General features: G+C 43.2%; 472 protein-coding genes, 10 tRNA genes, 1 other RNA gene, 10 pseudogenes, 3 riboswitches and 7 other annotated features (2 of these 503 cut by a window edge). Of the genes and pseudogenes, 82 read left to right on the forward strand and 411 right to left on the reverse strand.

What is annotated here, in order from left to right; genetic code table 11:
• A protein-coding gene (locus tag LCY76_RS13435) for an efflux RND transporter permease subunit (RefSeq protein ID WP_248253054.1) crosses the window boundary here: on the forward strand, nucleotides 1-90 show its 3' end. 3,066 nt of this gene lie to the left of the window's left edge; only the last 90 of its 3,156 coding nucleotides appear in the window; the start codon falls outside the window, past its left edge; the stop codon is at nucleotides 88-90.
• A 55-nt stretch (nucleotides 91-145) separates the two neighbouring features.
• Here LCY76_RS13435 and LCY76_RS13440 read toward each other — a convergent pair whose 3' ends face one another.
• The gene (locus LCY76_RS13440; protein WP_248253055.1) at nucleotides 146-721 is read right to left on the reverse strand and encodes a DedA family protein; all 576 of its coding nucleotides are present in this window, start codon (nucleotides 719-721) and stop codon (nucleotides 146-148) included.
• 139 nt (nucleotides 722-860) lie between these two features.
• Between LCY76_RS13440 and LCY76_RS13445 the strand changes: the two genes are divergently transcribed.
• Nucleotides 861-1,145: an HPr family phosphocarrier protein gene (locus LCY76_RS13445; RefSeq protein ID WP_053357971.1), complete on the forward strand. Its 285-nt coding sequence runs from the start codon at nucleotides 861-863 to the stop codon at nucleotides 1,143-1,145.
• A 53-nt stretch (nucleotides 1,146-1,198) separates the two neighbouring features.
• On the opposite strand, the gene LCY76_RS13450 is transcribed toward LCY76_RS13445, so the two are convergent.
• On the reverse strand, nucleotides 1,199-1,849 hold the full coding sequence (locus tag LCY76_RS13450) for a TVP38/TMEM64 family protein (RefSeq protein ID WP_248253056.1): 651 nt from the start codon (nucleotides 1,847-1,849) through the stop codon (nucleotides 1,199-1,201).
• Between the two features lie 148 nt (nucleotides 1,850-1,997).
• Between LCY76_RS13450 and LCY76_RS13455 the strand changes: the two genes are divergently transcribed.
• Nucleotides 1,998-2,243, forward strand: a complete 246-nt coding sequence (locus LCY76_RS13455) for an HPr family phosphocarrier protein (RefSeq protein WP_248253057.1) — start codon at nucleotides 1,998-2,000, stop codon at nucleotides 2,241-2,243.
• A 39-nt stretch (nucleotides 2,244-2,282) separates the two neighbouring features.
• On the opposite strand, the gene LCY76_RS13460 is transcribed toward LCY76_RS13455, so the two are convergent.
• Nucleotides 2,283-2,615 carry a YolD-like family protein gene (locus tag LCY76_RS13460; RefSeq protein WP_248253058.1) on the reverse strand — a complete coding sequence of 111 codons (333 nt, stop codon included), beginning with the start codon at nucleotides 2,613-2,615 and terminating at the stop codon, nucleotides 2,283-2,285.
• Nucleotides 2,616-2,636: 21 nt separating this feature from the next.
• The gene (locus LCY76_RS13465) at nucleotides 2,637-3,896 is read right to left on the reverse strand and encodes a Y-family DNA polymerase (protein WP_053357967.1); all 1,260 of its coding nucleotides are present in this window, start codon (nucleotides 3,894-3,896) and stop codon (nucleotides 2,637-2,639) included.
• Between the two features lie 177 nt (nucleotides 3,897-4,073).
• Here LCY76_RS13465 and LCY76_RS13470 point away from each other — a divergent pair, with 177 nt between their 5' ends.
• Nucleotides 4,074-4,271, forward strand: a complete 198-nt coding sequence (locus tag LCY76_RS13470; protein ID WP_248253059.1) for a YqzH family protein — start codon at nucleotides 4,074-4,076, stop codon at nucleotides 4,269-4,271.
• A 42-nt stretch (nucleotides 4,272-4,313) separates the two neighbouring features.
• Here LCY76_RS13470 and LCY76_RS13475 read toward each other — a convergent pair whose 3' ends face one another.
• The 4 genes from LCY76_RS13475 to LCY76_RS13490 all read right to left on the reverse strand — a co-directional run bounded on the left by LCY76_RS13475 (nucleotide 4,314) and on the right by LCY76_RS13490 (nucleotide 8,219).
• Nucleotides 4,314-5,060, reverse strand: coding sequence for an HAD-IIB family hydrolase (locus LCY76_RS13475; RefSeq protein WP_248253060.1), 747 nt, complete (start codon nucleotides 5,058-5,060; stop codon nucleotides 4,314-4,316).
• Nucleotides 5,023-6,267 carry a glycosyltransferase gene (locus LCY76_RS13480; RefSeq protein WP_248253061.1) on the reverse strand — a complete coding sequence of 415 codons (1,245 nt, stop codon included), beginning with the start codon at nucleotides 6,265-6,267 and terminating at the stop codon, nucleotides 5,023-5,025. Before LCY76_RS13480 ends, LCY76_RS13475 begins: the two co-directional genes overlap by 38 nt.
• Before the next feature lie 194 nt (nucleotides 6,268-6,461).
• Nucleotides 6,462-7,250, reverse strand: coding sequence for an SDR family NAD(P)-dependent oxidoreductase (locus tag LCY76_RS13485; RefSeq protein WP_248253062.1), 789 nt, complete (start codon nucleotides 7,248-7,250; stop codon nucleotides 6,462-6,464).
• Between the two features lie 3 nt (nucleotides 7,251-7,253).
• Entirely contained in the window at nucleotides 7,254-8,219 is a 966-nt protein-coding gene (locus tag LCY76_RS13490; RefSeq protein ID WP_248253063.1) for an MBL fold metallo-hydrolase, read from the reverse strand.
• Nucleotides 8,220-8,632: 413 nt separating this feature from the next.
• Between LCY76_RS13490 and proC the strand changes: the two genes are divergently transcribed.
• The 3 genes from proC to LCY76_RS13505 all read left to right on the forward strand — a co-directional run bounded on the left by proC (nucleotide 8,633) and on the right by LCY76_RS13505 (nucleotide 10,579).
• A complete protein-coding gene (proC, locus tag LCY76_RS13495; protein WP_248254676.1) occupies nucleotides 8,633-9,481 on the forward strand; it encodes a pyrroline-5-carboxylate reductase in 849 nt (282 codons plus the stop codon).
• A 59-nt stretch (nucleotides 9,482-9,540) separates the two neighbouring features.
• Nucleotides 9,541-9,696, forward strand: a complete 156-nt coding sequence (locus LCY76_RS13500) for a hypothetical protein (RefSeq protein ID WP_248253064.1) — start codon at nucleotides 9,541-9,543, stop codon at nucleotides 9,694-9,696.
• A 103-nt stretch (nucleotides 9,697-9,799) separates the two neighbouring features.
• Nucleotides 9,800-10,579 carry a glycerophosphodiester phosphodiesterase gene (locus LCY76_RS13505; protein WP_248253065.1) on the forward strand — a complete coding sequence of 260 codons (780 nt, stop codon included), beginning with the start codon at nucleotides 9,800-9,802 and terminating at the stop codon, nucleotides 10,577-10,579.
• A gap of 13 nt (nucleotides 10,580-10,592) precedes the next feature.
• Here the strand turns inward: LCY76_RS13505 and rnz are convergent, their stop codons facing one another.
• From rnz to LCY76_RS13545, 8 genes are all read right to left on the reverse strand, one after another.
• Complete coding sequence (gene rnz / locus LCY76_RS13510) at nucleotides 10,593-11,528, reverse strand: ribonuclease Z (protein WP_248253066.1); 936 nt, start codon at nucleotides 11,526-11,528, stop codon at nucleotides 10,593-10,595.
• Between the two features lies 1 nt (nucleotide 11,529).
• On the reverse strand, nucleotides 11,530-12,180 hold the full coding sequence (locus LCY76_RS13515; protein ID WP_248253067.1) for a phosphatase PAP2 family protein: 651 nt from the start codon (nucleotides 12,178-12,180) through the stop codon (nucleotides 11,530-11,532).
• A gap of 51 nt (nucleotides 12,181-12,231) precedes the next feature.
• Nucleotides 12,232-13,425, reverse strand: a complete 1,194-nt coding sequence (locus LCY76_RS13520) for a DNA polymerase IV (protein WP_248253068.1) — start codon at nucleotides 13,423-13,425, stop codon at nucleotides 12,232-12,234.
• A 116-nt stretch (nucleotides 13,426-13,541) separates the two neighbouring features.
• A complete protein-coding gene (locus LCY76_RS13525) occupies nucleotides 13,542-14,048 on the reverse strand; it encodes a MarR family transcriptional regulator (RefSeq protein WP_248253069.1) in 507 nt (168 codons plus the stop codon).
• A 150-nt stretch (nucleotides 14,049-14,198) separates the two neighbouring features.
• On the reverse strand, nucleotides 14,199-15,320 hold the full coding sequence (locus tag LCY76_RS13530; protein ID WP_248253070.1) for a tripeptidase T: 1,122 nt from the start codon (nucleotides 15,318-15,320) through the stop codon (nucleotides 14,199-14,201).
• A gap of 14 nt (nucleotides 15,321-15,334) precedes the next feature.
• On the reverse strand, nucleotides 15,335-16,885 hold the full coding sequence (locus LCY76_RS13535) for an acyl-CoA carboxylase subunit beta (RefSeq protein ID WP_248253071.1): 1,551 nt from the start codon (nucleotides 16,883-16,885) through the stop codon (nucleotides 15,335-15,337).
• Nucleotides 16,885-17,733, reverse strand: coding sequence for a methylmalonyl-CoA epimerase (gene mce / locus LCY76_RS13540; protein WP_248253072.1), 849 nt, complete (start codon nucleotides 17,731-17,733; stop codon nucleotides 16,885-16,887). The genes LCY76_RS13535 and mce overlap by 1 nt, the downstream gene beginning before the upstream one ends.
• A gap of 22 nt (nucleotides 17,734-17,755) precedes the next feature.
• Nucleotides 17,756-19,399 carry an acyl-CoA mutase large subunit family protein gene (locus tag LCY76_RS13545; protein ID WP_248253073.1) on the reverse strand — a complete coding sequence of 548 codons (1,644 nt, stop codon included), beginning with the start codon at nucleotides 19,397-19,399 and terminating at the stop codon, nucleotides 17,756-17,758.
• 166 nt (nucleotides 19,400-19,565) lie between these two features.
• Here LCY76_RS13545 and prli42 point away from each other — a divergent pair, with 166 nt between their 5' ends.
• Nucleotides 19,566-19,658, forward strand: a complete 93-nt coding sequence (gene prli42, locus LCY76_RS13550) for a stressosome-associated protein Prli42 (RefSeq protein WP_156316366.1) — start codon at nucleotides 19,566-19,568, stop codon at nucleotides 19,656-19,658.
• A 43-nt stretch (nucleotides 19,659-19,701) separates the two neighbouring features.
• Here prli42 and LCY76_RS13555 read toward each other — a convergent pair whose 3' ends face one another.
• The 12 genes from LCY76_RS13555 to LCY76_RS13615 all read right to left on the reverse strand — a co-directional run bounded on the left by LCY76_RS13555 (nucleotide 19,702) and on the right by LCY76_RS13615 (nucleotide 33,884).
• Entirely contained in the window at nucleotides 19,702-20,661 is a 960-nt protein-coding gene (locus tag LCY76_RS13555) for an aromatic acid exporter family protein (RefSeq protein ID WP_248253074.1), read from the reverse strand.
• A 114-nt stretch (nucleotides 20,662-20,775) separates the two neighbouring features.
• The gene (locus LCY76_RS13560) at nucleotides 20,776-21,498 is read right to left on the reverse strand and encodes an amino acid ABC transporter ATP-binding protein (RefSeq protein WP_248253075.1); all 723 of its coding nucleotides are present in this window, start codon (nucleotides 21,496-21,498) and stop codon (nucleotides 20,776-20,778) included.
• Nucleotides 21,491-22,960: an ABC transporter substrate-binding protein/permease gene (locus LCY76_RS23875; RefSeq protein WP_272885612.1), complete on the reverse strand. Its 1,470-nt coding sequence runs from the start codon at nucleotides 22,958-22,960 to the stop codon at nucleotides 21,491-21,493. The genes LCY76_RS13560 and LCY76_RS23875 overlap by 8 nt, the downstream gene beginning before the upstream one ends.
• A 181-nt stretch (nucleotides 22,961-23,141) precedes the next feature.
• Nucleotides 23,142-23,573 carry a BrxA/BrxB family bacilliredoxin gene (locus LCY76_RS13575; RefSeq protein WP_248253076.1) on the reverse strand — a complete coding sequence of 144 codons (432 nt, stop codon included), beginning with the start codon at nucleotides 23,571-23,573 and terminating at the stop codon, nucleotides 23,142-23,144.
• Nucleotides 23,574-23,726: 153 nt separating this feature from the next.
• Nucleotides 23,727-25,052 carry a dihydrolipoamide acetyltransferase family protein gene (locus LCY76_RS13580; protein WP_248253077.1) on the reverse strand — a complete coding sequence of 442 codons (1,326 nt, stop codon included), beginning with the start codon at nucleotides 25,050-25,052 and terminating at the stop codon, nucleotides 23,727-23,729.
• Nucleotides 25,053-25,080: 28 nt separating this feature from the next.
• Nucleotides 25,081-26,064 carry an alpha-ketoacid dehydrogenase subunit beta gene (locus tag LCY76_RS13585; protein WP_248253078.1) on the reverse strand — a complete coding sequence of 328 codons (984 nt, stop codon included), beginning with the start codon at nucleotides 26,062-26,064 and terminating at the stop codon, nucleotides 25,081-25,083.
• Between the two features lie 12 nt (nucleotides 26,065-26,076).
• Nucleotides 26,077-27,069: a thiamine pyrophosphate-dependent dehydrogenase E1 component subunit alpha gene (locus LCY76_RS13590; RefSeq protein WP_248253079.1), complete on the reverse strand. Its 993-nt coding sequence runs from the start codon at nucleotides 27,067-27,069 to the stop codon at nucleotides 26,077-26,079.
• A gap of 18 nt (nucleotides 27,070-27,087) precedes the next feature.
• Entirely contained in the window at nucleotides 27,088-28,509 is a 1,422-nt protein-coding gene (gene lpdA, locus LCY76_RS13595) for a dihydrolipoyl dehydrogenase (protein ID WP_248253080.1), read from the reverse strand.
• A 20-nt stretch (nucleotides 28,510-28,529) separates the two neighbouring features.
• Nucleotides 28,530-29,636 (reverse strand): butyrate kinase, encoded by a 1,107-nt coding sequence (gene buk / locus LCY76_RS13600; protein ID WP_419714948.1) that lies wholly within the window; start codon nucleotides 29,634-29,636, stop codon nucleotides 28,530-28,532.
• A gap of 29 nt (nucleotides 29,637-29,665) precedes the next feature.
• Nucleotides 29,666-30,766 carry a Leu/Phe/Val dehydrogenase gene (gene bcd / locus LCY76_RS13605; protein ID WP_248253082.1) on the reverse strand — a complete coding sequence of 367 codons (1,101 nt, stop codon included), beginning with the start codon at nucleotides 30,764-30,766 and terminating at the stop codon, nucleotides 29,666-29,668.
• A gap of 1 nt (nucleotide 30,767) precedes the next feature.
• Nucleotides 30,768-31,688, reverse strand: a complete 921-nt coding sequence (yqiS, locus tag LCY76_RS13610) for a phosphate butyryltransferase (protein ID WP_248253083.1) — start codon at nucleotides 31,686-31,688, stop codon at nucleotides 30,768-30,770.
• A 135-nt stretch (nucleotides 31,689-31,823) separates the two neighbouring features.
• Complete coding sequence (locus LCY76_RS13615; RefSeq protein WP_248253084.1) at nucleotides 31,824-33,884, reverse strand: sigma-54 interaction domain-containing protein; 2,061 nt, start codon at nucleotides 33,882-33,884, stop codon at nucleotides 31,824-31,826.
• A 135-nt stretch (nucleotides 33,885-34,019) separates the two neighbouring features.
• Between LCY76_RS13615 and LCY76_RS13620 the strand changes: the two genes are divergently transcribed.
• The gene (locus LCY76_RS13620; RefSeq protein ID WP_248253085.1) at nucleotides 34,020-34,253 is read left to right on the forward strand and encodes a DUF2627 domain-containing protein; all 234 of its coding nucleotides are present in this window, start codon (nucleotides 34,020-34,022) and stop codon (nucleotides 34,251-34,253) included.
• 159 nt (nucleotides 34,254-34,412) lie between these two features.
• Here the strand turns inward: LCY76_RS13620 and spo0A are convergent, their stop codons facing one another.
• The 26 genes from spo0A to LCY76_RS13750 all read right to left on the reverse strand — a co-directional run bounded on the left by spo0A (nucleotide 34,413) and on the right by LCY76_RS13750 (nucleotide 56,911).
• On the reverse strand, nucleotides 34,413-35,216 hold the full coding sequence (spo0A, locus tag LCY76_RS13625; RefSeq protein WP_248253086.1) for a sporulation transcription factor Spo0A: 804 nt from the start codon (nucleotides 35,214-35,216) through the stop codon (nucleotides 34,413-34,415).
• 278 nt (nucleotides 35,217-35,494) lie between these two features.
• Nucleotides 35,495-36,796 carry a SpoIVB peptidase gene (gene spoIVB / locus LCY76_RS13630; protein WP_248253087.1) on the reverse strand — a complete coding sequence of 434 codons (1,302 nt, stop codon included), beginning with the start codon at nucleotides 36,794-36,796 and terminating at the stop codon, nucleotides 35,495-35,497.
• Nucleotides 36,797-36,948: 152 nt separating this feature from the next.
• Nucleotides 36,949-38,661 carry a DNA repair protein RecN gene (recN, locus tag LCY76_RS13635; protein ID WP_248253088.1) on the reverse strand — a complete coding sequence of 571 codons (1,713 nt, stop codon included), beginning with the start codon at nucleotides 38,659-38,661 and terminating at the stop codon, nucleotides 36,949-36,951.
• 50 nt (nucleotides 38,662-38,711) lie between these two features.
• Complete coding sequence (gene ahrC / locus LCY76_RS13640; protein ID WP_053357937.1) at nucleotides 38,712-39,161, reverse strand: transcriptional regulator AhrC/ArgR; 450 nt, start codon at nucleotides 39,159-39,161, stop codon at nucleotides 38,712-38,714.
• Between the two features lie 166 nt (nucleotides 39,162-39,327).
• The gene (locus LCY76_RS13645) at nucleotides 39,328-40,155 is read right to left on the reverse strand and encodes a TlyA family RNA methyltransferase (protein ID WP_248253089.1); all 828 of its coding nucleotides are present in this window, start codon (nucleotides 40,153-40,155) and stop codon (nucleotides 39,328-39,330) included.
• Nucleotides 40,152-42,053, reverse strand: coding sequence for a 1-deoxy-D-xylulose-5-phosphate synthase (dxs, locus tag LCY76_RS13650; protein ID WP_248253090.1), 1,902 nt, complete (start codon nucleotides 42,051-42,053; stop codon nucleotides 40,152-40,154). Before dxs ends, LCY76_RS13645 begins: the two co-directional genes overlap by 4 nt.
• Nucleotides 42,054-42,074: 21 nt before the next feature.
• On the reverse strand, nucleotides 42,075-42,674 hold the full coding sequence (locus LCY76_RS13655) for a hypothetical protein (RefSeq protein ID WP_248253091.1): 600 nt from the start codon (nucleotides 42,672-42,674) through the stop codon (nucleotides 42,075-42,077).
• A gap of 725 nt (nucleotides 42,675-43,399) precedes the next feature.
• The gene (locus tag LCY76_RS13660) at nucleotides 43,400-44,278 is read right to left on the reverse strand and encodes a polyprenyl synthetase family protein (protein ID WP_248253092.1); all 879 of its coding nucleotides are present in this window, start codon (nucleotides 44,276-44,278) and stop codon (nucleotides 43,400-43,402) included.
• Nucleotide 44,279: 1 nt separating this feature from the next.
• Nucleotides 44,280-44,516: an exodeoxyribonuclease VII small subunit gene (locus LCY76_RS13665; protein ID WP_248253093.1), complete on the reverse strand. Its 237-nt coding sequence runs from the start codon at nucleotides 44,514-44,516 to the stop codon at nucleotides 44,280-44,282.
• A complete protein-coding gene (gene xseA, locus LCY76_RS13670; protein ID WP_248253094.1) occupies nucleotides 44,509-45,858 on the reverse strand; it encodes an exodeoxyribonuclease VII large subunit in 1,350 nt (449 codons plus the stop codon). The genes LCY76_RS13665 and xseA overlap by 8 nt, the downstream gene beginning before the upstream one ends.
• Nucleotides 45,859-45,906: 48 nt before the next feature.
• Nucleotides 45,907-46,302, reverse strand: coding sequence for a transcription antitermination factor NusB (nusB, locus tag LCY76_RS13675; protein WP_091004711.1), 396 nt, complete (start codon nucleotides 46,300-46,302; stop codon nucleotides 45,907-45,909).
• A 107-nt stretch (nucleotides 46,303-46,409) separates the two neighbouring features.
• Nucleotides 46,410-46,814 carry an Asp23/Gls24 family envelope stress response protein gene (locus LCY76_RS13680; RefSeq protein ID WP_248253095.1) on the reverse strand — a complete coding sequence of 135 codons (405 nt, stop codon included), beginning with the start codon at nucleotides 46,812-46,814 and terminating at the stop codon, nucleotides 46,410-46,412.
• 17 nt (nucleotides 46,815-46,831) lie between these two features.
• A complete protein-coding gene (gene accC, locus LCY76_RS13685; protein WP_248253096.1) occupies nucleotides 46,832-48,193 on the reverse strand; it encodes an acetyl-CoA carboxylase biotin carboxylase subunit in 1,362 nt (453 codons plus the stop codon).
• A gap of 14 nt (nucleotides 48,194-48,207) precedes the next feature.
• Entirely contained in the window at nucleotides 48,208-48,699 is a 492-nt protein-coding gene (gene accB / locus LCY76_RS13690) for an acetyl-CoA carboxylase biotin carboxyl carrier protein (protein ID WP_248253097.1), read from the reverse strand.
• A gap of 270 nt (nucleotides 48,700-48,969) precedes the next feature.
• Nucleotides 48,970-49,518 (reverse strand): SpoIIIAH-like family protein, encoded by a 549-nt coding sequence (locus LCY76_RS13695; protein WP_248253098.1) that lies wholly within the window; start codon nucleotides 49,516-49,518, stop codon nucleotides 48,970-48,972.
• 3 nt (nucleotides 49,519-49,521) lie between these two features.
• Nucleotides 49,522-50,175: a stage III sporulation protein AG gene (spoIIIAG, locus tag LCY76_RS13700; RefSeq protein ID WP_053357926.1), complete on the reverse strand. Its 654-nt coding sequence runs from the start codon at nucleotides 50,173-50,175 to the stop codon at nucleotides 49,522-49,524.
• Nucleotides 50,165-50,803 carry a stage III sporulation protein AF gene (spoIIIAF, locus tag LCY76_RS13705; protein ID WP_248253099.1) on the reverse strand — a complete coding sequence of 213 codons (639 nt, stop codon included), beginning with the start codon at nucleotides 50,801-50,803 and terminating at the stop codon, nucleotides 50,165-50,167. The genes spoIIIAG and spoIIIAF overlap by 11 nt, the downstream gene beginning before the upstream one ends.
• 12 nt (nucleotides 50,804-50,815) lie before the next feature.
• A complete protein-coding gene (gene spoIIIAE, locus LCY76_RS13710; RefSeq protein WP_248253100.1) occupies nucleotides 50,816-52,018 on the reverse strand; it encodes a stage III sporulation protein AE in 1,203 nt (400 codons plus the stop codon).
• 6 nt (nucleotides 52,019-52,024) lie between these two features.
• Nucleotides 52,025-52,414, reverse strand: a complete 390-nt coding sequence (gene spoIIIAD, locus LCY76_RS13715) for a stage III sporulation protein AD (RefSeq protein WP_082683440.1) — start codon at nucleotides 52,412-52,414, stop codon at nucleotides 52,025-52,027.
• 18 nt (nucleotides 52,415-52,432) lie between these two features.
• Entirely contained in the window at nucleotides 52,433-52,636 is a 204-nt protein-coding gene (gene spoIIIAC, locus LCY76_RS13720) for a stage III sporulation protein AC (RefSeq protein ID WP_248253101.1), read from the reverse strand.
• Nucleotides 52,637-52,653: 17 nt separating this feature from the next.
• Entirely contained in the window at nucleotides 52,654-53,166 is a 513-nt protein-coding gene (spoIIIAB, locus tag LCY76_RS13725; RefSeq protein ID WP_248253102.1) for a stage III sporulation protein SpoIIIAB, read from the reverse strand.
• On the reverse strand, nucleotides 53,163-54,107 hold the full coding sequence (gene spoIIIAA / locus LCY76_RS13730; protein WP_248253103.1) for a stage III sporulation protein AA: 945 nt from the start codon (nucleotides 54,105-54,107) through the stop codon (nucleotides 53,163-53,165). Before spoIIIAA ends, spoIIIAB begins: the two co-directional genes overlap by 4 nt.
• 123 nt (nucleotides 54,108-54,230) lie before the next feature.
• Entirely contained in the window at nucleotides 54,231-54,788 is a 558-nt protein-coding gene (gene efp, locus LCY76_RS13735) for an elongation factor P (protein WP_053357919.1), read from the reverse strand.
• A gap of 20 nt (nucleotides 54,789-54,808) precedes the next feature.
• Nucleotides 54,809-55,882 carry a M24 family metallopeptidase gene (locus tag LCY76_RS13740; RefSeq protein WP_248253104.1) on the reverse strand — a complete coding sequence of 358 codons (1,074 nt, stop codon included), beginning with the start codon at nucleotides 55,880-55,882 and terminating at the stop codon, nucleotides 54,809-54,811.
• Nucleotides 55,883-55,908: 26 nt separating this feature from the next.
• Entirely contained in the window at nucleotides 55,909-56,343 is a 435-nt protein-coding gene (gene aroQ, locus LCY76_RS13745; protein ID WP_248253105.1) for a type II 3-dehydroquinate dehydratase, read from the reverse strand.
• A 67-nt stretch (nucleotides 56,344-56,410) separates the two neighbouring features.
• Nucleotides 56,411-56,911 (reverse strand): YqhR family membrane protein, encoded by a 501-nt coding sequence (locus LCY76_RS13750; RefSeq protein WP_248253106.1) that lies wholly within the window; start codon nucleotides 56,909-56,911, stop codon nucleotides 56,411-56,413.
• Nucleotides 56,912-57,101: 190 nt separating this feature from the next.
• Between LCY76_RS13750 and LCY76_RS13755 the strand changes: the two genes are divergently transcribed.
• Both LCY76_RS13755 and LCY76_RS13760 read left to right on the forward strand, forming a co-directional pair.
• Nucleotides 57,102-58,052 carry a DUF1385 domain-containing protein gene (locus LCY76_RS13755; protein ID WP_248253107.1) on the forward strand — a complete coding sequence of 317 codons (951 nt, stop codon included), beginning with the start codon at nucleotides 57,102-57,104 and terminating at the stop codon, nucleotides 58,050-58,052.
• Between the two features lie 12 nt (nucleotides 58,053-58,064).
• Nucleotides 58,065-58,424 (forward strand): SA1362 family protein, encoded by a 360-nt coding sequence (locus tag LCY76_RS13760; RefSeq protein WP_248253108.1) that lies wholly within the window; start codon nucleotides 58,065-58,067, stop codon nucleotides 58,422-58,424.
• On the opposite strand, the gene LCY76_RS13765 is transcribed toward LCY76_RS13760, so the two are convergent.
• The 4 genes from LCY76_RS13765 to LCY76_RS13780 all read right to left on the reverse strand — a co-directional run bounded on the left by LCY76_RS13765 (nucleotide 58,421) and on the right by LCY76_RS13780 (nucleotide 63,815).
• On the reverse strand, nucleotides 58,421-59,347 hold the full coding sequence (locus tag LCY76_RS13765; protein ID WP_336606258.1) for a patatin-like phospholipase family protein: 927 nt from the start codon (nucleotides 59,345-59,347) through the stop codon (nucleotides 58,421-58,423). The two genes, LCY76_RS13760 and LCY76_RS13765, sit on opposite strands and share 4 nt — an antisense overlap.
• A 76-nt stretch (nucleotides 59,348-59,423) precedes the next feature.
• Nucleotides 59,424-59,852 (reverse strand): transcriptional regulator MntR, encoded by a 429-nt coding sequence (gene mntR / locus LCY76_RS13770; protein WP_091004697.1) that lies wholly within the window; start codon nucleotides 59,850-59,852, stop codon nucleotides 59,424-59,426.
• Between the two features lie 231 nt (nucleotides 59,853-60,083).
• Nucleotides 60,084-62,642: a vitamin B12-dependent ribonucleotide reductase gene (locus LCY76_RS13775; RefSeq protein ID WP_248253109.1), complete on the reverse strand. Its 2,559-nt coding sequence runs from the start codon at nucleotides 62,640-62,642 to the stop codon at nucleotides 60,084-60,086.
• Between the two features lie 336 nt (nucleotides 62,643-62,978).
• Nucleotides 62,979-63,815: a lipoate--protein ligase family protein gene (locus LCY76_RS13780; RefSeq protein ID WP_248253110.1), complete on the reverse strand. Its 837-nt coding sequence runs from the start codon at nucleotides 63,813-63,815 to the stop codon at nucleotides 62,979-62,981.
• A gap of 153 nt (nucleotides 63,816-63,968) precedes the next feature.
• On the opposite strand from LCY76_RS13780, the gene LCY76_RS13785 reads away from it, so the two are divergent.
• Nucleotides 63,969-64,346: a rhodanese-like domain-containing protein gene (locus LCY76_RS13785; protein WP_248253111.1), complete on the forward strand. Its 378-nt coding sequence runs from the start codon at nucleotides 63,969-63,971 to the stop codon at nucleotides 64,344-64,346.
• 44 nt (nucleotides 64,347-64,390) lie between these two features.
• Here the strand turns inward: LCY76_RS13785 and gcvPB are convergent, their stop codons facing one another.
• Genes gcvPB through gcvT form a run of 3 tightly spaced genes read right to left on the reverse strand, consistent with a single transcriptional unit; the run spans nucleotide 64,391 to nucleotide 68,311 of the window.
• Entirely contained in the window at nucleotides 64,391-65,848 is a 1,458-nt protein-coding gene (gene gcvPB, locus LCY76_RS13790) for an aminomethyl-transferring glycine dehydrogenase subunit GcvPB (RefSeq protein WP_248253112.1), read from the reverse strand.
• On the reverse strand, nucleotides 65,848-67,188 hold the full coding sequence (gene gcvPA / locus LCY76_RS13795) for an aminomethyl-transferring glycine dehydrogenase subunit GcvPA (protein WP_248253113.1): 1,341 nt from the start codon (nucleotides 67,186-67,188) through the stop codon (nucleotides 65,848-65,850). Before gcvPA ends, gcvPB begins: the two co-directional genes overlap by 1 nt.
• A gap of 25 nt (nucleotides 67,189-67,213) precedes the next feature.
• Complete coding sequence (gcvT, locus tag LCY76_RS13800) at nucleotides 67,214-68,311, reverse strand: glycine cleavage system aminomethyltransferase GcvT (RefSeq protein WP_248253114.1); 1,098 nt, start codon at nucleotides 68,309-68,311, stop codon at nucleotides 67,214-67,216.
• 215 nt (nucleotides 68,312-68,526) lie between these two features.
• Nucleotides 68,527-68,612, reverse strand: a riboswitch (glycine riboswitch).
• Nucleotides 68,613-68,779: 167 nt separating this feature from the next.
• Here gcvT and LCY76_RS13805 point away from each other — a divergent pair.
• Nucleotides 68,780-70,477 (forward strand): DEAD/DEAH box helicase, encoded by a 1,698-nt coding sequence (locus LCY76_RS13805; protein WP_248253115.1) that lies wholly within the window; start codon nucleotides 68,780-68,782, stop codon nucleotides 70,475-70,477.
• Nucleotides 70,446-71,243, forward strand: a complete 798-nt coding sequence (locus LCY76_RS13810) for a YqhG family protein (RefSeq protein WP_248253116.1) — start codon at nucleotides 70,446-70,448, stop codon at nucleotides 71,241-71,243. The genes LCY76_RS13805 and LCY76_RS13810 overlap by 32 nt, the downstream gene beginning before the upstream one ends.
• A 33-nt stretch (nucleotides 71,244-71,276) precedes the next feature.
• Here the strand turns inward: LCY76_RS13810 and moaA are convergent, their stop codons facing one another.
• The 10 genes from moaA to comGA form a co-directional block, all read right to left on the reverse strand.
• Nucleotides 71,277-72,293: a GTP 3',8-cyclase MoaA gene (gene moaA / locus LCY76_RS13815; protein WP_272885614.1), complete on the reverse strand. Its 1,017-nt coding sequence runs from the start codon at nucleotides 72,291-72,293 to the stop codon at nucleotides 71,277-71,279.
• An 85-nt stretch (nucleotides 72,294-72,378) separates the two neighbouring features.
• Entirely contained in the window at nucleotides 72,379-72,555 is a 177-nt protein-coding gene (locus LCY76_RS13820; RefSeq protein ID WP_082683439.1) for a YqzE family protein, read from the reverse strand.
• Nucleotides 72,556-72,572: 17 nt separating this feature from the next.
• Nucleotides 72,573-73,100: a shikimate kinase gene (locus LCY76_RS13825; RefSeq protein ID WP_248253117.1), complete on the reverse strand. Its 528-nt coding sequence runs from the start codon at nucleotides 73,098-73,100 to the stop codon at nucleotides 72,573-72,575.
• Complete coding sequence (gene comGG / locus LCY76_RS13830; RefSeq protein WP_248253118.1) at nucleotides 73,097-73,471, reverse strand: competence type IV pilus minor pilin ComGG; 375 nt, start codon at nucleotides 73,469-73,471, stop codon at nucleotides 73,097-73,099. Before comGG ends, LCY76_RS13825 begins: the two co-directional genes overlap by 4 nt.
• Nucleotides 73,468-73,908, reverse strand: a complete 441-nt coding sequence (comGF, locus tag LCY76_RS13835; RefSeq protein WP_248253119.1) for a competence type IV pilus minor pilin ComGF — start codon at nucleotides 73,906-73,908, stop codon at nucleotides 73,468-73,470. Before comGF ends, comGG begins: the two co-directional genes overlap by 4 nt.
• Nucleotides 73,905-74,222: a hypothetical protein gene (locus tag LCY76_RS13840; RefSeq protein ID WP_248253120.1), complete on the reverse strand. Its 318-nt coding sequence runs from the start codon at nucleotides 74,220-74,222 to the stop codon at nucleotides 73,905-73,907. Before LCY76_RS13840 ends, comGF begins: the two co-directional genes overlap by 4 nt.
• Nucleotides 74,206-74,652 (reverse strand): competence type IV pilus minor pilin ComGD, encoded by a 447-nt coding sequence (gene comGD, locus LCY76_RS13845; protein ID WP_248253121.1) that lies wholly within the window; start codon nucleotides 74,650-74,652, stop codon nucleotides 74,206-74,208. The genes LCY76_RS13840 and comGD overlap by 17 nt, the downstream gene beginning before the upstream one ends.
• The gene (comGC, locus tag LCY76_RS13850) at nucleotides 74,636-74,941 is read right to left on the reverse strand and encodes a competence type IV pilus major pilin ComGC (RefSeq protein WP_248253122.1); all 306 of its coding nucleotides are present in this window, start codon (nucleotides 74,939-74,941) and stop codon (nucleotides 74,636-74,638) included. Before comGC ends, comGD begins: the two co-directional genes overlap by 17 nt.
• Nucleotides 74,942-74,956: 15 nt before the next feature.
• Nucleotides 74,957-75,994, reverse strand: a complete 1,038-nt coding sequence (comGB, locus tag LCY76_RS13855; protein WP_248253123.1) for a competence type IV pilus assembly protein ComGB — start codon at nucleotides 75,992-75,994, stop codon at nucleotides 74,957-74,959.
• On the reverse strand, nucleotides 75,991-77,055 hold the full coding sequence (gene comGA, locus LCY76_RS13860; protein ID WP_248253124.1) for a competence type IV pilus ATPase ComGA: 1,065 nt from the start codon (nucleotides 77,053-77,055) through the stop codon (nucleotides 75,991-75,993). Before comGA ends, comGB begins: the two co-directional genes overlap by 4 nt.
• A gap of 123 nt (nucleotides 77,056-77,178) precedes the next feature.
• Here comGA and LCY76_RS13865 point away from each other — a divergent pair.
• Nucleotides 77,179-77,253: transfer RNA gene (locus tag LCY76_RS13865), tRNA-Gln, on the forward strand.
• Nucleotides 77,254-77,388: 135 nt separating this feature from the next.
• Entirely contained in the window at nucleotides 77,389-77,634 is a 246-nt protein-coding gene (locus tag LCY76_RS13870; RefSeq protein ID WP_062235012.1) for a DUF2626 domain-containing protein, read from the forward strand.
• Nucleotides 77,635-77,666: 32 nt separating this feature from the next.
• Here LCY76_RS13870 and LCY76_RS13875 read toward each other — a convergent pair whose 3' ends face one another.
• The gene (locus LCY76_RS13875) at nucleotides 77,667-78,680 is read right to left on the reverse strand and encodes a class I SAM-dependent methyltransferase (RefSeq protein WP_248253125.1); all 1,014 of its coding nucleotides are present in this window, start codon (nucleotides 78,678-78,680) and stop codon (nucleotides 77,667-77,669) included.
• A gap of 67 nt (nucleotides 78,681-78,747) precedes the next feature.
• The gene (locus LCY76_RS13880; protein ID WP_248253126.1) at nucleotides 78,748-79,377 is read right to left on the reverse strand and encodes an MBL fold metallo-hydrolase; all 630 of its coding nucleotides are present in this window, start codon (nucleotides 79,375-79,377) and stop codon (nucleotides 78,748-78,750) included.
• Nucleotides 79,378-79,449: 72 nt separating this feature from the next.
• Here LCY76_RS13880 and LCY76_RS13885 point away from each other — a divergent pair, with 72 nt between their 5' ends.
• Nucleotides 79,450-79,932 (forward strand): hypothetical protein, encoded by a 483-nt coding sequence (locus LCY76_RS13885; protein ID WP_248253127.1) that lies wholly within the window; start codon nucleotides 79,450-79,452, stop codon nucleotides 79,930-79,932.
• A gap of 127 nt (nucleotides 79,933-80,059) precedes the next feature.
• Nucleotides 80,060-80,242, forward strand: coding sequence for a DUF2759 domain-containing protein (locus tag LCY76_RS13890; protein WP_053357891.1), 183 nt, complete (start codon nucleotides 80,060-80,062; stop codon nucleotides 80,240-80,242).
• A 48-nt stretch (nucleotides 80,243-80,290) separates the two neighbouring features.
• On the opposite strand, the gene LCY76_RS13895 is transcribed toward LCY76_RS13890, so the two are convergent.
• The 5 genes from LCY76_RS13895 to LCY76_RS13915 form a co-directional block, all read right to left on the reverse strand.
• On the reverse strand, nucleotides 80,291-80,599 hold the full coding sequence (locus LCY76_RS13895; RefSeq protein WP_053357890.1) for an MTH1187 family thiamine-binding protein: 309 nt from the start codon (nucleotides 80,597-80,599) through the stop codon (nucleotides 80,291-80,293).
• Between the two features lie 154 nt (nucleotides 80,600-80,753).
• The gene (locus tag LCY76_RS13900) at nucleotides 80,754-81,944 is read right to left on the reverse strand and encodes a M14 family metallopeptidase (protein ID WP_248253128.1); all 1,191 of its coding nucleotides are present in this window, start codon (nucleotides 81,942-81,944) and stop codon (nucleotides 80,754-80,756) included.
• Nucleotides 81,945-82,057: 113 nt separating this feature from the next.
• On the reverse strand, nucleotides 82,058-83,035 hold the full coding sequence (locus LCY76_RS13905) for an ROK family glucokinase (protein WP_248253129.1): 978 nt from the start codon (nucleotides 83,033-83,035) through the stop codon (nucleotides 82,058-82,060).
• 27 nt (nucleotides 83,036-83,062) lie between these two features.
• A complete protein-coding gene (locus tag LCY76_RS13910) occupies nucleotides 83,063-83,254 on the reverse strand; it encodes a YqgQ family protein (protein WP_248253130.1) in 192 nt (63 codons plus the stop codon).
• Nucleotides 83,255-83,347: 93 nt separating this feature from the next.
• Nucleotides 83,348-84,394: a M42 family metallopeptidase gene (locus LCY76_RS13915; RefSeq protein WP_248254680.1), complete on the reverse strand. Its 1,047-nt coding sequence runs from the start codon at nucleotides 84,392-84,394 to the stop codon at nucleotides 83,348-83,350.
• Nucleotides 84,395-84,527: 133 nt separating this feature from the next.
• Here LCY76_RS13915 and LCY76_RS13920 point away from each other — a divergent pair, with 133 nt between their 5' ends.
• Complete coding sequence (locus LCY76_RS13920) at nucleotides 84,528-85,394, forward strand: hypothetical protein (protein ID WP_248253131.1); 867 nt, start codon at nucleotides 84,528-84,530, stop codon at nucleotides 85,392-85,394.
• Here LCY76_RS13920 and LCY76_RS13925 read toward each other — a convergent pair.
• The 10 genes from LCY76_RS13925 to LCY76_RS13970 all read right to left on the reverse strand — a co-directional run bounded on the left by LCY76_RS13925 (nucleotide 85,375) and on the right by LCY76_RS13970 (nucleotide 96,702).
• On the reverse strand, nucleotides 85,375-86,118 hold the full coding sequence (locus tag LCY76_RS13925) for an HAD family hydrolase (RefSeq protein WP_272885617.1): 744 nt from the start codon (nucleotides 86,116-86,118) through the stop codon (nucleotides 85,375-85,377). The genes LCY76_RS13920 and LCY76_RS13925 overlap by 20 nt on opposite strands.
• Nucleotides 86,119-86,146: 28 nt before the next feature.
• On the reverse strand, nucleotides 86,147-86,323 hold the full coding sequence (locus tag LCY76_RS13930) for a hypothetical protein (protein ID WP_156316364.1): 177 nt from the start codon (nucleotides 86,321-86,323) through the stop codon (nucleotides 86,147-86,149).
• Between the two features lie 44 nt (nucleotides 86,324-86,367).
• Nucleotides 86,368-86,985 carry a molybdenum cofactor guanylyltransferase gene (locus LCY76_RS13935; protein WP_248253133.1) on the reverse strand — a complete coding sequence of 206 codons (618 nt, stop codon included), beginning with the start codon at nucleotides 86,983-86,985 and terminating at the stop codon, nucleotides 86,368-86,370.
• A complete protein-coding gene (locus tag LCY76_RS13940; protein ID WP_248253134.1) occupies nucleotides 86,976-87,767 on the reverse strand; it encodes a DUF92 domain-containing protein in 792 nt (263 codons plus the stop codon). The genes LCY76_RS13935 and LCY76_RS13940 overlap by 10 nt, the downstream gene beginning before the upstream one ends.
• Nucleotides 87,767-88,336: a 5-formyltetrahydrofolate cyclo-ligase gene (locus tag LCY76_RS13945; protein ID WP_248253135.1), complete on the reverse strand. Its 570-nt coding sequence runs from the start codon at nucleotides 88,334-88,336 to the stop codon at nucleotides 87,767-87,769. The genes LCY76_RS13940 and LCY76_RS13945 overlap by 1 nt, the downstream gene beginning before the upstream one ends.
• Before the next feature lie 243 nt (nucleotides 88,337-88,579).
• Complete coding sequence (gene rpmG, locus LCY76_RS13950) at nucleotides 88,580-88,729, reverse strand: 50S ribosomal protein L33 (RefSeq protein WP_007202187.1); 150 nt, start codon at nucleotides 88,727-88,729, stop codon at nucleotides 88,580-88,582.
• Nucleotides 88,730-88,848: 119 nt separating this feature from the next.
• Nucleotides 88,849-90,816, reverse strand: coding sequence for a glycoside hydrolase family 15 protein (locus tag LCY76_RS13955; protein WP_248253136.1), 1,968 nt, complete (start codon nucleotides 90,814-90,816; stop codon nucleotides 88,849-88,851).
• A 6-nt stretch (nucleotides 90,817-90,822) separates the two neighbouring features.
• Nucleotides 90,823-93,234 carry a sugar phosphate nucleotidyltransferase gene (locus LCY76_RS13960; RefSeq protein ID WP_248253137.1) on the reverse strand — a complete coding sequence of 804 codons (2,412 nt, stop codon included), beginning with the start codon at nucleotides 93,232-93,234 and terminating at the stop codon, nucleotides 90,823-90,825.
• Nucleotides 93,234-96,023 (reverse strand): 1,4-alpha-glucan branching protein domain-containing protein, encoded by a 2,790-nt coding sequence (locus LCY76_RS13965; RefSeq protein ID WP_248253138.1) that lies wholly within the window; start codon nucleotides 96,021-96,023, stop codon nucleotides 93,234-93,236. The genes LCY76_RS13960 and LCY76_RS13965 overlap by 1 nt, the downstream gene beginning before the upstream one ends.
• A 13-nt stretch (nucleotides 96,024-96,036) precedes the next feature.
• A complete protein-coding gene (locus LCY76_RS13970) occupies nucleotides 96,037-96,702 on the reverse strand; it encodes a DUF4912 domain-containing protein (protein ID WP_248253139.1) in 666 nt (221 codons plus the stop codon).
• Nucleotides 96,703-97,099: 397 nt separating this feature from the next.
• Between LCY76_RS13970 and LCY76_RS13975 the strand changes: the two genes are divergently transcribed.
• A complete protein-coding gene (locus tag LCY76_RS13975; RefSeq protein WP_091004644.1) occupies nucleotides 97,100-97,294 on the forward strand; it encodes a hypothetical protein in 195 nt (64 codons plus the stop codon).
• Between the two features lie 21 nt (nucleotides 97,295-97,315).
• Nucleotides 97,316-97,774 (forward strand): hypothetical protein, encoded by a 459-nt coding sequence (locus LCY76_RS13980; protein ID WP_248253140.1) that lies wholly within the window; start codon nucleotides 97,316-97,318, stop codon nucleotides 97,772-97,774.
• Between the two features lie 64 nt (nucleotides 97,775-97,838).
• Here the strand turns inward: LCY76_RS13980 and phoU are convergent, their stop codons facing one another.
• The 18 genes from phoU to LCY76_RS14070 all read right to left on the reverse strand — a co-directional run bounded on the left by phoU (nucleotide 97,839) and on the right by LCY76_RS14070 (nucleotide 110,773).
• On the reverse strand, nucleotides 97,839-98,498 hold the full coding sequence (gene phoU / locus LCY76_RS13985) for a phosphate signaling complex protein PhoU (protein ID WP_053357874.1): 660 nt from the start codon (nucleotides 98,496-98,498) through the stop codon (nucleotides 97,839-97,841).
• A 21-nt stretch (nucleotides 98,499-98,519) separates the two neighbouring features.
• Nucleotides 98,520-99,299: a phosphate ABC transporter ATP-binding protein PstB gene (gene pstB, locus LCY76_RS13990; protein ID WP_248253141.1), complete on the reverse strand. Its 780-nt coding sequence runs from the start codon at nucleotides 99,297-99,299 to the stop codon at nucleotides 98,520-98,522.
• An 11-nt stretch (nucleotides 99,300-99,310) separates the two neighbouring features.
• Complete coding sequence (gene pstB / locus LCY76_RS13995) at nucleotides 99,311-100,132, reverse strand: phosphate ABC transporter ATP-binding protein PstB (protein ID WP_248253142.1); 822 nt, start codon at nucleotides 100,130-100,132, stop codon at nucleotides 99,311-99,313.
• Nucleotides 100,133-100,155: 23 nt separating this feature from the next.
• Nucleotides 100,156-101,043 carry a phosphate ABC transporter permease PstA gene (gene pstA, locus LCY76_RS14000; protein WP_062234955.1) on the reverse strand — a complete coding sequence of 296 codons (888 nt, stop codon included), beginning with the start codon at nucleotides 101,041-101,043 and terminating at the stop codon, nucleotides 100,156-100,158.
• Nucleotides 101,043-101,954, reverse strand: a complete 912-nt coding sequence (pstC, locus tag LCY76_RS14005; protein ID WP_248254681.1) for a phosphate ABC transporter permease subunit PstC — start codon at nucleotides 101,952-101,954, stop codon at nucleotides 101,043-101,045. The genes pstA and pstC overlap by 1 nt, the downstream gene beginning before the upstream one ends.
• 106 nt (nucleotides 101,955-102,060) lie before the next feature.
• Nucleotides 102,061-102,966: a phosphate ABC transporter substrate-binding protein gene (locus tag LCY76_RS14010; protein ID WP_053357869.1), complete on the reverse strand. Its 906-nt coding sequence runs from the start codon at nucleotides 102,964-102,966 to the stop codon at nucleotides 102,061-102,063.
• Nucleotides 102,967-103,241: 275 nt separating this feature from the next.
• Nucleotides 103,242-105,254, reverse strand: coding sequence for a peptidoglycan D,D-transpeptidase FtsI family protein (locus LCY76_RS14015; RefSeq protein WP_248253143.1), 2,013 nt, complete (start codon nucleotides 105,252-105,254; stop codon nucleotides 103,242-103,244).
• 113 nt (nucleotides 105,255-105,367) lie between these two features.
• Nucleotides 105,368-106,645: an MFS transporter gene (locus LCY76_RS14020; RefSeq protein WP_248253144.1), complete on the reverse strand. Its 1,278-nt coding sequence runs from the start codon at nucleotides 106,643-106,645 to the stop codon at nucleotides 105,368-105,370.
• 156 nt (nucleotides 106,646-106,801) lie between these two features.
• The gene (locus LCY76_RS14025; protein WP_053357866.1) at nucleotides 106,802-107,413 is read right to left on the reverse strand and encodes a superoxide dismutase; all 612 of its coding nucleotides are present in this window, start codon (nucleotides 107,411-107,413) and stop codon (nucleotides 106,802-106,804) included.
• A gap of 288 nt (nucleotides 107,414-107,701) precedes the next feature.
• A tRNA-Phe gene (locus LCY76_RS14030) sits at nucleotides 107,702-107,777 on the reverse strand.
• A gap of 14 nt (nucleotides 107,778-107,791) precedes the next feature.
• A tRNA-Met gene (locus tag LCY76_RS14035) sits at nucleotides 107,792-107,868 on the reverse strand.
• A 174-nt stretch (nucleotides 107,869-108,042) separates the two neighbouring features.
• Nucleotides 108,043-108,135: transfer RNA gene (locus LCY76_RS14040), tRNA-Ser, on the reverse strand.
• A 13-nt stretch (nucleotides 108,136-108,148) separates the two neighbouring features.
• Nucleotides 108,149-108,225 (reverse strand) — tRNA-Ile (locus LCY76_RS14045).
• A 34-nt stretch (nucleotides 108,226-108,259) separates the two neighbouring features.
• A tRNA-His gene (locus LCY76_RS14050) sits at nucleotides 108,260-108,335 on the reverse strand.
• Between the two features lie 17 nt (nucleotides 108,336-108,352).
• Nucleotides 108,353-108,429 (reverse strand) — tRNA-Met (locus tag LCY76_RS14055).
• A gap of 6 nt (nucleotides 108,430-108,435) precedes the next feature.
• Nucleotides 108,436-108,510, reverse strand: a tRNA-Asn gene (locus tag LCY76_RS14060).
• A gap of 144 nt (nucleotides 108,511-108,654) precedes the next feature.
• On the reverse strand, nucleotides 108,655-109,137 hold the full coding sequence (locus LCY76_RS14065; protein WP_248253145.1) for a DUF456 domain-containing protein: 483 nt from the start codon (nucleotides 109,135-109,137) through the stop codon (nucleotides 108,655-108,657).
• A 31-nt stretch (nucleotides 109,138-109,168) separates the two neighbouring features.
• A complete protein-coding gene (locus LCY76_RS14070; protein ID WP_272885740.1) occupies nucleotides 109,169-110,773 on the reverse strand; it encodes a Na/Pi cotransporter family protein in 1,605 nt (534 codons plus the stop codon).
• Nucleotides 110,774-110,955: 182 nt separating this feature from the next.
• Here LCY76_RS14070 and LCY76_RS14075 point away from each other — a divergent pair, with 182 nt between their 5' ends.
• A complete protein-coding gene (locus LCY76_RS14075) occupies nucleotides 110,956-111,723 on the forward strand; it encodes a DUF1189 domain-containing protein (protein WP_248253146.1) in 768 nt (255 codons plus the stop codon).
• A gap of 41 nt (nucleotides 111,724-111,764) precedes the next feature.
• On the opposite strand, the gene LCY76_RS14080 is transcribed toward LCY76_RS14075, so the two are convergent.
• The gene (locus LCY76_RS14080) at nucleotides 111,765-112,640 is read right to left on the reverse strand and encodes a DUF1002 domain-containing protein (RefSeq protein ID WP_053357863.1); all 876 of its coding nucleotides are present in this window, start codon (nucleotides 112,638-112,640) and stop codon (nucleotides 111,765-111,767) included.
• 194 nt (nucleotides 112,641-112,834) lie between these two features.
• Between LCY76_RS14080 and LCY76_RS14085 the strand changes: the two genes are divergently transcribed.
• Complete coding sequence (locus LCY76_RS14085; protein ID WP_248253147.1) at nucleotides 112,835-113,164, forward strand: hypothetical protein; 330 nt, start codon at nucleotides 112,835-112,837, stop codon at nucleotides 113,162-113,164.
• A 97-nt stretch (nucleotides 113,165-113,261) separates the two neighbouring features.
• Complete coding sequence (gene ispG, locus LCY76_RS14090) at nucleotides 113,262-114,365, forward strand: flavodoxin-dependent (E)-4-hydroxy-3-methylbut-2-enyl-diphosphate synthase (protein WP_248253148.1); 1,104 nt, start codon at nucleotides 113,262-113,264, stop codon at nucleotides 114,363-114,365.
• A gap of 46 nt (nucleotides 114,366-114,411) precedes the next feature.
• On the opposite strand, the gene LCY76_RS14095 is transcribed toward ispG, so the two are convergent.
• From LCY76_RS14095 to LCY76_RS14120, 6 genes are all read right to left on the reverse strand, one after another.
• Complete coding sequence (locus LCY76_RS14095) at nucleotides 114,412-114,804, reverse strand: hypothetical protein (protein ID WP_053357860.1); 393 nt, start codon at nucleotides 114,802-114,804, stop codon at nucleotides 114,412-114,414.
• A gap of 125 nt (nucleotides 114,805-114,929) precedes the next feature.
• A complete protein-coding gene (locus tag LCY76_RS14100) occupies nucleotides 114,930-115,142 on the reverse strand; it encodes a DUF1540 domain-containing protein (RefSeq protein WP_248253149.1) in 213 nt (70 codons plus the stop codon).
• 65 nt (nucleotides 115,143-115,207) lie between these two features.
• Nucleotides 115,208-115,621: a Fur family transcriptional regulator gene (locus LCY76_RS14105; protein WP_248253150.1), complete on the reverse strand. Its 414-nt coding sequence runs from the start codon at nucleotides 115,619-115,621 to the stop codon at nucleotides 115,208-115,210.
• A gap of 12 nt (nucleotides 115,622-115,633) precedes the next feature.
• Nucleotides 115,634-116,488: a metal ABC transporter permease gene (locus LCY76_RS14110; protein ID WP_248253151.1), complete on the reverse strand. Its 855-nt coding sequence runs from the start codon at nucleotides 116,486-116,488 to the stop codon at nucleotides 115,634-115,636.
• Between the two features lie 15 nt (nucleotides 116,489-116,503).
• Complete coding sequence (locus tag LCY76_RS14115) at nucleotides 116,504-117,271, reverse strand: metal ABC transporter ATP-binding protein (RefSeq protein ID WP_248253152.1); 768 nt, start codon at nucleotides 117,269-117,271, stop codon at nucleotides 116,504-116,506.
• 84 nt (nucleotides 117,272-117,355) lie between these two features.
• Complete coding sequence (locus tag LCY76_RS14120; RefSeq protein WP_248253153.1) at nucleotides 117,356-118,006, reverse strand: HAD family hydrolase; 651 nt, start codon at nucleotides 118,004-118,006, stop codon at nucleotides 117,356-117,358.
• A gap of 158 nt (nucleotides 118,007-118,164) precedes the next feature.
• Here LCY76_RS14120 and LCY76_RS14125 point away from each other — a divergent pair, with 158 nt between their 5' ends.
• Both LCY76_RS14125 and LCY76_RS14130 read left to right on the forward strand, forming a co-directional pair.
• Complete coding sequence (locus LCY76_RS14125) at nucleotides 118,165-119,448, forward strand: NCS2 family permease (RefSeq protein WP_248253154.1); 1,284 nt, start codon at nucleotides 118,165-118,167, stop codon at nucleotides 119,446-119,448.
• A gap of 85 nt (nucleotides 119,449-119,533) precedes the next feature.
• Nucleotides 119,534-119,794, forward strand: a complete 261-nt coding sequence (locus tag LCY76_RS14130; RefSeq protein WP_053357853.1) for a DUF2624 family protein — start codon at nucleotides 119,534-119,536, stop codon at nucleotides 119,792-119,794.
• A 27-nt stretch (nucleotides 119,795-119,821) separates the two neighbouring features.
• Here LCY76_RS14130 and LCY76_RS14135 read toward each other — a convergent pair whose 3' ends face one another.
• Together LCY76_RS14135 and LCY76_RS14140 are read right to left on the reverse strand one after the other, a co-directional pair.
• On the reverse strand, nucleotides 119,822-120,715 hold the full coding sequence (locus LCY76_RS14135; protein WP_248253155.1) for a deoxyribonuclease IV: 894 nt from the start codon (nucleotides 120,713-120,715) through the stop codon (nucleotides 119,822-119,824).
• 28 nt (nucleotides 120,716-120,743) lie between these two features.
• Nucleotides 120,744-122,030 carry a DEAD/DEAH box helicase gene (locus tag LCY76_RS14140; RefSeq protein ID WP_248253156.1) on the reverse strand — a complete coding sequence of 429 codons (1,287 nt, stop codon included), beginning with the start codon at nucleotides 122,028-122,030 and terminating at the stop codon, nucleotides 120,744-120,746.
• 178 nt (nucleotides 122,031-122,208) lie between these two features.
• Here LCY76_RS14140 and vrrA point away from each other — a divergent pair, with 178 nt between their 5' ends.
• The 3 genes from vrrA (at nucleotide 122,209) to LCY76_RS14155 (ending at nucleotide 123,846) form a co-directional block, all read left to right on the forward strand.
• On the forward strand, nucleotides 122,209-122,598 hold the full coding sequence (vrrA, locus tag LCY76_RS14145) for a VrrA/YqfQ family protein (protein WP_248253157.1): 390 nt from the start codon (nucleotides 122,209-122,211) through the stop codon (nucleotides 122,596-122,598).
• A 20-nt stretch (nucleotides 122,599-122,618) separates the two neighbouring features.
• The gene (locus LCY76_RS14150) at nucleotides 122,619-122,789 is read left to right on the forward strand and encodes a hypothetical protein (protein ID WP_248253158.1); all 171 of its coding nucleotides are present in this window, start codon (nucleotides 122,619-122,621) and stop codon (nucleotides 122,787-122,789) included.
• A 112-nt stretch (nucleotides 122,790-122,901) separates the two neighbouring features.
• The gene (locus LCY76_RS14155) at nucleotides 122,902-123,846 is read left to right on the forward strand and encodes a 4-hydroxy-3-methylbut-2-enyl diphosphate reductase (protein WP_248253159.1); all 945 of its coding nucleotides are present in this window, start codon (nucleotides 122,902-122,904) and stop codon (nucleotides 123,844-123,846) included.
• 45 nt (nucleotides 123,847-123,891) lie between these two features.
• Here LCY76_RS14155 and LCY76_RS14160 read toward each other — a convergent pair whose 3' ends face one another.
• The 37 genes from LCY76_RS14160 to gpr all read right to left on the reverse strand — a co-directional run bounded on the left by LCY76_RS14160 (nucleotide 123,892) and on the right by gpr (nucleotide 160,356).
• The gene (locus tag LCY76_RS14160) at nucleotides 123,892-125,013 is read right to left on the reverse strand and encodes a Nif3-like dinuclear metal center hexameric protein (RefSeq protein WP_248253160.1); all 1,122 of its coding nucleotides are present in this window, start codon (nucleotides 125,011-125,013) and stop codon (nucleotides 123,892-123,894) included.
• Nucleotides 125,010-125,717, reverse strand: coding sequence for a tRNA (adenine(22)-N(1))-methyltransferase (locus LCY76_RS14165; RefSeq protein WP_248253161.1), 708 nt, complete (start codon nucleotides 125,715-125,717; stop codon nucleotides 125,010-125,012). The genes LCY76_RS14160 and LCY76_RS14165 overlap by 4 nt, the downstream gene beginning before the upstream one ends.
• 115 nt (nucleotides 125,718-125,832) lie before the next feature.
• Entirely contained in the window at nucleotides 125,833-126,177 is a 345-nt protein-coding gene (cccA, locus tag LCY76_RS14170; RefSeq protein ID WP_248253162.1) for a cytochrome c550, read from the reverse strand.
• Between the two features lie 230 nt (nucleotides 126,178-126,407).
• Nucleotides 126,408-128,033 carry an AMP-binding protein gene (locus LCY76_RS14175; protein WP_248253163.1) on the reverse strand — a complete coding sequence of 542 codons (1,626 nt, stop codon included), beginning with the start codon at nucleotides 128,031-128,033 and terminating at the stop codon, nucleotides 126,408-126,410.
• Nucleotides 128,034-128,054: 21 nt separating this feature from the next.
• Nucleotides 128,055-129,194, reverse strand: a complete 1,140-nt coding sequence (locus tag LCY76_RS14180; protein ID WP_248253164.1) for an acyl-CoA dehydrogenase — start codon at nucleotides 129,192-129,194, stop codon at nucleotides 128,055-128,057.
• A 295-nt stretch (nucleotides 129,195-129,489) separates the two neighbouring features.
• The gene (gene rpoD, locus LCY76_RS14185; RefSeq protein ID WP_053357843.1) at nucleotides 129,490-130,614 is read right to left on the reverse strand and encodes an RNA polymerase sigma factor RpoD; all 1,125 of its coding nucleotides are present in this window, start codon (nucleotides 130,612-130,614) and stop codon (nucleotides 129,490-129,492) included.
• Between the two features lie 36 nt (nucleotides 130,615-130,650).
• Nucleotides 130,651-132,462 (reverse strand): DNA primase, encoded by a 1,812-nt coding sequence (gene dnaG, locus LCY76_RS14190; protein ID WP_248253165.1) that lies wholly within the window; start codon nucleotides 132,460-132,462, stop codon nucleotides 130,651-130,653.
• A 66-nt stretch (nucleotides 132,463-132,528) separates the two neighbouring features.
• Entirely contained in the window at nucleotides 132,529-132,999 is a 471-nt protein-coding gene (locus LCY76_RS14195; protein WP_248253166.1) for a YaiI/YqxD family protein, read from the reverse strand.
• A gap of 271 nt (nucleotides 133,000-133,270) precedes the next feature.
• Nucleotides 133,271-134,095: a pyruvate, water dikinase regulatory protein gene (locus LCY76_RS14200; protein ID WP_248253167.1), complete on the reverse strand. Its 825-nt coding sequence runs from the start codon at nucleotides 134,093-134,095 to the stop codon at nucleotides 133,271-133,273.
• A 22-nt stretch (nucleotides 134,096-134,117) separates the two neighbouring features.
• Nucleotides 134,118-134,768 (reverse strand): transcriptional regulator CcpN, encoded by a 651-nt coding sequence (gene ccpN / locus LCY76_RS14205; protein ID WP_336606259.1) that lies wholly within the window; start codon nucleotides 134,766-134,768, stop codon nucleotides 134,118-134,120.
• A gap of 92 nt (nucleotides 134,769-134,860) precedes the next feature.
• Complete coding sequence (recO, locus tag LCY76_RS14210) at nucleotides 134,861-135,604, reverse strand: DNA repair protein RecO (RefSeq protein WP_248253168.1); 744 nt, start codon at nucleotides 135,602-135,604, stop codon at nucleotides 134,861-134,863.
• 36 nt (nucleotides 135,605-135,640) lie between these two features.
• The gene (locus LCY76_RS14215) at nucleotides 135,641-135,784 is read right to left on the reverse strand and encodes a YqzL family protein (protein ID WP_248253169.1); all 144 of its coding nucleotides are present in this window, start codon (nucleotides 135,782-135,784) and stop codon (nucleotides 135,641-135,643) included.
• A gap of 94 nt (nucleotides 135,785-135,878) precedes the next feature.
• Nucleotides 135,879-136,787 carry a GTPase Era gene (gene era / locus LCY76_RS14220; RefSeq protein ID WP_248253170.1) on the reverse strand — a complete coding sequence of 303 codons (909 nt, stop codon included), beginning with the start codon at nucleotides 136,785-136,787 and terminating at the stop codon, nucleotides 135,879-135,881.
• The gene (locus LCY76_RS14225) at nucleotides 136,780-137,178 is read right to left on the reverse strand and encodes a cytidine deaminase (RefSeq protein WP_248253171.1); all 399 of its coding nucleotides are present in this window, start codon (nucleotides 137,176-137,178) and stop codon (nucleotides 136,780-136,782) included. The genes era and LCY76_RS14225 overlap by 8 nt, the downstream gene beginning before the upstream one ends.
• A 52-nt stretch (nucleotides 137,179-137,230) precedes the next feature.
• A complete protein-coding gene (locus tag LCY76_RS14230) occupies nucleotides 137,231-137,638 on the reverse strand; it encodes a diacylglycerol kinase family protein (RefSeq protein ID WP_419714949.1) in 408 nt (135 codons plus the stop codon).
• A complete protein-coding gene (ybeY, locus tag LCY76_RS14235) occupies nucleotides 137,604-138,074 on the reverse strand; it encodes an rRNA maturation RNase YbeY (RefSeq protein ID WP_248253172.1) in 471 nt (156 codons plus the stop codon). The genes LCY76_RS14230 and ybeY overlap by 35 nt, the downstream gene beginning before the upstream one ends.
• Nucleotides 138,074-140,212, reverse strand: a complete 2,139-nt coding sequence (locus LCY76_RS14240; RefSeq protein WP_248253173.1) for an HD family phosphohydrolase — start codon at nucleotides 140,210-140,212, stop codon at nucleotides 138,074-138,076. The genes ybeY and LCY76_RS14240 overlap by 1 nt, the downstream gene beginning before the upstream one ends.
• 351 nt (nucleotides 140,213-140,563) lie before the next feature.
• Nucleotides 140,564-141,526, reverse strand: coding sequence for a PhoH family protein (locus LCY76_RS14245; RefSeq protein ID WP_248253174.1), 963 nt, complete (start codon nucleotides 141,524-141,526; stop codon nucleotides 140,564-140,566).
• 5 nt (nucleotides 141,527-141,531) lie between these two features.
• A complete protein-coding gene (gene yqfD, locus LCY76_RS14250; RefSeq protein ID WP_248253175.1) occupies nucleotides 141,532-142,725 on the reverse strand; it encodes a sporulation protein YqfD in 1,194 nt (397 codons plus the stop codon).
• A 21-nt stretch (nucleotides 142,726-142,746) separates the two neighbouring features.
• Nucleotides 142,747-143,031 carry a sporulation protein YqfC gene (gene yqfC / locus LCY76_RS14255; protein ID WP_053357834.1) on the reverse strand — a complete coding sequence of 95 codons (285 nt, stop codon included), beginning with the start codon at nucleotides 143,029-143,031 and terminating at the stop codon, nucleotides 142,747-142,749.
• Nucleotides 143,032-143,132: 101 nt separating this feature from the next.
• Nucleotides 143,133-143,534, reverse strand: coding sequence for a hypothetical protein (locus tag LCY76_RS14260; RefSeq protein WP_248253176.1), 402 nt, complete (start codon nucleotides 143,532-143,534; stop codon nucleotides 143,133-143,135).
• A gap of 3 nt (nucleotides 143,535-143,537) precedes the next feature.
• A complete protein-coding gene (floA, locus tag LCY76_RS14265) occupies nucleotides 143,538-144,545 on the reverse strand; it encodes a flotillin-like protein FloA (RefSeq protein WP_053357832.1) in 1,008 nt (335 codons plus the stop codon).
• Nucleotides 144,546-145,880 carry an NfeD family protein gene (locus LCY76_RS14270; protein WP_248253177.1) on the reverse strand — a complete coding sequence of 445 codons (1,335 nt, stop codon included), beginning with the start codon at nucleotides 145,878-145,880 and terminating at the stop codon, nucleotides 144,546-144,548. It abuts the gene before it with no gap.
• Between the two features lie 181 nt (nucleotides 145,881-146,061).
• Nucleotides 146,062-146,505, reverse strand: coding sequence for a GatB/YqeY domain-containing protein (locus LCY76_RS14275; protein ID WP_248253178.1), 444 nt, complete (start codon nucleotides 146,503-146,505; stop codon nucleotides 146,062-146,064).
• 14 nt (nucleotides 146,506-146,519) lie between these two features.
• The gene (rpsU, locus tag LCY76_RS14280) at nucleotides 146,520-146,693 is read right to left on the reverse strand and encodes a 30S ribosomal protein S21 (protein WP_007202240.1); all 174 of its coding nucleotides are present in this window, start codon (nucleotides 146,691-146,693) and stop codon (nucleotides 146,520-146,522) included.
• Nucleotides 146,694-146,808: 115 nt separating this feature from the next.
• The gene (deoC, locus tag LCY76_RS14285; RefSeq protein WP_248254685.1) at nucleotides 146,809-147,474 is read right to left on the reverse strand and encodes a deoxyribose-phosphate aldolase; all 666 of its coding nucleotides are present in this window, start codon (nucleotides 147,472-147,474) and stop codon (nucleotides 146,809-146,811) included.
• Between the two features lie 133 nt (nucleotides 147,475-147,607).
• Complete coding sequence (mtaB, locus tag LCY76_RS14290; RefSeq protein ID WP_248253179.1) at nucleotides 147,608-148,960, reverse strand: tRNA (N(6)-L-threonylcarbamoyladenosine(37)-C(2))-methylthiotransferase MtaB; 1,353 nt, start codon at nucleotides 148,958-148,960, stop codon at nucleotides 147,608-147,610.
• Between the two features lie 5 nt (nucleotides 148,961-148,965).
• Nucleotides 148,966-149,718: a 16S rRNA (uracil(1498)-N(3))-methyltransferase gene (locus tag LCY76_RS14295; protein WP_248253180.1), complete on the reverse strand. Its 753-nt coding sequence runs from the start codon at nucleotides 149,716-149,718 to the stop codon at nucleotides 148,966-148,968.
• Nucleotides 149,719-149,721: 3 nt separating this feature from the next.
• Entirely contained in the window at nucleotides 149,722-150,681 is a 960-nt protein-coding gene (gene prmA / locus LCY76_RS14300) for a 50S ribosomal protein L11 methyltransferase (protein ID WP_248253181.1), read from the reverse strand.
• 27 nt (nucleotides 150,682-150,708) lie between these two features.
• Nucleotides 150,709-151,833, reverse strand: a complete 1,125-nt coding sequence (gene dnaJ / locus LCY76_RS14305; protein ID WP_053357826.1) for a molecular chaperone DnaJ — start codon at nucleotides 151,831-151,833, stop codon at nucleotides 150,709-150,711.
• Nucleotides 151,834-152,004: 171 nt separating this feature from the next.
• On the reverse strand, nucleotides 152,005-153,834 hold the full coding sequence (gene dnaK, locus LCY76_RS14310) for a molecular chaperone DnaK (RefSeq protein WP_248253182.1): 1,830 nt from the start codon (nucleotides 153,832-153,834) through the stop codon (nucleotides 152,005-152,007).
• A 44-nt stretch (nucleotides 153,835-153,878) separates the two neighbouring features.
• Nucleotides 153,879-154,460, reverse strand: coding sequence for a nucleotide exchange factor GrpE (gene grpE, locus LCY76_RS14315; protein WP_248253183.1), 582 nt, complete (start codon nucleotides 154,458-154,460; stop codon nucleotides 153,879-153,881).
• 40 nt (nucleotides 154,461-154,500) lie between these two features.
• A complete protein-coding gene (hrcA, locus tag LCY76_RS14320; RefSeq protein ID WP_248253184.1) occupies nucleotides 154,501-155,523 on the reverse strand; it encodes a heat-inducible transcriptional repressor HrcA in 1,023 nt (340 codons plus the stop codon).
• Between the two features lie 89 nt (nucleotides 155,524-155,612).
• On the reverse strand, nucleotides 155,613-156,752 hold the full coding sequence (gene hemW, locus LCY76_RS14325) for a radical SAM family heme chaperone HemW (protein ID WP_248253185.1): 1,140 nt from the start codon (nucleotides 156,750-156,752) through the stop codon (nucleotides 155,613-155,615).
• An 87-nt stretch (nucleotides 156,753-156,839) separates the two neighbouring features.
• Nucleotides 156,840-158,663 carry a translation elongation factor 4 gene (lepA, locus tag LCY76_RS14330; RefSeq protein WP_248253186.1) on the reverse strand — a complete coding sequence of 608 codons (1,824 nt, stop codon included), beginning with the start codon at nucleotides 158,661-158,663 and terminating at the stop codon, nucleotides 156,840-156,842.
• A 163-nt stretch (nucleotides 158,664-158,826) separates the two neighbouring features.
• Nucleotides 158,827-159,177 (reverse strand): DUF3679 domain-containing protein, encoded by a 351-nt coding sequence (locus LCY76_RS14335; protein ID WP_248253187.1) that lies wholly within the window; start codon nucleotides 159,175-159,177, stop codon nucleotides 158,827-158,829.
• 63 nt (nucleotides 159,178-159,240) lie between these two features.
• Nucleotides 159,241-160,356 carry a GPR endopeptidase gene (gene gpr, locus LCY76_RS14340; RefSeq protein ID WP_248253188.1) on the reverse strand — a complete coding sequence of 372 codons (1,116 nt, stop codon included), beginning with the start codon at nucleotides 160,354-160,356 and terminating at the stop codon, nucleotides 159,241-159,243.
• A 153-nt stretch (nucleotides 160,357-160,509) separates the two neighbouring features.
• On the opposite strand from gpr, the gene rpsT reads away from it, so the two are divergent.
• Nucleotides 160,510-160,776 carry a 30S ribosomal protein S20 gene (rpsT, locus tag LCY76_RS14345; RefSeq protein WP_053357818.1) on the forward strand — a complete coding sequence of 89 codons (267 nt, stop codon included), beginning with the start codon at nucleotides 160,510-160,512 and terminating at the stop codon, nucleotides 160,774-160,776.
• 363 nt (nucleotides 160,777-161,139) lie between these two features.
• On the opposite strand, the gene holA is transcribed toward rpsT, so the two are convergent.
• On the reverse strand, nucleotides 161,140-162,159 hold the full coding sequence (gene holA / locus LCY76_RS14350; protein ID WP_248253189.1) for a DNA polymerase III subunit delta: 1,020 nt from the start codon (nucleotides 162,157-162,159) through the stop codon (nucleotides 161,140-161,142).
• Between the two features lie 332 nt (nucleotides 162,160-162,491).
• On the opposite strand from holA, the gene LCY76_RS14355 reads away from it, so the two are divergent.
• Nucleotides 162,492-162,626: a YqzM family protein gene (locus LCY76_RS14355; RefSeq protein ID WP_082316196.1), complete on the forward strand. Its 135-nt coding sequence runs from the start codon at nucleotides 162,492-162,494 to the stop codon at nucleotides 162,624-162,626.
• A 32-nt stretch (nucleotides 162,627-162,658) separates the two neighbouring features.
• Here LCY76_RS14355 and LCY76_RS14360 read toward each other — a convergent pair whose 3' ends face one another.
• From LCY76_RS14360 to LCY76_RS14370, 3 genes are all read right to left on the reverse strand, one after another.
• Nucleotides 162,659-164,962, reverse strand: coding sequence for a DNA internalization-related competence protein ComEC/Rec2 (locus LCY76_RS14360; RefSeq protein WP_248253190.1), 2,304 nt, complete (start codon nucleotides 164,960-164,962; stop codon nucleotides 162,659-162,661).
• Nucleotides 164,963-164,965: 3 nt separating this feature from the next.
• The gene (locus LCY76_RS14365) at nucleotides 164,966-165,547 is read right to left on the reverse strand and encodes a ComE operon protein 2 (protein WP_248253191.1); all 582 of its coding nucleotides are present in this window, start codon (nucleotides 165,545-165,547) and stop codon (nucleotides 164,966-164,968) included.
• Between the two features lie 65 nt (nucleotides 165,548-165,612).
• Nucleotides 165,613-166,245 (reverse strand): helix-hairpin-helix domain-containing protein, encoded by a 633-nt coding sequence (locus LCY76_RS14370; protein ID WP_248253192.1) that lies wholly within the window; start codon nucleotides 166,243-166,245, stop codon nucleotides 165,613-165,615.
• A gap of 98 nt (nucleotides 166,246-166,343) precedes the next feature.
• Here LCY76_RS14370 and comER point away from each other — a divergent pair, with 98 nt between their 5' ends.
• Nucleotides 166,344-167,180, forward strand: coding sequence for a late competence protein ComER (gene comER, locus LCY76_RS14375; RefSeq protein ID WP_053357813.1), 837 nt, complete (start codon nucleotides 166,344-166,346; stop codon nucleotides 167,178-167,180).
• A 69-nt stretch (nucleotides 167,181-167,249) separates the two neighbouring features.
• Here the strand turns inward: comER and LCY76_RS14380 are convergent, their stop codons facing one another.
• From LCY76_RS14380 to LCY76_RS14415, 8 genes are read right to left on the reverse strand one after another with little or no spacing between them, the layout of a single operon-like run.
• Nucleotides 167,250-167,990: a class I SAM-dependent DNA methyltransferase gene (locus LCY76_RS14380; protein WP_248253193.1), complete on the reverse strand. Its 741-nt coding sequence runs from the start codon at nucleotides 167,988-167,990 to the stop codon at nucleotides 167,250-167,252.
• A 13-nt stretch (nucleotides 167,991-168,003) separates the two neighbouring features.
• Entirely contained in the window at nucleotides 168,004-168,357 is a 354-nt protein-coding gene (gene rsfS / locus LCY76_RS14385; RefSeq protein ID WP_062234829.1) for a ribosome silencing factor, read from the reverse strand.
• A gap of 16 nt (nucleotides 168,358-168,373) precedes the next feature.
• Entirely contained in the window at nucleotides 168,374-168,946 is a 573-nt protein-coding gene (gene yqeK / locus LCY76_RS14390; protein WP_248253194.1) for a bis(5'-nucleosyl)-tetraphosphatase (symmetrical) YqeK, read from the reverse strand.
• Nucleotides 168,924-169,514: a nicotinate-nucleotide adenylyltransferase gene (locus LCY76_RS14395; protein WP_248253195.1), complete on the reverse strand. Its 591-nt coding sequence runs from the start codon at nucleotides 169,512-169,514 to the stop codon at nucleotides 168,924-168,926. Before LCY76_RS14395 ends, yqeK begins: the two co-directional genes overlap by 23 nt.
• Nucleotides 169,515-169,526: 12 nt before the next feature.
• A complete protein-coding gene (gene yhbY / locus LCY76_RS14400) occupies nucleotides 169,527-169,817 on the reverse strand; it encodes a ribosome assembly RNA-binding protein YhbY (protein ID WP_248253196.1) in 291 nt (96 codons plus the stop codon).
• Nucleotides 169,804-170,646 (reverse strand): shikimate dehydrogenase, encoded by an 843-nt coding sequence (gene aroE, locus LCY76_RS14405; RefSeq protein WP_248253197.1) that lies wholly within the window; start codon nucleotides 170,644-170,646, stop codon nucleotides 169,804-169,806. Before aroE ends, yhbY begins: the two co-directional genes overlap by 14 nt.
• Nucleotides 170,647-170,661: 15 nt before the next feature.
• Nucleotides 170,662-171,762: a ribosome biogenesis GTPase YqeH gene (gene yqeH / locus LCY76_RS14410; protein WP_248253198.1), complete on the reverse strand. Its 1,101-nt coding sequence runs from the start codon at nucleotides 171,760-171,762 to the stop codon at nucleotides 170,662-170,664.
• 2 nt (nucleotides 171,763-171,764) lie between these two features.
• A complete protein-coding gene (locus tag LCY76_RS14415; protein ID WP_248253199.1) occupies nucleotides 171,765-172,280 on the reverse strand; it encodes a YqeG family HAD IIIA-type phosphatase in 516 nt (171 codons plus the stop codon).
• Nucleotides 172,281-172,704: 424 nt separating this feature from the next.
• Between LCY76_RS14415 and sda the strand changes: the two genes are divergently transcribed.
• Nucleotides 172,705-172,860, forward strand: coding sequence for a sporulation histidine kinase inhibitor Sda (sda, locus tag LCY76_RS14420; RefSeq protein ID WP_053357805.1), 156 nt, complete (start codon nucleotides 172,705-172,707; stop codon nucleotides 172,858-172,860).
• A 295-nt stretch (nucleotides 172,861-173,155) separates the two neighbouring features.
• The gene (gene pssA / locus LCY76_RS14425) at nucleotides 173,156-173,695 is read left to right on the forward strand and encodes a CDP-diacylglycerol--serine O-phosphatidyltransferase (RefSeq protein ID WP_248254686.1); all 540 of its coding nucleotides are present in this window, start codon (nucleotides 173,156-173,158) and stop codon (nucleotides 173,693-173,695) included.
• A 44-nt stretch (nucleotides 173,696-173,739) separates the two neighbouring features.
• Here pssA and LCY76_RS14430 read toward each other — a convergent pair whose 3' ends face one another.
• Nucleotides 173,740-175,518, reverse strand: a complete 1,779-nt coding sequence (locus LCY76_RS14430) for a M3 family oligoendopeptidase (protein WP_248253200.1) — start codon at nucleotides 175,516-175,518, stop codon at nucleotides 173,740-173,742.
• 588 nt (nucleotides 175,519-176,106) lie between these two features.
• Here LCY76_RS14430 and LCY76_RS14435 point away from each other — a divergent pair.
• Together LCY76_RS14435 and LCY76_RS14440 are read left to right on the forward strand one after the other, a co-directional pair.
• Nucleotides 176,107-176,352 (forward strand): hypothetical protein, encoded by a 246-nt coding sequence (locus tag LCY76_RS14435; RefSeq protein ID WP_248253201.1) that lies wholly within the window; start codon nucleotides 176,107-176,109, stop codon nucleotides 176,350-176,352.
• A 168-nt stretch (nucleotides 176,353-176,520) separates the two neighbouring features.
• Nucleotides 176,521-177,771, forward strand: a complete 1,251-nt coding sequence (locus LCY76_RS14440) for an Nramp family divalent metal transporter (protein WP_248253202.1) — start codon at nucleotides 176,521-176,523, stop codon at nucleotides 177,769-177,771.
• 236 nt (nucleotides 177,772-178,007) lie between these two features.
• Here the strand turns inward: LCY76_RS14440 and sigK are convergent, their stop codons facing one another.
• From sigK to LCY76_RS24175, 6 genes and pseudogenes are all read right to left on the reverse strand, one after another.
• On the reverse strand, nucleotides 178,008-178,733 hold the full coding sequence (gene sigK, locus LCY76_RS14445; protein ID WP_053357801.1) for an RNA polymerase sporulation sigma factor SigK: 726 nt from the start codon (nucleotides 178,731-178,733) through the stop codon (nucleotides 178,008-178,010).
• Nucleotides 178,734-178,882: 149 nt separating this feature from the next.
• Nucleotides 178,883-178,996 carry a recombinase family protein gene (locus LCY76_RS14450; protein WP_248253203.1) on the reverse strand — a complete coding sequence of 38 codons (114 nt, stop codon included), beginning with the start codon at nucleotides 178,994-178,996 and terminating at the stop codon, nucleotides 178,883-178,885.
• Nucleotides 178,997-179,425: 429 nt separating this feature from the next.
• Nucleotides 179,426-179,782: a VOC family protein gene (locus tag LCY76_RS14455; protein WP_248253204.1), complete on the reverse strand. Its 357-nt coding sequence runs from the start codon at nucleotides 179,780-179,782 to the stop codon at nucleotides 179,426-179,428.
• Nucleotides 179,783-180,166: 384 nt separating this feature from the next.
• Complete coding sequence (locus LCY76_RS14460; protein ID WP_248253205.1) at nucleotides 180,167-180,349, reverse strand: PspC domain-containing protein; 183 nt, start codon at nucleotides 180,347-180,349, stop codon at nucleotides 180,167-180,169.
• A 253-nt stretch (nucleotides 180,350-180,602) separates the two neighbouring features.
• A complete protein-coding gene (locus LCY76_RS24170) occupies nucleotides 180,603-180,992 on the reverse strand; it encodes a methyl-accepting chemotaxis protein (protein WP_419714996.1) in 390 nt (129 codons plus the stop codon).
• A gap of 39 nt (nucleotides 180,993-181,031) precedes the next feature.
• A pseudogene (locus LCY76_RS24175) lies at nucleotides 181,032-181,424 on the reverse strand (PAS domain-containing protein); the annotation flags it as partial.
• Between the two features lie 330 nt (nucleotides 181,425-181,754).
• Between LCY76_RS24175 and LCY76_RS14475 the strand changes: the two are divergent.
• Nucleotides 181,755-182,693, forward strand: coding sequence for an RNA polymerase sigma factor (locus tag LCY76_RS14475; protein ID WP_248253206.1), 939 nt, complete (start codon nucleotides 181,755-181,757; stop codon nucleotides 182,691-182,693).
• A 703-nt stretch (nucleotides 182,694-183,396) separates the two neighbouring features.
• Here LCY76_RS14475 and LCY76_RS14480 read toward each other — a convergent pair.
• The 6 genes and pseudogenes from LCY76_RS14480 to LCY76_RS14505 all read right to left on the reverse strand — a co-directional run bounded on the left by LCY76_RS14480 (nucleotide 183,397) and on the right by LCY76_RS14505 (nucleotide 187,876).
• A complete protein-coding gene (locus tag LCY76_RS14480) occupies nucleotides 183,397-184,728 on the reverse strand; it encodes an MFS transporter (RefSeq protein WP_248253207.1) in 1,332 nt (443 codons plus the stop codon).
• 72 nt (nucleotides 184,729-184,800) lie between these two features.
• Nucleotides 184,801-185,088, reverse strand: coding sequence for an ArsR/SmtB family transcription factor (locus tag LCY76_RS14485; RefSeq protein WP_272885621.1), 288 nt, complete (start codon nucleotides 185,086-185,088; stop codon nucleotides 184,801-184,803).
• Nucleotides 185,089-185,305: 217 nt separating this feature from the next.
• A pseudogene (locus LCY76_RS14490) lies at nucleotides 185,306-186,066 on the reverse strand (lipid II flippase family protein).
• A 106-nt stretch (nucleotides 186,067-186,172) separates the two neighbouring features.
• Nucleotides 186,173-186,568, reverse strand: a complete 396-nt coding sequence (locus tag LCY76_RS14495) for an NUDIX hydrolase (protein ID WP_248253208.1) — start codon at nucleotides 186,566-186,568, stop codon at nucleotides 186,173-186,175.
• A 90-nt stretch (nucleotides 186,569-186,658) separates the two neighbouring features.
• The gene (locus LCY76_RS14500) at nucleotides 186,659-187,000 is read right to left on the reverse strand and encodes an SH3 domain-containing protein (RefSeq protein ID WP_419714950.1); all 342 of its coding nucleotides are present in this window, start codon (nucleotides 186,998-187,000) and stop codon (nucleotides 186,659-186,661) included.
• 321 nt (nucleotides 187,001-187,321) lie between these two features.
• Complete coding sequence (locus LCY76_RS14505) at nucleotides 187,322-187,876, reverse strand: GNAT family N-acetyltransferase (protein ID WP_248253209.1); 555 nt, start codon at nucleotides 187,874-187,876, stop codon at nucleotides 187,322-187,324.
• A 597-nt stretch (nucleotides 187,877-188,473) separates the two neighbouring features.
• Here LCY76_RS14505 and LCY76_RS24180 point away from each other — a divergent pair.
• Nucleotides 188,474-188,584 carry a hypothetical protein gene (locus LCY76_RS24180; RefSeq protein ID WP_248254689.1) on the forward strand — a complete coding sequence of 37 codons (111 nt, stop codon included), beginning with the start codon at nucleotides 188,474-188,476 and terminating at the stop codon, nucleotides 188,582-188,584.
• A gap of 179 nt (nucleotides 188,585-188,763) precedes the next feature.
• Here the strand turns inward: LCY76_RS24180 and LCY76_RS14515 are convergent, their stop codons facing one another.
• The 11 genes and pseudogenes from LCY76_RS14515 to LCY76_RS14565 form a co-directional block, all read right to left on the reverse strand.
• Nucleotides 188,764-189,111, reverse strand: a complete 348-nt coding sequence (locus LCY76_RS14515; protein ID WP_248253210.1) for a VOC family protein — start codon at nucleotides 189,109-189,111, stop codon at nucleotides 188,764-188,766.
• Between the two features lie 112 nt (nucleotides 189,112-189,223).
• Nucleotides 189,224-189,932: pseudogene (locus tag LCY76_RS14520) on the reverse strand (IS1595 family transposase); the annotation flags it as partial.
• Between the two features lie 284 nt (nucleotides 189,933-190,216).
• Nucleotides 190,217-190,729 (reverse strand): PIG-L family deacetylase, encoded by a 513-nt coding sequence (locus LCY76_RS14525; RefSeq protein ID WP_062234407.1) that lies wholly within the window; start codon nucleotides 190,727-190,729, stop codon nucleotides 190,217-190,219.
• A gap of 12 nt (nucleotides 190,730-190,741) precedes the next feature.
• Entirely contained in the window at nucleotides 190,742-191,842 is a 1,101-nt protein-coding gene (locus LCY76_RS14530; RefSeq protein ID WP_248253211.1) for a GNAT family N-acetyltransferase, read from the reverse strand.
• 675 nt (nucleotides 191,843-192,517) lie between these two features.
• Entirely contained in the window at nucleotides 192,518-193,012 is a 495-nt protein-coding gene (locus LCY76_RS14535; protein WP_248253212.1) for a PTS sugar transporter subunit IIA, read from the reverse strand.
• A gap of 146 nt (nucleotides 193,013-193,158) precedes the next feature.
• Nucleotides 193,159-193,380 (reverse strand): YolD-like family protein, encoded by a 222-nt coding sequence (locus LCY76_RS14540; protein ID WP_336606281.1) that lies wholly within the window; start codon nucleotides 193,378-193,380, stop codon nucleotides 193,159-193,161.
• A gap of 261 nt (nucleotides 193,381-193,641) precedes the next feature.
• Nucleotides 193,642-194,121, reverse strand: a complete 480-nt coding sequence (locus tag LCY76_RS14545; protein ID WP_248253214.1) for a hypothetical protein — start codon at nucleotides 194,119-194,121, stop codon at nucleotides 193,642-193,644.
• A gap of 35 nt (nucleotides 194,122-194,156) precedes the next feature.
• Nucleotides 194,157-194,408 (reverse strand): annotated as a pseudogene (locus tag LCY76_RS14550) (sigma factor); the annotation flags it as partial.
• Nucleotides 194,409-194,565: 157 nt separating this feature from the next.
• Entirely contained in the window at nucleotides 194,566-195,009 is a 444-nt protein-coding gene (locus LCY76_RS14555; RefSeq protein WP_248253215.1) for a hypothetical protein, read from the reverse strand.
• 28 nt (nucleotides 195,010-195,037) lie between these two features.
• On the reverse strand, nucleotides 195,038-195,325 hold the full coding sequence (locus LCY76_RS14560; RefSeq protein ID WP_248253216.1) for a hypothetical protein: 288 nt from the start codon (nucleotides 195,323-195,325) through the stop codon (nucleotides 195,038-195,040).
• 452 nt (nucleotides 195,326-195,777) lie between these two features.
• On the reverse strand, nucleotides 195,778-197,178 hold the full coding sequence (locus LCY76_RS14565; protein ID WP_248253217.1) for a PepSY-associated TM helix domain-containing protein: 1,401 nt from the start codon (nucleotides 197,176-197,178) through the stop codon (nucleotides 195,778-195,780).
• Nucleotides 197,179-197,446: 268 nt separating this feature from the next.
• Here LCY76_RS14565 and LCY76_RS14570 point away from each other — a divergent pair, with 268 nt between their 5' ends.
• Together LCY76_RS14570 and LCY76_RS14575 are read left to right on the forward strand one after the other, a co-directional pair.
• Nucleotides 197,447-198,058, forward strand: coding sequence for an SCO family protein (locus LCY76_RS14570; RefSeq protein ID WP_248253218.1), 612 nt, complete (start codon nucleotides 197,447-197,449; stop codon nucleotides 198,056-198,058).
• A gap of 7 nt (nucleotides 198,059-198,065) precedes the next feature.
• Nucleotides 198,066-198,479 (forward strand): FixH family protein, encoded by a 414-nt coding sequence (locus LCY76_RS14575; protein ID WP_248253219.1) that lies wholly within the window; start codon nucleotides 198,066-198,068, stop codon nucleotides 198,477-198,479.
• Between the two features lie 204 nt (nucleotides 198,480-198,683).
• On the opposite strand, the gene LCY76_RS14580 is transcribed toward LCY76_RS14575, so the two are convergent.
• Together LCY76_RS14580 and LCY76_RS14585 are read right to left on the reverse strand one after the other, a co-directional pair.
• Nucleotides 198,684-199,325 carry a response regulator gene (locus LCY76_RS14580; RefSeq protein WP_248253220.1) on the reverse strand — a complete coding sequence of 214 codons (642 nt, stop codon included), beginning with the start codon at nucleotides 199,323-199,325 and terminating at the stop codon, nucleotides 198,684-198,686.
• Between the two features lie 3 nt (nucleotides 199,326-199,328).
• Nucleotides 199,329-200,174, reverse strand: coding sequence for a sensor histidine kinase (locus LCY76_RS14585; RefSeq protein WP_248253221.1), 846 nt, complete (start codon nucleotides 200,172-200,174; stop codon nucleotides 199,329-199,331).
• Nucleotides 200,175-200,601: 427 nt separating this feature from the next.
• Between LCY76_RS14585 and LCY76_RS14590 the strand changes: the two genes are divergently transcribed.
• Together LCY76_RS14590 and LCY76_RS14595 are read left to right on the forward strand one after the other, a co-directional pair.
• Nucleotides 200,602-202,155 (forward strand): vanadium-dependent haloperoxidase, encoded by a 1,554-nt coding sequence (locus LCY76_RS14590; protein WP_248253222.1) that lies wholly within the window; start codon nucleotides 200,602-200,604, stop codon nucleotides 202,153-202,155.
• Between the two features lie 630 nt (nucleotides 202,156-202,785).
• The gene (locus LCY76_RS14595; RefSeq protein ID WP_419714997.1) at nucleotides 202,786-203,691 is read left to right on the forward strand and encodes a superoxide dismutase; all 906 of its coding nucleotides are present in this window, start codon (nucleotides 202,786-202,788) and stop codon (nucleotides 203,689-203,691) included.
• Between the two features lie 393 nt (nucleotides 203,692-204,084).
• Here the strand turns inward: LCY76_RS14595 and LCY76_RS14600 are convergent, their stop codons facing one another.
• A complete protein-coding gene (locus LCY76_RS14600; protein WP_248253224.1) occupies nucleotides 204,085-205,980 on the reverse strand; it encodes a PhoX family protein in 1,896 nt (631 codons plus the stop codon).
• Nucleotides 205,981-206,234: 254 nt separating this feature from the next.
• Between LCY76_RS14600 and LCY76_RS14605 the strand changes: the two genes are divergently transcribed.
• A complete protein-coding gene (locus tag LCY76_RS14605; RefSeq protein ID WP_248253225.1) occupies nucleotides 206,235-206,378 on the forward strand; it encodes a hypothetical protein in 144 nt (47 codons plus the stop codon).
• A 53-nt stretch (nucleotides 206,379-206,431) separates the two neighbouring features.
• On the opposite strand, the gene LCY76_RS14610 is transcribed toward LCY76_RS14605, so the two are convergent.
• The 8 genes and pseudogenes from LCY76_RS14610 to LCY76_RS14645 form a co-directional block, all read right to left on the reverse strand.
• Nucleotides 206,432-206,755 carry a polysaccharide deacetylase family protein gene (locus LCY76_RS14610; protein ID WP_248253226.1) on the reverse strand — a complete coding sequence of 108 codons (324 nt, stop codon included), beginning with the start codon at nucleotides 206,753-206,755 and terminating at the stop codon, nucleotides 206,432-206,434.
• A gap of 232 nt (nucleotides 206,756-206,987) precedes the next feature.
• Nucleotides 206,988-208,109, reverse strand: coding sequence for a GerAB/ArcD/ProY family transporter (locus LCY76_RS14615; RefSeq protein ID WP_248253227.1), 1,122 nt, complete (start codon nucleotides 208,107-208,109; stop codon nucleotides 206,988-206,990).
• A gap of 58 nt (nucleotides 208,110-208,167) precedes the next feature.
• Nucleotides 208,168-209,262, reverse strand: a complete 1,095-nt coding sequence (locus tag LCY76_RS14620) for a GerAB/ArcD/ProY family transporter (RefSeq protein ID WP_248253228.1) — start codon at nucleotides 209,260-209,262, stop codon at nucleotides 208,168-208,170.
• Nucleotides 209,247-209,435, reverse strand: coding sequence for a hypothetical protein (locus LCY76_RS14625; protein WP_248253229.1), 189 nt, complete (start codon nucleotides 209,433-209,435; stop codon nucleotides 209,247-209,249). Before LCY76_RS14625 ends, LCY76_RS14620 begins: the two co-directional genes overlap by 16 nt.
• A gap of 38 nt (nucleotides 209,436-209,473) precedes the next feature.
• Nucleotides 209,474-209,707, reverse strand: a complete 234-nt coding sequence (locus LCY76_RS14630) for a hypothetical protein (RefSeq protein WP_248253230.1) — start codon at nucleotides 209,705-209,707, stop codon at nucleotides 209,474-209,476.
• Nucleotides 209,704-210,906 carry a Ger(x)C family spore germination protein gene (locus tag LCY76_RS14635; protein WP_248253231.1) on the reverse strand — a complete coding sequence of 401 codons (1,203 nt, stop codon included), beginning with the start codon at nucleotides 210,904-210,906 and terminating at the stop codon, nucleotides 209,704-209,706. Before LCY76_RS14635 ends, LCY76_RS14630 begins: the two co-directional genes overlap by 4 nt.
• Nucleotides 210,907-210,939: 33 nt before the next feature.
• The gene (locus LCY76_RS14640; RefSeq protein WP_248253232.1) at nucleotides 210,940-212,493 is read right to left on the reverse strand and encodes a spore germination protein; all 1,554 of its coding nucleotides are present in this window, start codon (nucleotides 212,491-212,493) and stop codon (nucleotides 210,940-210,942) included.
• A 345-nt stretch (nucleotides 212,494-212,838) separates the two neighbouring features.
• Nucleotides 212,839-212,997 (reverse strand): annotated as a pseudogene (locus LCY76_RS14645) (8-amino-7-oxononanoate synthase); the annotation flags it as partial.
• Between the two features lie 150 nt (nucleotides 212,998-213,147).
• On the opposite strand from LCY76_RS14645, the gene LCY76_RS14650 reads away from it, so the two are divergent.
• Nucleotides 213,148-213,654, forward strand: a complete 507-nt coding sequence (locus tag LCY76_RS14650) for a DUF3189 family protein (protein WP_248253233.1) — start codon at nucleotides 213,148-213,150, stop codon at nucleotides 213,652-213,654.
• 441 nt (nucleotides 213,655-214,095) lie between these two features.
• Here the strand turns inward: LCY76_RS14650 and LCY76_RS14655 are convergent, their stop codons facing one another.
• From LCY76_RS14655 to LCY76_RS14670, 4 genes are all read right to left on the reverse strand, one after another.
• Complete coding sequence (locus tag LCY76_RS14655) at nucleotides 214,096-214,476, reverse strand: SRPBCC family protein (protein WP_248253234.1); 381 nt, start codon at nucleotides 214,474-214,476, stop codon at nucleotides 214,096-214,098.
• A gap of 14 nt (nucleotides 214,477-214,490) precedes the next feature.
• A complete protein-coding gene (locus tag LCY76_RS14660; protein WP_248253235.1) occupies nucleotides 214,491-214,940 on the reverse strand; it encodes an SRPBCC family protein in 450 nt (149 codons plus the stop codon).
• On the reverse strand, nucleotides 214,933-215,247 hold the full coding sequence (locus LCY76_RS14665; protein ID WP_053357767.1) for an ArsR/SmtB family transcription factor: 315 nt from the start codon (nucleotides 215,245-215,247) through the stop codon (nucleotides 214,933-214,935). Before LCY76_RS14665 ends, LCY76_RS14660 begins: the two co-directional genes overlap by 8 nt.
• A 111-nt stretch (nucleotides 215,248-215,358) precedes the next feature.
• Nucleotides 215,359-215,490, reverse strand: a complete 132-nt coding sequence (locus LCY76_RS14670; protein ID WP_082316190.1) for a DUF4023 domain-containing protein — start codon at nucleotides 215,488-215,490, stop codon at nucleotides 215,359-215,361.
• Between the two features lie 298 nt (nucleotides 215,491-215,788).
• Between LCY76_RS14670 and LCY76_RS14675 the strand changes: the two genes are divergently transcribed.
• Complete coding sequence (locus tag LCY76_RS14675) at nucleotides 215,789-216,562, forward strand: alpha/beta fold hydrolase (protein ID WP_248253236.1); 774 nt, start codon at nucleotides 215,789-215,791, stop codon at nucleotides 216,560-216,562.
• 100 nt (nucleotides 216,563-216,662) lie between these two features.
• Here LCY76_RS14675 and LCY76_RS14680 read toward each other — a convergent pair whose 3' ends face one another.
• Nucleotides 216,663-217,166, reverse strand: a complete 504-nt coding sequence (locus LCY76_RS14680) for a YhcN/YlaJ family sporulation lipoprotein (protein WP_248253237.1) — start codon at nucleotides 217,164-217,166, stop codon at nucleotides 216,663-216,665.
• Nucleotides 217,167-217,340: 174 nt separating this feature from the next.
• Between LCY76_RS14680 and LCY76_RS14685 the strand changes: the two genes are divergently transcribed.
• Complete coding sequence (locus tag LCY76_RS14685) at nucleotides 217,341-217,523, forward strand: hypothetical protein (RefSeq protein WP_248253238.1); 183 nt, start codon at nucleotides 217,341-217,343, stop codon at nucleotides 217,521-217,523.
• A gap of 36 nt (nucleotides 217,524-217,559) precedes the next feature.
• Complete coding sequence (locus tag LCY76_RS14690) at nucleotides 217,560-217,706, forward strand: hypothetical protein (RefSeq protein ID WP_248253239.1); 147 nt, start codon at nucleotides 217,560-217,562, stop codon at nucleotides 217,704-217,706.
• Nucleotides 217,707-217,940: 234 nt separating this feature from the next.
• On the opposite strand, the gene metC is transcribed toward LCY76_RS14690, so the two are convergent.
• Both metC and LCY76_RS14700 read right to left on the reverse strand, forming a co-directional pair.
• Entirely contained in the window at nucleotides 217,941-219,119 is a 1,179-nt protein-coding gene (metC, locus tag LCY76_RS14695; protein WP_248253240.1) for a cystathionine beta-lyase, read from the reverse strand.
• Nucleotides 219,112-220,230, reverse strand: a complete 1,119-nt coding sequence (locus LCY76_RS14700; RefSeq protein WP_248253241.1) for a methionine biosynthesis PLP-dependent protein — start codon at nucleotides 220,228-220,230, stop codon at nucleotides 219,112-219,114. The genes metC and LCY76_RS14700 overlap by 8 nt, the downstream gene beginning before the upstream one ends.
• 74 nt (nucleotides 220,231-220,304) lie before the next feature.
• A riboswitch (SAM riboswitch) is annotated at nucleotides 220,305-220,420 on the reverse strand.
• A gap of 469 nt (nucleotides 220,421-220,889) precedes the next feature.
• On the opposite strand from LCY76_RS14700, the gene LCY76_RS14705 reads away from it, so the two are divergent.
• Entirely contained in the window at nucleotides 220,890-221,192 is a 303-nt protein-coding gene (locus LCY76_RS14705; protein WP_248253242.1) for a hypothetical protein, read from the forward strand.
• 446 nt (nucleotides 221,193-221,638) lie between these two features.
• Here LCY76_RS14705 and LCY76_RS14710 read toward each other — a convergent pair whose 3' ends face one another.
• Nucleotides 221,639-222,076, reverse strand: a complete 438-nt coding sequence (locus tag LCY76_RS14710; RefSeq protein WP_248253243.1) for a carboxymuconolactone decarboxylase family protein — start codon at nucleotides 222,074-222,076, stop codon at nucleotides 221,639-221,641.
• Nucleotides 222,077-222,303: 227 nt separating this feature from the next.
• Nucleotides 222,304-222,507 (reverse strand): CsbD family protein, encoded by a 204-nt coding sequence (locus LCY76_RS14715; RefSeq protein ID WP_062234282.1) that lies wholly within the window; start codon nucleotides 222,505-222,507, stop codon nucleotides 222,304-222,306.
• Nucleotides 222,508-222,663: 156 nt separating this feature from the next.
• Here LCY76_RS14715 and LCY76_RS14720 point away from each other — a divergent pair, with 156 nt between their 5' ends.
• A complete protein-coding gene (locus LCY76_RS14720; RefSeq protein WP_248253244.1) occupies nucleotides 222,664-223,230 on the forward strand; it encodes a LemA family protein in 567 nt (188 codons plus the stop codon).
• Nucleotides 223,230-223,952 carry a TPM domain-containing protein gene (locus LCY76_RS14725; protein ID WP_419714951.1) on the forward strand — a complete coding sequence of 241 codons (723 nt, stop codon included), beginning with the start codon at nucleotides 223,230-223,232 and terminating at the stop codon, nucleotides 223,950-223,952. Before LCY76_RS14720 ends, LCY76_RS14725 begins: the two co-directional genes overlap by 1 nt.
• Nucleotide 223,953: 1 nt before the next feature.
• On the opposite strand, the gene LCY76_RS14730 is transcribed toward LCY76_RS14725, so the two are convergent.
• The 3 genes from LCY76_RS14730 to LCY76_RS14740 form a co-directional block, all read right to left on the reverse strand.
• The gene (locus tag LCY76_RS14730) at nucleotides 223,954-224,124 is read right to left on the reverse strand and encodes a hypothetical protein (RefSeq protein ID WP_248253245.1); all 171 of its coding nucleotides are present in this window, start codon (nucleotides 224,122-224,124) and stop codon (nucleotides 223,954-223,956) included.
• Nucleotides 224,125-224,230: 106 nt separating this feature from the next.
• On the reverse strand, nucleotides 224,231-224,380 hold the full coding sequence (locus LCY76_RS14735) for a YrzI family small protein (RefSeq protein WP_248253246.1): 150 nt from the start codon (nucleotides 224,378-224,380) through the stop codon (nucleotides 224,231-224,233).
• A 130-nt stretch (nucleotides 224,381-224,510) separates the two neighbouring features.
• On the reverse strand, nucleotides 224,511-224,660 hold the full coding sequence (locus LCY76_RS14740; RefSeq protein ID WP_248253247.1) for a hypothetical protein: 150 nt from the start codon (nucleotides 224,658-224,660) through the stop codon (nucleotides 224,511-224,513).
• Between the two features lie 593 nt (nucleotides 224,661-225,253).
• On the opposite strand from LCY76_RS14740, the gene menA reads away from it, so the two are divergent.
• A complete protein-coding gene (menA, locus tag LCY76_RS14745) occupies nucleotides 225,254-226,144 on the forward strand; it encodes a 1,4-dihydroxy-2-naphthoate octaprenyltransferase (protein WP_091004299.1) in 891 nt (296 codons plus the stop codon).
• Nucleotides 226,145-226,228: 84 nt separating this feature from the next.
• Here the strand turns inward: menA and LCY76_RS14750 are convergent, their stop codons facing one another.
• The 26 genes from LCY76_RS14750 to LCY76_RS14875 form a co-directional block, all read right to left on the reverse strand.
• The gene (locus LCY76_RS14750; protein WP_248253248.1) at nucleotides 226,229-226,465 is read right to left on the reverse strand and encodes a YrhC family protein; all 237 of its coding nucleotides are present in this window, start codon (nucleotides 226,463-226,465) and stop codon (nucleotides 226,229-226,231) included.
• A 126-nt stretch (nucleotides 226,466-226,591) separates the two neighbouring features.
• Nucleotides 226,592-227,725, reverse strand: coding sequence for a bifunctional cystathionine gamma-lyase/homocysteine desulfhydrase (locus LCY76_RS14755; RefSeq protein WP_248253249.1), 1,134 nt, complete (start codon nucleotides 227,723-227,725; stop codon nucleotides 226,592-226,594).
• Between the two features lies 1 nt (nucleotide 227,726).
• Nucleotides 227,727-228,650, reverse strand: a complete 924-nt coding sequence (locus tag LCY76_RS14760; protein WP_248253250.1) for a PLP-dependent cysteine synthase family protein — start codon at nucleotides 228,648-228,650, stop codon at nucleotides 227,727-227,729.
• Between the two features lie 14 nt (nucleotides 228,651-228,664).
• Entirely contained in the window at nucleotides 228,665-229,132 is a 468-nt protein-coding gene (locus LCY76_RS14765) for an S-ribosylhomocysteine lyase (protein WP_248253251.1), read from the reverse strand.
• Complete coding sequence (mtnN, locus tag LCY76_RS14770) at nucleotides 229,125-229,829, reverse strand: 5'-methylthioadenosine/S-adenosylhomocysteine nucleosidase (RefSeq protein ID WP_248253252.1); 705 nt, start codon at nucleotides 229,827-229,829, stop codon at nucleotides 229,125-229,127. Before mtnN ends, LCY76_RS14765 begins: the two co-directional genes overlap by 8 nt.
• 23 nt (nucleotides 229,830-229,852) lie before the next feature.
• On the reverse strand, nucleotides 229,853-230,500 hold the full coding sequence (locus LCY76_RS14775) for a class I SAM-dependent DNA methyltransferase (protein ID WP_248253253.1): 648 nt from the start codon (nucleotides 230,498-230,500) through the stop codon (nucleotides 229,853-229,855).
• A 178-nt stretch (nucleotides 230,501-230,678) separates the two neighbouring features.
• On the reverse strand, nucleotides 230,679-231,314 hold the full coding sequence (locus LCY76_RS14780; RefSeq protein ID WP_248253254.1) for a YrrS family protein: 636 nt from the start codon (nucleotides 231,312-231,314) through the stop codon (nucleotides 230,679-230,681).
• Nucleotides 231,315-231,404: 90 nt separating this feature from the next.
• Nucleotides 231,405-233,138: a peptidoglycan D,D-transpeptidase FtsI family protein gene (locus tag LCY76_RS14785; protein WP_248253255.1), complete on the reverse strand. Its 1,734-nt coding sequence runs from the start codon at nucleotides 233,136-233,138 to the stop codon at nucleotides 231,405-231,407.
• 97 nt (nucleotides 233,139-233,235) lie between these two features.
• On the reverse strand, nucleotides 233,236-233,712 hold the full coding sequence (gene greA, locus LCY76_RS14790; protein WP_053357747.1) for a transcription elongation factor GreA: 477 nt from the start codon (nucleotides 233,710-233,712) through the stop codon (nucleotides 233,236-233,238).
• Nucleotides 233,713-233,878: 166 nt separating this feature from the next.
• The gene (udk, locus tag LCY76_RS14795; RefSeq protein ID WP_091004282.1) at nucleotides 233,879-234,520 is read right to left on the reverse strand and encodes a uridine kinase; all 642 of its coding nucleotides are present in this window, start codon (nucleotides 234,518-234,520) and stop codon (nucleotides 233,879-233,881) included.
• 22 nt (nucleotides 234,521-234,542) lie between these two features.
• Entirely contained in the window at nucleotides 234,543-235,199 is a 657-nt protein-coding gene (locus LCY76_RS14800; protein WP_248253256.1) for an O-methyltransferase, read from the reverse strand.
• A 63-nt stretch (nucleotides 235,200-235,262) separates the two neighbouring features.
• Nucleotides 235,263-236,390, reverse strand: a complete 1,128-nt coding sequence (gene mltG / locus LCY76_RS14805; RefSeq protein ID WP_248253257.1) for an endolytic transglycosylase MltG — start codon at nucleotides 236,388-236,390, stop codon at nucleotides 235,263-235,265.
• Between the two features lie 250 nt (nucleotides 236,391-236,640).
• Nucleotides 236,641-236,940, reverse strand: coding sequence for a DUF1292 domain-containing protein (locus tag LCY76_RS14810; RefSeq protein WP_053357743.1), 300 nt, complete (start codon nucleotides 236,938-236,940; stop codon nucleotides 236,641-236,643).
• A 10-nt stretch (nucleotides 236,941-236,950) separates the two neighbouring features.
• On the reverse strand, nucleotides 236,951-237,379 hold the full coding sequence (gene ruvX / locus LCY76_RS14815) for a Holliday junction resolvase RuvX (RefSeq protein WP_091004271.1): 429 nt from the start codon (nucleotides 237,377-237,379) through the stop codon (nucleotides 236,951-236,953).
• The gene (locus LCY76_RS14820) at nucleotides 237,379-237,651 is read right to left on the reverse strand and encodes an IreB family regulatory phosphoprotein (RefSeq protein WP_053357741.1); all 273 of its coding nucleotides are present in this window, start codon (nucleotides 237,649-237,651) and stop codon (nucleotides 237,379-237,381) included. The genes ruvX and LCY76_RS14820 overlap by 1 nt, the downstream gene beginning before the upstream one ends.
• Before the next feature lie 83 nt (nucleotides 237,652-237,734).
• Nucleotides 237,735-240,371 (reverse strand): alanine--tRNA ligase, encoded by a 2,637-nt coding sequence (alaS, locus tag LCY76_RS14825; RefSeq protein ID WP_248253258.1) that lies wholly within the window; start codon nucleotides 240,369-240,371, stop codon nucleotides 237,735-237,737.
• 65 nt (nucleotides 240,372-240,436) lie between these two features.
• Nucleotides 240,437-240,656, reverse strand: a binding site (T-box leader).
• 26 nt (nucleotides 240,657-240,682) lie between these two features.
• Nucleotides 240,683-241,747 carry an AI-2E family transporter gene (locus LCY76_RS14830; RefSeq protein WP_248253259.1) on the reverse strand — a complete coding sequence of 355 codons (1,065 nt, stop codon included), beginning with the start codon at nucleotides 241,745-241,747 and terminating at the stop codon, nucleotides 240,683-240,685.
• Nucleotides 241,748-241,852: 105 nt separating this feature from the next.
• The gene (locus LCY76_RS14835; RefSeq protein ID WP_248253260.1) at nucleotides 241,853-242,017 is read right to left on the reverse strand and encodes a hypothetical protein; all 165 of its coding nucleotides are present in this window, start codon (nucleotides 242,015-242,017) and stop codon (nucleotides 241,853-241,855) included.
• Between the two features lie 35 nt (nucleotides 242,018-242,052).
• Entirely contained in the window at nucleotides 242,053-242,250 is a 198-nt protein-coding gene (locus LCY76_RS14840) for a hypothetical protein (protein WP_053357738.1), read from the reverse strand.
• A gap of 24 nt (nucleotides 242,251-242,274) precedes the next feature.
• Entirely contained in the window at nucleotides 242,275-242,784 is a 510-nt protein-coding gene (locus LCY76_RS14845; protein WP_336606261.1) for a PRC-barrel domain-containing protein, read from the reverse strand.
• A gap of 10 nt (nucleotides 242,785-242,794) precedes the next feature.
• Nucleotides 242,795-245,095, reverse strand: a complete 2,301-nt coding sequence (gene recD2, locus LCY76_RS14850; protein WP_248253262.1) for an SF1B family DNA helicase RecD2 — start codon at nucleotides 245,093-245,095, stop codon at nucleotides 242,795-242,797.
• Between the two features lie 57 nt (nucleotides 245,096-245,152).
• Nucleotides 245,153-245,800 (reverse strand): tetratricopeptide repeat protein, encoded by a 648-nt coding sequence (locus LCY76_RS14855; protein WP_272885623.1) that lies wholly within the window; start codon nucleotides 245,798-245,800, stop codon nucleotides 245,153-245,155.
• 90 nt (nucleotides 245,801-245,890) lie between these two features.
• Complete coding sequence (gene mnmA, locus LCY76_RS14860; protein ID WP_053357734.1) at nucleotides 245,891-247,015, reverse strand: tRNA 2-thiouridine(34) synthase MnmA; 1,125 nt, start codon at nucleotides 247,013-247,015, stop codon at nucleotides 245,891-245,893.
• A 95-nt stretch (nucleotides 247,016-247,110) separates the two neighbouring features.
• Nucleotides 247,111-248,250, reverse strand: a complete 1,140-nt coding sequence (locus tag LCY76_RS14865) for a cysteine desulfurase family protein (RefSeq protein WP_248253264.1) — start codon at nucleotides 248,248-248,250, stop codon at nucleotides 247,111-247,113.
• A 26-nt stretch (nucleotides 248,251-248,276) separates the two neighbouring features.
• A complete protein-coding gene (gene cymR, locus LCY76_RS14870; protein WP_053357733.1) occupies nucleotides 248,277-248,696 on the reverse strand; it encodes a cysteine metabolism transcriptional regulator CymR in 420 nt (139 codons plus the stop codon).
• Entirely contained in the window at nucleotides 248,629-249,336 is a 708-nt protein-coding gene (locus LCY76_RS14875) for a YczE/YyaS/YitT family protein (RefSeq protein ID WP_248253265.1), read from the reverse strand. Before LCY76_RS14875 ends, cymR begins: the two co-directional genes overlap by 68 nt.
• Nucleotides 249,337-249,528: 192 nt before the next feature.
• Between LCY76_RS14875 and LCY76_RS14880 the strand changes: the two genes are divergently transcribed.
• Nucleotides 249,529-250,863, forward strand: a complete 1,335-nt coding sequence (locus LCY76_RS14880) for an AAA family ATPase (RefSeq protein WP_248253266.1) — start codon at nucleotides 249,529-249,531, stop codon at nucleotides 250,861-250,863.
• A gap of 119 nt (nucleotides 250,864-250,982) precedes the next feature.
• A complete protein-coding gene (locus tag LCY76_RS14885; protein ID WP_248253267.1) occupies nucleotides 250,983-251,738 on the forward strand; it encodes an RsfA family transcriptional regulator in 756 nt (251 codons plus the stop codon).
• A gap of 36 nt (nucleotides 251,739-251,774) precedes the next feature.
• Here LCY76_RS14885 and LCY76_RS14890 read toward each other — a convergent pair whose 3' ends face one another.
• The 11 genes and pseudogenes from LCY76_RS14890 to LCY76_RS14940 form a co-directional block, all read right to left on the reverse strand.
• Nucleotides 251,775-252,542, reverse strand: a complete 768-nt coding sequence (locus tag LCY76_RS14890; RefSeq protein WP_248253268.1) for a tRNA threonylcarbamoyladenosine dehydratase — start codon at nucleotides 252,540-252,542, stop codon at nucleotides 251,775-251,777.
• 282 nt (nucleotides 252,543-252,824) lie between these two features.
• A non-coding RNA gene (gene ssrS, locus LCY76_RS14895) (6S RNA) lies at nucleotides 252,825-253,002 on the reverse strand.
• Between the two features lie 89 nt (nucleotides 253,003-253,091).
• Entirely contained in the window at nucleotides 253,092-254,879 is a 1,788-nt protein-coding gene (aspS, locus tag LCY76_RS14900; RefSeq protein WP_248253269.1) for an aspartate--tRNA ligase, read from the reverse strand.
• 14 nt (nucleotides 254,880-254,893) lie between these two features.
• Nucleotides 254,894-256,161 (reverse strand): annotated as a pseudogene (gene hisS / locus LCY76_RS14905) (histidine--tRNA ligase).
• 83 nt (nucleotides 256,162-256,244) lie between these two features.
• Nucleotides 256,245-256,481, reverse strand: a binding site (T-box leader).
• Between the two features lie 68 nt (nucleotides 256,482-256,549).
• Nucleotides 256,550-256,729: an RNA polymerase subunit sigma-70 gene (locus LCY76_RS14910; RefSeq protein WP_309144587.1), complete on the reverse strand. Its 180-nt coding sequence runs from the start codon at nucleotides 256,727-256,729 to the stop codon at nucleotides 256,550-256,552.
• Nucleotides 256,730-256,783: 54 nt separating this feature from the next.
• Nucleotides 256,784-257,227: a D-aminoacyl-tRNA deacylase gene (gene dtd / locus LCY76_RS14915; protein WP_248253270.1), complete on the reverse strand. Its 444-nt coding sequence runs from the start codon at nucleotides 257,225-257,227 to the stop codon at nucleotides 256,784-256,786.
• A 23-nt stretch (nucleotides 257,228-257,250) separates the two neighbouring features.
• On the reverse strand, nucleotides 257,251-259,431 hold the full coding sequence (locus LCY76_RS14920; RefSeq protein ID WP_248253271.1) for a RelA/SpoT family protein: 2,181 nt from the start codon (nucleotides 259,429-259,431) through the stop codon (nucleotides 257,251-257,253).
• A gap of 159 nt (nucleotides 259,432-259,590) precedes the next feature.
• Entirely contained in the window at nucleotides 259,591-260,103 is a 513-nt protein-coding gene (locus LCY76_RS14925) for an adenine phosphoribosyltransferase (protein ID WP_248253272.1), read from the reverse strand.
• 30 nt (nucleotides 260,104-260,133) lie between these two features.
• Nucleotides 260,134-262,464 carry a single-stranded-DNA-specific exonuclease RecJ gene (gene recJ, locus LCY76_RS14930; protein ID WP_248253273.1) on the reverse strand — a complete coding sequence of 777 codons (2,331 nt, stop codon included), beginning with the start codon at nucleotides 262,462-262,464 and terminating at the stop codon, nucleotides 260,134-260,136.
• A gap of 61 nt (nucleotides 262,465-262,525) precedes the next feature.
• Nucleotides 262,526-264,740, reverse strand: a pseudogene (gene secDF, locus LCY76_RS14935) (protein translocase subunit SecDF).
• Nucleotides 264,741-264,944: 204 nt separating this feature from the next.
• Nucleotides 264,945-265,208 carry a post-transcriptional regulator gene (locus tag LCY76_RS14940; protein WP_248253274.1) on the reverse strand — a complete coding sequence of 88 codons (264 nt, stop codon included), beginning with the start codon at nucleotides 265,206-265,208 and terminating at the stop codon, nucleotides 264,945-264,947.
• A gap of 119 nt (nucleotides 265,209-265,327) precedes the next feature.
• On the opposite strand from LCY76_RS14940, the gene spoVB reads away from it, so the two are divergent.
• Nucleotides 265,328-266,881 (forward strand): stage V sporulation protein B, encoded by a 1,554-nt coding sequence (gene spoVB, locus LCY76_RS14945; RefSeq protein ID WP_248253275.1) that lies wholly within the window; start codon nucleotides 265,328-265,330, stop codon nucleotides 266,879-266,881.
• Between the two features lie 29 nt (nucleotides 266,882-266,910).
• Here the strand turns inward: spoVB and LCY76_RS14950 are convergent, their stop codons facing one another.
• Nucleotides 266,911-267,582: a DUF421 domain-containing protein gene (locus LCY76_RS14950; protein ID WP_053357721.1), complete on the reverse strand. Its 672-nt coding sequence runs from the start codon at nucleotides 267,580-267,582 to the stop codon at nucleotides 266,911-266,913.
• A 206-nt stretch (nucleotides 267,583-267,788) separates the two neighbouring features.
• Between LCY76_RS14950 and LCY76_RS14955 the strand changes: the two genes are divergently transcribed.
• A complete protein-coding gene (locus LCY76_RS14955; protein ID WP_053358516.1) occupies nucleotides 267,789-268,151 on the forward strand; it encodes a TIGR04086 family membrane protein in 363 nt (120 codons plus the stop codon).
• Nucleotides 268,152-268,385: 234 nt separating this feature from the next.
• On the opposite strand, the gene yajC is transcribed toward LCY76_RS14955, so the two are convergent.
• The 12 genes and pseudogenes from yajC to nadB form a co-directional block, all read right to left on the reverse strand.
• Complete coding sequence (gene yajC / locus LCY76_RS14960; RefSeq protein WP_053357720.1) at nucleotides 268,386-268,649, reverse strand: preprotein translocase subunit YajC; 264 nt, start codon at nucleotides 268,647-268,649, stop codon at nucleotides 268,386-268,388.
• 32 nt (nucleotides 268,650-268,681) lie between these two features.
• Nucleotides 268,682-269,823: pseudogene (gene tgt / locus LCY76_RS14965) on the reverse strand (tRNA guanosine(34) transglycosylase Tgt).
• Nucleotides 269,801-270,862: a tRNA preQ1(34) S-adenosylmethionine ribosyltransferase-isomerase QueA gene (gene queA, locus LCY76_RS14970; protein WP_248253276.1), complete on the reverse strand. Its 1,062-nt coding sequence runs from the start codon at nucleotides 270,860-270,862 to the stop codon at nucleotides 269,801-269,803. Before queA ends, tgt begins: the two are co-directional and overlap by 23 nt.
• A gap of 22 nt (nucleotides 270,863-270,884) precedes the next feature.
• Nucleotides 270,885-271,082 (reverse strand): DUF2905 domain-containing protein, encoded by a 198-nt coding sequence (locus tag LCY76_RS14975; RefSeq protein WP_248253277.1) that lies wholly within the window; start codon nucleotides 271,080-271,082, stop codon nucleotides 270,885-270,887.
• Nucleotides 271,082-272,080, reverse strand: coding sequence for a Holliday junction branch migration DNA helicase RuvB (ruvB, locus tag LCY76_RS14980; protein WP_248253278.1), 999 nt, complete (start codon nucleotides 272,078-272,080; stop codon nucleotides 271,082-271,084). Before ruvB ends, LCY76_RS14975 begins: the two co-directional genes overlap by 1 nt.
• Nucleotides 272,081-272,093: 13 nt before the next feature.
• Nucleotides 272,094-272,687, reverse strand: coding sequence for a Holliday junction branch migration protein RuvA (ruvA, locus tag LCY76_RS14985; RefSeq protein ID WP_248253279.1), 594 nt, complete (start codon nucleotides 272,685-272,687; stop codon nucleotides 272,094-272,096).
• 198 nt (nucleotides 272,688-272,885) lie between these two features.
• A complete protein-coding gene (locus LCY76_RS14990; RefSeq protein ID WP_248253280.1) occupies nucleotides 272,886-273,473 on the reverse strand; it encodes a YhcN/YlaJ family sporulation lipoprotein in 588 nt (195 codons plus the stop codon).
• Between the two features lie 87 nt (nucleotides 273,474-273,560).
• Nucleotides 273,561-274,550, reverse strand: coding sequence for a phosphotransferase (locus tag LCY76_RS14995; RefSeq protein WP_272885624.1), 990 nt, complete (start codon nucleotides 274,548-274,550; stop codon nucleotides 273,561-273,563).
• Nucleotides 274,540-276,120 (reverse strand): LysM peptidoglycan-binding domain-containing protein, encoded by a 1,581-nt coding sequence (locus tag LCY76_RS15000; RefSeq protein ID WP_248253282.1) that lies wholly within the window; start codon nucleotides 276,118-276,120, stop codon nucleotides 274,540-274,542. The genes LCY76_RS14995 and LCY76_RS15000 overlap by 11 nt, the downstream gene beginning before the upstream one ends.
• A gap of 140 nt (nucleotides 276,121-276,260) precedes the next feature.
• On the reverse strand, nucleotides 276,261-277,364 hold the full coding sequence (gene nadA, locus LCY76_RS15005) for a quinolinate synthase NadA (protein WP_248253283.1): 1,104 nt from the start codon (nucleotides 277,362-277,364) through the stop codon (nucleotides 276,261-276,263).
• Nucleotides 277,321-278,205, reverse strand: coding sequence for a carboxylating nicotinate-nucleotide diphosphorylase (gene nadC, locus LCY76_RS15010; protein ID WP_248253284.1), 885 nt, complete (start codon nucleotides 278,203-278,205; stop codon nucleotides 277,321-277,323). The genes nadA and nadC overlap by 44 nt, the downstream gene beginning before the upstream one ends.
• Nucleotides 278,159-279,730, reverse strand: a complete 1,572-nt coding sequence (gene nadB / locus LCY76_RS15015) for an L-aspartate oxidase (RefSeq protein ID WP_248253285.1) — start codon at nucleotides 279,728-279,730, stop codon at nucleotides 278,159-278,161. The genes nadC and nadB overlap by 47 nt, the downstream gene beginning before the upstream one ends.
• A 99-nt stretch (nucleotides 279,731-279,829) precedes the next feature.
• Here nadB and LCY76_RS15020 point away from each other — a divergent pair, with 99 nt between their 5' ends.
• Nucleotides 279,830-280,972 (forward strand): IscS subfamily cysteine desulfurase, encoded by a 1,143-nt coding sequence (locus LCY76_RS15020; protein WP_248253286.1) that lies wholly within the window; start codon nucleotides 279,830-279,832, stop codon nucleotides 280,970-280,972.
• 9 nt (nucleotides 280,973-280,981) lie between these two features.
• Nucleotides 280,982-281,515, forward strand: a complete 534-nt coding sequence (locus LCY76_RS15025) for a transcription repressor NadR (protein WP_248253287.1) — start codon at nucleotides 280,982-280,984, stop codon at nucleotides 281,513-281,515.
• 44 nt (nucleotides 281,516-281,559) lie between these two features.
• Here LCY76_RS15025 and LCY76_RS15030 read toward each other — a convergent pair whose 3' ends face one another.
• The 28 genes from LCY76_RS15030 to LCY76_RS15165 all read right to left on the reverse strand — a co-directional run bounded on the left by LCY76_RS15030 (nucleotide 281,560) and on the right by LCY76_RS15165 (nucleotide 306,368).
• Nucleotides 281,560-282,003 carry an ACT domain-containing protein gene (locus LCY76_RS15030; protein ID WP_053357706.1) on the reverse strand — a complete coding sequence of 148 codons (444 nt, stop codon included), beginning with the start codon at nucleotides 282,001-282,003 and terminating at the stop codon, nucleotides 281,560-281,562.
• A gap of 99 nt (nucleotides 282,004-282,102) precedes the next feature.
• Complete coding sequence (gene obgE, locus LCY76_RS15035; RefSeq protein ID WP_248253288.1) at nucleotides 282,103-283,386, reverse strand: GTPase ObgE; 1,284 nt, start codon at nucleotides 283,384-283,386, stop codon at nucleotides 282,103-282,105.
• Between the two features lie 27 nt (nucleotides 283,387-283,413).
• Complete coding sequence (locus tag LCY76_RS15040; protein ID WP_248253289.1) at nucleotides 283,414-283,956, reverse strand: Spo0B C-terminal domain-containing protein; 543 nt, start codon at nucleotides 283,954-283,956, stop codon at nucleotides 283,414-283,416.
• A gap of 129 nt (nucleotides 283,957-284,085) precedes the next feature.
• Entirely contained in the window at nucleotides 284,086-284,376 is a 291-nt protein-coding gene (gene rpmA, locus LCY76_RS15045; RefSeq protein WP_053357703.1) for a 50S ribosomal protein L27, read from the reverse strand.
• 41 nt (nucleotides 284,377-284,417) lie between these two features.
• Nucleotides 284,418-284,756: a ribosomal-processing cysteine protease Prp gene (locus LCY76_RS15050; protein ID WP_248253290.1), complete on the reverse strand. Its 339-nt coding sequence runs from the start codon at nucleotides 284,754-284,756 to the stop codon at nucleotides 284,418-284,420.
• A 5-nt stretch (nucleotides 284,757-284,761) separates the two neighbouring features.
• Nucleotides 284,762-285,070: a 50S ribosomal protein L21 gene (gene rplU / locus LCY76_RS15055; protein WP_053357701.1), complete on the reverse strand. Its 309-nt coding sequence runs from the start codon at nucleotides 285,068-285,070 to the stop codon at nucleotides 284,762-284,764.
• Between the two features lie 13 nt (nucleotides 285,071-285,083).
• Nucleotides 285,084-285,157, reverse strand: a sequence feature (ribosomal protein L21 leader region).
• Nucleotides 285,158-285,209: 52 nt separating this feature from the next.
• Nucleotides 285,210-286,697: an Rne/Rng family ribonuclease gene (locus LCY76_RS15060; protein ID WP_248253291.1), complete on the reverse strand. Its 1,488-nt coding sequence runs from the start codon at nucleotides 286,695-286,697 to the stop codon at nucleotides 285,210-285,212.
• A 36-nt stretch (nucleotides 286,698-286,733) separates the two neighbouring features.
• Nucleotides 286,734-287,594, reverse strand: a complete 861-nt coding sequence (locus LCY76_RS15065) for a M50 family metallopeptidase (RefSeq protein ID WP_248253292.1) — start codon at nucleotides 287,592-287,594, stop codon at nucleotides 286,734-286,736.
• The gene (locus LCY76_RS15070; RefSeq protein WP_248253293.1) at nucleotides 287,587-288,333 is read right to left on the reverse strand and encodes a M23 family metallopeptidase; all 747 of its coding nucleotides are present in this window, start codon (nucleotides 288,331-288,333) and stop codon (nucleotides 287,587-287,589) included. Before LCY76_RS15070 ends, LCY76_RS15065 begins: the two co-directional genes overlap by 8 nt.
• A 161-nt stretch (nucleotides 288,334-288,494) precedes the next feature.
• Nucleotides 288,495-289,289, reverse strand: coding sequence for a septum site-determining protein MinD (gene minD, locus LCY76_RS15075; protein WP_053357697.1), 795 nt, complete (start codon nucleotides 289,287-289,289; stop codon nucleotides 288,495-288,497).
• Nucleotides 289,290-289,308: 19 nt separating this feature from the next.
• On the reverse strand, nucleotides 289,309-289,983 hold the full coding sequence (gene minC / locus LCY76_RS15080) for a septum site-determining protein MinC (RefSeq protein ID WP_248253294.1): 675 nt from the start codon (nucleotides 289,981-289,983) through the stop codon (nucleotides 289,309-289,311).
• 65 nt (nucleotides 289,984-290,048) lie between these two features.
• Nucleotides 290,049-290,567 (reverse strand): rod shape-determining protein MreD, encoded by a 519-nt coding sequence (gene mreD / locus LCY76_RS15085; protein ID WP_091004189.1) that lies wholly within the window; start codon nucleotides 290,565-290,567, stop codon nucleotides 290,049-290,051.
• Nucleotides 290,567-291,442, reverse strand: coding sequence for a rod shape-determining protein MreC (gene mreC, locus LCY76_RS15090; protein WP_248253295.1), 876 nt, complete (start codon nucleotides 291,440-291,442; stop codon nucleotides 290,567-290,569). The genes mreD and mreC overlap by 1 nt, the downstream gene beginning before the upstream one ends.
• Nucleotides 291,443-291,457: 15 nt before the next feature.
• Entirely contained in the window at nucleotides 291,458-292,498 is a 1,041-nt protein-coding gene (locus LCY76_RS15095) for a rod shape-determining protein (protein WP_248253296.1), read from the reverse strand.
• A gap of 71 nt (nucleotides 292,499-292,569) precedes the next feature.
• Nucleotides 292,570-293,241, reverse strand: coding sequence for a RadC family protein (radC, locus tag LCY76_RS15100; RefSeq protein WP_248254691.1), 672 nt, complete (start codon nucleotides 293,239-293,241; stop codon nucleotides 292,570-292,572).
• A gap of 32 nt (nucleotides 293,242-293,273) precedes the next feature.
• Nucleotides 293,274-293,861 (reverse strand): Maf family protein, encoded by a 588-nt coding sequence (locus LCY76_RS15105; protein WP_248253297.1) that lies wholly within the window; start codon nucleotides 293,859-293,861, stop codon nucleotides 293,274-293,276.
• Nucleotides 293,862-294,110: 249 nt separating this feature from the next.
• The gene (locus LCY76_RS15110) at nucleotides 294,111-295,130 is read right to left on the reverse strand and encodes a hypothetical protein (protein WP_248253298.1); all 1,020 of its coding nucleotides are present in this window, start codon (nucleotides 295,128-295,130) and stop codon (nucleotides 294,111-294,113) included.
• 129 nt (nucleotides 295,131-295,259) lie between these two features.
• The gene (locus LCY76_RS15115; protein ID WP_248253299.1) at nucleotides 295,260-296,108 is read right to left on the reverse strand and encodes a hypothetical protein; all 849 of its coding nucleotides are present in this window, start codon (nucleotides 296,106-296,108) and stop codon (nucleotides 295,260-295,262) included.
• Complete coding sequence (locus tag LCY76_RS15120) at nucleotides 296,105-296,698, reverse strand: PilN domain-containing protein (RefSeq protein ID WP_248253300.1); 594 nt, start codon at nucleotides 296,696-296,698, stop codon at nucleotides 296,105-296,107. Before LCY76_RS15120 ends, LCY76_RS15115 begins: the two co-directional genes overlap by 4 nt.
• Nucleotides 296,688-297,686: a type IV pilus biogenesis protein PilM gene (gene pilM / locus LCY76_RS15125; RefSeq protein WP_248253301.1), complete on the reverse strand. Its 999-nt coding sequence runs from the start codon at nucleotides 297,684-297,686 to the stop codon at nucleotides 296,688-296,690. The genes LCY76_RS15120 and pilM overlap by 11 nt, the downstream gene beginning before the upstream one ends.
• Nucleotides 297,687-297,714: 28 nt before the next feature.
• On the reverse strand, nucleotides 297,715-298,467 hold the full coding sequence (locus LCY76_RS15130; protein ID WP_248253302.1) for a prepilin peptidase: 753 nt from the start codon (nucleotides 298,465-298,467) through the stop codon (nucleotides 297,715-297,717).
• 64 nt (nucleotides 298,468-298,531) lie between these two features.
• Nucleotides 298,532-299,020 carry a type II secretion system protein gene (locus LCY76_RS15135; protein WP_248253303.1) on the reverse strand — a complete coding sequence of 163 codons (489 nt, stop codon included), beginning with the start codon at nucleotides 299,018-299,020 and terminating at the stop codon, nucleotides 298,532-298,534.
• A 63-nt stretch (nucleotides 299,021-299,083) separates the two neighbouring features.
• Nucleotides 299,084-300,295: a type II secretion system F family protein gene (locus tag LCY76_RS15140; RefSeq protein ID WP_248253304.1), complete on the reverse strand. Its 1,212-nt coding sequence runs from the start codon at nucleotides 300,293-300,295 to the stop codon at nucleotides 299,084-299,086.
• Between the two features lies 1 nt (nucleotide 300,296).
• The gene (locus tag LCY76_RS15145) at nucleotides 300,297-301,337 is read right to left on the reverse strand and encodes a type IV pilus twitching motility protein PilT (RefSeq protein ID WP_248253305.1); all 1,041 of its coding nucleotides are present in this window, start codon (nucleotides 301,335-301,337) and stop codon (nucleotides 300,297-300,299) included.
• Between the two features lie 9 nt (nucleotides 301,338-301,346).
• Nucleotides 301,347-303,011: a GspE/PulE family protein gene (locus tag LCY76_RS15150; protein ID WP_248253306.1), complete on the reverse strand. Its 1,665-nt coding sequence runs from the start codon at nucleotides 303,009-303,011 to the stop codon at nucleotides 301,347-301,349.
• 5 nt (nucleotides 303,012-303,016) lie between these two features.
• A complete protein-coding gene (locus LCY76_RS15155; RefSeq protein WP_248253307.1) occupies nucleotides 303,017-304,426 on the reverse strand; it encodes a VanW family protein in 1,410 nt (469 codons plus the stop codon).
• Between the two features lie 16 nt (nucleotides 304,427-304,442).
• Nucleotides 304,443-305,174 carry a PRC-barrel domain-containing protein gene (locus LCY76_RS15160; RefSeq protein WP_248253308.1) on the reverse strand — a complete coding sequence of 244 codons (732 nt, stop codon included), beginning with the start codon at nucleotides 305,172-305,174 and terminating at the stop codon, nucleotides 304,443-304,445.
• A gap of 51 nt (nucleotides 305,175-305,225) precedes the next feature.
• The gene (locus LCY76_RS15165; protein WP_248253309.1) at nucleotides 305,226-306,368 is read right to left on the reverse strand and encodes a Bax inhibitor 1 family protein; all 1,143 of its coding nucleotides are present in this window, start codon (nucleotides 306,366-306,368) and stop codon (nucleotides 305,226-305,228) included.
• A gap of 134 nt (nucleotides 306,369-306,502) precedes the next feature.
• Here LCY76_RS15165 and LCY76_RS15170 point away from each other — a divergent pair, with 134 nt between their 5' ends.
• The 3 genes from LCY76_RS15170 (at nucleotide 306,503) to LCY76_RS15180 (ending at nucleotide 309,257) form a co-directional block, all read left to right on the forward strand.
• A complete protein-coding gene (locus LCY76_RS15170) occupies nucleotides 306,503-306,988 on the forward strand; it encodes a type IV pilus modification PilV family protein (protein WP_248253310.1) in 486 nt (161 codons plus the stop codon).
• Entirely contained in the window at nucleotides 306,985-307,464 is a 480-nt protein-coding gene (locus LCY76_RS15175; RefSeq protein WP_248253311.1) for a prepilin-type N-terminal cleavage/methylation domain-containing protein, read from the forward strand. Before LCY76_RS15170 ends, LCY76_RS15175 begins: the two co-directional genes overlap by 4 nt.
• A gap of 77 nt (nucleotides 307,465-307,541) precedes the next feature.
• Nucleotides 307,542-309,257 carry a hypothetical protein gene (locus LCY76_RS15180; protein ID WP_248253312.1) on the forward strand — a complete coding sequence of 572 codons (1,716 nt, stop codon included), beginning with the start codon at nucleotides 307,542-307,544 and terminating at the stop codon, nucleotides 309,255-309,257.
• Between the two features lie 33 nt (nucleotides 309,258-309,290).
• Here the strand turns inward: LCY76_RS15180 and LCY76_RS15185 are convergent, their stop codons facing one another.
• Nucleotides 309,291-310,973 carry a sensor domain-containing diguanylate cyclase gene (locus tag LCY76_RS15185; protein ID WP_248253313.1) on the reverse strand — a complete coding sequence of 561 codons (1,683 nt, stop codon included), beginning with the start codon at nucleotides 310,971-310,973 and terminating at the stop codon, nucleotides 309,291-309,293.
• A gap of 126 nt (nucleotides 310,974-311,099) precedes the next feature.
• Complete coding sequence (locus tag LCY76_RS15190; protein WP_248253314.1) at nucleotides 311,100-312,404, reverse strand: bifunctional folylpolyglutamate synthase/dihydrofolate synthase; 1,305 nt, start codon at nucleotides 312,402-312,404, stop codon at nucleotides 311,100-311,102.
• An 84-nt stretch (nucleotides 312,405-312,488) separates the two neighbouring features.
• Between LCY76_RS15190 and LCY76_RS15195 the strand changes: the two genes are divergently transcribed.
• Both LCY76_RS15195 and LCY76_RS15200 read left to right on the forward strand, forming a co-directional pair.
• The gene (locus tag LCY76_RS15195; RefSeq protein ID WP_248253315.1) at nucleotides 312,489-313,400 is read left to right on the forward strand and encodes an ATP-grasp domain-containing protein; all 912 of its coding nucleotides are present in this window, start codon (nucleotides 312,489-312,491) and stop codon (nucleotides 313,398-313,400) included.
• The gene (locus LCY76_RS15200) at nucleotides 313,393-314,268 is read left to right on the forward strand and encodes an ATP-grasp domain-containing protein (protein WP_248253316.1); all 876 of its coding nucleotides are present in this window, start codon (nucleotides 313,393-313,395) and stop codon (nucleotides 314,266-314,268) included. The genes LCY76_RS15195 and LCY76_RS15200 overlap by 8 nt, the downstream gene beginning before the upstream one ends.
• Nucleotides 314,269-314,285: 17 nt before the next feature.
• Here the strand turns inward: LCY76_RS15200 and LCY76_RS15205 are convergent, their stop codons facing one another.
• Nucleotides 314,286-316,934 (reverse strand): valine--tRNA ligase, encoded by a 2,649-nt coding sequence (locus LCY76_RS15205; protein WP_248253317.1) that lies wholly within the window; start codon nucleotides 316,932-316,934, stop codon nucleotides 314,286-314,288.
• Nucleotides 316,935-316,979: 45 nt separating this feature from the next.
• Nucleotides 316,980-317,228 (reverse strand) — a binding site (T-box leader).
• A 179-nt stretch (nucleotides 317,229-317,407) separates the two neighbouring features.
• On the opposite strand from LCY76_RS15205, the gene LCY76_RS15210 reads away from it, so the two are divergent.
• On the forward strand, nucleotides 317,408-317,620 hold the full coding sequence (locus LCY76_RS15210) for a hypothetical protein (protein ID WP_248253318.1): 213 nt from the start codon (nucleotides 317,408-317,410) through the stop codon (nucleotides 317,618-317,620).
• 38 nt (nucleotides 317,621-317,658) lie between these two features.
• Here LCY76_RS15210 and ysxE read toward each other — a convergent pair whose 3' ends face one another.
• The 9 genes from ysxE to hemA all read right to left on the reverse strand — a co-directional run bounded on the left by ysxE (nucleotide 317,659) and on the right by hemA (nucleotide 327,265).
• Complete coding sequence (gene ysxE / locus LCY76_RS15215; protein WP_248253319.1) at nucleotides 317,659-318,702, reverse strand: spore coat protein YsxE; 1,044 nt, start codon at nucleotides 318,700-318,702, stop codon at nucleotides 317,659-317,661.
• A complete protein-coding gene (locus LCY76_RS15220) occupies nucleotides 318,699-319,619 on the reverse strand; it encodes a hypothetical protein (RefSeq protein WP_248253320.1) in 921 nt (306 codons plus the stop codon). The genes ysxE and LCY76_RS15220 overlap by 4 nt, the downstream gene beginning before the upstream one ends.
• Nucleotides 319,620-319,634: 15 nt before the next feature.
• Nucleotides 319,635-320,948 carry a stage VI sporulation protein D gene (gene spoVID / locus LCY76_RS15225; RefSeq protein WP_248253321.1) on the reverse strand — a complete coding sequence of 438 codons (1,314 nt, stop codon included), beginning with the start codon at nucleotides 320,946-320,948 and terminating at the stop codon, nucleotides 319,635-319,637.
• Between the two features lie 118 nt (nucleotides 320,949-321,066).
• Complete coding sequence (gene hemL, locus LCY76_RS15230; protein ID WP_248253322.1) at nucleotides 321,067-322,350, reverse strand: glutamate-1-semialdehyde 2,1-aminomutase; 1,284 nt, start codon at nucleotides 322,348-322,350, stop codon at nucleotides 321,067-321,069.
• A 17-nt stretch (nucleotides 322,351-322,367) separates the two neighbouring features.
• On the reverse strand, nucleotides 322,368-323,336 hold the full coding sequence (hemB, locus tag LCY76_RS15235) for a porphobilinogen synthase (protein ID WP_248253323.1): 969 nt from the start codon (nucleotides 323,334-323,336) through the stop codon (nucleotides 322,368-322,370).
• Between the two features lies 1 nt (nucleotide 323,337).
• Nucleotides 323,338-324,096, reverse strand: coding sequence for a uroporphyrinogen-III synthase (locus LCY76_RS15240; RefSeq protein WP_248253324.1), 759 nt, complete (start codon nucleotides 324,094-324,096; stop codon nucleotides 323,338-323,340).
• Nucleotides 324,093-325,025: a hydroxymethylbilane synthase gene (hemC, locus tag LCY76_RS15245; protein WP_248253325.1), complete on the reverse strand. Its 933-nt coding sequence runs from the start codon at nucleotides 325,023-325,025 to the stop codon at nucleotides 324,093-324,095. Before hemC ends, LCY76_RS15240 begins: the two co-directional genes overlap by 4 nt.
• Before the next feature lie 33 nt (nucleotides 325,026-325,058).
• Nucleotides 325,059-325,886, reverse strand: coding sequence for a cytochrome c biogenesis protein (locus LCY76_RS15250; protein WP_248253326.1), 828 nt, complete (start codon nucleotides 325,884-325,886; stop codon nucleotides 325,059-325,061).
• Nucleotides 325,887-325,924: 38 nt separating this feature from the next.
• A complete protein-coding gene (hemA, locus tag LCY76_RS15255; RefSeq protein ID WP_248253327.1) occupies nucleotides 325,925-327,265 on the reverse strand; it encodes a glutamyl-tRNA reductase in 1,341 nt (446 codons plus the stop codon).
• A gap of 519 nt (nucleotides 327,266-327,784) precedes the next feature.
• Here hemA and LCY76_RS15260 point away from each other — a divergent pair.
• Complete coding sequence (locus LCY76_RS15260; RefSeq protein WP_053357662.1) at nucleotides 327,785-328,261, forward strand: LiaF transmembrane domain-containing protein; 477 nt, start codon at nucleotides 327,785-327,787, stop codon at nucleotides 328,259-328,261.
• Between the two features lie 20 nt (nucleotides 328,262-328,281).
• Here LCY76_RS15260 and yihA read toward each other — a convergent pair whose 3' ends face one another.
• The 32 genes and pseudogenes from yihA to LCY76_RS15420 all read right to left on the reverse strand — a co-directional run bounded on the left by yihA (nucleotide 328,282) and on the right by LCY76_RS15420 (nucleotide 362,805).
• Nucleotides 328,282-328,872: a ribosome biogenesis GTP-binding protein YihA/YsxC gene (gene yihA, locus LCY76_RS15265; protein WP_248253328.1), complete on the reverse strand. Its 591-nt coding sequence runs from the start codon at nucleotides 328,870-328,872 to the stop codon at nucleotides 328,282-328,284.
• Nucleotides 328,869-331,193: an endopeptidase La gene (gene lon / locus LCY76_RS15270; protein ID WP_248253329.1), complete on the reverse strand. Its 2,325-nt coding sequence runs from the start codon at nucleotides 331,191-331,193 to the stop codon at nucleotides 328,869-328,871. Before lon ends, yihA begins: the two co-directional genes overlap by 4 nt.
• A gap of 241 nt (nucleotides 331,194-331,434) precedes the next feature.
• The gene (lonB, locus tag LCY76_RS15275; RefSeq protein WP_248253330.1) at nucleotides 331,435-333,108 is read right to left on the reverse strand and encodes an ATP-dependent protease LonB; all 1,674 of its coding nucleotides are present in this window, start codon (nucleotides 333,106-333,108) and stop codon (nucleotides 331,435-331,437) included.
• A gap of 239 nt (nucleotides 333,109-333,347) precedes the next feature.
• Nucleotides 333,348-334,622: an ATP-dependent protease ATP-binding subunit ClpX gene (clpX, locus tag LCY76_RS15280; RefSeq protein WP_053357658.1), complete on the reverse strand. Its 1,275-nt coding sequence runs from the start codon at nucleotides 334,620-334,622 to the stop codon at nucleotides 333,348-333,350.
• A gap of 380 nt (nucleotides 334,623-335,002) precedes the next feature.
• On the reverse strand, nucleotides 335,003-336,298 hold the full coding sequence (gene tig, locus LCY76_RS15285; RefSeq protein WP_248253331.1) for a trigger factor: 1,296 nt from the start codon (nucleotides 336,296-336,298) through the stop codon (nucleotides 335,003-335,005).
• Nucleotides 336,299-336,412: 114 nt separating this feature from the next.
• Nucleotides 336,413-337,465 carry a tetratricopeptide repeat protein gene (locus tag LCY76_RS15290; RefSeq protein WP_248253332.1) on the reverse strand — a complete coding sequence of 351 codons (1,053 nt, stop codon included), beginning with the start codon at nucleotides 337,463-337,465 and terminating at the stop codon, nucleotides 336,413-336,415.
• A 270-nt stretch (nucleotides 337,466-337,735) separates the two neighbouring features.
• On the reverse strand, nucleotides 337,736-338,326 hold the full coding sequence (gene leuD, locus LCY76_RS15295) for a 3-isopropylmalate dehydratase small subunit (protein WP_248253333.1): 591 nt from the start codon (nucleotides 338,324-338,326) through the stop codon (nucleotides 337,736-337,738).
• Nucleotides 338,313-339,746, reverse strand: a complete 1,434-nt coding sequence (gene leuC, locus LCY76_RS15300) for a 3-isopropylmalate dehydratase large subunit (protein WP_248253334.1) — start codon at nucleotides 339,744-339,746, stop codon at nucleotides 338,313-338,315. The genes leuD and leuC overlap by 14 nt, the downstream gene beginning before the upstream one ends.
• 15 nt (nucleotides 339,747-339,761) lie before the next feature.
• Nucleotides 339,762-340,859 carry a 3-isopropylmalate dehydrogenase gene (leuB, locus tag LCY76_RS15305; protein WP_248253335.1) on the reverse strand — a complete coding sequence of 366 codons (1,098 nt, stop codon included), beginning with the start codon at nucleotides 340,857-340,859 and terminating at the stop codon, nucleotides 339,762-339,764.
• A 21-nt stretch (nucleotides 340,860-340,880) separates the two neighbouring features.
• Nucleotides 340,881-342,422, reverse strand: a complete 1,542-nt coding sequence (locus LCY76_RS15310) for a 2-isopropylmalate synthase (protein ID WP_248253336.1) — start codon at nucleotides 342,420-342,422, stop codon at nucleotides 340,881-340,883.
• Entirely contained in the window at nucleotides 342,409-343,440 is a 1,032-nt protein-coding gene (gene ilvC, locus LCY76_RS15315) for a ketol-acid reductoisomerase (RefSeq protein ID WP_248253337.1), read from the reverse strand. The genes LCY76_RS15310 and ilvC overlap by 14 nt, the downstream gene beginning before the upstream one ends.
• A 33-nt stretch (nucleotides 343,441-343,473) precedes the next feature.
• Nucleotides 343,474-343,992, reverse strand: coding sequence for an acetolactate synthase small subunit (ilvN, locus tag LCY76_RS15320; RefSeq protein ID WP_053357650.1), 519 nt, complete (start codon nucleotides 343,990-343,992; stop codon nucleotides 343,474-343,476).
• Nucleotides 343,989-345,707: an acetolactate synthase large subunit gene (gene ilvB, locus LCY76_RS15325; RefSeq protein WP_248253338.1), complete on the reverse strand. Its 1,719-nt coding sequence runs from the start codon at nucleotides 345,705-345,707 to the stop codon at nucleotides 343,989-343,991. Before ilvB ends, ilvN begins: the two co-directional genes overlap by 4 nt.
• Before the next feature lie 14 nt (nucleotides 345,708-345,721).
• A complete protein-coding gene (locus tag LCY76_RS15330; RefSeq protein ID WP_175501799.1) occupies nucleotides 345,722-345,874 on the reverse strand; it encodes a hypothetical protein in 153 nt (50 codons plus the stop codon).
• Nucleotides 345,875-346,057: 183 nt separating this feature from the next.
• Nucleotides 346,058-347,725 (reverse strand): dihydroxy-acid dehydratase, encoded by a 1,668-nt coding sequence (gene ilvD, locus LCY76_RS15335; protein ID WP_248253339.1) that lies wholly within the window; start codon nucleotides 347,723-347,725, stop codon nucleotides 346,058-346,060.
• Nucleotides 347,726-347,750: 25 nt separating this feature from the next.
• Nucleotides 347,751-348,656 carry a branched-chain-amino-acid transaminase gene (ilvE, locus tag LCY76_RS15340; protein ID WP_062234014.1) on the reverse strand — a complete coding sequence of 302 codons (906 nt, stop codon included), beginning with the start codon at nucleotides 348,654-348,656 and terminating at the stop codon, nucleotides 347,751-347,753.
• 330 nt (nucleotides 348,657-348,986) lie between these two features.
• A tRNA-Arg gene (locus tag LCY76_RS15345) sits at nucleotides 348,987-349,063 on the reverse strand.
• 178 nt (nucleotides 349,064-349,241) lie between these two features.
• Nucleotides 349,242-349,315 (reverse strand) — tRNA-Gly (locus LCY76_RS15350).
• Between the two features lie 98 nt (nucleotides 349,316-349,413).
• Complete coding sequence (locus LCY76_RS15355; RefSeq protein ID WP_248253340.1) at nucleotides 349,414-349,929, reverse strand: metallophosphoesterase family protein; 516 nt, start codon at nucleotides 349,927-349,929, stop codon at nucleotides 349,414-349,416.
• 14 nt (nucleotides 349,930-349,943) lie between these two features.
• Nucleotides 349,944-350,537, reverse strand: a complete 594-nt coding sequence (locus tag LCY76_RS15360) for an XTP/dITP diphosphatase (protein ID WP_248253341.1) — start codon at nucleotides 350,535-350,537, stop codon at nucleotides 349,944-349,946.
• A 14-nt stretch (nucleotides 350,538-350,551) separates the two neighbouring features.
• Nucleotides 350,552-351,289, reverse strand: a complete 738-nt coding sequence (gene rph / locus LCY76_RS15365; RefSeq protein ID WP_248253342.1) for a ribonuclease PH — start codon at nucleotides 351,287-351,289, stop codon at nucleotides 350,552-350,554.
• Between the two features lie 120 nt (nucleotides 351,290-351,409).
• Nucleotides 351,410-352,445, reverse strand: a pseudogene (locus tag LCY76_RS15370) (GerMN domain-containing protein).
• Between the two features lie 340 nt (nucleotides 352,446-352,785).
• Nucleotides 352,786-353,592: a glutamate racemase gene (racE, locus tag LCY76_RS15375; RefSeq protein ID WP_248253343.1), complete on the reverse strand. Its 807-nt coding sequence runs from the start codon at nucleotides 353,590-353,592 to the stop codon at nucleotides 352,786-352,788.
• A gap of 186 nt (nucleotides 353,593-353,778) precedes the next feature.
• Entirely contained in the window at nucleotides 353,779-355,491 is a 1,713-nt protein-coding gene (ptsP, locus tag LCY76_RS15380; protein ID WP_248253344.1) for a phosphoenolpyruvate--protein phosphotransferase, read from the reverse strand.
• The gene (locus tag LCY76_RS15385) at nucleotides 355,491-355,757 is read right to left on the reverse strand and encodes a phosphocarrier protein HPr (RefSeq protein WP_062234000.1); all 267 of its coding nucleotides are present in this window, start codon (nucleotides 355,755-355,757) and stop codon (nucleotides 355,491-355,493) included. Before LCY76_RS15385 ends, ptsP begins: the two co-directional genes overlap by 1 nt.
• A gap of 23 nt (nucleotides 355,758-355,780) precedes the next feature.
• Nucleotides 355,781-357,817 carry a glucose-specific PTS transporter subunit IIBC gene (gene ptsG / locus LCY76_RS15390; RefSeq protein ID WP_248253345.1) on the reverse strand — a complete coding sequence of 679 codons (2,037 nt, stop codon included), beginning with the start codon at nucleotides 357,815-357,817 and terminating at the stop codon, nucleotides 355,781-355,783.
• A 195-nt stretch (nucleotides 357,818-358,012) separates the two neighbouring features.
• Nucleotides 358,013-358,846 (reverse strand): glucose PTS transporter transcription antiterminator GlcT, encoded by an 834-nt coding sequence (gene glcT, locus LCY76_RS15395; protein WP_248253346.1) that lies wholly within the window; start codon nucleotides 358,844-358,846, stop codon nucleotides 358,013-358,015.
• Nucleotides 358,847-359,042: 196 nt separating this feature from the next.
• A complete protein-coding gene (locus LCY76_RS15400; protein WP_007202417.1) occupies nucleotides 359,043-359,267 on the reverse strand; it encodes a helix-turn-helix domain-containing protein in 225 nt (74 codons plus the stop codon).
• A 261-nt stretch (nucleotides 359,268-359,528) separates the two neighbouring features.
• Complete coding sequence (gene sdhB / locus LCY76_RS15405) at nucleotides 359,529-360,287, reverse strand: succinate dehydrogenase iron-sulfur subunit (RefSeq protein WP_248253347.1); 759 nt, start codon at nucleotides 360,285-360,287, stop codon at nucleotides 359,529-359,531.
• A gap of 2 nt (nucleotides 360,288-360,289) precedes the next feature.
• Nucleotides 360,290-362,053, reverse strand: a complete 1,764-nt coding sequence (gene sdhA, locus LCY76_RS15410) for a succinate dehydrogenase flavoprotein subunit (protein ID WP_248253348.1) — start codon at nucleotides 362,051-362,053, stop codon at nucleotides 360,290-360,292.
• Between the two features lie 16 nt (nucleotides 362,054-362,069).
• Nucleotides 362,070-362,678 carry a succinate dehydrogenase cytochrome b558 subunit gene (locus tag LCY76_RS15415; RefSeq protein ID WP_248253349.1) on the reverse strand — a complete coding sequence of 203 codons (609 nt, stop codon included), beginning with the start codon at nucleotides 362,676-362,678 and terminating at the stop codon, nucleotides 362,070-362,072.
• Nucleotides 362,662-362,805: a hypothetical protein gene (locus LCY76_RS15420; protein ID WP_248253350.1), complete on the reverse strand. Its 144-nt coding sequence runs from the start codon at nucleotides 362,803-362,805 to the stop codon at nucleotides 362,662-362,664. Before LCY76_RS15420 ends, LCY76_RS15415 begins: the two co-directional genes overlap by 17 nt.
• 188 nt (nucleotides 362,806-362,993) lie before the next feature.
• Here LCY76_RS15420 and LCY76_RS15425 point away from each other — a divergent pair, with 188 nt between their 5' ends.
• Both LCY76_RS15425 and bioB read left to right on the forward strand, forming a co-directional pair.
• Complete coding sequence (locus LCY76_RS15425) at nucleotides 362,994-363,479, forward strand: YslB family protein (RefSeq protein WP_248253351.1); 486 nt, start codon at nucleotides 362,994-362,996, stop codon at nucleotides 363,477-363,479.
• Nucleotides 363,480-363,608: 129 nt separating this feature from the next.
• Entirely contained in the window at nucleotides 363,609-364,598 is a 990-nt protein-coding gene (gene bioB, locus LCY76_RS15430; RefSeq protein ID WP_248253352.1) for a biotin synthase BioB, read from the forward strand.
• Between the two features lie 52 nt (nucleotides 364,599-364,650).
• Here the strand turns inward: bioB and LCY76_RS15435 are convergent, their stop codons facing one another.
• The 9 genes and pseudogenes from LCY76_RS15435 to LCY76_RS15475 form a co-directional block, all read right to left on the reverse strand.
• The gene (locus LCY76_RS15435; RefSeq protein WP_248253353.1) at nucleotides 364,651-365,886 is read right to left on the reverse strand and encodes an aspartate kinase; all 1,236 of its coding nucleotides are present in this window, start codon (nucleotides 365,884-365,886) and stop codon (nucleotides 364,651-364,653) included.
• A gap of 194 nt (nucleotides 365,887-366,080) precedes the next feature.
• A riboswitch (Lysine riboswitch) is annotated at nucleotides 366,081-366,269 on the reverse strand.
• A gap of 73 nt (nucleotides 366,270-366,342) precedes the next feature.
• Nucleotides 366,343-368,121 carry an excinuclease ABC subunit UvrC gene (gene uvrC, locus LCY76_RS15440; RefSeq protein WP_336606262.1) on the reverse strand — a complete coding sequence of 593 codons (1,779 nt, stop codon included), beginning with the start codon at nucleotides 368,119-368,121 and terminating at the stop codon, nucleotides 366,343-366,345.
• 235 nt (nucleotides 368,122-368,356) lie between these two features.
• Nucleotides 368,357-368,668, reverse strand: coding sequence for a thioredoxin (gene trxA, locus LCY76_RS15445; RefSeq protein ID WP_053357633.1), 312 nt, complete (start codon nucleotides 368,666-368,668; stop codon nucleotides 368,357-368,359).
• Nucleotides 368,669-368,787: 119 nt separating this feature from the next.
• Nucleotides 368,788-369,411 carry a histidine phosphatase family protein gene (locus LCY76_RS15450; protein ID WP_248253354.1) on the reverse strand — a complete coding sequence of 208 codons (624 nt, stop codon included), beginning with the start codon at nucleotides 369,409-369,411 and terminating at the stop codon, nucleotides 368,788-368,790.
• Between the two features lie 56 nt (nucleotides 369,412-369,467).
• Nucleotides 369,468-370,445: an electron transfer flavoprotein subunit alpha/FixB family protein gene (locus LCY76_RS15455; protein WP_248253355.1), complete on the reverse strand. Its 978-nt coding sequence runs from the start codon at nucleotides 370,443-370,445 to the stop codon at nucleotides 369,468-369,470.
• A gap of 13 nt (nucleotides 370,446-370,458) precedes the next feature.
• A complete protein-coding gene (locus LCY76_RS15460) occupies nucleotides 370,459-371,229 on the reverse strand; it encodes an electron transfer flavoprotein subunit beta/FixA family protein (protein WP_248253356.1) in 771 nt (256 codons plus the stop codon).
• Nucleotides 371,230-371,250: 21 nt separating this feature from the next.
• A pseudogene (locus tag LCY76_RS15465) lies at nucleotides 371,251-372,020 on the reverse strand (enoyl-CoA hydratase).
• A 23-nt stretch (nucleotides 372,021-372,043) separates the two neighbouring features.
• Nucleotides 372,044-372,652 carry a fatty acid metabolism transcriptional regulator FadR gene (gene fadR, locus LCY76_RS15470; protein WP_248253357.1) on the reverse strand — a complete coding sequence of 203 codons (609 nt, stop codon included), beginning with the start codon at nucleotides 372,650-372,652 and terminating at the stop codon, nucleotides 372,044-372,046.
• Between the two features lie 145 nt (nucleotides 372,653-372,797).
• Entirely contained in the window at nucleotides 372,798-374,489 is a 1,692-nt protein-coding gene (locus tag LCY76_RS15475; RefSeq protein ID WP_336606263.1) for an AMP-binding protein, read from the reverse strand.
• Nucleotides 374,490-374,678: 189 nt separating this feature from the next.
• On the opposite strand from LCY76_RS15475, the gene LCY76_RS15480 reads away from it, so the two are divergent.
• On the forward strand, nucleotides 374,679-374,846 hold the full coding sequence (locus LCY76_RS15480) for a DUF6254 family protein (protein WP_248253358.1): 168 nt from the start codon (nucleotides 374,679-374,681) through the stop codon (nucleotides 374,844-374,846).
• Between the two features lie 341 nt (nucleotides 374,847-375,187).
• Here LCY76_RS15480 and LCY76_RS15485 read toward each other — a convergent pair whose 3' ends face one another.
• The 5 genes from LCY76_RS15485 to zapA form a co-directional block, all read right to left on the reverse strand.
• Entirely contained in the window at nucleotides 375,188-375,592 is a 405-nt protein-coding gene (locus LCY76_RS15485; RefSeq protein ID WP_248253359.1) for a DUF350 domain-containing protein, read from the reverse strand.
• Between the two features lie 13 nt (nucleotides 375,593-375,605).
• Nucleotides 375,606-377,969 (reverse strand): endonuclease MutS2, encoded by a 2,364-nt coding sequence (locus tag LCY76_RS15490; protein ID WP_248253360.1) that lies wholly within the window; start codon nucleotides 377,967-377,969, stop codon nucleotides 375,606-375,608.
• A gap of 27 nt (nucleotides 377,970-377,996) precedes the next feature.
• Complete coding sequence (gene polX, locus LCY76_RS15495; RefSeq protein WP_272885626.1) at nucleotides 377,997-379,718, reverse strand: DNA polymerase/3'-5' exonuclease PolX; 1,722 nt, start codon at nucleotides 379,716-379,718, stop codon at nucleotides 377,997-377,999.
• 82 nt (nucleotides 379,719-379,800) lie between these two features.
• Nucleotides 379,801-380,340, reverse strand: coding sequence for a CvpA family protein (locus tag LCY76_RS15500; RefSeq protein WP_248253361.1), 540 nt, complete (start codon nucleotides 380,338-380,340; stop codon nucleotides 379,801-379,803).
• A complete protein-coding gene (gene zapA, locus LCY76_RS15505) occupies nucleotides 380,341-380,622 on the reverse strand; it encodes a cell division protein ZapA (protein ID WP_062233959.1) in 282 nt (93 codons plus the stop codon).
• Between the two features lie 141 nt (nucleotides 380,623-380,763).
• On the opposite strand from zapA, the gene rnhC reads away from it, so the two are divergent.
• Nucleotides 380,764-381,708, forward strand: a complete 945-nt coding sequence (gene rnhC / locus LCY76_RS15510) for a ribonuclease HIII (RefSeq protein WP_248254695.1) — start codon at nucleotides 380,764-380,766, stop codon at nucleotides 381,706-381,708.
• Between the two features lie 62 nt (nucleotides 381,709-381,770).
• Here rnhC and pheT read toward each other — a convergent pair whose 3' ends face one another.
• The 3 genes from pheT to LCY76_RS15525 form a co-directional block, all read right to left on the reverse strand.
• Nucleotides 381,771-384,203: a phenylalanine--tRNA ligase subunit beta gene (gene pheT / locus LCY76_RS15515; RefSeq protein WP_248253362.1), complete on the reverse strand. Its 2,433-nt coding sequence runs from the start codon at nucleotides 384,201-384,203 to the stop codon at nucleotides 381,771-381,773.
• Between the two features lie 13 nt (nucleotides 384,204-384,216).
• Entirely contained in the window at nucleotides 384,217-385,251 is a 1,035-nt protein-coding gene (gene pheS, locus LCY76_RS15520; RefSeq protein WP_248253363.1) for a phenylalanine--tRNA ligase subunit alpha, read from the reverse strand.
• A 41-nt stretch (nucleotides 385,252-385,292) separates the two neighbouring features.
• Nucleotides 385,293-385,525, reverse strand: a binding site (T-box leader).
• 82 nt (nucleotides 385,526-385,607) lie between these two features.
• Nucleotides 385,608-386,372: a TrmH family RNA methyltransferase gene (locus tag LCY76_RS15525; RefSeq protein WP_248253364.1), complete on the reverse strand. Its 765-nt coding sequence runs from the start codon at nucleotides 386,370-386,372 to the stop codon at nucleotides 385,608-385,610.
• 135 nt (nucleotides 386,373-386,507) lie between these two features.
• Here LCY76_RS15525 and sspI point away from each other — a divergent pair, with 135 nt between their 5' ends.
• On the forward strand, nucleotides 386,508-386,714 hold the full coding sequence (sspI, locus tag LCY76_RS15530; RefSeq protein WP_248253365.1) for a small acid-soluble spore protein SspI: 207 nt from the start codon (nucleotides 386,508-386,510) through the stop codon (nucleotides 386,712-386,714).
• A gap of 36 nt (nucleotides 386,715-386,750) precedes the next feature.
• Here the strand turns inward: sspI and LCY76_RS15535 are convergent, their stop codons facing one another.
• Together LCY76_RS15535 and LCY76_RS15540 are read right to left on the reverse strand one after the other, a co-directional pair.
• On the reverse strand, nucleotides 386,751-387,236 hold the full coding sequence (locus LCY76_RS15535; RefSeq protein WP_248253366.1) for a dUTP diphosphatase: 486 nt from the start codon (nucleotides 387,234-387,236) through the stop codon (nucleotides 386,751-386,753).
• Nucleotides 387,237-387,334: 98 nt separating this feature from the next.
• Nucleotides 387,335-387,928 (reverse strand): TVP38/TMEM64 family protein, encoded by a 594-nt coding sequence (locus LCY76_RS15540; RefSeq protein WP_248253367.1) that lies wholly within the window; start codon nucleotides 387,926-387,928, stop codon nucleotides 387,335-387,337.
• A gap of 160 nt (nucleotides 387,929-388,088) precedes the next feature.
• Between LCY76_RS15540 and LCY76_RS15545 the strand changes: the two genes are divergently transcribed.
• Nucleotides 388,089-389,435 carry a cytochrome ubiquinol oxidase subunit I gene (locus LCY76_RS15545; protein WP_248253368.1) on the forward strand — a complete coding sequence of 449 codons (1,347 nt, stop codon included), beginning with the start codon at nucleotides 388,089-388,091 and terminating at the stop codon, nucleotides 389,433-389,435.
• A 21-nt stretch (nucleotides 389,436-389,456) separates the two neighbouring features.
• On the forward strand, nucleotides 389,457-390,482 hold the full coding sequence (locus tag LCY76_RS15550) for a cytochrome d ubiquinol oxidase subunit II (RefSeq protein ID WP_248253369.1): 1,026 nt from the start codon (nucleotides 389,457-389,459) through the stop codon (nucleotides 390,480-390,482).
• Nucleotides 390,483-390,491: 9 nt separating this feature from the next.
• On the opposite strand, the gene LCY76_RS15555 is transcribed toward LCY76_RS15550, so the two are convergent.
• From LCY76_RS15555 to LCY76_RS15690, 28 genes are all read right to left on the reverse strand, one after another.
• Nucleotides 390,492-390,746, reverse strand: coding sequence for a DUF1294 domain-containing protein (locus LCY76_RS15555; RefSeq protein WP_062233929.1), 255 nt, complete (start codon nucleotides 390,744-390,746; stop codon nucleotides 390,492-390,494).
• Between the two features lie 68 nt (nucleotides 390,747-390,814).
• Entirely contained in the window at nucleotides 390,815-391,174 is a 360-nt protein-coding gene (gene rplT / locus LCY76_RS15560; protein ID WP_248253370.1) for a 50S ribosomal protein L20, read from the reverse strand.
• A 36-nt stretch (nucleotides 391,175-391,210) separates the two neighbouring features.
• The gene (rpmI, locus tag LCY76_RS15565) at nucleotides 391,211-391,414 is read right to left on the reverse strand and encodes a 50S ribosomal protein L35 (protein WP_053357613.1); all 204 of its coding nucleotides are present in this window, start codon (nucleotides 391,412-391,414) and stop codon (nucleotides 391,211-391,213) included.
• A gap of 25 nt (nucleotides 391,415-391,439) precedes the next feature.
• Complete coding sequence (infC, locus tag LCY76_RS15570) at nucleotides 391,440-391,943, reverse strand: translation initiation factor IF-3 (protein WP_053357612.1); 504 nt, start codon at nucleotides 391,941-391,943, stop codon at nucleotides 391,440-391,442.
• 65 nt (nucleotides 391,944-392,008) lie between these two features.
• Nucleotides 392,009-392,133: a sequence feature (ribosomal protein L20 leader region), on the reverse strand.
• Between the two features lie 350 nt (nucleotides 392,134-392,483).
• On the reverse strand, nucleotides 392,484-394,415 hold the full coding sequence (gene thrS / locus LCY76_RS15575; protein WP_248253371.1) for a threonine--tRNA ligase: 1,932 nt from the start codon (nucleotides 394,413-394,415) through the stop codon (nucleotides 392,484-392,486).
• A 48-nt stretch (nucleotides 394,416-394,463) separates the two neighbouring features.
• Nucleotides 394,464-394,689 (reverse strand) — a binding site (T-box leader).
• Nucleotides 394,690-394,747: 58 nt separating this feature from the next.
• A complete protein-coding gene (gene ytxC / locus LCY76_RS15580) occupies nucleotides 394,748-395,605 on the reverse strand; it encodes a sporulation protein YtxC (protein ID WP_248253372.1) in 858 nt (285 codons plus the stop codon).
• A 108-nt stretch (nucleotides 395,606-395,713) separates the two neighbouring features.
• Complete coding sequence (locus tag LCY76_RS15585) at nucleotides 395,714-396,373, reverse strand: amino acid ABC transporter permease (protein WP_053357609.1); 660 nt, start codon at nucleotides 396,371-396,373, stop codon at nucleotides 395,714-395,716.
• A gap of 26 nt (nucleotides 396,374-396,399) precedes the next feature.
• Nucleotides 396,400-397,185: a basic amino acid ABC transporter substrate-binding protein gene (locus LCY76_RS15590; RefSeq protein WP_419714952.1), complete on the reverse strand. Its 786-nt coding sequence runs from the start codon at nucleotides 397,183-397,185 to the stop codon at nucleotides 396,400-396,402.
• A gap of 129 nt (nucleotides 397,186-397,314) precedes the next feature.
• The gene (gene mqnC / locus LCY76_RS15595; RefSeq protein WP_248253373.1) at nucleotides 397,315-398,421 is read right to left on the reverse strand and encodes a cyclic dehypoxanthinyl futalosine synthase; all 1,107 of its coding nucleotides are present in this window, start codon (nucleotides 398,419-398,421) and stop codon (nucleotides 397,315-397,317) included.
• 169 nt (nucleotides 398,422-398,590) lie between these two features.
• The gene (locus LCY76_RS15600) at nucleotides 398,591-399,379 is read right to left on the reverse strand and encodes a glucose-1-dehydrogenase (RefSeq protein WP_248253374.1); all 789 of its coding nucleotides are present in this window, start codon (nucleotides 399,377-399,379) and stop codon (nucleotides 398,591-398,593) included.
• 15 nt (nucleotides 399,380-399,394) lie between these two features.
• Nucleotides 399,395-400,249 (reverse strand): GRP family sugar transporter, encoded by an 855-nt coding sequence (locus LCY76_RS15605; RefSeq protein WP_248254697.1) that lies wholly within the window; start codon nucleotides 400,247-400,249, stop codon nucleotides 399,395-399,397.
• Between the two features lie 121 nt (nucleotides 400,250-400,370).
• On the reverse strand, nucleotides 400,371-401,309 hold the full coding sequence (gene dnaI / locus LCY76_RS15610) for a primosomal protein DnaI (protein ID WP_248253375.1): 939 nt from the start codon (nucleotides 401,307-401,309) through the stop codon (nucleotides 400,371-400,373).
• A 14-nt stretch (nucleotides 401,310-401,323) separates the two neighbouring features.
• The gene (locus tag LCY76_RS15615) at nucleotides 401,324-402,700 is read right to left on the reverse strand and encodes a replication initiation and membrane attachment family protein (protein WP_248253376.1); all 1,377 of its coding nucleotides are present in this window, start codon (nucleotides 402,698-402,700) and stop codon (nucleotides 401,324-401,326) included.
• Between the two features lie 97 nt (nucleotides 402,701-402,797).
• Nucleotides 402,798-403,259, reverse strand: a complete 462-nt coding sequence (gene nrdR / locus LCY76_RS15620) for a transcriptional regulator NrdR (protein WP_248253377.1) — start codon at nucleotides 403,257-403,259, stop codon at nucleotides 402,798-402,800.
• A 75-nt stretch (nucleotides 403,260-403,334) separates the two neighbouring features.
• Entirely contained in the window at nucleotides 403,335-403,730 is a 396-nt protein-coding gene (locus tag LCY76_RS15625) for a cytosolic protein (RefSeq protein WP_248253378.1), read from the reverse strand.
• Between the two features lie 94 nt (nucleotides 403,731-403,824).
• The gene (gene speD / locus LCY76_RS15630; protein WP_248253379.1) at nucleotides 403,825-404,208 is read right to left on the reverse strand and encodes an adenosylmethionine decarboxylase; all 384 of its coding nucleotides are present in this window, start codon (nucleotides 404,206-404,208) and stop codon (nucleotides 403,825-403,827) included.
• Nucleotides 404,209-404,517: 309 nt separating this feature from the next.
• Nucleotides 404,518-405,555 (reverse strand): glyceraldehyde-3-phosphate dehydrogenase, encoded by a 1,038-nt coding sequence (locus LCY76_RS15635; protein WP_248253380.1) that lies wholly within the window; start codon nucleotides 405,553-405,555, stop codon nucleotides 404,518-404,520.
• A 130-nt stretch (nucleotides 405,556-405,685) separates the two neighbouring features.
• A complete protein-coding gene (gene coaE / locus LCY76_RS15640) occupies nucleotides 405,686-406,279 on the reverse strand; it encodes a dephospho-CoA kinase (protein ID WP_248253381.1) in 594 nt (197 codons plus the stop codon).
• An 18-nt stretch (nucleotides 406,280-406,297) separates the two neighbouring features.
• Nucleotides 406,298-406,930, reverse strand: a complete 633-nt coding sequence (gene ytaF, locus LCY76_RS15645; RefSeq protein ID WP_053358507.1) for a sporulation membrane protein YtaF — start codon at nucleotides 406,928-406,930, stop codon at nucleotides 406,298-406,300.
• Nucleotides 406,931-406,989: 59 nt separating this feature from the next.
• Entirely contained in the window at nucleotides 406,990-407,811 is an 822-nt protein-coding gene (mutM, locus tag LCY76_RS15650; RefSeq protein ID WP_248253382.1) for a DNA-formamidopyrimidine glycosylase, read from the reverse strand.
• 60 nt (nucleotides 407,812-407,871) lie between these two features.
• Nucleotides 407,872-410,511, reverse strand: a complete 2,640-nt coding sequence (gene polA, locus LCY76_RS15655) for a DNA polymerase I (protein ID WP_248253383.1) — start codon at nucleotides 410,509-410,511, stop codon at nucleotides 407,872-407,874.
• Nucleotides 410,512-410,708: 197 nt separating this feature from the next.
• Entirely contained in the window at nucleotides 410,709-412,463 is a 1,755-nt protein-coding gene (gene pnpS / locus LCY76_RS15660) for a two-component system histidine kinase PnpS (RefSeq protein WP_248253384.1), read from the reverse strand.
• Nucleotides 412,463-413,173, reverse strand: coding sequence for a response regulator transcription factor (locus LCY76_RS15665; RefSeq protein ID WP_248253385.1), 711 nt, complete (start codon nucleotides 413,171-413,173; stop codon nucleotides 412,463-412,465). Before LCY76_RS15665 ends, pnpS begins: the two co-directional genes overlap by 1 nt.
• A gap of 246 nt (nucleotides 413,174-413,419) precedes the next feature.
• A complete protein-coding gene (locus LCY76_RS15670) occupies nucleotides 413,420-413,896 on the reverse strand; it encodes a MaoC family dehydratase (protein WP_248253386.1) in 477 nt (158 codons plus the stop codon).
• 93 nt (nucleotides 413,897-413,989) lie between these two features.
• Nucleotides 413,990-414,931 (reverse strand): malate dehydrogenase, encoded by a 942-nt coding sequence (mdh, locus tag LCY76_RS15675; protein ID WP_248253387.1) that lies wholly within the window; start codon nucleotides 414,929-414,931, stop codon nucleotides 413,990-413,992.
• A gap of 134 nt (nucleotides 414,932-415,065) precedes the next feature.
• The gene (gene icd, locus LCY76_RS15680) at nucleotides 415,066-416,334 is read right to left on the reverse strand and encodes an NADP-dependent isocitrate dehydrogenase (protein ID WP_248253388.1); all 1,269 of its coding nucleotides are present in this window, start codon (nucleotides 416,332-416,334) and stop codon (nucleotides 415,066-415,068) included.
• Nucleotides 416,335-416,432: 98 nt separating this feature from the next.
• Nucleotides 416,433-417,548 (reverse strand): citrate synthase, encoded by a 1,116-nt coding sequence (gene citZ, locus LCY76_RS15685; protein ID WP_248253389.1) that lies wholly within the window; start codon nucleotides 417,546-417,548, stop codon nucleotides 416,433-416,435.
• A gap of 189 nt (nucleotides 417,549-417,737) precedes the next feature.
• Nucleotides 417,738-418,196: a DUF441 domain-containing protein gene (locus LCY76_RS15690; RefSeq protein WP_248253390.1), complete on the reverse strand. Its 459-nt coding sequence runs from the start codon at nucleotides 418,194-418,196 to the stop codon at nucleotides 417,738-417,740.
• 53 nt (nucleotides 418,197-418,249) lie between these two features.
• On the opposite strand from LCY76_RS15690, the gene ytvI reads away from it, so the two are divergent.
• On the forward strand, nucleotides 418,250-419,362 hold the full coding sequence (ytvI, locus tag LCY76_RS15695) for a sporulation integral membrane protein YtvI (protein WP_248253391.1): 1,113 nt from the start codon (nucleotides 418,250-418,252) through the stop codon (nucleotides 419,360-419,362).
• A 211-nt stretch (nucleotides 419,363-419,573) separates the two neighbouring features.
• Here the strand turns inward: ytvI and LCY76_RS15700 are convergent, their stop codons facing one another.
• The 8 genes from LCY76_RS15700 to LCY76_RS15735 form a co-directional block, all read right to left on the reverse strand.
• Nucleotides 419,574-419,969, reverse strand: a complete 396-nt coding sequence (locus LCY76_RS15700; protein ID WP_053357586.1) for an FxsA family protein — start codon at nucleotides 419,967-419,969, stop codon at nucleotides 419,574-419,576.
• A 106-nt stretch (nucleotides 419,970-420,075) separates the two neighbouring features.
• Entirely contained in the window at nucleotides 420,076-421,827 is a 1,752-nt protein-coding gene (pyk, locus tag LCY76_RS15705) for a pyruvate kinase (RefSeq protein WP_248253392.1), read from the reverse strand.
• 49 nt (nucleotides 421,828-421,876) lie between these two features.
• Nucleotides 421,877-422,836 (reverse strand): 6-phosphofructokinase, encoded by a 960-nt coding sequence (pfkA, locus tag LCY76_RS15710; RefSeq protein WP_248253393.1) that lies wholly within the window; start codon nucleotides 422,834-422,836, stop codon nucleotides 421,877-421,879.
• 116 nt (nucleotides 422,837-422,952) lie between these two features.
• Entirely contained in the window at nucleotides 422,953-423,930 is a 978-nt protein-coding gene (locus LCY76_RS15715; RefSeq protein ID WP_248253394.1) for an acetyl-CoA carboxylase carboxyltransferase subunit alpha, read from the reverse strand.
• Nucleotides 423,931-423,932: 2 nt separating this feature from the next.
• Nucleotides 423,933-424,787 (reverse strand): acetyl-CoA carboxylase, carboxyltransferase subunit beta, encoded by an 855-nt coding sequence (accD, locus tag LCY76_RS15720; RefSeq protein ID WP_248253395.1) that lies wholly within the window; start codon nucleotides 424,785-424,787, stop codon nucleotides 423,933-423,935.
• Between the two features lie 30 nt (nucleotides 424,788-424,817).
• Nucleotides 424,818-425,447, reverse strand: coding sequence for a FadR/GntR family transcriptional regulator (locus LCY76_RS15725; protein ID WP_248253396.1), 630 nt, complete (start codon nucleotides 425,445-425,447; stop codon nucleotides 424,818-424,820).
• Nucleotides 425,448-425,472: 25 nt separating this feature from the next.
• Nucleotides 425,473-426,711 (reverse strand): NADP-dependent malic enzyme, encoded by a 1,239-nt coding sequence (gene ystJ / locus LCY76_RS15730; RefSeq protein WP_248253397.1) that lies wholly within the window; start codon nucleotides 426,709-426,711, stop codon nucleotides 425,473-425,475.
• A 169-nt stretch (nucleotides 426,712-426,880) separates the two neighbouring features.
• The gene (locus LCY76_RS15735; protein ID WP_248253398.1) at nucleotides 426,881-430,273 is read right to left on the reverse strand and encodes a DNA polymerase III subunit alpha; all 3,393 of its coding nucleotides are present in this window, start codon (nucleotides 430,271-430,273) and stop codon (nucleotides 426,881-426,883) included.
• A 118-nt stretch (nucleotides 430,274-430,391) separates the two neighbouring features.
• Here LCY76_RS15735 and LCY76_RS15740 point away from each other — a divergent pair, with 118 nt between their 5' ends.
• From LCY76_RS15740 to LCY76_RS15750, 3 genes are all read left to right on the forward strand, one after another.
• Nucleotides 430,392-430,721, forward strand: a complete 330-nt coding sequence (locus LCY76_RS15740) for a YtrH family sporulation protein (RefSeq protein ID WP_053357578.1) — start codon at nucleotides 430,392-430,394, stop codon at nucleotides 430,719-430,721.
• Nucleotide 430,722: 1 nt separating this feature from the next.
• Nucleotides 430,723-431,226: a sporulation membrane protein YtrI gene (gene ytrI, locus LCY76_RS15745; RefSeq protein ID WP_248253399.1), complete on the forward strand. Its 504-nt coding sequence runs from the start codon at nucleotides 430,723-430,725 to the stop codon at nucleotides 431,224-431,226.
• A gap of 123 nt (nucleotides 431,227-431,349) precedes the next feature.
• The gene (locus LCY76_RS15750; RefSeq protein WP_053357576.1) at nucleotides 431,350-431,532 is read left to right on the forward strand and encodes a YtzJ family protein; all 183 of its coding nucleotides are present in this window, start codon (nucleotides 431,350-431,352) and stop codon (nucleotides 431,530-431,532) included.
• Nucleotides 431,533-431,572: 40 nt separating this feature from the next.
• Here the strand turns inward: LCY76_RS15750 and LCY76_RS15755 are convergent, their stop codons facing one another.
• Nucleotides 431,573-432,523 (reverse strand): DHH family phosphoesterase, encoded by a 951-nt coding sequence (locus LCY76_RS15755; protein WP_248253400.1) that lies wholly within the window; start codon nucleotides 432,521-432,523, stop codon nucleotides 431,573-431,575.
• 96 nt (nucleotides 432,524-432,619) lie between these two features.
• Between LCY76_RS15755 and LCY76_RS15760 the strand changes: the two genes are divergently transcribed.
• Nucleotides 432,620-432,928: a YtpI family protein gene (locus tag LCY76_RS15760; RefSeq protein ID WP_053357574.1), complete on the forward strand. Its 309-nt coding sequence runs from the start codon at nucleotides 432,620-432,622 to the stop codon at nucleotides 432,926-432,928.
• A 356-nt stretch (nucleotides 432,929-433,284) separates the two neighbouring features.
• Here the strand turns inward: LCY76_RS15760 and LCY76_RS15765 are convergent, their stop codons facing one another.
• From LCY76_RS15765 to LCY76_RS15775, 3 genes are all read right to left on the reverse strand, one after another.
• Nucleotides 433,285-434,601, reverse strand: coding sequence for a DRTGG domain-containing protein (locus LCY76_RS15765; protein ID WP_248253401.1), 1,317 nt, complete (start codon nucleotides 434,599-434,601; stop codon nucleotides 433,285-433,287).
• Nucleotides 434,602-434,686: 85 nt separating this feature from the next.
• Nucleotides 434,687-434,941 carry a hypothetical protein gene (locus LCY76_RS15770; RefSeq protein WP_248253402.1) on the reverse strand — a complete coding sequence of 85 codons (255 nt, stop codon included), beginning with the start codon at nucleotides 434,939-434,941 and terminating at the stop codon, nucleotides 434,687-434,689.
• Nucleotides 434,942-435,002: 61 nt separating this feature from the next.
• Nucleotides 435,003-435,680, reverse strand: coding sequence for a metal-dependent hydrolase (locus tag LCY76_RS15775; RefSeq protein ID WP_248253403.1), 678 nt, complete (start codon nucleotides 435,678-435,680; stop codon nucleotides 435,003-435,005).
• A 205-nt stretch (nucleotides 435,681-435,885) separates the two neighbouring features.
• Here LCY76_RS15775 and LCY76_RS15780 point away from each other — a divergent pair, with 205 nt between their 5' ends.
• Nucleotides 435,886-436,986, forward strand: coding sequence for a M24 family metallopeptidase (locus LCY76_RS15780; protein WP_248254698.1), 1,101 nt, complete (start codon nucleotides 435,886-435,888; stop codon nucleotides 436,984-436,986).
• A gap of 42 nt (nucleotides 436,987-437,028) precedes the next feature.
• Here LCY76_RS15780 and ald read toward each other — a convergent pair whose 3' ends face one another.
• The 5 genes from ald to LCY76_RS15805 form a co-directional block, all read right to left on the reverse strand.
• The gene (gene ald, locus LCY76_RS15785) at nucleotides 437,029-438,147 is read right to left on the reverse strand and encodes an alanine dehydrogenase (protein ID WP_248253404.1); all 1,119 of its coding nucleotides are present in this window, start codon (nucleotides 438,145-438,147) and stop codon (nucleotides 437,029-437,031) included.
• A gap of 101 nt (nucleotides 438,148-438,248) precedes the next feature.
• Complete coding sequence (locus tag LCY76_RS15790) at nucleotides 438,249-439,010, reverse strand: SDR family oxidoreductase (protein WP_248253405.1); 762 nt, start codon at nucleotides 439,008-439,010, stop codon at nucleotides 438,249-438,251.
• A 193-nt stretch (nucleotides 439,011-439,203) separates the two neighbouring features.
• Nucleotides 439,204-439,362, reverse strand: coding sequence for a hypothetical protein (locus LCY76_RS15795; RefSeq protein WP_156316352.1), 159 nt, complete (start codon nucleotides 439,360-439,362; stop codon nucleotides 439,204-439,206).
• 74 nt (nucleotides 439,363-439,436) lie between these two features.
• Complete coding sequence (argH, locus tag LCY76_RS15800; RefSeq protein WP_248253406.1) at nucleotides 439,437-440,810, reverse strand: argininosuccinate lyase; 1,374 nt, start codon at nucleotides 440,808-440,810, stop codon at nucleotides 439,437-439,439.
• Nucleotides 440,807-442,012: an argininosuccinate synthase gene (locus LCY76_RS15805; protein ID WP_248253407.1), complete on the reverse strand. Its 1,206-nt coding sequence runs from the start codon at nucleotides 442,010-442,012 to the stop codon at nucleotides 440,807-440,809. The genes argH and LCY76_RS15805 overlap by 4 nt, the downstream gene beginning before the upstream one ends.
• Nucleotides 442,013-442,294: 282 nt before the next feature.
• On the opposite strand from LCY76_RS15805, the gene LCY76_RS15810 reads away from it, so the two are divergent.
• Nucleotides 442,295-442,552 carry a hypothetical protein gene (locus LCY76_RS15810; protein WP_272885750.1) on the forward strand — a complete coding sequence of 86 codons (258 nt, stop codon included), beginning with the start codon at nucleotides 442,295-442,297 and terminating at the stop codon, nucleotides 442,550-442,552.
• A 117-nt stretch (nucleotides 442,553-442,669) separates the two neighbouring features.
• Here the strand turns inward: LCY76_RS15810 and LCY76_RS15815 are convergent, their stop codons facing one another.
• From LCY76_RS15815 to LCY76_RS15840, 6 genes are all read right to left on the reverse strand, one after another.
• Nucleotides 442,670-443,506, reverse strand: coding sequence for an EcsC family protein (locus tag LCY76_RS15815; protein ID WP_248253409.1), 837 nt, complete (start codon nucleotides 443,504-443,506; stop codon nucleotides 442,670-442,672).
• 202 nt (nucleotides 443,507-443,708) lie between these two features.
• On the reverse strand, nucleotides 443,709-444,896 hold the full coding sequence (locus LCY76_RS15820) for an acetate kinase (protein ID WP_248253410.1): 1,188 nt from the start codon (nucleotides 444,894-444,896) through the stop codon (nucleotides 443,709-443,711).
• 197 nt (nucleotides 444,897-445,093) lie between these two features.
• Nucleotides 445,094-446,086 (reverse strand): class I SAM-dependent methyltransferase, encoded by a 993-nt coding sequence (locus tag LCY76_RS15825; protein WP_248253411.1) that lies wholly within the window; start codon nucleotides 446,084-446,086, stop codon nucleotides 445,094-445,096.
• A gap of 126 nt (nucleotides 446,087-446,212) precedes the next feature.
• Nucleotides 446,213-446,710 (reverse strand): thiol peroxidase, encoded by a 498-nt coding sequence (gene tpx / locus LCY76_RS15830; RefSeq protein WP_248253412.1) that lies wholly within the window; start codon nucleotides 446,708-446,710, stop codon nucleotides 446,213-446,215.
• A gap of 266 nt (nucleotides 446,711-446,976) precedes the next feature.
• On the reverse strand, nucleotides 446,977-447,480 hold the full coding sequence (gene ytfJ, locus LCY76_RS15835; RefSeq protein ID WP_248253413.1) for a GerW family sporulation protein: 504 nt from the start codon (nucleotides 447,478-447,480) through the stop codon (nucleotides 446,977-446,979).
• Nucleotides 447,473-448,150, reverse strand: a complete 678-nt coding sequence (locus LCY76_RS15840) for a DUF2953 domain-containing protein (protein WP_248254699.1) — start codon at nucleotides 448,148-448,150, stop codon at nucleotides 447,473-447,475. The genes ytfJ and LCY76_RS15840 overlap by 8 nt, the downstream gene beginning before the upstream one ends.
• A gap of 134 nt (nucleotides 448,151-448,284) precedes the next feature.
• Here LCY76_RS15840 and LCY76_RS15845 point away from each other — a divergent pair, with 134 nt between their 5' ends.
• Complete coding sequence (locus LCY76_RS15845; protein ID WP_248253414.1) at nucleotides 448,285-449,088, forward strand: NAD kinase; 804 nt, start codon at nucleotides 448,285-448,287, stop codon at nucleotides 449,086-449,088.
• A 68-nt stretch (nucleotides 449,089-449,156) separates the two neighbouring features.
• On the opposite strand, the gene LCY76_RS15850 is transcribed toward LCY76_RS15845, so the two are convergent.
• The 6 genes from LCY76_RS15850 to ezrA all read right to left on the reverse strand — a co-directional run bounded on the left by LCY76_RS15850 (nucleotide 449,157) and on the right by ezrA (nucleotide 457,208).
• On the reverse strand, nucleotides 449,157-450,755 hold the full coding sequence (locus LCY76_RS15850; RefSeq protein WP_248253415.1) for an amidohydrolase: 1,599 nt from the start codon (nucleotides 450,753-450,755) through the stop codon (nucleotides 449,157-449,159).
• Between the two features lie 105 nt (nucleotides 450,756-450,860).
• A complete protein-coding gene (mbcS, locus tag LCY76_RS15855) occupies nucleotides 450,861-452,447 on the reverse strand; it encodes an acyl-CoA synthetase MbcS (protein ID WP_248253416.1) in 1,587 nt (528 codons plus the stop codon).
• A gap of 148 nt (nucleotides 452,448-452,595) precedes the next feature.
• On the reverse strand, nucleotides 452,596-452,799 hold the full coding sequence (locus tag LCY76_RS15860; protein WP_053357555.1) for an alpha/beta-type small acid-soluble spore protein: 204 nt from the start codon (nucleotides 452,797-452,799) through the stop codon (nucleotides 452,596-452,598).
• Nucleotides 452,800-452,905: 106 nt separating this feature from the next.
• Complete coding sequence (thiI, locus tag LCY76_RS15865) at nucleotides 452,906-454,111, reverse strand: tRNA uracil 4-sulfurtransferase ThiI (protein WP_248253417.1); 1,206 nt, start codon at nucleotides 454,109-454,111, stop codon at nucleotides 452,906-452,908.
• A 5-nt stretch (nucleotides 454,112-454,116) separates the two neighbouring features.
• The gene (locus tag LCY76_RS15870; RefSeq protein ID WP_248253418.1) at nucleotides 454,117-455,256 is read right to left on the reverse strand and encodes a cysteine desulfurase family protein; all 1,140 of its coding nucleotides are present in this window, start codon (nucleotides 455,254-455,256) and stop codon (nucleotides 454,117-454,119) included.
• Nucleotides 455,257-455,516: 260 nt separating this feature from the next.
• Nucleotides 455,517-457,208: a septation ring formation regulator EzrA gene (ezrA, locus tag LCY76_RS15875; protein WP_248253419.1), complete on the reverse strand. Its 1,692-nt coding sequence runs from the start codon at nucleotides 457,206-457,208 to the stop codon at nucleotides 455,517-455,519.
• 273 nt (nucleotides 457,209-457,481) lie between these two features.
• Between ezrA and hisJ the strand changes: the two genes are divergently transcribed.
• Complete coding sequence (gene hisJ / locus LCY76_RS15880; protein WP_248253420.1) at nucleotides 457,482-458,318, forward strand: histidinol-phosphatase HisJ; 837 nt, start codon at nucleotides 457,482-457,484, stop codon at nucleotides 458,316-458,318.
• On the opposite strand, the gene refZ is transcribed toward hisJ, so the two are convergent.
• Nucleotides 458,286-458,969, reverse strand: a complete 684-nt coding sequence (gene refZ, locus LCY76_RS15885) for a forespore capture DNA-binding protein RefZ (protein WP_248253421.1) — start codon at nucleotides 458,967-458,969, stop codon at nucleotides 458,286-458,288. The two genes, hisJ and refZ, sit on opposite strands and share 33 nt — an antisense overlap.
• A gap of 154 nt (nucleotides 458,970-459,123) precedes the next feature.
• On the opposite strand from refZ, the gene LCY76_RS15890 reads away from it, so the two are divergent.
• Entirely contained in the window at nucleotides 459,124-459,609 is a 486-nt protein-coding gene (locus tag LCY76_RS15890) for a GAF domain-containing protein (protein ID WP_248253422.1), read from the forward strand.
• Nucleotides 459,610-459,731: 122 nt separating this feature from the next.
• On the opposite strand, the gene megL is transcribed toward LCY76_RS15890, so the two are convergent.
• Complete coding sequence (megL, locus tag LCY76_RS15895; protein WP_248254700.1) at nucleotides 459,732-460,943, reverse strand: methionine gamma-lyase; 1,212 nt, start codon at nucleotides 460,941-460,943, stop codon at nucleotides 459,732-459,734.
• Nucleotides 460,944-461,290: 347 nt separating this feature from the next.
• Here megL and rpsD point away from each other — a divergent pair, with 347 nt between their 5' ends.
• Nucleotides 461,291-461,373: the 5' end (the start) of a 30S ribosomal protein S4 gene (gene rpsD, locus LCY76_RS15900; RefSeq protein ID WP_053357547.1), read on the forward strand. The gene runs 520 nt beyond the window's last position; the window shows 83 of its 603 coding nt (coding positions 1-83); the start codon lies at nucleotides 461,291-461,293; the stop codon falls past the right edge of the window.

The raw sequence follows: 461,373 nt of genomic DNA on the forward strand, positions 1-461,373 counted from the left end.
TCCACCCTCCTGACCTTGATCATTGTTCCTGTTCTCTATGAACTCTTTTTCCGAAAACAGGCAAAGAGAGAGCAAAGAGAAAACCAATAAAAGTTATCTAAAAAGCGGAAACCTGAGCGGTTTCCGCTTTTTATGTGTCTGCTGTTTAGCTTGCCCTCCTTTTCTTATAAACGAATTTATACAGTAAAAAACCAACCAGTAGGACTCCTGCCCCTGCAAGAATATAGGACTGTGAAGCCTGCAGCACATGATTAACGGTCTTGACTTCCCCCAGCCTGCCTAAAAACAGCATGGCAACTGCTAAAGGAAAGATGCCGATAAAGGTCAGCCCGCCGAATTTCCACCGATTGACCTTGCTCATCCCTGCTGCGTAGGAAACATAATTTCCGATTCCCAAAGGCCGGGAAAGAGCAATGCTCCACTCTCCGTATTTTTTAAACACTTTCTTCGTTTTCTCTACTTTCTTCTCGTTGAACTTCTCTTTCATCTTGCTTTCAAGCTTATAACCTATCATATAAGGTACATAGCTGAATATGGTGTATACGGCACTTACTGCCAATGCCAGAAGCAAGCTCTCGATCAGGTTTGGCTTCAGCAGAAATCCGTAGATCAGAATGACCAGCGCACCGGGAAAAGGAATCGAGGAAGCCTCCAGGGCGGTCCCGATAAATAGCCCGACCGCTCCCAACTCTTTTAAAAAATGAAAGATCATTTCAAACATCCGTGCATCCTCCTCCTTCTTTCTCCCCCTCACTATTCCCTTTCCTGATGTTTTCAATCTCACCTGGTTTGAAACGATTTATTACAGGGTAGATACGCTGTAGATAACTATTACAATCCATTTCAGGAGGATCCTATATATGAAAAAGATTTGTTCAAAAACCGTCTCCATTACCAGTGACGCTTCTAAATTCACCATTCAAAAGGTTACGGATTTCGTAAAAATATCCAGATCGTTTCAGTCCAACGTCTTTTTATGTAAAAACGGAGTCACCCTGCACGCGAAAAAATTAACATGCCTTGTTACGTTTTTCATGATGCTCCGAAAAGGTGAATCTTTTCTGCTGATCACCGAGGGGGCCGATGCTGATTCGGCCATCCAGCAGCTTCTTCATCAGCTTCTCCCTTCCAAAGCGACTACATAAACATATAAAAGAAGCGCTAATGCCATTCAGCGCTTCTTTTTCCATGAGAGAGGCTAGAGGCCCAGTTTTTTTTGCCATCTCTTCCTTGTTACAACCGGAAGAATAATCAAAGTAATGATGATGATGGATGAAATTAAAATTTCCTTCATCCCTGTATTCGCCACTGAAGCTCCTATGTAGGTGTATGCCAATGTGCCCGGTATGATTCCGATGGCCGTGGCTGCCGCGTAATCTTTAAACTTGACGTTTGCCGCGGCCGTCAAGTAACTCACAAGATCATAATTCAATATCGGCAGGAGGCGGAGGATCAGTACATAAATAAATCCACGCTGCTTGATGCCCTCCTGGATCTTCTGATAATTTCCCTTCCATTCCTTTTTTACGCTTTTTTTGCCGATCCATTTCACTGCTAAAAACGTCATGAGTCCGCCTGACAAGGATCCCAGGTATGTATACAGACACCCCCAATATAACCCGAAGGCCAAGCCGCTTGTCACTGCAAACACGGATGATGGAAACAGCACAAACGGCCGGAAGGCATATAAAGCGATATAAACGATTGGAGCCCAAACTCCCCACGACAGAATCCAGCCTCTAAACCGCTCCGGCGTTAAATTTAAATACCGATGGTTGATATATAAAAGGCAGCCTGCCAAACTGAATATAATTAAATAGTTCATTATTCTTTTTTTATTGCGAATCACTCTTTACTGCTCCTCTCCACCATCTTACTTTCTATATTTTCCTTTATTTTCCGATAGAAGTCACTTTAATTTAAAATAAATTTTATGACATTTCTCTATTCACCCTTCATAAGCTGTATAAAAAGGATATGCAGGGAGAGAGATTAACTTGAGAATTATTGCGAAAAAACCAATCTATGCCGGAAACGCAAGCCAATTCGTCCAGTTCACGGGAAGTTATGAAGAAGCCGTGTATGTTAAAAAAGGAGATAAGACAGCCGACGGAAAAAGCCTGCTCGGTCTTATCGCATTATCCATACAGCCAGGGCAAGAAATCGAAATTTCAAGCGAAGCGAATCTTGACTCCCTGCAGAAAAAATTATTGGCCTCTGAACTGTTTGCTGAGGCCGAATAAGCCAGCCTTGTTTTATAAGGCTGGCTTTTTTATGTGTCTTTAAACATCCATCTCTATCCCTATGATGGCATCGAGAGGAACATCCTGTCTCTTTCCTTCAGCATTCATTATCCTGAGCAGACGGTGATGTGGGTCATAGTAATGGATGAGGCCCTGTATTGCTTTTTCACCAAGGGGTTTACGGCAAAGGACGGCTACTTTCCTTGCCTCTTCCATCGCCAAAAAGATCTGCTGGTTCATTTCCTCCAACTGCTGTTCATCAAGCTCAGTGTTCTCAAGCCACGCCTCTTCCCGCTCCCAGTCCCTTAACTGCTTTACGTGCTCAGGCAGCATCATTGCCGTCCATTTGATGCTTCCGCGGTCTTTGATCATTAGAGTCCCTCCATTCTGGTTTTACGCTTTATGGCCGCCTAAAAGGGTGCTGCGGTGCAGAGCCGTTCCTCCGCTCGTATAGGAAACGGCCCGGAGAAGAGCATTGGAGCCGTATTTCCTGCGGATATCGTCCATCACGTATCCAAGCTTTCGCTTTTTAGGATGCTCAAGTGTAAAGATGCTGAGCTGCGTTTCGTTATCTTCACATACATTGGATAGAGCAATGGTGATTTTACGGACCGTCTTTCCTTCATAAAAGGTATGAAAGAGCTCCAGGCACACCTGGTAGATCTCCATCGTAATGTTAGTCGGTTCAGCTACGGTCTTTGAACGGTAAAAACCCCCGCCCCATTCTTCTTTGCTGTAGCCGATTCCCAGACTGACTGTTCTCCCTGCCTTTTTCGCTGTTCTGGCCCGCCTTGCCACTTCTTCGCACATTTCTAAAATAACATGCTGAACCTCTTTCGGATCGGTATAATCACGAAGGAGGATCTGGCTTTTTCCATAGCTGATCTGGCCTTGCATGATGGGAGCCCCCACCTCCGAGAGGTCCACTCCCCACGCATGATAATAAAGCTGATTTCCCATCACGCCGAATTTTTTTTCCAAGAGCTCCAGCGGATAATGGGCAAGGTCGCCTACGGTTGTAATGCCCATCAGATTAAGCGTCCGTTCCACACGGGAACCGATGCCCCACATCTTGCTCAAGGGAGAAAGTTTCCATAGCTTCTCCGGAATGTCCTCATACGTCCATTCTTCCACGCCTTTCTTCTTCGCATCCAAATCCAGACAGAGCTTAGACATCAGCATGTTCGGCCCGATTCCGATGGCGCAAGGCAGACCGAACTCTTCTTTTATGGCAATCCGGATGGCCTGGGCCAGCTGCACCGGGCCTCCCCACAGGCGTTCTGTCCCGTCTGCCTGAATAAAACTTTCATCCACACTGTAAGTATGAATGGCCTCTTTTGGAACAAACCGATTGAGCAGGCGCGTGATCTCCATGGAACGCTGTAGAAAAAAAGCCATTTGGGCATCCACGATGTGAATACGGCTGTCTTTCGGAATCTCAAACAGCCGGCTTCCGGTTCTTATTCCAAAATCTCTTTTCAGACAAGGAGAAGCAGCCAGGACCACACTTCCCTGCCTCTCTGTATTCCCTACTACAGCAAGGTAACAGGTCAGCGGGTCCAGCCCTAAGCGCACAGCCGCACAGCTGGCATAAAAACTTTTCATGTCCATGCACAGAATTGAACGATTTTGAATCATAGAATAATCGATCAACTTCCTTCACCCCTCCAAAAGCAAACGTTCGTTCTCATTTATTATGTATACCCATTTTAACCGAATATATGTTCTCTTCTCAATGGAAATTTTTTCAGGGAGCTTTCCGGCTTAAAAAATCCATTGACCGGCAAGCATACGTAGGCTACATTGTTGGGAGAGGAAAGGAAGTGCAGAATGGAGAATCAGCTGCTGCGCAAATGGCTGGAAAAGGCTTTGCTGGATTATTTTTACGAGAAAGAGGCCATCCCTTATACTGAAAAGGATTATGCTCTCCTGCAGGAACGAGTAAAAAAAGAACTTCAAACTGAAGAAGCAGAAGATCCTTATTTGACGGTTCAAGATGTCGTATACAGCTTTATTACAAAAGAATAAACACCCCCCCTATAAGCGAGGTTTATAGGGGGGGTGCTTGCTTTATATGCTATTTTTAACTGGAGTTTTTTCAAAGAAATGCTCCCACGCTTCATGAATTCCGCCTGCACAATGCTTTTGCGCACGGAAAATCATAGGGTGGTCTGGCAGCTGTTTTAATTCCTTTTGGCAGTTTCCGACAACGACAGCCGGATATCCAAGTGTAATCATATCACGGTCATTGCCGGAATCGCCGGCAACTAATACATTTGCTTTCTCCCAGCCTTTTTCCCGAAGCAGAAAGGATAGCGCCTCTCCCTTCCCTGCATTTGGCGGAAGAATGTCTACATCTCTTCCGGAACTGAAAATCAGCTTGTACGGCACCGAACTGCCGCTCAGCTTCCGTTTCACTTCCTCAACCGCCTCATCGCTTTCTGCAAAATAGGAAAGCCGATGCACGGATGGAATCGATTGAGGCGTTAAGCCGCTGCAGGATTGGACGATGCGAGAAATTTCAGCGGGATTCCACTTTTCTTCCAATGTTTTTTTCCAGCGCTCATGAAGCTCTGGATCATTCAAGTCATACATTTCCGTACCAACATCCGAAATGAGAATGGAAGGCATCGGAAGCTCTTCCTCTTTGATCAGCTCCATGGTAGAAGCATAGTGTCTTCCTGTAACATAAACGAGCTGCACATTGTAGGGACGTTCTTTATAATAATCAAACAGCAAAGAAGTCAGTTCCTTCTCTCCCACCAAGGTTCCGTCAAGATCAGTAGCTAAAAGATGTGTAACGTTTTCTCGTTTCACCTGACAGAACCTCCTCGTACACCTGCTCTACCCTCGCTGCCACATTCGGCCAGCGGTAATCGCGTTCGGCAAGAGAGGATGCCTGTTTGCCGAGCCTTTGTGCAATGATGTCATTGTTTAAAATAATTTCCAGGGTGAGCGCCAAATCCTGAGCGTCTTTTGGGTTGACGAGCAGCCCTGTTTCTCCTTCAACCACCACATTTTGAAGCCCGCCGACACGTGAGGCAATCACTGGACATCCGCATGCCTGTGCCTCTGCAGCCACCATTCCGAACGATTCATAATAGGAAGGCACGACAGCAACGTTGGCAGCGTTAAAGTATTCCGCCAGCTGCTCCTGGCTTTTCGGCCCTACAAACTGAACATAACGCTCAATTCCTTTCACCCAGGAACGCTGTTTTTCCTGAATGGGAAGCTGATCATCACCGATCTCTTCTTTCTGTCCTCCAGCAAGAATCAGTCTAGTGTTTGACGGGACGTCACCCCATTGAATCAAGTATCTGAATGCTTTGAGGAGGGTTTCAACACCCTTGGTTTCTTCCAGCCGGCCGGCATAAAACACGAGAGGGCCGTGAACATCCAATTTTTGTTTTATCGCGGGTTTTTGGTTTAAAGGATAAAAAGTTGGAGATACACCGATTGGAATGACATCAACAGGTGCAGGCTGTTTAGTAAAGTCATGGATCAGGCTTTTCTCGCTGTTGGTCGTGGCGATCACGCGGTTAGCGGAACGGAGAATGGTTCGTTCATACTGGAACCTGCGCTCATCCCTTTCTCCTGTGGCCCGTTCTTTAGCTGCTCCAAGGGAATGTGAAGTATGGACAAACGGTATATTGTACTTTCTGCGAAGCTGGCGGCCTAATATCCCTGACAGCCAGTAATGAGTATGAATTATATCATATTGATCAACAGGAACAAGTTCCTCGATTTCTTTAAAAAAGCCGGGCAGTATTTGAAACATTTCATTTTTGGATACAAAGCCTTTGATACCGGCTTGGATGCGGATAACTCTAGAGCGTTTTCCAAATGCCTCCGTCTGAGGAGCATCTTTATCACACCAGTGGGTTATGACATCAACATCCCATCCCCTATTTTCCATGGCAAGCGCCAAATGGTACACATAATTATTCTGTCCTCCAGCTTGCTTTCCGCCCAGTTTTGCCAGCGGGTCTCCATGGTCTGATATAAATAAAACTTTTTTATTCATAACTGCTACCCCTCTTTCTATTGTTGCGGTCTATAACGTGTAAGTTACTTATACCCGTTCTCTCCTCAGACAAACCAAAATAGCTTCTTTAGTCCTATTAAATTAAGACTTTATTCCTTTTTGTGAAGGTTTAGGAAAAGAAAAAAGATGCGCTAATATACGCATCTTTCTTGTTTACATAATATAATTATTGTCTATTTTTGTTTGAATGCATTTCCGCCAAGCTTTTCTACAAGCTTGGGAAAAAGCTGATAAAGCGTACTGCCTGCATTCATCCAAAGAGGCAGATTGATCTCACGGACAGGACGGCCGATCGCCGAAATGATTTTTTTAGAAACATACTCCGGGGACAGCATCCACTTCTTGATGTTTTTCTCATAGGAACCCGATTTGTCTGCGATGGAAAAAAAGTTCGTTTCAATCGGCCCCGGGTTGATGGCTGTTACCCATATTCCACTGTTTGCGAGCTCCATCCGCAATCCGTTTGAAAAGCCAAGAACAGCGTGTTTAGAAGCGGCATATCCGCTCGACTTCGGTGTGGATATCTTTCCTGCCTGTGACGCAATATTGATTATATGGCCAGAACGCCGTTCCAGCATTTGCGGCAGCACTGCCTGTGTACAAGCCATCAGGCCGACCACGTTGGTCTGAAGCATTCTGGAAAGATCGTTTAGGTCCGCATCAATAAAGTAGTCGAATATTCCAAATCCAGCGTTGTTGATCAGAACATCGACAGAAACCGTACGAGTGATCTCTGCGAAAACCGCTTTCACCTCTTCTGCGTTGCTAACGTCCAGCGAATAGATCAGCGCTTCCACATCAAAATGTTCTTTTAGATCTTTTTTTACGTTCACTAGTTTGTCCAGGCTTCTGGCGATCAGCACCGGCTTAGCACCAAGGCTTGCCGCATCAAACGCGATCCGGGCTCCAAGCCCTCCGGAAGCCCCTGTGATAACCACCGTTTTTCCTTTTAAATCCTTCATATCTTACGCTCCTTCTGCCCGCTTGTAATAAATAATACCCTGTATGTCCTCCGCTTGAATCCTTCCCTCCTCTTCAAGCAGATCAAGATGCCCCACGGTTTCCGAGAGAGTAAGCCCAGGTTCCTTTTGATAGATCCTCGGGAATAAAAGCTTGCTTAATTCATAAGCCGTCTTATGCCCGGCGAGCATCTCCCATAGGACATCCGCCCGGTTGTTCTGCTGTGCAAGCCTTTCTTCGATCAACTCAGAACTGTTGGAGATTGGAAGGCCATGCCCCGGCAGGATGACGGTTATGGGGAGTTCGGCTGCCGTCTTAAGTGAATCCCGGTATTGCAGCAGCGGTTTAGGCCGGTCTCTTTTCGTGAGAGGGGGAGGCTCGATGAGTGCGTTGGACGAAATACGCTGCAGCAAAAAGTCCCCTCCAATCATAATACCGCTCTCTTGATGAAACAGAGAAAGATGATCTGGAGAATGGCCCGGTGTTTTCATGATTGTCCACCCTGGCAGCCCTGGCACTTCTTCTCCTTCATATAACGCCGGGGAAGCATGGACCACAGCAGAAAGCTCAAGATACTTCTTTAATTTCCTATGTTCAAACCGGACGGCTTCTTCCGGCATTCCCATTTTTTTGTAAAACCCCTCATAAAATTGATTTCTATGTACAAAAAATTCTTGCTGCTGGCTGAGATAGGGTATTTCTTCTAAACTTGCGAGCACAGCAGGCACCGGGCTCGTAAAGTATGAATAAAGACCGACATGGTCCGGGTGATAATGGGTAAAGATCACCTGTTCAATATCGTTTTCTTCCAGCCCGTTCTCCGCCAGTTTCTCTCGAAAGATGCTCCATGCCTCAGGCGTTTTTGGTCCGCAGTCAACAAGGGTAAGCTTTTCTCCCCGTATGAGATAGACATTGACATCCCCTACCGGAAACGGTGTCGGAAGCGCGATGGTTATTATATACTGGTTCAACATTTTCACCTGACCTCTTCTCATGCATATATATATATCAATCAGTATAGCAAAAGATCAGCACTATAAAAAAGTAAATATTCAAAATTATCTTTTTTATAAACTTGACATACTGTACTGACTCATTGCATAATGTGTTGTAATAACTGAACGCTGAACACGGCGCTGAAAGGGACCAGTAATTCATTAAACGGCTGAAAGAGAATGGAATCCACCGGCTGAAAGATTCCAGCAGTGCGAAATGAATGAACCTATCCCCCGAGCCATCAGGGATTGAACCTGATCGTATGCCTTCGATACAGGCGATAAGCTGGGCTTTTACCAAGCCAATTAAGGTGGTACCGCGGACCGCACTCCTCCGTCCTTTTCCAAGGATCGAGGAGTGCGTTTTTACGTTAACCTAAGTTGGAGGGATTGCCGTGTATAAAAAAATCGCGTTTATCGGAGCAGGTGCCATGGCAGAAGCAATGATTTCAGGATTGATCGCCAACAAGCTGGCCTCACCTGAACAGATCATTGCCGCAAACAGAATGAACACAAAAAGACTTCTTGAACTGCAAAGGAAGTATGAGATAAAAATTTCCGCCTCAGCCGCAGATGCAGTGAGTGAGGCAGAAATCCTCATCCTTGCTATGAAGCCGAAAGATGCTGAAGACGCCCTGCACTCGATCAGGGACGCTATCCATAAACAGCACCTTATCATTTCAGTACTTGCCGGGATATCAACAGATCACATCTCCACTCTGCTTCATACGGATGCCCCTGTCATACGGGCGATGCCGAACACATCTGCTGCGATCGGTTATTCTGCAACCGGCCTCGCCGCTGGAAAGTATGCCGAAGAGCAACATGTAAAACAGGCCGAAGAGCTTTTTAATTGCATCGGAACGACCACCTGCTTGAAAGAAGAAAGCCTGCATGCAGTAACCGGGTTGGCAGGAAGCGGTCCCGCTTATGTTTATTATTTAGTAGAAGCGATGCAGCAGGCAGCCTCCTCGCTCAATCTCAGTGAAACTGAGGCAAGGGATTTGATCGCGCAGACCCTGTTGGGTGCTGCCCATATGCTGAAAATGAGCGACGAACATCCCTTGCTGCTTCGGCAAAAGGTAACCAGTCCGGGTGGAACCACCGAAGCCGGAATTCAAATGCTGGACCATTTTAAAGTAAAAGAAGCGATTGAATCATGCGTCAAGCGTGCCGCACAGCGCTCAGAAGAGCTCGGGAGAATGTACACCCCGCCCTCTTCCGAAGGAATAGTTTGACAATTCTGTTATTTCATTTTATAATAAAACGACTATAGAGCAGCAACGGGAGGTATAAGATGCTTGATCAAGAAGAATTCAAGCGGTACAATCTGTTGTTTAAAGAGTTTGAGCAGTTTCTTACACGGCCACTGACAAAAAAGGAAAAAGATTTTATAAAATGGATCGTAAAAAATGATATGAGCATCGAACGCACATCGGCGCGAGCCACCTAAACAAGCCCCTGAAAGGAAATGGGCTTGTTTTTTTCTTGGATTTAGAACGTTTGACCTGCTTATTTAAAGGTAAAATATAAAGAGGAAAGGAGTTTTTCCCGCTATGACAAAAATCTTTGGACACCGGGGCGCAAGCAAGGTATGCCCCGAAAACACAATGGCCTCCTACACTCGGGCTTATGAAATGGGCGCAGACGGACTTGAAATTGATGTCCATTTAACAAGCGATGGTGTTCCTGTCATCATTCACGATGATACGGTCAAACGGACAACCAACGGAAAAGGATATGTAAAAAATTTCACGCTCGCTGAAATTAAACAGCTGGACGCGGGAAGCTGGTTTTCTCCAACCTTTCAAAATGAACGGATCCTCACACTAGAAGAGTTTCTGCAATGGATCTGTACCAAGCCGCTGCTTCTCAATATAGAATTGAAGAATAACAAAGTGATGTATGAAGATTTAGAGAAAAAAGTATACGATCTCGTAAATGCTTATGGAATGAAAGAAAAAACGATCTATTCATCTTTTAACCATTACAGCCTTGTGCAATTAAGGAGCATGGACTCTTACATTGACATTGCTCCCCTCTACTCTTCGGCCATCTACGAGCCATGGAACTATGCAAGAAGCATGGGTTCGCTGAGTGTGCATCCTCAATTTAAGAGCCTTCATCCCGTGATCCTGCAAAGCCTTCATGAGCATGGGATACGGGTCAGGCCTTATACGGTCAATCAAGAAAAATGGATGCATTATTTAATGAATTGGCGGGTGGATGCCATCATCACTGATGTACCCGATGTGGCGTTGGCTGTTAGAAATGGAGAAATTACTGAACAAAAAAGCTTAATCCTTGAAATGTATAATAAGTTAAAAAAAAAATGAGCGGGCTGCCCGCTCATTTTTTGCTGAGTTTTTCAATTGGAAAGACGCTGAAGTCATCGGCAATCTGCGTATTCGGAAAGACTTCCCGTGCTTCTTTTAAAAGAAGAGTCTTCTCCTCTTTATGATATCTAGAACTGATATGGTTCAAGATCAAGGCAGCTGCATTTGCCCGTCTGGCGGTAACAGCAGCCGATCTGGCTGAAGAATGGCCGAATTCCGCTGCCTTTTCAGCCAGTTCGTGAAGAACAGTAGCCTCATGAATAAGTACCTCAGCATCTCTTCCCAGCTCCACCGCATTCTCGCAGTATTTCGTATCGCCAAGGATAGCGACAATCCGGCCAGGAACAGGAGGGGAAACAAATTCACTGCTCTTGAGCACCGTTCCGTCCTCCAGAGTAATATCCCTTCCTTCTTTCAATTGCTGATATAAAGGACCGGGCGGCAGGCCCATCTTTTTTAGCAAGCCGGCTTCCAGCTTTCCAGGCTGTGCCTGCTCTTCTACGCGAAAACCGAAACAAGGGATCACGTGCTCAAGTTTCTTGGCATATACCCGACGGCCTTCCTCTTCACAGATCAGCCCTTCATCTATTTCTATCACTTGAATCGGATAGGTAAGATGCGTCTGGCTTATGTTCAAAGAAGTGTCGATGAAGGCCTTTATTCCCTTTGGTCCGTATATGGACACCGGACTCTCTTCACCATTTTGGAAGGAGCGGCTTCCCAGCAGGCCCGGCAGACCGAATAGATGGTCTCCGTGCAGATGAGTAATAAAAATTTTATTGATCTTACGCGGTTTTAGAGAAGTGTGCAGGATTTGATGCTGTGTAGCTTCTCCGCAGTCAAAGAGCCAGATTTCTCCTCCCGTCTGCAGGAATTTAAGGGCAACCGAAGAAACATTCCTTTCCTTTGAAGGCATTCCGGCTCCCGTTCCCAGAAAATGAAGTTCCATATCAGCTATTCCTTTCATGCTTTAAAATAGAAATCATGAGGCGATAAGTGACAATGAAAAAAAGGAGCAAGCTTCCTCCCGCAAGAAATCCTGCCAGCACATCACTCGGATAATGCACACCAAGATAGACTCTGCTTAATCCGACAAGCACGATATAAACACATCCCCCAGCGGTTATAAGACGCCGCACCCAACTATGCTTAGCCTGTCTCACAAGAAGGTAGAATAACAGTCCAAAAAAACCGATGGAGATCATGGCGTGTCCGCTCGGAAAACTATATCCTCCGATATCAACTAGACGATGGAGGGATGGCCGCTTTCTTTCATAGATTCCTTTAAGAAAAGCGTTTCCGTAACGGATGACAAACAAACAGCTCCCCAGGATTACCGGTTCAAGCCAGCTTCTCCTCCCTAAAATAAAAAAAGCAGAGAACACGGCAAGCACTATAAATTCATTGGTCCTTGCTGCACTGTTTGTGATCACTATAAAAGCTCGGGTCAGCTCGTGGGGCTGATATGCCGTTACTGCATCAATCACCGTCTGATCCAGTCTCTTTACGCCAGCCTCCCGATAGACGGCTGCAAGGAGAAAAAAGAAAATAAAAAGCAACAAAAATCCAAGAAAGTATGGCAGATGGATACTTTTCTTCAATTATAATCACCCGGCCTTTGGCTCGATAAAAAAGCTGTCTACAACCTATAGCTATGATGGATCATCTGTTAGTTTGCCTCGAATAATGGAATGATCACCAAACTTTTTTTGAATATCGCTGATTAATCGATTTACATCATCCCGTTTTTTTTCCTGTTCAAAAGTAAACAAGTCCATCTGTTTATAGGCTTTTTCTTTAGGGATAACATCCGCGGCCGTAATGCCGAGCAGCCGTACAGGTTCACCGTTCCAGTGTTTTGTAAACAAGGACCAGGCATGTTCCAGGATTTCACTCTTATCATGAAAGGGATTCTCCAGTGTCTTGCTTCTCGTAACCGTCTTCCTGTCTCCATACCGGATCACGATCTGAAGATTTTGACCGACGACTTTCTTCCCTTTCATCCGGCGTTCAACAGAATCAGCCAGAACTGAAAAGACGCGTTTAAGCTCCGTTTCATCACTCACATCTTCAGCCAGAGTGGTCGAGTTGCCAACGGATTGAAATTCTGAGGCGCGCTCCGGGTCTACTGGGCGGTCATCGATCCCGTTCGCACGCTCCCACATCCTCACTCCGTTTTTTCCGAAGCGGTGTTTTAAACTGTACGCGTCTTCCTTTGCCAGGTCACCGATCGTATGAATATTATATTTTTTTAGTTTTTCTTCTGTGGCCTTTCCGATCCCATGCATTTCACCTACGGTCATCGGCCAGAGGATCTGCCGGATCTCCCGCTTTCGCAAGACGGTAATCCCCATAGGTTTCTTCATATCTGAAGCCATCTTCGCAAGAAATTTATTCGGTGCAATCCCTATACTGGAAGGAAGACCCAGTTCATGATACAGCCTGTTTTGAATTTCCTCGGCAGCTTCGATAGGGCTCATGGATATCCTCGTAATATCAAGATATCCTTCATCAATTGAGACAGGCTCAACAAGCTCAGTATATTCCCGAAGCAGCTGAAACATCTTCTGAGACATCGTCCTGTATTTTTGAAAATCCGGCCGTAAGACGATAAGAGATGGACAAAGTTTTTTTGCCTGCCACAGAGGCATCGTAGTTTTTACTCCAAACTTACGTGCTTCATAGCTGCAGGTTACGATGATGCCGCGGCGCTCTTCGGGATTGCCGGCGATCGCAAGAGGCTTTCCCTTTAAAGTGGGATCCATCATACTTTCTACAGAAGCATAAAAGCTGTTCATGTCGACATGCAGGATAAATCTTCGTTTTATATTGGCAGACCTATCCATGTTGTTCCATCTCCTTCAATCCTTTTCCTTTCCCATTATATGAAATGAGAGAACATAAGAAAAGCGAAAGCCGTTCACTATCACAGGGTTCACACCATAAAAAAGACAAGGTTTATTCACCTTGTCTCCACTATATCCCGCAGCTGCCTGCCTGTGTTTTCAATCCATTCCACGTATTCTGTTCCGTGGAAATGCTCATTCATATCCCTATGTAAGTTTACAAGCTGCACCAGAAATTCCTGGTTCCCATGATCCTTGCTCCAGGCCTGCAGATAACTGTACACTGAGTATCTGCCTTTAGAGGACATCTGCTGTTTTTTTGCACCTTCTTCCGTAAGCGTTACGTACGAAATTCGCCGATCATGATCTTTTTTCAATAATTGTATTAAGCCTTTATCTTTCAGGCGTTTTATAACCTGCATGACTGTCGAAACATCCCATAATCCGAGGTGTGCTATGCGGGAAATCGTCGCCTCTCGTTCAAAGGATACAATCCATAGAATGTGCTGTTCAGCTTGAGTCAATCCCAATGACTTCGCTGATTTTTGCCATTCATCTTCAAGAACCTTGTACACTCCCCGCAAATAATTCATCATCATATGCATGTTCGCAAGTTCACTCATCCAATCCCTCCGGCTTCCCATCCTATTTAGACATTTTTTTCCATGATTAAACTACAACCAAATATACTAATTCGAGCTATTTATGTCAACCTCGACTTGAAGGTTCGTAACAAAAAAGGAGCCAGACCTTTCATGGCCGGCTCCTTAGCTCTACTCTCCTGCTACTTCCTGAATGACTGCAACCACGATCTCGGCTGTTTTCACCAGTTCCTCGATCGGCATTTTTTCATTTTTAGTGTGGATTTCCTCGTACCCTACAGCAAGGTTAACAGTTGGAATTCCATGGCCGGCAATCACATTCGCATCACTTCCGCCGCCGCTTTGCAGCAAGCGGTGAGAACGTCCGATCCTTTCAGCAGCTTTCTTAGCCACTTCAACGACATGGTCTCCATCACTAAACTTAAATCCAGGGTACATGACTTTCACATTCACTTCAGCACGTCCACCGAACTTAGAAGCCGTTGCTTCAAATGCCTCTTTCATCTTAGCAACCTGAGCTTCCATTTTCTCTGTTACGAGAGAACGGGCTTCTGCCAAAATGGCCACATGATCACAAACGATATTGGTCTGTGTGCCTCCTTCAAACCTTCCGATGTTAGCCGTGGTTTCTTCATCAATTCTTCCGAGCGGCATTTTAGAAATGGCTTTTGCAGCGATTGTAATGGCTGATACACCCTTTTCAGGAGCAACACCGGCATGCGCTGTCTTTCCATAGATATCAACCATCAGCTTTGCTTGTGTCGGCGCTGCAACAATAATGTCACCGACTTTGCCGTCACTGTCGAGCGCGAAACCGAATTTTGCGGTTAATCGGGAAGGATCAAGTTCTTTCGCTCCTACAAGCCCTGACTCTTCCCCAACTGTGATGATGAACTGGATGTCTCCGTGTTTAATATTTTGTTCCTTTAAAAGTTTAACGGCTTCGAGCATCGCTGCGAGGCCTGCCTTGTCGTCCGCCCCAAGGATGGTCGTTCCATCGGTTACAACATACCCATCTTTAATCGAAGGTTTTACCCCATTGCCAGGTACGACCGTATCCATATGAGAGGTGAAATAAATCGGATCCACCCCGCCCTTGTTGCCTTTCAGCGTACAAATCAGGTTGCCGGCGCCGTGTTCAGTTTTAGATTCAGCATCATCTTCAAATACTTCGACACCAAGATCAGTGAATTTTTTAGTAAGGACTTTGGAGATTTCCTTTTCAAATTTTGTTTCAGAATCGATCTGTACCAATTCCAAAAACTCTTCTAGCAATCGTTGCTCATTAACCATTGTGTCTTCCTCCATTATAACGGGATATTGCCGTGTTTCTTCCAGGGCCTTTCCTCGTGCTTCGTCCGCAGCATTTCCAGTGCTTGAATACATTTGATTCTCGTATCCCGTGGATCGATGACATCATCGACCATGCCTCGGGAGGCGGCAATGTATGGATTGGCAAATTTCGTACGGTACTCATCAATCTTAGCCTGCCTTGTCGCTTCAGGATCATCGCTTTGTTCGATCTCTCTGGCAAAGATGATGTTCGCTGCTCCCTGCGGTCCCATCACTGCGATTTCCGCGTTCGGCCAGGCAAAAACAAGATCAGCGCCGATCGACTTGCTGTTTAAGGCGACATAGGCACCGCCGTATGCTTTACGGGTGATAATCGTTATTTTCGGGACAGTAGCCTCAGAATAGGCGTACAGGATTTTAGCTCCGTGTCTTATAATGCCGCCGTGTTCCTGTTTAATTCCTGGAAAAAATCCGGTGACGTCCTCAAAGGTGATAATCGGAATGTTAAAAGCGTCACAAAAACGAATAAAGCGCGATGCCTTATCCGAAGAATCAATATCAAGGCCGCCAGCCATAACTTTTGGCTGATTACATACTAATCCTACCACTTCACCCTTAATCCTGGCAAAACCAATGACTATGTTTCTGGCAAAATACGCTTGAACTTCTAAAAAAGTATCCTGATCGACCACTTGCTCGATGACCTTACGAACGTCATACGGTTTGGTCGCATCCACAGGTACCACCTCGGCAATATCCGGGCGGTCATCGTTCTCATGCTCCAGTTTCTCCGATCTGGCCGGTTTTTCTTTATTGTTCTGAGGAAGGAACGATACGAGCGCCCGCACTTGCTCCAGAACTTGTGCCTCGGTTTCCCCCATAAAATGGGCGTTACCGCTTTTCGTGCTATGGACCTTTGCCCCGCCAAGATCCTCAGATGAAATTTTTTCGCCCGTTACTGTTTCGATGACTTTCGGGCCAGTGATAAACATTTGGCTTGTCTGCTCCACCATGAATACGAAATCCGTAATAGCCGGTGAATAGACAGCTCCACCTGCACAAGGCCCCAGAATAACTGAAATCTGCGGAATGACACCAGAGTAGATGGAGTTTCTGTAAAAGATCTGCCCGTAGCCGTCCAGAGAAACAACACCTTCCTGAATTCTCGCTCCTCCTGAATCGTTCAGTCCGATAAACGGTGTTCCATTCTTAGCCGCAAGATCCATCACACTGGCGATCTTGTGAGCATGCATCTCTCCTAACGCTCCTCCAAAAACCGTAAAATCCTGAGCAAATAAATAAACCGGCCGGCCGTGAATCTTTCCATAGCCTGTAACGACTCCCTCTCCAGGAGCCTTCATATTCTGCAGACCAAAATCGGTGCAGCGGTGCTCAATAAAAGGATTCAACTCCACAAACGTTCCCTCATCGAGCAAAAGATCGATTCGCTCCCTTGCGGTCAGTTTTCCGCGCTCATGCTGTTTATCAATCTTCTCGTCTCCGCCGCCAAGCTCAATCTCACGTTTCCTGTCATATAATTCGTCCATTTTATCGTACATATCCATCAGGACACTCCTCCTTCCGTTTCAGGTTTTTCGCACAGTTCAAACAGCACCTTATGGGTAGAAGATGGATGGATGAATGCGATGGATGCCCCGCCGGCACCTTTCACCGGCTGTTCCTGGATCATCTTTACGCCAGCTTTTTTCAATTCTTCAATTCTTGATGCAATATTTTCAACACCAAGAGCCACATGGTGGACACCCTGTCCGCGTTTGATAATAAATTGCCGGATCGGACTCTGTTCATCCATTGGCTCTAGAAGCTCCAGCCGTGTCTGGCCGATCTTCAAAAAAGCTACCTTTACCTTTTGAGATTCCACTTCCTCCACTGCTTCAAGCTTAAGTCCGAGTGTGTTCACATAAAAAGGGAGGACCTCATCAAGGGATTCAACGGCAATGCCGATATGATCGATTTTTTTTGGCGGTTCCATGCCTGCTGGTGCTGGATAACCATCCCGCTCGAGCACTGCTGCTTCAATAAATTTGGCTGTCTCAACTGTCGGTGTGCCGGGTGTAAATATTTTTCTTACTCCGGCTGATTCAAGGAAGGGAATGTCCTCCCAGGGGATAACACCGCCTCCTATCACGATAATATCATCTGCTCCCCGCTGTTTTAAAAGCGACATCACCTCGGGAAACAGTTCATTATGCGCTCCAGACAGACAAGATAAACCGATGGCATCCACATCTTCCTGCACAGCAGCAGCTACAATTTGTTCTGGCGTCTGGCGAAGGCCGGTATAAATGACCTCCATCCCATAATCACGAAGAGCCTGAGAGATCACAAGAGCTCCGCGGTCATGCCCGTCAAGCCCTGGCTTTGCTACCAGCACACGTATTTTTTTATTCATTGTTCTTCCCACTCCTGTCTGTCTATATTCCTGTAAATTCTCCAAACTCTTCCCGAAGGATGCCGCAGATCTCTCCGATCGTGCAATAATCACGCACACAGTCCAAAATGAGCGGCATAAGATTTTCTGCTCCTTGAGCACCTTGGCGCAGCGCACCCAACCGAGCGCTCACTCGGTCGTGATCCCTCGCAGACTTCAGACGGTTCAGCTTTTCTTTTTGCTTCTCCCCCAGTGTTGGATCGACTCTTAATAGTTCAGGCTGGACTTCATTTTCAACCGTGAATGAATTCATGCCTACGATGACTTCATTCCCTTTTTCGATCGCCTTTTGTATTTCATAAGACGTATGATGAATTTCACGCTGCATGTAGCCTTGTTCAACGGCAGCCACTGCTCCGCCCAGTGATTCTATTTTTTCAAGATAAAGTTTGACTTCTTCCTCCATGACATCCGTCAGGTGCTCCACATAATAAGATCCGGCCAGAGGATCCACCGTATCCGCCACTCCGCTCTCATGGGCGATGATCTGCTGAGTTCTTAACGCGATTCTCGCAGAATCCTCGGTAGGAAGGGCGAGTGCTTCATCCCTCGAATTCGTATGCAGGCTTTGAGTGCCTCCCATTACGGCTGACAGCGCCTGAAGGGTTACACGGACAATATTGTTATCTGGCTGCTGGGCCGTCAGCGTAGAACCGCCTGTTTGGGTGTGAAAACGAAGCTGCCAGCTCTTCGGGTTCTTTGCCTGATAATGTTCTTTCATAAGTTTGGCCCAAATTCTTCTGGCTGCCCTGAACTTGGCGACTTCCTCAAAGAACTGATTATGGGCGTTAAAGAAAAACGCCAGCCTCGGTGCAAAATCATCGATGTTCAATCCGGCCTCCAACGCTGCATCGACATACGCTTTTCCATTGGCGATCGTAAATGCCAGCTCTTGAACAGCATTCGCCCCGGCTTCGCGGATATGGTAGCCTGATATACTTATGGTGTTCCATTTCGGCACCTGTTCCTTGCAATATGCAAATATATCCGTGATGAGGCGCATAGAGGGCTTAGGAGGGAAAATATACGTTCCCCTCGCAATGTACTCTTTTAAAATATCATTCTGAATCGTACCGGATATTTTTTCCGAAGAAACACCCTGCTTTTCTGCCACAGCAATGTACATTGCCAGCAAGACGGATGCAGGTGCATTGATCGTCATCGAAGTACTGACCTGATCCAGCGGGATATCCCGTAAAAGCGCTTCCATATCTTCCAATGAATCGATGGCAACCCCTACCTTCCCTACTTCTCCCTTGGACATCGCATGATCAGAGTCATAGCCGATCTGGGTAGGAAGATCAAAGGCGACGGAAAGGCCCGTTTGCCCTTGTTTTAACAGGTAGCGGAACCGCTTGTTGGTCTCTTCAGCAGAACCGAATCCGGCATATTGCCTCATCGTCCAGTAACGGGCCCTGTACATCGTTGGCTGTATACCCCTAGTATAGGGATATTCGCCAGGCAATCCAAGTTTCTCTATATCGTAATCTTCTGTTTCTGCTCCATAAAGCCTGTCGATCTCAAATTTTGAACTCGTTTCAAATTTTTGCTTTCGTTCTGGAAACCGCTGCATGCTTTTCTCTGTTGCCAGCTTCCAATTCTTTACTCTCTCCTGATGCTTGCTCATATGGCTGCCTCCTATAACCTATCATTCGACATTTTCTTTCTTACATTACTTTCTTTTTGAAAACGCTTTTTCCTGCCAAAATTGCTAAAATTATAGACAGATGGAAGGAAATCTTGTTACACTGTTCAATTCCTTGTACAATAATAATTGGATAAGGAGGGTAATGATGTCTCGAAAATTAATAAAAACCATAGTCTTTATCATGCTTGGCTCCTTGCTGCTGACAACCCTGCTGACGGGGATAAGTGCATTGTTCTAATAAAAACCAAAAAAATAAGCCTTTGCGGCTTATTTTTTTTGCACTAAATATCACTTTTCTTAAAGCTTTTCTTAATCTGCAAGTAGCGCTCAATCTCATTTAAAAGATGAAGCAGCTTCGATCTTGTCTCAAATTCTTCCCGGTCTTTCGGCAAATCCATCTCTCGGAACTTGCTTCTCAATTTTTCAATACTATCAAGATAGATGACTGCCGTATTGCCCGGATGTACGGCTTCACTCAATTCATTGAAAAAATTCCCAAGGATGTACCCCTGCATATATCTCTGATCAATAGAAGAAAGGATCGGCATCATCCTCTCGATCAGTTCAAGCTGCTTTTCCCTCATCCTGAAATAAAGGTAATATTCATTTTCATAGCGTACCGTATGATTCTCCACATCGCGGAAAGCAAGATCCTTCCCCTCATCGATCAGCTGAGCCGCTTTAGTGATCTCATGCCCGTCCCAGAGATGGTTATGGTCATACAGATAGTCCCGAAACTCAAGAAAGATGGATTTGAATTGTTCCTCGAGGTCCGACTGGATCTTCTTTACGGTATGTTCCATGCTTGGCATATACAAGTTGACAAAAAGGGCTATGCCGATTCCGATACAAATCAGGGCAACTTCATTCCCTACCGCTTTCCAGCTGAGGTATTCCAGTGTATACAGATGAAGAATGATAACCGAACTTGTAATGATGCCTTCCTTAAGGTTTAAGGCAACAAGGACAGGGATAAACAGCAGGATCAGCAGCCCGATGCTCCATGGATGATAACCTAGAACATTGAAAAAAACGGCGGCAAACAATATACCGATGATACATGCCGCAAACCGTTCCCAGGAACTGATCAAGGACCGTTTCTGCGTCACTTTAACACAAAGAATTGTTAATATTCCTGCGGAGCTGTAGAATTCCAGACCCAACCACTGAGCGATGCCGATAGCAAGAGCCGTCCCGATTGCTGTCTTTACCGTCCTGTAGCCGATTTTGATTGCTGGCATATTAGCCTTCCTTTCCTGCTGTACTCGCAACGATTATCTCATGTTTAGCATGCGGCAGAAAGAATTTTGACATGCACATAGAAAGAAGCAAAAAAAGAGACCTGAAAAGGCCTCTTATAATACTTTTTCAAGAAAGGATTTCGCTCTTTCTGTTTTTGGCTGTTCAAAAAATTCAGCCGGCTCAGCATCTTCCACAAGCACACCGTCATCCAAAAATATAACACGGTCCGCCACTTCCTTGGCGAAGCCCATCTCATGAGTAACGATGGCCATGGTCATCCCGCTTTGAGCAAGGGATTTCATGACGTCCAGTACTTCCTTTACCATCTCAGGATCAAGAGCAGAAGTAGGTTCATCAAAGAGCATTACTTCCGGATTCATCGCGAGAGCTCTTGCAATCGCTACACGCTGCTTCTGGCCACCGGAAAGCCTGCCTGGATATTCGGCTTCTTTATCAGCAAGACCGACTCTCTTAAGAAGCTCTCGGGCAGCTGCTTCTGCCTCACGTTTAGAAACTTTATTAACGGTAACCGGTGCATACGTTAAGTTGTCCATTACAGTCATATGCGGAAAGAGGTAAAAATGCTGAAACACCATCCCGATCTTCTTTCGGACTTGCTGGATTTTAGATGCTTGAGCAGTTACCTCCTGATCCTTGAATAAGATTTTTCCATCCGTCGGTTCTTCAAGCATGTTTATACATCGGAGGAAGGTCGATTTCCCTGAACCGGAAGGGCCGATGATCGCAACGACCTCGCCTTGTCCGATCTCAGTGGAAATGCCTTTTAATACTTCGTTTTTTCCAAATGTTTTATGAAGGTTTTCGATTTTAATCACCGCGGCTCATTCTCCTTTCAAGCATGCGTCCCAGAACAGTTAATGCCATTACCATCAGATAATAGATGATTCCTGCAGTTATCAGCGGCTCAAAATAACGGTACGTATCTGCCCCGACAATCTGTGCGCGCCTCATGATATCTGTCGTACCAATCACCGCAATGATGGCTGATTCCTTCGTTAATGTAATAAATTCGTTCATCAGTGCCGGCAGAATGTTCTTCAAGGCCTGAGGAAGGATGATCTGTCTCATCATTGAACCATAGGAGACCCCAAGCGCCATAGAAGCTTCACGCTGCCCTTTATCAACTCCATTGATTCCGGCCCTGATGATTTCGGAAACGTAAGCCGCTGAGTTCAATCCAAAGGTCAATACACCTGCAAGAAATGGTTCGATTTTATATCCTGTCAGCTGAGGTGTCGCATTATAGATAATCAGCAGCTGAAGAATAAGCGGTGTTCCACGGAAGATGGATGTATAAGCGTCTGCTCCCCATCGAAGCACTTTCACTTTGCTTATTTTGCACAGAGAAAGAATCGTACCAAGCACAAAGCCTAAAAGAATGGACACAACCACAAATTTCAGGGTCGTTACTATCCCTTTTAAAATATACGGTACAGAAGGCATGATAGTTGAAAAGTCAACAATCGACTTCTTCTCTGCTTTTTTCTTAGATTTCGGTTCAAACCATTTTTTGGCGATTTTATCCAGCTCGCCATTCTTTTTCATCAGCGCAATCTGCTGATTAAAATCATCCGTCAGCTTACTTCCTTTTTGAAGAGCAACCGCAGAACCGGCAGATGCGGAATCAGGTATTTCAAAAGCACTTAAATCTGAGTTTTTATTTAGATATTCAATAGCGACTCCGTCTTCAATAACGGCTCCATCAAATCTTTTAGACATAATTTCCTGTACAAGGTCAGGAACTTTATTTCTTTTTTCAATATGAACCTTGTCCACTTTATCAGCAATTTTTTTCGCTTCATTTTCCTGGATGGAACCTAGCTGGACACCAATTGTTTTTCCTTTTAAATCCTGAATCGTTTTAATTTTAGGATTATCTGTAACGACCAGCTGCTTAGCTTGATAGTAGGTGTTTGAGAAATCCACCTTCTTCTTCCGCTCTGAATTCGGCGTCATGCCAGCCATGACGAAATCGACCCGCTTTGAATCAAGTGCAGGAACCAGACCGTTAAAATCCATATCTTTTATGACGAGATTATAGCCAAGCTTGTCCGCGATGTGATTAGCCACATCCACATCAAAACCAATGATTTTGTTGCCTTTGGTCGTATCGATATACTCATAAGGCGCATAATCGGCAGATGTTCCCATCACCAGTGTTTTTTTATGTTTTTCTTTTGCTAAAGCCTGGTGCTCGCCCATTGGCAATACAGCCCCCACTGCACTGAAAATGATCAATAGCGCAAGTGAAAGCAATACATAGGTTCTTTTTAGCATTATATCCCCCAACTTTCTTAAAAAGTGTCTCTATAAAATTTATGCATTCATATTTATTCAATATAATGTATTTTAACACAAAAAGTGAGTGATATTAGTTTTTAGATAATTCCGAATGTATTTCTATTCATGATAGTGCATAATAAAACCCATCCTCTAAGAGAGAATGGGTCTTAAATGTTTATTTGCAATAGGTATTAAACGCATTGATTAATTTATTGACAACTTCCATCGGTTCTTCGCCTTCAATTTCGTGTCTTTGCACCATCGTTTGAATTTCTCCATCTTTTAGAAGCGCAAAGGATGGGGAAGAAGGAGGATAACCGGTAAAATAAGAACGCGCTTTCTCTGTCGCTTCCTTATCCTGTCCGGCAAAAACGGTAACAAGATGATCCGGGCGGATACCCTGCTTAACTGAATAAGAAGCAGCCGGCCTGGCAATACCGCCTGCGCATCCGCATACAGAATTGATCATAACCAACGTTGTTCCATTTTTAGCTAGTGCTTCATCTACCTCTTCAGGCGTCGTTAATTGCGTATATCCAGCCTCTACGATTTCTTTTCGTGCTGATTCAACGGCATCATTCATGAAAAAGTTAAAATTTAAATTCATTGCTGACCTCCCCTTTCTGCCTTTATTTTACCCGTTTTCTTTATGAATACAAAGAAAAGACGCTTACCGAAGCGTCTTTTCTTTAGGGGGTTATGGGGTATGGAGGTGTTGATACTTCTTACTTACCCTTTTCATTCCCACATAAACCTCTTTTTAATAAATAGATGTTGTTTCACTCGAAATATTTTCCAAGCGTTCTTTAACACGGGCAAGGAACCGTCCGCAGACAAGTCCGTCAAGTACGCGGTGGTCAAGTGACAAACAAAGGTTAACCATATCACGGACTGCGATCATACCGTTATTCATAACAACCGGACGTTTTACGATGGATTCTACCGAAAGAATCGCTGCCTGCGGGTAATTAATAATCGGTGTAGACATGACAGATCCAAAGGAGCCGGTATTATTGACAGTGAACGTGCCGCCTTTCATATCATCAGCGCCCAAACGGTTCGTACGGACTTTATCTGCCAGTTCCTTCACTTCACGCGCGATGCCTTTGATGCTCTTCTCATCTGCCTGTTTGATAACAGGAACGTAAAGTGCAGTATCGGTCGCTACAGCGATGGAAATGTTAATGTCTTTCTTCTGTATAATCTTATCGCCCGCCCACATGGAATTCAATTGAGGGAATTCTTTCAGTGATTCGACGACAGCTTTGATAAAGAAAGGCAGGAACGTTAAGTTGTAGCCTTCTTTTGATTTAAAATCGTTTTTCACGCCATTGCGGTAAGACACGAGGTTAGTAACATCTACTTCGACCATCGTCCACGCATGAGGAGCTTCGTGTTTGCTCCTCACCATGTTGGCAGCAATCGCTTTTCTTACACCTGTAACTGGAATCTCAATATCGCCAGGCTGGCTTTCAACCGATGCTGCTGGTTTTGGTGCTTCAGTTTGAGGAGCCGCCTGTGGTTCTGGGGCCTTGACGTTTGCTGCCTCCTGAATCGGAGCTTGAGCCGGTGCTGTACCTTGTGCCGGAATATTACCGGATTCAATCAATTTCATTAAATCTTTGCGGGTAATCCGGCCATTCATTCCGGTACCTTCCACTTGGTTCAGATCAATGTTATGTTCATCCGCTATTCGAAGAACAGCTGGAGAAAAACGGTTTTTCTCAGATTTGTCCCGCTTAGGAAGCCCAGTTTCTGAAGAAGCAGTCGCCGTTCCTTCTTCTTTTTTATCAGAAGAAGGAGCTGCCGGGGCTGCTTGCTCATTACTTTTTTCCGCTGTCCCGCTTTCCGTATCGATATAACAGATCAACTCGCCCACAGCGAGTGTGTCGCCTTCCTGAGCAGACAATTCTTTAATAACTCCAGTAAATGAAGAAGGAATTTCTGCATTTACCTTATCTGTCATTACTTCAGCAAGCGGATCGTATTTCTTTATATGATCGCCAGGCTGTACCAGCCATTTGCTGATTGTTCCTTCTGTAACGCTCTCCCCGAGCTGGGGCATTAAGATTTTTTCCGTAGCCATTTATTCACCCTCCTGCTAGAGTGCTGTTTTAGAATTCAGCAAGTTCTCTCATTGCTTTTTCTACCTTATCCGGATTCACCATAAAATACTTCTCCATCGTTGGAGCGTAAGGCATTGCAGGCACATCAGGCCCTGCAAGACGTTTAATCGGTGCGTCCAGTTCAAAGAGGCAATGTTCACCGATAATAGCGGAAACTTCGCTCATAATGCTTCCTTCTTTATTATCTTCAGTCAATAGCAATACTTTGCCTGTTTTTGAAGCAGCTTCAATAATCGCTTCTTTGTCAAGAGGATATACGGTCCTTAAATCAAGGACATGAGCGGAAATTCCGTCTTTCTCAAGCTTTTCTGCTGCTTGAAGCGCAAAATGTACACATAAGCCATATGTAATGACCGTAATATCATCACCTTCACGTTTCACGTCGGCTTTGCCGATCGGCAGTGTATATTCTTCTTCTGGAACTTCACCTTTGATCAAACGGTAAGCGCGTTTATGTTCAAAGAAAAGAACAGGATCTTCATCACGAATCGCAGCTTTCAGAAGGCCTTTTACATCATAAGGAGTCGATGGCATCACGATCTTAAGTCCAGGAACATTAGCGAACAATGCTTCGACTGACTGAGAATGGTACAGAGCACCATGAACCCCGCCGCCATACGGAGCGCGGATAGTGATCGGACATGTCCAGTCATTGTTCGAACGGTAACGGATCTTCGCAGCCTCTGAAACAATCTGGTTTACAGCAGGCATGATGAAATCAGCAAACTGCATTTCAGCAATAGGCCGCATGCCATACATCGCTGCACCAATTCCTACCCCTGCAATCGCGGACTCCGCCAATGGAGCATCAATTACTCGATCTTCACCAAACTCTTCTATTAATCCAGCAGTGGCACGGAACACTCCTCCGCGTACTCCAACATCTTCTCCAACCACAAAAACTTTTTTATCCCGTTGCATTTCTTCTCGTATCGCCTGTGTTACTGCATCTATATAGGAAATAATCGGCATGGTTTCTCCCCCTTACTCTGCATAAACAAAGCGCATTGCAGATTCTGGGTCTGCATACGGCGCTGCTTCTGCATAATCAGTTGCTTCATCAATGATCGCTGCAATTTCTTCATGGCATTGCTTCTCAAACTCGTCAGTTAGAACGCCTGCATCTTTTAGATATTGAGCAAACGTAAAGATCGAATCCTTTGCCTTTGCTTCTTCAACTTCTTCCCTTGTACGATAGGCACGGTCATCATCATCACTGGAGTGAGGAGTCAGCCTGTATGACACGGCTTCGATCAATGTTGGACCCTCTCCGCGGCGTCCGCGGTCTGCAGCTTCTTTCACTGCTTCATATACAGCCAATGGATCGTTTCCGTCTACGGTAACACCAGGAATGCCATAGCCTAAAGCACGGTCTGAAACATTTTTGCACGCCAGTTGTTTTTGGATCGGTACAGAAATGGCGTATTTATTATTTTCACACATGAAGATAACAGGAAGTTTGTGAACACTGGCAAAGTTGATGCCTTCATGAAAATCTCCCTGATTGGAAGAACCCTCTCCAAATGTGGTAAATGTAACAAGATCTTTTCCTTCAAGTTTTCCGCCAAGTGCCATACCGACAGCGTGTGGAACTTGAGTCGTAACGGGGGAAGAACCTGTTACGATTCGATATTTTTTTCCGCCAAAGTGACCCGGCATCTGCCTTCCACCGCTGTTAGGATCTTCAGCTTTTGCAAAACCTGAAAGCATCAAGTCTTTTGCAGTCATCCCAAACCAAAGGACGACTCCCATGTCTCTGTAATACGGCAATGCGAAATCTTTTTCACGGTCCAGCGCCATCGCGGCTCCGACCTGTGCTGCTTCCTGCCCCTGGCAAGAGATAACGAACGGGATTTTACCAGCCCGGTTCAACAGCCACATACGCTCATCGATTTTTCTGGCCATCAGCATCGTTCTATACATTTCAAGGACTTTTTCGTCCGTTAAACCAAGTCTTTCATGGCGGTTTTCGCCCATGATAGATCCCTCCTATTTTTAGAAATGAATCGCTTTTCCATCGACGGCAAGCGCAGCTTCCCCGAACACTTCAGAAAGTGTAGGATGAGGATGAACAGTCTGGGCGATCTCCCATGGTGTAGCATCCAGAACTCTCGCCAGACCTGCTTCAGAAATCATATCGGTAACGTGCGGTCCAATCATATGGACCCCCAAAAGATCGTCCGTTGCTTCATCCACTACAAGTTTAACAAATCCGTCTGATTCTCCATAAACAAGAGCCTTACCGATTGCTTTGAACGGAAACTTTCCGACCTTTACAGTATACCCTTTCTCTTTCGCTTCCTTTTCCGTATATCCTACACTCGCCATTTCCGGGCTGGAGTAAATACACTTAGAGATCATGGAATAATCAATTGGGTGCGGGTTCTGGTTGGAAAGATGCTCTACTGCTGCAATACCTTCATGTGAAGCCACATGAGCAAGCTGCAGCCCGCCAATAACATCTCCGATGGCATAGATATGGCTTTCTGCCGTTTGGTAATATTCGTTTGTTTCGATAAACCCTTTTTCTACTTTGATCGCTGTGTTCTCCAGGCCAATTCCTTCCACATTTGCCTGGCGTCCAACGGAAACAAGGATTTTTTCTGCCGAAAACGATGCCGTTCCGCCTTTATGCTCAGCATCAATCTGAACGGATTCTTCTTTTTTCAGCGTTTCTGAAAGAACTTTCGCACCTGTAACAAGTTTGATTCCTTTTTTCTTCAAGATGCGTGCAGCTTCCTTGGAAATCTCTTCATCTTCTGTCGGAAGGATTCTGTCCGCATATTCTACAACCGTAACTTCGACCCCGAAATCATTGAGCATGGAAGCCCATTCGATGCCGATTACTCCGCCTCCGATGATCAGGATGGATGCTGGAAGAGTCTCCATTTTCAGAGCATCATCTGAAGACATGACCAATTTGCCGTCAATCTCTAACCCAGGCAGTGTACGAGGCCTGGATCCAGTCGCTACTATAACATTCTGCGGAATGAGGATTTCATTCTCGTCTCCATTGTTAAATTCAACCGAAATTGTTCCAGGCATCGGAGAAAAAATGGATGGCCCAAGGATACGGCCTGTCCCTTCGAAGACTTGAATGTCCCCTTTTTTCATGAGGTGCTTTACACCGTTATGAAGCTGATCAACAATTTTTTGTTTGCGTTCCTGTACTTTATTAAAATCAAGGGACACACCTTCAATGGAAACACCGTATTCAGCTGCTTTTTTAGAAGTAGAATAAACTTCTGCACTTCGCAGCAAGGCTTTGCTTGGAATACACCCTTTATGAAGGCAAGTTCCGCCAAGCAATCCTTTTTCCACTATCGCTACTTTTTTGCCTATTTGAGCTGCACGGATGGCTGCAACATAGCCGCCTGTACCGCCGCCGAGGATTACTAAATCAAAATCAGTTGCCATACTGTTTCTCCTTTATCACTTTAATTCGTTCGGACAGAAACATCTGATGCAGGATAATCTTTGGCTTCTTCCTCGCCTTTTAATACGCGAAGCCCTCCTTCGGCCAAAGCCTGAAGCTCATTTTCACCGGGCTGAACGATAACATCAGCAATCCATTCTACACGTTCTGTAATCTTTTTCACAAATTCCTTGCCGTAAGCTAGTCCTCCGGTAATGATGATCGCGTCAACTTGTCCTTCTAATACGGTACTGGAAGCGCCTATCTCCTTTGCCACCTGGTAGGCCATCGCATCGTAGATCAGCGCCGCTTCTTCATTGCCATTCGCGATCATCGCTTCGACCCTTACTGCATCATTCGTGCCAAGGTATCCGACAAGGCCGCCTTGTCCGACCAGTTTCTTCATGATCTCATCGGGATAGTATTCGCCTGAAAAGCATAATTCCACTAAATCTCCGACAGGAACGGTTCCGGCTCGTTCAGGTGAGAATGGACCTTCGCCGTGAAGACCGTTGTTTACATCAATAACTTTGCCGTAAAGATGAGCACCAACGGTAATTCCTCCGCCCATGTGCGTAACAATGAGCCTGAGGCTAGAGTATGGCTTACCAAGTAGAGAGGATACTCTTCTTGCAACAGCTTTTTGGTTCAATGCATGAAAAATACTCTTTCGCTTAATCTCTGGGATTCCCGAGACTCTCGCAAGCGGCTGCATCTCATCGACGACAACGGGATCAACAATAAATGATGGAATGTTTAGTCCGGATGCGATTTCGTATGAGATGATCCCGCCGAGATTAGAAGCATGCTCTCCCGCATAGCCCTTTCTAAGATCCGCAAGCATCAGATCATTCACATGATACGTTCCGCCCTCGATGGGACGCAGCAAACCGCCGCGCCCTACTACCGCACTTAATTTAGAAATGTTGATTCCTTCATGATCAAGGGTTTCGAGAATTGTATTTTTTCGAAATTCATATTGATCGATAATATTTTCAAATGTATTGATACAGTCGCTGTCATGCCGTATAGTTTTTTCAAAAACAGCACGTTCATTGTCGAAAATCCCGATTTTGGTAGAGGTTGATCCTGGATTGATGACGAGTAAGCGATGTTCTTTTGTAGGCACCATATAAACCTCCAATGTTCAAACCGAGATTAGCGGGTTCTGCTGGACAGGATATGACGTTCGTTTAAAAGGAACTGGCTTCTGGAATTGCGCATTCTTTCAATTCGTTCTTCAGCGAGCCTGTCAGCTGCCAAATAAGTCGGGATACCATCGCGTTTTGAAATCTCGATAACTTTCGCAATGTTGTCATAGATGGTCTCAACTTTTTTCATAGCACGGTCGCGGTTGTAGCCGTTCAATTCATCTGCTACATTGATAACACCGCCCGCATTGATGACATAATCAGGAGCATAAATGATTCCCATTTCGTGGATCGCATCTCCATGACGTGTTTCACGAAGCTGGTTGTTTGCCGCACCCGCGATGACTTTTGCCTTAATCTGGCCGATCGTTTGGTCGTTGATGATCGCTCCTAATGCACATGGTGCAAAAATGTCACATTCAACTCCATAGATTTCGTCAGGGTCGACTGCTTTCGCACCAAATTCTTCAACGACACGGTCAACCGCTTCTTTGTTGATATCTGTAACGATAAGCTGTGCGCCTTCTTCGTTTAAATGGCGGCAAAGATTGTAGGCAACATGCCCCACACCTTGAACTGCAATTACTTTCCCTTCAAGTGAATCCGTGCCAAACGCTTCGTTGGCTGCCGCTTTCATTCCGCGGTAAACACCGTAAGCTGTAACTGGTGATGGATTGCCTGAAGAACCGAAAGCAGGAGAGACACCTGTTACGAATGGTGTTTCCTGGTAGATGATATCCATGTCTTCAACCGTTGTACCTACATCCTCAGCTGTAATGTATCGGCCGTTAAGACCTTGAATATAACGTCCGAACGCACGGAACATTTCCTCATTCTTGTCTTTTTTCGGATCGCCGATAATAACCGTTTTTCCGCCGCCAAGGTTCAGACCTGCAGCCGCATTTTTGTAAGTCATACCGCGTGCGAGTCTAAGTGCATCTTCAAACGCATCTGCTTCAGTGTTGTATGTCCACATTCTTGTCCCGCCTAATGCTGGCCCAAGTGTTGTATCGTGAATAACAACAATGGCTTTTAATCCTGATTGTTTATCTTGGCAAACCACCATTTGCTCATAATCATATGTTTCCATGTATTTGAATAGTTCCATTTTATTTTTCCTCCTGGTTGTTGTTATTTTTTTCAAGTGATTTTACTGCAAGAGCAATAGAGTACAGCTTGCTTTCAGCCGTATCCGCTCTGGAAGTCAGAACGATTGGTGCACGGGCACCTGCGATAACTGCTCCCACCTTGGCATTTGCAAAATAGATAAGTGATTTATACAAAGCGTTGCCTGTCTCGATCGCAGGAACAACCAGTACATCGGCATGCCCTGCAACCTCGCCGGATATGCCTTTGTGTTCAGCCGCTTTTACTGAAATGGCATTATCCAATGCAAGGGGACCATCGACGATACACCCGCTGATTTGTCCTCTCTTGTTCATCACCGTCAGAGCACTCGCATCCAGCGTTGCCTGCATGGCCGTGTTCACGGATTCAACAGCCGCCAAGACCGCAACCTTAGGCATTTCAACTCCGATACCTCTTGCAACCTGCACGGCGTTCTCGATGATCTGTGCTTTTTGCTGAAGATTTGGAGCAATATTCATTCCTGAATCGGTTACAAACAGCAGCCGATCATAGCCTGGAACTTCAAAGGCAGCGACATGTGACAGAATTTTACCCGTCCGCAGCCCGTTTTCTTTGTGAAGGACTGCTTTAAGCAGGTCAGCTGTAGGAATCAGTCCTTTCATCACGATATCTGCTTGACCGCTGCTAACCACTTTCACAGCTTCAAGTGCAGCGTTTTCAGGTTTTGCTTCCATAATCTGAAGCTCTTCATTTTGCTCAAGCTTACTTCGCTGTAGCAAAAATTGGATTTTTTCTTTATTTCCAACAAGGATAAATGATGCAATCCCTTTTTCATAGGCCTGCTTCACTGACAGAATGACTTCTTCATCTTCAGCAGCGGCAACTGCCACTACTTTTTTTGATTCCGTTGAAATGGAGTTCAGCAGATGTTCTAGTTTCAATGTTCAGCCTCCTTTTGCCACCCTTCTAATTACCTTGCAAGAACCGTGCCAACGGTTTTCCTCCTTTAAAATTGGCTGAATTGTTATTTTTACTATGAATATAATTGCACACTGTGAATAAAAATGCATGCATTTTCATTCATCCTGGCTTATTCCATACTTTTCAAGTTTGTAGTAGAGGCTTCGCAATGAAATGCCGAGTGCTTTTGCGCACTTGGTTTTATTGCCCTGGACACTAGTTAACGTATCCTGCAGGATGTCTCTTTCAACTTTTTCCATCTGCAGCGCTAAGGGTTTTATCTCTTCAGCCAGTATGGGGCGAGACATTTGTTCCTCAGTTTTATCCAGCGATGGCAGATCAATATGGCTGGAGCTGATGGATTGTTCATGATGACCCATATGAATCATCGCTCTTCCGAGAACATTCTCCAACTCCCTGACATTGCCCGGCCATTCATACTGTTTTAGTATTTCTTCAGCCTGATTTGTTATTTCCTCAATATTTTTTCCATAATCCTGATTGAGCTTATGGATAAGATGGCTTGCCAATAGCCGGATATCCTGTTTTCTGGCACGTAAAGGTGGAATATAAATCGGCATCCGGTTCAGGCGGTAATAGAGATCTTCCCGAAAAGCACCTTCACCAATTTTCCTTTCCAAGTTAATGTTCGTGGCCGCGATGACCCTTACATTTATTGGAATGGACTTTGTTCCACCGACTCTCCTTATTTCCTTTTCCTGAAGCACTCGAAGCAGTTTGGCCTGCATGGCTGGAGCCAGTTCACCGATTTCGTCCAAAAATATACTTCCTCCGTTGGACTCTTCAAACAGCCCTCTTTTCCCTCCGCGCAATGCGCCAGAAAAAGCTCCTTCATCATAACCGAACAGCTCACTTTCAAGAAGGGATTCTGATATGGCAGCGCAGTTGACCCTGATAAATTTATTGTACTTTCTGCTGCTCCCATTATGGATGGCGTGGGCGAAAAGTTCCTTCCCTGTTCCAGATTCTCCTCTCAGCAGTACGGTTGCGGGTGTTGAAGCGGCCAGACGGGCCTGATCGACGGCAAATTTCATTTCCTCAGACTCACCTTTTATATCTTCAAAGGAATATTTAGCTTCAAGCGTACGGATAATTTGCCGGGCACGGCTCAGCTCCTCAGTAAGGGATTTAATTTCCGATACATCATGGATCACGCCGACACTTCCCTTTAGCACACCGTCTACAATAATAGGAGCCACGTTTACGATAACATCGCGCCGCTGCGGCCCAACCTTTAGCCGGGCACCTCTGACAGGCTTTCTCGTTTTAAGGACCTGCATATGTATACTCTCACCTTCAGAGATATCAATCGTAGCAGGCTTTCCGATCACTTTTTCTGATGTGAGTCCGGTAAGCTTCGTATAGGCAGGGTTAATCATCAACCCTTTTCCTTCTTCATCAACAACCGAGATTGCTTCTTCAGAAGACTGAATAATCGCATGAAGCATGGACTGGATGCTTTTCAGATTGGTGACTTCCTCTGCAAGATCAATCATTTCGGTGATATCCTTAAATACTGCAAATGCACCCATCTTGTTGCCAAAATCATCAATAATCGGGATTCGGGTTGTAATAATTTTTGTGCCATTGTCCAGTATCTGTTCCTGGTTGATTTCTTCCTTGCCATCGGACATTACTCTCTGCAGCTGGCTGTTGGGGATCACTTCATGCACAGGATGGCCAAGTACATCTTCTTTCTTGCTTCCCGTCATTTTTTCTGCACTCTTATTAAATAAAGTGACAGATAAATTTTCATTGATGGCAATCATTCCATCATGTGTCGAATCAAGTATGGTATTAATCTTATGGAGTTTGCTTTTATAAGAAGGGATATAATGTTCACTCGCAGACAGCGTCTGGCAGAACTCCCAGGCAATTGAGGATGGTATAACACTGACCCGGTCCCCAAAATGAAGCATTGCCATTTGCCTTGGCAGTTGATTGGTAAAATCGATCAAAAAATCAACAGAACGGTCAGCAGCTCCATCCAAGCTTTCTTCGATCGGGATATTAAATTGCTCTGCCAGCCGATTTAATCCTTCAGAAGCAGAGGATTTTAAAATTATGGCACTGATTTGAATCAGGCGGGACGAAGCCAAAAGGAGTACCAAAGATTCAAGATGCTCCCCTGTCCCGTAAATAACTGCTTTTTGCATACCCAGCTCCTTAGTTTTGCAATTATTTTCACACCCTAATCATACGTTTTTATGAAAAGGTTTGCAAGATTGGAATTTTCATCGACACCCAACTACAACTGCAGTAAAATGAAGGAGGAAAAGGAGAGGATAACCATGCAACGTTTAATTGCTCTGCTCATTATGGTGATCCCGGGAATTGCAGGTGTAGTCGGAATAAAATTAATGAGAGATGTTTTGTTTGGCATTCATTACGGATTCGGTGCTCTATGGCTTCAGTTTGCCGCCGGTTTAATCCTGTTTGTCTGCGGTCTGTCATTTGTAGCCGGCTTTGTATTTTACCGTGACCGAAAAAGAAATAAAGTTCAGACCCGTTTCCAAAAAAAATAGTCCGCAGAAGAACCATTCTTCCATGGACTATTTTTTATTGCACAAAAAAACAGAAGACTCATGCGGAGCCTTCTGCGGAATAAGGAGGTATACATTCAAAGGCTAGGAAGGAATTGAATACAAGTTCGTTCTCCCTATTCCCAAAGCCAGGGCGTTAATTTAAACGGTCATACTGGACTTATGTTCGATTCTCAGCTTGTCTGCGACCATGGCGATAAACTCAGAATTGGTCGGTTTTGCTTTTGACATGGACACCGTATAACCGAACAGGGATGAAATACTGTCGATGTTGCCTCGGCTCCACGCTACCTCAATAGCATGGCGGATCGCACGTTCGACTCGGCTGCTCGTTGTATTGAACTTTTTAGCGATATCAGGATAGAGGACCTTTGTAATGGATCCTAGCAATTCAATATCGTTGTATACCATTGATATGTCTTCACGCAGATACATGTATCCTTTAATATGGGCAGGAACCCCAATTTCGTGGATGATGCTCGTGATGCTCGCGTCAAGATTCCGCGGCTGTTTCATTGTATTTAATGCTGCTGACCGAGCGGATGATGGACGCTGTACAAAAGACTTTTCCGTTCCGCTGATCTGGCGAATCTGACTAGCGAGATTTTCCATATCAAACGGTTTCAATATGAAGTAAGAAGCACCAAGTTCCACTGCTTTTTTTGTTACGTCCTCTTGGCCAAATGCCGTCAGCATAATGACGTTTGGCTGCGGAAGATGATCGTTTGAACGAATTCTTTCAAGTACTGCAAGCCCGTCAAGATGAGGCATGATAATGTCCAGTACAAGGACATCAGGATTTTTATCTTCAAGGACGTTCAGGCACTCCTGACCATTGAAAGCGACACCAATCACTTCCATATCATCCTGATTTGCCAAATATTCTTTTAACAAACTAATTAATTCACGGTTATCGTCAGCTAAACAAACTTTTATTTTTTGCACGGATATTCCTCCCTATCCAACATTTTCTTCGTTTCTCTTATAATATTTCCACAAAAAACCTGTTTTCCCTTTATTTTTTCTCAAATTTTTAATTTTGGTTAATATATCACATTTTCTCTTCAATTATCTTAGATTTTCGACACTATATCAGTTTTCTTAACCACGCTTGTCGAATTTTCTTTATCTACTATGTATTGTATAAAATATTCATACAAATGTCTATGAAAAGGAGAAGGTTTTTCCTTTTGATGGAAAAGAAAAAAGCAGGGAGGCTGCTTTTAACTCGCCTTCTGCTTTTGTTTTCCATATATATTAATTCCTGCTTCATCCAGCATCCATTCAATATGAACACCATACCCTGAAGTCGGATCATTTACAAACACATGAGTAACCGCACCAATGAGCTTTCCGTTCTGGATGATCGGGCTCCCACTCATCCCCTGAACGATTCCGCCTGTTGTTTTCAAGAGCTTCGGATCGGTAATTTTTATGACCATTCCTTTTGTTGCAGGGAACTTTTGAGGAACTGAACTGACAACTTCCACTTGGAATGCCTGCACTTTCGTTCCGTTAACGACCGTCAGGATCTTGGCGGGTCCTTCTTTTACTTCATCAGAGAAAGCAACCGGCAGGGGTTTATCCCACCGTCCGTTTGATAAACCGTCATTCAGCTTTCCAAATATACCGAATGGACTGTTTCTCGAAATACTTCCAATGCTTTCATTTTCGTCGGAAAAACGCGCTAATTTCTCGCCAGGATGACCATTGCTTCCTTTTTCGATAGAAGTAACGGTTGATTTTAAAATTTCTCCTTTGTTCACGACTATCGGCTGCTTCGTATCCATATCTGAGATCACATGGCCAAGTGCTCCATACTTATGTGACTGAGGATGAAAGAACGTCAGTGTTCCGACTCCTGCGGCAGAATCTCTGATATATAACCCGATACGATAAGACAAGTCGTGCTTATCCTGGAGCGGCTGTAATGTTCGATGGTACGTTTTTTTGTTTCTGATCACTGTTACATCCAGCATGCCGCCTGATTTACCTGCTTTTCTTACAAATGGGGCAACATCTCCCATTTTTGCAATGCTTTCACCGTTGATTTTAGTAATAATATCACCAACTTGTATATCTGCGATTTCACCAGGTGATCTTTGTCCTTTTTTAGTATCTACAAGATGATGGCCTACGACCAAAACACCTAAGGTATTCAATTTAACCCCGATTGATTGCCCCCCTGGCACCACTTTCAATTCCGGCAATACACTTATCCCCATTTTTTTCACCGGAAAGCCGCCTGCTTCGAGCGTGACCACAGAATCACCATCCTCATGAGCATTGACTGAAAATGAGTGTCCGCCACTCGATTTGCCTATTGAAAAGATTACATTTGTTCCATTTGCTGAAGCAACCTCAGTTCCCGCAGGAAGGTTGGAAACGATACGATCCTGACCTTTAAACACCTTTAGGGCTGAAGGCAGGCCTACATAATCCTGGACCGGCTCAAGGAAACCAATTCCCACCAGGCAACCAAGGAGAATCACACCTAAAATCCGCCTTAATTTATCTTTAACCATCTTTCACTCTCCTCGCTCCTTACCCACACCTCCAACATGGCTGTACTACTAATTTTGCCTTAGAACTGTAAGATTATAACCGCTTAAAAAGAAAAAGCTATCCTTAAATGGATAGCTTTACATACGTATAATGCCCAAAATGACTTTGACGCTTATGATGTTTTTTTAATTTCTTCGGCAAGGTCAAGCAGTTCCCTTGCATGTTGTTTTGTCAGCTCTGTGATCTCAACTCCGGAGATCATTCTTCCGATCTCATTGACTTTTTGTGTTGTTTCCAGTGAGACGACATGTGTCGTCGTCCTTTTCTTCGACGTTTCTTTGGAGATATGCAAATGAGTATCCGCCATGGCTGCCACCTGCGGAAGATGAGTTATACAAAGCACCTGAGAACCTTCTGAGACCCGGAAGATTTTTTCAGCAATCGCTTGTGCGACACGCCCGCTTACCCCTGTATCCACCTCATCAAATATAATTGCAGTAATTCCCTGATGATGTGAGAAGATGGATTTCAGCGCCAGAATAACACGGGAAAGTTCTCCTCCAGAAGCCACTTTTGCCAGCGGCTTCAATGGTTCTCCAGGATTAGTGGAGATGAAGAACTCCACTTGATCAGAGCCATATTTACCGAAATCCTGTTCACGCATTTGCTCGGTTTCATGCTGCAATGAAGTAATCTTTATGTCGAAGACAGTCTTCTCCATATACAGTTCTTTTAATTCTTGAAGAATTTCAGAAGTCAGGCGCTCGGCAAGGTTCTTTCTTTTTTTACTAAGCTTTTGAGCATTTTTCTGAAGGAGTTTTTCCTGTTTTTGAAGCTGCTGTCTTATTGCTTCGATATTGCCGTCCTTATTCTGCAGAATATCTAATTCTTTTTCAATCTTAGATGCATATTCCAATATCTCATTTACAGTGTTGCCATATTTTCGTTTCAACTTGCTGATTTCATTCAATCTCGTCTCTATAAAGTCCAGTCTTGCCGAATCAAATTCCATGGTTTCAAAATAGTTACGAATGGAAAAAGCCGCTTCTTCCAGTGCATAAAAATGATTTGCCACATTCTCCTGCAGCTGGTTCAGCTCATCATCGAGATGGGAAATATTCTGAAGATGGTTCAATGCGACAGAAACGTGTTCAATCCCTTTTTGTTCACCATACAGCGACTGATAAGAATCCTGAAGGCTGTTAAAAAGCTTCTCATAGTTCCCGAGCTTCAGTTTCTCTTCCTGCAGTTCTTCGTCTTCATTGGGCAATAGTTCGGCGCTGTTGATTTCTTCAAGCTGATATTGGATCAGATCAACCCTTTGGTTCATCTGCTGTTCGTTTTCTGTCAGATTTCTTAACTGCTTTCTCAAATCCTTATATTCATAATATACGGATTGATATTGGCTGATGAGAAGTTCCATATCATCATCGCCAAAGCTGTCGAGCAGCGATAGATGCATCTCAGGCTGCATTAAGTATTGTGTCTCATGCTGCCCATGGATATCAACCAGAGATTGCCCGAATTCTTTTAAAAGAGACAGCGTCACAAGCTTCCCGTTAATCCTGCATACACTTTTGCCGGACTCCATAATGTCCCTTTTTAAAACGACCATTCCATCCTGTATATCGATCCCCAATTCTTCAGCTTTTGAAAAAACGGGATGAGGAGCATCCACTAAAAATAACCCTTCAATCTCCGCTTTTGGTGTTCCATAGCGTACGAACTCTGAGGAACCTCTCCCTCCGATCAATAGACCGATGGCATCAATAATTATTGATTTTCCGGCACCAGTTTCCCCGGTTAGCACGGTGAGCCCTTTATTGAAGGAGATGGTTAATGCATCAATAATCGCAAAATTGCGGATGCTTAATTCTGCCAGCAATTACATCACACCTTACTTTTTAAGCTTTTGAGGTTAGAAACCCATTGATTTTACAGCATGTCCAGAAACCGCTGCGACACGTCGGGAGAAACATCTTTCGAACGGCATATTACCAGAATCGTATCATCACCGCAGATGGTTCCCATAATCTCTTCCCAGTCCAGATTATCGATCAGGGCACCAATCGCGTTGGCATTACCGGGCAGCGTTTTCATAACAATTAAGTGATCAGCCTGGTCGATGCTTACAAAGCTGTCGATCAGTGTCCGTCTTAGCTTTTGCAGCGGGTTGAAACGCTGATCTGCAGGCAGGCTGTATTTGTATCTTCCGTCTGACATCGGCACTTTTACAAGATGCAGTTCTTTAATATCACGGGAAACCGTAGCCTGTGTCACATTAAAATGAGCATTGCGAAGCTGCTCGACCAGGTCATCTTGTGTCTCAATTTCTTTATGTGTAATGATTTCTCTTATTTTAATATGACGTTGGCCTTTGTTCACGTCTTTCACCTCATTTAATATCAATTGAAGCCCAAATTCTTAAGTCATCTGCTCTTATCTTATAATATTGTCCGGTACTTGTACATTCTTTCTCTATTCTTACAATAACCACTATGAACAAAAAAATAACCCGTATCACTGATTTGTAATACGGGCCATTGTTTATTTATTCTTCTGCATCTGTTTTTTTGAATTGAAGGTGAGCCTCCGAAACGACTTTCGCAATATCATCCTCTTGAAAGGTATCTGCTGTTTCTTCTTCAGACTTTAAGTGAACAAGAAATTCGATGTTTCCTTCCCCGCCAGTTATAGGAGAAAAAGAAAGATGCTTAACACTGTAGCCTTCGTTGCGGGAAAATCGGATGATTTCTCCGATAACCCGTTCGTGGATAGCAGGATCTCGTACGATTCCTTTTTTGCCAACATCCGCTCTCCCGGCTTCAAACTGAGGCTTGATCAAAGCCATGACCTCTCCGCCCGGTTTTAAGATGGTCTTAAGAACTGGCAGAATCAGTTTTAACGAAATGAACGAAACATCAATCGTAGCAAATTCCGGCAGACCGAAGGCAAGATCCCCCGGTTTGACGTACCGGAAATTTGTTTTTTCCATTACAGCTACACGTTCATCCTGTCTGATTTTCCAGGCAAGCTGATTGTATCCGACATCAAGGGCATAAACAAACTCCGCCCCATTTTGGAGAGCACAATCGGTAAACCCACCGGTGGATGCCCCGATATCCAGAACTATTTTCCCTTCAAGGTTCAAGCTGAATGCCTTGATCGCTTTCTCCAGTTTTAAACCACCCCTGCTCACGTATGGCAGTGCATTGCCCTTTACGGCCAGAGGGGCTTCAATATCGATCTTTAAACCCGGTTTGTCTAATCGCTCGCTTCCCGAATAGACAAGCCCGGCCATTATTGAACGTTTTGCTTTTTCCCTCGTCTCACTCAAACCCCGTTCAACAAGCAAAACGTCGATTCGTTCTTTCTTCATGTATATAGACCCTTTTTCTTTTTTTCTAGAACGAGCTTTTTCGTTCGTTCTACAACCGCTTCTGTCGTCATCCCGATCTCTTCAAGCAGCTTTGTTACACTCCCATGCTCAATGAAGCAATCCGGTATTCCCATCCTGTCTACCATAGTTGAGTAGAACTGATGCTCGTTGGCATACTCAAGAACTGCACTGCCGAAACCGCCTTGCAGAACTGCTTCCTCGATTGTGAGGATCGGCAAACCTTCACGAAGGATTTCCATCATCATCTCATGATCAAACGGCTTAATGAAGCGGGCGTTGATCACCCTTGCGGAAACACCTTGTTTTGCAAGGATTTCCCAAGCTTCCAATGCCATCGGAACCGTTGTTCCAAATGTAAGAATGACGGCTTCATTGCCTTCTTTCAGCACTTCCCAGCTTCCGATCGGAATCTGTTCATATTCTTCGTCCAGTTCAACACCAAGTCCGTTACCTCTCGGGAAGCGGATCGCGATAGGTCCGTCGTCGTATTGGACAGCAGTGTGAACAAGGTGTTGCAGTTCGTTTTCATCTTTCCCCATAGCGATCACCAGGTTTGGAATATGGCGCATGAACGCTATATCAAATACACCCTGATGGGTCTCTCCGTCCGCACCTACAAGTCCGGACCTGTCCACAGTAAGAATGACATTAAGGTTCTGCCTTGCAACATCGTGCAGAAGCTGATCATAGGCCCGCTGAAGGAAGGTCGAGTAAATGGAAAGTACCGGCTTCATATTCTGTGTAGCCAGTCCTGCAGCCATCGTCATCGCATGCTGTTCTGCAATCCCTACATCAAAAAGACGTTCCGGGAACTTGCTGCCATATCCTTCAAGCTGTGAACCGACCGTCATCGCTGGTGTAATCACAGCAATCCGATCGTCTTTTTCTGAAAGATTAGCGAGCGTATCACTAACCAGCCTGCTGTAAGATGGCGCCGCCTGTTTCGCTTTAATCTTCTCTCCGGATTCAATTTTATAAGGTCCAACTCCGTGCCAATGATCCGTAAGGTCCTGTTCAGCCGGTTTATAGCCTTTGCCCTTTTTCGTCAATACGTGGACAATGACAGGTCCTTCTGTCTTTTTCGCATAACGAAGGTTTTCTTCCAGATCAGAAAGGTCATGTCCGTCCACAGGGCCTAGGTAGGTATATCCCAGTTCTTCGAAGAACATTCCTGACACAAGCATGTATTTCAGGCTGTCTTTCACCCTTTCAGCAGTTGCTGCGAGCTTTCCGCCAAAAGCAGGGATTTTGCGGATCAGAGATTCCAGTTCATCCTTTGCTTTATTGTATTTCTTAGCTGTCCTCATGCGGCCGAGCACACTGTGCAGAGCACCGACATTCGGGGCAATGGACATCTCATTGTCATTTAAAACGACGATCAGATCTTTCTTCTCATGCCCGATATGGTTCAGTGCCTCAAGAGCCATACCGCCTGTCAAAGCGCCATCTCCAATAACGGCTACTACTTTTTCATCCGTCCCTTTCAGATCACGGGCGATGGCCATCCCCATAGCAGCTGATAATGAAGTAGAACTGTGTCCTGTTTCCCAGACATCATGTTCGCTTTCAACACGTTTCGGAAATCCGCATAGACCTTTATATTGGCGCAATGTATCAAACTGCGACGTTCTGCCTGTCAGCATTTTGTGGATATAAGCCTGGTGGCCGACATCCCAAATCAGCTTGTCCTTCGGGCTGTCAAAAACCTTGTGAAGGGCAAGTGTCAGTTCTATTACCCCAAGATTGGCACCGAGATGCCCGCCTGTAACAGAGAGCTTGCTGATTAAAAATTGTCGGATCTCCTGCGCAAGCTTCATAAGCTGTTCTTGATCGTAGGACTTCAAGAACTGAGGGTTTTGAATATCTTCCAGTTTCATGGAAAATCCTCACTTTCCAATTTAATTCCTTCTCTTTCCTCTATTAGAAGAAGTATCAAATAGTTTAATCTTTAATTTTTCCTCAAAAAAATTTATTAAACGGCCCACTTGAAAAATAATGGCTGTGGCATGATGGATCGCATACGATTTTCCGAACGCTTTTCCGCCAACCGTTAGAGCCGCAATAACCCCGGTAAATAAGATGGAAACGGTATGTTCAAACACCGTTCCTTCTCCACGCCCAAGGTTCATAGTCAATTCAACAATTACCGCGGCCGAAGCCGTCCCGCTGATAATGCCTGATATATCTCCAATCACATCATTGCAGAAATTGGCTACCCTGTCAGCATTCCTTGTAATTAGTATGGCATGTCTGGCACCCGGCACCTTTTCAGATGCCATGGCATGAAAGGGAACTTCATTAGCTGCTGTTGATGCCACTCCAATAATATCAAAAAATACCCCAATAAGAACAATAATTAACACAATCACCATACCCATGCCCCATGATACACCACTCAGCAGCAGGGTGGAAGCTACTGAAAAAATTGCCGCTAACACGAGCGTGATAACGGCAATGCCTGTACTCCATTTTAGCGATTTATGAAAAGAATGTTTCATAAAATCTCCCTAAATATAATGAACGCCTTACGCCAAGATCAAACGTAAGGTTCCATTTAAATTATGTAAGAGGAGTGGTCATTCAAAAAGTAAACGCTGCGGCTTAGGTCCAGTAGGTTTTCCCAAGAGGAAACGGAAATGTCGCCATCTCCGCGGTTTCCCTTTACTTCCTCCTTAACGATGTCGCCAAACGTTAGACTGGATTGCCACTTAGTCCGCACTATAATCCTTTTTGAATGTCGGCTGGAACAGTCTAGGAGTTTTCCTCAACAGCCCTTCCCCATTTCCCTAGCCTCTTTTGCAGAGATGATTTCATATAGCATGAACAGATTTCAGGCGGCCAACCATCCATCGTCCCTATGACCATAATCCCCTCAAGCTCCACTCAAGGCAGGCTACGCTGCATGTTTCCGCTGTTCGCAGAACATAAACAGGTTCAAACCCCATTTCACAGCAAGGTATTAGAACGCAAGCCGTAAAGATGGGGGTCTCCGCGGAAGCAGGGTCAACGCCCACATGCCATTGTGGATCGCCCTGCGACCTTAACTCCCAGCGTTAACCCAAGGCTGGGCGCCTCAAGCCAACACCAGGAACTTCATCGATGTGCCCTTTGGCGGATTTTTAGGCCCGCCTTCAAGAATGGGAGACTGACTAGAATACTGCACCACTCCAAAGTATTTTCTATCATACCATAAATCTCGAGTACCAACAATACGGCTGAAACACTAGTGGTTTCTATTTACAATATAATCCGTGATCCCTTCAAGTATAACCAGATCCACTTTTGTTTTCCGAAGATTATCTTTAGCCAGCTTGATATGATGAGCTAGCTGTATTTTGGCTCCCTCAAGAGTCAGAAGTTTTGGATAGGTGCTTTTATAGTTATGTTCATCGCTTCCCGCTTGTTTGCCCATGAGCTGGGAATCGCCGGTCACATCAAGAATATCATCCTGTATCTGGAAAGCGATTCCCAGATGCCGGCTGAACGCTCCGAGGCGCTCGAATTCTTCAGCATCCGCATCTGCCAGTACAGCGCCAAAAAGAACAGATGCTTCAAGCAATCGCCCAGTTTTCCTTTCATGGATCGATTGCAGTTCCTCAAGCGTAAGTTCCTGATTTTCTGATTCCATATCCACTGCTTGTCCGGCGACCATTCCCTCTGCCCCGGATGCTTCTGACAGAATGGTAAGAAGGGCCACTTTCTGTACCGGGGTATACGTGCTGCTGCCAGCAATCATCTGAAAACTGAACGTTAACAGTGCATCCCCTGCCAGTATGGCTGTCGCTTCTCCGAAAGTTTTATGGTTGGTCGGCTTGCCCCTCCTGTAATCATCATCATCCATACAAGGAAGATCATCATGGATCAATGAATATGTATGCACCATCTCCAGTGCACAGGCGGCTTCAAGACCAGCTTCCGAATTCTTTCCGAACGCATCAAGAACAGCCAATGTCAAGATGGGTCTCAGCCGTTTTCCTCCTGCTTGAAGCGAATAGAGCATGGAATCTTTTAATGGACCAGGAATGGATTTTTCAGCTAAAAAGGAAGGGAGATGATCATTGATGAGCTGCCTTTTGCCTTGCAGGTAATGTTGGATATCCATATTATTGATCTTCTTCCTGAATGATAAACGGTGCAGCATCTCCATTATCTTTCATGATGGTATCCATTTTCTTTTCAATGTTCTGCAGTTTAGAATGGCATACTTTCGAAAGAGCCATTCCCTGCTGAAACAGTTCTATGCTCTCTTCTAGAGGAACATCCCCTTCTTCCAAACGCTCAACGATTTGTTCAAGCTTTTCCATTGCTTCTTCAAAGGTAATATTATTTTTTTCAGCCATTGTTCTTCTCCTCCAATCCCCAAACCTGGCAATCCAGTTTTCCATCCTGCAGGCGAACCTTAATGGTATCTCCAGGCTGCACCTGGCTCACTTTTTTTACGAGCTGCTCGTCTTCCGTATATACAAGACTGTAGCCCCTTTCCATAACAGCCAGCGGACTCAATGCATTCAAGCGTGAAAGTTTGCTTTGAAAGCCTGACTGACCGCCCTTTACTTGCTGTTCCATGTATCGAATTAATGATTTCCTAAGCTTCAGCTGCTTCTCTTTCAATTTAAGGATCTGATCCCCAGGTGAGAAATAGGACAGCTGTTTTTGATTCTGGCTGATCCTGTTTTTCTGGCGCTCGATATTCCGCTGCATCTCTCTCGTCATCGCTTCAAGCACCCTGTCGAGCTCAACCTCTTTTTGCTTGATCAGCTGATCAGGATAGCGAAAGGCATATGACTTTTGCAGCCTTGACAGCTGCTGGCGATTTTGTGAGATCTGGTCACCCATCGCACGGGTCAACCTCAATTTGCGCTGAGCGAGCCTGTCTTCGAGCTCAGCGATATGAGGAACAGCCAATTCAGCAGCTGCAGTCGGGGTAGGCGCTCTTAAGTCAGCTACAAAATCGGCGATGGTAAAATCAGTCTCATGTCCGACAGCAGAAATAACAGGTATCGAGGATTGATAGATCGCCCTTGCTACCAGTTCTTCATTAAAAGCCCAAAGTTCTTCAATGGATCCGCCGCCCCGTCCAACAATCAAGACATTGGCAGAGCCTCTGTTCGCCTTTTCAATTGCATTTGCAATAGAAGCAGCCGCTCCAGCCCCCTGAACAAGTACAGGATAAACGGTTACTTTTGAAATGGGAAAGCGGCGTTTAATCGTTGTCAAAATATCCCTTACCGCTGCTCCGGTCGGTGAAGTGATGACCCCGATTTCATCCGGAAACGAAGGAATTTTCTTTTTCCGGGAAGATTCGAACAGACCCTCCGTTTCGAGCTTTTTTTTCAGCTCTTCATAAGCCAGAAACAAATTTCCTACTCCGTCTTTTTTCATAGTCCGGGCATACAGCTGGTATTGGCCCTGCGGTTCATATACCGAGATTTCGCCCTGAATCAGTACCTTCATCCCATCTTCGGGCTGAAAAGAAAGAAAGCGGTTATTGCCGGCAAACATCACGGCATTGACTCTGCTTTGTTCGTCTTTTAGTGTGAAATACAAATGACCGCGGCTATGTCGTTTGACATTGGATAGTTCTCCGCGGACCCAGACGTTATTGAGGTTGTCATCTTCTTCGAATACCCGCTTAATGTAACGGGTAACTGAACTTATCGTTACATAACGGTCATTTTGCATGAAACGTCTCCTTTTGATTTTGAGCTTACCGCATCTCCTGCAGGTACCCTATTTTGAAAAATGCTGGACAATCTTTACGAGAACACCGTTGACAAAACGGCCTGACTCTTCTCCTCCGAAGATCTTTGCAAGTTCGATCGCTTCATTCATGGATACATTAACGGGAATATCCCCATGAAACTGCATTTCGTAAACTGCGAGGCGCAGTACTGCCTTTTCAACGTTCGCTAAACGGGAGAAGCTCCAGTTCTCCAAATGATTGGCGATGATTTCATCTATCTCCTGTTTGTTTTCAACCGTACCAAACACGAGGGAATGAAGAAATTCGTCCTCTTTTTCTCCTTCTTCCAAAACATGTGCGATTGCAGCTTCCGGTTCAATATCACTGACCTCGATTTGGAATAAAGACTGAAATGCCTTTTCTCTTGCAAGTCTACGTTTCATTTTTTACTTCCTTTCTCGTTCGTACCTTAATATAAGTGAAATCATATCATATGTCCTTAAGAGTTAACAATCGCAAAAAAATAAAGGGGATATGAGAATCCCCTTTATCAGTATGCTTCAGGCGCTTCCAGCGGCTTTTCTTTTGTCTCAAACTGGACACCGACAACAAAAATGTTAATCTCACTTGCCTCAAGGGCTGTCATATTCTTGAGTCCTTGCCGGATATGGTCCTGGATACTCTGTGCCACTTCAGGTATAGAAACACCATAATTCATGATTACATATACACTGATGGCAATTCCTTCTTCTCCCAGCTCAACTTTTACGCCTTTGCTATGAGACTTTTTCCCGAAGCGCTCAGCTACACCTGTCGCAAAGTTGCCTCGCATTGAAGCAACACCTTCAACATCAGAAGCAGCGATGCTGGCAATCACTTCAATCACTTCGGGAGATATTTCCACTCGTCCAAGGTCAGATTGATGTTCTTCCATCTCAAATGTAAGCTCACTCATTGATTACACCTCCGTGCCTAATTTACAGACTTTGACGTCAAGTCGTGAATTTCTAAAAACTTAGTATTAAAGTCGCCGTTCACAAAAGTGGCATGATTTAAAAGGCGCAGATGGAACGGAATAGTGGTATGCACGCCTTCAATAACAAACTCATTCAATGCCCTTTTCATTCGGTCGATTGCTTCTTGTCTCGTATTGCCATATGTGATCACCTTCGCAATCATGGAATCATAATACGGAGGAATCGTGTAGCCCGGATATGCGGCTGAATCCACTCGGACTCCCAACCCGCCCGGAGGCAGGTACATTTCAATCTTGCCTGCAGACGGCATAAAATTCTTTTCAGGATTCTCTGCGTTAATCCGGCACTCGATAGACCAGCCCTGGAATTCAATGTCTTCCTGCGAAACACTTAAATGTTCACCAGAAGCGACACGAATCTGCTGTTTGATCAAATCAATGCCAGTTACCATCTCTGTTACCGGATGTTCAACCTGGATTCGGGTGTTCATTTCCATGAAGTAAAAATCACCGTTGTTATGATCGAAGATAAACTCAACCGTTCCGGCCCCTGAATAGTTTACCGCTTCTGCGGCCCTCACAGCGGCACTTCCCATCTCCTCACGCTTTTCCGGTGAGATGGCCGGTGATGGTGTTTCTTCTAATAGCTTCTGCAGCCGTCTCTGAATACTGCAGTCCCTTTCGCCAAGGTGGATAACATTTCCGTAATTATCAGCAAGAACCTGAATTTCAACATGACGGAAATCTTCAATGAACTTTTCAATGTAAACTCCCGGGTTTCCAAATGCTGTTGCGGCTTCCTGCTGGGTAATGGAGATGCCTTTAATCAGTTCCGCCTCCGTCTTTGCGATACGGATACCCTTTCCTCCGCCCCCGGCAGTGGCTTTAATAATAACAGGATAACCAATTTCTTCCGCAAGTTCAATTGCTTCTTCTTTACCCGAAATAATTCCGTTTGAACCAGGTACGATCGGCACACCCGCTTCTTTCATCGTTGCACGGGCAACGTCTTTGATGCCCATTTTATTAATGGCTTCAGCGCTCGGCCCGACAAACGTAACATTGCATTCAGCACAAATCTCAGCAAAATCAGCATTCTCCGCTAAAAATCCGTAGCCTGGATGAATGGCATCACTGCCTGTCAGCATCGCCGTACTCATGATGTTGGTGAAGTTTAAATAGCTGTCTTTAGAAGACTTAGGCCCAATGCAATACGCTTCATCCGCTAAACGCACATGCAGCGCATCCTTGTCCGCTTCTGAGTACACAGCGACCGTTTCTATGTTTAATTCTTTACATGCTCTGATGATCCGGACCGCAATTTCTCCCCGGTTGGCAACTAACAGCTTTTTAATCATAGTAGAAGACACCTCTATTCCGCTTTCACTAAAAAGAGGGGCTGTCCATACTCAACGAGCTGCCCGTTTTCAACAAGGATTTCTACGATTTCCCCGTTTACTTCTGCTTCAATTTCATTAAACAGCTTCATCGCCTCAATAATACATACGATGGAGTCTTTGCTGACTTTATCTCCTGATTTTACATAAGCAGGGTTTTCTGGTGATGGAGATGCGTAAAACGTACCAACCATTGGAGATTCAATCTTATGTAAGTTGGCATCTTCCTTTTTCTCAGTAACAGGAGCTTCTGCCGGAACTGAAGCTTCAGGAGCTGCAGAAGCTGCAGGAGCAAGCGGCGCTGCCTGAATGGCAGCCGGTGCATCAGCTGGTTCATATCCTTGCTGTACACTCGTTTCATTTTTCTTTAGGACGATTTTTTCACCGTCATTTTCATATTGGAATTCGTCAATACTGGATTTGTCAATTAGTTTAATCAATTCTCGGATTTCTTGTATTTTAAACACGCAAATTCCACTCCTTTTTCGATCTATACACGGTGTTGTCTACCGTAGTTTAGCACCTTCTATTGTTACCTGGTACTAGCAAAGCATATCATAATTTAGGTCTAAAGAATAGATTAAATCGCTTTACATGTACATACTACATGAAATCTTTCTGCATTGTAAGCGGTTGCTCTATTTTTTCTTTCAATAACATCTTGACCAACGTTACCAATTGCCATACTACCTGGAATAAATGGAAAAAAATAAAAAAACCGGGGCATGATCCCCGGCTTACTTTGCAGGTTTTTGAAACTCAACAGCCACTTGCTTGTTCCCCAGCTGTTCTTCAGCCTTTTTCATAATCTTAACCGCTTCTTTAGAAGAATGTTTTCCTTTTACAATGATTCTGACTTCATCATCCATCGTATTTACGAGAGCATCATCGTAGCCCATTGTTTTAATCAAGGTTTCCAATGTAGATTCTTTCATGGTCAGGGACTGCAGTTCTGAAATTTTAGCAAGCGCTTCCGTTTGAACCTCGGCTGTAGCATTTGGTGAAGCGATAGCCGCTGTATACTTGCTGCTAAGTTCGTCGCGTGATTCGTCTCTCTTCATGCGGAGAGCGGTAAATAAATCATCTCCTGCAGCGCTTGTAACGGCTGCTTCAGATCCTTTCTTGTTCTTTGCTGCCTGCTCCTGCTTAGATGACACTGTATTTTTTCCCTTTTCTAAATAAGCAAGGTCATCTCCCGATCCTGGAGCGGTGATATAGTATACGGACAGGACGATGATCAAGCTAAGCATTGTTAATAGCCAAACAGTTTGTTTCTTTAATAGCATTTTTTATTCCCCCTCAAATTTTTTCGGTATCACTGATACTCTGTCGCTTCCAATATCAAATACTTTTGTAACCGCATCTATGATCATTTCCTTTATGCGCAGGTTTTCCGCACCCTCTGCAGCCACGATTACACCACGGACTTTAGGCTTCTCCGTCGTTATGATGATGGGCCGTTCTTCATCACCGCTTTTAATCGTCACCACTTCTTCATCGGTTTTGATGTCATTGATCGTTCGCTCTCCGCCGTTCTTATCCGTTTCTTTGGTCGTCTGATTTTGCCTTCTCTCGTTCTTTTCAATCTCCTTGATCTCCGTAGTATCAAGAGTAACCATCACCCTGACCTTCTTAACACCGGAGATCTGTTCTAAAATGTCTTTCAACTGTGTTTCATAGTTATCTTCGTAAGCTCTGAACTTCTTTGAAGTAGAGGTCCCGGAGGATTTAAATACGGTTTTTGCTTCTTCCGGCGCCTTTATAGCAGCCGTCGGCAAGCTACCGTTCTCCGAAGATGGCGGGGTAAAAATTTTACTTGCGATCATAATGGCAAAACCAAGCAGCAGAAGAAGCCAGATATAAGGAGGCGGCCCTTTTTTGCCGTTGCCGCCGGGAAGCAGGTCCAATATTTTTTGAAGCGATCCCTTACTCTTACCCGCCATTTTCCTCTCCTCCTTCCGTAGAGATCAGTACGTTCTCTTTTTTCATCTGCCATTTCTTTGCTAGGAACGTTTGAACAGGATTAGCTTTAATTTGCGTTTCTTTTTCTTTCTGGACAGGTTGATCTGCGTTTATTTCCACATTCTTGACAGCCGGTACCATTATGTCTTTACTATCTCCGCCCTGCCCGATGATGACATGGACTGAATCTATGTCATTTGCTTTCAGCTTACCTTGAGCAGGTCCATTTTTAGGGATCAATTGCAGACTTAGTATCGTTACACCATAGTTTGCCTTCAACTCCTCTTTTACTAGGTTTTCCATGTGGACACGCGTTTGTTCTAAAATATATGCAGACTGGGAGTCTTGTATTTCTCTTTTATTCTTTTCTATCGAATTTTTTATATCATTCTCATTGAACTTGTGCTCAACACCGATCGCCTCGAATACTTTGTCCACATTGGATCCAGCAATTTTTAGTATCGGGTTGAGGATCGCCAGGATCAGAAGCAGTCCGACCACCATTTTGATATATTTTTGAAAACTGCTATTGGGTATGAGCAAATCTACGATGACAGCAAGGAGAATGATCAGAACGATATTTGAAATCCAGTCTGTCAAAAAATTCATCTTGGCCTCCTGCTAACGGATCATTAATGATAGATTTCCTGCTGCTACAATAACCGTTACCGCAAGAAAGAACATGATGGAGACAGTTGCCAGGGCTGCAAAAATATACAGCACGCTTTTTCCGATAATACCCAGGCATTCGATGATCGGTCCGCCTCCCAGCGGCTGAAGGACTGCAGCTGCAAAACTGTAGATAAACCCTAGAGCAAGTACTTTAATGGCTGGAAAAACAGCCAGGAGAAACAAGATGGCAACGCCTGCAATACCCACTGTATTTTTCAATAGTACTGAGGCACTCATGACTGTATCCGTCGCATCCGTGAACATCCGGCCCACGACCGGGATGAAGTTGCCGGTGATAAATTTGGCGGTTTTTACCGTAATTCCGTCAGCTACCGCTGTCGTCGCTCCCTGTACACTGATCACACTTAGAAAAACCGTAAAAAAAACAGCCAGCGCCCCCATTCCAATAGATCTCAGCAGCATTGCCAGCTGGGTGACCTTATGATGCTCAGACAGTGTGCTCACAATGCTTAGCAAGGCCGACAGGAATAATAGGGGGAGAACAAAATTGTTGATCAAAAGACCGCTCGAATTGACCAGAAACACGATGACCGGGTGAAAAAATGCAACCGATGTCACACTTCCGACTGTGGCCATCAGAGCGAGCAGGAGAGGAACGAGAGCCATCATAAAGTTCATCATCGTGCTGATCGCTTCCTGGGCATATTGCATGGCGATGTGAAAGCTGTTTAACGCAAGGATGATCAATACCATATAGATGATAGAGTATGCGACCTTGCTGATGGCATGGTGCTCAAAAGCATTTTGGATCGTCTGCAGCAGCATGCTGAAAACAGTCAGTAAAATGAGCGTGCCAAGCAGCTTCCCTTGAATAAGAACTTCATAGAATAAATATTTTAAAATGCCTAATGCCCATGCCTTTATACTAAAATCTTTTTCTCCTTTTATGAATTCCATCAGAGACCCTTTTTGCGTTTCCGGCAAAAAGCCTCCATAGTCTGTCATAATGGTTGTCCAATATTCTTTAATATCCTCTACTCCAAGCTTGGACAGCTGATCATCCATGATGTTTTTGGTGATGGAAGAGGCTCTGGCCGGCTGCACTCCATTGTTCCATGTATAGAGTCCATATAACAAAAGAAATAAAAAGATTAATTTCTTGGATAATAAATCCCGCTGTACCGTCTTCATCACCTCCTACTTCGGAATCAAGTTAATGACTGTCTCAATAATGATAGACAAGATCGGGATCGCCATGACAAGAATGAGAATTTTGCCCGCAAGTTCGATCTTGGCAGCAATTGCACCCTGCCCGGCGTCCCTCGTAATCTGTGAACCGAACTCGGCAATATACGCAATACCGATGATCTTCATGATTGTTTCAACGTACATAAGATTGATATGTGCTTCTTCAGCCAGGTGCTCCAGCATCCTTAACACTAGAGCAATCTGATCGATTAAGAATAGAAAGATCGTAATTCCTACAACGAGGGTAAGCAAAAAGGCAAAGGACGTTTTTTGTTCTTTCAGAATGAGGGCAAGAAACGTACCTATTAAACCTAATCCTACAATTTGAAGAATCTCAATGTTGGAAACCCCCTTCAGTTATTGAAAAAGAAAGACGCCTTTCACTTTTTGAAACAGGTCGCTTAAAAGTGAAATAACGATAAATAACGCTACGATGAACCCAAGCAGTGTCACCCAATTTGCATAATCTTCTTTTCCAACCATCTTCAGAACACTGTGCAGCATCGCCACAATGATTCCAAGACCAGCAATTTGAAAGACGACGTTCACGTCAAAACCCATCTGATTTCCTCCCATGCCTAGAACAATAAGATGATGAGAAGCAGCCCCGCAAGAATACCGAGACTCTTGTACATTCTTTCATATTTCAACTGTGCTTCGTTCGCTTCAGAAAGTTCTCTCTCCAGATGTGCGAGTGTTAACTTGATTTGTCTTTGCTGGTTTTCCCGGTCGTGTCTCCCAAGGGTTGAGCCGAACTGCCTGAGGATCTCAATCTCCTCTTTTTTAAAGGCAGAGGCATCGCACAGACCGGCTAAACCACTCTCCCAAGCCTCCAGTACAGAAGAAGCCGATTCCTCCAGCCGATTCGATACATCGAGAAAAAATTCGGCAACCGGCCCTTTCAGCTGGGTACTGAGATGGAGGAAGGCTTCATCAAGCGGAATGAGGCCGTACATGATTTCTGCCTCCAGCGATTGGAGGCCTACTTTCAGCTGTCTAAGCTGTTTCGGCCTTTCTCTTACTTTTTTAGCCATCCCAAAACCGATCCACGTAGTCGACAGTAGAATAAGTACCGCTCCAAACCAGTTCATGCCCTGCTCTTCATTTCTGCAGAGATACGCTTCCTGTTCTCATCATAGATCCCTCGGACGGTGCCAGGCTTGCCTGTCCTTGTCAGTTCAATGTACCTGTCAAAAAGCTTCATATCAGCAAGAGGGGAAATGGCAGGACGCCGGAGCGCTTCTTCAAGGGAGTGTCCGTGAACGGTCATCATCATTCCTACCCCAGCGTTCATCGCTTCCAGAATGGCATCCACATCTTCTTTTCTTCCGATCTCATCAACAATCAGCACTTCCGGGCTCATCGACCGGATCATCATCATCATGCCTTCCGCTTTGGGACAGGCATCGAGCACGTCCACTCTTTGTCCCAATACAAACTGCGGAACCCCCTTCACACTCCCTGCAATCTCTGAGCGTTCATCAACAATGCCTACTTTGCTGGATGGTATATTCTTTTCCGGCCATCCTGCACTTACCGCTCTTGCAAGATCCCGCAGCAGCGTTGTTTTTCCTGTCTGAGGCGCTCCCACGATCAATGTGTTCAGCCACCGGCGGTTATGGTAGAGATCCGAGAGGAAAGGATCAGCGCTTCCGATTTTTTGTCTGGCGATACGGATGTTATAAGAACCGATATCTCTAATCGCTTTTACTTCACCTTTTTCCGTGATCACTTTACCCGCGAGACCCACCCGGTGTCCGCCTTTGATGGTGATATAGCCTCTCTTCAGTTCTTCTTCCAGAGCATAAAGGGAATACCGGCTTAGCTTATTGATCAGCTGAACGCCATCTTCCGGACGAACGATATAATATCCGCTGCCGGTAGAAGGGTATTCAGGTTTGCCATTAATGATCAGCTCGAGCGGTTTTTGCAATCGAAAACGGATTTCCTCAAGTTGATCTAACTGCTCCTTCGGGTAATTTATAATCAATTTACAGACAGCTTCCGGCAACACGGCCATTACATTTTCCAAGCGCACCACCCCAAAAAGAAATAGGTATTATACCTTATGCTTGTCAGCACGCTTTATGACCTGAGGAAATACAAAAAAGCTCCATCCCTCCGATGAGGAATGAAGCTTTTTGCATGTATAAATTTACGCTCTGGAAACGTAGTCACCTGAACGTGTATCAATGATTAATTTGTCGCCTTGGTTAATAAAGAAAGGAACTTGAACAATCAAGCCAGTCTCAAGGGTAGCTGGTTTTGATCCGCCTGAAGCTGTATCACCTTTAATTCCAGGTTCTGTTTCTGTAACTTCCAATTCTACCGTGTTCGGCAGCTCAACCCCGATGGTTTCGCCTTGATAGGTCATGATCTGAACGACCATGTTCTCAAGCAGGAATTTTAATTCATGCTCAAGCTGAGCGGATGTAAGTTCGGTTTGCTCATACGATTCATTATCCATGAACGTATGTGTATCACCTGAAGCATATAAATATTGCATTTTTCTATTCTCGATGTGAGCTTTAGCTACTTTTTCACCGCCGCGGAACGTTTTTTCCTGAATGCCCCCTGTACGGAGATTGCGGAGCTTAGAACGAACGAAGGCAGCTCCTTTTCCTGGTTTTACGTGCTGGAACTCCATTACCTGCCAAATTCCGCCGTCTACCTCAATGGTCAATCCTGTTCTAAAATCGTTAACTGAAATCATCGTTTTTCCTCCTGATTATACTAACCTAAAATAAGCAGCTCTTTTGTAGAACGAGTAAGTGATTCATTCCCCTGTTCCGTAATAAGGGCATCATCTTCTATCCTTACTCCGCCTAAACCGGAAACATAGATTCCCGGTTCTACTGTGACGATCATACCCGCCTCAAGAACGATGTCTGAATGGACAGCAAGACTAGGTCCTTCATGAACCTCGAGGCCAATGCCATGACCCGTCGAATGTCCGAAATATTCACCGTATCCCTGTTCGGTAATATAGTCCCTCGTTAAGGCATCTGCCTGCCTTCCCGTCATTCCGGGTTTTATTCCCTGCATTCCCCTTGCCTGTGCTTCATAAACCGTCTCATAAATCTTCCGAAGCTCCGAAGATATTTCGCCAACAGCAACCGTCCGTGTAATATCCGAGCAATAGCCTTTATAATATGCTCCAAAATCAAGGGTGACGAGTTCCCCCTCGCTTATTTTCTTCTGAGAAGCTACTCCATGCGGAAGTGCAGAGCGATAGCCTGATGCCACAATAATATCGAAAGAAGAAGACGATGCCCCATTCTTCCTCATGAAAAATTCAAGCTCATTCGAGACCTCAAGCTCCGTTAGGCCAGGCCTTATGTAAGAAGTGATATGAGAGAATGCTGCATCCGCAATTTGTGCGGCTTCCTTTAATATCTTAATCTCTGAATTATCCTTAATCAAGCGTAATTTTTCAATCAGGCCGGAAATCGGCACAAGCTCCGTGTCCTGGCTGCAGATGTACTTCTCATACGTGCGGTATTGAGCAAAGGTGAGATGATCCTGCTCGAACCCGGCTTTCTTTATTCCCATTTCAGCCGCGGCTTGAACAGCTTTTTCCTGAATAGCAGCAGTGTGCTTAATAACCTCAAAGTCTCTCGCTTGTTCTGTTGCCTGATCCATATACCTGAAATCGGTAATGAGTCTCGCTTCTTTTTTAGAGATGACAAGCACACCAGAACTTCCTGTAAATCCGCTGAGGTATCTTCGATTTTTCCCGGATGTTACGATGAGCCCGTCAATATCATGTTTTTGAAATTCCGCTCTCAATTTCTCTAATCTTGACATGCCTTTTCCTCCCCTAATGCCCTATTTTAGCTGAACGAATCAAGCAGTGCTAAAACCGCAAGCTCATATCCCTTGAACCCGAGACCTGCGATCTGTCCGGCCACAACAGGTGCGATGACCGAATGGTGGCGAAATTCCTCTCTTGCATGAATGTTTGAAATATGTACTTCGATAACCGGGATGTTCACACTAGCAATGGCATCCCGAATTGCATAACTATAATGTGTAAAGGCCCCTGCATTTAAGACGATCCCGCCAAATTTACTCTCTGCTTCTTGAATCCAGTCCAGTAAGATCCCTTCATGATTGGATTGCCTGCACTCTACCTTCATGTTATTTATCTCTCCGAAATGAGTAAGCCGCTGTTCAAGAGAAGCCAGTGTGTCATCACCGTATATGGAGGGCTCCCTTGTACCGAGCCGGTTCAGATTCGGGCCGTTAATGACCAGTATTCGTTCCATGATTGGCCCCCTTAATAAAATAGAATGTTCCATGAACATTCTATCATACAGGTATTTTTTTGAATAGTTAGGTACTTTCCCCGCTTTTTGAAGGTTGCCGTTCCTGATATTCGAAAGATATGGAGTACCCTACGAAAATGCCATACAGAATATACAGGCACAGTGTAGTGGCAATCGTATTTCTTCCTATCTTACCCATCGTTTCCAAGCCTGGAAATATGGGGTGCAGCAAGTAAAAAACGATGACCCAGAGAACAATACCGAAAAAGAGGCCGCCAGCCATACTTTTTACTTTTGCTAGAAGATATCGGTAACAAATAGCAACGAGAATGGAAAGAAGAGAAATGGCAATGACACCGATGAGCTGGCCAAGCCATAGCGACTTCCATTTTCCAAGCGCCCATGGTGCAAGGATGAGCGCCGGTCCAATCTTGGACAAATTAAGGTAGTAGGCAACATAACCGACAAGCCCCCAGAAAAGACCCCCAAAGAATCCAACACTGACCACCCTGGCCATAAAGGACATCGGTTCTTCTCGCTTATTCTTGTCCTGTTTAAAATCATCCATTGGAAAAAACACCTCCATCTTACAGTATGCCCCGTTTTCTTTCATTGCTTTCAATAAGTTGAGTTCTATTAATATTCCGTGTTAAAAATGTATAAAATGGGAAAAATAAAGATAACGCACGATTGCCTAGAGGTTTATAGCGTTTTCCTGTAGAATTAAGCTAATAAACATAAAGGGTAGAGGTGTAGAAATGACAGAAAACAAAAAACCGGCATACGGCGGCCAGGCAGTCGTCGAAGGGGTGATGTTTGCCGGCAAGCACACATATGTTACCGCCATCCGCAGGAATGATGACAGTATTGAGTATTTCGAAGTGATTAAGCGCTACAGCCCATGGCTCAACAAGATTAAAAAGGTTCCTTTTCTGCGGGGAATCGCGGCTATTCTGGAGGCCAGTTCAAACGGAACCAAACATTTGAACTATTCTACTGAAAGATATAACGTCCCGCCAGGTGAAGAATTAAAAAAGGAAGAGCCCTCCTCATCCAAAGCGATGTTTGTTTTCAGTCTAGCCATCATTGGCATCGTTTCTTTTCTGTTTGCAAAATTTGTTTTTACCCTAGTTCCTGTTTTTCTCGCAGAAGCATTCAGGCCTTGGGTGCAAAGCCATATCGGCCAAAACCTGCTGGAGGGATTCTTTAAATTTCTTTTTCTTCTATCGTACATTTACTTTGTGTCTTTAACGCCAACAATAAAAAGAGTCTTTCAATACCACGGAGCGGAACACAAAGTAATTAATGCCTACGAGAACGGTTTTGAACTTACCGTTGATAATGTAAAGAAGCAAACCAGGCTTCATTACCGCTGCGGAAGCAGTTTCATCCTGTTTACGGTAGTGGTCGGAGTCTTTATCTATCTGTTCGTTCCGTCTGATCCTTTATGGCAGCGGGTCGTTTACAGGCTAGTGCTGATTCCGGTAGTCCTCGGTGTTTCTTTTGAAGTTTTGCAGATTACGAACAAACTAAGGAATGTCCCTGTTCTCAAATATCTCGGATTTCCTGGCTTATGGCTACAGCTTCTGACCACGAAAGAACCTGACCGTGAACAGACCGAAGTGGCCATCCTGTCATTTACCGAAATGCTCCGCCGGGATGCCGAACATGAAAAAAGAAAACTCGAAAACAGTACAAAAATCGTTTAATTCTTCAAGGAGGTGAACCTGTTGCATCGAAAATCATTTCATCCAGTCATTTGGGTTATTATCGTGTTGGCAGTAATTGGACTTGGGTCACAATTAATCTTTTCACCTCAAAAGTTAATCACGAATTTGCTCATGATCGGCTTGGTTGTTGCTCTTGTTTATTTTATCTTTCAGCGGTTTCGTCCCGGTGAAAACGGAAAATACAAAAAAGCGGTAAAGCAGTCCAAACGAAAGTATAATCAACCTGCCCCACCGATTAAGAAGAGTTCAGCTTCAAACAAACCCGCTCCGTTCAAAAAACGTAAAAAAGATCACAACCTAACAGTGATTGAAGGAAAAAAGAATAAGAAAAAAAATCGAGCTTCTTTTTAGGCTCGATTTTTATATGGAGTCCATATTTTTTTTCCTGACACCCACCGGTTTAAAAACTCTGTTCCTTGCAGATACCCAAAATCCATTAAAGCATTTTTCGTTTCCTCTGCCAGTTCGAAATCAACCACTGAAATTTCCTTTACGGGGATAAAAATAATATCACTCGCATCATACTTGGAAATATGGCGGTTATCATGGGCTTCCATCATCGTCTGAAACAGTGCCTTAAACAAGTTAAAGGCATTGTTCACTTTATGTGCAGGAATGTTTCCGTACGATGAACTTAACTGAAACCCAAGGACCGGCCGTTCAGACGTCCGGTCTTTTCGCTGAAAGAGCCAAATCGGAAAGTTGCTTAAAACACCCCCATCTACAATAAAGCTTTTTTGGCCCAGACGGTTATAAAGGGTGATCGGATAAAAAAAATAAGGAATGCTGCAGCTCATCCGTATCGCTCTGGCTACCGGAAATTTTTCTTTCAGCAAACCGTATTCCTGCAGGTCATCAGGCAGTACGACCAGCCTACCACGGGTAATATCTGAAGCTATAATTTTCAGCGATCCGTCCGGAATATCCGCAAAAGTCTCAATGCCTTTTGCCTTTAAAAGCTCCTTAACCCATCTTTCAAGGGCATCCCCTTTATAAAGACCTAATTTCCAATACACTTTCAGCCAATTCATAAACGGTATGGGCACCCATGATTTCTTTTCATCAAGAAACTGTTTCAAATCGACATTGTGAATCAGATCTTTCAGTTCAGCAGAAGTATATCCTGCTGCTACGAGGGAAGCCACGAGCGCCCCGGCACTCGTTCCAGCTACACGTTTGAATTGAAGGCCCCTTTCTTCTGCTGCCTGAATGGCTCCTATCAATGATATCCCCTTAATGCCACCGCCTGAGAATACTCCATCCACCATCATCATGAATTCCCCCCTTTATTATCCTAATCACGAGGGGAAGTACAATATTCAACAAAAATAAAAACAATCACAACGGCAGTTATGATTGTTCCTGATTTTTTTGCTGTATCTCTTTTAATGCTTCAACTCTCTGCGGATCTTCTTCAAAATATTGCAGAAGATCCCCGATCCTGTCGATAGCATTCCAGCTTAAATGATGCTCGATTCCTTCTACGTCGTCAAAGATTTTTTCCTGGTCAACACCGATAACTTTTAAAAAGCCTTCCAGTAATTCATGCCGGTAAACGAGGCGTTTGCCTAGTTTTTTTCCGTTTGGCGTTAATACGAATCCGCGATACTTTTCATAGACGAGGTACTTTCCTTTATCCAGCTTTTGTATCATTTTTGTAACTGAGGAGGGATGTACTTCCAGACTTTCAGCAAGATCAGAAACCCTGGCATATCCTTTTTCTTCAATTAACGCATAGATTCGTTCAATATAATCTTCCATGCTGGGTGTTGGGGGCATGCTGTTCCCTCCGATTCATTCTTTCTCTGCTCTGTCTAAAATTTTACTATACAAAAGAAAGGGTGACAAGGCAGTTTGATTTTATAAGTAACAGAGTGCACTCTGTGCTTTGCGCTTTCGTGATGATTTTACTGCTTTCGGGCGGCAGTGGGATTTTGCCTTTCCAGTACTTCCGTCCGTAAAAAAAGAGGCCGACCCGCAGGTCATGCCTCTTTTATAAAAGAACTGTGCTTACAATCCACATTTTAGCTGAGTGTTGCAGTTCGTGCACGTGTTGCAGCCGCCGATTTCTTTTACTTTTCCTTTGCGGCAGACCGGGCATGTGTTGCCAACCTCGTTTCCGACTGTTACGTCTGTTGAGCGAAGATCGGTAATCGTATCCACAAGTACTACTTTACTTTTTTCTTCTTCCCCAAGGTTCATTTCTGTTTGTTCAAAAGACTCCTCAGCTTTCAGCGTTAAGACCTGGGCATCACGGCTTCCGTCCACATACACGGTCCCGCCTTTTGCTCCGCCTTTGTATAAACGCTCATATACTTTTTTCACCTGATCGACAGAATAGCCCTTCGGCGCGTTCACCGTTTTACTGATGGAGCTGTCTACCCAGTTTTGGATCACACATTGCGTATCCGCATGCGCTTCAGGAGACAATTCCATAGCTGAAACAAAGAATTCAGGCAGGTTGTTTTCGTCCGCTTCCGGATTCCGATCCAAATATTCTTTGACGATATCAGCTTTCACTTCAATAAATTTACCCAGTCTTCCGCTTCTGAAGTACGAGAAGGAGAAGTAAGGTTCAAGCCCTGTAGAGACTCCAACCATGGTCCCGGTGCTTCCCGTAGGAGCCACAGTTAATAAATGAGAGTTTCTGATCCCATATTTCAAGATGCCTTGATGGATATCTTCCGGCAGTTTTTTCATATAGCCGGTTTTAATAAAGTTCTCACGAAGCTGTTTCGTTTCTGCTTCTGTCTTGCCAACCAGGAACGGGAAGCTTCCTTTTTCTTTGGCAAGCTCGATGGATGTACGGTATGCGGTAGTAGCGATGGTTTCAAAGATTTTATCCACCATCTCGTTTCCTTCTTCTGAACCGTACATTGTTTCGCAATAGATGAGAAGATCATGAAGACCCATGACACCAAGGCCGACACGGCGCTCACCGAGTGCTTGGATGCGGTTTGGTTCAAGGAAGTAAGGTGTCGCGTCAATTACATTGTCTTGCATTCTAACGCCAACTTCTACTGTGCGCTCCAATTTCTCAAAATCTATCGTTTTGTTCTCTTTGTCTGCCATGGTGCCAAGGTTAACAGCAGCAAGGTTGCAGACAGAATATGGTGCAAGAGGCTGTTCTCCACATGGATTTGTCGCTACAACCTTCTGCCCATAGGCAACAGCATTGGTCATGTCGTTAGCATTATCGATGAAGAAGATCCCTGGTTCAGCTGAGTAGGTTGCACAAATGTTAATGAGGTTCCAAAGCTCTCTTGCTTTGATCCTTTTATAAACTCGGATGCTGTAGCCCTTTTCTTCCCAGACTCTTACATCACCAGCTTCATGCCATTCTTCGTTGTAAGCTCTCATTTCTTCCGGTGTGTAATTTTCAACGTTCGGGAAGCGAAGAGCGTACTCTTCATCATTTTCTACAGCTTCCATAAATTCTTTCGTGATCGTTACTGAGATATTCGCCCCTGTCAGGAATTCGGAATTGTGAACACTGTATGTTCCCCCATCACGCAGCATACGCTCTGCCTCACGGTGAACATCTGCATCAAATCCGCCTGTTCCCGGAATCTCTTTGTAACGTAGAATTCCTTCATACATCGCTTTTTCCGTCGGTGTCAGCGGAGTAAATTTAAGCTTGTCCTGAGCGACCTGCTTAATCTTTTCATCCTCTGTGTTTTCGATCAGGTAACGAAGGATTCTTGGGTTTTGCATTTTTGAAATAATAAAATCGATAATGTCAGGGTGCCAATCCGCAAGCATGATCATCTGAGCGCCGCGGCGACTCCCACCCTGCTCAACCAGATGGGTAAGCTTCGCAATATCATCCAGCCAGGATACCGATCCGGATGATTTTCCGTTTACTCCGCGCGCCAGAGCGTTTCTCGGCCTTAAGGTCGAACCGTTTGTTCCTACCCCTCCGCCGCGGCTCATGATCTCCATTACTTGTTTACGATGATCTGAGATTCCTTCTCTTGAATCCTTCACGTACGGCATTACGTAGCAGTTGAAATACGTAACGTCTGTTTCTGCACCGGCACCATATAGAACACGTCCTGCCGGAATAAAGTTCATCTCGGAAAGTTCTTTGTAAAACTTCTCGAAAGATTCCTGACGTTTTTCTTCAGTGGTTTCCACACTTGCAAGCCCTGTCGCATTTCTCTTTGCGATCTGCTCATAAAACACTTCAAGCGGCTTGTCCATCACGTCCAAAGAACGGTTGATGATTCCTGATTCCGCTTCCTCCGGCTTATCAAGGGCAGACTTGAACTCATCTTCTACCCTGACACGTGCGGTTTTCGTTTCCCAATCGATACTGACGATATATCCAAGACCTCTCGCAGGGAATTTCGGGTCTTCTTTGACCGTTAATACAACGAAATCTCCTTCCTTTAATGTTTTCCTCTCTGTATCTTTAAAACTGTACCTGTCCAGCATTACGAGACGGGAAACACCTTTATGCGCTGTTTTCATGTCATCTGTTACGGGGTGTACTTGGGGAAATTGTTCAATATCCTTATTCAGCATTTCAATGTTAATTCCTGAAGGGTCATGTACCGCTACTCCCATCATTCTCCTCCTTATGAAAAAATCCAATCTTTTTTCTATATGTTGTATGTAGTTAAGTTACCACTATACTATATATAGGTAAACCTGTTGTCAAAATATTTATCTTGTCAAACTAGAAAAACCAAGCTTTATTAAGAAAAACATAGAATTTGATGTTTTTTCCGCTTCAAATCCCCTCAATTCTACACATTTAAAGATTGAAAAAAATACCAACGAAAGGAACCTTGTAACATCGGGCTTTATTGAACATCCTTGTGGACGGTCCAAAAATTTTTTCTGGCTTGACAAGTGCAAAAAATAAAAACCGAGACAGCCATCGTTGTCCCGATTTCCACCTTATCTTCTAAACGTCCATTCTTTGCTTCTATATCTTGATTCAGCGATCTGTTCTACTTCTTTCTCCTGCTCTTCATTCAAAGTGTACGGCTGCAGATCGAGCTGCAATCCTTCTTCAAACCCGGCATGGAAAGCTTTCTTCGCTTCTTCTTGTGTGACCGGTGTTTCCCTGAGCTGGTTCATGGCTACCGCCTTATTCTTAAAAGCCTTCTGCATCCGCTCACGGACACGTTCACTGGAGTACACAAAAAGATCAAACAGCTTGTCTTCATCCAGATCCAGGAGGATGGAACCATGCTGCAGAATAACCCCTTTTTGGCGGGTTTGAGCACTGCCGGCTACTTTTCTCCCCTCTACCACGAGTTCGTACCAGGAAGGAGCATCAAAACAGACAGCCGAGCGAGGGTTTTTCAATCCCGCCTTCTCTTCCTCTGTACGCGGGATGGCAAAATAGGCGTCCAAACCAAGGTTGCGGAAACCTTGCAGAATGCCCTCGGATATAACCCGGTAGGCTTCCGTCACTGTTTTTGGCATGTTAGGATGCTCTTCGGTAACAATCACACTATATGTAAGCTCCTGATCATGGAGAACTCCGCGGCCTCCCGTCGGACGGCGCACAAAGCCAAGGCCGTATTTTTCAACCGCCTCAAGGTTAATCTCCTTTTCGGCCTTCTGAAAGTAGCCGATGGACAGCGTTGCTGGATTCCAGCCATAGAACCGTATGACCGGTGGAATTTTGCCTTCGCTGTGCCACGTCAGTAATGCTTCATCCAATGCCATGTTATAGGCAGGATCACAGTTTCCTGAATCAATGAATAACCACTTTTCTCTCTCCATATAACTATCTCCTTTTTAGTACCCTACTAGTTTATCAAAACTATGACTCCTGTCAAAACATCAAGTACTGCCAATTTTTTTATATTATTCTTTTGATTCTGGCGGGCTGTGAAGATATAATTGTAGGAGATAGAAAAAAGGAGTGCAAATGAAATGGAATGGATTATCGTTCTTGCTATTTTGGCAGCGGTTCTCGTCTACCTCGTAGTGACCGCGCTGTATCAAAAGAAATATTTAACAACGCTAAGCGAAGAGGAATTCAGAGCTGGATACCGTAAAGCACAGCTGATTGATGTCCGGGAACCGGAGGAATTTAAAAAAGGGCATATACTTGGTGCGAGGAACATTCCTCTGACACAAATGAAACAGCGTAAAATTGAAATTCGCCAGGACAAGCCGGTCTATCTATACTGCGAGAGCGGTATGCGCAGTGCCAGAGCCGCACAATTCCTGCGTAAAAATAAATATACTGACCTTTCTCATTTGAGAGGCGGATTTAAAAAATGGACTGGCAAAGTTAAATCATCATGAAAAAAGGTTCGGGAGTAATCTCCCGAACCTTTTTTATTAGTATTCTACTTTACATAACGTAACACTGGTTTACGGGCAGCCATCGCCTCATCCAGTCTTTTGACAACTGTTGAGTGCGGCGCCTCCTGAACGACTTCTGGAGACTTTTCGGCTTCCTGAGCAATTTGGATCATCGCATCGATGAATTCATCCAGCGTCTCTTTTGACTCGGTTTCTGTCGGTTCGATCATAATCGCCTCTTCTACGCTAAGAGGGAAATAGATGGTCGGCGGATGATAACCGAAATCAAGCAGGCGCTTTGCCATGTCCAGTGTACGTACTCCGAGCTTCTTCTGTCTTCTGCCGGACAGTACAAACTCGTGTTTGCAATGCTGTGTGAACGGAAGATCAAAATGCGGCTCAAGCCTTCTCATCAAATAGTTGGCGTTTAGCACCGCATACTCTGATACATTCTTAAGTCCCTTTGGGCCCATCGTACGGATATAGGTGTAGGCGCGGACATTTATGCCGAAGTTTCCGTAGTATGGTTTTACTCGGCCGATGGATTGTGGACGATCGTATTCAAACGTGAATCCTTCTTCTTTTTTCACTAGAACAGGTTTTGGCAGGAACGGGATCAAGTCTTTCTTCACTCCAACCGGACCTGATCCAGGTCCACCGCCGCCGTGAGGGCCTGTGAACGTTTTATGAAGGTTTAAATGCACGACATCAAAACCCATGTCTCCCGGGCGTGTGTAGCCCATGATGGCATTCATATTGGCACCATCGTAGTAAAGTTTTCCTCCGGCTTCATGGACGATAGCCGCCATTTCAAGGATGTGCTCCTCAAAAAGACCGAGTGTATTCGGATTCGTCAGCATAAGAGCGGCTGTATCTTCCCCTACAACACGGCGAAGGTCGTCAAGGTCAACAAGTCCGCGCTCATCGGATTTAACGGTAATAGAATCAAAGCCCGCAACGGTTGCTGATGCAGGATTCGTTCCGTGAGCCGAGTCAGGAACGATGACTTTTGTACGGTGGCTGTCTCCATTTGCTTCATGGTAGGCACGGATCATCATTAATCCTGTCCACTCTCCATGGGCTCCGGCTGCCGGCTGAAGGGTTACTTCGTCCATCCCCGTAATTTCAGCAAGAGAGGTCTGAAGGTTATAAAGCATCTCCATCGCACCCTGTACAGTTTCTTCGTCCTGAAGAGGGTGGATCTGTGCAAAACCAGGGTATCGCGCCACATCTTCATTAATTTTTGGATTATACTTCATCGTGCAGGAACCAAGCGGATAGAATCCGGAGTCTACACCGTGGTTTCGTTTAGAAAGAGCCGTATAATGGCGAATAATCTGAAGCTCGGAAACTTCAGGAAGCTCAGCTGGCTCTTCACGGACATAATCAGAAGGAATAAGACTATCCAGGCTTACTTCCGGAACATCAAGATCGGGAAGACTGTAACCGACTCTGCCCTCTTTGGACAATTCAAAAATAAGTGCTGTATCATGATTGTTCATTATAGCCCCTCCAATACCGTTGCCAGTTTTTCAATCTCAAGCTTAGTGCGCAGTTCAGTGACTGCAATGAGCATGTGATTTTCAAGGTCAGGATAATCCCGGCCCAGATCATATCCGCCGATCATTCCGTTTTCGAGCAATTCTTTATTGATGTCTTTTACAGGTTTGTTCAGTTTTACGACAAATTCGTTAAAGAAAGGTGCATCAAATGGAACGGACAGACCTTTTTCTTCAAGAACATTCTTTGCGTAATGCGCTTTCTGGATATTCTGTCCTGCAATATCTCTGATGCCCTGCTTTCCAAGAGCGGTCATGGCAACAGAAGCAGCCAGGGCATTCAAAGCCTGGTTCGAACAGATGTTAGAGGTCGCTTTGTCGCGGCGGATATGCTGCTCACGCGCCTGCAGCGTCAATACAAAACCTCTTTTGCCGTTTTCATCGACCGTCTGTCCGACGAGACGGCCCGGAACCTTTCTCATCAGCTTTTGTGTTACGGCAAAATAGCCGCAATGAGGTCCGCCAAATCCTTGAGGAATTCCGAAAACCTGTGCATCTCCCACGACAATATCTGCTCCAAACTTGCCAGGAGGAGTAAGTACTCCCAATGACAGCGGATTACTCGAAACAACGAACATGGCTTTTTCGCTGTGAACAATTTCCTCAATCTCTTTCAATGATTCCACTTGGCCAAAGAAGTTAGGATATTGTACGAGTACACAAGCGGTCTCTCCGTCCACCGCTTCTTTGAGCTGATCCAGATCCGTCAGTCCATCCTTTGTTCCCACCTCAACAACTTCGAGAAACTGTCCGTTGGCGTAGGTTTGAAGAACAGCACGGGATTCCGGGTGAACACTTTTGGATACGATAATCTTTTTGCGTTTCGTTTGTCCTGCAGATAACAATGCCGCTTCTGCAAGGGCTGTTCCCCCATCGTACATGGATGAATTCGCTACATCCATGCCTGTAAGCTCACAGATCATCGTCTGGAATTCGAAGATTGCCTGAAGTTCTCCCTGAGAGATTTCGGGCTGGTACGGTGTATACGCTGTATAGAATTCAGATCTGAGGGTTACATGGTTTACGATCGATGGTGTGTAATGGTCATAGACACCCGCACCTAAAAAGCTTGCATAGTCCTTCGTATTTTTGTTTTTTTGCGCAAGTCCTGACATGTATTTTACAAGCTCTGGCTCAGGAAGGGCCTTTTCAATCTGAAGTTCTCCTTTAAAGCGGACCTTTTCTGGAATATCTTTGAACAATTCTTCTGTCGATGCTATACCGACAGCTTCCATCATTTCCTTTTTATCCTGCTCTGTCATCGGCAAATAACGAAACGTCATGTGAATATCCTCCCCAGTGGCTAATTTAGCTGCGTTTATAGAACGGCGACTTAACGATAACCGCCTTTAATCGTTTTTGTCTTACTTGTACTTCCACTTCTGTTCCTAATTCAGTAAACTCGCTTTTTATCAGAGCCAGACCCAGGTTCTTTTTCAGAGTCGGTGATTGAGTGCCTGTGGTGACTTCTCCGATGCGTTCTCCATCCTTGAAAACTTCATAATGAGACCGTGGAATACCCTTGTCGATCATCTCAATACCCACCAGTTTACGGGGTGCGCCTGCTTCTTTCTGCTGTTTGAGGACTTCCTTGCCGATAAAATCTGCTTCTTTATCCGTTTTTACTGCGAAACCGATTCCCGCTTCGATCGGAGTGATGTCCTTTGTCAGCTCCTGGCCGTAAAGCGCAAGTTTCGCTTCAAATCGCAGCGTATCCCTTGCACCTAAACCGCATGGAATAATTCCCTCTTCTGCACCTGCTTTGAGGATAAGATCCCAAAGCTTGACTGCAGCCTCAGGACGGCAGTAGATTTCAAATCCGTCTTCCCCTGTATAGCCCGTGCGTGATACAAGCGCTCTGTTGCCTTGCAGGTCTACATCATTTTTAAATTTAAAAAAGCCAATGGAGGGCAGCTCTGTATCAGTCAGCTTCTGAAGAATCTTCTCTGCAGCGGGCCCCTGCAAAGCGAGCTGAGCTGTAGAATCAGAGATATTGGCAAGCTCAACGCCTTCTGTTGCATGTGACTCAAGCCAGTTAAAATCCTTTTCGATGTTGGATGCATTCACAACGAGAAGATAATGCTGATCACTGTGCTTATAAACAAGCAGGTCGTCAACCGTGCCCCCGTTTTCATAGCACATTATGGTATATTGTGCGCCTCCGGTTTTTAGCTTTGAGATGTCGTTGGTGAGCATGTATTGCAGAAATTCACTTGCTCCTTCACCTTTCACTTCAAATTCACCCATGTGAGATACATCAAAGAGCCCGGCTTTTGTACGGACTGCCTCATGCTCTTCCCCTATACGGGAAAACTGGACAGGAAGCTCCCATCCGCCAAAGTCGATGACTTTGCCGCCATGGCCCTTGTAAACTTCAAAAAGTGGTGTACGCTTTAAGTCCCCCATTACTCTTCCTCCTTTTAATCCATCATTGGTAATATTCAAAAAATTCCAAGTAAAAATCACACAAGTTGATCCGCTGAACAGGATATACACGAAAAAAGGACAGAGAAATACCTTTGCCAGGTATCCCTCTGTCCTTTAACCAGTAAGTTTCTCAGGGGCATACCCCTTCGTTTCTTCGTTGGTGGCCGCGTGACCGCGGACGCTCTCCAGAGACGCGTCAAACAAGAGTCTTTTTGCCTGAGAGTTTCGCTCCTGCTTGCTCCTTCGGCGCTACCGAAATAGTCTCTCCTCTTGCTTTCATTCGCAAGTATGTAATTATATTCCATCGTCCATACTAAATATATGTTTTTACCTTGGAAGCACATTATTATCCTATCATTATTTCAGTTTAAAAAGCAACGCCATTTTGGGAATCTGTATACCATTACCTATAGGTGCGCTATCCGTACAGAGAAAGGAAAGCTGTAGATGAATCTCAACATTAACTTTAACCGGGACTGGCATGAAGACTTTGTGAAAAGAATGGAAGATGACGGACCCTGGACAAAATGGGAGTTATATAATCTTGCGCTTGAAGCGGAGAAGAACCTGTCGATTCCTGATTTTCTCGGCCTTCAGGCACCGGATCATCTTCCGCAGCTGACATTTCTCCCCCATCAGCTTGAGGTCGCAAAAACGGTCATTGAAAAAATGAACGGAAAAGCCATTCTTGCTGATGAAGTTGGTCTGGGAAAGACCATTGAAGCTGGCTTGATTATTAAAGAATATATGATCCGGGGACTTGCTAAAAAGGTGCTCATTCTCGTACCGGCATCCCTTGTTCTTCAATGGACAGGAGAACTGAATCAAAAATTCTTCATCCCGGCAATAGCGCAAAAAAAATCTTATGTATGGGAGCAGTGTGATGTTGTCGTCTCATCGATTGATACGGCAAAAAGGCAGCCCCACCGGGACATTGTACTTAATCAGGATTACGACATCATTGTCATTGATGAAGCACATAAACTTAAAAACAAAAATACGAAAAACTATGAATTCGTACAGCATCTGAAGAAAAAATTCTGTCTGCTGCTTACCGCCACACCTGTACAGAACCGGGTGGAAGAGATTTTTAACTTAGTTACTTTATTGAAACCCGGACATCTTGGCAATCAGGAGAATTTTGATAAAGACTTCCGCAATGATAAACATTCACTGAAAAATGAAGAGAAGCTAAAACAGCTCGTCAATAAAGTTATGGTCAGGAACCGCAGAGAAGAGACCGGCTTAAAATGGCCAAAACGGCTGGTCAAAACGATTCCTATCACACTCTCTGAGAGTGAGAGAGACTTGTACAATAGCATCTCGGATCTTAAAGAGCAGCCAAACTTTAATAGAAGCAAGTTCTCGATTCTGACATTGCAGCGAGAGGTATGCAGTTCAAGAGAAGCCTGTTTTCTCACTTTAAAGAACATGCTTCAGAAAGATGCCGGAAACATCGCTACTGAACAGACCATCCTCCCATTGATGAAAAAGATTGAGAACGTTTCACAGAATTCAAAAGCACTGCAGACACTGGAACTGATTCAGTCTATTAAAGATAAAGTTATAATTTTTACGGAATATAGAGCGACACAGCTATATTTGCAATGGTTTCTTCAGCAGCATGGCATCTCCTCCGTCCCTTTTCGGGGAGGCTTTAAGCGAAGCAAAAAAGACTACATGACCCACTTGTTTAAAAACCATGCACAGGTTCTTATTGCCACTGAAGCAGGTGGCGAAGGAATCAACCTCCAATTTTGCCAGCACATCATTAACTATGATCTTCCCTGGAATCCTATGCGCATTGAACAGCGGATCGGGCGTATACACCGCATTGGGCAAAAAGGAGACGTTCATATTTATAATTTCGCGACACAGGACACCATTGAAGAACGAATCTTAAACCTTTTGTATAATAAGATCAATTTGTTTGAAAGTGTAATAGGTGAGCTTGATGAGATCCTTGCAAAATTCGAACTGAAAAACATCGAAACTTATATCTCGGATATCATGCTGAACTCGGAAAGCGAAGGGGAAATAAAAGTAAAAATGGACAATCTTGCCGCTCTTATTAATCTAGACGGAGGCATTAAAAAGAAAGGATGGGAAGAGCATGCAGCAGCACGAGATTCATCATTTTCTTGAACGTTATTTTGAATCGAACGACTGTATCGTAGAGGAAAAAAATCATAGTTACATGAAGATCCAGCTCACCGTTGAGCTGGATAAACTGCTGATGAACCGGCCCTTCTACTGGCACTATCTGGAGAAAACAGGCGGAACACCGAACCCGATGGCTCTTACTCTCGTCACAGGCCAGCAGCATCCCCCCGACGTAAATGGGGAGTTTATTCACTTCGGTTCACCGAGGCTGCATCAGATTTTTGCCTCCACCAAAAAACTCGGTTCGTTCATCCGCATGTACGAAGCGATCCGCCAGGACTCCGGGCAGAACATCCCCTTAAATCCATGGCTCTGTGTGAATTTAAAAACCTCCTATCAATGTGACCGTAAAAAAGATATGATCTCTTCTTACGGCATTCATTTGATTAACGGGAAAATAGAAAGCAACTTTCATGAACAGCTTCGTTCACTTCCTCTTACCCGGAAAATCCCGGATTTCTGCTATACACTGTCTCCCTTCATCCGTCCGGTGAGCGGATTAAAACGAATCGAAGCAATCGTTGAACAGCAAATCCATGAAGATGATCACAGCTGGGCGGAGGATGCAGAAAACAGGTGGCGGGAGGATGAAGAACTATTGGATCGGTTTTATGAGGATGAAACCGAAAAGCCCGAATATTATCAGGTAGAAAAAGAGGCACTCCGTACCCAATACGAACCGAAAATTACAGTGGACATTATAAATGGCGGGCTCTTTTATTTGTCTGATACCTTTCTTTCATCATGAACACCAGAATAGTGCAAAAAAAAGGGGCTATCTTTAGCCCCCGATATATGACATTTCAATTTTTTCCTTCTTGCCTGCTCCATCTCTTCTCTCATCGGAATAGCGGTCGCCCCGGTTCTTCCAAAGATTTGTGATCATGTTATCCAGGTCATCTTTTGTTGCGCCTTCACGCAGTGGTGTCTTAAAATCCATTCCCTTCGAAGCAAAGAGACAAGTGAACACCTTTCCATCTGCAGAAAGCCTTGCCCGTGTACAGGATGAACAGAAAGAATCACTGATGGAAGAGATGATGCCAATCTCATTTTCCCCATCAGCATATTGATAGCGGGAAGCTACCTCCCCGTAATAATTTTCAGCAGCCGGGAGAAGAGGAAGTTCTGTTTGAATGGCTTTAAGAATTTCTTCCTTTGTAACCACTTCCTTCATGTTCCAGCCGTTCGTTGTGCCGACATCCATAAATTCAATGAATCGCAGGATGTAGGGGGTTTTTTTAAAATAGGCTGCCATCGGCAAAATTTCCTGATCGTTTACCCCTTTGCGGACCATCATGTTGACTTTGACTTTAAGTCCGGCTTCGTGTGCTGCCTTCATCCCTTCTAAAACAGGATCGATACCCAGCCCTCTTCCGTTGATTCTGCCAAAGAGTTCGGAATCCAGAGAATCAAGGCTTACAGTAACCCGTTCCATTCCTGCCTTCTTTAAATCATGAGCGACACGGGGCAGAAGCACGCCATTGGTCGTCAGAGCAAGGTCCTTCAGACCGTGCAGCTGATTCAACCGGCCGATCAGTTCGGGGAGGTTCTTCCTCATAAGAGGCTCACCGCCCGTTATTCTCAGCTTCGTCACACCCAAGGAGATGAAGCGCTCGGCAATCGTTACGATCTCATCGAAGCTCAGCAGCTCCGTTTTTTCTAAGAATGGATAGTCCCCGTCAAAGATTTCTTTCGGCATACAATAGGTGCAGCGAAAATTGCATTGATCAGTGACTGAGATCCGCAAATCTTTAAGCGGTCTTTTCAGCCGATCGTAAATCCCATTTTCTATAGCCATCTATACCACACTTCTTCGTTTAAATGATAATTCAACATTATCATACTTCCAGTAGATTGAAAAATGATAAGAACAAAAGGGAACATCATTTCCGGCGCTTCTTAAACATCAATCCCAGAGAAAAAGGGACCATGCCAAAAAGCGAAACGAGCACAGGCTGTTTTCGTTCCGCTTTTTGCTGTTTTAACATTTGTTTTTCCTCTGGAGACCTGCTCATTCTCTTAACGATCGCTTCAATGACAAACTTAAAATAGGTATTCATAAGATGACATCACCTTTTTATTGTTTGTCACCAGTTTGCCCGAAATCGGAACGCGCTAACCTTGCTGCAATTTCTTCGACCGTTTCTTCTGGCTCATATCCCCCGGTCTCGAGCACCCAATGGCAATCCCGGTAAAGAGGAAGCCTCCTGTCGTACAGCTTCTCCATCTCTATCTTTTTTTCATGATTGAACAATGGCCGGCTTCGGTCTTCTTTCAGTCTCTCAAAAATAGTATCGAGCGGGCAGCTTAGAAAAATAACAAACCCGTTTTCCAGCATGTATTTCCGGTTTTCTGCTGAAACGGCCATTCCTCCGCCCGTCGTAATGATCGCATCCTGCTGAGGAAGTTCAGGAAGGATAGAAGCTTCATAGCCTCTGAACACTTCTTCTCCATGCAATGCAAAGATTTCTGCCACTTTTTGATCGTATTTTTCTTCAATGTAGTGATCGGTATCAACGACCGGCCAGTCTAATCTCTTGCCGAGCAGCGAACCGATCGTGGTTTTGCCGGATCCCATGAATCCTGTTAAAAAAATCGGTTTCAACTTGCACCCTCCACCCACTTCGTAATGCTTTTAGTCTCGCTATTATAATATATAACCACGCTTTTTGTCTGATGGTTTCGCAAACTTGCCGATATTTTTATTTCCATTGCAGGAGGCTGCCCTGTGGACACCACGCAATCCACCACTCCTTGGTCGAACGCGATCCGGCCGGCTGGATCCTTATTTTTCTTTATGCTGTTAATCGCATCCCGGCTGGACTTCTCGATCATTGCATCCAGCTGCAGCCTTTCCCTCTGTGCGTCAATGAACTGTTTCTCACCGATAAAAATGAGAAGCTGATGTGCTGCCAGCATCGAGAGGATAAGACAAAAAACGAGAACAGTGGGGAAAATATATCCGCGGCTATTCATGAAGGATTCACCAGAACATTTTCTGCCTGTCTGGCAAACACGCGTTTATAGACATGGGAGGCTGTGTCAGTGATGGATACCGTAACCAGCTGGCCAGTTACCGAAGGGCGAAACCGCTTTACAGAAAACAGCCAGATTTCATATCCTTGTCCATTGATCTGCTTTCGTATCCGGTTTTGATAGAAGGAATAGGTTACGGACTGTCCAGAAGAAGTGGTTAAGGTCAGTTTCTCTTCGCTTACTTCCGCATTAACCGCTTCCCTTATGGCCTGACCGATCGCTGAATAAAACGATTCCAATTCTTCCATTGAGACACCGCTTTGCACAGGAGGCGAAAGTACTTTTATGAGCAGCGGTGCAAAGCCCGCCAGCACGATAAAGATGGACAGCGCCACCATTGCTTCAACGAGCGTAAACCCTTTTTGGCTAACCTTCATTGTTTAACAACATCACATTCACGATAGGCTCTTCCATTCTTCCCCGTAAATTCAATGCAGATCCTCCCTTCTTTCCTCTTCCATTGAAAGTCTGCCGTACGTCCACGGATTATGGACGTCCCCCCTTCATCACCATTTCCGGATTCAATCATTTTGTTGGATAAAAGCTCTAAAGCCTCTCTGTCTTGCTTAAGAGTGAAGCGTTCTGTATAAAGGGTATGCAAGACCGGGCTAACTCCGCTAATTACGATCGACAAGACACTTAAGGCGAGAAGTGCTTCAAGCAAATAGTAACCATTAGAATCTTTCAGCATAGAACCTGCCTTTTCCCAACAGAAATACCACCTTATATCTGCCAGCATCTGTTTTGATAATCATCGTTCCTGAAGTACTGATGTTTCCTATTTTATTGTACGTAATCTTCAAGGACATCGTTGCAGATTCAAATTGAATCTGCTTTGGGAATTTAACATTCTTATACACTTCGTTCATGCCGGTGGTAATGATATACCGGTTCTCACCCGGGAAAATATGCAAATGAACTAGCTTTTGCTCGTTTATCGCTGTTCGCTGTGTAAAATACAAGTCACGCTTGAATTGCTCGAGAAAAAAATGCACTTCCCTTCCTTTGTAGTATTTCTGCAGTGAGGCGCAGGCAACACTCAACAGGATACTCCCAATCGAAAGAACGATGATCAGCTCCAGCAAGGTATAGCCGTTGATCCGTTCAATCTGCCGCTTCAACGACCGTTCCGCCTTTTAATTCCAGCACGTTTCCGTTCGGACATTTGACCGTATCCACATAGCCTTCCGCCACCAACGTATCTAAATCCGTCAGTTTTTCTTCTTTATCCGCTTCATATGCGCCTACTTGGCCCTGAACCAGATCCAGTGTTGCCTTGCATCCGAGATTTTTAGCGACGCCAAGGTTTTTTGCCATGCTCGGCAGCGCTATTAAAAGCAATACAGAAATGATGAGGAGAACTATCATCATTTCGATCAGCGTGAAACCTTTTTCGTTCATATCTTTCATCCTAACTCTCCTTAATTATTGAATGGAATCCATCATTTTAAACATAGGCAAAAGCATCGAAACAAACATGACAAGAATCATGACCCCTATGAATAGAAACAGTACCGGCTGAACTACAACGATGTACTTTGCCATTTTTTCTTCTGCATAAGCGAGCAGTATTTCACTGTAAGCAATCAATTCTTTACCGAGCATTCCGCAGGATTGTCCATGAACAATAATCATGGACAGCTCAGGAACAAAGTAGCGCTTTTGAGCAACGATATCTTCAAATCTCAGCCCGTTCACGAGCTCTTGTTTCATCAAGGCAGCCTCTGTTCGAAAAAATCGCATGTATTGATTTTGTTCGAGGATCTTTAACGCCTCATTGATCGCCAATCCTCCTTTTAGCAGGCTGCCCAGCTGAATAGAAAATTGATGGGTGATAAGGACAGGAAGTGTCCTTTTTACAATGGGGATTCTTAAGAGCAGCGAGATGCGTTTGGAAGGAGAAATTTTTTTCATGACAGCGATATACGCTGCAGCAGCCGTGACAGTAAACGCAGCAAACAGAAAAAAGAGGAAAGGAACTTTCTTAATTATGGAAATCATTACGATTGTAAAATAAGGGAAATTGATGTCTAAAGAGGAGTACAAAGATAAAAAGTGGGGGATCAGCAAGCGAAACATGATGAAGCATATCGACAAAACGACAGCAAATAAGAATATCGGGTACCTTGCCGCTTTAATGAATCGTTCTTTGATTTCTTCCCTCTTCTGCAGCATTTTGGCACCTTCCATAACACTGAAGCGCAAATCACCATGTTTTTCGGACAACTCAAGAAAGCCGAGCACATCGCTTGAAAATCTCTCTCGTGCCAATGCTTCATGAAGGGAATATCCTCTTTTCAGGCAATCGTACACCCGGTAAAGACCGTCTTGCATCCAGCGGTTCTGATGCAGCTTAAGTATTGCTATCGCTTTTGGGAGTGTGTAGCCCTGTTCCAGCAGCCTGCCAAGGCGCATCAAAAAATCTCCCTGCTGTTTGTTCGACCAGCTCCTTCCCTTTTTCACTGCCTGTCCACCCCCCATCTCTCAAGGCTATGCGCAGGCAGAAATCCTAAAGCAATCCCTTGTTTTATAAAATGATTCAATGTTCTAGCACCATCCGGCCGATCCGTGTTGCCCCGGATCCACTCTATACCTTTTTCCAGCCCGGATCCTGACAGCAGTTCAAATAAACCCATTCTTTTATTTTTTCTTCTCATAAAACAATTAGTGTCGCACACTTCACCGCAATAGGGGCAGCGCAGCGAAATCAACCGCTGAGCAACAATGCCGAGCAGTGTTTGTTCAAGTTCCTGAACGGTCAAACCAAATTCGATCAACCGGAATAAGCAGCCTAATGCGTCTTCTGCATGGACTGTTGAAAGCACTAAATGCCCCGTCATTCCGGCCCGGATCACGAGCTTGGCTGTAGCTTCATCCCTGATCTCACCGATCATGATAACATCGGGATCATGGCGAAGGAGTGATTTAAAGCCTTCCCCATACGTAATTCCTGCTTTTTCATTCACTTCCATCTGCAAAAACAGATCGACTTTCTTTTCCACGGGATCTTCGAGTGTTAAGATGTGGCGGGTATACAAGGATTGGATATGCTGAAGAAGAGAATACATGATGGTCGTTTTTCCTGAACCGGTCGGTCCTGAGAAGAGAATAAGGCCGCTGGCACGCCGCAATAGGAGGGAAAGTCCTTCGAGTGAGTGCGGAAACAGGGCTAAGGATTGAAATTCTGTAGGATGAGTCTGGGGAAGCAAGCGGATGACGAGGCTTTCATGAAAGGCAGTAGGCAGTGTGGAAAGCCTGAGATGAAGGAGATGGTCTTTGATGGTAACATCCATCGAACCGTCCTGAGGCCTTCGGCGTTCACCGATGTCCATACCAGCCTTAAATTTGAAATGGGAAACAAGTCTTTCAAAAAATCCATAGGCTAATTCTTCTACCTGATGAAGCTGGCCATCGATCCTGAACTGGATCAGGCCTTTTTCCCTCATGGGGACAAAATGAATATCTGACGCATTGGTTCTTTCTGCGAGTTGAAGCAGTTCATCACTTTTCTTTTCAATTGGCAACGCGTTATCACCTTCTTTCTTAACTTAAAGGTAACTTTACGACATAATCTGCTAAATCCCTTCAAAAAGTTCACACTTTCTTGCATAAAATTTTCGACACTACCCATACTAAAATTATTCCGATGGGCTATAGCCAAGTGGTAAGGCAACGGACTTTGACTCCGTCACTCGTTGGTTCGAATCCAGCTAGCCCAGCCATCTTTTACGAAGAACACCTGCCATGTGTTCTTTTTTTGTTTTTCCAAATCCAGTTAGAATGGCATTTACAATCCAGTAAAAATTCATATATAATACAGAGGGAATGAGTTCTTCGGTGAAAAGGGAGGGATACATATGGCAAGAATGTACAAGGTCTTGGGCTTTTGGACTGGGATTATCGCAGTAATGGCCTATCTTGGGGACTTAACCAACATGTCACTGTTGTTTTTGGGCCAAACTATTTTATTTGTTTCACTAAGCTACTTAAATTTATCTGAGCGTATGTATATTTACATTTTTGGAGCTTATCTAACAGTCTTTTTTGTAGGTTTTACATACTGGACAACGTTCATGATGACTCCCGGAGCGGGCGGCCATTAATCATTAAAAAGAAAAAAGAAAACGGTTGCCGTTTAACGGCAGCCGTCTTTTTTTTGGATTAGAACTTGAAAATAAGAGCTGATGGAGTTCTCCATGATCAGGGAACGGATCGCTCTGTTCTTCTTATGCACAGGTGAGAACGGATCTTGGCTGCCAGTATCGCGCAGATGATCTAGAATCCCGTTCTCCAGAAGAAAATCTGTCTGCTTTTGAAAACCATCCGCCCGGAATCCTGCTATTTCACCGATCGTTTTTACACTGTCCCAATGAACATGAGACGTTAGGTCCATCTCCCCGGGGAATTTCAGCGGATCGTTGATTTGCTGATGACGAAAATAACCGCGCAGACTTCCGTTTAAAAGATGGGGCATGTCCCACTCTTCCCTCGTATATCCGTAATCGACGAGCACTACTGCTCCGTTTTCAACCCAACCATAAAGATCGTTAAGCCAGTGTGTCATAGCCAGCGGAACCTCTATGGTCTGCCCGATGGAAAGCCCTCCGAGGTGTTCTGCGATCCAAGCGCCGAGTTCTGCATTAACCAATGGTTGTTCCTGCTCTACCAGGTTTCCTGTCACATCCATTGATACCATGATTTCAGTCATACCTGTTTTTTCCTGTTTAACAACATGAACAGGCATCGCATCAAGAAGTTCATTGGCAAATAGAATCCCTTGAAAAAATGGGTATTCAGCCTTCATGTCTTCAAGAGAAAAATAATGGATGAAACGATCCTCAGAAAGCTTGTCCTTTATTTTTCCTGCATGATAAGGACTTGACTCAACCACGATATATTCCATGTTCGGATAACCTTTGGCCTCCCATTCCTGGAGGACGCTTTTGGCAAACCTGCCGTCCCCTGCTCCGATCTCACAAAGAACAAAAGGAAGCTGCTGTTCCTGGAACATTCGATAAAACGCGTTTGCCCAAACGGCTCCAAAAGCATCGGCAGCTGCACTGCTCGTATAAAAATCCCCGTTCTTTCCAATCTTCACCCGCTCGTTTTGATAATAGCCCAATTGAGGAGCATACAGGGCCAGCCTCATATATTCCTCATAGGATATGACCTGGTTTGGCGAGTTTTTTATCTTCTCCCTGATCAAAGAGAGCATTTTAAAAACCGCTTAAGAAAGGATTGGAATCCATTTCGGCGCCAATCGCTGTCTCCGGTCCGTGGCCCGAAAGAACCATCGTTTCTTCAGGAAGGTTCAACAGCTTTTCATGAATGCTCTTCAAGAGCAGCTCCTGATTCCCGCCATATAAATCTGTCCTTCCGATACTTCCTGCGAAAAGAGCGTCTCCAGAGAAGACCGTTTCCATGCTTGAAACATAATAAGATACACTGCCAGGAGAATGTCCTGGAGTTTCCAGCACCTGCAGGGAAATGCTGCCGATCTGCAGCTCTCCTTCCTCCGTGATCAGATGGTCTGCTTTTTTTGCTGTTATATCCTGCATGAAATGAGCGGAACCGTTCTTGTTCGGGTCTTCCAGCCAGTCCTTTTCCTTTTTATGGACATATACAGGAATCTGCCATTTTTCCCTTACATCGTCTACGGCACCTATATGATCAAAATGGGCATGTGTCAGCAATACAGCAAGCGGCTTTACCCCCCGTTTTTCAACCAAGGAGATAATCTTTTTGCTCTCGCCGCCCGGGTCAAAAATGATCCCCTCCTTTTTTTCATTCCATAAAACATATGTATTCTCCTGAACTGGTCCGACAGTCAGCCGTTCCCATTTCATATGTATCCCTCCATTGCATTCTATTTCCCCCTATTTTACACTAAAATTAAAAAAGATGCGGAGGAGATGGCTTTGTCGCTTTGTTATGGAATTGAGATAAAACAGGTTTCTAAAAAACACCCTGCTGCTGCAGCGCAAATTGTCAGAAAGACAGCCGAACTGGCCAATGTGTTCGACCGGAGCGGAGAGATCATTATTGTAAAAACGATGGAAGAAGCTCTTGCACTAAAAGCCTATTATGGAACGCAGAACTATTTCGAAGAGTTGCATCCCCTGTACTCTCCAGAATTCTTCCAGCCTACAGACCGTTTTTGGGACTATGGATTCCGATCAGCTTCTCAACACTTTTACCTCTTTGAAGACACTGTTCTATCCTTCACGATAAACGGAGGTACCAGCCAGGAGATCAGCATGGCCCTGTTTCAGCTCGACGAACATTTAATTGGGACAGAACAACGGGACCACAGCTCAAAGTACTTCGTTGACAAAGAAGAAAAAGAACTGATCGAAAAGTATGCAAGTGCTTACAATATTGCCATTACCGTCCAATCTTAATAAAATGGAGACTGTACAAAAGTTAACAAAACAAGTAAAATAGTACAAGGCAGTACCCGGATTTTTTGCTATACATAGGGAATTCAGTATTTAAGTAGATTACTCCAGAGTAAGGGGGGCATAGGATATGGCTTTAGCCATTATTTTCGCAATTGTTACAATTTTTGCTGCTCTAGGTTTACTGCGGTCATTAAAAATTAAGAATATGTTAGGTTCTGGTTTTGCGTTTCTTACATTTGCCGTATTTGGCTGGTTTACCATCATGACCTTTATCGATTTGTTCACAGGCGGAGGCTCTACAGGCCACTAAACCGAACAGCAAAAAACCATCCGCGAAGTATCGCGGATGGTTTTTTATTTACCCTTGCATTTTGTTCCGTACGCTTTCCAGTTTGGATTTCATCGTAGATTTCTTGTCTCTTCGGTCATCAATGCGGATATTTGTAGCCACCCGCTGTATGCCTTCCTGAAAGGGCGCTTCATGCATTTCTTTGATGACGTTTAATAAAACATCCAGCTCCCCTTCTACAATGGTGTTCATCGGAGTCAGTTCGTAGTTAATCTGATCATTATATTTTTCAAGAACACGCTGTATTCCTGCAACATATGTACTGACACTCGGGGATTCTGTCCCGATCGGGATAACCGTAATGTCTATAATAGCCATAATAACCTCCTGAGTTAATAGAATCGAGAATACTAACAGTGTACCATGATTTAACTCATAAGAAAAAAACAGCACCTAGTGAAGTGCCCCCAATTGTTAGTTTGGACTCACAATTGGGGGCACTTCTTTTATGGCTGCTGGTTTCTCCGCTTCTTTACATGTACAGGCTGGCCAGAAATATTCCAAGCGTATCTTTATAAATTTCCTGGAATTGCGAAAGAGGAAGCGGATTTACACCGATCCCCAGTTCGATAGTAAAACCCGGTTTGCGAAACTCCTGTATGAACCAGTCTTTGTATCCCGCGTAACTGTCTACGTAGCGGACTGCTTTATAGCCGCTTACACGTTCGAATTCTTCGGCGATCTTTTCGGCTTCATCCGGTTCTTCCTTCTCAAAGCCCCAATAAAATTCTTTCCCTTGGGTGTGAAGAGCGATAACACGGTCAAAATTTTCGTCGACCGTCAGATTGGCTATCGCCTTCGCTTCGGGCTCGGAAAGCGGATAATCTCCCGGATAATCTCTTGGAGCCGGTTCTGCCGGCTTTCTAGCTTTTTCGATCTCCCACCGTGCCGGAAGCTGGTTGTTTAAATCCACTCCCCTGATGTTGGCCTTCCAGTCTTTAAAATTGGGATGCTGCTTGTTTAAGGTTTTGACCAGGCTGCGGTACGGCTCTATATCGGGCGGACCCTGCAGGACGAGATCGACTCCATCAGGATCGACCATTGGAACGGCTGACAGCGTCGCTGATTCGTACAAAGGCAGCATATTGATTCCCCGGATGGGTGTATTATTTGTCAGCGCCAACAAGTAATCGTTTAAAAAAACCATCAAGATGCCAGTCGTTATCCATTCATTTGCATGAAAAGAGGCATTCACGTGCACCTTCTTTGGCCCTCTTCCGCATTTCAGCTGAACAAGGTCTTTTTTTAATACCGATTGTCCAAAACAGTCAGAGCGAATGAAGGGATAAAGAGAGCATAAACGCTGAAGATCGTATTTCAGAACAGTATAATCATACGGCACACCGACTGAAACGACACGGTGTACCGCTCGTTCCGGAACATTCACGACCATTCCCTCTTCAAGAAGCTGTGCATTATTTTCCTGATTCAATATAAACAAGCCATCTAAAGAGACATTGTATCTCCTAGAGAGGGAATGGAATGTGTCTCCTTTTTTTACCGTATGCTCATGATGAAAATAGCCGGGAATGAGCAGCGAAGATCCGGGCAGCAAATATTCGGGATCAGTTTGCAAGTTGGAATCCAGCAGCAGCTGTAAGGGGAGTCCGAATAATTGGCTGTAATAAGAAAACGTGTCTCCTTTTCTTACCGTTATTTTCATAAGCTCCTCCTCATCATGTAACCTCTACCTTTCAGTGTATTCAAACAGAAGTTAAGTCATGAATGAAAAGAAAAAACCATGCTGGGCATGGTTCTTAGAACGCTATGGATCGTTTATAAAATAGTTTCCTCATGCAATTTTTTCGCCATCCAGGCTCCTCCATATACACCTGCATCGTTTCCTAGTGAAGCAATAGCAAATTCCGCTCCTTCTTTTACACGCGGAAGAGCAAACTTATCAAAGTTTTGTTTGACAGGCTGAAGGATTTTATTTCCAGCTTTAGACACTCCGCCGCCAAAAACAATTTTCCCTGGATTGATCGCATTCCCAAGGTTCGCGATCATAAAACCGAGGTGATATCCCACGAGCTCCAAGACATACAGCGCCAGCTCATCCTTCTTATCAGCAGCGTCAAAAACATCCTTAGAAGTGATTCCATCCTCTTTTTCCTGTTCTTTATGAAGAATGGAATCCGGATATTTTTCCAAACCTTCACGAGCAAGGCGGCAGATGCCTGTAGCAGATGCTATGGTTTCAATACACCCGGTTTTTCCGCAGTTGCATGGTGCACCACCTTCAGGAATGGCTGTAATGTGCCCGATTTCTCCTGCCATTCCGTTGGTTCCGTGAAGAATTTTCCCATTGGCGACGATTCCGCCTCCGACACCGGTGCCAAGTGTTACACAAAGGAGGTCTTTGGCTCCATCGCCGGCCCCCCTCCACATTTCTCCGACAGCTGCAAGATTGGCATCATTATCTACGACTACAGGCAGTCCGGTCTCCATTTCCAGACGTTCTTTCAGCGGGAAGTTTACCCAGCCGATGTTGACCGCATGGTAGATAAATCCGCGGGACAGATCAATAAATCCAGGAGCTCCCATTCCGATTCCATTGAGCCTGGATTTCTTTTCACCAAGCTCCTCCAGAACAGAGTCGATGCTTTTCGCAATATCTGTTGTGATATTTTTTCCTTTTTCAGAGATGTCCGTTGGGATCTCCCACTTCTTGATCAGATCACCATAGTCGCTGATAAATGCCATTTTAATTGTTGTCCCGCCAAGATCAACGCCTACATACCATTTCTCATTCATAGCTGTCACCCTTTTATATCAATTTTATTAGCTGAATTTTTGATAGTTAGCTTTAATAATCAGCAGTGCCATCTTAAATTCCTGCTGATCGATCAAACCTGAATCGTACAGGGTTCTTACTTCATCCTGCATCAGCTCAAGATCAGCCATCCGGTGTCCGGTATAAATAAAGATTCCAAATCTCTTTAAGAGCTGCTGCACATCATATAGATTTTTCATTTCATCACCCTGATTATTATAGCAGAGACTAAAGAAAAAAACCGCTGAAAAGACAGCGGTTTCTCTCTGTTTCTTATGAAAAAATCTTTAAACTCATAAGACCAGTTCAGACTGCATGTAATGAAGCAGCAAAGTCGCCGTATGCCGCAAGGACTGTACGTGTGTGCGTTCATAGGCATGTGAAGCATCGATCCCAGCTCCTACCAATCCGTGCTTAATGTCATAGCCGGCTTTAATGGCCGCCGATGCATCAGAGCCGTAAAAAGGATAGATATCCACACGGTAGTCGACACTATGCTTTTCAGCCAGTTTGACCAAATGTTTGCGCAGTCCGTAATGATAAGGGCCGCTGGAATCTTTTGCACAGATCGACACCGTGTACTCATCGGTCGCCTGCCCGTCACCGATCGCGCCCATGTCGACTGCGATATATTCAACCGTCTCTTCTGAAATATTGGAATTTCCGCCGTACCCGATCTCTTCATTGTTTGAGATCAGGAAATTCACTGTATAAGGCAGCTCAATCCTTTGATCTTTAATCACTTTAATAAGATGCATCAATATACCGACGCTTGCTTTATCATCGAGATGCCTCGACTTAATAAATCCGCTCTCTGTTATTTCCACCCTTGGTTCAAAGGATACGAAATCCCCTACCGAGATACCGAGTTTTTCTGTCTCCTCTTTTGTTTTCACCGGCTGGTCGATCCGAACTTCAATATTCACTTCGTCCCTTTTTGCGTCACCCGCATCTTTATAAACATGGACAGACGTCTGATGCATTAGGATGGTCCCTGTATAAATTTTTCCGTCAGTTGTATGTATCTTGCAATATTCTCCTTCGACTGCGTTCCAGCGGAATCCTCCAATCATGGTGAGCTTCAGGCGCCCGCTGCCTTTTATCTCTTTCACCATGGCACCCAGCGTATCCACATGCGCCGTCAGCAAACGATGCTTCGTATCGTTCTTTCCTTTAAGTGTCGCGATCAGCCCGCCTTTATGGTTAATGTAATACGGAACGTTTTCCTTAGTCAGAAAATCGCTCACATAGGAAATCGCGTGATCTGTATAGCCGGATGGGCTTGGAATACTGACTAAGTCCTTAATATTCTGAAGTATTTCTTGTTCATTGATCATGATGTGCCTCTCTCCTATAATCGTCTAGTTCTTCCCTATAAAATTTCTTTCCTTCTCCTTAAATTCCTTCTTCTTTCTTGTGATGACCATGCATAAACATGGAACAACAGTCTGTCCAGCGGGGTGGTTAATTCCTATGAAAATGAGAAATTGGCTTGGTGTCGTTCTGCCTGTTTTTTTCGCAATACTCTTTTTTATGTATCATTTTGGAAAGGAACCTGTCAAAGAAAGTATCATCTTTTTTCCCATCGACAGCCAAGTGACCTTCACAAAAGCATATACGAATGTCTCTTTGGGCGGCTCAACTGCTGAAAACTATACGCTCAACTGGGATGTATCATCTGAAACGAACAAGTCAGCTTATCTTCGGCAAGATATTTCCATGCTGTATGCAAACGGTGTATTAACAAGCACGATGAACAAATGGGAACAGGACACCAGGACACTTAATCAGTCTAAAAAAGTGCCTGGAAGGAACGATCAATTGTCTCAGAGTGTCAGCTATCACTATGCAGAAATTCATAAAAATGAAGACACCTATCGCAGCGCCCAGGCGATGAGCAAAAAAAATCTTTATGTCTATCACAAAGGCAGCTCCTTTTCTTCTTTCCAAAATCCAAAGAACAGCAGTGAGCGATCTGTAAAAACCAAATTGGATGTTAAGACCTATTCATTTCTTCAGCAGACCTGGAGCGGGGCCAAACAGTTCTACAATGTGAACGGCGCGAATTATAATGCTGTGGCACTAAACGATCTTCCCCAGTACCAAAACAGTCCGCTCCCTGGTTTCACACAAGACCAGACGAATAAAATTATCGGCAACCTGTGGGAAGGGCTATATAAAAATTATTTTCTCGGTGTCAAGAAAAGCAATGGATCCAAAGTGAGCCCCATCGGCAGCAGTATGCCGCTTATCCTGTTCAGCAAGGATAAGACTCATTTGATGGTTCTGTTTAAGCTCAAGGATGGAGAGTATATCCAGCTCATTCAATATACGAGATAAGAAGCTGATTCAGTTCAGAGACCGAAGCAGCTCTTCTGTATTCCAAATGACTGCCTTGTGTTTTCGGCTCACTCCTTCTTGTAGTGAGCCAGACCGCTTTCCATCCGGACACGGTGGCAGGAAAAATATCCTGGTCCCAAGAATCACCGACATATAGAGGATTGCTGCAATCCGTTTGCTCTTGAATCTTTAGAAATATGACGGGATTGGGTTTTTGTACATTCATCTCGTCAGATATAAAGACATGTTGAGGCTTTATCCAGTTTGTAAGGTTTAAGGCCTCTATTTTATTTCTCTGAACCGTTTTCTCTCCATTGGTAATGATGCCCATCAACATTTTACGATCACATAGTTCCTGTAATAGTTGTGAGACCCCTGCAAACAGCTGACAATACGATGGGATGTATGTTCTGAGACGTTCTTCAAAAACAGCAGCAGCCCTATGGGATCCTGCTTTCAGTCCGCATGCCTGCAAAGAAGTTAAAAATCTTTTGTTCTGATACGCGGTACGTGAAAGATCGCCGCACTCATAGCCAGCCCAAAAATAGTCACAGTATGTTTTGAATATTCTAAACCAATCCAGTTCAAGATTCATTTTGGTGCACCCTAATATCATCCGTTCCCCATACATCTCTGTAAAGCTTTGCATAGCGGCAAGCCCAAAAGTACGGTCATAATCAAAAAGTGTATTATCAAGGTCAAAAAAGATTCCGTTTGCTTTCATACCAAAAAGAAGAGGCGCGAACAGCGCCTCAGAACATTTCCTTCATAAATTTATCCCGCAAACCCGGAAACGACATCATTCGGCCAACCGCGAATCTCCGGAGCAAAGGCACTCCCAGTATGACATTGAGCAGCCGATATCTGTACTGATAACCTATCAGGATCAAGGCAACAACAAGGGCAAGCTTGAATATAAATCTAGTCACAGAGCATTCCTCCTTGCTCTTACTTTTTGCCATGATTGTGCAAATTATTCCCTGAGCCCTTTTTCAATATAAAGGGAGTAATCTTCCTGTGTATTAATATTTATAAAATCATGTGGATTCCAGTCACCGCAGAGTTCATCGATGTACTTCGTATTCACAGATTGCAGCAAACCATACATGCTCCTCTTCCCTTCAGTAAGAAGCTTGTATATGACCGGTTTGCAGCTCTTATGGTAAAGTGCGGCAAGCGGCTGCTGGCGTTCTTTCACGACAGGCACAACAGCCTGAATTCCCGGAGTACACAACGCAGCGGTTAAAAGGATCTCATATATTTCAGTTCTCATGAGAGGCATATCACACGTGATGACCGCGTACCAGTCAGCTCCTTCTCTGATGTTCATCGCCGTAAGAATTCCCGCCAGGGGCCCTTGTCCTTGCAGGTATGGAAGGTCCTGGATCACCATTGCAGATGAAGCGGACAGTTTATGTGCGATGGATGGATGTGCAACGAGATAAACAGAGGATACAGCAGGTTTCAAACAAGAGACAGCCCGTTCATAAAAATATTCACCATCATAATGAGCAAATGCTTTATGAATGGGGAAACGGGACGATTCTCCCCCGGCAAGCACTACACCCGTACAATTCATTTTCATAACCATAGGATCAGCACCCCTGTTGCTAGTCCTGCTGCTGCACTGGAAACAAAATTTACGGTATTGTTCGTGACGGCAGGCCAGCCTTTTAGTTTGCTGCATTTTACTCCGCAGTGATCCGCCTCTTCCACTTCAATTCCGCATACCTTACATCGGTAGGAAAGCTGAATGGTCCCGCCGATCAGAGTATCGAGAACATTGCCAAAAAATCCGGCAATGCCCACAGCCAAGAAGACGATAAAGGCCCGGCCGCCATGAAAAAACAGTATTGCCCCTGCCACACTGATCACAAAAGAACCCAGTGCGGCTGCCGTGAGCCCAAGGGGAGACACCGCGCCCGATATTCCTTTTTCTACCCGTTGTCTTCGGAGGATATGATATGGTTTTGCTCTAGAGAGGACTCCCACTTCAGATGCCCAAGTATCAGCTGCGGCTTCTGCCAAACTGCCGAGCAAGAGAAGCAGCCAAAAAGGATGCGGAAACATTAAATAGCCTGCTCCTGCAAAAAACGCGCCGCCTCCATTCGCAAAGACCTGTCCCGCATCTCTCCCTTTTGATTCTTTTACGAGTGTTCTTATCTGCTGCTTTTTCACTTTTTCCCATTTACTTAAAAGTGAGGAGCTGATAAAGAAAAGAAGGAGTATGCTCAGCCCGCTGAAACCAAAAGCCCCATAAACAACCATACCCATTCCCCAGCTGGCAATCGCTCCGCTCAGTGTGAGCATTTTAAGTTTAAAGGCTGCAAAAACAAAGCAGCCCAGGATGATGCCAAAGACGAACCATCCCATCAGAATTCCGCCTTATGAACACCTAGATCTGATACAATCCATTGGACAGGAATATCGAACGGTTCAACAGGTATCGAATGTGAGAGCTGAAAGTCGAAAGCCAAAGAAACCGTATTTCCTTCATAGGATGCCAGGTACCTGTCATAAAATCCGCCGCCAAAACCGATGCGGTAACCTTCTGGACTAAAGATCAAGCCAGGTACGATCATCAACTCGATATTATAAGCAGAAGAAAGCTGAGTTTTGGAACGAATCGGTTCATAAAGGTCCATGTATACATTTTCAAGGTCCTCAAAAGAGGTGATCTTATAAAAATCCATCGCCCTCTCCCCATCAGTGCTGCACTTTGGAACACTCACTTCTTTTCCTTCGACCCATGCTTTTTTTATAATCTCCCGGGTATCTACTTCAAATCCCCTCGAAATCGTAATCCCGATATGCTTCGCGTTCGACCATAACGGCATGTTGAATAACTGCCTGGCAATATCTTTACTCTTCGTTTTATGTAACGTTGAGTCCAGGGACAGCAGTTTGTTTTTCATTTCTTTTCTTAAGTTCTTCTTCTCCATACCGCATCTCCTCTTAAAAATCATTCTCATTCTTATTTTACCAGTTACCTGTCTAACGGCAACTGTATACTTACTGTTATTCCCTGCATCAAAACTTCCTCCATACAGCAAGGACTGCCGTTATCATTACGTTTTTTTATTTTCATTTTAATTCCCTGAAGAAGTGATGAAGAGAAAAAAAACGGAAATAAAAAAGCCACCTAATCCCTTGTCTACCAAGGGTTTAGGTGGCTTTTCCTTACATTACTTCGTTTCACGGTGCAATGTATATTTTTTTAGTCTTGGGCTGTACTTTTTAAGCTCTAAGCGCTCTGGGTTATTACGTTTGTTTTTCTTCGTAATATAGTTGCGATCACCAGTTTCAGTGCAAGCAAGAGTGATGTTTACACGCATGTATTTTCCCTCCAAACCTTAACCATTACAATAATGGCGTACTGCTTTGATTGATTTGTTTCCAAATTAATTCATACTTTAATATAATACCAGACACATTTAATTTCAGCAAGTGCATTTTATTCAAGACGTTCATAAGCTTGAATATAATCGACAACGACATCCACGAAGGTCGCGTGGGACCATGTTAATGGGGCGACGGACAGCGGTTCACCAGAGAATGGATGCAGCTGCTCAGGCAGAACTCCGCTTGAAAATGCGTGGGAGACCACCCAGTGCAAGTATTCCCTGCATTGCTTGAGGCCGTTCCGGTCAACGGCTGCAGCAATTTTCCATTTCGCAAGCCACAGTGTACAGATTAGCCAAGGATTGCCTGGCACCTTCTCCACTTCATGGGTCTGCTGAAAATAATAATCGTTAAAATACCGTGCGACTCCGCCAATCGGTGTTTTGATATACAGCTCCCGCTCAATCGCCTCCATCGTAGACTGCACTCTTCCATCATTGACGGAAAAAACACCGAATGCAAACAAGCCGTACATGCTGCTTTCTATCGTATAATCTTTTGTTATTTCCCGATTTTCCTCGTTCAAGTAAATTCCCCGGAGGAACCGGCCGGCTTCTTGATCGTAAAGATGGTTCTCCATTCCTTTTTTTACGCGCTCTGCTCCCGCTTTGTACCTTGCAGCCCTGTCATCTTCCCCAAATAAAAGAGCAAAAGAGTGAGCTGCCATCAAACCTCCGTAAACAGCCGAGCACGTAAACGAAAAGATTCCCCTTCTTTCTTCCCACAGGTCATAAGACGGATTGGGCAGATCAAGCTCTTCATCCATGAACTGAAGAAGAAAACGGGCACCCGGCCTTACAAGCGATCGGTAAAGAGATTGGGCAAATTCGATATCCCCGGTCTCTTTGTAGTGCTCCCAAAACGCCCATAATACGAGTGCCGTTTCATCCTCTTGTATCGGCAGCTGTTCTTTCCCGTCTTTTCCGACAGTCGGATGCCAGCTTGAACCGATCGATCCGTCCGGATTGTATTTATGGTGCAGAAATCCTTCTTTCGTCAGCACCTCTGCACACCTTCTATAGAAATTTTTCACCATCCCCTGATAGCCGGCTTTGGCGATTGCCGCTGCCACAAGTGCGCCGTCCCTCGGCCACATGTAGCTGTAATGATCCCGGTTATATTGCTGGATATCAGAATCATTGGCAGCCATGATATAGCCATTTTCATTTGTCTGAGTCCGGACAATGAGCAGGCTCCGTTTATACAGAGCTAAAATCTCTTCCTCCAGATCTGTATCTGGAAGCGGTGATTTATTCGCCCATCTCCTCCAGTAGATCATGATCTTATCAATAGTCAATGATGGTCCGATTTCTTTGATGTATTCGTTCAGTGCAAGGATCTCTTCCCTGTTCCTTCCAATGGTCATCCAATAAAAGGCTTCAACGGTTTCTTCCCCTCGAACTTCATGTTCCACAGAAAAGGTGCTGTCTACAGATCCCTGGGCGATCGGATTAATGTGCAGCGATCCATCCTCGGCATCCTTCCATGTTCCTTCAGCGCTTTGGAACCGTTTGATTCCTGTCGTATACTGTGATATGCCGTTATCTCCAAAAAGAGCATTAAACAAAAAATAGCGATTCTTTTTGTAATGGATAATAGACCTTGAATCCGGGGCGTAAAAAGCAGTATCTCCAACCTCTGTCTCATAAATATTTAAATCCTGATGAAAAAAGAGCCGGATTTTCTTTTCCTTCTTCGAGGTGTTCGTCACTTTTATTCGGCGCAAAAACATATTTTCACGCTGATGAACACCGTCTTCAAATACAAGGCGAATGCCCATCTGTTTGTTTTCAGCCGTACAGCAGGTTACAAGAGAATCTTTATGATAGTCCGTATGGACGCTCCAGAGTTCCGAAGACAGCCAGGAGAAATGGCCATCTGACCATATCCCCACTTTGTTTGCGTGTCCCTGAACGTGATTTTGCTGTCCGACATAAGGATAATAAATGTCTCTAATCTGAAGGTGCTGATCAATGTTTACGAGAATTTTTCCGTTTCCGGCTACAAGCTGCCTCGGCATGATCCATTAAACCTTCTGATACAGCCGGATTTTATCGATGAACTCGGCTGCAGCTTCTTTCGCCTGATCCATGTTCGATCCCTGCGAATACACAGTGAAGACCGGCTGTTCTACGTCCGGAAGAATCAGTGTCCAGCCGCCTTCAGGATGAAAGACTTTGATGCCGTCGACGAGTTCCACATTATTATCACGGATATCCTCCATAAGCTTTCTCATGACTTTTCCTTTTTTATCCCATGGACAAGGAACATACTCTCTCAGCATATTCACATTTGGGAGCAACCCTACTAGTTCTGACAGTGTGATCTTCTGGGTAGCCATCATCTCCAGGATGTGAATGAGGGCAAACTGGGCGTCATACTGAAAATTCATCACCCCGCTGCCGACTTCCATAATGGATCGGGGATTGGCTTTCGTGCGGATGAGCCTTCCGTTCAAACGGCCGGCCAGGCTGTCAAGGTCAGAAGAACCATAGACCGGGATGGCCATTTCGTTTTGTTTTCCTTCGTAAAACGTCACGAGAACATATAGAGAAAGCATCGTTTCCTCATCGAGCAGTTTTCCAGACTCCGTGATCAGGCTGAGCGTTTCTCCGGCCTCGCCGACAAGAATCCCAAGATTGGCATTCGTCACTCTGACAAAGGAAGCCATTTCCTCAGGTCCCGTCTCAGATGGAACGGTCAAGAACTCACAATCCAATTTATGAAAAAGGATAGGAATAAAGCTGAGATACGGCTGGTGATTATAGTTTACAACGATTCGAAACTTTGAATTTCTGATTCTTTTTTTATTGACGGTCTGTAAAAGGGCTTCAATATACTCTTCGTTTTTATAATTGTTGTAGGTACCTTTGCCGATCATGTCAAAAGCGGCACGTCGGTAATCTTCTTGCCAATAAGCATTCTCGATCTTCCGTTCCTGATCAGGATGGATCGGCAGGCCTTTGTGGTCATAGAACTCGATAAACACTTGCTTTTCTCCGCCTCTGTTTGAAAAACGGATGTAGACACCGCCCTGAAGATTATCCATCTCAATCGCAAAACGGACGACAGGAGCTACCGTAGGGCTCGTATCAAGTGTATTTACCCCTGATGACAACAATCCCTGGATAAAGGCCTGTTTAATCATTCCGGAGAAAGAATGAGAATCACTGGCGATCGCGATGTTGGATCCGTGAGGCAGCACAGCTCCATACGCAGAAGCAAGCCTTGCGATATAATCAGGTGTGATCTCTACATTGGCGATCCCTGAGACCCCGCGGCTGCCGAACAATGACTTGGTCGCTTTTCTTCCCCAGATCAATGAAGTATGCACAAGTGCTTCATCGTAGATCTCTTTTTCCGGCCAGATTTTCACTTCCGGCTTTAAAGTGGAGCGTTTTCCGATCTTGCAATGATTGCCGACAACAGCATGCTCATAGATCGCTGCTCCCTGCTCGACCATCGTTCCATTTGCAATGGTTGCACCCCTCAGCTCGCTTTCAGATCCCACATAAACATCATGCCAAAGAATGCTTTTCTTTAATGACGCTTTAGAAGAAATGACATTATTCCGTCCAATGACAGAATAACTTTTTATATCCGCTCCTGCCCTGACGACTGTTCCATCCGCAATATGTACCGGCCGTTCCAGTTTTGCGCCGTCTTCAATGACAACATTGTTCCCGACCCAGATTCCCTGGTCGATCTCATGCCCTGAGAACGGCAGGTTGACAAGGCCATCCAGCATGTCTCGGTGTGATTGCCGGTACTGATGGAGGCTTCCGATATCCGACCAGTAGCCTTCTGCCGGGTAGCCATACAATGGCCGCTCTTCTTTCATCAGGAGAGGGAACAAGTCTTTGCTGAAATCCGTCTGAAAATCCTTCTCCATATATTGAAAAATTTCCGGTTCGAGGACATAAATGCCGGTGTTGACTGTATCGCTGAATACTTCATTCCAGCTTGGTTTTTCAAGGAAACGGATGATCTCTCCGTTCTGATTGGTCATGATGACGCCGTATTCAAGCGGAGATTCGACCTGTTTCATAAAGATCGTAACGAGAGAGTCCTTTTCCTGATGGTATTGGATTCCCTTTAGTAGATCAAAATCCGTCAAGGCATCACCGCTGATCACGATGAAGCGCTCATCCAAGAAATCTTCTGCGTTTTTAATGCTCCCTGCTGTCCCTAGCGGCGTCGTTTCCTCAAAATAATGAAGGTTAACGCCAAAGTCACTGCCATCTCCAAAATAATTTTTGATGGCCTCTGGCATATAATGAAGCGTTACTGCGATATCCGTGATGCCATATTTTTTCAGCAGCTCAATGCTGTACTCCATTACGGGTTTATGCAGCAGCGGCACCATTGGTTTAGGCAGATTGCAAGTCAGTGGACGAAGACGGGTTCCTTTTCCCCCAGCCATTATTACACCTTTCATTATACACAGCCCCTTATACCGGATTTTTCTAAACATTGTTCATACAGTACGCTTGTTTGTTGAGCAATTTCTTTCCAGTTAAATACGGTTTCCGCTTCTCTCTTGCCGTTGATGGCGAGAGTGCGCCTTAAAGGCTCATCTTGAGCAAGCGTCAGGACTGCCCATGCCAGACTTTCCGGATTGCCGGGATAGATTTTCAGCCCGGTCTCTTCATGGCGGATAATGTCTCTCAGTCCGCCCGTATCTGAAACAACGGTGGCTTTTCCTGCCACCATCCCTTCCAGGGCAACAATGCCGAATGGTTCATACAGGCTCGGAAATAACGCAATATCGCATTCCGACAGGATCCGGTTTCTGTCATCATCTGATACAAAACCGGTAAAAGTAACGTAGCCTTCAAGTCCCTCCCTATGAATTCGATCGCGATATTCATCCAGCATCGGACCTTTGCCGGAAATCATAAACTTGATGTTGCCCATCCTCTGTTTGACCAGATGTGCGGCTTCGATGATGGTCTGGAATCCTTTTTCTTTTACTACACGCCCTACTGAGAAAACAAGAATTTCATGGTGCTCTTTAAAACGGAAACCATCCAAAACCTCTTCTGTCTGAATCAGTTCAGGATCAACCCCGTTTGGAAGGATATGAATCTTTTCTTCAGGTAACCTGAACACCGAGGCAACTTCTTTTTTCATATATGGGCTGCACACAATGACTTGGCTCGCTTCATAGCAAAGTTCCCACTCTTTTTGATTGATCTCATATTGAAGGGCGTTATGAATACCATTGTTGCGGCCATGTTCGGTCGCATGGATCGTCGCGATCAGCGGGATATTCAGTTCCTGCTTTAATCCTTTAGCGGCCACACTGACAAGCCAGTCATGGGCATGAATGCAATCAAAATCATTTTTTTTGGAAAGCTCTCTCCCTTGATCGGCGATCGCAAGGTTCAGGCTGCCCGTCCAGTGGAAGAACTCCTCGGTCTGAGGCTGATTAGACCTTACTCGATAAACGTATATTCCCTGGTTGATCTCATAGTCAGGATAACCGTCTATATGGCATGTGACGACATGCACCTCGTGGCCTTGTTTAACTAGCGTTTTGGCTAGATCAAATACATGACGGGCGAGCCCGCCGACTACCATTGGCGGAAACTCCCAGGATAGCATAAGGATTTTTCGTTTTTCTTGTTCAGGCTTCTGGTTGTAATGCTGCTGTATATAGAGGTCATGCGGAGTTTCAAAATAACTTGTATCAATACTTTTTAAAAATGGAAAATCCTTTTCAAAAGCTTCGATTGATGCAGTAGTATTTGGAGTTTGCTGTAACAGTTCCTTGATGGTATGGAATCGTTCAATATGGGTTTTAAAACGCTCATTGGCATACTGTGCTGATGTTTCATTATCAATGATAAAGGCCCAGTCTGAGCTGGCAGCCAGCATCCATTCCCTAATCAACTGTTGAACGTAGCGTTTTGTAACAGGTGTGAGCGGCGAGTGCTGAGCAACGGCTGATATGATCTCTCTTTCACATTTATGCAGATGCCGGTACATCCACGCATTCTTCTCATTTAACCAGACTTCTCCGTATTCATTGCGTCCCCAAGTTGAAAAAGAAGCGTGTACAGTTTCAAGGTCACGGTAATGGCGGGTGATGAATTCAGATGGAGTAATCCATTCTACTCTTCCGGCACTTGCCTGCTGAAACGCAGAGATCCAATCTGTACCCTCGAACCACCAGTGCCCGAACAATTCAGCATCAAAAGGTGCCGTAATAAGATGAGGAGGGAAGCATTCGTCTTCCTTTTCTCTGAGCCGGGTTTCTATTGTCTCTGTAAAGTGCTCTGCGTGCTGTCTTATTTTTCCTTCTGCCCATTCACGGACATAGATCTGTTTATCTTCGACGGGACCTGTGATCCGGTGATATTTCAGGCCGGTATCGATCCTGATTCCTTCTGGATGGATATGAGGAAGGATATAATCAAGCTCCCTGTTATAGGCGATATCCCGGTAAAATTCACGGTAGTCTACATCACCCGGATAACCGTTCACCGAACTCCATACTTTTCCTGATATTTCGCGGTTTCTTGGAAATAGTGCCACTCCATGCGGCGAGTAGACGGGGGAACCGATGCCTCGTGCAGATTTGGGGCTGCTGTTCAGGAGCGTTTGTTCATCGACAAATGTGTACAGGATACCTTTCTGATGGAGCAGCTGATCGATGCCGGGAGTGTACGCACACTCCGGGAGCCAGAATCCTTTAGGTCTTTCTCCGAAATGATGTTTAAATGTTGCGATACCCATATCGATTTGAGCATGTAAGGCTTCGTGGGTCTGAACGTAAGGTAAGAACGTATGTGTAGCCGCTGTTGTGAAGCATTCGACTGCTCCCGCCGAATGGTAGTGTTTAAAACCATTGAGCAGATTCTGGTTCCATTTAAAAAATGTGTCCCGAATGTTCTTATAACGCTCACTGTAAAATTGGATGGCTTTCGCTTCGTCTTGATCGAGAGTGCGAAGTTTTTCTTTTTTAATGAGATTTTCCGTACTATCCAGATACTCCAAATATCTTCTTTGCAGTACAGGGTCTGACAGCATTTCCATCACCGGCGGCGAAAAGGAAATACTCCAGGTGAAGCCTTCAGGCTGACGCTCAAGCACCCAAAGCAGCGGGATGTAGGTCTCTGTCATTGCTTCGAACACCCATCGTTCTTCGAGCCGGTTAGCCTCTCTGTGCTTTACGTAGGGAAGATGGGCATGCAATATAAATGTGAAATAGCCACTTTTCATTGATTTAGAGCTCCTATCTGATTTTTTGATAGTATGAATAACTGCTGAAATTTTCCATCCACTCTGGTACATCAGCGTTACCATTCTTCCAGTTCATAATGCTCCCGTTACGGTATTCATTTGACTGGTCCCTCGGTGTCTCTACAGGATTAGATCTAAGCACTGTGAAGAAGCTTCCATCAAACGTCCTTGTTCCTACATCAATGACATAGGTACGATCAGGTTCCAAGTGCTGGATAAACCAGTTGTTGGTCATCTCAGGGATCTCGATTTCAAAGTTTCGGTGTGCGTTATGACCCTGGAAGATGATATCTGTAACATCATAGATTTTCATTCGTTTAGGCAGTTCACTCCAGGGAGTTCTGAAGTGGTGTTCAACCATCTTTTGCTTCATGGACGAAATACTCCAGTATACATAAATACTATTTGGGGACTGAACCATGGCAAACAAAGTATCTTCGTCAAATTCGTATGGCATCACCCACTGGATGCTATGCTCCTGTTTTGGAGGATCTGCCAGAATCAGTTCCTCTGCATTCTCCTCTTCCCTCACTTTTCCGGCTTCTTGCCGATACTTGTTCCACCGGTATTGCACTTTGCCGAGTGAGAGGTTCATCTTTTCGGCGATCTGCTGAAGGGTAAGACCCTTTTCCTTCATTTTGACGATCTCATTAATCATATTTTTCACCCCGGTCGTTTAGTTAGACATTGGTCTATTACATCTTGCAGAATAGTATTTATATGCCTCCCTATTAATTTGAAGTAATCGTATCATCACAAAAATTTTTTCACAATAAACGGAAATTGTAGAAAAATGTAGGTTGCTTAGCATGTCTGATAGAATAAGCTTTGTAAATTTTTTGAAACCGTTTGCTTTACAAACTATTTACAGAATAGTATTTAAAATCGTCATTTTTCTACAAATCTTTGAGCAGATGCAGCAGTTTGCTAAATAAGGTGGTCAAAGGGGATGTCGAAACACCGCAAAAACTTCGACAATTTGGCGAAAAATCTACTCTTCACATGAATACTATGGTATAAAAATAAGTGGTATGTTTTTATAAGAGGAGGATACAATGGAAATTATCATTTTTTCCCTATTGGCATTAGGAATCATTTTACTCGTCATCTCGTTCCGCAAGGACAAAAGCAATAACCTGGAAGTACAGTTTGAAAACTTTTCGATTCAATTAATGAAAGAAATGTATCAAGTAAAGAAAAAGCTTAAAGTGCTTGAAGATGAAATGATGATCAACGAGAAAGCTAAATAAATTAATTACGAGGGATTCATGATGACAAATAATACATTAAGAGGTTTCTCAGCCGGGATGATCCTGGCTACAGGATTAATTGCAGGAGTTTACTTTACACAGGCTCCTCCGGAAAAAGAAGCCGAATTAAATGACAATACAGTCAATACATATCTACACTCCAAAAATATGACAGCTATTACAACCGAAGAACTTCAAACCCTCAAAGCAAGCCGGACAGCTGCTGCACCAAAAGCGAGTGAGCCTGCTACTGAAGGGAAACCTGCAGAAAAAGTAGTCTACAACACTACTTTGCATGTTTCAAGAGGTATGAGCACAGGAGAGGTTTGTGACTTCCTTGAAAAAGAGAAGATCATCAAGGACGGCAGATCGTTCCTTAAATATCTCCGCAGCCATAAGCTTGAAGGGGAAGTCAGGTTTGGAAGTTATAAGGTGAACAGCAAGATGAATTTCAAAAAGCTTGCTGACACCCTCACCTAATACACTCATTAACAAAATAAAAAAAAGGGGGGCCAGCTTAACTGCTGACTCCCTTTCTGTTGTGCTATTCATTTAAGCCGTAGCGTTTTCCCTTTACGAGATAAAAAATGTTTTCAGCGATATTCGTCGCATGGTCTGCCGTTCTTTCAATATAGCGGCATACGAAAGACAGCTGGGTGATCTGAGCGAGAGATTCTGGATGCTGGGTCATCAGCTCTAACAGCTCCTGAATAATCTTTCCATACAGTTCATCGACGGAATCGTCGGTATCAGCAAGGTTTTTCGCCAGTACTATATCTTCGTCAACATATGCTCTGATGGAATCTGAGAGCATGCCGATCGCGATATCAGCCATCCTCGGAAGATCTACGAGTGGTTTGATCAGTGGTTTTTCACCGATTCGAATCGTTGATTTTGCGATATTGACAGCAAAATCAGCCATGCGCTCCACATCGGAAGAGATTTTAATCGCGGCAATGATTCTGCGCAGATCTGAAGCCACTGGTGCCTGCTTGGCGATAAGAAGGATTGCTGCGTCATTGATCTCATCTTCGAGCTGGTTGATCCGCTGGTCATTTTCAATCACCTCAAGAGCTTTATCCACATTTTGTTCCTTTAACGCTTCCATGGATTCTTTTAAGGCGTACTCTGTTAATTCACCGATTTCAACGAGCATTTCTTTAAGTTCATTCAATTGGATCTGAAAGTTTTCACGTACCACCATTTCTCGTCACTCCTCTTCTTATTATCCAAAACGTCCGGTTACATAGTCCTCTGTCCGCTTATCTGAAGGAGCGGAAAAGATTTTGCTCGTCAGATCGTATTCAATCAGTTCACCCATCAAGAAGAATGCCGTACGGTCAGAAACCCTTGCCGCCTGCTGCATGTTATGGGTAACCATAACAATGGAATAGTTTTTCTTCAGCTCAAGAGCGAGTTCCTCGATTTTTATAGTTGAGATCGGATCGAGTGCAGATGTTGGTTCATCCATCAAAATGACATCCGGCTTGGTGGCAATGGCTCTGGCAATACATAACCGTTGCTGCTGGCCTCCTGACAAGCCTAAAGCAGATGTATTAAGCCGATCCTTCACTTCATCCCACAAAAACACATCTCTTAATGAACGTTCTACAATCTCATCCAGTTTCCCTTTTTTCTTTGCCCCATGAATTTTGGGTCCGTAGGCTACATTTTCATAGATCGACTTTGGAAATGGATTGGCTTTCTGGAACACCATACCGACTTTTTTTCTCAAATCGACAAGGTCCACCTTTCCATTGATTAAGTTATGATGGCCGTAATTAATTTCACCGGACATCCTGACTCCCGGAATATTCTGGATCATTAGGTTCAACGTTTTGATAAACGTCGATTTCCCGCATCCCGATGGTCCGATGATTGCTGTAATCTCATTATTGTAAATCGTAAAATCGATATCTTTCAGTGCCAGATTTTTTCCGTACCACAAATTTAAATTCTTGATATCAAAAACCGTTTTCTCTGTTGCCAATACTGCTTGTCCCATCATTATCCCCCTTATCCGAAGCGGCCTGTAATATAGTCTTCTGTATCCTTTTTTGATGGATTCGTGAAGATCTTATCTGTCTTATCAAATTCAACCAGCACTCCATTTAAGAAGAAAGCGGTCTTATCTGAAATACGTGAAGCCTGATGCATGTTATGCGTCACAATTACAATGGTATAATCCTTTTTCAGCTCTATGATCAGGTCTTCAATCTTAGCATTAGAAATAGGATCCAATGCAGACGCAGGCTCATCAAGGAGAAGGATGTTCGGTTTCATGGCCAGGGTTCTGGCAATACAAAGGCGCTGCTGCTGCCCGCCAGACAATGATAAAGCCGACTCATGAAGCCTGTCTTTAACTTCATCCCACAAAGCGGCCTTCCGAAGGCTTTCTTCCACAATTTCATCAAGCTTCTTTCTCGAACGGATTCCGTTGAACTTCAAAGCATGGGTAATATTATTGTAGATAGACTTAGGAAATGGATTGGGCTTTTGAAACACCATGCCGATTTCTTTCCGAAGAGCAACAACATTGATGTCATCGTCGATCAGATTAACATCGTCATAGATAATTCCACCTGTGCTTCGTGCCCCGGGAATCAGGTCATTCATTCGGTTAATGGAACGAAGGAAGGTTGATTTTCCGCAGCCTGACGGACCGATCAACGCTGTCACACCGTTCTTCTCGATTGAAAAATTGACCTCTTTTACCGCATGGTTGTCACCGTAATAAATATTCAAGTTTTCGATATTTAAAGCAACCGGATTATTCTCTTTATTCGGTTGTTCAGTCAATGGTTTTGTCTCTTTTTTTCGTTCCATCACAGTTTTCATGCTACCCCACCTATATTCTAAAGTTATTTAGAAGCTGTTATCTTTCTGTGAACCACACTGCCGATCCAGCGGGCCAGCAAGTTAAAGATCAATACAGAGATAATCAGAACTGCTGATGATCCGTCTGCCACTTCGCGCACATCAGGAATTAACCCTTGTGTGTTAACCGCCCAAATATGCACCGCAAGTGTTTCTGCCGGACGGAACACGTTAAGAGGAGAAGTCGAATCAAACGGATTCCAGTTTGCAAAATCAAGCGTTGGCGTTGTAAGTCCTGCCGTAAAGAGCAATGCTGCAGCTTCACCGAACACACGTCCTGATGCAAGAATCGCTCCAGTCAGAATGCTTGGAAATGCGGCCGGCAGCAGGACCGTTTTGATCGTGTGCCAGTGTGTGATTCCGAGAGCAAGACTAGCTTCTTTTTGGTCTCTTTGAACCGTACGGAGGGCATCTTCACAAACCCTTACCATAACAGGAAGATTAAACACTGTAAGTGCCAGTGCGCCGCCGAGGATTGAATATCCCCAGCCTGTAAGATTAACGAACATTAATAATCCAAACATACCGATGACAATCGATGGCAATGAAGCCAATACTTCAATACATGTTCTGATCGCATTTGTCAGCTTCCCTGGACGTGCATATTCTGCCATGTAAATTCCGCCTCCAAGTCCAAGCGGAATCGTGAACACCATGGTTAGGAAGAGAATATAGAAAGAGTTAAAAAGCTGGTTCCCAATACCTCCGCCTGCTCTGAAAGAGCTTGATGGAGAGGTTAAAAATTCAAGGTTAAGCTTTGAAAAACCATGAAAAATAATATATCCGAGCAGTCCAACTAGAACAGTAACGATCGTTGCTGCGATCAAGTAAAAAATAAAAGTAGCAATGCGGTCTGTAACTTTGCTGTTCATTAGAACTGCCTCCTTGAAGAAAGATAGCGAATTAAGATGATAAAGATAAAGGACATCGCTAAAAGAATAAGCGCAAGCGACCAAAGAACATTATTTTCCACGCTGCCAAAGGTGGTATGCCCCATGTTCAACGTAATGATGGTCGTTAATGTAGCTGATGGATCAGTGATCGCAGATGGAAGTGTACGAACGTTTCCGATGACCATCTGAACAGCAAGTGCTTCACCGAACGCACGAGCCATCCCAAGAACAACAGCGGTTAAAAGTGTGGGCATAGCCGCAGGAATCAGTACTCTCCAAATGGTTTGCCAACGTGTCGCACCGATCGCGTAAGAAGATTCCCTTAGCCCCTTTGGCAACGAGCTCATCGCATCTGTAGCGATACTTGTTACTGTAGGGAGAATCATAATGGAAAGGACAATCATACCTGCGAGCAAACTGAAACCTTGTCCGCCCACTGTATCGCGGAGGAACGGAACAAGAACGGAAAGGCCGATGAATCCATAAACAACAGATGGAATACCAACAAGCAATTCAATAACCGGCTGGAGAATCTTTTTTCCCCAGGAAGGAGCAATTTCCGTCATAAAGATTGCACCGCCAATACCAAGAGGTGCTGCAATTAAAGCAGATAGGATGGTAACAGCAAAAGAACCAATTATGAATGGTAGGGCACCATAGGCTGGACTCTCTGCGTTGGTTGGATTCCAGTTCGTGCTGGTTAAAAATTCATAAATACTTACCCCGTTATTAAAAAAGGCTTGTAATCCTTTAGTACCTAGGAAAATCGTTATAGCAATCGTGGCACTTATAATGATCAGCGCACTGATTAACACTATGGACTTACCCCGCATTTCCATTTGAAGTGCAGACTTGTTTGATTTTTTCAGCAGCCTTTGACTGGCTGTCATTGTCTTAATATCCATTTTCGTACCTCCCCAAAACGCCCTAACAGGGTAAATATCCAATTCAATATGGATACTTACCCTGATTAAGCATTCTTAACTTTCTTTATGGTTACTTTTTCGTAACTTTCCCTTCGGCATCACGTTTAACTTCCATTTTGCTTGCAGGGATGTATCCTTGATCAGGAACAAGTTTATTTTGAATGTCATCGCTCATTAAATAATCAAGGAACTGTTTTTCCAAGCCTTTTGGCTCTCCTTTAGTATATGAGTGCTCATAAGCCCAGATTGGGAATTTACCTGTTTGTACATTTTCATCAGTTGGTTTAACTCCGTCAATGCTAAGTGGTGTCACACCGCTGTTATCTGTGAAGTAAGAGAAAGCAAGGTATCCGACTGCACCAGGAGTTTCTTTGATTAGCTTTTGAACTGTGTTAGAAGAATCTTCTGTAGCTGCACCTTCAACAGGTGTGTTGCCGTCAAGACCGTATTTTACGAATGTAGCACGAGTTCCAGAAGAATCAGGACGGTTGATTAAAGCGATCTTTTGGTCTTTTCCGCCAAGCTCTTTCCAGTTTTTAACTTTCCCTGTGAATACTTTGATTAGGTCTTTTTTAGAAATATCTTTAATGCCTACTTCAGGGTTAACTGCTGCAGACATTCCGACTACTGCAACTTGGTGATCTTTAAGCTTGTCAGCTGGGATTCCTTCTTTTTCTTCAGCGAAAACATCAGAGTTACCGATCTTTACAGCGCCTTCAGATACTTGGCTCAAGCCAGTTCCGCTTCCGCCTGCTTGTACTTGAATATCAGCGTCAGGGTTATCTTGTTTAAATTGTTCTGCTGCTGCTGCAACGAGCGGCTGCATTGCACTTGATCCGGAGATAACGATAGAGCCTGATGCTTTTTTGCCACCATCTGTTGACGCACCTTCATTGTTTTTGTTTCCACATGCTGTAGCGAACACGAGGAGCATAGCGAGTACTGCTAAAAGGTAAGCTGATTTCATTTTCTTCATGTTTTAGGTCCCCCTAGAATGGTTTTAAAAGATTTTTTGATTTGATAGAGATTTAGCTTCTTCTATGTGTTCCTTGTCTCTATCGCACACCCCCAACAAGTTCTGTTAATCACTTTACATTTCTAGAATAAGCGACGATTATTAACGCTGTTTGAACGGAATGTAAAGAGATTGTAAATAAAGCGAGACTACAGTACTATGTTTTTCTAACTAGAATAATTTATGCACAATAAAAAAACACGCCCAAAGGACGTGTTTTTTATCATCATATCTAGTTAATTTTTCTTATTTCCGTCTTTCTTTAACTTAAAGTACTCATCAAGTGCCGCCGCACCGATCTCATTGTTGAGTGAGCCTTCGCGAACATTCGGCACAACAACGGCAAAAGCCACTTCAGGATGGTCATAAGGAGCATAACCAATCAATGTTTTATTGTTTAAGCGGGATTTCTTGTCCACCTCAGCCGTCCCGGTTTTGCCAGCGGGATTATAACTCTTATGTTTAAAATAAGCTGCGGCAGTCCCCTTGCTTCCGACCATAACCTGGCGAAATCCCTGGTGGACAACATCAAGATATTCCTGCTTCATTTCAATTTTGTTCATAACATTCGGTTCAAACTTATAGACGAGTTTACCCATTTTGCCAGGCTGAACAGATGGCTCGCGTACTTCCTTCAGCAGATGTGGCTGCATGCGGTATCCATTGTTGGCAATGGTTGAGACATACTGAGCCATCTGCAGAGGCGTATACGTATCAAATTGTCCGATTGCAAAAAACATCGCCTGTGCCAATTGGTCACTGACCCCTGTATTATAACCTGTCGCTTCGGACGGCAGATCGATTCCAGTCGGCACACCAAGACCAAACTGGCTGTAAGAATCTCTTAAGGTTTTAAAAGCCTGGTCGACATGGCGGTCAATGTAACGCTTATGGGAATAGTCATAGCCGGCAAGCTTCATGGCGATATTCCACATATAAACGTTCGAGGAAGCTTCCAGCGCTTTAACAGGGCCAATACTGCCCAAGCTTTCATGCGATTTCATCTTTCTGCCATCGCCAAACGTTAGGGGCGCATCGTAAAAATGAGTGTTCGGCGTGATCGCGCCTTGCTGCAGTCCAGTAAGCACCGTTGCTCCTTTTACGGCAGAACCCATGGCAAATGAATTATAAACCGTTCCAAATGGAGCATTCTTATATTTGCCTGTTTTCTTATCATATTCCTTACCTGCCATAGAAAGGACTTCTCCGTTTTCCGGATTGAGCATGACGACATAAGCAGATGTCAAATCGCGGTTCGCGTAAGCGGAGCCTCCAGACTTGGCTTGTTTTAGTTCTTTTTCAATAACTTGTTCCACTTTTTGCTGAAGCTGCATGTTCAAGGTCAATATGAGATCTTTGCCCCTGGATCCATCAACCTCAACCGGATCACCAACCGGATTGCCCGATTTATCGGTCACAAACTTCATTTTCGATTTTTGTCCTCTAAGCAGTGATTCATACTGTTGTTCAAGGAAACTGGTCCCCACTAGATCATTGCGCTCATTTCCCCGTGAAACATAATAATCCATCTTACTCTGCGGGATCTGTTTTACTTGCCCGAACAGTGCCTTGAACGTGTCACCATAAGGATAATCCCTTTTCGCATCAGGCTTGATATCTACACCCGGCAATTCAGCCAAATGCTCACTTATGGCTGCAATCTCTTTTTGAGTTGCACCAATCTTAATTCGCTGAGGTGTCAGGGCATATCCCCTGTCCATCTCTCGTTTGATGGCCAATACCTTAATTTGATGAGGAGTAAAGCTTTTCAGATCCTTCTTAGTGATCCGATCAAGCATAAGATTGTAATAAGCATCATCGCTCAGGCCTTTTTTCTCTTTCAGGCTGATCCTGCTTTCTACTTCTTTTTTATTTAAAAAGATAAAATAATCTTTCTTATCCCGTTCTGTTACGCTTTTTGTATCTTTCTGAATATAGCCCGCCAATTTTTTTGCGATCGCCTGGCGGTCCTCTGCACTCGTCTTCTGAGTGCGGGTATACGTAATGGAATAAAGCGGCTTGTTGTCAACCACCACTCGATCCTGTGTGTCGAACATTTTCCCTCTCGGAGCATCCAGCCTTGCAGTCACATTTTCCTTTTTATCAGCGGACCTGTGATATTCTTCACCCTGTACGATCTGAACATAGCCCAATCTGAAGATCAAAACTGAAAAAAGGAAAAAAACAGCCAGAAACAACGCATTCAGACGCACCGGTACATGATTCTTTTTCTTTTTTTCTTTAGTCATTCATTCCACCCTTACCTATGTATGGAAATAGTTCGATACTAATTTTCCATTTTCGACAAATTGATTTACTAAAATAATTTTAACAGTAAATCAATGTTTCCGAAAGAAAAATGTCATACCCTAGTTCCATCTTCCTTGTCTGAATTGTTCTGTGAATAGTTCGACATGATTTCAGATTTTTGAAGGGTAGCAAACCGAATTGATCTTACACAAAAATAAATGATAAAGTGACCTGCTCCCAGTACAGGCAGTAGCACCGGAATACTGTAGTCTCCATTAAAGTAAGTGATCGTAACAAGCAAAATAACAATAGAAAGAATCCGTCCTGCATTTAAATACAATTCCCTCACCACAATATATTCCACCCTCATCGGCCCCGCGTTATCCGAGCGGCCAATCACATCATATGTCAGGGATACATACGGAACGAGCAGCAGCGGATAGGCGATGGAAATGACCACACCATAAAAGAGAAGCAGCGGAAACGTGACTTGAAGCAGAAATAGGAACGGAGAAAGGAATAGGATCAATCCTCCGACAAAGATGGATTTCTTCCTTCTATCTCTTGTCATCATCCTGGAGACGATAAAATAACCAACAAAAGAAACGGCGGATTGAACAAGACCAAATGTCCCTAGCGCAAATTCACTGTCTGAAATAATGTATACCCATATAACGATCAAAAAAATGAATGTCCCTTCCCTGAATCCCTGAAAAAAATGGGCATTTAGGATGCGGCCCCAATTTAAGTTGGTTTCTCTCGACTTAAGGATCCGCCAGACAAAAAACTTCCCTTCGGCCTTCTGTCTGCTTAAGAAAAAACTGATGATAACCGCACTGAAAAATAAAACCAATGAAACGCTGAAGATGATGCGGTAGCCAGTAAACTTATCCAGCTGCGAGATTAAGAATCCGGAGCTAATCGGGCCGACCATACCCGATAAGGAAGTTAGCACCCCAAGGTAGCCGTTAAAGTTATCCCTTGTATCAGGTTCTGTCACTTCAAAGGTCAGCACGTTAAAAGCGAGCCAATAAAAGCCAAGCCCAGCACCGAGCAGTCCGCCAAGAATGAGCAGATACTCACTTGCCTCCTTCCCGAGGAAAAGCACATACAAATAAAAAAGCGATAATATGATGACGCCAATCCGCAGTACAATAACCCTGTCAATTTTTTTTGTCAGCTTACCTGCAATAAAAAAGGCTACAGGCTGAGTACACACAATCGATAAATTATACAGAGCGATATCCTTCAGCTCACCGGATTGCTTCCATAAATAAATGTTAACAAACGTATTAGACAGAGCCGTACTCAATGCAAAAAGCCCGCCAACCACAAGCAATAGCAGCAATTCTTTCGTTCTGTCCGTGTCTCCAAACAAATTGAACTTCATTTTGTTCTCGCCCCTTTGCAATTCACATGTAGTTTTCACATCCTGAAAGGGGCTATTCGCCAAACGAAGAATTGGTTTTTATTGTATATCATTAGAAAAAGAGTATAAAAAAACCGGCCAGGGTCTTTTTCAAAGAACCTGGCCGGCTTTTCTGCATTATTTTGCTTCGTTATAACGTTTTTCAACTTCATCCCAGTTTACTACATTCCAGAATGCATTAATGTAATCTGGACGTTTGTTTTGATAGTTCAAGTAATATGCATGCTCCCAAACATCAAGACCTAAGATTGGAGTTTTGCCTTCCATCACAGGGTTATCTTGATTCGCTGTGCTTGTTACTTCAAGCTCACCGTTATTAACAACTAGCCAAGCCCAACCAGATCCGAAACGGCCTTTTGCAGCATTTGCAAACTCTTCCTTGAATGAATCAAGGCTTCCAAATTTACTGTTGATGCGTTCAGCTACTTCACCAGTAGGTTCGTTGGATCCGCCTGGTTTTAGGATTTCCCAGAATAAGCTGTGGTTCGCATGTCCGCCGCCATTGTTGCGTACGGCTGTGCGAATGTTTTCAGGCAATGCATCAAGATTGGAAAGAAGGTCCTCTAGGCCTTTGTTTTCAAACTCAGCTTGACCTTCAAGTGCTGCGTTCAAGTTATCAACATACGTTTTGTGATGACGGTCGTGGTGAATATTCATTGTAGTCTCATCAATGTGTGGTTCCAGTGCATTTGCAGCATAAGGTAAAGCAGGCAGTTCAAACTTTGCCATGATCAATCTCCTCCTTGGTATGTAAACATTTTTTATATTTCATTTTGGAGAAAAAACCCCAAAATTGAAAACATAGTTAAGCAACAATAATGTTTAATAAGTATCCCAACTCATACATTATCAGATTTACCCGGAACTTTCAACGATTAACTCTCTTTAATCAAAGCTTATTATGTACATAGCTGGACTTCTTTTATCCCTCGTTATGGGAGATATTAAAACACAAGTTTTCTCATTACAAACAAAAAACCTTCACCACGATGGGCAAAGGTTGACTATGTATGAAAATGGTGGCTCGAGACGGAATCGAACCGCCGACACGAGGATTTTCAGTCCTCTGCTCTACCGACTGAGCTATCGAGCCACTTTAGGTATTATTGGTTGCGGGGACAGGATTTGAACCTGCGACCTTTGGGTTATGAGCCCAACGAGCTACCAGACTGCTCCACCCCGCGATGATATTAAGTTACGGACGATATTATTCCTCCGCAGTTATTACTGTCTCTCAGAGGCTTTACCTCTTCCTCTACTCGAGTAATCATTGGAATGTATCCCTCGAGGTTACTCGCAGCAAAATCATGCTGTAACGCTCGTTGTTCCACCCTGCGATGACATAAATTAAGAAATTATGGAGGAGGTAGAGGGATTCGAACCCCCGCGGGTTGTTACACCCCTGTCGGTTTTCAAGACCGATCCCTTCAGCCGGACTTGGGTATACCTCCATGTGCTGAAAAATGGTGGACCCTGTAGGACTCGAACCTACGACCAATCGGTTATGAGCCGACCGCTCTGACCAACTGAGCTAAGGGTCCATTTTATGTATTAAGATAATTATGTAAATAAAAATGGGGCGACCGATGGGAATTGAACCCACGAATGCCGGAATCACAATCCGGTGCGTTAACCACTTCGCCACGATCGCCATCGCCTAAAAAAATATGGTAGCGGCGGAGGGAGTCGAACCCACGACCTCACGGGTATGAACCGTACGCTCTAGCCAGCTGAGCTACACCGCCATATTTTGGCTCCACAGGTAGGACTCGAACCTACGACCGATCGGTTAACAGCCGATAGCTCTACCACTGAGCTACTGTGGAACAATGTTGTCCTCTAAGGGACAAGAATTACTATATCATTTTTAAGCTATGTAAGTCAAACCTTTTTTTCATGACCATTTTGAAAGCCCTCGGTGAGACAGACATAAATATAGCACGTCTCCAACATTTTAGCAAGCACTATTTTTATAATACAACAAAAAGAAAATAGCCAATCATGATCACTTGAATGATGATCTTAGCAACCGTTCCTCCCAAAAAACCAAGAACTGAGCCAAACCCTACCTTAACCGCTTCACCTATTGATTTTCGCCCGATAATCATTTCTGCAATAAACGCACCCAGAAACGGTCCGGCGATGATGCCGGCAACAGGAATCACAAATGGGCCAAGGAGCAGGCCGATCGTGCTGCCCCATATGGCCGCTTTGGAACCGCCCCGTTTTTTTACTCCATACAAATTGCTGAAATAATCCACTACAAAAAGAGTTGCCAGCAAAAACACTTCTACACCGATGAAAAAGGGCGTAAATGGCTGAAAGGAATAAAAAATTCCATAGAGCACAAACCCAAGAGCCAGAAAAAGCGCTCCAGGCAGTATGGGAAAGATCAGGGCAGCGAATGCCAGAACGAACGACAGGCCGATTAATATCCAATATACATAATCCATCAGTAAGCCTCCTGTAGTGTTTTAAGTAGGTTTATCGATCAAGCACTGCTTCTGCAATATTGACAGAATGGTCTCCGATCCGTTCCAGATTGCTGATAAAGTCAACATACACCACACTTTCTTGACCGGTGCTTAAATTGTTGTTGATGTCCTGAATGTGTTTCTTTCTCAGTGTTTTCTCCATTTCATCAATATCGTCCTCAATGTTCAGAACTTCCTCAGCCATCGGTTTATCGTTCGTCTCAAGAGAAATAATCGCTTTTGTCAGGCAGGATTGGGTCAGGATCATCATGTTTTCAAAGTCGCGTGACGTTACTTCCGAAAGTTTAATATTATTTCGTGCCATAAAGCAGACCAGATCAATCATATTTTTCATATGATCCCCGATTCTTTCGATGTCCTTGCACAGATTGAGAAGCATCGTATGCTCTTTAGATTCATTCTTGGACAAAGAATGAATAGAAAGTTTAACGAGAAACTTGGTGATTTGCCTGTCAAACCGGTTAATCTCTTCTTCATATTGCATGGCTGTATCGGCATGCTTATTTTTCCGGGTTTGGAAGAAAAGCAACGCCTGGCTGAGACCCTCCCTTGAATAGTCAGCCATTTTCAGCAGCTCCTGCCTAGCTTGATGCAGGGCAAATTCCGGAGAACTGTTGATGACTTTCTCGTCCAATTTTACCGTCTTGCTGTCAACAGACCATTGATCATCTTTAATCAATTTTGAGACTGTAAAGACCAGCAATGAAATAAATGGAAACAGGATAATAACATTGCCGATGTTGAAAATTCCGTGCGCAAAGGCGATTTGCATGGCAGGCTCCAGATGGAGACCGCTTGAAATCCATTGGATCAACCCTTTGTAAGGGATAAAGATAATCACAAAAATAATCGTCCCTATGAGATTGAACAGCACATGAACCAGTGCTGCTCTCTTGGCATTCTGAGAGGCCCCGAACGATGCGATCACAGCTGTGATGGTGGTTCCGATATTATCACCAAAAAGAACAGCAAGGGCACCGTTTAAATGAATCAGGTCCATTGAAAACATCTGCTGCAGTATGCCCACGGTCGCGCTTGAGGATTGAAGGATCATCGTTGCCAAAGTTCCAATGGCGATGCCCAAAAAAGGCTGATCGTTTAAATGTGCCGTGATGTTTTGAAAATCAAGGGAGGACTGCAAAGGTTCCATCCCTGCTCCCATTAGCTGAAGGCCATAAAATAGCCCGCCCAGGCCGAATAAAATTCTTCCGATGAAAACATATTTGTAACTCCGGATAAAAAAAACGAAGAATGCCCCTGCCGCAAGCAGGGGAAGACCAAATCCCGCTGCATCAAATCCAATGATAAAGGCAGTGAAAGTAGTACCGATATTGGCCCCCATAATGATCCCAACTGCCTGTCTAAGCGTCAGCATTCTTGCATTTACGAGCCCTACCGTCAATACCGTTGTGGCAGAACTGGATTGAATGAGCATGGTTACGAATAAGCCAGCCAGAATTCCTGTAAATGAATTGGTCGTCAGACTGTCCAAAAGGTTCCTCAGCCGATCACCGGCAGAGTTTTGCAGACCCTCACCTAAATATTTAATTCCAAATAGAAAAAGGCCGAGCCCGCCTAAAAATTGAAACAGCATATCCTGAACACCCAATAGAATTACAACCCCTTTTATCTAATCATTCTTATGCCATTATCTAGTTTTATGAAGGTCATGTAAAGGCGCTTCGCAAAACCTTTACAAAGGAATGTTCTCCTCATTGTCTGTTTCCTCATAATTCGCTAAAATTAATATAGACCATTCAGGAAATGAGGAGTTCAATGAGATTTTTCAACCATTTTTTCAAAAGCCTGTATTCCCCTCCAATGATTGCCCGTCTCCGTTTTCAGGGAATCGGCAAAGCCATAGGCTATGTATTTTTTTTGATCCTGCTGACATCAATCCCGGTGGGTATCGCCTTTTCTTTAGCCTTTAAATCGGGCATAGAAGAGTTCAAGCAATCGATGACTTCTGAGATTCCTGACTTTTCGCTGCAAAACGGAAAGCTAACAGCCGATCTGAAAAAGCCTGTTGTTCATACAGACAGCAGTGAAACCTTCATTTTTGATACAACAGGATCAATAAAAGAAGATGATCTATCAGATTATACAAATGTGATCGCTCTTTTGCATAACGAAGCCATCGTCATATCTGGCGGGGAAACTCAGAAGGTTCCTTACAACACCCTCGGCGATGTGAAGTTGACCAAGAAAGATATCAGCTCCTGGACAAACACTTTATTCGATCTGCTGCCTGTTCTGATACCTTTGTTATTTTTATTTATCTATGTCTTTACAGTCGCGTTAAAGTTTATCGGGGTTACGGTTTTGGCCGTCATCGGATTGGTGCTGCAAAATATCAGCCATCGAAAGCTTTCTTACAGGCAGCTGTGGATCATGTCTGCCTATGCAGTTACACTTCCTACTGTTTTCTTTGCCATCATGAAACTTTTACATACAGACGTCCCCTTCTCTTTTCTCATCTATTGGGCAGTGGCTTCTGTTTTTCTTCATCTTTCCATTAAGGAAACTCCACAGCCAAAAGGATAAAAAAAGAAGGAGCCCTGACCAGGCTCCTTCTTTGCTTTTTCTTATTTTTGGAACAGGCCTTTTATGCCATCAATAATGGAAATAATAAAGTCGATGAACTTTTGGAGAAAAGATTGAGTTTCGTCTTTATTTAAAAATCCATCGAGGTTATCACGGACATTCTGCAGCTGATTTTGAACATTATCCCAATTGATGTTAAGATCCTTCATTTTGTTAAATAGTGAAACGAGTCCGTTCAACTCTTCATCCGTCAGCTGAATTCCGAGACGCTCAGCTACCCGTTTGATGAGATCACGAAGTTCATCTTCATTATTAACCGGATGTTTAGCCAGCTCTTGTTTGATTTCTGTAATAAGCTGTGTGGCTTCCTTCGTTCCGATTCGATCACCAAGCTGTGCCGTTCTTACAACCTCTTCATTGGCAACTTGCTTCTTTTCCTCAGGGATATTTACGTTAGCTTTCTGTTCATAGGCCTTAAGGATTCCTGTAAGAGCAGCTGTTCCAGACACTTCGAACGGGGCAGTAACATAGATGTCTGCATCCTTTACCCCTGCCGTTACAAGAGCATTAACAATCATGCTGTCCGTTACCCAGTTGATGTTTTTCGAATCCACATGCAGCCCTTTACCCTTCTCAGCAAGTGTGATTTTTGAAGATGAAATTGCACGTGTTCCTAATTGCGCTTTGGAAATATACTTACCGAGATATTGATGCTCTTCTTCGTTCGTTACATTTACGGAATCAACGTTAGAGTCAACACCCATCTCTTCTAAGATTTTTGCCTTTTGGTCCGGTGTCAGATCTTCCCCAAGTGTTACGATTACATCTCCAGGCGCTGCATCAGCAAATGCTTTTAAAGGTACCATGAATGTAAGTACGACCATTATGGGCACTAACCATTTTGCATTCCATTTCATGTTTATACTCCACCTCATTGTTTGTATTTCCCTTTTTGACCCTGTATCTTTCTCTTTTTCTTGCAGATATATTTCCATTTTACACCACATAACTTTCAAGGAGCAATTTAATCCTTGAAAAATAGGTGTCTAAAGGAATAAACCGAGAGGCCGCAGCATATATATTCTCCATATATCAAAAGGGGGACAAGCCTTTGAAAAAATTTCTGCTCTTCTGCCTGTCACTAGTTATTGTTTATACCATTGCGTATGATCTCAAAATTGGAACTCTACAGTCCTATAGCTCAAAACCAGCCCCCGTTTCTGCGGTCAGTATAAAAAATAGCACACCTTATAAAAAAGTGAAAGTTTCTTCTGGAGATACCGTTCTTTCGATCATTGAAAAAGTGAACCCCGCTTCCCTTTCCAAGCCGATTCCTGAGATTATTAAGGACTTTCAGAGATATAATCACTATATTCGGCCTGAAAGCATTCAAGTTGGAAAGATGTATAATTTTCCGGTCTATAAAGAACTAAAACATTAGATTTCTTGCCAAACTAAAGGAACCCTTGATAAAATGTACTACTGTACAGATGTTGCTTTATATCTGTCATACTAGAAATTAAAGGAGCGGTTCACCAATGAGTGAAATTACGCATCGTTCAAAAACGAGACCTGTCAAAGTAGGCCCTTTAACGATCGGCGGCAACGACCAGGTAATCGTTCAAAGCATGACGACTACAAAAACACATGATGTTGAAGCTACTGTTGCAGAAATCAAACGCCTTGAAGAGGCAGGATGCCAAATTGTCCGCGTCGCCTGTCCTGACATGCGCGCAGCAGAGGCTATTGCCGATATAAAAAAACAAATATCCATCCCGCTTGTCGTTGATATTCATTTTGATTATAAGCTCGCTCTTAAAGCGATTGAAGGCGGCGCCGACAAGATCAGAATCAACCCGGGCAACATCGGGCGCAAAGAAAAAGTGGAAGCTGTTGTTAAAGCAGCAAAAGCTAAAGGTATTCCGATCCGTATCGGTGTTAACGCGGGTTCACTCGAGAAGAAATATCTTGAAAAATACGGATACCCGACAGCAGAAGGAATGGTTGAGAGTGCACTTGATCATATTAAGATTCTCGAAGATCTTGATTTTCATGACATTATCGTGTCCATGAAGGCTTCTGATGTTAACTTGGCGATCGAAGCGTATGAAAAAGCAGCTAAGGCTTTTGATTACCCTCTTCATCTCGGCATCACCGAATCCGGCACTCTTTTTGCCGGAACCGTAAAAAGTGCAGCAGGATTGGGTGTTATCCTCAGCAAAGGAATCGGAAACACACTCCGTATATCTTTAAGTGCAGACCCTGTGGAGGAAGTGAAGGTGGCAAGAGAGCTGCTGAAATCGTTCGGATTGCTATCTGATGCAGCCACACTTATTTCTTGTCCTACATGCGGAAGAATTGAAATTGACCTGATTTCAATTGCCAATGAAGTAGAGGAATATATCTCTAAAGTCCGTGCGCCAATTAAGGTTGCTGTACTCGGCTGCGCCGTTAACGGACCAGGAGAAGCGCGCGAAGCTGATATTGGCATCGCAGGCGCGAGAGGCGAAGGTTTGCTTTTCCGCCACGGAGAAATTGTACGCAAGATTCCAGAAGATCAGCTGCTTGATGAGCTGAAGAAAGAAATTGATAAATTGGCTGAAGAGCATCATGCCAAACAACAAGCTGAATTAGTAAAATAACAAAAAGCCTGCCGGATGAACCGGCAGGCTTTTTTTGCTCCTGTATTTAAAAGAAGGGGGCAAATAATAAACTGATGACAATGGAAGCAATCCCAATTCCGATCGCCCAGTAACCTGAAGTGGTTGCTCCCCGCCTAGCTGCAATAAAACCGCCGATAATACCGGCAGCCCCGAAAAGGACAGGAAGAATGAACAATGACAGAACAGACAGGATAACGGAAAACATTCCGATTACCCTTCCTGCCTGGCCGCGGTCATCTCTTTCTTCATGTCTTTCTCTTTCTACATGCTCACGTTCGTCTCGGGGACGATCATACTCAGGAAGAGCTGCTCCGCTCGTGATCGGGACAACATCAGCAGCCATTTCCTCTCTGTAATCCGAATCCCGGTTAACAGGTTCTCTTCTGTATTCCGATTCAAATTCTTTATCTTCTGCCATACCAAATCCCTCACTTTCTTTGGTGGAGCGTTTTTAGTATGGCTTTAAACAAGGTAAATATAGTTGTTAATTTAATGAAAAGCTGGGCGGCAAATAAAAAAGGAGCGTTAAACGCTCCTTTCTTATCATTGTTTTCGCTTGAAGGTATGGCAGCAGGTTTCAGCCGGTTTATCGGCGATGTCTTTGTGATTGGCATCTCCGCTCAAATCACCGCTTGCTTCCATATCGTATCTATTGTTGGCATGCTTATCGATTTCAACAAGGATGGCATCGGCTACACAATTGTTGCCTTCTCCCCAATATGTGCAGTTGGCTACATTACATTTTACTGTTGGCAAAATGACTCTCCTCCTTTTATGGCTAGGTTGCCACATTTAGAGGAATGTCATACCTCAATCCTCAATCAGTTTACACATCCCTGGCAGACACCATAAATTTCGAATTTATGTCCGGTAACGGTAAAGTCCGACAAATCTGTGGTTACATTTTCCATCGGGCAGGCATTGATTTCCTTTGTTTTTCCGCACTTCAAACAGATCAAATGATGATGATGTTCCTGTGTAGGACAAGTGAACCGGAATTTTTTCTCCCCTTCCAGTTCAGTCTCTTCTAATATATCCAGGTCTGAGAAGGTAGAAAGATTGCGGTAAATGGTATCAAAACTCAATCCAGGATAATTCTCTTTCAGTGAATCTTGAACATCTCTGGCACTTAGATACCTTTTTTCATCGGAAAACAATTGAAGGATGTCTTTCCGTTTATCGGTATATTTATAGCCCTTCTTTTTCAATAAATCAATGGCGGTTATAACGTCCATACTGCACCTCCACTATTGGTTAATCGCTATTTTTCTTCTGGAACGCAGCTTTTTCCACAAGAGCGACAGCAATAAAATGATGACAGAGATCATTACGATAGTGCCGCCAGGGGCAAAGTCCAGATAATAAGACAGAATGAGGCCAAGAATGACCGCTGTTTCGCCAAAGATGACAGACAAAACAAATGTCTGCTTAAACCCGTTCGCAAGCCGGATACTGGCTGCAACCGGCAATGTCATCAAAGAAGAAACAAGCAAAATCCCTACAATTTTCATGGAAGAAGCAATGACAAGAGCCACCATGACAATGAATAGAAACTGTATCCACTTTCCTCTAATTCCAGAAACGGCAGCCTGCTCCTCATCAAAGGAGAGCACAAATAATTCTTTATATAAAAAAAGTACAAAGGCAAACACAAGCAAAAGAATAAAAAAGATTGTCCATACATCGGATTCTTTTACAGCCAGCACGCTTCCGAATAAATAATTGAATAAGTCCGTGTTAAAACCATTCGCAAGTGAGATAAAAATAACACTCAGTCCGATTCCGGCTGACATGATAATTGGTATGGCAAGTTCTTCATAATGCTTATATACTTTGCGGAGCTGTTCGATCCCCACTGCGCCCCCGACCGAGAATACCATCCCCATATATAGAGGATTCAGCCCGCTGAAGAATCCGACGTTACGGCCCAGCATCAGGTTTGCTGCAATTCCTGCCAGTGTAATATGAGACAGTGCATCTGCAATTAAAGATTGCCTTCTAACAACAATAAACACACCAAGTACAGGGGCCAATAGACCAATCATAATCCCTGTAAGAAATGCATTCTGCAAAAAATCATATTGAAAAAACGGGAATGACATCCACTCTTCCTCCGGTTAATGTTGATGTTCTATTACATGGACATGGTGCCCATACATTTGTGAAAAGCCTTCTTTAGAGGTTTTCTCAAACTCAGCTGTATTGCCATGAAAGTGCAGCTGTTTATTCAAACAGGCCACATGGGTGACATAGTCAGACATGACACCTACATCATGTGTAACAAGGAGCAGTGTCAGGCCTTTCTCGCGGTTCAGGTTCTTCAGCATCTGATAAAAGCTGGAAACCGATGCAGAATCGACACCGACAGTCGGTTCATCCAGGATAAGCAGATTCGGGTCGCTGACAAGCGCCCTCGCGATGAACACCCTTTGCTGCTGGCCGCCCGAAAGTTCACCAATATTTCGATTCAAGTAAGGTGTCATGCCTACGGCTTCAATCGCCTCAATGATTTTCTGCTTATGTTTCTTGGTCAAAAACCGAAACAGGCCCACTTTGCCGAACAGCCCCATCGATACCACCTCATAGACAGTCGCTGGAAAAGCTGTATTAAAACTATTGGCTTTTTGGGACACGTACCCTATCTCATCCCAGTTTTTAAATTGGCTCAAGTGCTCTCCGAACAAAAAAACTTTGCCGGATTGCGGTTTTAACAGCCCTAAAATACATTTGATCAAGGTGGATTTTCCAGAGCCGTTCGGACCGACAAGTCCCATAAACGATCCTTCAGGAATCTCAAATGCAATATGTTCAAGAACGTTTCGGTCTCCATAATGGAAGGAAAGATCCTCTATCTTAACGGCTGGTTTATCAGCTTGCTGTGACATACGCGCCTCCATCTAATAGTAACGGTTACGATTTAAATTCCAATAAAGTATACAAGAAACCTATCATTTTGTAAAATAGCGAGCTCATCCCATCAGCTTTCTCAGCAAGTACTCCTTCAACCTCCCGTGATCTTTGAGAATTTCATCTGCCCTGAACAGCTTTTCTTCAGGAAGTGTGGTCAGTAGCGCAAGAACATAGGCACCGGAATCATCGGCGGCCTGAATACCAAGCGGTGCGTTTTCAACGACAATCCATTCTTCAGCTGAATATGAAAACTGCTTAAACACTTTTTCATAAGGCTCTGGTGAAGGCTTACCTTTTTCAACATCATCGCCTGTAATTACAGCATCAAATGAGACCCGCATCTTTTCAAGTACTTCCTGTACAAACTCTTTTCTGCTCCCTGTAGCAAGAGCGATCGGTATCCCTGCTTCCTTTAAAGCCCGGATGGCATCCACGGTTTCGTCATAGAAGGCATAGGTAGAATATTGTATAAAATGCGACCTTTTATTATGATAGATTTCTTCTTGTTCAGTATCAGATAATTTGAGCAGATGGCGATTATTGACATGAAGAATGGTCTGCATGCCTGGCATTCCTTCCAGCTCGTAAAAGTAATCTTCACTAATGATGTGGCCCTGCTCACCAAAGGCATAGTTCCACGCCTTTACATGGTCTTTCATCGTATTAACCAATACACCGTCCATATCAAAACATACTGCTTTAAATGTCATTTCCATCATCCTTTGCTCTGTGTATTGCAACTTCCCCTCCACTTTGAAACCTTTATAAAGAAGGAGTAGTCAAGAAGGCGGCATTGCGTTATAATTTTTAATTGGCAGCTCTTGGCTGCTGGGTGGGAGAGGGATAAGTAAATAAAGAAGGGAAACACTTGAACGTATCAAAGTTTTTTCAGTTAGAGAAACACAGCAGTTCCATAAAACAGGAAGTACTTGCTGGTGTTACATCATTTTTCACCATTGCTTATATTATTATCGTCAATCCTTTAATACTGGCTGATGCAGGAATGCCTTATTACGGCGTACTTCTTGCCACCATCCTGACTTCTGTAGCCGGATGCTTTTTTATGGGATTCTACGCGAACGCTCCAATCATTTTGACGCCAGGTATGGGCGTAAACGCCTTTTTTACCTATACCATCATACAAGGAATGGGGCTTTCATGGAAAGAAGCGCTTGCTGCTGTTATCATCTCAGGTATTTTATTTTTGGCTGTTGCCTCAACCCGGCTTAAGGATGTATTGTCAGAAAGTATTCCAGCTTCTTTGAAGCATAGTATAACGGTTGGCATTGGATTATTTCTAGCTTTTATCGGCCTGCAAAAAGGCGGAATTATTGAAGCCAGTCCTACTACTTTTGTGAAGCTTGGACACTTAGGTCATCCGACCACTTTGCTCACCATAATAGGGCTGGTCGTAACCTTGTTTCTTTTTTCAAGAAAAGTGAAAGGCAGCTTCTTGATTGGAATTGCGCTTACTTGCCTGATCGGTTACCTTACCGGCTGGGCGCATGGCACGGAAGATACTCATAATAAGCTTGAATTGGCGCCCTTTATGGAGCTCTTTTTCGGAGCAGATTTCAAAGGAATCTTCAGCCTCCCATTCTGGATTGCTACGTTTTCACTTACGATGATTGTTACATTTGAAAACATGGGGCTCCTTCACGGCCTTCTGCCAGATCGTGAAAAATTCCCAAAAGCCTTTCAGGCAAATGCCGTCGCATCTCTCATTTCAGGTATACTTGGTACAAGCCCTACCATTTCTACAGTAGAGAGTGCTGCTGGGATTTCCGAAGGAGGCAGAACGGGTTTAACAAGTGTCGTAACAGGGATCTTGTTCCTTGCCTCGATTGCTGTCACTCCATTCCTCAGCATGATACCGGACGGAGCGATCGCGCCTGTACTGATCATTATTGGCGGTCTTATGGTCCAAAATATACAGCATATCCCGCTTTCTGATTTTACAGAAGGATTTCCTGCGTTTTTGATCATCGCGCTCATCCCTTTAACATACAGCATTGTTGACGGGCTGGCCTTCGGTTTCATTGCTTATCCCGTTTTGAAAATGGCAGTGGGACAGCGCAAGCAGATCCCTGTACCACTGTATGTAATCGCCTTATTATTTCTGATAAATTTCATGTTTCATTCTGTGATATAAATTACTAAAAAGCCGCTCTAAGCGGCTTTTTTTGTTCACTTTTTTTCCGCTCCTTCATAGGATAGGGTGAATAGGAGGGGATAAAATGAATCCTTTTATGGTCCACATGGTCAACTCGAAATTAAATCAGCTTACTGCCCAGGAGCTCGTTCAATTGGCAGGACAGTATCAGTTTCCGGTTTCCATGCAGGAAGCCAATAAAGTGATCGGGATTTTAAGAAGATACAACATTAACATAACAAATGCTGCCCAGCGTGCAGAAATCATTGAAGCGATTGCCGCAGAAGTGAGCCGCGAGAAAGCAAATTACATCCAATACTTAATCAACAATTATTTAAACAGATAAAAAAGAGGCGTTTTTTCGCCTCTTTTTTTATACAGTTAGGAGCTGTTCCTGCAAAGTCGGAACAAACTCTTTATTCTTCAGCATTTCGATCTCCAGTTGATATGGAGGTTTTTTATTGTTCTTATCTGTTCCAACATAAGGTGTCTCTAATATTTTAGGAACATCGCCAAGCTGCGGATGGTGGACGATATAGTTTAATGCATCAAAACCGATCTTTCCGAATCCGATGTTCTCGTGGCGGTCCTTTCGGGCGCCGCGCTCATTCTTGCTGTCATTGATATGAAGAACCTTCAGACGATCAAGGCCGATCAATTTGTCAAAAGTGTTCAGCACTCCATCAAAATCATTGATGATATCATATCCAGAGTCATGGGTATGACAAGTATCAAAGCAGATGGAAAGCTTATCGTTAAGGTGAACCCCATCAATGATAGAGGCCAATTCTTCAAACGTACAGCCGCATTCCGAACCCTTTCCTGCCATAGTCTCCAGCGCAATCTGAACATTTTGTTCAGGTGTCAGCACCTCATTCAAACCTTCGATAATTTTCTTGATCCCCTCTTCTGTTCCTGCACCAACATGGGCTCCGGGATGAAGAACAATTTGCTTTCCGCCAATGGCAGCTGTACGTTCGATCTCTGAAGTAAGAAAGTCAACGCCCAGCTGGAAAGTTTCCGGTTTGACTGAGTTTCCGATGTTAATGATGTATGGTGCGTGCACGACCAATTCTGTCATGCCATTTTCTTGCATATGCTTGATACCCGCTTCAATGTTCAGATCTTCAATCTTTTTTCTGCGGGTATTCTGAGGCGCACCAGTATAAACCATGAAAGTATTGGCTCCATAGGAAGCTGCTTCTTCACTTGCCCCCAGAAGCATTTTCTTTCCGCTCATTGATACGTGTGATCCTAGTTTCAGCATACCTGATCTCCTTCTCTAACCTTGATGATTATCTTTTATTGCGATTTTGCCTTTTTTCCATTTTGCGTTTTTCTTCTGCCATCTTCTTTTTATAGCCTGGCTTCACTTTTTTAGGTTTCTGTACACTTGCACCTGTGCTTCCTTTTTGGACAGAGGCCTTTCTTATTCGAAGGGGCACCTCTTTCCATTCCCCGTTCTTCAGCTCTTCTTGAACAAACAGAATTTTTCGATTCTGCAGTTTTTGAATAGCGAGCTGATCAGAAGGTTCAATGATGGTTGCCGCGATGCCTGACATTCCAGCACGGCCTGTTCGGCCTGTACGATGGATATAATAATCCAAATCGGCTGGGAGCTCGAAGTTAATGATATGACTTACCCCTTTAATATCAATGCCCCTCGCTGCCAAGTCAGTCGCTACAACATATTGAAACTCCGCTTTCTGGACTCGTTTCATGATATTCTTCCGTTCACGCGGAGGAACATCGCCGTGCAGCCGCTCGGCATTCATGCCTTCTGCGAGCATGGCATCCGCTACTGCATCTGCTGTTTTCTTCGTGTTGACGAAGATTAAACAAAGGTAAGGATTATACGCTTTTGCAACTTCGATCAAAGTCTTTATCTTGTCCTTATGCTTTAGCGGAATTAAAACATGTTTGATTTCTTTCGCTGTCGTCTGTTCAGGGCTCACATGAACATGGCGCGGATTATTCATATATTTTTTAAGCAGCGGCTGCAGCTTTTCCGGGATTGTCGCGGAAAACACAAGCATTTGAATTTTTGTTGCCATACGTGCTGCCACCTGGTCGACGTCTTCAATGAATCCCATATCGAGCATTTGATCAGCTTCATCAACAACGAGCGTCGTTGCCGAAAAGATATTGATTCCTTCATTGTTCACCAAGTCTTTAATGCGCCCTGGTGTACCGATGATCAAATGCGGGGCATTCTTCAGACGGTCAGCCATTCTTTTTCGGTCGGTTCCACCAACGACCGTTTTCGCCCGGATGAAATCATCTTCAGGAAAGTATTCCGACAGCTTTTCATACTCGTCAAAGATCTGCTGTGCGAGTTCACGGGTAGGCGCCGTGATGATCGCTTGAATTTCATTTTTTTCGGTATTGATCTTATTCAGTACCGGCAAAAGGAAAGCTAAAGTTTTACCTGAACCGGTCTGTGACTGTCCGATAATGTCATAACCGTTCAGAATTCCCGGAACAACTCGCTCCTGAATATCTGTCGGTTTTTTGAATCCTTGCTCGATCATTGCGTTTAATAAAAACGGTTTTATATTTAAACGGTCAAACGCTGTTTTCATTTTTTATCACCTGACTTTTTTCCATTTGTATTGTCTACTTTTAGTATTATAGATGAAGTCTTGAAAATTAGCTATGAAGAAAAGGAATTCTGCCGTTTTGCCAAGACATCCGCACACCTTTGAGCCAGACTTTCATATCTTTAAGTGAAGGGTATTTTTCTGAAGGGAGGGTCAAACAATGCATCCATATCCCCCTATAGGTCCTCAGCGCGGACGATCGGCGGGTATACCGCCTGGACAGCGATTCGCTCCTCCAGCGGGCATGCGGTCTCTAGCCGGTCTAGGCGGTGCGGCCAGATCGCCGATGAACGTTCTGACCATGGTGGAAAACGTTCAAAAAATGCTGCAGGTTGCTGAAACAATGGGTCCCATGGTAAAACAGTACGGGCCAATGGTAAAAAATCTACCGGACATGATGAAGTCCTTAAAAGAATTTAGAGATAACACAAACAAAACGATAAAAGAAAAAAAGAAGCCAGAGACGAAAAAGCAAAAGCAAAAAAAGAAGCAGCTCCTCAAAGCAAACCTAAAAAGAAAGAGAAACCCAAAACTGAAGCTAAGCCTGTAAAAGTTGCAGTAGACAGCGAGATGCTGGAAGAAAGCAGCTTTCCTTATGATATACCGGCAGGCACTCCAGAAGACGCTAAAATTATTATCGGTCCTGCAGCCAGAAAAGTAAAAAATGTTGGAAAGCCGCCGAAATCATCGAGTAAAAGACCGGTCACACGCCTGCAGCCTCCACCAAAGCTGTTCATTTAGCTCAAAGTCCGCTTCATTGTTTTCTTATACGCTCTCCTTTATAATGGGAAGAGGTGTTCAGACCATTTCATCTGAACAGCCGATCTTTTTAGTTTATAAGGGAGAGATGAAAATGAAGGTTGTTAGAATATCTCCTCGAGGTTATTGCTATGGCGTAGTTGATGCCATGGTATTAGCAAGACAGGCGGCTAAAGATCCATCATTGCCTCGGCCTATCTATATTTTGGGCATGATTGTTCATAATAAACATGTTACCGATGCTTTTGAAGAAGAGGGAATTATTACGCTGGACGGGAAGAGCCGTTTGGACATCATCCGCAACATTGAGTCGGGCACTGTTATTTACACAGCTCATGGAGTATCTCCAGAAGTGAGACGCATCGCTCATGAAAAAGGGCTGATTGAAATTGATGCAACGTGTCCAGATGTTACCAAAACACATGACTTGATCCGGGAAAAGGAAAAAGAGGGATATGTAGTCATTTATATTGGCAAAAAGGGCCACCCTGAGCCGGAAGGTGCGATTGGCATTGCTCCCCATGCGGTTCATTTGATTGAAAACACGCAGGACATTGCCAACCTGACGATTGGGAACGCCAAGATTCTTATTACGAACCAGACGACGATGAGCCAGTGGGATGTAGCTGAGATCATTAAACAGCTGCTAATAAAATACCCAAACGCCGAGGTTCATAAAGAAATCTGTTTGGCTACACAGGTTCGACAGGAGGCTGTTGCAGAGCAGGCAAAAGAATGTGATCTTGTTCTTGTTGTAGGCGACCCGAAAAGCAACAATTCGAACCGTCTGGCACAAGTTTCACAGGAAATTGCAGGAACACCGGCTTACCGTATTGCCGATGTCACTGAAATTGAACTGGATTGGCTTAAAGATGTGAACATCGTCGGCATCACATCCGGTGCCTCCACTCCTACCCCCATCACGAAGGAAGTTCTCTCTTTCTTAGAGCAATATGACGATAAAGATCCTTCGACTTGGGAAAAAGAAAGAAAAGTAAGCTTAAGCAAGATCTTGCCAAAAGTAAAAACGAAGCAATAATAAAAAGGCTGACATAACCAAGTGGTTTGTCAGCCTTTTATTTTTTTAATAGAAAAGAAATGGATCGGTATGAACTGCTGAAGAAATGACTTCGGAAGTGTAGCCCTTTTTTTTCAATTCTCCTGATAAAAAAGTAGAGAGTCCTGTTTTCATGATCTTCTCCACATTATGTCCGGGATCGATTATGGACAAGCCTGCTGCCTGGGCATCATGGGCATTATGATAATACATATCCCCTGTTACGAGCACATCTGCCCCCTTCATGATGGCAGCAGATATGAACTTGTTTCCATCACCGCCTACCACAGCAACCTTTCTGACTGGCCTCGAGTGCCCTTTCACCGCACGCAAGGCGGGTACATCCAATGTTTGTTTGACGTGCAGGATAAAATCTTCAAACGGCATTTCTTCCGCAAGACGGCCAATCTTTCCAATCCCGAGGGTTTCTCCTTCGTTTTTCAGTTCATACAGATCATAAGCCACCTCTTCATAGGGATGAGCTTTCTTCATGGAGGATATGACTTGTTTCACCAGGTCTTCAGAAATCACCGTTTCTATTTTGATTTCATTTACCCTTTCAATCTTTCCTTTCGTGCCGATAAAAGGATTTGTCCCCTCAAGAGGCTTGAACGTACCTTCACCCGACGTATTAAACGTACAATGGCTATATTGACCGATATGGCCTGCTCCTGCCGCGGCCATGGCTTCTCTGACAGTATCCGCCTGTTCTTCCGGCACATATACCGCAAGTTTGACCAGGGATATCTCTTTGGTGCCTTTAAGAGCTTCTGTCTGTTCGAGCTGCAAGGCCTCAGCCAGCCAGTCGTTCACTCCGCCCTTCGCGACATCCAGATTCGTGTGTGCTGCGTATACTGCTATGTCATTTTTAATGAGCTTTTCAATCATTCTTCCCTGCGGCAGGGAGAGATCAATTTTTTTCAGCGGGCGGTAGATCATCGGGTGATGGGCAATGATCAATTCCGCTCCTTTTTCAATCGCTTCATCCACTACTTCTTCCAATACATCCAGGGCAATCATGACTTTTTTTACAGGCTTGTTCAAATTTCCGACCTGCAATCCGATCGGGTCTCCTTCTTCCGCAAGATGTTTTGGTGCCAAGGCATGCAGTTCACCAATGACCGTCTGCCCGTTTGCGTATTTATTCACGATTCCAGCTCCTTCTTTACGGATTCTATTCTTTTCATCAATTGCCGTTTTCGCTCCATCGAGTCAGGAGATTGGCTTGATTCCATTTGCTGAAGGATTTTGGTCCACTGTTCAAGCTCGCCGCTCCATTTTTCAATGAATGCCTCATTCTTTTGCTTCATCAAAAAAGGGCCCAGCAATAGTTCAAGCATTTCATTATCAGTATATGGCTGGTTCCCTTCTTTGCGATCTGCCACCAGTACTTCATAAATCTTGCCGTCTTCTTGTAAAATTTCCTCCTGAGTTAAGGTCCATCCTTCATTTTTAAGCCAAATTCTGACCGAGCCTGCACCTACATTCGGCTGCAATATTAGCCTTTTAACACCTTCCAGCTTGGATTTCCCTTTTTCTAAAATACTGGCAATCAGTTGACCGCCCATTCCGCAAATGGTGATTACATCCGTTTCGTTGGGAGAGATCACTTCAAGACCGTCTCCTTTGCGGACTGATATTTTTGACTGGAGGTTCGCTGATTGTACTTCTTTTAATGCTGATTGATAGGGACCCTCATTTACCTCACCTGCAATCGCATATACAACTTGGTGTTCAAGTACTAAATAGCATGGAAGGTAGGCATGATCCGAACCAATATCAGCTATCACTGCCTCCCGGTGCACATAATTTGCTACTGTTTTAAGTCTTAAGGAAAGGTTATCTCGTTTCATTTTTATCCACCTGTTTTTATTATCGTACTACTTATTATTATCATGTCACAGGAAAAAAGTAAAAAAGCCGACTCAATCATAACGCCATAAGGCTGTTGATTGAAGTCAGCTTCTTTTATTTTTTCTCTGAAAGCCATTTTGCAATGATTTGTTGCTCTTCGCCTTTTACGACACCAGCGGGCATTCCGCCAGGTTTACCATTTTTAAGAATATCAGTGATTTGCTCTTTTGAATATTTGGCTCCGACTTTTTGAAGGTTAGGACCAACCGCGCCTTCCAGGTTTTGGCCATGGCAGGAAGAACAGTTTTGTTTAAATATTGCTGCAGGATCAAGTGCAGCCTGTTCTTTTTCCTTTTTCGCTTGTTCCTGATTATGTATTCCCCAAAATGACATGCCGATAACGAGAATAATGCCAATTACTCCTGTAAAGATAAAAGGAATAAGCGGATTACGTTTCATCATTTTTCCTCCTTCATCTGTTATACATTTGATGTACATTTTACCTGCTTATGTAAGTGCTAACAATCCATATCCTATTTTACTTGAAAAAAGAGTCGAAGGAAAGAGAAAGTTAAACTTTTACTAGTTTTGTAAAAAGCCTTCAACCTTGGAATTATACAGAGTGTATGGATTTCATATTAAAGGATCACCTGATGCAGCAAAGAAAAACCGCCCGCAGTTGCGGACGATCAGGTCACTATACCTTGTTCTGTTTCAATGTGCTTTTTAGCCTCTTCACGCAATTTATACTTTTGAATTTTACCAGATGCCGTCATTGGATATTCGTCTACAAAAATCATGTATTCAGGAATTTTGAACTTGGATATCTTTCCTTGGCAATAGGCAGCCAGTTCTTCTTTCCCAATCCTATGCCCCTCTTTTAGCTGGATGCAGGCAGCCACTTTTTCTCCAAATGTTTCATCCGGAACTCCGATCACCTGAACATCGAGAATTGAAGGATGCGAATATAAAAATTCTTCGACTTCTCGCGGGTAAATGTTTTCACCGCCGCGGATGATCATATCCTTCAAACGGCCTGTGATGGCCACGTAGCCCTCATCGTCCATCACAGCAAGATCACCGGTATGGAGCCAGCCCTCCTGATCAATCGCATCTCTGGTCGCATCAGGCATCTTATAATATCCTTTCATCACGTGGTAGCCTCTTGTACAGAGTTCCCCCTGTTCGCCAAAAGGTACCGTCTTGCCTGTTGCAGGATCGATAACTTTGATGTCAACACCCGGGTGCTTTTTCCCGACCGTCTCCACCCTCTTTTCAATAGGATCATCAGGTGTCGTTTGAGTAAAGACCGGCGAGGTTTCTGTCTGTCCATACGCAATTGTGATTTCTGACATTCCCATTTTACTGATGACATTCTTCATGACTTCAATTGGACAAGTAGATCCTGCCATCACTCCTGTCCGAAGCGAACTTAAATCGTATTGCTGGAAATTTTCATAATTCAGCTCTGCAATGAACATTGTAGGTACGCCGTGAAGCACCGTGCATTTTTCCTTTTCGACGGTCTCCAGGACTTCCTTTGCACTGAATTGAACGATGGGTACCATAGCTGCTCCAGCGGAAACTGCTGTTAAAGTTCCGATCACACACCCAAAGCAGTGAAAGAACGGTACTGGAATACATAGACGGTCCTGTTCAGTTAATCTCATGGCTGCCGCCAAACGATGAGCGTTTCCAAGAATATTACTATGCGTCAGCATGACCCCTTTTGGAAAACCAGTCGTGCCTGAGGTGTACTGCATGTTAATGACATCTGACGGCTCCAGGCAATTTTCTCTCTCTAGGAGCTCCTCATCGGAAATGCTTTCTCCTGAACGAAGCATCTCTTCCCAGTTTGACATCCCTTCTGGCTGGCCATTGCCTATATAAATGAATTGATCCAGCAAAGGGAATTGTTCGTTTTTGGATTGAACAGCCTGAGCCATTTGCACATAGGACGTGTTTTTGAAGCCCTCTATGAGAAATAGGGCTTTTGAATCTGACTGTTTTAGGAGGTATTCCAGTTCAGTCTGCTGGTAGCTGGTATTTACCGTTACTAATACCGCCCCCGCTCTTGCTGAGCCGAATTGCAGCAGTATCCATTCCGGCACATTGGTTGCCCAGACTGCAATATGATCTCCCTTTTTAATACCGAGTGACATTAATCCTTTAGCTACTTTCGCAGTTAAATCGTAAAATTCTTTATAGGAATACCGGATTCCTATATTGCTGTATACAACAGCTTCACGAGAGCCGAATTTCTTCACTTGCTCTTCAAGATATTTTCCAATAGTTACGGATTGCAGCTCTGTCATAATTCACCCCATTCTTTAGTATTAACAGCCGATTTCTCTGGATATGACCATTCTTTGAATCTCAGACGTTCCTTCGCCGATTTCAGTCAGCTTAGCATCACGGAAATAGCGTTCTACATGATAGTCTCTCATGTACCCGTAACCACCGTGAATCTGAACAGCTTCCGAACAGATCTGCATGCAAGCCTCTGAAGCGTAAAGCTTCGCCATTGCTGCTTCTTTGGAAAACCTTTTCCCTTGGTCTTTTAACCAGGCGGCTTTGTATACCATGTTCCTCGCCAGTTCAATCTTCATTGCCATGTCAGCAAGTTTGAATTGAATCGCCTGAAATTTAGAAAGAGCGGTCCCAAACTGCTTTCTTTCTTTTGAATAAGCAAGAGCCTTGTCATAGGCAGCCTGTGCAATGCCTACTGCCATCGCACCAATACCAATACGTCCTCCGTCAAGCGTGATCAGAAATTGCTTAAAACCATCTCCCCGCTGTCCGAGCAGATTCTCCTCTGGAACTTTTACCTGGTCAAGGATTAATTCAGTAGTGTTTGAAGAATGAAGCCCCAGTTTCTCATAGTTATCGATCACTTTAAAACCTTCTGCGTCAGTAGGAACAATAATGGCACTGATCTCTTTTTTGCCGTCATTTTTCCCTGTTATTGCTGTCAGTGCGAGATGCTTGGCATAGCTTGCATTTGTAATGTAGCACTTGCTTCCGCAGATCACCCACTGATTGCCTTGTTTCGCAGCGGTTGTTTGTGTTCCCCCTGCATCTGAGCCAGCGTTCGGTTCAGTCAGACCAAAAGCACCCATCGATTCTCCTGTACAGATTGGCACAAGATATTTTTGCTTCTGCTCTTCTGTTCCGAATAAGTAGAGGGGAGCTCCGCCAAGAGAAACATGTGCCGAATACGTGATACCGGCAGAACCGCATGCTCGGCTTAGTTCTTCTACTGCGATCGCAAAAGAAATGGTATCTGCCCCTCCGCCGCCATATTCTTCAGGGAAAGGCAAGCCCATGATTCCCAGCTTCCCTAGCTTCTGGAAAATTTCAACAGGAAACTTTTTTTCTTTGTCCCTCTGTTCTGCACTAGGCGCAACTTCTTCATCAGCAAATTCCCTCATCATTTTTTGTATCATTGCTTGCTCATCTGTCAATGCGTAATTCATGGATGACCCCACCTTTTGTATAATTTCACCATTGTGTGTAATCGCTTTCAAGTTTATTATAGATATAAAGGCAGAATTTTTACAACATTAACATTATTATTTTTACGTTTATTTTCCTTCTTTTGGAAGTCGTTTTTTATCAGGGTGATTTGCATTCAGCAAAATTTATCAGTAAAATGAATAATAATAACTGGTAAAAATGTTATTATGTTCTATTTTACTCGTTCGTTCAATAAATCATTGAGCAAAATAAAAAAAGCCTGCCGGCAAGGGCAGACTTTATCACTGATCTATTTTATTCCAAGAAATCCTTCAATCTCTTGCTTCTGCTTGGATGGCGGAGTTTACGAAGTGCTTTAGCTTCGATTTGGCGGATCCGTTCACGGGTTACTCCGAAAACTTTCCCAACTTCTTCCAGAGTACGTGTACGGCCGTCATCAAGACCGAATCTTAAACGCAAAACATTCTCTTCTCTGTCGGTGAGGGTATCGAGTACATCTTCGAGCTGCTCTTTTAACAGTTCATAAGCTGCAGCTTCAGAAGGAGCTAGTGCGTCCTGATCTTCAATGAAGTCACCAAGGTGAGAATCGTCTTCTTCACCAATCGGTGTTTCAAGAGAAACAGGTTCCTGGGCGATCTTCAGGATTTCGCGTACTTTGTCCGGAGTGAGATCCATTTCCGCACCAATTTCTTCAGGCGTCGGTTCGCGGCCCAAGTCTTGCAGCAGCTGCCTCTGGACGCGGATCAATTTATTTATTGTCTCTACCATATGAACAGGAATACGGATGGTTCTTGCCTGGTCAGCGATAGCTCGTGTTATAGCCTGTCTGATCCACCATGTGGCATACGTACTGAACTTATAGCCTTTGCGGTAATCAAACTTCTCAACCGCTTTAATAAGTCCCATGTTGCCTTCCTGAATAAGATCAAGGAAGAGCATCCCGCGGCCTACGTAACGCTTGGCAATACTTACAACTAGCCTAAGGTTCGCTTCAGCAAGGCGGCGTTTTGCTTCTTCGTCACCTTCTTCGATTCGTTTAGCAAGGGAAATTTCTTCTTCTGCAGAAAGAAGATCCACGCGGCCGATCTCTTTTAAGTACATTCGTACAGGGTCATTAATTTTCACCCCTGGAGGAACGCTGAGATCGTTGAGGTCAAACTCTTCTTCTTCCTTGCCCGCCTCAAACTTAGGCTCTTCTTCATCAGAATCAGATTCATCGGTTACTTCTACACCCTGTTCTTCAAGGAAGTTGTAGAACTCATCCATTTGCTCTGAATCCTGATCAAAAGGCGCAAGTTTGTTGGTAATGACCGTATAGGTCAGCGCACCATTCTTTTTCCCTGCTTCAATTAATTGCTCTTTTACTTGATCGATGGTTAATTCGCCCTCCGTCTCGCGACGGTTTGGTTTCTCAGCCATTCGATCCCCTCCTTCCACACTTCAACAAAAAAATAATCAGCCTTTTAATTCTTTTTTCATTTGAAGTATCTCCATTGCTATTTGGGCCGCCCTGGCAAAATCCTGCCCGCGTTCCGCTTCCTTTTTGTGCTTTTCTTTACCCTGTATCACCAGCCATTTAGGATAGTTGGTGATCTGTCTTATATAATCACTCATTTCCTTATCGGAAAGATGTTCATTGACAGTCAGCATCGCCAGCTCGGAAGCAATCTTTTTTAACCTGTCATCTTCAATGCGCTGCAGGAACAAACCAACATTGGGCAAATTTCCTTCTTCATAGAAGGCATATAAATAAGCTGCAACCGCATTGTGTTCTTCAATGTTAAATGATGCTCCCAGTAATTCCTGAACCCTGATGGCAACGTCTGTGTTTTTCAGCATATGCGCAAGTAGAATCCGTTCAGCATTATGATAGGCAGGCAAAAGCGGTTTGTTATAGTAAGTATTATTCCTAGGATTATTATTCCTGTTTGTGTCAACATTATCCTTTTTTCGCTTTTGCTGCTTAGCTGTATAAAACTGCTGCTGCTTTAGAGCTTCCAGAGAGAGGTTGAATTCATCAGCTAGCTGCCTTAAATAATGGTCTTTTTCAACCGCATTAGGCAATTGGCTGATTTCCTTTATTATCTCTTCGATATAGAGCATTCGTTCTCCTTCATCGTTGAGATTTTTACCTCTTCTGTAATATTGAATTTTAAAAGCCATTACGGTTAAACTTGCCCCTATTACATCCCTGTTAAACTTCTCGGCTCCATATTTTTGGATATAGTCATCGGGATCAAGACCGTCTGGCATTTTCGCAATTTTCACATTGCATCCTGCTTTTAATAAAATCGATGAAGCTCTAAAGGAAGCTTCAACACCTGCATGATCGGAATCATAACAGATAACGACAGAAGGCACATTTCGTTTCAGCAGCTTTGCCTGATCTTCTGTCAAAGAGGTTCCAAGTGTGGCCACCCCATTTTCAACGCCTGCTCTCCAGGCAGCAATCGTATCAACATACCCTTCAAATAGAACAGCCTGCTGTTTTTTCCTCATTTCAGGACGGGATAAATGCAAGGCATACAAGTTCTTGCCTTTATTAAACAGCAAGGTCTCAGGGCTGTTCAAATATTTGGGTTCCCCGCTGTCCAAAATTCTGCCCCCAAAGCCGATGACTTTACCGTTTTTATCCCAGATTGGAAACATGATCCGGTTTCTGAACCGGTCAAAGAATTTACCGTCAAAGTCCCGTTTGCCAAGCAAACCGGCTTTTTCAGAGAGCTCCAGCGAGAAATTTCTTCTGCTGAGGAAGTTGGTGGCCGAATCCCAGGAATCAGGTGCAAACCCGATTTGAAACCGTGAGATGACTTCATCCGAAAACCCTCTGCCCTTTAAATAGTCGAGAGCTTTCAAACCTTGCTCGGTATTGAGCAGATAGTGATGAAATAGTTTCGCCAAAAGTTCATGAGCCTCGGCCATGACTGCCCGGTTATCTGAGGATTTGCTGTTTCCAGACTGCCGTTCCAGTTGAGGTAAATCTATTCCCGTTCGCTGTGCAATATGCTTCACTGCCTCAAGAAATGAAAATCCTTCGATATTCATTAGAAAAGAGAAAGCATTACCGCCTGCTCCGCAGCCGAAACAGTGGTAGATCTGCTTATCAGGCGAAACAGAAAAGGAAGGGGATTTCTCTCCGTGAAATGGGCATAAGCCAAAATAATTGCGCCCTTGTTTCTTCAAGGTTACATAGTCACTGACAAGTTCTACAATATCTTGAGATGTTCGAACTTTTTCTATAAGTTCGTCCGGAATTCGTTCTGCCATGTTTAAACACCGCTTTATTTACTTTCCTCTGTAAAAATCACACAGGTTATAGTTATTCGTTAAGAGTTATTGAAATCCTTCAATATTCGACAACATTTTTTTAAATTGTCCGGAGAAACGTTCAAGATCAGAATCCTGAAACTTCGCTGGTCCTTTTGTACGGTTGCCGGCTCTTCTTTCTTTCCCGGAAATGTACCTTTCAAAAAGCATTTTTTCCATATCTTCCTCCCGGTATAAAAAACCGCGGGGATGGAACGTAATCACACCTTTTGGGACCAGGATACTGGCCAGGCCAAAATCCTGAGTAACCGCAATATCTCCTTTCATTGAATGATTCATTAGATACAAGTCTACTTCTTCACGGTTGGCATCGACCAGAATCCACTCTACACCAGGTGAAGGGGCTGTATAATGGGCATATGAAATGACAAAAAATGCCGATAAATTAAATTCCCGACAATGTTCGATAATAGAATTCCTAATCGGAACCGGGCAAGCATCTCCATCTACCCATACTTTTGCTTTAGAATTAGACATAATTTAAATTTCTACATCCTCCATAAGAATCCTTCTACAAAATAAACATGTCGAAGAAAACCTTTTTATGTGTTACGTCTTGTTGAAGAATGCTGTTTCATAGAATCAGTCTGTCCTGTGCTCTGGAAAGAACATTCTTATCCTATTCTAGGTTCCAATGCTAACTTTTAATCACAATTTTATATTATAGCTAAAAATTTATAATAATGCCAGAAAAATAACTTCCGCAGAAAAAAGCGTACAAAATCAAACGATTTCGTACGCAATATGGTTATCGATAGTTTTTGCCCGTATAAATGTTATAAATGAGATTTGCTGATTCCTCTACGGCTTTGTTTGAAACATCAATGACCCGACAGCCGATCCGGTCTATTGTTTTAGTGAAATAGTCAAGCTCCTGCCTGATGCGGTTGATATTGGCATAATTAGCCTCAGAATTTAACCCAAGAGCCATCAGTCTTTCTCTGCGGATATCGTTTAGTTTTTCAGGAGTGATGCTTAAACCGAAACACTTTTTAGCAGAGACTTTGAACAATTCATCCGGCGGCTCGACTTCAGGAACAAGCGGAACATTGGCCACTTTCAGTCGTTTGTGAGCCAGATACTGCGATAAAGGTGTTTTAGACGTCCTTGACACTCCTACCAAAACGATATCGGCTTTTAAAATCCCCCTTGGATCTCTTCCATCATCATACTTAACAGCAAACTCAATGGCTTCAACTTTTCGGAAATAATCATCATCCAGCTGATGGACAATTCCTGGCTCATATCTCGGTACCTGCTGAAGAAGCTGCTGCATCTGGTTCATCATCGGACCGATAATATCTACTGCAACCACTCCCGAAACCAGTGCCTGCTGCAGGAGAAACTCCTTCATTTCTGGTATGACAAGTGTAAACGCGATTAGAGCCTGATGTTCTTTAGCTAATGCCACTACTTCTTTAATGGTTTCCTTATCTTCTACATATGGAACCCGCTTAAGCTCAATGGCAGTTGAATTAAATTGGCTGGCCGCGGCTTTTACAACAAGCTCCGCAGTTTCGCCAACAGAATCGGATACAACATAAATCATTGGGCGATTTATTTGGTCAGTCATCATTACCTCCTGATTGCGAAGATCAAATAATCATTTCATCCCTGGCCAATTCAACAAAGGCCTTGGTAATATTCGTTTTCGTAATTCTTCCCACTACTTCATACCCTTCGTCATTGGGAGCTTTTTTTACGACCGGCAGCCCGTCAATCTGCTTTTGGATGAGAATATGGGCAACATCCAGTAAATGGTCTTCTTTAAAACAATATGTGATATTCGGCATCCTGGTCATAATAATGTTGATGGGGATGGCGTTTAATTCCTGTTTTCCCATACTGGCTCTCAATAAGTCTTTTCTTGAAACCACTCCAACAAGATGAGAGTTTTTATTCACGATAAACAAAGTTCCCACATCTTCAAGAAACATGGTACAGATCGCTTCATATACGGTTGAAGATTCAGGAACCACAACGGGGATCGATGAAAATTCATGGACTTGTATCTTCTTGATTTTTTCAGTCAATAGCTGGGAGCCTGTTTTGCCTGTATAAAAATAGCCCACACGGGGTCTGGCATCCAAATAACCAGCCATCGTTAAAATGGCTAGGTCAGGCCTAAGCGTAGCTCTTGTCAAATGCAAACGGTCTGCAATATGTTCCCCTGTAATAGGTCCATGGTCTTTTACGATCTGCAATATTGTTTGTTGCCTTTTATTCAGTTCGATTGTTCGCACCACCTTAGCAAACTTGAAATGTGTTATACTCTTTATTAAACATTATATACTAATTAAGGGAGCAAACGAAGCTAAAAGGTATAAAAGCAACATTATTATTCAAATTTATTCAATTGATCCAAAAACTTTTTAGATTTGAAGAACATCCCTGAATACTCATCAATGTAGGTAGATAAAATAAACTGGATTGCGTCCTTTGTCTGTTTTTTTAACGATACATTTCCAAGCCGGTTTAAATCAAAATGATAAAACAGGTGAAGGAGCCTTGCGGTTGCTTGAGTCAGCGGGATCCTGTTCGGGTCCAGGTGATGGCACCTGTCACAGAGAAAACCACCTTCCCGGACGGAAAAGGCAAATTCCCCTTCAGTTTTGCCGCAGTTGGCGCAGTGATTTACTTGGGGGCCGATGCCCGCTTGCTGCAGCATTTTCATCTCAAAAATAAACGTGATAACTTCTGGATCTGCACCTTCATTTATAAGGTTGAAAGATTGCCAAACATGTTCAAATAAATAGGGCTGAGTTTTTTTCTCTTCTGTCACCTTATCAAGAAATTCAACCATATAAGCACAATAAGCTGTTTTAAACAAATCTTCCTTGATGCCTCTGAACGAGTCGATGATCTCACCTTGACTAAGAGAACCCAGCCCCCTGCTTTGCTGAAAAACGAAATGACCGTATGTAAAGAGCTGTGCAACAGAAGAGAGGCGACTTTTTGGTTTCTTCGCCCCTCTTGCCATAACTCCTATTTTTCCGTTTTCTCTCGTAAAAAGAGTAAGAATTACGTTTGTTTCACCGTAGTCCACTTTTCTGATAACAATTCCTTCAACCTTTTGCAGCATGATTACACCACCACCAGGTCATTTAATGAAGGCACCTTATTGGATGGGAGAGTCAATATGTGCTTGCTGATCTTCTTGCTGAGCCACACTTGTTGACATGTCGACCTCAAGTTCTTTAAACAACAAATAGGTATCGATACTGCCCGTTTCGCAAAATACCTTCCAGGTAAATTCTTTCATGGGAATGCTCCACCTTTCAAGTTGTTTTTATAAAACTCTCTTGCCCTTAGGTTTGCCTAATATATCTTTTTAATGTGAAGGAAAATATGGAAGATCAATATTCGTCTTCGTTGAATCCGAATTCCTTTAGATTACTCAGCTTGTTTCTCCAATCATTCTGTACTTTCACGAAAAGCTCCAGAAAAACTTTAGATCCAAGCAAGTTTTCAATATCTGTACGGGCTCGTTTTCCGACCTCTTTCAGCATCGAACCTTGTTTTCCTATGATGATCCCTTTTTGAGATTTTCGTTCAACGATGATGGTGGCGTTTATAAATACCACGTCACGGTCCTCACGTCGCTGCATCTGTTCAATGACAACAGCAATGGAGTGAGGAATCTCCTCTCTCGTCAGGTGCAGTACTTTTTCACGAATCAGCTCACCGGCAATAAATCGTTCAGGATGATCTGTAATCTGGTCTTCTGGATAATATTGCGGACCTTCCTCCAGATATTCTGTAATCTGGTTCATGAGCGTATTCACGTTGTTGCCCTGTAGAGCAGAGATCGGTATCACTTCCTGTACATCAACCTTGCCTCTGTAAAAGTCGATCAGCGGAAGCAGCTGGTCAGGGTGGATCGTATCAATTTTATTGATCACAAGGAAGATCGGCTGTTTGATGTCCTGAAGTTTATCAATGATAAACTGATCTCCTCTGCCATACCCTTCTTCTGCATTGATGACAAAAAGAATCAAATCTACTTCCCTTAATGTCTGCTGAGCGATTTTTGTCATAAAATCACCTAAACGGTGCTTAGGTTTATGAATACCCGGAGTGTCTATAAAAATAACTTGTGCTTGATCCGTTGTATACACTCCCTGGATCTTATTCCTTGTTGTCTGCGGCTTGTCACTCATAATGGCGATCTTCTGGCCGATGATATGATTTAACAACGTTGATTTCCCAACGTTCGGCCGTCCGATTATAGAAACAAAGCCTGATTTGTAACCTGTGTTATTCATTCAAATCCCCCGGTGAAAACGCCCCTGGAAGCAATTCTTCCACAGTCGTTTCCATGATGTTTCCTTTTAAATTTGTTAAATAAACTTTCATGCCTGGCGGGCATAGTTCTGAAATGACTTGTCTGCAAGCTCCGCAGGGCGGAACGGGCCGATCTGTATCTGCTACTACGGCTATGGCAGCAAACTCTTTATCACCTTCAGAAACGGCTTTGAACAATGCTGTCCGTTCTGCGCAGTTTGTTACACTATAAGCAGCATTTTCAATGTTGGAGCCTCGATAGACCTTGCCGTCTTTTGTTAAGAGTGCAGCACCCACTTTAAATTTCGAATAAGGCACATAAGCATAATCTCTCGCTGAAACCGCTTCCTCAATCAGTTTTTCTTTTTCCATCTCTTGTTCCACCTTTCAACACCAGCCTTTACTCAATTCAAGCGGCTGATATCTAAGAGAAATAGTGTAAGGCAGGTTTTAAAAATAGCAGTAATCCGATTATAACAGCAATCACCGAAAAAACCAAAACTGCACCCGCCGCCATATCTTTGGCCTGCTTTGCTAACGGGTGGTAATCATTCGTGACCAAATCGACGAGGCGTTCAAGTGCCGTATTTACGATTTCAAGACAGATCACATTCCCAATGACAATCAGCAGAATGGAGAACCTCACAGCTGAAAATTCAAGGACATAGGCCACCAGTAAAACGATACAACTCACAGCGAGATGAATTTTAATATTCTGCTCACCTTTAACTGCAGCTTTAATTCCTTCCCAGGCATATCCAAAACTTCTAACAAATCTGCGGGCTGATGGCCTCATCTTATCTGGTGAGACCGTATTCGTTAAGAATTTCATCTTGCCTGCTGAACATTTTCTTTTCTTCATGTTCGTTCAGGTGATCATAGCCCAAGAGGTGAAGAAAACCATGAACGGTCAAAAAGCCAAGTTCTCTCAAGAATGAGTGTCCGTATTCTTCTGCCTGATTTTTAGCAATCTCTGCTGATATAATAATGTCACCAAGAATTCTCGGTAAATCATCTCCAATGATTTCTAGTTCTCCCTCACCCATTTCTTCCATCGCAAAAGAGATCACATCTGTTGGCGTATCTTTGTTCCGATATTGTTTGTTGATCTCATGGATCCGCTCGTTTGTTACAAAGGTAACAGAAAGCTCAGTCTCATTGGGAATGTCTTCCATGACTGCTGCCTGATTTAAAAGGTTCGTTAACTCCTCGATCTGAGCTGGGGAGATTTGTTCGGTTTCGTCTGTAAAATCAATGTGTAAGCTCATTATAAGTCCACCTTCTTTTTAATTTGCTGCTCAGGATATTCAATTCTCGAATGAAAAATCCCGTTCAATGTTTCACTGAGTGTCTTTGCTACCGTATTTAATTCTTTAAATGTAAGATCACATTCATCAAACTGCCCGTCTTCAAGGCGTTCAGTAATAATCTTGCGGATAATGGCTTCAATTTTAACCGGTGTCGGTTTGGAGAGGGAACGGACAGCTGCTTCCACACCGTCTGCAATTCCTACTACCGCGGCTTCTCTGGATTGAGCTTTCGGACCAGGATACCTGAAATCGGTTTCCTGGATCTCGGCATCACTCAGTTCAACTGCCTTGTGGTAGAAATATTGAAGCAGGGATGTCCCATGATGCTGTTCAGCTATATCAATAATTTCTCCAGGCAGCTTATATTCTTTCAACATTTCTGCTCCGTCATACGGATGGGCAATAATGATGGTCTTACTAAGCTGCGGTGTCAGTTTCTCATGCGGATTCTCCATATTCATCTGGTTCTCAATAAAGAAATGAGGCCTTTTTGTTTTGCCGAGATCATGATAATAAGATCCTACTCTGGCAAGAAGGCCGTTAGCTCCTATGGATTCACAGCCGGCTTCTGAAAGGTTGGCCACCATGACAGAATGATGATAAGTGCCAGGAGCTTCAATCAATAGTTTCCTTAAAAGCGGGTGATTAGGGTTCGAAAGCTCGATCAGCCGTGTCGTAGATAAGATGCCGAACCAGGATTCAAAAACCGGCATCAGCCCCAAGGCTAGTACAGATGCGAGGCATCCGGATAAAAAGCCAAATCCGATTTCCACCCCAATCTGTACAGGAGAGTACTTTCCATTTTGAAGCAACAGAATGATCAATATTGATAAAATATTGGTAAATGAAACGAGAACACCAGCCTTTAATATTCTTGATTTTAAATGCCGTTTTCCCAGATAAATGATTCCTGCCACACAGCCGAGCAATACGTAGATGCCAAGTGGAAAATTAAATGTTCCGGTAGATCCTTCATTAAAAATAAGTGTCGCGCAAACTGCAAATAGAACACTGGAAAGAATCGCTGTAAATTCGTTGAGCAGCATTTTAATCATCATAGCTCCTGCAGCGATCGGAACCACAAAAAAGATTCCTGTGATCTCCAGTTTATCAATGAAGCTTGTCAGTTTCATTACGATCAAGGAAAACGTGATCAGGATGACATACAGCAGCATCTGCTTTTTTTGCAGAGGCGCCGTTGCTTTTAAAGATTCTTTAATAAAATAATACAGGCCTATGACTAAAATAAGAACAAAAAGTAAAAGACCTAAATACGGATATATCGCAACTTCCTTATCAAGAAGCCCTACCAGCTTAAGCTGCCTGAATTTTTCAGGGGTAACCACGTCTCCCTCTCTGACGATGATTTCTCCTTCTTTAATCTCGACCGGTTCCGCTTCATCGATCGCTTTTTGTTTCGCCAATTTCGTTTTATCAACGTCCAGCAGAAAATTAGAGATGATATTGCTTCGGGTCAGTTCAACAACAGCATTTTTTAAAGAACTCGAAAAATTTGAATTCTGCTGTATTTTATCTTCTGCCTTGTCACGGAAAAATTCGATCTGATCGACCCTGATCTTATTTTTAAGCGTGTCGTTGATTACTGAGCTTGCAAGGTCTCTGCCGTTTCTGAGTTCAGAAGGAGAGGCATTAAACAGGGCAGTATACGCTTCTGGAGAGATCTGGTCGTTTCCAACCATCCCCTTGATCTGATCTATTTTCTGGTCAAGTGTCAGCGGGTCCTTATCTTTTTTATTCTTGCTCTCCGCTTCGTTGATTTTTTCGATAGCCTTAAAGATCTCATTGGACTTTTCCGCCTGTTTCAGCGGACTGTCTTCATCATAGGAATAAATATTCTCTACTTTGTCCGCTGCATCGTTTTGCTTTTTCAGCGTTTCTTCTTTCATCTCAATCGTGATCGGTGATTGAATATCACGCGGGGAAATGGAGTACGGCCCAACATCCACCGTATCAGGGGTTACATTGCTGAGCAAGCTGGCGTAGATAATAAGAGCCAGCAGTCCAAACATAAAAAAATTCCATTTATTATGCAGCCCCTTTTTTATTCGCAAACGTTTTTTGATCTGATTCGTCAACTCGTACCATCCCCCGCCTGTCTCTCCTTTTGTTATCTTCATATTAACAAAAACTGGACATAGAGGATAGCAGAGAAAAAGAATAAAAAATTCAGCATGCATAGAAGTGGTGTCCAGCTCCAGCGCCCAAGGCTGAAATCGTTTTTCCTGTTTTCAGCATGGGTCCTCGTTAGATGAAAAGTAAGATCTTCTTTTCATCCTTAGTCGTCTTCACTCTTACTTCTCAACACAAAAAGCATGTTGTTGTGTAAGAGTTCCAGCGCTTGTCGGACCTTAGCAGGGGGCTGCAGCTTTTCTTCACAAAAAAAAGAAAAAGCTTGAGGGTTTTCTTCAAAAACCCTCAAGCTTTTTCTACTTCTCTGTCTTTTCGTATGCTGAAATAATTCGTTGAACAAGCGGGTGCCTTACTACATCCAGCTGCTTTAAGAATATAAATTGTATGCCTGGCACACCATTGAGCGTCCGTTCAGCGATTTTAAGGCCTGATTCTTTTCCTTTCGGAAGATCGATTTGTGTCAGATCCCCCGTGATGACCATCCTAGAGCCGAAACCAAGACGTGTTAAAAACATTTTCATTTGTTCTGGCGATGTATTCTGTGCTTCATCTAAAATGACAAAGCATTCATCCAGCGTCCGTCCCCTCATATAGGCAAGCGGAGCTATTTCGATCGTGCCTCTTTCCAGCAGCCGTTCCGTATGCTCCATCCCAAGAAGGTCATGAAGTGCATCATACAAGGGGCGAAGATATGGATCGACTTTTTCTTTTAAGTCACCCGGCAGGAATCCTAAGCTTTCGCCCGCTTCAACCGCCGGCCTTGTAAGAACTATCTTTTTTATTTTTCCTTCTTTTAGAGCAGCAACAGCCATAACAACGGCTAAGTAAGTTTTACCCGTACCTGCTGGACCGATTCCAAAAACGAGGTCTCCCTTTTTCATCGCAGATACGTAATGGCGCTGACCGAGTGTCTTTACCCTGATTGGTTTACCTTTGACGTTGGTTGTAATCTCCTGCTGATACAATTCGGTGATCTCTTCAAGCATCCCCCGTTCAGAAAGCTGAACAGCATAAACAATGTCTCTTTCTGAAATATGAATCCCTTTACGGATAAGGTTTAGAAGTACGATTAAAACATCCTCCACTTTCTGAACCGTGTCGGATGTTCCACTGACAGAAATATCTTCACCTCTAGTGACAATCGTGACTTCAAGCTTATCTTCAATTATCTTCAGAAAAGCATCGTTAGGTCCGAAAAGCGCTTGGGCTTCCCCTTGATTTTCTAGTTGTAATCGCTGTAATTTAATGGGTTCTGACAAACTACTCAGTCTCCTTGTTGGATAAGTATAGGTTGTTCAGATGCAATATTTTCTATTACCTGGTAGTGCATCGATAAATTAACTTTACCATTAGATACTGACTGGCGCAAAATTTTTTCTTCTTTTATCCGGGCATCATGAGCAAGCAGTTTTCTCACTTCTTTTTTTGCCATGGCCCTGCCTGCTTGCACAGCTTCTTCCTTCGTATAGACCCTTTTTACACCATCTGTTTCCCTGATCTCTTTTTTAATAAAAGAAACTGGGAGCGTCCATTTCCAAAACTTCAGCGGTGTTTCATTTTCACTGACTTCTTTGCTTTTATATTCCCCGTCTTTCCATCCCCAAATCGGAATCCTGAGACCAAAAAGGCGGAGTTTATGCTGTGTCACAGTATTGCCTGTATACGTCTGAAATTTCGTTGCAAGCGGGATGGTCACATTGGTCGTATACCACGTTTCACCAAGGACTACTCCTTTTGCAGGGACAAGCTTGGTTTTTCCTTCTTTACCGATATATCCAGAGACAAGAAGAGCCCCTTTATAAACAAATTGATGCGGAGACACAACGGGTTGTCCCTTTTCAACGAACATGTCATAGATCACAGCATCTTTTTTTGCCACTAAATGTCTTGGTGATAGAGCTTCTTTCCGCTTTGGGATCTCTTTTTCCACCACTTGAAAGTTATAGGTTGTCCCATTAAGGCTGACTCCGATCCACGTCACATTATCCATGGCGTTCGTCAGCTGTTGCTGAAGCTGCCTTACATTCGGCAGGAGAAAGATAAATTTCCCTTTCTTAATGCCCAGTTCTTTTGCTGCTTTTAGCAACTGGTATTCTGTTTTAGGATTTGCTCCTGTCACATTAATATTCCAAACCATGTTAGATAATAGGAATAGAATGACTAAAAAGCCTGCAAGACCTAAGATAAGGCCGTTTCTCCTCCACATTCTGGCTGCCCAGAACGGCAAACCGTTCTTTTCTATAAAACGAATTTTGCACCCTGTCTGTTTTAAGAGGGGCCGAAAACCCTTAATATTCTTAGTATAAAGACAAGCTGTTACGGCGTTCTCATTCGTCCGCCTAAGGTTCCATATCGAGATATTTTGAGCGAGACATTCGTTAATAAAGTCTTCGATGTTTTCTCCCCGTATTTCAACTTTCACATAACTGTTTATAGGTTCCAGCCAGTCCTTTTTCATAACAGCCTCCTGTCCACAGGTTTACGTGGCTTTGTCATAATAAACTCCATCTATGCTGCCCTCAAGCAGAATTTCTTCCGGCAATATCGTCTTAATTACAAAATCCTGGCCCTTGATCACGAGGTTGCCCTGCTTCAAACGGAGTTTTAATTCCTCTTTTGAAAAAGCTATGACTCCCCGGTGATTTTCTATATAAATATGTAACTGGCCAATCATTGTAATACGGGGCAAATCCATCATGGCATCCGCAGGGAGATCCAATTTTTCCACAAGCCACTTTGTTACCTGCTGTCTCCACTTTGCCATCCGCAACACCCCTCTCATCTCATTTTTATGAAGACGTGGGATAAACTATCACACCTAAATGAAAAAAGGCCGCCAAATCTGGCAGTCCTTTTCGTCTAATCTTATTTTTTTCTTCCGTGCGGTGGATTGAAGGCCCTTGGTTTACCCAATATCTCTGACCAGATGATACCTTGCACAATGTTCTCTTTTTTTACTTTAACCGTAATGATCTCATTGCTTCTGTCTTTATAACGGTTACTCTTAAGTGGTTCTATTGTAAAGGTTTCCTGAGCTCTTCTTCTGACCTGCTGGTAGGTCGCTTCAGACAACGGAGGCGATTTTCCCTTTGATTCTTTCTTCTCAGGCTGAGAAAACGTGCTGGCACTTCTTTTCGTCTTGGCCATGCGTTTTGGAGGGGCTGAAAACTTCTGCTCCAGTCTTTTTTTGATTAACCCTAACAGCCCGACAACCACAAAGATTAAAAAAGGGATAAGGTCACCAATGGCATCCAGGATATGGTCCATCGGTTATTTCCCTTTTTTTCCTGGAAGTTCATCGTCACCATTCGGATCTGCAGATTTTCCGATGGACTCCCGCATCGAAGTATCAGCCATCACATTTGTTAAGTTGGCATAATCAAGTACTCCAAGCTTTCCGGAACGAAGCGCTTCAGCCATAGCTAACGGAACTTCAGCTTCAGCTTCCACTACTTTCGCTCGCATCTCCTGTACTTTCGCGATCATTTCCTGTTCGTTTGCAACCGCCATCGCTCTTCTCTCTTCAGCTTTTGCCTGTGCGATATTCTTGTCGGCGAGAGCCTGATCTGTCTGCAGTGCAGCACCTATATTTTTGCCGATGTCAATATCCGCAATATCGATGGATAAGATTTCAAATGCAGTGCCTGAGTCCAAACCTTTTGAAAGAACAGTCTGTGAGATCGTATCAGGGTTCTCCAGCACTTTCTTATGATTTTCACTTGAACCAATGGTGGATACAATCCCTTCACCGACCCTTGCGATTACCGTTTCCTCACCCGCACCCCCTACGAGCCGCTCGATGTTGGCTCTTACGGTAATTCTAGCCTTCGCTTTCACTTCAATCCCATTGAGCGCTACACCGGCAATGAACGGAGTTTCGATGACCTTCGGATTAACACTCATCTGAACCGCTTCCAGTACATCCCTCCCAGCCAGATCAATAGCTGCCGACCGTTCAAAGCTCAGTTCGATATCCGCCCTGTGCGCAGCAATTAAGGCGTTTACAACACGGTCCACATTCCCCCCTGCCAGGTAGTGGCTTTCCAGCTGATTCGTCGTTAAGTTAAGCCCTGCTTTCTGAGCCTTGATCAGCGGATTGATAACCCTGGAAGGGATAACCCTTCTTAATCTCATTCCAATCAATGTAAAGATGCCAACCCGCACACCTGCAGCCAGTGCAGAAATCCAAAGAGCAACTGGAACAAAGGTAAACAAAACGGCCAGTACGATAACTATGACTCCTATTAGAACCAGTGTAGCAATAGGTCCAGTAAACATTTACATTCCTCCTTCATGATGATCTTTCACTTCTCTTACTACAATTCTTGAACCTTGAACTTTTACAATCTTAATCCGCTTTCCTTTTTGAATGAAAGACCCTTCAGTCACAACATCCAAGTATTCTCCATCCAGTTCTGCTGTTCCGGACGGCCTCAGCGGGGTAATAGATTCTGCAATCCTTCCGGATAAATCATGCCTCTGCCTGCTTGAAACATAGCCTTTCTCGGTACTCGTGCTGTCGAACAAGACAAGTTTTCGGAGCGGGCCTCTGTAACCGAAGAACTTAAGGAACAAGAATGCTCCAATAATTGTCACGACGATTGCGATGGCGATTGAGGTCACAATGGTGGTTAATGACCCTGCAGCCATGACTAGGCTGGCAATCACTGCAGTCAGCCCTAATATCCCGACAATACCGCCCGGAACAAAAACTTCAAGCAACAGAAAAATGATTCCTAAAATAAATAAGGCAATCGATTCCCATCCCGCTAGCCCTGCAAGAAGGTGTCCGAAAAAGTATAGAAACATTGAAGAAAGCCCAATGATTCCAGCTACGCCAAAACCAGCTGTGAACAGTTCGATCACCATTCCCAGGAAGCCAATCGAGAGCAAGATCGGAACAACGACCGGACTGGTAACAAAACTGGCAAGCCTTTCCGCTAAACTTAAATCTTCTTGTGTGACAGAAGCATCATCCAGTTTTAAATAAAAGAGCAATTCAGAACGGTCTTTTACAATCTTTTCGGCATAGCCGACTTTAACCGCCTGATTAGCGGTCAATGTTAATAATTCTCCTTTTTTTAGGCCGAGCTCTTTTAACTCCATATCATCATCAGCCATCGCACGAGCGTACTTTGGATTTCGGTTATTTAACTCTGCAGCTGCTTCCATTTCTGCGATCCATGCTGATTCTGCTTTTTTTCCAGCTGTATTCCCGCGCGAGTCTATAACAGCTGCTGAACCTATCGTTGTGGAGGGTTTCATCACAATTTCATCTGCATTCAATGCAATATACGCTCCTGCAGAAAAGGCATCCTTCACTATGTATGCTGTAGTAGGTATCTTCGTATCTCTTATCACTTCAGCGATGTTATTTGCTGAATCCACCCTTCCTCCAGGCGTATTGATTTCAAAGATGATGTGGTCTGCCCCTGCACTTTCTGCGTCTTTAATACTGCGTTTTAAAAACGCTTCCAGTCCTCTCTCAATTTCCTGCTGAACAGGGATAACGAACACCGTTTTACCGCTTCCCTCACTGCTTGCAGGTTGAATTGAAGCCATCAGAGGGATCATGATTAACGCAAGAAAAAATACGAATCGGACTTTTTTCACTTTACGCCCCCCTTTGTTCCCTCTTTTATGAATACGCTTGACGAGTGAAAAAGTTTCAAATATTGGAAAGAACATATTTATTTTACAGGCTGTACTTTTGGAAGACCAGCACTTCTCCAGCTTTTAACGCATGCAAAAAGACGCCCTCAAGGCTAAAAACCTTTCAGACGTCTGTTCGAGTTTAAGATAAATTTTGTTGGACGAGGCGATTGACAAGAGCACCATCGGCTTTGCCTTTAACTTTTGGCATTACCGCTCCCATCACTTTCCCCATATCTGCTTTAGATACAGCTCCAACTTGTTCAATTGCTGCCAAGACGATGTCTTTAACTTCTTCTTCACTTAACTGTTCCGGCATGTAATCCGTAATGATGACAATTTCGTCTTTCAACGCATCCGCCAAGTCATTACGGCCGGCTTTTTCAAATTCTTGGAGGGAGTCTTTTCTTTGTTTCATTTCACGTGCAAGAACAGTGAGCTCTTCTTCTTCATTCAGGTCGTGCCCGAGCTTGATTGACTCGTTTTGAAGAGATGCCTTCAACATACGAATCACAGAAAGCTTTTGCTTGTTTTTGTCCTTCATCGCTTGTTTCATATCCTGGTTTAATCGATTAAGAAGACTCATAACTTACACCTCTCTTAGAACTTGCGCTTTCTTGCTGCCTCAGCCTTCTTCTTACGTTTCACGCTTGGCTTTTCATAATGCTTGCGCTTTTTAACTTCTGCCAAAGTTCCATCTTTGGAAACGGATCTTTTAAAACGACGAAGAGCATCATCAATGGATTCGTTCTTGCGAACACGAGTTTCTGCCATTTTCTTTCCCTCCCTCCAGACCATTCCGGCATGAAAACCATGTCAGGAATGCGTCACATATCTTTTGCCATTATAATATACCAATCAGTAATGGTCAATAAGAAACCGCTTAGTTTTAATAATCAGAATTGGAATCTTCGCCTTTTACAATGGCAATCCCAGCACTTGCACCAATTCTTGATGCACCTGCTTCAACCATGGCCAGTGTGGTCTCTCTGTCGCGTACACCGCCTGAAGCTTTTACACCGATATTAGGACCGACGGTTTTGCGCATTAATTGAATATCTTCAGCTGTAGCCCCTGCAGAAGAAAAACCAGTCGAAGTCTTCACAAAATTAATTCCTGCTTTAACAGCAATTTCACACGCTTTAACTTTTTCTTCATCCGTAAGGAGCGATGTTTCGATAATTGCCTTAGTTAAGGCCTTTCCTTTCGCTGCTTCAACCACAGCCCGTACATCCCGCTCTACAAGATCATAATCCTGCCCTTTTAAAGCTCCAATATTGATGACCATGTCCACTTCGGTCGCACCATTTTCAATGGCATTCCGCGTTTCAAACGCCTTTACTTCCGGCGTGCTCGCACCAAGTGGAAAGCCGATCACTGTACAGACAGCTACATCTGATCCTTTAAGCTGTTCAAAGGCTGTGAACACCCAGGTTGGATTAACACAGACAGAGAAGAAATTATATTCTTTTGCTTCTGAACAAAGTTTCAGAATATCTTCCTTTGTTGTTTCAGGTTTTAATGCTGTGTGGTCAATTAATTTTGCAAGATCCATAGCAGACATTTTCTATCATCCCTTCAGCCATTAGTACATTCTTATATATTTTACCAAAACTTCTCTACAAATTCGAGATAGTTAGGATTAAACAAAAGAAAGCCCGGTTTCCCGGACTAAATAATTGTGGATTTTATAGGTTAACGATCTGTTTTGATGACTGGTCCTCTATCACTTTAACAAACTGTCCATCACTATATGGATAGCCTGCTCTTTCGATTTTTACCAGCACCTGTTTTCCGATCATTTCTTCATTCGCAGGGAATCTAACCTTCAAATAGTTAGGTGTATACCCTACATATAGGCCTGTACCGGCTTCTTCCTTGTACGCTTCTTCAGGGATTACTTCTACCACTTCCCCTTCGTAGCCGGATGCATACTCTTTTGCCAGCTGGTCAGAAAGCTCAATCAGCCGATGGACGCGTTCGTTCTTAATATCTTCAGGAATCTGATCATCCATTCTTGCCGCCGGAGTGCCTGTCCGTTTTGAATATGGAAAGACATGAAGTTCTGAAAATTTATGATCACGGATGAAATTGTACGTTTCCATAAATTCTTTTTCTGTTTCGCCTGGAAACCCAACAATAACATCTGATGTGATAGCCAGGCCTGGCAAAGCTTTTTTAAGCTTCGTGATCCGTTCTGCAAACAGTTCCATCGTATATTTTCTTCGCATTCTTTGCAGCACAGTATTAGAGCCTGACTGCAGTGGAATATGAAGGTGAGGGACGATCTTATCGGACCGATCCATTACTTCAATAACCTCATCAGTAATCTGGCTAGCTTCAATGGATGATATTCGAAGACGCTTCAATCCATCCACTTTTTCATCCAATTCAGAAAGAAGCATGGCAAAATTATAGTCCTTTAGATCTTCTCCATAGCCGGCAGTATGAATGCCTGTCAGGACGATTTCTTTATATCCTGCATCAACAAGCTGCTGCGCCTGATGGACGACTTCCTTTGAATCCCGGGAACGCAGAAGGCCACGAGCCCATGGAATAATGCAGAACGTACAGAAATTGTTGCACCCTTCCTGGATCTTGAGTGACGCACGGGTACGGTCAGTAAAGGACGGAACATCAAGCTCCTCATAGACGCGTGCTTTCATTATGTTGCTGACCCCGTTTATCGGAAGACGTTCTTCTTTATATTGAGCAATATACTGAAGCATTTTAGATCGATCCTGTGTTCCTACAACAATATCCACTCCAGGAATCGCCATAATTTCTGCAGGCGAAGTCTGGGCATAGCACCCTGTAACACAGATCACGGCGTCGGGATTTTTTCGGATCGCACGGCGGATGACCTGCCTGCTTTTTTTATCGCCTGTATTCGTAACAGTACATGTATTGATTACATAAACGTCAGCTGCCTGCTCGAACTCCTTGCGTTCGTAGCCATCACCTTGAAACAGCTGCCAGATCGCTTCTGTTTCATAATGGTTTACTTTACAGCCTAATGTATGAAAAGCCACTGATGGCATTTCAATCACCTCATTAATTCAAAATGGTAAGAAATTGCGGAAAGTATATAAGAGCTTGCCGTTTCCGTACGGAGTATCCTTGGTCCCAGCCCGCATGGGATAAAGCCGGCTTCTTTTAATTCATCAACTTCCTGCTCGCTCAAACCGCCCTCTGGACCGATGGCACACAGGATAGAAGCACCTGGAGCCATTTGGTTAAAAAGCTCAGAAAGACGCTTGGTCTCCCCTTTTTTAGCCTCTTCTTCATAGGCAACGATCTTATAGTCAAATTCCGCGGCTTGTTTTAATAAAGACTTAAAAGAAACAGGAGATAAAACATCTGGTATACGGCTTCGATGCGATTGCTCTGCAGCTTCTTTTGCAATCTTCTCCAGCCGCTGTGTTTTTTTCTGCCCTTTCTTTTCATCCCATTTAACAATACACCTCGAAGAAGAAAAAGGCAAAAAGGCCTTAGCACCCAGTTCTGTGCCTTTTTGGACGATGGTTTCAAGTTTGTCCCCTTTTGGAATTCCCTGGGCAATGGTAACCCGGATTGGACTCTCTTTACTCTCCTGAATGGACTCTATAATGCTGGTCTTTACGGTATCACGATCGATTTCCGTTATTTCGCAAAGCGCTACTCTGCCTTGATTATCAGAACAGATGACTTGGTCGCCGATTTCCATTCTCATCACCTTAGCAATATGGTTAGCGTCGTCTCCGATAATGGTCACGGAGGAATCATTCATCTCTGCAGATGAGACAAAGTATCTCTGCATAGGTTAAACCTCTTTCGCAAATGGCCCATCATTTCGTGCAATGATGGCTACCCAGTCTTCCATCTCTAAAATTTCAACAATTGAAAAACCGCAGCGTTTCAATTCTTCCTTCACATCATTCTTTTTCCCTTGAATGATGCCTGATGTAATAAATAAACCGCCTTTTTTAAGTACCCTTGCGGCATCTGGGACAAATCGCAAAATAATTTCCGCGAGCAGATTTCCTGCAATTAAATCAACAGGACCTTCAATTCCGTTCAACAGATTATTTTGTTTTACAGTAACAGAATCGGCTACTTTATTTAATTTTACATTAAGCCTGGCACTCGCAACTGCTACATCATCCAGATCATATGCCTGGACATGCTTTGCTCCCAAGTGGGCCGCAGCGATACTTAAAACCCCGGATCCTGTTCCAACATCAATGACTTCATCGTCTTTTTGCAGGTATTTCTCGATCGCCTGCAGACACATGACAGTCGTTGGATGGGTTCCGGTACCAAATGCCATCCCCGGATCTAGTTCGATGATGACTTCATCAGAGCTAACAGGCTTATAGTCTTCCCATGTCGGCGTAATGGTTATTTTTTCAGAGATCTTAACGGGCTTGTAATATTTCTTCCAAGCCGTTGCCCATTCCTCTTCATTTACTTCACTGATCGTAACCTTATTATGTCCAAGGTCAATATCATAGGTCATGAGATTATTGATAGCTACTTTAATCTCATCAACCGTTTCTCCGAGAAAGCTGGTCACAGGCAGATAGGCCTTAACAATAACTCCCTCATCAGGATAATCATTAGGATCGAGTTGATAGATTTCCCCATAAACGGATGCTCTCTCTTTAACTAAATCTTCCGGGTCCTCAATTACGACTCCGCTTGCACCTGCTTCGTGTAGAATGTTTGAGATTGGTTCAATCGCTTCCTGGGTAGTGTGAATGCTAATTTCTGACCATTTCAATTCTATCAACTCCATTCCTATGATCCTTTACTCGCCTTTAAAGGCTCTTTTCACTTTATCAAAAAATGATTCTTCATGTTCATCAGGCACATCGCCCCCGATTTCAGCAAAATCACGGAGCAGCTGTTTCTGTTTCTCAGATAATTTCGTAGGAGTCAAAACTTTTACCTGGATATGCTGGTCACCCTGGCCTCTTCCCCTTACGTTTTGAACTCCTTTGCCTCTTAGGCGGAAATGAGTTCCGGTCTGCGTTCCTGCTGGAATCTTAAGCTTGATCCGGCCATGCAGGGTAGGGACTTCAATTTCGTCACCTAATGCGGCCTGAGCATAGGTAATCGGCATTTCACAGAAAATGTCGTCTCCGTCCCTCTCAAAGAACTCGTGAGGAAGCACTCTGAAGACAACATAGAGGTCGCCGGCTGGACCGCCGTTCACTCCTGGTTCCCCATGCCCTGAAAGACGGATCTGCTGTCCATTGTCCACTCCCGCAGGAATCTTAACCTTGACTTTCTTTGTAGTCGTTACCTTCCCTTTTCCGTGGCAAGTTCCGCATTTTTCCTTTATAAGCTTGCCTGTACCGCTGCAATATTGGCACACACGTTTATTGACAATCCTGCCAAACGGTGTGTTTTGTTCAACATTCAGCTGGCCCGTTCCTTTACAATGGGTACAATTTTCCGGATGGGTACCCGGTTTAGCACCTGAACCGTGGCATGTTCCGCACGTTTCTTCTTTAGGAATTTCAATTTCTGTTTCTTTTCCGAAAACAGCTTCTTCAAATTTCAAGTTCATATTATACTGCAGATCGGATCCCTGGCGAGGAGCGTTTGGATTTCTTCTTCCACCGCCACCGCCGCCAAAGAACATATCAAATATGTCTCCAAAACCGCCGAAGTCGGCTCCAGCGCCTCCAAAGCCGCCGAAACCCTGGTTTGGATCGGTATGCCCGAATTGGTCATACTGCGCTTTTTTCTGTGGATCCTTTAATGTATCGTACGCTTCACGGACTTCTTTAAACTTTTCAGCTGCATCCGCTTCCTTGTTAACATCCGGATGGTATTGCTTCGTCATTTTCCGGTAAGCTTTTTTTATTTCATCGCTGGATGCGTTTTTATCCAGTCCGAGCACTTCATAGTAATCTCGTTTACTCATAAAAATCCCACTCCCGAATCTTCACATAAAAATTATCTTACCATTGTTCCATTTCTTTTTTCAAGAAAGATCTTTAAATATGTGAAGGGTTATTTATTCGACAAAACGGAAAAAAAGTCAAAGCCAAGATGCTCGCCTGACTTTGACTTTTTCCTCACTGAAAATCAGTTGTTATTTCTTTTCGTCGTCGTTCATTTCTTCGTATTCAGCATCGACTATATTGTCATCGGCTTTTTTCTCGCCTTGTTCTTGGCCTTGAGCTTGCTGGGCTTGTGCAGCCTGCTCATAAAGCTTGACAGAAAGCTGCTGAACGATCTCGTTCAAAGCGTCTTTCGCTGTTTTAATTGCTTCGATATCTTGGCCTTCAAGCGCTTTTTTAAGCTCTTCTTTCGCGTCATTTGCTTTTGTTACTTCAGCTTCTTCCACTTTTCCTTCAAGATCCTTCAATGTCTTGTCAGTAGCAAAGATCAGCTGATCAGCTTCGTTGCGAAGATCAATTTCTTCACGTTTCTTTTTATCTGCTTCAGCGTTTTCTTCCGCATCTTTTACCATTTTTTCGATCTCATCATCTGATAGGCCCGAAGAAGATTTAATCGTAATGGATTGTTCTTTGTTCGTTCCAAGGTCTTTGGCACGAACATTTACGATTCCGTTTGAATCGATATCAAAGGATACTTCGATTTGCGGAACTCCGCGCGGAGCTGGAGGAATATCTGTAAGCTGGAAGCGGCCCAATGTTTTATTGTGGGCAGCCATTTCACGCTCACCTTGCAGTACGTGAATGTCTACAGACGGCTGATTGTCTGCTGCTGTTGAGAACACTTGAGACTTCGTTGTAGGGATAGCCGTATTTCGGTCAATAAGCTTCGTAAATACGCCGCCAAGTGTTTCAATTCCTAGAGAAAGTGGAGTTACGTCAACAAGAACAACATCTTTAACGTCTCCTGTGATAACACCGCCTTGAATCGCTGCACCAAGTGCAACTACTTCATCAGGGTTAACCCCTTTAAACGGATCTTTACCAGTAAACTTCTTGATCGCTTCTTGTACAGCAGGAATACGTGTAGAACCACCCACTAAGATGACTTTGTCGATATCGTTTGGAGAGAATCCTGCATCATTTAGCGCCTGACGAGTTGGCCCCATCGTGCGTTCAACAAGGTCAGATGAAAGCTCCTCAAATTTCGCACGGCTCATGGAAACCTCTAAGTGTTTAGGTCCTGTAGCATCTGCTGTGATGAACGGAAGAGAAATTTGAGTTTGTGTAACCCCTGATAATTCCTTTTTCGCTTTTTCAGCAGAATCTTTTAAACGTTGAAGCGCCATTTTGTCTTGAGATAGATCAATGCCGTTCTCTTTTTTGAACTGATCAACAAGATAGTCGATAATGACTTGGTCAAAGTCGTCTCCGCCCAGTTCATTGTCACCAGATGTAGCAATTACATCGAAGTTTCCGTCGCCGATTTCAAGGATGGATACGTCAAATGTACCGCCGCCAAGGTCAAATACTAGAATTTTTTGGTCGCTGTCTTCTTCTAAACCATAAGCTAGTGCAGCTGCTGTAGGTTCGTTAATGATACGTTCAACTTGTAGGCCTGCAATCTGACCGGCATCTTTTGTTGCCTGGCGTTGTGCATCGTTGAAGTATGCTGGAACCGTGATAACGGCGCGCTCTACTTTTTCTCCAAGGTAGCTTTCAGCATCATTTTTCAATTTTTGAAGGATGATTGCAGAGATTTCTTGAGGAGTATACTCTTTTCCTTCTGCATCCACTTTATGGTTAGTTCCCATATGGCGTTTGATGGAGATGATTGTATTTGGGTTCGTGACAGCCTGACGCTTTGCAACTTCCCCTACTGAACGTTCGCCATCTTTAAAGGCGACAACTGAAGGAGTCGTACGGTTTCCTTCAGGATTAGGGATAACTGTTGCTTCTCCGCCTTCCATAACGGCAACACAAGAGTTTGTTGTACCTAAGTCAATTCCAATAATTTTGCTCATGTTACATACCCTCCACTTTTATATGTAATATTAAGAACTTAATATTACTGATTTACTTTAACCATTGCTGGACGAATGACACGATCCTTAAGTCTGTAGCCCTTTTGCAGGGTTTCAACAACGACATTGGATTCGTATTTTTCATCCTGGACTTGCATAACCGCCTGATGCAGGTTTGGATCAAACGCTGAGCCTTCGGAGTCGATCACTTCCAAGCCTTCACTCTTCATGGCCTCAAGCAGCTGGCGGTATACCATCTCCACCCCTTGAAGGACAGAAGCAGCTTGAGCGTCCTCAACCTTCACATCCAATGCTCTTTCGAAATTATCAAGAGCAGGCAGCAGCTGTGTCAAAAGGCTCTGTGATTTATATTTTAACTGAGCGGCGTTGTCTTCACGTGTACGCCGCTTAAAGTTTTCAAAGTCAGCCTGTACGCGGAGCAATCGGTTTTCAGTGTCAGCAAGATTGGTTTCAAGCTCTGAAATTCGTTGCTGCTCTTCAGTTGTCTCAGCCGTTTCCCCTTCATTGTCTGAAGGCTCAGAGCCGGCTGTTTGATCTGCTTCCACATACGTTTCAGCGTTTTCCGTCTGTTCAAATTCAGCAGTTTCCTTTTGTTTGTCTTCCATGTTGTCACCTCCCTAAAATAATCGGAGTTTATTGTTATTGTTAGAACCTCGCGTTAAATAAGTTCGTAAACTCTTTGCTGATCGTGTCAAGCAGACCGATTACGCGTTTATATTCCATTCGGGTAGGCCCGATCAAGGAAATCGTACCGATATGCTTGCCGTGAAACGAATAGGAAGCTTTGATCAGGCTGCAGTTTCTGACAGCTTCTACCTGATTTTCCTGTCCGATCGTTACGGTTATGCCATCATTATTCGCTGAAAGCAGCTGTTCAATGACCGCCTTTTCCTCCAGTGCGTCCAAAAGAATACGGACTTTTTCTATATCCCTGAATTCAGGCTGATACAGCATTTTGGTTTTACCGCCAAAAAATATCTTATCTTTGTTGCTCCATTTAAAGATATCATCAATAAACAGGGAAGCCTGCTGATGATTCATCAGATGCTTTCTGAAAACAACATTAAGTTCATCCTGGATTTTTTTGTGAAGTTCAGCGAGAGGCACCCCTGCCAGCTTCTCATTTAAGATATTGACCAGCTTCTCAATCTCTTCGGGCGCAATTCCTTCGGGCAGGATCACATGCCTGTTTTCAACATGTCCCGTACTTGTCACAAAGATAGCAACGGCCTGCTGGGATCCTAAAGGAATCAACTGAATGTGTTTTAATGTCGTTTCAATCGCTTCCGGTCCAAGAATGATTGATGTGTAGTTGGTAAGTTCAGAAAGAATTTTAGCAGATTGTTCAAAAATACGTTCGGTTTCTTCCAATTTCTCGTTGAATAGCGCCTGTATATTAAAAATATCCGCTGTCGAAAGAACCGTGGGGCTCAATAGGTGATCGACGTAAAAGCGATACCCTTTCTCGGACGGAATCCTGCCTGATGAAGTGTGAGTCTTTTCAAGGAATCCCAAATCCTCCAAGTCCGCCAGCTCATTCCGGATGGTCGCCGGGCTGAAATGGACATCTTCTCTTTTGGAAATGGTCCTTGATCCTACAGGTTCAACATGCTGGATGTAATCATCAATCAGCACTTGAAGTATAAAAAGCTGTCTTTCAGATAACATCCTTTCACCTCCGAGGCTGTTAGCACTCCGAAAGAGCGAGTGCTAAATCTAATATTAAATTACCAAAAGCAACTGAAGATTGTCAACGATTAAACCACACCGATAAATTCCTGAAACACTTCATTCCCTAAAAACGTTCCATCCTTCGTCAGTGATACCCTGTCTCCGGACTTTTTAAGCCACCCCTTTGCCAGCAGCTGTTCGATCTGCGGGCCAAATACATCATACATGGACTTTCCGTACCTTTGTTTAAATCGGGTATCAGATACACCATCCATTTTTCTCAATCCCATAAAAAGTTCTTCCTCCATTTTAGCTGATGGAGCCAGCGTTTCAGAATGAACATAAGGAAAGCCTGTCTCATCGATCAACGACATATATTTCTTCAAAGGCCCTGCATTGGCCACGCGTTTGCCATTTACATAGCTATGTGCACCGGCTCCTATGCCATAGTATTCGTTATTATCCCAGTATTGCAGATTATGCTTGCTTTCATAACCAGGTCTCGCAAAGTTTGAAATTTCATACTGGATATAGCCGTGCTTCTCCATCTGTTCCATAAGAACTTCATACATTTGTGCTTCTTCCTCCTGCTCAGGCAGCAGCAAGTCCCCTTTTACCGCACGATTGTAAAACACCGTCTTTTTTTCAAGCTGAAGGGAGTAGGCCGAGAAATGGGGGACGTTTAGAGAAAATGCAATTTCGAGCGTTTCTTTTAGCATATCAACGGTTTGATGGGGCAGTCCGAACATAATATCCAGAGAAATATTCTCGATGCCAACAGCTTTTGCTTCTAAGACTGTTCGAATAACGTCCTTTTTCACATGGGTCCGTCCAAGTTCTTTTAAAAGCTGTTCCTGAAAGGCCTGCACACCAATGCTCAGCCTGTTCACTCCAAAGGCCTTCATGATCTCCAATTTCTTTCGATCAGTTTGTTCCGGATTAGCTTCTACGGTGAATTCATCGAGTTTGTCAGAAGAAAAGTGTCGGTTCACCATTTTAAGAAACATTTCAAATTGTTCATAATCGAGTGCAGTGGGCGTGCCTCCGCCAACAAAGATGGTTTTTATCCTGGAATATGGGGTTTGTCTAACCGTGTTGATCATTTCTTTTTCCATATAGGTTAAATATTCGTTAACGGGCTGCCCTTTTAAGAACACCTTGTTAAAATCGCAATAATGGCAAATGTTCACACAGAACGGGATATGAAAATAAGCCGCTTCTGGCATGTGATCCCTGCTTTCGTGTCTAAAATTTGTGAAAGACCGCAAAAATATGCGGTCTCGTCCTGTTGCTTATTTTATTTCGTTGTGGAATTAATCGTTGTCCATTCGCAGTACCGCCATGAAGGCTTCCTGCGGCACCTCGACTCGTCCAATGGTTTTCATGCGCTTCTTACCTTCTTTTTGCTTTTCAAGCAATTTTCTTTTACGGGAAATATCTCCGCCGTAACACTTGGCAAGAACGTTTTTACGAAGTGCTTTAATATTGGACCTTGCAATGATCTTTTGTCCGATTGAGGCTTGAATAGGTACCTCAAACTGCTGGCGAGGAATCAGTTCTTTAAGCTTTTCAACGACTACTTTTCCGCGTTCATAAGCAAAATCTTTATGAACGATGACAGAAAGAGCATCGATTTTTTCTCCATTTAACAATATATCCATCTTAACCAGTTTGGAAGGCTTGTAACCGATCAACTCATAATCAAGTGACGCATAGCCTTTCGTGCTCGATTTCAGCTGGTCAAAGAAATCATAGACAATTTCCGAGAGAGGGATTTCGTAAAGCACGTTTACCCGGTTATTTTCCAGGTAATCCATCGTCTGGAAAATCCCGCGTTTTTTCTGGCAGATTTCCATGATGGTCCCTACATAATCATTCGGTGTCATAATCGTCGCTTTTACATAAGGTTCTTCTACTTTTTGCAGGAGCTGTGCTTCCGGCATGTTGGCCGGGTTATCAACGATCATCTCTTCACCGTCAGTTAACAAAACATTGTAAATTACACTTGGTGCTGTTGCAATGAGGTCAATGTTAAATTCACGCTCGATCCTCTCCTGAATAATCTCCATGTGAAGCAGCCCCAAGAATCCGCAGCGATAGCCGAACCCGAGTGCTTGAGAGGTTTCAGGTTCATATTGAAGAGCAGAATCATTTAAAACAAGCCGTTCCAATGCCTCGCGCAAATCATTATATTTTGCGTTATCAACTGGATATAATCCGCAATATACCATCGGGTTCATTTTTCGGTATCCAGGCAGCGGTTCGCTGGCTGGTTTGACAGCACTCGTAATGGTATCCCCGACTTGAGTATCGCCTACATTTTTAATGGCAGCAGTCAAATAGCCTACGTCTCCGACTGTTAAGAAATCCTTGTTGACAGCTTTTGGCGTGAACACACCGAGTTCCACTACCTCAAATTCTTTCTGTGTCGCCATCATTTTGATTTTATCGCCGATTTTAACCGTGCCTTCGGTTACACGGATATACGTTACTACTCCACGGTATGGATCATAAAGCGAGTCGAAAATAAGAGCTTGAAGCGGGCCGTCCGGATCCCCAGATGGAGCCGGCACCTTTTCGACAATCTGTTCCAGTATTTCTTCAATCCCGATCCCCGCTTTCGCCGAAGCTAAAACAGCCTCGGAAGCATCGAGCCCGATGATGTCTTCAACCTCCTGCCTCACTCTTTCCGGTTCAGCACTCGGAAGGTCGATCTTATTAATGACTGGGAGGATTTCCAGATCATTCTCTAATGCAAGATAAACATTAGCAAGGGTTTGGGCTTCGATTCCCTGGGCAGCGTCAACAATCAGAAGCGCCCCTTCACAGGCTGCAAGGCTTCTCGATACTTCATACGTGAAGTCAACATGTCCTGGAGTATCAATCAGGTGAAATGTATACACTTCTCCATCTTTAGCTTTGTAGTTTAACTGAACAGCATTCAGCTTTATGGTTATCCCCCGTTCACGTTCAAGGTCCATGGAGTCCAGAAGCTGTTCTTTCATTTCTCTTTGAGTCAAGGCGCTAGTTTTCTCAAGGATCCGGTCAGCCAGCGTTGATTTTCCATGGTCGATATGAGCAATGATGGAAAAATTGCGAATCCTTGATTGCCTGTCCAGTTTTTGTTCTCGATTCATTCATTTCACTCCTACATTTTGCGCAAAGTACACTATTTTAGATTATAGCAATACAAAGACCGTTGTTCAATGCTGAACCAAATGAAAAGTGGAGACGCCTTGAAATGTTCCACTGGATAACAAACATGAAAAAACAGTTATTTTTCTTAAATGAAAATAACTGTCAGCTTAATGATCCAAATATCTGTGAAAGTATTGCGGAGATAAGACCGATGACCGCTTGAAAAAGAGATGAAATGAGAACAGACACTTTCTCACCCAGCGAAGAAAAGAAGTTAAAGGCTTTAGACTCTTCTAATTGTTTCTGTTTCGCCGTTAAATCTTTAGCATCTATTGGAGCTCCCAGTACTTCAGCATCAGTATGACCTTTGCTTTCCTTTATCACCAAAGCTTTACCTGTGTCCGTATTGCCTTTTAAATGATTCATCCCTACTGAGGCCCTCTGCATTCCAAGCAGGACACCGAAAAACAAAACAGCCGTGATCAGAAAACACTTCAGCATAAATTTACCCACAGGACCCACCCCGTTTACCATTGGTTTCTTTACATCCTATGAAACAGCTTGTCCTTTTATGTGTCAGTGCGTATAGGAAGAACTGTTGGATTGGTCAACCTGCCTGTGAAGCGCTGTGTTCAATCCTACGGCAAGAACATTTGCCATGTCCTCTATAAATGTATCCACCTCTTTTGGCGTTACCATGAGATTATGCCCGATTGGCGAGAGGACCTCCCGAATCAGCATTCTTTTTTCATCTTCATCAAGGGTTCCTACCATTCCCAGGAAGGATTGCCGTTCCGCTTCTGGTGGAAGATCGTCGTCTTTCAGAATTTTCTTTTCCCCAAACGTCATCCATGTTGGTGCGAGAGACTTGGACGGCTTATCCTTTTCTTTGATCTCTCTGCCAAAATGCTTGAGGATATAATCAATGGCATCGCTCGTGATCGTAACTGCATCGACAACGGTAGGAATCCCGATCGCGATAACCGGGATACCCAGTGTGTCTTTGCTCAGCTCTTTTCTTTTGTTGCCGACACCAGACCCTGGATGAATTCCACTGTCAGAGATTTGGATAGTCGTGTTTACCCGCTCGAGCGATCTCGAAGCCAGAGCATCGATCGCGATCACAAAATCAGGATTAACTTTTCGAATGACGCCTTCAATAATATCGCTCGTTTCAATCCCTGTTATCCCCATAACTCCAGGCGAGATGGCACAGACCGGCCGGAACCCTTCTTCCACATTTTCAGGCGACAGAGCAAATAAATGTTTTGTGATCAATAAATTTTCCACTACGTTGGGCCCTAGAGAATCAGGTGTAACATTCCAGTTTCCAAGACCGACAACCAGGCACGTGTCATCATCCTGAATTCCAAGTTCATTAATAAAGTTTTTAAAGTCACGGGCAAAGACCTCCTGTACCCGTTCCTGAAGCTCCGAATCCTTTTCCCGAATTCCCTGCATCTCAAATGTTAAATATGTACCCGGTTTTTTCCCCGTAGCCTGTGCCCCATTTTCATCTATCTCTACCCTCGTATATTTAATTCCATCATGATCCCGTTCTTTAATAATGATGCCTTTAACAGAGCTCTCCTTTTCCTTCATCTTTTCTTCATTGACCAGCATTTCATGTGCTTCGATCGCTAAGTCTGTCCGAATGGAATAGTTGTTCCGATCCAAATCTTTGTTGTTCATTTTGGCACCGTCCTGTGATAGAGATATATTGTCTCTATTTTTGCCCTTAAAAAGCCATTTCATTCTTGTATTGCAATTGAAGAATTAAACTGATAAAATACTCTGTGTCCTATTTTTTTGCAATCCAGTTGCAATGTTAGGGAGGTGAATGGATTGGCTAATATTAAATCTGCTATTAAACGTGTAAAAACGAACGATAAGAACCGTGCTCATAATGCTTCTTTAAAGTCTGCTATGCGTACAGCTGTGAAAAACTTTGAAACTAAGGTCGCTAACAAAGATGCTGAAGGTGCTAAAGAAGCTTTCACAGTTGCTACTAAAAAAGTTGATAAAGCGGCAACTAAAGGACTTATCCATAAAAATGCAGCTTCCCGTCAGAAGTCTCGTCTTGCTAAAGCGTTAAACGGAATCAACGCATAATCACGGGAAATGACACGAAACGGCCTTACAGGTCGTTTTTTTTTCATGTCTTTTTTTTGAAAAGCGACTGTTAACAGATGCTTTTCAAAAAAAATGACATTCCATAATAATAAAAGATTCACCATGTTGACCGTGATGTTCCGGTTTAAAACGAAATCGTCGAATCCTGTCGTAAGTTGTCGCGTATAAACGACTTGAAAATAAAAGCGTAGATTTTAAACATAAATCAGATTTTTTGAACATAAATCGGTATTTTTGAACATAAAAACTATAAATTTGAATAATTTCCAAATTGGTGGTTTTATGATTTAACACAGCATGAACAAAAAACGTCCAGCCGATATCCAATCGGCTGGACGTTTTTTAATTTGCCATCTTCAGCATAATCAGTTCCAAAATAAGCTGTTTATCCATTTTTCCTGTTTTCATTTCATAATCCGCCTCAGCTATGCGATCCAGCATGCTGAGAAGCTCTTCTTCCTCAAAAAGCCTCGCCTGTCTGGAAGCCAGTTTTACTGCATAGGGATGCAGCTTTAAAGCTCCTGCAATCTGTTTTTCTCCATATCCTTTTGAAAAAAGTTCTTTCACCCCGTATATAATACGAAATTGTCTTGCCATCAGGGAGAGAATTTTAATCGGTTCTTCATTCTGCTTGGCTAGGTCATAAAAAGTTCTTAGTGCAGCGTCAATTTTTTTATGAACAATATCATCAATGAGAGAAAAAATATTATCTTCCAGTGTTCTCGGTACGAGTTCATCAATGACGGGTATCGTGATATTTCCGCCATCCCCAACGTATAATGCCAGTTTGTCCATTTCCTGAATGAGCGCCATCAATTCATTTCCTACCTTGGCCGTCAAATATTGAGCTGCATCTGTATCGATGTGCACTTGCCGCTGAATCGCCCGGTCCTTAATCCATTCTACTGCCGAATCACCGCTCAAAGGGGTAGCCGCGATCAGTTCTCCTGACTTTTTCAGCGTTTTAACTATTTTCTTTCGTTCATCTAATTTCTCAGCTGGGACCACGAAAACGAGAAGCGTAAAATCAGCTGGATTCTGAATATATCTTTCAACGGTTGCAAGATCATGCTCAACTTTGCTCTTGTCCTTTACCCCTGTTAGAAAATAAGCATTTTTCACGACGACAACACGCCTGTCCCCCATAAACGGGAGCGTTTCCGCATCTTCCATAACCGCTTGTATAGGAGTTTCCATATAGTCATATACAGAGAAGTTAAAATCCTTATCTTCTTCATTCAACGAATGCTTTACAATGGCGGATATGGCTTGCTCAATAATATAAGATTCAGTTCCGTACAGAACATAATACGGAGAAAATTCCTTCTGCTTCAACTTTTTTTGTAATGGGACGATCGACAAAACCACTCACCTCAAACTTTCTCTGTTCTTATCGTATGCCGTATAGCTGTTTTTTTCAATAGGAATCAAACCAAAAAAGAAGAAGCAGCTTATGCTGCTTCTTCATTTATATTAAACGCTGATCACCAAGACCCCGGGACTCCCAGTGAACAGCGAGTAAACCGCTCTATTCCTTGTAATGTTATGATATCCTATGCCAATCTGCAGTATTGGTGACAACAGTTAGCAAAAAAGGAAAAGAATATGCATTTTATAGACAACGCTTCCAATCAAATATGGATTTTTTTATCTGAATGACTTATACTTATTATCGATACGGGAGGGTTGCGGAAATGAATCATTTCGAAAAAGACGTCCAAAGCAAACGCAATGATTTAATCGATTCAGGCATGGGCTTCGTTTGGTCCTTTGGTTTTTTCACGTTAATCTTTGCAATTGGAGTTATTATCAAACTTATCGCTACATAATCAATAAAAAGAAGCCTGAAAAAGGCTTCTTTTTATTTGGATCCGGTTACACTGTGATGTATCCTTAGCTCATGACCCCGCATTTGGATCTCAATATCCCCAAGCTGATCGGTACGCAAAATGACCGCAGCATTTTTTTTGAAACGTGACACAACATCCGGATGAGGATGTCCGTACCGATTGTTTTTCCCGGCTGATATGACGGCATAAATGGGATTGACAGCGTTGATAAAAGCCTGTGAGGACGACGTTTTACTCCCATGATGGCCAGCCTTTAAAAAATCTGCCTTTAAAGGGACATCTTCACTTATAATACGCTTTTCCCCTTCTTCTTCTAAATCCCCAGTGAATAGGAAGGAAAAACGCTTCATTTTTGCTAACAGGACGAGGGATTGGGCATTGCTCTCGGTCTCATCACCATAAGGAGAAAGTACATAAAAAAGATGATCCCCAACCGACCACCTTTGCCCGCGCTGAGTAACACGAATAGGAATATCCAGGCTGGCCGCATGATTCAGCACACTGGTTTCCAACACTCCGTCAATTGTGCCTTTTGGATACAACAGTTCACCTATCATGACTCCAGACAGAACCGTTTCCGCCCCGCCGATGTGATCCATGTCTCCATGCGTCAATATCAATTTATCGATCTTCCGGATCCCCCGTGCTTTTAACGCGGGCATAACGACCTCTTTCGTGATATTATAATCCACCTTTCTTTTTCTCCATTCTTCCTTTTCAAAATTTAATGTTCCTCCCGTATCTATTAAATAAACCCCTTGCCTGAATGGAAGTTCAATCAAGATACTGTCTCCCTGCCCAACATTTAAATAGGTAATTGAGCTGCTTGGATCAAGGGAATGAACATTCCAATGAAAAACACCGGCCAAAACAAGAAAGGAAGCAGGATGAAGCAGACGCTTATGACATCCATACCTTTCCCATTGGACGAATAAATAAAAGATGCCAAAATAATAGATCGGGATAAGATAGGCAGGAGGCTGTCCAAACACAAAATTAAGATTGTTCTGCTGCGCGTAAAGAAGGATTGAATTTGTGAATTTTATGAGGATGACAGGAAGATAAAGGATTATTTTCGCTGCATTGAGCGATAGGAACAAAATCGGAAGTGACAGACACGCAAGGGGCAGAACCACAAAAGACAGTAAGGGAATAAACAGAAGGTTCAGAGGCACTGACCATAATGACGTTTCATAAAAATGGTAGATAATGATGGGGAAAGAAACAATTTGGCATATGAAGGTAGTTACCAAGGCTTGAGCTAAATAGGAGGTATATCGGCTGAAGATCAGACGCGATGATATCAGTAAGGCAAACACATTCATAAAAGATAGCTGAAAACCGAGCTGAAAAACGTAATAAGGGTTCATCAGAAGCATAAGAAGGCACACACCGCTCACAGGTGACAACGGATGAATCCTCCATTTATATCGCCGGAACATCAGCAGCGCCATACCCATAATACCTGCACGGACGATGGAAGCTTCACTGCCGGTCATCACAACATAAAGAGGCAGGACCGCAGCGATACCCAGAGCTGCTCTTTCCCTGGTGATGCCCATTCGAAGACTGCCCGCAAAGAGCATGCCCATGATGATCGCCACATTAAACCCTGATACCGCAAGCAAATGTGACAAACCCATTCGCTGGTAGGCCTCATCAATATCGCCCGGTATTTTTTCACGATAGCCAAATATCAGAGCATTGATTATCCCGGAGACATCCTCTTCAACCACTTTTTCTATCAGACGGATGCCCTTTTCACGAAAAGCAGCTGCATGCCCCAATAGATCAGGCGGTTTATCCCGGCAAGCAGAGACTGCAAGATGGGCTGCCTTTATGCTCCAGTGGATTCTCTGTCGTTTTAAGTACGAGGCGTAATCCATTCCTGCGAAATTCCCCCGCCCCTCAGGGACGATCAGTTCACCATCAAACGTACAGACCATCCCCTGATGAAGATGCTGTTTAAGCTGTTTCTGCATCCCATGAGATGGTATGAGATGCTGAACAACAAATTTCTCATGTTTTGTTTGAAGTCTGAAGGATAGTAAATCTCCGTCAATCTCCGGAATGGTCATGACGGTTCCGGTAAAGGTTCGTTCATCTCCAGAAAACCTCGTCACATTTTGCTTATCGGTAAACTGGTAATAGGCGTAAAAGAATACAAATACCGCTAAGCAAAAGCTGATGGCCAACGTATTCGCACCTTTTTTGCCATAAAAAAGAGCGATGCCGGCGATCGCCCAGATGTAATGGCAAGATGATAAAAACACGCCTGCTGCCGCACTTATCGCGTATAAGTATCCGGCTCTCATGTTTTATTTCAAGTGCAAAGAACGGGGATACAGATTATGCGCCTTACTTTTCAAAGCCTCGACTTTTTCTTGATCTCCCGCTCCACCTTCCTCTACAGCTCGCAACAGTTCAAAGGTTAATTCCATCTGTTCTATGTAATGAGGGTTGATATTATGGTCATTAAAAGGGACTTGCTTTACAACCAGTCCTGCTTCTTTAAATTGTTCAATAGCGTACGGGTGATTCTTATAATCTTTGGCATAGTAAAGTGTCTTTATTCCGCTCTGAATAATCGTACGGCAGCAATGCAGACAAGGAAAATGGGTGACATACATTTCTGCCCCCTCCACTGGTACACCAAATTTTGCACATTGCAAAATGGCATTCATCTCGGCATGGATCGTCCGCACACAATGGCCGTCTATCACATAACAACCTTCATCTATGCAATGAACGCCCCCGGATATGGAACCATTGTATCCACCCGCAATGATCCTTTTATCCCTTACGATTGTTGCTCCCACCGCAAGTCTTGTACATGTGCTTCTGTAGGCAAGCAGATGGCTCTGTGCCATAAAATATTCATCCCAGGAAATACGGTCCATCTTTTCTCCTCCAATCTTATTTATTTTTAGTGTAGGCATTTACGCTGCTCTGAGTCAATGATAACTTAGTCAACCTCAATCTGCTCCTTCATGTTTTCCAGAGACTTTTCTCCAATTCCTGGTACATTCAGCAAATCTTCAATTGTTTTAAACGGTCCGTTCTCTTCACGATAGGCCATGATCGCTTTGGCTTTAGAAGGACCTATGCCATTCAGCGTTTCCAGCTCCTGCTCTGCTGCAGAATTAATATTAACCTTTGTTGTGCCACCACCATCCTGTCCTCCTGCTCCTGGCCCAGCCGGCAAACGTTCCTCGCCTTTGGCTGGGATGTAAAGAAGCATTTCATCCTTCACCCGTGCTGAAAGGTTAACTCCTTTTTCCTCCGCTTTTTTCGAAAACCCTCCTGCTCGATTAACTGCATCAATCACCCGGTCCCCTTGCTTCATCTCGTACACTCCCGGTTTCCTGACTGCACCTTTTATATCGATCTCAATTCTCTGAGAATCTGCATCCTTTGCAATAGGGGTTGTTTTACTCGCTGCCCCTTTATTCTCCATCAATTCGACCGGAATGCCTTGTTCATGCTCTACTTCATCGGGCATTCTTCCTGCAAAATAGAAAATTGCGGCTGCCAAGCATGCCGCAGCGGGAAGAATGTACCTGAGTTTGCGAACGGCTCCATCATATTTTCTGATCATCATTCGTCTCCTTTCAATACGATAATTTCAATTTCATATTTTGGGCAAATCAAGCATATACATCAAGGTAGGAAAGATAAGAGAGAGGAGGAGTTAAAGTGAAACTAGGTTTTATTGGAACCGGGAACATGGGGAGCATTTTAGTGTCATCTTTCATAGAATCATCGGCTGTACAGCCTTCACGTATAATGGTCACAAACCGGACGCTTTCTAAAGCCGAACGTCTGCAGTCTGCCCACCCCAAACTCCGAGTGGGAGCAACAGCTGAAGAGGTGATCCGTTTTGCCGATATCCTTTTCATCTGTGTAAAGCCGCATCAATTCTATGATGTTCTTTCTGAAAATAAAAAGTTTATATCCAAACATAAACTCGTGGTCTCGATCACAAGCCCCATTTCCTGTGAACAAATTGAAAACCTGCTTGATTGCAGTGTAGCCCGCGCCATTCCAAGCATCACAAACCGGGCCCTTTCAGGAACCTCATTGATCACATTTGGTTCGAAATGCCACACGGAATACAAAGAGAAACTCTTATCATTGATGTCGTTTATCTCTAAACCAGTGATCATCGATGAAAATGTGACACGCATCTCATCCGATATCGCAAGCTGCGGCCCGGCATTCATTGGGTATCTCGTGCAATGTTTTGTTGACAGTTCCATTAAAAAAACTGATTTGACAAAAAACCAGGCGACATTGCTTGCCAGTGAAATGATTATTGGAATGGGAAAATTGCTGGAGAACGAAGTGTTTTCATTGCCTTCACTCATTGAGAAAGTTTGCGTGAAGGGCGGAATCACTGGTGAAGGAATAAGAATATTGAACGAGGGAGCAGGTGATGTTTTCGATAAAGTCATAGACCGTACGCATGCAAAATACCACGATGAGTGTGAAAAAATCAGTGAACAATTTGAGGTAAAAGAGGAATTAAAGTAATCATTCGGCAGCATTTGAAATATTCCTTCAAGAATAAAATAAAAAATAAGCCAATCCATGGCTTATTTTTTATTTTTTACAGATGAAGAATATCCGTTCGGCTTCAGGCTGAATATCATCCTGAGAGAAATCTCCTGTTACTGCCAGAACTCGAAATCCGGTGCTTTGCAGCATCTTTTTATAAACCTCAATTGACAAGGTTCTTTGAATATGTACTTCATCAAATCGTATATAACGGTTTTCTTCCTCTTGAACAAAGAAACTAAGCTCATGTTCCACACTGTCTGGTTCTTCCCCTTCATAGCACTGCCAAATATACGAAAGCTGCTCTTCGTTGGATCCAAATGTGCTGCCCATAAATATGTTATGAATTTTATAAAGACTGTGTACATCGAATAAAAAGAGGCCGTCTTCTTTTAAATGCTGATAAACGGATTGAAACGCAGCCAAGACCTTTTCTTCAGAAAGAATATAATTAAGTGAATCACAAAAAATGACAGCAGCATCAAATTCCTGAAGCGCTTCCAGTTCCGTCATATCCTGCTGAATGTATTGTACGGGCACCTTCTGCTGCAAGGATTTTTCATTTGCCATCACCAGCATGTCCTCAGAAAGGTCAACGCCCGTTACGTCATAACCCTGTTTTGATAAGCGGATGGACACAGACCCTGTACCGCAGCCAAGATCAAGGACACTGCTGACGTTTCCCCCATATGACTGAACGGCCTGTTTAAAAAAAGCAACCCATTGATCATACGGTGCATCTTCCATTAGCTGATCATAGTAATACGCAAATTGTTGATAGCTCATCGCTGCTCCACAATTAGGAAAGGATCTTATTCAGATCAACGGTAGGGGCATCTCCCCATAGCTTCTCCAGGTTATAATAAGATCTCTCATCACGATGGAATACATGGACAACCATATCTCCCATATCAACAAGGACCCATCTCGCCTGGTCATAGCCTTCCATGCGCTTGATGATGATCTCTTTTTCAGCTGCTACATCTTTAATTTCCTTGGCGATGGCCTGCACCTGCTTTTCGGAGTTCCCATGACAGATTAAGAAATAATCAGCTACAAGGGAAATGCCTTTCATATCGAGCATCATAATATCTTCCGCCCGTTTGTCATCCACCGCTTTCACGACTAACTCAATTAGCTCCTGTTCTTTCAAAATTATATTCCTCCATTCACTTTTTGTTATTCACTTCAGCCAATAAGCTGTTATACGTATAAATTGTTTCCGGGTATATCAGTTGATTTTGCTTCATTAAGAATCCTACAGTATTTTTTAATGCCTGAATACAAGCAAGGTTTAGATTTCCCTTAGCCAATTGACGGACTTCATCAACGCCCGGAAAAATCCTGCCCGGTTCGATATAATCCGCAAGAAAAATAATTTTCTCAAGCGTACCCATCGCTGCTCTGCCCGTCGTGTGATTGGCGATAGCCTCGAGTACCTCAAGGTCTTCGATTCCTGCTTCTTCTTTCACCAGATAAGCACCGACCGGGGCATGCAAAAGTTCTGTCCCATAATGAAGGAGGCTCTCTGGCATGCCCTGCTGCATGACAATCTCCCGCATCTCATCCTTTGAACGGAATTTGGCATAATCATGAAATATGGCTGCAAGTTCGGCTTTTTCCTTGCTTGCTCCATATCGGTCTGCAAGCTCGATAGCCGTTTCCATTACACCAAGTGTATGAATGTACCGATGTTCCGTTAATTGAGCCTTAACGATTTCAAGGGCTTCTTCTCGATCCATAAAGTCCCTTCACCTCTATAATTTTTCTTACATCATCCGGAATTAAATATTTTGTGTTCTCTCCAGCTGCTATTCTCTTTCTGATCAGGGTCGAAGAAACATCAAAAACCGGTACTTCCAGCAAATGGACTCCATAAGGATTATGGTTTTCATCAAGGGGATGGCCGCTGCGGTTAATACCGATAAAGGTTACAAGCCGGCTAAGCTCCTCGATCCCATGCCAAGTGGATAACGAATCAGCCATGTCACCGCCAATAATGAAAAAATAATGATGGTTCGGTTCCCTCTTTTTAAGTTCCCTGATGGTATCTATAGTATATGAAGGGCCTTCCCTTTCAAACTCTATAAGAGAGAGGGAAAATTTAGAATTTCCCTGGATGGCAGCTTTTACTAAGTCGATCCGGTCCTCTGCTGAAACACCTGATACCAATTCCTTATGAGGCGGATGGCTTGCCGGAAGCCATTCAACCCTATCAAGTGAAAATGCGGCTAATGCCTCCTGGGCAATGAGAAGATGCCCGTTATGCGGAGGGTGGAAAGAGCCGCCGAAAATACCGATTCTCGCCATGTAATCAATCCTTTACGGAAGTACAATCTCTTTATTTTCTTTAGATTCTTTATAGAGAATAATGACATTTCCAATCACTTGCACGAGGTTGGCCTTTGCGCCTTTAACCAATGTCTGAGCGACGTCTTCCTTGCTTTGCTCGCAATTTTGCAGGATGCTGACCTTGATTAACTCACGCGCCTCAAGTGCATCTTCAATTTGCTTGACCATATTGCTGTTGACTCCGCCTTTTCCAACTTGAAAAATAGGCTGAATCGGATTTGCTTTTGAACGTAAAAAACGTTTTTGTTTACCTGTTAACATAATTTCCTCCCAATTTCTCGATCACGATCGTTTCCATCAGTTCGATGTCTGGCTGCATACCTGTCCACTTCTCAAAAGAAAGAGCACCTTGAAGAACCAGCATGGACACTCCGTTGTCAATAACTGCTCCCCGCTTCTCACCTTCCTGCAAAAAAGCAGTTTTATACGGGTTGTATATGATATCAGAGAGTACTGTACCCGGTGCAAGATGATGGAGATCGATAGGAGTGCTCCCATCATTCTTCATTCCGATAGACGTCGTGTTAATTACGATTTGAAAATCTGAAAGAACGGCAGCTGCTTCTTGTAAGCTCATTACCTTGTCATGCTCTCTCAAACACTCTATTTGAATATCTCTTGCTTTTTCCATCGTCCGGTTAGCAATGACGATGGATTTAGGAGCCGTTTGCGCCAGAGCATAACCAATCGCTCTGGATGCCCCGCCTGCTCCAATAATAAGAACATTCGCTTGCTCAATAGGAAAATGGACATGCCGTATTAATCCTTTTACAAAACCAGCCCCGTCCGTATTGTATCCAATCAGCTTTCCGTTCTCATTCAACACCGTATTTACGGCTCCGATCTTTTTAGCCTCGTCCGAAATTTTGTCCAGATAGGGCATAATGGTTTGTTTATGCGGAATCGTCACATTCCAGCCTGCAAAACCCTTTGTTCTCATATTGTAAATTGCCTCTTCCAAACGATCAGGATGAACTTCATATTTGTCATAATAAAAAGGAAGCCCTGATTTTTGAAAAGCTGCGTTATGCATCTCCGGTGACATGGAATGGCTGACAGGATATCCAATTAGACCGACTAATTTTTTCATTTTGATCACTCCCGGCTATATGAGTGAAGGCCTCAATGTTACCGCAACGCCTTCAGGTGCATATGCTGCGATTTGAGCGCCCGGTTCTTTAACCGACACCCATCCAAGTCCAGAAAAGACAACATCAGTATCTTTATCTTTGATCTTAAATTCATGCCTTCTGAGAGGCGGCAGATTCTCAGCATCCGAAGGCGGCGACAAAAGATCACCCAGATGGTTCTTGTATAGTTCATCCGCCTTTTCAAGCTTGGTTCTATGAATGGTTAACTCATTGGAAACGTGGCAGACAAACGACCTTCGTCCCCCACTGATGTAATCAAACCTGGCCAGTCCGCCTAAAAATAAAGTCTGGCCTTCATTTACCTGATAAACCATCGGCTTTATTTCTTTTTTGGGCATGATGATTTTCAATTCATTCTTCCCGACAAAGTGAGCCATCTGATGATGGTTGATGATTCCCGGCGTATCATACAGTGCTGTTTCAGCATCAAGCGGTATATCGATCAAATTCAGTGTTGTACCAGGAAAGTGAGAGGTTGTGATAATATCATCCTGTTCTGTTCCAAGCTGTTTGATCAGGCCATTAATGAAAGTGGACTTTCCTACATTGGTACAGCCGACAACGTAGACATCCTTGCCATCTCTCAGTTCATCAATCCGTTCAGCTACGTCCAGCAGGCCGGTGCCTTTCGCTGCAGAAACCAGGTGTACTTCTTCTGCCTTTACACCAAGTTCCTTTGCCATAGTTGACATCCATTGAGTCATCCTGTTTTTATTGACCGATTTTGGAAGCAAATCCACCTTGTTTCCTACAAGTATAAGCTTATTGCGTCCAATGTAGCGGTGTATACCAGGAAGCCACGAGCCGTTGAAATCAAAGATATCTACAATTTTGACGACAAGGGCATCTGTTTCTCCAATTCCTGACAAAATTTTCCGGTAATCGTCATCGGTAAGGCTGACATCTTGAATCTCGTTATAATGCTTAAGACGGAAACAACGCTGGCAGATCACAGCATCCCTTTTTAAACTGGACGGCGGTGCATAGCCTAGCTCGTCCTTATTTTCCGTCTGAATGGGTGCTCCGCATCCAATACATTTAATTTGTTCCTTCAATCTTATTCCTCCCAGTTAAGCATGCCTTTCCTTTTCATCCATGATAAAATCATTCTTTCAATTTTCCTGTTTACTCTTGTCCATAGACCATCGGTGCTTGCCACAGGTACAACCATGATCGTATGGAGACCCAGCCGATTCCCGCCAAGGACATCCGTCAGCAGCTGATCACCGATAACTACAATTTCTTCACGTTGAAGTTTCATATCACGAATAGCCCGCTTGAATGCACGGGACATTGGTTTTCTGGCACTATAAATAAACGGAATTTTAACTGGATCGGAGAAGCTGCTCACACGCTGCTGCGTGTTATTTGAAACAATTGTAATTAAAATTCCCTTTTCTTTAAAAGAGCTAAACCATTTTAAAAGTTCAGGAGTAGCTTCCGGCCGATCCCATTCAACCAGGGTATTATCCAGGTCCGTAATGATCCCTTTTACATTTCGTTTCACTAGCATTTCAGGGGTTATATCAAAAATGCTCTGGACATGTTCATCCGGCAAAAATTTTTTTAACATGCTGGACACCTCTATACTATTCATTCAGATTACACTTTTACATTGTACCAGTTATTCGACGGGTAACAACTTTTTTATTGTTTTAAGATACATTTGCCTGGAAAGTATGCATTCTTTTAAAGAAAAGTTTTCGACAAAATGTTCGCATTCCGACAATGTGGATAACTTTATTAACATTATTCCTCTATGCAATGAGCAGAATTTTCTGTCTTATCTACATGCTACCCACAAGTTATCCACCAAACATTGTGGATAATCGAACGATTGTTCTGTTCCATGTTTCATGTTAAGCTGATTTTAGAAAACTACCCGAACATATAGTTTATGCGGATCTATGAGAAATCATGACACATACAGCAATTAAAATGCATCAATATGCATTAAAAACAGGAGGTGAACATGCCACCCGATTGGCATCTCACTTATGGAAAACTTATCGGACGAACTGTTGATCGAATCTTATTTTAAAGCAAAAGAACTTCAATTAAGTACAGACTTTATTTCATTGATTCAAAAAGAGATCGAACGCAGATCACTTCAGACCCGTCTCAGCACTCACTTTTGGAAAGCCCATCACTAAAAATGGGCTTTTTTTTATGCCTTAAGTAATTCATTTAGTTCTCAATTTAATAGTAGGCATGTTTTCTGGAAATGATACAGTGTTCTATTCCAAAGTTCTCACCCTTTTTATTTCTATTAAATAGGAAGAAACAGAAACAGGGACTTATTGCCAATTATCCCCTTTCCAATTTTATAAAATTAACATATAATGATAAGAATCAAATATATTTCATTAATAGTGAATAATATTAATACACAAGTACTCTTTCCATTCAGATGAAGAAAGGTACAGGGAGTGATGTGATGTTATGTCCATGATTGCAAGAGAGCGGGTTGACTCTACAGTTAAGAAAATGAAAGGCCAAACGGCCAACGTTCTTACGCTGATCAACCTTTCACTAGGTGCTCTCGCTTTGATGTTTATTTTTAAAGATGATTTAAAAGTTGGCTTTATTCTAATTTTTTTAGCAGGCCTTTTTGACAGATTTGATGGTATGGTTGCACGGAAATTAAACATAGAATCAGAATTTGGTAAGCAGCTGGATTCACTGTGTGACTTAATTTCCTTCGGGATTGCACCTGCATTCCTGCTGTATCAGGGCTCTCTTTTCAATTTTGGGGTTCCCGGCATTATTTTTACCATTCTATTTATCGTGTGTGGAGCGATGCGTCTGGCACGATTCAATATTACCGAATTCAACGGTTCCTTCGTCGGTGTTCCAATCACTGTGGCAGGGTGTATCATCGCCATGTGCTATCTTCTTATCCCTTTTGTTCCAGGATATGTTTTTATGTTTTTCATCATCGCTTTTGCTTTTCTAATGATCAGTTCGATCTCCATCCAGAAAAGGTAATTAAAAACCATGGCCGACTTGGGCCATGGTTTTGTTGTGGCTTATTATTTTGTCAGTTCAAGAAATTCCTTCACATCTTCCATTGCAACCTCTATGCCCTTTTTCCAGAACGCCGGTTTGGTTACATCTTCATTCAAGTGTTTCATCGCCAATTCCTCGACCGTCATGCTTGCCGTATCTCTGAGAAGAGCGATGTACTTCTCTTCGAAACTGCTGCCTTCTATTTTGGCAATCGCATAAATGCAGGCACTGAACAAATACCCAAACGTATATGGGAAATTGTAAAATGGAACGTCGGTAATATAGAAATGAAGCTTAGAAGCCCAGAAATATGGATGATAGCTTTCAAGAGAGCCGCAGAAGGCTTCTTTTTGTGCTTCAGCCATCAATTCATTCAAACGCTCAACAGGTACAAGCCCTTTTTTGCGCTCTTCATAAAATCTAGTCTCAAACAAGAACCGGGCATGAATGTTCATAAAAAAGGCTACAGAGCGCTGTGCTTTATCTTCAAGCAGGGCAATCTTTTCTTCTTTTGTTTTCGCATTCTTTACTGCAGCATCTGATACGACCATTTCAGCGAAAGTAGACGCGGTTTCCGCGACATTCATCGCATAGTCAGTAGCCAGATAAGGCATATCTTCCATTACATATGAGTGGAAGGCATGGCCAAGTTCATGTGCTAGAGTGGAGACATTGCTTGGTGTGCCCGAAAACGTCATGAAAATTCGTGTTTCGTTCTTTACCGGGAAACCAGTACAGAATCCACCAGGCCTTTTACCTGTACGGTCTTCCGCTTCAATCCATTGCTTTTCGAACGCTTGTTTTGAGAACTCTGCCATCTTAGGGCTGAAGGACTGAAACTGCTCGACAATAAAGTTGGCCGCTTCATCATAGCTCATTTTGCTGTCGGCACTTGATAATGGTGCATCAACATCGTGCCAGCTTAATTTATCCAAGCCAAGGAGAGAAGCTTTTCTGTCCAGGTAGGACACGAAAAGACCTTTATTCTCTTCGATTGCCTGCCACATGGCGTTCAGCGTATCAGCAGACATGCGGTTGATATCAAGCGGTTCTTTCAGCACTTCGTCCCACTTGCGATGCTTATATAGGCTGTTTCGGAACCCTGCAATATGATTTAAAGCTTCTGCACAATAATCACCCTGCTGATCCCATGCTTCCGTATATTTAGCGAATACCGTTTCTCTTTCCTGCCTGTCCGCACTTGTCATCCGGTTTTCTGCCTGGCCGACAGAAAGCGTTTCTTTCTTGCCGCTCAGTTCTACCTCGATGCCGATTTTCCCTACGACTGTGTCATAGAGGGTAGACCAGCTATGATACCCATCCACGGCCAGGTCATTCATCAAAGCTTCTTGTTCATAAGACAATTTTTGAGACGCAAGATTACGTCTCTCATTTAACGAAAATGCAATGCTGGACAAATATTCGCTTTGAAGGGCTTCGTTCCACTCTTCATCCGGAATTTCAGCCATCTTATTATCAAGAAGCACCAGAATGGTAGTGTAGGCCGCATTCATAGACTCGAGCTTTCCGCGAAGATTTAAAGCCTGTTTGTCATTAACATCTTGAGCAGCAAGACACCCAACATAGGAGATACATTCATTCAATAAGGCAGCTGTTTCTTGAACATCCTTCACGATCACCTGAAATGATTCCTCTGAAAACTGAAAGTCTTCTACCTTTTTGTTTAGAGCCGCAAGCTGTGCTTCAATGCTGGAGATAGCAGATAAAAGCTCTTCCGATCGGCTACCTCCGCTGAATATAGAATCCAAATCCCAGCTCTCGCGCAATCCCTGTAATAGCATGATAATCCCCCTTGTAAATAAAGTATTCGATCTTCTTCCATTATAATGAAATTCTCAATAAAAATCGACTATTTAGTTTATTTAAAATAAAAAAACTCTTCTCCCTTACAGGAAAAGAGCCAAAAACCTATTCTGCGATGCAAAGATACATGAAATAGACTAATGTCAGGATCATAACTGCAAATAACAAAACTTCCTGCATATTCCGCAGCCTCCTTATGTATATTTCTTACTTCATCTATTCCCTTTAATAATAGGTTCAATCCTAATTCCTGTTTTCCTTTTTAATTAAATTGTAAATTTCTTACTATTTTGTTTTTTTCAAGAGAGCTTGCTTAATTCATCTTTTTAAGGGGAGCACATTGAAAAATAGAAAATGATCCAAAAGTAATTGAGATCAGCCGAACTTTGACCAAACAAGATTGGGCTTGTTCTTCTACCCTGATGTCTGTCGTCTTCTTCTTTCTCATGCTGGTCTCTGCAATAGTCTGGGTCGTACCCACGATTATTTTTCTCTTCATTATGTAAATGGTGAATACCAATCGATTCGAGCAAGCTCCTGCCTGGATTTCCAATGCAGGAATAATGTTGTACCTAATTACACAATTTATCGTTATACAGAAGTTTTTTACTCACACCTTTTATTCTTTTGCTCCGAAGTACTTGATCTTCTCCGGCAGCAGCTATCTCATTCCCTTACTTCTGGCCGTTCTGGTAGGATGTTTTCTGAAATGGTCGAAGGATAAGGATTGGGGTATTCTTGAAACCGTTTCTTACTATGCTGTCGTGAACATTGTTCTGAGTATTTTTCTTATCGTGCCTTATGTACTTTAACACGAGGAAAGGAAGCATAAATTCCGATGCTTCCTTTTTTGTTTCTTATTTGTTGCATTTTCCTGATTACTCGCATATATTATAGTCAAATCTCAAAAAGTTGAACAAAGGAAACTTTTTAACCTGAAGGACACCCTGTGACCTATTTCGCAAGGAAGGTGAGCAACAATGAATAGTAAAGCACTGGCTACTGCTATCCCTAAGAAGGGTAAATTTCGCAGAGCGTTTCCTTTTCTCGGACCAGCGTTTCTTGTGAGTGTCGGCTATATCGACCCTGGTAACTGGGCAACGAACATTGAAGGCGGCGCCACGTTTGGCTATACGCTGTTATGGGTTCTCCTTCTTAGTAATTTAATGGCGATTCTTTTACAGATTACAGCTGCCAAACTCGGAGTAGCTACAGGGAAATCATTGGCAGAAAACTGCCGCCAGCATTTTTCAAAGCCGGTTGCTGTTTTTTTATGGATAACAGCAGAACTTGCTGCCATGGCTACCGATCTTGCAGAGTTTCTCGGTGCTGCACTCGGGATCTATATACTTCTTGGAATCCCTTTATTTCCAGCCGCATTAATCGGAGCTGCTGTTACATTTGGGATCTTGCTTCTTCATAAGTATGGATATCGTTTCATCGAACAGATCATACTGGCTTTCGTGTTAGTCGTAGCCTCTGTTTATATCATGGAATTATTTTATGCCAAACCAGATTTTGCCCAAGTAGGCTATCATATGGTTGTGCCTCAACTTAGTTCAGCCAGCATCTTAGTGGCCATCGGTATGCTCGGAGCGACCGTGATGCCGCATAATATCTTTCTTCACTCTTCGGTTGTGAAAAATCGTTTGAAGAAGGACCAGCCAAAACATAATCATCGCGTATATAAGTTTGCGATCGTAGATTCCCTTCTTGCTTTGAACATTGCCTGGTTCATTAATTCGGCCATGATCATTGTCGCAGCTGCTGTCTTTTTCAAAAATGGAGTGAGCGTCAAATCGATTGAGGATGCCTATTCAACGCTTACTCCTCTGCTTGGCGGGTTTGCCAGCCTTGCTTTTGCGATCGCGCTGCTCTCAGCCGGCCTATCGTCCTCAGTAACAGGAACAATGGCAGGACAGTATATATTGGAAGGATTCTTGAATGTTAAACTGCCAATCTGGGTTAGAAGGGTTGTAACGATGATTCCCGCTCTTATCATCATTGGGATGGGAATTGATACGTGGAAAGCGCTCGTAGTCAGCCAGGTTGTGCTCAGCATGCAGCTGCCGTTTACGATCATTCCGCTTATCATGTTTACACGCAATAAAAAGATTATGGGCAAATATGCGAACCGACCATTGACGAACGTTTTATTATGTATTGTAGCCACGCTCATTATCTTTTTGAATGCCCTCCTGATTTACCAGACATTCGGCGGGAATTTCTAATAAACAAGAAACAAGCCAGCATAGACTGGCTTGTTTTATTTCGTTTCATTTCCTGTTTTTTGAACGCATACTTTTTTAGCATATTGTTGATTTTCTATCATAATGAGCCTCGGATATTGAAGAGATCCTCAAGCCTTTTTCTCCAGTAATAGGGGTGATAGCTGGCAATGATAAGAGTTTTAGCAAAAATAAAAGTACTGGGTCCATTCTCTGGCCAGTACTTTTATTGTATTTAATTAATAGGAGGGCTTTTCTTTCTGCCCCTGCTGCCGGCTTCGATAAAATTCATGAAACAGTTTCATTAAGGCTCGCTTTTCAATCCTTGAGACATAGCTTCTCGAGATTCCCAGCATCTTCGCGATCTCCCGCTGGGTTTTTTCCTTTTGAAGATCAAGTCCGAACCGGCCGACAATGACTTCCTTCTCCCGATCATCCAAAACATGAATGTAATCATAGATTTTCTTTTTTTGCATTTTGAGCTGAATGGCATCAACGACATCCTCAGTTTCTGCTTTCAGGACATCAATGAGTGTAATTTCGTTCCCTTCCTTATCGGTACCGATCGGATCATGAAGAGAAACATCTTTCTTGGTCTTCTTTAACGCACGCAAATGCATAAGAATCTCATTTTCAATACATCGCGCAGCGTACGTCGCAAGCTTCGTTCCCTTCCCTCTCGAATAGCTTTCTATTGCCTTGATCAGCCCAATGGTTCCGATTGAAATCAGATCTTCGGTATCTTCACCTGTATTTTCAAATTTCTTTACTATATGTGCAACCAAACGCAAGTTGTGTTCGATCAGCTTGCTTCTGGCCTCCTGATCTCCCTCGGCCATCAGCTTTAAGTATTCTTTCTCCTCATTTTCGGAGAGGGGTTGCGGAAACGCATTGTTTTTTACATACGAAACAAACAGCATTACCTCTTTGAAAAAGTACGCTAACACGGCTAGCAACCCGGACATACAGACACCTCCCGGCTTTTTTCGTTACTCTTATCTGTATGCCGGGTTGGGCTTGTTAGGTGTCTGTACTATTGTATAAACATTGTCTCGATATACAAAATTACTATAGTGGTCTGTGCAAAGCTACACTTGATTTATCAAAGTGCATTTTAAAAAGTGTGGATCTGAAAACTATTCTTCCGGCATTCCTTGATCTGATCTTCCAAGATGAAGCCTTTTTTCACCAGCTCCTCTGTACTCACCCTTGCATAGATCGCGATCATTGAGCTTCACCCTTCTGTACTTAACTACCGTTTTCAAAATGTTTTAAAATAGATGGGTAGCCCTGAATTAAATTAATTGCACCGTGTCATAAAATAGTTTTCTATCAAAGTTGCAAAACCCATAAATCAACTTTTTCCCTTTTTCATTTTTATAACGTATTAAGATTTTTAAAAACTCAATCGGCACGAGAGGATAGCAATTCATTTCGAAAATGATACCTATTTTTATTCGCATCTTTAAAAGGTTATAAATGATCTACTTTACATTTATCTCAAAGTTAACAACCAAATGACTCTCAATAAGCTATCTGGCCCAATACAAAAAGACGCCACCTTAATAAAGAAGGCGCCCAATTGCAGAAGATTAAAAATGCTCTTTAGTTATTGTGCTAACGCTTAGCGGAGAGAAAGAAATGGATGTACGGTGACTCAGCCCTCTAGATCGTAGGCAGTGGGATGTCGTGGCTGGTAAATTGAGAGATCAGCGCCGCTGGGAAGCTTGATGGAGATAAGCCGGCCCCAACGCTGCTCGCTGATTGGCTCCGAGATCGTGATGCCCTTAGCGGTTAGTTCTGTGATCGTCTTCTCGATATCGTCGCACATCAAGTAAAACTCGTGTTTATCAAGCCCGTCTGTAGGATGCACGGCGATTTCGGCAGGAGGCAGTTTGAAGACTAGCCAACCATCGCCGGCGTCAACCCCAGCTAACCCGAGTACATCGCGTATGAATACCCGGTCTGCCTCAGCGTTGGTACTGTAGAGAATAATGTGTGCTGCATTGATCATGATTCTTCTTCACTCTCCTGTTCATCGACTGTTTCGTTTATCGCTTTGCTCTTCTTGAGCAAGTCTAATACTTTATTTTTGGTCTAACACTTTATTTTCTTTCAACATTATTGTTACCGAGACTGATCCATTTCGAATATAAATATTCGTTTCTGCTTGGGATTTTCCCTCCATTAAATGGCCCTTATATGCAGAAAGAGCACTCTCCTTACTAAAGGAAAGTGCCCGATTGCCGAAAAAGCCGTCTGAAGAGACGGCTTTTTAATTTATTTAGAATATAAACTCCATCTCTTTACTAAGCAATCCTGCCCTTTAGCTGATGAAGAAAAGAGCATCCCAGTATTGGCAACCATATCTTCAACTAACGCACCCGATCGTTGAAAATCATAATGAAGGAGGACTGTCATGAAGTGTATTGGCAAGAATGATATATATCAGCAAGTTTGCAGGTAAAAGGATAAATATAAGTCTTACCAGAAAAGAGGTTACACCTAAATATTCAGCTATCCCCCCGCAAACACCAGATATCGATTTATCTGTGAATGATTTTCTTAATTTCTTATTCAAATTAAATCCTCCTAATGCTATATAGCAGAGATTGATTGCTATTTTCTACAATCGCACCCGATTGTGGAAAAAATTAATACTGTAATCTGGCATAAATTAAAATGAAAAGCAATACTTTTACGGGGTTATTTACTAATATAAGCGAAATCGAATCATTGAGATTTTAAGTGTTTTAAACATAATTGTATATAAAAAAAGAAGCTTACTTTCATGGATAAGCCCCCTTTAATCTCATGATACTTATCAGGATGTGTTATTGCATCTTCTCAAATTCTGCTATCGTCTGTTCAAATGTCTGTTTTGTATCCTCGACCAATTTTTGGAGGTCTTTCGTTATTTGATTTACGTTTGAAAGCTCCTTTGTAATGTTTTCAATATTAGAATTAACTTCCTTAATAGCTTCGTCTGCATTGCCTGATAATTTACGAACTTCTTGGGCTACAACATTAAAACCTCTCCCATGCTCCCCGGCTCGTGCTGCCTCTATGGCGGCATTCAATGCTAATAAATTCGTCTGAGCAGAAATATTTTTTATCAACTTGGATGTTTCATCAATTAAATGTATTTGCTTTTCCAATGAATGGACAGCTTTCATTTTCTTAGAGGAATTCCCCATTACTACATTCACTAATTCATTGGGCATTTTTTTTAATTTATCAATTATTTCTAATGTTATATTTTCACGTTTCGTAATATCTGTTGCTATTTTTAAGACGGCATGTACTTTTCCGTCCTCGTTTAAGATTGGAATATATGTAGCCTCTAGCCATATTAATTTGCCTTGCTTGTTCACTCTTTCTATCTTTTCTTGAAACTTTTTGCCCTTGCGGAGATTATTCCATAATTCTATATATTCAGTGCTAATTCTTAATTCTTGAGTGCAAAATTCCTGATGATCCATACCAATTAGTTCACTCGCATTGTAACCAATGGCTTGTGAAAAATTATCATTTACCCAGATCACTTTTCTATCCAGGTTGAATTCAATCATGGCTAAGTTTTTTTCGAGCGAAGATAAGATGGATATGGGATCTAAAACCTGTGTGCTTCTATTAATATCTGATTGAATAATCATATAAACTCCCTTTTCCTTTAATATACTAAACTCCAACGTTAGTCTAACTCTTACTTTATCGGTCACATTCCGAAAATATCAAATTGGATTTCTTTTTACCAAGTTAACTTAAGAGTGCCAAACAGATTATAGACATCACAATGAAGAGTTGAGTAATTCTTTTGCAACTCGTAAGGACCTTATTCAACAATCATGGCCCGATTGTGGAATAAGAAGTGATTTCCATACCATTAATTATTAATAATTTTAGCTATTTAATTTTTTTAGAAAGCCGTATAATTTTCCTATATCTAAACGTCTTATTAATGTAAAGACTTTAGGAGGGGAAATATGAAGCAATCTCTTAAAATTGAAAATGATATTGTGAATGAAACTCGAAGGTTAAAAAATGAATTTGAAGAAATCGTTTCATTTTATTCATCAGACCTGTGGAATTATTGTAAATATGTTACTGGGTCCGCTTGGGATGGTGAAGATCTTTATCAAGATACCATGATCAAATCGTTCGGTTTGTTACCGCACCGCTGGAGTGAGATTACGGATAAAAAATACTACTTATTCCGAATGGCAACCAATACATGGCTCGATCAATGCAGAAAGCGAAAACGGGAAGTGGGAACATTAGAAGAGAGCATTGAGCCAATCCAAGATTTTTCAGATACGCTTGTTTTAGAAGAAATTTTAATATCCTTGGAGTCTAATTTGACCCCTAAACAAACAGCAGCTTTTCTCTTGCTCGATATTTTTCAATTTTCCGCGGAAGAAGTAGCCGGAATAGTTCATAGTACACCAGGCGGAGTATATGCTTCTGTACAGCGAGCCAGAAGAAACCTTGCTTCTTTAGATATGTCAACCTCTAAAAGAAAAGTAGGTACGAAATTGGCCAACGCTACTATTCAAGCTTATTTAGCTGCCTTTAATTCTGGGGATTTACAAGGGATGTTACAGTTATTCAGTGATCAAGCACAAAATGAAGCGTTCTCTGGTTTCCAAGAATTCTCGAAAGAAGAAATGCTAAAAGGATCTCTCAGATTTGGTTTGCCTGGTCATGCAGCCCAAGAAACTATTCTATGGGGTAAACCGGTTATTCTTGTTTTAGCTAATGGTGAAAATGGACCTGAAATTCATGACATCCAAATGCAAGAAGTTGAAAATGATAAAATAGTAAGTCATAAAAGTTATTTCTTTAGAAAAGAATTTATTTTAGCAGCAGCTGAAGAGCTAGAAATAAAGGCACAGTTAGTAAAACCACCAGTAGACTGGAGCTAAGTTTTTAGGGATAACATTTGTTATCCCTTTTTTATTTATTGCTGTTATTTACATTTTCAGAAAAGCATACTTCTCCTTCTAGAAAAAATGCACCTGATTGTGGAATAAAAACTACTACCGATTTGGTTCAAATGATTTAATCAAATGGTCTCCCAATTTAAATCTTTTACCGTAACATATATTAATTAGTTGTTTGTAAATTCTCATGTATGGGTATTGGTAAAAATTGAAAGAAGGAGGTTTTTCTTTGAGGCATGGAATCTATTTAGTAATAGCATATTTCATAATTTGTTTATTTTTTATTACATCCTTTCCATTTAAAGACTGGCTATTTTTTACTTCTCTCATTCTTATTTTAGTCTTCGTGGTCGGTTATTTATCGTTTCATATAAGAACATGGCGGATCTCGTTTCCAATTACGGCTGTACTGGTCACTATATTCCTGTAACAGTTCCACTTCTATTAAGATCCCTACATCACTTGTGTTTAACATGGGCGTTATATACTTTTTCATCGGCGTCGGAAAGCGACTTCCTAAAAATGATAATTAGAAACAAAAGGAGCAGCCTCTACTTTAATAAGAAAGTGTACTTCTCCTTTTTTAAGAAACGCACCCGTTTGTGGAAGACGGGAAAACCACTTCCAGAATATAACCTTATTGTAGAGATACCGATTGTATTTTGTACAACACATTCCCTTGTAGTTATAATTTCGCATGCTTTGATGATAGTTGGTTAGATCCTATTAATGATAAAATAATCGACAAGATTAAAATAACAACAAAAAAGGTGAAAGCATAACTGAAATGAGAGAACGATTCTAAAATGCGGCTTGATATGGCCGGTCCAAATGACATGCCCAAAAAGTTGATAAGATTATATATTCCTAAACCCATCGCAATTTTGTCCTTTTCTATCGTTTGTGGAATTTCAATATTGATTGCCACAGTCATCATTGTAAAAGCAATATAAATGGAGAAAACGCCAAGAGTTGCGAATATTGATTGTCTTACACCGACAGTCGCCAATATCAGGAATCCGATAAGTTCTATGATCGCGGAATATCCAATAAGTTGTTTACTGCTTAAGACATGCAGGCTCTTTTTTGCGATGAAACTTATCAAAAAGGCAAAGATTGAGATCACACCCAAAATAAAACCTGAGCCAATAGCTGAATGATGAAAACGCTGCTCGGATAATAATGGGAATAAAAACACAATGCCCACCATTGCTGCGTTATTAACAAAGCTTATCACAAGCAATCTGTTAAAAGCGAAATGTCCAAATACAGATAGATCGACAAATAGAGCCAAATCTTTGCGGTTACCATGAGCCATTAAACCAACTACTGACAGAGCAGTTATGATAAGGAGATAGCCATTCATTTTAACACCCAGAATAAACGACACAACGAAAATCAATAAATAAAATAACCCGATGAAGTCAAAAGGACGGGTAACTTTTTTCCCGTTGGCATACCCGGAAGGCATAACCACAAATAACCCGATGAGCGTCAGAACGACCAACAACATCAATAAAAACAAAGAATGCCAGCCCCATAAGAAAGTAAACGTGCCGCCAATCAAAAATCCTATTCCTGAACCTAATGATAAACATCCACTAATTAACGTTAATGCCAGGTTTCTTTTAGAAGCTGTCATATATTGATTGGCGATAATCATGGACAAGGCAATGAAAGCACTGCCTCCAGCAGATTGAATAATCCTTGCAATGATCACAAAGATATACTGATTGGTTATGGAACCAATAATGGAACCACACACGAACATACACACACCGAAGATTAATAAGGTCTTAAGTTGGAAGTATGACGCCAATTTACTGTAAGTAATAGAACCGAAGGCAATGACCAATGTATATAAAATCACGACCCAACTAATCATAGAAGTTGTTACCCCTAGTTCTCCTTTCATATCGACAAGTGCCACATTAAACAAAATTGAATTCATCACACCCGATAAAACGATGAAACACAAGGTTAAGATAAGACCATTTTCTTTACTTTTCATCTTCATATTTTTTTCTCCTCCTCATATTATTCTAAAGTCATAAAACTTTATGACTTTAGAATAAAAAAAGTGGCTACATCAGAGCGTAGCCAAAAACCCCGGTAAATAATAATCAAATATCTCTTTGTTTAGCGTGATATACTTTGTCACACCTTCACGTTCAATTAGCACTAATTGTGCGTCCGATAAAATTTTCAAATGATAAGAACCATTTGACTTACTGATTCCTAAACTCCTTCCAATATCCGAACACATAGGGCGATTGTTCTCGTGAAATAGTAAACGAATCATCTGTATTCTTTTCTCATCCGCTAATGCATTAAATACCTTAATGCGTTGTTGATCATCCAATTGTTTTAATACCATAAAACTATTATATAAATTAGCTCAAATTTGTCAAACCATCTTGCTGGAATTCAAATCTACTTGTGTATTGCTGCTTTCACTATTGTCTATCAAAGATTACCGTTACATTGTAACAACATGGGTTTACTCCTTTATCTGGCCCGTTTGTTCAAAAAAAGAGAGCTATTATCAGCCCTCTCGATCTTCAACTAACGCACCCGATTGTTGAATATACTTTTTATATCCATTTAGCAAACCCAGCAACATAATATGCAGCAGGTATAAAGATAAGTTGTGCTACTAATGTACCTATAAATTTTGAACATATCATTGTTAACGAGTAACTTTTTAGAAAAACATACTTACTTTCTTTCTTAACCACTCTGTCAGCTAGAACTGATGCTTTTGGATCAATAAACAATGTTAAAAGGATGGTTGCAATACCGTTAATAATGCCAGATGACATTAAAGCTGCTTGTGCATAATCTTTTGGTACCAACATCGAAGCATAAATAGAGGAAAGTACTCCTATTGTAAAAACCGCAGAGATTACCACATTTACAAAAAATAAACGTTTTGGAATGGTACTCAAAGTAATTCCGTCTAGATATGAAATCTTTGGAATTCTAATACACTTTATAAGTTTTTTAAACCTAGATAAATTTAAATGCTTAACTAGCAGTTTGATTATTGAGCCTCTTTCATTTTGAAAGCTGAACAATAGCTCTTGAGAAGATGGTGATGAATGTAGGAAATAACATTATTCCAATGATAACGCCTAAAGATGTTACCCCAATAAGTACACGATATTGTCCTTCAATAAGGGATAATTTATTTGAATCTGGTGCCTCCGCAATGAGCTTTGCAGTTAAAGGTTGCTGGATCATCGTAGAAAATCTCGATACAATAACCATAGTACTGAACAATGAATGTTTCAATAACTGTTATTATTAAAAGAAAAATAGATATTATAATTACTTTACCAGTGAGTAGGTCCATTTTTTAATCTTCCTTCACATAGAATAATACCAATTATTTCAAATCATTCTCTTTAACACAAGCCATAATAACAAAAAGAGCTTACCTTATTACAGATAAGCACCCTTTAGTTGAATAACGCTTGAATTTTTATAGCGACTTCTTTTGGTTTAACATCAATAGATGATAACTGGTTTATTTCAATCCACAATGGTAGATAAGTTCCTCGCTTTCTATTAAAATCTGTGTACTCTTCACCATTCCCTGTACCAAAATTTCCAGTTATTATTTCAGCAAGAAAAAAGTATTGAGTGCCGTTAAATTCAACTTCTGCGATACACTCATTTATATTAACCGTTACTCCTAATTCCTCTTGAGCTTCTCTTTTGGCTGCTTCTTGAGGTGTCTCTCCATCTTCTATTCCACCACCAGGAAATACATAATAAACTGAATCCCCTCTAACCCTCTTAATCAGACCTACTTTTTGATTTTCAACTAAAACTACTGAACCTCTATTTCTCATATTTACCCCCATAGCTGAAATACATTGTTCAACAATCCTGCCCTTAAATCAATAAAAAAGCCACTTCTCCTTCTTGAAGAAATACGCCCTTTAGTTGAAGATCGTTATATTACGTTTGTTTTTTATTTCCCTCATATTCAATTCAAGAAGAATGTCTTTCGGTACACAGCCTTCTAAACCTTCTTTTTTTATCAAGTCATACCCCGTACAGCTATCATCAACAACTGAGACAATGTCTCCTTTACTTACGCTTATTTGTGCACAAGAAACATCGGTCTTAGCAGTAAAATGCCCCGTTTCATTTTGTTGAATATATTCATTTTTAACGTATAGTAGTTCATTGGTTTCTAGCTGTTTACATAAAGTGAAGTTATCATTTTTTTCAACTAGCGCAAGATCATATAAAGGATAAGTAATAGAACCAATCATCATAGGTTCAGCACTAAAATCTTCCAACACTTCACAATTTAGAAAATGATCAATATATGCATTCGAATATGTATCTTCAGCAAATGATCTATGAATGATAAATGCATTTAATTGTCCAGTTGTTTTGATGGCGTTTCCCCATTATTTTAATCCATTTTTTTACTAGTTGATAGTCTTACAACTATTTCCTCACATAACTATTTGAAAATTTTAAAAAAGCGCTGATCCTTATTTCAGGAAAGCGCCCTTTAATTGTATAAGAATGGACTATATTTTATTGAAATTATGGTCAACAAACCTCTTCATTTTATCTGTATAAGAACGCTAAGTTTCCAGGTTAGTAATTTTGCCGAAAAGTAATGCATCATAATACTTATCCTCTATAAAATAGTGGTCTTTTAAACGTCCTTCTAACTCATACCTGTTCTTTTCAAGTATCCGTGCAGAACCAATATTGGCATCCACTACCATAGCATGGAGTCTATGAAGATTTAGTGATTTAAAAGCAAAATCACTCATCAATGCAACAATCTCTGTGCCATACCCCTTACCCCAATGATGTTTATGCAACACATAACCAATTTCAGCTTTGTTTGCTCCTTGGTCAAAATTGAAAATCATGGCTGTCCCTATAATTGCTTGAGTTGATTTTTCAACAATGGAGGAATATAAATGAGTACCTGCCGACTCACGTTTTAACATTATTTCAATGTACTGACGAGTTTCCTCCAAAGTATTCATTAAATTCCAGCCAATAAATCGTGAAACTTCTTGATCTGACGCATAATGATGTATCTCTTGAACATCCTCAATCCTAAGTGCTTTGAAGTAGATTTTTTCACCCTCCAATGAATGAAATAAAACAGCCTGCTTCTCCATTTTAACCTCCTCTAATTTCGATTTGTTAAATGAACCTCAGATGGCAGCGAAAATGTCCCTAATTAAGGTTAATATCATCGCACTCATCTTAGTACATCCTTTCAAATAATTTTCCATATATATGTTATAACTGTTTCCTCGGCAAACTGGCCTTAAAATGAAAAAAGCTCTAATCCTTGTTCCAGGAAAGCACCCTATTGCTAAATAAAGATTAGTTATTAATGAGGATGCTTACAGAATTAAAACTATATCCACCGCTCCCTTTATGCATAATAGAAAAGAATGGTTCGTATCGGTGTCCCTCAATATCTTCAAACGATAGGATAAATTTATAGTCACCTTCGGCCATATTAGTAATGGCGTCCGATGTGTGAAATAGATCGACTTCATTTTAGAAAAAATAACGATCTACATAGATAATGATTAAACTCACAACCTTTTATCAGAAAGGATGATTAACATTATATTTTCTTATGAAAAAATCACTTTATCCGGAGATAACTCTGCTGAAGTATTTTTACACAGGACTATTGATAGACGTTTTTTGCAGCCATTCCTGATCTTCACTGGTCAGCAGAATTTAAAGAATTCGATAAAATACATACACAAATGCAACACCTGCAAAACTCTTTAAATTTTCATTTGTTTTCAGGTGATACGGATAAATTGATTGAAGCTATTATTGAGTTGGTTAAGCGGTACGAATAATAGTTAGTGAACATTATGGGTCAAATACGAAGAATCGTTATTTCTTTTTTAAATTTTGGCTCTGTAAAATTAAATGTCGATTTTCATATAGTAATTAGGGGAACCTGCATTTGTCGAGGTTCTCCTTTTTTGTTCAACTAACGCCCCCGTTAGCTCAATAGCAAATGAATTACAACTCGTTATTTCTCCCAAAGCTCGACCAGTCGACCTTCAGGATCTTCAATCCAAATAAACTTTCCAAATTCACTAATCTCTTTTTTCTTTGCAAGAGGTACACCAATATGTTCAAGATGCTTAATAGTCTCGTTTAGATTATGTACTTGGAAATTTAACATCACTTGTTGTTCTGTTGGAAAATAACTGTCATTCTCGGTAAAGAAAGAAAAGATAGTCTCATTTCCTAATTGGGGTTTTATCACAGTCCCATTCCAATTTTCCACTTCAATCTTCAACACTTCACTGTACCATTTTTTTACAACTTCAAGATTCTTAGTTCTCCAAAATATTCCTCCGAAACCTTTTATCATCGTATCTAACTCCTGTCTGTCATCAAATTTTTAGCTGTGCGATTACATTAGATATTCGAGATTTAAATTTAAGTTCCTTTTTCAACTATACTGCCCGATAGTTAAATAAGCACTATAGAGCGCATTTTGATAAACGTAAACTATCGTAAGTATCTGTCATTTCAAAAACAAAAGATGATAATAGGAATTCCTTAATATTATGTTTTGTGCTTTCATTGCTACGGCTATCCACAAACAAGAACCAAGCAAGGTAATTGTCGAGATACTTTGTTGCTACACCTTTAAATCGGTTTATCCATTGTTCTGTTTATCATCGTTCGATTTAATTCTGTAATACTCGATGCCTTTTTCTTTCGCGTATGTTTTATAGGCTCTCCAAGCATCTGTCACAAGCACATTTTCAGGTGTTAACTTTGAACCAATCATTTCTTCAACTTTGGTTTTAACAATACGCCCCATACAAACAACTTTGGAAACAGTTGCCTTTGTGCGATCTCTGGCAACAAGAACGCAAACTTGCTCGTGGTAATTTCTCTGTGTTTGGAGCTGCCACCACGTTTACGAGGTTTTCTCCCAGTAATGCCACGCTGCCCTTTTTGAGAGTATAAGAAATAGGTCTCATCTACCTCAACAATACCCTCAAATTGTTCAAAATCGATTTGTTTAAGAGCGTTCAAGAGGTTGTGTCTCCAATAAAAAAGCGTAACCCAAGTAACCCCTACGATTTCTTCCGATTTTCGTAGAGAATAGCCTTTGAACATCCAATCAACAAATGTAATCCATTCGTTTACTTTACAAGTGCAGAACAAAACGGTATTTGTTTTCTATGTTTATTGATTTGTAAGGATTTTTAAAATTTAACAGCTGAAATTACAGTTAAAATAACAACAAAAAACACCGAATAATGAGAACTATTCGCTGTACACTTTTGCTAATACGAAAGATCATACACATCTCTTTTGTAATTATAGATATCGTATTTAAGGTTTAATTTTCCACCGCTAATTTTTACAATTTTTTCAAAAGCCATTTTATGTGGTTTTTATCTTCTGGATAATTAAAGTAAATGACCTTTTTTGTATTCTGCTATTCTCCATTATTAAAGTTATTTTACCTGAATAGACCTGGCTTTAATTACATAAGGAAGGAGCTGTTCTACAGCATGTTTTTGACTCTCATACACTTCAAGTATTTCAAGTTTTTGCTTTAATATATCCACTTGTAATACTTCTTCTAGCGATAAATCAAACATAAATAAGTTTTCTTTTACTATAGAGTTCATAATTTCAGAAAGAGCTTTATGTTCAGGGTGGCCGTATTCACCTTGTAAATTGTGCGTAACAATTTTGCGATAGGGGCGCTCGTGGATTATCCGTTGTAACTCCTGTTCTAATTTCGGCCGGTTAACGTGTTCTGTCCATGCATCCTTAAAACTCCAGATTTCATATTCGGCTTCTACCTTTTTCATAGCTGCTTTAAATTCTTGTGAACGAGTATCATTATTTCCTTCTGAGATACAAATCACTTTCCAACCTTTTTCCTGTATCAATTCATCCCCGCCAAAAATAATTTCATCATCTGGGTGGGCTACAACCATTAGTTTATTAATTTCCGCCATAATTACCTCCTCTTAAAAGTGATCGCTTCTCCAAAAAATATAAGGACGATGTATAAAGGTGTCTCTTAATATCGATTTGTCTTTTGTCGTCATTTCTTTTGTGTCTTTTCCCTGTAAAAAAAACGTTAAAAAGTCCGAATGTGACAATCTGGTCCATACTTCATTCTTATAAAAACCATCTATATAATGATCTTCTGTTTTAATATATTCTAATCCGTTATCCTTCTTTATTAGGTCGTTTACTTGGTTGGTGAATGAAGATTTGGATATAATTTTCCACATGGATTCATGATGTTCAAAAGGATATAACGTTTGATGGCTAAGATGAGTAAACAATTCATGATGCGGAGGGAGAAATAAGATCACTTTATTTTCTTCCTGTGAAAGTGCGGCCTGGTACAAGCGAAACACGGTATTGGAGCAGCTCTGATGACATAATTCAATAATATCAATGGTCGCATCTGCTTTTTGAAAACGGATATACCCTGTCACTTGGTTGTGGTGTTTCGCTACTAAAAAATGATCATGTTCTTTCATACTGTTTAGCTGCTGGGTCCAATATTCCTTTGTCCGTTCCATCGGCCCGTTCAGCTGCTGGGAATAGTTTTGATAGATTTCCATTATCTCTGGCAAATCACTATGCTGTACGGGTGTAATTTTCATTCCATCTTCAAGAGCCTGCCCTTCACATTTATCATAAAGGTAGTGATAATTTTCAGGGATTGAGTGCCAGCCCGCTTTTTCATAAAAGGAGGGAATACCGGTATATAAAAGCGATAAATCAAACGCCTCCTCTTCCATCCAAGAGAGGGCTTTATCCAATAAGCGGTGGCCTAATTTCTGTCCACGGTTAGCCGGCATAGTAGCAACATTCCCAATACCAGCTACATTAAATGTTAGAGGAGGAACATTGATACAAAAAGGAAAAACTTGAAGTACCGAACTAATCTTTCCATTGACTATGGCAACCCATGTTGTCTTTAGGCGGTAAGCAGGATTATTCTTAATTCGTTCTTCAAAAAAAGCTCTATCTTTATTGAATACCTTTTCCAACAGGACAAATACATCTTCTAATTCACATTTGGTTTTTATACTACGGAATTCTACAGTCATACTCACCCTCCTTACTGATTTATTCCCAAATTCCAAAAACGAAAACACACCGGAAGATAACATTCTATTGATAACAGAACAGAAAAAGGAGGAAAAAAATATTCCTCCGAAAATGTGTATGGAGTATAGAAAGACTGGGTCCTCCTATTAATGGGGCAAACGTACAAGAGTTCTAGATAATCTCTTTTGCATTATGCGGGCATCGATAGGCTTTGGATCATACCAAGATAAAACCAGTGTCCGTTACCGGCACTGGTTTTTTAAATATCTTATCAGTTGATCGATTTTGCTCTTAATCGAAGGATATTTTGCTATTCTTGTAAAACCTTTTCAACAATCTGGCCCTAAAATGGAAATATGCGCTAATCCTTATTTCATGTAAGCGCCCGTTTCATGAAGATCTTTAGTTAAACTGCGTTCATGGTTATACCATTCCAGGTGGCGAACCAATTACCTTTGGTCAGTCGCCACCGTCTGGGGAGTTCCCCCAGTCCTCCTAAATGATCAGTATTCCAATAAACAACCCGGCCCTTTAAACGACCAGGAATAATAGATAAACTAGATAGCCCTGTTAATTTTGATGGTTCTGTCCATCTTAAGAGAGCTGAGCGAATAAGCCTATTTAGCAAAAGCGAACTTGCTGGGTTTAATGATCTTCACTATATAAAGGCTAGATTATTTAATTCTTTCTAATTCAGTCTTTATTTCAATAAAGCTAGAGGTTTTGCAAAGCTCCGAAACCAACTTTTTATTCTGGACTACCTTCCATAGCCGGTTAAAAAGGATGCTGAATTCTTCCTTATCTTTTTCATTTAAAGCCAGGAGAAACACTAATTGAACGTTGTTCATTCCCCATTTTATCGGTTTCTTTAGGATTCCAATCGCAATGCATGAATCGAGTGCATTTTGTTTTACCGGATGAGGAATAGCTACCAAATTGCCAATCGAAGTGGGTGATATATTCTCTCTTTCAAGAACAGAATCCAAGTAAGATTCCTCTACATATCCTCTCATATTTAGCGCGTAAGCCATTGATCTAATAATTGCTGCCGGTTCTTCTTCTTCAATCTCCGGGAAGAACAATTCCTCACTAAATAAATTCCGGAGTTTTTCAAACGATTTCTCTTGGTCATCATTTAAATACCTTCGTGAAATATAGTTATTCACCATGTCCACGTCTTTTTCAGTCAATAATGCGTTAATATGCAGAATTGGAATCGTTCGTTCTTCTCTTACCGGAACTGTACTTAAGATTAAATCGACATCTTGATATTCAATATCCTTTAAGGAATAGGAAGGATAGGTTCCAACAATATTTAATCCTGGAAACTCACTTTCAATGCTTGCGGCCAGCAGCTTGGCTGATAATGAACCTTCCCAATCAACAAATGAAAATCCCCGTCTCTAAAATACGTAAAGCATAAATCCAAATTTTCAGCCATCGTCTCGCCGATGGTCTCCTCCATCAACTCCAGCTGCTGCTCATCCAGTTCAGGCTTTGTTTTCTTTTTGTTGTCCCGATCAAACTCGAAAGAGATTAGTGATGACGCTCACACCAACAGCACAATTTTTTAGTAATAAGTAGCTTGTCCATACCAACGTCTCTCTATTTGCATTTAATAGAGTAGGAGGTGATTTTAATGGGAGAAAAAAAGAAATCTCGAAAAAAGATTTATTGTGAACCGGAATATATTGTTAAAGACGTATATACCGAAAAAGAAGTAATATTCGTTCACCCTATCATCCGTATTAAAAAAGAGCATATCAAATATGTCCCTCGCCATGTCTATAAAGAAGAATCAATACATGAGATCATAGACCCTGGCTTTCCAAAATGTGATTGCAAAAAGAAAAAGAAGAAAGAATTTGATGAGTCTAGTTCCAGTTCCAGCTCCAGCAAAAAGCACGTTGAGTCGAGCTCCAGCTCCAGCTCCATCAAAAAACACGTTGAGTCGAGCTCCAGCTCCAGCCCCATCAAAAAACACGTTGAGTTGAGCTCCAGCTTCAGCAAAAAACACGTTGAATCGAGCTCCAGCTCCAGCTCCAGCAAAAACAAAAAGAAAAAGAAGAAATATCAAGATGACATCAAAGACCCTGGCTTTCCAAAATGTAATTGCAAAATTTGCAAAAAGAAAAAGAAGAAAAATCGCTGGTAATTTAATATTTCTAGAGAACGCCTTTAGGCGTTCTTTTATGTATAGGGAGCTGATCATCACGTTTGATATGCAGTTAGACACCCACCACATGTAACCTTTTTCCGTTGCTATGACCTCAGTCAAATTTAAAAGAAACCGCCTCTAAAGGCAGCCATTCACAGTAATGGTAATGACATTAGAATCTCATTTTCGATACAGCGTGCAGCATACGTCGCAAGCTTCGTGCCCTTCCCTCTCGAATAGCTCTCGATCGCCTTGATCAGTCCAATGGTTCCGATTGAAATCAGATCTTCAGTATCTTTACCTGTATTTTCAAATTTCTTTACGATATGTGCATCCAAACGCAAGTTGTGTTCGATCAGTTTGCTTCTGGCTTCCTGGTCTCCCTCGGCCATCGCTTTTAAGTATTTGCATCGTTACTTTTACTTTTTCATTGCGAAATTTGTTTAGCGTATATTTTCCGCGTTTTGATACCGAATCCCTTACACAAATAAACCATTCCAAAGATGGAATGGTCCAATTTTGACAATCAGTTACCAGCGGTCTTTTCCATATCCTAACGAGTGATTAAAGTTGAATCCCTAATTCTTTTACAGCCTTCTGTAGGCTGTCACGATTAATTTTTACATTGGTTAGGATTTGAGTTTTATCCTTGCTGTTAATCGCTGCTTCTAATGCATCAAACTTCCCGTGCATATCCTCTCCCATTTTTTTGTTTTTGGCTTCAATCGGAGGAAGGACGGTCGAATGATATTCTTCATGCATCGACTCAAATTGGTCAGCAGCACTTTTAAAATCCTTTTTATTGACATCTTTTTCGATGCTATCCAATCCATTAAGTTCTTCTTTGATGGCCTTGCCGGTTTGGCTGTTATTTGGCTTGCTAGTATTGGTTTTTTTATGCTCATGTTGCGAGTGATCTTTGCCAGATTGCTTGGAAGTGCCGCATCCTGCAAGGCTAAGGATCACTGCGAATGTAAGCGGAATAAGTAGAAACTCTTTAGTTTTCATGTGTTATTCATTCTCCTTTTTATACGCTTCATTTTCTTTTGGCCATTCGGCTTCCTTTAAACCATAACCAAATGCCCGTCAAACTAAATACAATCATACAAACAGCACCAAGGTCAGTTAGCCATACAATGGAAGTATGGTCTAAAACACCTGAGTGAATTCCGAATATCCATTTCTGCAGTTTCAATTCGTTAGTAGATCCATATCCAATCCATGAACGGTGGTTCAATAATAAGCCTGTTATAGCCATTAAAAGGACAAGCAAAGATCCGATGATGCCAAATAACCTATGAATGGTCTTCATTAATCGATACATAAAAAACTCCTAAATTCATACCAATTTTCCCTTGAGATTATGAATGCCGGATTTAGATACTATTTCTCTCACTCTGACGCACTATATTTGGTTTTAAGTATAGGCTAATGAGAGTATAGGGGTTACAGAGAAGAGGTGTCATCACCCCTAAGAGTGAATTTTCCACTTGTTATGATAAAAAGCACTAGTGCCTTATTAAAACGATACAAAAACTTCACAAGATGAACTTTTTATAACCCCTTCCAGTCATTTTTGTTCAATCCTTTCGAATATTATACTTCTACCTATTCAATCAAAAGGTGTAAGGACGATAGGATTAATTTTTCCATTGTGAAATATATGTACTCCTAGACATCGCAAAAAATAAACATATCATTTTAAGGTTAAAGCAATCTCCGGTTGCCACAAAACTGATTTCTATTGTAAAAATTGAGGATGTCTGGTTTTTCTGGTTATGCACTTAAGTATTTTTTCATGAATGGGACTTTCTTAATAACAAACCAATCTAAGAACAGTACGATGAGTAATGATACTCCGACTAACGGGAAAAACAAGCCAAATGCAACAATGATGAGGGCAACACCTTTCATTAAATTAAAACTATTAGATACTGAAGGCGCCCCTAATTTCCCTTGTGGCTTCCTCTTCCACCACATTAGTAGCCCAGAAACAGAGACACCAATTAAGCCTAGACAGACCGCTGCTCCAAGAATCTGGTTCGGTAATCCAAAATAGTGTCCCTCGTGTAAAGCAATACCAACTTCGATGATCTTTGCCATCCATCCATAATCCTTATATCGAAGATCCGCAAGAACTTTCCCACTGTATTGATCGATGTGTAGAGTCGCTTGATCTTTAGGTAATGGAGGGAAAACTGAGACGGTATAGACTCCTTTTTTTCCATGCGGCAGATTGATGCTGTAGCCAGAGTGCACTTTTTGTTTATTAGCCAAACCTATAACTTGATCTACTGTTAACTGTTGAATACCTCTACCGGTTCTTGATTTGGGCAATGACATATTTTCAGCTGACCACGGTACTTTTATTGAGACATTCTTAGTAGGAGCAGTAGATTCAGGTACACTGTCCCATAGGCCTGTTGGATAACCTGATTGTGTGGATGTTGCTAATTTGTTTACATTATTACCCCATACCCCTGCCCAGGGCAGACCTGTCATAATGAGTAATGCAGCAAACAATGAGAGCCAGAAAGCGGGTACAGCATGCAAATCACGCCAGAAGATACGCTTCCCTTTTGTAAATCTAGGAATTAATGTTCCAAACCGTTGTGCATTTCCTTCCCGCGGCCACCATAGATATACCCCAGTTACCAATAAGATCATGATCCAGCATGCAGACAGTTCTACAATTCGATCCCCAATTGTCCCAACCATAATCTCCCCATGCAGCTTTTTCATAACCTCCATGAGCTTTCCTTCGTTACCCAGTGTACCAACGATTTTATTTGTGTATGGATTTACAAAAACTGTCATTTCATGATCTTGATTTATAATTCCTACTTCAGAGGAGCGCTTTCGTTCATCTGATGGGCGGAAACTTAATATCGTTGCTCTAGGATAAATTTCCTTCACTTGTTTTATTTGCTGATCGGCTGAGACCTCTTGCTTTCCTTGATGAACATAATATAAATCCTTATAGAGGATAGGTTCAATTTGAGGTTTAAATAAATAGACCCCGCCTGTTACAGCCAGCATGATCAAAATTGGAGCAAATAATATACCTGCATAAAAGTGCCAACGCCATATAGCCTGGTACAAACTTTTCCCTCTTTGTGATTGCTTGTTCGCCGTATCCTCGGGAACTTCTTTTCTTACTACGTTCGTAGAATACATTTTTCCAACTACCTCTCCGTTAAGCTATGCTGAGTATAGTGTAAAATTATTTTCCTCGTCATCACTCTAAAGGGGGATAATTAGCAAAATGTGAGCCGATTGTTTGACTAATTAGTGAACGCTTCCAATCTTATTGACTATTAAATTTTAAATCACCGTTTTCACTCGTAAGAGGGATATTCTCATGTGCAAAGATATGACATGATAAAAAAAGCTATGTTTTTTTCAGGATGAAGATAATGAAAACGTTTGAAAGAAGGTATCTTTAGTGAAAAAATTCAATTTCTTAGTCTTATTTATTTCTTTATTGTTTTTATTGTCGGCTTGTGTCAGCACCCCCAGGGAACATCCAAATAAAAATGCTTCAAATGATTCCCTTAACTGGAAAGTACAATCGTTTTCTTATACGGATCAGAATGAGAAAACATTTTCAATTGACAAATTAAAGGGTAAGGTCTGGCTGGCTAATTTTATTTTCACAAATTGTGAAACTGTTTGTCCTCCCATGACAGCCCACATGGCAAAACTGCAAAAAATGTTAGCAAATCAAAAAGTTGATACACAAATCGTATCCTTTAGTGTCGATCCAAAAAGGGATACGCCGGAAAATTTATTCGCTTTTGGAAAAAAATTCGGTGCAGACTTTTCACACTGGCACTTCTTGACCGGCTACGAACAGAAGGAAATTGAGACGGTCGCCAAAAATTCTTTCAAGACTGCTGTTTCCGCTGATCCTACCTCCGACCAATTTGTTCATGGAACCTCGTTTTACCTGGTGAACCAAGAAGAAAAGGTCGTAAAAAGATATGATGGTGTTCAAAATGTGCCCTTTGATCAAATTGTTAAAGATGCCAAAAAAGTCTTAAATCAACCGAGGTGAAATTGACATGCAACTCAAATCTAAACTTGTACTTTTTCTAAGTTCAATCCTTGTATTAACGGCCTGCGGAAATCCTAAACATCATACCCACCAGCAATCTACAAATGAAAGTGAAAATTCACTAGTGCCTGTTCAGGTTAAAATTAATATTGATCCCTATCAGCCAAAGACAAATAAACCTTTCATAATTCAGGCCAAGGTTACACAAAACGGTCATGCTTTAAATGATGCAGATGATGTTCAATTTGAAATTTGGAAAGACGGGAATCGAAAACATAAAAAGGTTAAGGTGGAGAAAGCAAAAAAGGGAGTCTATTCTATTCAAAGTACATACAGTAAGGCTGGCAATTATCATGTGATTTCTCATGTTACAGCCAGAGATATGCACACTATGCCGCAAAAACAGTTTACGATTAAATAAAAAAATCAGACACTTGTCTGATTTTTTTACTATTATTTATGTTCATGAATGATTTTCATGTTTTGTATGAAGTGAACATGCACTTAACAGCTTGTAGGTAGTAAATCCACTGATCCATATTTTTCTTCATTAGTTAAGCGACTTTTCCAGACTTTTTTCCGGGGATTTTCAGCATTCAATATGACTTTATTAATCATTTTTATGTTATTCAATCCACCCTTTGCTGTAAGCATAACTTGTCAATTGAACACGGTTATCCAGATGAAGCTTGTTTAGAATGTTCTTTAGATGGCTTTTCACCGTATGCTCTGAAATAAAGATAGTTTCAGCGATGTCACGGTTTGATTTACCCTGCGCAACCAGTTGTAAAACTTCTTTTTCACGCTCGGATAAGGGAGTTTGTTCTATTTGTTTTTTGCTCTGTGTGAATTCTTCCAGAATTCGAAATGCCATATTTTGTGACATGGGTGCTTCATCTACAGCAAAAGCACGCAAATAACTGTACCATTCATTTGAATTTAAGTTCTTTAATAAATAACCTTGAGCACCACGTTTGACCGCTTCAAATAAATCGGTAATATCATCTGAAACTGTCATAATCACGATTTTTATCGTTGGGTATTTAAATTTTATGATTTTAGTAGCTTCCAGACCATCCAATACTGGCATCCGAATGTCCATCAAGATTAAGTCCGGTTGCAGCTCAGCAGTTAATTCAATCGCTTCTGAGCCATTTGTTGCTTCACCGATAATTTTAAACTCTTCATAATCCTCTAACAGTTCCTGAATTCCTTCCCTTGCATGTTGATGATCATCCACCAACAATAGACGAATTGGTTCTTTCATATCCTAAATCTCCTTTAAAAAAATAATCCGCATTTCTCCGTCTTGAATATTAATTCTTAGGTGGCTTCCCATCGCCTTCGCTCTGTCTTTTAATATTTGCAGCCCATAACCCTTATGGCTGTTAACTAAGGATTGTTGGTCTGTTTTATTCTTAATGATGCATGTCCACCCCGTTTTTGTTTCATGGGCATCAATCCAAACTTGTTTGGTCCTTGCATGCTTAACAACGTTTATCAGTGCTTCTTTTATGCAAGCATATAACTCAACCTTATCTTTCGTTGAAAACAAAGATTCTCCAATCTTCCAAGTCATTTGAACTTTTAATTGATGTTCTTTTTCCATACTTTGGATATGATTTAATAACGTATCTGTCCAATTAAAGTTTGATTCTACAGGTGGCACACGTAAATTGTTAATGGCTTGTCTAGTATCCTCATGGATATGTTGAAGTGTTTTTTTCATTTTGATGAAATGAGGATTGTTATCCAGATTAGCTTGTTTGCCTAGTTTATTTATTTTGATGGATAAGAGAAATAGGGATTGTGCCATACCATCATGAAGTTCTCTTGAAATCTTAGCCCGCTCTTGCAATGCACTTTTTTGAGATCGTTCTTCGTTTAATTCTGCTTGTATTTTTTCCAGCATATTAAAAAGTTTCAATAAGAAAATTATGGTGACCCCAAAAACAATTAAAGGAGATAAAAAATTGCCAGTTTCCATTGATATATAGGGCATTAGCAAGGTATGTCTTAAATACTCCCATATTCCTATGGATAAAGTAGGCAGCATTAAAATTAGCCATTTAATTTGTTTATAAGTCATCTTTTCACCACTCAGCATATATTTCATATTCCTTTCCTATCTTGACATATTTCTAAAAAAAATCTATCACTATTTTGAGGGAGATATATTAAAGTTCAATCATTGCTAATTTATTATTTTTCATTTTTCTTCTGTAGTAAGCACAAAAAGCTCCTTAAGCGGCACTTGATCTGCTTAAACAAACCTCTCTTTCAAGTCAGGGGTACATCATGTCCTCTTCTTCGACAAATATATCAAGATAATGTTCATTTTCAAAATCTATTTTTGCAGTGATTACATATTGATTTTTACTAAATTGGGTAATTCATATTGGTGAACAACCTATACTTTTAAAATAAAAATGAATAGTATGAACGGATTGAAGCAGGAAATCAGGATGGTCAAATCTTCAGATAGGTACATCGAGAAAGCAGGATTTCTATCTAGTAACATGATAAATAAAAAAGGTGATAAAATGGCAAAAAGAAACCAGTCCAATAATAAAAAAAAGTGTTTAATCGGACCTTTAAATGGACAAAAGCGCAGTGAGAAAGCATTTCGTGTTCGTCATAAGGCAGCATGTTCACAAATGGAGCTTCCCCTTACTGAACATCCATGTAATGGTGACGAACAATTGTATCCTACTAAAATTGGCAGCTTTTCTAAGGGGCTGCCGCATAATTCCCTTGGCGAGGTTGACCTTCAGGCCTATAACCAATTTATTAAGGCTCTAAAAACCGGGAACAAAGACGATTTTGAATCCATTCCTCTCGGCGGTAACGCCAAGCTTTCAAATCCTCAAGCCGCATATGTATTTGATCTTGCGGGAACGGATTGCCACAACTTGGATATTGCTGTTCCTCCTTCCTTCAAAAGTGCTTGGGCGGCTGGTGAGATGGCTGAACTATATTGGCAGGCGCTGACCCGGGATGTGTCTTTTCATGAGTACCGCACCCATCCACTGACCATGGAGGCAGCTTCAGAGTTATCGTCATTTTCTGATTTTCGCGGGCCAAAAGCCGGCGGCAAAGTCACAACGGGTACGCTATTTCGCGGGATTACACCTGGTGACCTAATTGGCCCTTATATTTCGCAATTTCTTTGGAAAAACGTCCCCTATGGCGGGACAACAATCGTTCAGCATTATCGTACAACTTTGGCGGGGTCTGATCATATGACATCCTATGATCAATGGCTGGAGATCCAGAACGGCTCAACTCCTGCTGCACCGTTATTCGACCCCACACCCCGCTATATCCGTAATGGAAGGGATCTGAGTGAATATGTTCATCAGGACTTTTCCTTCCAGGGTCCGCTTTCCGCTTGTTTAGTTCTGCTCAGTTTCGGCAGGGAAGCATTAGATATATACAATCCCTACCTTAAATCAGAAACCCAGGATGGTTTTATTACCTTCGGCGCCCCGCATATTCTGGATTTAGTTACGAAAGTGGCGCGGGCAGCACTTGAGGCCGCCTGGTTCCAAAAGTATCTTGTCAACCGCAGACTCCGTCCCGAGGAGTTCGGAGGACGCGTCCACAACCATTTGATGGGTGCCGCAAGCTACCCGATAAACTCAGAACTCCTCCATTCCCAGGTCATTTCAAAAGTGTTCAGCCAGTTCCACAGCTACTTGCTTCCTATGTCGTATCCGGAAGGCTGCCCAATCCATCCGGCTTATCCAGCTGGCCACGCAGCCATCGCTGGGGCCGGTGCCACTGTTCTCAAAGCATTCTTTAAAGAATCGTTCAAGATTCCAAATCCAGTCACCGCCAGTTCGGATGGCCACTCATTGCTTCCTTATTCAGGAAAACCTTTGACCATAGGCGGGGAATTGAATAAACTAGCCGCCAATATCTCCCTAGGCCGCAACACAGCCGGCGTCCATTGGCGTTCAGATGGGATCGAGGGGATGAAGCTTGGGGAAGCTGTCGCAATCAGCATTCTTAGTGACTACAGCGCGACCTACCATGAGAAATTCATTGGTTTCTCATTCACTAAGTTTGACGGGACTCGGATCACAATCAAGTAGGTTAGAAACAAACGTTACGAAAACAGCCTAATTTTACATTCGATTTCTACAAAAGAGCGAATCTTTTTTGGACATACTACCACAAGGGAACTCCATTCCCTTCCATCAGATGATGTCTGGGTCTCTCCTTGTAAAACCAAAATAGGCATTGATGGTGGAGTAGTTTTTGGTGGTACTACATGGGATCCGCATTGATGAAGAAAATGATAAAATTAATATCATTTCAGTTAGAAATGCTCTATAAATATATTCATTAAACTTATGAAGTCATCGTAATAGCAATCATTCTCTTTAGAGTACCAAAAAGTCAAATAACCAGGAAATTCCCCACTAAAAGATATTACTATTTCCCTGACAAATCTATCAAAAAATCATGAATAAAATTAGGTAAAGATATTAAAAGTCCACGTTTTTATCGTGGACTTTTAATTTTGAATGAATTCGTACTAACCACAGGTTTTTTCTTTGGGAGGGAATCCATCTTTATTTAAACTACCGAAATTATAAGAGAGACAAAAAAGAAAGGCTGTGCTGGCTCAGTGACTCCGTATTAATGTTTCTCTGTGAATTTTTACGGTAATTACTCATATCTTGTTAGTGACAGTTACCTAGGAGGCGAAACAATTGCATATAAATGAAAAAACGTATCAAGAATCATTATTGAAATGGTGTGAAGATATCAAAATAACTTGGGAATCAGTTCGAGAACAGTTAATAAATATCGACAATCCTAGTCTTCAACAATGGGAAGACACCTTCTTATTATTAAAAAATGAAATAGAAATGGAAAACGGCATACATGATCATCATGAATTAAGTAAGAAAGCAACCTCCTTATATGATAACCTTAATGGCTTCTTAAACCGGGCTGAACTGTTATCCAGTCATAACGAAGATGAAAGAATTCAAGTCGTCCCAATCGGGGGACATCGATTACCTTCTCTTCCTTATCCATATAATGGTTTAGAGCCTGTCATTTCAGAAGAAATCATGAGATTACATCATGATAAACATCATCAAAGCTATGTAGATGGACTTAATAGAGCAGAATTAGAAATGCTAAAAGCACGTGAAAATGGAGACTTTCATTTGATTAAGCATTGGGAAAGAGAAGCAGCGTTTCACGGTTCCGGTCACTATTTACACACAATTTTCTGGCGTATTATGAGCCCGCATGGCGGGGGTATACCATCAGATCATCTAAGCAGAGCGATATATAACACATTTGGAAGCTTTGAAAAATTTAAAAACCAATTCTCCGAAGCAGCAAAAAATGTTGAAGCTGTTGGTTGGGCGATTCTCGTTTGGGCACCCCGATCCCATCGTTTAGAGATTTTAACAGCTGAAAAGCATCAGAATCTGACTCAATGGGATGTTATTCCGCTGCTTGTTCTAGATGTTTGGGAACATGCCTACTACCTGCAATATAAAAATGAACGAGCTAAATATATTGATAATTGGTGGAAAATCGTGAATTGGAGAGAAGTGGAGCAACGATACAATCAAGCAAAAACAATTGTGTGGCACCCATTTTAAAATTAGAAAACGTTATTACTTTTTTGGCAATCAATCTTCTGAAGTGATTTAAACTTTTTTCAAAAAGCTCTTTTCTAAAAGATTGTTGCTTTTGGGTCATTTTTTAAACAGCCTTCATTGACAAGTTGATTGGAGTGTAAGGTGCGAGACTCCTGCGGGAGAAGCGGGACAGGTGAGCCCCGCGGAAAAGCGAGCATCCTGAAACGGAAATCAACCACTCCTAAGAGCAACAAAGGTTACGAAAACAGCCTTTCAAAAAGAGCAAAAATTTACAACGGTTTGTATAAAAGTGTGTGTTTTCTCTTAACGCACAAAAGCCCTTAGAGCATGGTTAGCAGCTATGCGAACCTAAACTCAAGGGCCTTTGGCGGTCGTTATTCAGTACAAATTCAGTTATTTTGATAGTGGGTTTGGTGAAGGCAATCCAGACAGATAGCCAACTCCACCAGTCTCCATGATGCCAATGGTTCTTTTCATTTCTTCTTCTAATTTGGCTTTGTCGACTGCAGTAATTTGTTTTCCATCAAGGTCTTCACCTGGATGTTGAAAGTTACTTAAGATATAACGGGAATCCTCAACATCGGCATCCGCTCTTAAGCCTGTTGCTTCTGCTCCAGCCGGAACGGAAAGAATTCTTGATAGTTTTTTGGTTTTAACATTATACGCCCATACAAAGTTATTCGTGTGATGCGAGCTGTCTTCACCGATGAATAACGTATTTAAATCGTCTGAGAAGCTGATATTGTCAGGACCAGCTACTTTATTTGGATCTGCTGTATTACCATAGGCATCAGGTTTCGGCAAGTCCTGTCCTACGACTAGTCCTTTCATGGCTGATGGAACATAATCGCTATCGATGTCATTTTGCGAACCGCTTAAATCCAACTGATAGGTGACACCTGATTTACGTTCAGGAAGTTGAATATCGTCTCGGATACTGCCTTCCTCTTTTTTCATGCTTCCCTCTACATAAGACATTGCCACATATGCTTTTTTATCTTTTTTATTGACGGCGATGCCTTCCATTTTATTAAATTCGGAGGTTGCGCCCAGCAATGCCCCATATCTGCGAGACTCTAGGAAAGCAGCGGCTTTTTCCATTCCAGGTTTGACTTTAAGGTACTCGACATTTTTGCTTGCTGCTGTTTTGACCGCCTTATAACCATCAGTCGGTTCGGAAGCAGTATCAAAAATATCACTGAACTTAGTACCCTTATCAATGATCGATTTCACTTCTTTATCGGATGCATGACCAAGCTTTATCCATTTTAAATCGCCTGCTCCGCCATTTTCAGAGCTTGTTTGATCAAATTTGGCTGCATAGAGTGTCCCGGCAGAAAAATCTTTTTCTTCATCTGCTACATACATAAACATCATCGTGTTTCCGCCATCATCACCAAATAAGGCCGTTTTGTTGTCAGGTAAAACCTGCATGACTTCATGAGAAAATCTTCCTGTGCTGTAGTGTTTTACAGCCGATGCATTGCCGGAAGAGTCAACGGAAATTTCTGGAATCCATCCATAAAAGTATGGGTTTGCTTTAGATTTATCCCCAAAGTAATAATTAGCAAAGTTTGAAACATCTTTATGTGCTTGTGAGGTTGGATTCGTTTCAAAAGCGCGTGCGTCTGGTTCATATTCTTCTGAACCAAGATGAGTGCCCCACGGTGACGTAGAACCATTACAAGGAATCCATAGACCATTTACATTAGAAAAATCGATTTTTTTGGCATTATTAACAGTTAGCTCGCCATTGTCCTGATTTCGATCAACCTGAGTAAGGGTCATGGATGCCGGTAATCCAGAAATTTTGTTTCCGGCATTGTCCTGTGAATCGTACTCATAATGAGAAACAATAAAAGATTTTCCACCGGCATGAAGGAGGCTATTGGAGTCAGGAGCATCAGATACAAAATTGGATGGTTGATCTGGAACACTTCTGTCTACAATTGGATTGCCTTTCGCATCAATAGGAGTACCCGCAGCAATCATTTCGCCTTTATTTTCTACAATTTTGTCTTTTGATAAAAAGAGCGAATGATAGTTTAGTGGTTTTTCTTTGACACTGCCATCTTTGTAAGTAATTTTCATGGTTGCTTCTGTGTAATTCTTCACCATATTTTCAATCGTGCTTGGAGCTTTCATTGAATTAAACTCAACACTTTGAACCGGTTTAAGGTTGTCAAGTGGTGACGTTTGATCATTGCTGGCAGCCGAGGCGATTGCGGGAAATGCACTGGATGCCATAATAGCCAAAGACAGGCCTAAAGTTACTGGTTTTTTCCTCATATTTAATACCCCCTTGTGGATTTAACTATTTCATTAAAACATTTGATTGTTAATATGAAATAAAAGAAACCGCTTCATTGTGAAGAAATTACTAATATCAGGCAACATTCCGATAACATCTCGTAATTTGGAAAGTTGAACCTTATATCAATGGATACATAATCTTCAAAACAGAAGGAGGAAAAAATGTCCGCTTAAAAGCAATTAATGATCTTAGACTTATTGATAATGATATTAAAAGATAGTTTTTGATCATGATGAAACACCGGTCAAAGACCGACTTTGCCATTGCTTTATCTCTCCACCAGTCTAAGCGTGCGGAAGTAGTAAAGGACTATATCGTTACGATAAAGAAGGAATCAATTTCGGGCAGCCAAAGGAAAATGCGGATCATGTAAAATTACTCTTTTGCAATCAACAAAAAAGTGCTAGATAACAACTAATTTGTTATCTAGCATGCAAAAATGTAATGAGAAAAAAGGAAGGAACCAATCTCCTTCCTAATAAACGCAGTTCCCGGAATGTAAGTGAACCAGCACAACCCTGAATTCGGCCTTAAAGGCCTAAGTTCAGGGGATATTTCTTTGCTCTCTCCAACCACAAATAAAGTAGCTTTAACCCCTTTTTCTCTTAAGATTTTTAAATCTTGCGGAGTATAACGGTTAACCGGTTCGTCATCAAAAGTAAGGGTAATTTGCTTCTTACTTGTATTACCCATAAAATAATCTTCCTCTAAGATCTGTGTTTCCTTTTTTGTCCTTTCTATTTTGCTCATAATGAATACCTTCTTGTTTTTTGACAAGGAATGACACTACTAAAAAGACCCTGTCTCGGGTTAGTAACCTACATCTCCCTCTTTAACAAACCTAGTTTCCATATGAGCCAATACTGAAGTGAACACTTGTCCATTTATCTTATGACGGATAAAAACACGTTTTTGTATGAGCTGGTCCAAACTGTCATTGCCTCCGCTTTGTCTTATTACTGGTGTTGTATGTAATTTTTCTTTAATGTGCGGATTGGTTCGGAATTTGCTCCTTGATGCGTTTTTTCTTCCTAACCATCACAATAAGCAGTAACAATGCAGGGATCAAAGTCATCAGCAAGGTCCCATAAAAAGGATAAATGATTACGAGGAATTGGTTAAGTATGTTAAAGTTAGGGGCTACCCAATGACAGCCAAGCACAGTCAATAGAAAGCCAAATGGAAATACGATTGGTCTGTAGTCCGAAAGTTTTAACCATTGGGCCGCTCCTAGTACGAGTGCATAATAGAATAATGATATTTTGATAAATATCCCAGTAATCCATATTGCAATTGTGAATGATTCAAGGTGCTCGAAGAAAGTTGCAATAGTAATGAATCGAATAGCGGTAAACAACGGATAGGCATAACCACTTGCCGTTCCTCCAAATAGGAAAACAGATAACATATTGGTAATCGTTAAGTTAACCATAATTGTAACCACCAAGATCGTACTCCATTTCATTCCTTTATCACGATCGGATAAAAAGGGAAAAAGCATAGAGATGAGGAAAGTTTGCCCAAACCATACCTGTGGTGCAGCTGCCCCCATGATCGATGGCACCATACCATGCTCCATAATCGGTAACATATTCTTTGGGTCAAAATCCTTCAAGAGGAGTAAGGCTACAATCAGCGGCAGAAGGAGAAAAACCGGAACGAACAAGCCAGCAGCTCTTCCAAGCACTTCTATACCGCCGCGCACAGCAAATGCACAGACCAAAACCATTCCTCCAATAATTACAAATGGCGGTGTTGTTTGCAAAAAGGAAACACTTACAAACGTTGAATATTCTCTTAATATAATGCTGCCAGAATGGAGAAGAAAGAACAAATAGACAAATCCCAGTATCTTTCCCAAAAACCTGCCGATAATATGTTCGCTGTATTGAATGATGGATTCCTTGGGATAGAGCTTATGTAACTGATACAGGATAAACACTGTAAAAAAGCCATTAATAGACCCTAAAATAGGAGAGATCCACATATCACGCTCCGCATACTTACCGGTAATGCCTGGAATGGTGAGAAGAGCAGTTGCTGTTATTGTTGGGTACATAATAAGTGCCATTTGAAATGCCGAAATTTTACCTTTTTCAATCATTGTTTTACCTCATTACATTTTTCATTTAGTATTTCCACAAAATCTCATTAGAAGACACTTACTGGGCTCTATACCTTTTACGAATTTTCGCTATAACCAATAAAATAAACGGGATTACCATCTGGAGGGGAATATGTAAATATAGGGGGACCTTCTTCAGTCCAATTTCTACATGTTCCATATATGAATTGGCAATGATAAGTGACAATGGAACTACAATGGCACCAAACAGAACAACCAGCGAACGGCGGCTTTCCATTTTAAACAACTCAGCAGCTCCGATTGCTGCACCATATAAATACGACCCTACTTTAAAAAAACCGCCTATGATCATCGTTATAATCACAACTGCATCAATTCGTTCGATGAAATTTCCTACAGATGCTAACTTTACCACCGTAAGCAACGGATATATTCTTTCGCTTAACCATCTAGGTCCTATGACAGAAATAACGTTGATCATATTAACAGTCAAAAGAATTCCTGCAACAAGAACAACCATCATTCCTAATTTTTTCACTTTCCTGGAATCATGTAACATCGGCCAAAACATCATAAACAGCACCATTTCTCCGAACGGAAACGTGACAACAAGGGGAAATGCAGCCTTCCATACCGTTCCAACTCCTGTTTCAAGTATAGGTGTGATTCGTGCGATATCAAAAATCTGGGAACTGTATACAATAATCCAACTTACTATCGCAACGAGAAGCAGAAAAGGCAAAAATATCTCCCCTGTACGACCGAACACTTCGATGCCACCGCTTAAGCAATAAACAATAACTGCCATAAAACAACCGATCACAACAAGCATCGGGGTTTTGGGCAAAAAAGTCCCACCTACAAGTTCACCAAAATCTCTCGCCACTCGTGAGGCTAGATAAATAAAATAAAGAATATAGATCACATTCAATGGGTAGCCAATAAATCTGCCCACAATTTTTGGAATCATTTGGGTAAGTGTATATCCTGGGTAGTGTTCAAATAATTTTGTATACACCCACATTAAAACTAGACCACAGAACATCCCGACTAGAATCACTAACCAGGCATCTTGTTTTGCTTCTGACCCTACACCATAAATAACAGTGCTACCTATTTCAAAACCCATCATGATATAAAAAAGTTGGATAAATCCTATCTTTTCCTGCATTGAATGATCGTCTCTTTCAGATAAATCTTAATCACTGTAAAAAATCCATAGAGAGTGACCAAAAACTTTACCAGCTTGTTAAGGCCTGAAACGTTGGGTACAGCCTTTGTGATGAAGGTTGTTGCTTTCATGAACATCATCTGAAAAGCAGTCATTCTCCCGTTTTCGATCATATTTTTTTCTCCTTCTAGTTAGCTCTTTTTCCATTATCCTACTTTTTCTCAAGCATCCTGCCTAATGGTTTGAAAAGCTTGTCGATCATTTGCGTAGGACCTGGTAAGTCCGGGAAGAAAAGAAGAAGGATGGCGAGCAGCCACCCCATTGCTGTTATGGTTACAAAAGCCGTTTTCTCCTTTTTCTGGTGTTGATCCATTTTTGGCCACTCATATAGAGTAAGAAGAACCACCAATATTGTTAACCCTATTACTGCCGCCATCCATTTCATTTCCTTTTTGTCTCTTCTTCCCTGAAGCCCGCCGGTGTGGTAGACAAACCAGGCCGGCTTATACGCATGGTAATATCTGTATTCACGTCCACTTGAGGAAGGACCTTATCCCAATGATCTTTTTCTTTTTCCCATTCTTTAGGGTATTTGCGGTGAAACGCTTCTGCAAAACCGAACACGTCGACTTTCATTCCTTTCTGAACTTGGTCTAAGGACAGATTAATGCGGTGTTTGAGGTCTTTTTTTGCTTCATTTTCAATCCGTTTTACAAAATTGAGACTCATCGGGTCAAGATTGGTTCCATTTTCTACAATTGTATTTTCTGAAGTGATTTTGGCCGTGATTCCCCACTTTCCGTCCTTGATTTTAGGGATCAGCCTCGTCTTTTGCCGAATAGGATCCAATGATAGGGTTTCTCTTCTCTTCGGATATACTGTAATCGACAACACTTTGATTTCATTTCTTAACCACAACAACCCTCTTGTTACCTTTGCATCAATTTTACCGACCATTTTATCTTTCCTAAAAATAGCAGTACCGGCGATATAAGCCGATGTTTCTGCTTTTTCTTCCCCATGAATACGGGGTAAAATCTTAATCAAGGGCAGGATTGCCCCACCTCCATCACCTGTTAACATCTCTTCAAATTCGTTAACGGTAACCGCTGCACCAGTACGCATCTGAGATAACCTTCTGAGAGCTTCTCCCTCGTAACGATCTAGTGGCGGCATTAATTCCATAATATCGGCTGCCTTCCCATCACTGACAAACAAATGAGCATTTTCCCGAGGCTCTGGATGACGAAGTAAAAAATCAATCTCCTGGTCAAGTCCTCCTTTTTTAGCAAGCTTCCTGCCAATTATGAATACTTTACAGTGTCCCCAGAAGATTTGACGTGAAATTTTTGTCTGAAGCTTTGACGTGGCATCTGCCATATTTTCTCCAACCGCCGATCTCACCGAAATGATGGATCCCCCGCCCCCTGTTCCCTGCTGACCACTGATTACGTTACGAGGTTGCAAAGTTTGGATGGTAAGCTCAATATTATTGCCTTTGCTTTTATCGATGGCAGCTCCCAATACCAGTGCCATATCATTGACTTCTTTTCTGTCCCAGCAGCCAGTAAGCAGGAAACTAGATGAAAGAAGGAGAAGAATGGTGAACGATATTATGAATTTTCGAGATAGAAAGAGATTCATCCTTTTTCATATCCTTCCCTTGAAGCCCTTACTCTATTGTTGTTCTTTACTTGGATTCGGTTTTTCCCCGGGAGTCTGTCGGTAGCTATTGAATTTGCCAGTTAAATGCGGCCGGTTGTTCATCATCCACCATGGAGCACGAAAGAGCGTATCTTTCAATTCACGGCCATGCAACGGGGCGATTGGCGATAAGTATGGAAGCCCAAATGAACGCAATGTACATAAGTGGACGACAATCGTAATAACCCCAAGCATAATTCCAAGCAAACCAAGCGTAGCGGCAAGAAAAATCAACGGAAACCGCAGCAGCCGGAGCGCCATCCCTTGTGTATAGTGCGGCATCATAAAAGATGAAATTCCTGTAATAGCCACAACAATAACCATTGGGGCAGAAACAAGACCTGCTGAGACAGCCGCTTCACCTATTACCAGAGCACCAACAATACTGACAGCAGCCCCAATTTGTTTAGGAAGCCGGACCCCCGCCTCACGCAACGCTTCAAAAGTAATCTCCAACAGTAATGCTTCCACAAACACTGGGAAGGGAACGGATTCTCTTGCAGCTGCTATACTGATCAGCAAGGATGTCGGCACCATTTCCTGGTGGTAGGTAGTAACCCCTACATAGAGCGCAGGTAGAACAAGAGACATCCCCATAAACAAGAAACGCAATAAGCGGATGCTTGAACTAACGAGAGAACGTTGGTAATAGTCCTCTGGCGATTGGAGTAAAGAAAAAAAGCTAATGGGTGCAATTAACACAAAAGGAGTACCGTCCACCAAAATCACTACCCGACCCTCCATAAGATTAGCTGCGGCTGTATCAGGGCGTTCTGTATTTATGAGTTGAGGAAAAGGAGAACGAGGATTGTCTTCGATCAATTCCTCGATATATCCACTTTCCAATACACTGTCTATATCGATGCGATGCAATCGGTTTTCTATTTCATTAATGAGAGTTTGATCCGCCAGTCCTTCTATGTATGCAATCACAATATTCGTACTGGTATAGCGCCCAATTTTCATCGATTTCATTTTGAGGTCAGGACTTTTGATCTTTCGTCGGAGCAGGGAGGTATTGACTCCCAATGTTTCCACAAACCCTTCCCTTGGTCCCCGTACGAGGCTCTCTGCAGTCGGTTCTTCAATCGATCTCTTTTCCCACTTGGCCAGCCCCAAGGCAAGCCCTGACTCTTCTTGTTCTAATAAAAGCACAGGGTTTCCGATTGAAATATTCTCTATACAATCAGCAAACGTCATAACTTCTTTCAGTTTTGATATGTGCATTCTTTCCCCTAGCGCCGCCTGCGGACTTCGAACTTTTCCTGATGCTTCTTCCATTAGCGGGGCGATTACATTATCATCAAGTTCCTCAATATTGGATAAGCCCTCTATATAAACAATAACGGCCTTTGTTTTTCCACCTATCAAAAACGTTCGAAAGACCACATCAAAGCAATCCTGATACATGGAGCGAAGAACCTCTAGATTTTCATTCAAGTCTAAAGAAAGAACTTGTTGCTTCGTTACCTGCTGTTGTTGCGTATTAAGTTTGTCTTTCTTTTTAAACCTTTTTCGTCGAAACAACTTCAAGAGCTCCTTCCTCTTATTGCAAAAGCAAATTGGAATATCTTCTTAAAACCTATCTTATCCAATGGAAAACTTCTCCAACCTTCTAACAATCATGTTGTTTTTATTTTAATATGTCCATGAGGAGAGCTGAATATCTGCTTTTTCAACCCGTTGTTCATCGTGGCGTCGCCAAAAGTCATTTGTGTGTTTTAAGTCAGTTTGAGACGAAACTAATATTAGTCATGAAAACATCCCACTTTTTTATGATGTAAGTCCATCACTGATTTGTTGTTGAGCCATTGTATAAAAAACAGACCGCCTCAATTAAAGCCACAGGGTTTGCGGACTTTTGAGGCAGCCTTAACAACTTAATGAAATCATGTTTAACTCTTTTCCAATTATGTTAAATGAATCTAACAAGTAATTTATTTCTATAAAACTATGCTCAGAGGTGACAGTCAACCGTATACGACTTTCTCCTATTGCTACAGTTGGCGGGCGAATAGCTGGTGCGTATATAGCAAATAGCCCCTGACTAAATTGAAACATTAATAAATCCGCTTGTTCTACCTTTCTAAACATACTGCCACTGTAATTACTAAGTATGATTTCTTTATGTATAGCTAAAAATAAAGATATATCAAGTCGTTACTAATGATGGAGGAAATCATGATTTATATTTATAATGACTATGGTGGAACGCATACTACTGCTTTAGCTGCTGCCTATCATTTAAAAGAATTACAAAGTAACAAACCTCTTACAACCGAAGATATCTTAAGCGTCAGATATTTTAATAAACTTAATACATCAGACATGGGTAAAATTATTTTTCATGGTTTTGATGAAGACGGAGATTCCGTTTATACAATTGGTCGAGGAAATTCGAAAGTTTTAGTTCCAAGCCTCAAAAATTTAAGCTTACTGTTAAAAGAAAAATTTGATAGTAATGAAAGGATTATTTTTTCGAATACATCGCCAACCGTACCATTTGCCATGACTATTGGAGGCTTATTATCTAGAAGGCTAAAAATCGATTCATTGGGTGTTCCCTTATTAGTAAAAGGTGCCAAGCAGACTCAGGGTGAAATTATAAGATTAGTTCATCATACGAAAGAAAAGGCTCATTCCACTCAAGAAAAGGTACTGGTGTTAGAAAACACCCATATTCAGTAATAGTTTTTTATTTAATAAAGTGTAATTTCTTTTAGGTTAATCCAAATAAAGCTTTTTTTGAATAGTATATTTAAAATAAAATATGTCCAATTTTCAAATCCACCTTAAAAAGAGGGTGGTCTTGTTTTTATGTACCTAGAATACTGCATAATTACTTCCAACTTCAGTTTCTACCTTTTTTTACTAATCTGCCTTTTTTAACTCAATAAGAAAAGCTGCCTAAAATGGCAGCTGGAACTTTAAGCAATGCACCTGCTTGTTGGATAAAAAACAAGTGAATTTCTAGGTTTCTTCTTTTTCAAATCATTTCTGGTTTCCATAATATTAGGTACGGTAAAGCCTTTCGAAATCATCTTTGTGCTACTAAGATAGCAAAACATCTATTCTTGAAAAAAAAGAGAGAGATATGGAGTTCTCCCTCTTTTTCTACTTCTTATTCACTTACATATTTTTTAATGGTTTCCAGTAATTCTCTTCCCATCCTTGCTTCAAGTGCTCCCCTTGTCCTTCAGGAAAACCGATATGACTAAAGTATAATAAAGTATTTTCTCCTTCTGAAAACAATTCGAAATTCACTATTGAATAAACTCCTGAATCCCAGTTTCCTGCACGCCATGCTTGTACAATTCGTTTATTAGGAATGAGCTCAATCATTCTTCCGGCAATCATTCCACCGAAACAGGAAAAAGATCCTCCTTCTTCAGAATAAATTTCTGCAGGTGCACCAGTTAAATCGCTGAACTTCTTGGAATCCGTTAGTGCTTGATATAGTCTTTCTGGAGTGGTGTTAAATTTGATTTTTTCTTGAATAGTTGTAGACATAATTATTCCTCCCTTTATTCACCTTGTACTGACCAGGGATCTGCTCCGAGATCATTTCCTTCTCCTAAATGTTTGATACGGTCAATATAATGAGTCCATCCCTTTTGATTAGTGGGTACTTTTTCAACAGGGATGTCATAATGATTTAATATTAAAAGAGTACCCTGATATTGTGGCTTCAACAAAAATTCAACCGTCGTTGATCCGGGGGGCATTACCTCAGAATCTTCCCATCCCCAAGTAAGTACTACCTTTTCATTTGGAATGAGCTCTTTGTACTCACCAATAGCGACGTTTTCACCGTTTATGTCAATCCGGTACTTCCCTCCGATTTTTGGCTCCAGCAATACATGTCTTCCCATCCACCGGTTCATTTTGTCGGGATCTGTAAAAAAAGTGAATAACGTACTGGGACTACAATCAATCCAAATTTCTTTCCTAAGATTTTCGGTAGGCTTACTCATGTTTTCTCCTTTCTTCCTCTTCAGCTGCTTCCTTCAAGGCGAACAGGCTATTGTCCCAGAACTGATCTACGAATTCTTTTAAATCTGCGAAACCTTCCCTTCTAATTCGATAATAGCGTTTAGTTCCTGATTTGCGGACAACCACCATGCCTGAGTCATGCAGCACTTTCAAATGCTGAGATATTGCAGGCGCTGATAACTCAAAGTGTGCAGCAATGTCACTAGAAGCCAACTCTCGACCTCTCAATACATCTAATATGGCACGACGTGTAGGTACGGATAATGAATGAATCGCTTTTTCAATCATAGATATAATTTAGCATCCACTTAATTAAGTGTCAACTTAAATATCATATTTAAAAAAGAAAGACCGTCTAGAGATGGTCTTTCTTTTCTATAAAATAAATGTACCCAAAGGCTACTTGTTCGTGCCGTGTTGCTTATTTGGCAGCTTGGTCCCTGGATTACCTTTGCCTTGATGCTTTTTATTTTTTTCTGCTTTTTCCTGGTTTTCGTGCAATTTTTCTACAAAATCACTTGTGTTTTCCACTGATACACAGCCCCTCTCTTATTTTTCCTTTGTTACTTTATCCATTTGGAAGTAAAATTACTCATACTTCTTTCAATACATTTTCGACACTGAAAAAATTCCAACAAATATCAAGGTTTTTTTAACTTTCAAAACTGTTAATTTAATCACCACGTACCTGTGCAAATATAAGTTCATCTGTCTAATATGAAGGGTTAGTCCTGATCATTTCAAATTCGGCAATTTTAGATTTTGATGAATAATTCAACAAGCTTAGCAGACTTTATGAATAGAATTTCAAGCTGAGGTGAATTATATCTTGCCATTACTGGATGTTGGAGACGTTAAACTGTACTATACTGTTCAAGGAGAAGGGATTCCCATTGTTTTTATTCATCCTCCCGTACTTACTTCCTTAAATTTTACATATCAGGCAGAGGGGTTATCCACAAAGTATAAGATTATTACTTTTGATATTAGAGGTCATGGAAGAAGCCAGTATTCAAAACGGCCGCTGACCTATCCACTCATTGCTGATGATATTATCAGCCTGTTGGATCATCTTGAAATTAAAAAAGCATTTATTTGCGGTTACTCGACGGGTGGCTCTATCGTTTTGGAGTATTTGCTAACTAATTCGAGCCGGGCGCTTGGGGGAATAATTATTGGGGGGATTTCTGAAGTAAAGGACAAACAGCTTAAGGATAAGATTTCTGCAGGAGTCAAGCTCGCGGAAATAGGTGCTGTCCCCGTTTTGGCTTTGTCCACTTCTTGGACCAATTCGATTACAAAAGAGATGTTTATACAGATGTTTCAAGTTGGCCGGAGAGGATCTTCTCACAATATCAAGGAGTATTACAATTCTAGTTTGCACTATAATTGCACCAAGCAACTGATAAACATTAATCTGCCCATTCTGTTGGTCTATGGTAAAAAAGATAAACCCTTTCACATTTATGCTAAGCTCCTTCATGAAAATTTGCCTTTTAATGAGCTAAAGTTCATTCCCAAAGTCAAACACCAGATCCCCACAAAAGCAGCGGATGAACTAAATCGGCTTATTGTACAGTTTGTTGAGAAGTATACAGAATGAATAAAGCTATTCAAATAATGCCTTATTGCCAGCCATAAAAAAATGAGGAAAGAGTGATCTGCACTTTTTCCTCATTTTTTAGTTCGAGCTTTTAGAAAACTTATCTTTGTGTTGGGAATAATCTGCGCACCATCTCGCTGAATTGTTCAAAGAACCCTTTGACAGGTTTTCCGGCCTGAACATCATTCACGTACTTTTGAACACGGTCCACAAAGTCAGGGTTGGTGGACACAAATACGTCCTTAATATCAGGATCTGTGCTTTTTACTCTGTCTGCTATTTTTTTCTCGGTTTCCTTTGTCAGCTTGCCGTTTGCTCCATCCTCCAAAACAGCTGCCACATAGGCATTATTACCGGTAACGATGACGTTCGCCCTACGTACTTCCGGAAGCTGGACAACTTGATCAGCTGCCTCATCTGCAACATCCAGTCGGTTGTCTTGGTTATTATTATCACCTATATTTTCATCAGTACTGATATTCCTCATATTTCTGTTCTGATTATCCATTCCCTGCTTATTATCTCGGTTATTCATACAGGCTGTTAAAACAGCTACCATGAAAACGATCACCAAAAATTGAATAAGATTTCGTTTTTTATTCATATGTTCTCTCCTTTCTTTTATCGTTATCTTTTGGAATTTCCCCCGGATTATGCATGAAAAGAGATTTTTTCGATGTATTATTCATTGGTAATAATCAACTTAATTTATTCAGTCAGTTTTAGACAAAATAAAATGGTTCAGAAATGGACTAAAATCTAAAATGGGGTGATGTAGATGAAAACCAATATGAATACGATTTTACCAATTATCGCTTCGGTAGGAGTTGGTATTGCTGCGTATCAAATGATGAGTGGTAATGGCGGGAAAATGAAAAACATGATGCCGCTTGCTTCAAATATGATGGGATTGGGAACCGATATGCAGGGACAGAATCAACAACAGTCCAGTAATCAGTAGTGCTTTATTAAGCGGAAATTTAGGAGGGGATAAACGATGAAGTCTACACATGATACTCATGGTCGGATAAGAATTCTTGCCTCTGATCAGAAGCAAGAGGAACCAGAGAAAATAACCAGTAATGATACTTCAACTACTGGTTTAGTGAAAGCTGGGACGATTTCCAGTCTGAACGAAGATTAGTCGGCTATTAATACAAACGGACGAAAAATCAGGTCTAAGACATTTTTTGCCTGTCTGTTTACAAAATCTATATAGGACAGCAAATCAGTTTTTCCGCAAACACTGATTTGCTGTCCCTCTTTATAAACAAAACGATGAGGCATATTTCAAAAAAAGAGCCACTTTTTATGGCTCGTGAGAAACATGGGCTCTTATGCCCCATTGCTCTGTAGACAATCAAAATCCGAAAACCTTCTATTTTGCGAGTGCCTGGATCGTGCTTTGCGCTAATGCAAACTCAAAATCAGCGATCAGGTCTTCAGGATCTTCAAGCCCTGCTGAAAAACGGAAAAGCGTATTCGTGATTCCTCTCTTCCTTCGTTCATGCTCTGGCATTGCCGCATGTGACATTTTTGCCGGGTAAGAGAGAATGGACTCCACCGCTCCAAGGCTGACCGCCAATACCGGAATCTGAAGGTGCGAAGTGAATGGCCTGACCAGCTGTTCGCTCTCCAGCTCGAATGAAAAAACAGCTCCGGGACCTTCTGCTTGCTGGCGCTGCAATTGATAGCCGGAATGCTCTTTCAGCCCCGGGTAATGTACCTTTTTAACAAGAGGATGATGATTTAAGTAATCAGCGAGTTTACCAGCTGCCTCTGAGGAATGGCGAAGCCGGACGTACAGGGTTTTCAATCCGCGCATGAGAAGCCAGGCATCCTGTACCCCCAGCACTGCGCCAAAGGAATTCTGGAGAAAGTAGAGGCGGTCCGCCAGTTCTTCATCCTTTACGGCCGCGAGTCCGGCAACCAAATCACTGTGGCCGGCAAGAAATTTCGTGGCACTGTGAAGCACAACGTCTGCTCCTAACGATAAAGGCTGCTGAAGTGCTGGCGTTAAGAACGTGTTATCCACAAACGTCAGAGCGCCTTGTTCTTTTGCAAGCTCGCTGACGGCTTGAATATCCGTAACCTTCAAAAGCGGATTGGATGGTGTTTCGATATAAAAAGCTTTTGTATTGGTGCGAATGGCTTTCTCAACTGCATCCAGATCAGTCATGTCTACAAAAGTATGGGTAATCCCCAGCCTTGTGAGCACTTCCGTAACCATTCGGAAAGTGCCGCCGTAAACATCTTCTGAAATAACCACATGATCCCCCTGTGAAAGGAGCAGAAAAGCAGTCGAGATCGCGGCCATTCCTGAAGAGAACGCGAATCCCCGGCAGCCTCCCTCCAGGTTAGAGATCTGTTCCTCCAACGCTTCTCTAGTCGGATTGGCTGACCGGCTGTAGTCATATTTTCCGAAATGGTCGAGATCCTCCTGATGAAACGTTGATGAAAGATGCATTGGTACACTTACCGCACCGGTTATTGGATCCGTCTTATGCTTATGATGCAGCAATTTGGTTTGAAAGTTATAACAGGAATAGTCACTCATGGGGGATTGCCTCCTTCTGAACGATTTGGAGTGCTTGCGATAAGTCATCTATCAGGTCCTTTTCATCCTCAATTCCAACAGACAGCCTCACGAGACGATTGCACACACCTCGCTTGATGCGAATGTCATCCGGAATATCGGCATGTGTCTGAGTAGCCGGATAGGTGACGAAGCTTTCGACGCCTCCCAGGCTTTCCGCAAATGTGATCAGTGAAACAGCCTTCAGAAAGCCAGGCACCCACTCTTCTTTACGAAGGCGAAAGGAGATCATTCCTCCTCTTCCCGGATAAAGCACATCAGCAATGGCTTCATGTTCTTGGAGAAATCCAACAACCGCCTTTGCGTTTTCTTCATGCTTTTTCATCCTTAATGCCAAGGTTTTCATGCCTCTCATCAACAGCCAGGCATCAAACGGACTTAGCACAGCTCCCGAGGCATTATGATAATAGGACAGCTCTTCACAAAGTTTTTTTCCTTTGGCAGCGACAAGCCCTGCGAGTACATCGTTGTGACCGCCCAAATACTTGGTTGCACTGTGAATGACGATATCTGCTCCAAGCTCGATCGGCTTTTGCAGCAAAGGTGTATAGAACGTATTGTCAACAATGACCAAGAGATCATGTTCCCTTCCGATAGCCGTAATGGCTTGTATATCACAGGTTTCCATTAAGGGATTTGTCGGAGTTTCAAGAAATATCGCTTTTGTCTTAGCTGTGATCGCCTGCTCGATTTCAAGTGTATTGGCCGTATCTACGTATTTACAGGACAGACCCCATTTTTTGTAGCCTTCTTCCAATAACCGATAGGTCCCGCCGTATAAATCGCTCGATACGATCCATTCATCCCCCGCTTGAAAAAGGGAAAGGATCGTGGCGATCGCGGACATTCCTGAACTGCACGCAAAGCCCTGGTCTGCTCCTTCGAGATCCGCTATTGCCTGTTCCAGCAGCTGACGTGTCGGATTGCCGGTGCGTATATAATCATATCCGCTTGATTCTCCTATTCCGGTATGGCGATAAGCCGTGGAAAAATAGACGGGCGGATTTACTGATCCTGTACGGTCTTCACTTCGGTTGCCGATCTGGGCAAGCTTTGTTTCCGTTTTATACATGGAGATCCTCCTAATAAATAAAATAAAAAAAGCCTTCTAAGAAGAAGACTTTTGAAAAATATCAATTGTCGTTCCTCTTATCTTTCAAGTTCATTAACGAACTTGATGGACTTAGCACCTTTTCAGCCATCTGCGGCTGAAGGTTGCTGAGGTGTCATCGGGCCATTCCCTCTACCTCTCTTGATAAGAAAACAAATCACGTATCAAATTGTACTTTATACTCTACAATAATATTCTGAATGTTTCAATAGGTATTTCAAAAAACATGCTTTTTTAAAATTTCAATTAACCTTTGTTACATTACCAGCTGTATTGGTAAGGTACTCGAAAGTTAAGATTCGGGACGTACTTTAGTAAAAGGGCTAACTCTTCTGATAAACGATGAGTTAGCTTTTTTCTTTTTTTGTTTTCTCAATCAGCCCCTACCTTTATTACATTTTCACCTGATGATTTTAGTCCTGTATTTAAAGAGGTTTTCAGAGAACATTGGTTCCATTTACCATATTCGCAGGCAAATAGTCGGTTTAACGCGCAAAATTAAGCAATTAATAGCTTTTAACCTAAATCTCCTGAGTAAAATTGAAACGTTTTTATCAGTTTAAAAAAATATCAGGCATGGTAATATTTATTAAAAACTACTAATTAAGGGAGTCTGACAGTTGATAGTTGAAACAGATAAATACTATATGCCTGGTAAAAATCGTGTCATTTTGCTGCCTGCCGTTTGGAGAGAGGAATTTAACATAACAGAAAATGACCTCCTGACTGTATGTAAAAAAGACGACTTAATCATCATTCAGGCCAATACCATAAACGAAGTAAAGGGAGCCAAATATATAAAGATTAATAAAAAAGGAGTGATAACCATTCCGAAATCTATAGATGAACAGCTGGATATTCGATTACATCAACTGTTCATTAATTCAAAATACTGTTCCTTTTTTATTGCACCTGTAAAATAGAATAGCCTTTTTTCTTCGTTTTGAATGAAAGCGAAGAAAATGAAACATGCTATCACCAAATTCATAAATTTGGTGATAGCATGTTGGCCTCTTATCTTCTTTATATGGTTCTGCCTTGGTTGGCAGGTGTATTTCTTTTAAATAAGTACTGTAAACTCGTGTTATTGGTCGCCCCCTTCACACTAGTAAAAAGAATGATTTACTTCTGATCTTTCTTTTCTCAATCGGAACAACTGGATTAGAGTATCTATCCCTGCTTAATCACCAGCTTGTATACCATAATGGGTGGACAGTTTACTGGACATTTTGTTCCTATTTTATTACTTATTTCTTGGTTTATGCCTATTACAGGATCGTCAATAAACCTGTCACGCTCCAATAAAAATGGAGATACGTAAGCTACCTTCCGTATCTCCATTTGCATTTTAATAGCTAATGAATCTGATCTATTCCGGCATTAACCTTGTTGAAACTCCAATGCGGTTCCATGCATTGATGGTTACGATTTGCATGATGATTTCCGCTATTTGTTTTTCCTCAAAATGTTCCGCTACTTCCCTATATACTTCATCTGGAACATGGGAGTCAGCTACGAGTGTGATCGATTCTGTCAGCGCAAGCACTGCTCGTTCTTCAGGAGAAAAGAACGGAGTCTCCCGCCAGCCATTCAAAGCATAGATACGCTGTTCGGTCTCCCCCATTTTACGTGCATCTTTCGTATGCATATCAATACAATAGGCACAGCCGTTGACTTGGGAGGCACGTATTTTGATTAATTCTTTAAGCTTTTTATCCAAACTCGTTGAAATGACGTATTTTTCAAGGTTCAACATTGCCTCATAACCTCCTGGATTGACCTTTCCCATTAAAAATCTTGTTTCCATGCTCAATTCCTCCTTAATTTGCAATCACTAATAAGACAATTAACTCCCTCGTTTTGTGACAAAAATTAAAGAGTAATTAAAATTTATTCATACATCAAGCAGGGAGTAGTTGAAATGGCGGTGCAAAACAATATTGCCGGTTTCGTGACTTGGTTCCGTCAACATTGGGATATTTAATCAAAAAACAAGGCCACTCCCTTTCGGAGCTGGCCTTGTTTCACTTTTACTTAATCTCTTTTATTATCAAATAAGCTGTTTACTGTATCTGTTGCTTTTTCTTTGGCATCGCCATAACCTTCACGGATGTTTCCTTTTGCTTTGTCTTTGTTGCCTTCTGCTTCTGTTCTTTCATCTCCAGTGAGCTTGCCTAGCTCTCTTTTTGCTTCACCTTTGGCCTGATCCATTTTCCCTTTTGTTTGATCTTCATTCATTTTCAATTCCTCCTTCACTTTTATCCGTCTACATAGGGTGTTTACCCTCTATTAAGCCATTTTAATCTTGTTAAGCCTCAGCCATATTTTCCGTTTTTAAATCATAAGATAGGGGAAAACTAAAAATTAATGTAAATTTGCTGAAGGAGTGTACATATGAAAAAAAGCTGGATATGGCCTGTAGTTATTGTAGGCGTTATCATCATTTGGTTTGTGGCAAGCTACAACGGTTTTGTCAACAAGGAAGAGGATGTTGATCAGTCCTACTCGCAGATTGAGACACAGCTGCAAAGACGTGTAGATTTGGTGCCTAACCTTGTAAATACCGTCAAAGGCTATGCTTCACATGAAAAGAAGGTCATAAAGGATATTTCCGATGCGCGTGCCCGCCTGGCCGGTGCCCAATCAACGCAGGAAAAGGCACAAGCCAATGACCAATTAACCGGCGCTTTGAGCAGGCTTCTTGTCATTCAGGAGCGGTACCCGAACCTTAAAGCTGATAAACAGTTTACTCAACTTATGGATGAACTTGCAGGCACCGAAAACCGGATCGCCGTTGCCAGAAGGGATTACAACCAGGAAGTGGCTTCCTATAATAAAAAAGTAAAACGATTTCCTGGAGCGTTAATTGCTGGGATAGGAGGATTTGATAAAAAAGAATACTTTAAGGCCAATGTCAACGCAAAAGAGCCGCCTAAAGTAGACTTTGGAGGAAACGGATAATGCTTTCCAAAAAATTCTCCCTCCTTTTGATGGTGTTTCTCTTTTTCACCATACTAACAGCCAGAGAACCGGGATCAGCAGCAAAGATACCTGCTCCAACGGGAGATATTTATGTTCAGGACCACGCGAACATCTTAAATGAGCAGCAAGAAGCAGAGCTGCTGTCATTGGGAAGACAGCTGGAAGATCAAACGACAGCACAGCTTGCTGTCCTGACCGTTAAGTCTATTGGAAGTGAACCCATTGAGAACTATGCGAATAAAGCCTATAGAACGTACGGGCTTGGCACGAAAAAAGCGGACAATGGCGTACTGCTCGTCGTTGCCATGTCACAGAAGAAAATCAGGATTGAAGTCGGATATGGTCTTGAGGGTGCTATTCCAGACGGCAAAGCTGGAAGGATTCTGGACGAAAATGCGATTCCCTATATGAAACAAGGGAAGCCAGATTCGGCTGTCACACAAACGTATCAGGCTCTTGCTAAAGAGATCAAACAAGAATACAAGGGACAGGATACCCCCCCTCCTAAAGAGAAGAAAAAAGATCCTTTCTCGTGGTTTTACATTCTTATCATCGTAGTGGTTATCTTTTTGGATGTGAAATTTTTTAATGGGTTTCTGACTTACATGATCCTCTCCATGATATCCAGAGGCGGTGGAGGTGGAAGGCGCGGTGGTGGAGGTGGGTCTTCCGGCGGTGGCGGGGCAGGAAGAGGCTGGTAAGTTATTCTTCTTCCAGCCACTTTTTCACGTGATCCTTTGGTTCCCAGCAGTTGAATTTATAGGAAGGCTGGGTTTCATATCCAAGCCTTGTACACTCATATTTCATCCCCTTCTCCGTTCTTGAAACCTTAAAATTGATGCAGGTGGCACAGCAATGAATATCTTTTTTCATGAACGTTCAACCCTTTTAACCCTTCTTTATGATTTATATCTTCATCATACAGCAAAAGCCCTGCCTCGCACTATAATTTGCGCAAGGCAGGGCTTTTTTCTATCTATTATCGAATGTAATTCGCGTCGATTGCTTTTGCATGAGCAGCATCGAACAAGTCATTGACATATTGCTGGTGCACATATTCTTTGTACGTCATTTCATTCTTGTTTAATGAAATGGTAATCGTAGCAAAGAAAAGGTTTAGTGTAAACATACAGGTTCCTCCTTTCCTTCCTGGTTATCCTTTCAGGTCGTATCTTTCTCCGTTATGATCCAATTGAGAAACGCCAGGTGTCTTTTTACCATCATATTTATCCCTCCATTAATTTTTATCGTGAAATTTACTAAAAGGTTAGGACCGTATTCACGACTTTATCGCGGCTGGCTTCGAACCTCTCATTCACCACTAGCTGATGTACAGCTTCTTGGTGTGTTCTGATTTTTCGTTTGAAAGAAACAGTAATTGTGCCAAAAAATAATTGTAGTGTAAACATAGTAAATCCTCCTTTAATTTTAAAATCAACAGGTCATATCCTTCTCCAAAGAGAACCAAGTCAACAAAGCAATACTAATCATCATTTTTCTCTCCTCCCACAAGTTGATATTTATAAAAAAGGCCGCAGTACAAGATCCCCTGCGGCCAACCCAAAAATGGGCACAAAAAAGCCACAGGCATCGTTCAGCCTGCGGCGCTTTTTTATCCAAATGAATTGTTAAAAAAGACTACTGTCCAACGGCCGAACATCGATTTGATTTATTCAGTTGTTTCAGAGTTGAAATTGTTTTACATTGCATCATGGTGTTCGACCTCCTTCAATAAATTCTGATTTTTCTTACATGGTAATTATAACCACATCATGGTAACTTGTAAACCTCTTTTTACCAAACAATTTATTTATATGCATCCCCCTTAGGAAAGATACCCGTTGTTTTGCGGAATTTCATAAAAAGAAAAACATTCCATACTTACCATCACAAATTTCATTTTTTGTATAAAACACAAGCATTATGTGTACCTTTTCACAAACATTTGTTTTATAATGGATATGCTTTATAATTTGTAATTCGTAAGATAGGGGGAACGATTATGATAAGCCCTAAGACAGTATTGGCTTCTACCCGGCCATTTTCATTGACGGCTTCTATCATACCAGTGCTTTTCGGTACCATTCTCGCCATGAAATGGACGGAGATCAACTGGGGAATCTTTTTATTAACACTCGCAGGCGCTATATTCATGCAGTGCGGGACGAACTTGGTGAACGACTACTTTGATTATAAGAAAGGTGCTGACCAGCCTGGCTCGCTCAGCCCGTCCGGAGTGATTGACCGTAAGGAAATGACACCTGTGCAAGTCCATATTACAGGACTCATCTTCTTTGCTTTAGGAAGTATTATCGGATTAATTTTGGCCAGTCTGACTGGCAGCTTTATTTTATATATCGGAATTCCTTCTCTGCTGATCGGGTACTTTTATACGGCTACCCGCTATGCGCTAGCCTACAATGGCTTTGGGGAATTTGCTTCTGGAACGACACTTGGAGTTTTGGCTGTTATTGGCTCCTACTACGTCCAGACGCTAACGGTTCACTGGGAAACGGTGCTTATTTCACTTCCAAATGCATTCTTGATCATGGCCATATTGCACGCCAATAACCTGAGGGACATCGATACGGATAAATTGATCAATAAGATTACGATTGCAGGATTAATCGGCAAAAAAGGAGCTCGAATCGAGTATTATATATTAATGCTTGGTACGTATATTATCCTGTTGCTGCTCGTAATTGCTTCATTGCTTCCTGCATGGAGCCTGATCGCCATCGTTTCTCTGCCGATTGCATTAAAAGCAGTAGGAATAGCAGCCCGCACCTGGGAGCCTAAAGAACTGAACAAAGCACTCGGACTTACAGCAATGCTTCATTTAGGCTTTGGCCTTCTGCTATGCATCGGTACATTCATTGGTATTTCAATATAAGATTTATAAGCTATAGTGCCTTGTTCTGGCGCTAAATCCAGATAAAAAAATCCGGCAGCCCATCATGGCTCCGGATTTTTTTATTTATTGTATCTCTTGTAAACGTTTCTTTAATCTCTTCGCTTGATAATACATAAGAGCAGTAAAACCAAGCCCTGCCATGGAAGTTGCTCCGCAGACAATCGCATCTGCTGTATCTTTCCCTGCAAAAGGAATCACAGTTCCTAAATAAAGAAACGAGCTTAATGATAAAAGGATAATCCCGTAGTGCTGATAATCCTGAATTTTAACTTTAATATCTTGAATAACTTTTGAATCCATTACTTAATCAGCCTCCTAACCTCTTATTTTACAATAACATATATCAGGCGGCTGCTGGCTACGTAATATTTGACAAATATATGAAAAAACTCCCGGTTCTATCTGCCGGGAGTTTTTTCTCTTATTTTATTGAAGCGCCTGCTTCAAATCTTCAATTAAGTCATCTGCATCTTCAATTCCGACTGAGATGCGGATTAATCCATCAGTGATGCCGAGTTCTGCTCTGCGGTCAGAAGGAATGGACGCATGCGTCATCTGAGCAGGAACAGAAATCAGGCTTTCTACTGCGCCAAGGCTTTCTGCTAAGGTAAAGTAATGTACCTTTTTCAAGACTTGGGCAGCTTTCTCGCCACTACCTACATCGAATGATACCATCCCGCCAAAACCACCTGCCTGCGCTTTTGCGATGCTATGCTGCGGATGGCTTTCAAGTCCAGGGTAATAAATTTTTTCAACGCTTGGATGATTGGACAGAAACTCTACAATTTTCTTCGTATTGGCCTCGTGGGCTTCCATACGAAGACCGAGCGTCTTAATACCTCTGATAAGGAGCCAAGAGTCCTGCGGCCCTAAGATCCCGCCTGTAGAATTCTGAACAAAGTGAAGATCCTCAGCCAGCTTATCATCGTTTACAACGACGATACCTGCCACGACATCACTATGTCCGCCAATATATTTAGTAGCCGAATGAAGAACAATATCAGCTCCTAATGTAATTGGTGTTTGCCAATACGGAGTGCTGAACGTATTGTCTACGATAAATAACAGGTTGTTTTCTTTCGCCACTTGGGAAGCTGCTTTTAAATCGGTTACTTTTAACAATGGGTTTGTCGGTGTTTCGACATATAGTGCTTTTGTATTCGGTTTGATCGCTTCTTTTACTGCATTTAGATCGGTTGTATCAACAAAAGTGGCTTCAATACCAATTCGGTTGAGGACTTTAGATACAACGCGGTATGTCCCGCCATATACATCATCCGTCAGGATCACATGGTCACCTGAACTGAACAGCATCATAACAGCTGTAATGGCTGCCATACCAGAACCGAAAGCGAAACCTCTTTTTCCTTCTTCAAGGTCTTTAACAAGCTCTTCTAGTGCAAAACGGGTCGGATTTCCTGTTCGGGAATATTCATATCCTTTATGAACACCCACTTCTTCTTGTTTGTAGGTGCTTACTTGGTAAATCGGAAACGATACGGCACCTGTAGCGGGATCACCCGGAATTCCGCCGTGTATCAATTTTGTTTTCCGTTTCATGTTAAATGCCTCCTTCGTATATCTTTTTGCTTAAATATCGGTCACTTCCATCGGGGAAGATTGTGACGATTGACGAACCTGCAGGAGCTGTTTCTGCTTCCAGCAATGCAGCATGAAGAGCAGCACCTGAAGAACTGGCAGCAAGAATGCCTTCTTTTTGTGCCAATTCTTTCACCCTGTTAAATGCGTCAACATCGCTAACTGTATGGATCGCTTGAAAATAAGAAGAATCCATGTAGCCTGGCAGGAATTCCATACCGATTCCTTCTGTTTTATGAGGTCCTGACTGGCCGCCGTTCAAAATCGACCCTTCTGGCTCTACAATAACCGTTTTAATTTCCGGTTTCTTTTCTTTTAGGAACTGTGCGGTACCCATGAATGTACCGCCTGTGCCGGCTCCTGCAACAAAGATGTCAACCTCGCCGTTTAAGTCCTGCCAAATTTCTGGTCCAAGCGTTTTATAGTACGTAGCAGGATTGGCCGGATTGGAAAACTGAGCTGGAGTAAAGGAGTTAGGAATCTCAGTAAGAAGCTGTTCAGTCTTCTTTATCGCTCCCTTTATCCCTTCCTCTGTTGGCGTATTAATAATGGTTGCGCCTAGAGCTCTCATGATGTCCTGCTTTTCCATACTGAACTTTTCAGGGATAACAAACGTAACGTTAATACCTCTGTTAATAGCTGCCAATGCCAGACCAATTCCTGTATTGCCGGCTGTCGGTTCAATGATGGTACCGCCCTCCACCAGTTTTCCTGTACGGAACGCCTCATCCAGTAATTCTTTCCCCAGCCGGTCTTTCACGCTTCCTCCAGGATTGAAATATTCAAGTTTGGCAAACAGCCGCACCCCTTTTGGCAACGGAAACTGAGTCAGTTGGACCATCGGTGTATTACCGATTAACTCATGTATGTTTTTATAAACCGTCATCACACAAACTCCTCTTATTCAGCAAACACCTTGTTCCACTCATCTTTTTTCGCTAACATTTTTTCTGCAATCTCTTTTGCGCCTTCCAAGCTGTGATTGGCCGCCCATCCGCATTGAACTTCGTTGCAGGCAGGCACTTCCTCCGCTTTTAGCACATCATGCAATGTTTTTTCTAGGACCTCAAGGATTTCATCATAGTTGTCATGGTTAATGACTGAAAGATAGAATCCGGTTTGGCAGCCCATTGGGCTGATATCCACCACTGAATCATGATGGTTACGGATATTTTCTGCCATTAAATGTTCGATTGAATGAAGCCCCGCCATATCCATATGATCTTTGTTCGGCTGGCTAAAGCGAATATCATATTTATGGATAACATCTCCATTTTTACCTTGGGTTGTACCAGCAAGACGTACATAAGGTGCTGCAACTTTAGTATGATCAAGGTTGAAGCTTTCTACATTCATTTTTTTAACCATTTTGTTTCAACTCCTCTATCATTAATAAAATCAATTCTGCCGAGTGCTTGGAGGCAGTATCTAAAAATTGGTCATAAGATACGCGGGCATCTTTACCGGCTATATCTGAAAGAGATCGGATAATGACAAAAGGCACCTTGAACTGATAGGCAACCTGAGCAATTGCCGCGGCTTCCATTTCTGCTGCATACAAGCCCGCAAGCTTTGTCCGGATAAATTCCACTCGTTCATGATCGCTCATGAACGAGTCACCTGAAGCGATCAGACCTTTAGCTACTTGTATTCCGCTTACCTTCTCCGCACTTTTTAAAGCGATGGAAACAAGGTCGGCATCCGGTACATAGTAGGCCGGCATCTGTGGAACCTGCCCATATTCATAGCCAAAGATGGTTGCATCCACATCATGATGGCGAACTTCCGTTGAGATGACGACATCTCCAACATTCAGGTCTTTGTGAAACCCTCCGGCTGATCCTGTATTGATAAGGCAGTCTGGTTGAAACATCTCAATCATCAACGTTGTTCCAATAGCGGCATTTACTTTACCAATACCCGATTTCAGGAGAATGATATCAAGTCCATCAATCTTCCCAGTATAAAATTCACAGCCGGCGAGAATTTTGTCCTGCCTTTGTGATAGTTTATCCCGAAGAATGATGACCTCTTCTTCCATAGCACCGATTATTCCAATTTTCATAGCGACAACTCCAATATATCCTGTTAAATTTTTTTCGTTTTAACAGCTTCCATCAGCCAGACGTAGGTATTTAATTTTTCAAAAGAAACTTCAAAACCATATTTTTGAAAAATTTCTTTCAGCACTTCAAGCGTCGTATAATATTCCGTCTGAAGATCCTGCAGCAGGTTTAAATAACCTTGATCTTTTACGATGCGGTACCTTTCCTGCCGGTCCGCCTCATTAATGAAAGCTGTATCCGCAAATACAATTTTACCATTTTCCTTTAAAATCTGGCTATATAATTGGATAGCAGAGTCTTTTTCTTTATCTGTAAGGTGATGGAAAGCATAGGTGCTTACGATAGCATCAATCTCTCCAGGAAGTTCTGGAAATGCCAAAAAGTCTCCATCAAAAAGCTGCAGATCTGCAAAACGGGCTTTTGTCTTTTCCCGCATGCCTTTAGAAGGTTCAATACCATAAACCGTTCTCCCGGCATCCAGCAGTTTTTCGGTCAGGTTTCCAGTACCCACTCCAAATTCTGCGACAGTTCCTGTCGTCCTTGAGGCAACCGCTTCAAGAATTTCTCCATATCGATCAAATACTTCCTTATATTCTTCATCTTGGCCTGAGACTGATTGATCGTATGATTCTGCCCACTCATCAAATAACGAAATAAATTCTCTGCCCATTTTACCCACTCCGTCTATTTAAAATATATAATTCCTATCACTATACTATGAATTAAAACTTTACAGGTTCCAAGATATCACAGAAATCAGGAATAATCAATCAAACGGCACTCACATTTTGGGGCCTAAATTAACGAAAAAGACGTCTGAACAAATGTTCAGACGTCTTATGCTTTTATTAATTTTTTGTAACGCTTGTAGGTTTCCAGCCTTTGCCGTCTTCCCATTGAAGCTGAACTTCATAGCGGCTTCCATCTTCCTTTGAAAGGACACGTCCTACCGATTTGTCCGGTGCCCCTCCATTACCCAGCCACAATAATGTCATTTGATCTTCGGGTATTCCTGTTGCATAGGATAAAGCCTTTGTTTGTTCGTTCCAGTCCGGAGTTCCTTTATCGTACGATTTGGTGTGTGTGCCTGATTGTGAAGTTCCCACAGGATCCCATGGACCATCTGGGCCTCCCCCTTCAGGTTTATCGGTCTCTTTTTTAGCTGCATCATCTTTATTTTTATCTTCGCTGTCATCTTTCTGCGAAGAAGAATTCTGATCCGTACCAGAGGAATCTTTATTCTTATTTTCATCTACGACGATCGAGTCGTCTTTCTTTTTTGTATCGGTTTTAGAGGAAGAGGAATGGTTTTTCTTATCCTGATTACCGTGAGCAGGAGAAGAAGACGTCGGGCTGCTGCCTCCGTTCATGAATATGTTAGCTCCGACAATTATAATCAAAAGGATAACTACTCCGATTGCAATGTTTAATGTTCGATTTTGTTTTCGCTTTTCAAAGCGAGAACGGTATTGTTTTCTGCTCATACAAACCTCCTAAAAAAGTTTTGCTATATCAATTTTACCACGATAAACGAATTCGACAAGTTTGAGATTTTGAGTATGTAGCAGAACTTATTATTTTTCTTTATCGTTATTGTAAATCTTTTTCACAATATCGGCATAAGCCGAAATAACAGTTGTACGTGCACCTGTATAATCTAAATCAATAACAACGAGCGCATATTTTGGATGGTCGGCAGGAAAATAACCGGCAAACCATTTATTTGAAGTATTAGCTTTCCCTTTCTCTGCCGTTCCGGACTTGCCCGCCACTGCATATGGCAGACCCTGTAACGCCCTCCCTGTTCCTTTTGGATCGGTTACAACGCCGCGTAGAAGCATCTGAAGCTTTTGCGCAGTATAAGGCTGTATTTCTGCTTTTTTCTTATGGTCTTGAAAAGTAAGCAAGGTATTCCCGTTTTTATACAGGATTTTTGTCGCACCTTTCACTTCCTCCACTTTTCCTCCACGAGCGATGCCAGCTATCATGTTTGCAATGGATAAAGGTGTAACCTGGACATCTTTTTGGCCGATCGCCGTTTGAGAGATGGCTAATGGCTGATTTTTGTCGTAGCGGTCAGCCCAGATCGTTGCATGCTCTTCTTCCGGAAACTGTTTGAAGTCTTGATAATGATAAACTTGCCCGTTCCAGCCTGATCTGCCGGTCAAGCCAAGCTTCTTTGCATAGTCATCCAGCATGCTATGATCTTTTTTCATCATATCATTAGCCAGCAGGCCGAATGTCCGATTGCAGCTTTGTGAGAAACTGCTGTTAAAGTCCAAATTTCCTAGTGGATGCTTGGCCTTCTTCCCATCAATCCCGAGGTCACAGTCAAACGTCCTCTCTTTTTGAAGATCTTTATGCTCAATGGCAGCGGCCGCCGTCACGATTTTAAAAACAGAACCCGGAGCATGCCGAGTCAGCATCTGGTTTTTGCTTAAGCCTGTTTTGTATGGCCGGCTTACCATACCTAGCAGTTCATTGCTCGAAACGTCCAGCAGTACAGCTCCGCCATTTTTTATACCGCTTACGTCAACAGCACGCTCAAGAATGGCCTGCAGCTTGCTGTCTACCGTGGTTTTCACACTAACCGGATAAAAGGGATTGGATGGAGCAAGGTATTTAACGTTCAGACCGAAAAGGGGAGACCCTGACCGGTCAACGTGATAGATCAGCTTCGTCTCTCCTTCAGAGATCAAAAACGGATCAAACGCCTGCTGAAATCCCGTTTTTCCAATTTTTGTATTAACACTGATCATCCCTTTATCAAGTTTATCTTTATAATTTTTCTTGATCACTTCCGGGGCTTGTCCCGTTACGCCGAGCAAGGAACTGGCAAACTCCGAGTGCTTATTTCTTGCAATATAATGAGCATAAACTCCTGGAAGCTTTAATTTATTGATTCTTTCCATTGTCTCGGTCGTTATATCATCTTTCTCATCAGCGATAACGAAGGGTTCTTCGTGCCCTTCAATCGCTCTCCGAATTACAGAAGGACTTTTTCCCAGCACATCCGCCACTTTATCGATAACCTTCGCTTCACCCTGCAAAAAAGGGAATAAAATAACAGCTGGCTTTAATTCCGCGGAGATCATCTCGCCATTTCGGTCAAGCAGAAGCCCTCTTCCTTCATTGATTGTAAAGGAATGTGTCCGTTGTCTTACACTCTCGTCAATGAGATTGACCTTATGTTTTGAAAAGGATTCTGTAGATACTAGCTGTATCTGAATCAGGCGCCCGGCAAGGAGAAACAAACCCAAAAGAAATAGCGAGCCGGAAATCACTATGCGTTTATGAATGATTTTCATAAAGACCACCTCATTTTCATTGTGGTCTCTCCCGGCTTTAAATAAACTTGCTGCCTGCCTAAAACAAAAAACAGCGTCCTCTAAGACGCTGTTTTCTTTATTTTACTTCTAAAATTCGTACACTTATTTCTCCGCCTGGAGTTTGTACTGAAACCTGCTCTCCGACTTTCTTGCCTAAAAGGCTTTTTGCCATCGGAGAATCATTTGAGATTTTTCCTTCAAACGGATCGGCCTCCGCGCTTCCGACAATCATGTAAGTTTCTTCGTCACCATCTGGAAGCTCAAGAAACTTTACAGATTTTCCGATGGATACGCTGTCTCCTGCCGCTTTATTTTCTTCAATGATCACGGCATCGCGTACCATTTTCTCCAATTGAACGATTCTGGCTTCAACAAAAGCCTGTTCGTCTTTTGCAGCATCATACTCCGAGTTTTCGGAAAGATCACCGAAGCTGCGAGCGATTTTTATACGTTCTACTACTTCTTTTCTTTTTTCAGTCTTTAAATGTTCTAATTCGTTCTCTAATTTTTGCTTGCCTTCAAGCGTCATATAATGTTTTTTCTCTTCTGACATTCTCAATTCACTCCTTCAATTAATCAGTACCCTTGATAACTATATATGTCGTCAAACAGATCTGATATGTATATCGGTTTTCTTACACCTTACTAAAAAATAAAGCGCTTGCCAAATTTAATGGTGGCAATAAACCGAACCATGCGGAAAAAATGAGGACTCAGCCTCATTTTTTTAGGATTGCTTTTTCTTCAAGGATAGTTTGAATTTTGGTGACCATCAAATCGATCGCTACCCGGTTTTGTCCGCCTTCCGGGATAATGATATCCGCATACCGTTTTGTAGGTTCAATGAACTGGTTATGCATCGGACGGACTACTGATGTATACTGATCGATCACTGATTCGAGCGTGCGTCCTCTGTCACGGGTGTCCCTGACCATACGCCGGATAATCCGGACATCGGCATCCGTGTCGACAAATAGTTTGATATCCATTAGGTCCCTTAGACGCTCATCTTCCAAAATTAAAATACCTTCAAGAATGATTACATCTTTCGGTTCAACTGGGATAATTTTATCACTTCTTGTATGTGCTGTATAGTCATAAACCGGCTTTTCTATGGATTTATATTCCAAAAGTTCGTTTATTTGACGAATAAGCAATTCATTGTCAAAAGCCAGAGGATGATCATAATTTGTTTTGAGACGCTCGTCCATCGTTTTGTCGGATTGATCTCTGTAATATGAATCCTGCTCTATAATCAGAATCGACTGATCGGCAAACTGGCGGTAGATTTCCTTGGCAACTGTAGTTTTTCCAGAGCCTGAACCCCCTGCTACCCCTATGACAATCGGTTTTTGTACCATGATCTTTCTCCTTCCAATCTCTCTAACGCTGCTCTTTATCCTTTTTCATGCTGATGGCTAAGCCGTCGCCGACAGGCAGAATGGCAGTTGTATACTCTTCGTGGTTCATGAGAAACTCATTGTAAGAACGAATCTTTCTGACTAAGGATGCCAGCCGTCGCGTTTCAACCTCGCTGTCATCGGCAACATAGCCTTTAAATAGAATATTATCTGAGATCATGATGCCCTTCGGCCGAAGCTGTCTTCCATAGTTCTCAAAAAAACGCTGGTATTGCCCTTTTGCGGCATCTATAAATACAACATCGAAGGGTGCATGTTTTTCTGCCTCTGCTGCTAATTCATTGGCGTCACCCTGCAATACAGTTATTCTGTCCGTAAATCCTAATTCCTTAATATTGGCCACAGCCAGCTCGTATCGTTCTGGATCTTTCTCAATGGTAACGATCGAAGCATCTGGTACAGCTTCTGCCATACGAATCGCAGAATACCCTATGGCTGTTCCTACCTCCAGGATTTTTTTCGGCTGGATAATTCGGAGGTGCTGAAGCAAGGCTTCAATGCCGACGAGCTCCATGATCGGAACACTATGCTCTTTTGCATACTCCTCAATTTCCATTATTCTCGGATCCCGATCAGGAATTAATTCTTCGATATAGTCCTGTACTTCTTTTGTGATCAAGGCGATGCCTCCTTACTTAACCCGGAACATTATATCATAAAAGCATAATGTTATGTTTTCTTTTTAGCTTTTCCTTGCGTGCGCCTGCCATTCATCCCGGTATTTTTGAACGACTTTTGTATGTTCCTTGTATGTTTTTGTATAAATCACTTGACCGTTTGGGCGGGCATAGAAAAAGTAATATCCCGACGGTTCTGGCTTCAGTGCAGCCTTAATCGATTCTTCACCTGGAGATGCCACCGGGCCAATGGGCAGCCCTGGATATTTATACGTATTATAAGGTGAGTCAAACTTTAGTTCTTTGTAGAGAACTTGTACTTTAAAGTTCTTACGTGCATATTTAACGGTTGGATCGGAATCAAGCGTCATTTTCTTTTTTAACCGGTTGTAAAAAACGCCTGATATTTTAGGACGATCTTCTGGCCTTTGAGCTTCCTCTTCAATCATTGATGCTAAAGTCAGAACTTCATAAGGCTTTTTCTTGCTTTTTTTAATTTCAGCCTGGTAGTTATCTATGACCCTTTGCGTTTTTTCCACCATTTTCTTTATAACCGCTTTTACATCAGGTTTTTTCTCATCAAACTCATATTTCGCAGGGAACAAATACCCTTCAAGCGGATAATAGACCTTTTTGTCATAAACTTTATTATCAATAATAGGAAACTGCGCCTGCAGCTCTTTCACAAATGTTCTGTCGTTCATAATCTTCATTACTTGTTCTTTGCTTTGGCCGGTGTTTTTCGCCAATACTTCGGCTACTTGCGGAATGATAAACCCTTCAGGTATGGTGAAGGAGGTTTCAGGATGGCGAAATACTTTACCGTTCTTTAAAGCGGCGATCAGCTGATCGACATTCATTGAAGGTTTAAGGTCATAGACGCCAGCCTGCAAATTTCCAGACTCTTTAGATTTGGCATACACCTGAAAGACCATGCTGCTGGTGATCAGCCCTTTGTCTTCTAAAATTTTTCCGATAGTGGAAACTGAAGAACCAATCGGTATATCTACCGTAATCTTTTTATTGTTATGTGGGTTTACAGGTCCAAGCGCATCTTTTATGTATGTATATCCATATACAGCAGCTGCGGCAATGATCACAAAGATCAGAAATAGAACGACTGCTGTATTTCTTTTTCGGTTTTTCCGGCCGGAATCAAGAGGGCCTCCGGAAACCGTATTTAATATTAACACCCTTTTCTCTCCCTTCATCTGCTTAATTATACTGATAAGTAAAAATCATGTCTAGCTTCCATAATTAAGAAAAGCGCAAGCGTCTCTGTTAAAGTCCGATATAGAATAAGTTCATCATTAATCGATGCCGGACTTATGCCCTGCGGATACTAGCGCTGCAGCCAGACACAACTCCCAGATAAAGGAATTTGAAGTATGCTCCAATGTCATAAAAAAAAGCAGCTAAAGTTAGACTTTAGCTGCCAATCGATTATTCTTCTTCATCTTGAAAAGCGTTTAGTGTTTCTTCGATCATTTGCCACTCTTCATCTGTTTCAAGAGGGAAAAGCTCGATATCGTCTTCCCCTTCACCCTTGTCTACAAAACGGAAAGGAAAAACTTCCTGCTCTTCGCTCTCCTCATCTTCTTGATCGTCACCAGCTGGTACGAGCAGAATGTAAGAATGGCCTGTCGGAGTGGTGCTTCCGTCAATCGTCATTAGTACTTCAAACAGGTTCTCTTCTCCATCTTCTCCTGGAATGATAATGTGCTCTTTTTCTTCATTTGCCATTTGAATCACCTCAATTTTTTAATTGGCGGCTGTCTAAATAACCTTGCAGAATCAAAACCGCTGCCATCTTATCAATCACTTGTTTCCTTTTTTTGCGGCTGACATCTGCTGAAATCAGCATTTTTTCGGCAGCCATCGTCGTTAACCGCTCGTCCCATAACACGACGGGAAGTTCAAACCGCTTTTCAGCCTCTCGGGCAAATTCCTGGCATGCTTCACCGCTCGGACCAATGGATCCGTTCATGTTTTTGGGTAAGCCTACTACAATTTCTTCAACTTCGTACTGTTTGACCCACTCGCCAATACGTTCAAAGACTTCGTCGGGCTGATGCGGTTTTCTCCTGACCGTTTCAATTCCCTGAGCAGTCCAGCCCATGGCATCGCTGACGGCCACTCCAACCGTGTGGGAACCCACATCAAGTCCTAGAATTCTGGTCATTAGAGAGAATCCTTTTCCTTCGTATCAAGATAGGATTTAACCAGTTCTTCAATAAGTTCATCCCGTTCAATTTTACGAATCATCGTTCTGGCATCCTTATGGCGCGGAATATAGGCTGGGTCTCCTGATAACAGATACCCGACAATTTGATTTATCGGGTTATAGCCTTTTTCCTGCAGTGCTTCATAAACGGAGAATAGCACTTTTTGCACATTTGGATCCATTGAATCGTCATGAAAATTAAACTTCATTGTTTTATCCATAGAACTCACGGCCAACACCTCTTTCTCTAACTTCTCCCTTTTGACTGAATGTATTTTCCCTTTATACAGTCATTGTACCCTTAATGCTGTGATTAGCAAACAGATTTAACTGCATCAACCACCGATTCCAATGCAGATTCCAATTTTTCGGGATCTTTTCCTCCAGCTTGGGCCATGTCAGGACGGCCTCCGCCGCCTCCGCCGCAGCGTGAAGCTACCTCTTTTACAAGATTGCCGGCATGGTAGCCTTTTGAAATCAAATCTTTTGTAACACCGGCTACAATGTTTACTTTATCATTATTTACTGCTCCGAGTACTACAATTCCGCTCGAAAGTTTATTTTTTAAATCATCAACGATGGAACGCAGGCCATTCATATCTGCCGCATTTACTTTTTTAACGATCAGAGAAACACCATTGACCTCTACTTTTTCGTTGATTAAGCTTCCTGCTTCCATGTTGCCTAATTTAGAAGACAAAGCTTCCTTCTCACGCTGAAGTTCGCGAATTTGGCTTTGAAGTGTTTCGATGCGGTGCGGCACTTCTTTTGTACTGGTTTTCAGTATAGCAGCAGCGTCACGAAGAACCTGAACCTGTTCCTTCATCGCCTGGTATGCTTCCTGTCCTGTTACAGCTTCAATCCTTCTTGTTCCAGCACCGATTCCTGTCTCAGAAAGGATCTTAAACAACCCGATCTCAGATGTATTATGAACGTGGCATCCACCGCAAAGCTCAAGGCTGTAATCCCCAATCTGAACGACACGGACTACTTTTCCGTACTTTTCACCGAATAAAGCCATTGCACCCATAGCTTTTGCTTCATCGATTGGTTTCAGCATTTTATCCACTGCGATCGTCTTCCAGATTTTCTGATTGACGATTTCCTCGATGCGCTCCAGTTCCTCAGGAGAAATACTTCCGAAGTGAGAGAAGTCAAATCTAAGTCTTCCTGGCGCGACTTGAGAACCAGCCTGATTAACATGGGTTCCCAGAACATCTTTCAGCGCCTGATGCAGAAGGTGGGTAGCCGTATGATTTTTTACAATAGCAGCACGCTTCTCAGCATTTACTTGTGCCACGACTTCAATCCCTGTGCGCAAGCTTCCTTTCACTACCATTACAGTATGAAGGTTCTGACCGTTCGGCGCCTTCTGTACATCCTTCACGTACAATTCTACACCTTCTCCAATAATAGTTCCCTGATCGGCTACCTGACCGCCGCTTTCAGCGTAGAATGGAGTGAGATCCAAGATGACCTGCCCCTCTTCTCCTTCGCCTAGCAGGTCTACCCGCTCACCGTTTTGAAGAGTCTCCAGCACTTTTGAAGTACTTCTTTCTTCATCATAACCGACAAATTCACTGTTGGTTTTGATATCGCTGAGTACGCCTCCCTGCACTTGCATGGAATCTACATCCTGGCGCGCTGAACGAGCACGTTCACGCTGTGCTTCCATCTCTTTTTCAAAACCGGCACGGTCGACTTCCATATTGTGTTCAGCAGCGTACTCTTCAGTCAGTTCAAAAGGAAAACCGAATGTATCATAGAGTTTAAACGCATCCTTTCCTGCAATCGTGCTGCTGCCTGATGCTTTTTCTTTTTGGATGACATCCTCAAGAATCGCCAATCCTTCATTGATGGTTTCATGGAAACGTTCCTCTTCGTTCTTGATGACGCGCTGAATAAAAGGAACTTTCTCTTTCACTTCAGGATAAAAGTCAACCATTATGTCAGCAACAGTCGGTACAAGTTCAAACATGAACGGACGATCTAAGCCTATTTGTTTAGCGAAACGTGTCGCTCTTCTGATCAGGCGGCGAAGAATATATCCGCGTCCTTCATTTGAAGGCAGTGCATTGTCTGAAACCGCAAAAGCGACCGTTCGAATATGGTCAGCAATTACCTTAAACGCCGTATCCGTTTCCTTGCTTACTCCATACTTGCTGCCTGAAAGCTGTTCAGTCATCCGAATCACAGGGATGAAGAGATCTGTGTCATAGTTGGTCGGAACGTTCTGGATGACGGAAACCATGCGCTCAAGGCCCATTCCTGTATCAATATTCTTCTTCGGAAGTGGAGTATACGTTCCATCAGGATTATGGTTGAACTCAGAAAAAACAAGGTTCCATACTTCAAGATAACGGTCATTTTCTCCACCCGGGTAAAGTTCCGGATCTTCTGGGTCTTTACCGTACGTTTCTCCTCGGTCATAGAAGATCTCTGTGTTTGGCCCACTCGGCCCTTCACCGATATCCCAGAAATTTCCTTCCAGACGGATGATTCGTTCTGCAGGCACCCCTACTGTCTTGTTCCAGATATCGAATGCTTCATCATCTTCCGGATGAATGGTTACAGAAAGCATTTCAGGATCAAATCCAATCCATTTTGGATCCGTTAGAAACTCCCAAGCCCAAATGATGGCTTCTTCTTTAAAATAGTCCCCGATAGAAAAGTTCCCAAGCATCTCAAAGAATGTGTGGTGTCTTGCTGTGATACCTACATTTTCAATATCATTGGTACGGATTGATTTCTGCGCATTCACGATTCTTGGATTTTCAGGGATGACCCTGCCGTCAAAGTATTTTTTCAGCGTTGCTACTCCACTATTAATCCATAGCAAAGACGGATCTTCGTGGGGGACGAGTGATGCACTTGGCTCGACACTGTGGCCCTTCTCCTGGAAAAAATCCAGAAACATTTGTCTTACTTGAGCAGATGTTAAAGTTTTCATCTTCCCAATCTCCTTTCTGGTATAAAAACGACGGGCAAATAAAAAAACTCCCGTTCCTGATCTGCATCAGGGACGAGAGTTGTTATTCACGCGGTACCACCCTGGTTATGAACCCGCTTTCAATGGGGATCATCACCTTAAATAAACGTTAACGGGGTTTAACCGGCAGGTATTAATTGCACTCGGGAGTAGCTTTCCGTTCCTCTTACTTTTAGAAACCTTCCAGCCTTGGGTTTCCTCTCTATAAAAGGGTAGAAACGTACTTATCTCCATCATCGTTTTGCTTTATCTTGCAGTAAGTATAATTCCTTCTATGGCATTTTGTCAATCTTTGCCGTAAGTCTGTGATCACGGATGTGAACAACGATCACTTTAAGTATAGAAAACACAGGAACAGCTAGAATCAAGCCCAAAATCCCCCCAATTTCTCCGCCTGCAAGGAGAGCGAGGATAATCAGAGCTGGATGGATATGAAGGCTTTTGCCAACGATTAGAGGCCCTAAAATATTTCCTTCTATAAACTGAAGCACAAGCATAATCCCTGCAACAATCAGCACCATTTTTACAGAGATTGTGAATGCGATGAATATAACCGGCACAGCACCAAGAATAGGTCCAAAATAAGGGATAACATCGGTTATGGCTATAATAATCCCAAGAATAATCGGATAAGGCATACCTGCCAGCCAGAGAGCGAGCACAGCAGCTGCACCGAGAAGACTGCCGACAAACAGCTGCCCGCGTATATAGCCGCCAAGAGACCGGTCAATATCTTTCAATAAGTGAATGCCTTCTTTCCGCCATTTTCTCGGGGTTATATACCAGCATGCTCGTTTAATTACATCAATATCCTTTAAAAAATAAAAAACAAGGAACGGGATGATAATCAATACAAAAAAATAATCGACAATTTTTTTTATGGATCCGATCACATTAGCCGCACTTTTTTCCAAGTAATGTTCAGCCGATTGGATATAATCTTCAATGCGGAGATGAATGGAACGAGGCAGCCGGGAGGTATGGTGATCCACTTCCAGCAGCCAGTTACGGTACGTTTTTGATATGGCAGGTATATTTGAGACGAGTTCCCGTATCTGAAGCACCATGTATGGGATGCCTTTGTATACTCCGTAGCCGATACCGCCAAAAAACAAAACGTAGATAAACAGAATCGCCAGTGTCCGCGGAACGCCCCAATGATGCAGCTTTTCTACGAGTGGATGAAGCAAGTAGGTGATGAACACCGCAATAAAAAAAGGGATAAACACCGCTTTGACCGTTGTCAGCACAGGTGTCCAGAAAGGGGCAAGCTTAAGCAGCAGCCAGCCGCACAGAAACAAAAGTACCAACAGAGACAGGCGGATGATCCACTTCATATACTTTTCTCGATGTATGGTAAACACCTCCATCTATATTGTTGCCACAACCTCTCATTTCATGAAAAAAAGTCCATGCTTTTTTTAGCATGGACTTTCATTTCTTTAATAAATGGCTTTTGCCAGTCTCTTACGTATTTTTCTTACTCTTTTAGAAGATAACAGGTCGTCCATCCTCATAAAATTCATCCCGTTTTTTCCGGATGATTTCATTCCTTTAAAAGCTGCCCAGATGCCTAGGGCAAGTAAAGGTTTTAAATAGCTGTTCATGTTGTCACCCACCCATTCATTAAGATCACTTAACGTTATTGTGCATCGGCATTAAAGGATAAATCTTGATCTTCAAAAAGATCATCAAGCGAGGTCAGACTGCCGTCTTCTTCCACCTGGTGAAGGGACAGCATGCCGTTTACAATGGACAGTTCGATAAAACAATTCCAGCAATAATACTGATTGACACCGATCTTGCCGATATCCTTGCAGCTGCAGTTCGGGCATTTCAAATTGAGGGCCCTCCTTTATAGCACTTATCGTACAAAAAGCGACTGCTTCCCAATGGTTAACGGCTCGTGGGAATAGATGAGAGATCTTCCATCCGTCCAATCGGAAAACAAACCTTTTGTCACTTCAATTGCTACAATCCTGCCCCAATCATCAGAAAAATATACATCCTCTACTACGGCATCCGTTTCTCCGTCTTTTGAAAGCAGAGCCTGCTTTAAAATACAGCGAGGATGTTTTACCATCGTAAAAGTCCCCTTAGCTTGGAAGGGTATCTTGTACGGCCCGCAGCTGCACAGCAATACAGAATCCTGGCCAGCCATTGAAACAGAAGCGTAGGGCACATACTTCTTTCGAAAGGAAAAGGAAAGCTTTTTTTCACAAATTATGAAACCAAGCACGTTTCCTTTAGAATCTGCCACCACATCTTCTACTCGCCCGATGATTTTTTGGCTATCGGCATGCATTGCTCTTCGTCCTTTTAAAAAAGAAAATGTTCGCAAAGTAACCCCCACCCTTCCGAACATTCTTATCATTCCACGACTTCTAAGGGTTCATGCTTGAAACGTTTTCCATGTTAAACTGAGTCAGCCGCTCCTTCAGTCTCGAATACCTGGCAGATTCATCATTACGCTGAACAGCAAGTTCAAAGGCGGATTCTTCTCCGCACAGAATTAAAAATTCTCGGCTTCTTGTAATCCCGGTATAGATCAAGTTTCTTCGCAGCATACGGAAATAACTTTTCACCACTGGCATGATCACGATCGGAAATTCACTTCCCTGAGACTTATGGATCGAACAGCAGTAAGCATGTGTTATATGATGAAAATCTGATCGTGTATACACGACTTCCACGTCATCAAACGCAACAACGAGCTGATCTTCCTTATCCGTCGTTTCTTTTGCATAAATAATGGATACGATCTCTCCCATATCGCCATTGTACACGTTGTCTTCCGGCTGATTAACGAGCTGCAGAACCTTATCCCCGACCCTGAAAGCCACCTGCTGAATATTCAACTCGCGTTTTTGCGGTCCTGAAGGATTAAAGAGTTCCTGCAGCGTCTGATTCAGAATATCGATACCTGCATTGCCCTTGTACATGGGAGCCAGGACTTGAATATCCCTGGGCGTATACCCTTTTTGCCTCGCGTTTTGGCACACCTGTTTCACTACTTCCAGAACTTGCTGCGGCTGGCAGGAAAAGAAGCTTCGGTCCGCTTTTCTTTTTCTCAGATCATTCGGAAGTACGCCGTTCTTCATGTTATGAGCCAATTCAATGATGGAAGAGCCTTCTGCCTGCCTGTAAATATCTTTAAGTTCAACCGTGGGAATCACGTTCGATGCAATCAGGTCCCGCAGCACTTGGCCAGGACCAACAGAAGGCAGCTGATCTTCGTCCCCGACAATAATGATTTGAATATTGCCTGGGACTGCTTTAAACAGGGCATGTGCAAGCCAAATGTCAACCATTGACATCTCATCTACTATGAGGAGTTTTCCTTCCAGCGGGTTCTCATCACTATGTTCAAAGCCCGCTCCACCTTTCCACCCTAACAGACGATGGATCGTAAATGCTGGAATACCCGTGGATTCTGACATCCGTTTTGCGGCCCTGCCGGTTGGAGCAACAAGCAGCACAGGGAACGGTTCATCCTTCTTATAGGATGAAGGGTCCAATGAAACACCGTGCAGTTCTGCATATACCTCGACAATTCCTTTAATAACAGTAGTCTTACCCGTACCTGGGCCGCCTGTAAGCACCATGATCGGTGAATAAACAGCCGTCTCGATCGCCTGCTTTTGTGATGGCGCATACTCGATTCCCAGTCTTTCTTCCAGTTCACCCAGTGCTTTTAGGAATTCGGAATGAGGAAAAGCTTCCTTATACTCCTCCTGGCTGGCAATGCCTGTTACCGATTCTGCAAGTCCTTTTTCAGAAAAATACAGGGAGGGCAGATAGAGCCTGTCATCCTCCATGACGATTTTTTGATCCTCTCTTAGAGCCTCAATCTCACGGAAAATATCTGAATCGTTGATCGGAGCTTCTCCATTGGTGAGCAGTTTTTTCACTTCTTCCATCACAAGTTCAGAAGGAAGATAAACGTGGCCGGCGTCCGTTCCCCTCTCCTGAAGGATATATAGACAGCCTGCTCTGATCCGTTCCGGATGGTTGTAAGACAGCCCAATCCCTTTACCAAGCTCGTCGGCACGCTGAAAACCAATTCCTTCAATGTCATAGATGAGCTGGTATGGATTATTTTGAATGATATGAAGAGCTTCTTCCTTATACGTTTGATAAATTTTCATGGAGAGCTGAGGACCGATACCAAATGGATTCAGCGTCACCATGACCTGCTCAAGCCCTTGGTGCTCAATAAGAACGTCATACAAATTCTTTGCTTTTTCTTCATTCAGTTGCGGGATGCTATTCAACACATCCGGATTTTCCAATATCGCAGAAATGGCGTTTTCCCCCAGAAGATTGACGATCGCTTCGGCTGTTTTCTTGCCGATTCCATGGAAGAGGTCACCAGAAAGATATTGAACCATTCCTTCTTTGGTCTGCGGCATATCTTTGCGGAATTGTGTCACATGATATTGTTTTCCGTATTTCGGATGTTCTTTGAAATGGCCAAAGAAAATATAGCGTTCATCCTGATACAGCGGCGGAAGAGTACCTGTGATTATTGCCTCTTTCTCATCGTACGATTCATTCGTCTCATGCACGCGGATGCGTGCGACAGTGTACAAGTTTTCCTGATTAAAGAAAATGGTGGTAAGGAGCGTGCCTTTTAAATATTTTGCTTGTTCATCGAATAAATCGAAAGAAGACTGTTTATCCATCTTTGGTCTCCTGACTTTAAAATAATTCAGACTGCATAGCTTTTTTCTCCACAGCCATTATTGCATTTTATTTTCCACGTTCTTTTTTCCGTTTGCAGCGAGATAATGATCGGGCTGTATACTGAGCGCCTTGCTGAACGCATGATTGGCAGCGTCCAGTTCATTGAAGTAAACACAGGCCACACCAAGGTTATAAAATGCATCTGCATGACCCGGATCTTTTTCAGTTACCGTTAAAAAAACGTTTTTTGCCTGTTTTACCTGCTCAAGCTGAGCGAGACAGAGCCCATATTGAAAAAGAGACTCTATGTCGTTTTCGTTCATTTCTGATGCACGCAGAAAATGCGGCAGAGCCCTGATTTGTTCCTCTTTTTGGACAAAGCACATACCGAGCATAAAATGAACATCGCCCTCATTCACCCCTTTTTCCATCGCCTTGAGAAAGAATTCTCTTGCTTCTTCAAACCTTTCAAGCTGATAGAATGCGATGCCCGTACTATAAAGAGCAGCTCCTGCTTCCGAATCAAGCTCAAGAGCTTTTTCGAAAAAAACGAGGGCTTTCTCGTGCTCGTGGACAGCCGATAACAAATTCCCATAGTTGATATAAGGTACCGGGTTGCCCGGTTCTTTTTCAATCTGCTCTTCAAGTGCTTTTGCCGTTTCCTCTAATTTACCCTTTTTAAAATAATCCTGTTCCACTGCCATCCTCCTGAAATCTGTTCTGATTAAAGTATAACAAAGAATGGAGCACCTTAATAAAAAAACCAGTCCTTCATATACAAAGGACTGGTCAGCTTATAAATAAGAAATAGGTTCTCCGTTTTTGATAACCTCATCAATGGTAGCACCGCCAAGGCAGACATCTCCGTCATAGAAGACAACGGCCTGGCCCGGCGTAATCGCACGCTGTGGTTCATCAAATACCACCTCAAGGGTCCCATTATCCAGTTGAGTAACGGTAACACCTTTATCAGGCTGACGGTATCTGAATTTTGCTGTACAATGAAACGTTTTTTCTTTTGGCTGCGGACTTACCCAGCTTGGTTTAACTGCAACCAGACTTTCACTGTAGAGCGCTTCATGATCAAAGCCCTGTTCCACGAAAAGAACGTTCTCCTTCAAGTCTTTGCCAACAACAAACCACGGATCTCCGCTGCCTCCGATGCCAAGGCCATGGCGCTGTCCGATGGTATAATACATCAACCCGTCATGCTTGCCTTTTACATCTCCATTGAGCGTACGCATCTCACCTGGTTTTGCTGGAAGATAATTGCTGAGGAACTCTTTAAAATCACGTTCTCCAATAAAACAGATGCCTGTGGAATCCTTTTTCTTCGCTGTGGCCAGCCCGGCTTCAGCTGCAATTTTGCGAATCTCCGGCTTGTTCAATTCGCCGATCGGGAACATCGTTTTCTCAATCTGCTCCTGTGACAGCTGGTTCAGGAAGTAGGTCTGATCTTTGTTCTCATCAACACCGCGAAGCATTTTTGCTTCTCCTTCTTCTTCCACAACACGGGCATAGTGGCCTGTTGCAACGAAATCAGCTCCAAGGTTCATGGCATGATCAAGAAATGCCTTAAACTTAATTTCTTTATTGCAGATAACATCCGGGTTCGGAGTTCTTCCCGCTTTATATTCTTCAAGGAAATAGGTAAAGACCTTGTCCCAATATTCTTTTTCAAAATTAACGGCGTAATAAGGAATTCCAATCTGATTCGCAACCGCAATCACATCATTGTAATCCTCTGTTGCCGTACAGACTCCGAATTCATCTGTATCGTCCCAGTTTTTCATAAAGATCCCGATGACGTCATAGCCTTGCTGTTTAAGCAAGAGTGCAGCAACAGAAGAATCCACACCGCCCGACATCCCAATGACGACGCGTGTTTCTGCAGGTGATTTTGATTGTCGTGCCGACATTCTCTTTCACCCCCCTTTCATTTTCAATGGCTCGTAAAATCTATTGAGAGCATGTCTTATGCTTTTTTGGAAAAATGCATATTTTAGAGTTTACCTTATTTTTGCAGACGTTTCACTATTTTTGCTGTCTCACGTGCTGTTTTCTCGATTTGTTCCTCTGTATTATGCAATCCGAAACTGAATCGGATCGCATTTTTTGTTCGATCTGTCTTTCCGAACATTGCCGTGAGTACATGGGAAGGCTCAATCGATCCTGCCGTGCAGGCTGATCCGCTAGAAGCCGCAATTCCTGCGAGATCCAGGTTTACGAGCAGCACTTCTGTTTTCACATCCGGAAAGCTGACATTTAAGATATGAGGCAGCCCATGTTCAGCAGAACCATTTACCATGTGTTCAATGCCTTCTTCCTTAAATATGGACAACATGGTCTTTTTAAAACCTTCATATGCTTCTGCTTTTTGAGGACCTTCATCAGCCATTATGGAAATGGCCTTCGCGAAACCCGCAATTCCAGCAACATTTTCTGTTCCTGCCCGGCGTTTCCGCTCTTGTTCTCCGCCAAAAAAGGATGGTGCAATGGAGACTCCATCCCCAATATAAAGATATCCCGTTCCCTTTGGTCCGTTAATCTTGTGGCCGGATACACTCAGCAGATCGACCTGCAATTCTTGAACGTTTAGTGAGAGAACTCCGTATGCCTGCACGGCATCTGTATGGAAATAGGCGTGGTGATCTTTTAATATCTCCCCGATTGCCTGTATATCCTGGATTGTTCCTACCTCATTGTTTCCATACATGACCGTTACAAGAATCGTATCTTCTCTCAACGCTTTTTTTAGAGCTTGAATTGAAATTCTCCCTGTTTCATCCACTGGCAGGTATGTTACCTCAAACCCTTGACGTTCAAGCTCCTCGCAAGCATGAAGTACGGCATGATGCTCGATCTGCGTGGTGATGATGTGCTTGCCATGTTCGCTATTGCCATAAGCTGTGCCAAAAATTGCGGCATTATCCGCTTCCGTTCCCCCGCTCGTAAACATGATCTGGTTGGGATGGGCGCCGATGCTTTTTGCTGCTGTCATTCTCGCTTCATCGAGCAGCTGGCGTGTTTTTCTGCCAAATTGATGAATGCTGGAAGGATTTCCGAAGTGTTCTGTAAAATAAGGCAGCATTTCCTGCACAACGTCCGGATGAATCGGGGACGTTGCCGCATGGTCTACATAGATGCGATCCATAGGATCACCCGCTTTCTTTTCATTCATTAAATGTAAAACATGTAGGAGTCCTGTTCTCCTTCACCTTGATAGTTCGCAAGATCATCCAATGTTGTGTTATCGAGTACATCTTTTACTGCATCACGGATCTTTATCCAAAGATCACGCTTTGCCGGCTCTTCGTCTTCCATAACCTCTACAGGGCTGATCGGCCCCTCGAGAACTCGAATGATGTCGCCGGCAGTGATGGTTTTCGCGTCTTGGGCAAGAACATAGCCTCCATAGGCACCCCTGATGCTTTTTACAAGCCCGGCATTCCTTAGCGGAGAGATCAGCTGCTCCAGGTAGTGCTCAGACAAACTGTGTTCTTTCGCGATCAATTTTAAAGCGACAGGCCCTTCACCGAATTTTTTTGCCAAGGCCATCATGATGGTCAAGCCATATCGTCCTTTTGTTGAGATCTTCATCATACACGCTCCGTTCTATCCAATAGTTAACGATTTTTTTACAAAAAGGCAAGGTATATTCCACAATGCTGCCAATGGATACACAAAACAGGATGGTACCGAGGGAAACGGGTCCCTTTAGCAGCCACCCTCCTGCCAGAACAAAAAGTTCCATGACCAGTCTGATGTGGGTAACCTTTTTGCCGGTTTTCTCTGTCAATGCCAGCATTAAGCTGTCCCGCGGACCGGCGCCGTAGTCACTTGCAATGTATAGCCCGATTCCAAAACCGTTAATGACTAGCCCGGCTGCTAACATGATAATTGCCGCCGAAGTTGAATCAGGTGTTTTAAAAAACGGCAGCATCAAGTAACCATCTATAAATATCCCTACAAAAAGCATGTTCAGAAGGGCTCCCGCCTGCGGCCGTTTTTTAGTAAGCCATGAGGTCGCACCAATGATCAGAAATCCAATAATAATTGACCATGTACCGATTGATAAACCAAACTGATAATACAAACCGATATGTAAAACATCCCACGGGGCACTGCCTAAATTGGCTTTAATCATGAGAGAGATTCCAAATGACATGATCAGCAGACCCATAAAAAACACAAGCCATTTGACAAAGAAGGACCTTGCGAAGCGGTTTACTATTTTCATTAGTATTTCCTTCCCTGTGCCTGTTTTTGCATATAAACCCAAACTATTATAGCATGAAACAGCTTATTCTTGCATTCAAATGAGCGGTATAGTACCTTTTGATTACTGAAGAATGAGATGCACGAATGTCTAGCTTCAGCGCTTGCAAGACCTTATCAGGGTGCTTGCGCTTTTCTTATTAGGAGGATTCATATGGATTTGTTCAGTGATCACCAATCTCATGAAAAAAAAGCGATGGGACCGCTCGCAAGCCGAATGAGGCCCCGGTCAATTAAAGAATTTATCGGTCAATCCCATATTGTTGGTGAAGGAAAGCTTTTAAGGAGAGCTATCGAAGCGGATCAGCTCACACCGATGATTTTTTTTGGGCCGCCCGGAACAGGAAAAACCACGCTTGCGAAAATCATCGCCAATTCCACATCTGCCTACTTTGAGCAATTAAACGCCGTCACTTCCGGAGTTGCTGACATCAAAAGAGTGACGAGTGAAGCGAAAGAACGGCTGTTGATGGATGAAAAGAAAACGGTTCTTTTTATAGATGAAATACACCGCTTCAATAAAAGCCAGCAGGACGCCCTCCTGCCTTTCGTTGAAGATGGAACGGTAATTTTAATCGGTGCAACTACGGAAAGTCCAATGTTTGAAATCAACCCTGCCTTGCTTTCTCGATCACGCTTGTTCCGTTTTGAACATCTAACAGATGAACACACACGCTCTGTAATCCTTCATACTCTTGAAGATAAAGAGAGAGGCTACGGAAAATACAATATTACAATGGATGATGAAGCACTCAGCCACCTCGTGTCTGTCGCCAACGGAGATGCCAGGACTGCATTGAACGCATTGGAGCTCGCTGTTCTGACGACAAAACCAGACGCTTCCGGCCAGATTCGCATAAACCTGGAAATTGCAGAAGAAAGCATTCAGCAGCGGGTGCTGCAGTACGACAAAAAAGGGGACAACCATTATGATACGATCTCTGCTTTTATAAAAAGCATTAGAGGCTCTGATCCAGATGCCGCCCTATATTGGCTGGCTAAGATGATTTATGCCGGTGAAGATCCAAGGTTCATCGCCCGGAGGATTTATGTCCATGCAGCTGAGGACATCGGCCTCGCTGATCCGAACGCCCTTCTCGTTGCGCAAGCTGCAGCTTACGCGGTGGATTTCGTCGGAATGCCTGAAGCTCGGATTCCTCTGGCCGAAGCGGTCGTTTATCTCGCTACCGCTCCAAAGAGCAATGCAGTTATCATGGGCATCGATAATGCACTTCAGGCTGTGAAGAAAGAAAAGAGCGGACAGGTTCCCATCCATTTACGTGATGCTCATTATAAGGGGGCTAGCCAGCTGGAGCATGGCAAAGATTATAAATATCCTCATAACTTCCAGGATGGGTATGTCGTTCAGCAATACTTGCCTGACCACTTGAAGAACAAAACCTTTTACGAGCCGACCGGCAGAGGTTTTGAAAAAAGCATACAGAAAAGGCTTGATTACTTTAACGAAAGAAAACGAAGTGAAACGTAATCTAGCACTCTGCTAATAATAAAAAACTATCAATTTTTGCTGAGCACGTATAGAATCCTCTCCTTTTGCTCAAAATGAGAACATAAACTCGTACATTATGAATCAAGGAGAGGATATATATGATAAAAGTAAGACAGGATGCCTGGTCTGAAGAAGATGATCTGCTTCTTGCGGAAACTGTATTGCGTCATGTGCGTGAAGGCAGTACCCAGCTCCATGCCTTTGAGGAAGTCGGCGATAAACTGGAGCGCACGAGCGCAGCTGTAGGTTTCCGGTGGAATGCGATCGTAAGGAAGAAATACGAACAAGCATTGAAGATTGCCAAAAAACAGCGAAAAGAACGGCAGCGGGCGATTGCTAAAGGCCAGCAGCAAAGCAAACCAGTAAAAGCTCCGGTAAAACAGGCGGTACCAGATGATGAAGTATACCATCCTGAAGAATTTTTCAGAACACCGTTCACCTCTACTGCCCCTCAGCAGGAGCTGGCTGAACCTGCCTATACAGCAGCAGTGCCTGTTCCAGGCATTCAGCCTTCCCAGGCATCCTACCAGACACATCAGACAGAGAATATAAGCCTTAATGACGTGATTGATTACTTATCGGAAATCAATAGAAACGGTCTCGCAAATGGGCGAATTGAAGGCGAGAATGCCTCACTAAAACGGCAAAATGAAGAACTTTTCCATCAAAACCAGAAGCTTACTGAGCAGCTGAACAAGGTGGAAAAAGACTTTGCGGCCATGAAAGAAGATTACCAGGCACTGCTGCAGATCATGGACCGTGCAAGAAGAATGGTGCTGCTGCAGGATGATGCTGCAGATAACCAAAGTTTCAGAATGGACAAAAATGGAAACCTCGAAAAACTTGCAAAATAAAGAGCCGCTGATTTCAGCGGCTCTTTTTTTCATGAATTAATTCATTCTATTAATGGTAATGTTATGAATTTCCAGCAGTTTGTTTACCACGTGGCCTGCCATAAACAGTCCCGAAACGGATGGAACAAAGGAATTAGAGGACGGCGGCATTTTAGCTTTTCTGATTCCTGGAGCATTTTCAGGAACAATTTTCTCCCTGATGTCTTCTCTGATCTGAACGGGTGTTTCATCGGAGAAAACCACTGTTACTCCTTTATGGATGCCTTCCTTCCGAAGACGCTGCCTCATTACCCTGGCAATCGGATCATACGACGTTTTTGAAATATCCGCAATGCGAAGTCTTGTCGGATCCAGCTTGTTCGCCACTCCCATGCTGGAAATGATAGGAATCTTTCTTGACAGGCACTCCTTTGCAAGATGCACTTTATACGTGATCGTATCCGATGCATCAACAACAAAATCCAGGCCGTACGCAAAGAACTGTTCATACGTCTCTTCTGTATAAAACATTTGTAATGCTATCACTTCGCATTCGGGATTAATATCCGCAATGCGCTGTTTCATAAGTTCTACTTTGGACTGGCCGACCGTGGACAATAAAGCATGGATCTGCCGGTTGACATTCGTGATATCCACAACGTCCTTATCCACAAGGATGAGTTTGCCGATTCCAGCACGAGCAAGCGCTTCAGCTGAAAAAGAACCGACTCCTCCAATACCAAGAATTCCGACAGTGCTTCCTTTTAAAACGGCTAATCCATCTTCACCAATGGCGAGCTCATTTCTTGAAAACTGATGTAACATGAACCTTCTCCTTTCAAGTCTAGAAAAGCGCAAGCGACTTGCTAAGGTCCGACAAGTGCTGGAACTCTTACAAAGCGACACTGAAAACTGAAATTCGTTTTCAGCCCCGGGCGCTGAAGCTAGACATACTTCTTAGTACCTTCTTAGCTTACTTCCTAAAAAGAATATACTATTTCCCTGTCATGTACAACCTTTACTCAAATCCTGCAGCAAAAAACAACAAAAACCCGGACAAACCGTCCGGGTTTCCTCTATATTCTTGTATTAGATTAAGTGTTGGATGAGAGTCCCAACTGTGCCGTCAGTTCCTAAGTTTTGAACCTGCTCTCGCAGGTGGGTGCCCTGTTCCGCAATTTATGCGTCCTCTTCGTGGAGGCATGCACGTCTTGCAGAAACACTGACTCCCGAATAAAAAGTGTTGGCTCAAAACATTCGGTATTAACGAACACATCAGGACTCTTATTGGTATAAATCATACCACATCGTTTTATTGAAAACAAGCGAATCAGAGCGTATTATTTAAATTTTCTAACAGTTCAAACTTCTTACCTATGCCTTTTGTCCGTTCTCTTTTTCCACTTTTACGGCGAGGTGAAGTTCATTGAGCTGTTTTTCACTAACATGTGATGGAGCATTCGTTAACAGACAGCTGGCGCTGGCTGTTTTCGGGAATGCGATCGTATCTCTCAAGTTGTTTCTGCCGGCAAGAATCATCACAAGTCTGTCTAGGCCTAAAGCAATACCGCCATGCGGTGGTGTACCATATTCAAAGGCATCCATTAAGAAACCGAACTCTTCCTTTGCTGCCTCTTCAGTAAATCCGAGCGTCTTGAACATTTTTTCCTGAAGTTCACGCTGATAGATACGCTGAGATCCTCCGCCAAGTTCATACCCATTTAATACAAGGTCGTACGCTTTTGCACGAACAGCTCCGGGATTGCTCTCAAGGTGATCAAGATCTTCTTCTTTCGGCATCGTGAACGGATGGTGAAGAGCAACATAACGGTTTGCATCATCATCATATTCAACAAGCGGGAAATCAACGACCCAAAGGAAGTTCAGCACACTTTCGTCGATAAGATCAAGGTCTTTACCCAGCTTTAGGCGAAGTGCTCCAAGAGCATCGGCAACCACCTTTTTGCTGTCAGCGACGAACAGGAATAAATCTCCCTCTTCACCTTCTAAAGCAGCAAGAAGGCCTTGTTTTTCTTCATCAGTAAAGAATTTCGCGATCGGTCCTTTTAATTCATTCTCTTCAAACTTGAGCCATGCCAATCCTTTTGCGCCATACCGTTTCACAAATTCAGTAAGCAAATCAATGTCTTTTCGGGAGTAATTGCCCGCTTGCCCTTTTACGTTGATGGCTTTGACTTCTCCACCATCCAAAACGGTAGAAGCAAATACCTTAAATCCTGATTCTTTTACAATTTCAGAAGCGTTAATCAGTTCCATTCCAAAACGTGTATCCGGTTTGTCAGATCCGTAGCGCTCCATTGCTTCTGCATAAGTAAGGCGAGGCAGAGGTGTCTGTACGGAGAATCCGCGGACTTCACTTGCCATTTGAACCATTAGGTCTTCCATCATGCTCATCAAGCCTTCTTGACCAAGGAATGAAGTCTCGATATCGATCTGTGTAAACTCAGGCTGGCGGTCCGCCCGTAAGTCTTCATCACGGAAGCAGCGGACGACTTGGAAATAGCGTTCAAATCCAGATACCATCAAGAGCTGCTTAAAGAGCTGAGGAGACTGCGGCAGTGCATAGAATTGTCCTGGGTGCACCCGGCTTGGCACCAAATAGTCTCTGGCTCCTTCTGGAGTACTTTTTGTCAGCATTGGTGTTTCAATTTCCATAAACTCCTGCTGATCAAGAAAATCACGAATCATTTTTGTCACACGGTAACGCAGTTTCATCGTCTCCTGCATGATCGGTCTTCTCAAATCCAGATAACGATATTTTAAACGGACATCTTCGTTAATTTCATTGTCATCCGAAATGGAAAAAGGAGGTGTTTTTGAACTGTTGATGATCTCAAGTTCTTTACCTTGAATCTCAATTCGGCCGGTCGGTACATTTTCATTAATAGTACCTTCCTCACGTGCAATTACAGTTCCTTTAACAGAGAGAACAAATTCACTTCTCACTTTTTCAGCAATATCTAATGCTTCACTGGATACTTCGGGGTTAAAAACAACCTGAACCTGTCCTGAACGGTCGCGAAGGTCGATGAAAATCAATCCTCCAAGATCTCTTCGTTTCTGTACCCAGCCGGTAAGCTTTACTTCTTCTCCGACATGCTTCTCAGTTAATGTTCCGCAATGATGCGTTCTTTCCGACATGATGTTATTCCTCCTCAAATTTGCTTCAGTATATATTCTGTGACTTGGCCGAGTGTGACTTCCGTTTGTTCACCAGACTCCATATCCTTAACAGAGATGACGCCATTCGCAAGTTCATCATCGCCAAGGACCGCAACAAATTTGGCATTTGTCCTGTCTGCAGCTTTAAACTGGGCTTTCATCTTTTATCCAGATAATCTTTATCTGCTTTTAATCCGGCTTTACGGAATTGATAGAGAAGAGACGGTGCTTTCTCTTTCGCCTGATCGCCCATGGTAATGAGGTAACAGTCAAGAGAATCTTCGATTGGCAGCTTAACACCCTCTGCATCTAATGCGAGCAATAATCGTTCAAGGCTCATTGCAAATCCAATCCCTGGTGTGGCTGGGCCGCCGACTTCTTCTGCTAGGCCGTTGTATCTGCCGCCTCCGCTTAACGTTGTGATAGCTCCAAAACCTTCCGCATCGCTCATGATTTCAAAAGCGGTATGGTTGTAGTAATCCAATCCCCGTACAAGTTTAGGATCGATCACATATTCGATTCCCATTGCCGTCAATGTCGACTTGACGGTTTCGAAATATTCCCGTGATTCTTCGTTCAAATAATCATGAATCGATGGAGCTGTTTTCATCAGTTCATGATCCCGGTCCTTTTTACAATCCAAGATTCTGAGCGGATTGGTTTGAAGACGGTTCTGGCAGTCATGGCAGAACTCTCCGATCCGCGTTTCAAAGTGCGACACAAGTGCCTCTCTATGCGCTTTTCGGCTTTCTTTGTCTCCTAAAGTATTTAAGACGAGACGAAGACTTTTTAATCCAAGTTCCTTGTAGACATCCATCGCCAGTGCCATGACTTCTGCATCGATGGATGGGTCATCACTGCCCATGGCTTCAATGCCAAACTGTACAAACTGACGGTATCTTCCAGCCTGTGGCCTTTCATAACGGAACATTGGACCGATGTAATATAATTTAGAAGGCTGCTGAGCCAGGCCGAATAATTTGTTCTCGACGTAAGCCCTGACTGTGCTTGCCGTTCCTTCCGGACGCAGTGTCAGGCTTCTATCGCCGCGGTCCGTGAACGTGTACATTTCCTTTTGAACGATGTCAGTTGTATCTCCGACACTTCTTAAAAACAGTTCTGTATGTTCAAAAATCGGTGTTCTGATTTCCTTGTAATTGTATCTGCTGCAGATTTCTCGTGCTTTCTCTTCAACAAACTGCCATTTTTCAACTGTACCCGGTAAAATATCCTGGGTTCCTCTCGGGATTTGATAACCCATCTTTCATCCTCCTTGCATCCTGGTTAACCAATAATCTTCCGTGAAAAATAAAAAACTCCCGTCCCTATTATTATCTGAATAATAATAGGGACGGGAGTTATATACCCGCGGTGCCACCCTGGTTGAAGCTCATGCTTCCGCTCATAAATGCACGTAACGCCTGCATGCGTCCAACTCTACTGGGCATTGTCCATTTTCCGTTCGAATTGAAACCTCGGGAGTGTCTTTCACTAAATCATCATGCAGAAATGCTTGCAGCCTCTGGCATTTCCTCTCTTGGCATGTGGGGTTTACCTACTTTTCTCCGTCATTGGTGATTTCATTGAATTGTTATTTATCTTACTCATCAAAAAGAGCTATGTCAATCCCTTTTGCAAAAAAGTTGCAGTCAGCGTTTCATTTTTTTGCGAAGGCTGATCACACTGCGTAGAGGGACGCCAAATTCCTCAGCGAGTTCCATCGTGCTCGAAGACGCCTCTTTTTGTATAAAGTCATGAAAGTCAATCCCCATCAGCTGGTTGATATGCGAATTGACATGTTCACCCTTTTCTCCGTGCCGCATCATCATCTTCCTTTCACCTTTTGCTATAGTTTTTCCAAAAGGTGAAGGTTTTAACAGGACTTATTCCCTGCTGTCGAGAATGAGCGTTACTGGACCGCTATTGGTGAATGAAACATCCATCATCGCTCCAAAGATTCCGGTTTTGACCTCAATGCCCTTTTCACGGAGCATATTATTGAATTTATCATACAAATCAGAAGCATGATCAGGTTTGGCAGCACCCATGAAATTTGGGCGGCGGCCTTTTCTGCAGTCACCATATAGCGTAAACTGTGAAACCGATAATATGGAACCTCCCGCGTCTATGAGTGAAAGGTTCATTTTTTGCTGATCATCTTCAAAAATGCGGAGATTTACTGCTTTTTCAGCAAGAAAAGCCGCATCTTTTTCTGTATCTTCATGCGTCACTCCGACAAGGAGCATCAAGCCGTGGCCAATCTGGCCGACCACTTTTCCCTCTACCGTAACGGCAGCATCTGTGACGCGCTGCAGTACTATTCGCATGTTGCACTCCTTTAATTGTATCTTTATTGCATCACTCGGCGGACGGCATAAATGTCCGGTATCTGTTTAATCCGTTCCACCACTTTTTGCAGGTGGTTTACATTGTGAATGGAAATGGACATACTGATCGTCGCCATCTTGTTGCGGTCTGAACGGCCTGATACGGCTGTAATGTTCGTCTTGGTTTCACCTACAGCATGAAGAACCTCATTGAGCAGACCTCTTCGATCAAAGCCGCTGATTTCAATATCCACATTGTAGCTCTTCGGTTTTTCGATGCTGCCTTCCCATTCTACCGGCAGTAGCCTAACCTGTGCATCATCTGTGTTGACGTTAACGCAGTCTTTGCGGTGAACCGAAACTCCGCGCCCTTTTGTAATATAACCGACGATGTCATCCCCAGGTACAGGATTGCAGCATTTGGAAAGACGGATCAGAAGGTTGTCTATCCCTTTCACAACGATTCCAGAATCAGTTTTTTTGGTTGATGGCAAGCTCTTCGATTCTGAAATGGCATCAAGGATTTCTTTGTTATCCTGTTCCTGATCTTTTTTACGGCGGAGTTTGTCCGTCAGGCGTGTCGCGATCTGTGCACCTGTAATTCCGTTATAACCGACAGCAGCATACATATCTTCTTCGTTCGCAAAATTATATTTTCTAATAACCGTCTGAAGATTTTCCTGTGTGAAGACATCCTTCAGTTCGAAGCCCCGTCCGGTAACTTCTTTTTCGATCATTTCTTTCCCCTTGGCGACGTTCTCTTCACGGCGTTCCCGCTTGAAAAACTGACGGATTTTATTTTTGGCATGAGAGCTTTGCGTGATCTTCAGCCAGTCCTGGCTCGGCCCGTAGGAATGCTTGCTCGTCATGATCTCAATAATGTCACCGGTCTTCAGCGTATAATCAAGGGTTACCATCTTGCCATTCACTTTGGCGCCGATGCAGCGGTTGCCGATCTCTGTATGGATGCGATAAGCAAAATCCAGAGGAACCGAACCGGCAGGAAGCTCGATCACATCACCTTTTGGCGTGAACACAAACACCATGTCTGAAAACAAATCCACTTTCAGAGATTCCATGAATTCTTCGGCATCTGCCACATCGTTCTGCCATTCAAGGATTTCCCTGAACCACGTTAACTTATTTTCAAACGTGTTGACCGGAGCCTTCTTGGAACCCTCCTTATACGCCCAGTGAGCCGCGATCCCGTACTCGGCTACTCTGTGCATCTCGCTTGTACGGATCTGTACTTCGAGAGGATCTCCTTTAGGGCCGATCACGGTCGTATGAAGAGACTGATACATATTGGCTTTCGGCATAGCGATGTAATCTTTGAACCGTCCCGGCATCGGCTTCCATGCAGTATGAATGATGCCTAACGCCGCATAGCAGTCTTTAATGTTATGAACGATAACCCTCACTGCAAGCAAATCATAGATTTCATTAAACTGTTTGTTCTGCTTCACCATTTTTCGGTAGATGCTGTAAATATGCTTCGGACGTCCGGAGATATCCGCCTTGATCTGAACCTCGGAAAGCCGGCTGCTGATCTCTCCCATTACTTCCTGGACGTATTGCTCACGCTCTGCACGCTTCTGCTTCATTAAATTCACAATTCGATAGTATTGCTGTGGATTAAGATACCTTAAAGAAACATCCTCTAGTTCCCATTTAATGGTGGAAATTCCAAGTCTGTGTGCCAATGGAGCGAATATTTCAAGTGTTTCATTCGCTTTCTGAATCTGTTTTTCTTTCGGCATATGCTTAAGTGTCCGCATATTATGAAGACGGTCTGCGAGTTTAATCAAAATACAGCGGATATCCTGGGCCATTGCTACGAACATTTTACGGTGATTTTCGGCTTGCTGCTCTTCTTTTGACTTAAATTTGATCTTCTTCAGCTTCGTGACGCCATCAACAAGCATGGCCACTTCTTCATTGAACCGGTCGCTGATATCTTTCAGCGTAATCGGCGTGTCTTCCACTACATCATGAAGAAACCCGGCTGCAACAGTTACCGGATCCATTTGAAGATCGACCAAAATACCAGCTACTTCAACCGGATGCTGAATGTATGGTTCACCCGATTTTCGAAACTGGCCTTCATGCGCTTCTTTAGCGTATTCATACGCTTTTCGTAAAAGCTGTATATCGTCATGGGAAAGATAGCTTTCCGCGTTTTGTAACACTTCTTCTATGGTCATTGAAAATCACCTAACGTCAAAAATTGTATATTGCTTCTATTATCATGAAAAAAAGTGAAGCTGTAAAGTAAAAAACGAAAAATGTCGAATTTCCTTTATTTACAATTCCATATGAAAAAGAAAGAGTACTCTGTTTTCAGAGAGCACCCTTTCAATCTTTTAATATTGCGTTAACGTAAAAATATCATATCCAGATAACTTTTTGCGTCCGTCCAAATACGTAAGTTCAATCATGAAAGCTATCCCTGCGACAACTCCGCCGAGTTCTTCTACCAGCTGAATGGTCGCACCGATTGTTCCACCTGTCGCCAGCAGGTCATCTGTAATCAGTACTCTTTGTCCAGGTTTAATAGAATCCTTGTGCATTGTCAGCACGTCTTTGCCGTATTCAAGGCCGTAGCCTACTTTTACCACTTCACGAGGAAGTTTTCCATCTTTTCGAACCGGCACAAAACCAAGCCCCAATTTATAAGCAACCGGGCAGCCAACAATAAAGCCCCTCGCTTCAGGACCTACGATTACATCTATGTTTCGATCCTTTGCATATTCTGCAATATCATCTACAGCTTTAGCGTATGCTTCGCCATCTTGCATAAGTGTGGTAATATCTTTAAACCGAATACCCTTAAGCGGAAAATCTTCCACTACAGAGATATATTTTTTGTAATCCATCTTCTTTTTTCCTCCTGTATCAACGCCTGATTATTTCCCTTTATACTGATCAAAGCAGTTCTTCAAATCCTGATAGGAAGAATAGACAAGTTGATTTTCAATCTCCGCTTGTTCCAATTTACTCCTATATGTATATGAATGCTTCAGGTCTTTTTTGTCAGGCCGATCATTAATCGAAATAACACCATCTTCTATTGTAACAAAATCCAGCTCAAAAAACACTTTTGACATAAATGGCAATGCTTCACGCGACCAGCCCTTAAGTCTAGCCAGCTCCTCTCCGTGCTTGCTGGCATCAAAGGTTTTACGTTTGGTTAAGAACGCATAAAACCATCTGAACTGCTCTCTTGTCGGAACCGTGGAAAAGAACTGATCATTTTCCTGATGGAAGATGACATATGTTCTTTCGGGTTCTGGGTTGCTTTCCAGCAGATAAAAGAATTCTTCCCTTGTTTTTGGAACATCGAGAAAAACAACATACTTTTCTTCAAAATTCAGGCTTTCTTTTTCCTGCGGATAAAGCCGGATCTGCTCTTTCAAGCCCGAAAACGCAGGATGTTCCTTCGTATCTGCCTCAAAGGCGATGAGAAGAACCTTGTCCTTAGGGAGACCGGACAGTTTTTTCTGAGCGTCCCTTATCCCTCTCAGATCAAATAATTGCCATTCCTTTACGGCCAGATCACTAAGCATAAGCTGCGGTTTCCGGAACCCGTTCCATTCATTGATTGATAGCTCTCCTACCGCTGAGAGCGGGGAATGATAGCTTAGCTCGTCCATCAGCGGGCCTTTATGAAAACCAATCGCATCCAGCTTGGATTTGCCATCTGAGAATTGTATTTTCAAATGGTTGGACTGGCTGCCGATCTTCTTGATCTCGCTGATTCTAACATCAGGAATCAGTACGCGCGGAGTAGGGTTACTGACACCAAAAGGAGCCAATTTGTTCATTTGTTCAATGGTTTCAATGGATACTTCATCAAGTGAGCATTCCAGATCAATAGAAGTCACGGGTTTAAAATCTTCTTCTGTTAATTGTTCGCCAGCCTGGCGATTCAGCCGGCTTCTCAGTTCACCCAGATCACTTTCGGCTAAAGTCATGCCTGCCGCCATAGGATGCCCTCCAAAGTGAGGAAGTATATCACGGCTCAGCGATAAGTTCTCAAACATATCAAAGCCTTCAATGCTCCTTGCCGATCCTTTGGCAAGGCCCTTCTCTTCATCGATGCTTAAAACGATTGTCGGGCGGTAAAATTGTTCGACTAGCCGGGAAGCTACGATACCGATGACTCCTGCGTTCCATCCTTCCTTTGCGACAACAAGAACATTGTTTTTATCAGGCGGATACTTTTGTTCCACCAATTCAATGGCTTCCTTTGTGATCTCAGATACAATGGTTTGACGTGTTTTGTTCAATTGATCAATTTCAGCTGCAAGCATGGCAGCTTCTTCCTTGTCATCAGTCGTAAAAAGCTCAACCGCAGGAACTGCAGAATCCAGTCTTCCAACCGCATTAACACGGGGGCCAATGGCAAACCCTACATGCTCTGCATTCAGCACCGTATCTTTTAAACCAGCAACCTCGAGAAGTGCTTTTAATCCTGTCTTAGTGGTTCTCTCAAGTGCCTTTATTCCTTCTTTTGCAATGATGCGGTTTTCATCCACAAGAGGAACCAAATCAGCAATCGTGCCAATGCAGGCAATATCCAATAAGTGAAGCGGAGCTTTGCCAAGCAGAGCATGCGCAACTTTGAACGCGACACCAACTCCCGCCAGCCCTTTAAAAGGATATGGACATCCAGGTTTTTTGGGATTGATAATACTATAAGCATCAGGCAGAACAGGCGGTGGCTCATGATGGTCAGTGATAATAAAATCCAGTCCCATCTCTTTAGCCGCACGTGCTTCATTCACAGCTGAAATCCCCGTATCGACTGTAATAACAAGACTGAAACCTTGTTCCTTCGCCCATCTTAACGCGGGTTCATTTGGTCCATAGCCTTCTGTAAAACGATTTGGTATGTAAAAATCAAAATTGGCGTCTAACGCCTTTAATGTATATACCATAACAGATGTACTGCTTACTCCATCTGCATCATAATCACCAAAGATAAGAATCTTTTCTTGGCCGGCAACAGCCTGTTGGATCCGATCAACAGCTTCTCTCATCCCATCCATTAAGAAGGGATCATAAAAAGCCTCCGTACCACTGGATAAAAACTGTTCAGCACTAGTTTTTGTTTCCATTCCCCTTGCAACTAATAGGTTGGCTACTAACTTTGGGATTTTTAAAGAAGAGGCTAGTTCCTGTACTTTATCTTCATCTAAAGTTTGGACATTCCACCTCGTTCGTGCTTTCAACATAAAAAAATCACCTCATAACCTATTTATTATACAAAATGGGTTACGAGGTGACAATGAATTCCTATGCCTGATTATTGGCAGAACTGAATTTAAGTTTTTTCAACTGTCTGGATTTAAGTACAAACCAGAGTTGAGAAGCTATACAAATAGATGCATACGTTCCAAAAACCAGACCGATCAATAGGGCGATCGAGAAGTTCATGATGGACGCGTTTCCGAAGATCAGCAATGCAACTACCGTGAGAACTACCGCAAATACCGTATTAATGGAACGGGTAAGTGTCTGCATAATACTGTCGTTGATCACCTTGTAGAGGGTCTCAACATTTTTCACCTTCGTAAACTTCATGTTTTCACGGATTCGGTCAAAGGTGATGATCGTATCATGTACCGAGTAACCTACGATGGTTAATACAGCTGCTATAAACGTAAGATCCACTTCAAGCCGCAGAATGCTGAACACGGCTACAATCAAAAAGGCGTTGTGCAGTAATCCAACAATCGCAGCCAATGACATTAGCCATTCAAAACGCAGGCTGATGTAGATGATGATTCCGATGGATGCAATCAGTACAGAAATGATCGCATTCCTGGCCATTTCCCGGCCAACCGTTGGTGATACCGTATTGATGTTGGGCTCATCTCCGTATTTCTGTTTAATGGCCGTATTCACTTTTGCCACTTCTTCACGCGAGAGCATACCAACAAAGGATACAGTCGCTCTGTCACTATTTTTACCGGAGATCAGCGGCTGGCCATCCGGTTTAAGACCTAAGTCTTCAAAATCTTTCTTGAGCTCAGCAGCTTTTAAATGGTTTCCGCTGATTTCAACCCTTGTTCCGCTTTCAAAATCGATACTTAATTTCAAACCTATGGTTAAAAGGCAAATGAGCCCTACGATGGTTAAAAGAGAGGAGAAAATAAAAAATTTCTTCCGCTGTTTTACAACATCAAAATGAAAATTCGGGTTTCTAAAGCTCATGTATATCACTCTCTTTCACTCCGAAGTAACCCGGTTTTTTGTTCAAGAACTTGCTGTTTACCCAGAGGCCCAGCAAAATTCGGGATACGTACACATTGGTAAAGAAGCTGGTTACAACACTCACAATTAGTACGAGAGCGAATCCCTTAACTGAACTTGTACCATATGCAAATAGAACTGCCGCTGTGATGATGGAGGTTAAATTCGCATCGAAGATCGGAGCAAACGAGCGCTTTGATCCCGACTTATAAGCGGAAGCGATGGATTTTCCGGAACGAATTTCTTCTTTAATTCTTTCAGCGGTTATAATATTTGCATCTACAGCCATACCTACTCCAAGGATAAAGGCAGCGATTCCTGGAAGAGTCAGTACCGCATCCATCCAATCAAAAATGAGAAGGTTTAAATAAATATAAAAACTGAGTGTTACAATCGCGATAAGGCCTGGGAACCGGTAGTAAAACGCCATAAAAAGGAAGACGAGAGCAATACCGATAATTCCGGCAGTGACCGTTTCATCCAAAGCCTGTTTCCCGAATTTAGCACCAACAGAATTCGAATAGTTTTCATCCAATTTCACAGGAAGTGCCCCGGCATTCAGGATAGAAGACAGGTTATTCGCTTCTTCCTGGGAAAATTGTCCAGTAATAACTACAGTTTTCTGATCCAATTCCTTAGTGACAGATGGCGCAGAGATAAATTTAGGTTTTTTCTTTGTCGCCTCTTCTTTATATGAATCGCCTTTTTTATAATCAAGCCAGATGACGAGCTGATTTTGTCCAGGCCCCATGTTCATGACTTTTCTCGTTACTTTAGCAAACTTATTCGGATCTTTCAGAGTCAGCTGAACGATCGGCTGGTTCGGATTGTTCTGGTCAAAGGTTACTTTTGACCCGCCGCCTTTAAGGTCCGATCCATCAAGCAATACCTTGTCATTGACATCTCGGAAGGTCAATTGCGCCTGTGTAGAAAGGAGTTTTCTTGCTTTGTTCTGATCCTTGATTCCTGCAAGCTGAACCCGGATCCGATTTTTCCCTTCGATTGTGATGTTCGGTTCCGAAACACCAAGTACGTTTACCCGTCGATCGAGTGCTTCTACCGCACTTTTTAGAACATCGTTTGTAATCTTTTGGCCTTCTTTGGCTGGTTTTACATCGTAAAGTACTTCAAATCCCCCTTGTAAATCCAGACCGAGCTTAATATTATTTACAATCCCCTTTGTTGTCATGCCGATCAGACCAACAATTACGGCAAGGATTATAAAAAATGTAAGGATCTTGCTCTTCTTCACCATTCCTTCTTTCCTCCTTCATGCTGCCGACACACTTTTAAGCACGATAATGAATATGTATAGAAAAGTGCAATCTTCCCCATTATAGCGACAGTTGTTTTTTTCTGTCAATTTCATTCCGAAAACTTTGTAAAACTTTACATAATTCTATCTTTTGCGTTTCTTTGATAAACAGCAAAAAAGGGTACCCCGCCTGGGATGGCCCTTTTATTCCACATCCCTTTTAAACGCTTCGAGCGTCAGCCAGTTCATAAAATCGGTCAATGATAAACCAAGTATCAGACCAACAAGAACATGCAATTTTGCTTCCTCTTTCTTCTTTTGAGCCTGACGCATCACACAATTCCATACTTCTTCATTCGAAACACTCTCGTACCCAAGAAAATGAAACTCCTCGGCTTTGCTTTGCAGAGCTGGTTCAACCTCTGTTTTCATGTCTTCAAAACTCATCACATCCAATGATTCGTTCACCTCTCCTGCGTTTTGCGGATAAAAAACAACTTGTCATGCTTTGTCCATTTTCTCCATATAAATGGGTTACACGGAAAACCGATGTCAAACTCATTTCTGATAAGAAAGTAGGGCCCGATATGTCAAAACAAACCCTTATCCAGGGAACACTGCTGCTCATTCTCGCCGGATTGATCACACGGATCCTTGGGTTTATCAATCGCATCGTTGTCGCCCGGGTGATGGGACAGGAAGGCGTCGGCCTTTATATGATGGCTGTGCCGACGATGCTATTAGCCATCACCCTGACACGAATGGGGCTTCCCATCGCCATCTCTAAACTAGTGGCGGAGGCCGATGCGAAAGGCGACCGCCAAAAGATCAAAAAGATACTGATCGTCTCCCTGGCTATAACTGGTGTTCTCAGCATCATTTTTACAACTGCCATGATCGCGGCTGCTCCTATATTGTCTCATTATTTCTTTACAGACAAAAGAACCTTTTACCCTTTAATCGCAATTGCACCGGTAGTTCCCGTCATCGCTGCATCTTCTGTCCTGAGAGGATACTTTCAAGGACTTCAGAACATGCGTCCTTCCGCCTATTCCCAGGTCATTGAGCAGATTGTGCGGATTACTCTTGTAGCACTTCTTACCGGACTCTTTCTTCCTTATGGTGTCGAATATGCAGCAGCCGGAGCGATGATCTCAGTTATCATCGGAGAGCTCGCTTCCCTTTTATATATGTTCTCCATGTTTAAGTTGAAAAAAAACATGAAGGTCCGAAAAGGATTTTTCGGACAGCTAAAAGGCGGTCGCTCCACATTAAACGAACTGCTCGGAATCGCTCTTCCGACCACCGGAAGCCAGCTGATTGGTTCTGTTTCTTACTTTTTTGAACCGATTGTGGTTGTTCGTAGTCTGGCGATTGCCGGGGTGAGCACCATTGCCGCAACAAGGCAGTACGGGGAGCTGGCAGGCTATGTCATTCCCTTGCTTTACTTGCCTACATTTATTACCTATTCGTTATCTGTTTCACTCGTCCCTGCCATCAGTGAAGCAAACGCCAATAAAAAGTATTCCTTGATTGAACACCGGCTGAATCAGTCTTTGCGGCTTTCTATGCTGTCTGGAGGCATTGCAGCGGTAATTACCTACGTGTATGCCGTTCCAATCATGGACCTTATGTATGACTCTCCTGCTTCTGCTTCTTATTTAAGGGTCATGACACCGCTGTTTTTCTTTTTATATTTTCAGGGGCCCCTTCAGGCAGTGTTACAGGCCATGAATCTTGCCAGAGCGGCTATGATGAACAGCCTGATCGGATCAGCCGTCAAGCTTGCTGCTGTCTTTGCTCTTGCTACAAGGCCTGAATTCGGCATCATGGGTGTGGCTATGGCCATCGTTTTAGGCATCGTCGTAGTCACTCTTCTTCATTTTGCAAGTGTTGCCAAAGCGATCAGCTATACAATCAAAGCCAAGGATTTCATCTGCGGCTTCTTTTCCATCATGATCACCGGATTTGTTTCACAGCTCATCTATACGTATATCTTCCCTCAGTTCTCAAGGGTGGCAGGAATATGCCTCTGCCTCATCTTAACAAGCATCGTTTATCTTCTTGCTCTGTTGTTTTTCCGCTTGGTGAAGAGAGAAGACCTTGCTCACCTTCCGTTAATTAAAAGATGGATTGCATAAAACAAAGCCTCTCGAACCCTGGAGAGGCTTTAATCATCTTTTTTGTCGACATACAGCGAGTCATTATTATTTATCGTACAGATAGAGATATTTTTTGTATCCCTGATTCCCATCTTGCGCAGTTCCTGGCGTAGCCATAAAGAGGTTTTATCCAGTTTTTTTAGATGGTCTTCCTGAATTTTCCCATCCAATATCACCGGGAACACCAGAGGGAGCGGGCTTACTGCTGAATTTGTTTTCCTGTCACACTCAACTTCTCTTGTAATGACGGAAAGCTTCCCTGTTGATTCCAGAATTCCAAACTCTACATCCGCCACATTCTTTATGTTGTTCTCCCTTAATTGAGTCAGCAGGTCATCAAAATTATAGCGCTGTTTTTTCATTTCAGATTCATTAATTTGTCCGTTCTCAATGATAATGGAAGGCTTGCCGTCAACGATCTCTCGAACCTTTTTGCTTTTTAATGAAAGGAACGCAAGGAAAATTTGAATGAGGAACAGTACAAAAATTCCAACCAGATGCTTTAGCATCGGTACTTTCGGATCTTCAATCGAGATGACCGCCAGTTCGGCGATCATAATGGAAACAACAAAGTCCAGTACAGATAATTTTCCTATTTCCCGTTTTCCCATCAGCCGAAATACGCCAATCAAAATAAAATAAACAAAGATGGTCCTCAAAATAATTGTATAATATTCCATTGCTTTCCCTCCTTTCATTTTCATCATAATTAGTTTGACCATCGTGATGAATGAACATGAGGCGAATGTTTTGGTAATTGAATTAAATAATGGGCATTTTCCAGGGAGAAGGACAAAAAATGTTCGTCTATTTTTCTGGACGGTGAATATGGATATAAAGAATGCTTGTATGTAAAGGAGGACGAATCCAAGTGGCTGTTCGACATATGTTTTCTTCAATGATAAAAGGTGTTGCCACAATTTTAGTTGCCATTATCATAAGCAGTCTTATTCTTTCTCTTCTATTGCGGTTCACTTCTCTGACAGAATCATCTTTAAAATGGGTGACGACCGGTCTATCCTTTCTTTCTCTCTTTATTGGAGGATTTCTTTCAGGTAAAAAGGGAAAAGAAAAAGGCATTATGCTTGGTTCCGGTACAGCCCTGCTTTTCTCCTTACTCGTGTTTTTAGTGCAATATTTAGGATACCAAACCACATTTACATCCATGCAGTACATGTATCACGGTATCTTTTTACTCCTTTGTATGCTGGGAGCCATCATGGGCGTCAATTTCAGCAGCCATAAATAAAAAAGCGGAATAGCCCTGTTTAGGTTCAACAAGCGCTGGAACTCTTACACAGCAACTCGCTTTTTGTGTTGTGGGATAAGAGTGAAGCGACCAGAGACGAATTGCGATTTTTCAATTCGTCCTCCGAGAACCAAGGCTGAAAACAAGGAAATACGTTTTCAGCCCTGGGCAATGCAGCTAGACAGGCTCAATAAAAAATGGCAGGAAGCAACGGGGCTTCTGCCATTTTTATTTTTATTGTACTTCTCTTGATTCACGGATCGCGTTACGGTCAAACGTAAGCGCTGAACCGTCCTTCGATTTGATAACCACCGTGTTTTCTTCCAGCACTTCAATCGTGCCGTGAAGACCGCCGATCGTTACGACGTAATCACCTTTTTTCAAGCCGCTCTGCATGGTTTTAACAGACTTTTGTCTTTTCTGCTGAGGTCTGATCAGCAAAAAGTAAAAAATGACAAACATCAGTAAAATTGGTAAAAGAGAACCTAAAGAACCCATTATTTTCACCCCTTTCTATTAGTTAAAGCCAGTTAAAAGTTTTTGGCGTCAGGTTTATTAAAGCCGTATTGTTCAAAAAATTCTTCACGGAAATCAAGCAGCCTGTCCTCGCGGATGGCCTGCTTCACCTGTTCCATTAAGTTTACCAAAAAATAAAGGTTATGGTAACTTGTGAGGCGGAAACCAAATGTTTCGTTGCTCTTCACCAGATGGCGGATATAAGCACGTGAATAGTTTCGGCACGTATAGCAATCACAATTTTCATCAAGAGGCCTGAAATCACGGGCATATTTCGCATTCCGGACGACTAGGCGGCCTTCACTTGTCATAAGCGTTCCGTTTCTTGCAATACGTGTAGGCAGTACGCAGTCAAACATATCAATACCGCGGATCGCTCCATCAATCAGCGAGTCAGGCGATCCGACACCCATCAAATACCTTGGTTTGTTGTCAGGAAGGTACGGCGTCGTAAACTCTAGCACTCGGTTCATAACATCCTTCGGTTCACCGACAGAAAGACCGCCGACCGCGTAACCCGGAAAATCAAGAGAGACAAGGTCCTCTGCGCTTTGACGGCGGAGATCTTCGTATTCACCGCCCTGAACGATTCCGAAAAGCCCCTGGTCATTCGGACGTTCATGGGATGCCAGACACCTTTCAGCCCAGCGGCTCGTCCTTTCTACAGAAGATTTCATGTATTCATACTCAGCTGGATACGGCGGGCATTCATCGAAAGCCATCATGATGTCCGAGCCTAAGGCATTCTGAATCTCCATGGCCCCTTCAGGACTCAGGAACAGCTTTTCACCGTTCAGATGGTTCCTGAAATGCACGCCTTCTTCTGTGATCTTTCTCAAATCACTTAAGCTGAATACCTGAAAACCCCGGAATCCGTTAAGATGGAACGGTCCCAGTTCATGAATTTATGAAGGCCGCCAGCTTCACGGATGATCTCATGTCCCGGACGAAGCCAGAGATGATACGTGTTGCTCAAAATAATATTGGCGCCAAGGTCTTTTAACTCCTCAGGGCTCATTGTTTTAACGGTAGCGAGTGTTCCTACCGGCATGAATACCGGAGTCTCAAATACGCCATGGGGCGTGTGGACTTTTCCGAGCCTCGCTCCTGACTGCTTACAAGTTTTGATTAATTCATACCGAACGGCTGCTGTCATGTTTGTACTCCCCTTCTAAAATCAGCATGGCATCTCCAAAGCTAAAGAAGCGGTATCGTTCACGCACAGCTTCATTATAGGCTTTCAGGACATTCTCGCGGCCCGCAAGCGCGCTGATCAGCATAATCAGTGTAGACTTAGGCAGATGGAAATTAGTAATCATTCCGTCAATCGCCTTAAAGCGATATCCTGGATAAATAAAGATATCCGTCCATCCGGAATCTTCTCGGAATTCTCCGTGTTTTCCCGCGACCGTCTCTAGGGTGCGGGTAGAGGTCGTCCCAACCGAGATAATCCGTCCTCCATTGTTTCTGACTTCATTTAGAAGTGCAGCCGTTCCTTTCGTCAGCTGGTAATACTCGGCATGCATATCGTGCTCTTGAATATTTTCAACAGAAACAGGGCGGAATGTTCCCAGCCCTACATGAAGAGTAATAAAAGCAACATGTATACCCTTTTTCTTAATCTCCTCAAGCAGTGTTTCAGTAAAGTGCAAACCTGCTGTTGGTGCAGCTGCCGAGCCCTGGTGTTTGGCAAACACAGTCTGATACCGCTCCCGCTCTTCCAGCTGCTCTTTTATATAAGGAGGCAATGGCATTTCGCCAAGAGCGTCCAGAATTTCATAAAAAATACCCTCATATTCAAATTTAAAGGTACGCCCGCCTTGATCAGTTTCCTCCAGACAAACAGCTTTAAGCAGACCGTTACCAAAAGAAACGACGGTGCCTGGCTTTACTCTTTTTGCCGGTTTCACGAGGGTTTCCCAAGTATCGCTGCCTGTTTCCTTCAACAGCAAAATCTCAATCTTAGCCTTAGTGTCTTCTTTCTCACCAAGAAGCCTTGCCGGCAGAACTCTTGTATCATTCAGGATTAAGCAATCTCCTGGATTTAGATAATCAATCACATTTTTAAACGTATTGTGTTGAATCTGTCCGGATACCGGGTCAAGCACCATCAGCCTTGAAGCAGTACGGTCTTTCAGCGGTGTCTGAGCAATCAGCTCTTCCGGCAGGTCAAAATCAAACATATTGATGTCCATTTTCTTCTCCTGTTTCTTTCACCTATTTAAATCGCCCGATCACATAAAATATCAATGTCAGAACGACACTGATAATAATCGATGTGACAATGGGAAAATAAAATGTAGTGTTCCCTTTTTTAAAAACGATGTCGCCGGGAATCTTGCCTACGAACGTCCATAAACCACCGATAATGATCAAGATGACTCCCATCAGTATTAACAGCCGGGGTATTCCCATTAAGGATTCGGCACCTCCATATTAAAATGCTCATAAGCAAGGGCAGTCACCACTCTCCCCCTGGGGGTGCGCTGTATAAAGCCAATCTGCAGCAGGTAGGGTTCATAAACATCTTCAATCGTATGGGATTCCTCTCCGATCGTAGCTGAAATGGTTTCAAGACCTACCGGGCCGCCTTTGTATTTATGGATGATCCCTTGTAATAATTTATGGTCAATATGATCCAATCCTAAACGGTCGACTTGAAGCATTTCCAGCGCCCTGTCTGCGAGGCTGATACTCACCGTGTCCGTCCCATCAACCTGTGCAAAGTCCCGTACTCTTTTGAAGAGACGATTGGCAATCCTCGGCGTCCCTCTTGAACGGCGGGCTATCTCTTGGGCAGACGGCCTGTCAATCTTCATGCCAAATACCTCACTGGTCCGTGTAACAATTTCGGTTAAATCTTCATTATTGTAGTATTCCAGACGTGCCAGCACACCAAATCGGTCACGGAGCGGTGAAGACAGAGACCCGGCACGGGTAGTCGCCCCTACTAACGTAAACGGAGGCAGATCCAGCCGGACAGATCGAGCTGTTTCGCCCTTTCCGATGACAATATCCAGGCAGAAGTCTTCCATCGCGGAATAGAGCACTTCCTCGATCGCTCTTGATAGCCTGTGAATTTCATCAATAAACAGCACATCCCCAGGTTCAAGTGCTGTGAGGATAGCTGCCAGATCACCCGGCCGTTCAATTGCGGGTCCGCTTGTCGTTCTGAAATTGACGTTCATTTCTTTCGCAATGATAGATGCGAGCGTTGTTTTCCCAAGACCCGGAGGCCCGTATAGCAAAACATGGTCAAGGGCCTCATTTCTAAGCTTAGCCGCCTGAATAAAGATATTTAGATTTTCTTTTACTTTTTCTTGGCCTATGTATTGATGCAAATATTCCGGACGCAAACTCAATTCAAAAAAATCGTCCTTTGAGCTTTCACCCGATACTATTCTGTCATCCAAAGCGATCACGCCCCTAATGGTTCACTAGCTTCTGCAGCGCTTTCCTTATGTACTGATCTGTTGTCAGATCTTCCTTTTTAAGGGAAGGCAGCACTTTATTAATTTCTTTCTTGGCATACCCTAAAGCCGTTAATGCTTCAACCGCTTCATCAAGCTGTTCTGAACTGTCGGAAGCCTGGCCGGCAAATAATCCCTCCATTGGCTCTTCAGTGAAGATCGAAAGCTTTCCTTTAAGGTCCAATATCATCTGGCGGGCCGTCTTCTTCCCTACTCCCGGAAATTTCACAAGAAACCCTTCATCCTCAGCTTCAATGGCCCGGATCACTTGTTCTGGCTGTCCGAATGCCATGATGGCTAAGGCTCCTTTTGGGCCTATTCCTGATACGTTTAATAATTTTAAGAATAAATCTCGCTCTTTGCGTGTTTTAAACCCATACAGCGCAATCAAATCTTCCCTCACATAATGATATGTGTAGATCGTCTCAGCTTTACCGGGACGATAGATGAATGGATTCGGACAAAAAATTTGGTATCCAATCCCATTGGCTTCAAGAACTGCATATTCAGCAGACACGTGTTCAATCTTTCCATTTATATGTTCAATCAATCATGTTCTCTCCTTCTAGAAAAGCGGAAGCGCCCTGCTTAAATCCGACGAGCGCTGAAGCTAGACATCACAAAAAGCGACCATACGTTTCTGTCAGTATTGTATCACAGAGTCAGCCGGAAAGGGGAGTTTAACACAAAAATCGCAATGCTTCTTTTCAAGGAAATAAAAAAAAGAGAACAGAAAAAATCCTGTTCTCTAACGATTATTTTCGAAAGGACGTTTAACTGCATCTCCTAAGTTGGTGCCTGCTTTTCCGATATCCGCCATAATTCCCTTGATGTCAGAGCTGACTTCATTGGTTGTTTTGCCGTCACGGAGATTATTATCTACGTTTTTGATTCGATTCACGATCGAATCATCAGTTGTCACGCGAACATCCCGATTGGGAACCAGCTTTTTCACTTCTCTATACACTCTCTGATCGACAGCGCTTTTATCGTTTTCACTGGTATCTATACCGACAATGACGTTGTTATCATTCAAAATAACGTGAGCATCGTCTACATTGTTCATACTGTTGACCCGGTTCCTGATCTTCTCGGCAAGCGCACCATCATAGTCCTCATGATACGTTACATTATGGTCGGTACGGTTATTATCCATCATGTCAGTAACAGGGCCTTTACTGCGGTCCAAATCCCCGCGGTTGTCACCCTCGTTGGAATAATATCCGATCGGCCTTACATCATTATCGTTGCGGTCGAGCGCACCTTTGTTGTTGTTACAGCCCACCAGACCTGCTGTTAATGCAAGAACCGTTATTCCGCTTAGTAAAATCTTCAATGCAAAAACCTCCTTTCACCACTAGAATGGCATTCGGAGGTTCTTTTTACTCTGTTACATACCGGTAAGACATATAATTTCTGGATATTACGTGGGATTCTTGACCAATTCCTGTATTGTTTTTATAAACTTTCTCCGGAACGGAAGATCTTCTTCTGTAAAGGCCGTCATTTCTTTGATCTGATCTTTCCCCGCTTCGAATGCACGATTCCATTCTCTGTATAGATCCGTCGGAAAAACAAGGGCGATTAAAAACCATTTTTTACGAAGAAGCGATTCCAGCTCAGGGTCTTGGCATTTTCGCAATATGGATGGGGACCAATCCCAATATGGCATGATCCGGTTTACATATTGAAGAATGTCATAATCATGCGGGACGACGGAAAACAGGTCGTAATCGATTAAGATTACGTTGTCCCCGCTTAAGCGCATAAAATTATGAGGAGCTACATCTCCGTGGCATACTTCACCCTTTTGTCTTGCGTTCTGTTCCATTTTTTCCAGTTCTCTTCGGTTCAATTTGCTCAATGACCATTTCCCCCACCCAATCATTTCCTGAAAAGCTTCACTCATCTCATGAGAAATATGATGTTTTTTACTGTTTCTTTTAAAAGCATTAAATCGTTTGGTCCACTTTTCGATAAGTGAATAGCTCGATAGAAGCGAGAGATAGGAGTCAGACTGAAAGATACTCTGGCGGTGGAACTTTCGAATCGCATGGATTCCGTCTCTAATGTCCTTTTCGTCATTCAGATCAAGTTCATCACCTTTATAAAAAGGCATGATGCCCCAATACATGTTCTCATAGTAATGTATTTTCTTTCCGGTCGGAAAAGCCGTATATATTCCCATCATCGGACTTGATTGCTGAGAATACCACCGGGACAGCTTCAATTGCTCCTGACATTCTTCCTTTCTGGAGAACCCTTTAAGCACATAAGTTCCTGCTTTGGTTTCAATAATACAAACATTTTGTTTCACAAAATAATGGTTTTTAATATCCAGCCCTTTCTCAGTAAGGCTACTTAAGAAGAGACGCTTTCTTTTGAAACCGTCTCCGTATGAATTACTCTTCATCTTGATCTTGGCTGTCTAACGAGCCATCACGGTATTGCGCCTGTGAGTACGGATTTGGCATTCCTTGCATCTGACCCATTTGTCCTTGCTGCGCTGGGGGATTACCGCCGTAAGATCCTTGCCCTCCGGACATATCACCATACCCTTGAGAAACTTGGCCTGGCGGATATTCACCATACATTTGCTGACCCTGCATTCCTTGGCCCATCGGCTGGCTGCCATATGGCTGAACTTGCATTCCCTGGCTCATCGGCTGGCTGCCATATGGCTGAACTTGCATTCCCTGACTCATCGGCTGGCTGGCATATGGCTGAACTTGCATTCCCTGGCTCATCGGCTGGCTGCCATATGGCTGAACTTGCATTCCCTGGCTCATCGGCTGGCTGCCATATGGCTGAACTTGCATTCCCTGGCTCATCGGCTGGCCGACGTATGGCTGAACTTGCATTCCTTGGCCCATCGGCTGACCTTGCATCGGCATAAACGTAGCATATGGATTTTGCTGCTGATCCTGCGATAGCATCATTCCGTGCTGGGATGCCATATTAGGCTGCTGTTGCATTCCAGTCTGAGGCATGCTGCTGTATCCCACCTGGCCTGAACCTGGCGCCCCCATGCCCATTTGTAAACCGCCTGGGGGAACTTGAGGATAAGATCCTGCCTGCTGTCCCTGGCCTTGATAAGGCATGGCACTGAATGGCGGCATTCCTGCCCCTGCACCTCCATATACTGGAGCAGTGTACCCCTGAGGCTGTTCAAACATCGGCGGAACACCTGAATACATCTGGTTCATTACAGAAGATGACTCTTCACCCAAGAATGGATGTTTATGCTGTTTCCCCATTCCAAACTGGTCTTTTCCATGGACGAGCCCCGGGGAAAGATAGGCAGGCGGCACATAGTTCATTTGAGGTTCTTTATAGTGAATCGGCTCGTGGTGATGTCCCCATTTCATATGTGAAGATGAGGATGATTCCATAAACGCCGCAAAATCTTTATGAGACATAGGGGCAAGCGGTTTTGGTGATTTCATGGACGATTCTTTGTAATCTTTTTTCGGAAGCAATGGATTAAATGGCATATCCTTTTTTGCCGGTGCCGGCTTTAACGGCATGATGGGTTCTGCTTTCATCGGCATTTTATGCTCGGCCTTTGGCGCCATTTTAGGTGCTGCTTTTGCGATTATCGGTGCTGCTTTTGCGATTATTGGTGCTGCTTTTGGGATAATCGGTGCTGCTTTAGGCGGAGCTGGAATAGGTGCAGGTTTTGGCGGCGGTGGCGGCGGGGCTGGAACCGGAATTTCTTGAACTGGAGCTACTGGCATTTCTTTTTTGGGCATTTCTTTTTTCTTCGGCTGCTCTTTTTTAGAGCCTGGCATCATAAACGGCATCTTTGCTTTCTCTCCGCGTCCGATCGGCACTTGTTCAGAAGGAATCTTTACTTTTGATCCTCTTTCAAGAGCGCCTGAAGATAAACCGAAATTCACTCTTCTTAATTCTTCAGAAGTTACATTATACTTATCGGCGATTTTTTCGAGAGTATCACCTTTTTGAACGATATGAATTCTCACGTAAACAAAACTCCCTCCTGCCAAATTTCTATACAGTATATGAGAATCTGGGCATTGTGCTACTACCTATTTCAGTAGTCGGTCTTTTACCAATTTATGCCCTGAAAATCAGCTGTATGACTTTGACAGGAAGGAGTCATCTACGCTCTTGCTAACATTCTCTCAAGAGCTTTTACTGCGTATTCAGTTGTTTCGCTGTCCACTGTTATGATGTTCTGAGGATCTCCCTGTGCGATTTTTTCAAGCGCATATGTCAGATGAGGAAGATCAATGCGATTCATCGTCAGACAGGGGCACATATTGGAATTTAAAGAAATTATCCGTTTATCAGGATGGTTTTTTTTCAGGCGGTTGACGAGATTCATCTCTGTCCCTATCGCCCAAGCGCTGTTTGGCTCAGCGTTTTGGATCGTCTGAATAATATAATGAGTGGAGCCCGCCATATCCGATTGCTGGACGACTTCATGGCTGCACTCTGGATGGACGATGACCTTCATCTCTGGATCGTTCACACGCAAGGATCGAATATTATCAACTGTGAATTTTTCATGGACCGAACAGTGTCCTTTCCAGAGAATCACTTTAACTGCATCCAGATCTCCGTCATATTCCAATTTATTGGCAATTGGATCCCATACAGCCATTTGCTCTAATGGAACACCCAGCGTATAGGCAGTGTTCCGGCCCAAGTGCTGATCGGGAAGAAAAAGGATTCTTTCTTTTTGTGCAAACGCCCATTCCAGCATTCGTTCTGCATTTGATGAGGTCACGGTTGCACCGCCATTCTTACCGCAGAATGCTTTGATGGCTGCCGTAGAATTGACATACGTGAGCGGCAGGACCGTATCACCGAACAAGGACTGTAATCGGTCCCACGCTTTCTCTGTCTGATGGATATCCGCCATGTCCGCCATGGAACATCCTGCTCTCATATCCGGAAGGATTACTTTTTGATGAGATTCCGTCAGCATATCCGCTGTTTCCGCCATGAAGTGCACCCCGCAAAATACGATGAATTCCGCATCGCGATTATTGGCCGACTGCTGGGCGAGCTGGAGCGAATCTCCCGACGTATCCGCAAATTGAATCACTTCATCTTTTTGATAGTGATGTCCTGGAATATACAAACGGTCTCCGAGTTTCTTCTTAACTGCTCTGACCCGTTCGATCATCTCTTCTTCCGTCATCGTGAAATAGGTTTCAGGAATTCCGGATTTCAGCCTGAAGGCTTCCAGTAAGCTCATCTTTTAACCCCCCTGTAATGTTTAAACTGATGTCGAGTGATACCGCTGAGTGAGTGAGCAATCCAAGCGAAATAAAATTCACTCCTGTTTTCCCATAATGTCGAAGTTCATCAAGGGATATGCCTCCGGAAGCTTCCGTAATGATATGACCAGGAACATGATGTTTCCATGCTCCAATTTCTTCTGGTGTGCGGTTATCGAACATAATCACATCCGCACCTGCGCTTACAGCTTCTTTCACCTGTTCAAAATTCTCTGTTTCTACTTCCACTTTCAACATGTGTCCCAGACTGGACTTCACGGTATTTACGGCTTCGGTTATACCGCCAGCCCGGGCGATATGATTGTCTTTGACCATCACCCCGTCATACAGTCCGAAACGGTGGTTATACCCTCCGCCGCAGCGGACAGCGTATTTCTCGAACATCCTGAGCCCTGGTGTGGTTTTACGCGTGTCGCAAATTTTCGTTGTTTCACTGTTTAGAGCGGTTACTGCTTCATTCGTTAGCGTCGCTATCCCTGACATCCTTTGCACGAGATTCAGAATGACTCGTTCTCCGCCAAAAATAGCAGATGCAGGACCTTTCACCTCCGCAAGAATCTGTCCGGGTTTAATAACATCGCCGTCTTTCACATTAGGAACAACAGTACAATATTCGCTTAGCAGCCGGTACCCTTCGGAAATCACATCCATTCCCGAAAATACACCGGATTTTTTAGCGATAAAGCGCGCTTCTGTCTCCTCCTCCTCCGGAAACAGCAATCCGCATGTGATGTCCCCTTCTCCAAGATCTTCAAGAAAAAATTCCTGCAGCTGCTTTTTTAGCTTCAGCTTGTTCATTTTGATCCTTCTTTCTGTATACTTGTTTTTTCAGCCAGCAGTTATCATCGTTGGACGGAAAATCACTTCTGTAATGGCCGCCCCTGCTCTCTGTCCGCAAGTGAGCAGATGTAACGATCAGCCAGCCGGTTTGCAGCATGTTAATCCTTTCAATTTCATCGGGTTTACAGTGATAATCCGGCTTTTCTATGGAGAAATTTTCAAACCAGCGGATCGCTTCACCCAGGCCTTCCCTTGTGCGGACAATCCCTGCATACTGTGTCATTTGTCTTTGAATCTCTTGTTTCTCCGGCCATCTTCTCTTCTGTTGTTCTGTATATTCCCATTCAACCGGGAACAGGGAGGCTTCATGCTCTTTCAAAGCCATAATCCTTGCAGCTGTCCGTTTGGCGAAGACTACACTTTCAAGCAGTGAGTTGCTCGCAAGCCTGTTGGCGCCATGCACGCCGGTTCGGGAAGCTTCCCCTACAGCATACAGATGAGGAACTGTCGTTTCCCCCCATTGGTTTGTGACCGCTCCTCCCATTGTAAAATGAGCACCCGGGGCAACAGGAATTCTGCCTTCGTTTAGTACAATTCCAGCGTTTCGGCAAATTGCTGTTATGGCAGGAAACCGGTTTGTGAAGCTTTTCACTTTTGAAACATCAAGAAAAATTTCATATCCCTTTTGAATGTATTCAAAAATAGTCCTCGAAACGATATCACGAGGAGCCAAGTCACCCATCTCATGGACACCAGACATCACGGATGCTCCTTCGGAAGTAACCAACGTGCCTCCTTCTCCTCTTACCGCTTCCGAAACTAAACCGAAAGATTCCCCATTCGTAAACAGCATCGTAGGATGAAACTGTATAAATTCCAGGTCGGAGAGTACCGCACCCGCTCGGAATGCAAGGGCGATGCTGTCTCCTGTAATGCTTTTGTCGTTGGAATTGACGTTATAAAGACCAGCTGCGCCCCCAGAAGCAAGAATGACAGAGGCTGCGAAATAAACAGTAACCTCACCGTTCGCATTCTTTGTCCAGGCACCAACGCATTTTCCTTGCTTAATGATAAGGTCCCCAGCTATTTCAAATTCTTGGACCGTAATATGATGGGAGATTCTTTGATAAAGGACATCAACTATTTTTGAACCTGTTCTATCACCGCCAGCATGGACGATCCGTGCCCGCCGATGTCCTCCCTCCCTGCCGAGCGTGAGACTGCCATCTTTGTTGCGGTCAAAGGGAACCTTCCAATCCTCCATCGTTCGGATCATGTCCGGACCTTCTTTGACCAGTATCTCGGTGAGAGTTTCTTCATTGTGAAAACTACCTGCTTTTACGGTATCTATAAAGTGTTCAGCCCAGTGGTCTTCTTTTTCAGTGACCGCAGCAATCCCTCCTTGCGCATGATAAGAATTGCTGTTCTGGAAGGAAGACTTTGTGATGATTGTCACATTCTTATGCGAGCGTAAACATTCGGCTGTCATTAATCCAGCAATGCCGGAGCCGATAATGAGAACGTCTGTAGACTCTACGTTCATGACGAAACCCCCGTTCATTTTCTTTACAGGTGTCTTGACACTTATATTTACATAGAATTACACTTATGACAAGAGTTTTTTACGAGAGGCGGTTTAAGAATGATTTATCTTGATTACGCAGCAACGACTCCTATGTCAGAAGAAGCACTGTATGCTTTTACAGAAACAGCAAAAATGTACTTTGGAAATACGTCGAGCCTGCATGACCAAGGATCACAGGCTGCAGATCTGGTCAATCTGGCACGTGCTGAACTGGCCGGGATGCTCGGCGGCAATAGTGAAGGGATCTACTTTACAGGAGGAGGGTCCGACGGTAATTTTCTTGCGCTCACAAGCCTTGCTCTTGGAAACAAGGAAAAAGGAAACCACATCATCACTTCACCGCTAGAGCATGGATCCGTGCAGCAGGCCCTTGCTTTTCTAGAAAATGAAGGTTTTGAAATCACCGTACTTCCTGTTGATCAGAACGGGAGGATCGCTTTAAACGATCTTCGCAGCGCCATTCGAAAAGAGACGATTCTCGCTACAATCACTCATGGAAACAGTGAGATCGGCGTTATCCAGCCATTAGCTGAAATCGGAGCTCTGCTGAAAGAAGAGAATGTCATTTTCCATAGTGACTGTGTCCAGACGTTTGGAAAGCTCCCTCTTCATGCGGGGGAAATGAATATTGGTGCTCTTACTGTTTCTGCTCATAAAATTCATGGCCCTAAAGGTGTAGGTGCTGTATATATTTCCCCCACTCTCACCTGGCAGCCGCTGCTCAAGAACGGTACACATGAAAAAGGGATTCGCCCTGGAACAATCAACACTCCGGGAATCGTTTCTTTTATTACAGCGGCAAGCAATCAGGTGAATCGTATGGTAAAATGGAAGACAAATGTGGAAGAATTAAAAAACTGCTTTCTTTCCCTGACAGAAGAAGATGAATGTTTAATCATTGAAGGAGACAGCCATACGACGCTGCCACATTTCCTGGCCATTCGTCTGAAAGGGATTGAAGGGCAGTATGTCATGCTGGAATTAAACCGCCAGAAGATCGCTGTTTCAACCGGTTCAGCTTGTAAAGCAGGACAGCAGGAACCTTCCAAAGCACTCCTTGCGATGGGGCGATCGGCGGATGAAGCACATGAACTCGTGCGGATCACACTCGGAAAAGAAACAACAAAAGAGGAAATAAAGGCTTTGGCTGCAGCCATCCATGATCTTACACAACGCTTTTATTATCAAACAGGGAGTTGAAAACGTGTAATGGAGACTCCAAAAATACCAGGAGACGAAAGAAGAGACCTCATACTAAAGTGGTTAAAAGAGAGCAAGAGCCCGATCAAAGGCGGTGAACTCGCACTTAAAACAAATGTCAGCCGCCAGGTTATTGTTGGCGACATCTCGCTGTTAAAAGCAAAAAATGAACCGATTATTGCCACTTCCCAAGGATACCTCTTTTTAAAAACGGAAGAAAAAGACGTTCCACATAGACATTTGATTGTTTCCAACCATTCTCCTGAGCAAACGAAAGATGAACTTTTTACAATTGTCGATCATGGAGTAACTGTTAAGAATGTAATTGTCGAGCACCCGATTTACGGAGACCTGACTGCATCTCTTCTTCTCAGTACCCGAAAGGATGTAGAGGATTTTCTCGGCAAATTGTCATCAACAAACGCTGCATTGCTCAGTACATTAACAGAGGGCATACACCTTCATATGCTCGAGGCGCCAACGAAAGAGCAGCTGGATAACGTATGCAGGGAGCTTAAACAAAAAGGATATTTGCATTCATAAAAAAAGAGGACTGCAGCAAGATCTGCAGTCCTCTTTTTTTGTTGTTATGCTCCAGTTCCAATCACTTCGACTCGCTCTACAGCTTCCATACGATTCAATGTGGTCAGCAGTTCATTGATTTCACCGCGAAGGCCGTTGGTTTCAATCGTCAGCATCACATTGGCTCTCCCTTGCAGCGGTATGGTCTGGTTAATGGTGAGCACATTGCAGCCAACAGAGGCAACAATGGTGAGAAGGCTTGACAACGCACCCGAACGGTCTTCGAGATTGATGGAAAGGGTGATGATCTTTTCTTTGATCATCGTATGAAAAGGAAAAATTCCATCCCTGTACTTATAGAACGCACTCCTGCTGAGGCCCACTTTTTCAGCAGCCTCCGCGACGGTTTTTACCTTGCCACGGTCTAATAAGGATTTTGCTTCAAGCGTTTTTTGCATGGATTCTGAAAGAACATCTTCCCTGACCATGTAAAATTGCCTTTCTTTCATATGTAACCTCCAAAACGGGCTTTTTCATAAGTATATCCAATGAGATAGCCAAATGTCTATCCCATATAGACAAAAAAATAGACTGCCCTCAAGCGCAGCCTATTCGATAAATTCAAATTCATATTTCAAGATTCGGATGGTATCCCCGTGTTCCGCACCTTTTTCACGAAGCGCTTCGTCCACACCCATGGAACGCATCTGGCGTGCAAACCGTTTTACCGACTCGTCTCTTGTAAAGTCTGTCATTTTGAATAGTTTTTCGATCTTTGGTCCGTTGATGATAAATGTACCAGCAGAATCCCGTGTGATATAAAAACCGGATTCTTCCTTTTCGTGGCGGTACAATACCCGGCTCTCTTCTTTTTCCTCATGGATCAGCGGGAACTCAGGTGTGTTTTCCAGAAGATCAGCTGTTGTGTAAAGGACCTCTTTTAATCCTTGTCTTGTAACTGCTGATATCGGATAAACAGGAATATCCTCAGACAGCCTCTGTTTAAATACTTCCAGGTTTTCTTCCGCACCCGGAATATCCATTTTGTTGGCTACAACAATCTGCGGACGTTCTGTAAGCCTTAAGTTGTACTGCCTTAGCTCTTCATTAATTTTAATGAAGTCCTCGTATGGATCTCTTCCTTCCATGCCGGACATGTCGATCACATGCAGGATAACCCTTGTCCGTTCAATGTGGCGAAGGAACTGATGTCCGAGGCCAACGCCTTCATGCGCGCCTTCGATCAGCCCTGGCAGGTCAGCCATCACAAAGCTTCTGCCGTCATCTACTGCCACTACGCCTAAATTAGGAGTGATGGTCGTAAAGTGGTATTCTGCGATCTTTGGCCTAGCCGCGGATACAACCGAAAGAAGCGTGGATTTCCCTACGCTCGGGAATCCAACAAGCCCAACATCCGCTAGTACCTTTAATTCTAAAACAACTTCTCTTTCTTCACCTGGTTCCCCGTTTTCCGAAAGCTCAGGAGCAGGGTTGGCCGGTGTAGCAAAACGGGTATTTCCCCGTCCTCCCCGTCCGCCTTTGGCAATAACAGCACGCTGTTCATGATGAACAAGGTCTGCTAGTACTTGTCCTGTTTCAGCATCTGTTACGACAGTGCCAGGTGGTACTTTTACGATCATATCTTCTGAATTTTTGCCATGCATGCCTTTGGACATGCCATGTTCACCGCGCTTGGCTTTAAAATGCTTGTTAAAGCGAAAGTCCATTAACGTACGCAGACCCTCTTCTACTTCAAATATAACATTAGCACCTTTACCGCCGTCTCCGCCGGCAGGTCCGCCGTTAGGTACGTATTTTTCACGGCGAAACGCAACCATTCCGTTTCCGCCGTCTCCGGCTTTCACAAAAATTTTGACCTGATCCACGAACATGTTTGCTCGCCTCCTTCTATAATTTCTTTACTGTTTCATCTGTAAAACAAGAAATACTTCATGGGTTTGAATATAGCTTTCGATTACGTCTAATAATTTATGTGCTGAAATGACATCCTTCAGCTCCGACTCAAATTCCTCTGTATTATGTATACTGCCCGTTAAGCGAAACATAAAAGCGGAAGGATGCTGTTGGTTTGAGATCGTGAAAACGAGCCGATTTTCAGCCAGCGGATCAACCGAGCGGTTCATGACCGCAAAAAGAGACTGGCAAGCCTCAAGGAGGACCTTCTCAGCCTTTGAGAGGTCTCTCGCCTCACCGGCAACTTCCGTTTCAAGTACAATGGGGTGTTTCAGCCAGTTGAAAGTTATGAGGTACTCCGCCAATTCAGGAACTTTCAAATTCATGAGGTTTGATTCGTGCCTGGAAATAAGAATGATTTCCTCGATAATCTCCTTTGCCCGTTCGGTCCGGCCCATAGATAGGTTTGCCTTAATAAGCTGGAGCTGATTGAGCCAGTCATGGCGGGCATGCCTTAATAATTCTAACGTTGACCAATCTTTACCCATATTTGCACTCCTGTTTGAATAGTTAAATAGCCATTTCCTCTGCTTCACTGGTATTAGACCCAAAAGCCTGTTAATAAATACCCATTTACAAAAGAAAAAGCTCTAACCAACCCGGTTAGAGCTATCTTCTTACGCTTCGTTTGCGATTGGGTATACACTTACTTGTTTGCGGTCACGTCCAAGACGCTCAAAACGAACAACTCCGTCCACTTTCGCAAAAAGAGTGTCATCTCCGCCACGGCCAACGTTCATCCCAGGATAGATTTTTGTACCGCGCTGACGGTAAAGAATAGATCCGCCTGATACCATTTGACCATCCGCTCTCTTAGCACCAAGGCGCTTTGATTGGGAATCACGACCGTTCTTTGTGCTACCTACTCCCTTTTTGGAAGCAAAGTATTGAAGGTTTAATTTTAGCATTCGTCCCACCTCCTCATTCGGTGTTTTGCAGCAAACCAAGACTACACTTGTTTTTCCTGCAATGAAATAAATCGACCATAGTCGTTTTCGATTGTTTTTAAGGAAACAACCATACCTTCCAGAAGAAGCTGCACTTTTTCATGGATATGGTCTTCGAGATGATCCGGAGCACGGAAAACCAGGTAGCCTCCATCCTGTTGTGTTTCCACATCAGTTGTAATGCTGCACAGGACTTCCACCGCATTGATCGCTCCAAAGGAGACGGCTGATGCACCGGCACAGACAAGATCTTGTCCATAAGGGCCGGAATCGGCATGTCCACTCATTGAAAACGAACGAATGTGATGCTGTTCATCTCTGTAGATGGTTACCTTAATCATTGGAATTAACCGTTGATTTTGTCGATAACTACTTTAGTGTAAGGCTGACGGTGACCTTGTTTACGACGGTAGTTCTTTTTCGCTTTGAACTTGTAAACGACCACTTTTTGGCCTCGGCCATGTTTTTCAACTTTACCTGTTACAGTCACTCCATCAAGCAAAGGAGCTCCTACTTTCAGGCTGTCTCCACCAACCATAAGAACATCCTCGAATGTTACAGTATCGCCAGCTTCCACATCAAGCTTTTCAACATAGATCACTTGACCTTCTTCAACTCTTACTTGTTTGCCACCAGTTTGAATAATTGCGTACATCACGTGCACCTCCTTGTAAACTCAGACTCGCCATCACAGGTGCTTATGTAAGCTTGAAAACCTGTTCCTGAGCGGTTGGAGCGGGTGCTCCAATAAACTAACAGAAGAATCATACCATGTTATGATCTGCCATGTCAATTTATCTTTTCATTCTTTCTACAATTTCATTAATCGGCCCGATATGGCGGATAGCATAGGATGGGATGGAATCATGGCCGCTTTCACTTATATAAATCCGATACGAGAGAAGCGCCTCAAGATTTTGAAGATGTTCACTGTTTATCCCTCTTAAATGGCGGGCCACTTCAGGAGTAGCTTCGATCCACAGCGCTTCATCATCCATGTGGCGGTATTCCCGCAGCGCCAGTTCTGCCTGATTGGCAACTGTTCTTGCAGACTGCACCCTGCCTGTGCCCTTACAGACAGAACAAGGCTCGGCCAGTACATGGAACAGTTGCCTTTTCTCTTTTTTGCGAGTCATTTCAAATACGCCCATTCGAGTAAATCCGTGAACCACGGTAGTTGTTCCATCGAGAGCAAGTGCAGCTTTTAAAGCTTCCTCTACACGCTGCTGATCCTCGGGCTCGTTCATCGTAATGAAATCAATGACAATCATGCCGGAAATGTTTCTAAGCCGAAGCTGTTTCGCAATCTCATCAGCTGCTTGAAGGTTCGTTTGAAGAACAGTTTCCCTCCGGCTTGATTTCCCTGTGAATTTATCCGTGTTAACATCAATAACAGACATGGCTTCGGTGTGATCGATCCGCAATGAACCTCCGTTTTTGAGCCAGACATGCGGCCGGAGCGCTTTTTCCCATTGTGCGTCAACTCCGTAATAGGAGAAGATATTCTCCTTCCCGCTGTACAAAATGATATTCTTTTGAAGCAGCGGAAAAGGCTTGGCCAGCCAGATCAGTTTCCTGAATTCCGCTCCGTCATCAATGATGATCTCCGTTTCCTCTTCGTACGCATGGTCACGGATAATCTTATTCAGATAATCACCTTCATCATGCAAAAGAGCAGGAGCTGCCGCTTGTTCCGCCCGTGCCGCCAGATGGCGGTGCCTCTCTACAAGTCCGTCGAACTCCGCTTGTATATCTTCTTCCGATTGTCCCGTGCATGCGGTACGAAAAATCACGCCATCTTCGCCCTTCACAAGAGAATGGCCAAATAGACGCCACTTCTCCTTCTCGTTCCTGCTCATTTTCTTGGATACCCCGATATGTGAAGCGTTCGGAAGGAAAACAAGCCGTGAGCCCGGGATTGCCAGCATCCCGGTCAGCCTCGCTCCCTTTGAATCTGTTTCTTCCTTTATTACCTGGACGATCAGTTCTTCCCCCTCTTTCACGAAAGAACTGATAGATGTCCCTTTTTTATCTTCTGGTGCCATATACGTCTGCTGATAGGAAAGCAGGTCATCACGATGAATGAATCCGTTCTTCTCAGCTCCAATGTCCACAAAGGCCGCCTGCATGCCAGGCAGCACTTTCTTTACCCTGCCTTTATAGATGCTTCCGGGTACAGGCTGATCGGACGAATCATCAACTTGAAGTTCTATCGCTTCATCGAAATCCATGACTGCTGTTCTTTTGATTTGGGTTATAGCATTAATAATAATTTTTTTCACATTACTGACCTCGCTTACGTCACTCATCCTTTTATTTTAACGAAAAAGATGTCCGATTGCACATCTGACCTGATTGGATGAAAAAAACATGTTAAGCACCTGCTTCTCTTCCACGATCCTGTTTGTTTCCGAAGCCTGGATGACGATAAAATGACGAACCCCTTTTCGAAAGAGACTGATGACGTCATAGAGCGCTGCATCCGAGGGAACATGTATGGGCTTTGTCAGCCAGCCCGATCTCCTGTCATCCGCAATCCTCGACATCAAGAAACGAAGGAAGACAAACTGCCGCCTTTTCCACTCGATATAATGAGAGACACCAAGGAAGATCGTCACGAGCCATAGATTTAAATGCAGGGGGTCCCGGGGTAAAAATGAAAAGAACAGGATCAGCATGATGGAGAAAGAGGTTAATAAAAATACAGTATGTGCTTTTTTAAATGGAAAAATGCTGGCTGCAGCGGCAAACATCAGTTTCCCTCCATCAAGTGGCCATACCGGCAGCAGATTAAAAACCAGAAGCGTTACGTTCATTTTAATAAACCACTCAAAGTCCTGAGGATTCCACCAGCCAAGCTGAAATAAGAAAAAAGCGGCCAGCATAAGCCAGAGATGCTGCACAGGTCCCAGCAGTGTAACGATCACTTCTTCACGGAACGGCCGGTTTCCATGTTCCTCTACTTCCGCTACTCCGCCAAACGGAAAAAGTTCGATTTTCTTTACACGCCATTGAAAAAGATGGGCCCCCGCATAATGACCCATCTCATGTATAAAAACTGCCAGAAACAGCAATATGATCTCACGAAAATGCCCGGTGATGATGGAGAGCCCAATAATTAGCCAAAAAAGAGGGTTAATCTTTACTTTGCTGAAAAATTGAAAAACAGGATTATTCAAAAGGGATCACCTTGCTCGGATCAACAAATGTGTCGCCTTTTTTCAGGGCAAAGTAAAATTTACCTGTTTTTCCGTCCTTATTCGGTGTCACTTTACCAAGGGGTTTTTTGCTTTCCATATAACTGTAGAGCTTTACATCGGGATCAATGCTGTCCAATTCGCCATACCAAGATTCTTCCCCATTGTTGTGCTGGATGACGACGGTATTTCCAAGATCTTTCTTTTTGCCGATAAAAATGACGTATCCTTCTTTTACGGTATCCACGTTCGAGGTTTTTCCCGTCTCCATCATAATGCCTTTTCCGTTCGTTTCAAAGGATTCATACACTCTTCCAGATGCAGGCTGGGCATAATCTTCGTTTTTATTTGCAGATGTTGCATTCTTGGCTGGTTCTATTTGTTTTTCAGGCAATAACGCCAGAGGTTTCCCAAATTGATTCTCGTACCATTTTTTCGCGGCCGCAAACTGAAACTCACTGTGGTACATTTTCTTAATCAAACTCTGCCCTTTTGCCGAAAGCTCACTGTCATTTTTAAATAAAATTCCCGCCCCAAGAAAAAGGCACACGGACATCATGATCTGAAATAAAAAGAACGACCCGTTAAATCGGGGGCCTTTCTTCTTTTCCTCCATTGAAGCTGTACTCCCTGTATACAAGCTGGTTCTGAACGTTTCATTCTCTCCTTGAGCAAGCCTGTCTGCATACCGCCGTCTTATATCATCCGCACTGTTTCTCATCATCCATTCCTCCGCATCATGTTATACCACATCTTATGACTTGTCCGCGGGCCTTATGACAGAGGAAGAAAGGGTCTTTGCCTGAAGAATAAAAAATCCTCCAAGTCCGGGGAAGGGCAGATGGACTGCCTCCCTTTCAATGAAGGAAATTCGGGAATGAATTATCTCATTCCCAGCAACGTTTTAATTTTTGAGAAGAATCCTTTTTCCTCATCAATCGTAGTCAGAGGGACAGATTCTCCAAGAATTCGTCTTGCGATATTCCGATAGGCGATGGACGCTTTGCTATCGGGGTTCATCGCGATCGGTTCACCTTTATTTGCCGCTTTGATGACATTCTCATCATCAACGACCACGCCGATCAGCTCAATGGCAAGGATGGATACAATCTCATCCACATCCAGCATGTCACCGCTTTTAGCCAGGTGGTTTCGTACTCGGTTAACGATCAGTTTAGGAGCTTCCACTTCTTCTTGCTCAAGCAGCCCGATAATACGGTCAGCATCACGAACCGAAGAAATTTCAGGATTCGTCACCACTATGGACTTGTCCGCACCTGCAACTGCATTCTTGAATCCTTGTTCGATACCAGCAGGACAGTCGATGATGACGTAATCATAATCCTGTTTTAATTCTGTAATGATTTTCTTTATCTGTTCCGGTTGAACGGAGCTTTTATCCTTGGTCTGCGCGGCAGGAAGAAGGAATAAACATTCAAACCGTTTATCTTTAATCAGCGCCTGGTGAAGCTTGCAGCGCTCTTCGACGACGTCAACCAGATCATAAATGATTCGATTTTCCAGACCCATTAACACATCCAGATTGCGAAGGCCGATGTCAGTATCAACTAGACATACTTTTTTACCAGAAAGGGCAAGGGACGTACCGATATTCGCAGAAGTCGTAGTTTTACCGACTCCCCCTTTCCCAGAAGTAATGACTATTGCCTCTCCCATGATTCATTCCCCTTTCTTACTATAAACGATTCAAATTGGGCCTGATTCTATGTACTGTACTGATTCGGTCAATCAAAATTTGATTTTCTTCATCAGAAATATAGGCGCATTCCATTTCATGCCCAATTTCCGGATAATGGTCAGGCGCCCGGCTGATCAGATCCGCAATTCTTAGCTGAGTGGGTTTCATGACAGAAGCGGCAATAACCGCTTCACGGTTACCGGATGATCCTCCGTGGGCGATGCCTTTTAACGAACCCATCACAAAAATATTGCCGGTTGCCATAATCGTGCCGCCTGGATTTACATCTCCGATCAGCAAAAGATCCCCCTGAACACTTAACACCTGGCCGGAACGGATGACTTTTGAAACTCTCATGATCTGAGCTTCTTTCTTCATTTCCTCCGCTTCAGCCACCGTAATGACATTGGATTCAAACCGCTTGATGTCCAGGTTCTGCTTTTGTCCGATAATTCCACGCACCAGCTCCGACTGCTGCTCTGATAAATACCGGTTGCCGGTTTTGACAATGACTGAAATAAGCGGTCCATTCAGCAACTGTCCATGGTCGTCGGATAATTTATCATGTAGCTCCTCGACCAGCTGCTCAAATGAGCATAGGTCGTCCAACAGCAGGACAAGACCGTCTTTCGTGCCTTTTATTGTAACATTATGTTGGAGTTTTTGTGCCATTGCCATCGTTCACCTCAACATACTTTCATTCGACAACTTTTTAAATAATCCTCTTTTTATGTCCATTAGTTTTCATGGATGGTTTTCTTCACCTTTTTCAGCAGCTTAACAAACGGATAATAAACGAGAATCGTAAACACAGCGTTCAAGATCAGCGTGGGAAGCAGCCTGTCATAAAAGAAGGAGTCTATACTTGTATCGGCAATACCAATTAAAGAGTTTAATCCATAAACCATAAATTCAAGTCCTGCCACCCCGGCTGCACTTAAAAGTATTGCAACAAAAAAGTTGCTGAAAAGATAGCGGGATAAAACAGAAATAAAGTAAGCCACCAATGCGGTAGAAAACATGTACACACCGATCAGATCTGTATAGATAAGATCAGTAAGAAGCCCAAAGATCATCCCGTACACGATGCCAAACGAAGGTTTAAGATAGCATGACATCAGAATAATCAGGACAAGAGAAAAATGCGGAATCAACAGGAAGCCCCATCCATAATGTTCGGGTGCCAGTACCTGCATGACCGTACTCTCAGCCACAAACGCAATATAGGTAATAAAAGGAAGAAGAATCCTATTCATTATTCTTCCTCCTTTGCTTTAAATTCGTTTTCATCGACTTGAGGCATCGACCGGTCAAGAATCATCACATGATCAAGATCATAAAGATTAGCAGACGGCTTTAAATATGCGGTCTTTGTCAGCCCGTATTCATCCGGCTTTACTTCCTTGACTGTTCCGATCAGCAGCCCGCGCGGAAAGACCTCGCCAAGACCCGATGTAATCACCTTCTGGCCTTTTTTAAGCTTGGCATTTACCGGTATCTTTTTAAACAGCAATGCTTGTTTCTTAGAATCATAGCCTTCAATCATTCCGAAAATACGCTTATTGCTTTCAGCGATAGCGGAAATACGGTTCGTCCTGTCGTTGTCGCTGATCAGCTGTATCGTGGAATGGAAAGCAGATACCTTCGCCACTTTGCCGATGAATCCTTCAGGTGAAACTACAGCCATCTTGGATTTGACACCGTCTCTGTATCCTTTATTCACAAAGATGAATTTGTTCCATCGATCAGGAGAGCGTCCGATGACAGAAGCCTCCCTAATCTTATACTCCGTAAGATCAGCCTCTTTTTCGAGCTGGCTCTTTAAAGATTTGTTTTCCTTTTTCAGTTCCTGCACATCCACAGACAGCTGTGCATATTCATCCAGCTTGGATTTCAGCAGTTTGTTCTCATGATACATATGCTTCATTTCTGTCAGGTTCTCAAAGAAACCCGCTATAGAGTTAGCGGGTTTATAAAACAGCGACTGGCTTATACCAACCGTATCTTTTAAAAATTGTTCCGGCCAGCTTAATTCTTCACGATCTTTCATAGAAAAACCGATCATTGCCACCAAGACTATGATACTCGCAAGAAGAATAATTAGCCGCTTGTTTGAGAAAAATTGTGGCACGATCTAAACACCTACTTAAGCCTTTGTTTTCGAACGAGAAGTAATCCCGGCCTTTGAACGGAAAAGATGCAAGTTTTCAAGTGCGCGTCCTGTTCCTACAGCGACACAGTCCAATGCGTTCTCTGCAACGATGACAGGCATCTTGGTTTCTTCGCTGATCACCTTATCCAGATTACGAAGCAAAGCTCCTCCTCCAGTAAGTACAATTCCGCGGTCCATGATGTCCGCCGCAAGTTCAGGAGGTGTTTTTTCAAGCGTCACTTTTACTGCCTCCATGATGCTGTTTACCGTATCTCTAAGAGCGCTGGAAACTTCTTCCGCCGTAATCGTAATGGTTTTCGGAAGGCCTGTCAATAAATCACGCCCGCGGATGTCCATGTTCTCAATTCCGTCTGCAGAACCGGCAGAACCGATCTCAAGTTTAAGCGTTTCAGCTGTACGCTCACCAATCATCAAGTTGTAGGTTTTCTTAATATATTGAATAATCGCATCGTCCATCTCATCTCCAGCAATACGGATCGATTGGCTCGTTACAATTCCTCCAAGGGAAATGATCGCCACTTCTGTAGTACCGCCGCCGATGTCAACGACCATGCTTCCTGTAGGCTCCCATACCGGAAGATCTGCACCGATCGCTGCTGCGAAAGGCTCTTCGATCGTATACGCTTCACGGGCTCCAGCTTGTTTTGTTGCATCTTCTACAGCACGTTTTTCAACCGCTGTAATTCCAGAAGGAACACAGACCATAACATTTGGTTTTCTAGCAAATACAGAACGGTTCTTCTGTGCCTGCTGAATAAAATACTTCATCATTGTTGCTGTTGTTTCAAAATCCGCAATGACTCCGTCTTTCATTGGACGTACCGCTACGATGTTTCCTGGTGTACGGCCAATCATATTTTTTGCATCGTTCCCTACTGCTTCAATTGACCCTGTATCAGTTCGCAATGCCACTACGGAAGGTTCACGCACAACAACACCCTTACCCTTCACGTAAACAAGAGTGTTAGCAGTCCCTAAATCAATCCCTAAATCTCTTGAAAATCCACCAAACATTTATGTAACTCCTTTCATCAAGCAAAACTCATAAATATGATTATACGCTAACAAAAGCGCAAATGACAATGTTAAACATAACCTTTTTCTTTTAAACTTACATATTTTAAATCGCCGATAATAATGTGGTCCAAAAGCTCAATTCCGAGCATTTTTCCGCATTCTGCTAATCTTTTTGTAACGTCGATGTCTTCCCTGCTCGGAGCGGGGTCACCGCTTGGGTGATTGTGGAAACAAATAATGGAAGCCGCAGACCTTCTGAATCCTTCCTTGAAAACTTCCCTAGGATGGACGATCGATGAATTCAGGCTTCCAATGAAAATCGTTTTCTTGTGGATGATTTGATTTTTTGTATTTAAATAGAGACAGACAAAATGCTCCTGCTGAAGGAAGCGCAGTTCATCCATCATGTATTGAGCCCCATCGTCAGGTGAGCGGATCGCAAACCGTTCGTCAAACGGCAATCGGCTGATGCGCCTTCCCAATTCAATGGCCGCGAGAAGCTCAACGGCTTTCGCATCCCCAATTCCGTGAATTTCTTTCAATTCACCAATCGTTGCGTCTTTCAAAAAACGAAGCCCTTCAAAATGCTGAATGATTCGGTTCGCAAGCTGAATGACAGATTCGTTCTTTGATCCGGTTCTCAATAATATAGCCAGGAGTTCATGGTTCGCCAGGGTTTCCGGCCCGCTGTTGAGCATTCGCTCACGCGGCCGCTCTTGTACAGGATAATCTCGAATCATAAGCGGTGTTTCGCCCACTTACGTATTCCTCCTTAAATGTCATCTTCCTGACTGACTGCGCTGATTCCAAAGCTTTCAAGCTCCCTTACTACTCTGGATACTGGCAATCCCACCACGCTGTAAAAATCTCCGGCGATCGACTGGACGAGCCTTGCGCCCAATCCCTGGATCCCATAACTGCCGGCTTTATCAAACGGTTCTCCGCTGTTCACATAATATTCGATCTCTGCTTCTGAAAGTTCCCAAAACGTTACGTCTGTAGAAACTGAAAACAAACGTTCTACACCTTCGGACAGAATGCAGACACCTGTATACACAGTATGGGTCCGGCCTGAGAGCGAACGGAGAGCAGCAAAGGCTTCTTCCCTCCCCGCCGGTTTTCCCAATACGGTACCATTGTTCACAACAATCGTATCTGCACCAAGCACCACATGTTCTGAGTGCAGCCCAAATACATCTTCCGCTTTTTGCCTGGCAAGCGAACAAACAAGCTCTTCAGGTGACAATGAGGGATCCATGACCTCTTGAATAGTACTTGGAATAACTTCGTACGAGAGAAGGTTCATTGAAAGAAGTTCTTTTCTTCGAGGTGAAGAAGAGGCTAGTATGAGGCGTTTCATATAATCACCCTTTTAATTAGCGGTTCACTAAAACCGTCTAACTTCAAGAGAGATTGAATTAAGCATATCAAAATCTCCAAAGTTAGACAATAAGTAATCCGTTTATCATGATTGTTCTATTAATTTTTCGCCAAACCTTGTCTGTTTATGTCTTGATTTAACATTTTATTTTAAAATTTGTCGGATTTCTTTTATATGGAAAACACAAATGAAGCAAGGCAGGTCCACCCCGCTTTGCTTCATTATAGGCTATTTTAAGGTTTCAAGGAGCTTTGTATAGGACACAAAGCAGTCGAGCACAGATTGCTGCAGCGGCCAGTCAGCTTCGTCGGACCGGTTTGCCGTCAGCTTGGTTAACGCCCGGGAAATATCCTTCTCATAGTTTTTAACAGCCTTTTCCTGTTTGGCTGGCCATTGTTCATGCTGCTTATCGCCGTATGCTTTCCATCCTTCATAATCTTTCATGATCGAATCTTTCGCTTTCTTGCTGAGCGACGGCACCTGGGAAAGGGTAATCACATTCTGCAGGAGTATCTTGCCGTTCACGATAAATGGTTCATCCATCTTGTGCGGGATTTTCAAGTTCGTATAGGAAGCATCGAGCTGTTTCGGCCACACTTCCACTCCTTTAAGCCTATAAACATCCGCCAGTGTTTGGGCCTCTTCTTTTTTATTGCCGAGCCCGATGAGGACAGAATAGTTTGCCCCTTGTTTGTAAACAGCCGCTGCATATCCTTGATCTTTAATGCTCTCGCTTATTCCCCTCGCTTTTTTCTCTGTGGAAAAGAGTCCATTCTGAGCGGCATGAAAGTCCATGGAGATATTTGAAATTGTTGCCGGAGCCTGTGCTTTGGAGCTTGCATTGCCAGGTTGGGCAGCCACTGCCTGGCTCTGGGTCGATGCCGTTTCACCGGTAAAAAGCATAAGGATAATGGCTCCAAACGTGCAGCCTGTTACAATCGCAGCAAGGACTGCCGTCATGAATTTTTTTGAGAACAGACTGGTGTTCCTTTTATGATCCATGAGTATCATTCTGCGTTTGGACCACTTTTTCCGTAACGTCGACGGGCGAGGAACGGTGGAAATTACTTTTTTGAAATCAAGCACTTTGCCGGCGCCTTCCGAATCAATAATCTCCCACCCTGCTGCTTCTTCCGGATAGACAGCCGCCGCGATTTCCTTCGTCGAAGTCTCCTGCTCTTTCTGCACTTCTTTATAGGCAGTGGCTTTGCCGTTGATCAATACCGTGATCGGCTTTTGGTCCTTCATAACATCCGCTCCTTTGTTCTATCATCTAGTAAACATGGTATGCAGATCACCCATTTCATAGAACTAAAAGAATGTAAATTACTAGAATAGAAAGGAAAAGGACAAAGCACTCCAAAGAGCGCTTTGTCCTTATTTTTTCTTTTCTTTTGCAAGCTCAGCATTTGTGAGCGGATCCTTTTTTTCTACCGGCTGATCATACTTCACTTTCGGCAGATCTTTCATATATTGTGTCAGCTCCGGCAAATAGTAGGCGCTGATTAAAATTTTAAAAGATAGTCCCTCAGGCTGATCCTCTGCCATTATAGGCGTCTCTTCTGTCGATGGAAGTTCTTCCTCCGGACCAGTAAAAGCGACTCCCTCAATAATCGAGATCCGCTTCAGTTTTTCAACCTCTTTTACAAACCGGGCTAGCCCATTATAGTCCTGTGAAGTAACGGTAAGCTCCACACTGGTTTTTTTTACGCCTTCAGGAAGAGGCGCTCCAGCAAGAGGAACAACTGTTGTTTCTTTATCGGAAGACGTCTTTGGATCTTCCATTTTACCAGTTTGTGAAGCTGTTGTTGAATTCGTATCTGAAGTGTTAGATGAGTTCTGGGAAGAAGACCCAGCACTAGCCGGCTGGGAGGTTTGCTGTCCCTGAACAGGAGCCGCCGTTCCATCCTCTCCTTTAAATTCCATTCCTTCAATAATACTGTCAGAAAGAACCTCTGCTTTTTCCAGCTGAAGCATGAATTGGTCAACGAGAGGCTTGACCGGCACCTCCTGCTGAAGAGCATACGTATTTTCAATCATGGATGGAGCTGAAGCTTCATGGACGGCTGGCATCTCGTTCTGCTTCTTCAGCAGCTTGGTCTCCGTTTCATTCTGGTTGGCTTCTTCATGCAAAGGAGTAATAACCCCAACATAAAACAAGACGCCAGCCAACAGGACGATAACAGCTGAAAATGGAAGAATGTATTTATTTAGTGATTCGGTCATTGTTTTCCGCCATCCTTTAAGTCCTTAAATGCCGCTTCATTTAACGTCAGCTTATAGGTCGCCAAGTATCTTGGGAGTACATTTTTTTCACCTTTAAGCTCATCTGTTTCCAATTTTTTCGATTCCACTTTTTCAAGCTCCGCATCCGTAAAATTCGGAGATGATGACAGCTCATGCAGGTACTGTGCAGAATCAGGCAATGTATCAAACTGAACAGCTATGGAAATATCTTTGCCGCCATCATATTTGTACGTTATAAAATAGCCGCGCTCCGGCAGGAAAGAGACAAGATGCTGAAGCAGTTCGGCTGCTGGTATTTCCATACCTTTAATATAGTCGATCTTTTCCTGAAGCGGCGCACTCGCTACGGCAGGCTTTGTGCTTATCGCATTCTGCTTTTGAATATCAGCCATTTGCTTTTCTTGTTTAAGGTCATTCCGCGTCTGGTTAACCTCTTGCTTTGCAAGATAATAATCCACCCCAAGCCAGATGCTCCCTACAAGCAGTATGACCAGAACACCCATGGGCAGCAGCTTGGATGAAAAAGATGACCGCTCTTTTCGCGGCAGCAGATTGATATCAACTAACATGCTGCACCTCTTTCAAACCAAGGCCAAGCACGACATCAAACCGGGATGGAAGATCTGCTGAAATTCTCTGGTTGGATTCAGAAGAAATAATTACAATTGGAACGGAAAACCTGGCAGAAAGCTTCTCTTTCACATAAATCAGTTCTGGGTGTTCACCGGTCAACAGAATTTTCGTCACACTTTCTTGTCCCAAACTTAAATTGTTTCGATAGTGTCCGGCAATCCGGTCAATTTCCAGCATCATATCATCAATTTCACCATGCAAATATCCAGGTTCTCCGTCCCAAAAGGCCGCTTGGCTGTTATGTGCATGGTTAAATGTAACGTTTGACAGATCCACATCCATTTTCAAATGATTGAAGAAGTATGGTTTATGCTGATGAAAGATACTAAGCTGTATCGACTGGATATCAAACTGAAGGCAAAGGATGTGTTCCTCTTGATCCGCCAAATTGCGATGAAAAATATAACGGTACAGCGCCAAGAAGGAAGCATCCGCAACAACGGGCTTCAATTTCGCCTGTTCAAGCATCGAAGTGTAATCCGACACAATTTCTTCTGCCGCCGCAAACAGCAATATTTCGAGAGAAGACTCCGATCGGTTAAGGATCACATAGTCAAATACAGGATTATCAAACGGCACATGGATGGTGGAACCCAATTCCAAATAAAGGTACCCCTTGATCTCCTCCTCTTTCAATTCAGAGGGCAGGTTTTGTTTGCGCATCACGAGTTTTGCATCAGGCACATTAAATTGCACTTCTCTCCCTTTAATCCCCCAGTCACTAACACACTCTTCCAAAATAAGAGAAAGTGTTTCATGATCCTGAATTTTACCATCCTTAATAAGCCCTTCAGGCAGATACTTTTCCCCAAATTGACGAATATCAAGCGTTTCCGGCTGCTTAAAATCCACGAAACGAATGACATGATCCTGTATGAATAAGTTTGCTTTCCTGCGGTTAAATGAAGCCAATCCCCATGCCATTTCTTCTACACCTCTGTCTATGTTCAACTCAGTTCATTAATTGAAAGTACCATTTGATGATCTCATGATAAAAAAAGTAGGATACGAGAGTACCAAGTACAATATAGGGGCCAAATGGAATCGGCTGCCCTCTTTTCACAAGCTTTAACGCCAAACCCGCAACCCCGAGCACTGCTCCAAACAGCGTGGCCAGCATAAAAGCTAGCAACGTTGCCTTCCAGCCAAGGACGATGCCAACAACTCCCATCAGCTTGATGTCTCCTCCGCCCATTCCTCCTTTTGATACAACAGCAATGAGGAACAGCAGCCCGAAACCGAGAGCAAAGCCAGCAACAGGATCCCACCAGGGATCAAGCGGTATAAAAACGCGCAAAACAATAAAAACGGGAGTAAAGAATAATAGCACCTTATCTGGAATGGTCATATATTTGATATCTGAAACCGTGATAATAACAAGGAGCGAGATCAGACACCAGGAAACAAGCAGTTCCTTTGACCATCCCACCAACAATGGCGAAATCGTAAAAAGAATTGCGGTGGATATTTCTATTACAGGGTAGAGAGCTGATATTTTCGTTTGACAGCCCCTGCATTTCCCCTTTTGGAAAACCCAAGAGAATACAGGAATCAGTTCGTACCAGGTAAGGTTACGGTCGCAGGTTGTGCAGCGGGAGCCTGGGTGTACGATCGACTCGTTGTTTGGGATGCGCAAGCCGACTACGTTAAAGAAGGATCCGAATACTAATCCATAAGTACTTAATAATAGAAATATTGTTTGCATCTACTTCTCCTACTAAATATAAAAGTATGAACCTCCCTCGCATTTGAGAGAGGTTCTTAAATTATTAGTTAACTTTGTCTCGTTTCACAAAATTTTCTGTGACAGGGCTGCCATCCGTATTTTTAACTCCTCTAGTTCCATTTATTAATTTAACAGAGTATGTGTAGTTATTAGTTGTAGTTTTAGTCACTACCACATAGGATCCAGCAGGTGCTTCTGCCGTTGGTGCAGTATCAGCTGAAGTAGTGTATCCACCTGATGTTTTATCAGGATCAGCAATATCATCCAAATATCCTTGTTTCTGTAAAAAATTCAAGGATAAATATTTGGTACCAGTATAATTATCAGGATCTGCTGTAACTGCCATTTTTGCCGCGTTTATCATTTGCTTTGCGTTACCAACATGAGCATCCTTCTTAGAGTTATCTAGAATCCCACCAATACTCAAAACAGCAATCCCTGCAATGATCCCCAAAATAACTACGACAACCAAAAGCTCAATAAGTGTTAAACCTTCTTCATTCTTCAAATACTTTTGCATTAACTTACGCATCCGTATTCCTCCTTTTTTTTCTTATATATCGGTTAGCTTCAGGGAATTTTTATAACTTTCCGACTACTTTCCGACAGAATCATAGATTTTAAACATAGGCACAATGATGGATATAACAATTGTTCCGACCACTGAGGCAAGAAAGACGATCATGAGCGGTTCAATTAAGGATTTGAGCCGGTCGGTCGCGGTTTCAACTTCTTTTTCATAGAAATCAGCTACTTTTCCAAGCATGGCATCGAGCGATCCTGTTTCCTCACCGATTGCGATCATCTGTGTAACAAGCGGTGGAAAGATCCAGTGTTCTTTCATTGGTTCAGCTAAACGCTGCCCTCTCTCAAGCGCACCTCTTGATTGTCTAAGTACTCGGGCAACCACCTCATTTTCTACCACCTTTTCCACTATCGATAAAGCCTGCAGCACAGGAACTGAACTGGAGAACAGCGAACTCAGTGTTCGAGCCATCCGTGCCAATGAGGATTTTTGTAACATTTTACCGAATAATGGTAATTTTAACATAGCATAATCTAGGTAATATTTACTAGATGGTTTTTTTCTGATGAGATAGATTGATAGAGAAAATAGAAAAACAAGGACCAAGATAATCCACCAGTATCCCTGAACAATATGACTGGCTGAGAGAACGAACTTCGTAATACCTGGAAGCTCTCCTCCAGCCTCTTCAAGCATGGAAGCAAACGTCGGCACAACCTTAGCCAGCAAGAATATAACTACCCCAACTGCGACGACTCCTACTATGGCCGGATACGTCATCGCTGAAATGATCTTCTGCCTCGTGTAGTGCTGCTTCTCAAAAAAATCAGCAAGTCTGGATAACGTTTCCTCCAGACTACCCCCAAGCTCTCCAGCGGCAATCATATTGATGACGATGGAAGGAAAGATGGCAAGGTGTTTCCCCATCGCTGCCGAGAGTGGATTCCCCTGTCTCAGCTCTTCTTCCACATCAATCAGCACCTTTTTCAATGCCTTGCTTTCGGTCTGGCCGGCAAGGATTGAAGTTGAGTCAACCACCGAGACACCGGCCTTCAGCAAGGTGGAAAACTGCCGAAGAAAAATTACAAACTGCTGGGACTTTACCCTCGGCCCGATGGAAATCTCTTTGTTGAGGAGAGTCTGTTTTGCTTCTTGCAGCTCCATGACCGCGATGCCTTTCTCACGGAGCTTGAGCACTGCTTCCCGTTTTGAAATTCCGATAATGGCGCCGGTTTTCTTTTTTCCGGTCCTGTCCCTGCCGGTATATTGAAATTGCGGCATGCTAGTAACTCCTCTCCTGGAGGTAAGGTTCAGCTGATTCTCTTAATATCTCCTGCCGTTCCAACGCTTCCTTCAGCGACATCTCAAAGGTATGCATGCCTGATGCCTTGCTCGTCTGCATGACATTATGGATCTGGTGAATTTTCTCATTGCGGATCAAGTTGGCAACTGCAGAGTTGTTTAATAGAATTTCTGTTACGGCTTTTCTTCCATTCTTATCAGGAGTTGGGAACAAACGCTGTGAAAGAATACCGACCAGCACGGAAGCCAGCTGAATACGAATCTGTCCCTGCTGATTCGGCGGAAACACGTCAATGATCCGGTCGATCGTGGACGGTGCACTGCTTGTATGAAGCGTTCCTAACACCAAATGCCCTGTTTCCGCAGCTGTTATGGCTGTTGAGATCGTCTCCAAATCTCTCATTTCCCCCAGAAGAATGACATCAGGATCCTGTCTGAGCGAGGAACGAAGCCCGTTAGCAAAGTTAGTCGTATCAAACCCGACTTCACGCTGGTCGATGATGCACGTATTGTGCCGGTGCAAGTACTCGATCGGGTCTTCAAGTGTGATGATATGGCGTCGCATCGTGCGGTTCATATAATCAATGATAGAAGCTTGAGTGGTTGATTTCCCGCTTCCCGTCGGCCCTGTTACCAGGATCAGCCCTTGTGGCCTTGCTGCCATCTTTTTTAACGTATCCGGAAGTGCAAGATCCTCCAGAGTCGGGATGCTTGTAGGAATAACCCGGATCGCCAGACTGACACACGACCGCTGATGGTATGTATTGATCCTGAAACGGGATACTCCTTTTATGCCGTAGGAAAAATCAAGTTCTCCCTTTTCTTTGAATGTTTCATAGCTTTCTGAAGGAATAATCGACCGGGCAATCCCGTACGTGTCTTCCGGCAGCAGCGGCTCGGTTCCGTATTTTTTTAAATCACCATTGATTCGGAAAACCGGCGGCATGCCAACGGTTAAGTGAACATCCGATGCTCTCAGCTGAAAAGCTGCCCTCAGCCATAATTCCAATTTTTCTTTCATCCTTTACACCTACTCACTCGTGGCTACCCGCAGGATCTCTTCAGTGGTTGTTAGTCCTTTTTTCACTTTAAGCAGCCCGTCATCGATCAAAAAGATAGTGCCGCTCTTTAAGGCATATTCACGGACTTCAAGCATCGGGCGGTTATTCATGATGAGCTGCCGGATATGCTCGTCCACGACTAAGATCTCGTGAATAGCAAGGCGCCCTTTGTAGCCTGTCATGTTGCATGTTCCGCATCCTTTGCCGCGAGTCACAATCTCGATCTTCATGCCCCTCTTGGAAAAGATCTCTTTTTCACGTTCTGTCGCTTTATATTGCTTCTGGCAGTCCCGGCACACTCTGCGTACGAGGCGCTGTGCTACGATTCCGGACAGAGAAGCGGCCACGAGGAACGGCTCAACGCCCATATCCGTTAATCGGGCAATCGTGCCGATCGAATCGTTCGTATGAATCGTACTTAATACAAGGTGTCCTGTTAAGGAAGCCCGCACGGCGATTTCTGCTGTTTCCGTATCCCGGATCTCACCGACCATGACAACATCGGGATCCTGCCTCAGGATCGCTCTCAGACCGTTGGCAAATGTCAGTCCGACATTGCTGTTTACTTGAATCTGGTTGACGCCCTCGAGCTGGTATTCTACCGGGTCTTCAACCGTAACAATGTTAGACTCTTCATCGTTCAGACGATTAAGCGCGGCATACAGCGTGGATGACTTTCCGGAACCCGTCGGACCTGTGATCAATACGATGCCGTTGGGCTGCTCGATCAGCTGCGTAAATCTTTGATAGTTCAGCTTGTTGAAGCCGAGGTTATCCAAATTGTTCAGAGAGCTTCCCAGATCCAGGATACGAAGAACGATTTTTTCTCCATATATGGTCGGAAGTGTGGAGACACGCAGATCTACCGGATGCATTTCCGCATTCATTTTTATCCTGCCGTCCTGAGGAAGCCGGCTTTCGGTAATGTTCAAGTTAGCCATGATTTTAATTCTGGCAGTCAGCATGTTCTGCATGTGTTTCGGCAGATTCCGGTCTGTTTTCAGCATACCGTCGAGCCTGTAGCGCACAGCTAATTTCGTTTCCTGCGGATCAAAATGGATGTCTGACGCCTTTTGAAGCACCGCCTGCAGGATGATCTGGTTAACGAGCTTTACGATCGGCGAATCTTCTTCCATGATGCGGCTCTCATCGCTCAAAACTGAACCTTGCGGAAGCAGGTCCATTAGCTCGCTCATCGATTCATCCATGTTATAAAACTTGTTATGCGCCTTTAAGATATCGTCTTTCGTCGCAATGGCACGCTCAATCTGAAATCCTGTCGACAGACGCAGGTCATCGATCGCTGTAAAATCCATCGGATCAGCCATCGCGACGAGCAGTTTGTCTCCTTCTTTTTTTAGAGGAATGAGCTGGTACCTCTTGGCCACGTCGCCTGGCACAATCGATACGATCGGTTCCTCGATGGGATAGCGGAAAAGGCTGATATGCGGGATGCCGAGCTGAAATTCAAGCACTTCGATCAGCTGCTGCTCTGTGATGTAGCCTCTCTCGATAAGCGCATCGCCGAGCTTTTGTGATTTTGTTTTCTCCTTTAACGTCTGCATCAACTGCTCTTCCGAAAGGAGTCCGGCATCAACCAAAATGTCACCAAGTCTTTTTCGCTGGCTTATCATTCCGCTCACTCCTGTTTATCTCCTTTATCCGACTGAACGTTATTCTGGCCAGCCGCAGATTGTGTGTTTGAATCATTCAATCTTTTTCTTGCGATATCACCAGAGCGTGTTTCGGGTATCGGCGGATACGTTACGGTTCCTTGAGTCCCTGGAACAGCAGGTGTTGAAGGCCCCGGGTCCGTTGCTGTTCCGGGATCTGTTGAACTGCCTGGATCCGCCGTTACCGGATCGGCAGGAGATGTACCGTCTGTTGCCGTTTCTATCGGAAACCCGCGTTTTTCCATCCGAGGAACCGGAGGATAGAAATCCTCTGAAAGCTTTGTTTTTTCAACGATTTTGCCTGCCCCATCATAAGCTGCTCTGAAAACCGCAGCCAAAACCCCCTTCTCTCCTGCCTGTAAAAGCTCGATAGCGCCAGGGTCCATATCTTTGTCATATTGAACGATCGTTCTGGGATCATATACCGTTTTCTTAACCGATGTTTTATATGTAAAAGGAAATGGAGCTCCGACAAGAGAAACTGTGACCATTTTCTTTTTATAGCTCGTGTCAAGGATATAAGAACCCGGATTCGGATTTTGGAATACGAGATCCTGCTCATCAGGATCAACTGCTGCTTCAAAGCCCAGTTTAATAAAACCAGGAAGCTCCCTGGAAGTATTCCTTTCAATCATTTCAAAATTGGACTTAGCTACCGCCGAATATATTGAGCTTGCAAGAAGAGCCAGATCATCGGAATCTTTCGGCTGAAGGCCCTTTTTCTCCATGACTTCACGCAAAGAAAAGATAGCACCCGGTTCAATTTGATAGCCGTTTAGTGCTTTGACCCAGTCCTCCAATAAAAAATATTCATATTCCAATGGCACTTTAGCTGTGCTTACTTTAACTGGTTCAAGATTTTGTTCAGCATAAAAGTCTCCAAGTTTAAGTACGGTCTGGCCGGAAGCAAGAATGGATGCCGTCTCTCTTATTTGGTGGAGAAGCAAATCCATATTCAATGATTTTTCCAGACCCTTATTTTTAAATTTTTTTAAAGAGGCTGTCACTTTTTCCTGCTTTACATCAACGAGAAGAGGATTGTCACCTTCTTTCGCCTGGTTCAGGCTGTCGGAGATCCGAAAAGCCACGGCATCAGCAGGGAGAATAACTTGTTTTTCGTTATAAGCCAAAAGGATGCTTGAACTCATTTTCCAATCAGCAACCTTCTTATCAAGTAACCCTTCTGCCTCTGCGTTTGTTTTATTTTCCAAAGAAACCGGCCCTACATGAACCCCCTTATTTTTAATTTCTTCTCCGAATGATTTATTGTATAAGTTTGAGCCGTAGAGAGAAACGCCAAAAATAAAAAAGGAGGAAAGGCAAAGAATACCAAAAATCATAAAAAACCGTGTGTTCTTAAATTCTGGTTGCGCCAAAGTCCCTCCCCCTTTTTTAGTCAGCCGCGTTCATGGTTAGCTCAACCATGACAGAAGGGCCTTCCTCACGAGCTTTTACAATATCTTCTCTGCTGAGCAATGTTCCGCTTGGGATAATTAAATTCCCTGTTTTTGAATAAATGTCTTTGGAAGCACGCTTACCAGTTAACAGTTCTAGCTGTTTTTCTTTTAGCGGATCTTCGTTCGCGAATCGATCGAGTGTCAATTCTTCTAAAGTCTGTTCAGGCTCGATTAGCTGTTCTGGTTCATTTAAAAAATGCAGCTGGCTTTCTTCCTTCACCACGATTAAATCACGTCCAAAGGTCACCACAAATTCCGATTTCAAGACTGCCTCTTTATCCTTCATACCGATTGTCAGACCAAGGATCGATCCGTTATCTTCGTTAATATAAAATTCACTGGCTTCACCAAGCAGCTGCCCTTTGCGGTCAATGACTCTAGCTCCCGAAATACTGATTTTTTTCTGTACGAGTTCGTTGGCAATCGGTATCTCTGTTAAATCGAAAATAGAATTGCGGTCTTCGATGGTTACCGCAAATTCACCGACACCCACGATTTTTTTAAACGGAACCGCCATTACACTGATCTGCCAGTCCGCATGTTCTACAGTTAAAAAGTCAACGCTCCCCTGCTGTGCGTTGATCACCAGGGACTTCACTGTTCCGATTTCTGCTCCTTCATTGATGCTGATAATCGGCAAGCCGACAAATTGGTTGCTCTTCTTCACACTCATCACTCAATTCTATCTAAATTGGTAATATTATCATGCAACACCAAATTATTGTACTATATCTTCAGGAATTAGGTAAGTAGTAAAATAGTACTCTATTTCATTTTTTATCACACCATATTCCAAATAGCGTTCTTTCAAATCTGATAACAATGATGCAAGCTTGAGATTTTCCTTTTCCTGAATATAAAAATCCCTCAGTAAACCGGAAAAGATATAATAATCTTTGGGAGAAAGCTGCTGCTGCAAAACGGTTGTCAGCACGCTTTCGAATTCTGCTCTCTCGCCATGTTCCCTCACCCAGCTCACCTGTTCAATCATAAATTCAAGAATGTCTGGTGACAGATCTGCCTTTTTTTCTTCCATAACATCTGGCAATACGGCCTCTGCTTCATTCTCTTCAGAATCTTCTGAATCTTGTTCAGTCAGCACATCAAGTTGGATCAAGTCTTCCAAATCCTCGGACTGAGCAATGTCTATTGTTTTTTCCTCAGCAGATGCCTGGTCTTCAAATTCTGATACCTGTACTTCAGACAACTCTCCTAGCTCTTCCAATTCTCCCAGCAGTTGCTCTCGTCCGTGAGAAATCTCAGCAGAATGTTCCTCAGGCTGTGCCTCTTCCTCCATAACCGGCTCTGTCTCACGTCCTTTTACGAGGAAATCAAATTCATCCGTATTTTCTGCTTCCTCCAGAATGGTTTCAGGTTCAACAGGAACAGCGATTTCCTCCAGTTCCGGAATTTCCACGTTCTCAAGTTGGTTCGGCAAGTCCTGAAATACTTCAAGCTCTTGTTCAACTTCACTCTCCTCTGGTAATAGAGACTGTTGTTCAGCTGTGTCCACATGGTGAACCACTTGAATTCTGCGGCTCTCGGGCTCTAGTAAACTATCGTTCTGTCTTAATCCGGCCGGCTCCGCGGTTAACGGAATTGCTTCCCATCCAGCCTGATCGGCAGGGATGGCTCCCAGTTTTTTCTCCGTGATGTAGGCGGCAATAAATGAGAGTCCCGCCATGAGACCTGCTGTAAGCCAAAACGGCAGGTAACCTGCAGCAACCAATCCAATAAACGAGAGTACGATTGCGGTCCCAGCCAGCAACAATTTATTTTTCTTCGGTATGAAGCCCGGTCCAAAATAAAGCAAGGCTGTAACAAGGATCGCGCCTATTATTGCTATAAAATAATGAGCCAATTGCCTCCATCCCCTCTGTAAAATTCAACCATTTGATAAAATTCTTTCTTTTATTACAAAATATATCAAATTTCTGTAAACAAATTGTATAATAAAAACTATTAATTGGAAAGAACCTTTGCGGGGGGATTTTTTTGAAGAAGACAACCGAATCCGGTTTTACATTAGTAGAAGTACTTATTTCCTTTACAATTCTTATCATTCTAACGGCTGCTGTTTCCCGTTTTTTCTTGCAGGCCAACGCCTATTCCGAACAAAACAACAAGAAATTGGTGGCAGTTAACCTTGCCAGACAAATCGTTGAGGCCGTCGAAGCGTCTCCGCCTAAGGATGTGACAGCACTTACACCTGCCGTTCAACAAGCGGCTAACATGAACTATGATACTTGTGTTCAAACGAGTCTTTTAACTCAGGATCAATGCTCTGGTTTCTATAAGCACTTGATCAATAACACGAACTATACCGTAAAGCTTTTGATTACAAACGGACAGACGGACGAATGGAATGAAAAGCTCGTTCCGTTTACAGCAAGAGTTGACTATAACGACGGCAGGGACCGCTTTGTTACTGTTGAGGGCAACTATTTGAATACCAAATGGAAAGGGACTTCCACTCCATGATAAAAAGAATAAAAAATGAAGGCGGTTTAACCCTTGTGGAGCTATTGCTTAGCCTGTCGATCATGCTCATCATATCAGCCGTCGCTTATTTTGTTTTTTTAAACGGCTTGAACAGCTACAAAAAAACATATACAGAAACCCTGATTCGTGATGAAGCCGATGTCATCATGACCCAATTTATGAACGTCGTCTACCCGGCTAAAGACGCTTTACTTTCAACCGATAAAAATAATGTCATCATTCTGGACAAAGGGAAAAAGACCGAACAAAAATTTGGCTTCGACGGCTCGAACGCTGTCCTTAATTCTACTGCGCTCAACAATTCAGATTTTGATCTCAGCGGTTCGGTGCTTGAGCTGGATACAACGGCGAATACGATAAAGATCAAGATGAAAATAAAAAGCACAAAATCAGATAAAGCGAAGCCATTGGCATTGAACAGTCAGATCAGCCTGCTGGGGGGAGGCGGAAACTAGTGAGGTTCCGTTTAGATGAAAAAGGATCAACATTAACTCTTGTACTATTAATCTCTGCAGTGTTCGCCATAATAGGATTGACGTTAATCAGCACGACGATAAACGGGGCAAAAAAAACGAATACGAGGGAAGCTGAAGTTCAAGCCACCTATCTTGCCGAAAAAGGCATGGATTATACCGCAGCCAAGATTAACAATAAACTCAAAACAGAAATAGGAAACGGGATTCTGGTCAGCCAGTTCCCAGCCACCTTCACAAACGTAATTAATTTTGTCAAAGGACAAGTTATCGGAAAAACCATCAATCCAAGCGGAAATGGAACGTATATAGTAAAAGATATACAGTTTACAGATACGAGCAGCACAACTCCTAACCGGAAAAGTGTCACGATTCAAGTGGAAGCTAACGTCAAGAACCAGACAAAGCTATTGAAACGAACCATATTTTTTGGAACTGGTAATGCTCCTGAGATATTGAAGTATGCATTGGGTTCGTTTTGTTTATCAAAGAATTGTCTTCCAGGAGAAGGAAATATGTACCTTCAAGGAGCTTCTCAAATAAAAGGTGATCTCTATGTAGCGAATAATTTATTTGTAAAAGACAGCGGCCCTACAGTTTACAATTATAATTATAGTTATGGAACTTATACTGTTCCTTACTGGAACGATACGCTCTCCCCACAGCTTATTCCTAATGATTCTTCAACAAAATCAAAAATAGCATTAGGAGGTAATCTTTTTACTTTTACAGACGCAGCTCCTTTTATTAATTTTAACTTTTCAGAATTAAAATATGAGAGTGAGTACAGAAGTATCAGCAACTATTATCAAGCCCATTTAAACACGCCGGATGTTACAAATAGTTTTTACCAAAATGTAACCAATTCACCCGCTAATTATTTTACCTCTTCCGTTCCGTCGATTGTTAAAAGTAATTTCCGGCCTCCTATTATAGAAATTGCAGGTAAAAGAAACAGTTATAAATATAATTGGAATGATTCAGGTGTTTCCCCCATTCCTTTACCAAACAACAGAATGAATGATTCAAATACTTTATATAAGAGTTTGAAGATTTATCCCTACGATAAAAATGGAACGAACTTTGATTCATTTATACTTGAGGGAAACAACACGATCAATCAGTTTTCTTTTCCAGGGAATACCGAGATCACTGGACAAAGCAATAAAATCTCCAGATTAGAGTTTACAAATGGAGCTTATATTGGAGGGGATTTAGAGATTGGGTCCAAAAGTGCTTCAAATAATCCTAATACTTATCCAACTATTCAAATCAGAGGTTCTATTTTTGTTGACGGTGACTTAACCATTAATAATGTAAATGCACAGTTTGCATCACTCATCTATGTAACCGGAAAAACAACCATTGAGTATTCAACATTAAAGGGTTTAAATGAATCTTTAAAACCTCCTGGTTCCTTGATTGTTTTCAGCAAAGGAGATATTAATATTCAAAACAACAGTCTATACGATGATAACCCAAGCTACTTAAAAGGATTTTTTTATTCCGAGAGAGATATTGAAATGTATGGGGTAGGATCAAACATTTCTATAGATGGAGGCTTGTCGGCAAGGAAAATCATTTTGAATGCATTGGCTGGAAAGTACGCTAACCAGGGCCAAGAAGCTCTCATAAAATCCAGTGATATTAACTTATCACGGTTAAAAATCAATTACGATCCGGATATCATTGAAACATACGCCAACCTTAAAGAATCCGAACCGATGATTACAGATCTTGATGAGCCTGCAATCGCTGAACCTCATATGAAATAAAAAAAGGCCTTCTCCGATGAGAAGGCCTTTTGGCTATCCTACATACCTCGCAACCTTGTTCCTGCCCTGCTGTTTGGCGCCTGTGTACATGGCGCGGTCTGCATTGCGCAGGAGAGTGAGCGGATCCTCGCCCTGAAGTGGAGCAGTAGAAATACCGATGCTGGCGGTAATGTAGATTTGATGATGACGTTTGTCTTTTAGATCATCTTTAATGAGAAACGGATGCAGGGATATAATGCTCCGCAACTCTTCTGCCACGCGATAGCAAGTCATCTCATTCGTATGAGGAAGCAAGATGACGAATTCTTCCCCCCCATATCGTGCCACTTTACCGTTTTCCCCAATGTATTGTTCAAGTCGGCGTGCCAATTGAATTAACACTTCGTTTCCGCTTTGATGTCCATAGGTATCGTTAACCTTTTTAAAATGGTCAATGTCCATCAGGATGACAGAAAACTCCCGCTGAAAATAATTAAACTCATCATACATTTGAGAGAGGAGATTCTCAAAATATCGGTAATTAAAGAGTCCCGTCAAAGGGCATTGCTCGCTTTTGAGCTTTGTTGTTTCATAATTTTTTGCATTATCAATAGCTACCGCTAAATAGTTGGCCAGAATTTCCATAATCATCAGATGGTGTTTTTGAAACGTTTTTTTCTTCTGGTTCATAAACGTAATGACACCAACAATCTTCTGGCTTCGAATCATCGGAACGGAAATAATAGATTCTCCGTGCCCGTTAAAATGGCTCTCAGAAGTATCTCTCCATTGTTTTTTTGATGAGTAGAGTATACTCTTCCCGGTTGCCCAAACTTTTCCGCTCACCCCTTCTGTACGGAGGAGTTTAATATCATGTTTGATCATGCCCTCATTTTTCTCGTATTTCCGGATGAGTTTAAAATATTCTCCTGACTCTGCATCAAAGATATAAGCACCATCGACCAAAATAAACGAAGTCAGCTTATCAATGAACACATCCAGTATGTCATTTACTTGCAGATGCTCAGACAGCTGCTGGCCGATCTCACTGGATTTTTGCAGGAGATCATTGACCTGCTGGCTCGCATGGTACAAGTTGATGATGATGGACAGGCTTAAAAATGGAAAACCCACGTAAAAAATGGCCGGTGTACCAATCTGCGAATAGAGAACATAAAGGAGTACGCCGACAGGAATGACCAGCATCTCAAAAATAATATCGACCCAAAGATCTTTTTCAATAAAACGAACTTTTTGTGCAAACACATATGTTCTTACCACATATAAAAAGAGATGGTTCAATAAGAAATGTGCCAATATATATCCGGCAATCGGTATTAAATAAAATCCTTTGTTAAGGTCGTATGGGCCGGTATGCCCCCCGAGCAGCTCAAATATGATGCCGGATCCTACCGATATCCAGGCAAACATCAATGTATTGGTTAAATACCGATAATGCTCATTCGTACTGAAATACACCTTAAGAGTTAATGAGAATACAGCAATCTGAGTGATGATCAGGGAGAGAAATAATCCATAGTAAAGGAAAATCGCTAGCGAGATGCCGGTAATAAGCGAAATATTGGAGTTTAATACTCTGATCGGGAAAAGAGAAACGACCACGGTGAGTACCGTTAATACCGAAATATCAAAAAAAGAAATGGATGCAGGAAAATCATTCAGGGAGTAGCCTGTCCAAATTGCTGCTGGATAGAATATAACCCATACTATCCACATAACAAGCCGCCTTTTTTTATCCATGTTCCCTCGGTCCCCCTTCATGAGCCAAAAGTTCTATACCCTGCATACAGCTAGGTAAATACTATTATCTACTTATTGTAACAAAAGTTTGGAAAATTTCAATTACTTACCAATTATTTTCTTTAAAAATTTCTTGCACGCCCCAATAAAGTAGAGGGAGCCTGTGATTAGCAGGATATCTTGCTCTTTACCTGTTTCAAGAAAATTCATAAGAGCGGTCTCAAAATTCTCATCATATTGCTTTTTTTTCATAGTACTTTTTTCATATAAGGATTGGGCACTGTCCGCTCGATGATGCTCAAACGAAGTAAACATCATGGATGAACTGATCTCCTCCAACGGTTTGAGCATGCTTCCAGTGTCTTTATCCCTTAATGCAGCAAACAGCACATGAATGGCTTTTCCGGTAAAATGGCTTTTTAACGTTTCCTTTAAGGCCAGGATGCCTTCGGGATTGTGGGCACCATCCAAAATTATTTTTGGACGGTCGTTTACAACCTCAAATCGGCCAGCCCACTTCGCCTTTTTCATTCCATTGGTGATAGATTCCTCATCGATCACCCACCCTATCTCATATTTCAAGAGATCCATTGCCATTAAAGCTAATCCCGCATTGCTGACTTGGTGCTTTCCTGGCATGGCAATTTCCATAAGTGTTCGGTTTGAATAAGGTGATCTATAGGAAAATATCTCTTTCCCTTCTGACACCTTTATACGCTCCGTGTACATTTCTTTACCCAGTCTGTAGCATTTCGAGTGATTGTCCTTGGCTGTTTTTTCAATTACAGACAGAGCCTCAGCCTGATCAGTACCTGTAATGACAGGAACAGAAGGCTTGATGATCCCCGCTTTATGATGGGTGATCTCTGAAAGGCTTGAGCCAAGAAGATTCATATGGTCGTAGCCGATGCTGGTAATGATAGAAAACAAAGGCACGATCACGTTCGTCGAATCGTTCCGTCCTCCAAGGCCGGATTCTATTAAGCATAAATCCGGTGCACGTTGGCTGAAAAAAACATAAGCAGCAACTGTCACCGCCTCAAACTCGGACAGGCTGCCTAATCCTTCGTTTTCCACATCCCTGACAAAAGGCTTCATCTTCTCTATGACTCTTTCCAATTCCTTATCTGTAATCCATTTACCATCGAGCTGAATATGTTCTCTGACGTTAACTAGAAAAGGAGACGTAAATGTGCCTACGGAATATCCTTGTTCACGGAGAATGGCTTGAATCATCTGGATGGTAGAACCCTTCCCATTCGTTCCTGCCACATGGATGCAGCGCAAGGTTTTCTCCGGATTACCGAGTTTCTGAAGGATTGCCTTCATGCGTTCGAGGCCCATCTTCATCTCTCCTGCATCTGTCAGTTCCAGTTCATGGTTGATGTCTTCATAAGATGTAAACATCACGCTTCCCCTTTCGTATTGTGATATTTTCTTGGGAACGATAAAATAACGGTATAGTATTTGTAACACGGACGGAGGACAACAATGGCACAACCATCCTGCTGGATCATCTATAACGGCAACCTGCACCCAAAAAAATTCATGGACTTTGCCGAGTGGACGGCCAAAGCGGCTGAAAAAAAAGGCATTACACCAACAATTATCAAAAACAACGAACTGCTCGTTACATTTAAGAACGGAAAATCTATGATTTCTGGAAGCTATACAAATAGCTCTCCTGATTTTGTGATATTTGGAGACAAGGATATCTTCCTTGCCAAACAACTCGAAAAATTAGGTATTCCAGTATATAATTCTGCCGATTCCATTGAAATCTGCGATAACAAGTCGAGAATGTACCAAACCCTCGCAGACCACGGAATCCCTTTTCCAAAAACCATTATAGCACCAAAAGTATTTGGAGACCTTCATGATGAAAGCCATTATTATGCTATTGCAAGGGAAATCGGCTTTCCGATGGTTATTAAAGAAGCCTACGGATCGTTTGGTATGCAGGTTCACCTAGTAGAAAATGAACAGGAACTGCTTGACCTGATGAAATCACTAAAAAACACCGAGTATGTATTCCAGGAAATGATCAAGTCCAGCTACGGACGGGATGTACGCATCAATATCGTAGGCGGCAAGGCTGTTGCTTCCATGCTGAGAAAATCCGAGACAGATTTCCGGGCAAATGTCAGTTTCGGCGGAAAAACAAAGCCTTATACACCGACCAAAGAACAAATCAATCTGGCTGCAGCCTGTGCGGAAGTTACAGGAACAGACTTTGCCGGAGTCGACTTGCTGTTTGGCAATGATGGCTCTCCCCTCGTCTGTGAGATCAACTCCAACGCTCATATCCGCAGCATTTATGATTGTACGGGAATTGATGTAGCTCTGCATATGATGGATTTCATCCTCAATGATCTAAAAGAAAGAGGACCCTCACATGAGTAAAAGGGGATGGTTGATTTACAGTGTACAAGATGCTGAAAAGAATGCCTCCTTTATAAGCTGGATGAAAGAGGAGGCTGCAGCAGCCGGGTTAGACCTTGAACTTCGATACATCGAACGATTTGCATTTGGTGTAACGGAAAACAAGCTTTCTCTTTATTATGATAAACTGCAGGAACATTTACCAGCGTTTGCTGTGGTCCGGACGATCCATCCGCTCTTCTCTCTGCAGCTTGAACAAATGGGTGTGAAAATCTTTAATTCCTCTTATGTTTCAAGGGTGGCCAACGATAAGGCACGAACACACCAGCTTCTGGCGGAGGCTGGTATTCCCATGATGGACACCCTTTTCATCTCTCCTTCTTTATATCGTCCTGATTCTTTGCCTTTTGACTTTCCTTTAATTGCAAAGTTATCTTCAGGAAGGGGCGGAGAACAGGTCTACCTTGTAACAGAAGAACAAGAATTACGTGAGGCCCTTTCCGCCTATCCCCATCAAGAATGGGTGATACAAAAACCTGCGGCTCATCCTGGCAGAGATGTCCGGGTATTTGTCGTCGGAGATCAGATCGTCGGCGCAGTCCTTCGAAGTTCGGACGAAGATTTCAGAGCGAACTTTTCACTCGGCGGAAACGCTCAGTTCTACGATCTAAATGAGGAACAAATAGTATTGGCTCAAAAAATAATGTCCCATTTTGAGATGGGAATGGCCGGAATCGATTTCTTACTGGATAAAGACGATTCTTTTATTTTTAACGAAGTGGAGGACGTGGTGGGCAGCCGCACATTAAGTGCAACATCAGACATCAACATCGTTAGGACCTATATGGCCCACATCGCCGCACAAATAAAAGAGCCTGAAAGTGACTGATCACTTTCAGGCTTTTTTTATGCTTTCAGTTCTTGAATGCGCTGGCGGACTTTATCGCGTTTTTCGCTGTAGTCCTTTTCCTTTGCACGCTCTTCTTCGATTACTTTTTCAGGCGCTTTCTTCATGAAGCCTTCGTTGCTTAGTTTCTTCTGTACACGCTCGACTTCTTTGTTGTATTTTTCAACTTCTTTTTCTAGACGCTGAATTTCTTCGTCTAAATTAATCAATCCTTCAAGCGGCAGATACATTTCCACTCCGGAAAGTACAGCACTCATCGATTTATCTGGTGCAGAAAGATTGGTTCCAAGTGTCAGTGTGCTTGGGTTACAGAACTTCTCAAGATAGCTGCGGTTCGCCTCAAGCGCCTTCAGCACTTCCTCACTCTTGGCGTTGATCTGAAGCTCGATCGGTTTGCTCGGTGCCACGTTCATCTCAGAACGGATATTACGTACCGTACGGATAATTTCCGTAACGAGATTCATATCTCTTGCTGCTTCCGGGAAGTGAAGATCTTCACGCTTCGCTGGCCACTGAGCCACTGTGATGGATTCACCCTCATGAGGAAGATGCTGCCAGATTTCCTCGGTAATAAATGGCATGATCGGGTGAAGCATTCTCAAGGTATGATCCAATACGTAAGCCAATACGGATCGAGTCGTCTTCTTGGCTGCTTCATCTTCTCCATAAAGCGGCAGTTTCGCCATCTCGATATACCAGTCACACAAATCATCCCAGATGAAGTTATAAAGAAGTCGGCCAACCTCTCCAAATTCATACGTATCGATCAGCCTTGTTACATTTTCAGCTGTTTCGTTGAATCGGGTTAAGATCCATTTATCCGCCAGGCTCAGCTCTCCAGTGAGATCAATTTCCTCAACTTTCATTCCGTCCATGTTCATAAGGGCAAATCGGGAAGCATTCCAAATCTTATTGGCAAAGTTCCAAGTAGATTCTACCTTTTCCCAGTAAAAACGAAGATCGTTTCCTGGTGAGCTGCCTGTGGATAGGAAGAAACGAAGAGCATCCGCTCCGTATTTTTCAATAACATCCATCGGGTCAACACCATTGCCAAGAGATTTACTCATCTTACGTCCTTCGGAATCACGTACAAGTCCGTGGATCAATACATCATTGAACGGCCTTTTTTCTGTAAACTCCATGCCTTGGAAGATCATGCGGGCTACCCAGAAATAGATAATGTCGTAACCTGTAACGAGCGCATTGGTCGGATAATAGCGTTTGAAATCAATCGCTTCATCATCCGGCCAGCCCATTGTGGAGAACGGCCAAAGTGCGGATGAGAACCATGTATCAAGAACGTCTGTATCCTGCTCCCAGTTTTCTTCATCTTTCGGCGCCTCGTGGCCCACGTATACTTCGCCTGTTTCTTTATGGTACCAGGCAGGAATTCGGTGCCCCCACCACAGCTGTCTTGAAATACACCAGTCACGGATGTTTTCAATCCAGTGAAGATACGTTTTCTCAAAACGCTCCGGTACAAAGTTTACTTTATCCTCTGTTTTTTGAAGCTCGATCGCATTTTCTGCCAAAGGCTTCATCTTAACAAACCATTGTGTGGAAAGATAAGGCTCAACTACTGCTCCACTTCTTTCAGAGTGCCCTACGGAATGCATGTGGTCTTCGATCTTGAAAAGAACTCCTGCATCTTCCAGGTCTTGAACAATTTGTTTACGGCATTCGAAGCGATCCATGCCTTGATACTTTCCGGCATTTTCATTCATTTTTCCGCCTTCATCCATAACAAGGACACGCTCAAGGTTGTGGCGGTTTCCAATTTCAAAATCATTCGGGTCATGAGCAGGTGTGATTTTTACGGCACCTGAACCAAACTCCATATCTACATAGTCGTCCCCGACAATCTCAATCTCGCGCCCGACAATTGGGAGAATTGCTTTTTTGCCAATCAAATGCTTGTAGCGCTCATCTTCCGGATGAACGGCGATGGCGGTATCTCCAAGCATCGTTTCCGGCCTGGTTGTTGCGATTTCAATATGGCCTGATCCGTCAGCAAGAGGGTATCTCATATGGTAGAATGCGCCCTGTACATCCTGATGGATAACTTCAATATCAGAAAGAGCTGTTTTTGTCTGCGGATCCCAGTTGATGATGTATTCGCCGCGGTAAATCAGTCCTTTGTTGTAAAGCGTTACGAACACTTCACGAACAGCATCAGACAAACCTTCATCAAGGGTAAAGCGCTCACGCGAGTAATCGAGGCCAAGTCCAAGCTTTGACCATTGCTTGCGGATAAAGTCAGCATACTCTTCCTTCCACTCCCAGGCTTTCTCAAGGAACTTTTCTCTGCCAAGATCGTAGCGGGAAGTGCCTTGTTCACGGAGTTTCGCTTCAACTTTAGCTTGTGTGGCGATTCCGGCATGATCCATTCCAGGAAGCCAGAGTACATCATAGCCCTGCATTCTTTTTGCTCGGCTCAGGATATCTTGCAGTGTTGTATCCCATGCATGGCCAAGATGCAGTCTGCCGGTAACGTTCGGCGGCGGAATGACAATGGTATATGGCGTTTTGGATTCATCACCCGTTGCCTCAAAAAATTTGCCGTCCACCCAATATTTATACCAGGATTCTTCGGTTGCCTTCGGATCATATTTCGTTGGCATTGTAAGCTCTTGCTTTTCTGTAGACATGAACGTCTCCTCCTTCTCAATACAAATAAAAAAGCCCCTTCCGTCTCAAAGGACGAAAGAAGCATTGTTCGCGGTACCACCTTTGTTTGCAGAAAGCAGAAATAAACGCCTTTTGCACACTCATTGCTTGATAACGGTTTTTCGCCGTCTTCTTCTAGAAAGGCCGTCTGCCTTTGTTCAAAGAAGCTGCTCCAGGGCGACCTTCCACCGCTGTTTCCTTAGGAAATCTCTCAGCCATCAGATTTCCCTCTCTTTAAGGACAGTCGTTGTACTCTTCCCTTTCAAAGCAAGTTATATGATTTCATTGGTTCTATTTTAACTAGTAAAACAGGAAAACGTCAATAGCTTTCCCATTTGTTGTAACAATTATTCTATTCATGTACAAGAAATATGTGCATTCCGGCAATCATTCACGAATAGGCAGGCTGGTGAATACCATGATATCAACCTAGATGTACGAAAGAAGGATAGTTATGGCCAGACGCTATTTTAAAAGAAACCGCACGCCGTTTAAATTTCAGGTTCCCGATTGGCTTCGGACAGCAAGGGATATCGTAAGCCAATTTACAATACCGCTGATCGTGTTCCAGATCATCCGTACCATTCTGTTCCCATCCGGCATTGATTTTGTGATCCTGCTTATTTTAATCATTCTTCACTTTTGCTTTTCCTATGAGGTGTTATAAAGAAAAGCGGAAAATAAAAAAAGATCACATATAGGCTACTATATGTGATCAGTATTTTCATTCATATCGAGCGGTTCCGGCGGCGGCGGGGTCAGGATCAGATCACAGAAATCCCTGATGTGCCTCATCGCTGAAATTCGTTTTTCCAAACGGTGGACAAACTCGATTTGGCTGAATCGTTCCCTTTTATGACGATATAAATCAACGGAGTTAAAAATAGGTTCGGGATAGCTCATATAGCTGACCAAGAGACTTTTTTCCTCCTCGAGGAGTGGGATGTGCCTTTGATACAGCGAGAGCAGCCTCCCGCCCTCTTCTCTCGTCCAGTTCGAATGGTGTACTGCTTTTCTGAAAAAGATCGCCAAATCTCTTACAGGCGTATCAAGCACTGCTTTTTCAAAATTGAGGAGATGCGGTTCCCCATGATGAGAGAATAACAGATGATTTCGTGATAGTTTGCCATGGCAAAGTGCACTGCGATACCTTTTTTCCGCATGGCAGGCATCATACCAGTCTTTCAAACGGCGTTTTGCTTCCTCCGCCATTTTCATCATATGGTGAAAATGGCTTAAATACGTCAGCTCAAAAGGAGACATGTACGGCATGCGTTCTGATTCTTCAGCAAACCTCTCCATTTCAAGCTGGCGTGTTTCCCATCTCTGCATTAAATACTGAAAGGAATGGTCTACCACTTCTGGCGAGAAATCCTGTTCTTTCAGGGTCAGATAATGAATTTTTCCGATCTCATCGATCATCACTTCTTCCCGCGTCTGGCCGAGCCGTTCACCGCCTGCAAACCACGGCATGAGATAGTACGTTTTGTTTCCATGCTGTACGGTATAATCACCGTATTTAGTTGGATAGAGCGGCACCACCTGATGATAGCCGATTTCCGACAATCGGTGAACGACATGGGTAAACCAGTTCGATTCTTCTTCGTTTAAACTCGTTTCCTTTAAAGCAAACGTGCCTCTTCTTGATATCACTTTTTTCACTTTGCCGAACGCTTCGATTTTCTCTGGATAAAGATCGTACTGAAATAAAACCGGACCATAATTGACGTTTTCACTTGAATGGCTCACAAAGCCACCCTCTTTCGTTTATCGTCCATCCAGTCAGTAAAACAGTGAAGCAGGATTCTGTTAAAATCCCAATCCTGTTCAAAAGATTCAACGCAAGCAACAATGTGTGAAAGCTCTTTATCCTTTAACTGATCCACACAATCCTGAAGTTCCCATGGTGTCAAGATTTCTGCCAGAAGCAAATATCCCTGTTCCCGTTCCAAAGAGAAATGTTCATTGATGCAGGTTAATAATTTCCGCAGTGAGTAGGGCCCGCATTCCTTTAGCCACTCGGTCAAAAAATTGCGCAGCGGGCGATAACCCTGTTCAGGATAACCATTGCTTCCCCGGTAAAATAAAATATTAAAAATCTGTGCTCCATTGCTTATGTGTGTATCAGAATCAAGGAGCGGAAGCGGCACATTAGAGGATGCCTGCTTGAGTTCCATGGCAAGGTTCAGTCTTTTATTTGCTTCAGGCAAAGAATTTCTGACACTGACAAGTTCATTGTAATCCTTGCTTAGTTTGTGGATCGCCGCCAGGCAGGCGTCAAAGGAATAGTGATCAGCATGGGTAATGGAACCAAACCCTTTTTGCAGATCTAGGCCCGCTTGAAGCATGTTGCCCAAGAGAAGGCCCCACCTTTTTTCATGGCCTCCCCTTTCATGCCGGCCTTCTACATAATCATGCAGGGTGAGGTACCTGCCTTCCAGCTCAACCCATGGATTTCCATCTGCCGTCCTGATCATTCGGTCTGCTACAGCCAAACTGTTCTTTCCGACTTCATCCCTCCATTGGACATGCCAGTTTAAAAGGTTCAGATCATTCCAGATCCTGATCCGTTTGACCCCGCAATCAGTGTCCACCAGACTTTCTTTATCTTTCCATGTCACGGTTTGAAGATCATAATGCTTCTTGATTTCATGTAATAGGGTCATCGCTTCCACCCGACCTTAACGGCTTTGTGAAACTGGGATGTAAATAATTTGGCCTTCTGCGATCTCTTCCTGATTGATCCTGTTGACTCTCATCAGAGAATGAATAGAGATATCATATCGTTCACAAATGCTGTCAAGCGATTCCCCACGCTGTATAATATACATTTTTACCTTTGAAAACCTATCTTCATTTCCAGAAAGCATTTTTGTTAAATATAATGCATTCTCCTCTTTCCTTGCCTCAGTGGAGGAAACTTTCTCTTGTTCCTCCTCCCGCTCCTGTTCCTGTTCAAATGCTTCTTGAGGCGGCTGCTGATTGTAGTTATAAGCTTCCTGTTCTTCCGAATGTATATTGATCTGCTCGATTTGAGGCAAAGCAGGCGGCGGAGCAGGCGGTGCAGGCGGTATATAGGAAGGTGTATAGTAAGAAAGCGACTTTAAAGCCGGAATCCCATTGTCAGCCGTTTCTTCCTGATATTCTTCCTGATATTCTTGCTGATATTCTTGCTCTTCCATTGCTTCCGCTTCATCAAAGGTTGGGGTGGGATAGGCTGCAGGTTCATCGTCTTGACGGTTGTAATTGATTGCAGGCTCTGTGAATTCTGCTTGCGCAGGTTCGCTTTCCGGTTCAATGATCGGCATCTCGAACAGCTTCTTGGATTCAAATTGGAAAGGAGCAAAGATTTCTTGTTCTTCCGTTCTTGCTTCCTCTTCTGAATTCATCTCATCCTGCTGCTCATTCTCTTCAAACCTGGCTTCAAATACGGGAACCTGGAACGGCTCGTATTCCGTTTCTTCATTCATCGGCGTTTCCTCAAACGTCATGCCCTCATCTTCCATTGCCTGACCCTGAAAAGATTCTTGCTCCTCTTGGGCTGGTTCTTCATTCCCATCCTGAATGCCGGAGATGGAAATGGATGCAGTTAGCTCCAGGCAGGTTGGATTGGGAAGCTCATAATCAAAGGCATCAACAAGAACAAACACCTCTTCAAGCTTTTGAACCCGTGTTGAAGGGATCGTGATGTCAACAGGGAACCGATGATCCAGCTCTGCTATCCCCTCATCGTTCATTTTCAGCTGTGTCAGCGAACGATAGGAAACCTGCTCTCTGAGTGAGCCTGTTTCCAAATTGAGAGAATTCCCATCATCCATTGCACATGGACGGTACTCTCCATGCAGCATTAAAGCTCCTTTAACACAAACCTGGCCGCCTTCTTCAGTAATCTGAATATCAGGCTCCAGTGCCATTGATAACACTTCTGCAACTTCCTGTCCTTTCTTTAACCAGACAGACTCCTCTATGGAGAAACGCAGCTTCGATGGATTCATGCCTTTCTCCTCCTTTCAGCCAAATATCTCATACGTTACAGGATTATGACCAACTTGGTAAAAATATGATTGGAAAGAGAAGAACAAAAAAACTGCCCCTTAAAGGAGCAGTTTGTCTTTATAGTCTGGAGAAGGCTTTTTCACATGCAGCAATGGTTTTCTCAATATCCTCACCACTGTGTTCAGTTGATAGGAAGAGACCTTCAAACTGGGAAGGAGGAAGTGAGATTCCTTCTTCCAGCATATATTTAAAGTAGCGTGTGAAGTAATCAAGGTTCGATGATTTCGCAGTTTCGTAGTTCACCACGTCCTCATCGGTAAAGAAAAATCCGATCATGGAGCCCGCACGGTTCAAGCTATGCGGAATGCGGTATTTTTCTGCAGCCGCTGCAATCCCCTCAGCTAGGCGGTCGCCTTTTTTCACAAAGTCCTGATACGATTCCGGTGTAAGCTGAGACAAAGTCTCATAACCCGCTGCCATCGCCAGAGGATTTCCTGAGAGGGTTCCTGCCTGATAGATTGGACCGCTTGGTGCGATCTGCTCCATGATCTCCTTCTTCCCGCCGTACGCGCCGACAGGAAGGCCTCCGCCAATGACCTTGCCAAGGCAGGTAAGATCAGGAGTAACGCCAAAATATCCTTGCGCACAATGGTAATCCACACGGAAACCGGTCATGACTTCATCAAAGATTAAAAGAGATCTATATTGTTTGGTTACCTCTCGAAGACCTTCCAGGAATCCTTTTTGGGGAGGGACTACGCCCATGTTTCCGGCAACCGGCTCGACGATAATACACGCAATGTCATCACCGAACTGCTCAAACGCATAGCGTACACTTTCAAGATCATTGTAAGGAACTGTAATGGTGTTCTTAGCGACCGACTCAGGAACTCCCGGGCTGTCAGGAAGTCCAAGCGTAGCCACACCTGAACCTGCTTTAATGAGCAATGAATCGCCATGGCCATGGTAACAGCCTTCAAATTTCAGGATTTTGTTTCTGCCTGTATATCCGCGGGCAAGGCGAAGCGCACTCATCGTCGCTTCTGTTCCGGAGTTCACCATGCGGACGATTTCAATGGAAGGGACCCTTTCTACAACAAGCTTGGCGAGCTTCGTTTCCCACTCGTTCGGAGCTCCAAAGCTCGTACCAAGCTCGGCTGTTTTTTTAAGGGCATCCACTACTATTTCATTGGCATGTCCAAGGATTAAAGGACCCCAGGATAGCACGTAATCTATATACTCATTTCCATCGATATCATAGATTTTGGAACCTTTTCCCCGTTCCATGTATACAGGATCCATGTTTACTGATTTAAACGCACGCACTGGGCTGTTGACACCGCCTGGCATGTATTTCTTGGCTTCCTGAAAGGCTGCACTTGATTTTTTAAAGATTCTCATGTTTAAATCCTCCTGTCCTAGCGGTTTAACCAGCGTGATACATCTTTCGCATGATACGTAATAATCAGATCAGCACCTGCACGCTTCATGCCCGTCAATGTTTCCATCACGATGCTTTCTTCATCAATCCAGCCGTTTTGGGCAGCGGCTTTGATCATGGAATATTCACCACTCACATTATAGGCGACAAGCGGAAGAGGGTAACGGTCTTTCAGTTCACGGAGTACATCCAAATATGCAAGCGCGGGTTTTACCATAAGGAAGTCTGCTCCTTCTTCAATATCCGACTCTGCTTCACGCAGTGCTTCCAGGCGATTGGCCGGGTCCATCTGATAAGATTTGCGGTCCCCGAACTGAGGAGAGCTGTGAGCAGCCTCTCTGAACGGCCCATAATAGGCAGAGGAATATTTTACAGAGTAAGACATGATCGGCACATTTATAAAACCAGCTTCGTCCAGTCCTTCACGAATCGCTGCAACAAACCCATCCATCATGTTGGAAGGAGCAATGATGTCCGCTCCAGCTTTTGCTTGAGAAACTGCTGTGTTTGCAAGCGCAGAGAGTGATTCATCATTCAGAACTTCTCCGTCCCGAATGATCCCGCAATGTCCATGATCCGTATATTGGCAAAGGCATGTATCAGCAATAACGGTAAGCTGCGGAAAACCACTTTTTATTTTCTTGATGGCTTTTTGTACGATTCCATTATGGTCATACGCCGAGCTTCCTGCATCATCCTTATGGTCGGGTACTCCGAAAACCATAACAGAACGGATGTTAAGGTCCACAAGCTCCTGCATTTCCTCTTCTAGATAATCGAGAGATACATGGTAAACACCAGGCATGGAAGGGACTTCCTGCTTAATGCGCTCACCTTCAACAAAAAAGATCGGATAAATCAAATCGTCTGTTCTTACATGCGTTTCCCTCACGAGTGCACGCATGCTCTCACTGCTTCGTAATCTTCTATGACGCTGAAAATTCATATTATTTCTCCTCTCCGATAAAACACTTCACAGCCTCTATTATACCTTCTTCTGTATAATCAGTGGCACTGATCCGCTTATGAAACCCGGATTGTTTCGCTTTTTCCTCTGTTACTGGCCCAATACAGGCTGCCAAAGTGTTCTTCTGGTACATTACCCGGCGATCACCAGCCGCTTCACCGAAATAAACAACACTGGATGGGCTCATAAAAATGATCACGTCCACCTTCTCGGGAAGCTGGTGTATTGATACTTCTGCTTTCTTCGTCTCGTAAACGATGATCTCGGTTACTTGAGCAAGGTCATGTAGCGTATTTGCCACCGTCTGCTTGGCAAGGCTGCCTTTTGGAACGAGTACTTTGGAACCCGGTTTCACTCTTTTCTTTAATTCTACCGCCAGTTCTTTCCCTTCATACTTCCCCGGCATCAGATCAATAGAAATTCCTTTCTCCTCAAGCCTTCGAGCGGTTTTTGGGCCGACCGCCGCTATTTTCTGAGAAGTAATCGTCTTCCCAGTCTCCTGAAGCATTTGAAGAAAATAACGTACACCATTCGCACTCGTAAAGACCACCCAATCAAACTGCTCCAGCTGCTGAAGCACAGCTTCTTCTTCTGAATCCATGGTTGCTTTTGCTATGTGCAGTACCGGAAAGCTGACAGCCTCTGCCCCTTCTTCTTCAAGCTTTGCAAGAAGACTTGCAGATTGATGAGCCGGCCTTGTGACGACAACCGTCTTTCCCGCTAAAGGCCGGGACTTCATATTCCCAGGTCTTTCTTTACTTTCTCAAGGATCTCATGTGCACCTTTCTCCTGAAGCTTAACAGCTAGTGTCACTCCGAGCATGTTGGGATCATCCGAGACAGCCTGCTCCTTGATTACTGTTTTGCCATCAGGAGTAGCAACAAGCCCAGCTAAGGAGATGTCCCCCTCTTCTGTTCTTTCTGCGTAGGCCGCAATCGGCACCTGGCATCCGCCTTCCAGCGTGTGAAGGAATGCGCGTTCTGCCATCACCGTTTTGTACGTGTCTTCATCATTCAGATGCTGAAGAAGAGCTCTTAGCTCAGCATCGTCTTCCCGGCATTCAATAGACAGAGAGCCCTGTCCTACCGCAGGAAGGCTCAGTGACACTGGCAGGTATTCAGTCACCGTATCCGCTGACCATCCCATTCTTTCAAGACCTGCAGCCGCAAGAATGATAGCATCAAACTCACCAGATTTTAATTTACCAAGACGTGTATCGATGTTTCCTCTGATTGATTTAATTTCAAGATCCGGACGGACATGCAAAAGCTGTGCAGCCCGGCGGAGTGAGCTCGTACCGACAATCGATCCTGCCGGAAGCTCTTCTAACGAGTTATATTTTTCTGAAATAAAGGCATCCCTTGGGTCAACACGTTTAGGTGTGCAGCCGATGATCAGCCCATCCGGCAGAACAGAGGGCATGTCCTTCATACTATGTACTGCCATATCAATCTCTTTATCAAGCATGGCCTGTTCAATTTCTTTCACAAACAGCCCTTTACCCCCTACTTTTGAGAGAGTGACATCAAGGATCACATCTCCCTTGGTCACGATTTCCTTCACCTCGAACTCAAAAGGAAGGCCCAGCGCCTTCAATTGGTCAATGAACCAGTTTGTTTGAGTGAGTGCCAGTTTGCTTCGTCTTGAACCTACTATTATTTTTCTCATCTATAAAACCTCCTAAAAGAGTGACCATATGCCTTATTGATACCAAAAATGAAATTCAGTAAGGGTGGATGCCAGAAAATAATTGATCAGAACGATAAGAAAAGCTCCCGTGTTCCAGATCGCCAAGGTCTTTCCTTGAAGACCCTTCGCCACTTTTTGATATAAAAACACACTGTATACCGCGATGACGATAAAAGACGTAATGACTTTGGCGTCAAGCAGTGAAAAGCCCTGTATCTTTAAGAATGCCCAGATCACGCCTAGTATTAAACTTAAAAGCAGAATTGGAACACCTGTCATATTCAGTACAAAGGATAGCCTTTCAAGGGTAGACAGGCTTCCAAGACGCTGCAGCCTCTTGCTCCACTTTTTCTGCTTTAAGAGCCTGTGCTGAAGCAGATACATGATCGAAAAGATAAAAGAGAGGGTGAATGCACCATAGGAAACGAAAGCCATCGTAATATGAATCACCAGCAGCTCCGAAATGAGACGGGTCGACATCTCATCACTCACCTGTTCTCCAGGAGCAAAAAGATTAATAGACATAATCAAAAACCCGAGCACGTTCGTAAAGAATACTAAGAAATCGATCCTGAAAAAATAGTTCATGACCAAAGAGAAAGTCACTAAGATCCAGGCATAAAAAAACAAGCCTTCAAAAGGCGTTAAAATAGGCGGACGGCCTACTTCTATCATTCTCTGGACAAAAAATACCGTCTGCAGCATCCAGACAATAGAAAGCAACCAGAAGGCCATTCGGTTAGCCTTCCGGTTGTTTTGTAAAAAGTCGATAAAATAACCTATGATGCTTAAAGCATACAAGATGATTGTTGTATCATATATCCAATTTGCGTTCTGCATATCAGAAACTCCTCTCTAGGAGCCCAGTGACATTCCCGTTACAGAGGCAATGAAGGGGATGTTTCACTTAACTTTGTTGATTCCATTTCACTTTTTAGCTCTTGCCGTTTAACCTCTTCTTCAAGCGCGAAGATCTTTGTGAAAAATTCAAGCGCCTGATCCGCCCCAGGTTCTCCGGCTTGCTCTTTAATCCTTACAATTGGATCGCGCAGCAGCTGATTCACTATGCTTTTGGTATGCTTGCTCAACACTTTTTTCTCACGGTCCGTTAACTGAGGCATTTTACGCTCAATGCTCTGCATTGTTTCTGCTTGAACAGCAAGCGCTTTTTCACGCAATGCAGTTATCACCGGCACAACTCCAAGCATGTTGACCCATGAATGGAAGCCGATAATTTCTTCTTCGATCATGATCTCGATCTTTTCAGCTTCTTTCTTTCGCTCAGCCAAATTGGCTTCTACGATGCCTTCCAGATCATCTATATCGTAAAGAAAAACGCTTTCCAGTTCGTCCAATGATGGATCCAAATCACGTGGAACGGCGATGTCCACCATGAACAAAGGACGGCCTTTTCTTTGCTTAAGTACAGATTGAACCATCTCTTTTGTAATAACGTAGGAATCCGATCCGGTTGACGTAATGACAATATCGGCATGTGCCAGCACAGATGTTAAATGCTCTATAGGGTGAGCCGTTCCTTCAAACCGCCCAGCCAGTTCTGACGCTTTTTCAAACGTTCGGTTGACGACATGGACACTGGCTACTCCATTGCTGTGAAGATGCTTGGCAGTCAGTTCACCCATCTTGCCTGCACCCACGATTAAGATGTCTTTCTTTTCAAGCCCGCCAAAGATTTTCTTTGCAAGCTCAACAGCAGCATAACTTACAGATACAGCATTTTCCCCAATTTCTGTTTCCGAGTGGGATCGTTTTGCAAGTGTTATTGCCTGTTTGAACAGATGGTTAAAGATTGTGCCTGTTGTTCCTTCCTGTTGTGCAAGAAGGAAGCTGTCACGAACCTGTCCGAGAATTTGCGTTTCTCCGAGAACCATAGAATCAAGACCCGCAGCTACTCTGAAAAGATGCTCGACAGCGATCTCTTCTTCACGGATAAACAAGAACGGATTCAATTCATTTGTATCAATAGAAAACCATTCTGCAAGGAAAGACTTCATGTAATAGCGCCCTGTATGGATCTGATCCACCACGGCGTATACTTCTGTCCGGTTGCATGTTGAAACGATCGTACATTCCAATATGCTTTTCCTTTCCCGCAAAGCCCTCAAAGCCTGGTCCATCTCATTTGGATTGAATGCAACTTTTTCTCGAATCTCAACAGGTGCTGTCTTATAATTTAAACCGACAACAAGGATGTGCATCCCACTCACCCCCTTTATCTCTATCGTAAATACCACAGTAAATATCCATAATCATTATAACATGTACTATGAAATAATCATTTTAAAATTGTGAACAGAATATGAATCGTATGCTATGATAGGACAAGCGAAATAGTTCTTCCCTATTCTGTCCAAACCGTAATAAACTATAAAAAAATAGCGCTAATTTAAAAAAATTATAATCTAATACCCATATAAAAATAACAAATTTCGACCCTTTTAGCAAAGGTTTGATTTACTCGTTTGGCTATTTTCGCAATCTTTGATGCTCTTAGGAGTGGTTGATTTCCGTTTCAGGTTGCTCGCTTTCCGCGGGGCGTGCGGTGAGCCTCTTGGCGCAGGCGCCTGCGGGAGTCTCACCTGTCACGCAAGTCCCGCAGGAGTCTCGCACCTTTCACTCCAATCAACTTGTCAAGGAAGGAAGCTAGACATAAACCCTGCACCAAGCAACAATCTTTAAGATAAGAGCCATTCGTGTCAAATGATTTGGAGGTTATAATGAAAGGTAAAGGAAATTTTTCAGGAATTGTATTGCTGGGAATCGGGCTATTTTTCTTAGCTCGGCAAATGAACGTTACATATGTACTGCCTTATTTAACTTGGCCAACTTTTCTAATCATCATCGGCTTGGCCTTTCTTGTTCAAAGTGCAAGCGGGAAAGAGGGCCCAAGTGCTTTTTCTGCGATCCTGCTGCTTGGCTTAGGCATCCATTTTCACGCCATATCTCATATTGACGGCTGGCCCAAGGAGCCTGCCATGATCATCCTTATTATAGCTCTTGCCTTTTTATATATGTATAAGCAAACCAAAGAGGGCTTGCTGGCAGGCATTGTACTGCTTGCCATCTCAGGATGGAGCTTCTTCAACAAATCAGACACTCCCTCGATCAAAGAATGGTTTTCGTCCATTGAAGGATTTTGGCCGTTCATCCTGATCGGAGTCGGTGCTTATTTTATCTTTATCAAGAAAAAATAAACCAGAGCAGATGCTCTGGTTTATTTTTTTTGTGTGTATCCAAGGATGGTGCTCCATGCAGCATCCTTCCCATAGCCCGTTTCAGAAGAAAAAAGAATCAGCGGATCGTCTGGTTTCTTTTTCAATGTGTCACGGACGACTTTTAAATGTTTTTCCCATTTTCCTTTTGGAATCTTGTCACACTTGGTGGCGACAACGATGACAGGGATGTCATGATATTTCAGCCAATCATACATCATCACATCGTCTTTAGACGGTGCATGGCGTACATCAACGAGCTGGACAACAGCTTTCAGCTGTGGCCTTTCCATGATATAACGTTCAATCATCCTGCCCCAGGCTTCTCTCTCGCTCTTTGAAACTTTAGCAAATCCGTATCCCGGAACATCCACGAAATAGAGCTGCTCATTGATGATGTAGAAATTAAGAGTTTGCGTTTTACCTGGCCGTGATGATGTTCTGGCCAGGTTTTTGCGCGCAATCATTTTATTAATAAATGAAGACTTCCCAACGTTGGAACGGCCGGCGAGGCCGATTTCCGGTAGCTGGTCTTCAGGGTACTGCTCAGGCTTTACAGCCGAAATGACGATATCTGCTTTTGTTACTTTCATTTACTATCTCCCACTAACGCATGTTTTAACACTTCATCCAGATGAGATACCGGTATAAACGCAAGACTGCTGCGGACACTTTCCGGGATATCATCTATGTCTTTTTCATTTTCTTTAGGCATGATAACAGTTTGGATTCCTGCACGATGGGCGCTCAATGATTTTTCTTTTAAGCCGCCGATCGGCAGAACACGGCCGCGAAGTGTGATTTCACCCGTCATGCCTACATCCTTGCGAACAGGCTTTCCTGAAAGTGCGGATACCAATGCCGTTGCGATGGTAATACCTGCAGAAGGGCCGTCCTTAGGTGTAGCTCCCTCCGGAACGTGAATATGAATATCCGTCTTTTCATAAAAGTCCGGATCAATTTCGAACTCCTCTGCTCTGGAACGAACATAGCTCAGCGCCGCCTGGGCGGATTCCTTCATTACGTCTCCGAGCTTACCGGTAAGAATCAATTTCCCTTTTCCAGGCGTAAGAGCGACTTCAATAGACAGCGTATCGCCGCCTGCGGTTGTATACGCCAAGCCTGTAGCTGCTCCTACCTGATCTTCCATCTCAGCCTGGCCATAACGGAAGCGCGGTTTTCCAATATAGCTCTCGAGGTTTCTGTCAGTGATGGTAACCCTTTTCTTCTCTCCTGACACAATCTGTTTGGCTGCTTTTCTGCATAAGCCTGCAATCTGGCGCTCCATGCTCCTGACGCCTGCTTCTCTCGTATAGTTTCGAACGAGTTTAAGAATAGCATCTTCTTTCAGCTGAAACTGCGATTTTGTCAAGCCGTGCTCTTTCAATTGTTTTGGAATAAGGTGATTTTTAGCGATATGAACTTTTTCCACTTCTGTATACCCTGCGATTGAAATGATCTCCATACGGTCAAGCAGCGGGCCAGGGATGGTCGCCAAGCTGTTCGCTGTTGTAATGAACATAACCTTGGAAAGATCATAAGGTTCTTCGATGAAATGGTCGCTGAACGAATTATTTTGTTCCGGATCCAGCACTTCCAATAGGGCAGAGGATGGATCGCCTCTGAAGTCATTGGACATTTTATCGATCTCATCAAGAAGGAACACTGGATTGATCGTACCTGCCTTCTTCATTCCCTGAATGAGACGGCCAGGCATCGCACCGACATATGTTCTGCGATGGCCTCGTATTTCCGCTTCATCCCGCACTCCTCCAAGGGAAATGCGGACAAAATTTCTTCCGATTGCTTTTCCAATGGAACGGGCGAGCGACGTTTTACCGACACCAGGCGGTCCGACAAGACAAAGGATGGGCCCTTTCAATGAATTGGTTAACTGCTGAACAGCCAAATACTCCAGCACACGCTCTTTTACTTTTTCAAGTCCGTAATGATCTTCGTTTAAGATCTTCTCTGTACGGATGATGTCCAGCTGATCTTTCGTTTCTTTTGTCCAAGGCAAATTGATCAGCCAGTCGATATAGTTTCGAATGACCGAGCTCTCAGCAGAAGACCCTGGCATTTTTTCATAGCGGTCCAATTCTTTAAGTGCGATCTCCTGCACATTTTCAGGCATATCCGATTTTTCAATTCTTTCTTTGAGCGAGGAGATTTCGCCTGTTTTGCCCTCTTTATCTCCAAGTTCTTTCTGAATGGCTTTCATCTGTTCACGGAGGTAATATTCCTTCTGTGTCTTTTCCATCGCCTTTTTGACGCGCTGGCCGATCTTCTTCTCCAACCCTAATACTTCTTTTTCATTGTTCAGGATGGAAATAAGATGATTCAATCGTTCCTTTACGTCAACAATTTCAAGAATATGCTGTTTTTCTTTAATTTTTAACGATAGATGGGAAGAAATCACATCTGCCAATCGTCCCGGTTCTTCGATATCTTGCACAGAAGCCAACGTTTCAGGTGTTACCTTTTTGGAAAGGTTTATGTACTGCTCAAATTGCTGAAGAGCCGTTCTCATAAGGGCCTGGATTTCCAAGTCCTTTTCGCCCTGGTCTTCTATCAGTTCTACTTCTACCTCCAAGTATTCCACACGGTCAATGAACTGCTTTATTTTTCCGCGCTTAATACCTTCAACGAGCACACGGATCGTGCCGTTCGGGAGCTTTAGCATCTGATTTACTTTTGAAAGGGTTCCGATTTCATATATTTGTTCGCCGCTCGGATCTTCTACAGCTACTTCCTTTTGTGTTGAAAGGAAAATATGCTGATCATCAAGCATGACTTGCTCCAATGCCTGTACGGATTTTTCCCTTCCTACATCAAGGTGAAGCACCATGGTGGGATACACCAGCAGGCCGCGAAGAGGAAGGAGGGGAAGGATGCGGGTAGTTTGTTCGTCCATTTAACACACCTCCGAATACTGCTTAATGTATTGAATGATTTCAAATTCATGCAGCCTATTTTTAGAATAATGGCATTTTCAGCTTCACAGCAGTATTGAGTTCGCCTCATAGAGCTTAACATACAATTACAATGCCATAAAACAATGAAGAAATTTCTTCAGTCTTTGTACAATTCTACCTATAAAGAGCCATTTTGTCTAATTGGAGCTCGTTTTCATACTCGAAAGGAAAGCCCCCTCTTTAGACAGATTTCGGAGGGGACTGTAAAAAGCCTGAAGCAGGGATGGCCTGCTGATTACCTTTATCCATTTCAGGAAAGGCGAGTTGAAACACCTGAGATAATTTTGTCACTGGAATGATCTCTATGCCAGTGATCTCCCGAAGTATAGCCTGATCGTTATCCTTTGGAATGATGACCTTCTTGACTCCCGCAAGTTTAGCCGCTAATACTTTGGCCATCACGCCTCCGACCGGCTTCACTTTTCCATGTACGCTTAATTCACCGGTCATAGCCAGCTCATTATCAATCTCCACATTGTGGATCGCTGAATAAATTGAAGTCGCGATCGCGATCCCTGCTGACGGCCCATCGACCGGCCCGCCGCCTGGAAAATTGACATGAATATCATACAGCGCAGAATCTACTCCCATATTTCGAAGGACGGTCAGCACATTTTCGACCGATCCTTTTGCCAGGCTTTTTCTTCTGATCGATTTTGTATTATTGCCGATCGATTCTTCTTCCACTATACCTGTTATCGTAATCGTACCCTGTTTTTTCGCCGGTAAAACGGTGACTTCAATCTCCAGCAATGACCCGCTGTTAGGGCCGTAGACTGCAAGTCCGTTTACTAGCCCCACCTTTGGTTCTTCAGAGATCTTATTCTCTGGACGCGGAGTCATCTGACTTGAATGGATGACCCATTCCAAATCCGCTTTTTTGATGAAATTTCGGTCTTCTGTAATCGCCAGCCCTGCTGCGATCTGCATCATGTTTACGGCTTCACGGCCATTTTTAGCATACTTGGAAAGCAGTTCGACCGAATCTTCTTCAACATTCATGTTTACTTTATCTGCTGCTTTCATAGCGATCTGCTGAATTTCCGGAGACTGAAGCTCTCTAAAGAAGACTTCCAGACAACGTGAACGGATAGCAGGCGGAATTTCATCAGGCGTCCGTGTGGTTGCCCCAATCAGTCTAAAATCAGCAGGAAGGCCATTTTGAAAAATATCATGGATGTGTGAAGGTATGTTTGTATTTTCTTCGTTATAATATGCGCTCTCTAAAAATACTTTTCGGTCTTCTAGTACTTTGAGCAATTTATTCATCTGAATCGGGTGAAGTTCTCCAATTTCATCGATAAAAAGGACGCCGCCGTGAGCGTTTGTTACCGCTCCTTGTTTTGGCTGTGGAATTCCGGCCTGCCCCATCGCCCCCGCTCCCTGATAGATTGGGTCATGAACGGAACCGATCAAAGGATCTGCAATCCCACGCTCGTCAAATCTGGCTGTCGTTGCATCCAATTCAACGAACACCGAAGTGGGACGGAATGGCGACTTCTTATTCCGCTTCGCTTCTTCCAGTACAAGACGTGCTGCAGCGGTTTTTCCGACGCCTGGAGGTCCATAAACAATCACATGCTGTGGATTAGGTCCGCAAAGCGCAGCATGCAGAGCCTTGATACCATCCTTCTGGCCAACGATATCAGCAAACTTCCCCGGTCTTACTCGTTCAGACAGCGGTTCAGTCAATGAGATCGACCGCATCTTCCGCAATTGGTCCATTTCCTTCTTTGATTCTTTATCAATACTCACTTTTTGAGTGCGCTGGCTCTTCAACAGGTTCCAAAAGTAAAGTCCAATTACAATTCCAAAAAACAGCTGAATGAGTAAAGCGATTCCAGTCCAGTTCATTTCTTCCTCCCGAATTTTTTTTATGCTCCTAGTATCTCCGAGTGGGTACCGGACTAAACAGAGAAAATGGAAAAGCTGAGGAGGTTATGCTTTAGAATCGCTCAAGTTTTCATAGATTAAAAACAATGCCTTTGTAAGTCAATGGTGCAGTAAAAACTTGAGTGTCTCTTTCAGCTCAGTATGGCTTTAATAAACCCAAAACAAAAAAACCAGCCCCTAAAGGCTGGTTTTAATTCTTCTTACGCACTTTCTTTCGGTGTTTCCTTTTTAGGTTCCACAATTGTACCGTCCTCAAGTTCGAGTTTCGGCGGAACTTTATCAGCTACCGTTTCTTTTGTAATGATACACTTAGCCACGTCTTCTCGGGAAGGAAGTTCGAACATAACGTCCAGCATCATTCCTTCAATGATAGAACGCAGACCACGTGCACCAGTTTTGCGTTCGATAGCCTGATTGGCAATTTCAGTAAGAGCTTCTTCGTTGAACTCAAGTTCAACACCATCAAGATCAAGAAGCTTTTGGTATTGCTTAACAAGCGCATTTTTTGGCTTTGTCAAAATTTCAACAAGTGCATCCTCATCAAGCGGAGTTAGACTTGCTGTCACAGGCAGACGGCCGATGAATTCCGGGATAAGACCAAAGCGAAGCAAATCTTCAGGCAATACTTTTGCCAGGTATTCTCCTGCTTTAAGTTCTGCCTGTCTGGATTCAGAGCTGAATCCGATAACTTTTTTCCCTAAACGGCGTTTGATGATTTGTTCGATGCCATCAAATGCACCACCGCAAATAAATAGAATATTTGTGGTATCGATTTGAATGAACTCCTGATGCGGATGCTTTCTTCCGCCTTGCGGGGGTACGCTTGCAACGGTACCCTCTAAGATTTTAAGAAGGGCCTGCTGTACACCTTCTCCAGATACATCACGGGTGATGGAAGGATTTTCAGACTTTCTGGCAATTTTATCGATTTCATCAATGTAAATAATGCCTTTTTCAGCTTTTTCTACATCGTAATCAGCCGCTTGAATCAATTTAAGCAAAATGTTCTCAACATCTTCGCCCACATAACCGGCTTCTGTTAAAGAAGTCGCATCAGCAATCGCGAAAGGAACATTTAGGATTCTGGCAAGCGTTTGAGCCAATAGCGTTTTACCGCTTCCTGTAGGCCCGATCATGGCGATGTTACTTTTTGCAAGCTCCACTTCATCGGACTTTTGTGAAGAATTAATGCGTTTGTAGTGGTTATATACTGCTACGGAAAGAGACTTCTTAGCCTGTTCCTGGCCAATGACGTATTCATCGAGAATCTTGCGGATTTCCATTGGCTTCGGAACTTCCTTAAGCTCTACATCCTCTTCGGTACCAAGCTCCTCTTCCACAATTTCAGTGCATAGCTCGATACATTCGTCACAAATATATACACCTGGTCCTGCTACCAGTTTACGAACTTGATCCTGCGTTTTTCCACAAAAGGAACATTTCAGCTGCCCTTTTTCGTCATTGAATTTAAACAATGAAATCACCCCTAAACCTTAAATTGGATGAAACCAATTACCTTTTCATACCGTTTCCAGATATGCTTGTTTCATTACTCTATAAGCAATTATTTCAAGTGCTTACTGATTTCATTTCCGCAAGTTTATGTATTGGATTGTATCATATATCCCCTAATGAACGGAAATAAAAACCCTTCCTTGACAATTAATAGTATGTATTTGGCTGTAATCAATGTGTTCTATAAGTATTAACCTTATGGCTTATTTTAAAACCTTAATCCTAAAATAAAGCCTTTAAAAAAGTTTCAATAAAAAAGCGCTTTTTCCTGCCAAGAAGGATAAATAATTATATAAAACAAGGCACGAAAAGTTCGTGCCTTGCCAGACCTTACTCTATCTTATGCAATTGTTTTGCTGTTATCCACTAGCAGGTCAATAGCTTTTCTGATTTTAAGATCAGCTGCTACTGCGTCGTTTCCGCCTTGCATAGCAAGCATTTGCGTAATTTTCTCTACGTCCATGTTGTACATTTCAGCCATTTTCTTAAGCTCTTCATTGATTTCTTCTTCCGTAGCTTCAATTTTTTCAGCTTCAGAGATCGCTTCAAGTACTAGGTTCGTTTTCACGCGTTTTCCAGCATCTTCTTTCATTTGCTCACGAAGAGCAGCTTCATCCGTGCCAGAGAACTGGAAGTAAAGGTCAAGGTTCATACCTTGCATTTGCAGACGTTGTCCAAATTCTTGAACCATACGGTCTAATTCTGTGTTGACCATTGCTTCTGGAATATCAACTTCTGCTGCATCAACCGCTTTGTCAACGACTGAATCGCGAGTGTGGTGCTCAGCTTCATGCTTTTTGCTTTCTTCAAGCTTCGTACGGATGCTTGCTTTAAGAGCGTCAAGCGTTTCAACTTCTGCATCAGCTTCTTTAGCAAACTCGTCGTTTAGCTCAGGAAGCTGTTTTGATTTAATTTCATGGATTTTCACTTTGAAGACTGCAGGCTTACCAGCAAGCTCCGTTGCATGGTATTCTTCAGGGAACGTAATGTTAACCTCTTTTTCAGTACCTGCTTTGTCTCCGATCAATTGCTCTTCAAATCCAGGGATGAAAGAACCAGATCCGATTTCAAGTGGATAGTTCTCAGCTTTTCCGCCTTCGAACGCTTCTCCGTCAACGAATCCTTCGAAATCGATAACAGCTGTATCACCGTTTTCTACTTCGCCTTCTTCTTTTACAGCAAGCTCAGCTTGCTGCTCTTGAAGACGTTTGATTTCGCTGTCAACATCTTCGTCTGTTACAGATGCGTCGAATTCAGTAACTTCAAGCCCTTTGTATTCACCAAGTTTAACTTCAGGCTTTACTGTAACTTTAGCAGTGAAAACAAGGTTGCTTCCTTTTTCCATTTGCTCGATGTCAACCTCTGGACGGTCAACTGGATCAATTCCTGCTTCTTCTACAGCTTGGCTGTATGCTTGCGGCAAGATGATGTCTAGAGCATCTTGGTATAGAGATTCTACTCCAAAACGCTGTTCAAACATTTTTCTTGGCATTTTTCCTTTACGGAAACCTGGTACGTTTACTTGTTTAACCACTTTTTTAAATGCTTGGTCAAGAGCTGTATCTACTTCAGAAGCCTCAACTTCAATCGTTAAGACACCTTGATTACCTTCTAACTTTTCCCATTTTGCACTCATTCAAAGTTCCCTCCAACATTACGTATTTCATTGAAAATCTTACATTTTCGTTACAACCATTCCATTATATCATAACAGACTTGTATTTCAACAATGACCCTGATTGTTTCCGTATTAGTATCCTTGAAATTTATTCGGGCCGAACGTAAACCTCTCAATGTCAAGGAGTTGTTCGACCGCTTTTTCTAAAGTTTCAGGGTGGATCTCAATTTCGGATTCGATGGCATCACAGGTGTCCATACCGCTCAGTTTACCAGCTGCACACTGAAGAGCACGTGCCCAATAATGAGAATCTGCCGGTTCGGGCACCTGGGGATAAATAGCAAGGATGTAGTCCCACCATATCGTAACAGCAAATTCTGTCAGAGTCGGATTATCCTGTTCCAGCCGATCCTCCAATTCTTTTTTTACTTCAAGGTTAAATGGATCTTCATAGACATCATGAAGTTCCTGAATGTTGATGGAATAGGTATTTCCAAACTTATGTAAGGTTACGGTTTCCTGTATGTCCTTTGATTTTAAATAGTTTAGTGCCATGGTCTTGATGCCTGGGTTGCCCTCTTCATTTTCCAAGAACTCCCGGTAAACCGCTATAGTATCCTCTGGATTCATATAGCTTAATTGCTGCATGGCAATCCACTGGTTATGTATTTCACCACTTGTCATCATGTTCCGAAGGGTTTCAATTTCTTTGGAACGGTCCTGGTGCGGCTCTGGTGATAGATCAATCGGCGGTTCTGGATCATCTGTCATCTTCCGGCTGAAATGCAGAAGCTGATAAAAGGATTCTGCCTGAGCGGCTGGAAGCTGATGTTCCTCAAGCACCGCTTCAACAACAGACACAACGGATTCATATTCTGAAAGCTGAATAAGGACAGAAAGATAAATCTGCAATACATCAAAATATTCTCCGATTCCCTGCTTGAGCATTTTATCTGCTCTTATTTTCGCTTCTTGAAGCTGGCCAAGTTCAATCAGGCTTAACACAACACCCAGATGTCCCTGAGAATGTCCCGGTTCTATCTCCAGCAGCTGAAGAAAACAGGATAAAGATTCCTTAAATTGCTTTGCTTTTAAGGAAGACATTCCTTTTTCAAGCAATCGGGCCGGCAAATTAGGGAACAGTACGACATTGCTGATTTTCTTACCTTTTTTTTCATTAGCCATAAGGTTTCTTCACTTCCAGTTTCTATTTGCATCAGTTTAACAGTTTAAAGGCGTAAACTCAAGATGAGTCAGTCTTCAGGAAGTAACAATAAATCCTGCACAGCCATTGTGCAGGATTGCTCATATGTACAAATTTCCCTAAAAGGGATAGGGAATAATAGGATAGAAGGCTTACGCCATCCCGATGCTTCTAAACACTATTATTCCCGCTTAGCTGTTATTCAAACCAAATGGGGCCTGATCCTGGAAGTGAACGGCTGAATTTGGCTGTTAGACTACTCCCATCTTGTTCTCGAATTGGCTGATCTCATCATCATACTGCATAGTGATTGAAATTTCATCCCAGCCGTTCTGCAGCATCTCTTTCCAATAGGGATCAAAATCGAACGAAGCTGCCACCTCTGTACCTGCAGAGATTTCCTGACGGTCCAGGCTGAGAGTTAACTTCTTATTCCCGTTTTCCACACTGGTTTTCAATTGATCAATCACCGGTTTAGGCAGGGTGATGACGAGAATGCCATTCTTCAAAGAGTTATTATAGAAGATATCCGCAAAGTCAGGAGCGATAATGACTTTGAATCCATAATCCTTCAGTGCCCATGGAGCGTGCTCTCTCGAAGAACCGCATCCGAAATTTGCACCTGCGATTAAAATCTCAGCTCCCTCTGCATCCTCCTTATTCAGTTCAAATTCAGCGTTCGGGGTGCCATCACGGTTGAAACGCCAATCGAAAAACAAATACTGGCCAAACCCACTGCGCTCGACCCGTTTTAGGAATTGCTTAGGAATAATCTGATCTGTATCCACATTTTCACGGTCTAATACGGCTGCTGTTCCGGTAAAAGTCTTAAATCCTGGCATACGCTTCACCTTCTCTCGTACCTGAAACAAATTTTCGGACGTCCACGAATTTACCTTCAATGGCAGCTGCTGCGGCCATCGTCGGACTCACAAGATGAGTTCTCGCTCCTTTGCCCTGCCTGCCCTCAAAGTTTCTGTTGGATGTGGAGGCACATCTCTCGCCTTCCGGAACGATATCCGGGTTCATCCCAAGACACATGGAGCATCCTGAATCTCTCCATTCAAAGCCTGCTTCCTGAAAAACCTTGTGCAGTCCTTCTTTTTCTGCCTTAACTTTTACTTGCTGTGAACCAGGAACCACTATCGCGTGGACCCCGGCGTGAACTTTTTTTCCTTTAATGACTTGAGCTGCAGCCTTCAGATCACTTAGCCTTGAATTTGTACAAGAACCGATGAATACGTGCTGAACAGGTACTTCAGTCAGAGACTGTCCCGGCGCTAAACCCATATAGGCAAGTGCTTTTTGCAGGGATTCTCTCTCTCTTTCTGGTTGCCCTTCTTTAAATGAAGGAACATTCTCAGAGATTCCCACACCCATTGAAGGATTCGTTCCCCAGGTGACCATCGGCTCAACTTCTGATGCATCGATCTCGATAACTTTGTCGTATGAAGCATTGGAATCCGACTTAAGGTCCTCCCACTGCTTCACTTTTTCTTCAAATTCATAATCTTTAGGAGCGTATTTTCTTCCTCTAATATACTCATACGTTGTATCATCTGGTTCAATCAAACCTGCTTTCGCACCCGCTTCAATGGACATGTTGCACAATGTCATCCGTTCTTCCATTGTGAAATTTCTTACCGTCTCTCCTGTAAATTCAATAACATGTCCTGCACCGGCGTTAGTACCATGCCTGGCAATAAGAGCAAGTACAATGTCTTTGGCTGTTACGCCGAATCCTGGTTTTCCTTCAATATTCACTTTGAGCTGCTTCGGTTTTTGCTGCCAAAGTGTCTGGGTGGCCAGAACATGCTCCACTTCGCTCGTTCCAATCCCAAAAGCCAAGGCACCAAACGCTCCGTGTGTAGAAGTATGGCTGTCTCCGCATACGATGGTTTTGCCGGGTACCGTCAGGCCAAGCTCCGGACCGATGACATGTACGATTCCCTGGTCAGCAGAGTCAAGACCTTCCAAATGAATACCATATTCTTTGCAGTTTTCCTCAAGGGTTTGAATTTGCTTCAGCGCGATGCGGTCATCAATGACAAACCGATTTTTGGTCGGTATGTTATGATCCATCGTTGCAAAACAAAGGGCGGGTTTTCGGACTTTTCTATTCTTTTCCCGCAAGCCGGCAAAGGCTTGCGGGGAAGTCACCTCATGAAGGAGGTGCAGGTCAATATATAAAAGACCGGGCTTGTTCTTTTCCTGAATGACTGCGTGTTTATCCCAGATTTTATCTATGATTGTTTTTGCCATTTTGCACCTTCCTCCTTACACATATATTTCAAGCAGCGTTGCGGCCGCCGCGTCTTCCTCCAGCCGGTAAACCAACTGTTCCACCATTTCATCCGTTGTTGAGACTCTGCTCTTTTTGGTTTGTATGTCACCCGTACGGAATTTCGCGTTCAGGACTTCCTGAACGGCCATTTCAATGGCATCCGCCTCTTCGTTCATATGAAAGGAATGTCTGAGCATCATTGCTGCTGAAAGTACCATTCCCAGCGGATTGGCCGTATTAGTTCCTGCAATATCAGGAGCTGAACCATGAACGGGTTCAAACAATCCTGCACCTTCTTCACTCAATGATGCCGAGGCAAGCATTCCAAGAGATCCGGTAATCATGGAGGCTTCATCAGACAGGATGTCGCCAAACATATTCTCTGTCACGATAACATCAAATTGTGCAGGGTTCCGGACAAGCTGCATGGCCGCATTGTCAACAAGCATGTGGTCAACTTTAACATCTGGAAAGCTCATCGCTATTTCGTTTACAACTTCCCTCCATAGTTTGCTTGATTCCAGCACATTGGCTTTATCCACTGAAGTCAGCTTTCCGGTTCTGGAAGCCGCAAGTTCAAACGCCTTTTTCACTACTCTTTCAATTTCTTGCCTATGATAGTACAGCGTGTCTACCGCTTCATCGGATCCTGATCTCCCTTTTGGCTGAGCGAAATACAAGCCGCCTGTCAGTTCTCTTACAAACACCAAGTCTACATTTTCGATCAGTTCAGGTTTTAGCGGAGAAATATCTGCTAATGGACTGAATGCTTTTACCGGCCTCAGATTGGCGAAAACGTTGAGTTCCTTACGGATTTGGAGCAGTCCGTGTTCGGGACGCTGATCCATGCCATCCCATTTAGGTCCACCCACGGCTCCCAAAAGAACCGCGTCACTCTTTTTGCATTGTTCAAGCGTTTCAGGGGGCAGTGGATTTCCTGTCTCATCGATGGCTTTTCCGCCGATCGGCATCTCCGTCACTGTAAAACGATGCTGAAATCGGGATTCAATGGCTTTGAGCACCCGCAATGCCCCTTTCATTACTTCCGGTCCGATTCCGTCACCCGGCAAGACTGTAATTGTTTTTTCCATCTTGACCCCTCCTCATAAAATTTATAGACTGACTTTCACTAATTCTTCTTTTTGAACGTTCATAATCGTTTTGTTTAACGCATGAACGTATGCTTTTGCTGATGCTTGAAGCACATCCTGAGCAGTTCCGCTTCCGTTGATTTCCTGTTCCTCGTACTTTAGCAGAACATAGACCTGTGCTAATGCATCTCTTCCTGAACCGACGGATTGAATACGGTAATCTTTCAGCTGTACAGGCAGCGGCAGCATTTTATCCAATGTATTGTAAATGGCCTCTACACTTCCTGAGCCTGTGCCTGCTTCCTGGATGCTCTTTCCATCTGGCGCTTTTAGCGTAATGGTTGCAGTCGGAATATTATTCGTGCCATAGTTCACCTGAATATCACCTAACTGGTACATAGGGACTGGCGGCTGGATTTGATGTTCGAGAAGGAGGGCCAGAATGTCTTCTTCTGTAAGCTCCTTCTTCCGGTCGGCCAGTGCTTTAAATTCGTTGAACAGTTCATTAAGCTGCTCCTCACCGGGTTCAAAGCCCAGTTTGTTAATATGTTTCCGGAATGCGTGCCTTCCTGAATGCTTTCCGAGAACGAGCTGGTTGGAGGATACTCCGACCAGTTCGGGCGTAATAATCTCATACGTTGACTTTTCTTTAAGCACGCCATCCTGATGGATTCCAGATTCATGAGCAAAAGCGTTTCTGCCGACTACAGCCTTATTCGGCGGAACGCTGATTCCTGTCAGTCTGCTGACAAGTCCGCTCGTGCGGCTGATCTCTTTCAGTTCCAGTCTGGTTTCTGCCTGATAAAAAGTATTCCTGATAGCTAGAGCGACTGATATTTCTTCTAATGAAGCATTGCCTGCTCTTTCACCAATTCCGTTGATCGTACATTCAATCTGATCGGCTCCGTTCTCGATCGCTGCTAATGAATTAGCAACAGCCATGCCAAGGTCATCATGGCAATGAGCAGATAATTTCGCCTTATGGATATTTGGTACATGCTCTCTCACGTACCGGAAAAGGTGTCCGTATTCAGCAGGACTGTAATAGCCAACAGTATCTGGAAGATTAATGACAGTGGCACCTGCATCAATCACTTGCTCAATGATTTTTACGAGAAAAGCCAGATCTGACCGGCAGGCATCTTCTGCAGACCATTGTACGATTGGAAAACGCTCGCGTGCGTATTTCACAGATCGAACGGCTGTTTCAACCACTTCATCCGGAGTTTTTTTCAGTTTATATGTCATGTGGATCGGCGATGTTGCTAAGAAAACATGCAGCCGAGGTTCAGGTGATCCTTTTAATGCTTCCCATGCCGCATCAATATCCTTTGTCGTCGAACGGGCGAGACCTGTTACCGAACTGTTCTTGATTTCATCGGATATTCTTTTTACCGCTGCAAGATCACCAGGGGAGGCAGCCGGGAACCCTGCTTCAATGACATCTACACCGAGCCGCTCGAGCTGTTTGGCTATCTCAAGCTTTTCCTGGGCATTCAAGTTCACTCCTGCCGTTTGCTCTCCGTCCCGCAATGTTGTGTCAAAGATGTCAATTTTTCGCACTTGTCACCGCCTCCTTCGTTTTTTCCTTCTGTTGTTTAACAAAAGGCATCATTGCTCTTAACTCGCGGCCGACTACTTCAATCGGATGATGTTTTTCACTCTCATTGATGGCATGGAACACCGGGCGGTTTGCCTGATTTTCCAAGATCCAGCCTTTAGCAAACTCTCCGTTTTGGATATCCTTCAGAACCGCTCTCATTTTCGTTCTTGTATCTTCATCTACTACTCTTGGACCGGATTGGAAATCGCCCCATTGAGCTGTATCAGAAATGGAATATCTCATTCCTTCAAGGCCGCCTTCGTACATCAAGTCAACAATCAGCTTCAGCTCGTGCAGACATTCAAAGTAGGCGACCTCTGGCTGGTACCCAGCTTCTACAAGAGTTTCAAAACCTGTCTTGACAAGTGAAGTCAATCCTCCGCACAAGACAGCCTGCTCACCAAACAGATCGGTTTCGGTTTCTTCTTTAAAGGTTGTTTCAAGAACGCCGGCTCTTGCAGCTCCAATCCCTTTTGCATATTCAAGCGCCGTTTCTTTCGCAGTTCCCGTAACATCCTGATAAACCGCGATCAGCGCAGGAACACCTGCTCCAGCTTCATACGTGCGTCTTACAAGATGTCCCGGTCCTTTAGGAGCAACAAGGAAAACATCGACGAAATCCGGCGGAACGATCTGATGGAAATGAACATTGAAACCATGTGCAAAAACAAGTGCATTCCCCGGAGTCAGCGCCGGTTCGATCTCCCTTTTATAGACTTGCGGCTGAAGTTCATCCGGCAGAAGAATCATGATGACATCCGCTTCATTGGAAGCTTCTTCTACAGATGCTACTCGGACACCATCTTCAACAGCCTGGTCATAGGATTTCCCCTGTCTTACACCAACTACAACGTCATATCCGCTTTCTTTCAAATTCAAAGCGTGGGCATGCCCTTGAGATCCATATCCAATAACGGCTACCTTTTTTCCGTTTAAGTATTGATCAGCGATTTCCTTGTCATAATAAACTTTTGCCATTTTTACATCTCTCCCTAGGTTTTATAGTTATTTTTAGATAATAGAAAACTGATTCAGGTTATACACTGTTTTTTGTGTTCCGCGCGGCATTGCGGTAAGCCCTGTTCTGGAAATTTCCTTAATTCCGTACGGCCGCAGAAGCTCGATCAACGCCTCTACTTTTTCATTGTCGCCTGTCACCTCAATCGTAACGTTTTCAAGGCTTACATCAATGATGGCTGCTCTGAAAGGCTCGATAATAACTTTTATCTCACTCCGTGTATCTGGTGTGGTAATGACTTTAATCAGCGCCAATTCTCTGGCTACAAGTGCCATATCGGTGAGATCTTTTACCTTCAGCACATCGATCTGTTTATGCAGCTGTTTAAGCAGCTGTTCGAGTTTTCTGTCATCCTCGACCTGCACAACAATCGTAATTTTTGATATCCCCGGATCATCGGAATGTCCTACCGTGATGCTCTCAATGTTAAATTGCCTTTTTGTCAGTAGTCCTGTCAGCCGGTTTAACACACCGCTCTGGTTTAAAACGGTAGCTGTTATAATGCGCCTCATGGTTTCACCCCAATCATTTGATGAATTCCTTTCCCGGGAGCAATCATCGGATAGACATTTTCATCCGAAGTTACCCTGCAGTCGAGAAGGAAAGGAGAATTGGACTCCAGCGCGTTAGCAAGCTTCACTTTGGCATCCTCTTCTGTAGTAACAACCGCTGCGTCAATGCCATAAGCTGCTGCCAGTTTTACAAAGTCAGGCTGAACAGGAATGAGGGATTGTGAATAACGTTCTTCGTAAAAGATCTCCTGCCACTGCCTAACCATTCCCAGTGACTGGTTATTAACGATGACAATGATGACAGGCAGCTTCAATTCTTGAAGAACAGATAGCTCCTGTAATGTCATTTGGAATCCGCCATCACCTGTTACAGCAACAACAGGAAGTTCTGGATTTCCAATTTTCGCCCCGATAGCTGCCGGGAATCCGAATCCCATCGTTCCTAATCCTCCTGAAGTTACCCAGCGGTTTGGTTTGGAAAAACCATAATATTGCGCTGTCCACATCTGATGCTGTCCCACGTCTGTCGTAATGACCGCTTCCCCTTTTGTTTCCTCATGAATGATTTCCAGCAGCCTCTGGGGTTTTAGCGTTTCACCGTCTTTTTTATACCAGAGCGGATAACTGCTCTTCAGCTCAGATAAATGATAAACCCATTCTGTCGTATCTCCTGACGATGTGCTTTCTCTAAGCAATGCTGAAACGGTATGCTTTGCACAACCGACAATCGGAATCAGAGTTTCCACGTTCTTGCCAATCTCAGCCGGATCAATGTCAATATGGGCAACGGCTGCTTTCTTGGCGAAGTGATTTAGATCACCTGTCAAACGGTCATCGAACCGTGCTCCGATTCCAATCAGGAGATCACACTCGTGCAGAGCAATATTCGCGGCATATGTGCCATGCATTCCGGCCATTCCCAGGAAAAGGGGATGATCGGATGGGAAGCTGCCAAGCCCGAGCAATGTATTGGCGACCGGAATCCGATGCTGTTCAGCCAAGGTAAGGATTTCATTCTCTGCTCCAGCGAACAGCACACCCGCACCTGCAAGAATGACAGGTTTTTTTGCAGTGGCAATGGCGTCTGCCAGCCGTTTTACTTGGAGAAGATTCGGCATGACTGTTGGCTGGTAACCTGGCAGTGTGACTTCTTTCGGAGTAGAAAATGCTCCTAAAGCCGTCGAAATATCTTTTGGTATGTCTACCAGAACCGGACCTGGCCTTCCTGTCTGAGCGATATGAAAGGCTTCCTGGACGATCCCGGGAAGGTCTTCCACTCGTCTTACCTGGTAGTTATGTTTGGTGATCGGCATCGTTACACCGACTATGTCAGCTTCCTGGAAAGCGTCTGTACCGATAACAGATGTTGCCACCTGCCCGGTGAAGATGACAAGCGGGAGAGAATCAATCATGGCATCAGCAATTCCAGTAACGAGATTCGTTGCCCCCGGCCCCGAGGTGGCTATGACAACTCCCGCTTTTCCGGTAACCCTTGCAAACCCTTGAGCTGCATGGATGGCTCCTTGCTCATGGCGGGTTAAAATATGTCTGATATTTTTCTTGTAAAGGGCATCATAGATTGGAAGGACAGCACCTCCAGGATAGCCGAACAAGACGTCTACCCCTTCTTTTTCAAGTGCCTCCATCAGCATGTCTGCTCCTGACATCATTTGAACTTTGCTTTTCTCTTCATCAGCCACCCAGCTGGCTTTCATTCCTGATTCCTCCCTTATAAAATCATAATAAAAAGCCTTCCCACCCAAAATGACAGTGTAATCCTGCCAAAGGGGTGAAAAGGCTTCTTTTCACGGTACCACCCTTCTTCGCGGCTATGCTGCTTGGCCGCCTCATGGACGAATATGTTCGCCCGGTTTGATAACAAGTTAACTCCTCTTTCGGGTTAACTCGGCCTGCCCTACTGGCCAATGGCTTTCGGACAGACACTCAGGGGTGAGGTCCTGATAAGAGTATTACCGGTTCCCAGCGCTTCCGGCTCTCTGTGAATACTCTGTTATCATTCTTCCCCTTCATCGATTTTGAATTATTTAACTTTTTTACTAAAAGTTTATATTTTCAGAACTCCGCCAGTATTGGCTGAAGTAACCAGCTTGGAGTAACGGGCGAGATAGCCTTGTTTAATTTTAGGTTCAGGCTGTCTCCAGTCCGTTTTTCTGCTTTCCAGTTCTTCTGTGCTCAGCATGATGTTGATCGATCTTTGAGTCAAATCAATGAAAATGTGGTCGCCGTTCTCCAGGAACGCGATTGGACCGCCTTCAGCCGCTTCAGGAGAAATATGACCGATGGAAATTCCTCTGGATGCTCCTGAAAATCTTCCGTCTGTAATTAAAGCGACCTTTGTGCTTAGCCCCATTCCAGCGATTGCAGAGGTCGGTGAAAGCATCTCAGGCATTCCTGGTCCGCCTTTTGGACCTTCATACCGGATAACCACAACGTGGCCTTCTTTTACTTTTCCGCTGTTGATGCCTTCTAACGCTTCATCCTGTGATTCAAAGACGATGGCTTCTCCTTCAAAATATTTGATCGATGGATCTACACCGCCCACCTTGATCACACAGCCGTCAGGTGCAAGGTTTCCATATAGAATGGAGAGCCCGCCTACAGGACTGTAGGCGTTATCAGGGTATCTGATTACATCGCTGTTTGTAATGGCAGCATCTTTTATATTTTCATAGAGAGTTTTCCCCGTAATCGTGATCCGGTCTTTATGAACTGCTCCTTCAATGTGGCAGAGCTGTTTCATGATGGCACTGACTCCACCGGCATCATGGACATCCTGCATCGTGTAGTCGGATGCGGGACTGATCTTGGATAAATAAGGAACCCTTTCAGCTACTTCATTAATTCGTTTAAGATCGTATTCGATCCCCGCCTCATGTGCGATGGCCAGCATATGAAGTACGGTGTTCGTTGATCCTCCCATGGCCATATCCAATGCAAAAGCATCATCTATGGCTTCTTTTGTAATAATGTCTCTTGGCCGGATATCGCGTTCGACCAGATCCATCAAACAGGAGGCAGCATCTTTATAGAGCTTATCCCGCTCTTTCGAAGTGGCGACGAGTGTCCCGTTTCCCGGCAATGTAATGCCGAGCATTTCCATAATGGAGTTCATGCTGTTAGCAGTGAACATCCCGGAGCAGGATCCGCAGGTCGGACAGGCGCTTGATTCAAGCTCAAGCAGTTCTTCCCTCGACATCTTACCGGAAAGATGTGATCCGACTCCTTCGAATACAGAAACGAGCGAAAGTGATTTTCCAGCGGATGATTTCCCTGCTTCCATTGGGCCGCCTGAAACGAATACGGCAGGTACATTCGTTCTAACTGCTGCCATCAGCATGCCCGGCGTTATCTTGTCACAGTTTGGAATAAAAAAGACTCCGTCAAACCAGTGAGCATTAATGACTGTTTCCGCTGAATCAGCAATAATTTCCCGGCTCGGAAGCGAATAACGCATCCCGATGTGCCCCATGGCAATCCCATCATCGACGCCGATTGTATTAAACTCAAACGGGACACCGCCTGCTTCACGGATGGCTTGCTTAACTTGTTCGCCTACTTTATTGAGGTGCATATGTCCCGGAATGATATCTACATACGAGTTGCAGACCCCGATAAATGGCTTGTTCATGTCTTCCTCTTTGACACCGGCAGCATGCAGCAAGCTGCGATGCGGTGCCCGGTCAATTCCTTTTTTTATCATGTTACTGCGCATAGACCACAACTCCTGTTACGTATGATTAGCCCGCTTGTACGGTAGTGGAAGCCGGATAGACTTTGACTCCCTCTTCGACAACTCTTTGCCTGAACGCTTGCAGCAAAATATTCGTGTGTTTTCCTGGAACACCTTCACCGATTACCCTGCCGTCCACTTTGATAACAGCAATGACTTCAGCAGCCGTCCCTGTAAGAAACACTTCATCAGCCACATACACATCATGTCTTGTAAATGGCTCTTCGCTAACGTTGTAGCCAAGTTCTGCAGCGATCTCAACGATAGCGTTCCTCGTAATTCCCTCAAGCGCTCCCAGGTAACCCGGTGGTGTTTTGATACTATTTCCTTTAACAATAAATACGTTATCTGCAGAACCTTCGGCTACATAGCCTTGGTCGTTCAACATAAGCGCTTCGCTGACACCAGCCAGATTGGCTTCAATTTTGACGAGTATGTTGTTTAAGTAATTCAATGATTTTACTTTTGGACTCAAGACATCTGCGCGGTTCCTGCGGCTCGCTACTGTCACAATTTCGATTCCAGTCTCATAAAGTTTTTTAGGGAAGAGAGCCAGCTGTTCTGCAATGATGATAACCCCCGGTTTTTCACAGGTAAATGGATCCAGGCCAAGATTCCCTCTTCCACGGGATATGACTAAACGAATGTAGGCATCACGATATTGGTTTTTTTGGAGCGTCTCGACGATAATTTTTGTCAGCTCCTCTTTTGTGTGCGGAATGGTTAACATGATGGATTGAGCTGATTCAAACAGACGCTGTAGATGTTCATCAAGCCGATAAACATTTCCATTGTAGACTCGAATGCCTTCAAACACCCCATCTCCGTACAAAAATCCGTGATCATAAACAGAGATTTTGGCATCTTCTTTCAAGACAAATTCACCGTCTACATAAACCCATTGTTCTAACATCGTGATCCTCCTTTTCTCCTTCGTAAATTGTTCGAATATTTAAATATAATCTGATAATTGCTGATTATGTTACGCCCCTTTTTGTTCTAGGTCAACCACCTTTTTTGAAAAAAATTAATTTTTCAGTTTATTCAGTTTTATTGTATCCGCTTACATCCTTTGCGCCAAAGAGAAAAGAAAACGAAACATGTCCATTGTAAACATTTTTGAAGCGCTTACAAAAATAGTCTAAGCACTCTTTAGGTAAGCAAAAGTAAACAAAAAAAAGACACCTCTTTCAGTACATTTAATCGATGTACTGAAAAAGGTGTCTATAGTATGTAAGTTATATGGCGTCCCAGGAGAGATTCGAACTCCCGACCGTACGCTTAGAAGGCGTATGCTCTATCCGGCTGAGCTACTGGGACATATGTATTTTAGAGCCCTTTCCGCTTAGCAATGCAACTTCATGCGATTGCAGAGCGCTGCGGGCACACAGTTTTGTTTTCCTCGGGGAAAACATTATGATCAATCAATTCTCTTTGACTTTTCCAGTATAAAAAAGTCTTGCCTGTTTGTTTCCATTGCGACGTGAGAAATAGCAAATGGAGCGGGTGATGAGAATCGAACTCACGACCAGAGCTTGGAAGGCTCTTGTTTTACCACTAAACTACACCCGCAAGTAGGTAACTTAGGTCACTAACATCAGCGACATAACTAAATATACTATATCCCATTTAGTATGTCAACAGATTTGGGGAGAAAAATCTCCCCATTGTTAAATGAGCTGAAATTCACTTCTCAGGTCTTCTACTTCTTTTCCTTCAAGATCCAAAAAGGATACGTTCACCGTACTGCCTTCAACCTGACAGATCGCGTAGGTTTTTTCAAAACGTTCTCTTGGCATTCTGATGCTGCCTGGATTGATATAGATATGGCCGTTCTTCTCAAAGCTGTGCGCTGTGTGAGAGTGTCCGTAACAAATAACCTTAGCTCCTGTTTCTTCTCCTCGATAGGTTAGTGATACGAGTGACATTTTCACATTATACAGGTGGCCATGCGTGACATAAAAGCAAGTGTCCCCAATCAGCTCTATAGCTTCTGTAGGAAGGTCAGGCGCAGCATAATCCATATTGCCCTGCACCGTGATAAAATCCTTTAATTCGCGGGAATCAGCAGTAAGCTCGGAATCTCCGCAATGAATCATTGCTTCTACTTCACCTCGGTGACGGTCTTTGATCATTTCCAGTTCCTTTTTATATCCGTGGCTGTCACTGACGATTAAAACTTTCACAGTTGGCTAACCTCCTAAAACAGCAGATGCATCTGATCCTTAAGCTTCGCCATTGCATTTGCACGATGGCTGATTTTGTTTTTCTCTTCTTTTGTGAGCTCTGCCATAGTGGACGAAGTATGCCCGACGACAAAGATTGGATCATAGCCGAAGCCGTTGCTTCCCGTCTTTTTATAGCCGATCTCACCTTCACAATACCCTTCAACGATCAGTGTTTCCATACCTGGCCTTGCAACGGCGAGCGCGCACACAAATCTTGCACTGCGCTCTTCAGGCGGTACGCTTCGCATCTCGTCAAGCACTTTGTCCATATTTTTATTATCGTCTTTTTCTATTCCCGCATATCGGGCCGAGAAAACACCCGGCCTGCCGTCTAAAGCGTCTATGACAAGGCCTGAATCATCCGCGATAACAGGAATATTGTAAAGTTCTGATATTTCTTCTGCTTTTAATGCTGCGTTTTCAGCAAATGTGGTTCCTGTTTCTTCAACATCCGGAGTGTTCTCCACATCCAGCAAAGAGGTCACTTCCAATCCCATTTCTGAGAACATAAACGTAAATTCTTTTACTTTACCTTCGTTCTTTGTCGCAATCAGTACTTTTTTCATCATCAATACCTGCCTTACTTAATTAGTTTCGCCAGTTCACCGAGCACTTCCTTCTGAATGCCAATCAATTCAGTGACGCCTTTATTCCCTAATTCGAGCAGTGTCTGCAGCTGCTGATAAGAAAAAGTCGCTTCCTCTCCTGTTCCTTGAAGCTCGACAAATTCTCCGCTGCCGGTCATGACAATATTCATGTCTACTGAAGCAGCCGAATCTTCGGCATAATTCAAATCCAGCAGGGCTCCTTCTTTTTCGTCAATCCCTGCAGAAGTAGCAGCAAGAAAATCACTAACCGGCATTTGTTTAATCGCTTTGGTCTCCAAAAGCTTACCAAAAGCTAATACCATCGCAACAAACGCCCCTGTAATGGAAGCCGTCCGCGTCCCTCCGTCAGCTTGAATGACATCACAATCAACCCAGATTGTCCGCTCTCCGATTTTCGAAAGGTCAACGACGGAACGGAGCGCCCTTCCAATCAGCCGCTGGATTTCCATCGTACGGCCCGTTACTTTCCCCTTGCTTGACTCCCGGATCGTACGCTGTTCTGTCGCTCGCGGAAGCATCGAATATTCAGCTGTTATCCAGCCTTTACCCTGCCCTCTCATAAACGGAGGAACTCTCTCTTCGATGCTTGCAGTACAAATCACTTTTGTGTCACCTACTGCTATGAGGACAGCTCCTTCCGGATGTTTTATGTAATCTTTATCCATCATTACGGGCCTTAGTTCGTTGTTCGCCCTTCCGTCATTCCTCATCATAAACCTCCTGCATTATCTTGCTCACTTTCATCGCCTGATCTTATTTTTCGTTTTATGCCATAAAAAAAAGAGAAGGCTTAAGCCGTCTCTTTTATCCTACCACAAGTTATTCATGGATTAAAATTCGCCGGTGTTTACCATAGCAGGTCTTGAAACTGGAGCTGTGATTGACTTTCCATCTTCGGACTTCAGTTTTGTTTTTCCGTTAACATGAATGGCTACTTTTTTCACATCATTTAATTCTGTCAAGGATAATACGATCGATTTCAACACAGCATCGTCAATCGTATTTTCCGATTTATTATCCAAGATGGCTTTATTGAAATTCAGCGTGGCTACCCGTTTTTAACAACTGGTGTATCGAGTAATTTCACATCATTTCTGAATCCGGTTAAAAGTCTGCTTTGTTCTCCTGGCCCCTGTATCAGTTCTTGGACAGCTGCCGTTATTTTATCGCTGTCATTTTTCGCTACCCTCCGTGTCACCGGAACATAATATTCTTGAGTACCATTTTCCGCAACAAAATACAGGGTGGCTGTATCGCTGCCGGTCATGTCGACTACATCGCCATTTTCAATATTAATACCGTCAGCACGGCTTACTCCGTCATTGATCGGTGTATGATTGACAGGCATAACGTCTTGATTCTTGCCGTCTATTTGAATTTTCACATTTTTAATTGAATCAAATTGAGTAAGCGTGAAAGTGATCGACTGTAAAAGCTTTTGTTCATCCTGGCCTCGGTAATCCTTGAATTCCTTGGAAAAATTCGCGGTTGCCGTGCCGTCTTTACCGACGACAACGTCCAGTACTTGCGTATCTGGCGGCAGCACTGCCTGGAATCCGTTTGGCAGGATATTGGATACCGGCCCGTCTTTTACTAAGTACTCTAATACTTGTTTTGCAGCCGTACCTGATTTTGGCAGGTTCATCATTTGAGGCACGACCAGCCCATTGCTGTCCAATAAAAACAGTTGGCGTTTCACGGAGTTTTTGGTGGCTTTGGCAGTTGTTTCTTTATCAAGAGACTTGCCTTCCTTCACGTAGTTCACTTTCGGGGGATCTAGCTCATTTCCTGCTTTTTCTCCCCCAGTCCACACCCCGCCATCAGCATTGACACTGATAGGAGAAGCAGCGGCGCTCCTGCCCTCATTTTTTGTACATACTTTTCCCTCCCCAAGTGGTTGTACTACTATGTATACGGGCTGTCCCGCCTTTTAGACCACTCTCGGAAAAAATAAAAGGGGCTGTCCAAGAAGTCTGTAAGCTGTTGATTTCCGTTCCAGGCTGCTCGCTTTCCGCGGGGCGTGCGGTGAGCCTCTTGGTGCAAGCACCGGCGGGAGTCTCACCTGTCACGCTAGTCCCGCAGGAGTCTCGCACCTTCCACTTCAATCAACTTTTCATTGAAGATTTTCAAGCCAAAAAGGAGCTGCCTGAAGGTCAATTTTCGACTTTCTGGACAGCCCTCCCAAAAACTAAAAGGACAAAACCACTCAGTGGTTTTGTCCTAATTTAATAAAATGCACATGCTCTACTTTTTCTTCCATCCAATGATTCGCGATCTCAAGGAAATGTCCGTTATCTGATGTAGAAAAGAATTCATGACCTGGAATCCGGTCGCCGGTAAACAAAAGACCACTGTGATCCAGAATGGCTGAAACCTCTCTTGCAGTTTCAGCACCTGAGCAGATCAGCTTGATCTCTTCTCCCATTACTTTTTGAATGACCGGCCGTAATAACGGATAATGTGTACATCCGAGAATAAGAGTATCGATCGGGGTCTCTTTTAACGGCTGAAGAACTTCAAGAACCGTGCTGTACGTATCCTCTCCGGTCAGTTCACCGTTCTCAACGAGCGGGACAAACGGTGGACAGGCAAGACTGTGCACAGTAATATCGCCCTTGATCTCTTTTAACGCCGTCTCGTAAGCACCGCTTTTTATTGTTCCGACGGTCCCGATGATTCCGACCTGCTGATTCCTCGTTACTTTCAGGGCTGTTCTCGCTCCAGGGTGTATGACACCTATAACCGGTATGCTGAGCCTTTTTTTCACTTCATCCAAAATGGCTGCTGTCGCTGTGTTACATGCGATGACAAGCATCTTTATCTCCTTGCTGAGAAGGTACTCAATCATCTCCAATGTGTATTGTCTTACTTCCTCCATTGGTCTGGGTCCATACGGACAGCGTGCAGTATCACCCAAATAATAAATTTCTTCCTTAGGCAGCTGCCGGATGATCTCCCTCGCTACCGTTAAACCGCCTACACCTGAGTCGATCACGCCTATTGGTTTATCCATTTGTTCTCCTCTTCCTTCTTTCGGTGTATCTTCATGTTGTATGCTAAAATCCATACCGCTCTAACCAAAAAAATCCTACCAAAGAATAAAATAAAAACGATGTTCTTGTCAACTCAGCCAAAGAAGAAAAGCCGACTCCTTTTCGCTGCACTAAGGCAGTGAAAGGGAAATCAGCTTTACTTTGATTTAGAAATTTTCGTTAACAAACTTTACAACATCTTCAGCAGTATCCATGTTTAAGATGGTGTCTACATGTTTTTCTGCTTCAGCTTTGGAAAGTTTGGAAAGCTGGCTTCTCGCAGGAAGGACTGATGTTGCACTCATGGAGAATTCATCAAGTCCAAGACCAAGAAGAATAGGAATCGCAATCGGATCGCCGGCCATCTCACCGCACATTCCAACCCATTTTCCTTCTTTATGGGCAGCAGTAATCACCATTCGGATCAACCGAAGGATTGCCGGATTGTATGGCTGGTAAAGGTAAGAAACCCTTTCGTTCATCCTGTCTGCTGCCATCGTGTACTGAATAAGGTCGTTCGTACCGATGGAAAAGAAATCGACTTCTTTTGCAAAACGGTCAGAAAGGACAGCAGTGGAAGGAATCTCTACCATGATTCCGATTTCGATGTTTTCTGAAACGGATACCCCTTCTTTTACAAGTTTTTCTTTTTCTTCAAGAAGAACTTGCTTAGCCGATCGGAATTCAACCAATGTTGCAATCATCGGAAACATGATTTTCAAGTTTCCGTAAGCACTCGCACGAAGCAAAGCTCTCAGCTGTGTTCTGAAGATCTCTTGTTGTTCCAGGCAAAGGCGAATCGCTCTAAAGCCAAGGAACGGATTCATTTCCTTTGGAAGATCAAGGTATGGAAGCTCTTTGTCTCCACCGATGTCAAGCGTTCGGATGACGACAGGTTTTCCTTCCATTTTTTCAAGAACTTCTTTATAGGCCTTAAACTGCTCTTCTTCCGTCGGTAACTGGTCGCGACCCATGTACAAGAATTCGGTACGGTAGAGACCGACGCCTTCTGCACCGTTTTCAAGAACGCCTTTAACATCCTGTGGTGTACCGATATTAGCAGCAAGTTCAGCATGGTGTCCGTCAGCCGTTGTCGTTTGTTCGTTTACTAGTTTCGCCCACTCCGCTTTTTGCGCTTTATATTCCTCTTGCTTTTTCTTATAGAGATCAAGCTCTTCATTGGATGGATCAACGATGACTTCTCCATCAAGTCCATCAATAATAAGCAGGGTTCCGCTGGAGATTTTTTCGGTTACTGTTTTCGTCCCAACAACTGCCGGGATTTCCATGGAACGGGACATGATGGCTGAATGAGAGGTTCTGCCGCCAATATCCGTCGCAAATCCCAGAACAAACTTGCGGTTAAGCTGTGCTGTATCGGATGGCGTCAAGTCTTCGGCAATGATCACTACTTCCTCTGAGATTGTTGCGGGAGAAGAGAATTGAACGCCCAGCAAATGAGCGAGGACGCGCTTGGATACATCACGGATATCCGCCGCACGTTCTTTCATATACTCATTATCCATCTGCTCAAACATGCTGATAAACATTCCTGAAATCTCATCCATCGCACTCTCAGCGTTGACATTTTCATTCTGAATTTTGGTTTTAACTGCATCAATTAGCTCTGGGTCTTCAAGGACAAGAAGATGGGCAGCAAAAATCGCTGCCTTATCTTCTCCTAATTCTTTTAATGCATTTTCTTTAATAACCTGAAGTTCGCCTTTCGCCTTTTCTACTGCAGCCGAAAACCGTTCAACCTCAAGACCGGTATTTTCAACCGTCTTTTTTTCAATGATTAATTCAGGGTTTTCAAGAATAAATGCTTTGGCAATCGCAATGCCAGCTGATGCAGCAATACCTGAAATCTTTTCAGACATTACTCACCAAGTCCTTCCTTTTTCATTACATCTTCAATAGCAGCCAATGCTTCATCAGCATCAGAACCTTCAGCTTTGATTGTGATTTCAGAACCGCTTTGGATACCAAGGCTCATTACACCCATAATGGATTTAAGGTTTACGTTTTTCCCGTTATAACCAAGTGTAATGTCAGAGCTGAATTGCCCTGCTTGGTTTACTAATACAGTTGCCGGACGTGCGTGAATTCCTGAGTCACTTGTTACTTTAAAAGTTTTTTCTGCCATGATTGAAAACTCCTTCGTTATTTTTATTTGATAGTAATAATATCTTCTTCACCTTTAGACACGTTTCCTGTTTTTTCAAGGTGAATGCTTTCTCCTTCAGCAAGGTTCGTAAACACGATTGGTGTGATTACTGACGGAGTGTTTTCCTTAACAAATTCAAGATTAACTTTCATTAATACTTGTCCTTGTTCTATGATGTCACCCTCATTTACAAACGATTCGAAGCCTTCACCTTTAAGTTTGACCGTATCGATTCCAAAATGGATCAAAATTTCACGGCCGCCATCAGATTCAATTCCAATCGCATGCTTCGTCGGGAATACATTGATGATTTTTCCGTTTACCGGTGATACTACCGTTCCATTGGAAGGTTCGACTGCAAAGCCGTCACCCATCATTTTACCTGAAAAGACTTGGTCAGGCACTTCTGTGATAGGGATGATTTTCCCTTCAAGCGGTGAAACGAAACGCTCAGCTACCGCAGGAGCTGGAACTTCAATTTCTGTTTTTTGGGTTAATGGCTCTTTTTTAGCCGCTACCACTTTACCGTCCATAATGTCTTTGATCTCGCTCTTGATGGTATCAGAACGTGTACCAAAGATAGCTTGTATGCTGTTCCCCATTTCAAGAACTCCAGATGCACCTAATTTTTTAAGGCGATCTTTATCGACATTTTTCGCATCATTTACAGCAACACGCAAACGTGTAATACATGCATCAAGATCTTTAATGTTCTCTTTTCCGCCTAGTCCTTCAAGGATATTAGCAGCTAAAGACCCTTCGTTGCTCACGCTGACGTTTGTTTCAACTTCATCGTCCACCACTTCGCGTCCTGGAGTCTTAAGATCCCATTTACGGATAACGAATCGGAATCCAAAGTAATAAATGACTGCAAAGACTAAACCAACTGGAATAACCAGCCACCAAGCAGTACGGTTAGGCAGAACTCCGAAAAGAAGATAGTCAATGACTCCACCAGAGAATGTCATACCGATTTTAACATTTAACAGCTGCATTGTCATAAATGACAACCCGGCGAAGATTGCATGAATTCCGAATAGAACTGGAGCAACAAACAAGAATGTAAACTCGATTGGTTCTGTGATTCCTGTTAGGAAAGAAGTTAATGCAGCAGAACCCATGATACCGGCTACAACTTTTTTGTGCTCAGGACGAGCTTCGTGATACATCGCAAGTGCTGCTGCAGGCAGACCAAACATCATGAATGGGAATTTACCTGTCATGAAAGTACCTGCTGTTAATGGTGCACCATCTTTAATCTGTGCAAAGAAGATCTTTTGGTCACCTCGGACAATGTCTCCGGCTTTGTCCGTATACTGTCCAAACTCAAACCAGAATGGAGAGTAGAAGATGTGGTGAAGCCCGAAAGGAATCAATGAGCGCTCGATGACACCGAACACAAAGGCTGCCAACGTTCGGTTAGAATCAAGCATAAAGTGTGAGAAGGCATTCAATCCGTTTTGCGCAAACGGCCAAACACCAATCATGATGATACCAAGAACCAATGATGAAACCGCTGTAATAATTGGAACAAATCGTTTACCTGCAAAGAATCCTAAGTATGAAGGAAGTTCAATCTTATAGAACCGTTTATAAAGATAGGAGGCAAGAATACCAACGATGATACCGCCAAAAACTCCTGTTTGTAGGGTGGGTATACCCAGCACATTTGCAAACTCCGGGTTGTCTTTGATCATATCAGGCGTAATGCCTTTTAACGTACCCATCGTTACATTCATAATTAAATATCCAATAATGGCAGCAAGTCCTGCTACACCTTCTCCGCCAGCAAGTCCTACGGCAACACCGACTGCAAAAAGCAAGGACAGGTTAGAAAACACAATATTCCCCGAGTTTTCCATAACGCTTGCAACAAGCTGGAACCAGCCTGCTTTTAAAGCAGGTAACTTATCGAGCAATGCAGGGTTTTTGAACGCGTTACCAAATGCGAGCAGCAAACCAGCTGCAGGCAGGATGGCTACAGGAAGCATCAATGCTTTACCTACCCTCTGCAGTACTCCAAAAATACTTTTCCACACGGGACTTTCCTCCTTAAATTTGTTTTTTCTTTGTGCTGGAAGCTGAATAAACCAAAAAAAGGCATGAGTGACAAAAAAGCGCATACAAAAGCTAATCAGATATAGAATATCCGAATTAAGCCCTTACTACACTTTTTTCTTCACTCATGCCTGATCGAATCAGTAACACGTAAAGCAAAAGCACGTTGTATAAAATTAAGTAAGCCTTTGCAAATGCATCGTTAGATACACTGCTTCCGCTTCTGGTATCGGTTTATTTAAAGTATTTTGCATTACCTTAATTAACTTCCAAGCAAGATTGTAGCACAAAGGATATTCCTCTTTCAACACCTTTGCTAATTTTTCTTGCTTATCCACTTGCTCCCCCATCTCCATCCGTTCGATCGTATGGCGCAGATGCCTGACAAGTCTGAGATAGTTGATGCTCTTATGGTCCAGTTTAATGGAGAGAGATTCCTCAATAATCGCAGCCAGCCTGTTAATCAACCTGGAGTGTTCGTTAATATCGCTTAAACTTTTATTGGTAACCGCACTATGGATATGCAGTGCAACAAAGCCGATCTCGCCTTCCGGCAGGTGAATGCCGAGCGACTGGTTGATCTGTTCGATCACCTCTTCAGCTACCGTGTATTCTTTTGGGTAAAGGGTCTGGGTCTCGGAAAGAAAAGGATTTCGAATATCCATTCCCTGCTCCAGCCGCTTAACAGCAAATGCAACATGATCGGTCAGCGCGACATGAATATGTTCATTTAGCGTAGTTTGCATTCGTCCCTCTATATGGGTTATCACATCATTCAGCAGTTCGATAAAGGACTCATCAAGAGAATGCACAAGAGTTTTGTACTGCTCCTGCTCTTTTTCATTGGTTAAAATATAAAGTTTATCAATGGCATCATCCGTTATGACATCGCCAATTTTCTTGCCGAACCCAATTCCCTTTCCGATGATAATCAGTTCCTGGCTGGAGGCATTTGATGCAACAACCGCATTATTATTGAGTGTTTTTTGTATATGAAAGGGACCATTCATCCTTTTTCAATCCTTTCAAGCAGAAGCCCAAATTTCGCAATGCCTACATCATAGCCCAAAAAAGGATGTTTATCAATTAAGAAAACTACTTATGAAGTTAAGACTTAAAGAGTGAAGCTACAAAAGACGGCAGGGGATTTTAATGCACCTTTGAATATAAAAAAGAAAACGGCTTTCATGGAAAGCCGTTTCCCGACTAAATTTCTAGTTCTCCAAGCCTCAGTAATTCTACGACGGCTTGAGATCGCCCTTTTACCCCAAGCTTTTGCATTGTGTTGGAAATATGGTTACGAACGGTCTTCTCGCTGATAAAAAGCTGTTCTGCGATTTCTTTTGTCGTCTTGTCTTGGACCAATAGTTCAAAAACTTCTCTTTCTCGTTTTGTAAGTAGAGGCTTCGGTCGGTAGTGTTTCTCTTTCAATGATTTCACCCCTCCTTGCTAGGGTTTAAAGAACTGCCAATGCACAATTTGCAAATTGGAAGTATTTAGTCAACATATACTATGTTAAGAAGTTTTTAGGAGTGACTTGGTTCAAAGAAAAAGTAATGGTTTTTTGTCCCCTTCTTTCAAAAAATGAAGCCCATTTTTATTCAATTGCCTGGATGGATGCCCCAAAACCTGTCCGCTTTTGCCTGAGAAATAAAAAATGGCCTCTTCTGAGTTGAAGAGGCCTGATTTTCATTAAACTCTGTCGCTTCCGAAAAAGTTCTTGAATGCTTGGAATGTTGTATCCCTGTTTAGAGCAGCAATCGATGTTGTCAAAGGAATTCCTTTCGGGCATGATTGTACGCAGTTTTGCGAGTTACCGCAAGACGCTAGCCCGCCGTCAGTCATCAATGCATTTAAACGCTCTTCTTTGTTCATTGCTCCAGTTGGATGCGCATTGAAGAGACGAACCTGAGATAAAGGCGCTGGGCCAATAAAATCAGATTTGCTGTTAACGTTCGGACATGCTTCAAGACAAACACCGCATGTCATACATTTAGAAAGTTCATATGCCCATTGACGCTTGGTTTCAGGCATACGAGGTCCTGGACCTAAATCATAGGTACCGTCAATCGGAATCCACGCTTTAACTCTTTTCAAAGCATCAAACATGCGGCTTCTGTCAACAGCCAAGTCACGGACTACCGGGAAAGTTTTCATTGGTTCCAAGCGGATCGGCTGCTCAAGCTTATCAACAAGAGCTGTACATGATTGACGCGGTTTCCCGTTAATAACCATAGAACAGGCTCCGCATACTTCCTCAAGGCAGTTCATTTCCCATGTGATCGGAGTCGTTGTTTCCCCTTTTGCGTTCACAGGATTACGGCGGATCTCCATCAATGCGGAAATGACGTTCATGTTCGGACGGTATGAAAGCTCGAATTCTTCCTGGTATGGGGCGGATTCAGGACTGTCTTGTCTAGTGATGATAAACTTAACTGTTTTTGCGCTCATCCTTATTTCGCCTCAGCTTTCTTTTTAGAATAATCACGTTTACGCGGCTTGATATATTGAATGTCGACTTCTTCATAAGAGAAATCAGGACCATTCGTAGCAGCATTAAATGTTGCTTTCGTTGTTTTTAGCCACTCATCATCATTACGGTCCGGGAAGTCTGGTTTGTAGTGCGCTCCACGGCTTTCGTCACGGTTTAGAGCACCAAGTGTGATAACGCGTCCCAGCTGAAGCATGTGCCATAGCTGGCGAGTGAAAGATGCACCCTGGTTACTCCATTTAGATGTATCGTTAATGTTAATCTTCTTGTAACGCTCCATAAGTTCAAGGATCTTATCATCCGTTTGTTTTAACTTGTTGTTATAACGGACAACCGTTACATTATCCGTCATCCACTCACCGAGCTCTTTATGAAGTACGTAAGCATTTTCGTTTCCGTCCATGCTCAGGATATTGTCGTATTTTTCTTGTTCTTTGCGAACCTGATGTTCAAATACAGTGGAGGCAACATCATCAGAAGACTTCTCAAGTCCGCTGACATATGCCGCTGCTGCAGGGCCCGCTTGCATTCCGCCGAAGATTGCAGATAGAAGGGAATTCGCACCCAAACGGTTTGCACCATGATATTGGTACTCACATTCACCCGCAGCAAAAAGACCAGGAATGTTGGTCATCTGATTAAAGTCAACCCACATGCCGCCCATTGAATAGTGGACTGCAGGGAAGATTTTCATTGGAACTTTTCGAGGGTCATCACCCATGAACTTTTCATAGATTTCTATAATTCCGCCAAGCTTGATATCAAGCTCTTTCGGATCTTTATGTGAAAGGTCAAGATAAACCATGTTTTCGCCGTTGATTCCAAGTTTTTCGTCAACACACACATGGAAAATCTCACGTGTTGCGATATCACGAGGCACAAGGTTACCGTAAGCCGGATATTTTTCTTCAAGGAAGTACCAAGGCTTACCGTCTTTATACGTCCATACACGGCCGCCTTCTCCACGTGCGGATTCACTCATTAAACGAAGTTTGTCATCTCCAGGAATCGCTGTCGGATGAATTTGAATAAACTCGCCGTTAGCGTAATCAACACCTTGCTGATAAAGAGATGCCGCTGCTGCCCCGGTATTGATGACAGAGTTCGTAGATTTACCGAAAATGATTCCAGGTCCTCCAGTAGCCATAATAACAGCATCCGCTGCAAAGCTGTGGATTTCCATAGATTTCAAGTTTTGTGCTGTGATTCCTCGGCAAACGCCCTCATCATCCACGATAGCAGATAGGAATTCCCAGTTTTCATACTTTGTAACAAGACCTGCAACTTCATGGCGTCTTACTTGCTCATCCAGCGCATACAAAAGCTGCTGTCCTGTAGTTGCACCGGCAAATGCGGTACGGTGATGCTGTGTGCCCCCGAAACGGCGGAAGTCCAGCAATCCTTCTGGAGTACGGTTGAACATAACTCCCATACGGTCCATAAGGTGGATGATTCCTGGAGCCGCTTCACACATCGCTTTAACCGGAGTCTGGTTCGCAAGGAAGTCGCCTCCGTAAATGGAATCGTCAAAATGCACATAAGGAGAGTCGCCTTCTCCTTTTGTATTTACAGCCCCGTTAATTCCGCCCTGCGCACAAACAGAGTGAGAGCGCTTAACAGGAACTACTGAAAACAAGTCAACGTTCATGCCGGCTTCTGCTGCTTTAATGGCAGCCATTAGCCCTGCAAGACCTCCACCGACGATAATAATATTTCCTTTACTCAAGATGGTTCACCCCTTCTTAAATGAATGCAAAAATAGTTCGAACGCTAACGAATGCAAGTGCTAAGAAAACTGCCATCGTTACGTAAGTTGATACTCTCTGTGATCGAGGCGAAACCGTAAGACCCCAGCTGACAAAAAATGACCATAATCCGTTCGCAAAATGAAAGACTGCGGATAATACCCCAACCAAATAAAAGGCCACCATAAATGGTGAGCTTAAGATGTCTTGCATCATCGAAAAGTTAACTTCTGCTCCAAATGCTGCTGCAATACGAGTTTCCCAAACATGCCAGGAAACAAAAATTAGCGTAATTACGCCAGTTACACGCTGTAAGAGGAACATCCAGTTACGGAAATATCCATAACGGCTTGCGTTGTTTTTAGCCGTGAAGGTAATATAAAGTCCGTAAATCGCATGGAAATAAAGAGGAATAAAAATTATAACCGCTTCCAGAACATAACGGAAAGGTAAATGTCCCATAAAATTCGCTGCATTATTAAATGATTCTGCCCCTCTTGTTGCAAAGTTGTTCACAACAAGATGCTGGAGCAGGAATAAGCCAACCGGGATTACGCCCAGTAAAGAATGTAGTCTTCTCGTGTTAAAATTACGACTGCCTGCCATACAATTTGCCCCTTTCTAAGTTCCCTATGTCTTTTTCTGAAACCATTGGTTTCTCTCCATTCCGTTTAAGCGTTTCCTCTCCGCTTGCAGTAAATAAGATGAACGTTAAAGCGTTAACTAATAACATGTTTCATTTTACTCCCATCGTTTGACACCGTCAAGAAACCGGTAACATAAAAAGTTCAAAAATCTGTTGATTTTCCTAACTTTTTTCAAAGCAGACCCTCACTTAAATTTCGACAAATGTATGACTTTTTATAGAGATATTATTTTATTCAAGCTATAATGGAACAAGTAGAAAGCGGGGAGATCTATATGGAACAACATGAGGACGTCCATCACAACGAAGAAGAAACAACCGAGAAGGACAGTAAGCCTGCTGCAGGAGTTCCTGTATTCGCATATGAGCTGCTGAAAAACATTCTGATCCCGGATCTGCTGGGAAAAGAAGAACGGAACATCCTATATTGGGCAGGAAGAAACCTGGCAAGGAAATTCCCATTGGGTTCCACTGAAGAAATTGTTCATTTTTTCTCGGAAGCCGGCTGGGGCAATCTGATCATCGCTGAAATAAATAAGAACGAGATGGTACTCGAACTGTCTTCCTCTCTTATCAACAAACGATTCGATTTGCAGGATAATCCTACATTCGGTCTCGAAGCTGGATTTATCGCAGAGCAAATCCAAAATCAAAGAAAATGTGTTACAGAAACCTATGAAACTGTGAAACGAAAGAACAAAATTCAATTTACCGTCCAATGGGACCGGAAAGACGAAACCGCAGGCTCACAAGGAGCTTGAAAATAAAAAGAATACTCTTTTCTCTCAAAAAACCGGCATATGCCGGTTTTTTTTGCGTTGACAATACAAATTAGCTGGCATAATGTTAACCTATACATTAAATTAGTTAACATTAAGGAGGCATACCCTATGAATTGGATGGAACTTGGAAAAGAAGTGATCGAAGGTAAAGAACTGAGCCAGGCAGAAGCCTTATCCATATTGGAATCAGACGATGACGAGCTGCTTAGCCTGCTGCAAGGTGCGTTTATGATCAGGAAGCATTACTTCGGAAAAAAGGTGAAACTGAATAAGATCATCAATACAAAGTCAGGCCTGTGCCCTGAGGATTGCGGATATTGTTCACAGTCTTCAGTTTCCACAGCGCCGATCGAAAAATATGCGATGATGGATAAAGACACGATTGTTGAAGGTGCGGAAAAGGCATTTAAACAAAACGTGAGAACCTATTGTATCGTCGCAAGCGGAAGAGGACCTCTGAATCGGGACTTGAACACTGTCATTGAAGCTGTAAAAGAGATTAAATCCAATTATAATATGAAAATATGCGCATGCCTTGGCATTTTAAATGATAAGCAGGCACAGTCCCTTAAAGAGGCGGGCGTCGAAAGATATAACCATAATATCAACACATCCGCAGACCACCACAGCCAAATAACAAACTCTCATACATACGAAGACAGAGTGGCTACTCTGGAAAAGGTAAAAACAGCAGGAATTTCCCCATGTTCAGGCGTGATCGTAGGAATGGGCGAAAGCCGGTCCGACATCATTAAGATGGCAGAAGCGCTAAGAGAGATCAATGCAGATTCTATCCCTGTTAATTTTTTGCATGCTATACCAGGTACTCCTCTCGAGCATCTTGACGATCTGAACCCCCGTTATTGTTTAAAAGTGCTCGCCTTGTTCCGTTTTATTAATCCAACGAAAGAGATTCGGATCTCAGGCGGCAGAGAGGTAAATCTCCGCAGCCTTCAGCCGCTGGGCCTATATGCTGCAAATTCTATTTTCGTAGGCGACTATCTGACCACCGACGGACAAGAAACGACTGCTGACCACCAAATCCTTGAGGATCTCGGATTTGAGATCGACTTCTTAAACGAACCTGTACAGGTTTAATCCTTTTTTCCTTTTACAAAAAATCCGGGCAGCTTCGCCCGGCTTTTTCTTATTATAACTGCTGAACCGGCTGCCTTGCGTCCAGTTCAAAGACGTCGTGCAGCGTTTCAATCGCTTTGATCATATCCTGCTGATCAACAACCGTAGAAACTTTAATCTCTGAAGTGCTGACCATTTTAATCATAATATCCTGATCAGAGAGAGCCTTAAACATCTGTGCGGCTACTCCTGGATTAGAAATCATTCCTGAACCAACAATAGATACTTTAGCCAATCCATCTTCATGCTGGATGGAACCGAACTGAAGCGAACTCTTATATCTTTCTAGAAGCTCAATTGTTTCATCTAAGATCGCTGTTTCAATGGAGAACGATATGTTTGTTCTTTCCTGCTTGTTCACACTCTGAATAATAATATCTACATTAACACCGTTCTCTGCCAACAAGGAAAAAACAGAAGACAGAGTGTTTAAACCATTCGGCAGGTCTTCAATCGTAATTTTTGTTACGTTTCCTTCAAAAGCCAATCCTCTCACTACTAAATTATTCTCCATCGTTGCTTCCTCCTCCACTAGTGTCCCGTTTTCTTTCTCTGTGCTCGAACGAACTTCAAGTCTTACTCCGAAATTCTTTGCGAATTCTACGGCTCTCGGATGCAGCACACCCGCTCCGAGATTCGCCATTTCAAGCATTTCATCATAGGAGATGGAAGGCAGCTTTCTGGCATGTTTCACCACCCGCGGGTCTGTCGTAAATACACCAGTAACGTCTGTGTAGATTTCGCATTTTTCGGCACGAAGAGCAGCTGCCAGTGCAACGGCCGTCGTATCTGATCCTCCCCGTCCCAGTGTTGCAATATTATCCGAAGAGGTTAATCCTTGAAAACCGGCAACTACTGCAATCTTCCCGTCTGCAAGCATTTGCTGGATTCTTTTTGTATCGATATTTAAGATGCGCGCGTTGCCGTGAACATCTTCTGTTTCAACTCCAGCCTGCCAGCCTGTCAGAGACTCGGCTTCGTACCCGGCATCCTGAAGGGCCATCGCAAGCAGTGAAATCGTGATCTGTTCTCCTGTCGTCAAAAGCATATCCATTTCACGTTTGGAAGGCCTTGCGGTTATTTCACCTGCCAGCCTCACAAGATCATCCGTTGTTTTTCCCATTGCTGAGACAACCGCTGCTACTTGATTCCCCTCGTTTACCGCTTGAATGATCCGACTTGCCGCGTTTCTGATTTTATCCGGTGTGCCGACACTTGTACCTCCGAATTTTTGAATGATTAAAGCCACAATGTCCATCCTTTCTCATCAATGAAATCGAATTTATTGCCTTCCTGCAAAAGGCACCCAGATATGGCCAGCCTGTCTCGGCTTCCACTACGCAACAAACTGAAATGCAAAAATAAATACAAAAAAGCAGCAATAAGGAAAAGACCTTATTGCTGCTTGATATATGCAACAGTAAGCCAGCTTGTTTTCCCCTCTTGTGAGATAGTCCTCCACACACCCTCCGGGCAAGAATGTGTGACAGCTCTGCATTTATTCAATGCAGGTCCAGCCGTAAGAAACAGGAGTTTCTTAAAGCTTCGGCAAAAATCCCCTTTCAGCTACCATCATAAGAGCTCCTTCTCTTCAGATAGCATACTATTGGTTTTTGCTCCTCTACCATCACTTCAAAACTGAAGTATGGCGCTCTATTAAAATTTGTTTTAAGTTTAGCAAAGGACTTCTGAAAAATCAATACCTTTATGAAGGTTCATTTTGAAGAGCCTGAATAATTTCTTCTGCAACAGTTAATGGAATGCCTGCCGCTTGAAAATCCTCAAGAGTGGCTTCTCTCATTTTCTTGATGGAACCGAATTTTTTCAGCAAAAGTTTTTTCCTCTTTTCACCGACTCCAGGAATGTTATCGAGACTTGATTGAAACATTCCTTTCGCACGCACTTGACGATGAAATGAGATCGCAAACCTGTGGACTTCATCCTGTATACGCTGCAGCAAATAAAATTCCTGGCTGTTCCTGAGCAGCGGTATAATTTCAGGAGGATCTCCCATCAGGAGCTGGGATGTACGGTGCTTATCATCCTTAGCCAGTCCTCCGATCGGGATATCAAGGTTCAGCTCGTTTTCAAGAATATCTTGCGCAGCAGCGATCTGTCCTTTCCCTCCATCAATAATAATCAAATCCGGCAGCTGCCCGTTCTCTTTTAAGATGCGGGAGTAACGCCTGCGGACTACTTCTTTCATGGAGGCGTAATCATCGGGGCCTGTCACCGTTTTAATTTTATATTTTCGGTATTCTTTTTTGTTCGGTTTACCGTCTTCAAATACAATCATCGCAGATACTGGATTTGTTCCATGAATGTTGGAATTATCAAATGCCTCAATCCGGTATGGAGCTGGAATGTTTAATTGCAGCCCAAGATTTTCAACCGCTTTTACCGTACGTTCCTCATCACGCTCGATCAGTGCAAATTTTTCGTGAAGAGCGAGCTGGGCATTCTTCGTTGCAAGTTCAACAAACTCTTTCTTTTGCCCGCGTTTCGGCTGTATCACTTTCACGCCGAGAAGATCCTTGACCAATTGGCCGTCCGCCTCAGGAGGCAGCAAAAGTTCCCGCGGGAGAATATGATTTTTTTGAAGATAAAATTGTCCGATAAAGGATAAAAAGTCCTCGATGGCTTCTCCATAGAAAGGAAAGAGGGAAACATCACGTTCAATAAGCTTTCCTTGGCGGATAAAGAAGACTTGGACGCACATCCAGCCTTTATCGTAATGAAAACCAAAAACGTCCTTATCCACCATGTCAGCGGTCATCATTTTCTGTTTCTGCATGACCGCATCAATATGCTGGATCTGATCCCTCAGTTCTTTCGCCCGTTCAAAATTAAGGTCTTCCGAAGCGGCCAGCATTTTCTCGGTCAGTTCCTCCTTCACTTCAGGAAAGCCTCCGTTCAGAAACTTAACGATTTCATCGACCATCTTCTTGTTCTGTTCTTCGGTAATATCATAAACACATGGGCCGAGGCATTGACCGATATGGTAATATAGGCAAACTTTGTTAGGCATATGATCACATTTGCGCAACGGATACAGCCGGTCCAGCAGTTTTTTCGTTTCTTGTGCGGCAAAGGCATTAACAAACGGACCAAAGTATTTGCCTTTGTCTTTTTTTATCTTTCTGGTGTACAAGAGCCGGGGCTGCTTTTCAGCAGTAATCTTTAAATACGGATACGTTTTATCATCTTTCAGCATGACATTAAATTTAGGGTCATGCTTTTTGATCAGGTTCATTTCAAGAAGGAGAGCTTCTAGCTCTGAGGAGGTGATGATGTATTCAAAATCGGAAATATTTGCGACTAAACGCTGTGTTTTCCCGTCGTGTGAACCTGTAAAATAAGATCTTACACGGTTTTTTAATACTTTTGCTTTCCCCACATAGATGACTTTTCCGAATTGGTCTTTCATTAAGTAACATCCGGGCTGATCCGGAAGTACAGCCAGCTTCTCTCTAATAGTGTCCACGTTGTCTCTCCCCTCCTTTTTCTATGTAACATCATAGCATGATATCCTTATTTTTGGCAGTTAAAATACAAAAGCTGAAACGGTCGTTTTATTCCCAATAAGCGCAGGAGCACTTACCAAGCAACACGCTTTTTGTGTGGTGAACCTTGTATACGAAAATCCAGTACCAAACATTATCAGTGCCTTCATACAAAAAAGGCCAGCCTTTAGAGGCCAGCCTTAATTATATTCGTTATTATTTGTGTTTGTTTAAAAGCTCGCCAAGCGCTTCTTTCGGCTGGAAACCTACGACTTGGTCAACAACTTCGCCGTCTTTGAAAACGATCAGTGTAGGGATGCTCATTACTCCGTATTTTCCGGCTACTTCTTGGTTTTCATCTACGTCAAGTTTAACTACTTTTAAGTCTTCATTTTCGCTTGCTAGTTCTTCAAGAACCGGCGCGATCATTTTACAAGGTCCGCACCAAGGTGCCCAAAAATCAGCAAGTACTAGACCTTCACTAGTTTCTTGACTGAACGTTTGATCAGTTGCATTTACGATTGCCATATTAAAATTGCCTCCTTAGTTTCATCGTGTAAAAAGAGTATATCATCAAACCTAAATTACATCTATTTGTTTGCTCAAGATTTATCGTTCCCCACTTGCACTTTAATCAAACCAACTAATTAACCGTGTGGCTGCTTCAAATGCACATCACAATTAAAGAGGGAACATGCCCACTGCCGCTCCACATGATGTAATATACTCACTGACGTATTAACGAGTGAAACATCATACTCATCGCTTTCCAGCAGGCCTTTTAGCATGGTGCCGATGAAAGCGCCGTGGCTGACCACGATGATTTTTTTTCCCTGTTGATGCTGTGTCAGCTCATCAAGAAATTCGTTTCCTCTTTTTAATACCTGTTCTTTTTTCTCTTTTCCATGTTCCAGGGTACTCCAGTCAGCTCCCCACCGTTTTATCCGGACCTGCTCATCCGTACCTTCCAGCCTGCCAAAGTTAACCTCCCGGATTCGCTTGTCGGTATGAATCGGAAACCCGAGTACCTCTCCGATGATTGAGCCTGTTTCACGGGCACGTGCGAGCTGGCTAGTAAAGACCATATCCCAATGTTCTTTCTCGAACCTTTTGGCTAATGCCGCAGCCTGTGCACGCCCTTCTTCATTTAATGGAATATCCATGATGCCCTGAATTCTTCTCTCAGCGTTCCAATCGGTTACGCCATGCCTTACAAAAGCAATCGTTGTCACCAGCGTCCACTCATTTCTTTCGTATTTTGCATCATTCATGATGGACTCATTGTATAAAAAGAGGCCGGCTTTGTCAGCCAGCCCAGCCAAATCTTTTATGATTTAACTAAAACATTCTTAAATTCTTCCGTAAGCAACGGTACAACTTCGAACAGATCTCCTACGATGCCGTAGTCCGCAATAGAAAAGATGCTTGCTTCCGGATCTTTGTTGATCGCAACAATAACTTTGGAATTGGACATACCCGCTAAATGCTGGATCGCTCCGGAAATTCCGCAGGCAATGTAAAGGTCAGGTGTAACAACTTTTCCTGTTTGTCCGATTTGAAGAGAGTAGTCACAATAATCGGCATCACACGCACCGCGGGATGCACCGACTGCAGCGCCAAGCACATCAGCCAATTCTTGAAGCGGTTTGAATCCATCTTCGGATTTCACACCGCGTCCTCCGGCAACGATAATTTTTGCTTCAGATAAATCAACGCCTGTAGAAGCTTTGCGGACAACATCTTTAACAATGGTGCGCAGATCCTTCACATCAACCGCTAAAGAAGAAACATCTCCAGAACGGCTTTCGTCTTTTTCAAGCGGAGAAATATTGTTCGGACGGATGGTTACAAATACAAGACCGTCCGTAATTACTTTTTTCTCGAACGCTTTACCGGAGTAGATTGGACGAGTAAAAACAACATTGTCTCCTGCTTGTTCAAGAGAGGTTACGTCTGAAATCAAACCGGATTGAAGGCGTGCAGCAAGTCTTGGTGAAAGGTCCTTACCGAGAGCTGTATGGCCTAATACCAATCCGTCAGGCTTTTCATGGCCGATGACTTGAAGCAATGCCTGAACGTATCCGTCTGTAGAATACGTTGATAGCAGGCTGTGCTCAGCAAGAATGACTCGGTCTGCTCCATAATGGACTAAAGACTGTCCCGCTTCATTTAAACCTTCGCCGCAAAGCACGGCAACCACTTCACCGCCAGAGGAAATTTCCTTAGCGGCACCAATGGCCTCATAGGACACATTTCTTAATTCACCGTCACGGACTTCCGCAAGTACAAGAACTTTTTTAGACATGTAGCATTCCTCCTTATATCACTTTTGCTTCTGAGCGTAGTAATGAAACTAATTCTTTCACTTGGTCATTGACTTCTCCGCTTAAAATTTTTCCAGCTTCTTTTTTAGGCGGCAAGAATACTTCAACGGTCTTCGTTTTTGCTTCAACATCTTCTTCATCGATATCAAGATCATCGATTTCGAGTGTTTCAAGCGGCTTTTTCTTTGCTTTCATGATCCCTGGCAACGATGGATAGCGCGGTTCGTTCAAACCTTGCTGAGCTGTGACGAGCAAGGGAAGCTTCGTTTCAATTTTCTCAACGTCTCCTTCCACATCACGCTCAATCGCTACGTCCGTTCCATTGATTTCAATTTTCGTAATGGTTGTGACTTGCGGGATTCCTAATAGTTCAGCCAAACGCGGCCCGACTTGTCCGGAACCGTTATCGATCGCAACGTTTCCTCCAAGGATAAGATCATATTCTTTATCCTTGAAAAACTCAGCCAGCACTGCAGATGTTGTATATTGGTCGGAGCTCTCAAGATCTTCGCTATCAATTAAAACGGCTTTGTCTGCACCCATAGCCAACGCTGTACGAAGTTCTTTTTCTGACTCTTCGGTTCCTACGGTTACAACCGTCACTTCACCCCCATGGGCTTCGCGAAGGGTAATCGCTTCTTCAATCGCATATTCATCATAAGGATTAATGATATACTCGGCACTATCATGAGAAATCTGTCCGTTAGAAATGCTGATCTTTTCTTCGGTATCAAATGTACGTTTTAAGATTACATAAAGATTCATGCTAATCCCTCCAACTATTTATTAGTTTTTAAAATTCGGCTGCCTTTTTTCAACAAAGGCCTGAACTCCTTCTTGTCCATCTTTAGAGACAAAGACTTTTCCGAAGTATTCAGATTCTTTCTTTGCCCCTTCGCTGTACTGTCCACGAGCCGCATACTGCAGAAGCTCGAGCGTGTAGCGAATGGACAAGGAACTCTTCGCTGCTGCTTTCGACGCCAGGCTGTAAGCCTTTTCAAAAAGCTCTGCACCAGGATAAGCAGCAGTTGCTAATCCCCATTTCACTGCTTCCTCTCCGGTAATCGGGTCAGAAGTAACGAGCATTTCGGCCGCTTTAGCAGTTCCTACGTATCTTGGAAGTCTTTGTGTCCCTGCAAAACCTGGAATCAATCCAAGCTGCAGTTCCGGCAAGCCAAGCTTGGCTTCACTGGAAACGAGCCGGATATGGCAAGCCATCGCGAGTTCAAGCCCACCGCCCAGTGCTGCGCCGTGAATAGCTGCGATAATCAGCTTAGGATAATTTTCCATCCGGTCAAAGAGCTGCTGTCCAAAAGCCCCAGGTCAGCAAAATCGGCTTCATTATCAATCGTTGTAAATTCTTTAATATCTGCTCCAGCCGAAAAGAACCGGCCTTCACCTTTGATCAGGATGACTTTTGTTTCGCTGTCATTCTCCAGTTCTTCAAAGACTGCGGACAATTCGCGGATCAGCTGGGTGGACAACGCGTTCGCCGGAGGACGATTCAGTTGAATTGTGGCTATTTTATTCTCTTTTTGAACCTGTAAAAATCCCACTCTCTCACACTCCTTAGTTGAATCTATTCTTGCGCGGGGATAGCCCCTGCATTGTTGCTTAAACCATTAACAAGCATTTGATGTACAGGCTGAGCAAGTGACGGCAAATCATAACGGTGATCATTCATAACCCAGTTTGTGGCCGTTTCATCAATGGTTCCAAAAATCATCTGTCGTGCCAGCCGGGTATCCATGTTCTTGTCAAAAGCCCTTTCCTCCATCCCTTCTTTCAGGATGAGGTCGATCAGGGATAAATATCGTTTAAGCACTTCCCCAATCTTTGCCCTTAACGCCCTGTTAGTCTGCCTAAGTTCCAGCTGTGTGACGATAGAAAGCTGGTGGTCAGCATCCAAGAGGCAAAAATGCATTTTAATCAGGGTTAACAGTTTTTCAATCGCCGACCCTTTGCTTTTCAGCTCGTTCCCCGTTCTTTCGATAAAGGTTCCCATTTTTTCATTAAAAACAGAAACAAGCAGATCCTCTTTATTTTTAAAATAGAGATAGATCGTCCCATCTGCTACAGACGCCTGCTTTGCAATTTTAGACACTTGGGACTGATGATACCCATGGACTGCAATAACACTAACCGCGGCATCAATTATTTTGTCGTACTTTGGGCCTTTACGTTTCACGATAATCTCCTCACTTCAAAACGAGCTGCTGTAAACTGAATGATTGTTCATTCATAATTTAATTGTAAAACAAGTCGTTTTTTTCTGTCAATTCTATTATTCCTTTGTTTTAACAAAAAAACAAGGACCTTTTTAAGAAAGGTCCCTATATCTCTTGTTTTTCCCGCTCTTTCGCTTTCTCTTCTTCCAATAAAACTCTTCTTAAAATTTTCCCGACCATCGTTTTTGGAAGCTCGCTTCTAAATTCGTACACCCTTGGTACCTTAAAGGCAGCAAGGTTTTCTCTGCAATATTTGTTAAGCTGATCCTCCGTACAAACGGCGTTCTCTTTCAGCACGACAAAAGCCTTTACGGTTTCACCGCGGTACGGATCCGGGATTCCAACAACGACAGCTTCCTTTACCGCTTCATGCTCATAAAGAACTTCTTCAATTTCGCGGGGATAAATATTATATCCTCCTGCGATGATCAAATCTTTCTTCCGGTCCACGATATAAAAATATCCATTCTCATCCATATATCCCATATCACCGGTCATGAGCCAGTCATCTTTAAAAACAGCAGCTGTTTCCTCCGGCTGATTCCAATACCCTCTCATCACCTGAGGCCCCCGCACCAATAACTCGCCAACTTCCCCAATTTCCGCAAACTCTCCGCGCTCGGTGGAATAGATGGCCGCTTCCGTATTCGGCCACGGCAGACCGATACTTCCTTTAACCTGCTTTCCATAGATCAGATTGGCATGCGTAACCGGTGAAGCTTCTGTGAGGCCATAGCCTTCCACAAGGCTTCCAGAGATGATCGACTGGAACTTCTGCTGAACTTCCATCGGGAGCGGTGCAGAACCACTGATGCAAGCCTGGATTGAAGAAAGGTCATACTTCATCAAATCCGGATGGTTCAGCAACGCAATATACATGGTCGGTGCGCCAGGAAACAAGGTCGGACGCTGTTTATGGATCGTCTGCAGCACTTGTTTCGGATCAAAACGCGGAAGGATGATCAGTTTTGCCCGTGTCATGATCGCCTGATTCATCACAACCGTCATGCCATACACATGGAAAAAAGGCAATGCAGCCAGCACAACTTCTTCTCCAATCCGGTGCTTATAAATCCAGATGCTGCATTGTTTTGAATTGACGACCAAATTAGCATGTGTCAGCATCACACCTTTTGCAGGGCCCGTCGTTCCTCCTGTATACTGCAGCAATGCCACATCCTCTTTCGGGTGGACGTCAACAGGGATTCGCCGGTTTTCGCTTTTGCTGATCAGTTCTTTAAACGAATGGACACTTCCGCCATACTGAACATCAACCACCGTAAATGGCTTTTGTTTTTTCTGAACAAACGGATAGAGCACATTTTTTGGAAATGGCAAATAATCCTTAATGCCCGTCACAATCACATGCTGCAGCTGTGTTAATTCTTTTACAGAAGCTACCCTCGAAAAGAGCTGATCCAGACAAACGATAGCAGCTGCCCCGCTGTCCTCCAGCTGATGGCTCAGTTCTCGTTCCGTATAAAGGGGATTGGTCTGGACCACGATTCCTCCAGCGAGAAGGATACCATAATAAGCAATAACCGCCTGCGGGCAGTTCGGCAGCATAATCGCCACCCGGTCGCCCTTGCCGATTCCGAGTGAAGACAGTCCGTTGGAAAACCGGACAGCACTCTCGTAAAGCTGTTGATACGACATTTCTTTACCTAAAAAATGAAGAGCAACCTTTTCTGGGTTTTTAGTAGCTGCTTCTTCTAAATACGTGAATAAAGGTTGTTCTTTATACTCAACCTCACTGGGGATTTCTGGTGGATAATGGTTAAGCCATCTTCTTTCCACTTTTATCTCCTCCTTAATTCACGCCTTTCTTAAAAAAACTCTCTCATACTTTATTATAATGAAAACGCATTCAATTTAATATATTTTTTTAAAAATTTAAAAAGCTTATAGTGCTTTTGGCACTTTTTTGCGGGGATGATGCTGTTTTTTCCGCTGCATACTAAACAATAAAGCAAAGGAGGAAACAGTATGACTCATTCAAAAGCGAGAAGAGATGGGGCTTTGAAAGCCGGCAAAGAAACACAGCATCCACATGGCAAAATCAAATCACAGCAGGAAATCTCGAGTGAAATCGGCATGAAAGACACCAATCAGCTGACCGCACAGCCAGCAGATTATGATGAAATCGAATACTGAGTAACATCGGCAGGTTTCGCCTGACTTCGATCCCGCTCGGTTTACTATAATCATGTTTTGGCGGGTAAAATGCTCGTTTCGGCGGGTAAATTTTCATTTTGGACAGTATTTTCTTTATTACGGCGGGTAAATGTCTCATTTCCGCGGGTATTTCCACTGACACTTTAAAAAAATTACAAAAAACCAGCCAAGAGGCTGGTTTTTTGCTAAAAAGCAGCAGAAATGCAGCTTTCATTCCATTCCATTATGATAAAAAAAGTAAATAAACGATGCCGAAAAGAATAAAAATTCCGCTGCAAATGAATAAAACTTTCCATAACGTATCCACTGATGCTTCACTCCTAATCAATCCCTGAACCGATCACGAACGACAGGCCAATGGATATGACCATGGAGATCAGGCCCACTGCGCGATTATCGTTTTCGATCTCTTCATCAATGTTAAATCTCGGGGTTAAAAATTCAAAGATAAAATAACCGGCAAGAAGCAGAACAAATCCGAATAGGCCCCAAGCCATCATCTGAGGAAGCGAATCGTTCTGTGCAATGGAATAGCGAAAAATATTGGCGATGCCGAATATTTTCCCTCCGGTTGCCATCGCTACGGCCAGGTTGCCTTTTTTAATCTCCACCCAGTTCTCATATCGGGTGACCATTTCAAATACTGCCAGAAAAATAACGAGGAACAGTACGACTACGCTGTAATATGCCGCCGTTTGGATAAACGGATTGTGGGATACGTCCATCTCTAACCTCCGATTATTTTAATAGCGCTACGGTTATGCCGCTTCCGCCTTCATTTGCTGCTCCCATGCGTGTCGATTTAACATTGGGATGTGATTTGAGCAGCTGCTGGACACCGGAGCGAAGAGCACCGGTTCCTTTCCCATGAATAATAGAAACTTGAGGATATCCGGCTAACATTGCTTCATCCAAATACTTATCCACTTCTAGCATCGCATCCTCATACCGCTTGCCGCGGAGATCAAGTTCAGGACGGACCGAGTCATCGCTTCCCTGCACTTTTACAAACGATCTCGGCTCTGTTTTTTTCTCTTTCGTCTGTTTGATCAATTCAAGGTCGTTGAGTGATACGTTCATTTTTAAAATACCGATCTGTACCTGATATTCGTTGTTGCTGACTTTATTGATAATATGGCCTTTTTGGCCGAAACTCAGCACTTTCACTTCATCGCCTGGTTTAAACGAAGCAGATTTCGGTTTGGAAGCTGCTGCCTTTTTCTTCTTCGACCGAAGAGCAGGCGTTGCTTCCTCCAGCTTTTTACGGGCATCGATCAATCGGTGTTCCTTCACATTGCCCGCTTCTTTCTGATATTCTTTAAGTTCTTTAATGACTTCTTCAGCAGTCCTTCTTGCATTCGCTACAGCTTCTTCCGCTTTTCGCTCCGCTTCTTCGAGCAACCGGTCACGATCCCGTTCCAAATGCTGAAGTTCTGCTTCCAGCTCAGCTTTTAGCTGTTCGGCTTCCTGCCTGATTTTAATGGCATTCTCCCGTTCTTCTTCTGCACGCTTTTGGTTATCCTCAAGCGAACGTATCATGTTATCAATCTTGTTGTCTTCATCACTGATTTGCGATTTGGCTTCATCAATAATGGAGGACTCCAAACCTAGGCGTCTGGAAATCTCAAACGCGTTGCTTCTGCCCGGAACTCCGATCAGCAGCTTGTAGGTCGGCCTCAGCGTCTCCACGTTAAATTCAACGCTTGCATTGATGACGCCATCGCGGTTATAAGCATAAGCCTTCAACTCACTGTAGTGGGTCGTAGCGATTACTTTCGCTCCCCGTTCAAACACATAATCAAGGATGGAGATAGCAAGTGCCGCTCCTTCCTGCGGATCGGTTCCAGCTCCAAGTTCATCAAACAGAACCAGGCTTTTAAAATTCACTGTTTTCAGGATATCAACAATGTTGACCATATGAGATGAGAACGTACTTAATGACTGTTCAATCGATTGCTCATCACCTATGTCGGCATGAATGGCTTCAAACACCGTCATCTCAGACTCTTCTTCTGCAGGAACCTGAAGTCCGGATTGGGCCATTAATGATAACAGGCCGATCGTTTTTAAAGTAACCGTTTTACCCCCTGTATTGGGACCGGTAATGATCAATGATTGAAAAGCACCACCAAGCTCCACATCGATTGGAACTACAGTGTCCTGATCGATTAGCGGATGCCTCGCTTTACGGAGAGAGATGTATTCTCTGTCGTTCATGATTGGTTTCGTCGCCTTCAGTTCACGGCTGTACTGCGCTTTTGCAAAAATAAAATCAATCTCTGCCAGAATCGTCACATTATGGGCTAAAGCTTCAGCTGATTCCCCGACCAGTAATGAAAGTTCTTTTAAAATCTTTTCAATCTCTCTTGTTTCTTTGGCTTTCGCATCTTTCAGCTGGTTATTGATCGCAACGACAGCTTGAGGCTCAATAAAGAGTGTGGCTCCCGAAGCGGACTGGTCATGCACCATACCCCCGAAGCTGCCGCGGTATTCCTGTTTAACGGGCAGCACGAAGCGGTCATTTCGAATCGTGATGATCGCATCGGATAGCATTTTTTGATAGCTCGAGGAACGGACCATGCTTTCCAATTTCTCACGCACTCTGGCCTCGAACGTGCGCAGCTGGCTTCTAATTGTTCGCAAAGCTGGACTGGCACTGTCCATAACATGGCCGTTGTCGTCTATACAAGCTTTAATCTCCTGCTCCAGTTCAATCAGTGGTTCAATCTGTGCAACAAGGCTGTCAAGGATCGGCAGTTCAATTCCATCCTCCACCATTCCCTCTGTAAACCGCTTAAAGCGCCTGCCGCCATACACTGTAGTCGCAATATCGAGAAGTTCATCCGTATTCAGCAGCCCGCCGATCTGCGACCTCTTCAGGCTTGCACGGATATCCCGTATTCCGCCAAGCGGTGCCTGCCCTTTTAACCGGAGGACTTTGGCACCTTCATCTGTGCTGTCCTGCCAATGGCTGATCTCAGCAAAATCTACAGAAGGCTGAAGCTGTTCAACCTTTTGTTTGCCCAGGCTTGAACTTGCGTGTTTTTTTAACTGTTCAATGATTTTTGTATATTCTAAGACTCGAAGTACTCGTTCTTGCAAAATTAGTTCCTCCTCCCAGGAGACGTTCTATTCTTTTTTATCATTTCGTTTTAAAAAGGAAGTTAACTCATCAAGTGTCATTGCGTTCAGGACGTTTTCCCGGCGAATATAGCCTTTTCTCGCCACAGAAACTCCAATGTCCATATGCCCCAGAGTATCGCGGTAATGGGCATCTGTATTGATCGTGATTTTTACACCTTTATCCTGTGCTTTCTTGAGCCATTCAGGGGCCAGATCGAGCCGGCTCGGATGAGCGTTAAGTTCAAGGGCTGTATTGGTTTCAGCTGCTGCATCGATGAGCATCTCCAAATCAACATCATACCCTGGACGCCGTCCGATAATTCTTCCCGTCGGATGGGCAATAATGTCCACATGATGGCTTTCGAGCGCAGTCTTCATCCTCTTCATGATCGTCTCTCTGTTTTGAGAAAAAGATGAATGGATGGAGGCGATCACAAGGTCCATTTCAGCCAGGAGTTCATCATCAAAATCGAGTGTTCCATCCGGCAGAATGTCCATCTCAACGCCTGCCAGAATTTTAAAATCACTATATTTCCCATTCAGCCTGTCAATCTCTTTCCGCTGCTCACGAAGCCGTTCAGCTGTAAGGCCGTTGGCTACCCTTAAATACTGAGAATGATCGGTAATTGCCATGAACGAGTATCCTTTTTCCCTTGCTGCTTCTGCCATTTCTTCAATCGTATTGGCACCGTCGCTCCATGTGGAGTGCATATGCAGATCTCCTTGGATATCCTCCGGTTCAATCAGCCGCTGAGGTTCACGAAACATTTCAAGTTCATCACCGCCCTCACGCACTTCCGGCGGAATCCACTGAAGTCCAAAGTGACCATAGAATTCTTCTTCAGTGGAAAAGGTTGTTATCTCACCTGTTTCTGTATTTTCAACACCATATTCGCTGATTTTTTCATTGCGTTCTTTCGCCAGCTGCCTCATCTTCACGTTATGTTCCATGGAACCGGTAAAATGATGCAAAGCAGAGGCATACTGCTCTTGGGATACGAGCCTGAAATCGACTGAAACAGGATAATCATACTGAAATTGGAGTGAAACTTTTGTATCTCCTTTTGCGATGATATCCGTAACGCCTTCCAGCTGGACGAGCTGTTCTTTCACTTTAGCCGCATCGGAAACTGCGAGAATAAAATCCAGATCCTTGATCGTCTCACGAAAACGGCGGAGGCTGCCTGCCAAAGAAAATTTCATAATACCTTTTATATCTTTCAGCTGTTCTTCAATTTTTTCTGCGACCGGAAGCATAAATGCAATCGGAAGCCGTTCAGGGCGCTTACCGAGTTCCTCGATTGCTGCCAATATTTTCTCTTCTGTTTTTGTTCCGAACCCTGCGAGACCTCTGACTTTTTCTTTTTCACATGCTTCTTTAAGGCCACCGATGTCCGTTACTCCGAGCTCCTGATAAAGCTTCGCAATTTTTTTCCCGCCAAGCCCCGGTATGTCGAGCATGGTCAGAAGGCCTGAAGGAATCGCTGCCTGCAATTCTTCAAGCAGCGATGATTTGCCTGTCTCAAGAAGTTCAGTAATGACAGTAGCCGTCCCTTTTCCAATTCCTTTTAATTTGGACGGATCCCCGATCTGCTCCATGTTCCGGTCATCCGATTCCAACGCTTGAGCCGCTCTTCGGTAAGCCGAAGTTTTAAAGGAGTTCTCGCCTTTGATCTCTAAATAAACGGCGATCATTTCAAGGACATTAACAACCTGCTTCTTATTCAAATGAACACCCACTTTCACAAGACTTGTACCGCATTGCCGATTACTATGTACGGTAAAAAAACTTCTCTGTTAAAGAGAAGTTTTACCCCATATTTTTTGACCATAAATCTTTAATCGTTTCAGAGAATACCGGAGTATTCTCAACCATTCCCTGTCCGATAAAGGAATCCTGGTAAGCCGTATGGATGGAACCAGACGGAATCAACGAAGCGACATAAAGCAATAAGAATAAAATCAGATAAACTTCGATAAATCCCAGGACTCCTCCGAGCCAGCGGTTTACCGTGCGGAGCAGCGGCAGGTCAGCAATAAAGTTAAGCATGTTTCCTACGATCTGCAAGATGATCTTCGTTCCGAAGAACAAGAGAGCAAAGGCGATGGCACGATAGTATACATCCTCTAAGGAAATGCTGCTCAGAATCGTTGACATCGGGCTGTCATTACCGATCGAAGGATATGGAATCCACAATTTTAAATGAGGCGCCAAGTCGTCAAAATATAGATAAGCCACGACGTAAGCCGCTATAAACCCAACGAGATGGACAACCTGCATGACCAAACCTCGTTTCAGTCCGATAAAAAAACCGGCAATTAATATAACAATTAAAATAAGATCTAGCATTTATTTATCCTCTTTCCTAATCTGCTGTTGCAATTTTTCCAGCTCTTCTTTAGTCTTTAAGTATTCGTTCATCAGATTAACAGCTGTCAGAACGGCAAGCTGTTTCGTATCCAATACTGCATTATATTGCTGGATATCCCGCATCTTTTCGTCAACCATAGCAGCTACCGAACGAATGTGGCTGGAAGTCTCAGTTCCTATTACTGTGTATTTTTGACCAAAGATTTCTACAATGGTCCTTGCTTTCATATTGTCTTCCGCCACGAAATTACCTCCAATCATAGTTCCGCTTGCAAAAAAGCTATGAACTCTAATCATTATCTTAACAGAAAGCGAACGGTTATGAAAATATTTGTTCTAAAACCAGCTATCATTTTATCCAAATTCTACTAAAAAATAAAACGAGAGAAAAGGAACATGAAGATGGCAAATACTGTATTAAAAGTAACCTCCCAAGAGATCAATAAAATGAAGGAAGCTTACCAAGCATACCTCCAGCCTTCTTCCCCCCCTGGCAGCATATTTACGGCTAAGCCTGCAGGCTGCACGGTAACGGCCTATAAATCAGGCAAGGTTCTTTTTCAGGGAAGGACGGCTGAAATCGAGGCTGGAAAATGGGGTTCTCCGACACCCGCAGCATCTCCGAAACCAGCTAAAGCAAAACCGCCACATGCCTTTGCTCCTCCTGAAAACGTGAGTTCACTCTCTCTTATTGGAAGCGATGAAGTGGGGACGGGAGATTATTTTGGCCCGATTACCGTCGTGGCCTCCTATGTTCCAGCGGCACAGCTCGAACTGCTAAGAGAACTTGGAGTAAAGGATTCAAAATTTCTGAACGACAAACAGATCGTATCCATCGCCAAGGACCTTCTGCATGCCATCCCATACAGCCTGCTCGTCCTTCCCAACAGGAAGTACAATGAACTTCAGGCAAAAGGGATGAGCCAAGGAAAAATGAAAGCTCTTCTGCATAATAAAGCTCTTCTTAACATGCTTGAAAAAACAAAAGACTTCCCCGTGGACGGTATATTGATCGATCAGTTCTGCGAGCCGGGTGTTTATTATAATTATCTCTCAAGAGAGGGAAACACCGTAAAAGACAAAGTGTTCTTTGCTACAAAAGGTGAATCGCTCCATCTGTCCGTGGCCGCCTCATCCATTCTCGCCCGCTATGCTTTTATTAAAGAGATGGATAAAATCAGTGCTAAAACAGGCATTGAGATCCCGAAAGGCGCCGGCAGCAAAGTGGATTTGAAAGCAGCGGAAATGATCCGCAAGTATGGTGCAGATTATCTGACTGACATCGCAAAGATTCATTTTGCCAACACAAAAAAAGCACTCAATCTAGCAAACGGCAAGCGGAGCTAAACTTCATTTTCATAACAAAACCCGCAATCTCAAGAGAGACATGCGGGTTTTTGTTTGGCTTACTATTTGCGAAGCTCAGCTCCAAAACGTTCTTCCAGACTGCGCAGGATGTTTTCATGAGCTTTTGTCACTTCTTCATCCGTAAGTGTACGTTCCGGATCAAAATATTTCAAAGAAAAGGCGAGTGATTTTTTGCCTTCTTCCATATGTTCTCCTTCGTACAGATCAAACAGGCTGCTTTCCTTGAGGAGAGCTCCTCCTGCTTCATAAATCACAGTGTTTAAGTCTCCAGCAGGCAGGTTCTTATCAACCACCAATGCAATATCCCGTGTAATGGAAGGGAATCTAGGAAGCGGCTGATAAACGGTAGGTTCTACCGTGGCCTGGATAAGCTGATCCAGATCCAATTCAAACACGTACGTCTCGTTTAAATCCCACTCTTTTTGAGTTCCAGGATGAATCTGGCCGATCAAGCCGATGGTGATGCTGTCGAGTTTAATTACTGCTGTTCTTCCAGGATGCATCCCTTTCAAACTTTCGCTTTCAAAGGTGATACGGCTGTACAATCCGAGTTCTTCGAATAACCCTTCAAGGATTCCTTTTGCAACAAAGAAGTCTGTTTTCTTCTTTTCACCTTGCCAAGGATGGATATTCCACAAGCCTGTCAGTGCACCGGAGAGATATGTTTTCTCTTCAGGGAGAACAGAGATCTGCTGTTCGTAGGCAAAGAAGACAGAACTGATTTCAAAGACACCTACATCATCAATTGAACGGTGATGATTGTGGCGCACTACTTCAAGAAGCTGCGGAATCAGTGTACTGCGAAGAGTGCTGCGCTCTTCGCTCATCGGGTGGGAAACCGAGATGGTTTGCACGTTTTCCTGCTCCTCCCCCACAAAAGAGAAACTGGTTGATTTTTCAGGGGTCGTCAGTGCATAAGTTACAGCCTGATAGAGCCCGGCGCCTTCAAGATAACGCATAACCTTTCTGCGAGCTGCCTGATAGGGGCTCAATCCTCCTGGACGGCCTTCCGTTACAAGATACGTTGTAGGAATACGGTCATAACCGTAGATTCTTCCCACTTCCTCTACAAGATCCGCATCGATGGTAATATCCGGTCTTCGGGCTGGAACGGTAACCTTGTATGCTTCTCCTTGTACCTCAAATTGGAAACGAAGTCTCGAAAAGATTTCACTGATTTGTTCGTTTTCAATAGAAGTTCCGAGCAAGCTGTTAATTCTTGTTTGGGTGACTTCAGCTCTTCCTTCACTTACCAAGCGTTCGCCATCTTCAACAATGCCTTCTGCCACTTCTCCTCCGGCATATTTCGCCATTAAGGAAGCAGCACGTTGAGCAGCCTCATATACACGGTTGCGGTCGATGCCTTTTTCATAGCGTGCACTTGCTTCACTTCGTAGTCCAAGATCCTTGGATGCTGCTCTTACACGCTGTCCTTCAAAATAAGCAGCTTCCAGCAGTACAGTAGTCGTATCTTCCTGAACTTCTGATGTTGCTCCGCCCATTACACCAGCCACAGCAACAGGGACTTCTCCATTGGTGATCACAAGATGGCTGCTGTTTAATTTTCGTGCAGCATCATCAAGCGTCACAATTTCTTCTCCGTCTTTTGCCCGGCGGATAACTACTTCCTTTGATCCGAAACGGTCATAGTCAAAGGCATGGAGCGGCTGTCCGTATTCAAGCAATACGTAGTTCGTTATATCGACCACATTATTGATTGGACGGATTCCTGCTGCAATCAAACGGTTTTGCAGCCAAAGAGGTGATGGCGCGATCGATACATTCTTTATCACCATAGCTCCGTAGTAAGGATTATCTTCTTTTGCATCAACTTTTACCGAAATATAATCTGAAGCTTTTTCAGCTGTATAATCTAAGGAAACTTCAGGAAGACGAAGCTCCTCATTTAGAATGGCAGCAACCTCATAAGCCACACCAATCATGTTTAAGCAGTCCGCACGGTTAGGTGTCAATCCGAGTTCAAGAACATAGTCATCCAGGTTCAAATAACTCAAGGCATCGCTGCCAACTTCCGCATCGGAAGGCATAACGAAAATCCCTGTTGAATACTCTTTTGGCACCAATTTCGTTTCCACACCAAGTTCAGTGAGTGAACAGATCATTCCATGAGACGCTTCTCCGCGAAGTTTCGCTTTCTTAATCTTGAAGTTTCCAGGAAGTACAGCACCTACTTGCGCTACCGGCACTTTTTGGCCAGCAGCCACGTTTGGAGCACCGCACACGATTTGTACCGGATCTCCTTCACCGATGTCGACTTTACAGACACGGAGTTTATCGGCATTTGGATGCTGAACACATTCCAGCACATGTCCGACGACCACTCCTGTAATCCCTTTGTTGAGGGATTCCACGATTTCTACTTCAATTCCGCTTTTCGTAATTTTTTCACCAAGCTCTGCAGCACTGATATTAATATTTACATACTCTTTCAGCCAGTTATATGAAACTAACACAGGGTTCCCCTCCTTATGCCTTTTTAAATTGTTTTAAGAAACGAAGATCGTTTGTGTAAAAATGACGGATATCATCAATTCCATACTTCAGCATCGCAATCCGTTCAGGGCCCATTCCAAATGCAAACCCTGTGTATTTCTTCGAGTCGAAGCCTGCCATCTCCAATACGTTCGGATGGACCATACCTGCTCCAAGGATCTCAATCCAGCCAGTATGCTTACAGATCGAACAGCCTTTTCCACCACATTTAAAACAGGAAATATCCATCTCGACAGACGGTTCTGTGAATGGGAAAAAACTTGGGCGCAAACGGATTTTGCGCTCTTCGCCGAACATTTTTTTTGCGAAGGTTTCAAGAACACCTTTTAAGTCACTCAAGCGGACATTCTCATCGACGACAAGTCCTTCGATCTGCATGAACTGATGAGAGTGAGTCGCATCATCGTCATCCCTTCTGTACACTTTCCCCGGAGAAATAATTTTGACCGGGCCTCTTCCGTGATGTTTTTCCATCGTTCTTGCCTGCACCGGAGAAGTCTGTGTACGAAGCAGAATGTCTTCTGTAATAAAGAATGAATCCTGCATGTCTCTTGCCGGATGTCCTTTCGGTAGGTTCAGTGCTTCAAAATTGTAATAATCGGTTTCCACTTCAGGGCCTTCTGCCACCGTGAAGCCCATCGTTAAGAAAAGATCTTCAATCTCTTCAACGACTGCCGTTAACGGATGAGAGTTCCCCTTTCTGGCCGGCCGGCCCGGAAGTGTAACATCGATCGATTCTTTTTTCAGCTTTTCTTCAATAGCAGCCTGTTCCATCTGGCTGATTTTCGCATCAAGCGCGGCTGTGATCGCATCCCTTACTTCATTCGCATAAGCCCCAATAACAGGACGTTCTTCCGGAGATAGTTTCCCCATCCCTTTAAGTACTTCTGTGATCGGCCCTTTTTTACCCAAATAAGATACTTTGATGTCCTGTAATTCTTTCAGCTCATTTGCTTGCTGAATTTTCACCAATGCTTCTTCCTTTAATGCCTGCAATCGGTCCTGCATAACATCTTGCCTCCTTTAGAAAATAAAAAAACCCCGTCCATAAAAGGGACGAGGATTCGCGGTACCACCCAGATTAATCAAGAATTTTGGCCAACGCCATCATACTTGTTCACTTCGTTTTCATAACGGACTAGGTCCGGTCCACCCTACTGTAGGTTCAGGCGACTGCTCAGGAGCGAATTCGATAAATTCTACCGGAGAAACACTTTCAGTCAAGGTATTTCCTCCCTTTACCGGCGAGTTCTTATTTACTACTCTCCATCGATGCATTTTATTCATGCAGTTGTCTTCTTATTATAGTTGAACTTCCCTATCTGTGCAATTGCCAATCTGTTTTAATAGTGTATTCCCTTTTGTTATTTCCTGTTCTTCTGAAGTTCATACAGCATGATTCCAGCCGCAACAGCAACGTTCAGTGATTCAGCATTCCCGAACATCGGGATATAGACAAGCTGGTCTGCGGATTCCATAATTTCCATCCGCACTCCGCTGCCTTCGTTTCCTACAACGAGCGCAAACGTCCCTGAAGATTGCACGTCATGCAATGATTCGGCACCTTTTAGTGCAGAAACGAAAACAGGTACCTGTTCCTGTCTGCACGCTGCGATCCAATCCTGAAGATTTCCTTTTACAACGGGAAGATGGAACAGCGAACCTTGTGTAGAGCGAAGAACCTTGCTGTTATAAACATCGACAGTTCCTTCACCAAGCACAATCCCGTCCAGACCTGCAGCGTCTGCGGTTCTAATTATTGTACCAAGGTTTCCAGGATCCTGAACGCCGTCCACAAGCAGGTATTTTCCGCCGGCTTTTACTTGTAGCTCCTTTGAACTCATACGGCAGATTGCCAAAACTCCCTGCGGATGTTCAGTATCACTTAGGATTCCCATGATTTTTTTAGAAACTACCCATGGGTCCAGGCGAAGCTGTTCCCAATCATGCGGCATCTGGTAGGATTCCTCTATAATCAGATGAGCAATCTGGACGTTATGGTTCATTGCTTCTTCAATCAGATGAGGCCCTTCAATAATGTATTGTCCTAATTTATCCCGTTCTTTTCTTGTGTACAGTTTTTTCCATTGTTTTATGGAAGCATTTTGTTCTGATTCAATCCGTTTCATTGGGTTCAACCATCCTTTAATCTCTTTCAACTTTTTTTATTATATCTTCAAAATGATACATAATCCATCGGCCCTTAATAAAAACTAGGGAATAGTCACAAACTTAATGAAATAAATCTGTTTGAGGTGATAATGATGGATATCGATATCCGTAAAGCAGTTCTTGCCAATGTTTCCGGAAACAATAAAGAACAATTGGAAAGTACAATCGTTGATGCGATCCAAAGCGGTGAAGAAAAAATGCTTCCTGGTCTTGGCGTACTGTTTGAAGTGATCTGGAAAGAATCCGACAATCAGAAAAAAGAAGAAATGCTTGCAACCCTTTCCAGCGGTTTGAAATAGTAAAAGTCCCGGGAGATCCTCCCGGGATTTTTACTTTTAATACCCTTCATCCTGACGCTGATGATTGATTTCATTCTTTTTGTAGTAACCATCCACGATATTTTCTACCGAGAAGCCAAGAAGCTGGCCGAGGCCAATGAATTCAGAAAACAATTGGCTAAACAGGGTTTTGTCTTTTTTGCCTTGCAGGCCGCTGATGAGCCGGTAAAGAGATAGGAATTGGCCGGTCAGGTCTTCATTGCTTGCAACTGCATGGATTTCAATGTCATCCATCCCCATGTCAAGTCCAACCGACAGGATAAAATGAAGTCCGTCCACATATTCCTCAAGAATGACACTGTCCGATGATGCAGGTTTAACACTCCAGTATTTAAAACAACGGGTTTCATTGGCCAGCTCCCCTAGCTCGACAAGCAGGGCGAGCAGACGATGATCATAAAGGTTATCGTTATGTAAACCATGCTCTTGTATAATTCGATCATTCAGATGCTTCTGCATTTCAAATAGTTCTTTAAAACCCAAGATATCCACTCCTTTCGCTCATTATAACAAACTTATGATTTCCTTAAAAACACACCAAAAAACCCCAGGTTGGAGTCCCCTGAGGCTGGATCGCGTTATCATGCACTTTTCGCAGGTGTATTCTCTTTTTTTTCAAAAAAGTCCTCCCATTTGACAATCCATTCTTTCTTTCTCAGGAGATGAAACAGGACGAGCATCATGGCTGCAATTCCGATTCCCCAGACCACTGAGAGATGAAAGATATAATGGCCGAACGTTGAGTACATGAAGGCAAGCGGAACGTTGGATACCACGCTTGCTTTTGTATATTCCTTAAAACTTTTCGTTATCTCCAGGACAAACAGAGAGAGCAGGGAAAAATGGATGAAAGGAATTAGCTTTAAAATTGCGATTTGGCCCAATGAGAACGGCATTCGTTTGCCTATGATTTTCCGCTTGATTTTCATGAACCGGTTGAGCGACTTCGGCATTTTTCTCAGCAGTCCGTAGAACAGCAAACTGGACAGGGTAATGCCGATTATCGAATAAAGCGTCCCATAAACCGACCCAAACAAGACCCCGCCTGCCATACAGATCAAACCTACTGGCAGAAAAAGAAACTGCCTCATCATATGGAGCAGAATGAAAAAGACAGGAGCAAAAATACCTGCAAACTTCAAAATTCCAAGGATCTCTGTGAGCTCATGCTGCATGATTCAACCCTCCTTTATCGCCATCTTATGACATAAGACGAGCAGTTATGCTCTTCCTTCTTCCAGATCCATGAATATTTCCATATCTTTTACGACAGGTTAAAGATTAGAAAAGCTGGTTTTCTTTTACAGATAACCTTTAGGTTAAGGAGTGGTTTTCATGGATACAGTCGTGTTGGCTCGTGCTTTTTTCGGAACGTCTCTTGCCTTTCATATCATTTTTGCAACGCTTGGTGTTGGTATTCCCCTCATGATCGTCATCGCAGAAATTCTTCATCAAGTAAAAAAAGACAATGATTATGCCATAATGGCTAAACGCTGGACAAAGGCCTTTGCTGTTCTGCTCGGTGTCGCTATTCCTTCAGGAACAATCGTCGGGGTCCAGCTATCTTTGCTTTGGCCAGGTTTTATGGAGATTGTAGGAAAGGTTATCTCTCTTCCTTTCCAAATTGAACTTTTCGCCTTCTTTATTGAAGCTTTGTTCATGTCCATCTACGTTTACGCAGCAGACAGGCTGCCAAAGTATTTCAGGATCATCTCTGTCATCTTGGTGGCGTTTGGAGCTGTAGCATCTGCCATTCTAATCACCGCTGTCAATACGTGGATGAATACTCCTGACGGATTTAAGATTACAAAGGACGGAACTATTTATGATGTCAATCCATGGGATGCCTTTTTCAATCCGAGTTTTCTTTCAACAGCCTTCCATGTATCCGTGACTGCTTATATGACCGGCGGTTTTGCCCTGGCTTCTGTAGGGGCTTATAAGCTTTTAAGAGGGAATCTTACGAAGAAAGAATCTGTCTATCATAAAAAAGGTTTTTTAATGGCCATTGTCGTAGGTTTGATTTTTTCATTGATTTCAAGTTTTTCAGGTCATCACTCTGCACAGATCCTGCATGAACACTCACCCGAGAAGCTGGCCGCTGCCGAAGGCTTATTTGAAACCCAGCGATATGCTCCTCTTGCGATCGGAGGTTTCACCGATCCCAAAACAGAAGAAGTGAAATATGGAATTGAGATCCCATGGATGCTCAGCTGGCTCGCTGCCGGCAAGTTTGATACCGAAGTCAAAGGCCTCTATGAATTCCCGCGTGAAACCTGGCCTCCTTTTTATGTGCACACCCTGTTTAATATCATGGTTGGGATTGGGTTTATCCTGTTGGGACTAGCTGCCGTCGCTTTGTTTTTCTGGTGGTATTACGGCAAAAGAAAACAGAAGCCTTTTCCAAAATGGCTACTGTTCACCTTAATCTTTTCCGGTCCACTTTCCATGCTTGGCATCGAATTCGGATGGATTTTCAGCTGCAGCGGAAGACAGCCCTGGACGATTTACAGGGTCCAGACCACAGCAGAAGCAGCTACACAATCAGAAAATCTTGCTCCTTTGTTTCTATTGTTCATCGGTCTTTATCTGCTTCTGAGCGTCCTGACGATCCTGATACTTACAAGCTATTTCAAACGGCATCCGGTATCCAAGGACTTTGAAAAATACTCCGGCTATTAAAAAGACGAAAGAGGGAGCATAATGAACGAAGAAGTTATTGCCATATTGGTCTTATGGACCTTTATCTTCATCTATAGCATTTTTGGATCGATTGATTTCGGGGCAGGATTCTGGGCGATGATCTACAATGACCATCGTACCTTTGCAGGAAAAATAGCCAACCGATTTCTTTCACCGACCTGGGAAATCACAAATGTTTTTCTTGTTCTTCTCGTAGTTGCCTTTGTAGGTTTTTTCCCGAAAGGCGCCTTTACACTCGGAACCGTGCTGCTGATCCCGATATCGCTGATCTTGTTTCTGCTTTCCATACGGAGTGCCTTTATGGTTTTTTCTTATTCCGTTCAAGGATACAGAAAGACGATGTTCTTTATTTCCGGTGTGTGCGGTGTTTTGATACCGGCACTCCTGATCACGGTACTCCCTGTAAGCCAGGGGGGTTTTATTGAAGGTATGAACGGAAAAGATACCCTTCTCCTTGGAAAGCTGTTTACGAGCCCTTCCTTATATATGTACATTTTGTTCGGGCTCACTTCTGAACTGTTCTTGTCATCCTTGTTTCTCGCAGATTATTCAAGGGTCTCTAAACAAGAAGGCGCCTATAGGCTTTACAGGGGGAATGCACTGATCCTTGGCCCTTCCACCCTTCTTGCTGCTGTGATCACACTGCTGGTGATACAGCCTGAGGCCGGGTGGCTGCTCGATAATCTGTATGAACAAAGGATATGGTTCATCCTCTCCACCCTGGCATTCATCGTCGGCTATGCCTCTCTATGGCTCAGTAACAAAGATGGGAAAGCAGCAGGTAAACCCCGTGTGGCTCTGCTCGCAACTGTCGCACAATACGGCTTGGCGAGTTACGGATATGGAATGGCTCACCTTCCTTACATCGTTTATCCGAGCCTGACCATATACGATGCCTTTACAGCGAAAGAAACGTTCTATTCGCTCATGACCATGTATGCTGTTGGTTTAGCGATCCTTACTCCCGGCTTTTATGTGTTTTGGAGGCTGTTCCTTAAGGATAAACGCTATCTGGAGCAGGATTAAGAGTGCAGATTAAATGAAGTACCTGGCAATGATGAAAATGTCGGCAAGGACAAGCAATGGCACTCCGACTTGAAAGCTTGGATGCTTTGTTTTATGCCGAAATTGGACCATCCCTGCCCAAATCCCGCAGGCGCCTCCTATGATCGCAAACAGCCACAGGCGGCGTTCCGGCGTCCGCCACTTCCCTGCCTTGGCTGCTTCCTTATCATGATGCATCAGCCAAAATGCAATAACGTTAACGAGAATTAAATAAATGTAGATCATACAAACAAAATCTCCTTTTATAGAAAAAAGCCATTTCCTTCATGGAAAATGGCTTTTGGGTTCTTAATTTATGCTTTTAGGCTGTCTTTTGCTTTAGTAGCAAGTTCAGCGAATGCTTTTTCATCAGAAACAGCGATTTCAGCAAGCATTTTACGGTTGATGTCGATGCCTGCAACTTTTAGGCCATGCATTAAACGGCTGTAAGAAAGACCGTTTGTGCGAGCTGCCGCGTTGATACGAGTGATCCAAAGTTTACGGAAATCACGTTTCTTTTGACGGCGGTCACGGTATGCATACATAAGAGATTTGAAAACTTGCTGTTGAGCAACTTTAAATAACTTATGTTTGGATCCGAAATAACCTTTAGCTAACTTTAATACTTTTTTACGACGACGACGTGACACATAGCCACCTTTTACTCTTGGCATTTTAAAACCCTCCTAGATATATACGATCAGTTAGTATTATTTTTTCTTGTAAGTTAATAGTGTACGGATACGTTTGTAATCTCCGCTTGTAACAATCTTCGCTTTGCGAAGTTTACGCTTAGCTTTAGTAGATTTGTTAGCGAACATATGGCTTGTAAACGCACGTGCACGCTTAAGTTTACCTGTTCCAGTCTTTCTGAAGCGCTTTGCAGCACCTTTATGTGTTTTCATTTTAGGCATGATTGGATTCCTCCCTGGTAAGTAATTATTTTTCGGTTGTTGGTGCTAAAATGAGGAACATGCTTCGGCCTTCCATTTTCGGTCGAACTTCAACCGTAGCAACGTCTTCACATTCTTTAGCTAATTTTTCAAGCACAGTTTTTCCGATCGAGGAGTGCGTGATGGCACGGCCCCGGAAACGAATGCTTGCTTTCACTTTATCGCCTTTTTCAAGGAACTTGCGGGCATTTTTAAGCTTCGTGTTAAAATCATGCTCCTCAATTGTAGGGCTTAAGCGAATTTCTTTCGTTGTAACAATCTTTTGATTCTTACGCGCTTCTCTGTCTTTCTTTTGCTGCTCAAACTTAAACTTACCATAGTCCATGATTCGGCATACTGGCGGTTTTGCGGTAGGAGCAACAAGTACAAGATCAAGATTGGCATTTGCCGCAATATCAAGAGCTTCATGACGTGTTTTAATCCCTAGCTGGCTGCCATCAGCCCCGATAAGTCTTACTTCACGAGCACGTATGCCCTCATTGACAGACATGTCCTTACTAATAGTAAGTCACCTCCAAGAAATTTATGTGAGTCATTAACTCAGCACTTTGTAAACAAATAAAAAAAGCGTCGGCACATACTGCACCCACACGACCTCATCATCATTTCTGAAAGTTCGGTTGACCAGCCAACAGCTTTCGCGTTGATCAGGTGAGAAGCGGGTGCTTCTGCTTTTGTTCGAAACTCAACTTATTTAATTACCTAAATTAATATAACATTGACAAGAACCTCTTGTCAACTGATGTTCTTTGTTCATCACAACAGAATTTATTGTACAGTACTACCTGTTGTTTTGCAAGCACTAAAATTGTTTTTTTCCGGGCAGGCCGCCCCGTTGTTGTTGAAAATTTATTTACAACCTGAAAATTTATATTTACCCGCCAAAATGAAGGGTTTACCCTCCAAAATTTAAAAATATCCGCCAAAACAGCAGCTTTACCCGCTAAAATTCAGTTATGTAAACAGGGTGCCTGGCACCGCTGGGGGCTTCAAAAAAAAGAACTGCGAATGAATTCGCAGTTCTCTAATTTTATCCTCTTTTATTCACTTGCTCAAGAATGCTTGTTTTGAACGCATCAAAGGATACAGTTTCTGATTTTTGCTCACCGTATTTACGGACGTTGACGGCTTGATCGGAAATTTCCTGATCACCGAGCACGAGCATGTATGGAATTTTTTGCATTTGCGCTTCACGGATTTTATATCCCAGCTTTTCATCGCGGTTGTCGACTTCGACGCGAATGCCTTCTTCCAGCAGTTCCTCACTGATCTTTCTTGCGTACTCTTCATGAACAGTAGATACCGGGATAATCTGTACCTGTACAGGAGCAAGCCATACCGGGAACGCACCCTTGTATTCTTCGATTAGGAAGGCGACAAAACGTTCCATTGTGGAAACGACTCCGCGGTGGATAACGACCGGACGGTGATCCTTTCCGTCGCTTCCTTTGTACGTTAGGTCAAAGCGTTCCGGCAAGTGGAAATCAAGCTGTACAGTAGACAGCGTCTCTTCTTTTCCGAGCGCAGTCTTCACCTGAACATCAAGCTTCGGCCCGTAGAACGCGGCTTCCCCTTCAGCTTCTACATAATCCAAGTCCATATCTTCCATAGTTTCTTTAAGAAGAGCCTGTGCTTTTTCCCACATCTCATCGTTGTTTACGTATTTTTCCTTGTCCTCAGGATCACGGTAAGAAAGACGGAACTTGTATTCTGTAATGCCAAAGTCTTTGTACACACGCTGGATGAGCTTTACTACGCGGATAAACTCATCTTTTAATTGATCCGGGCGGGCAAAGATATGAGCATCATTCAATGTCATGGAACGGACACGCTGAAGACCAGCCAATGCTCCTGACATCTCATGGCGATGCATCGTTCCAAGCTCAGCGATACGGATTGGAAGATCACGATAGCTGTGCATGCTGTTCTTGAACACCATCATGTGATGCGGACAGTTCATCGGACGAAGAACAAGCTGCTCGTTGTCCATTTCAATTGCAGGATACATATCTTCTTTATAATGATCCCAGTGTCCTGATGTTTTATAGAGCTCTACACTGCCTAGATGAGGAGTGTAGACATGGTCGTAGCCAAGTCTTACTTCTGTGTCGACAATATAACGCTCGATGATACGGCGGATCGTCGCACCCTTTGGAAGCCAGACTGGCAAACCTTGTCCAATCTTTTGGGAAACAGTGAAAAGATCCAGCTCTTTTCCAAGTTTCCGGTGATCCCGCTCTTTCGCCTCTTGAAGGTAGACAAGATGCTGATCCAGCTCTTTCTGGTTAAGAAAAGCTGCTCCATAGATGCGCTGAAGCATCTGGTTATCGCTGTCTCCTCTCCAATAAGCGCCTGAAATGCTCATCAATTTAAAGGACTTGATTTTTCCAGTGGATGGAAGATGCGGCCCGCGGCAAAGGTCAAAAAACTCGCCTTGTTCGTAAATGGTAATAACCGCATCCTCCGGAAGATCACGGATGAGCTCCAATTTTAAATGGTCGTCAATGCCTTCAAAAATCGCGATGGCTTCTTCCCTGGTCACTTCTTTTCGGATGATCGGCAGGTTTTCGCTTACGATCTTTTTCATTTCCTTCTCAATCTTAGGCAAATCTTCCGGTGTTAAAGCTTCTTGAAGATCGATATCATAATAAAAACCGTTTTCGATCACTGGCCCGATGCCAAGTTTGACATCCTTATAGATGCGTTTGATCGCCTGTGCCATCAAATGGGCTGTACTGTGGCGTGTCATCTCGAGTCCTTCAGGCGAATCTTGTGGAACGATCTCAATGGATGCATCCGCCTCGATCGGACGTGTGAAATCGTACAATTCCCCGTTTACTTTACCAGCAACGGACTTTTTCTTCAGGCTGGAGCTAATGGATTCTGCTACTTGTTCTGCAGTGATTCCTTTCGGATACTCACGAACAGAACCATCAGGAAAAGTAAGCTTAATGTCTGTCATTCATAATCTCTCCTTGTTCAAAATAAATACAAAAAACACTCGTCCACAAAAAGGGACGAGTGTTGTACTCGTGGTTCCACCCTTGTTCCACAGCAGGATTCTGCAATGGCACTCGGTCAAGATTTAACGGCTTTGGGCCGTCAGCGATTACTCTGCATTCACCGCTGAAGTTCAAAGGGGGTAAGACATTTTTTCGTGTTAGAATGCTTTCAGCCTCAGGCATCCCTCTCTATAAACCGTAAAAAATATCCGTTGTCCTTATCTTTACTGATTTTGGTATCCAAATATACAATTATTATATTCATACTATCCTGCAAAATCAAGAGCAATCCTTATCTTCCGTCCATCTTTTCGATAAATTCGTTTCTTGAACCATAAAACAGCTGAAGGGGCCTTTTAATCAGTCTCTCCTGGAATACGTTCTGCAATGTATGTATCATGCCGTGATTTTCTTCTTCCAGGTACAAATACAACACTTCCGGAGCTAAACCCATGATCGGACCCAGCACTTTTTCGTCGAGATCAAACTCCTTGGTCAGAACTAATGCTCTTTCATGCATAAGCTGAAGCATTTTTTCACTGTATAGCCGGTATTGCTCATCATACAGCTTAAATTTGCCGTCGAAGGCCACGTGAACCTCGGCTGTTAGAAACGGCTGATCGGCTGCACACTTACGCAATTGATCGATGAAGGACTGGTATTCAAGCTCGAGTTTGTATTCATCGATCGCACATTCGACGTAAATTTGTAGAAGATCAAGGTACTCCCGTAAACGGAACTGTACAAAAGACTCAAATGTAAATGATAGCCCTTCTTCGGTTAAGATTTTTCTCCAGGCTTCTTTCACATGATACTCGCACGTATCCAGATCTTTTACCGCCGGCACTTCCTCCCGTTCCTGTTCGATAAATTCCTTGGCGATCGCTGCAATTTCTGCTTGCTCCTGCTTATCCGTGAAATAAAAAAAATGTTCAATAAAAAACAGGATTCGTGTTTCCTCCAGTTTTTTACGAGTATAGCAAGCCAGCACCTGAACAATTGAATCCAGATGCTCTTTTGTATTCAATAATAATGAATGGCTTTCGGATTCTAAAAAGGAAGGTTTTATGTTAAGTGATCGAGCCATCTGCTTCAGTTCCTTTTGTAATTGGTTACATTCTTCATGATCTGCAAATATAAGTTCTGCCAACCCTGTCCCTCCCCCAAACACTCGATGTTACACTATATGGGACAACGTCATGAAAAATGAACTCTTTTAAAAGATTAATAAAAAAACAGCAGGTTTCCCTGCTGCCGGTTAATCCAGTGCATATTTGCGTTCAAGAAAGTTTAGCAGTTGTGTCAACGTAAGAGTAAGAATCAGATAAATAAGCGCTACCGTCAAAAAAGGTTCCCAAGGACGATAATATTCTCCCATCATCGCTCTTCCCCAGTACATCAGTTCTTCAGTCGCAATGACGGCTGCCAGTGAAGAATCTTTAATTAAAACAATGAATTCATTTCCTAAAGGAGGAATCATGCGTTTAGATGCCTGAGGAATGATAATGTGCCTCATGGTCTGTCTATGCGTCATCCCCAGCGAACGGGCTGCCTCGGTCTGGCCTTTATCAATAGATTGGATACCCGCCCTAAAGATCTCCGCGATGTAGGCTGCTGCATTTAAGGAGAGAGCCGTAATGGCAGAAACAAGTGCAATAGGAGGCTTCATGAAAAGCGGCATGACCGCAAAGTGAATCAAGAAAAGTTGAACAAGTAGCGGTGTTCCCCGAAAAAAGTTAATATACCAAATGAACGGCTGCCGAATCACCTGGACTGAAGACATTTTTCCGAGTGCGATGAATAGTCCCAAGAGGGTTCCGAAAATAATGCTCGCAACTGAAATTTCGATTGTAACCCATGTTCCTTTAATAAAAAAGGGCAAATATTTCTCTACGAGATCAAATTTATAGAAATCCATGTGTTCCTCCGGTCATTCTGCCAGGTTTATTTTTTCAGCACATCCAGGTTCGGTTCTACTTTAAACCACTGTTTATAAATCTTGGTGTAGGTTCCATCAGCAATGACCTTCTTCAAAGCTTTGTCAACTTTTGCTTTATCTTTGCTGCCCTTAGGAAAAGCAATACCATAGAATTCAGATTCAAAGTTTGTTTTATCATTTACGACAGTGAGCTTTTTGTCCGGATTGTTTTTTGCATACTCATCTACAACGGTATTATCAGCAACAACCGCATCCACTTCACCGCTTATAAGTGCCTGAATAGCCAACACATTACTGTCGTATTTTTTGACATTGGTATTTTCTTTCCCGAATTTCTTTTCCAAGGCAGCTTGTCCGGTCGTTCCATTTTGAACACTGACCTTCTTTCCTTTTAAATCATTCACACTTTTTATCGGTGATCCTTCTTTTGTAAGAATCTTATTAATGGACTCAAAGTATGGAGATGAGAAGTCATATGATTTTTTTCGATCATCATTAATGGTTATCGCCGAAATACCAGCCTGGACCTGTTCGCTTTGTAAAGAGGTAAACAGAGGATCCCATCCTGTATTTTTCAGCTTATAATCCAGCTTTGCTTCCTTCATAACGGCCTTAAGCAAATCAACATCAAAACCAACAATCTTCCCATCTTTTAAATACTCAAATGGAGCATATGCCGCATCTGTTCCTACAACCAATTTCTCAGACGGGCCTCCTGACGTGGATTTCCCTCCACACGCTGCCAATGTCAGCAAACTTCCAAGCATTAATAACAACACCACTTTTTTCATCTTTGTCCCCCTTAATTTATGTAATCCTCTTTATTATAACAAAATTATCAAAAATGAGAATATTCCAATAATTAATTGCACAAAAAAACCAGCCCTCTACAAGAAAGGCCGGGATTCTATGTTTTTCTATCAGTTCTGCATGACAAAGTCTTTTTCTGCGGTTTCTTCTTCGTCGAACACACGCAGCGTTTCATATTTGGTGTTGCGCTGTGCCGGGATTTTTCCCGCTTCCCGTATGAGGCGCAGTGTCAGATTCGTATTGACTTTATGGGTCGTTCCGGCAGCTGAGACCACGTTTTCTTCCATCATCGTGCTTCCGAAGTCGTTGCAGCCGTAATGAAGAGACTTTTTGCCGACTTCAGGTCCCATCGTCACCCAGGAAGACTGGAAGTTAGAAATGTTATCCAAGAACAGGCGTGAGATTGCCACATTTTTAAGATATTCTCTTGGCGTTGTTTTCTCACCCTTTAAGTTCGTGTTATCTGGCTGGAACGTCCAGGAGATAAAGGCTAAGAAACAGTTGGTCTCATCTTGAGCATCACGGACACGCTGAAGATGCAATGCTCTCTCTTCAAACGTCTCACCGAAACCGATAACCATTGTAGCCGTGGAATGAAGACCGACTTTCTTCGCCGTTTTCATGCAGTCGATCCACTCTGTCCATGATCCCTTTAAGCGGCTGATTTTTTTCCTCGTACGGTCATCAAGGATCTCGGCTCCGCCGCCAGGCAGTGAGTCAAGTCCTGCTTCCTTCAGCTCTTTTAGGACTTCTTCCAGTGAGAGGCCTGAAACTTCGACCATCTTCCAGATCTCAGCCGGAGAGAAGGAGTGCATCGTGATATCAAAGCGCTTTTTAATATTGCGGAGCAGATCAGTGTAATAAGAGAACGGCAGATTCGGGTTTGTTCCACCTTGCATCAAGATCTCTGTTCCGCCTACATCGATCGTTTCCTGGATTTTTTGGAAGATCACTTCATCATCCAGCACATAACCTTCCTTGCTTCCAGGCGGCCGGTAGAATGCACAGAAACGGCAGTATGTATCACAAAAATTGGTATAGTTCACGTTTCGCCCGATAACAAAAGTAGTAATCGGTTCTGGATGCCACCGCTTCATGATGACGTCGGCCGCCTCACCCATTTTTTCAACTTCATCACTCTCATACAGAGCAACAGCATCCTCAACGGTCAATCGTGTACCATCAAGGGCTTTCTGCAAAATCGCATCAATGCTCATCTATATTACCTCCAGTTACGGACATCTTATGTAGCATTCTATTATCCTATCACATTTTAAAAAATTTTGCGAAATGAATACTGCTGCAGGAATACCATGATAAAAGAGAAAGACAAACCGAGCAAAAAGCCGGTTTGTCTTTGTTCGCATCAACTTATTTATTTAAGGCTTATCCTCGGCCTGCCTGGAAAGAAGGATATAATGTCATACCTCCATCAGCAATGAGCGTGTGTCCTGTTACATATCTTGATTCCTTGGAAGCGAGCCACACGGCGACAGAAGAAATTTCGTCAGGTTCAGCGATGTAGCCCATTGGAATTAGTTTTTCTACATCCGCTTTTTTGCCAGGATCTGAAAACTTTTCGGCATTGATTGGTGTGTTGATGGCACCTGGCGCAATGGCATTTACCCTGATTTTCTTTGGTGCATATTCCATCGCCAGCGTCTGAGTCATGAGCTTGACACCGCCCTTACTCGCTGCGTAGTGCACAAAGTGCGGCCAAGGGATGATCTCATGAACGCTCGACATGTTAATAATATTGCCTTCAATGTTATTCTTCAGAAAATACGAGATTGCTTCACGGCAGCCAAGAAATTGCCCCGTCAAATTCGTGGAGATAACCTTGTTCCAATCTTCAAGAGATAGCTCGTGTGACGGAACTTCATTTTCTATCCCCGCGTTGTTAATCATAATATCTAGTCTTCCAAAGGATTCCACTGTGCGTTCGACCAGATTTTTAATATCTTCTTCTTTGGTAACATCTCCCTGAACGGCGATGGCCTCTCCCCCAAGATCTCTTAATTCCTGGAGAAGTTCTTCCACTTCATTTCCCTTTTCATTTCGGTAATTGACCGTGATCTTTGCTTTTTCTTTTGCAAAACGTTGAGCACAGGCCTTTCCGATTCCTGTACTCGCTCCTGTGATAATGACTGCTTTTCCTTCTAGATCTGTAAACATGTTTTCATCCGCTCCTTAACGTTTTGTTAACCCGAGCATAACGCCGCCCGCGATAATAAGTAAACATCCTATAATAACGAAGATGATCTGCCGTTTAGATTTCTTCTCTTTTAAAATAAAAATTCCGCCGAGAGTGGAGATGATGATCCCCGTTTGTGAAAGCGAAAAGCTTGTCGCTACACCAATCTTCGGCAATGAAAGCAACAAAGTGATGTTTCCTGTACTCCATAGAATTCCGGTTAAAATATTTCTTACAGCAAATTTATTAAACGGTTTACCTGTAAAAGTGAGAAGTAAACCGCCGATAAACATACCCGCTGCCTGTGGAAGTATCGCTTCCCATCCTCCAACCTTAAACCACTTGACGATAACCACATAGCCAACATAGCCTGCGGTGGATAGCAGCAAGATAAGGTAACCTCTTTTATAATTGGTCCCGCCGTCCTCTTTGTTGTTCTTATCTCTGATCGATGTAAAGACGGCTCCTAAAATGATAACAACAATAGCGATGATTCCAATAATGATCTCTGTTTTTGTTTTCCACTCGTGAAACACGAGCACGCCAAAGAGTGTTGTTCCAAAGAGCTGCATGCCCGTAGAGAGCGGAACTGTTTTTGCAACACCAAGGTGATCCACAGTTGCAAACTGAAAACGCTGGCCTACGACCCATAAGGCGCCAGATATTGCTCCCACAATCATGACGAGAGAATTGATGTCAGGGTGCACGATAAAAAACGTAACGATTGAAAAAACAAGGGCACCGATGGTCATCCCCAATGTCTGGCTGTATGAATCTCCCCCCAGTTTTTGGCTGACCAATACAATGCTTCCCCAGCAAACTGCTGTGATGACTGCAAGAATTATTCCCATATTCATTTCCTTTCTGTCTGCTGATTCTATAGGTAGTATTTGCATCTTCCCGAAGAATCATCATTCCAAACAAAAAACCTCTATCTTTTATGATAGAGGTTAAAATCAAGAAGATCTTATTTTACTGAAAAGTCCTGAAGTTTTTATCTCCTCCGATAAAGATCGGCACGGCAAGATGGCGGATACGCTCCATGATTCGTTTTGCTTTTGCTTGCTCGAGACCGCCTTTTTGCGAGTAGGAAAAATGTTCTTCAAGCAAGGTAAAATCATAATTGGAGGAGTACAGCGTCGGCAGCCTCTCCATCATACGATATTGAAGTATGACACCAATGATTTCATCCCTGACCCAATTGGTCATGTTTTCGGCACCTAGATCGTCAAGCATGAGGACAGGAACGGTTTTGAGCAGCTCCATTTTTTCGTTGAAACTCCCGTCTGAAAGGCTGCTTTTCATCTCCCGCAAAAACTCAGGAGTATGAACGAGCAATGAAGGAATCTGCCGCTCAGCCAACGCGTTGGCTATCGCACCTAGCAGGTAGGTCTTTCCAACACCAAACTTGCCGTAAAAGTAAATCCCTTTCGCCCCTTCTCCAGAAGAAGCTGCTTTAACAAAGTCCCATGCAGCACCAATTGCTTCTCTTCTGTCTTGATCAATGCTGTGAAGACGGTCAAACGATGCCTGCAGGATATCTTTTGGGATAAAATAGCTTCGGATGAGGGCACTCATCGACTTCTGCTTTTCATCCTGTTTTTTCAGCGAACATTTTTCATAATAAATTTCGATCGCATTCCTGTCTGCAGCCAGTTCAGGCTGATACCCCTGCATCAGGTTCGGGCAAAGATTCAGCCCTGGGCAATTGGAACAATGGTTCTTTTCCTTGGAATATTCATAGAGCTTCGTCAATCCTTTTTCAATGCTTGATTGATTCAAATCAGGGTTCTGCTCCAGGAATGAGATAACATAAGGATCTGTGAGTACATGCTGCTTAATTCGGTCATATTCCTTTTTAAGCTGACCGTACCCTTCCATTTTTTTAACGGCGTCCATAATCGATTCCATGTTTGTTCCCCCCTTTAAATTTCTTTAAGCAAGTTTTCAAGCCATTGCTGGTTTTGCTCTTCAAGCTCATTATTATTGTTCATTTCCTTTTTCTCTGCCGTTGTTTCTTCATCCTTCAGCCAGTCTGGCAGACGGGCGCTCTTTTTCTGGGTTCCATTACGCTTATAATTTGTATTTTTACGCTCCTGCCACTCTTTGTACTTCTTCTGTTCTGAACGAGCAAGCGCCATGGCTTCCGGAACGGTTTGTACTTTTTTCCTGGCCCAGTGGCTCGCAATTTTTTCGACGAATGAACGTGTAAGTTTTAGATCATTGGTCTTCAGTACATAGTCGATCAAAACATTGACCACACCCGGAGTCATTTTTTGCTCAAGCATGAGATACGTAACAATATTCAAATCCACTTCCGCCGGCTTTGTTCCAGATTGGAGTTCCAGCAATTGAAAAGGTGATACTTCTTCAAAGAATTTTATCACTTTTTCTTCTTCTGTGACAGGCTCTGTGCCTGCAGCTGTTTTTAAGCTCTGCGGCTGAGTACGGAGAGCCATCTGGGGCAGCTGGTTGTTGTTTTCAATCCTGTACCATTTTTGAACTTCCTTCCGAAGATTTTCGGCAGTCAACTCTCCATGAAGATGGTACGCGTTTTGGATTTGCCTGCTCATTTCGAGCGGTCCCATCTGGTAAACGTACGCCAGTTTAAGGATTGATTCCCTTATGGAAGGAGTTATGACTTCTTTCGGAAGAATAAAGCTTGAAATGCTGGAGATCAACAAATCAAAGTCAAAGTCTTCAGAAGTGATGGATAACGGATTGCCTGGTTTTCTTTCTGCCAGACTTCCGCCTGATCCCTCCTGAATTTCCGAATAAGTCCCTGCTGTCATTTCAGAAGGATGAAGCGATACGAAAACATCATTAAATGATGACGTCATTTCCACGTATTCTTCCATCTCAGTTTCTTCTTGAATAAAATGGTCTCGCATCTCGGAATACTTTGTTTTGCCTAATCGATTGTAAAGATAGATGTTCAAGACCCCATCGTTGAAAAATTCATCCGGTGACAGAGGGGTTTGCAATTCATATAAGTAAACCCTCGTATCTTCTTTATCCCGTTTATAAGTTTTCAGCAGGCCGATGGCTTCCAGTTTTTTTCGGGCAGCAATAATATCCTTCAATGAAAATTGGGTCACATTCATGAGCCTCTGATGCGTTTGCTCTTTTGGAGTTTTCATTTCGGCATCACACCAAAATGTCATATATAAACTATAGGCAAAAGCGCCTATTAACGGCTGGTACAGCATGGTCAATACTTTGCGGTCTATATTATGGAGATAGCCGCTAAATTGAACCTCATATGTATCCACCGGGACAATTTCTTTCCAGTGTACACTCATGGTTCTCACCTTTCAAAAAAAGTTTTTTCGAAATCTATAGAGATAAAACAAGCATCCCGATAAAAAAAAGCGTAAAACTGGTACTGTCTTACGCAAGTTAGTGCTCGTCTTTTTTTATTAATTCTTTCAGTTCTTTTATGAATACATTGATGTCCTTAAATTGCCGGTAGACCGAAGCAAATCGGACATAAGCTACTTCGTCCGTGTCCGCAAGATAATCCATGACTTTTTCGCCGACTTCTTTGCTGTTTATTTCAGAAACCCCTTGGTTCCGCAGGTCCTTTTCTATGTTGTCCACGATATTTTCAAGAACTTCTAAAGGTACAGGGCGTTTCTCACAAGCTTTTATAAGTCCGCGAAGAATTTTTTCACGGCTGAATTCTTCCCGGGTACCTTCTTTTTTCACAACAATCAGCGGTATTTCTTCAACCGTTTCAAAGGTTGTAAATCGATAGGTGCATGACTCGCATTCCCGCCTGCGGCGAATCGATCTCCCCGAATGGACCGGTCTAGAATCAAGCACTTTTGTACCGTTATACTGACAGGACGGACAACGCAAAGCAGATCAACTCCAAAAATTAATTAACCTCTATTATAATTCTATCTTAGACAAAAGGAGGGCATGTGACAAGAATTAATTGTTTTCAAGCAGAGATGTGCCAATAAATTCAAGCTTTCCCTTCAATCCTTCATTAATAGAAAGGATCACCTTTCTGCTGTATCCAAAATCGATCGGAAGCGGCGATTCAGACGTGACATTAATATCGACTGCCGTTTTAAATGGTCTGAGAGAGGTCGCAGTGATCACGGCAAAAGCCTTCCTTGGAGCTGTAACTTCAAAAGATAGCTCGCCACGTTCTTTTGATGATCCAAGCAGTCTATAATGGCTTTGCTGCCGGACAAGTTCTTCAATGGCATCCATGACTTTCGTGCGGTTCGCTTTGAAATAATGGGTTTGCAGTAAAGGATCTAGGTGGTTCTCGGAAGTTTCTGAATGATTTTTCAAGATATTTTGCAATCGTTTAAGCACGGTACTCCTCCTCTAAACTCCTCTATGCAAAAGCGGAAAGTAAAAAAAGAGGTGCAAATAACACACCTCTTTTTCGACTTAGCATTCAATTTTATTAATTAGCGGCAACTTTATTTTTAGCAACTTTAACAGGACCCATTCCACGTGGAACTTCCAAATTTTCACGGCTGTTCGCTTCCAAAGCCTGTGAAATGTAATCAGCAGCCACATTAGGATCAATACGATCCCCACAAGTGTATACGTCAATGCTTGCATAACCATGCTCTGGAAAACTGTGGATTGTCAAGTGTGATTCAGAAATAATAACAACCCCACTCACGCCATGCGGCGCAAACTTATGAAAAGCAACCTCACGAATTTCTGCACCTGCTTTTAGGGCAGCGTCAACAAACGTCTCTTCAATAAACCTCATATCATTTAGCTTTTCACTGTTGCATCCCCATAGTTCAGCAATTACGTGTCTTCCCATTGTATCCATATTAGCATAGTCCCCCTTAAAAATTTTTCATGCCTTCAAGCATGCGGTATTGAACATCTACCACGGGGGAAAGTTAGTCCTAAGAGGTCCTAACCCTTTAAGTAGAATCCAACGCCTTGGTTTGCTTTATTTGAAGTTCACGAATCATAGTATACTTGTTTTATTTTTCATTTGCAATAACTTGTTTGAAATTTCCCTCTAAATTTTTATATGAAAACCAATGACATAAAAAGGGTGGATTTTGTTGATAAACAAAAAGAACGGACAGCGCCAGAAGCCGGCTCCGTCCGTTCTTTTTTAATTTTTGCTTTATGAAGGAATCCTCATATCCGCCTTTTGAGCTAAACCTGCAGCAACAAGACCTGCAAGATCAACAACACGGCAAGAATAGCCCCATTCATTGTCATACCAGGCAAGCACTTTTACTTTTTTATTCTCAATAACCATTGTTGATAAACCATCAATGATAGAAGAATTCTCATTACCGTTATAATCAATGGAAACCAGCGGCTGTTCGCTGTATCCAAGAATACCGTTTAATGCACCCTCAGACGCTGTTCTTAAAGCCTCATTTACCATCTCTTCTGTCACATCCGTTTTTAGATCGACCACTAAATCAACCAATGATACATTTGGAGTCGGGACTCGGAGTGCCATTCCATTCAACTTTCCTGTGAGATGAGGAAGAACCTTGGAGATCGCTTTTGCCGCCCCGGTAGACGTTGGTATGATGGATTGGCCGCAAGCTCTTGCACGTCTGAGGTCCTTATGCGGGTTATCAATATTTTTTTGATCATTTGTATAGGCATGTACGGTAGTCATCATTCCTGATTCAATCCCGAATTGTTCATCGAGTACTTTTACTACAGGTGCCAAACAGTTCGTTGTGCATGAAGCATTGGATAGGATATGATGTTCGTCCGCTTTGTAATCGCTGTCATTTACACCCATAACAATCGTGATGTCTTCATCTTTTCCAGGTGCAGTAATAATAACCTTCTTCGCCCCAGCTTGCAGATGGTAGCCTGCCATTTCCTTTGTTTTGAATTTTCCAGTGGCTTCAATCACGATATCGATTCCGAGCCCTTTCCATGGCAGTTCTCTTGGGTCGCGGGAATTGAGCAGAAGCACTTTTTGCCCGTCCACCATTAAGTAGCCTTCGTGGGCACTAACTTCACCAACAAACATTCCGTGAATTGAGTCATACTTAATCATATGTGCTAACGTTTCAGGAGGATAGCTTGCGTTGATTGCTACAACCTCAAACTCGTTATTTTCCTCCATCATCTTACGAAATACCATTCTTCCGATCCGCCCGAGTCCATTAATCGCTACTTTTGCTTTCATGGTGTGCTCCCTCCATATATGTTATACTTTTTTGTCTCTTTTTCTACAATTAGTATAGCATATTTAAATAAAAAAAGAACACCATTTTATAAAAACGGGCAAAAAATAAACCCTCTGCCTAGACAGAGGGCTAAATAATATTCCATTCCTTAAGCTGAGCTTCCAGTTTCACTTTAAGCTCTTCCAAAGAACCATTGTTTGTAATCACCGCATCCGCCAGCTTTACTTTATCTTTAAGGGGCATCTGGGAAGCAATCCTGCTCCTTGCCTCATCCTCCGTGAACTGGTCTCTCATAACTAATCGGCTGAACTGGACTTCATCATCAACAAAGATGAGGAGTGTGCGGTCTACCATATGGGTCAAATCGCTCTCAAACAACAGAGGAATATCCATAACCACATGGCTGAATCCATCATTAAGATAATGTGCTGCCTGGCTCTTCATTTCATGCCGTACAGCCGGATGAACAATCTCATTCAGCACTTTCCGTTTGGCAGAATCGTTGAATATGACGCTGCCAAGTTTTTTTCGATCGAGGTTCTTTTCTTCATCTATTACTTCTATCCCAAAGTTCTCGACAATTTTAACGTAGGCGGGCTGGCCTTGCTCCACAACCTGACGCGCGATTAAATCAGCATCAACAACAGGTATGTTATAGCTTCGCAAAAGATTGGAAACTGTGCTTTTTCCACTGGCAATTCCGCCGGTCAGGCCTATGATCATGATTTTACGATCCTCCTGTTACATTTTCAGTAATCCTATAATAATCAGTAATATACCTGGAAGGAAGGTAAGCTTCTTCATCCACGTAATCCTGGACACTGCAAACCCTAATTTCATGCCACCAAGTACAAATATCGAGCTCATGGAGGCTACCGTAAATGCTGTAAGAAAAGGAGGCATATCAACCATCGCTGCTCCGATTCCCGCTCCGAAAGCATCCAAGGAAAGCGCGACGCCCAGCAAGACCGCCTCCCAGCCATTGATAGAGCCGGATTTATCAAGATCTGCGATTGTCGGCTTACTTAAGATTTGAATCATGATTCCCAGAGATTTTATTTCTAATTTTACAATAGTCTTCTCTTCAGGTACAGCCGCGGCCTTTTTTTCAGGTTTGGCTACTTGGTACAAAAAATATGAACCGAGACCTAAAAGGATCAAGCCGCCAGTTACCTGACCGGCATGCGGCGATAAAAAGCGTTCTAAAAAATGGCCGAATCCCATTGCAATAAAAAAGGTAATGGCCGAACATGAGGAAATGATAATGACCGATTTTAACGGAATCTTTATTTCCTTCATGCCATAAGTCAGCCCCGTACCAAAGCTGTCTAGACTTACTGCAAACGCCAGTAAGAGCATCGAAAAGGACACCATAACGGCAAAAGCTCCTTCCATACCACGTTGTGTAGTATATGAAAGAAGCTTGGAAACTGTTATTTTTGGCAGCTGCTGCAAAAATGAGTGCCTCGTCCTGCAACAACGGATCTAGTAATTTCACGGCCGCATTTTTTGCATGGCTCTCCCTTTTTTCCATAAACAAAATGCTCCAGTTGAAAGTTACCGGCTTTCCCTTCGGAATTCACATAAGAGCGAATCGTACTGCCGCCTTTTTCGACTGACTCTTTCAGGATCGATACCATGTTTTCCTGCAGCTTTTTTAATCGCTGCAGCGATAATCCGTTCGCTCTTTGTTCGGGGTGTATACCCGATGCAAAAAGAATTTCATCCACATAGATGTTTCCCAGACCTGTTATGAGAGACTGGTCCAGCAGGACTGCTTTCACCGACCTGCTTGTCTTCGAGAACATTTTCTTTAAAAGCGATGGAGTAAGTTCTGCGGAAAAAGGCTCATAACCGAGTTTGGATAACGGCTGCCGCTGTTCTTCTTCCCCTTTTCGAAACAGATGCATCGTACCGAATTTCCTGACATCCTGGTACCGGAGTTCACTTCCGTCAGTAAACTCAAAGAGAACATGCGTATGTTTATCAAACGGTTCTTCCTTTTGGTTTAACGCATACTTCCCTTCCATTCTCAGATGGGAAACAAGAACATCATCATCAAGAAAAATCTTAAGGAACTTGCCTCTTCGCTCTACATGTTCTATGGTCTGGCCGCTGAGCCGGATTTTGAATTCATCGAGCTCAGGATGTTTAATAATATTACTCCATAAGACTCTAACTTCTTTAATCGTTTTTCCGCCAACCAGTCTGTTCAGTGTGTTTTTTACGTTTTCTACCTCTGGCAATTCAGGCATATCTTTCACCTCAAATCAAACGGAAAACAGCCAAATCGGCTGTTTTCTCTTCTTTTTTTTTTATTTCGCGTCGTACCATGTATCTCCGTAATTCAAATCAACTTTTAATGGAACATCAAGGCCTAGTGCAGATTCCATCACTTGCGGAACGAGAGTACACAGCTTTTCAATTTCATTTTCCGGTACCTCAAAGATCAGCTCATCATGCACCTGAAGCAGCATCAAGGATTCGAGATTTTCGTCTTTCAGCACCTGATCCATTTCAACCATCGCCTTTTTAATAATGTCAGCCGCTGTTCCCTGAATCGGAGTATTCATGGCTGTACGTTCAGCAAAACTTCTTAAATTGAAGTTTCTGCTCGTAATCTCTGGCAGGTAACGGCGGCGGTGCATAAGCGTTGAAACATAGCCGTCCAGTTTCGCCTGTCGGACGATCGATTCCATATATTCTTTTACACCAGGGAAAGTTTTCAAATACTGTTCAATAAACTCTCCGGCTTCTTTTCTTGTAATATTCAAGCTTTGAGACAAGCCATAGTCACTAATTCCGTAAACGATACCGAAGTTAACTGCTTTGGCATGCCTTCTCATTTCTGAGGTCACTTCATCCATCCCCACGTGAAAAACATCCATCGCGGTCTTCGTATGAACGTCCATTTCCTTTTTAAAGGCTTCCATCAGGTTTTCGTCCTGTGAAATATGGGCAAGGACACGAAGCTCAATTTGAGAATAGTCAGCGGCAAGAATTTTCCAGCCTGGTTTTGAAGCAACGAAGGCTTGCCTGATCTTTCTTCCCGCTTCAAGCCTTATCGGGATATTTTGCAGATTTGGTTCTGTTGAACTCAGCCGTCCTGTTTGAGTCAGCGCCTGGTTAAAGCGTGTGTGGATCTTATCAGTATCTTCGTCGACAACCTTCAGAAGCCCGTCAATATAGGTAGAGCTTAATTTTCCAAGCTGGCGGTAAACAAGGATTTTCCTGATGATCTCATGCTTGCCTTCCAGTTTCTCAAGCACATCCACCGACGTACTGTAACCGGTCTTTGTCTTTTTAATGGCCGGCAGATTCAGCTTTTCAAACAAGATCTCCCCTAACTGTTTCGGAGAATTAATATTGAAAGATACTCCGGCAAGTTCATGAATCTCTCCTTCAAGTATTTTCAGTTGCTCTGTGAGCTCGTGTCCCATCGCTTGAAGCCTGCCGACGTCCACCTTCACTCCTGTCGTTTCCATTTCACCCAGCACAAGTGATAATGGGAGTTCAAGATCGGCAAAAAGTTCATACTGTTCGTTTTCCTTCAGTTCTCCAGAAAGCTTGTCCTGAAGAGCAAAAATAGCATTCGCTTTGCGAACGAGATGTTCGGATAGAATTTCTTCTTCAGGCACCTTTCGTTTGGCACCTTTTCCGTACACCGCTTCTTCTGTATCAGTGTCATGTATACCGTAGCGTTTTGCAATCCCAGCTACATCGTCCCCGGACTCGGACGGATTCAGGAGATAAGAGGCGATCATTAGATCAAATTCTACCCCCTTCAATGAAATACCGTTCCAGTCCAATGCGACGTACGCTCTTTTGGCGTCAAACACGTATTTGATTTTACTTTCATCTTCCGCCCATTCCTTAAACGATGCTGAAGAGAGCGCTGTTTCAGCAGGAATAAAATACTTTCCGTTGCTGTTTACGATCGCCAGCCCGTTGACCGGAGCTTTATGGTAGGTTTCCGGTGTTGTTTCTACTATAAGAGCGGCAGGTGATGATAAGATTTCATGACTGAGTTCTTCAGCCTTTTCAAAGGAAATCTCTTCTTTTTCCTGTTCGCTCAGCTGTGTGTCTTCACTGTCCCCGCCGATTCGTTCCAGCAGCGAGTTGAAGCCAAGATCTTTAAAGAGCGGAATCAGCTGTTCTGTTTGGTACCCTTCGTAAAGAGAATCGTTTATGGAGATTTCAATTGGTGCCTCATGCGTGATCGTAGCCAGCTCTTTGCTCATCAAGGCCTGTGCCTTATTGTCCTTAAGTTTCTCCTTCAGCTTTGCACCTGAAACCTGATCAATCGATTCCAGTGTTTCTTCCAGAGTGCCGAACTGTTTGATTAGTTTAATGGCTGTTTTTTCCCCGACTCCTGGAACTCCAGGGATGTTATCGGATGGATCGCCCATAAGGCCCTTCATGTCGATAATCTGGTGAGGAGTTAAGCCATATCTCTCTTCCACCTGTCGAAGGTCATAATCCTCTACTTCCGAGATCCCTTTGCGGGTCAGTGCAACCTTGACGTTTTCTGTTACAAGCTGAAGCAAGTCCTTATCACCAGTAAAGACTTTAATGTCCCAGTCACCATTTTCAGCCTGTTTAGAAAGCGTGCCGATAATATCATCCGCTTCATAATTTTCAAGCTCGTACCGTTTAATTCCAAACCCGTCCAAAAGCTGGCGGATCAGCGGAAATTGTTCGGAAAGCTCAGAAGGAGTTTTCTGGCGTCCTCCTTTATATTCGGTAAACGTTTTATGCCTGAAGGTTGTTTTCCCCGCATCAAATGCAACAAGCACGTGGCTGGGCTTTTCATCTTCCAATATTTTAAGCAGCATCGTCGTAAATCCGTATACTGCATTTGTGTAGACACCTTTATCATTGTTGAGCAGAGGAAGCGCGAAGAACGCACGATATGCGATACTGTTTCCATCAATCAAAACTAATTTATTTGCCAAAATGATACCCCCTGATCGGTTGTTTTCTAATCTTTATTGTACCATTCGGCTATAAGAAAAGAAAATTGGCCAGCCGGCGTCTGTTTGAAGATTAGAACAAAAAAAGAGAGAACCCGTAATGGATTCTCTTAAAGGGGGTACTGAAAAAGGATACTTAAAGCATAACGATAAACTGTTAAGCTGGCACGAATGCAGTGTTAATAGTTTGTAAATTCAATCATTAAATTCTTTTTGAAGACAAGCGTGAATGTCGAGCCTTCTCCTGGCTTGCTTTTCACATGGATACGGCCCCTGTGTGCTTCTACCAAGTGCTTGACGATTGCAAGTCCAAGCCCCGTACCGCCAGAGTTTCTGCTTCTCGCTTTATCCACTCTGTAGAATCGTTCGAAAATACGCGAGACTTCCTCTTTTTGGATACCAATACCGGTGTCGGATACACTGAAGGTTACTTTTTCACTGCTTTCCTTCAGGCGGATCGTGATCCTGCCGCCTTTTGGAGTGTAGTTTAAGCTATTGTTAATAAGGTTGATGAAAACCTGCTTTAATCTCGGTGAATCACCTTCAATCATGGTGTTCCCTTCTGCAGAATACTTGATCGTTATCTCTTTTTCCTGCGCTTTTGTTTCAAGCATGACGATCACTTCCTCTACAATCGTCGACAGGCTGACTTTTTGCAGGTTCAATGAAAATCCTTGTTCCACCTTAGACAGATCAAGCAGATCTTGAATGAGGTGCTGCAGCCTGTCGCTCTCATTCCACATGATTGTAAGAAATTTTCTACGGATTTCCGGATTGCCGTCCGCTCCATCCAGCAGCGTTTCAGCAAAACCTTTCAAGGAAGTGACCGGTGTTTTCAATTCATGGGATACGTTGGCAACAAAATCCTTTCTCATCTGTTCAAGTTTTTTCAATTCTGTAATGTCATGAAAAACGAGAACAATGCCGCGGAGCTTCCCGAGACTGTTGAGGACCGGTGCGCTGTAAACATCAAAGTTCTTTCTTTCAATATGAATAGGAAGCACGACTTGTTTTCGTATGTTGGTTTCCATAATAAATGTATCTTCAACGATTTCTTTAATTTCTTTATACGGAAAGACTTCATGAAACAAGTGGCCCGTCCAGGAATCGGTGTACTCTTTAAAAATTTCCTTAAAGGCTCGGTTAACAATCGTGATGTAGCCATCAGAATCGATGAGAATGAGACCGCTGCCCATGTTCTCGATCAGTGTCTTCAGACGGTCCTGCTGTGATTCATAGGACTTTGTCATCTTCTCAAGGTTTCTTGCAAGCACATTTAAAGAAAAGTTCAGTTCACCGACATCTCCCTTATATTCATAGGTTCTTGCCTTAAAATTCCCTCTCGCCAGCTCCTTCGCTGTGCTCGTTGCCTCTTCTACTGGTTTAACAATCCGATTCAGCACACGGATAGAGACAAAGAGGATGATGACTAAGCTGATGAGAAAACCAAGAGACATGGCAAGCCAAATGGATCTCTCCGTGCTGTTGGCTGTCTTTTCAGGAATAACTAGCTGGACATATCCTTCAAGTGAACCGGATGTTTGATTTTTAACAGGCAGTGTATAAACGAGACGGTCCATATCTTTCGTTGAAACCAGTGAACTGCCTTTATATTCGTCCAATCCATTTAAAGGCTGATCAGGAACAGCTTCTTTCTCACTTTTTGATTGCGCCAAAACTTTGCCTTTGGGAGATAGATAGAGAAGTTTACCACCTAAGTCTTTTTCAGCCCGACCCAACTGCTTTTCCAAGAGGCCAGTATCCTTATTAACAGCAGCAAGGGAAACAAGCTGGAGCTCACTTTGGTAAGATTGCAGACGCTTTTCCTTTACGGTATAGTGCACCAGACCTCCGACAATTAGAGCAAGCAGGATAAAAACAAGCATAATTCCAACCAGGAAAAAAGAGAGTACCCGGTTTTTAAAATCTGGCATTATTGCGGAACCTCAAGCTTATAGCCCATTCCCCTGATGGTTTTAATATAGACCGGCTTTCTTGTATTCTCTTCTATTTTTTCCCGCAGGTGGCTGATATGCACATCAACAATCCTTGTATCGCCGACAAAATCATAATTCCAGACAGCAGAGAGAAGCTGTTCCCTGGTGAGCACCCTGTTTTTATTCTTTGAGAGGTACACCAGCAGTTCAAACTCTTTCGGAGTCAATTCAAGTGCAGTCCCTTTATAAAAAGCTTCATAGTTCTCGGGATAAACTTCTACTTCTCCAATCGTCAGCTTTTCTGGTTCCTCTGTTTGAGCAGGTTCCTCGATAGCCGCCTGCTTGGCACGCCGAAGGATGGCTTTCACCCGGGCAACCACTTCACGGGGACTGAACGGCTTTGTCATATAATCATCTGCCCCTAATTCCAAGCCTAACACCTTATCAAATTCATCGTCTTTTGCAGTCAGCATGAGTATGGGAATAAAAAGCTGCTTTTGTCTCAAGTTTTTACAGACCTCGAGACCATCCATTTCAGGCAGCATAAGATCAAGAACCATTAAATCCGGTTTTTCCATTTCAGCCAATTCAAGGCCCTTTCGTCCATCCATTGCGGTGATCACTTCAAAACCAGCTTGTTCTAAATTAAATTGCAATAATGTTGAGATCGATAATTCGTCCTCGACTACCATGATTTTCTGGCTCATCTTTTCCCACCCTTTTTTAGTTACGTTTCACCTTATTCATTACAATCATACTATTTTTTTCTTCCAAGCACAAAAGGGTCAGATTAAAGATTTCGTAAAGTTTGTAAATTTTTAAAAAGAAAAGCTTAAGCGAGCAAAGACGAAATGTGTTTATATTTCGTCCTCGGGCGCTAAAACTAGACACTACTTCTATATGCCAACAAAATCTTATACTTTCCTTCAATAAAAAAAGACCGGCTGCCCGGTCTAGAAGTTGTCCAACGTATTGGAGGTTATGGATTTCGGCTGATATGGAGGGCATATTTCAAGTTCCCCTTCCATTACCAGCTCGCTTTTTTCATTTTTCCCCTCGACCCTCATCTTGATGGAATAAGCTTCCCGGTCAATATCTGTCACCTGAAACAAAAAATGAACTTTGCCGTAATGATAAACAGGTTTTGGAAAAGATAAAGATTGTTTTTTAATGCTGCTTCCTGGTCCAGGTAAATACTTGGACACCGCAGCTGTTACCATGCCAATAAGCATAACCTGCGGAACAATCGGTTTTTTAAATGGCGTCATGGATGCATAATCATGTTGAATGAATAAAGGGTTGTTGTCATTGGTGAGTCCGAGGTATAAAAGCAAATCCTTATCTTCAATCGTTTCGGAAAGTTCAAGTTTTTCCCCTGTTTGGATCTCTTCTATTTTTCTGCCCAGTTTACGCTTTTTTCCTAACAACATACAAGACCACCCCTCATTAAGCCTAAAGTAAACGCTTACATTTGTGATGTGATAAAAAGATTCGGAAAAACCCGAACCTTTTTACCTAATGATTTATGCTAATACGTTCATTACGCTTTTCACAGATTCTGCAGAACGGTCTAGCGCTGCTTTTTCATCTGCTGATAATTCAAGCTCAATGATTTCTTCAAGGCCGTTTCCGCCTACGATTGTAGGAACGCCAAGGCAAATTCCATTATAGCCGTATTCGCCTTCGAGGTAAGCGATAGTCGGAAGAACACGTCTTTGGTCTTTCAATACCGCTTCCACCATTTCAACCAATGAAGCAGCAGGAGCGTAATAAGCACTTCCGTTTCCAAGAAGGTTTACGATTTCTCCGCCGCCTTTGCGAGTACGTTCAACAATCGCATCCAAACGTTCTTGTGGAATTAATTTTTCTAATGGAATTCCGCCAGCATAAGAGTAGCGTACAAGCGGCACCATGTCGTCCCCGTGTCCGCCAAGAACAAAACCGGTAATATCTTTTACAGAGAGGTTTAATTCTTGAGAGATGAACGTACGGAAACGAGCAGAATCAAGGATACCGGATTGGCCGATTACACGGCTTTTCGGGAAACAGGATTCTTTTAGAACTGTGTAAGTCATCGCATCAACCGGGTTAGTTAGAACGATGATTACAGTGTTCGGTGAATATTTCACGATTTCCTGTGTAACGCTTTTCATGACTTTTGCATTTGTGTTCACAAGATCATCACGGCTCATACCTGGTTTACGTGCAATTCCTGCAGTGATAACTACTACATCGGAATCTTTTGTATCCTCATAGTTGGAAGTACCGATGATGTTCGCATCGAATCCTTGTACTGGGCTTGCTTCAAGCATGTCCAACGCTTTTCCTTTAGTAGGATTTTCTGCTTGAGGAATGTCAACAAGCACTACATCCCCAAGTTCTTTTTGTGCTGCGATAAATGCTGTTGTTGCTCCTGTAAAACCTGCACCAATGACTGAAATCTTTTTGCGTGTGTTCACTGCCATAAAGAATCCCTCCAAATTATCCTGGTTCTATTTAGAAAAGCGTAAGCGCTCATTTTTTGGTTTGACAAGCGCTGGAGCTACACTTGACTTCCGTGATTTAAACAGTGGCCCCGGCGAGCCGGGGCCATTTTTTATTACATGTTGCTGATGAGTTCGTCAGCAAACTCAGAACATTTCACTTCTGTAGCGCCGTCCATCAAACGAGCGAAATCATAAGTGACTACTTTGCCGGCAATCGCTTTTTCCATAGCATTTGTAATGAGTTTAGCTGCTTCCTGCCATCCAAGGTGTTCAAGCATTAATACACCTGAAAGGATAACAGAAGAAGGGTTAACTTTATCCAAGCCCGCATATTTAGGAGCTGTACCATGTGTTGCTTCAAAGATCGCATGTCCAGTTTCATAGTTGATGTTTGCTCCAGGAGCAATTCCGATTCCGCCTACTTGTGCAGCAAGTGCATCAGAAATGTAGTCTCCGTTAAGGTTCATTGTCGCTACAACATCGAACTCTGCAGGACGAGTAAGGATCTGTTGAAGGAAGATATCAGCAATAGAATCTTTTACGATAATTTTGCCAGCAGCTTCTGCTTCAGCTTGTGCTTTATTCGCAGCATCTTTTCCTTGCTCTTCAACAATGCGGTCATATTGAGCCCAAGTGAATACTTTATCGCCGAATTCTTGTTCAGCAAGCTCGTAGCCCCAGTTTTTGAAAGCACCTTCTGTAAATTTCATGATGTTTCCTTTGTGGACAAGTGTTAAGCTCTTGCGTCCTTCGCTGATTGCATACTGAAGGGCAGCACGAACAAGACGTTTTGTCCCTTCAGAAGAAACCGGCTTAATTCCGATACCTGAAGTTTCAGGGAAACGGATTTTCTTTACTCCCATTTCTTCCTGGAGGAAAGAGATAACCTTCTTCACTTCATCAGAACCGCTCGCATATTCAATTCCAGCATAGATATCTTCTGTATTTTCACGGAAGATGACCATGTCTGTATCTTCCGGACGCTTAACAGGTGAAGGTACACCTTGGAAATAACGAACCGGGCGAAGACAAGTGAATAAGTCCAGCTCCTGGCGAAGCGCCACGTTTAATGAACGGATACCTCCGCCAACCGGCGTTGTAAGAGGTCCTTTAATTGCGATTATGTAATCGCGGATCACATCAAGTGTTTCTGACGGAAGCCATTCACCAGTTTCGTTGAATGCCTTTTCTCCGGCAAGAACTTCTTTCCAGACGATTTTCTTTTCGCCATTGTATGCTTTGTTTACTGCTGCTTCAAGAACACGTGATGCTGCCGCCCAAATATCAGGGCCAGTCCCATCTCCCTCAATAAAAGGAATAATTGGCTGGTTAGGTACATTTAATACCCCGTTATCTACTGTAATACGCTCTCCATTTGACATGTTGCTCGTCCTCCTATCTAAAATCTCTTACTTTTCTATCCTACTAAAATAACTTTCAAAAGAGAAGAGTAACCCCTCTTCTCTTTTCTTTTTAAGAATTAGCGTTCAGAAAGCGGTGTGTACTTTTGCATGGATGGTCCGGTATAATCTGCACGCGGACGAATCAGGCGGTTATTCTCATATTGTTCAAGAATGTGGGCAATCCAGCCGGATACACGGCTCACCGCAAAAATCGGTGTGAAAATATCGTGAGGGATGCCAAGGCTGTGGTATACGCTTGCAGAATAGAAGTCTACATTCGGAAGAAGTCCTTTTTCTTCTTTCAGCAGTTCTTCTAATTTCACAGACATATTATACCATTTTTCTTCGCCTGTTGTTGTTGTCAGCTGTTTGCTCATTTCACGAAGATGTTTCGCGCGAGGGTCCCCGCTCTTATATACACGGTGCCCAAAGCCCATGATCTTTTGTTTGTTATCGATCGCATTTCTTAAGTAGCTTTCCACGTTCTCTTCACTATTGATTTCGCTGAGCATTTTCATAACTTGCTCGTTTGCTCCTCCGTGAAGAGGTCCTTTTAAGGCACTGATTGCTGCAGTAACACCAGAATACATGTCAGATAATGTAGCGACCGCAACACGTGCTGTAAATGTTGAAGCATTTAGCTCATGGTCGGCATGAAGAACCAAAGCCTTGTTAAACGCTTCCACTGCAACTTCGTCTGGCTCATTGCCAGTAAGCATGTATAGGAAGTTTGCCGCGAGACCGAGATCCTTGCGCGGAGCAACCGGTTCTTTTCCTTCACGGATCCTTGCAAACGCTGTAACAACTGTTGAAATCTGCGCTTGAAGTTTTACCGCTTTTTTGTAATTTCCTTCGGTAGACATATCCTCAGCATCTTCATCATACATTCCAAGCATGGAAACCGCTGTACGAAGAATGGCCATTGGATGTACACCTTTTAAAGGAAGCGATTTCAAATGCTGGATTAAATCATCAGATACAGCGGCTTGCTCAGCAAGCTCTGCTTTGAATTGATTAAGTTCCTTTTCATTAGGAAGTTTTCCATTCCACAATAAATATACTACTTCCTCAAATGTTGCGTGGTCTGCTAAGTCATCAATACTGAACCCTCTGTATGTCAGTACATCATCAATGATTGAGCTGACAGATGAGGTTGTGGCTACTACACCTTCTAATCCTCTTGTTGCTGTCATGGTTATCTCTCCCTTTCTAAATTCTCTTTCTCCTTTAATAGAAAAGCACAAAACCAAAAAACTCTTATAAGTAAGAGCTTACATTTCTAGCGTATAAAGAAATGTAGACTATTTAAAGGAATTGGAACATATAAGTCAATTATAAACAATAAACAGGGCTTTGTGAATGGAAATGCCTTTTTTCGTTGTTTACGCACTGAAAAATTCGACAACTTTCATTGCCATATACGCAATTCCTGCCCCGATTAATGGGCCTACAGCAACTCCGTTTAAGAAAGCAACAGCAAGAATGGTGCCGAAAACAAGAGCTGCTGTTATATGCGGATCATCTTGAAGAAGGGTGATCCCTTTTGATGCGATGATGGCTACAAAAATTCCTGAAAGCAAGGCAATCCACGCAAAGGAGGACTTCAAAGCTTCCTGAAGCTGCTTAAATCCGATGTCACCTGTAGCGATCGGAATCAAAACAGCAATCGTGATGATCGTAACGCCCCAATTGATGCCTTTCTGCTGGATCAGCGGAAAGACCTTTTCTCCAATGCCTGTAAATTTAAGGACAAGCAGTACAGAGAGAGCAATAATCAAGGACTGATTTTTCGCTATGATTCCAATGGCCAGCAAGATGACCAAAAATAATGTTGACTGCATGATGGGTAGCCCTTCTTTCTATTTTGCTAGTGACCGGAACGGATGGTGAAGATATGAACAATGAGTATTTGCACCGAATTCTGCGCTTCTTCCTCATAGTATGTTTATTTTCCATTGTCTTACTTGCCTGTTTTTTTCTTTCCAAAGTGACGTACCCTTTTATCCTTGGTGGAATCATCGCCATGTCGATCAATCCATTCGTTAACTTTTTAGAAGAAAAGGGTAAAATGCACCGGGGATTTGCCGTTTTTACAGCTCTTCTGCTTCTTATTGCCGCACTGGCAGGAGCGGTTTTGCTCCTGATGCGAGAAATTTTTTCAGGTTTCGCCTACTTGGCACATGTTCTTCCTGATTACAGTAAAACGCTGGTACAATACATGGAAATCTATTTCAAAAATAAAATCCTGCCGCTTTATAATGACATCAACCGCATGTTTAACAATCTCGACAACGGCCACCAGCATACAATCATGAAAAATATCGATGCAGTCGGAACCCACATTACTACAACAGTCAGCAACCTGGCGCAGGATACCGTCAACCTGATTTCTGCTGTTCTTGTCAGTCTTCCAAGCCTTGTTTCCGTGCTAATATTTTCAATTCTCGCTGCTTTTTTTATTTGCAAAGACTGGTATCGTTTTTCCGGATATCTCCGAAAGATTTCTTCCGATAAGTGGATAGCGAGTACCCGAACCGTCTATATCGAGCTCCGCAAAGCACTGTTTGGTTTTGCGAAAGCTCAATTGACGCTCATTTCCATTACAGCCTTTATCGTATTAATTGGCCTATTGCTTCTTCGGATAGAATATGCCATTACGATTGCTTTGTTAATTGGTGCGGTGGACCTGCTGCCCTATTTAGGAACAGGAGCGGTATTCATGCCCTGGATCGCCTATACTTTTGTTTCCGGCAATTACCCGTTAACCGTCGGGCTTTCCGTCCTCTATAGCGTGCTCATCATCCAGCGGCAGCTGACTGAACCAAAAATCCTTTCCTCGACCATAGGGCTCGATCCTCTTGCCACACTCATTGTTCTGTTTGTCGGGTTCCAATGGTTCGGGTTCCTCGGCCTTCTGATTGGACCAGCCTTCCTTGTTATCATCCGTGCCCTCCACCAGGCTCAGTTCTTTCATGAAGTGTATTATTTTATTAAAGGGAAGAGCTGAATTCGTTGAATGATTCAAAATGGAAGTAGTTTACCATAATCATGTTTTGGCGGGTAAATGGGTGATTTTAGCGGGTAAATATTTATTTTGGCGTGTATTTCATTCGTTTCGGCGGGTAAATCACTCATTTCCGTGGGTATTCTACTATACCCCTCCCAGAACCCCGCCTTATTCCCCCCAAAAAGAAGAGAGCCTCCGAATGGATGCTCTTTTATCGTTTCCAATAGAAATTATACTGTCCGGACTTAATTTTCCGCTGAAAATAACGCAATAGCTGAACTTTGGCTATAGATCGGGTCGGCGGAAAAAGCAGCAGGAAGCCGAAAATGTCAGAGATGAACCCTGGGGTGAACAAAAATACGCCTCCCGCAAGGATACAGATCCCGTCAATCAGTACGGTGCCTGGCACCTGGCCGTTTTGCAGCTGGCTCTGTGCATTTCTGAGAGCGTTCAGCCCCTCTCTCTTGGCCAGCCATGCTCCTAAAAGGCCTGTGAAAATGATTAATGCTACGGTAGGAATCGGGCCGATCAGATTCCCTACCCACACCAATATTCCTATTTCAGCGGCGGGTATGATCAGCAGCAATACAAATAAGATCCTGAACATAAAAATTGCTCCTTTTAGAAAGGTTTCCATTTTGAAAATCAACAATATGCTTTAACAAAGCCTAAGAAAAAAGAGAAGGCTGGACACCTTCTCTTTTTATTATAAATTATAGAACGTTTTTATGCCCGTCGTAGATATCGCCTTTAGAAGCGTCAACTGTGATTTCCTGTCCGTCTTTTAGAAGCTTTGTAGCGTCTTGAAGGCCCACAATAACTGGTTTGCCCAGGCTGATGCCGACTACTGCTGCATGGCTGGTCAAACCGCCTTCTTCAGTAATGATCGCCGCAGCTTTTTCTATTGCTGGCATCATTTCGCGGTCTGTTCCGATGGTTACCAGGATGTCGCCTTCGTTAACGTTTGAAGCTTCTTCCGTATTTCGTGCAATAACCACCTTACCAGTTGCAGATTGCTGTCCGATGCCTTGTCCCTTCGCAAGTACATCACCGATAACGTGAACTTTCAGAAGGTTGGTCGAACCTGTTTTGCCTACAGGAACTCCAGCCGTAATTACGACTAAATTTCCATGTTCAACCAGGTTGCTTTCAAGTGAAGAATCGATTGCAATCTGGAACATTTCATCCGTAGTATTGGCTTTCTTCCCTTTAACAGGGTGTACTCCCCATACGAGTGATAGCTTTCTCATTACATCTTCATGGCTTGTCACCGCGATAAGAGGTGCCTTAGGGCGGTATTTAGAGATCATGCGCGCTGTCATTCCGCGTTCAGTCGCAGTGATCACCGCATCTGCTTCAAGATTTAAAGCTGTAAAGGAAACCGATTGAGAAATGGCATCGGTGATCGTTGTTTTGCTTTCCTTGCTGCGCTGAGACAGGATGTTTCGATAATCCAATGCAGATTCTGCACGTTTAGCAATCTTATGCATCGTTTGCACCGCTTCAACAGGATACGTTCCTGCAGCTGTTTCACCAGAAAGCATGATCGCATCTGTACCGTCAAAGATTGCGTTAGCCACATCGCTTGCTTCTGCACGTGTCGGACGAGGGTTGCGCTGCATGGAATCAAGCATTTGGGTTGCTGTGATGACAGGTTTCCCTAGTTCATTGCATTTTTTGATCAGCATTTTTTGTACAAGAGGCACTTCCTCAGCAGGAATCTCTACGCCTAAGTCACCGCGGGCAACCATCAAGCCGTCAGATACTGCCAGAATCTCATCAATATTTTCGACACCTTCTTGGTTTTCGATCTTAGGGATGATTTGAATACTTTGTGCATTGTGTTTTTCAAGGATCTCACGGATCTCTAGAACATCTGTTGCACGGCGTACAAAGGAAGCAGCGATGAAATCAATTCCCTGCTCGATACCAAACTCAATGTCCTTAGCATCCTTTTCTGTAATACCCGGAAGCTTCACGCTTACGTTTGGAACGTTTACGCCTTTTTTATTTTTTAAAGTTCCGCTGTTCAAAATCTTTGTCGTTATTTCTTTGGAACCAACGTGTGTAACTTCAAGCTCAATCAAGCCATCGTCAAGAAGGATTTTAGAGCCGACATGAACATCATCAACAAGTCCCGGGTAGGTTACAGAAATCTTCTGGCTTGTCCCCATTACTTCTTCCATAGAAATAACAAGCTCTTCACCTGACTGAAGTTCCGCAACTCCGCCTTCAAGTGTTTGTGTACGGATTTCCGGGCCTTTTGTATCTAAAAGAATCGCAACAGTCTTACCAAGCTTGGCAGACGCTTCTCTAATATTTTTGATACGCGCCCCATGTTCTTCAAAATCTCCGTGGGAAAAGTTTAGACGAGCCACATTCATACCTGTTTCAATGAGCTGTGTTAACTTCTCCACACTTTCACTTGCAGGTCCGATGGTACAGACTATTTTTGTTTTACGCATGGGTCTTCCTCCTGTATTTTGCACTTCATAAAACATGCATTTAGTTAAATTAGATAGATAGTTCTTGAGACAGACGATACATGCCTTGGTCGATCTGGTGTTTGCTTGCCAATACTTCTGTAATGTCATGATCTACCAAATCATTTTTTTGCACACCAACTGTTCGCCCAGCTTTTCCTTCGAGCAGCAATTCAACAGCTCTGGCGCCCAGACGGCTTGCAAGCACGCGGTCAAATGCCGTAGGAGATCCTCCGCGCTGGATGTGCCCCAACACAGTAACCCGTGTCTCAAGGTTTGTTTTTTCTTCGATTTGCTTGCCAATCTCAACGCCGCTGCACACACCTTCAGCCACAATGATAATACTGTGCTTCTTGCCGCGTTCAATTCCAAGTTTCAATCGATTAATAATTTGTTCCATTTCATGCTTTTCTTCAGGTATAAGAATGGATTCTGCGCCATCGGCAAGACCAGCCCATAAAGCAAGGTCCCCCGCGTCACGCCCCATCACTTCAATAACATAGGTTCTGTCATGAGAAGTTGCAGTATCACGAATTTTATCAATCGCTTCAATGATCGTGTTTAAAGCAGTATCAAATCCTATGGTAAAATCGGTGCCCGGAATATCGTTGTCAATCGTACCAGGAAGTCCAATCGTAGGAAAACCGTGTTCAGTGAGTTTCTTTGCTCCTTGGAACGATCCGTCTCCTCCGATCACAACAAGGCCTTCAATACCATATTTTTTCAGCTGTTCAATCCCTTTAGCTTGTCCTTCAGGTGTTTTGAACTCTTCACATCGTGCGGTACGAAGCATCGTGCCTCCTCTGTGAATGATATCCCCAACAGAACCAACTTCAAGCTTTGTAATGTTACCAGCGATTAATCCTGCATAACCATTGTATATGCCATAAACTTCAAGATCATGAAAAATCCCCTTTCGAACTACAGCACGAATGGCAGCGTTCATACCTGGTGAATCTCCTCCACTTGTAAGAACCCCAATTCGCTTCATCTAGTTTCCACCTCTCAAGTATTCTCATCTTATTAAAATATCATGTTCAAAACTTCAGCACAATAGACAACAAAAGACAAAAAATGCGCTCTCTCGCTAGGGAGAAAGCACATTCCTTATTTCATCGCAATGGAACCGTTTACAAACGTAAATTGTCCCATTTTTTTGTATTTTTCATATCGCTGTTCAACAAGCTCTTCTTCTGACATTTTTTGGAGGTCGGCGAGTGATTGCTGCAAAACAGCATCGATGCGCCTTGCCTGTTCAGCGGAATCATGATGGGCGCCGCCTTTAACTTCTTCGATCACTTCGTCGATTACACCAAGTTTCTTTAGATCAGGAGCTGTAATTTTCATAGACTCTGCAGCCAATTTTGCTTTTGTAGAATCTTTCCAAAGGATTGAAGCGGCTCCTTCTGGAGAAATAACGGAGTACCAGGAGTTTTCCAGCATATGAACGTGATTCCCTACTCCAAGGGCTAAGGCCCCGCCGCTGGCTCCTTCACCGATGATGATGCAGATGATCGGTACAGTAAGCCCTGCCATCTCTATAAGGTTCCTTGCGATCGCTTCGCTCTGTCCTCTTTCTTCAGCCGACTTCCCGGGAAATGCTCCTTTCGTATCAAGAAGGCAAATGACCGGGCGGGAAAACTTTTCAGCCTGTTTCATCAATCGAAGAGCTTTGCGGTAACCTTCCGGATGCGGCATCCCAAAGTTTCTTCGGATGTTTTCTTTCGTATCTCTTCCGCGCTGCTGTCCGATCACCGTTACCGGCTGGCCATGGAACATTCCGATACCGCCGACAATGGCTTCATCTTCACCAAACAGACGGTCCCCATGAAGCTCAATAAAGTCTGTAAACAGGGAAGGGATGTAGTCTAGTGTTGTTGGACGCTCAGGATGGCGGGCAACTAGTACACGGTCCCATGGAGTCATATTCTCATACGTATCATTTTGAAGAGCGCTCAGCCTCTCTTCCAAAGAGCTGATTTCATCAGTTAAATCGATGCCTTTTTCCTGCATGAATGACTTTAACTCAGCGATTTTCTTTTTAAGCTCTGTGATAGGACGTTCGAATTCTAATTCTCCGACCATGTCTATTCCCTCCTTCCTGAATGAATTTTTAATACTGTAGTCAATGTATCCTTCATTTCGTCTCTTGGAATAACTTTATCAAGCTGTCCATGCTTAAGCAAGAACTCTGATGTCTGGAAATCTTCTGGCAAATCTTCACGAATGGTCTGTTCGATGACCCTGCGGCCGGCAAAACCGATCAATGCCTTAGGCTCTGCAAAATTATAATCTCCAACCGATGCAAAGCTTGCGGAAACGCCGCCGGTAGTCGGGTGCGTCATGACCGATATAAATAACAGTCCGCGGTCGCTCAGCTTTTTAAGTGCCACACTTGTTTTGGCCATCTGCATTAAGCTAAGAATTCCTTCCTGCATCCTGGCTCCTCCGGAGGCAGTGAAAATAAGAAACGGAATCTCTTTTTCAATGGCTTGTTCGATCGCTCGTGAAATTTTTTCTCCAACGACCGATCCCATGCTGCCCATCCTGAAGCGTGAATCCATGACAGCGATAACGGCCGGAAAGCTGTTAATCGTGCCGTCACCTGTAACAACAGCTTCGTTTATCTTTGTTTTTTTTCTGTCATTGTCTAATTTTTCAAGATAACCCGGAAATTCAAGCGGGTTTTCTGAGACCATATCCTGATCGTATTCTGTAAAGCTGCCTTCATCTACAAGGCTTCCAATTCTCTCATAAGAGGACATTGGATAATGATAGTTGCAGGATTGGCATACGAGCAGATTCTTTTTCAGCTCTTTTGTGTACATAATGTGTTTGCATTCAGGACACATGGTCATGAGTCCCTCAGGCACATCCTGTTTCATTTTTTCGGTTGGAATTGTGGCATATTTCTTCTTCTTGGCGAAAAAATCCTTTAACAAAATAACACCACCTATATTATAAACTTAATGTCACAATTCACTAGACATTAGCTGAATGATTTTCTTGCTGTCCCCGTTTTTTAAATGCTCCACAATCTGTGAGCATTCCCCTGAATCAAGAAGAAATGTATTCCCATGCAGCGATGAACCATAACCCGACAATTCAATCCAGAGCCTGTAAAGCAAATGATTATCGCATAATTTAATCACAGTATCCTTAAATTGATAAGAAAGTTGCTGAAGTTGATCGGGATGATCCGCTTCGTTTATTTGGTGAAGCAAATCATTCAGGCTTTCAACATCTGCATCATTGATTCGTTGTACAGCAAGTTCTATACAATCACGGATGATAATCGATTTTGTTTCTAAGAGATCCTGCTTCGCTTTTTTGTCGTGCAAAATAAACGAAGCAAGAACCTCTACAAGCCGGTGGCCTGTAGCGGGCTTTATGAACGTGCCCTCTCCCCTTCTCGTTTCAATCAGTCCAAGAAGCTCCAAAGACCTTAAGGCTTCTCTTACGGAAGACCGTCCAACATGCAGACGGTCTGTGAGTTCACGTTCTGACGGCAGCTTGTCACCGGCCTGAAGGTTATCTTCTTCAATAATCGTTTTAATCTTCTTTATGATCTCAACATAGACTTTTTCAGATGTGCCTGACAACTGTCCAGCCTCCCCTGAGAACCCTTTATTCTTTTCCAATCAATGAAAGCCGCATCGTTTTTTCAGCAATTTTCTCAGGATCTACTTTAATCCGTGCAACTCCTGTTTCCATAGCTGCTTTGGCAACGGCTGCTGCAACAGCAGGCGCAACACGCGGATCGAATGGAGCCGGAATCACATAGTCCGGATTTAATTCACTTTCGGCCACAAGATTAGCAATCGCGTTAACCGCGGCAATCTTCATTTCTTCGTTTATGTGTGTTGCTCTTACGTCAAGAGCACCCCGGAAAATCCCTGGAAAGGCTAGCACGTTATTAACCTGGTTAGGAAAATCGGAACGACCTGTACCAATGACCATCGCGCCTGCTGCTCTGGCGTTCTGCGGCATAATTTCCGGATTCGGATTAGCCATCGCAAAAATGATCGGGTTCTCATTCATGGAACGGATCATCTCTTCAGTCAATGCTCCCTCAACGGATACTCCGATGAATAGATCGGTTCCGGCAATAACCTCTTTAAGTGAACCTTCTTTTTTGGAACGATTAGTAAATTTGGCCACTTCGCTTTTTACACTGTTCATTCCAAAAGGACGGCCTTCATAGATCGCACCTTTAGTATCACACATCACGATGTCTTTTACACCGAAACGGTCCAGCAGCTTAATAATAGCGATACCTGCAGCTCCGGCGCCGTTAACGACAACTTTAATCTCTGACATCGAACGATTAGAGAGTTTAAGAGCGTTAACGAGACCTGCCAATGTAACGATCGCTGTACCATGCTGATCATCATGGAAGATCGGAATATTGGTCTCTTTTTTCAGACGTTCTTCCACAAGAAAGCAGTTAGGGGCCGCGATATCTTCCAGGTTTACACCGCCGAATGTAGGCTCAAGAAGCTTTACAGTCTCAACAATTTTATCCACATCTGTTGTGTTCAGACAAATCGGAAACGCATCTACGCCCGCAAAGCTTTTGAAAAGAACTGCTTTTCCTTCCATGACCGGCAATGCTGCTTCCGGTCCGATATTTCCCAGTCCGAGAACAGCTGTACCATCAGAAACTACAGCAACAGTATTGCCCTTCATCGTATATTCATAGACCTTGGACTTGTCATCATAGATATCTTTGCACGGCTCTGCCACTCCCGGAGAGTAAGCAAGACTCAAATCCTTTGCATTTCTGACAGGAACTTTAGGAGTAGATTCCAGCTTTCCTTTGTTCACTCTGTGCATATGCAGGGCTTCTTCTCGTAAAATAGACATCATTTCATCTCCTAATTTTATTAAGTTAAGTAATATCAAATGGTTTGGTGAAGCAATGTCCTTAATCGGCAATGTGTGCTTATATCCATCATAAAACAATCTAATTGGTGGTCAGACCACCATTCATTGACTTATTTATTATAACAGATGCATGCAGGCTGTAAAGACATTACTTCCCTTTTAAAACCACGTTTTCAGCCCCAATAAGCTCTTTAATTTTCGAGAGAAGCTCTGTGGTGGGGGCAATCAATTGGGATAGCTTTACGCTTTTGCGGTCCTGTTCATAATACAGAATGACTTCCGCATTTCCATGGCTGGAACGCAGAAGATCCTTAAGATGATTCAAGCGGGTGGAAGACGGATTCTCTTGTATTTTTAAATACAGCACTTGCTGCTGTTCTTGAACTTCTTCCCGTTCATTGAGGGAGGAAAGCAGACCCGCTTTATTAAGCAGTACCTGCCATGCTCCTTCCTTCTCCTCAAGAGTACCTTCAACTAGCAGAAATTCACCTTTCTGCAAAAGGTCGTGATAGGCTTTGTAAACCTTAGGAAAGGCGACAAATTCTATTTCTCCAGACTCATCGCTTCCCGATAAGAAAGCCATCAGTTCGCCTTTTTTCGTCTTAATGGTTCTTGCTTTCGTCACCATGATGCCTAAACGCACTGCGGATTTGGCATTTTGACTTAGTGCCTGCCCGATCGAAACGGCACTGAATCTGCCAAGGACAGGCTTATATTTTTTCAGAGGATGGCCGGATAGATAAAACCCGAGCGCCTCTTGTTCAAACTTCAAGCGTTCTGTCTCTTGAAAAGGAGGAACTTCCACATATTCCGGCTTTCTGATGCTGTCCTGTTCTTCAAAAAGCTGAAATTGATTTTCTTCACGATAAGCCTGCACTTTATCGCCATACTCTATCGCCCGGTCCAAAGAGGCGAGAAGACAAGCTCTATCCTGTCCAAAATCGTCAAGCGCTCCCGCGAAGATCAACGATTCGAGCGTGCGCTTGTTTACAGCCTTGGCAGGAGAAAAGGCACAAACATCGAACAAATCGTAAAACGGATGCTGTTCCCTTGCGGCAATAACATGTTTAATTGCTTGATAACCGGCGTTTTTTATGCACAACAGACCAAATCTAACACAATCTCCTTCAACAGTAAAATGGAGAAAACTGCTAATAATCGAAGGAGGCTTTACCGTGATGCTTTTCTCTGCACATTCTTTAATGTATTGTTCAATTTTTTCAGGATTGCCGGTGACGCTTGATAATAGAGCGGCCATAAAGTAGAGCGGGTAATTGGCTTTTAGATAAGCAAGCTGGTAGGCGATGACACTGTATGCTGCAGCGTGGCTTCTATTAAACCCGTAATCCGCAAATCGGACGATTAAGTCATAGAGGCCATTCGCGGTATGCTCATCATGTCCTTTTGTTAGACAGCCCCGCACAAAGTGCTCCCGTTCCCGATCGAGTACATCCCGCTTTTTTTTACTTACCGCTCGCCTCAGAAGGTCAGCTTCACCAAGGGAGAAACCTGCCATTTCCGAAGCAATTTTCATGATCTGTTCTTGATAAACGATAACCCCGTAAGTGGGTTTCAGGATCGGTTCAAGGTCGGGATGGCGGTACTCCACACTGCGCTGCTTATGTTTTCCGGCAATATAATCCGGGATGTTCTGCATCGGACCCGGCCTGTAAAGCGCATTTACTGCCACGATGTCTTCAAATTCTGTCGGCTTTAATTGCTGAAGCACCCTTCTCATTCCGTCTGATTCCAGCTGGAAAATGCCAGTCGTATCTCCTTTGCTCAGCATTTCAAATGTAGAGGAATCATTAAAAGGTATTTCACTAAGATTGATCTTTCTTCCTGTTCCTTTCTGTACCAGCGAGCATATTTCTTCCAGCAAGGTAAGATTTCTCAGTCCAAGAAAATCCATCTTCAGCAGTCCGATCTCTTCAAGCCATTCCATGCTGAATTGAGTCAGAGGAATCCCTTCATTTCCAGCCTGCAAAGGAGTGTATTCGGTTAACGGGCGGCCGCTGATAATAACGCCCGCCGCATGGGTGGAAGCATGACGGGGCAGCCCTTCGAGCGTGCCTGCAACTTCAAGGAGTTTTTGGACATGCGGTGATTCTTTTAACAGCTTCTGCAGTCCGAATGATTCCTCTGCTGCCCTTGACAGGGTCATCCCTGGACGAGAAGGAATCTGCCTGGATACCGAATCCACCAAGTTTCCCGGCAAATTAAGCACTCTTGCTGTATCACGGATCGCTGCTTTTGCCGCGAGTGTCCCAAACGTAATAATCTGTGCTACACGCTCATTCCCATACTTTTCTTTTACATATTGAAGCACTTCATCTCTTCTGATGTCCGGAAAATCAATATCGATATCGGGCATCGTGACCCTTTCAGGATTTAAAAACCGTTCAAACAGGAGATCATGCTTAATCGGGTCAACGTCCGTAATACGCAGTACATAAGCTACGAGCGACCCTGCTGCTGATCCCCGCCCCGGTCCGGTTATCATTCCTGATTCATGGGCAAATTTCATAAAATCCCAGACGATTAAAAAGTAATCATCGAACTTCATCTTATGGATAATGTCCAGTTCATAATTGAGCCGTTGAAGTACCTTTTTATTTGTCTCACCGTATCGTACTGCTGCCCCCTGCAGACAAAGTTCTCTCAAATATACTGAAGAATCAGTGCCTTCAGGAAGAGGAAACTCGGGAATCAGCTGCTGGCCGAACGACAATTCCACATTACAGTCGGCAGCAATCTTCGCGGTTGCGTCGATGGCACCAGCCAGATGATTAAACCGCCGTTCCATTTCCTCAGAAGAGATCAAATAGAACTCCTCCGTCGGCAGAACTTCCCGCTCTGGTTCATTGAGCTTTTGCCCGTTCTTGATGCAGAGCAGGACTTCGTGTGATTCGGCTTCTTCTGGATGGATGTAGAATGTTTCATGAGTGGCTGCGAGAAGAATATTTTCTTCTTTCGATAAATGTTCAATCTCAAAATTTATATTTTTTTCTTTTCCTGTTCCATGGTCCTCTACCCCTAGATAAAAATGAGGGCCAAACCAATTCCGGTATAGCCGGCAAGCCTCTTTCGCCCTTTCTTCTTCTCCCCTTGCGATAAACTGCTGAATTTCCCCTTCTGCTCCGGAAGAAATGGCCAGAAGCCCGCCATTATGGCCCTTCAGCACGTCTTTTTGCAATGAGGGCACCGCAGACGTTTCTTGCATGAGTTTCGTGCTGATCTTCAATAAGTTCTGATATCCTTCATTATTTCTGGCATAAAGCAGGAGCTTGCCGATCTCCGGTTTTTGCCGTTTGTCAAACACTGGGCTGAGCAGGAGATTTACCTCAAGCCCAATGATCGGTTTGATGCCCTGCTTCATACATTCTCTATAAAAAGGGATAACCCCGTACATGTTCAGCTTATCCGTTATGGCAAGAGCACGGAATCCAAGTTCCTTTGCCCGATGAATAAGCGGCTTCAGCCGGCAGGAACTTTCAAGCAAACTGTATTCTGTATGTATATGCAACGGAACAAATGTCATTGCACCACTTCCTAACATCTCATTTACTTCTTATTATAATACATCATCCCAACGTATAGAAAACAAGCATATTCCCTTCAGAGTGTCCATAAAAATAATACAAAAGGGAGGATGGCGTATGAGGGATTTTCTGTCCACTATCATTATTACTTTTTTTATTGCATTCGGCGTCATTCTTGGAGGAGCCATCATCGGCGGCCTTGCTTCTTTTCTTGTTGGAAAAGCCCCCTTGATGGAAACAGTCGACCTGGCCAAAAAGCTGAAGATCTGGGCAATTGTTGCTGCAATGGGCGGTACGTTTGATACTATAACAAACTTTGAGCGCAGTTTTTTAAACGGTGCTACCTATGAAATTGTGAAACAGCTGGTCATCATTTTCATCGCGATGGCAGGTGCCAACACAGCGATGCTGCTGCTGCAATGGCTGACTCAGGAGAATTTGAACTAAGATGAGAATTCCTCCTTATTTCAATCGAAAAGGCTATCAGCGTTTCTTTTCAGGAATGATGCTTGGATTCATTATCGGATGGCTCTTCTTCTTAATGCAGTACGGTATGACTGTCGAACATTACGTCAGCACGATAAAGGAACAATCCCATCATATCGCTGATCTTAAAGAGCAGATTGCCCAGTGGAAGAGCACCTATGAAAAAAGCAACGAAGACAATGAAAAAATGCTGCGCGTACAAAAAATAAAAGTATTCGTCACCAACAATCAAACACTTAAACTTTCACAATTAACGATTTACGAGATCTCTGAATCTGTGCAGGATCAGCTTGAAAACCTGCTTGGAGAAGATATTGAATCCATTTATAAAACGCGGATGCTTCTCTATAAGGCGATTGAAAACAAGAACTATGAAGTTGATGGCGAAAAATACAAAGTTGTCGTCGATCAGTTATTTTTATACACAACCGTGGAAGTTCATGTGAAAATCATACCCGAAGGATGAACCGGCCTGTCCTGAAAATAATCAAGTTTACTGTTTTGTGACAATTCAAACAATCTGATAGCATTTTTATGCAGGATTGTTTAAAATATAAGAAAAGAAAGCAAGACAGAGGGGGTATTTTGCTTGATTATTAATCGTAAAGAAATCGCGCGTGAGCAGGTCAAAAAAATACAGAACGGTTTTTCTGCCTTTGCCGAAACAAAAGAAGTAGCCGAACTCATAAAAAAAGAACTGATGAAGCTGAATATTCCCGTTCATGAAGATGTGACGGATATCGGTTCATGGTTCATCCCGGAAAAATCCTAAAACAAGAAGACCCTCGCTTGAAGGGTCTTTTTGTTTGCTTTCAGTTTGCAGATTGATAATCTTTGCATAGCTTTACCAGGTCTTGGACCAGCCGTTTTGATTCTTCCTCACTGTAGATGGTAGCACCTGATGCCCTCGGATGCCCTCCCCCGTTATAACGCATCGCAAGCATATTGATCACTGGCCCCTTAGAGCGAAGCCGTACTCTGATCTGTCCGGGCTCGTCAACGAAAAACACCCACGCCAGCATTCCTTCCACATTGGCAAACGCGTTGACAAGCAAAGAAGCTTCACTGACCGTAACGCCATACTCTTTTAAAATCTCCGCCGGCAGATGAATATACCCCGCACATCCATCAATAATTTTAAAGTGCTGCAGAACATATCCATTCAGCCTTGCCGTATTCTCATGAACTTTATAAAGATTATCAAATATCTCCTGAGGATTGATCCCCTTCTTTACGAGTTCTCCTGCTGCATAATAGGTTTTCACCGTCGTATTGCTGTATAAAAATCGGCCGGTATCACTTACAATTCCCGCGTACAGCAGGCGTGCAGCATCCTTGGTTAAAACCAGTCCTTTTTCCTTCCCATGTTCGTACCATTCATAAATCATCTCGCTCACGGAACTGGCCCCCGTATCGACCCATATCTCATCGCCGTATGGATCTTCATTAGGATGGTGATCGATCTTAATCAGTTTCTCTCCCAGTTTAAACCGTTCATCACTGATTCGTGGTGAATTTGCTGTATCACAGACAATGACCAGCGCACCCTTATAGGTCTCATCTGTAATCTCATCCATTTTTACAAGAAAGGTTAGTGAAGGATCTTCCTCACCAGTCAGATAAACTTCTTTTTTCGGAAAGCTTGCCTTGATGATCTCGGCAAGTCCTCCCTGTGAACCAAGTGCATCCGGATCTGGCCGTATATGCCGGTGTATAATGATTTTATCGTAAGCTTTAATCATTTCCAGTATCTTGTCTTTCATCGAATATCTCTCCCTTTTCTTTCCTAAGCTTCTGGCAATTCTTTTCTTCAACGATTACAATGGAATAGGATTACTTACATGGAGGTCAGAAGATATATGCCGTTATTTGTAATTTTAATTGTGGTTTCTCTTTCATTTTACATCTTTTATAAAGTAAAAGAAGTCCGATCTAAAGCTTCCTATGAAAAAAGCTGGATTGGTTCCAAAGCAAAAGTGGCACTGGGCGTATTCTTACTTTCATTCGGACTGAATGAATTCACAATGGTGGATGACAAGATCCAGCTTTGGATCGCTATCGTTTTTTCAGTGTACGGCTTGTTTATGATGGTTGCCGGTTATAAAATGTACAAGCATTTTCTTCCCCTGGCCATTGAAGAAGCTGAGAATTCCCGTTCGGTTCAATGAATAAAAAAAAAGGGTGACTCAAGTGATATACAAGCTTGAGCCATCCTTTTTTATTTAGGCTGTTTTCGTAATCTTTGTTGCACTTAGGAGTGGTTGATCGTTTCAGGATGCTCGCTTTCCGTGGGGGTGTGCGGTGAGCCTTACCGGCGCAAGCGCCTACTTTCTCGCCTACTTGAGTCTCACCTGTCCCGCTAGTCCCACAGGACAAGGAAGGCTTCGGCAGCGTTATATCGCACGAAGAAAATGTGAAATTCATTTTCGAGGAGTCTCGCACCTTCCACTCCAATCAACTTGTCAATGAAGCCTATTTATAAAAAGGTTCCCAAAGCAACAATCTTTTAGAAAAGAGCCTTTATTTATGACCGGTGACCGATCAATTGTGCCAGGAGCAGCGCCTTGCCAACGACCGCTCCATCATGATAGAGCTCAACATCCACTTTTCCAAACTTTCTGCTGACCTCAAGTACCCGCGGAACAATCTCAATTGTACTTTCCATCTGCACAGGTTTGATAAAATAAAACGTTAGATTCTCGACGACAATGTCACCTTTTTTTATCTTTCTCAGTGCCCGGCTTGCCCCTTCAATAACCAGCGTTGTCATAACGCCGTAGGATACCGTTCCCAGGTAATTCGTCATCTGGGGAGTCACTTCGAATTTATACCTTGGGCCTTGTCCATCTTTAACCTCTGAGATGGAAGCGGTGATCAGATCGTCAAACGTTTCACCGACCTGAGGCTGCTTTTGAATCATCTGCAAAGATTTCAGGACATCTTGCCTTGTCAAAATCCCAAGCAGTTTTTGGCTGTTATTAACTACAGGTAAAAGCTCGATCCCTTCCCAGATCATAATGTGAGCGCAGGAAGCCACCGAAGTCTTATGGTTCACTGTGATCGGCGAACGGGTCATGACCTTATCAACGGGAGTATACCTGTCCACTCCAATGATATCCTTTGACGTAACAATGCCGACTACCTTCATCTGACTGTCAATGACCGGGTACCGGCTATGCTTGGTTTCATGATTCAGCTCATACCACTTTTCTATGTCATCTGCGGTGGTCAGCAAATGGGTGTCCTCAGCCGGTATCAAAATATCGGAAGCCAAAACGATTTCCTTTTTGATCAATTGGTCATAGATGGCTCTGTTAATCATGGTTGCTACTGTAAATGAATCATAGCTCGTTGAAATGACTGGAAGCTTAAGTGAATCAGCAAGCCTTTTCACCTCTTCTGTCGTATCAAATCCACCCGTGATCAGTACCGCTGCACCGGCGTTTAATGCCAGCTCATGGACTTTCTCCCGGTTCCCGACAATCAGAAGGCTGCCCGGGTCGACATATCTCATCATGGCATCGAGCTTCATCGCACCGATCACAAATTTGTTCAGTGTTTTATGTAATCCTTCCCTGCCGCCAAGCACTTGGCCGTCCACAATATTAACAACCTCGGCAAAGGTCAGTTTTTCAATGTTCTCTTTTAACTTCCGTTCAATCCGTATCGTCCCCACTCGTTCAATCGTGCTGACGACTCCCTGGTTCTCAGCTTCCTTGATTGCCCGGTAAGCTGTACCTTCACTGACAGATAAGGCTTTCGCTATCTGCCGGACCGAGATTTTGGAACCGATCTCTAGAGACTCAATATATTCAATAATTTGCTCATGTTTGGTAGCCACGTTTTTCCACCGTTCCTTTGGCTTCTGTTTTATCTGTTCTACTAAGATTGATTAATACAGATTATACAGACAATAAAACAGAAACTCAATGATTCTTAAGGCAGGTTTCCCTAGAATCCTCATTATATTCACTCTTTCGCTGTTTTGGATCTTCCGATAATTCCCCCAGTGCCATCCAAAAACCTTTCGTCTGTGCTATAAAAGCAATGCAGGCAAATGTGAGCCAAATGACAGAAAATACAAAAGAAGGACTGCCGGACTTTGAAAAATGCAGGTGGGGTATTCCATATACAAGAAGAGCCAACAGACATAAAGCTTTTAACGTACGGTTACTGGCCATAATAAAAACCTCCTTATCCCATGCTTATGCATCATAACAAGGAGGCAGACTAAACATACAGCTATCTTTCGATGGATTCACCCGGTTTCAGAACTTTACCTTCCACTTTTAAAGAAGATACAAACTGATCCGCATCCTGCTCGATGAGTGGGAACGTATTATAATGGATAGGCACCGTAAGCTTGGCGTTCACCCATTCAGCAGCCGTGGCAGCGTCTTCCGGCCCCATCGTAAAATTGTCACCGATCGGCAAAAACGCCACATCAACATTATTTCTCTCACCAATCAGCTTCATATCCGAAAATAAAGCTGTGTCACCTGCATGATAGATGGTCTTTCCTTCAGCAGAAAACAGAACACCTGCAGGCATCCCGGTGTATACGACCGTGCCGTCTTCTTCCGTAAAGCTGGAGCCGTGGAAAGCCTGGGTCCATTTCACGTGGCCCCACTCAAATTGATGGCCGCCTCCGATGTGCATCGGATGGACGTTCAGCCCCTTGGTTCCAAAATATTCAGCCAGTTCAAATGGGGCAACAATTAGACTGTTATTCTTTCTTGCGATTTCTTCCGCATCGCCTGCATGGTCATTGTGGCCATGTGTCAGCAGGATGACATCCGGCTTTACATCCTCAATATCCACCACAGCAGTATCATTGCCTTTAATAAAAGGATCAATCCAGATGGAATGTTTTTCGGTCTGGATCTCTACCGCAGATTGTCCGTGAAAAGTCAGCTTCATGTTCAACATCTCCTTTTACTTTCTCATTTCTACAATTCGAAACAGTACCTTCATTTCCTTCTCATTTCCGTTTTTTCTTCTTCTTAAACGCCGCTTTTCTTGAGACGCTTCGTTTACATCCCATATCCATAGTGATACATTGAAAGTATAGGATGTCTCCATCGTTATCAATGTAATCCGTCATACATAAGAAAGGAAGATAAAGATCATGCAAAAAATTGAAGCACTCTCAACTTGGCTGAAAGAACAAAATATTCAAGGGGCTTTTGTTACGTCAACGGCCAATGTTTACTATTTGTCCGGTTTTCGGTGTTTTCCTCACGAGCGCCTTCTGGGAGTTTTTGTTTTCCAGGACAAAGAACCAATTCTTGTCTGTCCCGGAATGGAAGAGCTGCAGGCAAGAAACGCCGGATGGAAGCATGAGATCATCGGTTTCTCTGATACCGACAACCCTTGGGAAATGCTGTCTGAACGAATCACAGACCGCGGTATTACTTCAGTGGATTCGATCGCCGTAGAAAAGGAACACCTTTCTTATCATCGCGGCATGCAGCTGTTGAACCTGTTCCCTAATGCATCCCTCGTTTCAGTGGAGCATGAACTGAATGCCATGCGGCTGATCAAAAGCGAAGACGAAATCTCTATTCTTCGTGAAGCAGCCCGCCTAGCAGATTTTGGAGTAGAAACGGGCATTGCTGCTATCGGAAAAGGCGTTACTGAGCTTGAACTCGTTGCTACCGTGGAGTACGCACTTAAGAAAAAGGGAGCAGCAGAAATGTCGTTTTCTACCACCATTCTGGCAGGGGAAAAATCGGCCATGCCTCACGGAAACCCTGGAATGAAAGAGATCCAGCCCGGGGATTTTGTCTTGTTTGATCTTGGTGTAGTCGTGGACGGATATTGTTCAGATATTACAAGAACAGTCGCTTATCAGTCTGTTTCTGAAAAGCAAAAAGAAATTTATGAAATCGTTAAGAAAGCACAGCAGGCATCTCTTGATCTCAGTAAACCCGGCACCCGTGTCGGAGATCTCGACCTTGCTGCAAGAAAAGTGATTGAAGATGCCGGCTATGGCCAACATTTCCCGCATCGCATCGGACACGGCCTTGGTCTTGATGTTCATGAGCATCCTTCCATGAACGAAAAAAATAACGATAAGCTGACCAAAGGCATGGTCTACACAATCGAACCAGGGATTTACCTCCCAGAAGTTGGCGGCGTCCGAATTGAAGATGATGTGTATATCACTGAAAACGGCCATGAGTGCCTCACTCAGTTTACGAAAGAACTGGTAATCGTTAAATAAGAACAAACAAAAAAAAGCGGATCCGCAAAGGATCCGCTTTTCTTATTTATCGATAAACTCGTGCACAGATTTATATTCCAGTCCATGAGCTTCTGCTACGGCTTCGTATGTGACATACCCTTCCAATGTATTGATTCCTTTTAAAAGAGCTTCATTTTTCCGGCAAGCTTCTTTATATCCCAGATTGGCGATCTGCACGGCATACGGGACGGTTACATTCGTAAGAGCGATCGTTGAAGTTCTAGGCACCGCTCCAGGCATATTGGCTACAGCATAATGAAGAACACCATGCTTTTCATAGGTTGGATTGTCATGCGTCGTGATCTTATCTACCGTTTCAAAAATTCCGCCTTGGTCAATGGCTACGTCAACTACCACTGATCCCGGCTTCATGGATTTGATCATTTCCTCAGTAACCAGCTTTGGTGCACGAGCTCCAGGAATAAGAACTGCACCAATTACCAGGTCTGATTCACTGACCGCCAGTGCAATATTTAAAGGATTGGAGATCAGGGTATTGATTTCCGCACCAAAAATGTCATCCAGCTGTCTTAGCCTTTCAGGGCTTAAATCAATGATCGTAACATCTGCCCCGAGACCCATTGCAATTTTCGCTGCATTCGTTCCGACGACACCGCCGCCGATAACGGTTACTTTTCCTCGTTTTACTCCCGGTACGCCGCCAAGCAGAATTCCTTTTCCGCCTTTTGGCTTCTCAAGGAATTGAGCACCGATCTGTGCAGACATCCGTCCTGCCACTTCACTCATTGGCGTCAAAAGAGGAAGTGAACGGTTGGGCAATTGTACCGTTTCATAAGCAATGCCCACTACTTTGTTGTCAATCAGCGCTTTTGTTAACTCAGGTTCAGGAGCAAGGTGCAGGTAAGTGAAAAGAATGAGTCCTTCCCTGAAGTATCCGTATTCCTCAGGAAGGGGCTCTTTCACCTTCATGACCATATCCATGGACCATGCCTGATCAGCGGTCTGAACAACCGTACCGCCTGCCTTTTCATACTCGCTGTCATGAAAACCCGAACCTTCTCCCGCACCGGTCTGAATGTATACCTCATGGCCGGAAGCCACTAAGTTCAGGACGCCTGCGGGTGTCATTGCCACACGGTTTTCATTATTTTTCACTTCTGTAGGAACACCGATCTTCATTTTTTCATCCTCCTCATTGTAAGCCAATGATTATTTATGTAAAAACGTGTCAATGTCTATTGTTAACATACCACTAAAAAAATAATATAAAAACCAATTAATTATTTACGATGCCTGTTGATCACATCGAGCCCCCCGGTAGCTGAAATGATGCTGCCTGTTATCATGTCTGAGTTCTCTTCGCAGAGAAACGCGATCAGGCGGGCGATATCCTCCCCTGTGCCAGAACGTCCAATCGGAGTGTCTTTATCTTTTAAAACTCTCGCTTCTTCAATTCCGGCTTCCTTCATGTCACCGATAATATTTCCTGGACAGACCATATTCGCCGTTATGCCATGCTCTGCTTCCTCTAGTGCGATCGTTTTCGTTAAAGATACGAGACCCACTTTCGCTGCGCTGAAGGCTGAACGGTACACCCAGCCAGGAGTATATTCTGCATCCTGGAATCCATAGGTGATGATGCGGCCAAAACCATTTTTTCTCATCACAGGAATTGTTAATTTGAGGAAATGGTATACGGAGCTCAGATTGCCATCGATCATCTCATACCATTCATGGTCTTGGTAATCGGCAAGTTTTTTCCGTTCAAACACATAAGGACCTGCATTATTGATGAGATAGTCGATGCGCCCAAACCTTTCCATTGCAGATTCACAAATGTACCGGATATCTTCTTTTTTTGTCACATCACCTTTTATAAACTGGATCCGGTCCTCATCGCTTTTCCATTCCCGCTTTAGCTGACTCACCGCATTTTCGTCACTTCGATAGTTTACAGTGATGGAACACCCCTGCATGATTAGCTGTTCTGACACTTTTTTGCCCAGTCCTTTAGTTCCTGCTGTAACAATGGCATGCCTCACCGTTCCACCTCCCAAAAGCCTCGTGTAATAATAATGTCTGAATGTCTTATATTACTTCTTCATTATCATTGTAACCATTTCCACATAACTAAGTCTATTCAGGACCATAGCGATCCGATATTGAATACAGACAAAAAGGTGAAATAAAAAAAGCAGAATGACAAAGGTCATCCTGCTTTTTCTGTCCTTCTAATTATTGGAGGCTTTCTTCATCTTCAGCTTTTGATTCAGACTTTCCTTGATCGAGGTAGTCCACTACCCCGCTTTGGTAGGATTCGTTGATCTGCTGCTGTACGGTAATTTCATTTTCCTGATCAAAATCCACAAATGATGCTGGTTTTTTTTCTGGCATGCTCATCCTCCTTCATGATTTTAACCATATTGTTCTCTAATGAAGGAGAAAATAGTGTGCCACAATCTGGGTAATCAGATCTTAGTTTTAGCAATCTTAAGCGCAGCTCGAACAGCTTCAAATCCTGTTCCGCCTGCAGAATTCCGTCTGGAAACAACGGTCTTCGCCTGAAGGACATCAAACACATCCTTTTCAAAACATGGTGAAGCCGCTAGGTATTCATCAAACGGAAGATCCAGAAGGTACACGTTCTTCTGGATACAAGCCAGCACGAGTTTACCGACAATTTCATGCGCCTCACGGAATGGGATGCCTTTGTTAACAAGATAATCAGCAAGTTCCGTGGCATTGGAAAAATCGGATGAGACGGCTTTTTGCATGTTTTCCTGGCGGACCGTAATGCTCTCTATCATGCCGGTAAAGATGGACAATGAACCCTTTAATGTTGTAACCGCATCAAATAAAGGCTCTTTATCCTCCTGCATATCTTTGTTGTAAGCTAGTGGAAGTCCCTTCAACACCGTAAGCAACGAGGTAAGGCTTCCATATACACGGCCTGTTTTGCCGCGGATCAGTTCAGCCATATCCGGGTTCTTTTTCTGCGGCATCATGCTGCTTCCAGTTGCAAAGGAATCACTGATCTCAACAAATTGAAATTCCTGAGATGACCAAAGAATCAGCTCTTCGCAGAAACGTGACAAATGCATCATCACAAGGGAAGCATTACTGCAGAACTCCACCAAAAAGTCACGGTCGCTTACTGCATCTAGGCTGTTTTGATAGATATCTTCAAAGCCCAGAAGCTGAGCTGTGAACGCTCTGTCGATCGGAAAAGTCGTTCCCGCCAGAGCACCGGCACCAAGAGGACATAAATCGATACGCTTCATGCTGTCAGAAAGACGTTCCTTGTCACGCTGAAACATCCAGAAATAAGCCATAATATGGTGAGCAAAGGATACAGGCTGTGCTCTTTGAAGATGTGTATAACCTGGCAAGATGGTTTCCACATGCTCTTCAGCAAGAGAAACTAATACTGTTTGAAGCTGATTGATCTGCTCGATGAACGAAGAGACCTGCTTTTTCATGTAGAGGTGGATGTCAGTGGCTACCTGGTCATTCCTGCTTCTTGCGGTATGAAGCTTACCGCCAACAGGGCCCACCTCGTCTGTCAAAAGCTTTTCCAGGTTAAGATGGATGTCTTCATAGTCCACTTTGTACTCCAGTTCACCGTTCTGTGCTTTTTTTAACAGCGTCTGGAGTCCGCCTCTAATTGTCTCTGAGTCTTCCTTTGTAATGATTCCGCATTTGGAAAGCATTGTAACATGGGCAATGCTTCCCGCGAGATCTTCTTCTACCAGTTCTTTATCGAATGAAATGGAAGCACCGAATTCATCGACCCATTGTTCAGCCGCTTCGGTAAATCTTCCTCCCCATAATTTTGTTGTCATACTTTCACCCCGTTATGCTGCACCTTGCTGCTTACTTTTGTCGGAAGCCCCCATAAGGAGATGAAACCAACAGCATCCTGATGGTTGAATGTATCCTCTGTTGAGTAGGTTGCAAGTTTTTCATCATAGAGAGAGAACGGTGACTTACGGCCTTCTACGATGGCATGCCCTTTGAACAGCTTAACTCGTACAACACCAGTCACATGTTTTTGTGTTTCCTGTAAAAAGGCTTGCAGTGCCTGGCGGATTGGAGAGAACCAAAGACCTTCATAAATAACTTCTGTAAGCTTCTTCTCAACGACCGGTTTAAAGTGTGCCACTTCTTTCACAAGCGTGATGTCTTCCAGCTCGCTGTGTGCTTTCAGCAATGTCACCGCAGCAGGACATTCATATATTTCTCTTGATTTAATTCCCACCAAACGATTTTCTACATGATCGATACGTCCGATGCCATGGGCTCCGGCCACTTTATTCAAATGCTGAATCAGCTGTTCCAAGCTGTAAGGAATGCCATTTAAAGCTACCGGAACACCTTCTTCAAATGTAATTTCGATCATATCCGGTGTGTCAGGTGTTTCCTCTAAAGGAGCCGTTAAATCATATGCATCCTCCGGGGGAGCCACCCATGGGTCTTCCAATATGCCGCATTCGTTGGCTCTTCCCCAAAGGTTTTGATCGACAGAATAAGGACTGTCCAGTGTCGCAGGAATCGGGATATTATGTTTTTTTGCATATTCAATCTCTTCATCACGCGACCATCCCCACTCACGTACAGGAGCAATGACTTCAAGATCAGGGTTCAGCGCAGAAATGGAAACTTCAAATCGAACCTGATCGTTTCCTTTTCCGGTACAGCCATGGGCTACAGCATGAGCTCCGTACTGTTCTGCAACCTCGACCAATTTTTTAGCGATCAGCGGTCGGGAAAGCGCTGAAAGTACTGGGTATTTCCCTTCATACATTGCATGGCCTTGAAGAGCCGGCAGTACATAGTCCTGAGCAAACTCTTTTTTAACATCTAAGCTAATGGATTCGATCGCTCCAACCATCAGAGCCTTCTCTTTAACAAACTCCAGGTCCTTTCCTTCACCTACATCAAGACCAAGTGCGATCACATCGTATCCTTTTTCTTGAAGCCATTTAATTGCTACTGAAGTATCCAATCCGCCTGAATACGCTAATACCACTTTTTTATTTGCCATCTATAAAACCCCTTTGAATTAAAATACTTAATTATAAATTTTTATACATTCCTAAGTAAAAATAAAAGAAGCTGCTCACTGCAACTTCAGATTATATCTTCTGAAACCACTATAACAACATTTGAGTATTTTTTCAATAATTATTTATAAAAATGTATAAATATTAGTTTTAATTCATTCGCAACAACATGCTTTATCATGTAAAATAAAGAAGAGGTGATACACGTGGCAACCGAATTTGTTTTTAATGAACGGCTTGGCATCGAGCTTCCCTTATTGCAAATGGCTTGGGAAGACTACGCTCCCGCCAGACAGGAAGGAATATTGGCACAATGGGAATCAATACGGGGAACCATTCCTGACCGTATCCACGACATTGAACAGATCATCAATACAAAACAGGATCAGCTCGGTGTTGAAGAAAACTTCGAACGCTCATGCGAACTCAATTGGGAGATCGCTGAACTAGCATCTGTAATTAATGATTTATGGCTTTGGTACAGAACCCATCAAGATATTAACTTAAAGCTGCATTTATAAAAGAATAGCAGAAATGCCCTGTTAAAATCCTTGCAATGGAGCTATCCATTACATCATTGGATACAAAAACACCCGGATATTGATTCCGGGTGTTTTTGTATGTTGTATGCATACTAATTATGATTGTTTCTCCAATAGAAAACGCTTTTGATAAAATTTTTGAGCGAATTCTGTTACTTCTCTGGACTTTTGATAGTTCATGGCAGCTCCAAACAAAACACCAAGCAAAGGAATACCCTGTACCATCTTTTTCTTGAGCATGGTAATAATGATTCCCTTCATTCCCTGTTTAAGCGGCATAGAAAGCCAGGATACATCGGCAACGGATTCATCACCAACATAAAAGAACGAATCACGCTCCCCGCTTGAGATCTCCTCAAGGAGTTCGTTCCAGCTTTCATACTGATACCGTTTTGGAAGTGTGGAAGCATGAAATACCTTCAACGACATCATCATTTCAGACGGTTTCTGTATATCATATCCGTAATTCATTGCGATGTATTGTATGGACCGTACTTGCAAAGCAATCATTGCCGGAATATCCATCCCGAGCAGCAAGAGTCCCCCTGTTCCAGAAAGCCCTCCTTGCGCTAAAGAAAGCATCCGGCTTCTTGCGATTTGCTGTTGCGCAATATATGTAAGCTGATCAATCGTACATGATTGTAAATCTTCAATAATCTCCACTTCGGGATTAAAAATACGTGCTTCTGACAGCAGCCTCTCTCTTACATCCGTTTGGTATCTTGAATTCTGAATCAGTGCGTGAACATGAAACAATGCAGAATCAATGAAATTATTCATTTTTTCAATGAGAGCCGGGTTCAGTTGGCTCAGCTGATTTTTAATCCATCGTTCATAGGTCGCTTCAAAATCTGTCGACTCATAATCAAAATAACTGGACTCCCACTGGGTGATGGATTGCCATACTTTTTCCTCTCTTGAAGTTAAGCTCACAATTCAACCTCCTGCCATTTGCACTTCAGTGCCTAAGCAAGGCACTGAAGCTTTTCTTAATAGTATTATACATTCTTTTGTTCCGTAAAAACAAAAAACCCGCAGAAGAGTTTTACCAACGCCACATATCCCAACATGAAAAGTGAAAGCTGGATACCTACAAAAAAAGAGCTGGTACCTGACACCAGCTCAATAAACATTATTATTTAGATAGTCTTACTGTATCTCTTGCGATCATCACTTCTTCATTCGTAGGTATGATAATAACCTTAACCGGTGAATGAGGATAGCTTATGAATGCTTCTTTTCCGCGTACTTTGTTTAATGCAGGGTCCCAGTATACGCCCATAAATTCTAAACCGCGAAGGACACGCGCACGGACGGTATCACTGTTTTCACCGATTCCAGCTGTAAAGATAATCGCATCGATGCCAGCCATACGAGCAGCATAAGAACCGATGTATTTATGGATTCGGGAAGCAAAAACTTCCAGAGCAAGTTCTGCTCTTTCATTTCCTTCATTTGCCTTCTGCTCAATATCACGAAGATCAGAAGAGAAGCCTGATACACCTAGCATTCCGCTCTTATTATTCAAAACGTTTAGTACCTCTTCAGCCGTTTGGCCTGTTTTTTGCATGATATAAGGAATCAATGCTGGGTCAATGTTTCCAGAACGCGTTCCCATCGTAACACCCGCCAATGGCGTGAAGCCCATAGAAGTGTCAATGGATTTTCCGCCTTCAATGGCCGCAATGCTCGCACCGTTACCTAAGTGGCAGGATAGAAGGCGAAGCTGTTCGACCGGACGGCCAAGCAGTTCAGCTGCACGTTCTGTAACATACTTATGAGAGGTACCATGGAAACCATATTTTCGGATGCCGTACTTTTCATAATATTCATATGGTAAACTATACAAAAATGATTGTTCAGGCATGGATTGGTGAAACGCCGTGTCAAAAACAGCCACAGCCGGTACGTTCGGCAAAATTTCTTTGAACGCTGTGATACCGACAACGTTAGCCGGATTATGAAGAGGTGCCAAGAAAGACAGTTCCTCAATTTCCTCCAAGACCTGGTCAGTGATTACAGCTGAATCATTGAACTTTTCACCGCCATGAACAACACGGTGTCCGATCCCTTCAATTTCATCATAAGAAGAAATGACCTGGTGGGCCGTCAATTTTTCAAGCAGCATTTTTACCGCTACCCCATGATCAGGAATTTCTGTTACTTCTTTTATTTTTTCTCCATTTACTTCAATGGTAAAAATGGAGTCATTTAATCCGATACGCTCAACTACACCTTTTGTTAGAACTTGCTCTTCAGGCATTTCAAGCAGCTGAAATTTCAGTGAAGAACTCCCAGCGTTGATTGCGATAATTTTAGCCATTCTTTTTAGCTCCTTAACTGCAATGAAAAAGAAGTGCATGAATGACATGAACTTCTTGCCCATTATAAATTCATAATATCCTTAACCATTTAAACACCCTTGCACACTTATTTCAAGTTTGTTAAGCGTTTTCCAGGCATATTCATTATATTCAGAAATGAATTCGTTTCCATGGAAGGTGTTTTTCATCATTTTTATTATGAACGTTTTAGTTCAGAGCTAAACCACGCATTCATCTGGCTCATTACGCTCCCCATCGCTTGCTTTTTAGAAAAGGATGGCAAATTAACAAGGAGAGCCTGTTTTGGTTTGATGGTGTGTTCTCCGTTTTTTTGCAGCAGCAAAATGCTTTTTGCATGGCTTTCCTGTTTAAAGAGCGACATGGGCAGCTGGATCATACCTAAAATTACTGCACGTTCCTTCAGCATGTCTTGAAGCAAATAAGCTTGTTCGCTCGAAAACAACGAATTAGGCACAAGGAAAACGCCAAAGCCGGATTCTTTTAAATAGTTGATGCTTTGTTCGATGAGTAAATGATGTGCGTACGTATGGCCCTTCTCTGCAAATACCTTGAATTCTTGCGCAGTTTCATCCCCTGGATAAAAGCCAACAGGCAGATCCGAAACTACGATATCTACAGGATCTACATACAACGGCTTAATGCTGTCCTGATGATATAATTCTACATTATGTTTCTGCAGATTGGCGACGATCCAAGCTAATCGCAGCAACGTCTCATCCACTTCAACACCAAAGCTTTGGACTTCTTCGCCAAACTGGTTTAAAACGGTTGTAAGCAGGTTGCCCGATCCGACTGCGGGATCCAAAAGCACAAATTCTTTCTTCTGCTGCATGAGTTTTTGTACTAGGTAACCAACAAAGAGACCTACAGCATCCGGTGTCATGGCATGATGCGGCTGTATGGCTTCTTTCATTCCTTTTAAGACGGCAAGCTGGAATGCTTTCCGAATTTCTTCCGCTCCCATCGTATCGAGATTGATTTTAGCGTATTCTTTTTCTAAAAAAGCTCTTGTCACTTGTGATACGTCTTTTGGTATCTCTTGATGAAATAAGTTTTCACCTGTATCCACAAGCGCTTCAAGATAGGTTAATTCTTCTTCTTGTTTAATTCTCTCAGATGACTGATCAATAACCGTAAAAAGCTTCTCTACATTCGAAAGGCTGCTCATATTACTTCCTCCTATATCCTTACCCCGCATTCAGCATGCGTTTCGTTCTATTTAAATCAATGAAGCGTTTCATGGGAGATGAAACACCGTTAAAAAACTCCGGAGCATGCCTCCGGAGTTTTTCGTTTAATTAGCAGCTTTTGCAGCTTCGATGGCAGCTTCATAATTTGGATGGGTGGTCACTTCATCCACATATTCCACATAAGTGACTTTGTCCGAACTGTCTACTACGAAAACAGCCCGTGCAAGGAGGCGTAATTCTTCAATCGCCACTCCGTAAGCTTGGCCGAAAGACAAATCACGGTGATCAGAAAGTGTCTGCACGTTCTCTACACCGGCAGCGGCGCACCAGCGTTTTTGAGCGAATGGAAGATCCACTGAGACAGTTAAAATCTTAACATTATCCAATTTCGACGCTTCCTCGTTAAAACGGCGGGTTTGCGCATCACAAACGCCTGTATCAACGGAAGGTACGGCAGAAATCAATCGAACAGATCCTTTAGAATCCGCTAGTGTCACTTCTGACATGTCGTTGGCCAGAACCTTAAAATCTGGAGCCTGGTCACCAACCTTTACTTGCTTCCCTGCTAACGTAACCGGTTTTTCCTTAAATGTTACTCCCATGAAAAAGCCTCCTTTATTTGATTATGTACATATTTCATAATATAGCGAAGAAAGCGATTGTGCAAATAATAAAGAAAAGCTGAAGCGCCTGGTTAGAGACGAAAGGCACTGGAGGTCTCTGCCATAAAACGCTTTTTGTTTTCTGGCAGAGAGCGAAGTGACAAAGTCTCTAGGCGCTGAAGCTGGATCAAGAAAAGCTGAAGCGCCTGGTTAGAGACGAAAGGCGGTAAAGATGAAAAGAAAAAGCTAACTGATGAACAGTTAACTTAAAAAGGGTTTTGCTGTTGATTTTGATTTTGCTGCTGATTTTGATTTTGCTGTTGATTTTGATTTTGGTTTTGCTGAACGTTTCTTTGCCTGTTTCGGTTGTTCATCATATGCTGAATCTTTTCCACAACACTTGGAGCCAAATCTAGAAGGCGTTCATAAAGATGAGTGCTGTTATCCAAATGAATGGTTTTGATACCTGTTGAACCAACGATTAAAAAGGCAATCGGAGTGATGGAAACACCGCCGCCGCTACCTCCGCCAAACGGAAGTTCTTCACTGGAATCCTGCTGGCCCTGCTGGCCTCCACCCTGGTTTTGATGATCACCGCTGCTGAATTCACTTCCTCCTGCTGCAAAGCCAAAACCCACTTTGGAAACAGTTAAAATTACACTTCCATCAGGCGTTTCTACCGGATCGCCGATAATGGTATTCACATCGATCATTTGTTTTAGATTTTCCATCGCCGTTTTCATAAGGCCTTCAATAGGATGCTCAGACATGTGATGTTCCTCCTGCTATATATTTTTTTGATTTTTTACTTTTGCTGGAGCTTATTTTTCTCCAATGTTTCAACATCTGTAACATGACGACAATAGCATGCCCGATTTTAAAAGAAATCATACAGGACAGCCTTGTTTGCGTAAGAGTCCCTTGGTAAACAGGTATGACCTGAATGGAAGGCACTCCTTTTAAAGAGACAAAGTGCGACAGCATGCCAAGCACGTTGCCTTTTAAAGCCCAGACCATGCCCGATGCAACAGCTGTTGAAGCCGCATCTCCAAGGCCAAACCGGCTGTCCCACCTTACCTGAGAAATTGTAACTTTCTTTAAGAATCGGCGAAGAATTCTATAAAAGCCCGTCACATGGGCAAGGAGCCTGCTGTATTTCCTGGAGCTTTCCTTAATGGTCTGTACGGTGATTTTTGTTTTCTTCTTTTTTACCCCTGCAGCCCCATTTGATTTTTTTTTCGCTTCAATCTTTTTTTCGGAAGCATTGACTTTAACCTCGGGCACCACGACGGAATAGGAGATCACTTTCCACAGGGATACTTTAAGACGCAAAAAATCATCGTCCCCTTTGTGTGTGTATAAAAAGGAAACGTGTACTGTTGAAAAAATCAGAATGATAAATAAGAGCAGTAAAATAATGAGTACGATAAAAAAAATCATCACAGGCCATACTTCCTTTCATTCCCATTATGGTCGGCATAGAGAAAAATAAACCTGTTTCGATTCACAAAAGGATTTACAAAGTGAAAGTAGAACATGATATAGTGACAGAAACATCGACAGGAGGACTTTACATGGCAGACGAACGCAGAAATCTATACTTGTTTTATAAGCAGGAAGATGAAGTATTGAGAAAAGTAGAACCTTTAATTGCCTTTGCTGAAAATTATGGATTTAAGATTGTAGATGATCATAAAAAAGCTAATATCATTGCTTCTATCGGAGGAGATGGAGCATTTTTACAGGCCGTCAGAAAAACGGGTTTCCGTGAAGACTGTCTGTATGTGGGTGTCAGTACGGGAGAACTGGGTTTCTACTGTGACTTTAAAATAGATGACCACCAGGGAATGATATCAGCTATGGATAATGATCAAGTTGAGGTCAGAAAATATCCAACCTTGGCCGTGTCGATGGATCATGACGATTCTACTTTTTATTGCCTGAATGAATGCTCAATCCGTTCTTCCATTATCAAAACGTTCGCCATGGATGTGTTTATTGATGATTTGTATTTTGAAACGTTCAGAGGTGACGGCATGATCGTTTCCACCCCTACCGGAAGCACGGCATACAATAAATCAGTCACTGGTGCCGTCGTTGATCCCAAGCTCCAGTGCTACCAGGTCAGCGAGATGGCGTCATTGAACAACAACCTTTACCGCACGCTCGGATCTTCTTTTATTTTGAGCAATGAGAGAAAGCTGACATTTAAGTTTGAACAGGACAATAACCAGTACCCGATCATCGGCATTGATAATGAAGCGCTAAGCATCAGGCATTCAGAAGTGATCCGTTTTGAGCTGTCCGATCGAAAAGTAAAAACGGTTAAACTCAAAGACAACTCGTTTTGGCATAAAGTCAGGAGAAGTTTCCTATAAGCTCAAAGATAGCTTCTAACAAAAACAACCAGCCCGGTAGTTGCGGGTTGGTTGTTTTTGTATATGGCTTAGTGGTGGAAGGCGCTGAATTCGATCGAATTATCAATGATCGTATAAAGGACTTTTGCTTCGAGGATTTCATTCGGATCACTGGCAAGGATATCTCTGTCCAGCACAGTAAAATCTGCTTCGAATCCAGCTTCGATCCGTCCTCTTGTATGTTCTTTGCTGATCGCATAAGCACTTCCCGCGGTATACAGCTGAACCGCCTGGTAGGCTGTAAGTTTTTCTTCCTTCTGATACCCTTCATGGTTCTCATCCGGTTTTTTCCTTGTGACCGCAGCGTAAATACCCTCTAATGGATTCACTGCCTCTATTGGAGCATCGGAACCGCCTGCACAGTGAAGCCCATGATCAATGAGGGTTTTCCATGCTAATGCATACGGTATTCTTTCTTGGCCTAACCTTTCGATCAGCCATGGAAAATCAGACGGAACAAAGCTTGGCTGTATATCGATAACGATCGGCAGCTGTTTCATTTGCTCAATTAGATCAGGCCTGACGAGTCCAGCATGAATGATCCGGTCCCTCTTCTCAGTTACAGCCGGATGTGCCCGGATCGCCTCAAGTGTGTATTCTAATGAAAGATCACCTATCGTATGGACAGCGACAGCCATCATATGATTTCTTGCAAGGTGAACAAGTTCTTTTAACTCTTCCGGATGATGGATTGCAACACCAGAAGTATCTGGAGCGTCATTATACGGTTTGCTTAAGAGCGCGGTTCGGCCTCCGAACGCTCCGTCACTGAAGATTTTCATGGCCCCAAATTCAATATACGGAGAATCTGTTTCGGAAAGCTTTGATACTTGATAATCACTGACCACATTATGATGAACAAGAAGATGTGCTTTAAATTTTATAGAATCACCATTCAGCACTTTCCTGAATGCGGACACCGTCTTTTCAAAGCCGCCGTAATACCCTAAGTCTTCGGTATGTCCTCCTGTAAGCCCTAATGATAGCAAATCATGTACAGAAGCTGTTAAGGCATTCGATATGTATTTTTCTGTAACAGGCGGCACAGCCTTTTTGACAAGGTCTGCAGCGCTGTCCAGGAGATAACCTGTTGCCTCACCGTTTACATCGCGGACGATAATGCCTCCCGGAGGATTTTCTGTTTCTTTCGTAATTCCCGCAAGTTCCAAGGCTGCACTGTTAGCCAAAAAAGCATGTCGGCAAACACGTGAAAGGAGCATAGGATGATGAGGTGACAGCTCATCAAGCTCAAGCCTATGGAAGATCTTTCTGTCCAAAAAATTATTTTCATTCCATCCATCACCGATGATCCAATTTCCTGGCTTTTCTTTTTCTGCCTCGCTTTTTAGATAGTCTCCCATCTCTTCTGCTGAAGTAAAATGAGACAGATCTCTTCTGATCAGCTTCTCTCCATGTCCGATGATGTGAAGATGGCTGTCTACAAACCCAGGAAACATCACAGCTCCTCCCAGATCAATAGATGAATCAATTTCATCGCTGTACTTTTTTAATAACGACTGAGCTGTTCCAGTTTCTTTTATTGTATTGCCTGCTACATATACCGCTTCTACGGTCTCACCTTCTTGAGCAAGCGTGTAAATGATGCCATTCGAATATAACGTTCCCATGCCACACCTCTTTATGTCTAAGCTTTCCCTTATTTAACCACAATTTTAGCACGCCGCGATATTTTTCCGCACATTAAAAGGCAGGCCTTTTGCCTGCCTTCATTTTCAGCTCCCTTTTACTTCTTTTTGCCGCAGTTCGATGCGCCGTATTTTTCCGGAAGTCGTTTTTGGCAGATCTGAAACAAATTCAATGCTGCGTGGATATTTATATGGAGCTGTTAATGACTTCACATGGTCCTGCAAATCCTTTATCAAAGTCTCCTGATTTTGTGGTATCTCATCTTTCAGCACCACATAGGCTTTCACAATATGGCCTCTGATCTCATCAGGGCTGGCTACAACCGCACATTCTTTAACCGCAGGGTGTTTAACAAGAGCATCTTCTACCTCAAACGGCCCAATCGTATAACCTGAACTGATGATAATATCATCGCCCCTTCCTTCAAACCAGAAATACCCGTCAGCGTCTTTCTTCGCCTTGTCTCCCGTTAAGTAATATTCACCGCGGTACGCCCTTTTCGTTCTTTCCGGATCTTTATAATAGGTTTTAAAAAGAGCTGGTGAACTTTGATGCACCGCGATATCTCCTACTTCGTTAATTCCGGCAGGCTCTCCATCCTCATTAATGATTTCCACCCGGTTCCCAGGCGTCGGTTTCCCCATAGAACCTGGACGGAGCTCCATTCCGTCCATCATGCCGACAAGAAGTGTATTTTCCGTTTGACCGTATCCATCTCGTACAGTGACATTGAAACAGCGGACAAACGTGTCAATCACTTCTCGGTTCAGTGGCTCTCCTGCAGAGACCGCACTGCGGAGATGCGGCAGCGAGTACTGTTCAAGGCCATCGGCTTTCGCCATCAGTCGGTATTCTGTCGGTGTACAGCAGAGAACAGAAATTTCTTGTTCCTGCAATAAGCTGAGATACGTTGAAGGATCAAACTTCCCATTATATACAAATCCTGTCGCTCCGCAGCCCAACACAGACACAAAGGGGCTCCAAATCCACTTTTGCCAGCCTGGTCCGGCTGTCGCCCATACTTTATCTCCTTCTTTGATGTCAAGCCATCCTTTTGCAGCTGTCCTTAAATGAGCAAAAGCCCAACCATGTGTATGTACAGCACCTTTTGGCTGGCCTGTCGTTCCGGATGTATAGGATAAAAAGGCCATATCTTCTTTTTCGGTTTTCTCCCCTTCATAGAAACCGCTTTCATTCCGTGATAAATCATCAAGTGAGGCCCAGCCGTTCGCTTGTCCGCCAACAGACAATTTGTGTTGAAGAGAAGGCAATTCATCTTCGATGGTGTCGATACTGGAAAGGAAAGCAAGGTCCGAGATGACAGCCTTTGCTTCACTATGGCTGATGCGGTAGCTTAAATCCTTTGGCCGAAGCATTTCTGAAGAAGGAATGACAACAATACCCGCTTTTAAGCATGCCAGATATACAACATACGTTTCAATCTTTCTCGGCATCACAACAAGAGTTCTGTCACCTTTAGACAAACCGAGCTTTTTAAGTGCATTTGCCGTTTTGTTGCATGCTTCAAAGAGAGCTTTATAGGTCAATTCCTTGATGTTTCCTTTATCGTCTTTCCAGATCAGTGCTTTGCGTGAAGCATCCTGTGCGAATTTCTCCATTTCCTCTGTTACATTATAGACAGGCGGTGCTTGTAAATCTAAAAGATTCTCCATTTCCGTAATCCTCCTCTATGTATGCAAAACGTGTTCTTCTTTAGTATACAATATTTTTAGAATATTTTTAACATTTACTGCAGGAGTACACAGAAACATAAATGGAGCGGGCAGCAGCCCGCTCCTAAGCCATCTTGTATTCAATTGGTTATTTTTGTTGAGATCCGCTGAATTGCTGCTGAGACATTGCCACTAAGCGTTTTGTGATCTCTCCTCCTACAGAACCGTTAGAACGGGAAGAGTTGTCAGCACTAAGGTTTACACCTAATTCAGAAGCGATTTCGAATTTCATTTGATCAATCGCCTGTTGTACACCAGGTACAAGAAGTTGGTTTGAGTTGTTGTTTGCCATGTTGTTTCACCTCCTGTACCTATAGATTGTGAAGGAAACAAGGATTGCAACCGTGGTAAATATTAAATGAAGTACCAAAAAAAAACCTGCAGAGAGATTCTGCAGGCTAAAATAAATCTTCAAATTCCTTAGCTTCTTTTTGTTCTTCAAAAGAGATGGTTTCGATCGTAGAAAGCGCTTCTTCAATCAGCTCTTCCATGTTATCGATATTCTGCTCAAAACGATTGGCTTTTTCGCGTTTCGGCTTTGTTTTAGGAGCAGCTGGAACAAAAATGGTGCAGCAGTCTTCATAAGGACGGATGGAAATATCATAAGTCCCGATTTTCTGAGAAATGTCAATGATCTCGAGCTTATCCATCGTAACGACCGGCCGTATGATGGGAATGTTGGTCACTTCGTTGATCGTATGCATGCTGTACATCGTCTGGCTAGCAACCTGTCCAAGATTTTCTCCGTTTGTGATCGCCATCGCATTTCGTTCCTCAGCCAGCCGCTCAGTAATGCGGAGCATCATGCGCCTCATAATGGTCATGCTGTAGCTTGCTGGAATTTTATCTTTTATGATTTGCTGTATTTTTGTAAAGTGAACCACATGCAGTTTCATCTTACCGCCAAAGCGTGTTAATTCCTGCATCAAATCTTCTGCTTTCTGTTTGGCACGGTCACTTGTGAACGGGGGACTGTGAAAATGGACAGCTTCTATACGCACACCGCGTTTCATGGTCAAATACCCGGCAACAGGGCTGTCAATTCCACCAGACAGCATCAGCATCGCTTTCCCGCCAACTCCGATCGGCAATCCTCCAGCACCAGGATAGGTTTGGCAGCTGATGAACGTACCGTTATCTTTAACTTCCACTTTAACTTCAACATCCGGATGATGGACATTGACAGAAACATTTTCTGTGTGGGTTAAAATATAACCGCCGACTTGACGGTTGAGCTCCATCGAACCGACCGGGAAATGCTTATTGCTTCTGCGCGCAGACACCTTAAATGTCTTTGGAGCAGCCCCGTTTTCAAGGAAAGCGGCTAATGCAGCTTCCTTGATTGCTTCAATTTCACTTTCCGTTCTGATCGCCAGGCTGATGGCATGAATCCCAAAAACCTCCTGCAATTTAGCGATCATCTTCTCGTGATCTTCTCCATTGATCTCTACAAGAATCCGATCATATGATTTTAGAACCACTGCATTTGGAAATACAGATAACTTTCTGCGTACCGTTTCCCTCAGCTGGCTCTCAAAATGTCTTCGGTTTTTCCCTTTTAATGATAACTCACCAAAACGGATAACAATGTGATTATATTGCATTCTATTTACCCCATTACTGTTTGCAGCTGAACCACTGCGTTTTTTAATTCTTTAAGCACAACTTCTGCTTCGTCTAATGTATTATCGAACGACAGGCTCATCCGTATAGCTGTACCTGCCTTCTTCTCCCCAAGCCCCATTGCGAGCAGAATCCGGCTCGCTCCTGCCTGTTTAGATGAACAAGCAGAGCGTGTGGAAACATAAATTCCCTTTTGATCAAGTGTATGGATCATTACCTCTGGCTTTACTCCATGAATCGAAAAATTGATGATATGCGGAGCAGAGTTTGATGGTGTATTGATCGTTATACCTTCCATTACAGACAGTTCATCCATCATTTTTTGTTTAACCGTCTCCATGGACCGTATTCCGTATTCCATGCGATCAAACGTCATGCGCAGCGCTTTCGCGATGGAAACAATACCCGCGACATTTTCAGTTCCCGCACGCACGCTGGCTTCTTGCTCTCCACCAGTCAGAAGGGGTGAAAGGGTAATACCTTCTCTTTTGTAAAGGATACCCGTTCCTTTTAAACCGTGGAATTTATGCCCAGACATCGTGCAAAGATCGATTGATGCTTCCTTAAATGGCAATGGTACTTTTCCAATTCCCTGAACATGATCGACATGAAAAAATACCTTAGGAAAATTCTTCAGGATTTTTCCTGCATCTACGATTGGCTGTATCGTGCCGACTTCATTATTTACATGGATCAGTGAGACTAGAATTGTATCTTTTCTGATGCTCTTTTCCAGTTCTTCCAAGGAAATTTCTCCAGAAGAGTTTACTGGCAGATACGTCACTTCAAAGCCAAGCGACTCCAGATAATGAAATGTTTCGTAGGAGGAAGCATGTTCTACCTCACTTGTAATCAAATGTTTGCCGCGCTCCTGATGCTTTAATGCAATTCCTTTAATGGCTGTATTATTGCCTTCCGTTCCTCCGGAAGTAAATATAATTTCGGCTGGTTTTACTTTCAGCAGTCCTGCTACTGTTTTTCGAGCCTGGAATATAAGCCGTTCTGTTTCTCCGCCCTTGGAATGAATGGAGGATGGATTGGCGAAATAATTCTGAGAAACAGTAACAAATGCATCCAGTACTTCTTTATATGGTTTCGTTGTTGCACTATTGTCAAAATAAATCATGGTTGACTCCTCCGCCTAGCTCACTTATTCTACACATCAATCTATAATACCACAACCGAATAAAAGAAAAAATTGTATTTTACACAGAAAACTGTTTTTGCATATCTCTCTTTATCCTTCCATAAATCCCTCTAAATTAATGGATGGCATCAATGAAATCAAAAGGATATTTTGATTTTCAGAATCCGCTTTCCTGAAGCTGCTGTACTCATACTATTACGCACAGAAAAAGCTGGAACTTTGAGGTCCCAGCTTTTACATCAAATCTTTTGCTTTAAATTGATTTCCATTTCTTTTAGGATTCCCGGCTGTACGCTTTCGATGGCAGTACCTGCAATGGTAAGTGCTTCTTCATATTGGTAATTACGGAAAGCAATTTCCGCTTCGATGAGCCGTACTGAAACAGATGAATAAGAGCTTCTGTACCGGTTTCCATATTGGATAAGCTTTTCTGCCAGCAGCGCTGTTTCGATAATCTCAGCAGTTTCCCTGTAGCCTTCTTCAACGGCTTCCAGTGCTTTTTCGAGAACTTCTGTTACATCTGAAATTTCCAAAGGCTTATCATCGAGCCGTTTAGAAACTTCTATAATATAGCTTTCTGCTTTTTCAATCGTGACCAGATAGTGATCAGGAAGTCCTGGCAGGTTGCTTTTTTGTACCATTCTTCTTGCCTCAAGCAGCTTCCTGCGGAGTTCTTTCAGCTTTTCTTTTGTCTGCAGCTCATCTTTTCTCAGGCTGATCAGTTTTTCTTGATACTCATGGTTTGATTTTTTCACATCTTCCAGCTGAACCGCCATCTCTTCCATCATTTCACGGATGACCGAATACGAGTCCTTCTTTTCTTCGATAGACTGTTCAATGATGGAAAACCTCGTTTGGAGCTTAGTGAACAATTTTTCCAGCCGTTTATGAACCTCTACATCGGAGTGGTCAAGCTGGTAACTGAGCGCTACCATATCAGCTTCGGCACGGATCTTTTCCATATCCAGCTGTAAATCAGAAAGTGATTGAAGGATGACTTCCTTCTCTTTAATCACAAACTGTTTTGAGACCACTTCATTTTCAAGGAGATCGTACAATTGATCGATTTCGGCGTTTAATTGTTCAATGCCTTTTTGCGTTTCATCGATTTCCAGTGCATATACCTTCTCGAGCAATTTGGTGATCGTCTCATTCATCGCTGTAATTTCTTTATCGATCCCAATGTGATTGAGAACATAGCCTTGCTGTTCCATATCAAAGAATCCATCCTGAAGATCCTTAAGGCTTGAAGGTAAATCAGATAAAAGCATGACTAGCAGTTCAGGAACTGATTCCATTTTCGATCTGGCTTCTTTTAATTTTTCAATACTTTCAACGAGAATTTTTCGGGCTTCGAGGTGGTTGCCCTGTGAGGTCAATTCATCAAACTGCACAAATTTTGCATTGACTTCTGTAAACTCCTCTTCAAACAGCACGGCTGTTTTCCCCAAAGACCGGGAATGTGTCAGAAAATACTTCTTAGCCTCACTGAATTGTTCCTTGGCCTCAATAATGTCTTCCCTGTTTAATTCTTCGCTTGTGATCAGTTCGTCAATCTCAGCCGATATGGCTTTGATTCGCTCTTCCATGGCTTGCATCCGGGATTCAATATGATGCAGAATCCCTTTTGCCTTTCCAAACCGGTATTTGTCCGCACTTTCCTCGGCATCAAACAGAGCCTCTTCCATATTTGGAAGTTCAACTGTGACCATCTCATCCCAGTCGCTGCGCCATGACTCAAATTTCTCTTCTGTTTCGCCAACCATTGTAAGCCCTTTTACCTTTGAAATCTCTTCTGTTAGCGGACGGTTCATGATATCCATTTTCCAGGATTCCAGACGGTCAATCTGCTTATAAATCCGTTTGCGTGAAAAGGAGCCAAAAACAACGACAGCTATTAAAACAACTACTGCGGCAATTATGTATGTCATAGGAAGCACCCTTTCTTCCTTTCTGCAAAACTGCAAAATCTATGTAATAATGATGTTACAATTGTTTAATTTTAATTGTAATAATTAATGAGTGCAATTTTTTTATTGAATGCCAGCGTTTTACTGTGCTTTTCACTTGTCCGAAGCTGACTCAATGTTCTTATGATAACATGTAAAACTGAATTTTGACTAAAAAAAAATGAAAAAAACCATAATTTTTTTCCATAAATATCAAAGCTTTCTTATCCTTTAACACAACGCAGGAGGTTAACGATGTCTACTTTTTATGATGGACATGTCCACACCCCGTATTGTCCGCATGGCACCGCCGATCCGCTTTCCCTATATATTGAACGGGCAATTGAATTAGGATTATCCGGAATGACCTTTACTGAACATGCCCCCTTGCCTTCAGGGTTCATTGATCCGGTACCAGAAAAAGATTCAGGCATGGAATTGAGCAGGCTTTCTTCCTACTTGGACGAACTGGGAGCTGCAAAACAATATTACAGAAAGGCGATCTCCATTAATATCGGATTAGAAGTAGACTTTATTGATGGATTTGAAAAGGAAACAAAGGATTTCTTAAATGAAGTCGGTCCCCGGCTCGATGATGCCATTCTTTCCGTCCATTTCATTAAGCAGGAAAGCTCCTATTTCTGCATTGATTACAGCGAGGACATGTTCGGTGAAATGGTTCGTTCATTCGGCAGCACAGACAAAGTATACAGTGCCTATTATAAGACACTATCAAAGTCCATCACATCAGACTTGGGAAATTACAAGCCAAAACGGATCGGCCATATGACCCTTGCCCAGAAATTTCAGAAGCAGTATCAAACGGATCAATCTTATCGGGAAGAAATCAGAACGATTTTGGAACTGATTAAGCTGCACGGCTACGAACTTGACTACAATGGCGCGGGATTATTCAAGCCATTGTGTGGAGAGTCCTATCCTCCCCATTGGGTGATGGAGGAGGCCATAAAACAGAAAATCCCTTTTGTCTATGGTTCAGATGCCCATAGTGCAAAGGGATTGGGACAAGGGTATGATAAACTCATCCACCAAGAGCTTTTATCCGTTCCACTTTCCCTGCAAAGAAAATAGCGGATTCTGCACAGCGGACAGAAGCGGATTCTTTTTAGGCGGGATACAAACCGACTGCTCCAGCCATTTATTGATAAAACTCACATAAGACGTAACGAATAAGGGATCATGTGGAGCCGTATAGAAGACTTCAGATATATATAAAGGATGAAGGAAAGGCATGATGAGCAGATTTCTCAGCTGCATGGTCAGGAGCATGACAGGCTGTTTATGAAACTCTCTTCGTTTCATGCCTTTTTCAAATAGGGTGTCATAAAAATATTTTTCTTTAGAGAGGTAAGTGGTCATCACTTCCCTTACCAATGTAGAATCAAGCGTCATTTCCCGATGGACAAAACGTGACAGATCAGGCTGCTTCAGCTGGTAATGCAGGACACTTTCAATCATGGTCAAAAGCTGATCTTTAACTGTATAGTCCATCGATGTATGGTACACCACTTCAATCTTGCGGATATACCCTTCATAAAATGATGAAATCAGCTCTTCAAGCAAGCCTTGCTTCCCGCCAAAATGATAGGAAACGAGAGCAAGGTTAACACCCGCCCTCTTGGCAATCTGCCTGACCGAGGTGCCCTGATACCCCTGGTTTGTAAACAATTCAATCGCAGCTTCGGCAATTTTAATTTTGGTAGCCATCTGATCTTTTGACATTTAGTATCCACCACCCTTCTTATTACTTCTTTTTTCGTTGGAAAACCTGATATTCCCTTTAACAATCGCTCGACAAATACACCTGTTCTGATGTAATCTTCTACAATTTTTGATAAGATAGGGAAAGACCGCTAGCATAAAAAGGGGGATGTTCATGTTTACAGTCGAAAAATACAGTCAAAATCGCGAAGAGGGATATGATCTGCTCCTCAAGCAGCTCCGTGCACTTTTAGAAGGCGAGACAAGCATTACCGCTAACCTGGCGAACGCCTCAGCGCTATTAAACCAGTTCCTCCCCGCTATTAATTGGGTTGGATTTTATGAATATGAAGAACTGTCAGACCAGCTCGTCCTCGGACCGTTTCAAGGACTGCCGGCCTGCGTAAGAATTCCATTGGGAAAAGGTGTCTGCGGTTCGGCTGCAAAAGACCAGCAATCACTGATTGTGGAAGACGTTCACCAGTTTCCCGGGCATATCGCATGCGATGCTGCATCCCAATCCGAGATTGTTGTGCCCATTGTAAAAAATGGCCAGCTGTTTGGCGTACTTGATATTGACAGCCCTGAAAAAAACAGGTTTGATGAGATCGACAAAGTTTGGCTCGAGCGGTTTGTTGATGAACTGAACAAGCATATATAGAAAACCGTAAGCGACCTAAGACGAATTGTGATTTATTAGATTGACCTCCGAAGACCAGGGATGAAGCTAGACATTACTTCTATGTGAAAGAACGGCTCCGGAAACCTTCCGGGCCGTTCTTTTTATCTTACGACCTGATTTTCTTTTTGATAAACACTCTGAAGAGCCTGCTCGAGATCTGCCCATATATCCTGCCAGGCTTCAAGCCCCACGGATAAGCGCAGCAGATTCTGTTTGATCCCCATCTTTTCCCGTTCCTGTTCGGGCACTACGGCATGTGTCATCGTCGCCGGATGCTGGATAAGCGTCTCAGCGTCCCCAAGACTTACTGCAATTTTGACAAGCTTTAATGCATTCATCATCTGCTGAGCTTCCTGCTTGCCTCCTTTTATCAATAAGCTGATCATTCCGCCAGCCTTTTTCATCTGTCTCTTCCCTGCCTCATACTGAGCAAAGTCCGGATCTCCTGGAAAAAAGATAGACTCAATACAGGGATGGCGTTTTAAAAGAACAGCGATCCTTTCGGCATTATCACAGTGGCGGTCCATTCTGACAGGCAGCGTTTTAATGCCCCTTAAAAGCAGCCATGCTTCAAAAGGGGACATGATCCCACCGATATCCTTCTGGGCGGTCATTGCAATCTGCTGCATCACGTCCTCCCTTCCAACTGCAACACCTCCGATGACATCACCATGGCCGCAAAGATACTTCGTAGCACTGTGCACGACAATGTCACAGCCCATTTTCAGAGGCTGCTGCAAATAAGGAGAACAAAAGGTGTTGTCCACAATGACTGGAATGTTCTTTTCTCTGGCAACTCTAGACACCATTTCTAAATCTACAAGTTTCATCGTCGGGTTGATCGGCGACTCGATGTAAATAAGTGAGGTGTTCGGCAAAATCGCAGCTTCTATAGCGGCTTCATTCTCCATTGGAATAAGCGAGTGCCCGATCTGAAGATGATCTTCCATATATTGCAGAAGTCCGAAGGTACATCCATAGACCCCTTCCGAACAAAGGATATGGTCCCCTGTTTTCAACAGGCCGAGCAATACTGCTGAAACTGCGGCCATACCGGATGCAAAAGCCAAACCCTTCTCCCCGCCTTCCAGTTCTGCCATTCGCTCCTCAAAGATAACCACTGTCGGATTTTTCAGCCGGGAATAAACATATCCTGCTTCATTTCCGGCAAATCTCCGCTCGCCCGTTTCTGCATCCGGAAAAACAAAAGTCGAGGTCTGGTAGATCGGCGGAGACAGACTTCCCCCATGCTGGCTGTCCTCATACCCAACGTGTATGGCATTGGTTTCAAAATACTTGGACTTCATAGATATGCACCCCTTTTTTATTTGTAAGCGCTTTCTATAAACTTTCTCCCACAGAAACGCTATTCCTTCCGCTTTGCCATTATTGTATTCAGCCATCACTGCCATGGCGCCTTTATATTAAGACTAGCCCTTGACTTGTTTCCCGAAAAAACATATACTAATCTTTGTGTAAAATAAAGCGGCACTGTGTTCGTCATTTGTTTTATTTTGTTACATGTTTGAAGAAGCATGGTATATCTCGTAGCTTCAAAGGCTGCTGAAGTGAAGGTATAGGCAAATAAAATAAGCAGATGAAAAGAAAACAGTCACTGTTGTGTTTTACAAAAACAAAACACGTGAAGGAGGAGTCATTCATGGCTCGATATACTGGCTCTACATGGAAGATTTCCCGTCGTTTAGGTATTTCCCTAAGCGGAACTGGAAAAGAATTAGCAAA

Source organism: Fictibacillus marinisediminis (assembly GCF_023149135.1).
Lineage (GTDB): Bacteria > Bacillota > Bacilli > Bacillales > Fictibacillaceae > Fictibacillus_C > Fictibacillus_C marinisediminis.

Bases quoted from the DNA above. Each gene is read 5' to 3' on its own strand.
- argH (WP_248253406.1), bottom strand. From the start codon at position 440,810: ATGACAACAAAATTATGGGGAGGAAGATTTACCGAAGCGGCTGAACAA.
- LCY76_RS13890 (WP_053357891.1), top strand. From the start codon at position 80,060: ATGGCTTTAGCCATTATTTTCGCAATTGTTACAATTTTTGCTGCTCTA.
- gcvT (WP_248253114.1), bottom strand. From the start codon at position 68,311: ATGGGGGACTTAAAGCGTACACCACTTTTTGAAGTTTACAAGGGCCAT.
- LCY76_RS14105 (WP_248253150.1), bottom strand. From the start codon at position 115,621: ATGGACGTTATAACCGCCATTGATTTATTGAAAAAGAAGGGCTATAAA.
- LCY76_RS14750 (WP_248253248.1), bottom strand. From the start codon at position 226,465: ATGGATTCAAAAGTTATTCAAGATATTAAAGTTAAAATTCAGGATTAT.
- LCY76_RS14455 (WP_248253204.1), bottom strand. From the start codon at position 179,782: ATGATCAATGCAGCACACATTATTCTCTACAGTACCAACGCTGAGGCA.
- LCY76_RS15360 (WP_248253341.1), bottom strand. From the start codon at position 350,537: ATGAAAAAAGTACTGATTGCGACAAAGAACGAAGGTAAAGTAAAAGAA.
- LCY76_RS15070 (WP_248253293.1), bottom strand. From the start codon at position 288,333: ATGAGAAACAGTGCGGATGATATAAGACGGCGGTATGCAGACAGGCTT.
- LCY76_RS15460 (WP_248253356.1), bottom strand. From the start codon at position 371,229: ATGAATCTTTATGTAATCTTAAAACGTACATTTGATACCGAAGAAAAG.
- hemB (WP_248253323.1), bottom strand. From the start codon at position 323,336: ATGAATTTTCAGCGTCATAGAAGATTACGAAGCAGTGAGAGCATGCGT.
- leuD (WP_248253333.1), bottom strand. From the start codon at position 338,326: ATGCCAGGATTTAAGACTTTTACCGGAACAGCAGCCGTATTAGACCGT.
- LCY76_RS13460 (WP_248253058.1), bottom strand. From the start codon at position 2,615: ATGATCAAAGACCGCGGAAGCATCAAATGGACGGCAATGATGCTGCCT.
- LCY76_RS15810 (WP_272885750.1), top strand. From the start codon at position 442,295: ATGGCTTGGGAAGACTACGCTCCCGCCAGACAGGAAGGAATATTGGCA.
- udk (WP_091004282.1), bottom strand. From the start codon at position 234,520: ATGGTACAAAAACCGATTGTCATAGGGGTAGCAGGGGGTTCAGGCTCT.
- LCY76_RS15545 (WP_248253368.1), top strand. From the start codon at position 388,089: ATGGATACAGTCGTGTTGGCTCGTGCTTTTTTCGGAACGTCTCTTGCC.
- LCY76_RS24170 (WP_419714996.1), bottom strand. From the start codon at position 180,992: ATGCCCAATGAATTAGTGAATGTAGTAATGGGGAATTCCTCTAAGAAA.
- LCY76_RS13805 (WP_248253115.1), top strand. From the start codon at position 68,780: ATGAATCTCAACATTAACTTTAACCGGGACTGGCATGAAGACTTTGTG.
- citZ (WP_248253389.1), bottom strand. From the start codon at position 417,548: ATGACAGCAACAAGAGGATTAGAAGGTGTAGTAGCCACAACCTCATCT.
- pfkA (WP_248253393.1), bottom strand. From the start codon at position 422,836: ATGAAGCGAATTGGGGTTCTTACAAGTGGAGGAGATTCACCAGGTATG.
- LCY76_RS15615 (WP_248253376.1), bottom strand. From the start codon at position 402,700: ATGAGTGTACACTGGAAAGAAATTGTCCCGGTGGATACATATGAGGTT.
- pnpS (WP_248253384.1), bottom strand. From the start codon at position 412,463: ATGCCAGATTTTAAAAACCGGGTACTCTCTTTTTTCCTGGTTGGAATT.
- LCY76_RS15825 (WP_248253411.1), bottom strand. From the start codon at position 446,086: ATGAGCAGCCTTTCGAATGTAGAGAAGCTTTTTACGGTTATTGATCAG.
- LCY76_RS14155 (WP_248253159.1), top strand. From the start codon at position 122,902: ATGAAGGTTGTTAGAATATCTCCTCGAGGTTATTGCTATGGCGTAGTT.
- LCY76_RS15210 (WP_248253318.1), top strand. From the start codon at position 317,408: ATGGCCAGACGCTATTTTAAAAGAAACCGCACGCCGTTTAAATTTCAG.
- spoIIIAB (WP_248253102.1), bottom strand. From the start codon at position 53,166: ATGAACTGGTTTGGAGCGGTACTTATTCTACTGTCGACTACGTGGATC.
- LCY76_RS13680 (WP_248253095.1), bottom strand. From the start codon at position 46,814: ATGAGTGAGCTTACATTTGAGATGGAAGAACATCAATCTGACCTTGGA.
- nadB (WP_248253285.1), bottom strand. From the start codon at position 279,730: ATGAACGTAGAGTCTACAGACGTTCTCATTATCGGCTCCGGCATTGCT.
- spoIIIAE (WP_248253100.1), bottom strand. From the start codon at position 52,018: ATGAAGACGGTACAGCGGGATTTATTATCCAAGAAATTAATCTTTTTA.
- era (WP_248253170.1), bottom strand. From the start codon at position 136,787: ATGAATAACACAGGTTACAAATCAGGCTTTGTTTCTATAATCGGACGG.
- LCY76_RS14830 (WP_248253259.1), bottom strand. From the start codon at position 241,747: ATGAAGTGGATCATCCGCCTGTCTCTGTTGGTACTTTTGTTTCTGTGC.
- gpr (WP_248253188.1), bottom strand. From the start codon at position 160,356: ATGAACAACAAAGATTTGGATCGGAACAACTATTCCATTCGGACAGAC.
- LCY76_RS13470 (WP_248253059.1), top strand. From the start codon at position 4,074: ATGGAGAATCAGCTGCTGCGCAAATGGCTGGAAAAGGCTTTGCTGGAT.
- LCY76_RS14855 (WP_272885623.1), bottom strand. From the start codon at position 245,800: ATGGCAGTGGAACAGGATTATTTTAAAAAGGGTAAATTAGAGGAAACG.
- minC (WP_248253294.1), bottom strand. From the start codon at position 289,983: ATGGCACAAAAACTCCAACATAATGTTACAATAAAAGGCACGAAAGAC.
- LCY76_RS14495 (WP_248253208.1), bottom strand. From the start codon at position 186,568: ATGAGAAATAGAGGTTCAGTAGTTTTAGTTGAAAATCAAAAAGTAGGT.
- LCY76_RS15150 (WP_248253306.1), bottom strand. From the start codon at position 303,011: ATGATAAGCCAGCGAAAAAGACTTGGTGACATTTTGGTTGATGCCGGA.
- LCY76_RS15635 (WP_248253380.1), bottom strand. From the start codon at position 405,555: ATGAAAGCAAAAGTAGCGATTAATGGACTCGGGCGGATCGGAAGAATG.
- floA (WP_053357832.1), bottom strand. From the start codon at position 144,545: ATGTTTACTGGACCTATTGCTACACTGGTTCTAATAGGAGTCATAGTT.
- sigK (WP_053357801.1), bottom strand. From the start codon at position 178,733: ATGTCCGGGTTGCTAGCCGTGTTAGCGTACTTTTTCAAAGAGGTAATG.
- grpE (WP_248253183.1), bottom strand. From the start codon at position 154,460: ATGGAAGACAAACAAAAGGAAACTGCTGAATTTGAACAGACGGAAAAC.
- LCY76_RS15770 (WP_248253402.1), bottom strand. From the start codon at position 434,941: ATGGCCAGTAACCGTACGTTAAAAGCTTTATGTCTGTTGGCTCTTCTT.
- LCY76_RS15050 (WP_248253290.1), bottom strand. From the start codon at position 284,756: ATGATTAAGGTAACCATCTACAGAGATGAACAGCATCACATTCGTTCG.
- LCY76_RS13665 (WP_248253093.1), bottom strand. From the start codon at position 44,516: ATGGCTGAAAAAAATAATATTACCTTTGAAGAAGCAATGGAAAAGCTT.
- speD (WP_248253379.1), bottom strand. From the start codon at position 404,208: ATGGATACAATGGGAAGACACGTAATTGCTGAACTATGGGGATGCAAC.
- LCY76_RS15840 (WP_248254699.1), bottom strand. From the start codon at position 448,150: ATGATTTTTTTTATCGTACTCATTATTTTACTGCTCTTATTTATCATT.
- LCY76_RS14975 (WP_248253277.1), bottom strand. From the start codon at position 271,082: ATGGGAATACCCCGGCTGTTAATACTGATGGGAGTCATCTTGATCATT.
- LCY76_RS14875 (WP_248253265.1), bottom strand. From the start codon at position 249,336: ATGAAAATAGTAAACCGCTTCGCAAGGTCCTTCTTTGTCAAATGGCTT.
- LCY76_RS14690 (WP_248253239.1), top strand. From the start codon at position 217,560: ATGAAGTCTACACATGATACTCATGGTCGGATAAGAATTCTTGCCTCT.
- LCY76_RS14580 (WP_248253220.1), bottom strand. From the start codon at position 199,325: ATGAAAGAACCAATTCGTCTATTGTTGGTGGATGATCATCAACATGCA.
- pstB (WP_248253141.1), bottom strand. From the start codon at position 99,299: ATGGGACAAGCAGTATTGGCAACAGAGAAAACGGTTTTTGATATCAAG.
- rplT (WP_248253370.1), bottom strand. From the start codon at position 391,174: ATGCCAAGAGTAAAAGGTGGCTATGTGTCACGTCGTCGTCGTAAAAAA.
- mtnN (WP_248253252.1), bottom strand. From the start codon at position 229,829: ATGAAAATTGGAATAATCGGTGCTATGGAAGAAGAGGTCATCATTCTT.
- LCY76_RS14215 (WP_248253169.1), bottom strand. From the start codon at position 135,784: ATGAAAGAATTTACCTGGAAGGTATTTTGCGAAACGGGCAGTATCGAT.
- LCY76_RS13530 (WP_248253070.1), bottom strand. From the start codon at position 15,320: ATGGTTAATGAGCAACGATTGCTAGAAGAGTTTTTGGAATTGGTACAG.
- pssA (WP_248254686.1), top strand. From the start codon at position 173,156: ATGATTGCAAGAGAGCGGGTTGACTCTACAGTTAAGAAAATGAAAGGC.
- LCY76_RS14925 (WP_248253272.1), bottom strand. From the start codon at position 260,103: ATGGATTACAAAAAATATATCTCTGTAGTGGAAGATTTTCCGCTTAAG.
- ilvN (WP_053357650.1), bottom strand. From the start codon at position 343,992: ATGAGGCGCATTATAACAGCTACCGTTTTAAACCAGAGCGGTGTGTTA.
- LCY76_RS15195 (WP_248253315.1), top strand. From the start codon at position 312,489: ATGGCACAACCATCCTGCTGGATCATCTATAACGGCAACCTGCACCCA.
- spoVID (WP_248253321.1), bottom strand. From the start codon at position 320,948: ATGAATCCATCGAAGCTGCGTTTCTCCATAGAGGAGTCTGTCTGGTTA.
- LCY76_RS13870 (WP_062235012.1), top strand. From the start codon at position 77,389: ATGGCAAGAATGTACAAGGTCTTGGGCTTTTGGACTGGGATTATCGCA.
- menA (WP_091004299.1), top strand. From the start codon at position 225,254: ATGATAAGCCCTAAGACAGTATTGGCTTCTACCCGGCCATTTTCATTG.
- LCY76_RS15870 (WP_248253418.1), bottom strand. From the start codon at position 455,256: ATGATTTATTTTGACAATAGTGCAACAACGAAACCATATAAAGAAGTA.
- LCY76_RS14505 (WP_248253209.1), bottom strand. From the start codon at position 187,876: ATGGAGAAGCAGGCTGTTTTATTTCATTCATTGGAGGGTGAAAAAATC.
- recO (WP_248253168.1), bottom strand. From the start codon at position 135,604: ATGCTGCAAAAGGTTGAAGGAATTGTTATCAGAAAAGTGGACTACGGT.
- LCY76_RS14150 (WP_248253158.1), top strand. From the start codon at position 122,619: ATGCTGGAAGAAAGCAGCTTTCCTTATGATATACCGGCAGGCACTCCA.
- LCY76_RS14955 (WP_053358516.1), top strand. From the start codon at position 267,789: ATGTTTTCTTCAATGATAAAAGGTGTTGCCACAATTTTAGTTGCCATT.
- LCY76_RS14200 (WP_248253167.1), bottom strand. From the start codon at position 134,095: ATGACTGACCAAATAAATCGCCCAATGATTTATGTTGTATCCGATTCT.
- sspI (WP_248253365.1), top strand. From the start codon at position 386,508: ATGGATATCGATATCCGTAAAGCAGTTCTTGCCAATGTTTCCGGAAAC.
- LCY76_RS14480 (WP_248253207.1), bottom strand. From the start codon at position 184,728: ATGAAGATGAAAAGTAAAGAAAATGGTCTTATCTTAACCTTGTGTTTC.
- LCY76_RS15700 (WP_053357586.1), bottom strand. From the start codon at position 419,969: ATGTTCAGGATCTTATTTGTATTGCTGCTGATCATACCCGCCGCTGAA.
- LCY76_RS14950 (WP_053357721.1), bottom strand. From the start codon at position 267,582: ATGGAATATTATACAATTATTTTGAGGACCATCTTTGTTTATTTTATT.
- thiI (WP_248253417.1), bottom strand. From the start codon at position 454,111: ATGCAATATAATCACATTGTTATCCGTTTTGGTGAGTTATCATTAAAA.
- lepA (WP_248253186.1), bottom strand. From the start codon at position 158,663: ATGAATCGAGAACAAAAACTGGACAGGCAATCAAGGATTCGCAATTTT.
- comGG (WP_248253118.1), bottom strand. From the start codon at position 73,471: ATGAATAGCCGCGGATATATTTTCCCCACTGTTCTCGTTTTTTGTCTT.
- efp (WP_053357919.1), bottom strand. From the start codon at position 54,788: ATGATTTCAGTTAACGATTTTAGAACAGGATTGACCATTGAGGTAGAC.
- LCY76_RS15550 (WP_248253369.1), top strand. From the start codon at position 389,457: ATGAACGAAGAAGTTATTGCCATATTGGTCTTATGGACCTTTATCTTC.
- LCY76_RS14525 (WP_062234407.1), bottom strand. From the start codon at position 190,729: ATGGCGGAAATTAATAAACTAATGGTTGTAGCCCACCCAGATGATGAA.
- LCY76_RS14140 (WP_248253156.1), bottom strand. From the start codon at position 122,030: ATGAAAACAGCGTTTGACCGTTTAAATATAAAACCGTTTTTATTAAAC.
- LCY76_RS15135 (WP_248253303.1), bottom strand. From the start codon at position 299,020: ATGCGTAAGTTAATGCAAAAGTATTTGAAGAATGAAGAAGGTTTAACA.
- LCY76_RS13620 (WP_248253085.1), top strand. From the start codon at position 34,020: ATGCAACGTTTAATTGCTCTGCTCATTATGGTGATCCCGGGAATTGCA.
- LCY76_RS14180 (WP_248253164.1), bottom strand. From the start codon at position 129,194: ATGAATTACGCATTGACAGATGAGCAAGCAATGATACAAAAAATGATG.
- ytrI (WP_248253399.1), top strand. From the start codon at position 430,723: ATGAGAATTCCTCCTTATTTCAATCGAAAAGGCTATCAGCGTTTCTTT.
- pyk (WP_248253392.1), bottom strand. From the start codon at position 421,827: ATGCGTAAAACAAAAATAGTCTGTACCATCGGACCTGCAAGTGAAAGT.
- LCY76_RS14600 (WP_248253224.1), bottom strand. From the start codon at position 205,980: ATGAGGAAAAAACCAGTAACTTTAGGCCTGTCTTTGGCTATTATGGCA.
- gcvPA (WP_248253113.1), bottom strand. From the start codon at position 67,188: ATGACGTTTCGTTATTTGCCGATGACAGAGCAGGATAAAAAGGAAATG.
- comGF (WP_248253119.1), bottom strand. From the start codon at position 73,908: ATGAAGGTTAGCCAAAAAGGGTTTACGCTCGTTGAAGCAATGGTGGCG.
- LCY76_RS14590 (WP_248253222.1), top strand. From the start codon at position 200,602: ATGGCAAAAAGAAACCAGTCCAATAATAAAAAAAAGTGTTTAATCGGA.
- dtd (WP_248253270.1), bottom strand. From the start codon at position 257,227: ATGCGAATAGTACTGCAGCGCGTCACAGATGCTGCCGTTACGGTAGAG.
- infC (WP_053357612.1), bottom strand. From the start codon at position 391,943: ATGTCTGTCAATGAGGGCATACGTGCTCGTGAAGTAAGACTTATCGGG.
- LCY76_RS13785 (WP_248253111.1), top strand. From the start codon at position 63,969: ATGGAATGGATTATCGTTCTTGCTATTTTGGCAGCGGTTCTCGTCTAC.
- zapA (WP_062233959.1), bottom strand. From the start codon at position 380,622: ATGATTGGAGGTAATTTCGTGGCGGAAGACAATATGAAAGCAAGGACC.
- LCY76_RS14865 (WP_248253264.1), bottom strand. From the start codon at position 248,250: ATGGATCGCATCTATGTAGACCATGCGGCAACGTCCCCGATTCATCCG.
- nadA (WP_248253283.1), bottom strand. From the start codon at position 277,364: ATGAGCTTACTGGAAGCCTTCAGGCTGAAATCCGGAATTCCTGAAACC.
- LCY76_RS15525 (WP_248253364.1), bottom strand. From the start codon at position 386,372: ATGAAACGGATTGAATCAGAACAAAATGCTTCCATAAAACAATGGAAA.
- spoIIIAC (WP_248253101.1), bottom strand. From the start codon at position 52,636: ATGGGTTTTGACGTGAACGTCGTCTTTCAAATTGCTGGTCTTGGAATC.
- LCY76_RS13905 (WP_248253129.1), bottom strand. From the start codon at position 83,035: ATGAATGAGAAATGGTATGTAGGCGTTGATCTTGGCGGGACAACAATT.
- LCY76_RS14395 (WP_248253195.1), bottom strand. From the start codon at position 169,514: ATGGCGAGAATCGGTATTTTCGGCGGCTCTTTCCACCCTCCGCATAAC.
- dnaK (WP_248253182.1), bottom strand. From the start codon at position 153,834: ATGAGCAAAATTATTGGAATTGACTTAGGTACAACAAACTCTTGTGTT.
- LCY76_RS15260 (WP_053357662.1), top strand. From the start codon at position 327,785: ATGAAAGGTAAAGGAAATTTTTCAGGAATTGTATTGCTGGGAATCGGG.
- sda (WP_053357805.1), top strand. From the start codon at position 172,705: ATGGAAAACTTATCGGACGAACTGTTGATCGAATCTTATTTTAAAGCA.
- metC (WP_248253240.1), bottom strand. From the start codon at position 219,119: ATGAGTGACTATTCCTGTTATAACTTTCAAACCAAATTGCTGCATCAT.
- lon (WP_248253329.1), bottom strand. From the start codon at position 331,193: ATGGACGAACAAACTACCCGCATCCTTCCCCTCCTTCCTCTTCGCGGC.
- LCY76_RS14430 (WP_248253200.1), bottom strand. From the start codon at position 175,518: ATGCTATTACAGGGATTGCGCGAGAGCTGGGATTTGGATTCTATATTC.
- LCY76_RS15115 (WP_248253299.1), bottom strand. From the start codon at position 296,108: ATGACCGAATCACTAAATAAATACATTCTTCCATTTTCAGCTGTTATC.
- LCY76_RS14020 (WP_248253144.1), bottom strand. From the start codon at position 106,645: ATGAAGTTCAATTTGTTTGGAGACACGGACAGAACGAAAGAATTGCTG.
- LCY76_RS14450 (WP_248253203.1), bottom strand. From the start codon at position 178,996: ATGATCGCGATCTATGCAAGGGTGAGTACAGAGGAGCTGGTGAAAAAA.
- LCY76_RS15820 (WP_248253410.1), bottom strand. From the start codon at position 444,896: ATGGCTAAAATTATCGCAATCAACGCTGGGAGTTCTTCACTGAAATTT.
- LCY76_RS14755 (WP_248253249.1), bottom strand. From the start codon at position 227,725: ATGAAACGGAAAACAAAATTGATACACGGCGGAATTCCGGGTGATCCC.
- LCY76_RS14730 (WP_248253245.1), bottom strand. From the start codon at position 224,124: ATGAAAAAAGATATTCATTGCTGTGCCACCTGCATCAATTTTAAGGTT.
- LCY76_RS15795 (WP_156316352.1), bottom strand. From the start codon at position 439,362: ATGCCAGAAAAAAAACCAGCATCATTTGTGGATTTTGATCAGGAAAAT.
- alaS (WP_248253258.1), bottom strand. From the start codon at position 240,371: ATGAAAACTTTAACATCTGCTCAAGTAAGACAAATGTTTCTGGATTTT.
- LCY76_RS13520 (WP_248253068.1), bottom strand. From the start codon at position 13,425: ATGGATAGGTCTGCCAATATAAAACGAAGATTTATCCTGCATGTCGAC.
- recD2 (WP_248253262.1), bottom strand. From the start codon at position 245,095: ATGGATAAACAGTCTTCTTTCGATTTATTCGATGAACAAGCAAAATAT.
- pstC (WP_248254681.1), bottom strand. From the start codon at position 101,954: ATGACAGCCAGTCAAAGGCTGCTGAAAAAATCAAACAAGTCTGCACTT.
- LCY76_RS15845 (WP_248253414.1), top strand. From the start codon at position 448,285: ATGGCAGACGAACGCAGAAATCTATACTTGTTTTATAAGCAGGAAGAT.
- LCY76_RS14615 (WP_248253227.1), bottom strand. From the start codon at position 208,109: ATGATTGAAAAAGGTAAAATTTCGGCATTTCAAATGGCACTTATTATG.
- mtaB (WP_248253179.1), bottom strand. From the start codon at position 148,960: ATGCCATCAGTGGCTTTTCATACATTAGGCTGTAAAGTAAACCATTAT.
- LCY76_RS14075 (WP_248253146.1), top strand. From the start codon at position 110,956: ATGAGATTTTTCAACCATTTTTTCAAAAGCCTGTATTCCCCTCCAATG.
- LCY76_RS15240 (WP_248253324.1), bottom strand. From the start codon at position 324,096: ATGAAGTCCCGGCCTTTAGCGGGAAAGACGGTTGTCGTCACAAGGCCG.
- LCY76_RS13900 (WP_248253128.1), bottom strand. From the start codon at position 81,944: ATGAAAATAACGGTAAGAAAAGGAGACACGTTTTCTTATTACAGCCAA.
- LCY76_RS14370 (WP_248253192.1), bottom strand. From the start codon at position 166,245: ATGATCAGAAAATATGATGGAGCCGTTCGCAAACTCAGGTACATTCTT.
- LCY76_RS15040 (WP_248253289.1), bottom strand. From the start codon at position 283,956: ATGGGTAAAGATTGGTCAACGTTAGAATTATTAAGGCATGCCCGCCAT.
- yajC (WP_053357720.1), bottom strand. From the start codon at position 268,649: ATGGGTTCTTTAGGTTCTCTTTTACCAATTTTACTGATGTTTGTCATT.
- LCY76_RS14380 (WP_248253193.1), bottom strand. From the start codon at position 167,990: ATGAGCTATCAACAATTTGCGTATTACTATGATCAGCTAATGGAAGAT.
- ptsP (WP_248253344.1), bottom strand. From the start codon at position 355,491: ATGTCTGAAAAGATTTCAGGTATTGCTGCATCAGCTGGCATTGCGATT.
- LCY76_RS14130 (WP_053357853.1), top strand. From the start codon at position 119,534: ATGAATCCTTTTATGGTCCACATGGTCAACTCGAAATTAAATCAGCTT.
- LCY76_RS13910 (WP_248253130.1), bottom strand. From the start codon at position 83,254: ATGAAAAATCTATATGATGTGCAGCAGCTCTTAAAGAGATTTGGAATC.
- hemC (WP_248253325.1), bottom strand. From the start codon at position 325,025: ATGAGAAAAATAATAGTAGGTTCAAGACGAAGCAAACTGGCACTCACT.
- hemL (WP_248253322.1), bottom strand. From the start codon at position 322,350: ATGAGAATCTTTAAAAAATCAAGTGCAGCCTTTCAGGAAGCCAAGAAA.
- nusB (WP_091004711.1), bottom strand. From the start codon at position 46,302: ATGAAACGTAGACTTGCAAGAGAAAAGGCATTTCAGTCTTTATTCCAA.
- LCY76_RS14560 (WP_248253216.1), bottom strand. From the start codon at position 195,325: ATGTATCGATTAATGAAGACCATTCATAGGTTATTTGGCATCATCGGA.
- LCY76_RS14065 (WP_248253145.1), bottom strand. From the start codon at position 109,137: ATGGATTATGTATATTGGATATTAATCGGCCTGTCGTTCGTTCTGGCA.
- LCY76_RS15220 (WP_248253320.1), bottom strand. From the start codon at position 319,619: ATGACCCTATTACATGAAATCAAGAAGCATTATGATCTTCAAACCGTG.
- LCY76_RS13580 (WP_248253077.1), bottom strand. From the start codon at position 25,052: ATGGCTACGGAAAAAATCTTAATGCCCCAGCTCGGGGAGAGCGTTACA.
- LCY76_RS14725 (WP_419714951.1), top strand. From the start codon at position 223,230: ATGCTTTCCAAAAAATTCTCCCTCCTTTTGATGGTGTTTCTCTTTTTC.
- LCY76_RS14195 (WP_248253166.1), bottom strand. From the start codon at position 132,999: ATGTCTAATTCTAAAGCAAAAGTATGGGTAGATGGAGATGCTTGCCCG.
- coaE (WP_248253381.1), bottom strand. From the start codon at position 406,279: ATGATCATAGGCCTGACCGGCGGAATTGCCAGTGGAAAAAGCACAGTT.
- LCY76_RS13765 (WP_336606258.1), bottom strand. From the start codon at position 59,347: ATGATGATGGTGGATGGAGTATTCTCAGGCGGTGGCATTAAGGGGATA.
- LCY76_RS15200 (WP_248253316.1), top strand. From the start codon at position 313,393: ATGAGTAAAAGGGGATGGTTGATTTACAGTGTACAAGATGCTGAAAAG.
- LCY76_RS14780 (WP_248253254.1), bottom strand. From the start codon at position 231,314: ATGAGCAGAAAACAATACCGTTCTCGCTTTGAAAAGCGAAAACAAAAT.
- LCY76_RS13935 (WP_248253133.1), bottom strand. From the start codon at position 86,985: ATGGTTATGAAAATGAATTGTACGGGTGTAGTGCTTGCCGGGGGAGAA.
- spoVB (WP_248253275.1), top strand. From the start codon at position 265,328: ATGTCAAAACAAACCCTTATCCAGGGAACACTGCTGCTCATTCTCGCC.
- ezrA (WP_248253419.1), bottom strand. From the start codon at position 457,208: ATGACATACATAATTGCCGCAGTAGTTGTTTTAATAGCTGTCGTTGTT.
- LCY76_RS13695 (WP_248253098.1), bottom strand. From the start codon at position 49,518: ATGCTATTAAAGAAACAAACTGTTTGGCTATTAACAATGCTTAGCTTG.
- LCY76_RS13525 (WP_248253069.1), bottom strand. From the start codon at position 14,048: ATGAGTGAACTTGCGAACATGCATATGATGATGAATTATTTGCGGGGA.
- LCY76_RS15740 (WP_053357578.1), top strand. From the start codon at position 430,392: ATGAGGGATTTTCTGTCCACTATCATTATTACTTTTTTTATTGCATTC.
- LCY76_RS13895 (WP_053357890.1), bottom strand. From the start codon at position 80,599: ATGGCTATTATAGACATTACGGTTATCCCGATCGGGACAGAATCCCCG.
- lpdA (WP_248253080.1), bottom strand. From the start codon at position 28,509: ATGGCAACTGATTTTGATTTAGTAATCCTCGGCGGCGGTACAGGCGGC.
- LCY76_RS14260 (WP_248253176.1), bottom strand. From the start codon at position 143,534: ATGGACCATATCCTGGATGCCATTGGTGACCTTATCCCTTTTTTAATC.
- LCY76_RS14995 (WP_272885624.1), bottom strand. From the start codon at position 274,550: ATGAAGAGTAATTCATACGGAGACGGTTTCAAAAGAAAGCGTCTCTTC.
- dnaG (WP_248253165.1), bottom strand. From the start codon at position 132,462: ATGGCAGAACGAATTCCGGACGAACTTATAGAAAAAGTTCGAACATCT.
- hisJ (WP_248253420.1), top strand. From the start codon at position 457,482: ATGTCTACTTTTTATGATGGACATGTCCACACCCCGTATTGTCCGCAT.
- LCY76_RS13955 (WP_248253136.1), bottom strand. From the start codon at position 90,816: ATGCCGAGGCAGCTTGTAGCCGGAAACGGAAAAATTCTCGTAAACATT.
- LCY76_RS13960 (WP_248253137.1), bottom strand. From the start codon at position 93,234: ATGAAAGGTGTAATAATGGCTGGGGGAAAAGGAACCCGTCTTCGTCCA.
- LCY76_RS15805 (WP_248253407.1), bottom strand. From the start codon at position 442,012: ATGGCAAATAAAAAAGTGGTATTAGCGTATTCAGGCGGATTGGATACT.
- LCY76_RS14710 (WP_248253243.1), bottom strand. From the start codon at position 222,076: ATGGAAACAAGATTTTTAATGGGAAAGGTCAATCCAGGAGGTTATGAG.
- hemW (WP_248253185.1), bottom strand. From the start codon at position 156,752: ATGCCAGAAGCGGCTTATTTTCATATCCCGTTCTGTGTGAACATTTGC.
- LCY76_RS13545 (WP_248253073.1), bottom strand. From the start codon at position 19,399: ATGAGCAAGCATCAGGAGAGAGTAAAGAATTGGAAGCTGGCAACAGAG.
- ilvC (WP_248253337.1), bottom strand. From the start codon at position 343,440: ATGGCAAAAGTTTATTATGACAAGGAAATCGCTGATCAATACTTAAAC.
- LCY76_RS14700 (WP_248253241.1), bottom strand. From the start codon at position 220,230: ATGTATAAAACGGAAACAAAGCTTGCCCAGATCGGCAACCGAAGTGAA.
- LCY76_RS15425 (WP_248253351.1), top strand. From the start codon at position 362,994: ATGGAACAACATGAGGACGTCCATCACAACGAAGAAGAAACAACCGAG.
- LCY76_RS14165 (WP_248253161.1), bottom strand. From the start codon at position 125,717: ATGAAACGAGATAACCTTTCCTTAAGACTTAAAACAGTAGCAAATTAT.
- LCY76_RS14555 (WP_248253215.1), bottom strand. From the start codon at position 195,009: ATGAAAACTAAAGAGTTTCTACTTATTCCGCTTACATTCGCAGTGATC.
- LCY76_RS14585 (WP_248253221.1), bottom strand. From the start codon at position 200,174: ATGAAATATATGCTGAGTGGTGAAAAGATGACTTATAAACAAATTAAA.
- LCY76_RS15290 (WP_248253332.1), bottom strand. From the start codon at position 337,465: ATGGCTAATGAAAAAAAAGGTAAGAAAATCAGCAATGTCGTACTGTTC.
- LCY76_RS13505 (WP_248253065.1), top strand. From the start codon at position 9,800: ATGACAAAAATCTTTGGACACCGGGGCGCAAGCAAGGTATGCCCCGAA.
- LCY76_RS15120 (WP_248253300.1), bottom strand. From the start codon at position 296,698: ATGTTAGTTGATATCAATCTGCTGCCGCGAAAAGAGCGGTCATCTTTT.
- LCY76_RS13975 (WP_091004644.1), top strand. From the start codon at position 97,100: ATGGAAATTATCATTTTTTCCCTATTGGCATTAGGAATCATTTTACTC.
- LCY76_RS14025 (WP_053357866.1), bottom strand. From the start codon at position 107,413: ATGGCAAAGTTTGAACTGCCTGCTTTACCTTATGCTGCAAATGCACTG.
- LCY76_RS14715 (WP_062234282.1), bottom strand. From the start codon at position 222,507: ATGAATGAAGATCAAACAAAAGGGAAAATGGATCAGGCCAAAGGTGAA.
- LCY76_RS15175 (WP_248253311.1), top strand. From the start codon at position 306,985: ATGATAAAAAGAATAAAAAATGAAGGCGGTTTAACCCTTGTGGAGCTA.
- LCY76_RS14735 (WP_248253246.1), bottom strand. From the start codon at position 224,380: ATGTTTACACTAAACCTTTTCTTTGCTACGATTACCATTTCATTAAAC.
- LCY76_RS14890 (WP_248253268.1), bottom strand. From the start codon at position 252,542: ATGTTACATCAGTTTTCAAGAAATGAGCTCGCCATTGGTGAAGATGGA.
- mqnC (WP_248253373.1), bottom strand. From the start codon at position 398,421: ATGAGCATTGATGCGATTTTGCAGAAAGCCCTTGATGGTACACGATTG.
- pheS (WP_248253363.1), bottom strand. From the start codon at position 385,251: ATGCAGGACCGATTGCAGGCATTAAAGGAAGAAGCATTGGTGAAAATT.
- LCY76_RS14685 (WP_248253238.1), top strand. From the start codon at position 217,341: ATGAAAACCAATATGAATACGATTTTACCAATTATCGCTTCGGTAGGA.
- pilM (WP_248253301.1), bottom strand. From the start codon at position 297,686: ATGGCATGGGGATTGGCTTCATTTAACCGCAGGAAAGCAAACTTATTC.
- ispG (WP_248253148.1), top strand. From the start codon at position 113,262: ATGAGTGAAATTACGCATCGTTCAAAAACGAGACCTGTCAAAGTAGGC.
- LCY76_RS14720 (WP_248253244.1), top strand. From the start codon at position 222,664: ATGAAAAAAAGCTGGATATGGCCTGTAGTTATTGTAGGCGTTATCATC.
- LCY76_RS15860 (WP_053357555.1), bottom strand. From the start codon at position 452,799: ATGGCAAACAACAACTCAAACCAACTTCTTGTACCTGGTGTACAACAG.
- LCY76_RS14230 (WP_419714949.1), bottom strand. From the start codon at position 137,638: ATGAAATTCTTAACGAATACGGTCTCACCAGATAAGATGAGGCCATCA.
- LCY76_RS14910 (WP_309144587.1), bottom strand. From the start codon at position 256,729: ATGATGATGCGGCACGGAGAAAAGGGTGAACATGTCAATTCGCATATC.
- yqeK (WP_248253194.1), bottom strand. From the start codon at position 168,946: ATGGATCGAGAAGAAGCCCTTGAAATCGTTAAGGCTCAATTAACGGAA.
- bioB (WP_248253352.1), top strand. From the start codon at position 363,609: ATGAATTGGATGGAACTTGGAAAAGAAGTGATCGAAGGTAAAGAACTG.
- comGC (WP_248253122.1), bottom strand. From the start codon at position 74,941: ATGAAAGATATGAACGAAAAAGGTTTCACGCTGATCGAAATGATGATA.
- LCY76_RS14355 (WP_082316196.1), top strand. From the start codon at position 162,492: ATGAATCATTTCGAAAAAGACGTCCAAAGCAAACGCAATGATTTAATC.
- ruvX (WP_091004271.1), bottom strand. From the start codon at position 237,379: ATGACCAGAATTCTAGGACTTGATGTGGGTTCCCACACGGTTGGAGTG.
- LCY76_RS13655 (WP_248253091.1), bottom strand. From the start codon at position 42,674: ATGAAACATTCTTTTCATAAATCGCTAAAATGGAGTACAGGCATTGCC.
- LCY76_RS14650 (WP_248253233.1), top strand. From the start codon at position 213,148: ATGATTTATATTTATAATGACTATGGTGGAACGCATACTACTGCTTTA.
- LCY76_RS13615 (WP_248253084.1), bottom strand. From the start codon at position 33,884: ATGCAAAAAGCAGTTATTTACGGGACAGGGGAGCATCTTGAATCTTTG.
- ilvB (WP_248253338.1), bottom strand. From the start codon at position 345,707: ATGAAAGCCAGCTGGGTGGCTGATGAAGAGAAAAGCAAAGTTCAAATG.
- mdh (WP_248253387.1), bottom strand. From the start codon at position 414,931: ATGGCAGTGAACACACGCAAAAAGATTTCAGTCATTGGTGCAGGTTTT.
- LCY76_RS13880 (WP_248253126.1), bottom strand. From the start codon at position 79,377: ATGAAATGGGAACGGCTGACTGTCGGACCAGTTCAGGAGAATACATAT.
- LCY76_RS14655 (WP_248253234.1), bottom strand. From the start codon at position 214,476: ATGTCTACAACTATTCAAGAAAAAATCAAATTTAACACCACTCCAGAA.
- LCY76_RS14530 (WP_248253211.1), bottom strand. From the start codon at position 191,842: ATGACTGTAGAATTCCGTAGTATAAAAACCAAATGTGAATTAGAAGAT.
- LCY76_RS15250 (WP_248253326.1), bottom strand. From the start codon at position 325,886: ATGCAGAACGCAAATTGGATATATGATACAACAATCATCTTGTATGCT.
- LCY76_RS14920 (WP_248253271.1), bottom strand. From the start codon at position 259,431: ATGACCATAGAAGAAGTGTTACAAAACGCGGAAAGCTATCTTTCCCAT.
- LCY76_RS13575 (WP_248253076.1), bottom strand. From the start codon at position 23,573: ATGAATTTAAATTTTAACTTTTTCATGAATGATGCCGTTGAATCAGCA.
- ystJ (WP_248253397.1), bottom strand. From the start codon at position 426,711: ATGTCTATTTTACGAGAAGAAGCCCTGCATATGCACAGAGTGAACAAA.
- LCY76_RS14515 (WP_248253210.1), bottom strand. From the start codon at position 189,111: ATGATAAAAGGTTTCGGAGGAATATTTTGGAGAACTAAGAATCTTGAA.
- tig (WP_248253331.1), bottom strand. From the start codon at position 336,298: ATGAGTGCAAAATGGGAAAAGTTAGAAGGTAATCAAGGTGTCTTAACG.
- LCY76_RS13740 (WP_248253104.1), bottom strand. From the start codon at position 55,882: ATGTCAAGATTAGAGAAATTGAGAGCGGAATTTCAAAAACATGATATT.
- LCY76_RS23875 (WP_272885612.1), bottom strand. From the start codon at position 22,960: ATGCTAAAAAGAACCTATGTATTGCTTTCACTTGCGCTATTGATCATT.
- refZ (WP_248253421.1), bottom strand. From the start codon at position 458,969: ATGTCAAAAGATCAGATGGCTACCAAAATTAAAATTGCCGAAGCTGCG.
- LCY76_RS15385 (WP_062234000.1), bottom strand. From the start codon at position 355,757: ATGGCAGAAAAAACTTTTAAAGTAACAAGTGACTCAGGAATTCACGCA.
- mnmA (WP_053357734.1), bottom strand. From the start codon at position 247,015: ATGTCGGCACGACAATCAAAATCACCTGCAGAAACACGCGTCGTCATT.
- gcvPB (WP_248253112.1), bottom strand. From the start codon at position 65,848: ATGAACAATCATGATACAGCACTTATTTTTGAATTGTCCAAAGAGGGC.
- LCY76_RS13920 (WP_248253131.1), top strand. From the start codon at position 84,528: ATGAAAATGAGAAATTGGCTTGGTGTCGTTCTGCCTGTTTTTTTCGCA.
- prli42 (WP_156316366.1), top strand. From the start codon at position 19,566: ATGTCTCGAAAATTAATAAAAACCATAGTCTTTATCATGCTTGGCTCC.
- spoIIIAF (WP_248253099.1), bottom strand. From the start codon at position 50,803: ATGAATTTTTTGACAGACTGGATTTCAAATATCGTTCTGATCATTCTC.
- LCY76_RS14110 (WP_248253151.1), bottom strand. From the start codon at position 116,488: ATGTCATTCCCGTTTTTTCAATATGATTTTTTGCAGAATGCATTTCTT.
- yhbY (WP_248253196.1), bottom strand. From the start codon at position 169,817: ATGTTAACAGGTAAACAAAAACGTTTTTTACGTTCAAAAGCAAATCCG.
- dnaI (WP_248253375.1), bottom strand. From the start codon at position 401,309: ATGGAATCGATTATGGACGCCGTTAAAAAAATGGAAGGGTACGGTCAG.
- LCY76_RS15760 (WP_053357574.1), top strand. From the start codon at position 432,620: ATGCCGTTATTTGTAATTTTAATTGTGGTTTCTCTTTCATTTTACATC.
- LCY76_RS13820 (WP_082683439.1), bottom strand. From the start codon at position 72,555: ATGAATACCTATTTTAAGTTTGTCATTGAAGCGATCGTTAAGAGAATG.
- LCY76_RS15205 (WP_248253317.1), bottom strand. From the start codon at position 316,934: ATGTCTACAGAAAAGCAAGAGCTTACAATGCCAACGAAATATGATCCG.
- radC (WP_248254691.1), bottom strand. From the start codon at position 293,241: ATGATTCGAGATTATCCTGTACAAGAGCGGCCGCGTGAGCGAATGCTC.
- LCY76_RS13965 (WP_248253138.1), bottom strand. From the start codon at position 96,023: ATGAAAAGTGGCTATTTCACATTTATATTGCATGCCCATCTTCCCTAC.
- icd (WP_248253388.1), bottom strand. From the start codon at position 416,334: ATGTCAAATGGAGAGCGTATTACAGTAGATAACGGGGTATTAAATGTA.
- minD (WP_053357697.1), bottom strand. From the start codon at position 289,289: ATGGGAGAGGCAATAGTCATTACTTCTGGGAAAGGGGGAGTCGGTAAA.
- LCY76_RS13750 (WP_248253106.1), bottom strand. From the start codon at position 56,911: ATGGATGATTTTAAACAGGACAAGAATAAGCGAGAAGAACCGATGTCC.
- ytfJ (WP_248253413.1), bottom strand. From the start codon at position 447,480: ATGTCTGAGCATCCTATTGAAGGCCTTATGAAAACGGCGATGGAAAAT.
- leuC (WP_248253334.1), bottom strand. From the start codon at position 339,746: ATGGCAAAAACAATCATAGATAAAATCTGGGATAAACACGCAGTCATT.
- LCY76_RS14845 (WP_336606261.1), bottom strand. From the start codon at position 242,784: ATGATAAGAATGTTCGGAAGGGTGGGGGTTACTTTGCGAACATTTTCT.
- deoC (WP_248254685.1), bottom strand. From the start codon at position 147,474: ATGGATCTTGCAAAATTAATTGACCACACAGCATTAAAACCTGAAACA.
- LCY76_RS15190 (WP_248253314.1), bottom strand. From the start codon at position 312,404: ATGTTTACATCTTATGAAGACATCAACCATGAACTGGAACTGACAGAT.
- lonB (WP_248253330.1), bottom strand. From the start codon at position 333,108: ATGAACTGGACTGGAATCGCTTTACTCATTCAGCTGTTTTTTGGAATT.
- LCY76_RS14275 (WP_248253178.1), bottom strand. From the start codon at position 146,505: ATGAGTCTTCTTAATCGATTAAACCAGGATATGAAACAAGCGATGAAG.
- aroQ (WP_248253105.1), bottom strand. From the start codon at position 56,343: ATGGAACGAATACTGGTCATTAACGGCCCGAATCTGAACCGGCTCGGT.
- nadC (WP_248253284.1), bottom strand. From the start codon at position 278,205: ATGAACAAGCTGAAGCTAAAAAAGCAGCTGCAGGAATTTTTTCTTGAA.
- LCY76_RS13485 (WP_248253062.1), bottom strand. From the start codon at position 7,250: ATGAAGGATTTAAAAGGAAAAACGGTGGTTATCACAGGGGCTTCCGGA.
- LCY76_RS13840 (WP_248253120.1), bottom strand. From the start codon at position 74,222: ATGCTGAAAGATTCTAATGGTTACTATTTGCTTGAAGCACTTCTCGCC.
- rpmI (WP_053357613.1), bottom strand. From the start codon at position 391,414: ATGCCTAAAATGAAAACACATAAAGGTGCTGCAAAGCGCTTCAGAAAG.
- LCY76_RS15140 (WP_248253304.1), bottom strand. From the start codon at position 300,295: ATGCCGCAATTTCAATATACCGGCAGGGACAGGACCGGAAAAAAGAAA.
- LCY76_RS14440 (WP_248253202.1), top strand. From the start codon at position 176,521: ATGAATAGTAAAGCACTGGCTACTGCTATCCCTAAGAAGGGTAAATTT.
- rpmG (WP_007202187.1), bottom strand. From the start codon at position 88,729: ATGCGTGTAAACATCACTCTTGCTTGCACTGAAACTGGTGATCGCAAC.
- LCY76_RS14010 (WP_053357869.1), bottom strand. From the start codon at position 102,966: ATGAAGAAAATGAAATCAGCTTACCTTTTAGCAGTACTCGCTATGCTC.
- LCY76_RS14080 (WP_053357863.1), bottom strand. From the start codon at position 112,640: ATGAAATGGAATGCAAAATGGTTAGTGCCCATAATGGTCGTACTTACA.
- LCY76_RS13500 (WP_248253064.1), top strand. From the start codon at position 9,541: ATGCTTGATCAAGAAGAATTCAAGCGGTACAATCTGTTGTTTAAAGAG.
- LCY76_RS14485 (WP_272885621.1), bottom strand. From the start codon at position 185,088: ATGGTATTAAAACAATTGGATGATCAACAACGCATTAAGGTATTTAAT.
- xseA (WP_248253094.1), bottom strand. From the start codon at position 45,858: ATGCAAAATGACCGTTATGTAACGATAAGTTCAGTTACCCGTTACATT.
- phoU (WP_053357874.1), bottom strand. From the start codon at position 98,498: ATGGTGGTACGTGAAAACTTTCAGATCCAATTGAATGAACTTAAAGAA.
- LCY76_RS13940 (WP_248253134.1), bottom strand. From the start codon at position 87,767: ATGGGATGGTTCGTCTTTGGCATCATCCTGGGCTGCTTTGTTTTTGCA.
- LCY76_RS14630 (WP_248253230.1), bottom strand. From the start codon at position 209,707: ATGAAATGGATGGCGGCAGTAATAGGGTTAACAATATTGGTGGTTCTT.
- ytvI (WP_248253391.1), top strand. From the start codon at position 418,250: ATGAACAATGAGTATTTGCACCGAATTCTGCGCTTCTTCCTCATAGTA.
- aroE (WP_248253197.1), bottom strand. From the start codon at position 170,646: ATGAAAAAATTAGTCGGTCTAATTGGATATCCTGTCAGCCATTCCATG.
- LCY76_RS15605 (WP_248254697.1), bottom strand. From the start codon at position 400,249: ATGGGAATAATTCTTGCAGTCATCACAGCAGTTTGCTGGGGAAGCATT.
- LCY76_RS15420 (WP_248253350.1), bottom strand. From the start codon at position 362,805: ATGTTATTAGTTAACGCTTTAACGTTCATCTTATTTACTGCAAGCGGA.
- vrrA (WP_248253157.1), top strand. From the start codon at position 122,209: ATGCATCCATATCCCCCTATAGGTCCTCAGCGCGGACGATCGGCGGGT.
- aspS (WP_248253269.1), bottom strand. From the start codon at position 254,879: ATGTCGGAAAGAACGCATCATTGCGGAACATTAACTGAGAAGCATGTC.
- dnaJ (WP_053357826.1), bottom strand. From the start codon at position 151,833: ATGAGTAAACGAGATTACTATGAAGTGCTCGGACTGGATAAAAACGCA.
- yqfD (WP_248253175.1), bottom strand. From the start codon at position 142,725: ATGAAAAAGGACTGGCTGGAACCTATAAACAGTTATGTGAAAGTTGAA.
- dxs (WP_248253090.1), bottom strand. From the start codon at position 42,053: ATGAAACTGGAAGATATTCAAAACCCTCAGTTCTTGAAGTCCTACGAT.
- LCY76_RS13925 (WP_272885617.1), bottom strand. From the start codon at position 86,118: ATGAAAGCAAACGGAATCTTTTTTGACCTTGATAATACACTTTTTGAT.
- LCY76_RS14095 (WP_053357860.1), bottom strand. From the start codon at position 114,804: ATGGCAGAAGATAAAGAATTTGAATCGGAATACAGAAGAGAACCTGTT.
- LCY76_RS15755 (WP_248253400.1), bottom strand. From the start codon at position 432,523: ATGAAAGACAAGATACTGGAAATGATTAAAGCTTACGATAAAATCATT.
- yihA (WP_248253328.1), bottom strand. From the start codon at position 328,872: ATGAAAGTAACAAAAGCAGATATCGTCATTTCGGCTGTAAAGCCTGAG.
- LCY76_RS14620 (WP_248253228.1), bottom strand. From the start codon at position 209,262: ATGCAGGAAAAGATAGGATTTATCCAACTTTTTTATATCATGATGGGT.
- LCY76_RS15415 (WP_248253349.1), bottom strand. From the start codon at position 362,678: ATGGCAGGCAGTCGTAATTTTAACACGAGAAGACTACATTCTTTACTG.
- LCY76_RS15715 (WP_248253394.1), bottom strand. From the start codon at position 423,930: ATGGTCGGAGAATTAGAATTCGAACGTCCTATCACAGAGCTTAAAAAG.
- rpsU (WP_007202240.1), bottom strand. From the start codon at position 146,693: ATGGCAGAAACTCGTGTTCGCAAGAACGAATCCATTGATGATGCTCTT.
- LCY76_RS14810 (WP_053357743.1), bottom strand. From the start codon at position 236,940: ATGGCAAATGAAGAAAAAGAGCACATTATCATTCCAGGAGAAGATGGA.
- LCY76_RS15775 (WP_248253403.1), bottom strand. From the start codon at position 435,680: ATGAAGCTGACTTTTCACGGACAATCTGCGGTAGAGATCCAGACCGAA.
- LCY76_RS15585 (WP_053357609.1), bottom strand. From the start codon at position 396,373: ATGGATTTCTATAAATTTGATCTCGTAGAGAAATATTTGCCCTTTTTT.
- LCY76_RS13755 (WP_248253107.1), top strand. From the start codon at position 57,102: ATGACAGAAAACAAAAAACCGGCATACGGCGGCCAGGCAGTCGTCGAA.
- hrcA (WP_248253184.1), bottom strand. From the start codon at position 155,523: ATGTTATCTGAAAGACAGCTTTTTATACTTCAAGTGCTGATTGATGAT.
- LCY76_RS13585 (WP_248253078.1), bottom strand. From the start codon at position 26,064: ATGCCGATTATTTCCTATATAGATGCAGTAACACAGGCGATACGAGAA.
- LCY76_RS15030 (WP_053357706.1), bottom strand. From the start codon at position 282,003: ATGAAAGAAAGGCAATTTTACATGGTCAGGGAAGATGTTCTTTCAGAA.
- LCY76_RS15890 (WP_248253422.1), top strand. From the start codon at position 459,124: ATGTTTACAGTCGAAAAATACAGTCAAAATCGCGAAGAGGGATATGAT.
- rplU (WP_053357701.1), bottom strand. From the start codon at position 285,070: ATGTACGCAATTATTCAAACTGGTGGCAAACAAGTAAGAGTTGAAGAA.
- LCY76_RS14015 (WP_248253143.1), bottom strand. From the start codon at position 105,254: ATGACTAAAGAAAAAAAGAAAAAGAATCATGTACCGGTGCGTCTGAAT.
- leuB (WP_248253335.1), bottom strand. From the start codon at position 340,859: ATGGAAAAAACAATTACAGTCTTGCCGGGTGACGGAATCGGACCGGAA.
- LCY76_RS13480 (WP_248253061.1), bottom strand. From the start codon at position 6,267: ATGAATAAAAAAGTTTTATTTATATCAGACCATGGAGACCCGCTGGCA.
- LCY76_RS15850 (WP_248253415.1), bottom strand. From the start codon at position 450,755: ATGGGAACGTTATATTCGAATGGCATCATTTACACGCTTGCTCAAGAA.
- LCY76_RS15130 (WP_248253302.1), bottom strand. From the start codon at position 298,467: ATGCAAACAATATTTCTATTATTAAGTACTTATGGATTAGTATTCGGA.
- LCY76_RS15600 (WP_248253374.1), bottom strand. From the start codon at position 399,379: ATGTTTACAGATCTAGAAGGAAAAGCAGTCATTATCACAGGAGCGAGT.
- LCY76_RS14225 (WP_248253171.1), bottom strand. From the start codon at position 137,178: ATGGAAAAAGAAAAACTGATTGAGGAAGCGGTTTCAGCGAGAGATTAT.
- tpx (WP_248253412.1), bottom strand. From the start codon at position 446,710: ATGGGAGTAACATTTAAGGAAAAACCGGTTACGTTAGCAGGGAAGCAA.
- LCY76_RS13660 (WP_248253092.1), bottom strand. From the start codon at position 44,278: ATGGATATCCAACATTACCTGCAAGGCAAAAGGCAGCTCATCAATGAT.
- LCY76_RS14175 (WP_248253163.1), bottom strand. From the start codon at position 128,033: ATGACAGAGCTGCAATCCGTAACTATTGGAAAATATCTTGAAGAGCAA.
- LCY76_RS15555 (WP_062233929.1), bottom strand. From the start codon at position 390,746: ATGATCTACATTTATTTAATTCTCGTTAACGTTATTGCATTTTGGCTG.
- LCY76_RS14575 (WP_248253219.1), top strand. From the start codon at position 198,066: ATGCAACTCAAATCTAAACTTGTACTTTTTCTAAGTTCAATCCTTGTA.
- LCY76_RS15480 (WP_248253358.1), top strand. From the start codon at position 374,679: ATGACTCATTCAAAAGCGAGAAGAGATGGGGCTTTGAAAGCCGGCAAA.
- LCY76_RS13775 (WP_248253109.1), bottom strand. From the start codon at position 62,642: ATGGGAGTAGCGGTACATGACCCTTCAGGAATTAACATTGAAATGCTG.
- LCY76_RS15020 (WP_248253286.1), top strand. From the start codon at position 279,830: ATGATTTATCTTGATTACGCAGCAACGACTCCTATGTCAGAAGAAGCA.
- mntR (WP_091004697.1), bottom strand. From the start codon at position 59,852: ATGCCCCCAACACCCAGCATGGAAGATTATATTGAACGAATCTATGCG.
- LCY76_RS14785 (WP_248253255.1), bottom strand. From the start codon at position 233,138: ATGAAAATCATTCATAAACGCATAGTGATTTCCGGCTCGCTATTTCTT.
- LCY76_RS15690 (WP_248253390.1), bottom strand. From the start codon at position 418,196: ATGCAGTCAACATTATTTTTGGTCATCTTGCTGGCCATTGGAATCATA.
- mutM (WP_248253382.1), bottom strand. From the start codon at position 407,811: ATGCCTGAATTGCCAGAGGTAGAAAACGTAAAAAACACACTGAACAGA.
- LCY76_RS13590 (WP_248253079.1), bottom strand. From the start codon at position 27,069: ATGGGCGAAAACCGCCATGAAAGACTTGGTTTAACGGACGAAAAAGTC.
- cymR (WP_053357733.1), bottom strand. From the start codon at position 248,696: ATGAAGATCTCAACAAAAGGACGATATGGCTTGACCATCATGATGGCC.
- spoIIIAG (WP_053357926.1), bottom strand. From the start codon at position 50,175: ATGGCGGGTAAGAGTAAGGGATCGCTTCAAAAAATATTGGACCTGCTT.
- obgE (WP_248253288.1), bottom strand. From the start codon at position 283,386: ATGTTCGTGGATCAGGTCAAAATTTTTGTGAAAGCCGGAGACGGCGGA.
- glcT (WP_248253346.1), bottom strand. From the start codon at position 358,846: ATGAATGGTCCCTTTCATATACAAAAAACACTCAATAATAATGCGGTT.
- LCY76_RS15665 (WP_248253385.1), bottom strand. From the start codon at position 413,173: ATGAGCCAGAAAATCATGGTAGTCGAGGACGAATTATCGATCTCAACA.
- pstB (WP_248253142.1), bottom strand. From the start codon at position 100,132: ATGAAAACTGTGATGGAACGAAAAAAAGAGACAAAACCATTGACTGAA.
- LCY76_RS15735 (WP_248253398.1), bottom strand. From the start codon at position 430,273: ATGACATTTGTTCCGTTGCATATACATACAGAATACAGTTTGCTTGAA.
- mce (WP_248253072.1), bottom strand. From the start codon at position 17,733: ATGAATAAAAAAATACGTGTGCTGGTAGCAAAGCCAGGGCTTGACGGG.
- recJ (WP_248253273.1), bottom strand. From the start codon at position 262,464: ATGTTGAAAGCACGAACGAGGTGGAATGTCCAAACTTTAGATGAAGAT.
- yqfC (WP_053357834.1), bottom strand. From the start codon at position 143,031: ATGGCAAAGTGGAGACAGCAGGTAACAAAGTGGCTTGTGGAAAAATTG.
- racE (WP_248253343.1), bottom strand. From the start codon at position 353,592: ATGGATAAACCAATAGGCGTGATCGACTCAGGTGTAGGCGGTTTAACG.
- LCY76_RS13810 (WP_248253116.1), top strand. From the start codon at position 70,446: ATGCAGCAGCACGAGATTCATCATTTTCTTGAACGTTATTTTGAATCG.
- pstA (WP_062234955.1), bottom strand. From the start codon at position 101,043: ATGAACAGCAAAGTTACAGACCGCATTGCTACTTTTATTTTTTACTTG.
- LCY76_RS15540 (WP_248253367.1), bottom strand. From the start codon at position 387,928: ATGCAGCATGAGCTCACAGAGATCCTTGGAATTTTGAAGTTTGCAGGT.
- thrS (WP_248253371.1), bottom strand. From the start codon at position 394,415: ATGACAGACATTAAGCTTACTTTTCCTGATGGTTCTGTTCGTGAGTAT.
- LCY76_RS14635 (WP_248253231.1), bottom strand. From the start codon at position 210,906: ATGAATCTCTTTCTATCTCGAAAATTCATAATATCGTTCACCATTCTT.
- rnz (WP_248253066.1), bottom strand. From the start codon at position 11,528: ATGGAACTTCATTTTCTGGGAACGGGAGCCGGAATGCCTTCAAAGGAA.
- queA (WP_248253276.1), bottom strand. From the start codon at position 270,862: ATGGACATCAATATGTTTGATTTTGACCTGCCGGAAGAGCTGATTGCT.
- LCY76_RS15025 (WP_248253287.1), top strand. From the start codon at position 280,982: ATGGAGACTCCAAAAATACCAGGAGACGAAAGAAGAGACCTCATACTA.
- mreD (WP_091004189.1), bottom strand. From the start codon at position 290,567: ATGAATAGGATTCTTCTTCCTTTTATTACCTATATTGCGTTTGTGGCT.
- LCY76_RS14880 (WP_248253266.1), top strand. From the start codon at position 249,529: ATGGATTTGTTCAGTGATCACCAATCTCATGAAAAAAAAGCGATGGGA.
- LCY76_RS14660 (WP_248253235.1), bottom strand. From the start codon at position 214,940: ATGAGTAAGCCTACCGAAAATCTTAGGAAAGAAATTTGGATTGATTGT.
- LCY76_RS15450 (WP_248253354.1), bottom strand. From the start codon at position 369,411: ATGAATGATGCAAAATACGAAAGAAATGAGTGGACGCTGGTGACAACG.
- LCY76_RS15095 (WP_248253296.1), bottom strand. From the start codon at position 292,498: ATGTTTGGTGGATTTTCAAGAGATTTAGGGATTGATTTAGGGACTGCT.
- rpmA (WP_053357703.1), bottom strand. From the start codon at position 284,376: ATGCTAAAATTAAACCTTCAATACTTTGCTTCCAAAAAGGGAGTAGGT.
- LCY76_RS14295 (WP_248253180.1), bottom strand. From the start codon at position 149,718: ATGCAGAGATACTTTGTCTCATCTGCAGAGATGAATGATTCCTCCGTG.
- LCY76_RS13535 (WP_248253071.1), bottom strand. From the start codon at position 16,885: ATGGATATGTACGATAAAATGGACGAATTATATGACAGGAAACGTGAG.
- LCY76_RS14885 (WP_248253267.1), top strand. From the start codon at position 250,983: ATGATAAAAGTAAGACAGGATGCCTGGTCTGAAGAAGATGATCTGCTT.
- LCY76_RS14365 (WP_248253191.1), bottom strand. From the start codon at position 165,547: ATGGACCGTATTTCCTGGGATGAATATTTTATGGCACAGAGCCATCTG.
- LCY76_RS15110 (WP_248253298.1), bottom strand. From the start codon at position 295,130: ATGAAGGACCAAAAGCCGATCACGGTATTGATCAACGGCAAAGCCACT.
- LCY76_RS13645 (WP_248253089.1), bottom strand. From the start codon at position 40,155: ATGAAGAAAGAACGAATCGACGTTTTGCTTGTTGAACGGGGTTTGAGT.
- accC (WP_248253096.1), bottom strand. From the start codon at position 48,193: ATGATTAAAAAGCTGTTAGTTGCCAACCGGGGAGAAATTGCGGTCCGG.
- greA (WP_053357747.1), bottom strand. From the start codon at position 233,712: ATGTCAGAAGAGAAAAAACATTATATGACGCTTGAAGGCAAGCAAAAA.
- sdhB (WP_248253347.1), bottom strand. From the start codon at position 360,287: ATGAGCGCAAAAACAGTTAAGTTTATCATCACTAGACAAGACAGTCCT.
- hemA (WP_248253327.1), bottom strand. From the start codon at position 327,265: ATGCACATCCTTGTTGTCGGTTTAAATTATAAGACAGCACCTGTTGAG.
- LCY76_RS14415 (WP_248253199.1), bottom strand. From the start codon at position 172,280: ATGTTAAAAAAATTTTTGCCGGATGAACATGTCCAGAGCATTTTTGAT.
- LCY76_RS14135 (WP_248253155.1), bottom strand. From the start codon at position 120,715: ATGCTGAAACTAGGATCACACGTATCAATGAGCGGAAAGAAAATGCTT.
- LCY76_RS15485 (WP_248253359.1), bottom strand. From the start codon at position 375,592: ATGGACGTATCCCACAATCCGTTTATCCAAACGGCGGCATATTACAGC.
- trxA (WP_053357633.1), bottom strand. From the start codon at position 368,668: ATGGCAATCGTAAATGCAACTGATCAAACGTTCAGTCAAGAAACTAGT.
- spoIVB (WP_248253087.1), bottom strand. From the start codon at position 36,796: ATGGTTAAAGATAAATTAAGGCGGATTTTAGGTGTGATTCTCCTTGGT.
- LCY76_RS14625 (WP_248253229.1), bottom strand. From the start codon at position 209,435: ATGATCGAAAACGGGAGAATGACTGCTTTTCAGATGATGTTCATGAAA.
- LCY76_RS14665 (WP_053357767.1), bottom strand. From the start codon at position 215,247: ATGATTGAAAAAGCGATTCATTCATTATCCGTACCTACACGTCGTGCC.
- LCY76_RS14070 (WP_272885740.1), bottom strand. From the start codon at position 110,773: ATGCTGTTTCAATTTTTAGGCGGGCTCGGCCTTTTTCTATTTGGAATT.
- LCY76_RS14475 (WP_248253206.1), top strand. From the start codon at position 181,755: ATGAAGCAATCTCTTAAAATTGAAAATGATATTGTGAATGAAACTCGA.
- LCY76_RS14835 (WP_248253260.1), bottom strand. From the start codon at position 242,017: ATGAACAGCTATTTAAAACCTTTACTTGCCCTAGGCATCTGGGCAGCT.
- LCY76_RS15105 (WP_248253297.1), bottom strand. From the start codon at position 293,861: ATGAAACGCCTCATACTAGCCTCTTCTTCACCTCGAAGAAAAGAACTT.
- LCY76_RS14765 (WP_248253251.1), bottom strand. From the start codon at position 229,132: ATGGTTAAAAAAATGAATGTAGAAAGCTTCAACCTTGATCATACTAAA.
- LCY76_RS14760 (WP_248253250.1), bottom strand. From the start codon at position 228,650: ATGACGGTTTATAAAAACATACATGAGTTAATCGGTAATACACCGATG.
- LCY76_RS15670 (WP_248253386.1), bottom strand. From the start codon at position 413,896: ATGTTGTTAGGAAAAAAGCGTAAACTGGGCAGAAAAATAGAAGAGATC.
- LCY76_RS14500 (WP_419714950.1), bottom strand. From the start codon at position 187,000: ATGATGATTGGTTCTATTACTTATCCTTTATATGATCTTGCGCTAGTT.
- LCY76_RS13945 (WP_248253135.1), bottom strand. From the start codon at position 88,336: ATGGAGAAGAAGAACTTAAGAAAAGAAATGAAAAACAAACTGCTGTCC.
- LCY76_RS14775 (WP_248253253.1), bottom strand. From the start codon at position 230,500: ATGGGCAGAGAATTTATTTCGTTATTTGATGAGTGGGCAGAATCATAC.
- LCY76_RS15500 (WP_248253361.1), bottom strand. From the start codon at position 380,340: ATGCTAGATCTTATTTTAATTGTTATATTAATTGCCGGTTTTTTTATC.
- LCY76_RS13875 (WP_248253125.1), bottom strand. From the start codon at position 78,680: ATGAGGCTGGCCCTGTATGCTCCTCAATTGGGCTATTATCAAAACGAG.
- LCY76_RS13555 (WP_248253074.1), bottom strand. From the start codon at position 20,661: ATGCCAGCAATCAAAATCGGCTACAGGACGGTAAAGACAGCAATCGGG.
- LCY76_RS14120 (WP_248253153.1), bottom strand. From the start codon at position 118,006: ATGACATTTAAAGCAGTATGTTTTGATATGGACGGTGTATTGGTTAAT.
- ytaF (WP_053358507.1), bottom strand. From the start codon at position 406,930: ATGGTGTCCTTTTCGATGCTCTTACTGGCGTTTGCAGTAAGTCTAGAC.
- LCY76_RS15185 (WP_248253313.1), bottom strand. From the start codon at position 310,973: ATGTGGATAGTATGGGTTATATTCTATCCAGCAGCAATTTGGACAGGC.
- LCY76_RS13780 (WP_248253110.1), bottom strand. From the start codon at position 63,815: ATGGAGAGAGAAAAGTGGTTATTCATTGATTCAGGAAACTGTGATCCT.
- LCY76_RS14740 (WP_248253247.1), bottom strand. From the start codon at position 224,660: ATGTTTACACTACAATTATTTTTTGGCACAATTACTGTTTCTTTCAAA.
- LCY76_RS14535 (WP_248253212.1), bottom strand. From the start codon at position 193,012: ATGGTGAATAACTATATTTCACGAAGGTATTTAAATGATGACCAAGAG.
- moaA (WP_272885614.1), bottom strand. From the start codon at position 72,293: ATGGCTATAGAAAATGGGATTTACGATCGGCTGAAAAGACCGCTTAAA.
- ald (WP_248253404.1), bottom strand. From the start codon at position 438,147: ATGAAGATCGGTGTTCCTACAGAAGTGAAAAATAATGAAAACCGTGTG.
- LCY76_RS15455 (WP_248253355.1), bottom strand. From the start codon at position 370,445: ATGTCTAAAAAAGTTCTTGTACTTGCGGAAGTCCGTGACGGTGAATTA.
- LCY76_RS15590 (WP_419714952.1), bottom strand. From the start codon at position 397,185: ATGAAAAAAGTGGTGTTGTTATTAATGCTTGGAAGTTTGCTGACATTG.
- LCY76_RS14610 (WP_248253226.1), bottom strand. From the start codon at position 206,755: ATGAGCAAAATAGAAAGGACAAAAAAGGAAACACAGATCTTAGAGGAA.
- rph (WP_248253342.1), bottom strand. From the start codon at position 351,289: ATGAGGAATGACGGAAGGGCGAACAACGAACTAAGGCCCGTAATGATG.
- LCY76_RS14115 (WP_248253152.1), bottom strand. From the start codon at position 117,271: ATGTCACAGCAAGCTGATAAACCAGCCGTTAAGATAGAGGATCTTTCC.
- LCY76_RS13440 (WP_248253055.1), bottom strand. From the start codon at position 721: ATGTTTGAAATGATCTTTCATTTTTTAAAAGAGTTGGGAGCGGTCGGG.
- cccA (WP_248253162.1), bottom strand. From the start codon at position 126,177: ATGAAACGTAATCCGCTTATTCCTTTTATCTTTACAGGAGTAATTGGC.
- ilvD (WP_248253339.1), bottom strand. From the start codon at position 347,725: ATGCGCAGTAACATGATAAAAAAAGGAATTGACCGGGCACCGCATCGC.
- LCY76_RS14680 (WP_248253237.1), bottom strand. From the start codon at position 217,166: ATGAATAAAAAACGAAATCTTATTCAATTTTTGGTGATCGTTTTCATG.
- ilvE (WP_062234014.1), bottom strand. From the start codon at position 348,656: ATGTTAGAACAATGGGTTTATGTAGACGGTGAATTTGTCTTGAAAGAA.
- bcd (WP_248253082.1), bottom strand. From the start codon at position 30,766: ATGGAACTATTCAAATACATGGAAACATATGATTATGAGCAAATGGTG.
- rnhC (WP_248254695.1), top strand. From the start codon at position 380,764: ATGGCAAATACTGTATTAAAAGTAACCTCCCAAGAGATCAATAAAATG.
- ybeY (WP_248253172.1), bottom strand. From the start codon at position 138,074: ATGAGCTTACACATTGATTTTACAGACGAAACCGAACAAATCTCCCCA.
- rpoD (WP_053357843.1), bottom strand. From the start codon at position 130,614: ATGGCTGAGAAACCAAACCGTCGCGAGACGGAGGGCGAATTAACCATC.
- LCY76_RS14605 (WP_248253225.1), top strand. From the start codon at position 206,235: ATGATGAAACACCGGTCAAAGACCGACTTTGCCATTGCTTTATCTCTC.
- LCY76_RS14360 (WP_248253190.1), bottom strand. From the start codon at position 164,962: ATGAGAGCCGGATACTTATACGCGATAAGTGCGGCAGCAGGCGTGTTT.
- LCY76_RS14565 (WP_248253217.1), bottom strand. From the start codon at position 197,178: ATGTATTCTACGAACGTAGTAAGAAAAGAAGTTCCCGAGGATACGGCG.
- mbcS (WP_248253416.1), bottom strand. From the start codon at position 452,447: ATGGAGAATCTTTTAGATTTACAAGCACCGCCTGTCTATAATGTAACA.
- LCY76_RS13445 (WP_053357971.1), top strand. From the start codon at position 861: ATGAAAAAGATTTGTTCAAAAACCGTCTCCATTACCAGTGACGCTTCT.
- LCY76_RS15145 (WP_248253305.1), bottom strand. From the start codon at position 301,337: ATGAAAGAAAAATTGGAATTATGGCTGAGGGCAGCTTTTCAGCTGAGA.
- LCY76_RS13980 (WP_248253140.1), top strand. From the start codon at position 97,316: ATGACAAATAATACATTAAGAGGTTTCTCAGCCGGGATGATCCTGGCT.
- LCY76_RS13970 (WP_248253139.1), bottom strand. From the start codon at position 96,702: ATGATTAATGAGATCGTCAAAATGAAGGAAAAGGGTCTTACCCTTCAG.